This window comes from Mycobacterium sp. URHB0044, from assembly GCF_000620625.1.
Lineage (GTDB): Bacteria > Actinomycetota > Actinomycetes > Mycobacteriales > Mycobacteriaceae > Mycobacterium.
Map to the genome: position 1 here is coordinate 111,084 of NZ_JIAW01000005.1, position 337,399 is coordinate 448,482.

A 337,399-nucleotide genomic window follows, 5' to 3' on the forward strand; every position below is an offset into this window, starting at 1 on the left:
GTGGCTTGCCCGCGATGCCGCAGAACGCATCGACTCCCAGCGTGGCGGCGAGGTCCGCCACCTCCTCGTCGTCGCGGTCGTCGTGCCAGGCGATGACCGGCGCCAGCGGATGTTCGTGCGCGTCGGTGAGGATGCCCGACTCCCCCATGCTGGTGACGCCTACGGCGCGCACCGGCACGCCGGCTGCGTTGGCGGCGGTGCTCAGCGCGTCGAAGGCGCTGCGCCGCAGTGCTTCTGCGTCGATCTCGGTGCCGTGCGGGCGTGCGTCCCACGTGGTGGCGGCGCGCCCCGTGCCGAGGGTCGCGCCGTCCTCGTCGTACACCACCGCCTTGCTGGACGTCGTTCCGACGTCGAGGCCCGCGAAGGCGGCCATGGTGCTCCTGAACATCGTGATGATTGGGAATTCATGGAAATGGTTGCGTATTGTTGGAATCTCGTCAACCGCGCATCGAGCGAGTAGGAGCACCATGTCGCTGGTCACGACCGCCGAGCTGGTCCGCGATGCGGTATCCCGCGGAGGCGGCGTCGCGGCCTTCAACGTCGTCACGCTCGAACATGCCGAGGGCATCGTTGCCGGCGCCGAGCGGTCCGGCCGCCCGGTGATCCTGCAGGTCAGCGAGAACACCGTGAAGTTCCATGGCGGCCACCTCCGGCCGCTGGCCGCGGCGCTCGCCGCACTCGCTGCCGAGGCGGGTGTTCCCGTGAGCCTGCACCTCGACCACGCCGAGACGGCGGACCTATGGCAGGGAGCTCCGGCGGCCGGGTACTCGTCGGTGATGGTCGACTGCGGGTCGCTGCCCTACGAACGGAATCTCGCGGCCACCGCCGAGGCGACCACGCTGCTGCACGACCGCGGTCTCTCGGTGGAGGCCGAGCTCGGCCACGTCGGCGGCAAGCACACCCAGGTCACCAGTGCGCACGCGCCCGGCGTCCGCACCGATCCGGGCGAGGCCGCGGCGTTCGTCGCGGCAACCGGTGTGGACGCCCTGGCCGTCGCCGTCGGTAGCTCGCACGCGATGACGACGCAGACCGCTGAACTCGACATCGACCTCATCGACGCGCTGCGTGACGCGGTGCCGGTGCCGTTGGTGCTGCACGGCTCCTCCGGCGTACCCGACGACACGCTGCGCGCCGCCGTGCGGGCCGGGATCGTGAAGGTCAACGTCGGCACGGCGCTGAACATCGCCTACACCGGCGCGCTGCGCGAGGCGCTCGCCGCCGGCACCGGCGTCGACCCACGGGCAGCTCTGGAAGGCGCACGCGCCGCAGTCGCCGACACCGTCGCCAGACTCCTGGGGGTCATCGGCGGTTGAGCGCGAGTGTGCAATGGCGTACGCACTGCCGGCGTGTCGCGTACGACACTGCACACTCGCGGCGAATCCTTCAGCGGGTAAGGCTCAGCAGTTGGACTTGTACGCCGCGGCGCCGCCCTCGCCGTCCAGGTTCTCCTTCGTGATGATCGTGAAGCCGGTTTGCACGTCCTTGGTGTTCTGCCCGCCGTCGAGCGCGGTGACGGCCTCGTCGACTCCGTATTTGCCGATCACTCCCGGCTCTTGGGCGACGAGCGCCTGGACGGTGCCCTCCTTCAACGCCTGGATCTGATTCGGGCCCGCGTCGAAGCCGACGATCTTCACCTGGCCGCTCTTGCCGGCCTGCTTGACACCGGTGGCCGCGCCCTCGGCGGCGAACAGGTTGGCGGCGAAGACGCCGACGAGGTCGGGATCCTTCTGCAGCTGGGCGCCGATGAGCTGTGCGGCCGTCGCCGGATCGTCGTGGCTGTACTGCACGCCGACGTAGTTGAACTTGCCGTCGGCCTTGACGGCGTCCTCGAAGCCCTTCGTGCGCGCGTCGGTCGTCGAGATGCCGGGGTCGACGCCCATCACCATCACCTTGCCGCCCTCGGGGTGCAGCTTCTTGATGGCGTCGAACGCGGCCTTGCCGCCGCCCTCGTTGTCACTCGCGATCGCGGACACCGCAAAAGACGGGTCGTTGGTCGTGGTGTCGACGAGCACCACCTTGATTCCGGCCGCGGCCGCCTGCTCCAGGGGCTGCTGCATGGCCTGGACGTCCGTCGGTGCGACCAGCAGCGCATCGGGCTTCCCGGCGACGATCGAGTCCAGGACCGGCTTCTGCAGCGTCGGATCGAATTTCTGTGCGCCCTGGGTGTTTACGGTGACGCCGAGCTTGGCCGCCTCCTCCTGCGCACCGCACTGCATGGTGATGTAGAACTGATCGCCCGCGACGCCCTGCAGGAACTGGATGTTGTAGTTCTTGCTGGCCTTCGCCGGCGCGGTAACGGTGGTTGCCGCCGCCTGTGACGATTTGGCGGGGGCTCCACTCGACGTCTCATCGGCTCCGCTCGACTGCGGTTTCGACGACGTGCAGGCTGGGAGTGCGAGCACTACCGCTCCCAATGCTCCCGCGACCACCATTACGCGCTTACGGTTCACTGGCGTTGTTCCTTTCATTTCGAACCTCTGCGTTTGAAGAGGCCTGTTGACTTCGCACTGCGCATGGCCGCGGCGCGTCGGGTTTGGTCGACGTAGACGGCGGCGATGAGGACGGAGCCGACCGCGACGCCCTGCCAGAACGGCTGGACGCCGATGATGACGAACCCGGACTGCAACACGGCCGGGATGAACAGGCCGACGACGGTGCCGAATATCGATCCGTAGCCACCGAATATGGACGTACCGCCGATGACCACCGCGGCGATCACGTTGAGGTTGGTCAACGACTGTCCCGCGATCGTCGTCGTGCCGTACTGCGCGAGCGACAGCAGCGCACCGACACCGGCCAGGGTCCCGGCAAACGCGTACACGAGCACCAGGTGCCGCGTCACCTTCACGCCGGTGCGGCGTGCGGCCTCCTCGTTCGACCCGATGGCATACGTGTACAGGCCGAACCTCGTCTTGTGCAGCAAGACGGCGCCGACGATGATGATCAACAGGGCCACGAACGGTAGGCCCGGAATGCCCAGAACCTTTGTGTAAGCGCTGAAGTCGGTCAGCTCGCTCGGAACCGAGCGGATGTCGATGCCGCCGGTGATCACCTGCGCCAGGCCCAAGGCGATCGAAAGTGTGCCAAGCGTGACGATCAGCGCTGGCACCTTCGCCTTGGCCACCAGCAAGCCATTAAACGTGCCCCACGCCATTCCGCTGACGATCGCGGCGACCAACCCGACGGCCGCGACACCCGGGCCCGTCCCGCCCATCGCCTCCATCACCTTGGCCGCGACCACGGACGAGAACACCAGGACCGAACCCACCGACAGGTCGATGCCCGACGTGATGATGACGAAGGTCATGCCGACGCCGAGCACCGCCCAGACCGCGACGTTCTGCGAGATCATCGAGAAGTTGCCGGTCGACAGGAAGCGGTCGCCGGCGAGCACGGTGAAGAACACACAGATCACGATCAGAACCCCGAGGATCCAGACCGCCTGCAATCCCAGTGCCCGCTTGATCAGTGACTGCGACGGGTCGAACTCGTCCCCGCCACTGACGACGGCCGGTTGATTTGCGGAGCTCATATCTCGACTCCCACTCGCTCCGGTCCTCGCTCGTGCCTCGCTGCGGTTGGATGTCGCCGCCGGGGCGGCTCCGTGATCCTCACTCGCGCTCGTCTTCGGAGTACTCATGCCGCCCCCTCCCTCGTATCCAGCGCGCCGGTCATGGCGCCCACCAACGTCTCGACGGAGGTGCCGTGGCCGGGGTAGGTCGCGACGCGCCGACCGAGGCGCAGCACCTGGATGCGGTCGCACACCTCGAGCACGTGCGGCATGGAGTGGCTGATGAGCACGACCGCAATGCCCTTGTCCCGCACCCGCTTCACCGATTCGAGCACGTTCTTGGTCTGCACGACGCCCAACGCGGCCGTCGGCTCGTCGAGGATGACGACCTTGTCGGCCCACGCGATGGCCCGTGCGATCGCGATGCCCTGCCGTTGACCGCCCGACATCGATCCGACGGGCGACGTCAGCGACCGCACCGTCGCGCCCAGTTGGTTGAACGAGGCGGCCGCCTGGCGGCGCATCTCCTTCTCGTCCATGAACCCGAGGTGGCCCAGAATCCCCTTGCGGGCGATCTCCCGGCCGAGGAAGACGTTCTGGACCGGATCGAGATGCGGTGCGAGCGCCAGATCCTGATACACCACCTCGATGCCGAGGTCGTTGGCCTGCCGCGGATTGGTCAGCCGGATCGGTTTGCCCTCGAAGTAGATCTCGCCCTCGTCCAGTTCGAGACTGCCCGACAGCGCCTTGATGAGAGTCGACTTGCCGGCACCGTTGTCACCGATCAACCCGACGACCTCGCCGGCGCTCACGTCGAAGTCGGCGCCGTCGAGCGCGCGGACGTGGCCGAAGCTGCGTGAAATGCCGCGCGCCTCAAGCAATGCGGTCATGCTGTGCCTTCCCGTTCAGTGGTGTTCGGCGTGTGCTGTGGTGGCCACGTGGTGCCCGCTCGGCAGACGAGCAGTCGGGCGTCGCCGTCGACGTGCCAGTCGCCGGAGGCCGCGGGGACGACGAGGGTCTGCCCCCGTGCGACGTCGAGCGGTTCCCCGCGCGCGCCCGTCAGCGTGCCGGCTCCGGACAGCACCACCGCAACGGCGAAGCCTGCGGGGACGTCGACACCCGACGTCAGCAATTCCATCCGGAAGAACGGGGCCGCTTCGGCGGGCAGCACCTCGACCAGGCCTCCGACGTGAGCAGCGGTGTGCCGGGTCAGGTTGGAGACGTCGGCGCGCGCGGCGGTCTCCACCACCGAGAGCGCCACGTGCCTGGCGAGCCCGAGAAAGATCTCGTCGTCCGACGCGCTGGTGTTGGTGCGCTCCAACAGGATTGACTGGTCGGTGGGCTCCTGCGCCTCGACGAGCAGGATGCCGGCTCCGATGGCGTGCGGGGCGCCACCGGGCACCAGCACGCCGTCGCCCGGCCGCACGGGGATCCGGTGCATGAGTGCCAGCATCGCCTCGGCGTCCTGCGCCTCGACGAGCGCCGAGAGGCGATCGCGGTCCACGTCCTCGCGCCAGCCGACCCACACCGCGGCATCCTCGGCGGCTTCGAGGACGTACCACGCCTCGGTCTTGCCGTAGGCGCAGCCGAGATGCCGCGATGCGTACGGCCGGGTGGGATGCACGTGGACGGGAAGGCGCTGCCCGGCATCCAACAACTTCACCAGCACACCCGTGTCACCGGGCTCGCCGTCGTCGCGGCCGAGCCAAGCGAGCGGCTCCGCGATGACCGCATCACGTAGCAGCGTGCCGTCGGCGAGTGGCGCGGGTCCGAGGGCCGGCTCACCGAAGCGGGCGACGGTGGCGCCCACCCACTCCTCGGGCGAGCGCTCGCCGACCGGCGGCAGGCCGCGCCACGCGGCCAGCGCGGGCCCGCCTGCGTACCAGTGCGGTATGACGTTGGGGGGCAGGAGCTGTGGCTGCACGATCACCTCTCTGTGATGCTCCGACGGCTGGTTCAGGGGACGATGACGACCTTGTGCGCGGTGGGATCGTTGCGCAGGGTGTCCAGTGCCTGCCCGTAGTCGTCCAACCCGAACCGGTGGGTGACGATGCCGTCGGTGCGCACCCGGCCGCCACGCAGCGCGTCGATGGCGGCACCGAACGACGTCATCTCGGCGAACGAGCCCTTGATCGTGATCTCGCGCCGGAAGACGTCGAACGGGTGGAACCGGACGATGTCGCTTTCCCGCGTGACGCCGTAGACCAGAACGGTGCCGCCGCGGCGGGTCAGCGGTACACAGATGTCGCCGACGGTCGGCGAGCCGGTGGCCTCCACGACCGCGTCGTACCCGTCGCCGTGCGGTGAGACATCCAGCAGCGCAGCGATGTTGGCGTCCGGGTCGTCGCGCGAAATCCGGACCACCTGATCCACCCCGAGCCGACGCGCCGTGTCGAGCTTGAACTGGCTGGGCCCGGCGACCGTCACCGACGAAGCGCCACCCGAGGCGATGAGCTGGGCCAGTAGCAGTCCGGTGGGTCCGGCGCCGAGTACCAGTGCGCTGCCGCCAGGTCGCATCTGCAGACTCTCGAGGCCGTGCATGGCACACGACGTCGGCTCGCTGAACACCGCGGTCTCGGCAGGCAGACCCTCGGTGGAGAACACCAATTTGTGGTCTGCGACGGCGTATTCGGCGAAGAACCCCTGGAAGTTGCTGCCGAAGCCCTTCATGTCGGCGCACTGGCCCAGTCGGCCGGCCAGACAGTAGGCGCACTCGCCGCAGTAGACGTTCGGGTTGACGGTGACGTGCTCGCCGACCCGGAACCGGGTGACCCCATTGCCCAGCTGGTCGACCACACCGACCAGCTCGTGGCCGGGCACGAGGGGGAACACGGCGCCGAAGTCGCCTTCGTGGATGTGCAGGTCGGTGCCGCAGACGCCGACCTGATCCACCTTGATGCGCACCTGACCTGGTGCGGCCTCCGGAGTCGGGATGTCGGTCACCGACCACGTCTTCGGAGCCTCGTAGTACACGGCCTTCATGTGCGGGACCGTCCTCTTCCTCGAGTGTTACCTGGGTCACCCTGCGAATCGGGACAGTACGCCTTCTTGGCGCGTATGTCACCGGTGTCACAAAAATCGCAGCCACGGCATGACATCGGTGACATACTGACCACCGACCGAGGCGAGGAGGAATCGTCGGTGGCAACTATGCGCGACGTCGCACAGCGGGCAGGGGTGAGCGCCAAGACGGTCTCACGCGTGGTCAACGACGACCGGTATGTCTCGGCAGACGTCCGCCAGCGGGTCGAACGCGCCATCGACGAACTGCAGTACGTGCCGAACATGCTCGCCGTCACGTTCCGAACCGGCCGCGACGCCGCGATCGGCATCGCAGTGCCAGGCGTGGCAGATCCGTTCTTCGCCAGCATCATCGACGAGGTCGAGCGTGAGGCCAGTCGTCGTGGAGTCGCCGTCATCGTCACCAGCGTCGGCTGGGAACCGTCGCACGAGCAGCGGTCCATCGAGGCCGTGCTGCACCGTCGCGTCGCCGGCATGATCGTCTGCCCGGTCGGCCCCGACATGTCGTTCCTCCGGCCGTGGCAGAAGCGCACACCGTTGGTGTTCGTCGACCGCGTGCCCGGTCGATTGACTGCCGACGCGGTGGTGCAGGACGACCTCGGGGGCGGCCGGGAGGCCACGCGGCACCTCATCTCGCATGGGCACCAGCGCATCGCGTTCATGGGCGACGAGGCCGTGACCGGAATGCTGCGCCTGCAGGGCTGCCAGCGGGCGCTGGCCGAGGCGGGTTTGGCGCAGGACGGCGATCTCGTCTACCTCGGGGCGGTTGACACGCCCACGGTGACGGCGGCGCTGCACCGGATGCTCGAAGGGCCGAACCCCCCGACCGCGGTGTTCTCCTCGAATGCACGGTGCACCGTCTCGCTTGTGTCGGCCCTACAGACGTTGCGCCGCAGGGACATTGGCGTCGTCGGTTTCGGTGACTTCCCGACTGCCGCCGCGCTGAAGCCGGCGATCACGGTGGTCCACCAGGACGGTGCCGCGATGGGGCGCTTCGCCGCTGACCGGCTGTTCGTCCGGCTCGATCACCCCACCCGCCGGCTCCGGCGGCACACCGTCCTGCCGGTTTCTCTCGTGACGCGCACGTCGTGCGCGATGCCGGGTGAGAAGGTCCGCGCCGGACACGCCCAAGTCGGCACCGGCGTCGGCGCGTGAGCGCGATACCCGTGGTACTGCTCTCCGGCGCGCCCGCGTCCGGGAAGAGCACGTTGTCGCGCCTGGTGGCACGTGAGCTGCGGGCGGCCGTGATCGGGCAGGACGTCGCAACCGCTCCCCTCGTCGAGGTGGTCCAAAGGCTGGTCAGCATCGACGATCTCGACGATCCGCGGCTGGCCGGGCTGACCCGCGACGCGCGTTACCGTGTGGTGCTCGACCTTGCCGTCGACAACCTCGCCGCGGGCATGCCGGTGGTGCTGGTCGCCCCGTTCACCGCGGAGCGTGCGGATCCAGCGGCCTGGGCTTCGACGTACGAACGCCTCGTCGCCGCGGGCGGCGCACCGCTTCTGGTGTGGCTTCGCCTGCAGCCCACCGAAGTTTTGCGCCGTCTGCGTGCACGCGGCGCCGACCGCGACGCTGCGAAGCTCGCCGACGAGGCGGCCTATCTGGCCGGACCAGCTGCGGTGGCGTGCGACTCCCCCGTCGTTCCCCACCTCGCGCTCGATGCCACGCTGCCGCCTGCTGAATTGGCCCGCGCTGTCCTTGACGCGCTCGGCCCCTAGCGGTTGGGCTGATCCTGATAGCCGAACAGGCGCTCCCAGTGGCAATTCCGCGTATGAGCGCGGCGCTATTGAGGCGGTGCCTCCACGGCCGCACCGGCGATCTTGTGCTGAAGTCCGCGGATTCGCCGAAAGAGCCACTGCGCCGCGAGCAGCGCGTTGTTGCGTCCGTGAACATTCCCGTAGTGCACCAACACGGTGACGCGCAGAGCGTCGTCCGCGCACGGATACGTCGCGTGGTAGGTGCGGTAACCCCAGAACACGTAGGCGTTGCCCGGCTGCAAGGGGATGACTTTGGTGTCCACTTCGTCGTCGAGCCTCCGGACGAATCTCCTTCTATAGAAGTCGCTTTGGGATACGAACTTCTCGATGATGTTGGTGATCACGGAGCGGCGGTACGGTCGTCGATTCGGGCACAGCACCAATTCACCGGAGATTCGCGAACCGACATTCGGAATGATGATCGGAACGACCATCGACACGACACTGCGATCGTAGTGAAACCACAAGGGCTTCCCTGGTTCACCCGGACCGACGAGAATTCGGACCGCACACTCGATGCTCCTACCGTCCGCACCGAGCGCGGGATAGCTGGCGACGGCCAACGATTCCAACAGGGACTCAAGCCTCGGGTCGATCACCAAGCGATGCACGAATGCGTAATCGTCGGCCGACGGTTCTTCGATGAACACCTCGTGTCGGCCGTTGGTGGGTAGGTACGACCGGACGCATTCCTGGGCCTCGCGCAACCATTCCTCGGTGACTACGGAGTTCAGGCACGCGGCCCCCGATACGTCGATTTCGTCGGCGATGTCTGCCGTTGATGCGTCGAACCCGTCGATGAGAGCAAGCATGCGCGAGACAATAGCAACAGAAATATGTTTGCAAAAGATGATCTAGCAAACGCTCAGGGTGGTCTGCGGCCGTGCTGACGTGCCAATCGTCGTGCGGGAAAGGCCGGTGGAAGCGAAGTCGGACCGCCATGCGGTCGCAGTCGCCACCAGTGCATTCTGTTCATCCGACACCCGCCGACGCGGCGTGGGTGCCATGCCCGGGGAACGTGGTGACCACTGGTGCCACCAAGCGAATTCCATCCAATCGGGACATAATCGCGGGATGGAGCGACGACGGCGTAGGTCCACGGAACAGTCCCCGACGACGATGCTCAATGAGTTGCCGGCACGGGTGGTGCTCGAGCGAATGCCTGTCCCGGTGCTCGCCATCGCGCATGACGGTTCGATTCTCTTTGGGAATCAGGCGTTCGCCGAAATGCTCGGTTACACCCCCGAGGACCTCCTGACCTTGAAGTTTACCGAGATCTGCCGCAGCGTCCCCGAGGATGCATCACCGGTGAGCGTGGTGCATGCGTCCGCCAATCAGATCGTCGCGTTGATGCACGCTGATGGCTCCATCGTGCGGGGTCGAATGAGCAAGTCTGCCCTGTTGCGCGAAGACGACCCACTGGCGCTCGCAACGTTCGTCGACCTGACGGAAGAGCTCTGGGCAGTCGGCCGCTGACGCCGCGAAACCCTCATTCACTTACTCGTTTGGCGTGGGTGTGTCGTTGTGACTGGCGTGCAAGGAACTCCCGGAAGTACGGCAGCGAACTCTCGGTCGCGATGGCTGGCAGCAAAAGTTCCCACGCTTGCCCAACCCGCTGAACGAGATCAGGGCTACCGGACGTCGACGACCAGATCAGCTCTACGCCCACCAAGGCGGACACGATGAATTCGCCGACGACTTCGGGATCGACATCCGCTCGAACGTCGCCGTCGACCTGCGCCTGCCGGACCCGGGCTGCCACTTCGGCGATCCACTTGCGGTAGTAGTCGGCCGCCTGGTCATTGAACTTTGCGAGAGTGTGCAGAAGGTCTGCCCCAGTGCGAATCAGCTTGTCGGTCATCGCACCCTCGGCGCCCACGATGACGCCTTGAATCATGCTTTCCAATGCAGGTGACGCATCGTTGGGGCGCCAGAATGCTCGCCGTTGGGCGGACAGATACTCGTCGATGATGGCTAGGGCCAACGACTCCTTGGAGCGAAAATGGTGATAGAGGGCGCCTTTGGTGACCGCGACCCGCTCGATGACGTCACCCATACCCGTGCTGGGATAGCCCATCTCGCTGAATAGATCGACGGCGGCGTTGATGATCATGCGCCTGGTGGCCTCGGACCGGGATTGGCGAACCATCCCTCCGTCCTTCCGGTTCGGTCGACCTATGCGCGGCTAAGCGTCGACGATTCCGTGTCGCACGCGGCTAGGTCAGCCTAGCAGCGCTTTCGTGGCGACGAACTGCGATCCTGCGGTCGCGAAGCAACTTTTCGGAGTGACCGGACTCGTTGACGCTCGCGTTCTTGGGCCGCCCGCGCTCATTTCGGCGGTTTCATGGCGTCCCTGGTCGGCGAATCGGCACCGCAGCAACATCGACGGCCAGACGGCGGAGCGCCTGCCATCACCGATCAGCAAACTAGCTAACAAGCGTTGTAACTTAGGTCACACTATGCGAAACAGCCAAAAGGTATGTAAAGTGCTGCCCATGCGTACGATCAGTCCAGTAACCACGGTGATTGGTTGCGTTCACATGGACAAAATTGACGTAGACGTCCCCTTGGCGACCGGAGATCAGATCCGCGATGTGCCAGCTCTTGATCCGGGAGAACGGACTTCCGCAAAGTTCGTCGCCGGATGTCTTGTCGGCCGTGTGCAGATATGGCGAACGAAGTTGCCAACCGGGAGGCGTCCGTCTCCGGGACCGAGCGGCAGTCGCAGAGGAGTGGATCGATGAAGGTTGTCCTGTTTTGCGGCGGCTACGGGATGCGGATGCGCAACACCGACCATGACGTCATCCCCAAACCGCTACAGATGGTCGGCCCCCGTCCGCTGCTGTGGCACGTGATGCGCTACTACGCCCACTTCGGCCACAAGGACTTCATCCTGTGCCTCGGCTACGGCGCTGAGCAGATCAAGGAGTTCTTCCTTACCTACCGCGAAACCGAGTCCAACGATTTCGTACTCAGGGACGGGCACGTCGAACTGTTGGGCTCCGATATCTCCGACTGGACCGTGACTCTCGTCGACACCGGTCTCGAGTCTTCGATCGGCGAGAGACTTCGCCGGGTACGCAAGCACTTAGGCGACGACGAGTACTTTCTCGCCAACTACGCCGACGTGCTGACCGACGCCCCGCTCGACAAGATCATCGACTGGGTCGTCACCACCGGCGCGGACGCATCGATGCTCATCGTGCCTCCGCAGCAGTCCTTCCATTGCGTTGACGTCGCCCCCAACGGCGAGGTCAAGGAGATCGTGCCGGTCAGCGAGTTTCCGGTGTGGGAGAACGGAGGATACTTCGTGCTGCGCCAGAACGTCATCGACCTGATTCCCGAAAACGGTGATCTAGTCGGCGATGCGTGCGGCGCGCTGAGCGGTACGGGGCGGCTCATCGGCTATCGGCACGACGGCTTCTGGAAGCCCGCTGACACGTTCAAGGAACGCGCTGAACTCGATGCCGGATACCGGCAGGGCGTTCGGCCATGGATGGTGTGGGAGTCTCGTGAGTTGGCAGGTGCCCTCACGTGATCCGGCTGACGATCGACCGGCCCAGGAGTGTGGCGCTGATCGGTGCCCACTGCGACGACATCGTGATCGGGGCCGGTGCAACGCTGTTGGAGATCACGCGCCAGTATCCCGGCATCACCGTGCACGCTTTGGTGCTGACCGGTGCAGGTACCGAACGCGAGGTCGAAGAGAAGAGCGCGCTCGCGGCAATTTGTGGTGACGCGGATGTGCGATTGACCGTCGCAGATCTTCCAGACGGTCGACTGCCCGACCACTGGGGACGGGTCAAGCAACTACTCGCCGACTTCCGCCGCAGCGGCGATCCCGATGTCGTATTCGCTCCGAATCGTGGAGACCGCCACCAGGACCACCGAATGCTTGCGGAGCTGACCACGACCGAGTTTCGCGACCATCTGGTGCTGGGGTACGAGATACTGAAATGGGAATCGGATCTGCCCAATCCGTCTGCATACCAACCGGTCCCGACCGCGAGCGCGCTACGCAAGGTGAAGGTGCTGAAGGAGTGCTACCCGTCCCAGGGCGCACACCACTGGTTCGATGAAGAGTCGTTTCTCGGCTTGATGCGGTTGCGCGGCGTGCAATGCCATAGCCGCTACGCGGAAGCCTTCGTGTGCGAGAAGTCGACTCTGAATCTCGCACCATCCGAGTTCGCCGGGTAGCAGGAGGAATGGCGATGCGCGTTCTCGTTACCGGTACCGGTGGCTATCTGGGGTGCTTGCTTGCGCCCCGGCTCATCGCAGATGGCCACGAGGTCGTCGGCCTGGATACCGGCTACTACAAGAGCAGTTGGCTCCATCACCACAGCGGCACCGCGCCACAGGAGTTGGTGCGCGACATCCGTCACGTGACGGTGGACGACCTGCGTGGGTTCGACGCCGTCGTGCACATGGCCGAGTTGAGCAACGACCCGATCGGCGACCTGATCGGGGATGTCACCTACGACATCAACCACCTTGGCAGCGTGCACCTTGCGCGGTGCGCCAAGGCTGCCGGAGTCAGGCGGTTCGTCTACATGTCGTCGTGCAGCGTCTACGGGATCGCCACCGGAACGGTCGACGAATCCAGTCCCGTCAATCCGTTGACGCCGTATGCGAAGTGCAAGGCCCTGGTCGAGCGGGACCTCACCGCGATGGCGGACGACGAGTTCTCGCCGACCTTCCTTCGCAATGCCACGGCATTTGGCGCGTCGCCGCGCATGAGGTTCGACATCGTCCTCAACAACCTGTGTGGCCTGGCGTGGGTCGAGCACAGCATCTCGATGACAAGTGATGGAACGCCCTTGCGGCCCTTGGTCCACGCACTCGACATCGCGCAGGCGATCCAGTGCGCATTGCGCGCCGATCGTGAGCGGGTGCACGCGTTGGTGGTGAACGTCGGCTCGGACGAGAACAACTACTCGGTTCGCGAGATCGCCGAGACCGTGGCTCGCGAATTTCCTGGTTGTGAACTCACTTTCGGCGAGCCTAACCCGGACCAGCGCAGCTACCGGGTCGCCTTCGGAAGGATCCGAGGGGTCTTTCCAGAGTTCAAGACCGAGTGGGACATGGCGTCCGGTGCCACCCAGCTGCACCGCGTGTTCGAGACCATCGCGATGGATCCCGAGACGTTCTATGGCCGCGGTCACACCCGGCTCAAACAAATCGAATACCTGCTCAAGACCGGTCAGGTCGATGAACAGCTGTTCTGGAAGGACAGTCAGTGAAATACACCGCCACCGACGTCGACGGCGTCGTAATCGTCGACATCGAGCCGCACCGCGACGCAAGGGGCTTCTTCTCACGGTCCTTCTGCGCCACGGAGTTCGCCAAACATGGACTCGACGCGGACGTCGCCCAGACCAACATCTCCTACAACCACACCCGTGGCACGCTGCGTGGGCTGCACCGGCAGGTGCCGCCGTTCCTCGAGGCGAAGCTCGTGCGGTGCACGCGCGGTGCGATCGTCGACGTCGCCGTGGACGTCCGTCCCGAATCTGCCACGTACGGCCAGCACGTGATGGTGGAGCTGACGGCCGACAACCGCCGCGGCTTGTTCCTGCCGCCCTACGTGGCGCACGGCTTCCAGACCTTGGCCGACGACACCGAGGTCATCTACCAGGTCAGCGGCCCGTACGCGCCGGCCGGTGAACAGGGTTTCCGTTGGGATGACGGGCAATTCGGCATCGCCTGGCCATTACCGGTGGCGGTCATATCCGACAAGGACGCCAGCTGGCCGTTGGTGACAGAGGCAAGGAGCTCGGCACGATGATGATGGGCGTAGACGCATTGCTCGCCGAGCGGGCGCGTCAAGGCAAACCCATCCGGGTCGCGATGGCCGGGTGCGGCTTCATGGGTCGCGGTTTGGTCAACCAGATCGTCAACAGCGTGCCGGGGATGACACTTTCGGCCATCGCCGTCCGCGATCCGAACAAGGGCATCAAGGCCCTTGGCGATGCCGGCGTGAACGACGTGGCCGTCGCCCATAGCGTAGGTCAACTCGACAGGGCAATCCGGGCCGAGATGCCCGCCGTCACCGATGACTTCGGGGCGATCACCCGGGCCCACGGTATCGACGTCGTCATCGACGTCACCGGTGCGGTCGAATTCGGGTGCCACCTGGCGCTTGACTGCTTCACGAACGGCAAGCACCTGGTCCTGATGAATGCCGAAGTCGACGCGACGGTGGGCGCCGAACTGGGACGCCGAGCGTCCGCGGCCGGCGTGGTGTTCACCGGATGCGACGGCGACCAGCCTGGCGTTCAAATGAACCTGATCCGGTTCGTTCGCAGCATCGGCGTCACGCCGCTCGTCAGCGGGAACATCAAGGGCCTGCAGGATCCCTACCGCAACCCCACCACCCAGGAGGGGTTCGCCCGCCGATGGGGTCAGGATCCGTGGATGGTGACCAGCTTCGCCGACGGCACCAAGATGAGCGTCGAACAGTCAATCGTTGCCAATGCCACCGGGATGTCGGTCCACCAGCGAGGCATGCTCGGGCGTGATCACGACGGACATGTCGACGAGCTGACCGAGTGGTACGACATCGACGAACTCCGTGCACTCGGCGGTGCGGTCGACTACGTGGTGGGTGCCAACCCAAACCCGGGAATCTACTGCCTTGGCACACAAGATGATCCGAAGCAACGGCACTACCTCGAGCTGTACAAGTTGGGCAAGGGTCCGCTGTATAGCTTCTACACGCCGTATCACCTGTGCCACTTCGAAGTTCCGATCACCGCCGCCAGAGCAGTCTTGATGGGTGACGCCACGGTACGCGCGCAGGGCACCCGATACGTCGAGGCGGTCGCCACCGCCAAGATCGATCTCAAGGCCGGGACGGTGCTGGACCGCCTCGGCGGCTACCACTACTACGGGGAGGCCGAGAAGGCCCACATCGCCCGCGACGAGCGGCTGCTGCCCGTCGGCGCGGCGGAAGGTTGCGAGCTCGCCCGGGACGTGCCGAAGGATGCGACCCTCACCTACGACGACGTCATCCTGCCGCCAGGGCGACTGGTCGATCAGCTGCTCGAAGCGCAGGGCAGGTTGCCCGTCGGTGTCCCCCCAGGCCTCCTAGCGGATGTGATCACACCATGACGGACCCCGAACATGCGGCGACGCTCACCGTACGGATGGCGATCTGCGGCAACGTCATTGAACGTCGTGATGTCGACGAAGTGATTGAAGTCGTCAAGTCACGGCTACGAACGGATACCGGCGGCTGTCTGGCGGTCGGATCGGTCAATCTCGATCATCTCAACCACTTCCGGGGCGGCGGCGCACTCCAGACTGGAACGGGCCCGGAGTGGTTGCTACTGGCCGACGGCATGCCGATCGCGTGGCGTGGCCAGCTGCTCACGGCGCGACCATGGCCGCGAGTCACCGGCGCCGAGTTGCTGCCGCGGCTATTGGATTTTGCCGAGGAATCCGGTCTCCGGGTGGGATTCCTCGGCGGCACCGTCGAGACCCATCAGCAGCTGGCCGCCCGGCTGGACAGCGACTATCCCGATCTCGTCGTCTCGGGCATGTGGTCACCCAGTGCTGAAGAGCTCGCATCGGATTCCGCAGACATCGCCGGGGCGATCCAAAAGGTGCGCACCGACATTCTCGTCGTGTGTCTGGGCAAACCTCGCCAGGAGCAGTGGGTGGATCGCTACGGGGTGGACACGGGAGCCCGGCTCTTCCTGCCCTTCGGTGCTGCCGCAGACTTTCTCGCGGGAACGAAGCGCCGTGCGCCCCGGTGGATGCAGCGGTCCGGACTGGAGTGGTTCTACCGGCTGAGTCGCGAGCCACGACGATTGGCCCGCCGCTACCTGATCCAGGGCCCCATCGCACTCCTGCGGGCCGTTCGTGCACAGCTCATCTACGCACCCGGCGTCTACTTCTCGGCCGCTGAGGACGACGGGCACCGCAGCGAACACCAGGGGCTGACGGACCCCGTTGAGTCACGACCACAGGCTGTGCAGGCGATGAGTTCCTCCCGGACCGCATGACCGAAATAACCACGGTGGGAACGTCATCGGTCCCCCAGGCCAGGATCGCCCGCGCATTCTCGGTGCAGCTCCTCTGCCGCGTCATCGGGATGGTCGCGTCGGTGGTTTCCGTCGCGATGACGGCTCGCTACCTCGGCCCCAACCTCTATGGCCAGTTGACCGTCGCGGTGGTGTTCATCGGGATGTGGACATCACTGGCCGACCTCGGCATCGGAACCGTGATCGTGCGACGAGTCACGTCGGGGCGAGGGAACCTCGAGCGCCTGGTCCGAGTCAACAGTGGGCTATCGCTGGTGTATTGCGTTCCGTTGGTCGTGGTTGCGGCCGGTTCGGGTTTGTTGATCTATCACGACGCAGACGTCCGGACGATTCTGGTAGTGATGTCGGCGCAATTGCTGATGATGACGATGACCACGCGGTTCGAACCGGTATTCCTGACCACCGTCCGGTTCGCCGCGGTTGCCCTCTCCGACGTCACGAGTCGGCTGGCGATGCTGGGCTGTATTGCCTGGCTGGTGGTTTCACATGCCGGCATCATCTGGTTCGCAGTCGCACAGCTCATCCCACCTGCCGTGCAGTTGGTGATCCAGGGCGCGGCCGCGTCCAGGCACATTCGGCTTCGACCGGTCTTCTCGCGGACCGAAACCACCGACCTGCTGCGCGAAAGCCTCACGCCGATGGGCGTCATCGTGATAGCGATCCTGTACTGGCGCGCCGACGGCGTCATCCTTTCACTGGTGAGCACGCACGCCGAGGTGGGCGTCTACGGCTTGTCGTACACCATCGCGTTCAACATCGTGGTCGTCTCGACCTTCTTCCTGAAGTCGACGCTGTCGACGGCCACCGAACTGTTCACCCGAGACGCCTCGGCCTTCACGGACTTCATGCGCCGCAGCGTCGAGATGATGTACTTCCTCGGGGTTCCCGTCGCCGTCGTGGGCGGAATGCTGGCAGGACCGCTGATCGCGCTGCTTGGCGATGAGCAGTTCGTCGAACGCGGTGCGCCTACGCTGGCGTTGCTGTTCGTCGCGGTAGCTCTGCGCTTCATCACCGGCACCCTGAGCCAGGGCCTGTTCGCATGTCATCACCAGCGGTTCCTGTTCCGGCTGTCGGTGGCCACCTTGGCAGTCAACATCGTGCTGAATGTATTGCTGGCAGCGCGATTCGGCGCGGCAGGTGCTGCCGCGGCATTGGTGTGCACCGAGGTGCTCGGCTTGGTCTTCGCGAGCTGGCGGCTCCGTCGGCAATGCGGCTACCGCAATCCCGTGGCGTTTCTATTGCGCCTGCTGGGGCCCGTCGCCGTCAGCATCGCGGCAGTGGTCGCGCTTTCGGGTCAACACGTGTTGATCGCGGGCGCGGGGGCAGTGCTGGCCTATCTCGCGGCCAACCTAGCGATCGGCCCCGTAACTCCATCTAAATTGTCAGCGCTACGGCGGGGAGCCAACGATGACGCGTGAATTGGACCGGCCGTACTTGAAGCCGCCGCAGCCGACCGCCAAGCGGCCCCACGGTGCAGCACGCCCCCTCGCGGTGCTCATCGTGACGTACAAGAGTCACGACCTGCTCGAGAAATGCCTCGCACAAGTCGGTGAGCACCTACCCGAGCTGTCCGTCTACGTCTACGAGAACAGCGGCGAGGACTACCCCGGGCGTGACGAGCTGGCCAGTCGGCACCCGCACGTGCACTGGGTGATGGGTCGAAGGAACCTTGGTTTCGCGGCGGCGATGAACGCGCTCGTGGAGCACGTGCCCTCCGATGCCGACCTGCTGCTGTTGAATCCCGATGCGGGGCTCCTCGGACCGCTGACTCGGACGAGGCAGCTCATTCGCCGACCCGGGGTGGCCGCGGTCGCGCCGCTGATGTGGGACAACGCCGGCGCGGGGTCCCAACCGTGGGATGTCGCGACCCGACGCCGCACCCTGATCCGGGCGTTGGTGGCGGCGGCTGGCCACTCGGAAACCCTTCGTGGGACGCCTCTTTCACACCTGTATCGACAGCAGCCCGGCGAGCAACAGGACATCGACGGTTACGTGTGTGGCGCCTGCCTGGCAGTCAACCGCGACGCCTGGGACGCCATCGGCGGCTTCGACGAAGAGTTCTTCGTCTATGGCGAAGAGACCGACTGGCAGAACCGCGCCCGCGCGGCCGGTTGGACGATCCACCTCGCCGACGAGATGGGCGCCGACCACCGCGGCGAGTCGGACGAAGGTCATGGCGCACCGCTCGAGGCGTCCGAACGCGGCCGTGTGTACGAACTGCTGCGCACCAACATCGCCTTGGTGCTCGAGCACCAACACTCGGTTCATCATGCCGATGCATATCTGGCTGGGACGAAGTTGTTGGACCGCGTGCAGCGGTCCAAGCGGGCGATCCGCGGTAGGGCGATGGCGCGACCGCATGAGCTTCCCCACGTCGTCATCACCACCAACCGGCTGGTCTACGGTGGCGCCGAGCGCCAAAAAGTCTTGCTCGCTGCGGAATTGGATCGTCGGGGATATCCCGTCACGCTGGTGTGTCTGCAACGTTTCGGGCCACTGATCAAGGACATTCCACACTCGGTCCGTGTGGTGCGCCAGCCATGGTGGGCACCCATCGTCGACGTTCCGCGCGGGCCCGCGGTGGTGATCACCGGGGACACCAACACCGAGACCGGGTTCGCAACGCTGTGGCGGAGCGCCGGTTCGGAACGGCGCTGGCTGGTTGCCGCTCACGTTCCACCCGAGGAAGATCGGCCGATCTACTCGCGTCCGCTTGCCGCCGCAATGCGCCGGGCGGACGGATTCATCGCTCTCGCACAACGGCATTGGGAGCTGCTCAATGCTCACCATGGACTCGGTGTCACACACTTCGTGGCACCCAACGGCGTGGCGCCGGCTATCCCCCCCAGCCGGCGCCACGACCGGGGTGAGCCCCCGCACATCGTCATGCTCTCGCGGATCGTCAAGCACAAGAACCCGGACATGTTGATCGACGCCCTAGCCGGATTGACCGAATTGCCTTGGCGCTTGTCGATCTTCGGTGATGGGCCCGACCGGGCGGAGTTGGAGGCACGCACCCCGATCTCGCTTCGCGACCGGGTGCAGTGGCGCGGTTGGTCGGACGGTCCCGAGCCGGCCCTGGCCGACGCCGATCTGCTGTGCGTACCCAGCCGGTCCGAGGCGTTCCCGCTGGTGATTCTCGAGGCGATGTCCCGCGGCATCCCCGTTGCCGCGTCGGCTGTCTGTGCCATACCGGAGATGCTCGACCATGGGCGAGCCGGCATCGTCGTCGATCCGGTTACGGTGCCGGGCTGGCGACGGGCGCTCGAGGGTCTGCTCTCCGCGCCCGACGCACTAGGCGAGCTTGGCCAGCGCGGTCTCGATCGCATGACCGCCCATTACACCGTCGAGGCGATGACAGACGCGTACCTACGTGCGATTGACAACGTGTTGTGAAATCTCTTCGGGTGCTATGGCTTTCACCGTGGATGCGGCCGCTTGCCCGCGTTCATGCCGAGGCCCTGCGTCGCCGTGGCGTGGAGGTGCTGTTGGTCACGTCCGACCAGCATCCCGAGTCCGACGCCGCCCGAGACTACGAATTGGTCCTCGACCCCCGGTTTCGCGCCGCGTCAACCTGGCCGGCCAGCTTCACCGCCCGCCGGTACGCCCGAAACTGGCGGCCCGACGTAGTGATCACGGAGCTCGTTCGAGACCCACGCTGGATTGCGTTCGCCGGCAACACCCCCCGTATCCAGCTGGTGCACGATGACCGTCCACATGACGCGTACGAGCAGCGACCGCGTTACGAGCGGGCGGTCTTCGATCGCTGGGGGGCCGGCGCCGCGGCCACGGTGGTGTTCAGCGCCTACGTCGCGGAGGCGGTGGCCGACCGCCCCGATGTCGCAGGCACCCGGGTCCACCTGGTGCCGCTGACGAGCGATCTCGATCCGGCGCTCGCGCCGGCATTGGTGCCCGCCGTGGACCGGCGGAACTTCGTCATGGTGGGGAGGCTCAACCCGTACAAGAACGTCGACGTCGTCCTCGACGCCTGGCAGCATCACGTGGACGGCCGCAGTTGGCGCGGCGACGAATTGGTCCTACTCGGTGACGGACCGCACATCACCCGCAAGCTGCCCAAACACACCGTCTGGCGGCCCGGCTCCTACCGTTACCGCGACGTATTGGACACGGTGGCGGCGGCCAAGGGGTCCGTCGTGCACTACCGGCGCGCTTCGCAGAGCGGCGTGCAGGTGCTGTCAATGCAATTGGGCGTCACGCCGATCGTCTCCCCCGTCGGCGCGCTGCCGGAGTTTCAACCGCCGGGCTGCGAACCGGTGGGCGTCGACGACGTCGACGGCCTCGCTGCGGCCTTCGACGCGCTGGCGGACCCCGAAACGGCCGCGCTCCGAGGCGCCGCCGCAGCGCGGCACTACGAACAGCGGTTCACCGCGGACCACGCAGCCGAGCGGCTGCACGATGCCCTCCGCCTGACCGCTCGGGCGGCGCGATGACGGCGCTGCGCATCCTGGTGGTCGGCCCGGCGCCCGCAGGACCAATCAGCCGTGGCGGCATGGCAACGGTCGTCTCGTTGATGGCGGCCCATCCCGACCCGCGCTTCGAGGTCACGGTAGTGCCGACATACGTCGACGGGTCGACGTGGCTGCGCTTGTCGGTGGGTGTCCGCGGAATGGCGCGCGCTGCCGGATCGATATTCCGGGGCAAGGTCGACGTACTACACGTCCACCTCTCGCACGGCGGGAGCATCGTGCGAAAGGCCGTGCCGCTGTGGGCCGCAAGGCTCGCCGGAATCCCCGCCGTGGTACATGGTCACAGCTTCGACTTCGGTGGGTGGTTCGACGACCGGTCGGTACTGACCCAGCACTTGGTGCGTGCCGCCCTGCCTGCCGAGCACTGGCTCGTTCTCGGCAGCAGCCACGCCGAAGAATATGCGCAGCGGTTGAAAATTGCCGCCGATCGAATCAGTGTGCTCCACAATGCGATTCAAGTCCCGCTCCAAGCGGTGGATCAAGGTCGCGCCGATCCCGTTCACGCCGTTGCGCTTGGACGGCTGGGTGAGCGCAAGGGCAGCTACGACCTGATAACGGCGGTGCAGCAGCTTCAGCCGGACGTCCGCCGCCGGCTGCGAGTGACGATCGCGGGTGATGGAGAGATCGACGCCGTGACCGCCGCCGTCGAGGCAGCCGGCGTCGATGACACCGTGCACGTCGCCGGGTGGCTTGACACCCGACAACGCGACCAACTGCTGTCCCGTGCGCATGTCTTCCTACTGCCCAGCCGCGACGAGGGACTGCCGATGGCATTGCTGGAGGCCATGGGATGTGGGCTGGCCCCTCTCACGACGGCAGTCGGCAGCATCGGCGAAGTGATCACAGACGACCTGAACGGGTTGCTCGTTGCTCCGGGTCGGCCCGATCAGATCGCCTGCGCGCTCAGCACTCTGGTCGTCGACGAGAAGCGGCGTACACGTTTGGCTTCAGCCGCGCGGGACCACGTCGGCGGCTTCACCGTCAACCGCTGGTACGAACGACTTGCGGCGCTGTGGACGGTGATGGCCTCTCAACCGGCTCCGCCGTCACGATCGGAGTCGTTGGCGCGAGCCGACTGAACGCCATCGCGGCACCCAACGCAAGACCCAGTACGAGTGAACTCGGCGGTTCCAGCGGAAGCGGATCGACCACGCAGATTGCGAGCAGGCCAACACTTACTGCTGCGCTGATCTTCGCCGCGGCGGACCTGGTACGCAAGGCAAGCACCACGGGTGTCAACGCGAACACCGCGAATACGACCATGCCGGCGACTCCGGCCTTTACCAGCCACCACAGGTAGAAGTTGTGCGCATAAGTGGTACCCAGTGTCGCGGTGAAGGTTCCGGCCTGGCCGAACGGCAGCTGATACGCATAACCCAAGCCATGCCCGAACAGCGGTGCGTCGTCGATGGCACGAAACAGGTTGGTGTTCTCGTGCAGCCGGGCCAGGGTCGACGAATCAACAGCCAACGCGCTCGTCGAGACGCCATCGAGCACCCTGTCCGAGAAGGCAGTCAGCTGATCGGTCAGCCAGCTCCCAGCCTCGGAGTGCTGCAGTAGGAAGAGCGTTGCGGGTATGACCACCACGACCGACGCCGCGCCGAGGACGACGAGTACGGCCGATCGTCGCAACGCGGACCATCCCAGCCCGGCGACCAGCGCGACGGCGGCGGTGACCGCGAGAGCGATCAATGTGGTTCTGGCAAAGGACAATAACGTGATCGCTACTGCAGGCGCTCCGAGAAGGACCCACATCGACAACCGGGAGCGGCCCACGATCTGGGCGGCGACGAGCGCCGTCAGCACCACGAGAGCCGGCGCCTGGGTGGCGGTCAGCAGCCGTATCGCTGCAGCGCCCGTCTCGCCTTGGAGACTTTCGGCCCGCCCAGCCAGCCGGATGCCCGTCAGCGAGCTGGCGACGATCATGGCAGCGGAGAACCACAGCACGACCGCCATGACCCGGATGGATTGCCGGACATGACCGGTGCGAACGATCAGCACGGCGAGCACGAAGCCGGCGACGACCTCGCAGAGAAATATCGCCTCGCGCGCGATCCGCTCCGGATCGTGTCCTGCGCCGAGTCCGACCGCGGTGAAGAACATCACGGTCAGAAACAAGCCGCCTGGCAGCACGTAGTCCGAAAAGCGCAGGCGGGCAAGTGGAATCAAGAATACGATCGCCAACAGGACCGCGATCTGATGCGCGTCGATCGATACCGGTCCGATCACCTTCCCGACCGGCAATGCGGCAGGCAGCGACGCGAACGCGAGGAACAACGCAATCCAGACCATCCGGTGCGGACCGGTCAGGTAGACGACTAGGCAGCCCAACGCCCCGATCAGCATCAGCCCTTCGGTCGTGGAGCGGACCGCCAAGGCGCCGACTGTGAGGCAAACCAGTACGACTCCTGCGATCGCGGCGGTTGACGCGAAAGTCCTACCGGCCACACCGCCGATCATGCCTACGAGCCGTTCGCGGCGATGGTGGCCGAGGCGGATTCGTTGACCTTCGCGCGGTACGCCGACGTCGCGTCCTTGGTATGCCTGGGAACCCGCGCACCGGTCAGTACGGTGCCGACGATATTGGCTTCCGCGGAACGAAGACCTTCCAGTGCACCGTCGAGCTCTTCGGCCGCTGTCTGCCCCGAACGTACGACCAATACGGTCGCATCAACGGCAGCCGCGAATATCCCGGCGTCGGCCGTAACAAGTACTGGCGGACCGTCGATTACAACCCGATCGAAGCTCGCGGAGAGCTTCTCCAACATGGTCACCAGCGATGGGGTGTTCAGGTTCCGCTGGAAGCCGCTGGGCTTGCTCGACGCGAGCAGCCAAAGGCCATCGTGCGACGTGGGCCGGACGGCATCGTCAAGCGTCAGCTGATCGGCCAGGACGTCCATCAGTGCCCGGTTGGCATCGACTTCGAGGAGGCCGGCGACCGTGGGTTGGCGCGCGTCGCCCTCGATCAGCAAGACCGTCTCATCGATCTCGGTGAACGACAGTGCGAGATGAAGTGCCGTGGTGGTCGCTCCCTGGTTCAGCGTTGGAGCGGTGACCAGGATGGAGCGCACCGGCGCGGCCGCGGAACCGAGCAGCGCCGTGCGCATGCGGCGCACCTCCTCGTCGAAGACGAGGTCGCAGGGCTTCGCTCGAAATCCCCCGCGCCGGACACCGATGTCCCGGTTGTCCGGCGGAGGCAACTGCGCCAGCGTGGGCACGCCAGAGCGTGCGGTCAGGGTTTCGCGGCTGCGGATCGTGCGGTCGGTCGCCTCCCGGCCGAGTGCGAGCGCGATACCCAACAACACGCCGGCGAGCAATCCCAACGCCACGTTGCGCGCCGGAACCGGGCTCTGGGGACTCTGCGGCACGATCGGTTGCTCGACAACGTTCGCCTTGGCGCCCGCAATTGTTTGCTGGGGGTCGAATCCCGCGCCCAACAACTGACCGGACGGCTGTGACATGGGGATGCCGGCATCGACTTCGGGAACCAGGGCAGCAAATTGCGTTGCCATAGCCGAAGCGAGTGCGGCGGCCTGCTGCGGGTCCGAATCCGAGACTGTCAATCGGAACAGGGTCGACTCCGGCGTGTAGGTGACCTTGGTGTTGTCGACCAGCTCGTCTGCGGTCATCGGCACCCCCAACTGATCAATCGTCCGCTGCGCCACGGTGCGCCCCCCGGCGAGCTCGGCGTATGACGAAAGCCGCTGCTGAGCTGCCTGAATGGCTTCATAGGCGTCATTGATGGTCGTGGCGCCGGTGAACGAGACCATGACTGTCGCCGTGGCCTGATAACTCTTGGTCTGCATCGCCGTGATTGCCACTGCGGCGACCAAACAGGTCACTACGGCCGTCACGAGGAGCTTCCATCGCGAACGCATGATCCGAACAAAAGTTTGGAAATCCACGACAACCTCTTGTCTTTACTGAGCCGAGTCGCCGCAAACCGACGAATGGTATGGAACAGTATTATCTTTCAGGCGCGTGGTATGCAACTCCGAGTAACTGACGACTTCACGGGCTCCCCCGCGTGTCGGTCGAAACGGACAGGTCCGGGGACCTATTTCAGGTCGAGCACGGCGATCGGATACGCGCCGCCGGAATCACGGCCGTCGCGAGCCAGCTGCATCGGCGCATAGTCCACGACGTGCGATGCATGGGATTTGTGCTGCTGCCAATCGACCGCGGCGCTCAGCGCGTAGCGGCCAGGTGGGAGGCCGGCGGTGTCGATCACGAGCTCCTCGGTGACCGATGCAGGGACCGGCGCAGCGCCGGGATCGAGAGGTTGCCCGGCGAGGATCGCCTTGAGATCGACTCGACCGGGCACCGTCCGCACCGTCTTGCCGGAGCGATCAACGATGCGGTAGCTGGGAACCCACTTCTCGACCGCAGCGGCGGATCCGTAGTTGGTCCATTGGACGTCGACGGACACGATGCCGCCGTCGATCGACGTGGTTCCGGGCACCGACTCGACCGAGTACCGGTAACCGGCGTAGACATTGGCCCGAGCCCACAGTGAGAACAGCTCGAGACTCATCGTGCGGCGCGAGTCGCGGTCGGGGAAGTTGGTGCTCGACGTCATCGAGACGTGGTAGGCCACCACGTCGTGCAATCCCTTGGCGTAGTACGCGCGGAGGTCTGCCTTGCTGGGCGGTTGGCACCATTCCGTGATGACCGGCGCCGAGGCGAGTCGGTTCATCAGCGTTGCCACCAGCGAATCGTCTTGCGCGACGTACTGCGAGTCCGCGTCGTGGGCCCACGCGGGAAGCGGCTCGTAAACCCCGAGGCAGTCCGAGCGAATGCCAACCGGCGCCGCGACGGTAGCGGTCACCTGGTCCGACAGCAGTTGCCGAACGATCTCGGGGTTCTGCGGGGTCACGACCAACTGGGTGCGTGGAAATGCGGCAACGTTGGCAGCGACGAGATGACGAATCGACGGTGCGGTGATGCTCTGGTCCCGATACTGGCTGAAATAGCCCAAACTGCGGACGCTGTCCTGCGGCGCGGGACCAGGCGCGCGCAGGGTGTCCCGCACATATGCGATGTGGTTTTCGCTGAAGTCGCCGTAACCGGAGAACTCGAAGACGCTGAGCCGCTCATCGCCGTCGTAGCGCCTGCCCAGTGCCCTGAGCAATTCGTCGAACCCGGCCAAGTAGTCCGGACTGTTCCAGTTCGGTACCACCTGACTGACGGTGCGCCCCTTGTCTGGGGGAAACGTCCTGGTGGTGCCTGGAATCGAGCGCAGCCAGTCGGGTATCGCGATGTTCGTGTCGTTCGGATAGGACGCGTCGCAGCACGAGTTGTAGGCGTAGACGCGCAGCGTCAGCCGCATGCCCCGGCTACCGGCCTGCGCCAGCGCGTCGTCGATCGCACGGAAGTCGTACTTGCGGTCGTCCGGCGTGCCGGGCGGGAGCGTGCGCGGATCGCTCGGCTGCAGTCGGCGCCAGGCGAGCCGCATGCTCGCATCGGTTGACTTGGGCCACGCGGCGAAGTCTCGTTGTGCGGGGTTGCCCTGCGGGAACAGCGGGCTCATCAGGTTCTCGTACTGGCCCCGCAGTGGATTGGCGAACTCCTTGGCTGCCGGGGGTATAGCCGGGCTCTCGACACCCCGCGCGGAGCCAACTGCTTGCGCACCGGACGAAGTCCCACATGCCGAGGCGAACGTCAACGCCATGCAGATGGCCGATATGCGGAGAAACGCAGCGATCACGATCAGACGGTACATCGCCGACCGTGGCAACGTTCGCCAGAGCGACCGCTGGCAAACTAGTGTAAAAGAGGTCACGCTTCAGGCCCCATAATGAGATCGATAAGCCATTCTCTATAGACATACTGTGCTGGCGACGTAGGGCGACAACCATGGAGCGGCGATGAGGCTACGCATACCCAGTGGGCTGAGCGTGGTTCCTGGATTGTCGCGGCGCACATTCGTACTGGTGGGCGTGCCATACCTGATCGCGACGACGTTCGTCGGGCTGTGGCTCTGGCAAACCTGGGGCGGGGCATATCTGACTCGAGTGGTCGACGACGTGGCTTCGCTGGCGGGCATCCTGTTCGCGGCGGGCTGCGCCGGATTTGCGGCGGCGTCGGCACAGGGGCGAACGCGGCATGGCTGGCTGGCGATGACGATGGGCCTACTGGCGTGGGCGGCCGGCGAGGCAATCTGGGGCTATTACGAAGTCTGGCTGGGATACGACCAGTCGCCGTTCCCCTCCTGGGCTGACGTCGGGTATCTGCTCTTTCCGGTGGGTGCCGTCGTGTCGGTGTTGCTGTTGTCGCCCGCCGAGCGGGGGCAATCCCGCAAACGTCTGCTGCTGGACGGCGTCATCGTCGCAGCGTCGGTGTTCCTGGTCTCGTGGGTGCTGGTGTTGCAGGACGTGTTCCACTCCGGCTTCGAGAGCCCCCTGGCGTTCGCCGTGTCGGCGGCGTACCCGATCGGCGACGTGGCGATCATTACGATCGCGTGGGCTCGTCCGGCCATCACTTACCGGATGAGCATCGGTCTGTTGGTAAGCGCCTTGGTTTGGATCGCGATATCGGACAGCGCTTACACAGCCTTGACGGCAACGGGCGGCTACTACACCGGCAACCTGATCGACCTCGGCTGGATCGTCGGGTGCGGCATGATTGGGCTGGCTGCATTGCGCAGCATCGGCGAACGTCCAGCCGATTCGACAGCAGGGCTCATTCCGTCTCGGGTGCGGCTCTGGGCGCCCTATCTGCCATTGGTGCTTGCCTACGGCGTCGGGCTTTCCGCCGCTGTGCCACAGCTGAACTCAATCCCGCTGGCCGCGGTGGGAACCCTCATCCTCGTCATAGTGCTTGCTCGGCAGTTCGTGGTTCTGGCCGAGAACCGACGCCTGTTGGCCGACGTGTCCCGGCTGGCTTTCCGCGACCAGCTCACCGGTCTCGCGAATCGGGCACTGTTCGTGGACCGCCTTGAGCAGGCCGTGGCGAGGCAGCGCCGCGAACGGCAGCCGCTCGCCGTGCTGTGCCTCGATCTCGATGACTTCAAGATGGTCAACGATGAGTTGGGGCATCCCGCCGGCGACGAACTGCTCTTCCGCGTCGCCGGACGGCTCACGAGATGCCTTCGCGGCACGGATACCGTCGCGCGACTCGGCGGCGACGAGTTCGCGATCCTCATCGAGGGGGCCGTCGATGACGCGCTGATTGCGTCGGAGCGGGTCCTCGAGTCGTTCGACGCACCCATAGTGATCGACGGCGTCGCACTGACCGTGCGCCCCAGCATCGGGCTGACACTGGCTACCGCAGAGACTCCGCGAACCACGGTCGACGAGCTGCTCAAGCAGGCCGATCTCGCGATGTATGCCGCGAAACGCGACGGCGGTGGCTGTCTCCGCAGCTTCGTTCCCGATCTGCCACGTCCCTTTGAACTACCGGTGTCCGATTCGGCCCAGGAGAAGATCGGGCTCAAGATGGAGCCTGTCACGGGCGTCGACGTACTGCCTGCGACTGCGAACACGATTTCTGACTCGCCCAAACAACCGCTGGATGCCGTTGTGCGACATGCTTTCTGGCCACCGATGGGCGTCCGGATCGCTTTCGGCGCGCTGTTGACTGGCCTCGTCGTCTTCGTGATGTCGGTCGTCGTGCGGGCGCACCCGGGTCGCATCGTGGTGTTCGACAATTGGCTGGAGTCGGCGTTGCTTCTGACGGCAGCGGGCATCGTCGCCGTCCGCGCCTGCTCTGTCGCGGTCGAGCGTTGGGCCTGGCTTCTCATTGCCGCGGGAATGAGCGCCACGGGATTGGGGACCATCGTGTACGCCCTGTGGGCATATGACGGTGAGTTCCCATCGGCGGCGGATCCTGTATTCCTGGCGTTCTATCCGCTGGTCTATAGCGGCTTGCTGCTGTTGATGGGCGGGCGGTTGCGGCGCGTTCCGGCAGCGGTCCGACTCGACGCCGTGGTCGTCGGGCTGACCGCCTCGGCGGTGGGAGCGGTACTGGTGTCCAGACCTCTCGACTCGGCGTCAGGCGGCTCGCTTTCGGCCGCGCTCTTCGGGCTGGCCTATCCGGTCGGGGGCGTCATCCTCCTCGCACTGACGGTCAGTTCACTCGTGATCATGGGTTGGCGCACCGAGTGGCGATGGGGATTCCTTCTCGCGGGGTTCACCTTGTGGGTGCTCGCCGACGTCGCCTATCTGCTACAGACCACGACCGGCTCCTATGTGGAGGGCACGTGGATCGACCCATGCTGGCCGGGATCTTTCGTGTTGGTGGCCGTGGCCAGTTGGCTGCCCTCCGCCGTCGGCGCATCACGTCCGAGGCACCGCCCAGCGCCGTTGATCTTGCCGATCCTCTGCACCGTCATCGCCCTCGGGGTCACGATATTCGCGTACGGAGACCGCATCCCCGTGACCCTGGCAGCACTGAGCTTGACGGCCGTCGCCGCACGCTATGCGGTGACATTCCGCGACGTCGTTTCCATCGCCGAAAGCCACGAGCATGCGATGACCGACGACTTGACGGGACTCTCCAACCGGCGCGCCCTCGCGACTGCCTTGACGGTCGGACCGTTGGATGACTCGCACGCGACCACATGGGATGGCGCCACCGCGCGACTGGGCCTCATCCTGCTGGACGTGGACCAGTTTTCGGAGATCAACGAATCCATGGGCCGCAGCGTCGGTGATGAGCTGCTGCGCCGCATCGCGCACCGGTTGTCACTCGCGGTGCGACCCGATGACCTATTGGTTCGCACAGGTGGCGATGAGTTCGCGGTCCTGATCGCTGACGGCGTGAACCTAATGACTGCCAGGGCACAGGCCGGCGCCTTGATCGATGCATTGCGGGCACCCTTTGCGCTGGACCACATCACCGTGGAAGTCGAAGTCGCCATCGGCATTTCCCTGTGGCCGGACCACTGCGTGCATCCACAGGAATTGCTGAACCTCGCGGAGGTGGCGATGGCCGATGCCAAGGTCGCCGAGCACGGAATCGCGGTGTACGACGCGGCCGCGAACGTGCACAAGCACCAGGACGAGCAGCTCATCGAGGATCTGCGCGCCGCTCTCTCCACCGCTGGGCGGGCGGGCGAACTGACGTGTCACTACCAGCCGAAGATCAGATCCGAGGACGAACAGATACACAGCGTCGAGGCGCTGGTCCGTTGGCACCATCCCAGCCGCGGACTGCTGTTGCCCGATCAGTTCCTGCCTGCAGCCGAAAGAGCGGGCCTGATGCGACCGATGGCTACCCGGGTGTTGGACATCGCCTTGGCCCAAATCCGGTCCTGGCGCGGTCTGGGAATCAGGTTGACCGTGGCCGTCAACCTTTCGACCACCAACCTTCTCGACATCGATCTGGTCGACACCATCGACCAACTGTTGCAGGCCAACGAATTATCGGCCGACGTCCTCATCCTCGAGATCACCGAATCCACGTTGACGACGGACTCGCAGCGGGCCCGTAACACGGTTGCCGCGTTGCGGGAGCTCGGAATCCGGCTCTCACTCGACGACTACGGCGCCGGCTGGTCCTCACTGGCGCGGCTGCAGGATCTTTCGGTCGACGAACTCAAACTCGACAAGGTCTTCGTCGCCCGCTTGGCCCGCGATCCCCGCTCCATCGCGATCGTGCGCTCCACCGTCGCACTGGCACACAGCCTCGGAGCTGAACTGGTCGCCGAAGGCGTCGAAGACGAAACGACCCTGCGCGCCCTGCGGCTGTATGGATGCACCATCACCCAAGGCCATGTGCACAGTCCACCGCTACCCGCCGCCGAACTCCACCGTTGGCTCCTCGATCGCATGACGGTGCCATCGCACCGGTGATCAGTATCCGATAGATGATGGAACACGTTGTGCCAAGGTTGAATTGCGCCCGCTTCCCCGATGAGGTCTTGTCGAAATGTCGACCGAGGCGTGTTTCGCGTGGCAAACGAGGTCACGTCCGTCATCTTTTAATATGATTTCCCGAGCAACGATCCTCGAGTGCCCCGGTCAGGAGAGTAATGGGAATTTGGCGTAAGGCGTTTCGCCCGCACTGCCTGGGATTCTTCGTCGACAAGGGTGTGCTGTGGGCCCAGCGAGACGTTTCGGACCCGGCATTCCGCTCCCTGGCCACACCGGACGAACGACGCGACTACCTGGATCCGATCCCGGTCCCGCTGAAGAACGCGCGAGTGTTCCTCGACATCGAGATTGGTGTGCGCAGACCGCTCGACCTCCCTGAGGGCGCCACTCTTCGCTACTGTCCCGCGGTTCCACCCCGCTCGAAGGGCGACAAGTTGCACACCATTTCGGTGTACACCGGCACAAACGACGTCTATGTCGGCTACCCGGCAAGCGGAGGCGAAGCCCGCAACGTCTTCAGGGCCATCGACAAGCTGGTGAAGTCGGACCGCTGAGGCCCGCCGGCGCCTGACCGCCAATCCCCTCCCCGACGCTCGATCTTCACTCTTGCCATCGATGGCACTATTCGGCAGACTGGGTTGTGCCATCGATGGCATAACCGAGGAGTGAGGGTTGACCAAGAGCATCTTGCGGGACGTGGCCGCGGCCGCAGGAGTCAGCCTGCGCACCGCGTCACGCGTGCTCAACGACGACCCCAAGGTGGCCGTCGACACCCGAGCGCGGGTGCAGCACGCGATGCGCGAGTTGAGCTTCACCCCCGACTCGATGGCACGCTCTCTGCGCGCAGGTACCGACACCGCCCTCGGCATGGTCGTCGAGTCCGTCGCCGACCCGTTCTTCTCCGCCATGGTGGCCGCCGTCGAGAAGGCGGCGTCCAACGGCGGCAAGTCGGTGCTCATCGCCTCGACGCACGGCGACCCCGACCGCGAACGTGCCGTCGTCGGGCAGATGCTCTCGCGACGGATCGCGGGCATGCTGCTGACCCCCACCGCGGGTGACCACGCCTGGCTGCGCACGCAGACGCCGCTGGTGCTGGTCGATCGCGCCGCCCCCGGGCTGGATGCCGACGTCGTCGGCATCGATGACGAGGCTGCCGCAGTGGAAGCCGTGAATCATCTCGTCGCGCACGGCCACCGCCGGATCGCCTATGTCAGCGATCACCCGCTGGTGCCGACGTCACGCGCTCGCCTCGCCGGGTATCGCCGCGCCATGGCCGCCCACGGTCTCGACCCGGACCCGCGGCTCGTCCGCGCCGAGTGCCCGGACCCGGCGTCGGCGGCGGAAGCCACGCGAAACCTGTTGGCCGACAAGGGCTCCCCTACTGCGCTGCTGAGCGCGGCCACCCGCTGCTCGTTGGGCGTCGTACCCACCCTGCACGCCCTCGGTCGAACCGACGTCGCGCTGGTGTGCTTCGGCGACTTCGCCATGGCCGACCTGCTGCAACCCGGCGTCACGGTCGTCGATCACTCGGCCGAGGCGGTCGGCGCGGCCGCCGCCACCCGCCTCGGTGAGCGGATCGCCGACCCCGGCCTCCCCGTGTCGACCATCCACGTCCCCGTCCGGCTGATCGCGCGCGGTTCCGGGGAGCTGCGACCGTGACCACACGGGAGGCCGTGGCAGGCGTCGACCTGGGCACCACGATGGCGAAGGCCTTGTTGCGCACGCCAGATGGCGAACAGTTGGCTCTGGTCGAAGGCCGGACGCCGTGGACCACGACGCCGGACGGCGGTACCGAAACCGACGCCGAGTGCTTCGTCGACCTCGCCGTCGACCTGCTGCGCCGCGCCTACGAGCAGGCGTCCGCCAGTGCGCCGCTGCGAGTGTCGGCGGTCGCGGTGGCGGGGCTTGCCGAAAGCGGTGTTCTGCTCGACGGATCGGGGCGCGCACGCACACCCGTCGTCGCCTGGTTCGACCCCCGCGGCGACCGGCAGGTCGCATCGATAGCCGTGCGCGACAACCACTTCGGTACTCGCTTCGTACGACGGACCGGGCTGCCGTGGGACTGCCAGGCCAGTGTCGCGAAGCTGTTGTGGTTCATCGACGACGGGCTCGAGCTCACGCACGAGCACCGCTGGCTCAGCATGCCCGAGTACGTCGTGCACCGCCTCGGCGGCGCGCTAGTGCACGAGCCGTCGCTGGCCTCCCGCACGGGACTGTTCGACCAGTCGACCGGTGCACCGTGGGCCGACGGCGCCGTCGAACTGGGGCTGCCGCCGACGCTCCTGCCCGATCGCCAGCCCCATGGCGAAAGCGTGGGAGCGCTGCGGCACCGCGGACTTCCGCCGGGCATGCAGGGTGCCGCCCTCGTGGTCGGCGGCCACGACCATCCGGTGGCGGCCATCGGCGTTGGTGCCACCGGCGCCGACGAACTGTTCAACTCCACGGGAACGGCGGACGTCGTCGTCCGATCGCTGCCCGGCGTGCTCACCGACGAGCAACGCGAATCGCTTGTCGGGAACGGCATTTCGGTCGGCATGCACGTACTGCCCGACACCAGCTCGCTGATCGGCGGCGTCCGCGGGGGGCTGTTGCTGCGCCGAGTGCTCGCACTGCTCGGTGTGACGACCTCCCAGGAGAGGGCCGCACTCGACGCCGCCGCGCTCACCGTCGAGTCGCTGCCCGCGGGCCTCGACGTCTCCGGCGCCGGCCCGACGGGCGACGACGTCGTCCTGCGGGTGCGTGAGGGCGCCCACCCAGCCGCCGTCTGGGCCGCGGCCACGCGCTACACGGCGCGTGAGACCGGTGCCCTGCTCGACCGGATGGAAGCCGTCGTCGGCCCGCATTCCCGCGCCGTAGCGAGCGGCGGCTGGACCCGCATGACCAGCGTGCGGACGGCGAAGTCCGCCGTCATCGACCGCCTGACGTTCTCCGATCTGCGCGAGCCCGGGGTCGCCGGCGCCGCGCTGTTGGCCGAACGGGCGATCACCCCAAGCCCCGTCTAGAAGGAGACACATGTCCACGACCACCCAACCCGTGCGCACCCTCGCCGACATCGCAGCACCCGATGGAGTGTTCTCGATCATCGCGATGGATCAACGAAACACGTTGCGGCGCATGTTCAGCGCAGTCGGCATCGAGGCCAGCGACGCCGACTTGATCACCGCGAAGACCGACGTCGCACGCGAACTGACCCAGCTGGCCAGCGGCATCCTGTTCGACCCGACTTACGGCGTGCCCGCCGTCACCGGAACGGGAGCACTCGCGGAGTCCTGCGGCCTGCTGGTTGCCTCGGAGCCGGCTGAACGCGGCAAGTTCGGCGTGGAGCCGGTGACCCACCGCGACCCGGCGCTGGACTCGCGCTGGGTGCTCTCGCAGGGCGGCGACGCCAACAAGTTCTTCGCGCAGTTGCGAGCCGACCGGCCCGCGCCTGCTGCCGGCCAACCCGATCTCGTCGAACAGTGCCTGCAGGCGGTGCGCGACGTGGTCGCCGACTGCAAGGAGGTCGGTATCCCCTCGGTGATCGAGAACCTCGTGTATCCGTTCGAGGGTGAGGACCTGACGGGCCGGCGCCGCGCCGACGCGGTCATCGAGTCGGCGCGCGCACTCAACGAAATCGACTGTGACTTGCTGAAGCTGGAGTATCCCGGCTCGCCAGAAGCGTGTCGTCGACTCGCCGCGGTGCTCGACCGGCCGTGGGCGGTGCTCTCGGCAGGCGTGCCGTTCGACGAGTTCACCCAGGTGCTGCAGATCGCGTTCGACGAGGGCGGCGCCTCCGGCTTCATCGCCGGCCGCTCGGTGTGGCGCGAATCGCTGGCACTCTCCGGCGCCGAACGTCAGCGCTTCCTGGTCGACGTTGCGCGGCCACGCCTCGAGCGACTCATCGCCGTGGCGTCCGATCGCGCCAGGCCGTGGACGCAGATCGCGGCCAGCTGACGGAGCCCCACTGAAACGCCGCGCCCCGCAGTGCTTCGGCGTTACGCTTCTTAGCCACTGGGATCGACATCCAGCTTGGACGTTCAAGGGATCGCGACGCGATGACCGATGCGAATCACGAAGAGCACAGCGAGCTTTCCGACATCGAACTGCGAGTGCGGACGCTCGAGTCGATCCTGACCGAGAAGGGTTACATCGATCCTGCCGCGGTGGATCGCATCGTCGAGGTCTACGAGACGAGCATCGGGCCGCGCAACGGCGCAGCCGTGGTCGCCAAGGCGTGGGCCGACGAGGAATTCGCCAGCTGGCTGCGCGAGGACGCCAGCGCCGCCATCGCGTCCTGCGGCTTCGTCGGCCGCCAGGGTGAACACGTCCTGGCAGTAGAGAACACCCCGACGACGCACAACATGGTCGTCTGCACGCTGTGCTCCTGCTACCCGTGGCCGCTGCTCGGGCTCCCACCGATCTGGTACAAATCTGCGCCGTACCGCTCCCGTGTGGTGATGACCCCACGGGGCGTCCTCGAGGATTTCGGCGTGACGCTTCCACCTGACACCGCGATCCGGGTCTGGGATTCCACGTCCGAAGTGCGCTACCTGGTGATCCCGATGCGCCCTCCTTCGACCGACGACTGGAGCGAGGAGAGGCTCGCCGACCTCGTCACGCGCGATTCGATGATCGGGACCGGGTTGGCGCTTGCACCGGAACGGGTGGTCCGCACGTGAACGGCGCGCAGGACATGGGCGGCCAGATGGGATTCGGCCCCGTCGTGGAGGAAACGGATGAGCCGCCGTTCCACGCCGATTGGGAGCGGCGGGTACTCGGCCTGACGCTCGCCATGGGTGCCGCGGGCGCCTGGAACATCGACATGGGACGTTTCGCACGCGAGTCGCTGCCACCCGCGGAATACCTCACCTCGAGCTACTTCGAGATCTGGGCCAAGGGACTCGAGAAGCAATTGCTGCAGGCCGGACTCGTCGCCGTCGAGGATCTTCACGCGGGCCACGCGGTGGTGGAGCCCGCGCCCGTCAAGCACGTGCTCAAGCCGGACGAAGTGCTGCCAGTCCTACGCGCCGGTGGACCAAGCGAGCGCCCCGCCGAGACGCCGGCTCGCTTCACGGTCGGTGACCGGGTCGTCACCCGCAACATGCATCCGTACCGGCACACTCGGCTGCCCAGGTATGCGCGCGCGAAAAGCGGTGTGATCGAACGGGTTCACGGCGTGCACGTCTTCGCGGACGCGCACGCGAGCGGGCGGGGCGAGGAGCCGCAATGGCTGTACAACGTGCGCTTCACCGGGATCGAGCTGTGGGGTGAGGACGCCGACCCGACGCTGACGACGTCGATCGATGCCTGGGAAAGCTATCTTGAAGCCGGCTGAGGCGCTCCGGGCGGCCGCCGCGCCGGTCGCACCGATTCCGCTCGGCGACGACGGTGAACCGGTATTCGCCGAGCCTTGGGAGGCAAAGGCATTCGCGATGACGTTGGCTCTCCACGAGCGCGGTGTGTTCACGTGGCCGGAATGGGCCGCGTGCCTCGCCGAACGGATCGGCCACGCGCAGGCCGCAGGGGATCCCGACGATGGGTCGACCTACTACCGACACTGGCTGGCCGCCCTCGAAGACGTCGTCACCAATCATCGCCTGGCCAGTGCGACGCAGCTCGAGGAGCGGCGCGCATCGTGGAGTCGCGCGGCTCTTGCCACACCGCATGGCCAGCCGATCCTGCTGACGAACGACCCGCAGAGGTGAGCGCGCCGGCGTCCTCCTATTGCCAGTCGATCATCCGGGACAGGTACGGAGCCATGCCGTTGGTGCGTACCGGTGACACCGTGACGGCGGGGTTCGTGGCCTCCAACATCTGACCGTTGCCGAGGAACATCGCGACGCTCTGGGTGCCGTCGGGGCCGTAGAAGATCAAGTCACCTGGAAGTGCCTGCGACGGCAGCACCTTGCGGCCCACCTTGTACTGCTCGCCCGACGAACGCGGCATCTTGATCCCCACACCCGCGAAGGCGTACTGGATCAAACCGGATGCATCGAACCCGACGACGCCAGGTGTCGGAACTGATCCCGCGCCTGGAACGGATCCCGCGGCCGGAAGGGTGGCAAGTTGAGCGGGACCGAGTTGAGGGGTTTGGACCTCGGTGCCATAGGTGGATCCCGGGACGGTGTCGAAGCCGGGGATCGCATTGGCCTCGGGCACGGTGCTGGGAGCGGGGACGGCACTGGCAGTCGGGCCCTGCGTGTTGCCCCCGCCATAGGTGTAGGGCACGCCGCGCTGCGACAGCGCCCGCTGTATCACGTAGTCGATGGCCTGCTTGTGACTCTGATCCGCGGTCGCAAGACCGGGGGTCGCCACCAGCATGGCCAAACTGATCGCCACCGCGTAGATGCGTCTCATCTCGAACTCCACCTCTGTCAAGGCCTCAGCGCGGTGACCTTCGCGCATCCAGCTGCCACTACGTGACCCTTCGCCGGTGCGCATCATTGAGCCGACCCTGAAGTCACAAAAGTCACTAGTGTCACTTGTACAACACCCGAGGATGGTGTTTTGCATCCTGCCTGGTACGCGGCTGCAAATTGTTCGTACCGTGACCGAACCGTCACCGCCGCGGGCACGATGTCAGGGTTCCGGTGCGAGCTGAAATGATGCGCCCCATGCACATTCAGAGTGGCTCAACGGACCCAGACTGCTGGTCGGCTCGGCTATGGCGGGAGATCGAGCCCACGTTCGCCGCGATCCTTGGCCATCCGTTCCCTACCGGCCTCATCGATGGGTCCCTCGACACGGAGGTGTTCGCGCACTACGTCGCACAGGACGTCCACTATCTGCGGGACTACGCGCGGGCGTTGGCCATCGTGGCCGCCAAGGCGCCAACGTTGGCCGACACGGCCATGTTCGCCCGGCACGCGGCCGAAGTGTTCGACGTCGAACTCGAGTTGCACACGGCTCTGCTGCCCCAGCTCGGCCTCGACGCCGCCACGTTGGGCGCCGTGCCGGTGCTGCCGACGACCCGCGCGTACACCAGCTATCTTCTCGCCACCGCATACGGGGGCAGATTCGCGGACGGGTTGGCCGCCATCCTGCCGTGCTACTGGATCTACGCCGAGGTGGGCGCGGAACTAGCCGAGCGCGGCTCCGTGGATCCTCGCTACCAGCTGTGGATCGACAGTTATGGCAGCGCTGAATTCGCAGCGACCGTCGCCCAGGTGCTGCAACTGGCGGACCGCACCGGCCCGACGCTGAACCCGGCCGATGAGGCGGCGGCTCGAGCGCACTTCACGACGACCGCGCGCTACGAGTGGATGTTCTTCGACGCCGCCCATCGGCGCGAGGACTGGCCGGTCTGAGCTCCCGGCCCGGCGAGGCTAGGCCGAGCCCAGTGCCGTCAGCGCCGCGTCGTAGTCGGGCTCTTGCGCGATCTCGGGCACCAACTCGGAGTACGCGACCTTGCCATCGGCACCGATCACCACGACCGCGCGAGCGAGCAGCCCGGCCATCGGACCGTCGGTAATGGTGACGCCGTAGTCCTCGCCGAAGCTGTCACGGAACGCCGAGGCCGTCTTGACGTTCTCGATGCCCTCAGCGCCGCAGAACCGATTCTGCGCGAACGGCAGGTCCTTCGACACGCACAGCACGGAGACACCACCGTCGGCAGCACGCTTGTTGAAGGTCCGAATACTGGTCGCGCACACCGGCGTATCGACGGACGGAAAAATGTTCAGCAACACGGCCTTGTCGCGGAATTGCTCGTTGTCGACCACGCCGAGATCGGTGCCGGTCAGTGCGAAGGCGGGCGCCGAGGATCCGACGGCGGGCAGCTCGCCGACGGTGTTGATCGGATTTCCGCGCAAGGTTATCTGTGTCATGCCGACAGTCTGCCAAGGCGGCCTGGGCACCGCAGGCCGGGGTGGCCCCGCTGTGCGTTCGTCCGTTCAGAGCCCGGGTTGATCCTCGATGATGCCCAGCCAGATCTGTGCGGCGTCGATGGCCACCTTCTCGCTGATGAAGGCATGTTGGGTGCCGGTGTACACGTCGCGGAACGCCCGCTCGAGGCGACTGCCTTCGCGGATCGCGGTGGTGCCCGCGACGAGATGGGCCCATTCGGCGCAGGCGCGTGCCGCGTCGGTGGCGTAGACGGCGGCCACGCGCATGTCCGCGCGCATTGCCGGGGTGAGGTTTTCGCCCGACGCCACGGCAGCCTCCGCGGACGTGAAGGCGTCGAGGACCAGAAGCCGGGCAGCGCGCCACATCGCGACGTGGTGTGCGAGCCCCTTCTGGAACGTCGGCCGGCTGGCCAGCGACGCCATGTCGCTCATCCGAAACTTCGTCGCGGCCAGTTCTTCGACGTCGTCGAGCATGCTCTTGGCGACGCCGAGAGCCCACGACGCGTGACCGGCGGCGACGACGGGCATCAGCCCCATCCGCGTTGCGGGCGACGCGCCTCGGTGCGGCTCACGAGTGAACAGTGGAAAGGTGCGGCGCTCGGGCACGAACACGTCCTGAACACTGTAGTCATACGATCCAGTTCCCTTGAGCCCCTGTACATGCCAGCCGTCGAGAAACGTGACGTCCTCCCGAGGGAGCACCGCGACCTGCATGTCCGGGACGCCTTCGCTGATCCAGCGCATCTCACCGTCGTCCATCGGCAGGAATCCCGCCGCAACGTATTCGGCATGACCGGTGCCCGACCCGAAACTCCACGAACCGCTCAACCGGTAACCCCCGTCGACGGCGGTCCCCTGGCCATTGGGAAAGAACTGGCCGCCCATCGTGACGCGGTTGTCGCGAGCGGTGAACACCTCGTCGAAGCCCTCGTCGGAAAGGTACGCGGCGGCCGCGAACGACGACGGCAGATTCGCGATCCCGATCCATCCGAATGACCCATCCTGCCAAGCCATTTCGATCCACGTCTCGATCATCTCGGCAAACGACGGCTCGACACCGCCCGCGGCAACGGGATTGAAGGCCGACATCAGTCCGCTGGCCCACATCTCGTCGACGATGGCCGAAGTGAGGGTCCGTTGCCGCTCGGATGCGGCGGCTTCGCCCCGGACGAGGTCACGCATCCCGCGCGCCAACCCGGTGACCTTGCCATCGACTTCTGCCATCGACGTCATCGGCGATCTCCCCTCTCTCGTCCGGCTCACGCCGGTGTCGGCTCGCCGACCTTGACCAGCATCTTGCCGATGTTGGCGCCCGCGAACAGGCCATTGAGCGCATCCACGCACGACTCGATGCCCTGCATGACGGTCTCGCGGTGGACGAGGCTGCCCTGCTCTTCCCAGGAACGCAGCGCGGCGAAGGCCTCGTCGAAGCGTCCCCACTGGTCGAGCGCGTTGAACCCCTGCATCAGAGCGGTCTTGGCGAGAAGGTTCACGTAATTGGACGGGCCGGGGTGTTCGCCGGTCAGATAACTAGAGATGACGCCGCACAGGACGACGCGCGCCTTGTGGGCCAGCCGGCCCAGCACCGCGTCGAGGATCGGCCCGCCGACGTTGTCGAAGTAGACGTCGACCCCTCGCGGGCAGTGCTGCTTGAGTGCGGCAGGCAGTTCACCGGCTCGGTAGTCGATGCATGCGTCGAAACCGAAGTCGTCCACCACCGCTCGGCATTTCTCCGGGCCACCGGCGATCCCCACCACCCGGGCGCCCGCGATCTTGGCGATCTGCCCGGCCACCGAACCCGTGGCACCCGCCGCCGCCGAAACCACGACCGTCTCCCCCGGTTGCGGCCGCCCGATGTCGGTCATCCCGAAATATGCGGTGGCACCGGTCGGTCCGTAGACCGACATGATCGCCAGTTGATCGGTTTCCCCGGGAATGGGCGTGCTGAAGATGTCGTCTCGGATGATGACGTACTCCTGGAAGCCCGTCAGCGTGGTCACCACGTCGCCGACGGCGTAGGCGGCACAGCGGGACGCCACGACCTCACCGATACCGGCCGCACGGATCACTTCGCCCAACTGCACGGGCGGCAGGTAGCCGGGCTGGTCGTTGAGCCAGGTCCGCGCGGCGGCGTCGATGCCGACGTAGGTGGTGCGCAACAACGCTTCGCCCTCGGCGGGTTCGGGCGCAGGCGCGGTGATCAGCTCGGTGTCATCGGGCGCTACCGGCCCGTTCGGGCGGCGACGCAGCACGATCTGGCGGTTCGTCAGGTGGGGCACCTTGCCGAAACTACCCAGGGCGCCAGCAGTTTGGGGTGATAAGCGCGATCAGCGGCTGACCTGCCGAGCCCGATCGCCGGAGTTCTGCGTCGACGTCCGCCGTCGGCGCGCGAACAAGGCCCAGGACACCAGGACGGTCAGCAGGGCGAGGGCGAGAACGGGATACTCGGCGCTCTCGGGATACACCACACCCGTCAGGTAGTAGTCGATGAAGCCGTCGACGGGCATCGGCGCCATACCCGCCTTCGCCCGCGCCCACCGCTCCAGCCACGTCAGCGGGCACACGAAGTCGATCAGTTCGATGGCGATCCCCCAGATCACGACCGGGACGTGCAGCCAAATCGTGCGGGGCCAGCGCAGGGCGAGGAACCCGCCCACCACCATGTATGCGATGAACGCGAAGTGGGCGCCCGCGGCGAGCACCACGACGAGGGCATACGCGTTGTTCATGGCCTACCTCGCTACTCCTCGTCGTCGATGACGTGGACTGCTGCCTCCTCTGCGGAGGCGGCACTTCCGTCGATCCCGACGTCGGTCGCCAGCAGATCTGATTCGTCGTCTCCCTGGACCCCTTCATCGGGCGCGACGAGTCGGCCGGCACGTCGGTCCCCTACCTCGTCATCCTCGGAGAAATCGGAGTCGTCGTCGGACTCGATGGCGACGTCCGGCTCTTCCTCGGCGAGCAGTTCGTCCAGGGTTTCGTGGTCTCGGGGTTCCTTCCACTTCTCCGGAGGCGAGTAGCCCTCATCGAGGATGTCGTCGACCCCGCGGTCGAGCAGGGTGTCTTCGACGGGAAGTTGATCGTCATCGTCGGTGCTGTATTGGCCCGCCGACTCTTCGGGCGTCTCTGGGCTGCTCATCGTTCAACGCTCCTCATCGTTCAACGATGACACATCGCAAGCGTCATTCATCGGCAGCACACGGCCGTGGGACGCGAAAACCCCCGGTGAGTGGGTCGGCAATGCCACTCACCCGGGGGTCGTCGCATCAGGGCGGGTTAGCCCGCGGACACGCAGCCGAGCGCGTCGATGCAGAAGTTGGCGCCGCCAGGTCCGGCGTTCGCGTCGGCACCAGGAACCGTGGCGGACGCACCGCCGGGTCCAGCGGTGGCGCCGGCACCGGGGACGGTGGCTTCTGCGCCGCCGGGTCCGGCGTTGGCTCCGGCACCGGGAACGGTCACGCCGGCCCCATCCGGTCCGGCCACGGCGCCCGCGCCGGGGACGGTGGCTTCTGCGCCGCCGGGTCCGGCATTGGCTCCGGCACCGGGAACCGTGGCCTCAGCGCCACCCGGCCCGGCTTGGGCGCCCGCACCAGGGACGGTGGCACCTGCGCCCTCTGGCCCAGCGACGGCGCCAGCACCCGGAACGGTGGCTTCTGCGCCGCCAGGACCAGCTGCGGCGCCGGCACCGGGGACGCCCGCGACGGCGCCATCCGGCCCGGCCACCGCACACGCGGTGCCGTCAGGATTGAAGCATCCCGGGGCCGGGTCCGCCCAGGCAACCGGTGCGACGGCGATGGCAGAGGCTGCGACGCCGGAAAGGAGAACCGATGTCAAGGAGAACTTTTTGGTAACCATGTAGCCCGACTACCCACATCGGCCGGAATCTGAAACTGTGAGCGCCGAGAGATTTCCGAATTTGGCTAGGTCACGTTGATCCCGCTGCACGGCGTGCGGCGGCGACGATGAAGTTGTCCGGCGGTGTCCACGCCACCTCCCAGCAGTGGCCTTCGGGGTCGGTGAAGTAGGCCGAACGCCCTTCGAAGAACTCCGCGTCGGCGGGCTCCCTCGTCACGGTCCCTCCCGCGGCCCGCACGCGGTCGGCCAGCTGGTCGACGTCCTCGGGCCGCTCGGCGATGATCGCGACCCTGCTGCGAATGCCGCCCGTGCTGGTTTCCGGTGGCATGTTCGACTCGGCGGCGAGGCGGTCGACGGGAAACAGCGTCAGCAGGGCACCGCGCAGCGCAAACGCGGTGAACACCTCTGAGTCGAGTTGCCGCCACCCGAGCCGACGGTAGAAGTCGCGTTGTGCGGCGAGGTCACGGACGCCGAGCATGATGACGTTGGCCAACGGTGCTTGCCGGTCTTCCATCCGAGCCTCCTCGTCGTACCCGTGTTCTCCCAGTTTGTCAGGGCACGACGCGTGTTTCGCGATCCGCGTCCATGTGCCAGACGCGCGCCGTTCGTCCAGGCGCCGCCTCGTGGGTACGTGGGCGTGGTCAGTTGGGACACGTGAAGACCACCACTGTTCTCGACGCGCCGACAGCCAAGGTGACGCTGCCTCCCGGGCCGCCACTGCCGCGCGCCATCCAAGGCGCGGTGGCCTTGGTCAATCGCAGGATCGCTCTGGAAGTCCTGCGTCGACGCTATGGGTCGGCCTTCTCGCTTCACCTGCCGATCTTCGGACGTCTCGTCGTCCTCAGCGACCCACAGCAGATCCGCCAGCTGTTCCGTGCGGGGCCGGACGTCGCGGACACCACCGACGCCAATCTGGGTCGTGTCATGGGACCGAACTCGTTGTTCGCGTTGTTTGGTGACCAGCATCGAGCACAACGCAAATTGTTGACACCGCCGTTTCACGGCAGGCGCCTGGCCGCATATGAAGAGATCGTCGAACGGGAAGCCGCCGTCGAGTTCGCATCCTGGCCGCGAGATCAGACCTTTGCGGCGATGCCCTCGATGATGCGCATCACACTCAACGTCATCTTGCGGGCGGTGTTCGGCGCCGAGGGGCAGGAGTTCGAGCGTCTGCGTGAAATGCTGCCGCCCGCAATCGAACTCGGCTCGAAGCTGGCACTGGTGCCCGTACCGCAATGGGATTGGGGGCGATGGAGCCCCTGGGGCCGCTTCCGTCAGTACCGCCGCGAGTATGACGCGATCGTCGACCAACTGATCGACAAGGCGGTATCCGATCCCAATCTGAACGTCCGCGACGACGTGCTGTCGCTGATGCTGCGCAGCCGCCACGAGGACGACTCGCCGATGACACGCGACGAGATCGCCGACGAATTGATCACCCTGCTGGCCGCCGGCCACGAGACGACCGCGGCCACACTGGCCTGGTCGGTGGAGCGGCTGCAGCGACACCCGCAGCTGCTCGGCCGCCTGGTCGCCGAACTCGACGACGGATCCGAAGAACTCCTGCACGCCACGATCCTCGAGATCCAGCGCGTCCGGCCGGTCGTCGACACCACATTCCGCCAGGTCAAGGCACCCACCTTGGAAATTGGCCCGTGGACCCTGCCGCAGGGACAAACGATCGTCGCCAGCATCGGGCTGCTGCACGCCGACGAGGACGCGTTCCCCGACGCCGACAGCTTCGACCCGGACCGCTTCCTGTCCCGCAAACCCGATCCCGCGGAGTGGATTCCCTACGGCGGCGGGGTGCGCCGCTGCATCGGCGCGGCCTTCGCGACCATGGAGTTACGGGTGGTCCTGCGAACCCTGTTGCGGCACTACGTCATCGCGCCATCCGACAGTCCGGACGAAGGGCGTCGATCTCGCGGGGTGGCCATCGCACCCTCGCGAGGGGCGCAGGTGCGAATTCGACCCCGACCCTCACACGGCGTTGCCGTCGAGGGCGGCGATCGTCTCGGCGATCTCGGCGAGTAATTGGTCGACCCGGTCGGCGTCGATGCCGCGCTTGCCGAACGACGGCTTGGGAAACCGCACGCCGCGCACGTCGTCCGCGCAGATGTGGCCACGACCCTCGAGTCGCCGCGCCGCCAGTTGCAGAAAGTCCCTCACGGACTTCTCGTCGTAGCCGCGCTTTCCCCACGGCGGCTTCTCGAAGATCGCGTCCCGAACATCTTGGGCCGTCAAGGCGCTGCTGCCGTTGTCCATGGGCCAGATGGTATCGGTGTGGCCGGTGCCGCCGCCCGATCGAAGGTGTCGTCGACGAGCACGACGGAGCGCTCTGCGTGATACCCCTGGGGGTATCGATTGTCGAACCGAGCGGGCCGACCAGCCAAGCGCGATGTTTTCCCTGCAGCGCGAAAGGCAACCCAGGTGCTCGACCAAACCGGAGAAGGCCGTCAGGGCGCGTTGCGGCGTCACTGCAGGTGGTGAGGAGATGACGCCGTGACGGAGGGCGACCGTGGGCTGCGCCGCGAGCTGCTGCAGGAACTGCTGTGGACGTATGGCCCGTGTGGTCAGGAGGACGCGGTACGCGACGTCTGTCGCCGCGAATTGGAACCCTTCGTCGACGAGACCTGGCAAGACCCGGCCGGGAATCTGGTGGGCCTGATCCGGGGCAGCGGCGACGGGGCTGCGGCGATCCGGGTGATGGCGCACATGGACGAACTGTCGATGATCGTGAAGCGCGTCGAATCCGATGGCACGCTGCACGTCTCCCAGTTGGGCACGATGTACCCCGGCAACTTCGGCCTCGGACCGGTCACCGTGCTCGGGGACGAACGAACGCTCACCGGTGTGCTGTCGCTGGGCTCGGAGCACACCACGCAGGAGAGTCAGCGGATCTGGGAGACGAAACCGGACCAGGGCGACAAGGCACTGGACTGGACCCACGTCTACGTCTTCACCGGCCGAACCGCCGACGAGGTGACGGCCGCGGGGGTCCGACCAGGCACTCGGGTGTGCGTGGAGCGCAGCAAGCGGACGCTGGTGGAGGTCGGCGACTACCTGGGGTGCTACTTCCTCGACGACCGCGCGGCGGTGACCGCGCTGCTGCAGGCGGCACGCGCCATGCGCGAACGTGACCAGCTCCCAGTGCAGGACGTGTACTTCGTCTTCACCACCAACGAGGAGATCGGCGGGGTGGGCGGCTCGTATGCCAGCCGCACCCTGCCGGGCGACCTCGTGCTCGCGTTGGAGGTGGGTCCGACCGAGGCGGAGTACACCACCACCGTGAGCGGAGGCCCCATCGTCGCCTACAGCGATGCGATGTGCGTGTACGACAAGGACGTTGCCGATCGCCTGATGGACATCGCCGCCGAGTTTGACTTCTCCCCTCAGGCCGCCGTCCTCGGCGCGTTCGAATCGGACGCGTCACAGGCGAAGGCCGCCGGGCTGTCACCGCGGGCGGGCCTGCTGTGCCTCCCGACCCTGAGCACCCACGGCTTCGAAGTCATTGCGCGCGAGGCAATCCCACAGATGACGGACGTCCTCGTCGAGTTCCTGCTGCGTCCCGGCAAGGCGAACGGGGCGTAACCACCCGCGGTCAGCCGCCCGGCGGTTCCCAGTGCACCACCTTCATGGCAGTCATCTCGTCCATCAATTCGGGGCCGAACCCGTAACCGCTACCGCTGGCGCGGCGTGGTTCCGAGGCCCCGCCCGGCGCGCCGCCGAAAACGGCATTGATCTTCACGGTGCCCACGGGAAGGCTTCGCCACGCCGTCTGCGCGTTGGCCATGTCCCCCGTCAGTACCGTCGCGGCCAGTCCGTAACGGTCGTCGGCGGCCTCGGCGAGTGCCGTCTCGAAGTCCGGGACGACGCGCACCGGGGCGACCGGCCCGAACGTCTCCTCGCGGAAGACGAGCATGTCGGGCGTGCAGTCCAGCAGCACGGTCGGCGGATAGTACGAACCGGGACCGGGCCGCGGCTCACCGCCGACCAATACCCGCGCTCCCCGATCGACGGCGTCGGTGACGTGCCGGTGCACCTGCGCTCGCTGCCGCTCGTCGACCATCGGACCGATCCGGGAGGCCCACGCCCTGGCCTCGTCGACCAACTCGTCGACGAACGTGCCCGCCACCGCTTCGACGACGTAGATCCGTTCCACCGAGACGCAGATCTGGCCTGCGTTGGCGAAGGCTCCCATGGCGGCCTGCTCGGCCGCCCACCGCGGCTGCACTCCGGCGTCGACGATGAGGGCGTCGTTGCCCCCGTTCTCCAGCAGTGCCTTGGCGCCACGTTCGGCGCAGGCCCTGGCGATGTCGCGACCCGTGGCGCTGCTGCCCACGTGCGCCACCACGTCGACGGCGTCGGCGGCGGCAAGCCGGGCGCCCACCGTGCCGTCCCCGTCGACGATCTCGAGCACCCCCACGGGGAGGTGGCGGGCCACCAGTTCGGCGAACCGTCGACCGGTGCGCGGACAGCGTTCACTCGGTTTGTGCACGACGGTGTTGCCGGTGACGAGCGCAGCACCGAGCAGTCCGGCCGCCACGGCGACGGGGTCGTTCCACGGGGTCAAGACGGCGACGACGCCGCGCGGCTCGGGCACCATGAGATCGGTTGCGGCCCAAGCGCCATTGAGGCTGCGACCGCGGTGCAGTGGCCCGAGTTCGGCGTACTGCACCAGGGTGTCGACACCGGCCTCGATGCCGCCAAGTGCGTCCGCGCGCGGCTTGCCGGTCTCCCGTTCGTTGAGTTCGGCAAGCTCGTCGGCGGCGGCCCGGACGTCGGCTGCGGCAGCGGTCAACGCGGCGGCCCGCTCCGCGGCAGCGGCGGCGGCCCAGGTGGTGCTGGCCGCACGCGCCCGTGCGACGGCGTCGTCACACGTCGAGGCATCGGCGATGGGCACGCGTGCGACGGTGTCACCGGTGCGGGGGTCGAGAACCGTTAATTCCATGATCTGAGGCACGGCTTCGTGTACCCGCGTCGCGGCGCGATCAACACCCGAGTCGATCCGTGTCTCGCGTCAGGCAGGACAGGCGTCGGTGAGCAACAGCATTGCCGGCCACAGCGCCGTCGCCTGGACCAGTGCCACCACATCCGAGCCGGCGGGAAGCACGGTCTCCCACCGCGTCTCCAACTCGTGCAACTGCTCGGCGTGCAGGAACGCCCACACCAGACCGATGACGACGTAGGGCAACGCGAGCCACATCGCGGCTTCGGCGAGCGCTTCGACGCTCACCCGGTAGTTCAGTACTCGGCGCAACAGATCCATGGTCTCCTCAGATCAGCGACTCGTGATGGCGGACGCGGCGGCGCACGTCGGCAAGCAGAAGGTGGCTGCCGCCCTGGCGGATGAACCCGGGCAGGAACCGATTCGCGAAGGCGACGAGCAGGAACAGCGTCTCGAAGTTGCGCTGCCTCGCATCGCTCCAACGCAGGCCCAGCGCGTCGCGGAACACCGGAGCCAGGAACCCGGCGGTGAGGAACTTCAGCAGCGGCCGGAACGGCACACGCAAGAGCGGATTGATCATCGTCAAGTCCAGCAGATCAAGCAGGTAGGCGCGAACGTCGTCGTCGATGGCGATGCGACGGCAGGCCGCGTCCCAGTACGCGTCGAACGCGGCGCGGGTCGGCGGCCACTGGTCGTCGGTGACCTGCAGCGTGGTCCCCAGCGGCCACGCGGACCGGTAGAAGCCCTCGGCCTGTTCGGTGGTCATCTCGCCGCGCAGCAGCTGATACGAGTCCTCCAGGCCGACATACAGGCACGCCGCGACCCACATCTGCAGGTCGCGGTCAAAGGCGTTGTACGGCAAGGGACTTGCCGGGGTCGACCGGGCATGGCGGTGGGCGCCGTCTACCGCCGCCCGCATTGCGGCGCGGTCCTGTGCGGAGCCGAAGACGGCGACGGCGAGGTACTGGAACGTCGTGCGCGCGCGTTTCCACGGGTGCTTGAGCAGGTTGCCCGAGTCGACCGTGCTCTCGACGACGCCGCGCCCCACCTCCGGCCAGGACAGCTGCATGATCACGTTCGCAGCACCGGCGGCGAAGGCCCAGAAGTCCATCGCATCGGTCACGTCGACCGGACGGTCGGTCCAGCGGGCGGTGCGCCTGCCGATGCTGATCCGGGCACCACCTACCTCGGACATGTCCGAATCCCCCATCTTGGACACCGGCTGACGCTTGCGGACCAGCCGCGTGCGTGCAGCGTCTCACGACAGCGCTCGACGCGATGGCGATTAAGTGAATCGCGATTCCGCGGCCAGTGGAAGCGATGATCACTATGGCGCAGCGGTCCGATTAGCCAAGTTGTCACTGATTCGGATGACCAGAGCTACCGTGATCCCCATGTCCACCACGCGCCGGGATGCCGACCTCGGCGTGCGACGGCGGCCGAAGGACCGCAAGGCGCAGATCGCCAAGGCGTCGGTCGACGCGTTCGGCGACCAGGGCTATCACGCCGTGAGCATGGAGGACATCGCCTCCCGCGTGGGAATCTCCGCCGCCGCGCTGTACCGGCACTCCCACAGCAAGTACGACCTGTTCCGCGACGCCGTTCTGGCGCTCGGTCAGCAGCTCGTCGACGCGACGGCGTTCGCCGACGGACGTCCGGCAGATGCCGAAACACTCGACGAGCTGATCAAGGCGCTGATCGACACCACCATCGCCAACCGAACGGCGGGCGGCCTGTTTCGCTGGGAAGGCCGATACCTGCTCGGCGATGACCAAGCGGCGCTGGCGAATCAGATCGTCGTCGTGAATCGGCGGGTGCAGCGGCCGTTGCTGGCGCTGCGGCCGAAGCTCACGTCGCGCCAGCGGTGGACCTTGTCGGCCGCGACGCTGAGTGTCATCGGAAGCATCACCGATCACCGCGACCCACTCGCCGTGACCGAGATCCGAGCCGCGCTCGCCGACATGGCCGCCGGAATCCTGGCCGCCGACCTGCCTTCCGGACGCGGCCTGAACCGCGAACCAGCCCCTGCGCCGAATCTCGCTACCGTGGCGGGCAACTACGAGGTGCTGCTGCACGAATCCATGCGCCTGTTCAACGAGCGCGGGTACCGCGAGACGGGTATGGAGCACATCGCAGCTGCCGTCGGCATCCCAGTCTCGAGCATCTACCGCTACTTCCCAGGGAAGGCCGCCATCCTGGCTGCCTCCTATCGGCGTGCAGCCGACCGGTTGTCCGCCGACCTCTCGCAGGTCGTCGCCACCACGAACGATCCGCGGCTGGCGCTCACCAAGCTCATCGACGCATATGTCGGCCGCTCCTTCGCCGAACCCGAACTGGCCTACGTGTACTACACCGAGCGGCACAACCTACCGCGGGCAGATGCGTTGGCGCTCTCCAGCCTCCAGCGTTCCACCGTCGAATCATGGGCCCGGCTCGCCGTGGCGGCCCGACCCGGGATGAGTCTCGGGCAGGGGCGTTACGCCGTACACGCCGCCTTCGCTCTCGCGGTCGACGTGGGCAGACTGGTCCACCCCGATAGCAGTCCACGTGCCCGATCGACCGTTCGGCGCCTCATGGAAATCACGTTGCTGGGCACGCCGACGCCGACCGCTAGACCCGGACGTAAAGACGACTGACCGGAATCGCTGAACACTTCCACGTCGTCCACGCGCTAACTGCGCTGAAAGTGGGAAGCCCGATCACCGCGAGAATCCGTGCCTCTATGGCACGTATCGCCGATCCACGCATGTGGACAGTCCACGCGTTTCTCCCAAATTGGACACCAAGCGACGGAATCGTGATTAACATCGGCAGGTGGCTGGGTGCCCATTGCCAGCCTTGAGCTCGTCGACATGCGCGGGGAATGTCGACGAGACAACGAGATGCGTGACGCCGATTGCGGGGCGTAGACCTCCCCGACGGAAGGCATGCCATGATCCCGAAGTTGCGCCAGGCGTTGAGTTACCAACTCACCATCGCGGAGCTGATCGGCATCGGCCTGCTGCTCGGCACCCCGTACCTGATCGTCGGCGTGATCTGGTCGGCAACACACACCGAGCACTTGGCGACCATGACCGGTGCCGACCTGGTGGTGTCGTTTCTGGGCTCCATCGCGTCGTGGCCGGTGCTGTTGTTCTCCAATGTCTGCATGACGTGAGGAGCAGTCGTGTCCAACCGAAACCTCCTAACCGCCGCGGTCGCAGTCGTGCTGCTGGTCGGCGGCCTGCTGGCGCTGCACTTCCCGGTTTACATCGATGCCTACGATCGGTGGGGCTGGCGGATCGAGTGTGGTGACGGTTACGGCGCCGACCTCGGCCAGGCAGCGATCGCCGATCAGGGTTTCGATCCCGCGAGTGGCGAACCGCCACCGGCTGCCGTCGCAACGGGCAATGCTGTCTCAGCAGGCAATGATTATGTGGGCCAATGCAATACGGCGCTGGCGATTCGTCGCGCCTGGGCCATCCCCCTTGCAGTGCTTGGCTGGTTGGGCCTGAGCGCGCTGGCCTTCGGCATGCTTCGGTCACGAGAGGCCCCGCCGCGCTCCGCGGCAGATGCGAGAGAGCTCACGCGGTCACAGGACAGCGCGGACCGTTCGTAGCCGCTCTCGCCACCAGGCGACCCTGTGGTGGTCGGTGATCGCGTACTGCCGGAGGAAGCCGGCATCCGGGGCAGGCGGCATCGGCGCGACGGGCAGCTGGCCGTCGACCGGAATCAACGAGCGCGTCCCGGCAACCAGATCGCCTGCCAACAACGACCTCGTGCCGAGGCTGCACGCGAAGCGCAGTTCCGGTAGCGCACCGGCGAGCGCGAGGCCCGCCGACAACCCGATGGTCGTCTCCAGCGCGGAAGCGACGACGCACGGCAGCCCGCATGCCTCGGCGACCACCAGCGCGCGACGAACTCCACCCAGCGGCCCACACCGCAGCACCGCGACGTCGGCGGCGCCAACCAGCGAGGCCCTCGGCGCACCGCCCGGCTGGATGGGTACGTTCGTGGCGATCGGAACGTCGACTCTTCGCCGGACGGATGCCAGCTCCTCGACGGTGCGGCACGGCTGCTCGACGAACTGCAGTCCGCCGGCCGCCTTCTCCAACGCCGTGATCGCCGATACGGCGGTGTCGACGTCCCAACTCCCGTCGGCGACACAGCGAATCGCGCCGCTCCCGCCGAGCGCGTCGCGCACCGCCTCCAACCGAGCGATGTCTGCGGCGATGGCGCCGGGCTGGCCGGCAACGGCAACGTCGGCGGTATGGCATCCGGAGGTCGCGGCGATTTCGTGCGCCCTGGCAGGATCGACCGCAGGCACCGTGACGGCGATCGGAACCCTCCCCCGCACCGGGTCGGGCCAGCCAACGGTGCCGGTCTCGATGGCCGCCGTCAGCCACCGCGCGGCCTCGCGATCGTCGCAGTCCACGGCTGGGCTGAACTCACCCCAGCCCTGCGGACCCTCGATCAGCATGCCCTCGCGCACGTCGGCGCCGAGCACCCGATCGGTCACGGGTATGGCGAACAGCGGCGCGTCGTCGAAGTCGATCAGTGTCTTCACCAATGGACGACGTTACTGTGCGCCGCATCGCCGTCACTCGGGCCAGGCCGAATTCTTGATCACCTCGACGAAGTCCATCCGGCGGAACCCCGGCAGGAAGTGTTCGAGGACGTCGGCGTTGACCGTGCCGAACGTGGTGTCGGGCCGTTGGGCGAACCCGTCGGTGAACGCTTGCAGGATCTCGTTCTTGAAGTTGGGCCGCGGGTGTTCGGCGGTGACGGCGTCGATGTCTGCGGCGTCGATCGCGTCGAGTCGGATGCCCAGTACGTCGGTCTCGACGCCCGCGGTGGTCGCCGCGATCACCGGGTCCATCTCGTACGGCACCTCCGGCGTGGTGTGCAGGGCGATCGCGGTCCACACCACGGCGGCCTCGGCTGCCGAGAATCCACGCGACACGAGGAAGTCGCGCGCGGCATCCGCGCTGTCCATCTCGAACCGCTGCTCGGTCCCCCGATATGGCGACACCAGGCCCGTATCGTGGAAGAGTGCCGCTACGTAGAGCATTTCGGCGTCCGGGCTGATGCGCAACCGCCGCGACTGCAAACTGCCGAACAGGAACACCCGCCGCGAATGATGGAAGATCAACTCATTGGTGGTGTCACGGATCAACGCGGTGGCGTCCCGGGCCAACGCACTATCCGGGATGCGAACCCCCGCAATGACTTCAGACATGTCTCGATCCCCTTTCTGAGATGCACGATGTCGAGCGATTCCGCCCGGCTTACTCGACTATCGGTCTCAGGAGGCAACTGCGGCAGTATGCACAAGGTCATGAAGGACACGGATGTGGACACGCGTGGCCGAAGGGCGCAGGCCTGATGACCCCAGAAACCGCCCCTGAAACCCACCACGTCGTCGTCGTCGTGCTCTACGACGGTATCCAGATGCTCGACGTCACCGGCCCGGTCGACGCGTTCACTTCAGCCAATGCGCTTGGCGCGCATTACCGCATAGTCCACGTCTCGATCACGGGCAGTGACGTCGTCGCGAGTTCCGGTACGCGCCTCGGCGTCGACACCGCTGCCCATCTGCTGACGGACCGCATCGACACCCTGCTCGTTCCCGGAGCCCCCGATTGGCAGGCCAGCATCACCAACACCGATCTGGTCGACGCCGTGCGGGCACTGGCGGAACGCAGCCGGCGCACCGTGTCCATCTGCGCGGGGGCGTTCCCACTGGCGGCGACGGGGTTACTGGATGGTCGGCGCGCCGCCACGCACTGGAAGTTGGCGCGTCAACTCGCCGCGCGCTTCCCCGAAGTCGAGGTCGACGCCGCCGCGATATTCGTCACCGACGGCACCTTCACGACGTCCGCAGGCGTCACCGCGGGAATCGACCTCACGCTGTCGCTCATCGAACAGGACCACGGACCGGCACTGGCGCGTGACGTCGCCAGGGATCTCGTCGTGTTCATGGCCCGCCCCGGTGACCAATCCCAGTTCAGCGTTCGGCTGGAAGCCTTGCCCACCAACAACTCCGTCGTCCGCACTGCGATGAACGCGGTGACCGCGGACCCGCGCCGCAACCACACGCTCGCCTCGCTTGCCGCGGCCGCCGGGGTCAGCCCACGACACCTGTCGCGCATCTTCCTCGCCGAAACCGGCCACACCCCACAACACTTCGTCGACCGCACCCGGCTGGAAGCCGCGTGCGCGATGCTCACCAGTGGGCAGGCGTCCCTCGAAAACGTCGCCGAACGGACCGGAGTCGGTTCGAGTGAATCATTGCGCCGGCTGTTTCAGCGCGAACTCGGCCTCACCCCTGGCGCCTACCGCAAGCGATTCAAGACGACCGTTCGCTGACGCCGTTCATCCTGCGAGAGGGGCGATTTCGTCGACGCCGACGGGTGGCTCCAGAGGCGCGGTCCTGGGACCGGACTCGGATCTCGCTGCTCTCGGGACGACGGCACGAGCCAGGTGCCCGACCATGGACGTGGGCGCGCGGTAGCCGTGCAGCGCCGCCCGCATGTCCTCGGCGGATTCGAACCGCAGACGTGGATCGCGCGAAAGAGCCCGCTCGACCACCGCTGCCAGGTGCGGATCGACATCGGGGCGCAACGTGCGCAGTGGCGGCGGGTCGTCGTGCAGTATCGAGTGGACCAGCGGACCGACCTCGTCGTCCGGTTCGAAGGGGCGCTGCCCGGCAAGCGCCTCATAACCGACGACGCCCACCGCGTACAGGTCATCGGCCACGGACGCCGGTGCGCCGTTCAGGCGTTCCGGGCTGAGGTAGGCGATGGTGCCGACCAGCTCACCGGTCGTGTGGCTCATGCCTGGCGACGTCGCGATGCCGAAGTCGGCGACCTTGATCTCATCGCCCGACTCGGTGAACAAGATGTTGGCGGGCTTGATGTCTCGGTGCACGATTCCCGCCGCATGAGCCGCGGCCAATGCCGACAGCACGTGATCCAACACGGTGCGGACCCGCGCCTGCTCCAGTGGTCCGCATGCGATCGCGTCGCGCAGGGTGTCGCCCGTCAACCGCTCCATGACGATGTAGGGCGCTTCGCCGCGCTCGCCGCAATCGTGGACGGCGACGATGTGGGGGTGGCTCAAGGCGGCGGTGGAGCGGGCCTCGTCCTCGAAGCGCTGGCGGACTTCGGCTTGGGTTGGCGGCGACGAACGCAGAGTCTTGATCGCCACCGGCCGACACAACCGGTGATCCCATCCGTCACGCACTTCGGCCATGCCGCCACGACCGAGCAGGCCGCGTAACTCGTAGCGGTCACCGAGCAACTGCCGGCGCTTCATGCCCGCCAGAGTTCCCTGCCAGACGCTTATGAAACCCTTAATTTCGGTCCCGGGACGCCCAAGGGCAGTCGAGTTACCAGGGTCCCCATCCGCCGCCGGGGGCGTCTCCCGGAGTCGAGGAATTCCGGTCTGGCGCCCGCGGCGGCGGCGGGGTCGCACTCATCGGTTTGCGAGTGACCGGCGTACGCGTCACGCCGATCTCGGGCATGTCGGACTGCGATGGCGCGGACTGACGTGGCGGCGTGTACCCGCGGGTGGCCGGCGGCGCGACTTCCGCTGGCGGAGGCGGTGGCGGCGGGGGTGGCAACGGTGGCGGTGGAGCGATGGCCGTCGTCAACTCCGGCGCCACGCTGGACGGCACAGGAGCGGCACTCGTGCGGTTGGTCGGCGACACCGTCGTCGACTCATCGACGTCGGCGGCGGGACTGCGCAAGATGACGAGCACGACCGTCACGGCCAGAGCGGCAACCACCGCTGCGCCCACTCCGGCCAGCACTCGCTTGGAGCGGTACCGCGGCCCGGCTGAGGAGATCTTGAAGTCCCAGGCGCCGCTGCTGGACAACTTGGTTTGCCAGGACTCGCTGGGCGGCATCCCGATTCGGCCGTTGCGCGGCGCCAGGAGGCCGGTCCATTGGGTGTCCTCGGGACCGTCGCGCCCGACGTCTCGCACGTCTTCGTGCGCCTGCACGGCGAGCTCCACGGTCGACGTCGGCTCTACGGCCTCCATGATGACGGGCCACCGGTCGGTGTCGACCTCGGGGTCGTGCCACGGTTGAACCTGGGGTTCTTCGGTTGTCAGGTCACCGGCGTCAGGCGATGGAAAGGGCTCTGCGACCAGCGCACTGCCGTACCACCCGTCCTGGTCGTCGGGGTTGTCCAACTCGCTTTCGAAGTCCAGATCCCCGAGAATCTTGCGCTCGGTCACGCATCAATGCTAACGCCACCGACGTCGCGGCAGCCGATTCGCTGGGAACCCGTCGCTCAGCGGATCTTCTCGCCGTACACGCGCTGCACCGTCAGCGTCATCAGCACCCTGCGGTCCGACACCATCACCGACCGGTACTCGTCCCAGTCCGGATGTTCCCCCGCGGCCGCGCGGTAGTAGTCGACGAGCGCGTCGACTTCGGGGCCGTGCGGGTCGGTGCCCGGGCCGACGAGGCTGACCGCCCCCTCCGCCGTGGCCCACGCCCAACCGTCGGCACTCGTCACCTCGAGCGCCGCACGGGGATCGCGCCGCAGGTTCGCGGTTTTGGCGCGACCGTCGGTCATCGACACGTACACCACGTCGGATTGCTGGTCGTAGAACGGCGTCACGGGCGACAGCTGCGGAAGCCCGTTGGCCTTGATGGTGGCGAGGACGCCGATTCGGGATTGGGCCAGCAGGACACGCGGATCGAAGGGCGCAGTCATGTGTGACGCAACCTACCGCCCGGAGCAGGCATTCCCGCGAGGAGAAAGTCGGATGCAACGATGGATCCGATGATCGAGCTGCCCACCGCCGTGCGAAAGATGGCCGCACGTGGGCCGGAGTGGGCGACCTGGATCGAGAACCTGCCCAAACTCGTGCAGAGTCAGATCGACGAATGGGAGCTGAGTGCCGTCGGCGCTCCCACCCACGGATACTGCTCGATCGTCGTGCCCGCCCGCGCCCCGAACGGTGCGGCGGCCGTGCTCAAGGTTTCGTTCCCCGACGAGGAGTCCGAACACGAGCACCTGGCCCTTCGGCGGTGGAACGGCAACGGTGCCGTCCGGCTGCTGCGGGCCGAGCCGCACCGTCGAGCCCTGCTTCTCGAGCGGCTGCACCCCGAAAACCTCAACGACCTCTGGGACGTCGAGGCCTGCGAAGTGGTCGCCACGCTCTACCGACGCATCCACGTACCCGCACTACCTCAGCTCCGCACGCTCCCGCAGCTCGTCGAGCAGTGGACCAACGACCTCACCACCCTTCCGCGGAGTGCGCCACTGCCGCGCCGGCTCGTGGAGCAGGCGATCGCTCTGGGCCGCGATCTGGGCACCGACACCGCGAGCATCGGCACGCTGATCCACGGCGACCTGCACTACGAGAACGTCCTTGGCGCCGATCGTGAACCGTGGCTGGCGATCGACCCCAAACCGCTCAACGGCGATCCGCATTACGAGATCGCCCCGATGCTGTGGAATCGCTGGGACGAGCTCGCCGGCGACACCCGCGGCGGTGTGCGGCGCCGGTTCTACGCGTTGGTGGACGCGGCAGGCCTGGCCGATGACCGTGCGAAAGCCTGGGTGGTGGTCCGGATGGTGCACAACGCCATGTGGGAGTTGCAGGACAGCGCCGAGCCCGACCGCGACTGGCTCACCACGTGCGTGGCCGTCGCCAAGGCCGTCCAGGACTGAGCAGGCAGGGGTGTCAGACCCTGCGGGGCAACTGCGCGGCAATGAGCGGAGCGATCTTGTCCGCCATGTACGCGTGGCCCGCGTCGTTGGGATGCACGCCGTCCCCCCCGATCAGATCCGGTCTTCCGACGAACCACCGCTCGGCGATCGGGTCGATCCACGTGGCCCCGGCCGCCCGGGCCTGGCCGTACAGCGCGTCGCGAATCTGCAGGACTGACCCTGGCACGTCGGCCGTCGGCCATGGCGGCCCGATCACGAGCAGTCTGGCCGACGGCGCGGTGCGACGGGCGAAGGCGAAGCAGTCATGCGCCGCCCCGGCGAACGCCTGCGGATCTACGTCCTGATCGTTGCGGGACCCGAAGAACACCACCAGCGAGTCGTCGGGGCGGACCACCCGGGGGGCCAGATCGCCGAAGACGCTGCCGTGATTGCCGCGAATGCCGTAGCCGGCGCCGCCCTCGGCGGCGACGTCGGGGTTGATCAGAAACCCCTGCCCCGCCAGCACCTGCCAGGAGCGCGCGGTCCATCCGTTCGGTCCCCGGCCGCCCTCGTCACCGCCGGTGGTGTACGAATCCCCGATCACCGCGACGCGACTAAGCGGCTTGTCCCGGCTCGCCAAGTGCAGCTCGACGGGTGCCGCAGGCGCGCTGACCAGACCGATCAGCAGGGCGCACGAGACGACGAACATGGCCAGACGACCCACTGCTACCTCCATTGCCGACCGGCCACGTCAGCCTATTATGCCGGTTCCAACTCGGGCGCCGACGCGCCGGTGATTCAGCGCACACGTCGTGCGCCCCAACACCATTCACGCGCCAGGCCGGAGAATCAACCCGCGCGGGCCGAAATCGCGGGTGATTCCGGCTCGGGTGCATCGTCGACCGATTGCAGTTTGCCGGGCTCTTGCTGCGGCTCCGTCTCGGATCGAGCGGGGACTTCCCTGACGTCGACCATCCGGCGCATCCATCGGCGGGCAGGCTCCTCGACGACGTGGTACAGCACGGCTGCGCCCAAGAACGCGATCGCGATCAGTCCGAGGACGGTGAGCTTGCCGACGGTGCCCTCCAGCGTCAGCTCGAACTGCTGCGCCGTCCAGTTCCACGTGGTGTGCACGAGCTCGTGCACCATGTAGAGACCGAACGAGATCTGCCCCAGATACACCGCTACCCGGGTGGAGAGCAGACGCGGCAGCGTCCCCGCGCCGATCGCCATCGAGATCACCAGCGGCACGAACAACACGTCGACGAGTCCGCTGGAGTCGCGCACCGTCGGCAGTGGATGCGCGGAGAATAGATAGAGAGCGCCCACCATGACGCCGATGAGCAGTATCGAGAGGTATCCGGCGGCCGCGCGGGTCCTATCGCTCGGATGCAGCTTGCGGACGGCGGCACAGGCCAGTGCGCCCGCGATGAACTGCATGATGATGCGAGGCAGCCAACTCCACGGCGTGTAGAGCTGGCCCGACGCCAACAGCAACAGCAGCGGTGGCAGCGACGCGGCGAACGCCAGCCACAGCAGGCTGCGGGCCCGCGTTGCCCGCGCGACCCGGAAGACCACCAGAATCAACAGCCCGAACATCAAGTAGGCCAGCCACTCGGCGCTGATCGACCAGGCGGGCCCATCCCAGCTCGACCCGTCGAAGAACGGCTGGTACCACAGCTGTACCAGCAGCAGTTGCCGCAGGTAGCTGGTCGCGTTGAGCGTTCCGACGTTCTCGGACGGCACGTGCCCGACGTTGAGGGTGAAGATGATCCAGAGCGCGGCGAGGTGCAGTGTGACCAGGTACACCGGCCACACTCGCGCGAGCCGTAGCCAGAGGAAGCGCAGCGTCGCCCGCGTCGACCAGGATCGGCCCATCTTGTCCATGTAGTTCCAGGTCAGCACGAAGCCGCTGAGGATGAAGAACAGGTCGACGCCCTGCGCTCCGCAGTCGAGGATCGGCGCGAGCGCCGAGGCGAAGTCGGGGGCGGCCTGCCAGATCAGCGGGCGGAAGTGAAACAGCACGACCCACAGTGCCGCGACGATGCGCAGACCGGTCAGGGCCTTGATCTCTCCGCTGCGCACAACACTCTCTTCGTATGAACTCTTACTGTTTCGTTCGCGCCGCTGCGTGGCCGTCCGGGCGGTCCGCTCTCAGCGGGTCGGGCATCCGGCAGCCTATGCAGACTAACAGCGCGTCTGGCGAGCCGGCGCGTTCGGAAACCCGTGTCGTTGGCGGCCGGACCGCCCACAGCCGGCTCGACGTGCGATGACGTGCGACGACGAATCTCCACGCAACCTCCATGGATTCTTCATGTAATGGCACGTCGGCGCGACCATGCTGCAGTCATGAAGAAGAACGGTTTTCGTGGTCCGCTGGTGACCCTCGCTGCGGTCGCAGCCCTTGGCGGCGGACTGTGGTGGATGAACGTCTCCCAGGAGACCGACGACGTGCAGGCGACGACGACTGCGCAATCAACTACGGCGCCGACCTCGATCGCCGCGCCCGCACCGCCGTCGCCGAGTACAACGCCTCCGATGGCGTTCCCGGCGAAGGCCGACTACGTCGGCAAAGTGCCGACGGCCGCAGGGGCGATCACGCTGGAGATCGCGGTCAACGGTCCGAAGGCCGTCGCCTACGCCTGTGACGGCAACACCGTCGAGGTCTGGCTGAGGGGCAGCGCCACCGATGGCGCACTGTCGCTCGCCAGCAAGAACGCGTCGAGCCGACTCGAGGGCCGACTCCAGGGCGCGACGGTGGTCGGCACGCTGTGGATCGGCGACAAGAAGTGGGACTTCACCGCGGCGCCGGCCGAGCCGCCGGCTGGGCTGTACGTGTACGAGGACGCGGGAGTGCGCGACAGCTGGATCGTCGACGGCAGTGGAGGCGTCACCGGCGTGCGGCGGCGGGCCGACGGTGCGACGGAGCCCGCCCCCGCACTGTCGATCGACGGCACGACGGTTGTCGATGGCCGCAAGGTCACCGCGATCCGGGTGGAGGGTGACGATGTCATCTGACACGCGCACCAACACCACCGGCGGTGTCGCGGCGCTGGTCGCCGTGCTGATCGGCGCCGCGGTCGCCGTCGGTCTCGGCGCGTTCGGCAAAGTGCATGACCCCCAGTTCTTTTCGATCAACGTGGCGGGGTTTTCGAGCGGCCTGGCGGTGAAGGCCTGGCTGGCGACGCTGGCCGTGGTGTTGGCGCTGTTCCAGTTCGGGTCGGCCTTCGCGATGTACGGGCTACTCTCCCGCGGCAGCGTGCCGTCGTGGATCAGCACCGCGCACGTCTGGTCGGGCCGACTGGCGGTTCTCGCCAGCGTTCCCGTCGCGGTGCACTGCCTGTACGCGCTGGGTTTTCAATCCACCGACACCCGGGTGCTCTTCCATTCGTTGTTCGGCTGCTTCTTCTACGGTGCGTTCGTCACCAAGATGCTGCTGCTCACCAGGAAGGGTCTCGCGCCATGGGTGATTCCGATCGCCGGTGGCCTGGTCTTCTTCGGGCTCGTCTTCATCTGGCTGACGTCGGCGCTGTGGTTCTTCGAGACCAGCGGCGTCCATTTCTGAAACGGGCGTCACGCGCGTGATGCGCAGTCCACAATCCCACTAAGCCCGTTAAACCAACCCCCTTACAGCCCCCCAGCCCGAGCGAAGAGAGTCAGCCATGCACCTCGACGAGATCAGCCAGCCCCGCCGAACCGTGATCGCGGGTGCGGGGCTGGGCCTGGCCGCCACCGCGCTCGCCGCGTGCAGCACCTACGGCAAGAAGCCCGAGGCGGCGCCATCCAGTTCGGCGCCTGCCGAATCACCTGCGTCACCGGGCGCCCCCGCCCCCGCCCCCGCAGCCCTGACGAAGACCGCCGACGTTCCGGTCGGATCGGGAGTGATCGTCGACGACATCGTGGTGACGCAACCGACCGCCGGCGTGTTCAAGGGCTTCTCCTCGGTGTGCCCGCACGCTGGGTGCAACGTATCGTCGGTGGAGAACGGCAACATCGTCTGCCCCTGCCACGGCAGCAGGTTCGACCTTGAGGGCGCCGTGGTCAAGGGCCCCGCCACGAAACCGCTGGAAGCGAAAGCCGTTGCCGTGCAAGGCGATTCCATCGTCGCCGGCTGACGGCGTCCGCATCGGAGCGCTGCCGTCGTGGTGGCACGCCGACGCAGTGGAAGAATCGGTGCGATGAGCACCCGCTGGCAGAACACCGAGGCGCCGAGGGGCGACGACTACGACGCCCGGTGGCGGTCGCTGGCGGCCAGCGGGCAGAGCGTGCACGGGGAGGCCGACCTCGTCGAGGCCATCCTCGGGGAATCGGGCGGCACACGCGTCCTCGACGCGGGCTGCGGCACCGGCCGGGTGGCAATCGAATTGTCGGCACGCGGCTTCTCCGTCGTCGGCGTCGACGCCGACCCTGGGATGCTGACGACCGCCCGCGCCAAGAGCCCCGAACTGCCCTGGATCGACGCGGACCTCGCGGACCTGCCGGAGTCCGTCGGCGCCGGCTTCGACCTGGCGCTCCTGGCGGGCAACGTGATGATCTTCCTGCAACCCGGCACCGAGGCGGCCGTCGTGACCGCCATCGGCGAACGCCTCGTGCCGGGCGGGCTGCTGGTATCCGGCTTCTCGATTCGGCCGGATCGCTTGTCGCTGAAGCGGTATGACGAGTTGACGCAGCGCGTCGGCTTGGAACCCGTGGCCCGGTGGGCCACCTGGAACCGCGAACCGTTCACCGGAGGCGACTACGCCGTGTCGGTGCACCGCAGGCTCGAGCCGTGAACCTCCCGGCACCCGATCCGACCCTCCCGCACCTGAGCGACGTGGTGCCTGCAGTGCTCACCGCGCTGGGCGCCACCGGGTTCGAGAGCCGAATCAGCCTGCCGGACAACGTCGCCGGTGCGTGCGTCCTGTTGATCGACGGGCTTGGCGCCGAACTCCTCGACGCCCACGCCGAGGATGCGCCCGTGCTGGCGGGGTTGCGCGGGCAGACGCTGAGCGTCGGTTTCCCGTCCACCACCGCGGCCGGACTCGCCGCCGTCGGCACGGGCCACCGCTCAGGTGAGCACGGCATGGTCGGATACACCTTCCGGCTGCCCGGCGCCGGCGTCGTCAACGCGCTGAGCTGGCGTCCGCATCCGTGGGGCGCCGACCTTCGCGACACGCAGGAGCCCGAGCGGGTGCAACCCATCCCCACCACGTTCGAGCGGGCGGCGGCGGCGGGAATGGCGGTGAGCGTCGTCAGTGACGCCAAGTTCACCGGCTCGGGGCTGACGCGGGCCGTGCTGCGGGGCGGCCGCTACATCGGTGTGCATGCGATCGGCGACCTGGCCGCCTCGGTTCGGACGGCCGTCGCCGCCGGCGGGTTCTGCTACGGCTACCACGCCGACCTCGACATGGTGGGCCACCTCTACGGCCCCGGTTCGGAGGCGTGGCGCATGCAGTTGCGGCAGGTCGACCGGCTCGTCGAGTCGGTGGTCGAGGGATTGCCGCCCGGCGGTCTGCTCGCGGTGGTGGCCGACCACGGCATGGTCGCGGTCAGTGCGGGCGACGCAGTGGACGTCGACACTCACCCCGAGCTCCTCGAGGGCGTCGCGGCGGTCGGTGGCGAGCCCCGCGCACGCCACGTCTATGTGGAGGACGGCGCGGCCGACGACGTCCTCGCCGCGTGGCGCGCGACGCTGGCCGACCGCGCCTGGGTGGTGCCACGGGACGAGGCGATCGCCGCGGGCTGGTTCGGCGCGCGGGTCGCCGACGGCATGCGCTCCCGCATCGGCGACGTGGTCGCGGCCGCACGCGGGAGGTCGGTCATCGTGCGCCGGACGGTGGAGCCGATCGAGTCGTCCCTCGTCGGGCACCACGGGTCGCTCACCACCGCCGAGCAGCGCGTCCCCTTACTGCTCGCGTACGGCTGACCGCACCTCCGTTAACGTCAACGCCCGTGATCGTGCTGCTGCCGCCGTCGGAGACCAAGCGTGCCGGAGGTGACGGACCGCCACTGCGCATCGACGCGCTCGGCTCCCCCGAGCTCGGATCGTTGCGCGCGGACCTCGTCGACGAGTTGATCGCACTGTCCGGCGACCGCGCCGCCTGCCGGAAGGCGCTTGGCATCTCCGCGTCACAGGATGCCGAGATCGACCGCAACGCCGCGCTCCGCAGCGCCCCGACGCTGCCCGCGATCCATCGCTACACGGGGGTGCTCTACGACGCCCTCGACATCGAATCGCTGCGTGGCGCAGCGGCTTCGCGGGCCCATGCGCGTCTGGCGGTCGGTTCGGCGTTGTTCGGACTGCTGCGCGCCGACGACCCGATCCCCGCCTACCGGCTGTCGGCGACCTCGAAGATTCCCGGCCGACCGACCCTGGCCGCGCGGTGGCGACCGTTGCTCGAACCCGAGCTCGCCGCGCTGGCGCGCGACGAGCTCCTCGTCGACCTGCGCTCCGGATCGTACGCAGCGCTGGGACGCGTCCCCGGCGCCGTGACGGTCGACGTCCTCGCCGAGCACGCCGACGGGCACCGCACGGTGGTCAGTCACTTCAACAAGGCGCACAAGGGCAAGCTGGCACGGGTGCTGGCGGGTTCGCGATCCGAGCCGACCGACGCCGCCGGGGTGGCGGCAATCGCGCGCCGCGCCGGCCTGCGTGTCGAGCGCCGCGGCAACGACGTGACCGTGGTGGTGCCGGCTTAGGCCGTTGGCGCCTGGCCCGTCATGTCGGGCGCAGGCTGGTCCCAATGGTCGGCGTTGACGGCGCCTTGCCATGGGCGGCGGCGCACCGGCCCGTGCCTGCCCTTCGGCCAACCCACCACGACGTGGCCGGCGAGCATCCAGTCGTCCGGCACGCCAACGGCCTTGCGCAGCAACGCCTCACCGCCGTACGAAGCCCAACTGGTCAGGCAGGCGCCCAGGCCCTGGGCACGTGCGGCCAGCAGGAAGTTCTGCATCGCCGGGAAGATCGAGCCACCCAGCAGCTGGTCGGACGCCAGCCGCAGGCGCTGCTGAGCGAACAGGATCGAGGTGAATTCACCCGCCCGGTCGTGCAGCTCGTAGGTGGCGCGGTTGTCGCGGGCGCGGCGGGACTGGTCGTCGGCGGCGGGCCGGGTGAGGCTGTATGCCTCCTCGATCACCGTCAACGCCTGGGCCGCAGCCTCGGCGACCACGGCGCGCTGCTCGGGTGACCGCAGCACGACGAACCGCCAGGCCTGCGCATTCGCACCCGACGGCGCCCAGGTCGCGGCCTCGAGGCAGCGCGCCAGCACGGCGGTATCGACCGGTTCGTCGCTGAACCGGCGAATCGTGCGGGCGGTCGACATCACCTCCCACACGTCGTCGCTCGACCCCCGCACGGTCACAACGTCCCGAACAACTCGATCGAGTTACCGTCGGGATCGGCGATGAACATCCAGCCCATTCCCGGAACCGGAGCGAATTCGGTTGGCGGCTCCACGATTTCGTAGCCGGCGGCCTCGATTTTGGCGGCAGCGTCACGCAGGTTCTGAATTCCGATCGTGAAGTAGCGTAGGCCTGCCTGTGCCCGACCTCCCCCTGGCGTCGGCGGCTGGGGCGGAGGCGTCGTGTAGGTGACGAGCTTGATGACGCTTGCGCCGAGGGTGTACCGCCGTTGCGAACCGTCGGCGAACTCGATCTCACCTTGCGGTTCCAGTCCGAGGAAGTCTTCGTAGAACGCGACCATCGCGTCCAGGTTCGTGGTCACCAGCCCGATCTCGACGGCGGGGGTCAACAGGTCCAGTTTCATCGTCACCTCGGGTTGGTTCGGCGTTCCGGCGGCAGCCTCGAGAGCACGCGCGCTGCGAGGTTGCTCACAATATGATGACCAGGCTCGCATTACGCCTCGCCACGCCCTGCCCCGACCCGGTGACCGACGCGGCCCGTTTGGCCGCATCGGACGCGGTCTGACAGACTGGTCGGTGAGGGGAGTATTCCTTCGTCGCGGCGTCGTCATCACGTTGTCCATCAATGGGCAGCCGGTTCCGCGGGCCGCATCCTGCGGCGGCAGAGACCTCGGCCGTTTTTCGACGCCCGGAGGCCCTCTAAATGCAGGTAACCCAACTCGAGTGGATCGTCACCCTTGGTGTGACGATCGCCGTGCTGCTGTTCGACGTCGTGGTCATCGGCCGACGTCCGCACGAGCCCTCGAAACGCGAGCTCATCGGCGCGCTGTCGGTCTACATCGGACTCGCAGTCGCGTTCGGAGTGTGGGTCTGGTTCTTCCACGGCAGCCAGTTCGGGGTGGAGTTCTTCGCCGGCTGGCTCACCGAATACAGCTTGTCGGTCGACAACCTGTTCATCTTCCTGATCATCATGGCCAGCTTCAAGGTGCCGAAGAAGTATCAGCAGCAGGCCCTACTGGTCGGCATCATCCTGGCGCTGATCTTCCGCGGCATCTTCATCGCGCTGGGCGCGGTGGCGATCAACCAGTTCTCCTGGGTGTTCTACGTCTTCGGCGCGTTCCTGGTGTACACCGCAGTCACACTCGTCCGCGACACCGACCACGACGACGACGCCGAGAACTTCGTGGTGCGCTTCGCGCGCAACCACTTGAGCCTCACCGACAAGTGGGACGGGCTCAAGCTGTGGATCAGGGAGAACGGCAAGCGGCTGATGACGCCGATGTTCCTCGTCATCGTCGCGCTGGGCACCACCGATCTGCTCTTCGCACTGGATTCCATCCCCGCGATCTACGGCCTGACCCAAGAGCCCTACCTGGTGTTCACCGCGAACGTGTTCGCGCTGATGGGGTTGCGCCAGCTGTACTTCCTGTTGGGCGACATGCTCAAGCGGCTGGTCTACCTGTCGCAGGGCCTCGCCTTCATCCTGGCGTTCATCGGCGTGAAGCTCGTCCTGCACGCGCTGCACGAGAACGAGGTGCCGTTCATCAACGGCGGCGAGCCAGTGCACGTGCCCGAGATTCCCACCCTGCTCAGCCTGGGGGTCATCGTCGTGACGCTGCTCATCACCACAGCCGCCAGCCTCTACAAGACGCGGCGCGACGACAAGAAGGCCGAGCCGACGCCTGCGCCCGCCGAGGCCGAGTAGGGGAACCCTCCGAGACCGATGCGGATGGATCCGGTCGGTGCGATGGTTGCAGATCGTATCCATCGAATCACCGGAGCGGAGCGGTCATGACGTCGGTTGCGGGTTACCACGACGGTGAGCTGGCGGTCCAACGGAGGGCGGGCGTCACGGGTGCTGCCGGACGGTTGGCCGGAATGGTCGGCGCGGGAGTACTCGGTGGTGGAATACCGCAGTTCCTCGCGGGTCGCACGTTCGCCGCGCTCAGTGCCCGCGACGACGAGGGCACGCTGTGGACGTCGCCGTTGATCGGCGCACCGGGATTCCTCGATGCGGCCGGACCGACCACGCTGGCGATCCACTACGACTTTCCGCCGTCCGACCCGTTGTATGACGTTGCCGCGGGACAAGAGGTCGGGTTGGTCGTGATGGAGTTCGCCGCGCGGCGGCGGGTGCGGATCAACGGCACCCTGGCGGCGCGGCGCGACGGGACGTTGACCGTGGACGTCGAGCAGGCGTACGGCAACTGTCCGCAGTACATCCATCGACGGCAGACGGCGCCTGGCACATCGTCGGACTCGGCCGCCAGGACGGGTACGACGCTCGCGCCGGTCGACATCGCCCAGATTCGGTCGGCCGATACCTTCTTCCTCGGCACCTCGCATCCGACCCGCGGCGTGGATACCTCGCACCGCGGTGGCACACCCGGATTCGTGCGCGTCGACGACGGCGGGCTGTGGTGGCCGGACTACCCCGGCAACAACATGTTCAACAGCCTCGGGAACATCGCCGAAGACCCAACGGCCGCACTGCTGTTCGTCGACTTCACCACGGGCGCCGCCCTGCACCTGACGGGCACGGCCGAGGTCGTCTGGACGCAGCACGCGGTTGCAGGGGACGACGGCGGCACCGGCCGCCGCGTCCAGTTCACCCCCACGCGGTTCGTCGCCCGAATCGCATCGGTGCACTCCGACGACGTCGAGGCGTACCGCGACAACCCGCCGCTCACCACCCTGGAGGCATGACGATGACCGAGTCCCGCCCGCCGTTCCCTCCCTTCGACCTCGAGGGCGCCATCACCAAGGTGCAGGCCGCCGAGGACGCCTGGAACACTCGCGACCCGCACCGCGTCAGCCTCGCCTATACGCCAGACTCGGTCTGGCGCAACCGCGATCAGTTCGTCACCGGGCGAGCCGAGATCGTCGAATTCCTCACCGCCAAGTGGGAAAGGGAACTCGACTACGTTCTTCGCAAGAGCCTCTGGGGATTTCGCGGGAACCGGATGGCGGTGCGCTTCCAGTACGAGTGGCACGACCACGCCGGCCAGTGGTACCGCAGCTACGGCAACGAGCTCTGGGAGTTCGACGACAACGGCCTGATGCGACGACGCGAGGCAAGCATCAACGACGTCGTCATCACCGAGGCCGACCGACGCTACTTCGGTCCACGGCCCGACGACGAGCGCGGCGAAGGGCACGACATCCCGCTGCAGTGACCATCGCCTGACCGGCCCGACTTGCCGACCTTCGGGACAGCCCGGAAGATCCGTGTCAATGGACGCGAACTCGGCGGGCGAACTCTCGAAACTGGACGCCATCGGACAGGCGGCGCTCGTCGCAGGCGGTGAGGTCACCGCGGCCGAACTCCTCGACGCGGCCATCAGCCGACTCGACGCGGCGCGCGGGCTGAACGCGGTGATCACCGACCTGTTCGACCGCGGTCGGGCGCAGGCCGCCGCCCTCGACGAAGCGGGCACGCTGCGCAACGGAGCCGCCGGACCACTGGCGGGCGTGCCGTTCCTGCTCAAGGACCTCGGCTCGTCGCTGGCGGGAACACCCGAGGCGATGGGCTCGCGCGCGCTGCGCACCCACGTGGCATCCGAAACGGCGTGGATCGTCGACCGCTACCTGGCGGCCGGTCTGGTGGTGTTCGGGAAGACCAACACGCCCGAGTGGGGCAACCACTGCACCACCGAGCCGTCGCTGTTCGGGCCCACCGTCAACCCGTGGTCGCCCAGCATCACACCGGGTGGGTCGAGCGGCGGGTCGGCGGCTGCCGTGGCGGCAGGCGTGGTCCCCGCCGCGTCGGGTGGCGACGGCACCGGCTCGATCCGGGTGCCTGCCTCGTGCTGTGGACTGGTCGGGCTGAAGCCACGTCGTGGCCGCACGTCGTTCGCGCCGAGTGCGGGCCAAGGCATGGAGGGTCTGGTCAACGGGCACGCGTTGACCCGCACCGTCCGCGACAGCGCTGCGCTGCTGGACGCCGTCACGGGATCCGCACCGGGCGACCCCTACTCGGCCCCGCTCCCCGACCGGCCGTTCCTGGGCGCGATCGCGGAAGTTCCTGCCGCACAGCGCATCCTGACGACGACGGATTCTCCGTTCCCAGGAACTCCGACGCACCCCGACGTCGCGGCGGCCGTCGAGTCGGTGGCTCGGCTGCTGGACGGACTCGGGCACCACGTGGACACCGGGGCGCCGACCATCGATCCGGATGAGGTCGCCGACGCGATCGCCGTCCTGCACACCGTCAGCAACGCGCAACTGCATGCGTTCGCCACCGAACATCTGGGCCGCGAGCCGCACGAGGACGAGTTCGAGCCGAGCACGTGGGTGATGGTCCGCGAGGGGTTCACCACCACCGGCGTCGCGTACGCGGAGGCGATCGGCGCGGTGCACGCCCAGACTCGCCGATTCGCCGCAGGCATGTCCGACCACGCCGTGCTGTTGGTGCCCACGCTGCTCACTCCCCCGCCGCCGTATGCGCTGCTGGATCAGCCCCGCGGCACGACGCGGAAGTTCTTCGACGTCGAATTCGCCACGACCGGGTGGACCACCCTGGCGAACGTCACCGGATGGGCTGCGATCTCGCTGCCGCTCGGGGTCAGTTCGGAGGGACTGCCGATCGGCGTCCAGTTGATGGCGCCCGACGAGACGGTGTTGCTGCAACTCGCCCGCCAGCTCGAGGTGGCCGCACCGTGGGCCGACAGGCTGCCACCCGGCTGGGTCGGCGCTTAGCAGCGGGTCACTCGGATCCAGCGAGCCGATCCAGGAACAGCGTCGCCGCCAGGAGATCGGCGCTGCCGCCCATCGCGAGACCGTGCTGGGCGGCCTCCCGGCACAACGCCTCCAGCCGCGCTCGTCCCTCGTCCGTCCCGCACCCACCCGCCTGCACGACGTCCGCCGCACGGCGATTGACCAGGCGCAAAGCCTCGGCACCGCCGCGGCGAACGACGCCGGTGTCGTCCAAGGTGGCCATGATCGCGATCAGCGCATTGAGCGCGACGGTTTCTCCCGTCTCGCCGCGGCGCCGGCTCGCCCGCAGCGCCGGCAGCCCGATGCGGATGACGTGCGGGAAGCCGCCCCTCGCCTCTCCGACCGCTCCACGCGTGGCGCGCCGCGGCGCGCAGGGATGCAGCGTCCGGGCCACCAGCGCAGCGAAACTCGCTGCGGATTCGGCTCCCTCGGTGACGGCCGCGCCCGCCGACAACAGGCCGAGCGTCCAGAGCGCACCACGATGGGTTCCCACGCTGCGGGTCACGTCGGCGATGCGTCGTTCGCCTGCCCGCCCGATCGCGCCGAACCGGTCGCGCAGAGCGGGGCCGAGGGGCAGCGTCCGCGCGGCTTCTGCGCACTGCCGCAACGGTTCTCGCAAGGCTTCGGCGGCGGAGTCGGGATGGCCCGCGCGGCCGTCCACCAGGCCGGGGCGCAACGGCGTGAGCCGCGCCGCGGTGCGCAGCGCGACTACGGCAGCCTCGGCGATGTGCACCGACGGAACGGGCGGACGCACATCGAACCCGGAGGCGTACCCGTCGATCAGCTCGTTCGGCGGCATCATGGGTTTAGACGATGCGCTATGCGGCGCTCGGCGTCATTGGGGCTGCCAACACCATCGGATACCGGCTAGCCGGTACTGCCGTCCCAACCCAACTCATTCGGAGCCGACGGGTATCCGCGCGGTGATCGTGGTTCCGCGACCCGGCGAGCTGGTCACGTCCAGGGCTCCCGAGACCGCCTCCACCCTGTCCTTCAACCCGATGAGTCCGGTACCCCCACCGGGGGTCGCCCCGCCGACGCCGTCGTCGGCGACCTCGAGATGAAGCACGTCGCCGTCCAACGCGGCCCGCACCGTGACCTCGGACGCCTCGGCATGCTTGGCGGCATTCGTCAGCGATTCGGCGATCACGTAATAGGCTGTGGCCTCCGCGGATTCGGGCAGGCGCCGGTCGACGCCGAGCTCAAGTCGCACCGGAACGACCGAGCGTCTGGCGAGGGTCTTGATCGCTGGCCCCAGCCCGCCCTTCGACAGGATCGCCGGGTGGATCCCGCGGGACAGCTCCTGCAATTCGGTGTAGAGGTCTGCCATGCCGTTGACCAGGTTGTCGAGTTGCTGTCGAACGGTGTGCTGCTCCTCGGGAATCGACGCCTCGAGCGCGCGTAGCCCGAGGCCGAGCGACACGATGCGCTGCTGCGCTCCGTCGTGCAGATCACGTTCGATGCTGCGGCGGGCCTGGTCGGCGGCTGCGACGATGCGCGCCCGCGAGGCCTTCAGTTCGGCGCGGGTTTCGGCATTGGAGATCGCGGTGCCCACCAGATCCGCGAAATCGCATACCCGTGCTTCGGTTTCGTCCGGCATCGGCTCCGGGTGCGTCGAGCCGACGATCAGGGCGGCGCGGGTGGTTCCCCCGACGTTGACGGGCGCACCCACCCCGCTGCGCAATCCGAGCGCGCGCAGGCGGGCGGCGACGGACCCGTCGACGTCGGTGTAGTCGTCGATGCGGGCGGTCTGTCCGGTTCGGCGAATTCGGACGGCGATGCTGTCACCGTCGAGCGGAAGTCGTTCTCCCACCTTCAGTTTCTCCTGCGCCGCAGAGTCGTGAGCGGCCAGCACGGTGCAGTGTCCATCGGCGTCGAACGTGGACAGGGTGACGTGCTCGACGCCCAGGCCTCGCGCCAGCTCGGTCACCGCGGTGGGATAGACGTCGGCGGGGTCGCCGTCGCGCGCGACCAGGGTGGCCACTCGTCGCAACGCCGCCTGCTGGGTGGCCAGCGCGTCGGCCTCCCGACGGCGCTGCTCCGACTCGGCAGCGCGCAGCCGCGCCTGGCCGGCCAGCACGTTGGCCAGCAGCGCCAGTGGCAGGAAGACGAACAGGGCGGGTGCCAGACTGTCGCCGCCCTCGAGATGGAAGTACAGGTAGACCACAGCGCTCACCAGCGAGGTGGCCAGTGCGAGACCGAAGCTCCAGCCCGCGGAGACGACCAGCACGCCGAGCAGGAAGATCGCCCCGAACGCGTTCTCGGGTGCGACCCGCTTCAACTGCAACACCAGCAGGGTCTCGCCGACGATGAACGCCAGCGCCACGACGATGCCCCAGCCGAGCGGACGGGCGGTCGGTCGCAGCACGACGGCGAGCAGCCTGCTGCGCAGCGACCGTCGGCTGCGCTCCTGGCCCGTGGCGGTGTCCGCTGGCTCTGTCATCGCACCGGAATGCTAGTTGGTGGGCGATCGACGCCAGATTCCTGCTAGCAGTAATGCCCCGGATCGGCCATTCTGCGAAACTCGGTGGATGTGGGACTCGGGATATCTGCCGTGCGCTGTCTGATCGTCGACGACAGCGCGAACTTCCGCGACGCCGCGAGCAGCATGCTCGAGCGCGCGGGGATTTCCGTGGTCGGAGTCGCCTGCAACAGCGCAGAGGCGTTGTCGCAATACCGGGACCTCCGACCGGACGTCACGCTGGTGGACGTCGACCTCGGCGCCGAGAGCGGGTTCGACGTGGCGGTAGCGCTGGACGCCGCGGAATCGCCTGCGCCATCGGTGATCCTCATCTCGACCCATTCCGAGCAGGACTTCGCCGACATGATCAATTCCAGTCCCGCACTGGGATTCCTGCCGAAGTTCGCGCTGTCGCCCGGGGCGATCAGAGACCTGCTCGCCGAAAGGGCGTGAGGCGCTCAGAGCGCGTCGAGATACATGATCACCGCGCGCACGCGACGGTGGTCATCGCCCGTCTCCGGGAGGTTCAGCTTCGTCAGGATGCTGCGCACGTGCTTCTCCACGGTTCCCTCGGTGACCCAGATGCGCCGCCCGATACCCGCGTTGGACAGGCCTTCCGCCATCAACGTGAGCACCTCGCGCTCGCGGCTGCTGAGGGCGGCGAGTGGATCGTTGCGCCGCCGCGCCGAGACCAGTTCGGCGACCAGGGCGGGATCGACGACCGAAGCGCCGTTGGCGATGCGCCCGACGGTGTCGACGAAGTCCGCGACGTCGGTGACGCGGCTCTTCAGCAGATAACCGATCGACTGGCCGCCCGCCAGGAGCTCCATCGCGTGGTCGACGTCGACGTGAGCAGACAGGACCAGAATGGCGATGTCCGGCCATTCCCGCCGGATGGTCTTGGCCGCATCGAGCCCCTCGGTGGCGTGATTCGGTGGCATCCGGATGTCGACCACGACGAGCCCGGGTTGCAGGTCGCGGACCGCGTCGAGTAGCTCGGTTGCGTCGCCGGCCTGACCGACGACGTCGAACCCGGATCGCGCCAGCAGGCTGGACAACCCCTCGCGGAGCAGAACGTCGTCATCGGCGACGACCACGCGTACGGCACTCATTCCGACGATTCTCGCATCCGCGGGTTTCGGGCTCACCGGCTAGCAGGACTAGCCGATGGCGGTCCCCCGATCACGAGGCGTTCCGCGCCGCAGCCAGTCTCGCCATGGTGGGCGCACAACCCTTGAGCCAGAACGAGTTCAAGCTCGACCTCGGCAAGCACAGCGTCGTGCGCGCATTGACTCTGGCCACCGGCGCGGCGTGACGCAAGGATCTTGGCCAGCCGCTGAGCCGGGCGAACAGGTGAAAGGCCGCGGCGTGCCCGCACGCTTCGGTGAAGATGGGAGCATGGCTCCTCGCTCCACTGCTCCTGCGACGGCCCCACCTTCCGGCGCGAACACCGTCTCCCGTTGCGTCGCGTTTCTCGTCTATGACGGGGTGACCCTGTTGGACGTCGCGGGTCCGGCGGAGGTGTTCAAGACGGCGAACAGGTTCGGTGCCAATTACCAGATCGTGCTGGTGTCGCCGACGGGTGAGGACGTCACGTCGAACCTCGGGTTCGGGGTCGCAGTCGATGGCGCCGTTTCATCCGAGGACGCGCCGGACACATACCTGGTGCCCGGCGCCGACCACATTCCGCGGACGCCTGTGCCCTCGGCTCTGGCGCAAGCCGCGCTCATGCCGGCATCCGGAGCGCGGCGCGTCGCGTCGATCTGCACCGGCGCGTTCATCCTTGCCGCTGCCGGCCTCCTCGCCGGCAAGCGGGCCACCACGCATTGGAAAGTCACACGCGAACTCGCGAACCGATGCCCGACCTGCCGCATCGAGCCAGACGCCATCTACGTTCGTGACGGCAGCACGTACACGTCGGCGGGCGTGACCGCCGGAATCGATCTGGCTCTCGCGCTCGTCGAAGAGGACCACGGGCCGGACTTGACGCGCGACGTCGCCCGCGCGCTGGTGGTGTACATGCAGCGTTCGGGTGGCCAGTCGCAGTTCTCCGCTCCGCTGCAAGGGCCGCCGCCGCGTTCTCCGGCTCTGCGGAGTGTCACCGACTTGGTGACGGCGAATCCACAGGCAGACCATTCACTCACCGAGCTGGCGAAGCACCTCAACGTGAGCACCCGTCACCTCACCCGGCTCTTCCACGACGAACTCTCCATCACGCCGGCCCGGTATGTGGAGAACATCCGCTTCGACATGGCCAGGGCGCATCTCGACCAAGGACACACCGCGACACGAGCAGCGGAGCTCGCCGGATTCCCCAGCTACGAAAGCATGCGACGGGTGTTCGCGAGAGAGCTCGGGATCAGCCCCGTGGCGTACCAGCGTCGGTTCACCACAGCTCGCCGCGCGAGTTCTGGTTAGCACGTGAGCCTTTGACGATCCGCCGTCAGCTGTCCAGGAACGTTACGTTCGCCTCAACCGGATTGCGCGGTACGACGAGGTTGTTTCCGGCGAAGGCGGGATCCGGGTAACCGATCGCCAGACCGCAGAGCACCATCTGGTCGTCCGGTATGTCGAGCTGAGCCCGCACGACATCGGGGTACTCCGCGATCGACACCTGCACACAGGTACCAAGACCACGGTCAGTCAAGGCCAACAGCAGCGTCTGCAGAAACATGCCCACGCCTAGGCTGTCGACGAGCCCCAGATCGCGGTGCATGCAGACCACGGCGCCCACGGGAGCGCGGAAGAACTCCCAGTTGCGCAGCCGAGCCAGCCGCCGGGCCTCCGCGTCGTGCCGGGCTATGCCCATGGAGCCGTACACCAATGCACCGAGTTCTTGGCGCAGCGGGAGGAAGGACTCCGGAAGGCCGGTGGTCTCAGGAAATCCGGCCGATGCCGCTTCGAGAAGGGCCTCGACCAGCCGATCGCGGCGTGGCCCCGATGTGACGAACAGCCGCCACGGCTGCACGTTCGAGTTCGACGGAGCTCGCATCGCAACGGTCAGCGCCTCCTCGATGAGTTCACGGGGCACGGGTTTGTCGCGCAGGAACATGCGGGTCGACCGGCGGTTCCGTACGACCTCCTCGAAATCGGTCATGATCGTGGTGGCACGAGGAGCATCGGCCGCTCAGGGGCGGACATCATCGACCTTGAGTCGTTCGCCGGTGGTGGAGATGAAGACGACCAGCAGTTTGGCCGGTTCGGTCGCGCTGGCGTTCTCGGTCGCCAGGTGGTGTGCGCCCGGCGTTTCGGACCAGTTCTCGCCTTGGTGGTAGACGTGCGCGGGCTCGCCCTCGAGCTGGCTGTTGACCGTGCCCTCAAGCACATACGCGTAGACGAAGGCGTCGCCATGGCGGTGGGGCATTGCACGCGCCGCAGGCGGGAAGGTCACGATCGCCGATGTGAAGGTTTTGTCCGCGACGTTCGGAAGCGCCTGTTGGTAGAGAGGCGCCAGTGTCTCCACCGGGGGTGCCGAGGCAGTGTCTGCCGCAGGGTCGGCCGCAGAAGCGCCGCAGCCGGCTATGAATGCGGCGACAGCGGAAGTGAGTAGACCAGTGGTGAAACGCGCGGCGATCATCGACGTTCTCCTTCTTCATGTCCTGCAATCTGGATGATGGTTTTCCCGGGGATGCGTCGGCGACGGGCGAACGCGTCGACCGTTTCGGCGAGGGGCCGCACGGCGCCGACAATGGGCTTGATCCGGCCGTCCCGCACTCGCTCGGCCAGGGCGCCAAGCTGCGCGCGGTCGGGTTCGACGACGAAGAAGACTGCGCGTCCTTCCTTGGGCTGCACCGTCGGTGCCATGGCGATGCTCACCAGGGTGCCGCCGGGGCGTACCAGCGTGGTTGACCGCTCGAGGACCTCGCCGCCGACGACGTCGAAGACCACGTCGACGTCGCCAATGTCCTCCAACGAGTCGGCATTGAGATCGAGGAACTCGTGGGCACCGAGGCCGAGCACGAGTTCGCGGTCCTCGGCCCGTCCGGTGCCGATCACGCGGGCACCCACCTCGCGTGCTAGTTGGACGGCGATCGACCCCACACCGCCGGCCGCCCCGTGCACGGCGATGCTCTGGCCGGCGGCAAGGCCGGTATGGATGAATAGTCCTTGCCAGGCGGTCAGCCCCGAGATCGGCAGGGCTGCTGCCACGGTGTGGTCGATGTCGGCGGCCAGAGGCGCGAGGTTGCGCGCCTCCACGGCGGTGTATTCGGCCAGCGAACCGTTACGCGCCCAGTCGGTGAGGCCGAACACCCGTTGTCCCACTGTCAGACCCGTTGTGCCGTAACCCAAGTCGACAACGACTCCGGAAAGTTCGTGGCCGGGAACGCTTGGCGTTCTGTCGCGGCCGGCCCGGTCGGTCCAGGTGGCGGGCCACTCCAGTTCGCCTGGCGTGAAGCCGGCGGCGTGGACGGCAACGATGACGTCGTTCTCGGCGGCGTGCGGGTAGGGCAGTTCGGACAGCGTGAGCCCACCGACTCCGGCGTCACGGTCTTGGACGGTAATCGCTTGCATTTGAGGTCCTTTCATAGGGATTCGCAAATCGCGGAAGTGCGCCGAAGGGTTTGGTCGGGCCGGGAGTGGAGATTCCGAGCGGCGCGGAATGTCGCGAGCAGGGATATCGCTCCGATGAACGAGATGTACAGATAGCTCGTGGTCTGCAGTCCCCACGATGGGGCCGAGAGCCCGGCGGCGAGAGATGGAAGGCCAAGGGCCGCATAGCTGATCACGAAGGCAGCGGAAAAGACTTCCGATCGCGACTTCGCGGTGGTGGCTGCGCTGATGCTGCGGAGCGTTCCGTTGAACGTCAGGCCGACGCCCAGCCCGGAGGCGATTGATCCGCCGATGAATACCGACGGGGACGCGAGGACCAGGGCAATGGCCAAACCTCCAGCTCCCAGCGACAGCAGGACCGCTCCCAGCGCGGTGGCGTCTCGAGCGGGACGTCGCACGGCCCACAGTCCGCCAATGCTGTTGGCGATGAACAGCACTGTGATGCTGAGACCACCCGCGGCGCCGAACCCGAGGTGCAGAACATCGCGCATCAGCGACGGTGCGAGTGCGAGGAACAGTCCGGTGACCGACCACCCCGCGATGATCGCGGGAAGCGCGGCCAGAAACGTCCGCCGCGTTTCGGGAGGAACTCCGATACTCGGGCGCAGCGGGGCACGTCCCTCTGCACGCCGCAGGGCCGTCTCAGGGATCGCGAGCACTAGCGCCGCCAGTACCACGAACGCCAACGTGAGCGTCGGAAAGAGCTCCGCATCCGGACGAGGGCTCACCTGAACGAGCAACCCGGCCAGACCTCCGCCGACGGCCAGCCCCAAGCTTGTGCCAACGGCGGTCATCGTCGGCCCCATATGCGGGCGGCCCTCGGGGGACAACTCGACCAGCCCGGCGGCCAGCGCACCTGTCGCCGTACCGGTTGCGATGCCCTGCACCACCCGGGCCAGCACCAGCCAGAAGACTCCGCTGGCCGCCCAGAAGATCACCGTCCCGGCCGCGGCCACCAGAAGGGCCGCCACCAGCACCGGACGTCGCCCGAGGTGGTCACTGAGTGATCCCACCGTCAGCAGGGCAGCGACCAATCCGGCTACGTATACGGCGAAGACCACCGTCAGCATCGTCACCGAAAGGCCCCACCTCGCCAGATACACCGGATAGATCGGCGATGGTGCACTCGTCGCTGCCATCAGCACTACGTTGGCGAGGACGAGCACGCTGAACGAGACACCTCGACCGAGGCGACGGCCTCCCGTGAAACCACTTGCCGTATTCATCGTCATCCCAATGCCTTTGCCGGTCAGCTCGGCCAGGGCGAGCCGAGCATGCGCTCGACGGTGGTGGTGCGCCGAAAACCGGGGATGAAGTGCTCCAGAACGTCGGAGTTGACGGTTCCGTTGGTGGTTTCGGGGCGGTTCTTGAACCCGTCGAAGTAGGCCTGCAGGAACTCGTTCTTGAAATCGCCGCGTGGGTGAGCGGCGAGGATTTCGGTCACCTGGTCGGTGTGCAGGCTGTCGAGGCCGAAACCGATGACATCGGTCAGCACACCGAGATACGTGGCGGCGATCTCCGGGCCCATATGGTCCGGAATCCCCGGTGTGGTGTGCAGCGCGATGGCCGTCCACACGGTGTCCGCGGCAGTGGTGGAGAAACCACGCTCCAGCAGGAACTTGCGCGCATGATCTGCCCCGTCGACTTCGAAACGTTGTTCGGCATTGGAAAACGGCGTCGCGAGACCGGTGTCGTGGAACATGGCGGCCAGGTAGAGCAGTTCGGGATCCGGTTTCACGCCGAGCCGGTGAGCATGGATCTGGCCGAAAAGGTAAACCCTGCGGGAGTGGTGGTAGATGAGCGGGCTGGTGGTCTCCTGGAGGAAGCGAGTCGCTTCGGCGACCGCCTCGGTCTGCGGAACCTCCACACCCGCAATGTTTTCGGACATGATCTCTGCGCCTTCTGTTCGTGATTTCGGATTGTCTGCCATCCATGCTCGCGCTGACGATGCGTCCAGCGCTGCCTTCGTCTGGCCAGGAATCCCTCAAATCTGGACAGCGAGCCGCGTTACCACCCGACGAGACGCAGTTCGCGAAGGCAACACTCATCGGCTGGCGTCGCGGAGGTGCGCCAGGCGCAGGAAATATAGCCGGTAGTCTTTGCGCTGCAACAGATCTGGTGATTTGGCTGAAATCTTCGTAGGCTGCACCGCCGACATCGCCGGGCAGCACGGATTGGGGCGCACCGCGCAGCGGCGGATTTAGGCGCTATCCGCGCGCTGCTGAATTCGCCGCATCCACCACGTCCGCTGCGGGTGCCGAACCAACTCCATGTCCACGTGCTGAGGCTGGGCCACGCCGAGCTCGACGACCTTGTCGGCGGCCAGTTCCCGGACTCGAGCGTCCGGTGCGAGCAACGCCTCGTCCCACGCCGCCACGTCACGCCAGTCCTCGATGCCGAACCCGTCGGCGGCACTGCGCAGGACCTCACCGAGTTCGCCGTCGAGCAGCTGTCGGAGCGAGTCGGCCCCGTGGCTCGGGTTGGCGATCATCCACGAGTGGTAGGCCCTCGGCACCTGGTAGAGCGTCGCGTCCGCCTCCTCGGCGATGTCGCGTGCGCTGTCGAAGGGCACCACCATGTCCTTTTCGCCGTGCAACACCATCGTCGAGACGTGGTGCTCCCGCATCGCGTGCAGCAACGGCGTGTAGTCGCCGGACTGGATGATCGCGCGGGCCGCACCCGTCACCCCCGAAGGGCGCCGGACGTTGCCGATCATCACCGACGCCAGCATCCGCATGTAGCGGCTGCGCTCCGCGATGTCCAACCGGTACGCATCGAGGTCGAGGGCCATCCCCAGGAGTGCCCGCATCGCCTGCCGTGGCGAGCGCAACACCGAAGACACCGCTCGGTCGAACGACGCCCCCGCGGCGGCGTCGAACAGCACCGCGGCCAACACTCGATCGGGTGCGACGGCAGCGAGCTGGATCGCCATCCGGCCGCCCATCGAATGGCCGGCGACGACGGCCTGCCGAATGCCGAGCGCGTCCAGCGTGCGCACCGTCAGATCGACGCGGTCGGCGAACTCGCCCGCGTCGCGCGGCAGGTTTCGGGTGTCACCGTGGCCCGCCGCGTCGATCGCCACGACCAGAAAGCCGAGCCCCGCGAACCGGCTCAGCATGCGCACATATGCTCGCCGGCTCAGCGCCAGGCCGTGCATGAACACCAGCGGAACGCCCCGCCCGCCGACCGAAACACCGACCTGGTGCCCGTCGTCGAGCACGAGGACGTGGTGAGTCAGCCGGATCCGCCGATCCGTCTGGCTCGGGATCAGCGAACTTCCCTCTCGCATGGCGCTAGGGTTGCCACCAATCGGCCATGCAAACGCCCCGATCGGAGCGCCAACCCGGTCAGGCTGGCAAACCCTCCGTGCGACACTTTCACCATGGTCATGCCAATCGCCCGCCCCAAGCTCGAAGGCAACGTCGCCGTTGGGGAAGATCGTCAGATCGGGTTCGCCGAGTTCGGCGACCCGCAGGGCCGCGCCGTGTTCTGGCTGCACGGCACCCCCGGCGCGCGTCGACAGATTCCCACAGAGGCCCGCGTCTACGCCGAACTCGAGCACATCCGGTTGATCGGGATCGACCGGCCGGGCATCGGTTCGTCCACGCCGTTCCAGTACTCCAACGCGCTGGCGTTCGCCGATGATCTGCGGACCATCGCCGACGTCCTCGGCATCGACGAGATGGCCGTCATCGGATTGTCCGGCGGCGGGCCTTACGCGCTCGCCTGCGCCGCTGCGATGCCGGAGCGCGTCGTGGTGACCGGAGTCCTCGGCGGTGTCGCCCCGGCGAAGGGGCCGGATGCAATCAGCGGCGGAGTGATGGCCATCGGATCCGCGGTGGCGCCCCTGATGCCGGTCATCGGACTACCGCTGCGGCTAGCCGCCGTCGGCCTGGTTCAACTGATCCGGCCGCTGGGGTCGACCGCCGTCGACCTGTACGGCCGCCTCTCACCGGAGGCCGACCGCCAGCTGCTGGCGCGACCGGAGTTCAAGGCGATGTTCCTCGACGACCTGCTCAACGGCAGCCGCAAGCAGCTGTCCGCACCGTTCGCCGACGTCGTCGTCTTCGCCCGGGACTGGGGTTTCCGGCTCGACGAGGTGAAGGCGCCCGTCCGGTGGTGGCACGGCGACAAGGACCACATCGTGCCGTTCGCGCACGGCCAACACGTCGTGTCCCGGCTGCCCGACGCCGAGCTCTACCACCTGCCCGGCGAGAGCCACCTCGCCGGACTCGGTCGCGCCGAGGAGATCCTCGGCAACCTGATGGCGCTGTGGGACAGCCTCGACAAGGACTGATCGACCCTGGCTACTTCGGGGTCTTGCCGAGGACCTCGTCGAGCCAGTCGAACACGTATCCCTCGAACAGGGTTGCGCCGAGGCCCTCGCAGTGCCCGCCCGCACCCTGAGCTTCGGTGAACTGCTTGAACACCTTGTCGCCACCGAGATGCTCGTAGAGCAGCGAGCTTTGCGACGCAAAGTCGCCCTCGCCCTCGGTCACCAGAGTTGGACACCGAATGTCGGCGGCGATGCCCTCCAGCGAGAACGTCAACTGGTGCCTGATGAAGTCGCCAACCGCAGTCGCGCCCATCGCCGCCATCCGGGAGCCGTACCACTCGACGTTGCGCGGGCCGGTGAGCACGGCCTGCAGTTGGGCGTCGACATCCGGGTCGGCGGCCGTCAGCTTGGCCAGGAAGTCCTCCGGATCGTCGGAGCCGACGCCCTTGGCCATCACGCCGACGCGCGAGGCGAAGTCGTACTGGCCGGGGTCGGCGACGAGCGCGGCCACCCGGGGCTCGAACGCCGCCGCACGCGGTCCGAGATAACCGGCGAACGAGCGGCCGATCACCGCCACCGCTTGCGCGTCGACGCCCTCCTGCGCGATGAGCCATTCGAACGCCGCACCGAAGGGTGCCTCGAAGTCCGGTCGGAAGGGGCGCCGGTGTTCGAAGAGCATGCCGCCCTGACCGGGGCCCTCGAACACGAAGAAGTTGTAGCCGCGCGGCAGCGCCATGTAGCCGGTGGCGGTGTAACCCACCTCTGCCGTCGAGTCGAATCCGCACGGCGCCAACACCGTTGGTCTTTCGATGGCGTCGTCCGCTGGTCGGAACAGGTAACCGGTCATCGTCACGCCGTCGAACGGGATCTCGGTGCTCGTCCCCTGCCAGCCGAGCAACGGCATCGCCGAGCGGAACGCCTCCCGATGCCGGCGCCACGCGTGCTGCAGCCGCTCGTCGTCGAGGTCGTGCCGCAGGAAGAAGAACGACTGCCGCCAGTACTCCGAGGCGCGCAAGTAGGCCTTGCGGGCGGTGACGGCGTGCCCCCGGCTGTGGGCTTCGTCGGCGAGCGAGGAGGCCACCTCGGCCGTCGCCGACCATGCGGTGAACCAGGAGTCGTAATCGCCTGCGCTGGTGCGGCTTGCGGTAGCAAGGGCCTCACCGAGGTCGGCGGCCTCCGCCGATACGGCGATGAGCGTCCGGCCGAGCTGGGCGTCCATGTCGGCGTCGTCGAGCAGAATCTTCATGCGCCGCAGGGCCTCAACGCAGGACTTCGATGAGCAGCACCCATGTGGTGAGCATCGAGATCACGACCGCGGCGATCATTCCTGCCGCGACCCAGTACATGCCGTTGGTGTCGTCGGCCATCAACAGCGCGCCGCCGACTACGAACGGCAGGACGCCGACCTGATAGAGGCCGATCTCCTGGACGAGCTGCCCGACCGGCCGCTCGTGTTGGGCGCGCGTCGCGATCTTGACCCAGGCGGCCCGCGCGGTGATCAGCCACGTCAATACCGCGAAGCCGATGGTCTCGACGCCGAACGCCAGCATGCTCTGCGGCCGCATCAGGCCGGCGATGGAGACGACGAGCACGAGCACCAGCAACGCGATCGACGTCGCCGCCCGCGACGGCAACCACGGATACTTCAGGATCTCGCCGATGTTGGTGGCGATCGCGACCGTCACCAAACCGGCCAGCGCGGCGGACGCTCCGGCTGTTGCGACGAGCAGGTCCTTCCACGCCTCGAGCGCTTCAAAGACGGTGATGCGATCAGCCTCCCTCGGTCCGTTTCACGGAATCGTATACGTGCGGGCGTACCGGACTCAGCGGATCCTGGCATTGGTCGGATCGTAGATGGGCTTGAGCGACACGGAGATTGGGTGCAGCGTGCCACCGACGTTCACCTGATAGTCGCCCGCTGCGATCCACTGCGCGTCGACGGGAACGTGGTCGGGAGACCGGACGTAGGCGAGGCCGACGCACGCCCCCGTCGTCTCGCCCCACGCCGCCGAGGTCACCTGGCCGGCGACGAGGCCGTTGCGCAGCACCAGTTCGCCGCCCCACAGCATGGCTTCCGCTGATCCGACGGAGAACCCGACCAGCCGCCGGCGCGGGCCGTCGGCCTTGGCCTTCTCGACCGCGGCGCGGCCAAGGAAGTCGACGTCGGTTTTGAGTTTGCACGCGAACAGCAGCCCGGCCTCGACCGGATTGTCGTTGGGGGTCAACTCGCGACCGAAGGCGCGGTAACCCTTCTCCAGTCGCAACGATTCGATTGCGTAGTAGCCACCGCGCGTCACGCCGAACGGCTCACCCGCAGACATCAGATCCTCGTAGACGCCGACCGCGAATTCGGTTGGCACGTAGAGCTCCCACCCGAGTTCGCCCACGTACGTGATGCGCGTCGCGCGGATCGTCGAATAGCCCAACGTGATTGGCCGGCTGGTGCTGAACGGGAAGGCGTCGTCGGACAGATCGGCATCGGTGAGCGTCGCCAGCAGGTCACGGGAGGCGGGCCCCATCACGCCGAACACCGCCAGCGCTGAGGTGACGTCGACGAGCCGTGCGTGGCAGCCGGGCGGTAGGTTGCGGCGAACGTGGTCCTTGTCCCGCTCGGTGGTGGCCGCGCTGCTGACGATCAGGAACTCGTCCTCGGCCGTTCGGGTTACGGTGACGTCGGACTCGTAGGTGCCGCGCTCGTTGAGCATGCCGGTGTAGACGGTCCTGCCGACGTCCACGGCCATGTCGGCGGTGCACAGCCACTGCAACGCGGCTTCCGCGTCGTCGCCGACCATCAGATACTTCGAGAACGAGGTCTGGTCGAACACCGTCACCCCGGTGCGTGTGCTGGTCTGCTCGGCAGCCGACCAGGGTAGCCAGTTCTGCTTGCCCCACGAGTACTCGATGGTCGGTTCGCGGCCGGGCGGGGCGAAGAAGTTGGCCCGCTCCCACCCCATCCGGCTACCGAAGTTGGCACCAGCCTCAACTAGGAGATGGTGGACCGGCGAGCGGCGAAACGGCCGCGCCGTGGCCATTTCCCGGTTGGGCCAAGGCACTTCGTAGTGCAGGCCGAGGATCTCGGCGACCCGGTCGTGCAGCCACCTGTTGTTGCCGTTGAACGGGGCGAACCGCCTGATGTCCACGCTGGTCAGGTCGGTGGTGGGCGAACCGTTCACGATCCACTCGGCCAGCGCCCGACCCGCACCGCCTGCCGACGCGATGCCCACCGAATTGAAACCCGCTGCGACGAAGAAGTTCGCGCACTCGGGTGCCTCGCCGAGAATGAACTGGTTGTCGGGTGTGAAGCTCTCCGGCCCGTTGTAGAACTTCTTGATGCCGGTCTCCTCCAGCGCGGGAATCCGCAACAGGGCGTTGTCCATGAGGATCTGGAAGTGGTCCCAATCCTCTTCCAGCAGCTGGAATTCGAACGGATACGGAATCGCGTCGGGACTCACCCACGGTTTCGCCTCCGGCTCGAAGCCGCCGATGACCAGACCACCGACCTCCTCCTTGAAGTAGGTGTAGCCGTCGGGGTCGCGCAGGATGGGCATGTCGGTGTGCACCCCGGCGATGGTGTCGGTGACGACGTAGAAGTGCTCGGCGGAGTGCAGTGGGACGTTGACCCCCGCCATCGAGCCGACCTGCTTGGCCCACTGGCCCGCGCAGTTCACGACGATGTCGGCTTCGATCTCACCGATGTCGGTGCGCACCCCGGTGACTCTGCCGCCGTCCGTCAGCACGCCGACCACCCGGGTGTGTTCGACGATCCGGGCGCCTCGCAGCCGCGCCCCCTTCGCCAGCGCGAGCGTCAGATCAGTTGGGTTGGCCTTGCCGTCGGCGGGCAGCCAGATGGCACCCACCAGGTCGTCGACGCGCATCACCGGGTAACGCTCGAGAGCCTCTGCAGGAGTGAGCAATTCACACTCGAGGTCGAACGCCGCAGCGTTGGCGGCAGTTCGGCGAAGCTGGATCATGCGGTCCTCGGTCCGCGCGACCGTCACCCCGCCGCATTGCTTGTAACCCGCGGTGAGCCCGGTTTCGTCCTCGAGTTCGGTATAGAGCTGGGTGGAGTACTGCACCAGCCGGGTGCCGCTCTCGGATGCCCGTAGCTGACCGACGAGACCAGCGGCGTGCCAGGTGGTTCCGGACGACAGTTGGCCCTGTTCGACCAGCACGACGTCGGTGTGGCCGAGTTTGGTGAGGTGGTAGGCCACGCTGGTGCCGATGACGCCGCCGCCGATGACGACGACCTGGGCACGCGTGGGCAGGGACTTCGTCGGCATGCTCATCGCCCTTCTAGCCCGTGGCCGCAACGTCGTCGAGCAGGGAAGAGAAGTCCGGGCCCTTGAACTCGGCGACGGCACCCTCGTACCGTTCCATCCCCCAGCCCCAGAAGTCGAAGTCGAGTGGGCTGGAGCCACTTTGGATGCAACCCCACAATGCCCAGCCGTACATGCCTGCGATGCCCTGGAGCCGAGCGCGGGCGATCTTGTGCCGTAGTCGGCGTCCGTAGTAGGCCGTGACCAGTTCTTCGCGCTGGTCGGCGTCGAGCTGACATTCACAGGAGGTGTTGCCCAGCTCGAAGCACGGGTCGTTGTTGCCGGAGTACTCGTAGTCGATCAGCCAGACGCGGTCGCCGTCCTCGACGAAGTTCGCCGCGAGAAGATCGTTGTTGCACGGGACCGTCGTCCGATCGGTCGCCGACAGCACCCGGTGGATGGCGTCGAACTGGTCGGCGAAGTCGAGGTAGTCATCCGGAAGTCGGAAGCCATTGTCCCGAACCACCTTCAGGTAGGCAGGCTGCAATTCGAACATGTCGAAGTCGTTGCGGAACCGCGGGCCTCGATGCAGCGCACGGCAGGCGGCGGCGACCTTGGCGATGACGCCCGGGCGCGCGAAGTCCTCGTTGGACAGGGTCGTGCCGTTCAGGTACCCGATCAGCAGGATGCCCAGATCGGGGCGGTAGTCGATCACCGGCGCGCCCACCCCGGCCACCTCGGCCGCCTTGCTGTTGTAGTGCTCGTTGTCACGGTCGATGCCGAGCAGGTTCGACGACGTGCCGCAACATCGAGCGACGTAAACCCGTGTGGAAGTGGTGATCTTGACGTTGCGGTTGGTCAGGCCGCCGGGCAGGTCCTCGAGTTGTCGCGGCTGTCCCGCGAGGGCCGGAAGTTGGTCCAGCAGTTCGTTGAGCTCGGCATCGGTGAGCGTGAACGACACGCCGGCTCAATCCGCGTCGTTCAGTGCCCGCCGGAGCAGGTGCATCGCGACGGTCGTCGATCGCTCCCGGACGTCCGAACGGTCACCGGGTAGCCGCAGCGTCCTGGTCAGCGTCCGGCCGTCGCCGAGCATGACGCAGAAGCAGACCGTCCCGACCGGCTTCTCCGGCGTTCCCCCACCGGGGCCGGCGATTCCGGTGGTTGCCACCGCGGTGTCCGCGCCGAAGCGCTTCAACGCGCCCGCGGCCATCGCCTCGGCGACGGGTTCCGACACCGCACCGTGCGCCTCCAAGAGCGCGGGGTCGACGCCCAGCAGGTCGGTCTTGGCCTGATTCGAGTAGGACACCACGCCGCCCGCCACGTACTCGGACGAGCCGGGCCGGTCCGTCAGCCGCGCCGCGATCATGCCCGCCGTGCACGACTCGGCCGTCGCGATGGTCCGGCCCGCCAACAGCGCGGCGACCTGATCGTCGACGAGCGCGCCGTCGGTCGAGAACAGTTCCTGACCGTGGCGTTCCCGTAGCAGCGCAACGAGATCCGCGTAGACGTCGGCGGCGTCGGGTTCGTAGCGCGTGACGATCTCCAGCTCGCCGCGGCGAAGACAGGTGGTGATCTCCAGGCGCTCGAAGCCGCTCAGGGTCTGCTCGGCGTCCCGCAGCGTCTCGGCCAGTCCCGACTCGGGTAGCCCGAACATCCGGATCGTCTCCTGGCGGTACACGGTCCGGCCCGCGATCGCCGCCTGCACGGCCGGGCTCTGGATGGCGGCCGACCACATGGGCTGTAGCTCGCGTGGCGGTCCCGGCAGCACGACGACCGTCGGTGTGCCCGGCACCACCACGCCCGGCGCGGTTCCGACCGGGGTGAGTACTTCGGCCCCCACCGGAACCATGGCCTGCTTGCGATTCGCGGCCATCACCGCCTCGAAGTCCACTCCGGAGCGACGTTGCATCAGCCGCTTCAGGATGTCCGCGATGGTCGCCTCGAGTTCGACGTCCAGCATCAGCTCGCGGTCACAGAAGCGGGCGACGGTTGCGACCGTCATGTCGTCGGCGGTGGGACCGAGCCCACCGCTGGTGATGATGAGGTCGACGCCCTCGGCTGCCAGGAACCGCAGTTGCGCCTCGATGTCCTGGGGTCGGTCACCGCAGATCGTGATGTGGGCGAGTTCGACGCCGAGTTCGAGCAGGCGGTCAGCCAGCCATGGGCCGTTCCTGTCCTGGACCCGCCCCGTCAGTACCTCGGTTCCGGTGACGACGATGCCCGCGCGTGCGCTCACGGGTATGACATTACGACGCCGACAACTCATCCCGATGGCGCACGAGCCGTAGTCGGTCTGCGTTCAACGGATGGCAACGTCGGCGGACTAAGTTCGGCGGCCGTGACGAGCACCATCATGGCCCTGCCCCAGCTGATGGACCCGATGTACTGGCTGGCCGACGGCGGCCCGTTCGCGTCGGCAGTGCTGCCCGGCGTGATGCTCATCGTCTTCATCGAGATCGGACTGATGTTCCCGTTCCTGCCGGGTGACACTTTGTTGTTCACGGCGGGGCTGCTCGCCGCACAGCCGCACGCACCGGTGGACGTATGGACCATCGCGCCGTGCGCTGCCGCCGCCGCCGTGATCGGCGGGCAGCTGGGCTACGTCATCGGCCGACGGCTGGGACCGGCGCTGTTCAAGAAGGAGGACGCCCGCTTCTTCAAGAAGCACTATCTGACGTCGTCGCGACGGTTCTTCGAACGGCACGGCCGCAAGACCATCGTGATCGGGCACTTCGTCGGCGTGGTGCGGACGTTCACCCCCGTGATCGCCGGCGCCTCGGGAATGCGCTACTCGCTGTTCCTCGCCTACGACGTGGTGGGCGCGATCGCGTGGGGCGTCGGACTGACCGTCGTCGGGTACCACCTGGGCGGCGTGCCGTTCGTGGGAGCCAATCTCGAGTTGATGGTCCTCGGCATCGCGGTCCTGTCGGTGCTGCCGGTCGCTGCGTCAGTGGTGCGGGCGGTGCTGGTTCGGCGGGCCGCCGGGCGCGCGGCTGAGTTGGGCTAGGCCGACAGCCACTTCTTGACGGTGGCGAGGTCGCGGGAGTACTGCTCCATGACGTCGTCGTGGAAGCGCGATCCCCCGCTGATGGCGTCGTTGCCCTGCCAGATCACCCGCACCCTGGACAAGCCGCGCAGGTAGACGTCGATGCGGTCGATCTCGCGGCGCTGCCAGCCCGCGGCCGCGGTGGCCTGGGCGAGCGCGGTGCGCTCGTCGGTTGCGGTCATTGAATCTCTCCTCGCCGTGACGTCTTCTGCGGTCATTCTCCCCGTCGCCGGCGGGGCAACCGTCGGCAACCCCGACTTTCAGGAACCGTTCAGACATCCGTCGTACCTTCGTTCGCGTGTCGATGCGTCCCAACTCCGCGGCCCGTGCGTACGGCCCGGTCGTTCTGACCGTTGCGCTCGTCGTCTATGCGGCCGCCTACCTGCGCTGGCCGAATCTGGCCGGGCAGGTCGACCTGCTCGTCTACCGGTTCGGAGCCGATCGGGTGTTGGCCGGGCAGGACCTCTATTCGACCGGGCTGACCGGCAATCCCCACACGCTGCTGTTCGACTACACGCCGTTCGCGGCGCTGTGCTTCCTGCCGTTCGCGTTGATCACTCCCCTGACGGCGCAGATTCTGGGGCTCGGCGTCAATGCCGCCCTGGTCGCGTTCGCGGTGTGGCGGATGCTCCGTGCGTTGGGGATGACCGCGGCGACCGGTCTCCTGAGTGTGGGTGCCCTGCTCGTCGGGCTCGTCGCGTGGCTCGAACCGATCAGGTTGTCGTTGCAACTCGGCCAGATCAACCTGCTGATCATGGCCGTGGTGGTGGCCGACCTGCTGGGGCCGCGACGGCGCAGGTGGGCCGGTGTCGGCATCGGGCTGGTCGCGGGCATCAAGCTGGTGCCCGCGCTGTTCATCGTCTATCTGCTGCTGATCGGTCGACGCCGCGCCGCTCTGGTGGCGTCCGGGACGTTCGTCGCCACGGTCGTGGCCGGGTTCGCGGTACTGCCGCGGGACTCCTCCTATTTCTGGTTGCGGCACGGATTCGACGACGTCGGCCGCATCTCGAGTGATCCCGTAGCCAACACGAGCCTGCACGGATTGTTCGTCCGTCTGCAGTGGCCGGACGGCGTGGCGACCGCAGCGGCGCTCGGCGTGGCCGTGGTGGCGCTGGCGGTCGCGGTGCTGGCGTGGCGGCGCGGCCACCGCGTACTCGGGCTGGCAATCGTCGGCATGGCGTCGGCCGCTGCGTCGCCGTTCAGTTGGAGCCATCACTGGGTGTGGTTCGCGCCGTTGGTCGTGCACCTCGGGCACCGGGCCATGGCGGTCGGGAGTAGGTGGGCCTTGGCCGCGCTGTGCGTGTTCTGGGCGACGTTCGCGGGCTGGTTCGTCTCGGTGACGGGCGGCACACCGGAGACGGGGCTGCTATCGATCCGTCCCGGTGGGGCGTGGGACGTGTGGCTCCCTGCGGCCTACCTGTTGGCGTTCGTGATCGTGTTGGCCGCAACGGCGTGGTGGTTGCGTCGCGAGGACTATGTGACGGGAACCGACACCGCCGGCGTGTTGTATCCGGTCACGCGCACCCAGTTGGCGGACACCAGAGGGTTCGGCACCAGTGCCTCGAGGTCCACGGTCTCACCCGGGAAGACGGTCACGTAGTTGTCCGAGTACTCGATGGGCAGGATCTCGTCACCGTCGCGGGTGGCGGTGACCTCGGCCCGTTCGAAGAAGGCCACCCTGTTCGTGGTGTTGCGCAAGCGGATGTCGACGACGTCCTGTCCGGCGCCGTTGCTGGCCCGCGTGGCGGTGACGTCGAGCGGCACCTTGGGCATGTAGTTGAGCGCCGTCATGTCGGCCCAGCTCTCCTGGTTCAGCTGGAAGGCGAAGTCCCCGTTGGGATCTCCGACGTCGTCGTTGCGTTGCGACTGCCAGTAGACGTTTTCGGCCACCACTTTGCCCGCAGCGTCGAGAAGCTCGCAGCGGACGAAGAACACCTGCGAGTCCCGGACCACTCGAGGCAGCGTCATGGCCGGTGTCGCGGCACCGGACGGCACGGCAAGCTGCGGCGAGGTCTGGTCGTAGCGCGTGCGCCCCTGCAGGTCGTAGACGCGAACCCGCGCGCGCAGATTGGTTTCGGCGTTGGGGGTTTGGTTGACCACCGAGACCGCCGCCTGGCTGTGGTCACCGGTCGCGTAGGAGTCGAACACCACTGACAGCGGCCGCAGGCCCTTCTTGGCGCCGTAGTACGCGCCGCCGGGCCGCAGGTAGTAGTCGAAGACGTTGCCGAAGAAGGACGGCCAGTGGTTGTTCAGCATCCAGTAGATCGTCATCTTGTGACCGGCCCAACCGAGCGCGGCGAACGACTCGAACTGTGCGCGCGTCGACTCGTAGTGCGCAAGCTGGGCCTTGTTGGTGAATTCCTCTGGGCCAGAGGATGGTCCGTAGCGGCGGATGATCGCGCGCCGGATGCTGGTCAACACGGCGTTGCCGTCATTGGACCCGGCGTGGAAGTACCAGGTGTCGTTGATCGGCCACAGCTTGTCGGGTGGGATGAACTTGACCAGGCTCGCGTACGGCGGAATGTGCTCGTTGTCGCCCTGCTCGGCTGACGCACCGCGCGCGGCGCGATAGCGGCCGCTGAACCAGTAGCTCGGTGGGCGCCACGTGTACGGACCTGCCATCTGGATGCCGTCCCACAGCCGCTCGCCTGCGGCGTTGGTGGTGTAAGACGACACGGTGTCGACGACCGCGTTCTGCCAGTGCAGTTCTCGCAGGATGTCGTGGTACGTGGTGAGCACGGGTTCCGGCGGCCTGCCGTCGCTCGCGTTGGCCCAGACGAACGCCGCGGCGTGGCTGCGCAGCATGGTGATCTGCGACCGCATGCTGTCCTCGGCGACGCGGTGATCCTCGGCGTCCCACTGTGGCCACTTCTCCCACTGGTTGCAGCACATCCAGCCGACCATCAGCGGAATGCCGAGTTCGTCGGCCTTCTCGACGAATCTCTCCGGCGGGATCTTGGACTCCAGCCGCAGCATGTTCAGGCCAAGATCGCGGGCATAGGCGAGGATCGCGTCGTCGCGGTCCGGGTCGTAGCGGTAGAGCAGGTCGGGCGTGTACGTCGCGCCGCGGACCAGGAAGTCTCGGCCGTTGACCTGAAGGTAGAAGTTGCCGCCCGTGCCGAGCTCGGGGAACCGCTGGTCGTCGTCACGGCCCTGCGTGATGGTCCGCACGCCGAAGCGCTGCGAGGTCGCGTCGGTCGCTCGGCCGTACTGCATGAATTCCAGCCGCAGGTCGTACAGGTTGGGCGTGCCCATCGTGTAAGGCCACCACAGATCTGGATGGTCGAGCACCAGCGCGTTGAAATCGGTTGGGGCGAAAGTCACTTCGCGTTGCTCGCCGGGCGCCAGCGTGATGGCCTGATCGACCCGAACATCTGGTTTGCCCGCCCGGCTGATCGTGGCCCGCAGCACGCCGCGCATGCGGTCGGTCGAGAAGTTGCGCAGACCCGTGTGGATGGTCAGTCGTGCACTGTCGGTGTTGGGCAGTGGCAGTTCGGAGTTCACCGTCGCGTCGTCGATGGCCACGGCGCCCGACGTACGCAGATACACCGGCTTGAAGATTCCGGCGTTGCGATCGGCCACGAACGAATTGCCGTTGGTTGGGTTCTTGTTCGGCCCTTGGTATCCGAGGTAGTTCCAGTTGATCCAGTCAAACCAGCTGTCGGCAAGTTCCACGCCGTCGACGTCCTGCATCGCCCGCTCGGGGATGACCTTGACGGCCAGCGTGTTCGGCTTCCCACGGATGATCCACGGCGTCACGTCGAGTTCGTGGTCGACGTACATGCCGACCACCTTGTCGGCGCCTGCGACGAGGTGCCCGTTGAGCCAGACCTCCGCCCGGTAGTTGATGCCGGGGAAGTCGAGTCGATAGTTGGTGTGGCCGGGCGGTGCGGTGAATGTCGTCCGGTACCACCAGTCCTGCTCGTAGAGGTCCTGGGGAACCTCGGTGAGCAGGTTCGTGCCGTAGTAGAGGTTCGGGTACGTGCCGTCGTCCTCGAGCGTCTGCAAAACGGTCGCGGGCATCCGGCGCACGTCGTGCCAGCCGACCCCCTGAAACTCCGGACGAGACACGTCGGGCCCGGCGGCGGTGACGTCGCGTGCCGACGCCAGCCGCCATCCCGACGACAACTCGGTCAGGTCGGCGGGTGGCTCGGGCCGCACGAAGCGTGGGAAGTCGCCAGCACTGACCAGGAGGAGCAGTAGCAAGGCCACGATGCCCAGAACGGCGGTTCGGCGCAGCTCGGGCGCGATGGCGCTACTCCCTCCGGTCCAGGGGCGCGTCAAGTCCTCGGACGCGTAGGGGACGACCCCCGTCGAAGGACATTCTGCCTGCCCGCGCCTGCGGGTCAGCGACCGCCAGCGATGCCGCTGATCACGCGCTCGCACACCTCGTACATCTGCTCGAGCGCCTTGGCGGAGTCGTCGGCCCGGGACACGTACAGCGCAGCCTCGTCGAGGGCGCCAAGCAGGACGTGGGCGGTCGGGCGGAGAGGCTGGGTGGGGATGACGCCGTCCGCCATGGCCTGCGCCAGCATCGCCTCGATGACGCCAAGCCCGTACTTCATGCCGACCTCTCGCCAGCGCGCCCACCCGAGCACGGCGGGTGCGTCGATGAGCGCGATGCGCTGCACGTGGGGCACGGAGCACTCCTCCAGGAACAGCCGGGCGCCCACCCGCATCGCGGCCAACTGGTCGGGGGGTTCGGCGGCCACGATCCGTGTGCTGATGTTGGTCACCAGGTCGCGCTCGACCTCTTCGTACACTTCGGCGAACAAGCCTGTCTTGTCATCGAATTGGTGATAGAGCGCACCTCGCGTGACCCCGGCGGCGTCGACGATCGCCTGGGTGGAGACCGCCGCATAACCGTGCGTCGCGAACAGCTGCCTGCCCGCCTCAAGCAGGCGTGCCCTGGTCGCGGCGGTGCGTTCGGCCTGGGTGCGGCGGGCCGGTTCGTTGACTTTCATACAGTGCGCACGTAACTTTCATACCGAGTGTTCGTAAGTTCATCCCGGAGGGTAGCCGATATGCCGCAGGTGACGTTGCAACGAGCCACGATCGAGTACCGCGAGTTGGGTCCGGCCGACTCCGCCCACCCTCCCGTCCTGTTCGTCCACGGCATCCTCGTCGACCACAGGCTCTGGCTCGGTGTTGCAGAGAAGTTGGCGCGCAACGGGTTCCGCTGCATCTTGCCGGACTGGCCGCTCGGGTCGCATACCGTACCGGTCGACCCGGGAGTGGAGCTGACGCCCCGGTCGGTGGCCGAGATGATCAACGAATTCATCACCACGCTGGACCTGCGCGACGTCACGCTCGTCGGCAACGACACCGGCGGCGGACTGTGTCAGCTCCTGATCGACGCCCACCCGGACAGTGTCGGACGGCTGGTCCTGACCAACTGCGACGCGTTCGACAAGTTCCCGCCGTTCCCGTTCAACGTGGTGTTCGCCACGATGCGCGGTCCTAGGTCGATCACGGCGCTGGCGGGGCTGATGAGGTTTGCGGTCCTGCGGCGCTCGCCGCTTGGGTACGGACTGCTCACCCGACCCAACGACGAACTCACCGCGTCGTGGATCAAGCCCTGTAGCACCGACCGGCGGATCGCGGCGAACCTCGGCGACCTGCTGCGCGGCGTGGCCGCGACGGACCTGACCGACGTGGCGACGCGGCTGCCCCGGTTCGCCAAGCCCGTCACGGTGGTGTGGGGTCAGCGCGATCGTTCGTTCACCCCGACGCTCGGCCGACGACTGGCCGCGCTGTTCCCGCACGCCAAGTTGATCGAGGTGCCGGACGCGCGCACCTTCGTCGCGCTGGACGCACCGCAGGCGGTGGTCGACGCGATCGCGACAGTTGGGGCGAGTGCCTAGAACAAGTCCTTGTGCGGGACGTCGGTGACCAGACCGCCGTCGACCACGAACTCGCTGCCGGTCGCGTAGGACGACTCGTCGCTGGCCAGGAACACGATGAACGTGGCGACCTCCTCGGACTTCCCTGGCCGGCCCAGCGGGGTGGTGACCATGTCTTCCGGGAAGTGCTTGGTCATCGGCGTGCGGATGAAGCCGGGATGCAGCGAGTTGACCCGAATCTTGTGCTTGCCGAGTTCGATTGCCGCGGATTTGGCCAGGCCGCGCACCGCCCACTTGGACGCCACGTAGGGATGCACCATCGGTGCGCCGCGCAGCCCCTCGATCGACGAGACGTTGATGATCGAACCACCGCCGGCCGCCTTCATCGCCTCCACGGAGGCTTGCATGCCCAGGAACGTCCCGGTCAGGTTCACGTCGATGACCTTCTGCCACTTGGCCATGTCGAACTTGCCGATCTGGCCGAGTGCGACGATCCCCGCGTTGTTCACCAGCACGTTCAGCTTGCCGAACTCCGCAACCGCGACCGCGACGGCTGCTTCCCACTCGTCCGCCTGGGTGACGTCGAGGTGGACGTAGCGCGCGGCGGGGCCGATCTCCTCGGCCAGGGCCTTGCCCTCCTCGTCGAGGATGTCGCCGATGACCACTTTTGCGCCCTCCGCGACCAGCATCCGTGCATGCGCGGCGCCCATCCCCCGCGCCCCGCCGCTGATCAGTGCAACTTTTTCATCCACTCGTCCCATGACGGGTCAGGCTACCGCACGCATATTTCGAACTAGAACATGTTCCAATTCGAGTGCGCACCACGCATACTGCTCTGCATCCGTTCGGAGGAGGAACAGCATGGCAATCCGCGTCGCGCTCATCGGCACCGGGAACTGCGGCAGCATCGCGCTGAGGCAGCTGATCAACGACGCGCGCTTCGAGCTGACCGGGGTCTGGGTGTCCTCAGATGCCAAGGTGGGCAAGGACGCTGGCGAGTTGGCAGGCCTGGACGGCTTGACGGGCGTCGCCGCGACCAACGACCTCGATGCGATCCTGGCCGTCAAACCCGACTGCGTCGTCTACTGCGCGATGGGTGACACCCGCCTGCCCGAGGCGATGGCCGACATCCGTCGCATCCTCGCCGCGGGCGTCAACGTGGTGGGTTCTGCGCCGGGCGTGTTGCAGTACCCGTGGCAGGTCATCCCGGACAAGTACATCGATCGCGTCGAAGAGTCAGCGCAACAAGGCAATTCGACCGTCTTCATCACCGGTGTAGACCCCGGCTTCGCGACCGACCTGCTGCCGTTTGCGCTCACTGGCACCTGCCAGACCATCGAGCAGGTGCGCACCATGGAGATCGCCGACTACGCCACCTACGACGGGGCGACGGTGATGTTCGACGTGATGGGTTTCGGCAAGCAGCTGGGCGATTTCCCCATCTTGTTCCAGCCCGGCGTCCTGAGCATCGCCTGGGGCACCGCCATCCGGCAACTGGCGGCGGGACTGGGCGTGGAGGTCGACGAGATCAGGGATTCCGTCGAGCAGGAGCCGGCGCCCGAGGACTTCGACGTCGCCGCGGGCCACATCGCGAAGGGCACCGTTGCGGCGCTGCGCTTCCAGATCGAGGGCATCGTGCAGGGACAGCCCGTCATCGTCGTCGAGCACATCACCCGGCTGCGCGCTGATCTGCGCCCGGACTGGGCGCAGCCGGCGCAGCCCGGCGGGTCGTACCGGGTCGAGATCACCGGTGAGCCCTCGTACGTCGTCGACATCTGCCCCACCAGCCGCAACGGCGACCACAACTACGCAGCCATCCTGGCGGCGGCAGGCCGGATCGTGAATGCGATCCCGGACGTGCTGGCGGCCGCCCCGGGAATCCGGACGACGCTCGACCTGCCACTGGTCACTGGTAGAGGTGTCGTGACACCGGCGGTCCCGGCGGGAACCTAGCTCACACAGGCGCGTGCGACATTGGCCCATTGCAGCCGGACGCGCGTGCCATGGTCCGAGGCCTCGATCGAGGTCCGGTCGGACAGTGCCTCCATCAACGGGATGCCACGTCCCCGGCTGCGGGTCCGTGGCTCTTGAGGCCTCCGCCACGATCCCCGGTCGGCGATGAGGACCGTGATGGTCGAGTCGACAGTGTCGTGCCACGCCGTCAGATCCATCGTGCCCTGGCCAGGAGCGTGCAGGTAGGCGAACTCGGCACAGTTCGCCAGCGCCTCGTTGATCGCGAGGATGAGGTCACCCGACCGCACCGGCCCCAGGTCGAAGAACTTCCGGAGCCACGCCGCGAACTCGTCACGGGCGCGTGAAGCCGTTTGCGCGGTCGCCGCAAGGCCGACGCGCTCGAAGCGGTCCGCGTTGGCAACGTTCGCAATAGCCATCGAATCGATCATGACAGCTCGTGCTTACCCGATTGGTCGTCCGACTATGCGTGTCTACCCGCGAAGTGCCGCAGTCGCTTCGTCGAGTGTGGCGTACAGCGGAACGATGTCGGCGATTCCGACCAGTTTCAGCGGCCTACTCGTGGCGGGGCCTTCAGCGACGACGCAGAGCCTGGTGTCGGTGCCGGCCTCGTCGTGAGCGGCGACCAGGACGCCCATTCCCGCGGAGGCCAGGAACTCGACCTGGGCCAAGTCCACGACCAGGCAGGCCGGCTTCTTGCCGAGGGCGCTGCGCAGCGCCTCCTCGAGTTGCGGCGCGGTAAGCATGTCGATCACACCGGATGCGGCCACGACGGCCACGCCGTCGACTGTGCGCTCGCTGACCTCGCACGTCGAAGCCGACGCCGGGAAGGCATCCTCGGTCACTGATTCGCGTTGTTCGTCCAATGCCCAACTTCCCTGTTTGGCCGCTTCGTTGGATGCGAGGCGGCGCGACTTTCATGCTCGCGAGGCTTCAGGCTGAACCCGGCAAGAACGAAACTGCCTACGTCGAACCTATCCGATGCGATCCGCCGATGTCTCCGCCGGGACTCAACCCGGGCACTGGCGGGCCCGTCGCACCCCCGCAACCTGCACCAGCGCGGAAGTGTCACTCGGGGATGCTGGAATGGAAGACGAGTTGGGCGACAGCCCGGTGAGCCGCAGTACAGGAGCGACATGGATCCCGAGACGCCCGTCACCCGCCAGTTGGCGGAGATCACGTCGGGTCCCAGCGGCCCCGGGGTCGGCGCGTTCTTCGACCTCGACGGCACTCTGGTGTCCGGATTCACGGCGACGGCGCACGCCAGTCACCGCATCCGGCAACGCCAGGCACGGATCGGTGAGGTGCTCGGCGTGGTCGAGGCCTCGGTGCGGTATCGGTTGGGTCGAATGGAGTTCGAGCGCCTCGTCGGACGAGCGGCCGGCTACCTTCGCGGCGAGTCGCTCGACGAGCTGGATGAACTCGGTGAGGCGCTCTTTCGCAGTCACATCGAGGCGCGGGTCTACTCGGCGATGCGCGACGTCGTGCGGGCGCATCAGGAACGTGGCCACACCGTCGTACTCAGCTCGTCGGCCCTGACCATCCACGCCGAACCCGTGGCCCGGTTCCTGGGTATCGGCGCGGTGTTGTGCAACCACTTCGAGGTCGACGATCACGGGCGGTTGACGGGCGACATCGTCGCGCCGGTCGTGTGGGGCGCCGGCAAGACGGCGGCCGTGCAGCGTTTCGGCGCCGACCATGGCGTCGACCTGCAGCGCAGTTACTTCTACGCCGATGGGGACGAGGACATCCCGTCGATGCGGGCGGTCGGTCGTCCTCGTCCCGTGAACCCACGGCCGGGGCTGGCCGCCGAAGCGGCGCGACGGGGGTGGCCGGTGCTGCTGGTCACCGGTTCGGAGCGTCGTCGCGTCCCCGCGTGGTCGCTGCGGAGGCGCCCCGCTTCTCGGTGATCGCGCCTTCGATGATCGCGCGCACCGTGCGTCGGCATCGACCGCACTCCGAGCCTGCTCCGCACGCGTCTGCCACCTGTTTGGACGTCGCCGCACCGGCCGCGACAGCTGCGGCGACGGTCTGGTTGGTGACTCCCACGCACAGGCAGACGAACATCAGGCATCGGCCTCGTCGATGCGGATCATGTGCCGGAACTTTCCGACGAAGACCGGCGGATACGCGCCGATGCCCGCCTTCGCCAACCACTCGGCGGCCAGCTGGGAATCCCGCAGCCAATGGCGGGCATGGGACTCGTCGTCGATCTGCAGCAGCAGCAGCACCTCGCGGGGGTTGTCGAATGCGCTGAAGATGAGCAGCTTGCGAATGCCGCCTGCGCGGAGTTCGTCGACCGTTTCGCGGACGTGGCTGACGAGGCTCGGCACGTCCTCGACCGGGGTCACCACCGACACCACCACCCCGGGCGCCGTGGCACCGGCGTCGGGTGCCAAGTCGATCCGCTCGACCTCCTCGCCTGCGAAGACGGCGGGGATGTCGTCCACCCCGACCGCGTCGAACCAGTCGAAGAAGACCCGTGACCGCAACACTTCGAGCACCGGTTCGCGGGCGTTTACGGCCATCATCACCAAGACTCGTCCGGGTTCCGTGGTCGACGCGTAGACCAGCACGTGGTGGGCACCCAGGTCGGCGAGCGCGTCTCGTCGCCGCTCGAGGAACGGCCACACCCGTTCGGGGTCTTTGACGCGATAGTCCGACGCAAGTACGAGCGAGTGGGTCAGCCAATGCGTCATCGGTTCTCGCCCCTTGCGGCCACGAACGTGTGTGTCAACGGTGTTCTTGAAAAACGGTAATGCGATTCTCCGTTGGTGTCGAGTGCCGGAGGGGCGTTCCGATACCGGCCTGCCCTCTACATCTGAGGAGCGAAGTACTAAACTAGAACACGTTCCAGTTCGCTACCGGCCCTCAAAGGAGCAGGCATGCACACCCCACTCTGCGACCAACTCGGCATCGAGTTTCCGATCTTCGCATTTACTCATTGCCGCGACGTGGTGGTCGCGGTGAGCAAGGCCGGTGGCTTCGGCGTCCTCGGCGCCGTCGGATTCACCCCCGAACAGCTCGAGATCGAACTCAAGTGGATCGACGAGAACATCGGCGACCACACCTACGGCGTCGACATCGTCATTCCCAACAAGTACGAGGGCATGGACGCAGGCGACCTGTCCCCCGAAGTTCTCAAGAAGACGCTCAACGACCTCGTGCCCGACGAGCACGTGGAATTCGCCCGCAAGATCCTCGCCGATCACGGCGTGCCGGTCGACCACAGCGACGACGACGCGATGCAACTGCTGGGCTGGACCGAGGCGACCGCCACCCCGCAGGTCGAGGTGGCGCTGCAACACCCGAAGTGCACGCTGATCGCCAACGCGCTCGGTACGCCGCCCGCGGACATGATCGAGCACATCCACAACGAGGGCCGCAAGGTCGCGGCGCTGTGCGGGTCCCCGTCTCAGGCGCGCAAGCACGCCGATGCCGGTGTCGACATCATCATCGCCCAGGGCGGCGAGGCCGGCGGCCACTGCGGCGAGGTCGGCTCGATCGTATTGTGGCCCCAGGTCGTCAAGGCCGTCGCGCCCGTACCGGTGCTCGCGGCCGGTGGTATCGGCAGCGGCCAGCAGATCGCCGCCGCGCTCGCCCTCGGTGCCCAGGGCGCGTGGACCGGGTCGCAGTGGGTGATGGTCGAGGAGTCGGAGCACACCCCGGTGCAGCACGCCGCCTACGTCAAGGCATCCAGCCGCGACACCGTGCGCAGCCGCTCGTTCACCGGCAAGCCGGCGCGAATGCTGAAGAACGACTGGACCGAGGCCTGGGAAGACCCCAACAACCCGAAGCCACTCGGCATGCCGCTGCAGTACATGGTGTCCGGCATGGCCGTCGCCGCCACGCACAAGTACCCGAACGAGAGCGTCGACGTCGCGTTCAACCCGATCGGACAGGTCGTCGGCCAGTTCACCAAGGTCGAGAAGACGTCGACCGTCATCGAGCGGTGGGTTCAGGAGTATCTGGAAGCCACCAGCACGCTCAACGAACTCAACGAGGCCGCCTCCGTCTAACGGGCGCCTTTGCGTCGAAACTGCACTGAGGGCTGTGATTCACGTCGAATCACAGCCCTCAGCGCATTCTCAACGCGTTTCACCGCAGGTCCCGCGATCTTGACGGGTATGTATGATGCTCTACATAATGGCGAAGCCTGACGACGTGGTCACGCCCCGCGACCGGATGGTCGCCTCGGCCGCACTGCTCATCCGCGAGCGCGGTGCGCACTCGACGGCCATCTCCGACGTGCTCGAACACAGCGGCGCCCCTCGAGGCTCGGCCTATCACTACTTTCCCGGCGGCCGCACCCAGCTGATGTGCGAGGCCGTCGACTTCGCCAGCGAGCACATGGTCGCGCGAATCAGCTCCGGCGCAACGTGTCTCGACGTTCTGGACGTCGTGATCGGCGGGTTCCGCAAGCAGTTGATCAAGACCGAGTATCGCGCCGGATGCCCCGTGGTGGCCGTCGCCGTGGAGGCAGGCGATCCGGCGAAGGACGAGAACGCCGCCGTGCTCGAGCGGGCGGGCGCGGCGTTCATCCGCTGGACCGACCTGATCGCCGAACGGCTCACCGGTGACGGTGTCGCCGCTGACCGCGCGCGGGAGCTGGCCCTGTTCATCACGTCGGCCATCGAAGGCGCCATCGTGATCGCCCGGGCAACCCGGGACATCGAACCGCTCGACGCGACCCACCGTCAGTTGCGCACGCTGCTGAAGGCCCAGAACACCTAAGAGAGGTCGGACGATGACCGGAATCGAATGGCAGTCGACGGCGTGCATCCTGTGCGAATGCAACTGCGGCGTCACCGTTCAGGTCGACGACCGCAGGCTGGTCAAGATCCGCGGCGACAAGGACCATCCCGCGTCACAGGGCTACACGTGCAACAAGGCGCTGCGGCTGGATCACTATCAGAGCGGTGGCAATCGGCTGACCTCTCCGCTGCGCAGGCGTCCCGACGGCAGCTACGAGGAAATCGACTGGGACACGGCCATCACCGAGATCGCCGAGGGATTCTCGAAGGTCCGCGACGAACACGGCGGCGACAAGATCTTCTACTACGGCGGCGGCGGCCAGGGCAATCACCTCGGCGGCGCCTACAGCGGCGCCTTCCTCAAGTCGATCGGATCGCGGTACCGCTCGAATGCCTTGGCGCAGGAGAAGACCGGCGAACACTGGGTCGATGCCCACTTCTACGGCGGCCACACCCGCGGCGAGTTCGAGCACGCCGAGGTTTCGGTGTTCGTCGGCAAGAACCCGTGGATGTCGCAGAGCTTTCCGCGGGCCCGGGTGGTGCTCAACGACATCGCCAAGGATCCGGCGCGCTCGATGATCGTGATCGATCCGGTGATCACCGACACCGCGAAGATGGCCGACTTCCACCTCCGCGTGCGTCCCGGTACTGACGCCTGGTGCCTCGCTGCGCTTGCCGCCGTACTGGTCCAGGAGGACCTGTGCGACGAGGCCTTCCTCGCCGAACACGTCAACGGCGCGGATGCCGTGCGCGCGGTGCTGGCCGACGTGCCCGTGTCCGACTACGCCCAACGCTGTGGTGTCGACGAGGACCTGCTGCGGGCAGCGGCCCGGCGCATCGCCGCGGCGTCGAGCGTGTCGGTGTTCGAGGACCTCGGCGTGCAGCAGGCGCCCAACAGCACGCTGTGCTCCTATCTGAACAAGATGCTGTGGATCCTCACCGGCAGCTTCGCCAAACGCGGTGCCCAGCATCTGCATTCGTCATTCGCCCCGCTCTTCGGCGTGGGCGGCGTCGGGCGCACGCCGGTGACCGGCTCCCCCATCATCGCCGGGCTGATCCCGAGCAACGTGGTGCCGCAGGAAATCCTGACCGATCACCCCGACCGGCTCCGGGCGATGATCGTCGAGAGCAGCAACCCGGCCCATTCGATCGCCGACTCGGGCTCGGTGACCCGGGCATTGGAGTCATTGGAGTTGCTCGTCGTCATCGACGTGGCGATGACCGAGACGGCCCGGCTCGCCCACTACGTCCTGCCTGCCGCCAGCCAGTTCGAGAAGGCCGAGGCGACGTTCTTCAATCTGGAGTTCCCGCACAACACCTTTCATCTGCGCCACCGGTTGATGGAGCCACTGCCCGGCACGCTGCCCGAGCCGGAGATCTGGGCGCGGCTGGTGCGCGCCCTCGGGGTGGTCGACGACACCGAGCTGGAACCGCTGCGGCGAGCCGCCAAGGACGGTCTGGACGCGTACGCGCAGGCCTTCCTCGCCGCGGTCAGCGCCAACCCCGGCCTGGGCCGGGTGTTGCCGTTCGTCTTGTACGAGACGCTGGGGCCGACTCTCCCAGAAGGACTTTCCGGCGCGGCCGCACTGTGGGGACTGGCTCAGAAGACGGCGATGGCGTATCCCGACGCCGTGCGCCGGGCCGGGCACGCCGACGGCAACGCATTGTTCGAGGCGATCCTGTCGGCCCGCTCGGGGCTGACGTTCACCGTGCACGAGTACGAGGACGACTTCGCCTTGATCACTCACCCCGATCACAAGATCGCGGTGGAGATGCCCGAGATGCTGGACGAGATTCGCGCGCTGCGCTCGGCCCGTGTCGGGTTCACCAGTGCGGAGTTCCCCCTCGTGCTCTCGGCAGGGGAACGCCGGGCGTATACCGCCAACGACATCCTGCGCAATCCGGCCTGGCGCAAGAAGGACGTGGACGGGGCGCTGCGGATCAGTCCCGAGGACGCCGCCGCCATCGGCCTTGCCGACGGCGCAACGGCGCGGATCACCACGGCGGCGGGCAGCGCCGAGGCGACCGTCGAGATCAATGACGCGATGCTGCCCGGGCACGTCTCGCTGCCCAACGGTTACGGTCTCGACCACGTCGACGCCGACGGTGCCTCCACCAGGCCGGGCGTGGCGCCGAACGCGCTGACGTCCACGGAATGGCGCGACGCCTATGCCGGAACGCCATGGCACAAACACGTCCCGGTGCGCGTCGAGGCCGTTGACACCGCCGTCACGGCCGGGGTCGCAGGCTAATCGAGCAACCGCGCGGTCGCCCGCTGCAGCACCTGCGCCCTGCTGCGCCCGGCGTGGTCTGCGGCGACGAAGTGGTTGCCGATTGCCAGCGAAAAGGCAAGCAGCGCGCGGGCTTCCACGTCGTCGACGTCGTCGCAGAAGGTGCCGATCAGCTCGCGTAGGTAGTCCATCCTGCGGTTGTCCACACGCCGTAATCGGTCGGCCACCGCGGCGTCCCGGCGGGCCCAGTCCCGCACGGCAAGGTCGATCTGCAGCAGCGCGCCGGAGAACGTCAGCATGCCTGCCCGGTTGACCTTGGTACGGGCGTCACCGCCCTCGCGTTCGACCCGTTCGAGGACGTCGTCGGTGCTGCGGCGTTCCCAGGAGTCGAGCAGCTCGTCGAGAAGCGCCTTCCTGCCGTCGAACTGGTGGTAGAAGCCCCCGCGCGTCACGCCGAGAGTCTGTGCGAGCACGTCGACCCGCACGGCGTCAGGGCCGCCGTCGGCCAGGGCCGACAGGCCCGCCTCGATCCAGGCCTCTCGGGGGGTGCGGGTGGGTGCGGGCATCGTTCTCCGTCGGATCGTCTTGACATGCAATGAAACTAAAGCATACAGTAGTGTATGTTAAAAGTCAGGTTGCCCAATGATGCGCACACCACCCGACCCTGGCGAATCCACGAGCTCACCCATGGCTTCCAGGTCCTCGACGTGTGGGCGCTGCCGACCCCAGGCGGCCCCGCCGACTTCACCCGCCTGATCACCTTGTTCTCGTCGTTCGACGCCCAACGGTCGTCACCGGTGGTGCACGCGTTGTTCGCCGCCCGCTGGGCGCTTGGGCGCCTGCTGAACCTGGACGGCGAATCGGGTTCGCCCGTCGGCGGTTTGCGCGACACACTGCCCGCGGACCTGCGGGACTCGTCGCCCCTCGAACTCGGACGAGGGCGGTTCACGCCCCTGTACGCGACCGACGACGAAGCCGCGTGGGAGATCGTCAACCGCACGGTCCACGGGATACTGCACCTCGGTTGGGTTGCCGACGGAAGTGGCGGATTCCGGGGCCAGCTGGCGGTTCTGGTCAAGCCGAACGGTCCGCTGGGCGCGGCCTATCTGGCGGCGATCGCGCCGTTCCGACACCTCGTGGTGTATCCGACCATGCTCGGCGACCTCGAGCGGCGTTGGAGGGTCCAGTCCACGGTCCGGCAAGTGGACGTGCCGGACGACGTCCGCGCCCTCACCGCTCTGCCCCGGATCGACTACGCCGACGCATTCCTCGTCGACACCAGTGCGGCGCCTGACTGGACCGCCGAGCGGTGGGCCAGGGCAATGCTCGAACAGGCTCCGGCGGCGACGCGGGCGAAGTTGCTCTCCGGCTGGACCGCACTCGGCCTCAAGGACGGAGCGGCCGGGTCCATCCTCGAGTGGGACGTGCGGCACAACAGTGCCGACACCGTGCTACTGGGCAGGGATTCACGCGTCGGAATGCCGGCGGAACTGGTCTTCACCCTCCGTCCGGAGGGGCTGCTGTTCGCGACGTTCGTTCACCACCGGACATCGGCGACGCGACCGACGTGGGCCGCGATCGAGCCGACGCACGTGCGCATCGTGCTGACGCTGCTGGAGGCGGTCGGACGGCGAGCCGCCGAAGTCAGGGAGTCGGCGGGAGCGGGCTAGCAGGCGGCGGCGCCAGCCACGGCAGCGCGGGAGCCGGCGGGGGTGGCGGTGGCAGCGGAGCATCGGCCGGCGAGATCGGCACGTTCGGGCCGGGAGCCTGATCCGGGATGGGCGTGTTCATGCCGCGCTGCGCGACGCCCAACAGCAGTGCTTCCTTGCCGCTGATCTCCTGGTTTTGCACGGCGTGCCAGAGATCCTTCAGATAGCTCACGTTCGGTGACTCGTTGCCCATCACGGTGGGATCGAGCGTCGAACCGGGGGGAAGGGCGTCGGGGCTGGGAAGGTGCGGGACACCCTCTGGCGGCACCGGTGCGACGTCCGCGCCCGCGGCCTGAATCGAGGGATCCGTGGCGGCGGCCTGGACCGCCGGTGCGGGCGGGGGCGGCGGAATGGGAGTCAACGGGTCGGCGGCGGCCGGCGAGGCGAGCATCGTCAACGCGAGGAAAAGACCCGACGTTCCGCCCGCGAGTGTCGACACGACCTTGACCGTGCTGGTGGTCCTCATCATCCGGTAACCCTTCCCTCGTGGCCTCAGGGACTGATGTTGCTAGTGGGTCAATACAGGATCGCGCCGATTTCGTTACAGGGCAAGTCCGAACGGTTGCCGAACGATTAGAAAATCAGCGTGCGGGAACACGTTCTACTTGGGAGTTTGAGCAAGCGGCCGCGATACCCGCGATCAGTGGTGTAGCAATGGCGTACGCCACTAGATCACGTCATACGAGGAGCCTAGATGCCGTCTCCGAACCTTCCCCCCGGGTTCGACTTCACCGATCCGGACATCTACTCCGAGCGATTGCCCATCGCCGAGTTGGCGGAGATGCGCAAGGTCGCTCCGATCTGGTGGAACGAACAGCCGCATGACGTGGGTGCGTTCCGTGACGGCGGCTTCTGGGTGGTGACCAAGCACCACGACGTGAAGGAGGTGTCGCGGCGCAGCGACGTCTTCTCGAGCAACGCGAAGACGGCGTTACCGCGGTACCGCGAGGACGCAGATCCCGACTCGCTGGAGCGGGGAAAGGTCGTGCTGCTGAACCAGGACGCGCCGCACCACACCCATCTGCGCAAGATCATCTCGCGCGCGTTCACTCCGCGGGCCATCGAACGCCTACGTGAGGAACTCGATCAGCGGGCGCAGAACATCGTCAAGGAGGCCGCGGCGGAGGGGTCCGGCGACTTCGTCGAGCAGGTTTCGGCCGAGCTGCCGCTGCAGGCCATCGCCGGGCTCATGGGCGTGCCGCAGGAGGACCGCAAGAAGCTGTTCGACTGGTCGAATCAGATGGTCGGCGATCAGGACCCCGAGTTCGGCGGCAACGATCCGATGGCTGCGTCGATCGAGCTGATCATGTACGGCATGCAGATGGCCGCCGAACGGTCGAAGAACCCCGGCGACGACCTGGTCACCAAGCTGGTGCAAGCAGACGTCGAGGGGCACAAGCTCTCCGACGACGAGTTCGGCTTCTTCGTCATCCTGTTGGCGGTCGCGGGCAACGAGACGACGCGCAACTCGATCACCCAGGGCATGATGGCGTTCACCGAGTTCCCCGACCAGTGGGAGCTGTTCAAGAGACAGCGGCCGGTGACGGCTGCCGACGAGATCGTCCGCTGGGCCTGCCCGATCACTTCGTTCCAGCGCACCGCCCTCGAAGACACCGAATTGAGCGGCGTGCAGATCAAGAAGGGTCAGCGGGTGGTGATGTTCTATCGGTCCGCCAACTTCGACGAGGACGTCTTCGAGGACCCCTACACCTTCAACATTCTTCGGGATCCCAACCCGCACGTGGGTTTTGGCGGTACCGGTGCGCACTTCTGCATCGGCGCCAACCTGGCCAGGATGACGATCGACCTGATCTTCAACGCGGTCGCCGACCACATGCCCGACCTCACCCCAATCTCACCGCCGGAGCGGCTGCGGTCGGGCTGGCTCAACGGCATCAAGCACTGGCAGGTCGACTACCTAGGTGCGTCGAAACAGGCTGTGCCGCACTAGCCTTCGGCGCGGTTGGGTAGTCGATGATCGACCGCCAGTAGTCCTCCGGGATCTCCCGGTTGGAGCGCAGCACCATGGCCAGTCCGGTCGCCATCGCCACGCCGAGCAGGCCCAGCCAGAGTCCCGCGGCGGCGATCATGAACCACAGTGCGGTGGTCGGCGTCGGCCACGGCGACACGATCGCGAGCGCCGGCGCGAAGAAGAACCCGGTGCCGATGAACCACGACGAACCCGCGCGATCGGACTTCATCACGAACCGCAGCCACCGTGGTATCTCCTGGTCCGCAACTGGCTGCTGGCGGGTGTGCATCGTCGTCTCCTCGGTAGGTCCGGAATCTCGGACACCGCTAGCGTTGCGCCCGCGGGTAACCGAAGCAATTACCTCTCGGGTAGTGGAAGACGGTCCGAAGCTGCGTCAGACTGGGCCCGTGACCACCGTCGATGTCCAACATCCCCCGTTCGGATCGTTGATGAAGCAATGGCGGCAACGACGCCGGCTGAGCCAGTTGGACCTGGCCATCGAGGCCGACGTGTCGTCGCGACACGTCAGCTTCATCGAGACCGGCCGGTCGGCTCCGAGCCGCGCGATGGTGCTTCGGCTCGCCGACGCACTGGAAGTGCCTCTGCGCGAACAGAATCAACTCCTCCTGGCAGCCGGCTTGGCGCCCGTGTACGCGGAGCGCTCACTGGACGACCCCGACATGGCCGCGGTCCGCGATGGAATCGACCAGGTACTCAAGGCCTACGAGCCGTATCCGTGTCTGGCCGTCGACCGCGGCTGGAACATCGTGGCGGCGAATGCCGGGGCCGGATTGATGCTGCAGGGCGTCGCCGCAGACTTGCTCGATCCGCCGAACGCCCTGCGCATTTCACTGCATCCGGACGGCTTGGCGCCGCGGATCCGCAACCTCGGGCAATGGAGACACCACGTCATCAGTCGCCTGCGCCGGGAGGTCACGGTCAGCGGTTCCGACGAACTGGCCGCGTTACTGGCCGAGATCGAGTCCTACCCGGGCGGATTCGACGATGCCACCGACCTGGGCGGCGTCGTCGTGCCGTTGCAGCTCGACGGTCCCGACGGCAGCGTGCTGACGTTCCTGAGCACCGTGACCACGTTCGGCACGGCGCTGGACCTCACCGCGGCCGAGCTCAGCATCGAGGCATTCCTGCCTGCGGACGAGTCGACCGCCGCGGCGGTGCGTTGACCCCGCAACTGGTAAGACCACTTGACCTGTGATCACCATGCTGTCATGGTGGAATCATGGCCCTACAGCCCGTCAACCGGCGCTCCGTCCCCGAAGACGTCTTCGAGCAGATCGTTGCCGAGGTGCTCAGTGGCGACATGCGGCCCGGTGAGGCGCTGCCCAGTGAGCGACGACTGGCCGAGGTGCTCGGCGTGTCCCGACCCGCGATCCGGGAGGCCATCAAGCGGCTCACCTCTGCCGGTTTGGTCGAGGTACGTCAAGGCGACGCCACGACGGTGCGCGACTTCCGGCGCCATGCCGGGCTGGACCTGCTCCCCCGCCTCCTGATCCGCGCAGGAGAGGTCGACCTCTCGGTGATACGCAGCATCCTGGAAACGCGACTTCACAACGGCCCCAAGGTCGCCGAACTCGCCGCAGCGCGGCGCAGCAAGGAACTGGCCGACCTGCTCGACGCGTGCATTGCGGCGCTCGCCGGTGAAGACGACCCCGCCGAGCGCCAGCGGCACGCACTGACGTTCTGGGACCACGTCGTCGACGGGGCCGACTCGATCGCGTTTCGCCTGATGTACAACACACTTCGCGCGACCTATGAGCCGGCATTGCCCGCACTGGCCACGATGATGGCCGACGAGGTGGGCCGCCCCGAGGCCTACCGCGCCATCGCCGCGGCGATTCGCGACGGCGATCCGGCGGCGGCCGAACGAGCCGCGCGCGATTTGTTGGAACCCGCAACCGTGGCACTGCTCGGTGCGGTCGACACCTTGGAGGCCGTCAAGTGAACGCCGACGTGACCGCATCCCGCCGCCGTGGCTTCTCGCTGATCGACGCGGCACGGGAGTTCTGGAAACACCCGTCGCCGTGGATGATCGGCACGACCTTCGTGGTGGCGTTGACCATCCGGATCGTCGTTGGAGACTGGCAGCTCACCGATGCACTGGTCCCGGCGGCAATGTTGGCGGCATTTCCGTTCTACGAGTGGGTCATCCACGTGTGCATATTGCACTGGCGGCCACGGCAAGTCGGGCCGCTGACCATCGACCCCCTACTGGCCCGCAAGCACCGCGAACATCACGTCGACCCGCGCGACGTACCGCTGATCTTCATCCCATGGCGCGCGCTGCTCTGGGTGCTGCCATTGGCGGTCGGCATTGGCGTGTTCGCCTTTCCGCGCATCGGACTCGGGCTCACCTACCTGGTGTTCCTCACCGTGCTCGGGCTGGTCTACGAGTGGTGCCACTACCTGATCCACAGCGACTACAAACCGAAAACCCGTGCCTACCGGGCAATCTGGAAGAACCACCGGCAGCATCACTTCAAGAACGAACACTACTGGTTCACCGTGACGAGTTCCGGGACGGCGGACCGGGTACTCGGCACGTATCCCGACGCCGCCTCGGTCGCAACGTCACCGACGGCGAAGAACCTCCACGCGGCTACGCCTGCACGATGACCGGGTCGCCGACGTTGACCGTGTCGTAGTACCAGGCGGCGTTGTCGGGACTCAGGTTGATGCAGCCGTGGCTGACGTTCGAATTACCTTGCGACGCCGTCGACCACGGCGCGCTGTGCACGTAGACGCCGCCCCACGTGATGCGAACGGCGTCGTTGACCGTGAGCTTGTATCCCTCGGGATCGCTGAGCGGGATGCCGATGGTGCGCGAGTCCATCACGACGACGGACTCCTTCTCCAGGGCGGTGAATTGACCAATGGGCGTGGGGAACTTCGGCTTTCCCATCGACGCGGGCATCTCGCGGACCACTTGGCCGTCGATGCTGACGGTGAACGTATGCGCATCGATGTCGGCAAGACCCACCACGGCCGCGGCCGTCCCAAAGCTGGTCTTGGCCCCACCGACCGACACCGAGATCGTCGAATGGGCCGGCCAGAATCCAGTGGGCTTGAACTGCACGGCATCGTCGGCAAGCCACGTGAAGGTCCCCGGTGGGGTCTTCGGCGAGGAGAAGCCGATCGACCGCTCCGCGGCGCCCCGGTTGGCGACCGGCCCGGCGAACGTCACGGTGACCGGCATGGCCACCCCCACCACGTCACCGGCCGCCGGTGCGATCTTGGCAACCGTTGGCTGGGGTGGCACCGCGGCCACACCGTTGCCGACCGCACCGGCCAGCAACATCGTCGACACTCCCGTCACCGTCAGCACGTACCGCAGCGCTCTACGCAAGTTCCATCCTCCGATTCGGGCAGCCTGTGTACATGGTAGTTCGCTTGCGGCCGGTTACGCGTTAGCCGAGGGCCTGCGCGCCAGGGCCAACAGCACGTAACCCGAGGCCAGGAAACCGAGCGCCAAGATGGTGGTGTTCGCCAACACGGCGGCGATGCCGACGCTGCCGGGATCGAGGAAGTAGTACGGAGCGCGCCGGCCCGCGTTGTTCAGCACGAGTAGGGCAAGACCGGCGTACGCGGCCGGGTAGGCCAGCCACGCGAACGGCTGCCACCACCGCACCGCGCCCTCTCCCCTGCCGACGAGGAGCCAATCCGTGACGGCCAGCAGCGGTACGACGACGTGCAGGATCACGTTGGCCGGGGTGTATCCCATGCTGTGCCCGGTCAGGAAGAGATTCCAGATCACGCCTGCCACCACCACGTACAGCACCGCTGCGCCGCGCAACCCGGTACGGGCATCGGCGCGCGGTGACACCAAGCTCCACGCGTAGTACGCCGCCGCCAACACGTTGGCCTGGTAGGTGAACGTCACCAACCGCCACAACACGCCGGACCGCGATGACAGCTCGACGACGACGAGCGCCAGCACGACGGCCAGAACGATCGTCAGGCGAAGGAAGATGCGGACGTCGTTGACAGAGCCCTGAATTGGCAAGCGTCCCAAAGGCACTGACGTGCGATTTCGCTTACTGGGCCGGCGGGACCGGCACGACCTCGGCAGGCGGCGGCGCCAGCACCACCGGCGGGTTGTCATTGCCGGGTGTCAGCTTCTCCTTGATGCGGGAGAGGATGCCGGGCTTCTTCGTCGGCATGGTCGACTCGATCGGTGGCACGACGGCCGGTGGCGGAACGACGCCCGCGGCCGGTGGCGCCAATGCCGGGTCTACCACCGGTAGGTCGGCGGATGGAGCCGCCGAATCGACGATCGGGGCCTGGTCGGTGACCGGCGCATCGGCGATGACCGGCGCCTCGGCCGGGATGCTCGCCTCCGGCGGTGCGGGGTCGACGACCGGCGCCTCCGGCAGCGGAGCCGGCTCGACGGCCTGCGCCGGGGGAATCGACACCGGCGGTGGCAAGGCCGGCGGGATGGCCTTCACGGCCGCGGGGGTCTCCGGGACGTTGACGGCGGCTACCGGGTCAGCGGAAGTGGCCGGCCGGCGCGGCGTGAATTCGAGGCTGACCGCGGCGGACACGGAGACGACGAACGTCAGCACGCCGGCGACCAACATGATCGCGGCGCCCTTGTGGCCGATCGGCGCGCGCCTCGGCGCGGCACGGTCCGCGGAGCGGTGCCTGCCGACAGACACGTCCGCCTCGTACGCGTGGCCGAGATCGGCGTCGTCGAGGTCGACCAGCGGCAGTTCGATGGTCTGCGCCGAGGCCAGTGCCGCGCCCCTGGCTAGTGCGAGTTCGGCCTCCTCCGGCGCGAACACCGGCACCGAGAGCGCGTCTTCGAGCTGCGGCAGGATCGACTCGAAACCGCCGGCCGAACCGACGACGACCAACGCCTCGGGCTGCCAGTCCGCCATGGTGAACACCGTGCTCAGCCAGCTGATCAGGCTCTCGTCGGAGTCGATGGCGTGGTTGAACGCGGTCTGCACCGCCCCGTCCGACGTATTGACGACGAGGGTGATCACGGAGTCCGGCTCGATGACGCACACCGCGGTGGTCTCGTAGCCGATGACGGCTGCCATGCCGCGGGCCAACGCCTCGGTGGCCTCGGGCAGCCGGATCGCCACCACGTTGTCGAACCCCGATTCGGACAGCGACTTCATCAGCGCTGATGCCTCGACGTCGGCGTCCTCGCTCCACGTCACGCCGATGGAGTGCAGACGTAGCCCACGATTCGCGGCGATGGCTTCGGTGCGGAGCACGGCCGCGGCCGCCTGCTCGGAGGTGTCGAGCGCGCCCCTCGGCACGTCGAATGCGTTGCGGTCCATCGTGGCTCCGTCGGCATCCTGCCCCTCGACGAGGACGAGTCCGACGGAGGTCGGAGTCATCGACAACCCGAGAACCGCGTCCACACATATCCCTTCGGACCGACGAGATGGCCACCGCCGCGTGGCAGCGCGAACGCCAGAACGTAATCGAGCGGCGCCGGCAGGCGTGGTGAAGATCCACCTTTCGGGGTGACATTACCCGGCGATTCCCCGACGGGCTCGCCGGGCCCGCGCCAACCGACCGTGACGGCGCCGCCTCCGTGGCAAGGTGACTGTCATGGCCACGGCACCCAACAGTGACCGGCCGGTCGAGCGCACCGTCTTCGGGCATCCGATCGGGCTGGTCAACCTCTTCGGCGTCGAGATGTGGGAGCGGTTCTCGTTCTACGGGATGCTCACGATCCTCGGCTACTACCTCTACTACTCCGTCACCGACGGTGGTCTGGCGTTGCCGCAGACCACCGCCACCGGGATCGTGGGCGCCTACGGCGGCCTGGTGTACCTGTCGACGGTGCTCGGCGGCTGGATCGCCGACCGGTTGCTCGGCATGGAGCGCACGGTGTTCTACGGCGGCACCGTGGTGGTGGCCGGTCACCTCGCGCTGGCCGTCCTGCCCGGGCTGGCCGGTGTCGGCATCGGGCTGGTCCTCGTCGCGCTCGGTGCGGGTGCCCTCAAGGCGAATGCGTCCTCGCTGCTTGGCACCCTCTACGAGAAGGGTGACGCTCGCGCCGACGGCGGATTCACCCTGTTCTATCTGGGCATCAACCTCGGTGCCTTCATCGGCCCGCTCATCACCGGGCTGCTGCAGACGCATGCCGGCTTCCACTATGGGTTCGGCGCCGCCGCCGTCGGGATGACACTGGGGCTCGCGCAGTACGCGGTCTTCCGGCGCAACCTCGGCGAGCACGGTCGAGAGATTCCGAACCTCTTGCCGCGTAATCACATCGGTCGCTATGTCGCCGTCGCCGCCATCGCCGTGGCGGCGCTCGCGGCGGTGCTCGCCACCGGATTGATCACCCTCGCGAACCTGTCCCAGGTGACGACGGGCGTCATCGTGGCGGCCTCGGTGGCCTACTTCGCCGTGTTGCTGACCAGCTCCAAGGTGCAAGCGGTGGAACGGACGAGGGTTCGCGCGTTCATTCCACTGTTCATCGCCAACGCAGTGTTCTGGTCGTTGTTTCAGCAGATCTTCACGGTGTTGGCGGTCTACTCCGACGAAAGGATGAACTGGTCGATCTTCGGCTGGACGGCGCCGTCCAACTGGATCGGGTCGATCGAGCCGGTGTGGATCATCCTGCTGTCGCCGGTGTTCGCCGTGATGTGGACGCGGTTGGGCAACCGGGCGCCCACCACGCCGCGCAAGTTCGCGTACGGCGTCATCGGGATGGGGGCAGCGTTCCTGTTGTTCCTCCCCATGGCGGGGACTACGGGCAGGGCGGTGCCCGCATTGCTGATCGTCGGCGTCATGGCCATCTTCGCCATCTCGGAGCTGATGATCTCGCCGATCGGCCTGGCGGTGACCACCCAGCTGGCGCCGCAGGCCTTCCGTGCACAAATGATGGCGCTGTACTTCTTCTCCGTGGCGCTGGGCACGTCGATGTCCGGTGTCCTGGCCGGGTACTACGACCCAGCGAAGGAGTTCGCCTACTTCGGCATCATCGGTGCCGTGGCGATCGCCGCCGGGGTGGTGGTGCTGCTCATCTCGAACTGGATGAGTCGCCTGATGGAAGGCGTGCACTAACGCGTGGTCGCGCGCAGCGGCCCGGTGATCCGATCGGCGCGTTGGCCGAGTTGTGACATGTCGTAAACCGAATCCGCCACGCGAGCGGGTGATGATGGGAACGCGAGCGCTTGTTCGTGCGTCAGACAGACAACGAGGTCGGGTCGACGAAGGAGTACACGATGACGACGGCATCCATCTTGGACGTCGGGGACCGCGGGATCACCGATGCGGTCACCGATCATGCGCCGCATGGCGTGGTCTGCGTGCACAACCTGCGGTTCGCGCACTCGACGGCAGCATGCACCTGCGGCTGGGCGGGCCGCCGTCGCTACCTCAAGGCGGCAGCCGAACAAGACGCCTGGGAGCACGCGATGCACGACCGCTGCTCCCCGGCCTGCCCCCTGGTGATCGGCTGGTGACTCAGGTCGGCCCGACCGGCACGCACCAACTCATCGGGACGAACGGTATCGGCGCCCCGATGCACCAGGTGACCGGTCCGACGGCGCCGATGGGTGGCGGTGGCGGCGCGGGGACGCAGCTGTTGCTCGGGGCGTCCCACACCTGACCCCAATCGCACGCCCAGCTGACCGCCGGGGTCACCACCGTCGTCACGAACAACGGCCCCAACACCATTGCCGTGACGGCGGCCGTACCGGCGCACAATCTACGAAGTATTCGATTCATCCGAAGGCCTCCTGCAAACATCCCCCGACCTCGGGCTGCAGGCAACTTTACGCCGTCGCGCGGCGAACGTCACCGGCCAGGCAACCTCGATCAAGCGGCCAGGATCGCGGCGAGCACCCGCGGTTCCACGTTGCCGCCCGACAGGATCGTCACGGTCGGGCCCGGCGGTGTCCGCGCCAGCCGGTAGCCCGCCAACGCCACCGCGCCGCTGGGCTCGCTGACGAGGTGGCCGCGTACCGCGATCTCGCGGACCGCGTCGCGAATGTCGTTCTCCGACACGGTGATCACCTCATCGAGGACGTGCTGCAGGTGCGCAAAGGTGAGCGCTGAGGGCTGCGAACGCAGACCGTCGGCGATGGTGCGGTTGCGGTCCTCGATCGACCAGTCGACCCGGTGCCCCTCGGCGAGGCCCTGCGCAGTGTCGGCCGCGAGTTCGGGTTCGACTCCGATGACGCGGGCGCGCGGGCACAGCGCCTTGATCGCGGTGCCGATGCCGGACGCCAGGCCTCCTCCGCTGACGGGAATCAGCACGGTCGCGACGTCGGGCAAGTCGTCGGCGATCTCCAGGCCGATGGTGCCCTGCCCCGCGATGATGTCGGGGTGATCGAACGGTGGCACCAGCACCCCACCGGTCCGCGCCACCACCTCGTCGGCCACCTTCTCGCGCTGCCCCGCACCGCACAACACCATCTCGGCGCCGTAGCTGCGGGTCGCCGCGACCTTCACGTGGGGAGTCTCCTCGGGCATCACGATGTGCGCCGGAATGCCGAAGGCCGCGGCCGCGTAGGCCACCGCCTGAGCGTGATTGCCGCTCGAGTAGGCGACCACTCCCCTGGCGCGCACGGCGTCGTCGAGCCGCCCCATCGCATTGAATGCGCCACGGACCTTGAACGCCCCGATCGGCTGCAGATTCTCCGGTTTGATCCACAGCGGCCGTTCGGGATCGCCCCAGGGCGCAGGCAGCAGCGGCGTCCGGACGACCGAACCGCGAATCCGGTCCGCGGCCGCGCGAATGTCATCGATGGTGACGAGTTGCATGGGTCAAGTCTGTCAGCCGCGATCACCGAGCCCGACCCGCCGTTGCCGTGCAGGGCGGTGGCGGGGCATGGTTAGCCATGTGAGCGAAGCGTTCTCGTTGCCGATCGTGCCCCGCTACGCCGAAATCGACCAGCAGGGCGTGGTGTTCAACGGCCACTACCTCACGTGGTTCGACGAGGCCTGCACGGGATTCCTCGATCACCTCGGCGTGGCATACCCCGGGCTGATCGCCGACGGCCACGACATTCAGGTGGTGCACAGCGAGATCGACTACGTGGCAGCGGTTCGCTGGCGCGACGACGTCCGCGTCGGCGTGACGTGCGCTGCTGTCGGGACGACGAGTTTCACGCTTGCGTTCGACGTCCTTCGGGTCGGCGACGCCGGCGAGCGGGTGAGCGCGGTCCGTGGCCGCAACGTCTACGTGGTGGTGTCGACGCAGGACTGGACGAAGCGCCCGATTCCCGACGAGCTGCGTGCGACCCTCACTTCCGTTGCGCGTCAAGGCCTGCCGATTGACGGTACTGTCGCCCCATGAGCCATTCGCACGACCACGGGCCGCATCGCGAACTGCCGCCCGGCATGGCCGAGCAGCTCGACTTGCCCTACTCGGGGATGGTCTCGTTCGGGCACCGACCGTTCCTCACCGAGCCCGAACAACTCGATGCGTGGCAACCCGACGTCGCCATCGTCGGCGCGCCGTTCGACGTCGCGACCACCAACCGTCCCGGCGCGCGCTTCGGGCCCAGGGCGATCCGGGCCACCGCCTACGAGCCGGGCACCTATCACATGGATCTGGGACTCGAGATCTTCGACTGGCTCGAGGTGGTCGACTTCGGTGACGCCTTCTGTCCGCACGGTCAAACCGAGGTGTCGCACGCCAACATCAAGGAACGGGTCGCCACGATCGCGTCCCGCGGCATCGTGCCCGTCGTGCTCGGTGGTGACCACTCCATCACCTGGCCGTCGGCGACGGCGGTCGCCGACGTGCACGGCTACGGCAACGTCGGCATCGTGCACTTCGACGCGCACGCCGATACGGCGGACATCATCGATGGCAACTTGGCCAGTCACGGCACGCCGATGCGTCGCCTGATCGAGTCGGGCGCCGTTCCCGGAACCCATTTCGTGCAGGTCGGATTGCGCGGCTACTGGCCGCCGCAGGACACGTTCGAGTGGATGCAAGAGCAGGGCATGGTGTGGCACACCATGCAGGAGATCTGGGAGCGCGGCTTCAAGGCCGTCATGACCGATGCGGTCGGAGAGGCGCTGGCCAAGGCGGACAAGCTGTACCTATCGGTCGACATCGACGTGCTCGACCCGGCACACGCGCCCGGCACCGGAACACCTGAGCCCGGCGGCATCACCAGCGTCGACCTGCTCCGCATGGTGCGCCAGCTGTGCTACGACCACGACGTCGCCGGCGTCGACGTGGTGGAGGTGGCGCCCGCCTACGACCACGCCGAGCTCACGGTGAACGCCGCGCACCGGGTGGTCTTCGAGGCACTCGCGGGCATGGCCGCGCGGCGACGCGACGCGGCGGGCGGCAAAGTCGGTCCCCCGGCGCGCCCACGTACCTGATCCCGGAGGATCATGAAGTCATGACCGGAGTCTTCTACTTCGATGGCAAGTGCGGCGTGTGCACCCGCGCGCGTGACTTCCTCGTCAGGCTGGACAGGACGGGCGGGGTCCGGACCGAGCCGTTCCAGCAGCCGGGCACGCTGGACGCCCTCGGCATCCCCGCCGACCGACTCCATGACTCCTCGTGGTGGCTGGACTCCTCGGGCGCCGTCTACGGCGGCGCAGAGGGCGTCAACGCGGCGCTGTCGGCCGCGCTGGGGACGCGGCTACCGCTGACCGTCTACCGGTTGCCAGGCATCCGGTGGGCCCAAGACGCGGTGTACCGCTGGGTGGCGGCACACCGGTACCGCTTCCCTGGCACCACTCCGTACTGCGAATCCCACCCCGTCGCCTGCTGAGGGTTCAGCGTGGTCGGCGCAGCCGGTCGGTGAGCTCCGTCCACATCGGATCGTCGTTGCGATGGTCGGTCACCACCCGGCATTCGCCGTAGATGCGCATCGTCGCCAGATCGGTGCGTTCGGGGTTGCGGTAGAAGACCGCGGTTACACCGGATCTCGTCAGCTTCCTGCCGAAGTGCTCGGCGGGGGTCGCTGCCTCGGTCCAGCCGAGAGCCGTCATCGCCGCTCCGACGCCGGAGAGATATCCGACCGAATTGCCTTGCGGCAGTAGAAAGGTCATGTGGACGACGGCCTGATAGGGCGGATCGTGCGCGTTGTTGCACGACCGAAACGCGTAGCCACCGGCCGGATCACCCAGCTCCGCCCGTCGCGTGATCTCGACGGCCGCCTCGACGACTTGAGCGCTGGCCCGCTCATCGCTCAGCGGGTCAGGCGCACGGGTTGCCCGGCTGTGCTCGTGGTTCACCGCCACCACGGCGGCACCCGATGCGAGCGTCAGCGCCAGTACCGAGCCCAGTAACGTCCTCGACCCCGATGCGCGGAGCCAGCGGACCGCAGACGCGCTGCTCAGCCCTTCTTCAGGGTGAACTGGCAGATGTCGGTGTAGCCCTCACGGAAGAGGTCGGCGCAACCGGTCAGATACTTCATGTACCGGTCGTAGACCTCTTCGGACTGGACCGCGATGGCCTCGTCCTTGCGTGATTCGAGGGTGGTTGCCCAGATGTCCAGCGTGCGCGCGTAGTGCAGGCGCAACGGCTGCACCTTGGTGAGTTCGAAGCCGGCCTGTCGTGCGTGCTCCTCGATGTCGGCCGCGTACGGCAGCTCACCGCCGGGGAAGATCTCGTCCATGATGAACTTGAAGAACTTCAGCTTCGTCATGGTCAGCGGCAGGCCGCGCGCCTGGATCTCATCGCCGCTCGGCTTGATGATGGTGTGAACCATCATCACCCCGTCGGCGGGCAGCGCCGCGTAGGCCATCTTGAAGAAGCCGTCCCACCGGTCTCGACCGAAGTGCTCGAACGCGCCGATCGACACGATCCGGTCGACCTGCTCGTGGAACTGCTCCCAGCCCTCCAACAGCACCCTCTTGTCCCGGGGGCTGTCCGACTTGGCGAACAGGTCGGCGACGTGGGCCTGCTGGTTCTTGCTGAGGGTCAGGCCGACCACGTTGACGTCGTACTTCTCGAGGGCTCGATTGAGGGTCGCGCCCCAACCGCAGCCCACGTCGAGCAGGGTCATCCCCGGCTTCAGGTCGAGCTTGCCCAAGGACAGGTCGATCTTGGCGAGCTGCGCTTCCTCCAGCGTCATGTCGTCGCGTTCGAAGTACGCGCAGCTGTAGGTCTGGGTGGGGTCGAGGAACAGCCGAAAGAAGTCATCGGACAGGTCGTAGTGCGCCTGCACGTCTTCGAAGTGCGGCTTCAAGCCCTTGGTGTCACTCATCTGATCTGGCAATTCACAGCCTTCAACGTCTGGTTCGATTATGGTCCGAAGCTCCACATGGCTCGAGAGCGCCCCCGCACGTCTGAGCAGTTTATGCACAGTACCGGAACGATAAAAGCAACAGCGAATCCACGAGAATTTGCCTAGCTCATCTCATCACCTCGCGATTCATTGCCTGACCTGCGCGCCGTGCCGAAATCTGGATGAAGTTGCTGAGGCTGCTGAGAATCCGCTGGCCAGTGATTAGCTGGAATGCAAACGTCTGCGCGTGGGTACCGTTGTTGGCGCGGGTACCACTGCGCGCAACGTTGGGAGGGAAGCCAATCATGAGTGAACCGGAGACATTCGAGGAGCTTCAACCGATCGACGTCGATCCGGACGCCATAGAGCCGGTCCTGGATCCCGACGAGATCGCGGTAACCAGCCATCTGGACGCCGACGAGGGCGACCTGATCGAGCAGTTTCTCGAAGTACCCGAGGACGAGGACGACGAGATCCCCGACCGCTGACCGCCCGCGCGGGTCCACGATCAGTCCCCGGGCCGAACGTGGACCCGCGCCGACGTTCGCCGCCAGTACCACCACGCCACGACGGTCAGGACCATGACCACCAGCCACGGCCACGCTCCATGGGCGTGCACCCAGCCCGCGACGACGCCCTGGACGCGGCCGGCCGTCGCGATGACGGGGTCGGCCGGGTCGGCGCCCGCCGTGTACAACCGCAGTTCGAACCAGCCGTAGTACGCGACGTAGGCCCCGGCGATGACTAGCAGCGCTCCGCCCATCCGGTTGACGTAGGGGCCGATTCGACGCAGTCGGTCCACGACACCGGAACCTGCCAGTGCCGCCGTCATCGCGAGCGTGCCCACGATGAGCGCGAGGCCCGCCGCATAGGCCAGGACTGCGGGCAGGGCGCCGCGGGTGAAGCCGACGCCGATGCCGGTGACCGCCAGGAACGGCCCGACCGTGCAGGACAGCGAGGCGAGCGCGTAACTCGCGCCGTACCCGAACATCGAGCCGAGCGCCGCCGTGGGCGCCCACCGAGTGCCAGTCACCAACGGACCTCGCATCGGGATCCTCGCCGTGCGGCCGCTCAGCTGCCAAAGGCCAAGGGCGGCAAGGAGGATGCCGATCGTGACGGTCGCGTACGGAAGGTAGCGCTGAACCGTGTTGGCGGCCGACACGGCGAGCAAGCCGAAGGCGCCGAACACCGCGACGAACCCCGCGGCCATCGCTGCCGTCGCAGCCACGGCCCGCGCGACGGCGGACGGTCCGCTGGCGCCTCCACCACGCACCACCAGGGCCAGGTACGCCGGCAGCATCGCGAAACCGCACGGGTTCAGTGCCGCCACCAGCCCGGCCCCGAAGGCAAGGCCGAGACCACCCGCTCCCACGTCGGCGCCTGCCTACCGGGTCAGCGCCGCCACCCGGTCCGCGAGCTCCGTCTGCGGCATGGCGGCGGTCGGATTGTTCACGAACGTCGAACTTCCGTCGGGGCGGTAGAACACGTACGCCGGCTGCCACGGCACGCCGTAGCGGGCCCAGATCGAACCGTCGGCATCGTTGAGATTGGTAAAGCCGAGGCCGTACTTGTGGACGAAGTTCTGCATGGCCCCGGTGTCGGAACGGGCCGCCACCCCGACGAACGTCACCGCCGGATTGGCCGCGGCCACCGCGCTCACCGACGGTGCCTCGGCGTTGCAGAACGGGCACCACGGCGTCCAGAACCACAACACCGCAGGTTTGCCGACGAGGCTGGAACCGCTGAATGGCTGTCCAGTCAGGGTGGTACCGGCGAACTGCAGCCGGTCATCGGCAACCGCGGTCGGCGGACTTCCCACCACCAACACGGCGAAGCCCGCAACGATCACCAGGCTCAGCCATCCGCGCAGTCGAGAACACAAGGGCTTCATGACGCCTCCCCTCACCGGTGCACACCCTTGACACGAATGTGCGCGCCATCGGGTTCACCCGCGTCGGACAGTCAGTTCTCCCTCGGCAGCAATTCCGCAGCGAACCGGTCGATGAACGCGTCGATCCCGTCGGAGCGCACGGGGCGGATGACGAACTTGGTGAGCCCGGCCGCCAGGTACCCGTCGATCATGCGATGCAGCTGCGACCAACCGTCCGCGACGAGCTCGGCCGGATCGACGTCGGGCCGACGGCGCCGTATGGCGTCGAGCAGCTCGGCGGGCAGGCCGCCCTCACTCACGGCGAGGTTGATGCCGAAGTGGTCCGGCTCGATGACCCGGCCGGCCACCGCGGCCGCCTCCTCGATCTGCTCACGGCCGCGCCGCGCCTCCGCGGGGGTGAGGAAACTGCCAAGCCACCCGTCCCCGAGCCGACCGATGCGCCGGAATCCCGCGGGCGCCGAACCGCCCAACCAGATGTCCAGCGGCTTGTCCGGTCGCGGCGCCACACCGACGGCCGACACGGTGAAGAAGTCGCCCGAGAACGATGCGTCGGACTGCAGGCTGGAGCGCAGCAACCGCAGCGACTCGTCGAATACCTCTGCACGTCGTCCATCCGGCACCACGAAGATCTCGCGTTCGGCGGGTATCGCGGAGCGCAGGCCGAACACCGGCAGTACCCGCCGCGGCGCCAGCGCCGCGAGCGACGCCAACTGCTTGGCCACCAGCACCGGATGGCGCCCAGGCAGTACCACCACCGACGTACCGACCTTGAGGTTCCGCGTGCGGGCCAAGGCAAACGCCATCCCGATGAACGGATCGACCGCCTCGGAGTACACCAGCTCGGAGAACCACAGCGAGTCGACGCCCAGGGCCTCGAGGCGGTCGACGACGTCGGGCAGCATCGCGGGTCCGGTGTCCGCACCCAGCCCGACGCCGAATCGGATCTTCATCATCGCAGCCCCGAGATGTCCCGGGTGAGAACGCAATCGGTCACGTATGCCAGTTAACGCCATATCGACTCTTGGGGCACCACCGCGTGGATAAGGTCTCGAGATCGGCCCCGTGTACTGGACGACGTGCCGGGTGACGGCCTGTGAGCCCGAACGAGAGTTCGGTTTCGCGGTCCTGATCGGAGACCTGCCCGTGAACAACTGGCACTACGCTTTCGCAGCCGCCGACGGCGGCACGGACGTCACCGAGTCGTTCCGGATGAACGAAGGACTGTTCACCACCATGTTCGGGCTACTCGGCGGCCAGCTTCGACGACGGCGCAACATCCGCGACATGCGCAAGACGCTGGAGCGGATCAAGGCCGTCGTCGAAGCCGACGCTGCCGGGGCTAGTTGAAGCCGACGCCGAAGATCGGAATCCAGAGACCGAACAGCCAGATTCCCCACTGACGGTTGACGTCGTTCCACACCGGGTTCGCGTTGTAGCCCCAGTAGTTGATGCTCTGCGGCAGCGGACCACCGTTCCACTGGAACGGAGGCGGCGGACCCCAACCCCACGGCGGCGCGCCGTTGTTGTCGTCCCACCACTCGTGGTTGTTGCTGGCCCACCACGGGCCCTTGTCCCACCCGTCGTTGCCGTGCCCATTGCCGTTGCCATTTCCATGGCCGTTGCCCGGGCCGTTGCCGCACCACGGCGGACAGAAGTCGTCGTTGCCGTGCGGTTTCAGCGGCAGCGGCGCGGCAGGTTGAGCGGACGCCACGCCGGCACCGAGGCCGGCGACCGTCGCGCCGAGGCCGACCGAGCCGAAGCTCAGCCCGCCGACGATCATGGCAGCGGCGGCGACCTTGATCAGCTTCATTCGTGTCACTCCTATACCCGGTGACGTTTGACGGCGGTGGTCACCCACGTGTTTCGACGTTCAAACGGTCACCTTCATTCCAGTACCCCTGATGTGACCCCTACATCCGCTATCGACGTCGAAGCGCGGCGCGTTACCGGCTGGCAGAAATCGATGCGCCGCCGCCATTGGCCACTGGCGGCATGCTCGTCCATCGCTGCGTGGTTCTCATTCTCGCATTGCAGCGCAACGACATTGCTGGCCGCGTAGACAATCACCGCCGCGATGGTTGCCGCGGTGATGATCGTCGGCGACCGCGGATATCGCCGTGGTGCATGGGTTTTCACCGTAGAGAGCCAGGCCACAACCCATGCGGCATCCTGCCGCCACCGCGTCTGCGTGGAGACCACTGCAATGGATGTTACTGGTGTGATTGATGATTCGTTTGCAGGCGTGCAGGCCGACGATTTGCTGCGTCCGCCAGGGGTGAACTAAGATCGAGTTACCCCTGAGGCTGCTGTGCCAGGTGTTGCTAAACGCCCACCATCGCTGGCATGACCGCTACCGGAACACGAAGTCGTTCGGGTCTGGTTCGCGGGTCCACGCCCAGTAGTCGACGAGCCGCCACGGGCTCAGGCCGTACACCTCGCCGTGTGCGTTCTTGTAGAACGAGTGCTTGATCGAGGGCTGTGACCACACCATCTTGCGCAGCTCCGCCTGGCTGCGTTCCACCCAATCGGCCAGCTTGTCCTCACGAGGCTCCAGCGAGCGGTGGCCGCCGTCAATCAAAAGTTCCAAACACTGTGTGATGTAGCGCATCTGACACTCGGAATGAAAGATCAGACTGCCCCCGCTGGCGAGGTTGGTGCCCGGCCCGTACATGCAGAAGAAGTTCGGATGGTTCGGCACCGTGATGCCGAGATACGCGGACGGGCGATCGCCCCACCGCTCGCGCAAATCCGATCCGTCGCGGCCGATTATCGCCATCGGCCACAGCATCTCGTTGGCCCGGAACCCGGTTGCGTAGACGATGACGTCGGCGGCATGGCGCACCCCGGCCTCGTCCACCACGCCGTCCGGTTCGATGCGGGCAATGGGGGTACGGACCAGGTCGGCGTCATCACGCACCAACGTGCGCAACCAACTGCCGTTGTCCTGCAGCGTGCGCTTGCCCGTGGCGGGATAGTCCGGCACCACCTTGCCAAGTAGATCCGGATCGTCGCCGACCTGGCTGCGGATCCACTCGGTGAACATCTGCCGCGTGAGTTCGTTGATTTCGCTGACGGCACGCTGCTGGTCCGGATAGTCGGCGTCGACCCGGGCTGCCGCGAGCCCCTTGTCGCAGCCGGGCCAGAACAGCAGGAACCGGTACCAGCGGCCGTAGAACGGCAAGTGCCGCAACGCCCATTGCACGCCGGGACCAACCTCGGCGTGGTAGTTGGGATTGGGGAACATCCACTGGGCGGTGCGCTGAAAGACGGTCAGGTGCGCGACGTCGTCGGCAATGGCCGGCGCGATCTGGAACCCGCTGGCGCCGGCACCGATGAGCGCGACGCGCTTGCCGCGCAGATCCACCGCGTGGTCCCACTCGGCCGAGTGGAAGGACGGGCCCTCGAAGCGGTCTTGTCCCGGGATGGTCGGCACGTGCGGACGGTTGAGTTGACCGACGGCGCTGATCACCGCCCGCGCGGTCAGCGTGTTCTGGGTGCCGTCCGGTCCGCGCGTCGACACCGTCCAGGTCGCGGTCGCGTCGTCCCAGTGTGCGCCCGTTACCTCGGTGCCCCATCGGACGTGCGGCTGGATGCCGTGCCGGTGCATCACGCCCTCGAAGTAGGCCTGCAGCTCCGGCTGCTCGGCGAAGAAATGCGTCCACTGATCGGTGGGTTCGAAGCTGTAGCAGTAGAAGTGGTTGCCGACGTCGACCCGTGCCCCCGGGTAGGTGTTCTGGTACCACGTGCCGCCGACGCCCGTGTTCTTCTCCACGATCGTGAACGGGATGCCTGCTTCCTTGAGCCGGATGCCCGCGAGCAGCCCCGACTCACCGCACCCGATGACGACGACGTGGTGGTCGGCTCTGGCCGAGGAGTCCAGGGCGGTGACGTCCCGGTCGGCTCGCGCGTCCCTGCCGTCGAGTTCCATCTCCTCGAGCAGCATCGGCACGTACTCGTCGGGTACCGGTTCGCAGACCAGCCACTCCATCATCTCCTTCAGCAACTCCGGCCCGATCGGCTCGGGTTCGGGGCAGCCGCGGTCGCGGTAGTCGGCGATCACCTCGAGCGCGATCTTGCGGACCGCGGCCTTGTCCTCCTCCGACATGTAGCCCTGAACTTCGTTGAGGAAGAGACCCGCTGGCCGCAGCGCCCCCCGGATCAGCGTCGGGTCGGCCGACATGTGCACCAGCGACAACATCAACGTCGGGATGCTGACGTCGAGCAACGCGTCGGTGATCTCCTCGTCGGATGACGTAAATGGTTGCCCTGCATGTGGGTTCCGCACCACTTGGTGCTATCACGCCAGACTGGCGGCGCGCAGGCCATCGGCGGAACGCGCCAAGTCCGCGAGGACCTCCAAGGCGGCAGGCGGCACGTGTTCGAGGCGAAGATGAAGGAGCAACGCCGAACCCGCGGCCGCGTCGGGCACGAGGCTCGGCCCTGAAGATAGGGGCGAAGCACCCCGGGAGGATCTACCCTCGGTGCATCACGTACTCGACGATGAGGTGATGCAACGTGGGTATCTCGACGCGGGTCAACGGTGCCGTGCCCCCCGACGTTCCGCTGTCCGAGATCGACCTCGGCTCTTGGGAGTTCTGGGCACAAGACGACGACCTGCGCGACGGTGCGTTCGCCACCCTGCGTCGTGAGGCCCCGGTCTCGTTTCAGCCGGAATTCGTCCAGGACGGGGTCGCCGCCGGGAAGGGACATTGGGCGGTCACTCGCTTCGACGACGTCTTCCACGCCAGCCGTCACCCCGAGATCTTCAGCTCGGCTCAGGGCATCACGATCGGCGATCAGGTCCCCGAACTCAACGAGTACTTCGGCTCGATGATCGCGATGGACGATCCGCGCCACACCCGGCTGCGCAACATCGTCCGCAGTGCGTTCACCCCCAGGGTGCTCGCGCGGATCGAGGACTCCGTCCGCGATCGCGCCCGCCGCCTGGTCACCGAGATGGTGGCCGCCCATCCCGACGGCACGGGCGAATTGGTCACCGAACTGGCCGGTCCCCTTCCCCTGCAAATCATTTGCGACATGATGGGCATCCCGGAGGACGACCATCTGAAGATCTTTCACTGGACCAACGTCATCCTTGGCTTCGGCGACCCCGACCTGACCACGGACTTCGACGAGTTCGTCCGCGTCGCGATGGACATCGGCGCGTACGCGTCGGAACTGGCCGACGATCGACGGGCTCGTCCCGGCGACGATCTGACCACCAACCTGGTGCAGGCCGAGGTGGACGGCACCGGGCTGACCTCCAGCGAGGTGGCGTCGTTCTTCATCCTGCTGGTGGTGGCAGGCAACGAAACCACCCGCAATGCGATCAGCCACGGCGTTCTCGCCTTGAGCCGCTACCCCGATCAGCGGGCCGACTGGTGGGGCCACTACGACGAGGTGGCGCCGACGGCCGTCGAAGAGATCGTCCGTTGGGCGTCACCGGTGGCGTACATGCGGCGCACCGTCACCCGCGACACCGAGCTGGGCGGGGTGGCGCTCGGCGAGGGCGCCAAGGTCACCCTCTGGTACGGATCGGCGAACCGCGACGAAGCGAGGTTCGCCGATCCGTGGACCTTCGACGTGCGACGCCAGCCCAACCCGCACGTGGGTTTCGGTGGCGGCGGTGCGCACTTCTGTCTCGGAGCGAACCTGGCCCGACGTGAGATCACGGTGATCTTCGAGGAACTGCACCGCCGGATCCCCGACCTCACGGCGACCGAAGAACCCGATCGCCTGCGGTCCGCGTTCATCCACGGGATCAAGCGGTTGCCGGTGGCCTGGACGCCGCCGCGCTAGGCCGCGCCGTCTTCCCAGGCCTCGCACAGTTCGGCCAACTGCTCCCGGCTGGGACCGTCGGGTGCGGCTGGCCGCCAGCCGGAGGCGTAGATCTCCCTGGCTTGGGGCTCCACGGCGTCCAGGCTCGATGGCAGCGCGTCCATCCGGGCGTAGGGCTCGACGACGGCGCGAAGGGTGTCGTCGGCGGCGGCCGCGGCGACGATCAGATCTGACGGCAGACGCCGGGTGATGTCGACGTCGCCACCCGACCACCTTCGCAGCCGGTCGGCGTCGGCGTGGCAATGGTCGTCGAACCACGGCCGGATGTTCTCGGTGCACCACTGGTCGAATTGCACTGTGGCAGAGTCGATGTCAACGACATGCTCATCCAAGGCGTCGATCAAGGCCCGCGCCTGCGCGAGCGCCAGCGTCACACCCCGCCCGGCGAGAGGGGTCGTCGTGCAGACGGCGTCGCCGACGGAGATCATGCCCGGCGTCATCGGTCGGCCGGAGGCGTCGAGCTGGCCCCGGTAGCCGTTGTACAGCTTGCCGCCGGGCAACACCGGCGCCATCGCGCAGGCGCGGCGCGGATCGATCCACTCCGCCAGCCGAGGTATCGCGCTGATGGCTGCTTCGAAGACCTCCGCGTGCCGCAGGCGGCGCAACCGGGGATCCGTCCCGTCGTGGGCGAAGGTGATCGAGAACGTCCGGTCGTCGTGGAGGAAGCCGATGGCGAAGTAGCCAGGGAAGCCCAGCGACAATCCGATCGGCGAGTTGGTCGGAGCGGGTGAGGTGCCTTGGAAGTCGGCGTGGAAGCGGTATAGCCGGTCGACGTACACGGCGCCGCAGTCACCGCCCTCGGGCGGCGGTCGAAGGTCGGCGGTGAATCTGCTCCCCCGGCCGGAAGCGTCGATGACGACGTCGCCAACGAGGGCATGGCTCGACAGTGAAACCCCATGGATGCGCCCGCCATGCTCGACGACTCCGCCGACGTGATCGGTGCGGACCTCGATCCTCGGCTCCACCAACGCCCGGCGGCGCAATGCCGCATCGAACGTCGCGCGCCGGCACAACAGCGCGGCCGCGCGGCCGTCGGGGGCGTCGGCGACGACAGCGCCGGCATCGACCAAATCGTCAAGCACGTCCGGCATTCCGGTGCGCAGGGCATCGACGACCGGGCCACGCAAGGTGTGCGCGTGATGAAACTGCATGACTCCCCTGCGGCGCCACGGGCCTTGTGCGGGTGGGCCGGGGTCACGGTCGACGAGGACCACGTCATGGCCGCGCCTCGCGAGCGCGATCGCGGTGAACAGCCCAGTCGGTCCGGCGCCGACGACGACCGGTCGCATCCATCCCCCTTTTAAGGTAACTTAGAGTGTAGTAAATACACCGAGGGTGACGTCAATGAATGATTCTGTCAAGCGCGACTACCGTTCGACCCTACGTGCCGCTCAGGCGGCCGACACCCGGCAATCGATCGTGGCGGCGGCTGCGCGGCTGTTCATCGCAGACGGTTATGGCCGGACCACCATCGACGGGGTGGCCGAATCCGCAGGCGTCAGCCGCAAGACGGTGTTCAGCGCAGTCGGCGGCAAGGTCGAACTGTTGAAGTCGGCCCTGGACTGGGCTGTCGCAGGCGACGACGAACCGATCGCGATCGCGGACCGGCCGGCGATCCGTGCCCTACTCGCCTTGGAAGACCCGGCGGCGCTGCTCGCGGGATGGGTGCGCGCCCTGGTCGAGATCGACGTGCGCGCAGCCAGTCTGCTGCACGCGCTCGAAGTAGCCGCCGACGGCGACGACGACGCACGCCGCCTGATCGACGAGTACCGCGCTCAGCGCCTGGCCGGCGCCCGCGCCGTCGTCAAGCGCCTCGCCACGCTCGACGCCTTGTCCGAAAACATGTCCCGCGCCGACGCGACCGACGTGGCGTGGCTGGCCACCGATCCGTTGCTGTTCGACCGCCTGGTTCGCAGCCGCGGCTGGTCGGTCGGCAAGTTCGAACGGTGGCTGGCACGGACGTTGACCGGGCAGCTGATTCAGCCGTAGCGCGATCAGTGCCCCTGGATCGCTGCAAGTCGAACGCAAGTCGTTTGCAAGTAGGTCTCGGCACAGTGTGTTTCGACCGATCCACCTGCAGAGGAGACTTCAGTGAGTACGCCAACCCACGGCACCGCAGTCCGCGTCACCCCACGCCGGCCCGGCGATCCCGAGCCCGACCTCTTGGGCATCTCGCTTGCACATCGCGCCATGCTGACCGACGTGCGGAGGATCGCGGAACTGGTGGCAGCGATGGGCGCGGGCCGCACCGCGTGCGCGCCGCACCGGGCTCGGGCGATCGCCCGCTATGTGGAACTGTTGTGCGAGTCCATTCATCACCACCACAGCACCGAGGACCAAACCCTCTGGCCGGTGATCGGGGCCAGCGCCGGGGATCGCGTCGACCTCTCCGAGCTGACTGACGACCACGCCGCCCTGGAGCCGCGACTGGATCAGTTGCGTTCGCGTGCAGCGTCTTTCCGGCTGTCCGGCGGGGATGCCAAGACCGCGCAGCTGATGGCGGCCGAGCTGAACGATCTGCTCACACTCCTCACCGAGCACATCGCGGAAGAGGAGCGAGACCTGTTCCCGGTGATCACCGAGCATGTCTCGGTGCAGGATTGGCAGCGTGTCGAGAAGACCGCGCAACGACGTGGGCGGCTGTCCTTCGACGGCCCGCGCACGATCGCTGTCATGACTGAGTCCGAACGCGCCGACCTCTCCAAGCACGCCGGGCTCGGCATTCGGGCCATGATCGCTGCGCTGTCGATCCGACACCGCCGGCTTGAGCGGACGGTATTCGGCTAGCCGTCAGGGGATCAGCCGCGCCGCGTCGGCCGCCAGCCTGCTGCGCAGTGCAGTGGCGTCGGCGCGGTAGCGGTCTGCTTCCCCGACCCGGCCGTCCAGTTCCGCGACGGCGGCCAGCGCGTCGTCCACTGGGCCCGCCAGGAGGCTTCCGTTGTCGAGCCCCGCCATTCGTCCGCTGTACGGCAACAGCTGCGCCAGGCAGTCCTTGGCAGCGTCCATGTCCCCGAGCGCCGCTGCGGCGTGCGCGCGAAAGGTCATCATCGCCAGCCAGTAGTAGGAGCGCTCGACCGGCTGCCTCGTTCGCCAAAGCCTCCGCGCCTCGTCGGTGCGGCCGGCGGCAAGCAGCGCGAGTACGGCGACGTCTGCGATCGTCGTCGACACGGTGTCGTGGACGACGAGCAACTCGTCGGCCAACGGGCCGAGGTCGCCACGGGCGAAGCCTGCGGTGATCCTGCCGACGAGGGCCATCAAAGCACCATTGGCAGCGCCCTGTTCGAAGAGCCGTGCAGCGGCCGTCGCATAGCGGCGCTCACCTTCGTCGGGATGTCCCGCCAGCACTGTCAGCTGCGCGGCGAACACTTCGAGCACCGTCAGTAGGTGGCTCAACTGACCGGTGCCCGCACGTGCGACGGCAAGATCGACATGCCGTTGCGCCGCCGCCAGATCGGATCGTCCGGAAGCGGCGAGGAACGACATCCAGTGCGCGATGGCCTGATAGTCGACCTCGCCCGCGGCTTCGGCCACCGCGAGGAACTCGCCGGCGAGTGCATCGCGCTGTGCCGCGATGTCCGGTCCGAGAGCGCAGTAGGCGCGGGCATTGAGCGCTGCACAGAGCAGCCGACCCCCGGCGCCGGGATCCGCGGCGTGTGCGTCCCGGGCCAGCTCGAGCGCCTCCGAGCTGGCCGCCAGCGAAGCAGGCGTGTCTGCGCCCTCCACCTCTGCGAACAGCGTCAGAAGCAGTCGGGCCCGGACCGGTGCAGGGTGCGCGGACCGCGCCTCCGCTTCGAGGGCGCGATGCAGTGGATCGACGATGTCGCCGTCGACGGTGTCGGCGATCCGCACACGCCACAGCAGCGGGGCATCCCACGCCACTAGCGCACGGGCGGCGAGAGCATCACCCACTTCTCCGGCAGCGAGGGATGCGCAGGCCAGCGCGCGCTTCAGTTCCGAACGTGCGGCGACCACGTCGCCAGCCCTGGCGAGCGAGCCGATCAACCCGCAGCGTGCCTCCATGTCGCGGTCGAGGTGGTCGGGCGCGGACTTGGCCCTGGTCGCCGTCAGTTCGAGCAGCTGCACCGCCGACCGCCACTGTCTCGCGGCCTCAGCGTGGGCGCCTACCGCGTCGGCTTCACGGGCGGCGGCCACGGCGAACTCGGCGGCCTCGGCGGCGGTGTCGGGCGTCGCTGCGGCCGCCGCATGGTGAGCAAGCGACGTCGGGTCGGCGGCCCGAGCTCGTTGCCGCAGTATAGCGAGTGCGGCGGCGTGCAGTCGGGATCGGCGCAGCAGCGAGATGTCCTCGTAGAGGGTGTCGCGCACCACCGCGTGCGCAAAGCGAACCAGGCCGGGGCCCGGTTCGACCAGCAGGCCGACCACTACCGCAGGTTCGAGTGCGTCGAGCAAATCGTCGGTATCACGGCCGGCGAGTTCGGCGAGCAGGTCGACGTCCACGTCCCGGCCGAGCACCGCGGCCTGACGCAAGGCCGTCAACGTCGCGCCCGGCAGCCGCGCCAACCGGCGCCGAAGCACGTCACGGATTCCGGCGGGCACAGCGGATTGCACGGCGTCGGCGCCCTCCGCCGCCATCAGCCTCGCCAGTTCGCGAACGAACAACGGATTGCCTCCCGTCCGTTCCCGGAGCAAGCGCAGCGTCTGGCCGGACACGTCGGTCAGGCCGGAGTCGGCGGCCAGCGCCACCGTGGCAGCTGCGTCGAGGCCGGACAAGATGAGATGCGCAGCGGTCCGGGCGGCCAGCGCGGCGCGGGCCGACTCCAGTTCCGAACCCGCTTCAGAGGGCCGGTACGTGGCGATCACGAGCACCGGTCGACCGACGAGCGCATCCGCGGCAAGTCTCAGCAGCTCCAAGGTCAGGCCGTCGGTGCGATGCAGATCTTCGAGCAGGACCGCGACCGGCCCTTGGACGGCCGCACGGCCGAGAATGTCCGCGACCGCGCGCGCCATCCAGAACGATCCCGAATCACGGTGCTCGCCGTCGTGGTGCAGCAACTGTTCGAGGGCGTTCGCATGGCGGGGATCGATGGGGGCGAACCCGTCGGCGAATTGGCGTACTACCTCGGTCCAAGCCCACGCCGGCGGGGCGCCGTCCACCTCGGGGCAGTGTCCTCTTGCCACTACCCAACCCGCCGCCCGAAGCCCTTCCGTGGCCGACTCGGCAAGCGTGGTCTTGCCTGCTCCCGCCTCTCCGCCGATCCAGAGCACCCGGCAGCCGCCGTTGATCGCCTCCTGCCCAGCCTTGGCAACGTCCGCGAGTTCGTCGTCGCGACCATGGATAGCCCCCTTGGGGACTTTCGGAGGCACGGCCGGCCCAGCCTGCGGCACCGCGACCGGGTGGAGATGAACGGCGTGCGCGAGGATGTCCTGCTCGAGTACACGCATTTCACGACCGGGTTCCAGGCCGAGCTCGGCGTCGAGGTAGTCGCGTGTTCTGCGCAACGTGTCGAGCGCCGCAGCCTGATGACCCGTTCGGTACTGCGCGGTGGCGAGCAGGCACGCGGCGCCCTCGCGGCCGGGGTGATCGCGGACGTGCTGGCCGAGAACGGCGATCACCCGTGCGTCAGCGCCAAGAGACGAGTGCGCTCGAGCACCGGTTTCCACTGCGGCCAGCCGCAACTCGCCGAGGCGGGCGATCTCCGGTGTCGCCCACGATGTGTCGGCGACCTCGGCGAACGGTTCGTCGGACCACACGACGAGGGCTTCGTCCAACATTGCGGCGCGGCGGGAGGGATCCGTGTCGTCTTCGGCTGCACGGATTTTCGCCTCGAACTCCCACACGTCGACCGCATCGGCCGACAACTGCAGACGGTAGCCCGGGGACGCACTTACGATCACCGTTGCGGGTGCGCGCCGTTGCCGGTTGGGTTCGAGCACACGCCGCAAGTGTGAGATGTACGCCTGCAGCGCAGCCAACGCCTTGGGCGGCGGTTCCCCCTCCCAGAGGTCGTCGATGAGCCGGTCCACGGAAACGACCCGTCCCTGCGCCGACACCAAGCGCGCAAGGAGCGATCGCTGCCTGCGCCCGCCAAGATCAACCGGGCCGCCATGGACCCACGCCCGCACCGGGCCGAAGACGGCCACCCGCACGGGCCGAGAATCCGCCACATTCATCGTTCGCAGATCGGAATTCAGTGCGAGCGACCCCGCAAACCGGCACCGGCGCGTGAATCGACGCCGAGCACTCGAAGACGGTCGTCGGCCTGCCGAATCGTCGCATCACAGTCGATCACGACGGCAACATTACTTTCGGCCGGTGGCTTCAAATTCGTCAAGGCCAGGCCGGGGGGCTAGCGAGTCTGCTTCCCCTGCCACGCAGTCGCATCGGTCTGTGACGTTGCGGTTGGATCGGTTTCCGACTCGTGCTGGTCTGGCTTCGTCGAGGGCGGATCGAGCGCATCTGCGCGTTCCCGCTTGGCGTCCAGATCCTCCCGAGCGCTGTTCACGTGTTCGCGGTGGCCGGCGGCACGGTCCTGAAGGCGGGCTGCTTCGGCGGCCTTCGCCTCGGCTTCTGCCTGGGCGGCGCGTGCCTTGGCCTCGGTCTCGGCGGCGACGGCCTCGCGCTTCTCCAGTCGACCGCCTTGTTCACGCACGTCCTCGCGGATCCGATCGGCCTGCGCGCGGCGCCGGCGTTGGTTTGCCGCACGTGCGGCAAAGGCGAGAACTAGCACGATCACCAGGGCCACGACGGCGATGATGATCCAGGTTGTGGTGGTCACGACGGCTCCTTCCGATGGGTAGCACGTCAGCCGTATTGACGTACACGCTGATTGCGCGAATGCCCATCCCCGTCGAGATTCAAACCGTCAGCGGCGCTACGCCACGATCAGCGTGCCCTTCATGTTCGGGTGATACCTGCAGTAGAACGGATAGTCGCCGGGAGTCGTCGGCGCCGAAAACGTCGTCTTCTCCTTGCCGTCGGCCTCGGCGTCGAACTGCCCCTTGGTCTGCGACGTCACCGAATGCTCGACCGTGTCATCGTTGACGACGGTGATCTGCGTGCCCGGTGACACCGTGATCGGCTCGCCGAAGTTCATCCCCGAGATGGTGATGGTGGCGCCCTTCGCGGCCGGGGCGTCGCTGCTGCTCGTGGTCACGGTGCCGCTCGGGCTCGCGCTCGGAGTGCCCGAACTGCCGCACCCCGAGGCCACGCCGACGATCAGTGCCAGTACGGCCGCGATCACACTGAATTTCGCCATCGACATCCCCGTTCATTGGTGGTCTGCGATGGACACGGTGCGACGGCCGGTTCGGTTCAACGATCCTCAGAAGTAGGCCGTACGCCGGCCGTCCGGCGCGACGACTACAGCGTCGCGGTGAGCGGGCCGGTTCCCTGGCAGGTGGACCGGGGTGGGTTGCCGGTCAACACGCACCCACGCCCCGTCGCGGTGTAAGTGGCGCCGGGCCGGTACGGCGCGTAGTACACCTGGGCGGTGAGGATTCCCTCACCCACGTCGCACTGTTCGGACGACTCGCTGCCCTGCATCTGGATGCACGCCACCGACGAGATGGTCTCGGCGCCGACTCCACACGCAGCCGCCTGGACCGTCGCCGTCACCATGTCCCGGCCCGACACCTGGACGACGTGGGGCGGCGACAGGGTGAACGCGCACGGTGCGGGATCCGTCTCTGCGGCGGCCACCGCGGCGGGCAGCAGGGCCACGCCGAGCATCGTCGCGGCGCAGGCAACGAGGACGCGTCGGACCATTAACGGATGGTAGGTCACCGCGGTACCCGTTCGTCGACGATGAACAGGATCAGTGTGACGGCCAGCGTCCCTGCCGCCAGCCAGATCGCGTGCGCCCCCCAGGCGCGGCTGGCGAAGGCGCCGATCAACGCTCCCCCGGCGAAGGCGAGGATGACGGTGCCGTAGATGCCACACGCGCGGCGCGCCGCGGCGCTCCTCTCGACGAACCCGTCGTAGCCGGATTCGACGAACCGCATCAGGTTTCCCGTCGTGGCAACGGGCAGGTAGGCGAGGTCGCCGATGTTGCGGAACAGACCCATCTGGACGGCCGCGAGGAAAGCGATCGGCACCGTGACGTAGTTGTGGGCCACGGTCACCGGGACGAACCCGATTGCACCGAGCACGATTACCTGCACGCCGATGGCCCATCGCAAGGGATGCGTCACGATCCGGTCGGCCCGCCCCGACTTGACGTGGGAGGCGAGCCAGATGCCGACGACGAACGCCAGAATGGGCCATACGTGGGCCATGGCCGCCATCAGCTTGCGCTCGGAGAGGTCGATCGCGAAGAAGATCACGTTGCCGGTTTGAACGTTCGCGAACACGCCGCCGCGGACGTAGAACGTATGCGCATCCATGAACCCGTTGGTGAGCGTGAGCAGCAGCGCGAACCACAGCGTCCTGGTCCGTTCGGTGTCGTTGGGGCCCGGCGGCGCATCGCCCATCGAGACAACCTAACCGGCGTGTGGCGTCGGTGGTGGCTACTGTGCGCCGAGGGCGCTGAGCATGCCCGCCGCCGATCGGGGCCACGGGAACTGCTCGGCGCGCCGCCGTGCGTGACTCCTGCGCAGCGGTTCCGGCCTGCCGATGATCGAGGTCACCGCATGCGCGATGGCCTGCGGATCGTTGTCGGTCGCGGCTCCGCTGTCGGTGGTGAGGATCTCGGCCAGTGCCGACGTCCTCGAAACGACGGCCGGTGTGCCGCAGGCCAATGCCTCCAGGGCGGCCAACCCGAAGGTCTCGTGCGGGCCGGGCGCCAGGGCTACGTCGGCCGACGCCAGGATGCCTGCCACGGTTTCTCGGCACCCGACGTATCCGGTGAAGTCGACCGGCAGCCGCGCGGCCTGGCGCTCCAGCCTGTTGCGCAACGGGCCCTCGCCAACGATCACGAGGCGGGCGTCGACACCGGAATCGCGCAGCGCGGCAACGGTATCGATGCTGCGATGGGCGTGCTTCTCGACCGAGAGCCTGCCGCAGTGCACCAACAAGGTCTGTCCCGGTTCCGCCCATTGCCGCCGCACCGCGTCACACCGGTGCCGGGGATGGAACTGTTCCAGGTCGACGCCGAGGGGCACGGTAACCGCGTTGTGGGCTGCGATTCGGTCGAATTCCTCGCGCGCGAAAGCCGTCGTGCACACCACCGCGTCGTAGTTGGCGGCGGTCCGTCGGTTCGCCGCGTCGGCGGCGGCACGGGCGATTCGGCGCGGAAGCACTTGTCCGAGTAGACGATCGAGACGCTCGTGCGAGATCATCACGGTGGCGACGTCATGGCGACGGCCCCACGGGCCGAGCGACCGCAGCGTGAGGCGATCGGACACCTCCAACGCGTCGGGTTCCAGCCGTCCGAGCAGTGTGGTGACCGGTCCGGGAAGCACGGCACGGTAGCCGCCGGTGAACGGAATCAGCCTGGCGGGCAGCGAGATTCGCCTGACCCCCGACGGCAGACGCTGCGCTTCGGCACGTGCTCCCGGGACCAGGAGGTACACCTCGTGCCCGGCAGCGCAGTACTCCGCGCCCAGCCGGTCCACCGCGGTCCGCAGCCCTCCCGAGCGCGGGCCGTAGAAGTTTGCGACCTGAACGACCCGCATGACTCAAGCAGAACGTGGGCGGATGTGCGTTGATGAACGGTCGTTGAACGGCCACCTGAATGCGCGGTGAACAGCCGCCTAGCCCAGGTGCTTGGTGAACCAGTCCTGCACGCGCTTCCACGCATCGGCGGCCGCCGTCGGGTCATACCGTTCCCCGGTGTCGTTGAAGAACGCGTGATCGGCACCGGGCTCGACGACCAGTTCGTGCACCATCCCCGCCTTGGTGAGCGCCTGCTCCGCGGCGTCCTTCGTCGCGTTCACGCGGGCGTCCTTCTCGCCGTAGAAGCCGAGCACCGCGACGTCCTTCGACCCGGTGAAGTCGGCGCCGTCAGGGAGTGGGCCGTAGAACGGGACGGCCGCCGCCAGCTGCGGCTCTCCCGACGCCAGCAGCTGCCACACCAGCCCACCGCCCATGCAGAAGCCGACGGCTGCGACCTTCACCCCGGGGGCGCGGCGCTGCAACTCCTCCACCCCGGACTTCAGGTTGGCGACGAACTCGGCAGGCGGGATCTTGCTGAGGGCGGCCGTGGCCTGCGCCGGATCGGTGAAGGTGGCCGTTCCACCCTGCGCGGAGAGCAGGTCGATGGCCAGGGCCGAGTAGCCAATGCCGGCGAACCGGCCGGCGACCGAACGCACCCAGTCGTTGAGCCCCTTGTTCTCGTGGATGACCAGCACCGCGCCCTTCGGGCTCTGCGCCGGCGCCCAGGCTCCTTGCAGTTGGCCCTGCGGCCCGGCCCATGTGACGGCCTCGGTGGGCACCGTGTTCTCCGAGCCGGGCGGTGGTGCACTCTCGGTGGCCGCGCCGGTGGAGGTGGCCGGTGCATCGGCGGTGGGTTCCCGGCTCTCCCCGCACGCCGCGATGAGCGCGCTCGCCGCCGTGGCGCCGACGCCGATCAACGCCAAGCGGCGCAACGCCTCCCGTCTGGACAGCAACCCGTCCACGTGATCGGTGGCAATCTCCTCTGCAATGTAGCGCTGTAGCGGGGTCACGTTGGCGAGTATGCCTGTGTCTGCTGAACTGCGGTTGGAGAAGTGCTGGACAGCGAATACTGATCCGCATGGCCAGTCCAACCGCCCGAAACGCCCTCCAGGGCCGCGTTGCCGTCGTCGCCGGAGCCACTCGCGGCGCCGGTCGTGGGATCGCCGCGGCGCTCGGTGAGGCGGGGGCGACGGTCATCTGCACCGGCCGCAGCAGTAGGACGGGCGATCTGAAGTCCGACTACGACCGGCCGGAGACCATCGAGGAGACGGCCGAACTCGTCACGGACCTCGGTGGCGTCGGCATCGCCATCGCGGTCGACCACTTGGACGGCGCTCAGGTGCGCGGTCTCGCCGACCGGCTGCGCACCGACTACGGCGCCATCGACATCCTGGTCAACGACATCTGGGGCGCCGAAGTACTGAAGGGACCGCCGTCGACGTGGAACCTGCCGATGTGGGAACTCGATCTGAACGCCGGCCTGCGCACCGTGCGTCTCGGGGTCGAGACGCACCTGATCACGTCGCACTGTCTGCTACCGCTGCTCGTCGCGCGGCCGGGCGGACTGTTGGTCGAGGTGACCGACGGGACGGCCGAGTTCAACGCCCAGAACTACCGGATCTCCGTCTTCTACGACCTCGCGAAGGTGGCGGTGAACCGGATCGCCTTCAGTCAGGGGCACGACCTGGCGCCGTTCGGCGGGACCGCAGTGGCGGTGACGCCGGGCTGGCTGCGCTCGGAGATCATGCTCGACAACTACTGCGTCACCGAGGAGAACTGGCGCGCCGCCATGGAACCCAGGGGCGAGGGCTACCCCACCGCCCCTTCCGCGTTCACCGAGTCCGAGACTCCACGGTTCGTCGGGCGTGGCGTTGCGGCGATCGCGTCGGACCCTCGTCGGGCGCGTTGGAATCAGCGTTCGGCGAGTTCAGCGCAGCTCGCCCGCGAGTACGGCTTCACCGACGTCGACGGGCGTCAACCCGACGCCTGGTTCGAAGAGTAGACAAATATCGGAATCTGTTCACTTTTTCGTTGACACCGCCGTCGGCACGCTGTTCCATGGCGGAGTGACCTACGACACGATCATCCGCAACGGCCGCTGGTTCGATGGCACCGGCGCCGCGTCAGCGGTACGCAATCTGGGCATTCGCGGCGGCCACGTGGTGGCGATCTCCGCCGACCCATTGGACGAGACGGGTTGCGCGGAGGTCATCGATGCCACCGACAAGTGGGTGCTGCCCGGCATGCTCGACATCCACACCCATTACGACGTCGAGGTGCTCGACGGCCCCGCACTGAGCGAATCGCTGCGCCACGGCGTCACGACCGTGATGCTCGGATCCTGCTCGCTGTCGACCGTCCACATCGACGGCGTGGACGCCGGGGACATCTTCGGCCGCGTCGAGGCGATCCCGCGAGAACACGTCATCGAGGCCATCAACCGCCACAAGACGTGGAACAACTTCGAGGAGTACGTCAGGGCGCTCGAATCCCGTCCGCTCGGCGCGAACGTCGCCGCGTTCATCGGGCACTCGGACATGCGGGCCGCGGTGATGGGCCTCGACCGCGCCACCACGAAGACCGAACGCCCCACGAAGGGCGAGCAGGCCCGGATGGAGCGGATGCTCAAGGAGGCGCTCGATGCCGGCGTCGTCGGGATGTCGTCACAGCAGCTGCTGTTCGACAAGCTGGACGGCGACGTCTGCCGCTCCCGCACGCTGCCGTCCACGTACGCGAAGCCGCGCGAACTGCGGCGGCTGAAGTCGCTGCTGCGCCGGGCCGGGCGCGTTCTGCAGTCCGGCCCCGACATTCAGAACCCGCTGAACCTCGGTTCGCAGGTGGCCCAGTCGCTGGGCATCTTCCGGAATCCACTCAAGACCAGCCTGCTGTCAGCCGCCGACGTGAAGTCCAACCCGTACGCGGTGCTGATGATGGGACCGGTGTCGCGGTTCGTCAATCGGCTCGGCGGCAACTTCCGCTGGCAGCATCTGCCGGTGCCGTTCGAGGTCTACGCCGACGGCATCGACCTGGTGATCTTCGAGGAGTTCGGGGCCGGTGCCGCGGCTTTGCACCTGCGCGACGAGGTGGAACTCAACGCGCTGATGCGCGACGAGGACTACCGGCGCCGGTTCCGCAAGGAATACGAGAGCAAGTTCGGCGTGCGGGTCTGGCACCGCGACTTCTTCGACGCCGACATCGTGGCCTGCCCGGACGAATCCGTCGTCGGCAAGTCGTTCGGCGAGGTCGGCCGCGAGCGGGGCGGCCTGCACCCCGTCGACGCGTTCCTCGACCTGGTGCTTGAGCACGGCAGGTCGCTGCGGTGGCGCACCACGATCTCCAACCACCGACCCGAGGTGCTGAAGAAGTTGGCCCGCGAACCCGGGATCCAGATGGGGTTCTCGGACGCCGGCGCCCACTTGCGCAACATGGCGTTCTACAACATGGGTTTGCGCCTGCTGCGCCACGTCCGGGACGCCGAGCGGTCGGGTCAGCCGTTCATGACGATCGAGCAGGCCGTGCACCGGCTGACCGGCGAGCTCGCCGACTGGTACCGGCTGGATGCCGGTCACCTGCGGGTCGGCGACCGCGCGGACGTCGCGATCATCGACCCGGCCCGGCTCGACGACTCGCTGGACGGCTACGCCGAGGAACCGGTCGAGCACTACGGCGGCCTGCGGCGCATGGTCAACCGCAACGACGCGACGGTTACGGCCGTGCTGGTCGGCGGTCGCACGGTATTCACCGAAGGCGTGCCCACCGAGCTCGTCGGTCGGCAACGTACCGGCCGCTTCCTGCGGGCGTCACACAAGGCGCCCGCGCTTCCCACCGAAAAGGATGAATTGACAAGTGTCGGTTGAAGATACGGTTCGCGGATTGTGGAAGGCGCTGTCGGCCAGGGACTGGGACGGGGTGAAGGCGAGCGTTTCCGATGACTGCATCTACGTCGACATGCCCATCCCGGCCGCCGCGGCACGCGGTCCTGAGGACATCGTCAAGCGGTTGAAGATCGGCCTCGAACCGTTGGCGTCCTACGAGAACCACGATGGGCTGTTGCTCGCCGACGGCGCAGATGTCATGTACGAGCACTCCGAGACGTGGGTGTGGGCGACGGGTGAGACGGCGACCCTGCGGTTCGTCACGGTGCATCGTGTCGAGAACGACAAGGTCACCATGTGGAAGGACTACTGGGACATGAGCGGCCTGACCGCCACGGCCCCGCCCAGTTGGCTGGAGGATTTCGCGGCCGCGGACACGTCGTGGATCTTCGACGCGACGGAACTGGTCTAAGCACGCGAGTTCGGCCCGCCGCCACCGGCACGCTCATATCCTCAGGAGCATGAGTACGACGACGCTGCCGCCGGGGCCGCCGCTGCCCCCGGCGGTGCAGGCGGCGCTGATGCTGCGCTACTGGCCGCGGTACGTGTCGGCGTGCGGGCGCCGGTACGGCAAGGTGTTCACGCTGCGGATCGCCTCGATGGGCACGCTCGTCTATCTGTCCGATCCCACCGACATCAAGACCGTGTTCGGCGGCGACCCGTCGGTCTATCACGCCGGCGAGGCGAACTCGATGCTGGCGGGCATGCTCGGCACCAGTTCCGTTCTGGTCGTCGATGACGACGTCCACCGCGACCGTCGCCGCCTCATGCTTGCCCCGTTTCATCGCGACGCGGTGGCCCGCCAGACCGGGTTGATCGCCCAGATCGCGGCCGACAACGTCGCCGGCTGGCCCGTCGGCACCGACCTCGCGGTGGCACCGAAGATGTCGGAGATCACCCTCGAGGTGATCCTGCGGACGGTCATCGGGGCGAGCGATCCCGCCCGGCTCGCGCGGTTGCGCGACCTGATGCCGAAGCTGCTGAACGTGGGTGTCTGGGAATCCCTCGCGATCGCTACCCCCGCGCTGCAACGTCGTGGGCCGTGGCGGCGTTTGATGCATCGCATGGCCGAAGCCGACCGCCTGCTGTACGCCGAGATCGCCGAACGACGTGCCGACCCGGAGTTGGCCACCCGCACGGACGCGTTGGCGATGCTGATCCGGGCAGGCGACGGAGAGTCCGGGATGTCGGACGTCGAACTGCGGGATCAGCTGATGACCTTGTTGGTGGCCGGGCACGACACGACGGCCACCGCGCTTTCGTGGGCGCTGGAACGGCTGACCAGACATCCCGCCGTGTTGGACAAGGCAATTCGCGCCGCACGGTCAGACGGCGCGGAGGGCGATGAGTACCTCGAGGCCGTCTGCAAGGAGACGCTGCGCAACCGGCCGGTGGTGTTCGACGTCGGCCGGATTCTGACCGAGCCCGTCGAGATCGCCGGGTACCGCCTGCCCGCCGGGGTGATGGTGGCACCGGGAATCGGGTTGGTACACGGCAGTTCCGAGCAATATCCGCAGCCGGAGCGGTTCGACCCCGACCGCATGCTGGGCGCCACCCTCGGCCCCACCACCTGGCTGCCGTTCGGCGGGGGCAATCGGCGCTGTCTCGGCGCGACGTTCGCCCTGGTCGAGATGAAGGTCGTGCTGCGGGAGGTGCTGCGCCGGGCCGATCTGGCGACCACCACGGCGGGCCCGGAGCGGCAGCGCGTCAAGCACGTCATCCTGGTGCCGCACCGTGGCGGACGGATCCGGGTCCGTGCCATCCGCGACGTGGCGTCAATCGCCCCGAGTTGCCCAGCGGCGCAACAGGCCTGAGCTACACGCTCTGAATTACACACTCCATGCCAGGCGGAACTTGGCGGCCAGCGCCTCGGGATCCAGGTCGGCATAGTTGTCGATCTCGTACCGGCGCACCGCGACGGTGGCGTCTACCGCCGCATCACCGAGAATGCCGCGCAGCAGCGCGGATTCGGCCAGCGTGTCGATGGCCGCAGCCTGGCTGTCGGGGAGCAGCGCGATGCCTGCGTCCGCGCGCTGCCCGTCGGTGAGCGCGGCCGGATCGACCGTGGTCTCCTGCCGCAGCGGCAGTTCGCGCTCGATGCCGTCCAGCGCCAGACCAAGGATCGCCGCAGTGGCCAAGTACGGGTTGGCGGAGGGGTCGACGATCTTCACCTCGACGTTGGCGCCATGCGGATTGCCGGACCCGCCCTGCAGGAAACGCACCGCGGCCTCGCGGTTCTCGGTCCCCCAACACACACTGGCCCCCGACCAGTGTCCCGGCTGCATCCGCAGACCCGACAGGATCGATCCGCACAACACGCCTTGGGCTTCCGCCAGTCCGGCGAGCACCCCCGCGACGGCGGATTCACCCGACGGCGTCATCCCCCGAACACCGTCACCACCCGAGAACAACCGCACACCGTCGCGCTGCAGCGAGAAGTGTTGATGGGCACCGGATCCCACACTGCCCGCGAACGGCACCGGCGAGAAACTCGCGCGCACCCCACAGCGGCGGGCGATCCGGCCCACGATGATGCGCATGAGGATCATTTGATCGGCGGCCGCGACGGGCGACTGGGGCGTCAGCGAGATCTCGAACTGGTTGGCGCCGTACTCGGGGTGCAGCTGCTCGATGGCCACCCCCGACCCGGTGGCCGCTTCCATCACGTCGCGCACGAATCCCTCGAACTCCAAGACGCCTGCGAGGCCGTACTGCGCCCACAGGTTCGAGGGCAGCGGCGATCCGTCGGGACCCACCAGGACGAACTCGATCTCGTGGCCGACGACGGCGTCCAGGCCCGCCGCCCTCAGCCGCTCCTCCATGCCTCGCAGGACGGCGCGACTGCAGTACGGGTCGGGTGAGGCGTCCTGGTCGTAGAAGGAGGCCGGCGCCCAGGCCAGTCCGTCGCCGAGGATGCGCAGCCCGCTGAGATCGATCCGGATCCGCTGATCCCCCACCGCGCTGATGCCGTCGCCGACGACGACGCCGGTCTGATCGATCGCGAACACATGCCACACCGGGCTGGCGCCGAGGCCGGGGTCGGCGAAGGCGCCCATTCTGCGCAACGGAACGGTCTTGGCATGGATCAACCCAGCGGGATTGACCACTGTGCCGATGAGTGTCGCGACGCCGTCGGACTCGAGCTGCGCGATGGCCGCCGCAGCGAGTGGTTTGGCTGCCATGGCAGACATTCTGCCGCCCGGGGCCGCGATGTGCTGCGGCGTCGCGGTTTACAGCGTGATCTTGCAGCTCTGGCCGATGTCCAGGGTGCGCAGCATCCGGCCCATGCCCAACCACATCGCGCAGGACAATGCGAGATCGGTGAGCAGCTCGCTGTCGAACTGCTCGTTGCAGCGGTCCCAGAAGTCCTCGTCGTCACGCAGGCCGGTGTGGTCGGCGGCGAAGCGCTCCGCGAACTCGGCGGCGATGCGTTCCTGGGGGCTGTAGCCGGGCCACGTCCGCCACTCGGCGGCGTGGTCGTAGAGGTGTTCGTCGACACCTGCTGCGATGCCGTCCGAGTCGCGCGTGTTCTGGCAGACGACGCATTCGTTGTCGAGCGCGATCACCATGCGGGCCAACTCTCGAACGCGCAGGGGCAGCCGGTTCTTGGTGTAGACGGCGTTCGTGTACTTGGCCATGGCGGTGCCGATGTCGGGTGACTTGAGCACCCATCCGGCCGCGTCGTCGTCGGCGAAGTCTCCAATTCGGCTCATGGCCGGATCGTACGCCGGAGATCGCAATTCTGGAACACGTTCTAGTTTTTGGTCGATCAGCCCGACGCGCCGACCAGGACCCGGTCGTCTTCCCAGCCGCGTTGCACGAGCATCCGGTGCGCGATGCGCTCGAACGCGGCCTCGACCTGGTCGCGGTCGGGCCTGCCCTGGAATTCGGGCGAGCGGGCCAGCTTGTCGACGAGCTTGCCGACGATCGCGGCGGATACGGCGTCGACCTGCTTCATCCCGGCCTGCGTGAGCCACAACCTGTCGTCGGTGCGCAGCGCGTAGCCGAGCGTCACGAGGTCGTCGAAGGTGGGCTCGAGCACCTCGCACGGCACGCGAAGCCGCTCACCGATCTCGGAAAGGGTGGCCGAGCCGAACACCTGGTTCTGGCGGTAGATCTGGATGAGCGCCCACAGCTTGGCGATGTCCAGCTCGCACCCGGGCCTGCCTGCGAGGCTGCGCAACCGGATGTCCGGGGAGTCGCGGAACATCCGGCCAACGGCGACCTCGAGGATCTTGTCGGACGACTCGGTGCTGGGCATGCCGAAGCCCTCGCCGAGATCGGTGGCCGAGACCGCATCCATCTGCCGCAGCGGTACCTCCTTGAGGAACAGCGCGACGACGAAGCCGACGAGGGCGACGGGCACGGCGCACAGGAACACCGTGCCGAGCGATTCGGCATACGCGTTGACGATCGGCGCGGCCATCGCCGGTGACAGCTGGTGCAGCGCCTGTGGCGATTCCGCGGCGCGCGGCGGGGCACCGCTCGCCAGCAGTGCGGGGCCTATGCGGTCGGCGAGGAAGTTGGTGAACAGTGAGCCGAAGATGGCTGCGCCGAACGAACTTCCGATGGTGCGGAAGAACGTGACACCGGATGTGGCGACGCCAAGGTCGGTGAAGCTCGAGGTGTTCTGCACGGTCAGCACCAGCACCTGCATGCACAGGCCGATGCCGGTACCGAGGACGAACAGGAACAGCGACTGCTGCCACGTCGGCGTCGCGGCATCCATCCGCGACAGCAGCAGGAATCCCAGCGCCATGATCGCGGTACCCGCGACCGGGAAGATCTTGTAGCGCCCGGTGCGGCCGACGAGGATGCCGCTGCCCATGGAGGTGATCAGCAGGCCCGCCACCATCGGCAGGATGCGCAGGCCGGATTCGGTCGCCGACACGCCGTCGACGAACTGCATGAACGTGGGCATGAAGGTCAGGGCCCCCAGCATCGCGAACCCAACGATGAACGCGAGGATGCAGCACACCGTGAACACGGGGCTGGCGAACAGCCGCATCGGCAGGATCGGCTCGGCGGTGCGCCTTTCCACGAGGACGAAGGCCGCCAGGGCGATGGCGGATCCCAGGAACAGGCCGATGATGGTCGGCGAACCCCAGGCGTATTCGCCCCCGCCCCAACTCGTCGCGAGTGTGAGGCCGGACGCGCCGAGGCCGACGAGCACGATGCCTGCGTAGTCGATGGCGGGTCGGGCCGTGCTCTTGGCCAGCGCGGGGATGGCCGCCACGCCGACGGCGAGTACGACGAGCGCGACGGGCACGTTGATCCAGAACGCCCATCGCCACGTCAGGTGATCGGTGAAGAAGCCGCCGAGCAGCGGGCCGATGACGGTCGTCACGCCGAACACCGCGCCCAACGCGCCCTGGTAGCGGCCGCGTTCGCGCAGCGGGATTACCTCGCCGATCACGGCCATCGCGGTCACCATGATGGCGCCGCCGCCGATGCCCTGCAGGGCCCGCGCGGCGACCAGCATGGTCATCGAACCGGCGAGGCCGCACAGCACCGAACCGGCGAGGAAGAACAGCACCGAGGCCTGGAAGACGACCTTCCGGCCGAACAGGTCACCGAGCTTGCCGACGACCGCGGTCACGATCGTGGACGCCAAGAGGTAGCTCGTCACCACCCAGGACTGGTGGCCCGCGCCGCCCAGGTCGGACACCACGGTCGGCAGTGCGGTGGCCACGATGGTTTGGTCAAGGGCTGCCAGCAGCATGCCGAGCAGGACGGCCAGGAAGATGAAGTTGCGCCGTTGTGGCGTGATCATCGCGCTCGCGGACCCAGGATCCGCGGTGACTTGTTCCATTGAATCGGTCATGCCCACCTCTCGTCATGGTCGGGCGTACCCAAACGCCACAGACCATATCGTTAGATAGGCTATTAATATTACGGACCGCGACGGTGGTCCTGGTCACGCGACCGGTCGTCGACGGGAAGTACCTATTGCGGCGGACGGGACACGCACTGCGCCGAGTACAACGCCTCGCCCAGCTTGTCCATCAGCTCCAGTTGCGTCTCGAGGTAGTCGACGTGCTTCTCTTCGTCGGCGATGATCATCTCGAAGAGGTTCGCGGTAGTGCTGTCTTCCTTCTCGCGGCAGAACACGATCGCCGGCTTCAGCCGCCCCAGCACCTCGTACTCGATGGCGAGATCGGCCTCGAATTGCTCGCGCAGCGTCTGCCCGACGCGCAGCGAGAACAGCCGCTGGTAATTCGGCAGCCCGTCGAGAATCAGAATTCTGTCCGTGATCGCCTCGGCGTGGCGCATCTCGTCAAATGACTCGGCGCGGGTGTGATTGGCCAATTCGGTGAAGCCCCAATTGTCCTGCATCTTGGAATGCAGGAAATACTGGTTGATGGCTGTGAGTTCACTTGTCAATTGCTCGTTGAGCAACTTGAGAACCTCGGGATCGCCTTGCATGTCGCTCCTCTAACACCGGGGGCTGGTCGAGTGTCACTGGCTGTCGAACGTCCCTCAACCTAGTGCAACGCAACGACGGGAGCGACCGATTGCCACCGGTTTTCGGCGTGTCCGAACCAAGTCGAACGTGAGCCGCACCCGCACTGGCCACGCGGGATGGACTGGCTGCCCTAAGTAAGGTTAGACTGCGCTAACCAGTTGGCAGCGCTGCTCCGATCCCGTCGGCGCACTCGATTTCTAGGTGGACTCCATGGGCGAGTACAAGTTGCACTCGCTCATTCTGGCGGCCGATTACCGGGTCGATGACGTCGACCGAATGTGGTCTTCGATCAAGGCGCGCCAATCGCATTTGAGCGAAATCGCCGCACATCATGTCGTGGTCTACGAATCCATTTGGGAACCCGGCCGCGTCCTCGTCACCGTTGGGGTTCGTCATCCGAATTCGGTGCGCGAGGTGTTGCGGTCGCCCGCCATCTTCGAATTGTTCGACGTCTCCGGAGTCGACGACATTCCCGCGATGTTCGCCGGTGAAGTGGTCGAGAAGATCGATCTCTACGAGCCGACCCCCGACGACGTCGTCGCCGGAGTGATCGTCGGTGTGGTGACCGCCGTCGAAGACGTCCCGATGTTGATGGAGAAGGTGCACGGGGCCGTCGATCGGTTCAAGCAATCCGGCGTCCGCAAGACGTGGGTCTACCAGGCGTTCGACGACGGCCACGAAGTGATGATCCTGCAGGAGATCGACGACGAGGCCAGCGCCAGGCGGTGGATCGATCACCCGGATGCCGCCGCGGAATGGATGTCGGTCGGCGGCCTCCATGACCTCGGCGCCTATCCCACGCTGTTCGTCGGGAAGTTCGTTCACATGATGGCCGTCGACGAGCGGGTGGGCTGATGTTCGTCTGTCTGTGCACGGGGGTCACCAGTCAGGTGGTCACCGAACTCGTCGCGGAAGGTGCAGCCACCTCCAAGGACATCGCCGATGCGTGTGGCGCCGGCGCCGATTGCGGTCGCTGCCGCCGAACGGTCCGGGCCATCATCGCCGCGTCCGTCGTGCAGAGCTGCCCGCAACACGCGACCCGCTGAGTCAGTCCGAGCCGCCGCGGCGGTCCGCGAACTCGGCGAGGGCGTCGGCGTTGGCCGCGGCGCCCATCAACTCTTCGAACTGCGCGTACTCGCGGGCCAGTGCGGCGCTGATGTCGGCCCGCGTCGGTTCGACGATCGTCTGCTTCACCGCCATCAGGCTCGAAATCGGCCGGGAGGCAAGCACTTCGGCGTATCGCGTGGCCTCCGGCAAGAGGTCGTCCGGTGCGCACACCCTCCAGACCAGTCCCATCCGTAGCGCCTCGTCCGCATCGATCCACTCGGACGACATCAGAATCCATGCCGCGTTCTGTCGGCCGACGAGGTGCGGCAGCAGGTAGGACGACGCCGCTTCGGGCGCGACACCCAAGCTGGTGAACGGGCACTTCAGCCTTGCCGTCGAGGCCATGAACACGAGATCGGCGTAACCGAGGATGGTGGCACCGATGCCGACGCCGAGGCCGTTGAGCGCCAGGATCAACGGCTTTCGCAGATTGGTGAGCGCCTCGATCATGCCGGGGAAGCCGAACTCCCCCGCCTGGAAGTCCGGATCGGTGATGCGCGCCTGCATCTCGACCAGGTCGTTGCCCGCCGAGAACGCCCGACCCGCCCCGGTCAGTACCACGACGGCGACCGTCGGGTCGTCGTCGGCGGCGCGCAGGGCGACCGTGGTGGCGTCGTAGAGGGCCTCGTTGAACGCGTTGAGCGCCTCGGGACGGTTGAGGGTGAGGGTGCGAACGCCGTTCGCATCATCGATCTGCACGAGCACGCGTGCAGCGTATGCGTCAGCCGTTCGCCTACGTGCGCGTGGGTGCGACCAACGGGACCGCCCGGCCCCGCAGTGCCGTCACGGCAACTCGGCGGCGAACGGTGACCGGAGAACGTAGCGACTGGTGGGCACCGTGTCCACGTTCTGATTGGCGCCGAATGCCGCCGTGCTGGCGACCATCCGATTCATCCGGTCGCTCAGGTCGGCGTCGTCGGCTGCTCCGAAGAACGCGTGCAGGTCACTGGTCGCCTCGATGGGGAACAACTCCTCCACGATGGCGGCGATGTCCGGTGCGCCCGGCGTAAGCGCCCTGACCACCGCGTTCTGTGCGTAGCCGAACGTCGACTGCGTTTCGATGGCGACCGGCGTGTGGTCGATGTGCCAACGGGCGAACCAGGTTTCGGCGTCCAGATCGGCGGGGCGGCGCAGCAGCGCGACGTTGGCCAGCCCCTCCGTGCGCTCCCCCGGACCGGTTGCAGGCGCGGGCAATGGCACCGACTCGGTCACCAGGTAGGCGGCGAGCGCGTCGCATTCACCGGCAAGGCGCGCCAGCGCGCCACTGATCACAGGGCCGTAACTCTGCTGGGTCCAGATGCTGACGAGAGCCACCACCGGCGGATCCAGCGTCGTCAACGTCATCAAGGAGTCCCGCACGGCGCTGTCGCGGACGTTGACGCTCAGACCCGCGGCGCCAAGGGCGAGCAGGTCCTCGGCGACCGTCGTGCGCATCGTCGTGCACCATGCGTCGTCGGGCACGTCGCGCCGCAACGTGATGATCACCTTTTCCACGCCACGAACGTACCGCCGGGCGCAATGCCCACCACCGTCGAGCCGGCGAGTGAGAATGAACGTGTGATCAAGGGCCTGGCCATCCGGCCGACGATGCCCGACATGGGTGGCGTCGTCCGCGGACTACTCGGCGTGTTGCTCGTCGCGGGCGCCGGGCTGCACTGGGGCGGCCCGAGCACCGCCACTGCCGCCGCCGGCGCCGCCGCCATCGCGGGTGCCACCGCCCTGCAGGACAGCCCGCGCGGCCGGATCCCGCTGGTGATCGCGGTGTCGGCGGCGATGGGCGTCACCGTGCTCCTGGCGTCGACGTTCTCGTCCTACGACGTCGCGTTCACCGGGGTGGTGGTCCTGTGGTGCCTCGTGGCGGGAATGGCGTGGGCCGTCAGCGCGAACGCCGGACTCATCGCCGCGGCAGCGAGCGCACTGCTCGTCACGCTGCCGCCGACCGAGCCCACGTGGTCGGGCACCGTCACTGCCAGTGCCCTCGCCGTGGCAGGCGGTCTGATTCAGGCAGTCCTCGTCGCGATCTGGCCGCGGCGCCGTTGGCAGGTCCAGCGGGACGGGCTGGCGCGCGCTTACCGCTCACTGGCCGCGGACGCCCGTCGCCTGGCCGACGATCCACACGGAACGGTCGATCAGGAGCCCCTGCTGTGGCTGCGCGAGGCGTTCACGCTGACGGACGCACAGGCCCGTCGACGCCCGCTGGCCTACCGGGCGTGGTACGGGCTGCCGGAACGGATTTCGGTCACCGTGACGGCGATCGCAGGCAAGTCGATGGGTGACGACGTCGGCTCCCGCGTGTTGGCGGCCGCGTCCGACGTGCTGACCATGGTCGCCGATCCCGATCGGGCCCTCCGTCGGGCAGCCGGGGACGCCATGAGCCGCTTCGAGGATGTCGCTGCGACCGCAGATGGCCCGGAAAGAGCTCTGGTACAGCGGCTTTCGGATCAGCTGCGCGAGGCCGTCACGCTGCGCTTCGGCGACGCCGCACCGCAGGCGGCCGACCTGATACAGCTGCGGCGCCGGGGTTTGCCTGGCCGGCTCGGGTCGGTGGTCTCGTCGGTCCGCAGCCACCTCGCGTGGAGCTCGCCGGTGCTGCGGCACGCCGTTCGCCTCGCCTCGGCCACCGGCATCGCGGTCGCGGTCGCGCGGTTCGCCGAAGTCCCCCACGGCTATTGGATCCCGCTGACCGTCGTCATGGTGCTGCGCCCAGAGACCGCCCATACGTACACCCGATGCGTCGGACGGGTCGCCGGAAACGTCGCAGGCATCGTGGTGGCGTCGGCAGTGATCGTGGTGTTGCATCCCGCCGGGGCCGCCGCAGTGGTGCTCGCGGTGCTGTTCCTGGGGGTGGCCTACGCCGTTGCCGGGTTCGGATACCTGGCGCTGAGTGCGGCGTTGGCCGCGGCCATCGTGTTCCTCATGGACGTCGGTGGCTCCGCAGGGGCAGCAGCGCTCGGCGACCGGTTGTTGGCCACCGTGATCGGCGGGGGCATCGCGGTGCTCGCCCACGTCGTGCTGCCCGACGACGCATTGGTTCGGCTGAGGCAGCGCGCGGGCGAACTGCTCAAGACGGAGACCGACTACGCCGCAACGGTGATCAAGGCGTTCGTGCACCGGTTGGACGATCCGGCCGAGGCGCTGTCGTTGGCCTGGGAACGTGCCTTCCGGGCGCGTGCCGCATTCGAGGCAGCGGCGGGCGCCACCTGGTCACTGGATCGCGCGTTCCGGCGCTGGCTGCGGTCCTACCGCAACGCGCTCAACGCGGTGACCGGCGCCTGCGCGTCGCTCGAGGCGAGCCTGCCGGGTCAGCCGCCGTCGGCGCTGAGCCGGGACTTCGTCGTCGCGGTCGACTCGTACGTGGAGGCCTTGTGTGGCGACCCTGCAACCCCCGGTTCGCCGTGGCGCGTCGACGTGGCCAAGCTGACCGAGGCCGCCCAGCGGGTCCGTACCGAGCTGCCCGGCTCCGACGACGCGACGGCGCGTGTTCTCGTCACCGAAATCGCCACCATCACGAGTCAACTCGTCAAGGTCTCCACCGAAGCCGAACAATCCGTGGCGCCGAGTTGACGGCTGCTCAGTCCCTGGCCCAGCGCGGTTGGATGAACACGCCCTGAGCCTCGACGGTGACGCCCTCGTCGTCGGCGAGGTGGCCGACGGCGAAGGTCTTGACCCCCTCGGTGCGGTCGATCCTGGCTTCGGCGTGCAGGGCTCCGAGCCGCGTGGTGCGCAGGTAGCGCAGCGTGATGGTGCCGGTCAGTCGTGGCCGTTCGGAAGTGCTCGCCGCCTCGCCGAGGACGTGGTCGAGGATCAGCGCCGCGACACCGCCGTGCACGTGGCCGGGAGGCCCCTCGTAGGCCGCGCCCAGATGAAAGTCGCCGAATACGCTGCCATCTCGCGCGTGCTGCACCACGATGGGCGGCGCGGTGGGGTTCCGCAAGCCGATGACCGCGTTGCCCCACGGCATCTGATCTCCGTCGGGGCTGAACCGAACGCCGAACGACCCGTCGAGCTGCGTGGCGCGTAGCCGCGCGGTCGCCGCGTCGATTTCCGCCTTCGCCGCGGCCACCGATTCGGCATCGACCTCGGTGCGGATGGTCGCGTCGATCAGTTCCCGGACGGATTGGGTGAGCGGCTCGTAGATCGCCCGAAGCCGCGCGACCTCCTCGGAGGTGAGGTTCTCGACGGTGAAGTCCAGCATCTTCGAACTAGAACACGTTCTAGGGCAGGTGTCGAATCACCCGACAGCCCGCCGGCCCGTCGCTGATGCGAATCCCAGCCAGGTGTGTCGATTTCCGGCCCAGCACCAGCCGATCTTCGGCGCGTCCCTGTGGTCCGGGCCGTCGTCGGGCTTGCGCTTGCGGGATCCCGTCGTCATGAAACAGCGTCCCCGCTCAAGCGTTTCGGGCCGCTGCAGCAGCCAATGCAGTCCCTCGGTCAACGTCAGCGGCGTTCGGCCCTCGGCCGCGATGGCCGGACCATCCGGCGATTCGGTGCACGCCGAGTTCGACGAGACGATTCGCCTGTTCAGGCACGGTTGGCAGGGCTGACGTCACGGTGACCACGAGCCGGCAACGAAGCGTGCCCGACGGAAAGTTCCTACGATCGTCGACAATCGGCAAGATTCTGACGAGGAAAGGGCGATCTGCCATGGCCGCGGCCAGGCTGGACGGACACGAGCTGCCCGCGACACTCGCCGACGTCGCCGCGCACCGGATCCGCGCCGCGATCTTGAGCGGAGCCCTCAAGCCGGGCGACAAGATCGTCGAGGAACAGCTGTGCGCGGACCTCGGCATCAGTCGGGCGCCGCTGCGGGAAGCGTTGCGCCTTCTCGGCCAGCAGGGGCTGGTCGAGCACCTTCCTCGCCGCGGTTCCCGGGTCACCGAGTGGTCGGCGTCGGACATCCTGCAGCTCTTCGCACTGCGTCACGTGCTGGAACGGCACGCCATCGAGATGGCGCTGCCGCTGGCGGACCCCGCGGCGGCACTCCAGCCGGTGCGCGCGGCTCTCGATCGAATGCGCGAGCCCACAGACGAACTGGACCGTGACGACGCCCATCGGATGTTCCACGCCGCAGTGGTCGAACTGGCCGGCAACCGTCAGCTCGACATCGCGCTGGAACCCATCCTCCTCAAGCTTCAACTCCCGATGGCGATGAACCTGCGCGAGGAGGCGCGCCACCACCGGGCCGACGACGGCATCGCCCGGCACCAGGCGATCCTCTCGGCGTTGGAGAGCAACGATGCGCGCACGGTGATCACCGCGCTCGAGGATCACGGCCATCTGCACTACCTGGGGCTCGAATCGAGCGCCCAATCGGGTCTCAGTGGGGATGTCGCTGGAGATCGCTAACACGATCGACACACAGCCGTTCCGAAACCGCCATGATTCTGTCGACAATCGACAGATATGGCATATGACGCGCATGGTCCGTCGATCGGGCCATCGGTGGCCGAGATCCTCGACTCGCACGCCGCGGGCACCGGCTCCCCGACCAAGACCGCACTGCGCGTAGCCGACGCCATCGCCGCCCGCGGTGACGACGGGACGTGGCTGTCGACGGTGCCGCGCGACGAACTGCTGGCTGCCGCCGCCGCGATCGAGAACCGACCGGGCGCGCGGACGCTGCCCCTCTACGGCGTGCCGTTCGGGGTGAAGGACAGCATCGACGTCGAGGGAGTGCCGACGACGTTGTCCTGCCCCGGCTACGCCTACGTGCCCTCGATCAGCGCGCCCGTGGTCCGTCGGCTGCTCGAGGCAGGTGCCCTCTACGTCGGAAAGACCAACCTCGACCAGTTCGCCACCGGTCTGAACGGCACCAGGACCCCGCACACCATTCCGCGCAGCGTGTACGGCGGCGACATGATCTCTGGCGGATCGAGTTCGGGCTCGGCGCTCGCGGTGGCGCTGGGGCAGGTGCCGTTCGCGGTGGCCACCGATACCGCGGGCTCCGGTCGTGTGCCCGCCGCACTGAACGGCGTCGTCGGGTTCAAGCCGTCGCGCGGTCTCATCAGCACCGTCGGTTTGGTACCGGCGTGCAAGTCGCTGGACTGCGTCACCGTGATGGCCGGTTGCATCGACGACGTGGACCGGGTGTTCGACGTGATGGTCGCCCGCGATGACGACGACGCATGGTCGCGCGACGGAGGGCCCCGCTACGACGGCTCGCCCATCCGCGTCGGACTCCCGCCGGTCGACGAGCTCGAATTCTTCGGCGACGCCGAGATGCGCAGCGCCCACCTCGGATTCCGTGAGCAGCTCGGCCGCCAGGCCACCGTCGTCGAGGTGTCCCTCGAGCCGTTCCTGGCCGCCGGGGCGCTGCTCTACCAGGGTCCGTGGGTCGCCGAACGGCTCGTCGAGTTCGGCGACTTTCTGGCTCAGCATCCGGAGTCGATCCACCCGGTGGTGCGGGACATTCTGCGCAGCGGCGAAAAGTACACGGCCGTCGATGCTTTCGCGGCGCTGCAACGACTGCAGGAACTCAAGGCACAAGTCGGCAGGCTGTGGCAGACCATGGACGTGCTCGTGGTGCCGACCATCGGCACGACCTTCACCGTCGAGGAAGTGCTCGCCAGGCCCATCGAGTGCAACACGATGCTGGGCCACTACACCCACTTCGGCAACCTGCTCGACCTGAACGGTGTCGCCGTCCCCCTCGGCGTCGCCGCCGACGGCAGGCCGTTCAGCGCGATGCTGCTGGGAGCCGCCCTGCACGACGAAACCGTGCTGCAGCTCGCCGCCCAGATCCTCGACGAACCGCGCGCCGCGCGGGCCGCCACCGCGTCTCCTGCCCCGCTCGCCCTGCCGCACACCTCCGAGGAGTCCGTATGAGCCCATCCATCGACGTGCCTGCCGAGCCGTCGGCATTCTCCCTCGTGGCGGGGAAGACCGCGCTGATCGTGATCGACATGCAGCGAGACTTCCTGTTGCCCGGCGGTTTCGGTTCGAGTCTCGGCAACGACGTCGATCAACTCCTCAAGGTCGTTCCGCCGTTGGCTGCGCTGATCGGCGCCGCCCGCGATGCCGGGATCATGGTGATCCACACACGGGAGGGCCACGAGCCGGACCTCTCCGACTGTCCGCCGGCCAAGCTGACGCGCGGCGCACCGTCGAAGCGCATCGGCGACCCGGGGAAGTACGGCCGGATCCTGATCCGCGGCGAGTACGGCCACGACATCGTCGACGAACTGGCGCCGATCGACGGCGAATTGGTGATCGACAAGCCGGGCAAGGGCGCGTTCTACGCCACCGAACTGCAGGACGTCCTCGTCGCTGCGGGCATCACGCAACTCCTCGTCACGGGTGTCACCACCGAGGTGTGCGTGCACACCACCACCAGGGAGGCGAACGACCGGGGCTACGAATGCCTGGTCGTATCAGACTGCGTCGGTTCATATTTCCCCGACTTTCAGCGGATCGGCCTCGAGATGATCAAGGCGCAGGGCGGCATCTTCGGATGGGTTGCCGACAGTACGGCCGTGATCGCGGCACTTCCCCAACTCGCCACTACTCCCCTTTCCCAGGTCTGAGAGGACTCGCCATGTCTGCCGAAGTCACCGATCCGCCCGCCCCTCCCCCAGTAGCCGCACCGCCACTGTCCATTCCGTGGTGGACGCGCGGGGACACCAACGCGTTCTTCGGCCTTGGCTTCAACATCTTGGTCAACGTCCTGACGTTGACCGGGTTGATGATCGGTGTCATCTCCGTGCCCGCGGGCGATGTGCTCGGCACGGTGCTGCCCGCGCTCGGCGTGGCGCTGATCCTTGGCAACCTCTACTACACGTTCCTGGCGCGGCGGCTGGCGCGACGCGAAAACCGCACCGACGTCACGGCTTTGCCGTACGGCCCCAGCGTCCCGCACATGTTCATCGTCGTGTTCGTGGTCATGCTGCCGGTGTACCTGAACACCAAGGACCCGATGCAGGCGTGGCAGGCCGGGTTGGCGTGGGCGTTCATGATCGGCATCATCGTGATGATCGGTGCGTTCGTCGGACCGTACATCCGCAAGCTGACGCCGCGCGCCGCGATGCTCGGCACCCTGGCAGGCATCTCGATCACGTTCATCTCGATGCGTCCCGCCGCGCAGATGTGGGAGGCGGCCTGGATCGGCCTGCCCGTGCTGGCGATCATCCTCATCGGGTTCTTCACCAACATGAAGCTGCCGTTCGGCATTCCGGTCGGGCTCGCGGCGCTGCTCGTCGGCACCGCGATCGGCTGGATCGGCGGCTACATGTCGGCACCCGATGTGGGACAGGCGATTTCGGACATCGCCCTCGGCGTCCCGGACCTGCGAATCGACATGTTGTTCTCGGGTCTTGCGCATCTGGCACCGCTCCTCGGCACCGCGATACCGCTTGGCGTCTACAACTTCACCGAGGCGATGAGCAACGTGGAGAGCGCCGCCGCGGCCGGTGACAACTACAACCTGCGCAGCGTGCTGCTCGCCGACGGCGCAGGCGCGTGCATCGGCTCGGCATTCGGATCACCGTTCCCGCCCGCCGTCTACATCGGCCATCCCGGTTGGAAGGACGCCGGTGGCCGCGCCGGCTACTCGCTGGCCAGCGGCGTCGTCATCGGATTGTTCTGCTTCGTCGGGCTTTTCGGTGTGCTCGACGCGCTACTGCCCGTGCCGGCGATCGTGCCGATCCTGCTGTACATCGGACTGCTGATCGGCGCACAGGCCTTCCAGGCCGTGCCGCGCCTGCATGCCGTCGCGGTCGTGGCGGCGCTGCTGCCCAACCTTGCGCAGTGGGCGAGCGGGCTGGTCGACAATGCGTTGAACGCGGCCGGAACATCGGCAGGCGCAGTCGGATTGGACAAGCTCAACGGGGCAGGCGTCGTCTACGAGGGCCTGCAGACGCTCGGTGAGGGCGCCGTGCTGGTCGGCCTCATCCTCGGCACCATGGTCGCCTTCATCCTCGAGAAGAAGTTCCTCTACGCGGCGATCGCCTCGGCGGTGGGCGCGGTGCTGTCGTTCATCGGACTGATCCACGCGCCGGAAGTGGCGTGGGCGGCCAACCCGCAGGTGGCCCTCGGCTACCTCTTCTTCGGGATCGTCTGCCTGGCTTACTCGTTCCTGCCCGGCGCCAAGGATCCCGTCGAGGTCGACGAAGCGGACGTGGTCGCCGGCCACTAGGGAACTCTCCCTGCGCGAGCAGACATAAATGTGCCCAAAAGTCGTGCATTTTAGGGACATTCACGTCTGCTCGCCGGGGAGATGGCTACTCGTCGGACGTAATCAACTTCCGCGGGCCGGTCGGCAATCGCCAGTGAAAGGCCATCGCCGCCAGGCGGACTAGCGTCGCTAGCGCGCTACCGACCGCTACGCCGAGCCATTGCGGTCCGAAGTAGTCGATCGCGACGTAGGTCGCCGCGCCCAACATCGCCGGGATGGCGTACAGATCGTCGGGGCCCATGACGAGAGGCACTTCGCGGGCGACGACGTCACGCAGCATCCCACCGGCGATGGCCGAGAGCATGCCGACGAGGGCCGCCGCGAACCAGCTGGCGCCCTCGTCGACGGCAATGGCCGCGCCGGAGGTCGCGAAGAACCCCATCCCGATCGCGTCGAGAATCAGCACCGCGGTGTTCATTCTGATGATGACGTGGGCGAACGGGGTCGCGATGACGACGGCGATCACCGCGATCGTGATGTTGGGCCAGTGCTCGACCGAGTACGCAGGCCGGTCGAGCAGCAGATCGCGCAAGATGCCTCCACCGGTACCGGTGAGCACCCCCAGAACCACGATGCCGAACAGATCGAAGCCCTTGCGGACACCGACGGTCGCGCCCGCGGCGGCGAACACCGCGATACCGACGTAATTGAGAATTGTCTGCAGCACGCCTGCACGTTAGGTGCCCGGCGACCGCCGTGCGCAGGAAAGCTAGTCCCGGATGAACGGGACGTCCGTGGCGGGAGCCAGCACGACGTACATCCGCCGCCACGGATCGTCGCCCTGCAACTGCCACTGGTGGCCCGTGCCCTCGGTGTCCTCGGCAAGCAGGACGTCGCCGGGGTGCAGCGTGAACTCCTCGCCGTCGCGTGTCGAGAACCGCAGCGTGCCCGTGAGCGTCACGACCAGTTGGCGGACCGGCGCCGTATGCCACGCCAGGGTGCCGCCGCCTTTCGTCTCCTCGACGGTCACGTGAGCAGCCGCCATGGTGGGCGACACCAGGTCCGCGTTGCGGCCGGGGCTCGTCTCGAGTCGGCCGATCTCGACGTGCGACGCGCCGTCCTGACCGGTCCACAACCGGACGCAACGAATCATGCCCGTCACGGTAACCGCCTCCAGAGAGGTGGCCGTCACACCTCGCCAGACGGGTGGTTTAGATTACCTATGTTTTCGTAGTCAGTTGTCTACGAACTCGTCTACGCTATCGACATGGCCGCACGCACACACAGCGCAGACCCCCGCGCCGAACGGGTCCGCACCCTGCTCCGGGACGCGGCGTTCGCGCTGGCCCACGAGCGGCCCGTCGACCAGATCACGGTCGGCGACCTGGTCGGGCGGGCCGGCGTCAGCAGGCAGGTCTTCTATCAACACTTCTCCGACCGCGACGACGCGGTCGCGACGGCCGTCGCCGTCGCGTTCGCCGCCGCCAGCGCCGACATCGAGGGAGACGCGCGCGAACGCGTCACGCGCCTGTTCGACTTCGTCGCCGAACACCGCGCGATGTACCGCAACGTCGTGCCCAGCGCGGTGACCCAGCGCGTGGTGGCCGCATTCCGCGCCGCACTCCTGCCGGCGTGCGAGGAGATGGCCGCCCAAGCCATGCCGGTGCTCGGTTCCATCACGGACATTCCGCCCGAGTCCGTCAGCCGCTTCCTGGTCGGCGGCTTTCAGGAAGTGCTGCGGTCCTGGATGGAAGACGCCGAAGCAACCGACCTCCGCCGCCGGGTGACCGCCGCGCTCGACACCGTCGATGCGCTGCTCGGTCTCCCCGCCGGCACCAAGCACTGATCCACACCCATCACGAAAGGCTCGATCGTGGGCAAGCACCACAGCATGCAAGACGCCGGCTCGAACCGGCGCGTCTCCCGGACCGACGTGCGGAACATGGCGCTGGCCATGGCGGCACTGACCGTCTTCGTCATCGCGATGATCGCCAGCTACTCGGGCGCGTTCGCCAAGCCGACGCTGCACCACCTCGACGTCGCGGTCGCCGGGCCACAGCAGGTGGTCGACGCCATCCGTGGCCAGGACACCCTCGCGGTCACGCAGGTCGCCGACGCCACCGCCGCCCGAGACCAGGTCTATGACCGCAAGTCCGACGCCGCGTTCGTCGTCGAACCGACCGGCAACTTGAAGATCTACGTCGCGGGCGGCGGCGGGCGCAGCGTCGCCAACGCCGCCGAGGCCGTCGGGCGCGGCATCGCCGCCAAGGCCGGCCTCGCCCCACTGGTCGAGGACGTCGCCCCCACCTCGCCGGCTGACCCGCAGGGCACCGTCGAGTTCTACGCCGTGATCTTCCTGTCCATCGGCGCGACCGTGGGTGCCGCGCTGTTCGGCCGCATGATGGGCAGCGTGCGGCGGCTCTCCACGCTGGGCCTGCGCACCCTGAGCCTGGCCATCTATTCGGCGCTGCTTGCCTGCGGGGTGACGGTCTACGTCGACGGCGTACTCGGCGCGCTCACCAGCCACACCTGGCAGGTCTTCGGCGCGCTCTGGCTGTATGCCATGGCCGTCGCCGGTGCGGTGACCGGCGTGGCAGCCGCCTTCGGCACCGCCGCGTCGATGATCGTCACGTTGTTCCTCGTCATCGTCGGCAACGCCGCCGCCGCGGGGCCCGTCGGCAAGCCGCTGCTGTCTGGCTTCTACACGACGTTCAACGCGATCGTGCCGCAGGGATCCGGCGTCGCGCTGCTGCGCAGTGTCGAGTACTTCGGCGGAAACGGTGCCCTGACAGCGATTGTCACCCTGACGATTTGGGGTGCGGTCGGTTGTGCGCTCGCGGTGAGCGCAGTTCTCGCCCCGAAGGCGTGGACGACCTATCGTGCGAGTCATGACCGCTACCGCGTCCGCCGCGCTGGACGAGACCGAGCAGTACTACGACCTGGGGTCCTATCACCGGCCGATTGACACGCCGTCGCCGCAGGCGCAGGTGTGGTTCGACCGCGGCATGGTCTGGGCGTACGCGTTCAACCACGAGGAAGCGATCCGGTGCTTCGAACGGGCCCTGGCGCTGGACCCGAGCCTCGCCATCGCGCGCTGGGGAATCGCGTACGCCGTCGGACCCAATTACAACAAGGCGTGGGACGCCTTCGACCCCGTCGACCTGGCCGCGTCGCTGGCCAGGGCTCGGATGGAACTCGGCCTGGCGGCCACCGGCCGCGCGTCGGTGGCCGAACGTGGCCTGATCGCCGCGCTGACCGCGCGCTTCCCGACCGATGACCCGGCGGACGCCGACGCGCTGGCTGCCGGTCACGCCGGCTACGCCGACGCCATGGCCGAACTCGCCGAGGCCTACCCCGACGACGTCGACGTCCAGGCGCTGGCCGCCGATGCGCTCCTGAACGTCACCGCGTGGGCGCTGTGGGACACCGCCACAGGAGAGCCGGCGACCGGGTCACGCGTCGTCGAGGCCAAGCGCATCCTCGACGACGCGCTTGCCACGCCCGCGGGTCGTGAGCATCCCGGCGTCCTGCACCTCTACCTGCACGCCATGGAGATGTCCGGACACCCAGAGGAGGCGCTGCCCGCGGCGGATCTGCTGCGCGGGCTGGTCCCCGATGCCGGCCACCTGCAGCACATGCCCAGCCACATCGACGTGCTGTGCGGTGACTACCGCAGCTCCATCGTCGCGAATCAGGTTGCGGTACGGGCTGATCGACGATTCGTCGAGCGCGAGGGACCGCTGAACTTCTACTCCCTCTACCGTGCCCACGATCTGCACTTCGTGGTGTACTCGGCGATGTTCGAAGGCCAATCGCAGACGGCGCTTGCCGCGGCCGACGAACTCGCCGGGCAGTTGACCCCGGACCTGCTCGCCATCGAGTCCCCGCCGATGGCGGACTGGCTGGAGGCGTTCGTGCCGTTGCGCATTCACGTGCTCATCCGGTTCGGCCGGTGGGACGACCTGATCGACGAACCGTTGCCCGACGATCCCGAGCTGTACTGCACCACCACGGCGACCATCCACTACGGCCGCGGCGTGGCGCACGCCGCCAAGGGGCAACTCCCCCAGGCCCGCGCGGAACGGGAGGCATTCGCCGCGGCGTACACCCGCATTTCCGACAGCCGCTACCTGTTCAACAACACCAGCCGCGACATCCTCGCCATCGCCGGGGCCATGCTGGACGGCGAAATCGCCTACCGCGAAGGCCGTTTCGACGATGCGTTCGTCAAACTGCGCCGGGCGATCGAGCTCGACGACGCGCTCCCCTACGACGAGCCGTGGGGATGGATGCAGCCGACCCGTCACGCCTACGGCGCGCTGCTGCTCGAGCAGGGGCACGTCGAGGAAGCGGCCGCGGTGTACGCCGCCGACCTCGGCCTGGATCCCACGTTGAGCAGGCCGTGCCAGCACCCGAACAACGTGTGGAGCCTGCACGGTTACCACGAATGCCTACGGCGGCTGGGCCGCGACGCGGAGGCGACGATCATCGGACGTCAACTCGATTTGGCCAGGGCCCGCGCCGACGTGCCCATCCGGGCGTCCTGCGCATGCCGGCTCGACGTCGAGGACGGATGCTGCGGCTAGACGTCCCTTGCGTAGAATTCGGCGCGTGGCGATCAACGATGAGGACCTCGGTTACCTCCGTCGCTGTGTGGAGCTGGCCCGGTCGGCGCTCGACGCCGGTGACGAGCCGTTCGGCTCACTTCTGGTCGACGCCGACGGTGACATCCGCTTCGAGGACCGCAACCAGGTCAAGGACGGTGACGAGACCCGGCACCCCGAGTTCGCCATCGCGCGCTGGGCGACGACCAATCTCAGTCCCGCCGAACGCCTTCGTGCCACGGTCTACACGTCCGGCGAGCACTGCCCGATGTGCTCCGCCGCGCACGCCTGGGTGGGGCTGGGCCGGATCGTGTATGCCGCGTCATCGGAGCAGCTGGTCTCCTGGCTTCGGGAATGGCAGGCTCCGCTGTCTCCCGTTGCGGCGCTGCCGATTCCGACCGTCGCGCCCGGCATCGCGGTCGACGGCCCCGCGCCGGAGCTCACCGACGCCATGAAGTCGCTGTACGAGGCGAAGTTCCGGCCTGCGCGATGACCGAACCGGACTGGGTGCGGCACGCGATCTGGTGGCAGGTCTACCCGTTGGGGTTCGTCGGCGCCTTCCCGGCCGACCCGGCACCGACGGCGGCGGAGCACCGGTTGGGCCGAGTCACCGAATGGCTGGACCACGCCGTGGAACTCGGCGCCTCCGGCCTCGCGCTTGGCCCCCTGTTCGCCTCGCAGACCCACGGCTACGACACCACGGACCACTACCGGATCGATCCGCGTCTCGGCGACGACGCCGACTTCGACCGGCTGGTGTCCGAGGCGCGCAGTCGCGGGCTGCGCATCCTGCTCGACGGTGTGTTCAACCACGTCGGCACCGGTTTCCCCCGCCACCGCGAGGCGGCCGACGGCGGCGACGTCTCGTGGTTTCGCAAGCGCGGCAATGGCTTCGAGACGTTCGAGGGCCACGACGGGCTCATCGCGCTCAACCACGACAACCCCGAGGTGGTCAACTACGTCGTGGACGTGATGTCGCACTGGCTGGATCGCGGTGCCGACGGCTGGCGTCTGGACGCCGCATACGCGGTGCCGGAGAAGTTCTGGGCGCGGGTGCTGCCCCGGGTGCGGGAGGCGTTTCCCGGCGCGTGGCTCGTCGGCGAGGTCATCCACGGCGACTACACCGCGATCGTCCGTGCCTCGACGTTCGACTCCGTCACCCAGTACGAGCTGTGGAAGGCGACCTGGAGCAGCCTCAACGACGGCAACTTCCACGAACTGGACTGGGCATTGCGCCGCCACGACGAGTTCCTCGACGTGTTCGCGCCAATGACGTTCGTCGGCAACCACGACGTGACCCGCATCGCCAGCAAGCTCGACGATCCCCGGCACGTCGAACATGCCCTGGTCCTGCTACTGACCACCGGCGGCGTCCCCAGCGTGTATGCGGGTGACGAGTGGGCCTACCGCGGCGTCAAGGAGGAACGGTTCGGCGGCGACGACGCCGTGCGGCCCGAATTCGCCGCCCGTCCCGAACAGGCCGAGCCCCTCGGACAGGACGTATTCCGGTTGCATCAGCACCTGATCGGACTGCGGCGCAGGCACCCGTGGCTGCACGCGGCGCGCACCGCGCCGCTGCACCTGACCAACCGGCAGTACGTCTATCGGACGTATGCGGGCGACGACGCGCTGGTGGTCGCACTCAACGTCGATGACGAGCCGTTGCGGGTGTCGTTGTCCGAGTGGGGAATTCACGGCCGCGGACGTCTCGTCGCGGGATCGGGCGCACCCGCCGAGACGGCTGTCGACCGGTTGGACGTCGCGCCGCACGGCTGGGCGATCGTCGCCTCCTAGCCGAGTAACTCGACGGTCAGCGGGTCGCGCTCACCGTCGTAGAACCGTTCGAGAACGGCGACGAAGTCGCGGTCGTCGTCGGCCACCGCAGCGAACAGCGTCATCGACGATCTCAACTTCAGCGCGTCGACCTGACCCATCACCCGCTCGGCGGAACCGCCCGGCGCCGCGGCCACCAGTCGCGCGCATTCCCTGATCCGGGGTCCGAGGACGTCGTGGGCGAGGTAGGCCACCGCCTCGTCGCGCGAGCCGATGCCGTAGTGCTTCGCCGCCGGGCTGCGGCCCAGATCGCGCAGCTGAGGAAAGATGAACCACATCCAGTGGGAGCGTTTGCGTCCGGCGCGCAGCTCGTCGACCACGTCCGCGTACACCGGCTCCTGGGCCTCGACGAAACGTGCCAGGTCGTAGGGATCGGCCATCACTCCACGGTGCCGCACGGGCGTCGGCTTGTCGACGGCGCTTGAACATTCGCTGAGTAGGGCGGGTCGATCGACTTTGCAAGCTAGTCTTTGCAACCGATGACGACGCCGCCCGAAACCGCCCCCACGGTCGAGACGACCAACCCGACCAACCCGGTCAAGCGGAGTCGTCGACGGCTGTTGTCCCGGGTGAGCATCCAGTCGAAGCTGCTGGTGATGTTGCTCCTCACGAGCATCGTGTCCGCCGCGATCGTCGGTGCGATCGGCTACCAGTCGGGCCGCAACTCGCTGCGCGCGTCGGCGTTCGACCGGTTGACCGAAATCCGACAGTCGCAGAGCCGCCAGCTGCAGACCGGGATATCGGATCTCAAGAACTCCCTGGTGATCTACTCGCGGGGCTCTACCGCGACGATGGCGCTCGAGGCGTTCACGGCGGGTTTCGACCAACTGGGCGCCGCCACCATCGACCCGGGCCAGCAGAAGGCGCTCAACGACTACTACACGAACCGGTTCGCGAGGGACGAGCGCGCGCAGAACGGCGAGGACGTGGACGTCACCGGCCTGTTGCCCATCGGCAATGCCCAGCGCTACCTGCAGGCGCACTACACGACCCCGTTCGCCGACTACGGCAAGCCGACCGCGAACTGGGATGCGGCGGTCCGGCTGGACGACGCCGGCGATGGCAGCGCCTGGTCCGCCGCCAGCTCGCGGTTCAACGACTTCTTCCGCGAGATCGTCACCCGCTTCGAGTTCGAGGACGCCCTGCTGCTCGATACCCGAGGCAACGTCGTCTACAGCGCCTACAAGGGCGTGGACCTCGGGACCAACATCCAGAACGGCCCCTTCAAGGGCAGCGAGCTCAACGAGGCGTACACGGGCGCCATGAACTCCAATTCCGTCGACTACGTCGGCATCACGGACTTCGGCGACTACCAGCCGGCCGATGAACCGACTGCGTGGTTCGTGTCCCCGGTCGGGCCGCTGGACCACGTGGAAGGCGTGCTGGCCCTGCAGTTTCCGATCTCCAAGATCAATCGGCTGATGACGATGGACCGGCGCTGGGAAGAGTCGGGCATGGGCGCCACGGGCGAGACGTTCATCGTCGGACCCGATGACCTGATGCGGTCCGACTCCCGGCTCTACATCGAAGACCCGGCGGCCTACAAGCGCGACGTCGTCGACGCGGGCACGCCACCCGACGTCGCCGACGACGCGATCCGCCAGCACGGCACGACCTTGGTGCAGCCGGTTGCGACGGAAGCGACCAAACTGGCTCAGCGCGGTCAACGCGGCACGCTCGTCGCCGATGACTACCTCGGTCACGAGACGTTGCAGGCCTATGCGCCCGCCGACATCCCGGGCCTGCGGTGGAACGTGATCGCCAAGATCGACACCTCGGAGGCCTTCGCCCCGGTGACGGCGTTCACCCGCAGGCTGGTGTTGTCGACGGTGGCGATCATCTTCGTGGTCTGCATCGCCGCGATGCTGCTCGCACGGCTGTTCGTCCGGCCGATCCGCCGTTTGGAGACCGGCGCCCAGCAGATCAGCTCCGGCGACTACGGAACCACACTGCCGGTGGCTTCGCGTGACGAATTCGGCGATCTGACAGTCGCATTCAACGACATGAGCCGGAACCTGGCCATCAAGGAAGACCTACTCAACGAACAGCGGGCGGAGAACGATCGGCTGCTGTTGTCGCTGATGCCCGAACAAGTGGCGGTGCGCTACCGCGAGGGCGAGGAGACCATCGCCCAGGACCACCAGGACGTCACGGTGATCTTCGCCGATGTCGTCGGCCTCGACGAACTCTCCGCCGACCTGTCCTCCGACGAATCACTGGCCATCGTCAACAAGCTGGTCCGTCAGTTCGATGCGGCCGCTGACGGCCTCGGCGTCGAGCGGGTGCGCACGCTGCGCAACGGGTACCTCGCCAGCTGCGGACTGAACGTGCCACGCATCGACAACGTCAGGCGCACCGTCGACTTCGGCATCGAGATGCAGCGGATCGTCGACCGGTTCAACGGCGAGACGGGCCATTCGCTCAAGCTGCGGGCAGGCATCGACACCGGCACCGTCAGCAGCGGGCTGGTGGGGCGGGCCAGCCTGGCCTACGACATGTGGGGTGCAGCAGTCGATCTCGCCTATCAGGCGCAGAGCGGCTCGCCGCAGCCCGGCGTGTACGTCACGTCGCGGGTCTATGACGCGATGCGCGACAGCAGGCAGTTCACCCCCGCGGGTGAGGTTGGCGTCGGCGACGGCTCCGAACCCATCTGGCGGCTCGTGGAGCGCCAGCCGTGACCAGGGCGGTCGACTCCTCCTGGTTCTACTGGGCGGTCGCCGTTGCGATCGGGTTGCCGGTCGGATTGGTGATTCTCACCGAAGTGCGTGCCGCCCTCACCCGGCGTGGCAGCGCGTTTGCCCGCCCGATCGGGTTGGTGCGCAACTACATCCTGCCGTTGGCTGCGTTGCTGTTGCTGCTCGTGAAGGCCACCGAGGTGTCGGCCGAAGCCACCCCGGTTCGCATCGTCGCGACCGTGCTGGGCTTCGTGCTGCTGGTACTGGTGTTGTCCGGGCTCAATGCGACGCTGTTCCATGGCGCTCCGGAAGGGTCGTGGCGCAAGCGGATTCCGTCGATCTTCCTCGACGTCGCACGGTTCGTGGTCATCGCGATGGGACTCGCGATCATCTTCTCCTACATCTGGGGTGCCAACGTCGGCGGATTGTTTACCGCACTGGGCATCTCGTCGATCGTGCTGGGACTGGCCCTGCAGAACTCGGTCGGCCAGATCATCTCCGGTCTGCTGCTGCTGTTCGAGCAGCCGTTCCAACTGGGCGATTGGGTGGACACCCCGTCGGCGCGTGGCCGAGTCGTCGAGGTGAACTGGCGGGCCACGCACATCGACACCGGCAGCGGCCTGCAAATCATTCCCAATTCGGTGCTGGCGGCGGCGTCGTTCACCAACTTGAGCCGGCCTCCCGGCGAGCATTCGATCTCGGTGGTCACCCAATTCGGGCAGACTGACCCGCCCGACGACGTGTGCGCCCTTCTGGTGCGGGTCGCGACGGCGCTGCCGCACCTGCGACCGGGCGCAATCCCGTCCAGCGTGGTGTCCGGCGCGGGGCAGTACACGACGTCGATCCCGTTGCGCTCGCCTGCCGACGGCGGCCCCTCGCGCGCGCTGTTCCTGCGCTGGCTCTGGTACGCCGCACGGCGTGCCGACCTGCGCCTGGACGGGATCGACGACGACTTCGCCACGCCAGAACGGTTGGAGGCTTCGCTGCGCATCGTCGCGCCCACACTGCGACTCAGCGTCACCGAGCAACAGATCCTGCAGCCGAACGTTCGCATCACCCGCTACGGCGCCGACGAGACCATCCAGGCCGCAGGCCAGGTTCCCAAGCGCATGCTGTTCGTGGTCAACGGCCGCGTGCGGCTCGCGGTGACGGGCGACGACGGCACGGTTCTGCCGGTGCGCATTCTCGAGGAAGGCGACTTCCTTGGGCAGACCGCGTTGACTCGTGAGCCGGTGTCGGCGGCGGCATGGGCCGTCGACGAGGTCACGGTGCTGCAGATCGAGCGCGACGACGTCGAGGCACTGGTCGCCCGTAAACCCTTGTTGCTGCAGGAGATCGGGCGCGCCATCGAGGAACGCCGAGCCGACGTGCGCCGGGTATTGGCGGCCGCGGCGGATTAGCGGCGGCCACGCCGACAACCGTCGCGCGAGGTTTGCTGGGCACAGGCGTCCCGTTCGCCGCCCGCGTCGTCGCCGGTGCCGTGCTCGATGGGTCCCCCATCTCCGGCGCGCCGACGGCGCGGCGTGACCACCGATCGCGAAGCAAGCGACGGAGCCGACCCTTGAAAAGCGGTACTCCCAGGTCAGAGGTTGGCGATGGCATCGTGCCGGGGCAGCGTGGACGCGCGGGTGTCGTCAGCGTGCCGCATTCCTGGCGCGCCGGCCCCGCCGCAGCCAGAGTCCCAAGAATCACTTCATTCACACAGGTCACACCGTAAAACGGGTGTTGCGATATCGACGCCGAGTCCTGATCGTTAGCCAACTGCGACGTCACAACTCGGCGTTGAGGGGCGAAACGAACCACATCCACGTGATTCACTTGCGCTCGCAAAGCAACGGCGATTGCTTGATAGACATGAAGAAAGGCGGTCGGTTGCCGTTATGAAGTTCGTCAGAAAGATTCGTGGAACGTGGTTGCGTCGTTTGGCGGTAGGTGCCGTCACAGCGGCACTGCTGCCCACGCTGATCGGCTTCGCCGGGGGTTCGGCGACCGCGGGAGCATTCTCCCGGCCCGGTCTCCCGGTGGAATACCTCGACGTGTTCTCCCCCTCGATGAACCGAAACATCCGGGTGCAGTTCCAGGGCGGCGGCCCGCACGCCGTCTACCTGCTCGACGGCCTGCGTGCGCAGGACGACTACAACGGCTGGGACATCAACACCCCGGCGTTCGAGTGGTACTACAACTCCGGCATGTCGGTCGTGATGCCGGTCGGTGGCCAGTCCAGCTTCTACAGCGACTGGTACCAGCCGTCGCAGGGTAACGGACAGAACTACACCTACAAGTGGGAGACGTTCCTGACTCAGGAACTGCCGGCGTCGCTGGAAGCCAATCAGGGTGTGTCGCAGAACGGCAACGCGGTGGTCGGTCTGTCGATGGCGGGCGGCACCGCGCTCACCTACTCCATCTACTACCCGCAGAAGTTCATCTACGCGGCGTCGCTGTCGGGCTTCCTGAACCCGTCCGAGGGTTGGTGGCCGATGCTGATCGGTCTGGCGATGAACGACGCGGGCGGCTACAACGCCGAAAGCATGTGGGGTCCGTCGAGCGACCCGGCGTGGAAGCGCAACGACCCGATGGTCAACATCGGCCAGTTGGTCGCGAACAACACGAGGGTCTGGATCTACTGCGGCACCGGTACGCCGTCGGATCTGGACAGCGGCACCTCGGGTGGCAACCTGATGTCCGCGCAGTTCCTCGAAGGGTTCACGCTCCGCACGAACCTGTCGTTCCGCGACAACTACATCGCCGCGGGTGGGACCAACGGCGTGTTCAACTTCCCGGCCACGGGAACGCATAGCTGGGGCTACTGGGGTCAGCAACTGCAGCAGATGTTGCCCGACATCCAGCGGACGCTGGGAGCGCAAGCCAGCGCCTAGCTAGCCGCAAGACCAGGAAGCCTGCCGTTACCCCCCGAACGGCAGGCTTCCTTCTTGCGTTCATGTCGAACACAAATGTATGTGGCTATCGGCCTTGGGTTTCTATGCATTCGACATGAGCCGAGCCGTGTCCCGTCCGGCTTCGCGTTGATCGTGAAGAGTCGAATTCTGCTGTTGCCCAGCGCCGTTCAGCGCTCGCACCGGGTTTTGAGTCCGCGAACCGGCCATGGTGCCGTCGGTAGCATCGTGACCGTACGAATGAAACCCACACACGAACAAGGGAGTTCGGGAATGAAGACGTTCGGTCGGGCAATCGCCACGGTCGCCATGTCGGCAACGGGCGGTTTGGGTCTCGCTGGTACTGCCGCCGCCACGCCCAGCGGAAACGATTCCGCGGCCGACACGGTCGCGAAGCTCGAAGCCGAGGGGCACCACGTCCAGCTGAACGGTTCGGCCAACGCTCCGTTGTCCCAGTGCGATGTCCTGGGCGTGCACGGGTTGAGGAATTCGAACATCGACTCCTCGGGAAGCCGCATCGACGACGACCTCTACACGACGGTCTACGTCGACGTGCGTTGCCAGGACGGGTGATCCGCGGCTAGGGGTCGGTCAGTGAACGCAGATAGCCGGCAGTCTCACTCTGGCCGCCATATTCCGCCCAGCCGAGTGGCGTCGAGTGGTGCTCGGTGTCCTGAATCGAGGGATCCGCACCCAGGGAGATCAGCGTCTTGGCCATCTCGACGTCGTCGTTCCAGGCCGCGCTGTGCAGCGGTGTGGTGCGTTGGAGGTGGTTGACGTCGAAGCCGAGGTCGACGAGTAGCGTTGCAGCAGCGGTGTTTCCGTGCTCGGCGGCTCGATTGATCAGATCGGGTGTTCGGGACAGTGCGTTGCTCAACAGTTCCGGACGCGCGGCCGCGAAGGCTCGGTCGCCCCGCATGCACGCGGCCACGAACTCCTGGAAGTCGTCGAGATCGGTCGACGCGCCGGCGGCCGCCAGGATCTGGGCCACCTCGGTGTGGCCGTGCATCTGTGCCAACTCGTACGGCGTGCGTCCACCGAAGACCGGATGTGCGCCGATCCCATCGGGGTCGGCGCCGGAATCGAGCAGCAACCTCGCCCGGCGCGGGCCGCCACGCAACGCCGCCGTTGCCAATTCGTCGCGGATCATCTGCTCCGGCACCGGCAGGGTGGGGCCCAGTCTGTGCTTCCACGGCCCGCCGTCGCCGCGCCCCAGGCCGAACGCCAACAGGACCTCCAGATGCGTGGTGTCGTCGGACCACGAGCCGCCGAGTCCGAGGTTGTAGAGCGTCTGGCTGTCGTTGGCATTGGCGCCGGCCGACAACAGCAGGCGGGCCAACTCGATGCCCGCAGGATGCTGCGGTTGATCGCCCTCACCGCCGCCGAAGGCTCCCGTGAGAGCGGTGAACGGCGAGGGCAGCCCGTCCCAGAGAAAGCCGGCATTTGGATCGGCGCCGTGCTCCAACAACAGCCTCGCGGTGTCGATGTGACGGCCCGCTGGTGAGACGCGCGCGTAACAGAGGTAGAGAAGTGGCTCCCAGTCGAACGGCCCACCCGACGTGCGGGCCAGCAGAGGATCGTCGTCGAGAGCGGCGCGCATGGCCTCGAACGATCCGGTGGCGGCCATGGTGAAGACGTTGGCGGTGGCGACTCCAGGCAGAAACCCCTCCGCCAGTCGGATCCGGCTCGGGTGATCGTCGCCATACGTGAGGCAGGCCAGCCGCAGGAATTCGTCGGGTCCCTGACCGGTGCTGGCGATCTGGTGCGGCGAACGGCTGTAGCGGCGCACGACGTCGACGTGCTGCTTGAGCTTCGGCCAGCTGGCGAATCCGTACATCCGCGCCGTAATCAGTTGCGCGTCGGCAAGTTTGACGATCTGCGGGGGTTGCGGGTGATGTTCGGCCACCAGGGCCGCCGCGTCGTCGGCTCCCGCTCTGAGCTGTCTGAGCAGGGCCTTGGCCTGGTTTCGAAGATGCTCGATGTCGGGATTGTCGGGAAGACGACGAACAGACACGATGGCTTCCTTCCGTCTGCGCCTGTCGTCCGCGTCATCAGGCCGGAAAGAAGATGGGCCATGGTGGGTGAAGGATCAGGCGGGCTGAGCCCTTCCCGCGGACCGGTTGCGTCCTGACAACGCTCCAGCATGATATCGCCGGTCGCGCCGCTTCGGCATGGAGCTGGTTACGACGGATGCGGACCTGCGCCTATTCCGCTCAAGGCGGAGCCGGGAACAAAGCCGGGAGCCCATAGGTTGAGCGCATCAGGTTCAACTTTGGAGGATTGATGCCCGAACTGATTTCAGTGCCCGTGCTCTTCGTCAGCGAGCCGATCGTGCTGCCAGGAATGGTGGTGCCCGTCGAACTCGACGACGCCGCCCGTGCCGCCGTCGATGCCGCCCAGGCCAGCGAGAGCGGAAAGCTCTTGATCGCGCCGCGGCTCGACGACCGCTACCCCACCTACGGCGTGCTCGCGTCGATCGTGCAGGTGGGACGCATCGCCGGTGGCGGCGCGGCCGCCGTCGTCCGCGGTGAGCGCCGTGCGCACATCGGGTCGGGAACGACCGGACCCGGTGCCGCGCTGTGGGTGGAGGTGACCGAGGTCGCCGACGCCCCGGTCGACGAGGACACCAAGGCGCTGGCCGGCGAGTACAAGAAGCTGCTGCTGGCGATGCTGCAACGGCGCGAGGCCTGGCAGATCGTCGACGTGGTCAACAAGATCACCGAGCCGTCCGCGCTGTCCGACACCGCGGGTTACGCGTCGTACCTGACCGACGTGCAGAAGCGTGAACTGCTGGAGACCGAGGACGTGGGTCGTCGCCTCCAGCTGCTCATCGACTGGACCGGCGATCACCTGGCCGAGGTCGAGGTCAACGACAAGATCGCCGACGACGTCCGCTCCGGCATGGAGAAGACGCAGAAGGAATTCCTGCTGCGTCAGCAGCTCGCCGCCATCCGCAAGGAGCTCGGCGAGGGCGAACCGGACGGGTCCGATGACTACCGCGCCCGCGTGGAGGCTGCCGAGCTGCCCGAGAAGGTTCGCGAGGCGGCGCTGCGCGAGGTCGGCAAGCTGGAACGCTCCAGCGAGCAGAGCCCCGAGGGCGGCTGGATCCGCACCTGGCTGGACACCGTCCTGGACCTGCCCTGGAACGTCACCACCGAGGATTCGGACGACCTGAAGGCCGCCCGCGAAATCCTGGACGCCGATCACCACGGGCTGGAAGACGTCAAGGACCGCATCGTCGAGTACCTGGCGGTTCGGGCCCGGCGCAGCCAGCGCGGACTGCAGGTCGTCGGCGGGCGGGGATCCGGCGCCGTCATGGTGCTGGCAGGCCCTCCCGGCGTCGGCAAGACGTCGTTGGGTGAATCCGTGGCGCGGGCCCTGGGCCGCAAGTTCGTGCGCGTCGCCCTTGGTGGCGTGCGCGACGAGGCCGAGATCCGCGGTCACCGGCGCACCTATGTCGGCGCACTGCCCGGCCGCATCGTGCGGGCGATCGGCGAAGCGGGGTCGATGAACCCCGTCGTGCTGCTCGACGAGATCGACAAGGTGGGCTCCGACTACCGCGGCGATCCCTCGGCGGCCCTGCTGGAGGTCTTGGACCCAGCGCAGAACCACACGTTCCGCGACCACTACCTGGAGCTGGATCTGGACCTGTCCGACGTGGTGTTCCTCGCCACGGCCAACGTCATCGAGAACATCCCGTCGGCGCTGCTGGACCGGATGGAGCTGATCCAGATCGACGGTTACACCGAGGACGACAAGGTCGCCATCGCGCGTGACTACCTGCTGCCGAGGCAGGCGGAACGGGCGGCGTTGACGGACGACGAGGTGACGGTTACCGACGCGGCGCTGCGCAAGATCGCCGCGGACTACACCCGTGAGCCGGGTGTGCGGCAGTTCGAGCGGTTGCTGGCCAAGGCGTTGCGCAAGGCAACGACGAAGCTGGCGGCCGACCCCGAACCGCTCGTCATCGATGAGCCGGATCTGGTTGCCTACCTTGGCCGTCCGCGCTTCACGCCGGAATCGGCCGAGCGCACCGCCGTGCCCGGCGTGGCGACCGGGCTTGCCGTCACCGGCTTGGGCGGCGACGTGCTCTACATCGAGGCCAACGGCAACGATGGCGAGCCGGGGCTGAAGCTCACCGGCCAGCTGGGTGACGTGATGAAGGAGTCGGCGCAGATCGCGCTGTCCTACGTCCGCGCCCACGCCGAGCACTTGGGCGTCGACCCGAAGGCGCTGGACCGTCAGATCCACGTGCACGTGCCCGCGGGTGCGGTGCCCAAGGACGGCCCGTCGGCCGGTGTCACGATGGTCACCGCGCTGGTGTCCATGGCGACCGGGCGGCAGGTGCGCGGCGACGTCGGCATGACCGGTGAGGTCACGCTGAACGGGCGCGTGCTGCCCATCGGCGGGGTCAAGCAGAAGCTGCTTGCCGCGCAACGGGCCGGCCTGAAGACCGTCTTCATCCCCCAGCGCAACGAGCCCGACCTGGACGACGTCCCGGCCGAGGTGCTCGAGGCGCTGGAGGTGCGGCCGATGACCGACGTCGCCGAGATCGTCGCGCTGGCACTGGAGCCCGCCGCCGAGTCGGCTACCGTCGCAGCCTGACAACCGAATAGCGCGAGCAGACGCAAATGTCCCCGACACGCCGGTGAGAATGGGACATTTGCGTCTGCTCGCGCATGAGAAGGGTGACCACTAGATGCCACGTCGCGGAGAACCGTTGCGCAAGCTCGGATTCCTCACCATCGGCCGCTTCGATGCGGACGATCCGAGACCGGGGCTCGAGGAGACGCTTCAGGTCATCGAGCGCGCGGAGGCGCTCGGCTACGACAGCGTCTGGCTGCGCTGCCGTCACCTGCAACCCGGCATCTCCTCGCCCGTGGCCATCATGGCGGCGGCCAGCCAGCGCACGTCGCGCATCGAACTCGGCACCGCCGTCATCCCGCTCGGTCTGGAGAATCCGTTCCGGTTGGCCGAAGACCTTGCCACCGTGGACATCCTGTCCGGCGGTCGCATCAATCCCGGTGTCTCCGTGGGCACGCCGATGCTCTACGAGCACTACAAGGAATCGCTGTATCCCGACACGCATGCCGTCGAGGACTTCTCGAAGGACCGGGTGCTGCGCCTGCTGCGCGCGTTGCGCGGCGAGCCGGTCAGCGACTTCGAGGGCACCGTCGGCATCGAGCAATTCACCAATCGCATTCAGCCGCACTCCCCCGGGCTGGCCGACCGGCTCTGGTACGGCGGCGGCATGACGTCCGCGACCTGGGCCGGGGAGCAGGGCATCAACTACCTGACCAGTTCGGTCGTCAGCACCGAAGGTACCGAATCGCGTGACTTCGCCACCATCCAGGGCCAGAACATCGAAGCCTTCCGCGCCGCCCACCCGCGGCCCGAAAAGGCCCGCGTGTCACAGGGTTTGGTCGTCATCCCCACCGACTCCGCGACCGACGACCAGGCGCGCCGCTACCGCGAGTACGCGGCAAGCCGCTTCGAGCGCACCAAGTCCCCGCAAGGACCGCGCGGCATGCTGTTCTCCCCCGACTACGTCGGCACGTCCGACGAACTCGCCGACGTGCTCTATGACCATGCCGGCTTTCAGCGCGCCGACGAGGTCGCCTTCGCCTTGCCCTTCACCTTCGACGAGGACGACTACCGACAGATCATCACGGATCTGGCCGAGAGGTTAGGGCCACGCCTGGGGTGGGAACCTGCCAGTCATGGAGTGCACGCCGGGGGTTGACCGGTGACCGTCCGCATCGGGACGTCGGGCTGGTCCTACGACCATTGGAACTCGGTGCTGTATCCACCCGGCATGCCGGTCGCCAAGCGGCTCGCGCGCTACGTGCAGGAGTTCGACACTGTCGAGCTGAACGCCAGCTTCTATCGGTGGCCGAAGGACAGCACCTTCGAAGGTTGGCGGCAACGGCTCCCCGAAGGCTTCACCATGTCGATCAAGGCGCACCGCGGGCTGACGCACTTCCGGCGGCTGCAGACGCCCGAGCCGTGGGTCGAGCGGTTCGAGCGCTGTTGGCGTGCCCTCGGCGACCGCCGTGAGGCGCTCCTGGTTCAGCTGCACCCGGGCATGGCGCGCGACGACGACCGCCTGGACCACTTCCTCACCGTGATGCCGGACTGGATTCCGGTGGCGGTCGAGTTCCGGCACGCCTCCTGGGATCACCCCGACGTGTACGCGTTGCTCGAACGCCACGGCGCCGCGTACGTGGTGATGAGTGGCGCCCGGCTGCCGTGCGTCCTGCGTGCCACGTCGAAGTTGGTGTATGTCCGCATGCACGGTCCCGACGACCAGACGATGTACGCCGGCTCGTACTCCGACGACGACCTGCGGCAGTGGGCCGACCGCATCCACGCCTGGCGGGACGAGGGGCGCGACGTCCTGGTGTACTTCAACAACGATCTCGGTGGCCACGCCGTGCGCAACGCGTGGACGCTGAAGGAGATGGTGACGGGCACGCCTCGCACCTAGACTCCGGGCATGGACGCCAAGGCCCTGAAACGCCGCATCGTGCACACCGCCCAGCGCCTCGCCGTCAACCCGGTCGGCCGCAAGCTCCCGGTCACCATGCTGGAGACCATCGGTCGCAAGAGCGGGCAACCCCGCCTCACCGCCATCGGCGGCCGCGTGGTCGACAACCAGTTCTGGATGGTCGCCGAGCACGGCGAACACTCGCACTACGTCATGAACATCAAGGCCAATCCGCGGGTGCGGGTGCGGATCAACGGCGAATGGCGTGCCGGCACCGCCCATCTGCTGCCCGACGACGACCCGGCCGCACGGCTGCGGCAATTGCCCGGCATGAACAGTGCGCTGGTCAAGCTGATGGGCAGTGAACTCCTCACCGTCAGGGTGGATTTCGAATAGTTCTAGTGACTACGGTCGCTGACATGGCCTACGACGAGGATCTCGCCAACCGCATCAGGGCGCTACTGGGCACCGAGCCTGGTGTCGACGAGAAGCGCATGTTCGGCGGCCTCGCGTTCCTGATCAACGGCAACATGTCGGTGGCCGCGAGCGGCAAGGGCGGCCTCATGGTTCGCGTGCCGCCCGACGAGACCGAGAAGCTGCTCAACGGTGAGCACGTCGCGCCGATGGTGATGGCGGGCCGAGAGACCCGCGGGTGGCTACGAGTGTCCGACGATGGAGTGCGCACCAAGCGCCAACTTCAGGCCTGGGTGACCCGCGGCGTTGACTACGCCAAGAGCCTGCCGCCCAAGTAGGCGGCGTTTGTCGGAGCCGCAGGAGGGTATGCGCTCCGGTGATGGGTGAGACCGAGAATCTGGTTCGTCGCCTGATCGACGAGGCGGGCGAAACCTACGCCGAGGAGGCCGGCATCCGGCTGAAGGACCAGCCGATGCCGCTGTTTCAGCTGCTGGTCCTGGCCATGCTCGCCAGTAAACCCATCGACGCGGGCATCGCCACCAAGGCCGCCCGCGAACTGTTCGCCACCGGCCTGCGCACGCCACGCGCCGTCATCGACGGTGATCGGCAGACCGCCATCAAGGCATTCGGTCGCGCCGGATACGCCAGGTACGACGAGAGTTCGGCGACGCGGCTGTGTGACATGGCCATGCTCGTCCGCGACGAATACGGGGGCGATCTGCGGCATCTCGCCGCGGACTGCAAGGAGGATCGCGATGCTGCCGTCGCGGCGCTACAGCAGTTCAAGGGCATCGGACAGACCGGTGCGGACATCTTCATGCGCGAGGTTCAGGACGTGTGGTCCTGGGTCCGGCCCTACTTCGACGACCGCGCCCTGACTGCTGCGCGCGAGCTGGGTCTGCCCGCCGAGCCCGAACGACTCGAGGAGCTGGCACCGCGTCGCACCGCGCAGTTGGCCGCGGCGTTGGTGCGGGTGTCGTTGGACTCCGAGCTCCGCGACCGGGTGACGTCACCAAAGGAGTAGAGATGCCGACACCAACCACGTTCGTCATCATCGGCGGCGGCCTGGCGGGCGCCAAGGCTGCAGAAGCGCTGCGGGACAAGGGCTTCGACGGCCAGATTGTGCTCTTCGGCGCAGAGGACCATCTACCGTACGAACGTCCACCGCTGTCCAAGGAGTACCTCGCGGGCAAGAAGGCGCTCGACGACTTCACCGTCGACCCCGCCGACTGGTACCGCGAGCACGACGTCGAGTTGCGCCTCGGCACCGAGGTGACCGCACTCGACCTTGCGTCGCACTCGGTCGCCTGCGACGACGACCACCAGCGTTACGACAAGTTGCTGCTGGCAACCGGTTCCAGCCCTCGCAAGCCGCCCATCCCCGGAGCTGACGCGGCAGGCGTGCACTATCTGCGCACCGTCGACGACGCGTCCAAACTCCTTGCCGCACTGACGAAGGGCGGCACGTTGGCCGTCGTCGGCGCGGGCTGGATCGGACTGGAGGTCGCGGCGAACGCCCGCCAACGCGGCGTCGACGTCACCGTGGTGGAGACCGCAGAACTACCTCTGCTGGGCGCGCTGGGCCGGGAGGCGGCCGAGGTGTTCGCCGCGTTGCACCGCGAGCACGGCGTCGACCTGCGGTTGAGCACGTCGGTCCAGGCCATCACCGTCGACGGCGGACATGCCACAGGGCTTCGGCTTGGTGACGGCTCCACGATCGACGCGGATGGCGTGCTCGTCGCCGTCGGCGCCAAACCCAACATCGAGCTGGCAGAGACCGCAGGTCTGCAGACCGGCGACGGTGGGGTGCTCGTCGACGCCGCACTGAAGACGAGTGACGACGACGTCTATGCCGTCGGTGACATCGCCGCCGCCGAGCACCCGCTGTTCGGCGTCCGCGTCCGCACCGAGCACTGGGCCAATGCGCTCAAACAACCCGCGGTGGCTGCGGCGAGCATGCTGGGCGAGCCCGGTCGGTACGACGAGCTGCCGTACTTCTTCACCGACCAGTACGACCTCGGCATGGAATACGTCGGCCACGCACCAGATTACGACCGAGCAGTCTTCCGAGGCGACGTCGACAAGCGGGAGTTCACGGTGTTGTGGCTCGACGGCGACAGCAGAGTCCTGGCCGGCATGAACGTCAACGTGTGGGAGGGCCTCGACGACATCAAGGACCTGATCCGCTCGCGCGCACCGGTCGACGCCGACCGGCTGGCGGACGCCAACGTCGCGCTGGCCGACACCCGCTAGAGCGGTCTGACGAATACGATAGTGCTGTGCCACTTTTCACCGTCACAATGCGCTCCGGGAGGACCGCGAGGGAAAAGGACGCAATATCCGCGGCGATTCATGACGCAAGCGTGAGCGTTGGCTATCCCGCGGACGATCACTTCCAAAGGTTCATCTCCTTGGAACAAGCTGACTTTCGCGTCAGCCCTCGCTATCCCGATCTGCAGAAGCCTCGCAGCGAGAACGTCCTGATGATCGAGGCCGTGCTCTCGTCCGGGACGGCCGAAGACAGGAAGCGCGCGCTTCTCTCTGCGATCGTGACTCGCCTGCAGGCGGCTGGAACGGACCCGAACGACGTCATGGTCTTCTTCGGCGAAATCGACCGTGCCAGTAGTTCCTTTGGTGGCGGCCGCCCCGCCCCGCCCGTGACGACATTCGACGTTCAGTAGCGGGCCGCATTGGCGTGCAACAACGGCGATACGGTCGAAGGGATTCCGTCCACCGTGGCCCCGGCGAACTGGAGCGATCGCGACAGCATCCGGTTGTTCCCTGCCGGGAAGTTCAACGAAGGCGCCGACACCTCGTCGAGCGTGGCTCGTTGGGTGTCGGTGAGCGTCACGTCCAGGGCGGCCAGATTGGCCTGCAGTTGGTCCAAGCGGCGAGCGCCGAGCAGGGTTGAGGTGATCCCTGGGCGGCCCTGTATCCACGCCAGGGCCACCGCGGCAGAACTGGCGCCTACCTCACGCGCAACCTCGTTGAGAGTGTCGATCACGGCGTAGTCGGCCTTGCTTGGCGCGCCGACCAGTTGGGCGCGGGTGGTGTCCACAGCACCGGTCGTGCTGCTGGAGTACTTGCCCGACAGGAACCCGCTCCGCAGCGGACCCCACGGCATCACTCCCATGCCCATCGCCTGGGCCATGGGTATCAACTCTCCTTCCGAGGTCCGTTCGAGCAGGTTGTACTCGAGCTGCAGCGCGATGACGGGAGCCCAGCCCCGTGCGCGTGCGATGGTGGCCGCCTGCGCCGTCGCCCATGCGGGGACGTCGGAGAAACCGACGTAGCGGATCTTGCCGTCCCTGACCAGATCGTCCAGCGTGCGGAGTGTCTCCTCCACCGGGGTGGTCGGATCGAAGTTGTGCATCCAGTAGATGTCGACGTAGTCGGTGCGCAACCGGCGCAATGAGTCGTGCAGCTGTTGCACGATCGCCTTACGGCCCGGTCCTCCCCCGTTCGGGTCGTTCTCGAAGAGGTTGCCGAAGAACTTCGTGCCGATGACGACCCGGTCGCGTAGCGCGGACTGGCCGCCGAAGTAGTCGCCGACGATCGCCTCGGCATGGCCGTTGGTGTAGATGTTGGCCGTATCAATGGAGTTGCCGCCCTGGTCGAGGTAAGCCGCCAGTATCGACTTGGAGTCCGCCGGGCTGCTACCCCAGCCGTGATCCTCACCGAAGGTCATGGTGCCGAGGGTGAACGGACTGATCCGCAATCCCGAGCGGCCGAGTGTGGCATAGGAATTCAGCGACATGATGGGTCCTCAACTTTCAAGTCATCGGGCCGGCGGGGCACGCCGTGTGGCATCTCGAAGTCAACTCCCTCGTGCCGCGCTGGCCTAGACCGATGTGCGCAGATCATTGCACGATCCGCTCAACTTTGTTCGAATCGTGCGCCGCAGTGGCAGGTGCGCGTGCTTCACTGGACCGGTGGATCACCTGGGCGAACTGCGTGCTCGTATCGCGCGTCTTGCCGCAACGGGCAACGGGCCGGTGTGCATCGAGGGAATCACGGTCTTGTCGACCGAGCATCCGACCGAACCACTGGACTCGATCAACGAGCCGGTGTTCGCCCTCGTCGCCCAAGGGGCGAAGCGGATTGTCGTCGGCGAGCACGTCTTTGACTTCCGTGCGGGCCAATATGTCACCGTCACCGTTGATCTGCCGGTGACGTCGCAAATTACGCAGGCCTCTCGTACCGAGCCGTACCTCGTGTTCGGGCTGCCACTCGAACCCGCCGTCATCACCGCACTGCTCGTGGAAGCCGGTCCCGGTCTCGCCCGCCCGCGCACTGGACCCGCCATCGCAGTCAGTGACGCCGACGACGATCTGATCGACGCGGTCGTCCGGCTCCTCCGCCTCATCGACGAGCCACGCGATTTCGCCATATTGGCGCCCGGTGTGCGCCGTGAAATTCACTGGCGCCTGCTCAACGGTCCCCAGGCGTCACTCGTCAGAGAAATCGGGCTGGTTCAGAGCCCGCTCGCCGTCGTCACTCACGCGATCGAATGGCTCAAAGCGCATTTCGACGAGGTGATACGCATCGACGAGCTCGCAAAGGACGTCGGCGTGAGCGTCTCTTCACTCAACCGGCATTTCCGCGCAACGACCGCAATGAGCCCGCTGCAGTATCAAAAACAACTCCGACTCCAACGGGCACGCATCGAACTGATGACCTCGTCGCAGGACGTCGCCGCCGTCGGCCACTCCGTCGGCTATGACAGCCCGTCGCAGTTCAGCCGCGAATACCGGCGTATGTTCGGCGTTCCGCCGGGGCAGGACGCGATGCGTCGGCAGAACGGAGCAGACATCCGTTAGCCGCGGCCGCTAGCGGTCACGCGGGCGCGGGCACCGGTTCCAGTGGCTCACTTTCGATGTCGTCGTCATACAGCGGCTGCACGGGATCACCGCGCAACACCCTGCTCATCCGATCCGAGTCCAGTTGGCCCTCCCAGCGGGCCACCACCATGGTGGCCACGCAGTTGCCGAGCAGGTTCACCGACACGCGCATGGAATCCATGATCCGGTCGGCACCGAGCAGCAGTGCAACCGCGGCCACCGGGATGGCCCCGTGACCGATGGCGGCCACCGTCGCCGACAGCGCCAGGAACGACGACCCCGGCACGCCTGCCATGCCCTTCGACGTCAGCATGAGCACCAGGACGGCCGTAATCTGTTCCCCCAGAGAGAGATCGACGCCGAGCGCCTGCGCAAGGAACAGCACGCAGATCGACAGGTACAGCGTCGCCCCGTCCAGGTTGAACGAATAGCCGGTCGGCACCACCAAACCCGTTGTGGTGCGCGAACATCCGGCGTGCATCAACTTGACCATGATGCGGGGCAGCACCACCTCGGTGGATGCCGTGCCGAGTGCCAGGAACAGCTCGTCCTTGATGTAGACCACGAACCGCCACAGATTGACTCCGGCGAGGAACCAGGCGATCGCCGACAGGACCAGGATGAACAGCGCCGCCCCGAGGTAGCAGGCGCCGATCAGCTTGGCGTAGCTGCCCAGCGAGCCGATCCCGTACTGACCGATGATGTAGGCCATCGCGCCGAACGCCGCGAGCGGGGCGAGCCGCATGATCCAGCCGATGATGGTGAAGAACAATTCGCTCAGGTGCTCGATGAACTCGAAGATCACGGGCGGGCCGTGCTCGCCGAACTTCGCCAGCGCCAGACCGAACAGGACGGCGAAGAACAACACCTGCAGCAGCATGTTCTCGGCGAACGCGGAGATCACCGACGTCGGGATGATGTTGAGCAGGAACTCCACGGTGTGCGGCAGTTCGCCGTCGCCCGTCTTCTTCGCGACCGCGTCGGCTCCGGTGGCCAGCGTTTCCGCGTCGATGTTGAAGCCGGCGCCCGGCTTGACGACGTTGCCGATCAGCAGCCCGAACAGCAGCGCGAACGTGGTGACGACCTCGAAGTAGATCAACGCCTTCACACCGATCCGGCCGACCGACTTGAGGTCGCCGACGTGGGCGATGCCGACCACGACGGTGCAGAAGATGATCGGCGCGATGAGCATCTTGATGAGCTTGATGAAACCGTCGGCCAGCGGCTTGAGGTCGGCCCCGAAGGCGGGCCACAGCCACCCGACCAGGATGCCCGCGACGATCGCGACCAGCAGTTGGGCGAACAGCGAGGTGTACCAACGCCCCCTACGCGTCGGCGCCTCGGGTTTCGTCTCGAGTGGTGTGTCCGTCATCGACAACACGTAAGCGACATCGTGTGTCGAAACCGTGAGCGGCAGGTAACCACCGCGCTACGACGGCGGAGTCAACCGAGTGTGGCGGTGCCGTCCTGGTGCACCCGCACCTTGACGCCCGCGATGTCCTCGCGCGTGCTCGTCTGCGCTTCGGAGGTGTCGGTGATCACCGCGAGCGCACGCGTGTCCTCGGGCGTGCGGACCGCCAGGAACACCTTCTCCGGGACGCCGTCGCGAGTGAAGGGCGTGGTCCACGACTCCACGGTGCCCACTCCGGCCCAGTCCTCCTCGGCGATCCTGGTGGGCTCGGCGTCGACGGCGGATTGCACGTCCTCCCAGCGAAACTCACCGTCCGGCGGGTTGGTGCCATACACACCGAAGCTGTGCTTCGTGAGGTAGCCGCCGTTGGCCGTGATCAGTCCGAGCGTGCCGGGCGCCGACACGAGTTGCTCGGCCATGGTCGCGATCGAGTGGGAGACGTAGTTGTTCCACGGCCCGCCGGCGAAGGTGAGGCCGCCAGTGACGGTCAGGGGACGCTCGACGTCGTCGAGGGGCAGCCCGAGTTCGTTCGCGGCGACCTGGACCGCCGATGGGAAGCACGAGTACACGTCGACCAGTCCGACGTCGTCGATGCCGGTGCCCGCCAGTTCGAGCACCCGGCGGCCCGCCAACCGGATCGCCGGCGAACGATCGAATTCGGCGCGCTCGCCGATCAGATGGGTGTCGTGCGCATCGGTGCCTGCGTACGGGAACACCCAACGGTCGGTGGGAATCTGCAGATACGTCGCCTTCTCCGCGGACGTCAGGATCAGCGCGGCGCCCTGGTCGACCATGTTGTTCGAGTTCATCAACTTGGTGTACGGCGAGCTGATCATCCGGTTGCTCGGTCCCGGCTGCCAGATCTCCTCTGCCGACACGGCATCCCGGCTCCAGGCGTGCGGATTCCGCGCCGCAACGGCGCTGAACCGTACCCACAGCTGCCCGATCCGGCGGCGGTGCTCGTCGGGCGTCTCCCCCGCCGAGATGCGCAGCGCCTGCTCGAACATCGGATAGACGTAGGCGGGCCGGTCCAGGTGGATCTTGATCTCGACGGGCCCGGCCATCTGGAATTCGTCGTCCGCACCCTGCGGGGCGGGTACCGACTCGTCCTGCTTGGTCCAGTCCAGCTTGCCTCCGGCTGCGCGGACCTTGGTGCGGGTGCGCCACGTCTCGGCACCGGCGATGAGCACGATGTCGGTGCGGCCCCGCTGGATGTCGAGGCACGCCTGGTTCACCAGCGACTGCGGCACGTTGCCGCCGATGCTGGTGTACCGACTGTCGGCATGCGGCGCGCGGATGCGTTGCGCGAGAAGGAGACCGGGATTGCGGTACCGCCAGGACAGCAGGTTGACGATCCGCACCGAGTCGACGGCCTCCAGTACCCGGGGATCCGCGGCCGCGCGGGCGGCGCGCTCCATCAGGTCGACGGGCTCGATGGCGGGGTCGCCGTCGCGTTGGTTGACCTGGCCGTAGCCGACCAGTACGGGCGTTCTCGGATCGACGGGCATGGATCAGGCCGGTCCGACGCGGTAGATGGACTTCAGGCTCTGGTAGGCGGCCAGGCCTTCCGGCCCGAGCTCGCGGCCCATGCCGCTGGCCTTCACCCCACCGAACGGCGCCTGCATGTCCAGCACGTAGTCGTTGACGCCGATGGTGCCGGTGTGCACCGCCCTGGCGACGTCGGTGGCCCGCGCGACGTCCGTCGACCAGACCGTGCCGCCGAGTCCGAACTCGCTGTCATTGGCGATGTCGATCGCGTCGCGGTCGGTGTCGTACGGAATGACGGCAAGCACGGGACCGAAGATCTCCTCCTGCGCAATGCGTGCCGAGTTGTCCACGTCGGCGAACACCGTTGGCGAGACGAACCAGCCGCGCGGTTGGTCGGCCGGAATCGACCCGCCCGCAACCACTTTGGCGCCCTCGGACTTGCCGATCTCGATGTAGTCGAGCACCCGCTCACGCTGTCGCGCGCTGACCAGCGGGCCGACGTGGGTCGACTTCTCCAGCGGGTCGCCGACGGTGAGACCGTCCGCCAGCGCGGCGACGGCGTCCACCACCTCGTCGTAGCGTGACCGCGGAGCGAGGATCCGCGAGCTGAGGTGACAGGTCTGGCCGTTGTTGACGAACGATGCCGACCGCAGCCCCTTCATCGTGGCGTCGAGATCGGCATCGTCGAGGACGATGGCCGCCGACTTCCCGCCGAGCTCGAGAGTCACCGGGCGCAACAGCCGGCCGCACACCTCGGCGATGATGCGTCCGGCGTTGGTCGATCCGGTGAACGCCACCTTGTCGATTCCCGGATGCGCGACGAGGTGGGCGCCCGCCGCCGGCCCACCCGCGACGATGTTGAGCACGCCCGGCGGAAGGCCGGCGTCCACGGCCGCTTCCCCGAAGATCAAGGCGTCCAGCGCCGTTTCGGGTGCCGCCTTCAACACGATGGTGCAGCCGGCGGCCAGGGCGGGCGCGATCTTCATCGTGGCCAACGCCTGCGGGTAGTTCCACGGGGTGATGGCCCCGACCACCCCGACCGGTTCGCGGCGCACGATGGTGTGCCCGATCATCGCGGGCCTGATCTCCTCCGCAACGGCATCGGCGATCAGCCCGGCGTAGTAACGCAGCAGCGCGGGCGGGAACGCGCCGTTGGCGCCCCTGGACAGCGAGATCGGCATGCCGTTCTCGCGCGTGCACAGTGTGTTGGTGTCCGAGGCGCGCGCCTGTAGTGCATCGGCGAGCCGAACCAGGACCTCGGCGCGTTCGGAAGCGGGGGTCGCCCGCCACCCGTCCAACGCGGCACGTGCTGCGGTGACCGCGTCGTCGATCTCGGATTCCGTTGCGGCAGAGCCGTCGCCGAGCCGCTCGCCGGTGGCGGCCTCGATCACCGGCGACACGTCCGCCGCCTTGCGGAAGCGTCCGTCGATGAACAGCCTGCCACCGTCGAAGTCGGTCGAAACGGTCATGATGTGCGTCCTGTCTTCTCGGTGGAATCCGACCACGAGAACAGCACGTTCTCGGCGATCAAACGCTCGATGTCGTCGCCATCCAGATCCAGTAGCCGCGTGCCGATCTCCCGGGTGTGCTCCCCGGGCATGGGCGCGGGTCGCAGCGTGGCGTCGGCGATGTGCCGATAGGGCGCGGGGCGCGTCTCGGTGGGCATGGGCACGTCGAACATGGGGTGAACCAGGTCCGTGTACAGCCTGCGGAAGGCCACCTGCGGGTCGGCGAGCACGTCGACGGCGCGGTTCATCGGCCCGGCCGGCACGCCCGCGTCCTGGACCATCCAGGCGATGTCGTCCTTGGACCGGCTCGCGGTCCACGCCGCGACCGCGTCGACGAATTCTGCTGCACCGCTGGGAAGTTCGGAAATGCCGATGACCTTGGCCATGGCGACGCGGTCGGCGTCGGAGCGGACGGAGATCACGCACCACTCGTCGTCGCCGGCACACGGGTAGACGGCGTGGATCGCATCGTCGTCGACCACGGCGACGCCGGCAGCGCGGGCCGCCTCGGCCACATAGGACGCGGCGAGTTGGTTGACGGCCACCTCGGCCTGCGAGATGTGGACACTCGAGCCGCGAACGGTGGCGTCGCGGCCGATCAACGCCGCCAGTGCCGCGATCGCGGTGACCCTGGCAACGACGTGGTCGGGGAAGATCGTGGTGGCATCGTAGAAACCGGTGTCGGTGGGATCGTCGGAGCTCCAGAGCCGACTGATGCCGGTGGTCGCGCGCACCAGGGGGCCATAGCCCATCCTGGCGCTCCACGGCCCCGTCGCACCGAACGCGCTGCTCTCGGCCAGCACGATCCGCGGATTCAGCTTGCGCAGTTTGTCATAGGAGAAGCCAAGGGACGCAAGGGTTCCCGGCTTGAAGTTCGCGAAGACGGCGTCGGCGGTGGCAACGAGGCGCGCGAAGATCGCGGCGCCCTCGGGATGGCGCAGGTCCAGGCCGAGGCTCGACTCGTTCCGATGCGTCAGCGCCCAGGTCCTGCTCATCGGCTGGCCGGGCGGCGTCTGGCGCAGACCGTCGGGATACGCCGCGCTCTCGATCTTCACCACCTCCGCCCCGAGGTCGGCGAACAGCCTGCCGAGTTCGCCGCCGGCGACAATCACACCGAGGTCGAGGATGCGCAGATTTCGAAACGGTCTGCCGCCGAGATCACGGTCGGTAGGGTCGTCCTGCGGGCGGGCGGCGAGCCACGTGGCCTCGTCCGCGCCGACGGCCGGAGGGGGCCCGACGATCCCGGCGCGCCGGCCGTCGACCACGAACGGGCCGGAGGGCATCGTCAACGACGTCCCTGGCGCCACGTCGATCTGGGTGAGTGCGCCGACGGAACGGAAGTGGTCGGAGGTCAGCGCGTCGGCGGGTGTGAGCACCGCGGCGATCGGAACACCACGGCGCTGACCCTCCGCGACCAGGGCCCCCATCGTCTGCGTGCCGAACAGCTCTGCGATGGCGGCGTTGAGTTCCTTCGAGGCGGCGTAGCGGGCCCTGATGCTCTCGAACTTCGGATCCGAGAACTGCTCCGGTTCGCCAAGCCACGCCCACATGCCCCGCCACTGGCGCGCCGACAGCAGACAGATCCGGACGAACCCGTCGCGGCAGGCGAACGTCGGGTAGATCTGCTGATTGCGCGGCCTGCCCCGCCACAGCTCACCGGACCGCTTCAGCCCGACGGCGGCCTGCCCCTCCGAGCCGAACGGCGGATCCAAACACTGCAGGACGGCCTCGAAGCGGGAGAAGTCGATGTAATCGCCTCTGCCGCAGCGCAACCGGTGGTAGTAGGCGACGAGCGCCGCCCATGCCGCCTGCGTCGCGGCGGTGGCCGATGCGATGCCGTACGGCGGGAGGACCGGCCGGCCGGTGGTGGGGCCCGAGCGCGAAAGCGCGGTCGACATCGCGTACAGGACCGAGTCGGTGGCCTGCCACGGCGCCCTCGGCCCCGAGGTCCCGAAGTCGGTGACCTCGAGCGCTACCAGGTGACCGAACCGGTGCGCGAGCTCGGCGCATGACGTGCCGAACGCGGTGGCGCCCCGGACTGCGCCACCGTCGACCAGGATGTCGGCGTCGCCTGCCAGGCCGATGAAGCGCTCGCGGTCGACGGCGTCGGCCGGATCGAGCACCGCGGCGCGCTTGTTGGCGTTGTTCACGGTGAACTCGATGCCGACTCCCGAGACCGACGGCCGGCTCGTGCGGGCCGCGACGCCGCCGGGCGGCTCGATCTTGAGCACGTCGGCGCCGAGGTCGGCGAACAGCCTGCTGACGCCGTCGGACTCCGCGCCGCCCACGTCGAGCACCCGGACCGACGCCAAAAGCTGACACCTGTCAAGCATGCGGCTCAGTATCGTGCAGCCGCTCCCGGCGGTGTTTGGCGGGGTCCCAGCTTGGATATGCGGAGTTCATCCCCCGTTGACCCGCCTACACCACGATGGCTAGATGAGTTCACTGCAACCGCTGAACGACCAAGACCTTGCCGGCATCGATGCGTACTGGCGCGCCGCCAACTATCTGTCCGTCGGGCAGATTTATCTGCTCGACAATCCGCTGCTGCGGGCGCCGCTCGAGCGCGACCACGTCAAGCCGCGCCTGCTCGGGCATTGGGGCACCACGCCGGGTCTCAACCTGATCTACGCGCACCTCAATCGCATCATCCGCGAGCGCGACGCCAACGTCGTCTACATCACCGGACCCGGCCACGGCGGACCCGGACTGGTGGCGAATGCCTATCTCGAAGGTACCTACTCCGAGATCTACACGGGCATCGGCGAGGATGTCGATGGGCTGCGAAAGCTGTTCCGGCAGTTCTCGTTTCCCGGTGGCATCCCGAGTCACGTCGCCGCGGAGACGCCGGGCTCCATCCACGAGGGCGGCGAGCTGGGCTACGCCCTGGTGCACGCCTACGGCGCGGCGCTGGACAACCCCGACCTCGTGGTGGCCTGCGTGGTTGGCGACGGTGAGGCCGAGACCGGTCCGCTGGCGGCGAGTTGGCACTCCAACAAGTTTCTCGACCCGGTGACCGACGGCGCCGTGCTGCCCATCCTGCATCTCAACGGTTACAAGATCGCCAATCCGACGGTGTTGGCGCGGATTCCGCAGCAGGAACTCGAGTCGTTGCTCGTCGGCTACGGATACCGCCCAATCACGGTCGCGGGCGACGACCCGGCGAACGTGCACCAACAACTGGCGGCCGCGCTGGACGAGTCGTTCGACGAGATCGCCGCCATCCAGCGTGCGGCGCGGCTGGACGGGCAGCCGGGGCGTCCCCTCTGGCCGATGATCGTGATGCGCACGCCGAAGGGCTGGACCGGTCCAAAGGAGGTGGACGGCAAGAAGGTCGAGGGTACCTGGCGCTCACACCAGGTACCGCTGTCCGAGACGCACACCAACGACGAGCACAGGGCTCAACTCGAGACGTGGCTGCGCAGTTACGGACCCGAGGACCTGTTCTCCGGCGACGGAGCCCTCCGCGAGGAGTTGCGCGCCCTCGCCCCGACCGGCGAGCGACGGATGAGCGCCAACCCGCACGCCAACGGCGGGCTGCTGCTGCGGGACCTGGACCTTCCGCACTTCCCCGACTACGCCGTGGCCGTCGAGCAGCCGGCTTCCGACAGCGCGGAAGCCACCAAGGTGCTCGGCACCTTCCTGCGCGACGTCATCAAGCGCAACCCCGACCGATTCCGCTTGATGGGCCCCGACGAGACCGCGTCGAATCGGCTCTCGGCGGTCTACGAGGCGACCGACAAGGCCTGGCAGGCCGACGTCGAAGCCGACGACGAGGACCTGGCGCCCGACGGCCGCGTGATGGAGGTGCTGTCCGAACACCTGTGCCAGGGCTGGCTCGAGGGCTACCTGCTGACCGGTCGGCACGGCCTGTTCAACTGCTACGAGGCGTTCGTCCACATCGTCGACTCCATGCTCAACCAGCACGCCAAGTGGCTGACCAGTAGCGCTCAGCTCGAGTGGCGCCGGCCCATCGCCTCGCTGAACTACCTTCTCACATCACATGTTTGGCGTCAGGATCACAACGGAGCGTCACACCAAGATCCGGGATTCATCGACCACGTCGCCAACAAGCGCCCGGAGGTGGTGCGGGTCTACCTGCCGCCGGACGCCAACACGCTGCTGTCGGTGGCCGACCACTGCCTGCGCTCGCGCCAGTACGTCAACGTCATCGTCGCGGGCAAGCAGAACGCACTGACCTACCTGACGATGGACGAAGCGATCGCGCATTGCACCAGGGGCCTCGGGATCTGGGATTGGGCAGGTACCGCTGCCGCCGGCGAGGAGCCCGACGTCGTGCTGGCCTGCGCAGGCGACGTGCCGACGCTCGAAACCGTCGCCGCGGCCGACATCCTGCGACGCCGGCTGCCCGGTGTCGCGGTGCGCGTCGTCAACGTCGTCGACATCATGCGTCTGCAGCCCGAGTCCGAGCATCCGCACGGCATGTCCGACCGCGAATTCGACACGCTCTTCACCACCGACAAGCCGGTCATCTTCGCCTATCACGGCTATCCGTGGTTGATCCACCGGTTGACCTACCGGCACACCAACCACCAGCAGCTGCACGTGCGGGGCTTCAAGGAGCGTGGCACCACCACGACACCGTTCGACATGGTCATGCTCAACGACCTCGACCGGTTCCACCTGGTGATGGACGTCATCGACCGCGTCGAGGGACTGGGCAGCAAGGCCGCCTCATTGCGTCAGGAAATGGTCGACGCGAGGCTGGCCGCGCGGCGCTACACCCGCGAACACGGTGAGGACGATCCGGCGATCACGAACTGGAGCTGGGACAGCGGCTACCGGGCGGACGGCACCGAATCGCTGTCCCAGGACCGTCGCGGCGAGGATTGACGGCAGAAACCGCCGGTAGACTCGGCAGATCATGTCCGATGCCAGCGCCGTGGATGCGCCACCCCACCCGCTGATCGGTCAACTCTCCGCGCTGCACCACTTCCACGTCTACGTCGACATCGGCGTCGTCGTGGTGGTGCTGGCGCTCACGAATCTCCTCGCGCACTTCACCACCCCGTGGGCCAACGTCGTGGTGGTCCCCGCCGCGGCGGTGGCGCTGCTGGTGCTCGTCCGCTCTCGCGGGCTCGGCTGGTCGGAGCTCGGCCTCGGCCGTGAGCACTGGCGCTCCGGCGCGGGATACGCGCTCGCCGCGGTCGGGCTCGTCGGTTCGGTGATCGCCGTCGGTGCGCTGCTGCCGTGGACGCGGCCGATGTTCATGAACGACCACTACGCCACGGTGTCGGGTGCCCTCCTCGCCTCGATGATCATCATCCCGCTACAGACCGTGATCCCCGAGGAGCTCGCATTCCGCGGCGTCCTGCACGGCGCGCTGGACCGGGCCTGGGGCTTCCGCGGTGTCGCGGCGGCGGGCTCCCTGCTGTTCGGGCTGTGGCACATCGCCACGTCCTTCGGGTTGACGAGCAGCAACGTGGGATTCACCAGGCTGCTCGGCGGCGGCGTCGCCGGCATGGTCGCTGGTGTCGTGCTTGCGGTCGTCGCGACCGGCGCCGCGGGCTTCGTGTTCACCTGGCTGCGGCGGCGCAGCGGCAGCCTGATCGCGCCGATCGCCCTGCACTGGTCACTGAACGGGCTCGGTGCGCTGGCGGCCGCGCTGGTGTGGCACCTGTCGACCTGACGCGTCTTTAGTGCTCGGTGCGCCGGCGGGCGCGGAAGTCTCGATTCTTGAGCTTGTTTCCGCACGTCGCCATGTCGCACCAGGTTCCGCCGTGGTTGCGCGAGCGGTCGTAGAACACCCATCGGCAGTCGTCGTTCGCGCATGTCTTCAGGTGCTGCCACGTGCCGTCGCGCTGGGCGTCGGCGACCACGAGCAGCAGTTCCAGCAGACGCGCCCGCACCGAGTCCCCCGCCGGCGCCAACCGGACCGAGCCATCCGCAGTGACGGCCGCGCGCGCGAGCTCGCCGTCGGCAACGTGGTGCAGCGGCGCAGTGAGTGCGGGGTCCGGGACCACGCCGTCGGTGTTTTGCCGCACCAGGGCATGCAGTCCCGCGCGCACGCCCACCAGAATCCGGAGGTCGTCGTCGGTGGCGGTGGCGTCGGGTGCCAGCAGCCCGTTCGCCACCAACCAGGGCACGGCGTCCGCGGTGGTCGCCAATCGGTCGCGGCCGGTTTCCCGTTCGGCCGTGTTGATCAGGCGCTGAATGCGTCGCAAGGGTTCCGGCGCAGGTTTGGACTCCCCGTCTTCGAGCCATTCTTCGGATACCGGCGACATTCACTCAGTGTAGACCGTCCGTGACCGGTATATACGTTTGACTAGTCACTAGTGACCGGTATACCGTTGACGCTAGTCACGAAAGAAGGTTCGACATGCTGTCACGACACCAGCACCACGACGACCGACTCATACCGTTCGAGGATTCCGTCTCCGCCGAGCCCGACGTTCGCGCGCCGTTGTTGGTCCGACTCCGCACCCGATTGTTCGCCTACCGCTACGACCGAGAGATCGAGGACGGAATCAGCCCAGTCCCGGGCAGCCCCCTCGCCGTGCACGGGGCGCGGCTGGTCTCGCCCCAGGAACGCGACGACCTGGCGGGTGCGCTGCGCACCATCGTCCGCGATGCCGACGTCATCCGCGGCCCCTTCACCTCGCGGATACCGGTCCACTCGGCGGCCGTACACCATGCCGCCCCGGTCATCGACGAAGTGTGCGACCGGTTGACCGACCCCTTCCCGGTCCACGCTCGCGGGATGGCGCGCCTGCGGATCGTCCTGTCCGACGGATGCGGGCCGCTGTACCGGTCCGACACGGGGACGCTGGCCGCGGCGCTGCGCGGCGTGCTTGCCACGCTGTGACTAGACGGTGAGCACCGCGGCCCCCGCAATCCTGCCGCCCGCAAGATCGGCCAAGGCCTCGTCGGCGCGCGACATCGGGTACTGCGGGCTGGTCACCTCGACGCGGTGGCGCCCGACGAAGTCCAAGAACTCCCGGGCATCTGCGCGGGTGTTCGAACTGACCGAACGAACCTGACGCTCCTGGAACAGATGTCGCTGATAGTTCAACTCCGGGATGTCGCTGAGGTGGATGCCGGCGATCGCGAGCGTGCCGCCGCGGTCCAACGCTTCGAGCGCGGGCAACACCAACTCGCCCACCGGCGCGAACAGGATGGCGGCGTCGAGCTGCACCGGCGGCGGCTCGTCGGCCCCTTGTGCCGACGCCGCGCCGAGCGTCAGCGCGAGTTCCCTCGCACGCTCGCCGCGCGTCATCACGTGTACCTCGGCGCCCAGAGCCAGCGCCGCCTGCGCGGTGATGTGTGCACTGCCGCCGAACCCGTAGATCCCCAACCGGCCACCGTCGGGCAACTCCGCCCGCAGCAACGACCGGTACCCGATGATGCCGGCACACAACAGCGGCGCCAGTTCGGCGTCGGTGTAGCCGCCGGGCAAGCGGTGCGCGAAAGACGCTGGCACCGTGGCGAATTCGGCATACCCGCCATCGGCATCCCACCCGGTATAGAGCGACTGCGGACACAGGTTCTCACTGCCCCGCACGCAGTATCGGCAGCGCCCGCAGGTGTGGCGCAGCCACGCGATGCCAACCCGATCACCCACGCTGAAGTCACTGCCTGCCGTCGCGCCGAGCGCCACCACCTCCCCCACGACCTCGTGGCCGGGAACGACCCCGGCCCGGTGCACCGGCAGGTCACCTTCGGTGACGTGGAGATCCGTTCGGCACACACCGCATGCCGCGACGGCGACGAGGAGTTCGTCGGGCGCAGGCTCTGGCACCGGCACCGTGACGCGCTGCAGCGGACCCGTGCTCATCGGGCCCGGCAGGCGCACCCGCCAGGCCGACATGGTGGCGGCGGCACTCACCTCATCGAAAGCCCGGCGCTAGTTCTTGCGAACCATGCCGACGATCGACAGCAGGATCACCGACCCGATGATCGCCGTGAACAGCGTGAACCACCATCCGCCCGCCGCCGTGTCGAGGAAGAAGCTCAGCAGGAAGCCGCCGATGAGAGCGCCGATGATCCCGATGACGATGTTCATCAGGATTCCCGAGCCGCCGCCCTTGACGATCTTGCCCGCGATCCATCCCGCAAGCGCGCCGATGATGACGTAACCGATCCACCCGACGCTGGTGAGCGTGCTGGACCTTGCCAGGAACTCGGTAGCCGCAATCATTTCCATGACGAACCCCTGCCTGTCGCCGATCGACTCGGCGCACCCGCCGGGTCATCCTTCGGTATACCCGCGCAGAGTAACGATTCGACGTCCGAAACGTGCACGTTCGTCCATCGGCGACCTGAGATCAGCCCGGCGGCAACATCTCCGGCGGCGCATTGGTGACGGGCACCGGCACGCCCACACCCGGCCGCGGCGCGGGTGCGTTGGGATCCGGCGGCGGCGCATTCGGGTCCGGCGCGGGCGGCGGGGGCGGAGGCGGTGGCGTGAACGGTCGGATCGACTGCGCGAGTACGGTCGCGGCGGCCTTGTCGACCGGATGGGTGGCCGTGCCGAGCCACACGACGAACCACCGCTCGGGAGCCCGCTGGCCGCGCGGCGTGCCCGGTGCCGGCGTCGAACCGACCACGCCTGCCCAGATCTGGCCGGTGGGCTTGGTGGTGTCGGTGAACTTCACCTCGTAGTAGGAGAAGGCGCCCGGCTGGCCCGCGGCATCCAGGACACCGGTCTCCTGGCCGACGCGAGTTCCGGCGAAGGGCATGAAGAACTCGCCCATGTCGGATGCAAGCCGGGTGGCCGCCTTGGTGTTGTCGGTCTCGGCGCCGGCGAACAGCTTGAGGTCCAAACGTCCGAGCAGGACGCTGGTGTCACTCGGCCCCTGTTCGGTGCCTTCGGCGGGGATCTTGGTGAGCAGCGCCTGGCCGTAGGACAGCTGCGTCGCGTCGGAGACCTTCCAGCCGGCAGGCACGACGTAGCTGAAGCCACCCGACGCATTCTCGACGCGGCCAGGCTCCGGTGGAGGTGGCGGTGGAGCGTTCGGGTCCAACGGCGGCGCGTTGGGGTCGACCGGCGGCGGCGGTGGCGCATTGGGATCGGCCGGCGGTGGCGGCGGGGCCGGGAACATCGGCGCCGGAGGCGGGGGCGGCGGGGGCGGCACAACCGGATCCGCGTTCGCCGGACCGCCCGGCAGGACGAGGGTCACTGCGGTCGCGGCCGTGACCGTCGCGATCGCCAGCTTCCGCGCCGTGCTCCTGAGGTGTCGTGGGAACGCATCCGGCTGTGGCATGGGGACGAAAATACCGTGTTACCGCCGTGACGCAAGTGTGAGTTGCTCTTAAAGTGCCAAACTTGGAGATTGCTGTGCGCGGAAAAGTCCAGCCAGGAGCAAAATGGCGTGATTGCTGGCATGACAGTATCCCGAGGGGCCCGTGTGGGCCACGTCCCAGGGTCTCGTCCCTTTGATCGCGGGTGCCTCCGCCGCCGTTACGGGCGCGGATGGATCGCGATCTCCTGAGACTTCACCGCGAAGTAGACGCGCTGCCCGGGCGCGAGCCTCAGGCCGGTCGCGGACTCTACCGTGACGTCGGCCGCAAGGCCCGGCGCACCGTCGGGTTGCTCGTCGGCTCGGACGCGGATCGCGGGCCCACGGCTGTCCAGCTCGGTGATGACGACCTCGATGGTGTTGCGCGGGCTGCCGTGTGGCTCGTCGGGATGGACCGCGACGGCGGACGGCGCGAACACGGCCACGGCCGCATCGCCGGTGCCGAGGTCGTCAGCGACGGAGCCGTGCCACGTCGTCCCCCAGCTCGTCGCCAGGCTGCCGTCCGCCTCGATGCGTCCCGCGACCAGGTTCACGCCCGCGAACCGGGCGCCAAAGAAGCTGCGCGGCGTCGCGAGCACCTCTGCCGCCGTGCCGGACTCGGCGACGTGGCCCCCCTCCAGCACGAGCACGCGGTCGGCCAGTGTGACGACGTCGAGCAAGTCGTGGGTCACCAAGACCGCGGAACGCCCGTCGCGGGCCAGCACCCGGCGCAGCACCTTGCGCATCGCGGTCGCCACCCCCACGTCGAGACCCGTGAGCGGCTCGTCGAGGAGCAGGACGTCGGGCTCGGCGGCCAGCGCACGCGCGAGCGCAACCCGCTGCGCCTGTCCGCCGGAGAGTTGACGCGGCATCCGGTCGGCCAGGTCGCCTGCGTCCACTTCGTCGAGCCAGCGCTGCGCAACCGCGCGAGAATCCTTGCGCCCGAGGCGGTTTCCGGTACGCGGTCCGAACGCGACGTTGCTCGCCACGGTCAGGTGCGGAAACAGCAGCGGATCCTGCAGCAGCAGACCGACGCGCCGGGCGTGAGTGGCCACCAGGGTGCCCGCGGACGCGTCGGTCAACACGCGCTCGCCGATGCGCACCGTGCCGGCGTCGGGCCGCACCAGGCCCGCGAGCACGTGCAGCACCGTCGACTTTCCCGCTCCGTTCGGGCCGAGCAGCGCCAGCACCTCGCCGGCTGCGACGTCGAACTCGACGTCGAGACCCCGGGCCTCCACCAGCGCGCGCAGCTGCACACCGGTCACGATCCGTCACCAGCCACCCACGCCACCCGCCTTCAGCATGCGGCTGCCGAGGCCGATCACGACCACGGCGGCGACGACGACGAGCAGCACCGACAGCGCCACCGCCGCGTCGGCATCGCTCTCCCGTTGCAGATAGATCTCCAACGGCAGGGTGCGGGTGACGCCCTCCCGCGAGCCGGCGAACGTCAACGTGGCGCCGAACTCGCCGAGCGCACGGGCGAACGCCAGCACGGCGCCCGAGGCGAGCCCTGGCGCCAGCAGCGGCAGCGACACCCGCCACCACACCGCCGTCGGGCGCGCGCCGAGCGTCGCGGCCACCACCTCGAAGTCGGAACCGGCTGTGCGGGCCGCGCCTTCGAGCGCGATGACGAGGAACGGTAGCGAGACGAACGTCTGAGCCAGCACCACCGCCGTAGTGGTGAATGCGATCTGAATGCCCGCAGCATCGAGGTAGCGGCCGATGAGCCCGAGCCGGCCGAACGCGTAGAGCAAGGCGATACCGCCTACCACCGGCGGCAGCACCAGCGGCAGCAGGATCAGGGGCCGACTCCAACGCACCCACCGAGAATCATTGCGCGCCAACACCAATGCCAACGGCACTCCCAACACGATGCACAACGCCGTGCTGGCCGCCGCCGTCCTGACGCTGAGACCCAGTGCGGTAAGCGATGATTCGCTGGTGATCAGCGACAAGAACCGTGACCAGTCGACCTTGGCCGCCACCGCCACGAGGGGAAGGACGACGAAGATCGCCCCGGCCGCGGCGGGGAGATAGAGCCAGCGGGGCAGTCCCGTCGAACGCGTCAAGGCTTGGCGAAACCCGCCTGCGACAGGATCTTTCGACCGGCCTCCCCCGTCACCAGATCGACGAACTGGCCCGCCGCATCCGCATCTTTCGCACCCTTCAGGACGGCGATCGGGTACGTGTTCACGGCCGCGGAGGCCTCCGGAAACTCCACCTTGGTCACCTTGTCCCCCGCGCCGAGTGCATCGGTCACGTAGACCACCCCGGCGTCGGCTTGCCCACTGGTCACCTTGTTCAGCACGTCGGTCACCGACGATTCCTCGCTGACCGGGTCGAGTGTCACCTTCGTGGCCCGTTCGACCTTCTCGGTGGCCGATCCGCACGGCACCTGCGGTGCGCACGCGACGACGCTCAGTCCCGGTCTGGCGAGATCGGCGAACGACGTCACGTGCTTGGGGTTACCGGGTGCGACGACGATGGCCAGCGTGTTCTTCGCGAAGTCGACCGGGGCTGCGGAGAGCAGTCCCGCCGTCGCCGCCTTGTCCATGTTCTTGGTGTCCGCCGAGGCGAAGACGTCCGCCGTTGCGCCTTGCGTCAGTTGGGTGACCAGGTCGGAGGATCCGGCGAACGTGAAGTCGACCGACCAGCCGGGATGGTCGGTCTTGAACTGTTCTCCGATGGCCGTGAACGGCTGTTTCAGGGACGCGGCGGCGTACACGGTCAACGTCTTGCCCGCAGGCGGTTCTGATCCGCATCCGGTCAGCGCGAGCAGGAGAAGGAGGGGGGCCGCGGCAAGGACCGGCCGCATACGCATCACGGTGCTAAACCCTAGGTGAACTAACTCTGGGCATGTCGAGTGTTGTCCGCGTGGCGAGTTTCGCCAGCTAGCTACTGTCCAGTAACATGGCCGCTGAACTCGCTGGGTTCAACGACGAACACGAGGAGGCCTTGGTGATGGATGTGCTGCTCACCGGTGGCGATACCGAGCTTGGACGGACCATCGCGGAAGGTTTCCGCGACGCGGGACACCGCGTGGTGATCGCCGGTTCCCGCCGAGACGACCTGGAGGTCGCGGCCAAGGAGTTGGACGTCGACTCGATCGTCTTCGACAACACCGACGCGGCCAGCCTCGAGGAGTCCCGCGCACTGTTCCCCCACCATCTGGACACCATCGTCAACGTTCCTGCGCCACAATGGAATGCGGGTGATCCGCGGACGTACTCGCTGACCGACCGTGCCGCGGCGTGGCGCACTGCCCTGGATGCCACCGTCGTGTCCGCCGTGCTCACCGTCCAGATTCTCGGCGACCACCTTCGCTCCGGCGGGTCGATCATCAACGTGGTCGCCGACAATCCTGCCGAGGGCAGCCCGGAGTCGGCGATCAAGGCGGCGTTGTCGGATTGGACCGCCGGACAAGCGACTCACTTCGGCATCCGCGGCATCACGATGAACACCGTGGCCTCGGGTAGGGGTGCCGAGCCCGGTTACGACGGCATTCCCACGACTCCCCCGTCGGTGGCCGCCGAGATCACCCGGCTGGCGTTGTTCCTCACCACCCCCGCGGCGCGGCACGTCACCGGCCAGACGCTGCACGTCAGCCACGGCGCGATGGCCAACTTCGGCTGAGTTATTCCGTAGTTCGCGGGGAGCGAAACGGGGTTACGGTTCCGTTTAACCGTGGCTAGGGTCGAACGCGTGACGATTCGACTCGGACTCCAGATCCCCAACTTCTCCTACGGCACCGGCGTCGCGGAACTCTTCCCGACCGTCATCGCGCAGGCCCAAGAGGCCGAGGCCGCCGGCTACGACTCCGTCTTCGTGATGGACCACTTCTACCAACTGCCCGGTCTCGGCACACCCGACCAGCCCATGCTCGAGGCGTACACCGCGCTCGGCGGCCTGGCGACCGCGACCGAACGGGTCCAGCTCGGCACCCTGGTCACCGGCAACACCTACCGCAATCCCACGCTGCTGGCCAAGGCCATCACGACGCTCGACGTCATGAGCCAGGGCCGCGCCATCCTCGGCATCGGGACCGGCTGGTACGAACTCGAACACGACTCGCTCGGCTTCGACTTCGGCACCTTCACCGACCGCTTCAACCGCCTCGACGAGGCCCTGCAGATCATCCTCCCGATGCTCGAGGGCGAGCGACCGACCTTCTCCGGCAAGTACTACCGCGCCAACGAGGCGATGGCCGAGCCACGCTTCCGCGGACACATCCCGCTGATGATCGGCGGCAGCGGCGAGAAGAAGACCATTCCGCTGGCCGCACGGCACTTCGACCACCTCAACATCATCGCGGGATTCGACGAGCTGCCCCGCAAGCTGCAGGTGATCAAGGAAAGCTGCGAGAAGATCGACCGGGACCCCGCCACGCTCGAGACGAGCATGCTCGTCGTCGCATTGATCGACGAGAACGTGACGGCCGACCATATTCCCGACGACTTCAAGCAGCAGGCCGCGTTCGGCAGCCCGGAGCAGGTGGCCGAACAGATCAAGACCAAGGTTCTGGACGCAGGAGTCGACGGCGTGATCCTGAGCCCGGCGACCATGGGCGGATACCGGCCCGGCGGCGTCACGGCGGTCGCAGAGCTGCTGAAGCCGCTGATCACGGGGTGAACATTGGGTGCGGTGGGTTATCTCACTGCACTGCGGGGAAGCCTGCCGACTAACCTATCGGTTGTAAAGAATGGGTTTTCGTCGGCGAGGAGCAGCAATGAGCCACCCCGGAGCTACGGCAACGGATCGGCATAAGGTCGTCATCATCGGATCGGGCTTCGGCGGTTTGAACGCCGCCCAAGCGCTGAAGCGAGCCGATGTCGACATCAAGCTGATTGCCCGGACCACGCACCACCTGTTCCAGCCGCTGTTGTACCAGGTGGCCACCGGCATCATCTCCGAGGGCGAGATCGCCCCGCCCACCCGGCTGATCCTGCGCAAGCAGGAGAACGCCCAGGTGTTGCTCGGGGACGTCACGCACATCGACCTCGAGCACAAGACCGTCGAATCGGTTCTGCTCGGCCACACGTACCGGACACCGTTCGACAGCCTGATCATCGCCGCTGGCGCTGGGCAGTCCTACTTCGGCAACGACCACTTCGCCGAGTTCGCGCCCGGCATGAAGTCGATCGACGATGCGCTGGAGCTGCGCGGTCGGATCCTTGGCGCCTTCGAGCAGGCCGAACGGTCCAGCGACCCGGTGCGCCGCGAGAAGCTGTTGACGTTCACGGTCGTGGGCGCCGGACCGACCGGCGTGGAGATGGCGGGCCAGATCGCCGAGTTGGCCGACCAGACCCTGCGGGGCAGCTTCCGCCACATCGATCCGTCCGAGGCGCACGTGATCCTGCTCGACGCCGCGCCGGCGGTCCTGCCGCCGATGGGCGAGAAGCTGGGCAAGAAGGCGCAGGCCCGGCTGGAGAAGATGGGCGTCGAGGTCCAGTTGGGCGCGATGGTCACCGACGTGGATCGCAACGGCCTCACCGTCAAGGATTCCGACGGCACCATCCGGCGCATCGAATCGGCGTGCAAGGTGTGGTCGGCCGGCGTGTCGGCCAGCCCGCTCGGTCGCGATCTGGCCAACCAATCTGACGTCGAGATCGATCGCGCCGGTCGCGTGAAGGTCAATCCCGACCTGTCCATCCCAGGGCACCCGAACGTGTTCGTCGTTGGCGACATGGCGTTCGTCGAGGGCGTGCCCGGCATGGCGCAGGGCGCCATCCAGGGCGGCAAGTACGTGGCCAAGCTGATCAAGAACGAAGTCAAGGGCGCCGACCCCGCAGCGCGCGAGCCGTTCAAGTACTTCGACAAGGGCTCGATGGCCACGGTCTCGAAGTACAACGCGGTCGCGCAGGTCGGCAAGCTGGAGTTCAGCGGCTTCATCGCGTGGCTCGCCTGGCTCGGCTTGCACCTGATCTATCTGGTCGGCTTCAAGACCAAGATCGCCACGCTGCTGTCGTGGGCCGTGACGTTCCTCAGCCGCCAACGCGGCCAGCTGACCATCACCGAGCAGCAGGCCTACGCACGCACCAGGATCGAGCAACTCGAGGACATCGCCGCGTCGGTCCAGGAGGAGAAGGCCGCAAGCTAGCCACGTCGGGCAGAGCGGCCGACTAGAGCCGGTCGCCCTGCCACGTGGCCAGGCAGCCACCCGACGCCAGTTCGAGCAGCGTGCCCGTGGTGTCGAACGCGGCTTCGGGATAGCGCAATTCGCTGATGCAGGCCAGCGGTGTGCCGAGTTCGTCGTCGGTCAGCGAGCCCGAACCCAGCTCGACGCGGTGCCGCAACAGCGGTGCGCCGTCGACGTCGGCGTGCATCGAACCCGACCAAAAACCTTGTCGCTCATCGGTTCTGCCGATCTGAATGCGCTCGCGCAGCCGCGCCTGGCCGTCGCCCGACAAATTCAGACGGGTGGTGCTGACGTGTCTGGCCTGGCCGGCGACGATGGTGGGCTGCGGGTCCAGATCGAGCAGGCCCGCCACCTCGAGTTCCCAACTGGCCCGTGACTCCATGGTGATCGTGCCCGGCATCGCCATGGTGGCCGCGGCACTGCGCAGCTTCAGTCGGGCGCCGGGTTCGACCACCACGCGAATCCTGATGGTGTCGCCCCCCAACGGTGTCGCCGCCGCCGACACCAAGTGCACGGTGTCGGCCTCGGTGTGACGGGCCGCCACGCCACCGACGCACTCGATGCGCGGGATGCGGTCGGGTCGCGCGACGATCAGGACGTCGGAAAGCATTGTGGCCGCGGCCCTTACACCGAAACGCGCAGCTGTTGGTGTACCCAGCCCAGCACCGGCGCCGCCGTGGGATCGTTGGTGAGCGAGATCAGGACGAAGGGCCGATCGCCGCGCACCTTGGCGGAGTCGCGGCGCATCACGTCGAGGTCGGCTCCGACCATGGGCGCCAGATCGGTCTTGTTGATCACCAGCAGATCCGAGAACGTCACCCCCGGGCCACCCTTGCGTGGCACCTTGTCTCCGCCCGCCACGTCGACGACGAAGATCTGCACGTCGACGAGACCCGACGAGAAGGTGGCCGTCAGGTTGTCACCCCCGGATTCGACGAGGATGAGGTCGAGCGTCGGGTTGCCCGCGATGAGGTCGTCGATGGCGTCGAGGTTGGCGGTGATGTCGTCGCGGATCGCGGTGTGCGGACAGCCGCCGGTCTGCACGGCCGCAATCCGTTCGTCGGGTAGGACGGCGTGCCTGCGAAGGAAGTCGGCGTCCTCGGTGGTGTAGATGTCGTTGGTCAGCACCGCGAGCGACAGCTCGTCGCGCAACTGCCGGCAGAGCGCGGCCACCAGTGCGGTCTTGCCCGAGCCGACGGGCCCGCCGATGCCGATGCGGAGCGGCTCTCCCGCGTGCCGGACGCGTCGGGGGCGTTCGGTGTGGACGTGGGGGTCGCCGTCGAGCAGATGTGGTGGCATGGTGCGCCTTTCGAACGTGAACTTCAGGACACGAATAGTGGGCGGTCGCGCTCGGCGTGGCGTTGGGCCAGCACGTCGAGCAGCGGATCGGAGAGGTCGGCGAGTTCCTTCGCGGCCGCGGCGGCGGTCTGGTCGCACAGCGGCGCGAGCTCGAACGTCACCGCCGCGACGTCACCGGGATCCAGCGCCAGCAGCCGCTGCGCCGCGGTCGCGGATCCGGTCATCGTGACGTAGACGATCGACAGCGCCGTCTGCTCCGGCACCAGACCGCTGGCCGCACCGACTTCACCGGCCGCCACGGCCAGGTGCGGTTTGACGCCCAGTGCGGCCCAGTCCCATTGCGGCCACACCCGCCGGGCGAGCCGGGCCAGTCCCCTGCCCTGCGCGCGGGAAGCACTGCGTGATGCGGGAGCCGGTGTGCGGGCATCGGTTTCGGCGTCGGCGCCGGCGACGGTCAGCGTGCCGGCGTGGACGGCGGCCGCTATCGACGCGGTCACGAGTCCGTGGGTGCGGATGCGGCGCCCGAGGAATGCGCGCAGCGTCGGAAGATCGGTCACGAGCCCGCTGGTGACGGCTTCCTCGACACCGCCGGAATGGACGTGCCCACCCGTCGGGAGCCGGGAGTCGGACAAGGCCAGCAGCGTTGCGAGGCTGGACATTAGAACAGGAAGTATCTCTGGGCCATCGGCAGTTCGACGGCCGGTTGCTCCTCCCACACGTCACCGTCGATGCGCACGGTGAACGTGTCGGGGTCGACCTCGATGCGCGGCATGGCCGTGTTGAGCGGCATGTCGGCCTTCCCGACCTTGCGGACGTTACCGACGGCGACCAGTCGCCGGTTGACGGCGAGCCGGTCGGCGAGACCGTCTTCGATGGCCTGGGGAGCGACGAAGTGCACCGACGTCGCCGCCGCAGCTGCGGGCGAGGCGCCGAACATGGGACGCGGCAACACCGGTTGCGGCGTTGGGATCGACGCGTTCGCATCCCCCATCGCGGCCCACGCGATCATGCCACCCTTGATCACGGCGTGCGGGCGCACGCCGAAGAAGGCCGGCTCCCACAGCACCAGGTCGGCGAGCTTGCCGACCTCCACCGAACCGATCTCGTGGTCCATGCCGTGCGCGACCGCCGGGCAGATCGTGTACTTGGCGACGTAGCGGCGCACCCGGTTGTTGTCCGCCGCACCGTCCCCCTCCAGAGCGCCGCGGCGCTTCTTCATCACGTGCGCGGTCTGCCAGGTGCGCAGCACCACCTCGCCGATGCGGCCCATTGCCTGCGCGTCGCTGCCGATCATCGAGATCGCGCCGATGTCGTGCAGTAGGTCCTCGGCGGCGATCGTCGACGGCCGAATCCTGCTCTCGGCGAACGCAAGATCCTCCGGGATGCTCGGATTGAGGTGGTGGCACACCATCAACATGTCGAGATGCTCGTCGAGCGTGTTGACGGTGTGCGGCCGGGTCGGGTTGGTCGAACTCGGCAAGACGTTGGGGTGCGATACCACCGTGATGATGTCGGGCGCGTGCCCGCCGCCCGCCCCTTCGGTGTGATACGCGTGGATCGACCGCCCGTTGATCGCGCGCAGGGTGTCCTCGACGAATCCCATCTCGTTGAGGGTGTCGGTATGGATGTTCGCCTGAACACCCGCCGCGTCGGACACCGTCAGGCAGGCGTCGATCGCCGCCGGGGTCGTGCCCCAGTCCTCGTGCAACTTGAAACCCGCTGCGCCGCCACGAAGTTGCTCCCACATCGCTTCGGTGCTGACCGTGTTGCCCTTGCCGAGCAGTGCGACGTTCAGCGGCCAGGTGTCCAGCGCCTCCAGCATGCGGGCGAGATGCCAGGATCCCGGCGTCACCGTGGTGGCCTTGCTTCCCTCGGCGGGGCCGGTGCCGCCCGCGACGATCGTGGTGATGCCACCCCCGAGGGCTTCTTCCATGATCTGCGGGCAGATCAGGTGGACGTGGCAATCGATGGCGCCTGCGGTCACGATGCGGCCGTTGCCCGCAATGACTTCAGTCGAGGGCCCGACCACCAGATCGGGGTGGACGCCGGACATGATGTCGGGGTTGCCCGCCTTGCCGATGGCGGTGATGCGTCCGTCACGGATGCCGATGTCGGCCTTGATGATTCCCCAGTGGTCCACGATCACCGCGCCGGTGATGACGGTGTCGGGCGCGCCGTCCGCCCGGGTGGCTCGCGACTGACCCATCGACTCGCGCAGCACCTTGCCGCCGCCGAACACGGCCTCGTCGCCGGCGAGGCCCGGGCCACCGCTGCGGTCCTCGGTGATCTCGATGAACAGGTCGGTGTCGGCGAGCCGGATCCGATCGCCGGTGGTGGGACCGAAGAGCGCGGCGTAGCGCGCGCGGGAGAGCTCGGTCACGCGTCCAACCTTCCTGGCGGGGTGAGCGACAACCCGTGCACCTCGCGCGAGCCGCTCAGCGGAACCAGCGAAACATGCTGAGCCACCCCCGGTTCGAAGCGCACGGCAGTACCGGCCGGGATGTCGAGTCGATGGCCGTTGGCGGCGTCACGGTCGAACTGCAACGCGGAGTTGGCCTGGGGAAGGTGCACGTGGCTGCCGACCTGGACCGGGCGGTCGCCGGTGTTGACGACGTTCATCTGAAGCCGTGGCGCACCGGGATTGATGGCGATGTCGCCATCGCCGAAGAACACTTCGCCGGGGATCATTGGATCGGGTGATGGACGGTGACGAGCTTGGTGCCGTCGGGGAAGGTGGCCTCCACCTGGACGTCGTAGAGCATTTCGGGCACGCCCTCCATCACGTCGTCGCGGCTGAGCACGTCTCGACCGCTGTTCATGAGTTCGGCCACGGTGCGGCCGTCGCGAGCGCCCTCGAGCAGGTGGTCGGTGATGACCGCGACCGCCTCGGGGTGGTTCAGCCGCAAGCCGCGTGCCTGTCGGCGTCTGGCGAGTTCGGCCGCGTACGAGATGAGCAGGCGGTCCTGTTCATGCGGGGTCAGGCGCATAGTGCGGGATACTGCCACGGCCCGCGGCAGTCAGCAGCGCAGGCGATCAAGCCGGCGGGCTGGGGGGCTTCGCGTCGGGCATGTTCTGCAGCCGAACCTGGCCGCGCGCCAACGTTCGATCGTTCTCGTCCGTGATGGTGATCAGCCACAGCTGTTGAAGCCGCCCCCGATGGATCGGCGTGGACACCGCGGTGACGGTGCCCGACGAGACGCTGCGCAGGAAGTCGGTGTTGTTGTTGACCCCCACCACGGTGCCGGTGCCGCCGTTGGCGGTGAACCAGACGTGGCCCGAGACGCTGGCCAGACTCTCCACGATCGAGCAGTAGACGCCGCCGTGCACGATGCCCCACGGCTGCAGCAGCTCGTCCTTGATGGTCAACTGCGCGCGCCCGCCGTCGGGCGTCATCTCGAGGATCTCCAGTCCGAGCACGCCATCGAAGCCGGCGGTGAGGGCGGGCGGTACGGAATTCGTCACGACTGTCGTTTCTACACGTCGAGGGCGACCGCAGCGCGCGGGCCGCCGGGAAAGCGGTCGGGCCCCGCACACGACGTGTGCGGGGCCCGACCTCGAGTGGACCGGGGGTCTCTGCAGCCCTCAGGACTCCGCGGCGGTCCGGTGGTTCGTGGGTTCCTGTCGATTAGTCTAGGTAAGCCTTACCTAATTTAGCAAGGCCTTGCCGGGTTGAGTTCTGCCGCGTACGGGCGCACCGAACCCGACCAGGGCGTCGAGCACCGCCTGCGCGCGCCGCATGCTGATCAACTCACTGGATCCCGCGAGCAGTGGCACGTGCGTGGCGGCGGTGACCACCGCGGCGCCGACCACGTGCCACATCGCGGCCACCGACATCGCCCCACCGCTGACCTCGAAGAGCTTGTCGAACAAGGGTTCCAGGGCGCGGTGGCTGCGATGTGCCACCCACGTGGTCAGTGCCGCCTCGTTGGGCAGCGCCACGATCCGATCGCGCGACGGGTGACACTGACGCAACCCCGAGCGGGCGTCGAAGTACTGGTCGTCGGGCAGCACGCGCAACGTGGGGTCGACGACGCCGACCCAGTCGATCGCACCCTCGGAGTCGACGTGCACCCAAAGGTTCTCGAGGCCGGTGTCCCATGCCCGCCCCTCGAGCACGAGCAGCGGGATCACCCGGCCGACGACGACGTGCGACAACGTCGCGGCCAGCTGGTGTGTCACCGCGGACCTGCTGTCGGTTTCCGCGGCAGCGTTGTCGAACATCTCCTGGAGCCGATTGGTGCCGAGCACGTCGCACAGCGGCCACCAGCGCCTGCGGGACAGGTCGCTCATCACCGCCACGCCGTAGACGCGCGGACGTTCGGGATACAGCTCGCGCAGTCTGCGGCTGGATTCGTGCAGCGGCAGCTTCCGCTTGATGGCCATCCGGGCAATCAAGGGGTCTTCGACGACGACGGTCATGTGCACCTCCCTAAGTTAGGTTAGCCTTACTATAGAGAGATGCGCGGGCAGGGAAATGCCTTGTGACCGGACTCACAACAGCTGGATAACGGGTGTTACGACGCAGACGCCCTGGGAAGCGGGCCGAGAAGACCGCGGTTGATACGACACACGGTAGTAACGGCGTAGTACCCTGAATGCAGTGCTCAAGAGAGTGAACGGAACATGGCGAAGTTGACCCGATTAGGGGAACTCGAACGCGAAGTGATGGACCACCTGTGGTCGTCGCGCGAGCCCCAGACCGTACGCCAGGTGCACGAGGCGCTGTCCGCACGCCGCGATCTGGCCTACACCACGATCATGACGGTCCTGCAGCGACTGGCGAAGAAGAACCTGGTGGTGCAGCACCGGGACGACCGTGCACATCGCTATGCGCCGACCCATGGTCGCGACGTACTGGTTGCCGGGCTCATGGTGGACGCGCTGGACCAGGTCTCGGATTCGCCCAGCCGCGAGGCCGCGCTGGTGCACTTCGTCGAAAGAGTGGGGGCCGACGAGGCCGCCGCCCTGCGTCGCGCACTGGCTGAATTGGAAGCCAAGCATCACACCGGCTCGCCCACTGGCGATCCGGGCACCGGCTGAGGGACACTAGCAGCGTGTCCGCGCTGGCCTTCACCATCGTCGCCCTGGTCCTCGTCGGACCAGTACCGGCGCTGTTGGCGAGGGCGGCGTGGCCGATGCGTGCACCGCGCGCCGCCATCGTGCTGTGGCAGTCGATCGCCCTGGCGGCCGTGCTCTCGGCGTTCAGTGCGGGAATCGCCATTGCCAGCAGGCTCTTCGTGCCCGGTCCCGACGGGCGTCCGACCGCCACGATCACCAGCGAGATAGCCGTGCTCGGCTGGCCGCTGTGGGTGGTCTACGTCGTGGTCTTCGCGCTGACCTTGGTGGTCGGCGGGCGACTGGTGGTCGCCGTGTTGCAGGTCGCCATCGCCACCCGACGCAGGCGCGCCCACCACCGGATGCTCGTCGACCTGCTCGGCTGCTCGCACGATGCCGCACCCGAGGTCTGTACCAAGGCCAGCGGCCTGCGCATCCTCGACGTCGCGCAACCGCTGGCCTACTGTCTGCCCGGCGTGCGCAGCCGTGTCGTGGTCAGCCAGGGCACCATCACGAGTCTCGCCGACGACGAGATCGCCGCCATCCTCAGCCACGAGCGCGCTCACCTGCGCGCACGCCACGACCTCGTGCTGGAGATGTTCACCGCGGTGCACGCCGCCTTCCCCCGCTTCGTCCGCAGCGGCAACGCGTTGGACGCCGTACGGTTGCTCATCGAGATGCTTGCCGACGATGCCGCGGTGCGCGCCGCGGGTCCCACTCCCCTCGCCCGCGCCCTCGTCGCATGCGCAGCAGGGCGAACGCCGTCCGGCGCCCTGGCAGCGGGCGGCCCCACCACCGTCATTCGCGTCCGCCGGCTCGGCGGCAAGCCCAACAGCGTGCCGCTGGCCGTCGCCGCATACCTCGCGGCAGCCGGCGTCCTCGTCGTACCGACCGTCGCACTCGCGGTGCCGTGGCTGACCGAGCTGCAGAGGCTCTTCGCCGCCTAGCGTTCAAACTCCCCGTGCCACAACCAAACAACGAAAGGCTGCCTGTGAGCTCGTCTGAAACAACCGCAACCGCCCAGATCGGGGTCACCGGCTTGGCCGTGATGGGCTCGAACATCGCCAGGAACTTCGCGCACCACGGCTACACCGTCGCACTGCACAACCGGTCGGTCGCCAAGACCGACGCGCTGCTCAAAGAACACGGGTCGGAGGGCAACTTCGTCCGCAGCGAAACGATCCCGGAATTCCTTGCCGCATTGGAGAAGCCGCGACGCGTGCTGATCATGGTCAAGGCGGGCGATCCCACCGACGCGGTGATCAACGAACTCGCCGACGCGATGGAACCTGGCGACATCATCATCGACGGCGGCAACGCGCTCTACACCGACACCATCCGCCGCGAGAAGGCCATCCGGGAACGCGGCCTGCACTTCGTCGGTGCGGGTATCTCCGGCGGCGAGGAGGGCGCCCTCAACGGCCCCTCGATCATGCCCGGCGGTCCTGCCGAGTCCTACGTCTCGCTCGGCCCGCTGCTGGAGGAGATCTCCGCACACGTCGACGGGGTGCCGTGCTGCACGCACATCGGCCCCGACGGCGCGGGCCACTTCGTCAAGATGGTGCACAACGGCATCGAGTACTCCGACATGCAGTTGATCGGTGAGGCCTACCAGCTGCTGCGCGATGGGCTGGGCAGAACCGCCCCCGAGATCGCCGACGTGTTCGCCGAGTGGAACGCCGGCGACCTCGACAGCTATCTCATCGAGATCACCGCCGAGGTGCTGCGCCAGATCGACGCCAAGACCGGAAAGCCGCTGGTCGACCTCATTCTCGACGAAGCCGAGCAGAAGGGCACCGGCCGCTGGACGGTCAAGTCGGCCCTCGACCTCGGGGTGCCCGTGACGGGCATCGCGGAGGCCGTATTCGCCCGCGCCCTGTCCGGCTCGGTGGCCCAGCGCAAGGCCACCACCGGTCTGGCCTCCGGCGCGCTCGGCGAAAAGCCCAGCGATGCAGCGCAATTCACCGACGATGTTAGCAAGGCGCTGTACGCCTCGAAGATCGTCGCGTACGCCCAGGGCTTCAACCAGATCCAGGCGGGCAGCAAGGAGTACGACTGGAACATCACGCCCGGCGACATGGCCACCATCTGGCGCGGCGGCTGCATCATCCGGGCCAAGTTCCTCAACCGGATCAAGGAGGCCTTCGATCAGGATCCCGATCTGCCGACCCTCATCGTCGCGCCGTACTTCCGGGAGGCAATCGAGTCGGCGATCGACAGCTGGCGTCGCGTCGTCGTGACCGCGACGCAGTTGGGCATCCCGGTCCCAGGCTTCGCGTCGGCGTTGTCCTACTACGACGCGCTGCGCACCGAACGGCTGCCCGCTGCGCTCACCCAGGGGCTGCGGGACTTCTTCGGCGCCCACACCTACGGCCGCATCGACGCCGACCCGGCCGCTCGCTTCCACACCCTGTGGAGCGGCGACCGCAACGAAGTCGAGGCCTGAGAAACAGCAAGGACGCGACGCCGTGAAATTCCTCGACGACCACCGGCCCCCTTACGACCTGACCTACAACGACGTCTTCATCGTGCCGGGACGCTCCGACGTGACGTCCCGCTTCGACGTCGACCTCTCCACCGTGGACGGGTCCGGCACCACCATCCCGGTGGTGGTCGCCAACATGACGGCGGTCGCCGGTAAGCGGATGGCCGAGACGGTGGCCCGCCGGGGAGGCATCGTCGTTGTCCCCCAGGACCTTCCGATCGAGGTGGTCTCGGCGACCGTCGACTTCGTCAAGAGCCGAGACCTGGTGGTGGACACGCCGGTCACCCTGGCGCCGGACGACTCGGTCTCCGACGCTCTGGCGTTGATCTACAAGCGGGCGCACGGCGCGGCGGTGGTCGTCGACGGCGAGCGCCCGGTGGGGTTGGTGACCGAGGCGTTGTGCATGGGCGTCGACCGCTTCGCTCGGGTGCGTGACGTGGCGCTGTCGGACTTCGTCACGGCGCCCGCCGGGACCGATCCGCGCGAGGTGTTCGACCTGCTCGAACACGCTTCGGTCGACGTCGCCGTGATGACGGGGCCCGATGGCGGGCTGGCAGGCGTGCTCACCAGAACCGGTGCGGTGCGGGCAGGCATCTACTCGCCCGCCGTCGATGCGGCAGGCCGACTGCGGGTCGCGGCCGCGGTGGGCATCAACGGCGACGTCGCCGCGAAGGCGACCGCGCTCGCCGAGGCCGGGGTCGACCTGCTGGTCATCGACACCGCGCACGGTCACCAGCTCAAGATGCTCGACGCCATCAAGTCGGTGTCGTCGCTGAACCTCGGTCTGCCGCTGGCCGCGGGCAACGTGGTGTCGGCGGAGGGCACCAGGGACCTGATCAGCGCGGGCGCCTCGATCGTCAAGGTCGGCGTCGGCCCCGGCGCGATGTGCACCACCCGGATGATGACGGGGGTTGGCAGGCCGCAGTTCTCAGCCGTACTCGAATGTGCCACGGCCGCACGGCAACTCGGTGGCCATGTGTGGGCCGACGGCGGCGTGCGACACCCCCGGGATGTGGCGTTGGCGCTGGCCGCGGGGGCCTCCAACGTGATGATCGGCTCCTGGTTCGCCGGTACCTACGAGTCGCCGGGCGACCTCATGCTCGACCGGGAGAACCAGCCGTACAAGGAGAGCTACGGCATGGCGTCCAAGCGGGCCGTCGCCGCGCGGACGGCGGGTGACCGCGCCTTCGACCGGGCTCGCAAGGCTCTGTTCGAGGAGGGCATCTCGTCGTCGCGGATGGGCCTGGACCCGGCCCGGGGCGGCATCGAGGATCTGCTGGACCACATCACCTCGGGGGTGCGCAGCACCTGCACCTACGTCGGCGCCGCCACGTTGCCCGAACTGCACGAGCGAGCGGTGCTCGGCGTGCAATCGGCAGCCGGCTTCGCCGAGGGACACCCACTGCCCAGCGGTTGGTGACCCAACCCGCAACACGCCACCCGCTAACATGGGTGCTTCACCACCTCGGCTGAAGGAAGGGATCACGTGCCGCAGGCACCCGTGGAGGCCCCCACGAATGACCGGGCCATCGGGAGCGAGCGGCCTGGCCGCGAACCCGGGCCGGAACCCCAGGACGCCGAACCCTCCAGTACTGAGCCGGGCACGCCGCCCGGCGAAAGTCATGCGAGGCCACGATGAGCCTCACCTTCACCTTGCTCGCCGTGCTGGGATTCGTCGTCCTGACCGCCGGCACCGCGATCTTCGTCGCAGCGGAGTTCTCGCTCACCGCGCTGGAACGCAGCACGGTCGACGCGAATGCCCGAAGCGGCGGACGCCGCGACAAGCTGGTACAGCGGGCACACCGGACACTGTCGTTTCAGTTGTCGGGCGCCCAGGTGGGTATCTCGATCACCACGCTGATCACCGGGTATCTGGCCGAGCCGCTCGTCGCTCACCTGCTGAAACCCGCGTTCACCGCGCTGTCACTGAGCAGCGGCGTCGCCGACGGGCTCGCGCTGGCGCTGGCGCTCCTCATCGCCACGTCGGTGTCGATGGTGTTCGGCGAACTGGTCGCTCAATATCTCGCAATTGCGAAGCCATTGGCCACGGCACGCGTGGTCGCCGGGCCGCAGGTCCTCTTCTCGATGGCCACCACCCCGCTGATCAAGCTGACCAACGGCAGCGCCAACTGGATCCTGCGCCGAGTGGGAATCGAGCCCGCGGAGGAGTTGCGGTCGGCTCGCTCCCCGCAGGAGCTCGTGTCGCTGGTGCGCAACTCCGCCCGCGCGGGTTCGCTCGACCTCGCGACGGCCACGTTGGTGGACCGCTCATTGCGGTTCGGCACCCGGTCCGCCGAGGAGCTGATGACACCTCGGTCCAAGATCGAGACGCTGGAGGTCGATGACACGGTTGCCGACCTCATATCCCTCGCCATCGAAACCGGCTACTCGCGCTTCCCGATCGTCGAGGGCGACCTCGACGAGACGGTCGGAATGGTGCACGTCAAACAGATCTTCGAAGTTCCCGCCGCCGAACGCTCCAGCACGCGCCTGGCGGACCTCGCGCTGCCCGTGCCAACGGTGCCATCGACGCTCGACGGCGACTCGGTGATGACGCAGATCCGCGCCAACGGGCTCCAGACCGCGCTGGTGGTCGACGAATACGGCGGCACCGCCGGCATGGTCACCGTGGAGGACCTCATCGAGGAGATCGTCGGCGACGTCCGCGACGAGCACGACGACGCCACCCCAGACGTGGTCGAGATGCGCAACGGCTGGCAGGTGTCCGGTCTGCTGCGCATCGACGAGGTCGACACCGAGACGCCCTTCCGCGCGCCGGAGGGAGATTACGAAACCATCGGCGGTCTGGTGTTGCAGGAGCTCGGACACATTCCGGTCGAGGGTGAGTCGGTGCAGCTGACCGAGTTCGACCCCGACACGGCCCTCGACCACCCGGTCGTGTGGCGGGCCACCGTGGAGCGCATGGATGGCCGGCGCATCGACTTGATCAAGCTGGTCAGGCTCGATCCCGACGAGGAGTCCGCGGATGGGTGACCTGCTGGGCGTTCTGCTCACGGTGCTGCTGCTGATCGCCAACGCGTTCTTCGTCGCCGCGGAGTTCGCGCTGATCTCCGCGCGTCGCGACCGCCTCGAAGCCTTGGCCGAACAGGGCAAGCGCAGCGCAATCGCCGTCATCCAGGCCGGGCAGAACCTCTCGCTCATGCTGGCCGGCGCGCAGCTCGGCATCACCGTCTGCTCGATCCTGTTGGGGCGGGTCGGCGAGCCCGCGGTGGCCCATCTCTTGGAGACGCCGTTCGACCTGCTGGGCGTCCCCGATGGAGTGCTGCACACGGTCTCGTTCTTGGTGGCGATCACGATCGTGGTCGTGCTGCACGTGCTGCTCGGCGAGATGGTGCCAAAGAACATCGCCATCGCCGGGCCCGAAGCAGCCGCGATGCTGCTGGTCCCGCCCTACCTGCTCTGGATCAGAATCGCGCGGCCATTCATCGCCTTCTACGACTGGTGCGCCAAGTTCACGCTGCGCGTGTTCGGCGTCGAAGCCAAGAACGAGCTCGAGAACACCGTATCGACGATCGAACTATCCGAGATGATCGCCGAGTCGTTGTCCGAAGGCCTGCTGGATCCCGAAGAGCACACCCGCCTCTCGAGGGCGCTGCAGATCCGCAATCGAGTGGTGGCCGACGTTGCCGTGCCGCTCAACGAGATTCACGCGGTTCCCGTGGCAGGCGACGGTGCCGGACCAACCGTCGCGGCCATCCATCGGGCCCTGGCCGAGACCGGCTATTCCCGCTTCCCCGTCGTCGATTCCGCCGGCCGATTCACCGGCTACGTACACATCAAGGACGTACTGCCGCTCGTGAACGACGCCGACGCGGTGGTCGACGGCTCCATGGTGCGGCCGCTGCCGCGGTTGCTCGAGACGTTGCCACTGCCCGACGCGTTGTCGCGGCTGCGTCGAGACAACAGCCATCTGGCACTCGTCTCCTCCAGCGATGACCGCGTGACGGCGATGGTGACGCTCGAGGACCTGGTGGAGGACCTGGTGGGGACGGTGCGCGACGGGACCCACCGTGTCTGAGCGCGTCCTCGACCAGGTGCTGCTCGACGAATCGGAGTGGGCCGAGCGGGAGCGTCTGCACGTCGAACGGGTGGACCACTTCGTGCGGCCACACCAGGACCGTGCCCGGCGTGGCGAAGCTCACCCGGTGTGGGATTTCCTGTTCAGCTACTACAGCCTGAAGCCGCGACAGTTGCGCCGCTGGCATCCCGGCTACGGCGTGGCACTGGGTGGACCGTCGGCCGTCCGCTTCCTCGAGCGGGCCGGATACGGCGCGTACGAATCGACCGTCGCGGTGACCCGACAGCACCTGCTGGCCCGGGCCGAGACCGTCGAGTTCGTCGCAGGGCTGCTCCGCGCCACCGCCGGCCGGACCACCCGGTTGAACTGCTTCGGCCTGCACGAGTGGGCGATGGTCTACCGCAGCCCCGACGTCCGGCACGGCGAGGTCCCGCTACGACTCGGCACCGCGGGCACCGACGCCGTCGTCGAGTCAATGCCGTTGCGCTGCAGTCACTTCGACGCCTACCGGTTCTTCACCACGCCCGCTGTGCCACGCAACGCGCAACCGCTGACCCGTGAATCGCAGGTCGCCAACGAACAGCCGGGTTGCGTGCACGCGAACATGGATCTGTACAAGTGGGCGTTCAAGCTCGGACCGCTCGTCGACTCCGAACTGGTGGCCGACTGCCTCGAACTCGCGGCCGAAGCCCGGGAGCTGGACATGCGGGCCAGCCCGTACGACCTGACCGGATACGGGTTCACGCCGATCGCCATCGAAACACCGGCTGGCCGGGCTGAATACGTCCGCCGCCAGCAAAACGTCGCCGACCGTGCGGCGCCACTGCGCAAAGAGCTCGCGGACCGGTGCGACCTGTTGGTCGCGGCGGCGCGCGGAGAATAGCCGCATTTACCCACGGGTAAGCTAGGTCGACGCTTTTTAGGGAGGAAACCATGACTGAGCGCGTGAGTGTCGGCAACCTGCGGGTCGCCAAGGTGCTGCACGACTTCGTGAACAACGAGGCACTGCCGGGCACCGGGCTCGATCCGGAGACCTTCTGGGCCGGCGTCGACAAGGTCGTCGCCGATCTGACACCGCAGAACCAGGACCTGCTGGCGCGCCGCGACGAGCTGCAGGCGCAGATCGACAAGTGGCACCGGCAGCGCGTCATCGAGCCCGTGAACGTGGAGGCTTACAAGCAGTTCCTCTCCGAGATCGGCTACCTGCAGCCCGAGCCCGAAGACTTCACGATCACCACGTCCGGCGTCGACGACGAGATCACCACGACCGCCGGACCGCAGCTGGTGGTTCCCATCCTGAACGCGCGGTTCGCGCTCAACGCGTCCAACGCGCGGTGGGGCTCGCTATACGACGCGCTGTACGGCACCGACGTCATCCCGGAGACCGACGGCGCCGAGAAGGGCACCAGCTACAACCGGGTGCGCGGCGACAAGGTGATCGCCTACGCCCGCGGGTTCCTGGACGAGGCCGTGCCTCTGGCCTCCGGCTCCTACACCGACGCCACCGGCTTCAAGATCGAAGACGGTCAGCTGCTGGTCACGCTGGGCGACGACGTGTCGACGGGACTCGCCACACCGGAGCAGTTCGTGGGCTATACCGGCGAACTCGGCTCACCCGCGTGGTCGGTCCTGCTGAAGAATCACGGCCTGCACCTCGAGATCCTCATCGATCCCGACTCCCCCGTCGGCTCGACCGACAAGGCCGGCGTCAAGGACGTCGTGCTCGAGTCGGCGATCACCACGATCATGGACTTCGAGGACTCCGTTGCCGCCGTCGACGCCGAGGACAAGGTGCTCGGTTACCGGAACTGGCTCGGCCTCAACCGCGGTGACCTGACCGAAGAGGTCAGCAAGGGCGGCAAGTCGTTCACGCGCGTGCTGAGCGAGGACCGCACGTTCACCACCCCGGAGGGCGGGGAGCTGACGCTGCCCGGCCGTAGCCTGCTGTTCGTCCGCAACGTCGGGCACCTGATGACCAACGACGCCATCGTGTTCGAGGACGGCGCCGAAGTGCCAGAAGGCATCCAGGACGCGCTGTTCACTGGCCTGATCGCCATGCACGGCCTGAAGGCCGGGGACGACAACGGGCCGCTGCTCAACAGCCGCACCGGCTCGGTCTACATCGTCAAGCCGAAGATGCACGGACCCGACGAAGTCGGCTTCACCTGCGAGCTGTTCAGTCGCGTCGAGGACGTGTTGGGTCTGCCGCAGGCCACGCTCAAGGTCGGCATCATGGACGAGGAACGGCGCACCACGGTCAACCTCAAGGCGTGCATCAAGGCCGCCGCCGACCGCGTCGTGTTCATCAACACCGGCTTCCTGGACCGCACCGGCGACGAGATCCACACCTCGATGGAGGCCGGTCCGATGATCCGCAAGGGCGCGATGAAGGCGCAGCCGTGGATCAAGGCCTACGAGGATGCCAACGTCGACGTCGGGCTGGCAGCCGGGCTGTCCGGCAAGGCGCAGATCGGCAAGGGCATGTGGGCGATGACCGAGCTGATGGCCGACATGGTGGAGCAGAAGATCGGGCAGCCCAAGGCAGGCGCCACCACCGCATGGGTGCCGTCGCCCACCGCGGCGACCCTGCACGCGATGCACTACCACCAGGTGGACGTGTTCGAGGTGCAGAAGGAGCTCGCCGGGCAGCGATCCGGCGGGCAGGAGCGCAGCGACCGGGGAACGGCTAGAACGACCATCGAAGAACTGCTCACCATTCCGTTGGCGAGTGAACTGGCATGGGCGCCAGAGGAGATCCGCGAAGAGGTCGACAACAACTGCCAGTCCATCCTGGGCTACGTGGTGCGTTGGATCGACGCGGGCGTCGGCTGCTCCAAGGTGCCCGACATCCACGACGTCGCGTTGATGGAGGATCGCGCGACACTGCGCATCTCCAGCCAGCTGCTGGCCAACTGGCTGCGCCATGGCGTCATCACCACCGAAGTCGTGAAGGCCAGCCTGCGCAGAATGGCTGCGGTGGTCGACGAGCAGAACGCCGGCGACGCCAGCTATCTGCCGATGGCACCCGACCCCGAAGACAGCATCGCCTTCCAGGCGGCTCAGGAGCTGATCCTCTCGGGCGCCGAGCAGCCCAACGGCTACACCGAGCCGATCCTGCACCGGCGTCGCCGCGAGTTCAAGGCTCGTCACCTCAACCGGTGACTAGACTTCGGCCGAGCCGGATGACTAGTCGACACAATGGGTACAGGGGTTAGGGATGGGCAGGCACAGCATTCCCGACCCGGAGGACGCACCGGACGACGCAGGCGTTCCAGCTGAGGAGCAACCCGGCTACCGCTACGACGAGCCGGGTTACGGTCCACCCTCGTACGGTGAACCCTCGTACGGCGAATCCGTTTACGCCGAAGGCGAATTCGCCGACGACGATCACGATGAAGCCGATTACGCCGACCCCGAGTTCGACGCGTCGGCGCACCGCGAACCGCTCTATGACGACGCGCCCTACTGGCAGCGTGACGACGAGCACGAGTTCGGCGACGAGGAGCGCGACGCTCCGACACACTCCTTTGCGGCCAACCCGCCGCCACGGCCGCCGGTCACCGGACCCGCGCACGGCGGCGAATGGGAGGGCGGCGACTGGACCGGTACGCACCGCGCCATCGGCACCGGCAGGCGGGGCGTCAGCATCGGCGTCATCGCGGCGCTCATCACCGTCGTGGTGGTGGTCGGCGCATTCATCGCGTGGCGCTTCTTCGGTGACGCGCTGTCCAATCGCTCCGAAGTGGCTGCCGCCCGCTGCGTCGAGGGCGAGGTCGCCGTCGCCGTGGTCGCCGACCCCAGCATCGCCGATCCGCTGCGCGCCCTGGCCGACCAGTACAACCAGACCGCTGCCCCGGTCGGGGACCGCTGCGTCAAGGTCGCCGTCAAGGCGGCCGAGTCCGACGCCGTAGTGAACGGCTTCGTCGGCACCTGGCCCGGTGAACTGGGCGAGCGCCCGGCGTTGTGGATTCCGGGCAGCTCGGTGTCGGAGGCACGGCTCGAGGCAGCCTCCGGGGCCCAAACCGTCAGCGACAGCCGTTCACTGGTCACGTCGCCGGTCGTGCTTGCCGTGCGCCCGCAACTGAAGAACGCCCTGGCGCAGCAGAACTGGTCGACCCTGCCGGATCTGCAGACCAACCCGACGGCGCTGGACGGGCTGAACCTGCCCGGCTGGGGTTCGCTGCGCCTGGCCCTGCCGGTCACCGGCGACAGCGATGCCACCTATCTTGCGGCCGAAGCCGTCGCCGCGGCATCAGCGCCGGGGGACGCGCCGGCCAGCGCCGGCGCACCTGCGATCAGCACGCTGATGGCGGGTCAGCCGAAGTTGGCCGACAGCAAGGCCTCCACCGCGATGGATGCCCTGCTGCAAGGCGGCGACGCCGCAGCCGCACCGGTGCACGCGGTCGTCAGCACCGAACAGCAGATCTACCAGCGGGGCGCGTCGCAGCCCGACACCAAGGGATCGCTCGCGGCGTGGCTGCCGCCCGGGCCTACCGCGGTCGCCGACTATCCGACGGTATTGCTTTCCGGCAGTTGGCTTTCCCAGGAGCAGGTGAGCGCTGCCAGCGAGTTCGCCCGTTACCTGCGCAAGGCTGAACCGCTCGCCGAATTCGCCAAGGCCGGCTTCCGAACCGAGGGCGGCACGGCACCGAAGAACGACGTCATCGACCTCGGCTCGGTCTCGGCGCCGCTGTCGGTCGGCGATACCGCGATGCGGGCGACGCTCGCCGATGCGGTCTCTGGTCCGCCGGCGGCGGGCGCGAACTCCCCCGCGGGGGCGGGCACCGTCGCGGTGATGCTCGACCAGACGCTGAACCTGAACCCGGTGGTGACGGCGTTGAAGGCCAGGGTGCAGGCGCTGCCGCCGAGCGCCGGCGTCGGCTTGACGGTGTTCAACGGCACCGAGGGATCCACCGTCGTCCCGGTCGGCCCGATCAGCGACCCGGTGCAGGGACAGCCTCGCAGCGCCGCACTGGTCGCCGGACTGGACGGGCTGGCGTCGACGACCAGCGGCAGGGTGTCGTTCACCACGCTGCGCAACGTCTACACCGATGCGGTCACCAACTTCCGCCCCGGCCAGCCGAATTCCGTCCTCGTCATCACGTCTGGACCGCACACCGATCAGTCGTTGGACGGCGCCGGCCTGCAAGCGATGGTCCGCGGCGCGTTCGACCCGGCCAAACCGGTCGCCATCGACGTCATCAACGTGGGCAACGACCCCGACGCGGACACCTGGCGGGCCGTCGCGCAGATCACCGGCGGCCGGTACGAGGGCGTGCCCGCATCCAGCTCCCCCGAGATGGTCACCAACATCAACGACCTGCTGGCCTAACCAACCGCCCCGCTGCGATTTGGGCGTGATCAGTCGCGCTCAGCGTGACGGATCACGCCGAAACCGCTGCGAGGCTCAGGCGAACGCCTCCACCGGAGGGCACGAGCACACCAGGTTGCGGTCGCCGTAGGCCGCGTCGATGCGCCGCACCGGCGGCCACACCTTCGGCCGGAACGCCTTGCCCAGCGGATAGGCCGCCTGCTCGCGGCTGTACGGGTGATCCCAGTCGGCCACGAGTAGGCATTCCGCGGTGTGGGGAGCATTCCGCAGTGGATTGTCGTCGGCGGGCCACGCACCCGACCCGACCTGATCGATCTCGGCGCGGATGGCGATCATCGCCTCGCAGAACGCGTCCACCTCCGTCAGGCTCTCACTCTCGGTCGGCTCGACCATGAGCGTGCCTGCTACCGGGAAGCTCATCGTAGGAGCGTGGAAGCCGTAGTCCGCCAAGCGTTTCGCCACGTCGTCGACGGTGACGCCGGTGTTCTTGGTGATGGTGCGCAGATCCAGGATGCACTCGTGGGCCACCATGCCGTTCTCGCCGGTGTAGAGCACCGGGTAGTACTCGTCGAGGCGCCGGGCGATGTAGTTGGCCGACGCGATCGCGGTGAGCGTCGCGGCACGCAGCCCGGGCGCGCCCATCATCCTGATGTAGGCCCAGGTGATCGGCAGGATGGACGCCGACCCGTACGGCGCGGCCGACACGGTGTAGGTGTCGGTGAGCTCGTCGGCCAGCGGGTGGCCCGGCAGGTAGGGGGCCAGATGCGACCGCACCGCGACCGGCCCGACGCCCGGTCCGCCGCCGCCGTGCGGAATGCAGAACGTCTTGTGCAGATTCAGATGACTGACGTCGCCACCGAAGTTGCCCGGCCGGGCAAGTCCGACAAGGGCATTGAGGTTGGCGCCGTCGACGTACACCTGGCCACCGACGTCGTGCACCGCCGCGCAGATGTCGGCGATGTCGTGCTCGAAGACGCCGTGCGTGGACGGGTAGGTGATCATCAGCGCGGCCAAGCGTTCGGCGTGTTCGGCGACCTTGGCGCGCAGGTCGTCCAGATCGACGTCACCGTTGTCGCGGCACGCCACGACCACCACGCGCATGCCTGCCAGCGCGGCCGATGCCGCGTTGGTGCCGTGCGCGCTGGACGGAATCAGGCACACGTCGCGTTCGGCGTCGCCGCGGCTGCGGTGGTAGGCCTGGATGGCGAGCAGCCCCGCATATTCGCCCTGCGAGCCGGCGTTCGGCTGCAGCGAGACCGAGTCGTAGCCGGTGAGCTGGGTCAGCCACGCCTCGAGCTCGGCGATCAGCTTGCGCAACCCCGGCGTGTCGGAGGCCGGTGCGAAGGGATGCTGACGGGCGAACTCCGGCCAGGTGATCGACTCCATCTCGGCGGCCGCATTGAGCTTCATGGTGCACGACCCGAGCGGAATCATGCTGCGGTCCAACGCGATGTCCTTGTCGGCGAGCGATCGCAGGTACCGCATCATCTCGGTCTCGGTGCGGTACCGGGTGAACGCCGGGTGGGTGAGGAACGGCGACGTGCGGGTGGCGATCTCCCCGCCGCGCCAGTGGTGTCCGCCGCGGGTGGCGCCGAACGCCGCGAGCACGTCGGCGACGTGGTCGGCGGTGGTGGCCTCGTCGCACGACACCGACACGTGGTCGGCGTCGACGAGCCACACGTTGATGCCCCGCGCCTTCGCCGCGGCCCGGATCTCCTCGGCCCGGCCGGGAACCCGCGCCAGCACGGTGTCGAAGAACGCGTCGTGCACCACCTCCACGCCGGCCGCGTCGAGGCCGGTCGCCACGGCGAGTGCGTTGCCGTGCACGCGGTGTGCGATCGCGGTCAGGCCGTCGGCGCCGTGGTAGCTGGCGTACATCGCGGCCATCACCGCCAGCAGTACCTGCGCGGTGCAGATGTTGCTGGTGGCCTTGTCACGTCGGATGTGCTGTTCGCGGGTCTGCAGCGACAGCCGGTAGGCGGGTGCGCCGTCGGCGTCGACCGAGACGCCGACCAGGCGGCCGGGCAGCTGCCGTGCGTGCTTGGTGTGCACGGCCAGGTACCCGGCGTGCGGACCGCCGAATCCCATTGGCACGCCGAAGCGCTGAGTGCTGCCGAAGGCCACGTCGGCGCCGACTTCGCCGGGCGGGGTGATCAGGGTGAGGGCCAGCAGGTCGGCTCCGACGGCCACCAGGGCGCCGCGGTCGTGCGCCTGTGCGACCAGATCGGTCCAGTCGACGACGGCGCCACCGGCACCGGGTGACTGGACGATCACGCCGAAGAAGTCACCGTCGGGCAGCCCGTTGCGCAGGTCGGCGGTGACGATCTCGATGCCCAGCGGCTCGGCACGGGTGGCCAGCACCGCCGCGGTCTGGGCGTAGACGTCGACGTCCACCGCGAGCCGGTTGACCGAGCTCTTCACAGCGCGGTGCATCAGCGTCATGGCTTCCGCCGCGGCGGTGGCCTCGTCGAGCATCGAGGCGTTCGCCACCTCGAGACCGGTGAGGTCCTCGACCATGGTCTGGAAGTTCAGCAGCGCCTCCAACCGGCCCTGGCTGATCTCGGGCTGATACGGGGTGTAGGCGGTGTACCACGCTGGGTTCTCGAGGATGTTGCGGCGCAACACCGGTGGCGTCAGCGTGTCGAAGTAGCCCTGCCCGATCATCGACACCGCAACCGTGTTGGTGTCGGCCATGGCGCGCAGCTCCGCCAGTGCCTGTTCCTCGGTGGCGGGCGGCGGCAGCTGATCGAGACCGGGGGCCAGGCCTTCGGCGGTGATCGCGTCGAGAATCCCCGCGGGCAACGCCTTCTCGGCGAGGACTCCGAGGGAATCGACGCCGATGACCTTCAGCATGGCGGCGACGGCGTCGGCGTCGGGACCGATGTGGCGGTCGGCGAAGCGGGGCAGGTGGTGATCGGACGTGCTACCGGACACGGATGACCTTTCAGGCGCGGAGCGCAGCGATGCTGCGGTCCTCCCCCTCTGTCGTCAACCCGAACCGGGCGCCTGAGAGATTCGGCGACCCGACGGTTGGCGCGGGTGCCTTTCCCCATGGGCGGGTGAACCGGCCTGACTTACGACGGTCCACCGCTTTCCAGAGGCATCGGGGCCTTGCGCGGTCCTGGGTACCTGAGAGGTTGACGGAGAGGTGTTGCTCCTTCGGTGCCCGTGGCTGGCGGCCACGGAACTCTCCCGCGCGGGGACGATGCGGCTGTCAGTCTACCGGGGGTCAGCCGATCTTGCGGTCGCGGTGCTTGCGACGCGAGGCCAGCTCGTCCTCGGGAGTGAGGATCGATTCGCCGCCGTCGGCGCGTTCACCGGGGAAGTCGGCAATGGCGCCGGTCAATTCCCGCATTGCTCCGGAGACCGCGATGCCGAATACGCCCTGGCCGCCCTGCAGCAGGTCGACGACCTCTTCGGCGGAGGTGCACTCGTAGACGGTGGTGCCGTCGGAGAACAGGGTGATGTTGGCCAGGTCGGAGACACCGCGCTGACGCAGGTGCTCGACCGCGACCCGGATGTTGTGCAGCGAGATGCCGGTGTCGAGAAGCCTTTTGACGATCTTGAGGACGAGGATGTCCTTGAAGGAGTAGAGCCGCTGACTGCCAGAACCTGCGGCGCCGCGGATCGACGGGACCACGAGCGACGTCCGCGCCCAGTAGTCGAGCTGGCGGTAGGTGATCCCGGCGATCTGGCAGGCGCTCGGTCCGCGGTAGCCGACGAGTTCGTCGGGCACCGAGTCGTCCGGGAACAGACCGCCCTGAACGGGTTCGCTGACCGGTGTCGGCGCGGCGTGCGAGGGCGCACCACCCGAAGACAGATCCAACTGCTCTTGACGTGGCGTGTCGCCCACTGTCCATCCTCTCGCCGAGTCGAACTCGCTTCGTGCGTCGCAGTCTGAACTGCGGGGCAGCGCGTTTGCTCCAAGCTCGAACGTGTCGAGCATACGCTTCCCGCCGAGCCGTGACTGCCCGTCGTAGTTCAAAGTATGGCTGCCCCATCGGCCGAACCGCGAAACCCGCTCCGCGTGTCGACCGACTGCCGGTAGTTGAGACGCATCCGTGACCAACGTCATGTTCTCGGAGCGGCCCGCAAGTACCGCTCAGGTGGCCTTGAAGTCGTCCGGCGAAACGCTGTCGAGGAACTCCTTGAACTTCTCCACCTCGTCCTCCCGAACGGCACCGGTGGATTCCTCGTCGGTCTCGTCGGGGATCAACAGACCGGCCTCCGCCAGGACGGCCTCTTCGACGTAGATCGGGACACCGACCCGCAGGGCGATGGCCACCGAGTCCGACGGGCGCGCCGACACCTTGATGTCGCGATCGAAGATCAGATCGGCGTAGAAGGTGCCCTCCTGCAGATCGACGATCCTGACCTCCTTGAGCGAATGCCCAAGAGCGGCAATCAGATCTCGGATCAGGTCGTGGGTCAGCGGCCTGCTCGGCTCGACGCCCTGCTGTTCGAGCGCGATGGCGGCCGCCTCCGGCTGGCCGATCCAGATGGGCAAGTAACGGTCGCCATTGGACTCCCGCAAAAGCAAGACCGGCTGATTCTGTGGCTGCTCCACGCGAATGCCGACCACACGAACCTCACCCATCTGTGACTGCCCTCCGCACATCAAACCGTCGAGCCGAGTCTAGTCCTCAGCGATCCAAAACGTCGCGCACAGCCGACTTGATCAACGACGTGTGCAACGTGATTGCGAGTGCCGCCACCTCACGAGCCAGATCGTCGGCCCGATCGCGTGCGCCTGCCTTGACCACCGGTCCGGCTATCTGCGCGATCAGGTCGGACTGGCGGTCGGCCGCCGACCGAAAGGCCCGCAGGTGCCGCGGCTCGATGCCGTACTCCGCGAGCGCACGCGCGCACTGCGCCACCACCACTGAGTGTTCGTCGAAGAATCCAGCGGGGCCCGGCTTGATCACGCCTGCGCGCACCAGCGCGCTCAGCAGGTCCTCGTCGACGCCCGACCGGGCCAGCAGATCCTCGCGGCGAAGCCGGACTTGCGCAGCTGTGACCGAGGCGCTGTCGGGGACGCCATCGGCGGACCCGTCGGGCACCTGCACCAGGCGCGGCACGCCGTACGCAGAGCCCGTCTGAGGCAACTCACCGTCGGGCTGCGCGTCCAGGTGAGCCTTGATGACCTTGAGCGGCAGGTACTGATCGCGCTGCGCGGTGAGGACGAATCTCAGACGCGCGCAGTCATAGGCGGTGAACCGCCGATAGCCCGACGCCGTGCGCTCGGGCGTGACCAGCCCCTCGGCCTCCAAGAACCGGATCTTGGAGATGGTCACGTCCGGGAAGTCGGGTCGCAGCAGGTCCAGAACCGCCCCGATCGACATCCCGGCCAGCGCACGGGTGTCGGGCTGTGTCATCGACTCCTCGCGAAAGCGCTCATCGCACCATTAACCGGGCGCGCTACCGTCGTCGGTCTTGGGTCCGGTCAGGAAGACCAGGCGGAACTTGCCGATCTGCACCTCGTCGCCATTGGCGAGCACGGCGGAGTCGACCGGTTCCCTGTTGACGTAGGTGCCGTTGAGGCTGCCGACGTCGACCACCTGGAACTCGCCACTCTCGAGGCGGAACTCGGCGTGCCGACGACTCACCGTGACGTCGTCGAGGAAGATGTCGCTGTCGGGATGTCGTCCCGCCGACGTGGTGGCCTGATCGAGCAGGAACCGCGAGCCCGCGTTCGGCCCCCGCTTCACGACGAGCAACGCCGAACCCGTTGGCAGTCCCTCGACCCCCGATACCGCGCTATCGGTTCCCGCTGCGGCCGGAGCGTCCAACTCGTTGAGGAAATCTGCGCGGAAGACCGATGTGGTCTCCACGGTGACTTCGTCAGACGTCTGGTCAGCTCCCGAACTGGTGTCGTTATCCGTCACCCGCTGCTCCTAACTGGCTGCTGTGGCGATATCTGGCCGGCCGGCCCGTCACCTGCAGGCCGTCATGCGTCTGTGACGACCGTACCGCGCGGCACATGCGGATGTGTTCACCACCGCCGGTTTTTCTCATTCGTCGAGTGTGGCGCGGTATCCGTCGGCGTCCAGCAGACCCTCCAGGGCGTCGGCCAGACTCGCCGCGTCGACCTGCAGATCGATGATCCAGCCCGCGCCGTACGGCTCGGCGTTGATGTGCTCGGGAGAGTCGACGAGATCCTCGTTCACCGCAACGACTTTCGCGGTGATCGGCGCATACAGTTCGGACGTCGACTTGGTCGACTCCACGTTCCCGAACTCGGCGCCCGCCGTCAGTTCGGTGCCGACCGCCGGCAGGTCGATGTACACGACGTCACCGAGCGCGGCTTGCGCGTAGTCGGTGATGCCGACCCGGACCGTGTCGGGACCGGTGGGACTCACCCACTCGTGCTCCGGCGTGTAGTACAGGTCGGACGGAATCTCGCTCACGGTGCTCCTTGGTTGTCCGGCTCGCGCGGGTCGGCTCAATTGCCGGGCTGAGCGTATTGGCGGGGTTTGGGTTGCCGCAAGGCGGTCACGTTAACGGCGTCGGCCTGCTGTACGGCCATTGTGCCGCCGACCCGCTCGATGCTGTCCATCGCCCCGCCGGGGATGTTCATCGCGGCGGCCAATGTCGCTGGATCGCCAATCGCCAGAACCGAATACGGGGGGTTCATCGTGGTGCCGTCGACGTCGAGCGCACCCGCCTGGCCGACCACCCAGGTATCGACGCCGACGCGAACCGTCGGTTGCCCTCCGGAGCCACGGATCTCCATCGCCTCCGCCCCCGCGGCCCGCAACTCGTTGATCACGTCGAGCATGGTCTCCGGCGACACGCCGGGCGCGGTATCGCCGATCGCGAGCGTGACGCCCGGACCAGTCGCGGCAACGGTGCCGATCAAGATGGACAACGCTGCCAGCCGGGCCCTGGCGTTCTCGATCGCGGCCTGGTCGTCGCTACCCGAGGCCTGCAGCGCCGCCAGCGTGCGTTGCAGGTCGGCCACCTCGGTGTTGAGGGCCGCTTCGCGCTGTTGCAGCGAATCCAGCAGCACCAGGAGGTCGGCGGGCCGCGCGGTCTCCAGCGAGTCGCCGGACTCGGTCTGGCGGACCTGCGTGACGATGGCGATGCCCAGCACGATGCACAGCAGGATGGCGAGCCCGCCGAACATCAGTTGGGACCGGCCGCGCCGCGTCAGTCCCGCGATGCCGTTGGGCCGCAGGTCGCCGATGGGCCGCGCAGGTTCGTCGGGCGGCAGCTCGTGCCTGCCGTGATGTTCTTCGTGCTCGTGCGCACCGTGATCGCTCACGTCACGCTCCGAACAGCCTGCGCCGCAGCGCCGCGGCGTTGCCGAAGATGCGGATTCCGAGCACCACGATGATCGCGGTGGACAACTGCGTGCCGACCCCGAGCTGGTCTCCGACGAACACGATGATGGCCGCGACCAACACGTTGAAGACGAACGACACCACGAAGACCTTCGCGTCGAAGATCCGTTCCAGGTAGGCGCGCAGCCCGCCGAACACGGCGTCGAGCGCGGCCACCACGGCGATCGGCAGATACGGCTGGATCACCTCGGGCACGCTGGGATGGAACACCAACCCCAGCACGATTCCGATGATGAGCGCGGCGATTCCGATCACGAGGGCCCGATCTGCTTGGCGAAGTTGACGTCTCGAACCGGGCCGGCCGGGACGCTGAGCCCGTCGCTCTCGCTGACGTTGACCCCGACTCCGTAGGAGGTCTCCAGGAGTCGAAGCCGCTGCAGCGCGGGACTGTTCTCGAACACGTCGTGCATCCCGTGGGGTGGCCCGATGGCGAGCACGGCGTACGGACTGGTGATGGGTTGATTGTCGACCAGGATCCCACCACCGGCCTGCCTGATCGTCACGTTCGGCCCGATCCTCACGCCACCGACGGCGACGGCCTCCGCTCCGCTGACCCACAGCGCGTTGACCACCAGCTGCAGATCGCGGTCCAGGATCACCTGCGGGCTGCCTGCGACGCGCTGCTTGGACACGTCGGTGAGGTCGCGGGCGGCGCCGGGTTCGGTGACCGTCACGGTCAACCCGGGACCTCGGACCGGGGTCGCCGCCGCAGCGAACTCGACGGCGTCGAGACTGGCGAGCAGTTCCCTACCCTGCTCGTCGCCCTCGAGCCGGCTGCGCCGTTCCACTTCGACCGTCGACGCCAGATCGTTGCGTCGCGCCGTGGCAGCGGCCGTGGCGCCTTCGGCGGAGCGCACCCCGTCGGCCAACACCTGCTGGGTTTCGCGCGTTGCGGGCGCCACCGTCTGTGCCTGGGCGGCTGCGGTGGCGAACACCGCGGCGACGGCCGCCCCGGCCAGCAGCTGCCAACTCCACTCCGACCACCGCCCGCGGGTCTTGCCCGCCGTACGGCGCGCTGCGGCCGCGGCGTAACCGGTGTCGAGGTGTTCGGACAGCAGCGCGCGCAGCAGCGACGGCACGGGAATCAACGTCGGCGCCTGCGCCTCGTGCGCGTTGCGCCCGGCCTCCGGGCTGTACCCGCCGAGCGCGCGTTCGTCGTCACCCATGGGCCCGCCTCGGCAGGCGACGCACCACCAGGGCGACCTGCATCAGGTACAGCACGGCCGACCACAGATACATGGCCATCCCCCAGATCAGGAACGCCCAGCCGATGGCAAGGATGACGCGGCTCCACAAGGCGTCCCACTGACCGAGCAGGATCAACGGCAGCCCGGACATCAACGCGAACGTCGCGGCCTTGCCGATGTAGGTCACGGGCAGCGCCGTAAGTCCGCGGCTGCGGAGCACGGGCAGCGTCGCCGCCAGTACGGCGTCGCGACCCAGCAGGGTCGCCACGATCCACCAGGGCACGATGCCGTCGATGGCCAATGCCACCGGGATGGTGACCATGTAGATGCGATCGACGGCAGGGTCGAGCAGCGCGCCCAGCCGCGACGACTGGTTGTCCACCAGCCGGGCGATCTTGCCGTCCGCCCAGTCGGAGAAGCCGCTGAACATCAGCACCGCCACGGCCAACGCATCGGCGTGCACGACGAGCAGCAGGTAGAGGAACACCGGCACCAAGATCAGCCGCAGCACGCTGAGCGCGTTCGGGATGGTCAGGATCCGGTCGCCCACCCGCTCACCCGCTGCGCTCTCCCGCACACGCGGGGAGACCCCGAACTCCGGGTCAGGCTCCATGCGTTGAACCTAGCGGAACACCCCGGGCAGGCTCAGCGCCGACATGGTGTCGTCTGCCAGCGGATTGTCGTGAATCATGTACGTCCACGTGGAAGTCGGGCGGGCCAGCTTCGACAGATCCAGCCCCGGCTCGTCCTCGAGGACGTTGGCGGTCTCGAAGGTCTGCTGCGCCGCCTCGATGGCGTCGGCCGCCAGTGAGCCGAACGCATCGACCGCCATCCGGTGGAACTCGTCGAGCGGGTTCTGCCTGCCCAGTGCCCGCAGATGGATGCTCTCCCGGATGTCGGACAGGTACGCCTGGTGATCGGCCCACCCGCGATCCAGGTGATACAGCATGATCAGCCGGCAAATCTTCTCCAGCCGCTCCTCGCCGATCTCGTCGAGCAGCTCCTCGTAGCGCTTCGGTGAGCGTTCGGCCAGTTCCTCGCTCGCCGTCGCGGTGCGCAACAGGTGCTCGCGGCGTTCGGAGATGATCGCGCGCTGCTGGGCGACGAGTTGGTTGTAGCGCCACGTGTTGGCGTGTACGTCGAGCAGCTTGCCCTCAGCGACGCGCTGCGCGTGTTCGAGGAGCTGAGCGGCCCGGTCGTTGGTGATCCGGCCGTCGTCGTCGGTCTCCAGCGGCAGCTTCTGCGGTTCCAGGTGAGCGACCACGACGTCGTCTTCCCAGCTGGAGAAGAACACCGACGAGCCGGGATCGCCCTGCCGGCCTGCGCGGCCGCGCAGCTGGTTGTCGAGGCGTTCGGTGTGGTGGCGCCCCGTGCCGATGACGTGCAGCCCGCCGAGCTCGGCGACCGCATCGTGATCGGCCTCGTCGGAGCCGCCGAGGCGAATGTCGGTGCCGCGGCCTGCCATCTGGGTCGACACGGTGACGGCGCGCAGCTTGCCTGCCTCGGCGATCACCTCGGCTTCCTCCGCGTCGTTCTTCGCGTTCAGCACGACCGCGGGGACGCCGGCCTTGACCAGCCGCTCGTGCAGTTCCTCGGACTCGGCGACGTCGCGCGTGCCGACCAGCACGGGCTGACCGGTCTGGTGCACCGCCGTGATGTGCTCGACGACGGCGTCGTTCTTGGCCGCCGCGGTGATGTACACGCGGTCGGCCTCGTCCTCGCGGATGTTCGGCGTGTTCGGCGGAATCGGCGAGACGCCGAGCTTGTAGAACTGGCGCAGCTGCTCGCCCGCCGCCAACGCTGTGCCGGTCATGCCGCACACCGTTGGGTAGCGGTTGATCAGCGCCTGCACGGTGATGGTGTCGAGGACCTCGCCGGTCTCGGTGGTCTCGATGCCCTCCTTGGCCTCCACGGCCGCCTGCAGTCCGTCCGGCCAGCGCTGCAGCTGGGCGATCCGGCCGCGCGACGAGTTGATCAGCTGCACGGCGTCGTTGCGGACGATGTAGTGCACGTCGCGCTGCAGCAGCACGTGCGCGTGCAGGGCGACGTTGACCTCGGTGAGGGTGGTGCTGACGTGCTCCTCGGAGTACAGGTCGACGCCGAGCTTTGCCTCGAGCTTGCGGGCACCGGCGTCGGTGAGGTGCACGTTGCGGCGGTCGGAGTCGGTGTCGTAATCCTTGCCCGCGATGAGCTCGCCGACCAGCCGGATGACCTCCACCCGGGGCTGCTCGCGGTGCGTCGTGCCTGCCAGCACCAGCGGCACCAGCGCTTCGTCGACGAGCACCGAGTCGGCCTCGTCGATCAACGCGACGTCGGGTTCGGGCGACACCAGATCGTCGACGTCGGTGACCAGCTGGTCACGCAGCACGTCGAAGCCGATCTCGTTGACCGAGGCGTACGTGACGTCGCAGGCGTAGGCGGCCCGGCGCTCGTCGGGCGTCGAATCCTCGGTGATCCAGCCGACGGTGAGGCCCATGGCCTCGAGCAGCGGCCCCATCCATTCGGCGTCGCGGCGGGCCAGGTAGTCGTTGACGGAGATGACGTGCACGCTGCGGCCCGCGATGGCGTACCCCGCGGCGGCGATGGCACCGGCCAGCGTCTTGCCCTCACCGGTCGCCATCTCGACGACGTCGCCTGCCAGCATCCGCAGCGCGCCGAGCAGCTGAACGTCGAACGGTCGCAACGTCGTTGCGCGTTCGGACGCCTCACGGGCGATCGCCAGGAACTGCGGGATGTCGGACGCGTCGGCCAGATCTTCCAGGTTGAGCAGCTTGGCGGCCTTGCGCAGTTGCTCGTCGTCGAGGCCTGCGGCCTTGTCGTCGAAGTCGGCGGCGGCACGCACCTGGCCCATCGACTGGGCCTGATCCTTGTCGGTGCTGGCGCCGAGCAGCTTCCAGAACCGGTTGCTCAGCCGGTTGGGCGCGCGTTTCTTACTCTTGGACGCGGTCTTGGACACAGGTTCAAGGTACGCGGCCCGCCGGGGGTGAATGGCTCGGTGTCCGCCGCGTCAATGCTCGTGGCGACGGCCCGGCCACGGTAGCTTCTGCCCAAGCGGTGTACGCGGACGCCCAGAGGAGTCTCGTCGGATGGATTCGGACCGGTTCAGGCCGTCGATCGACTGGAGCCACGAACTCGCCAACTCGACGCTGTGGGTGCTGACCAGCTCCGCCATCTCCGCGGTCTGCGTGCTCGTCCTTCTGGTCATCCTCGGCCGGTTCACCCGGTGGGGACGCCAGTTCTGGCGCATCACCGGGCAGTACTTCGTCGGGCGGACGAGCCTGCCGGTATGGATCGTCTTGGCGGTTCTGCTGGTGTCGGCGGTCGTGTCCGTCCGGATCAGCGTCCTACTCAGCTACTACGCCAACGACCTGTTCTCCGCGTTGCAGATCGCCTTCGAGGGAAGTGCCTCCTCCGACGGGGCGCTGAAGGACACTGGCATTCAGGGCTTTTGGATGTCGATGGGCATCTTCGCGATATTGGCGACGGTATCGGTGCTGCGGTTCCTCCTCGACCTCTACCTCACCCAACGCTTCATCATCCGGTGGCGAGTGTGGTTGAGCCGCAGGCTGATAGACGACTGGCTGGACGGGCACGCGTACTACCGCGGTCAGCTCGCGAAGGAACCCATCGACAATCCCGATCAGCGCATCCAGCAGGACATCGACATCGTCACGACCGTGATGGGCGAGCCGAACCTGCCGTCCCGCGGTGCTTCGAGCACCCTGCTGTTCGGCGCCGTCGAATCCGTGCTCAGCGTCGCGTCGTTCGGTGTGATCATGTGGCACCTGTCCGGGCCGCTGACGGTCCTCGACGTGACTTTGCCGCGGGCGCTGTTCTGGATCGTCGGCGTCTACGTCCTCGCCGCGACGATCGTCGCGTTCTGGATCGGCCGCCCCCTGATCCGGCTGAGCTTCCTGAATGAGTTGCGCAACGCCAGTTTTCGCTACGCAATGATCCGGATGAAGGACGGCGCGAGCGCCGTCGGCCTCTATCGCGGCGAACGGGCCGAACGCGCGCAGCTGAACGAAAGGCTCGGCTCGGTCGTCGCGAACTACCGGACGTGGCTGACCAAGATGCTGATGTTCCTCGGCTGGAACCTCTCGATGAGCCAGGCGATCAACCCCCTGCCCTACATCGTCCAGGCGCAACGGCTCTTCGCGAGTCAGATCTCCTTCGGCGACGTGATGCAGTCGGCGACCGCCTTCCACGTGATCCACGACTCGCTGTCGTTCTTCCGCAACGCCTACGACTCGTTCGCAAGCTATCGGGCAGCGCTGATCCGCCTCGACGGGTTGGTCGACGCCAACGAACGTGCCCGCCTCCTGCCGGGCCTGACGGCCGAGGACGCGGAAGGTGACGCGGTTCGCCTCGAGAACGTCGACGTCCGCACCCCCGACGGGCACAGCCTCGTCCGCTCGCTCGACGTGCGCCTCGACCCGGGCGACAGCCTCGTCATCAAGGGGCCGTCGGGCAGCGGCAAGACCATCCTGCTGCACGGCGTCGCCGGCCTGTGGCCCTACACCTCGGGAACGGTCCGGTATCCGATCGCCGAGCGCGAAACCATGTTCCTGTCGCAATTGCCCTACCTCCCGCTCGGCGATCTGCGGGCGGTGGTCAGCTACCCGTCCCTCGAAGCCGACATCGGCACCCACGAGATACAGACCGCCCTGCTCGCGGTCGCGCTGCCGCATCTGGTCATCCGGATCAACGAGGTCAAGGACTGGGCCAAGGTGCTGTCGGTCGGCGAGCAACAGCGCATCGCGTTCGCGCGCATCCTGCTGAACAAGCCCAAGGCCGTCTTCCTCGACGAGTCCACCTCCGCGCTGGACGAGGGCCTGGAGCTGATGCTCTACCGCCTCGTCCGGGCCCAGTTGCCCGAGTCGATCGTCGTGAGCGTGAGCCATCGCGACACCGTCGACCAGCACCACGACCGACAGCTGGAGCTGCTCGGCGACGGCAAGTGGCGCCTGGATCGGCTCGCCGCGGCGCGGTGACCCCTGTGAACGGCTCGCGGCGGCCGATGGGGGTACCTTGCCGGGATGGAAATGTTCACCCCGACGCTCGACTGGGGCAATGAGCTGTGGGCATCGCTGTGGTGGGTCGCGAAGGCGTGGGCGATCGCTGCGGCATCCACGTTGGTCATCCTCGTGCTCCTCGCCCGGTTGACGACCTGGGGCCGCCAGTTCTGGCGGATCACCGCGGATTACTTCAAGGGTCCCGAGAGCGTCAAGGTCTGGCTGTGGCTGGCCGGGATCCTGGTGCTGGTCATCGTCGGCGTTCGCATCGACGTGCTGCTGAGCTACTACGGCAGCGACATGATGACCAGCTTCCAGGTGATCGCGGCGGGCCTCGGCAACGGCGACCAAGCGGTGAAGGAATCCGGGAAGGCCGGCTTCTGGCTGGCGATGCGGGTCTTCGCCGTGCTGGCCACCATCTACGTCGGCCGCGTCATGCTGGACCTGTTCCTGATGCAGCGGTTCATGCTGAGATGGCGGGCCTGGCTCACCGACCGGCTCACCGGGGACTGGCTCGACGGCAAGGCCTACTACCGCGCTCGTTTCATCGACGACACCATCGACAACCCGGATCAGCGCATCCAGACCGACATCGACATCTTCACCACCGGCGTCGGGCCACTCCCCAACGCCCCCAACAACACCTCGGGCAGCACGCTGCTCTTCGGTGCCATCTCCGCGGTCACCTCGATGATTTCGTTCACCGCGATTCTCTGGAACCTGTCGGGCACGCTCACCCTGTTCGGCGTCAGCATGCCGAGGGCGATGTTCTGGATCGGGCTCGGCTATGTGGTGTTCGCGTCGATCATCGCGTTCTGGATCGGCAAGCCGATCATCTGGCTCGCCTTCAACAACGAGAAGTTCAACGCCGCGTTCCGCTATGCACTGGTGCGGTTGCGTGACGCGTCGGAGGCAGTGGCGTTCTACCGCGGCGAACTCGCCGAGCGCACGGGACTGAGAAGCCGGTTCGCCTCGGTCCTCGGCAACTACCGGCGCTACATCAACCGGATGATCGGGTTCTACGGCTGGAACCTGTCGCTGTCCCAGATCATCGTGCCGCTGCCCTACGTGCTCCAGTTCCCGCGGTTCTACGCCGGCGAGATTGCCCTCGGCGCCATGTCACAGTCCTCATCGGCGTTCGGCAACATCCAGGACGGGCTGTCGTTCTTCCGCAACGCCTACGACCAGTTCGCCGGCTACCGCGCCGCGATCATCCGTCTCCACGGCCTGGTCATCGCCAACGAAGAGGGCAGGGCGCTGCCCGAGGTGACGGTCCTGCCATGCGTCGACGGCACGGTGGAGCTGAAGGACGTCGAGGTCCGCACGCCCGACGGCAAGCAACTCGTCAACCCACTCGACATGCGCCTGGAGATCGGCGACACCCTGGTCGTCACCGGCAAGTCGGGCAGCGGCAAGACCACGCTGCTGCGCAGCCTCGCCGAGCTGTGGCCGTTCACGTCCGGCACGTTGACCCGGCCGTGCGGGCCCAACGAGACGATGTTCCTGTCGCAGATGCCGTACGTGCCACTCGGTGACCTGCGCACCGTGGTGTCGTATCCCTGCGAGGTCGGCACGCTGACCGATGAGCGTCTGCGCGACGTACTGACCCAGGTCGCGCTGCCGCATCTGGTGGATCGCCTCGACGAAGTCGATGACTGGGCCAAGGTGCTCTCCCCCGGCGAGCAACAGCGGATTGCGTTCGCCCGGCTGCTGCTGACCAAGCCCAAGGCCGTCTTCCTCGACGAGTCGACGTCCGCCCTGGACGAGGGCCTGGAGATGACGTTGTACCAACTCGTCCGGGCCGAGCTGCCGGACACGATTCTGGTCAGCGTGAGCCACCGCAAGACCGTCGAGCAGCATCACACCAAGGAACTGCACCTGCTCGGCGGCGGCGAATGGGCACTCACCGACGTCGGAGAACGGTCCGTCCCGGTTTAGCACCCCCATTGACCGTGCGGGCGTAGCTTCCCCGCATGGAGATGTTCACCCCGTCGCTGGACTGGGGCACCGAGGTCGTCGCGTCGCTGATCTGGGTCGCCAAGGCCTGGGCCATCAGTGCCGTGTCGATCGTCGCCGTGCTGACGCTGATCGCTCGGTTCACCACCTGGGGCCGTCAGTACTGGCGCATCACCGGCGCATATTTCACCGGGCGACAAAGCATTCCGGTGTGGCTGCTGCTCGGCGTGCTCCTGCTCTCGGTGATGTCCTCGGTGCGGATGGACGTCCTGTTCAGCTACTACGGCAACGATCAGTACTCGTCTCTGCAGGTCGCCTTCGAAGGCGCGAGTTCTGGCAACGCCGCCGTACGGGACTCGGGCATCCGCGGGTTCTGGTTCTCGATCGTCGTCTTCGCGTTGCTCGTCATCGTGTACCTCGTCCAAACCCTGCTGGATCTGTATCTGATGCAGTTCTTCATCATTCGGTGGCGGGTGTGGCTGACGGACCGGCTGACCGGCGACTGGCTCGACGGTCGCGCCTACTACCGTGGCCGCTTCGTCGACGATCCGATCGACAACCCGGATCAGCGCATCCAGCAGGACATCGACGTGTTCACCACGGGGACGGGGCCCGAGACGAACACGCCGACCGTCGGCACGTCGACCACGCTGCTGTTCGGGGCGGTGTACTCGATCGTGTCGGTGGTGGCATTCGCGCCGATCCTCTGGAATCTGGCTGGCCCCTTGACCTTCTTCGGGCTGACCGTGCCGAAGGCCCTGTTCTGGATCGTATTGCTCTACGTCGCCGTGGCGACGGTGGTGTCGTTCTGGATCGGTCGCCCGATCATCCGGTTGAGCTTCCGCAACGAAGCGACCAACGCCGCCTTCCGGTACGCGCTGGTGCGCGTGCGCGATGCCGCCGAGTCGGTGGGGTTCTACCGCGGCGAGCGCGTCGAAAGGGTCGCGCTGGCAGAACGATTCGCCAAGATCATCGCCAACTACCGCAGGTTGGTGTGGCGCGGCGTGGCCTTCCTCGGCTGGAACAAGGCCATGTCGCAGATCATCGACCCGTTGCCGCTCGTCATCCAGGCACCACGGCTGTTCGCGGGCGAGATCAATCTGGGCGACGTCAGCCAGTCGTCCAGCGCGTTCCGCTCGGTCCAGGGTTCGTTGTCGTTCTTCCGCGCGGTGTACGACTCGTTCGCCAGTTACCGCGCCACGATCATCCGCCTCGACGGACTCCTCACCGCCAACGAAAGGGCAAGGGCGCTAGACCAACTCGTGGTCAAGGCCAGTCGAGACGGCTCCGTCACGCTCGACGACGTCGAGGTGCGCACCCCCGGCGGTGACCGCCTGATCGACCCGCTCGACGTGCGCCTCGAGCCGGGCGACTCGCTGGTGATCACGGGCCCGTCCGGTTCCGGCAAGACCACGTTGCTGCGCAGCCTCGCCCAGCTGTGGCCGTTCGCCTCGGGGACCGCCCACTACCCGAGTGAGGGCAACGACTCGCTGTTCCTGTCACAGCTGCCCTACGTTCCGCTGGGCGACCTGCGCACGGTGGTGTCGTACCCCGGCGCTGCGGGCCAGTTCGACGACGCGGAGATCGCGGCGGCCCTCGAATCGGTGGCACTCGGGCACTTGGCGTCGCGGCTCGACGAGGCAGGCGACTGGTCGAAGGTCTTGTCGCCCGGCGAGCAACAGCGCATCGCGTTCGCACGCGTCCTGCTGATCAAACCGCGCGCACTACTCCTCGACGAGTCCACCTCCGCGCTCGACGAGGGTCAGGAGTTCGCGCTGTACCGCACGGTGCGCGATGCGTTGCCCGATTGCGTGGTGATCAGCGTCAGTCACCGCGGCACCGTCGAGCAGCACCACGACAGACGGTTGGAACTGTTCGGCGGCGGTGAATGGCGGCTCACGTCCGTGGCCGCTTCCGTCGCCGAGCCGTAGCCGTCAGCGCCGCCCGGCTGCGTGCTCGCCCGCGCGCCTGCCGAAGAACGACCCCTCGCCCAGCTGCGTGCCGCTGGCATAGCCCTTGCCGTCCTGGGCGATGTTCGACGCGCAGGCCCCCGCGGCGTACAGGCCGGGGATCACGGTGCCGTCCTCGCGGAGCACCTCGCCGTCCACCGTGGTGGCCAGCCCCCCGACGGTGAACCCGGCATACATCGCCTTGCCCAGGCTCAGGTCGAACGCACCCCACGGCCCCTTGTCCTGCGGCGCAAGGAATTCCGGCTGTTTGTGGAACTCGGGATCCTCGCCGCGGGCGGCGTGTTCGTTGTAGGAGTTCAGCGTCGCGACCAAATTTCCGGCGGGAATGCCCAGTGCTGCCTCCATCTCCTCGACGGTCTCCCAGCCGTCGATGAGCGGCACCAGCGGCATCTCCGGGCGCTCCAGATGGTCCTCGTCGACGATGAGGTAGGCCGCACTGTCCGGTTGGTCCATCACGAAGCCGGAGGTGCGGGAGTGATAGGAGTCCTCGGCGACGAACCGGTGGCCGTCCTTGTTGACGATGATCCCGGTCAGCAGGATCGACGGCGGATACGCGGGGGCCGTGATGAAGGCCTGGTCCATGTGTTTGGTGGCGCCGCCGGCCGATACGCCCATGCGGATGCCCAATCCGTCGTCGTAGGTGTTGCCCAGCACGAACGGCTTCTCGGCGAGCTTCGGGGTGTACTGCGCGACCATGTCCGGATTCATGACGAATCCGCCTGCGGCGATCACGACGGCCCTGGCGCGGATGCTGCCCGTGTCGTCGAAGTGCTTCCATGCGACACCGGCGACGGCGCCGTCGTCGAGAATCATTGCGGTGGCGCCGGTTTCATACCGGACCTGCACGCCGAGGTCGTGGGCGCGCTTGAGCAACAGGTCGACGACCATGCCTGCCCCGCCGGTGTCACCGGGCACTGGCACCTTGTGGCCGCGGGGGGCGGGCACCGCCTGGTTCTTGAACGGCCACACCTTTTCGTTGCCGGTGAACATCAGCCCTTCGGTGTTCGGCTGGATGACCGCCTTCTCCGGGTAGTAGCTGCGCTCGAACTGAAAGCCCAAGTCCTCCAACCAGTTGAAGTGCTCCACGCTGCCGTCCGCGTAGGCGCGGATCTTGTCGAGTTCGGGCTCGCGGGACACGGCGACGAGGTACTTGTACATCTCGTCGGGGCTGTCCTCGTGGCCGGTGGCCTGCTGTACGGCGGTGCCGCCGCCCAGGTAGAAGTGCCCGCCCGCCATGGACGTCGTACCGCCGGCCGCGGCGGCGCGTTCGAGCACCAGCACCCGTGCGCCCGCTGCTGCGGCGCTGACCGCCGCGCATCCACCGGCGATGCCGAAGCCGACGACGACGACGTCGAATTCGTCGGACCAGTCCGTCACGTCCGCGGCGTCGACGGCATCGGGAACTCGTGTGCTCACTGTTGCTCCTGTTTCACGTAGTCGAAAAACGCCTTGATCTCATCCGGTATGTGCGTGATCTCGACGTAGGGCACTCCGGCCCCAGCGGCGGAGACGTACGCGAACCGCACTCCCCCGGGCATCGTGCCCTGCTGGACCACGGGCGCGCCCCGTTCCTCGGCGTCGCGCAGGGCCGCATCGAATGCAGCGACGGTTTCGGCCTCCACGCAGACGTGATGCAGGCCTTCCCCGGCGACGTCCAGGAACTCGGTGTAGATGCTCTCGCCCGATACCGGGGCGATGAGCTCGAGTTGCATGTCGCCGGCATAGCTGAGCGCGATGTCGGCGATGAAGTCGGCGGGCTTGCCGCGAAGCGTGCAGGAGTCGGGACCGAAGTGGATGCCCGGCATGCGCACCCACTTCTTGGCGCCCAACAGCGTGGTCAGCGCCTTTTCGGTGGCGTCGAGGTCCCGCGTCACCCACGCAATCTGGACAGGTGTCTGGGCATGCATCGCTTCGAGGATATCCGTGGCGGGGCGCCCTGGCTAGAACGTGTTCTAGTTCATTCCTCGCCGAGGTAGGCCTTGAGGCACCGATCGGCCGACGCCCGCGCCGTCGCCGGATCCTCGCCTGCCGACACGTTCGCGGCGTACCACGCTTCGCTGGACAGGGTCAGGAAGCGACGACCGTCCTCGGTGGTGGTCCATTGCTGCCCGACGGACGGGTCGATCGATTCACCGGTGCTCAGATGGATGGCCAGTCCGAGGACCATCGAATCCCATCCGATCCCGACGGCACCCGGGCCGAACTGCTGCGCCATCTCGTCGTCGACGTGAGCGATGTGCTCGACCGTCAAACGTGCCCGGTCGGGGCCGTCGGCGCCGATGCTGACCTCGATCCAGCTGACGTTGCCGCCGTACTCCCAAGTGGCGGTGAAGTTCTTCGGCGGGTCGCACGTCTGGATGGTCCCACCGGCCTGGCCCTCGAGCTGGTAGGAACCGCCGACCTTCAAGTCGCCGGAAATCGGCATGAGCCACCGGGGAATGCGCTCGACGTTGGTGACCGCATCCCAGAGATCGGCCGCGTCGGTGTCGTAGATCTGACTGACGGTGACGACGTGCGCCTCCCCGGCGTCGAGCGTGCGCGTCCCGACGGTGCGCTGCACGGCGTTGATCTGATGGTCTACGTCAACCTCGAACATCTTTACTCCCTTGACTTCTGCGTTGCCGCTTGCCACGCGCGACCTCGGTGGCCAGCGCATTGAGATGTGGTGTCCAGAACCGGCGAAAGGTGTCCAACCATTGGTCGACGTCGCGCAGTGCCTCACCGTTCACCGCGTACAGCCGGCGTTGGCCGTCGGCGCGGACTGATGCGAAACCGTTGTCGCGCAGCACCTTCAAGTGCTGCGACACCGCGGGCTGGGTGATCGCGAACTCCGCCTGAACGGTGGCGCCGATGGATCCCGCCGACTGCTCGCCGTCGGCCAATAGCTCAAGGATCCGCCGGCGCACGGGGTCCCCAAGGACGTCGAACGCGTGCACGCCACAAAAAATAGCAGTGTCAGCTTATATAAGTCAATGCTAATTGAAGCGCGAGCAGTCGCATATGTACCCGACACGCCCGGGAGTTAGGGGCATTTGTGACTGCTCGCCGATGTGAGTGTGGCGATGAGCAGCTCGACCTGGCCGTCGAAGACCAGCGCGGGCTCGGTGAGGGTGTCGGCGCCGTATTGACCGAACACCTCCAGGCTGATGGCTCCGACCAACGCGGCCCACGACAGGATGCACTTGAGCACGGTGGCGTCGTTGCCGGTGAACGAGAACTCCTCCCTCAGCCGCTCGAAGTCCGTAGACATCGGTTCGGGCACGCGAGCATTCGGCATCTCGATGTCACCTGCGTCGACGCCCGCGCCGATCGCGCCGAACAGGGCGCCGATCACCCGCGTCCCGGGACCGACCGTCAGCTCCGCGGGCGCCTGATAGCCGGGCACCGGGCTGCCGTAGAGCAGTGCCCAGCATGCCGGCTGGTCGACCGCCCACTGGCGCGTGGCTCGTGCGATCGCCACCACCTGGTCGGTCCAGGAGTCCGAGGCGGACTCCCGGGCACGATCGACTGTCTCCGCGAGTTCGGTGTACGCGTCGATCAGCAAGAGGGTCAGGAGGTCGTCGCGGCTCGCGACGTAGCGGTACACCGCCGACGACACCATGCCCAGGTCCCGTGCGATGGCGCGCACCGAGAGCCCCGCCGCTCCCTCGGTGACGAGGTGGCGCCTGCCGATCTCGACGATCTGTCGTTCGATGCGCTCTCGCGATTCCCGACGCTTTCCCATCGCCCGAGTGTGGCACAAACGAGATCACTGCTCTTGCTTTATCGGTGGTGTCGTGCCAGAGTGAAAACGAGAGCAGTGCTCTCAATATTCCGACTCAGAGGAGACCAGCGTGACCACTCGATACGACGAACCGAACCTCGTGGCCAAGGGCGCCAACGGGTTCTTCCGCTTCCTCGCCGAGGCCGGCATCGGCATCGCCGGGACCCGCGCAGTACGGGTCCGAGGCCGCAAGACCGGCAAACTGCGCGGCGTCGTCGTGAACCTGATGACCGTCGACGGCCGGGACTATCTGGTGTCGCCGCGCGGCAACACCCAGTGGGCGCGCAACGCCAGGGCCGCGGGTCGGCTGGAGATGGGTCCGCGGTGGCGTAGGCGCGAGTTCCGCGTCATCGAGCTCGCCGACGACGCCAAGCCCGATTTGTTGAAGCGCTACGTGCAGCGGTGGTACTGGGAGGTGAAGGGCCACGTCGGTGGCTTGACGCCGGAGTCGACCGATGCCGAACTCCGCGCCGCGGCGCCGTCACTTCCCGTGTTCGAGCTGAGGGCCATCTAGACATCTAGGCCGGAGGGCTCGTCACGACCCGTCCCGAAGCATGCGCACTATCGTCTCGGCGGTGGCCTGAGTCATGTTGCCCGACAGTTGAAGTGACTGTCCGTTGATGGGTTGGTCGATGGCGGGGGCCGCGAGCACCACCCCGTCCCTGACGAACGCCAGCTGCTTGCCGACGTGGCCGGACGTGTAGCCGGCGAATGCCGCACCAGAGCCCGGGTCCATCGCGAGCTGGACACTGTAGAACTCACTCATCGGCAGTTTCACCGACTTGACGCCGGTCAGGTTGAGCCGCAACGCAACTGGATCCATCTCGTAGCGAGCGGTGCGCTCCAGGTCGCAGGCCTGCTGGGGCACGTCCGGCGGGGGCGGCGGGGGCAGCTGCTGGCACTCTTCGGGAGTGGCCACCAGCGCCTGGATCACGGGGCGAACCGCCAACGGCTGCATCAGGATCGCGGGCTCGGTCGACGATGGCGTCGCGATGGCGCTGCGCGTCGGCGGCGCGTCCGAATCCTTGGCCACGAAGGGCATCACCACGGCACCGAGCGTCGTACCCACCATGGCGAGGATGCCAAGTGACCCGAGAACGGTGACGATGATCCGTCGGCGGGACCACCGTCCCGATGAAGGCGGCATGAGTGCTTCCTGGGCGTGCGTTACGCCGGGCTAGGCCGGCGCGTTGGTCGGAACTGGCGGTTTCGGGACGGCAGTGGTGCTGGTAGTGGTGCCGACAGTGCCGGACGTGACCGTGAAGACTTCCTGACGAATCTGTTGGTCCGTGGCCTGCCAGGAAACGGCCGCAGGGAACTGGCCCCACGTGCTGTTGAACATGCCGACGATGACGGCTCGTCCGTCGTCGGTGAGCACGTACACCGGGCCACCCGAATCACCCTTCTGGCTCACCACGCCGTTGGCCATCGTGAACCAACCATTGTTGACGGCCTCTACGGTGCCACAGCTTTCGTTGGTGACCACGCCGAAGTGGCACACCTGTTGACCGGGTTGCGGAATGACCATTGGATCGACGACCAGAGCCCGTCCGCCTGGCAGGACGTTGTTCACCATCACCTCGGGCGCAAGCTGGATCGCTTCCCAGTCCGAGATCAAGTGGTCGGTTGCCACCGTCGCCCCGTCAGGGGTGTTGTCCCTGAACAACGTCTGGTGGCCGATGACGTTTCCGTCGCGGTCGCCCACCGATCCACTCCCCCGGCAATGGCCGGCCGTGAACGCGGTGCGCGTCTGCATGTCGACGTAGCCGAGCGTGCACACGTTGGTGTCCTGCCGGACCTCCATGCCCGGATAGACCAGAACGCCCGGTGCCGCAGGCGCAGTCGGTGGTGCGACGAACGGCGCAAACAACGCCGTGGCGATCGGGGCGGCCGTCAGTGCCAGTGCGCGCAAACACGACAACCGCATGCGTGCTCCGATCCGGGAAGGTAGCTGGGGTTGCCAGCCTACCTGCAGGAGAAGGCGGCCCGGGCCGAAAGTCCCGGGCCGCCTTCTTATTGCGCTAAGGGATCGTCAGCACCTGACCGGGGTGGATCAGGTCCGGGTTGGAGACGCCGCTGGCGTCCGCGATCTGCTGGTACCGATTGCCGTCGCCGTAGAACCGTTCCGAGATGGCCCACAACGTGTCACCGGATACCACCGTGTAGGTCCGCGGTGCAGGTGGCGGAGGCGGTGGTGGCGGTGCGGCGGCCGCCGCAGGTTCCGGCGCTGGCGGGGCTTCGGGCTCCTCGACCGCCACGGGGACCGCCTCGGGCTCGGCGGCAGCGGGTGGCGCCGGAGGCGTCGGTGCGTCGTCGGTCTGCGTGCCCGACGACCATGCCGGACCATCGAATCCGTACAGCACCAGATTCCGGTCGTCCTGGAGGATCAGCCGAACGTCCTTGGCGCCCTTGGTATCGCTGTGCCACACCGGTTTTTCCGGCGTGTACAACACGAAGTTGCCGTCGCTCTGCACCTCGGCGCGAACGACGTTCTCGCCATTGGTTCCGGTGGACCACACCGATTCCTCGCCGGCGTACAGCACCAGGTTTCCGTCGTCCTGCAGGACCAGCTCATACGCTCCATTGCGCGAGGTCAACCGCTGGCCGACCTCCAGCTTCTCGCCGTCTTGCAGCCTGTCTCCCACGATGTCTGCCCCTTCCGCTCGTTGACGGCTGGGAGCTTACTGACCACCACCTGCCTCGTGGGCCGTTCGACTCGACGCAATCAAAACGGTTGGCGAACAATCGGTTGCGGCCGACTACGAATCGAAGCCGAGCCCCAGCGCATCGAGCGTGCGCAGCAGCGCGTTGCGCCGGCCCCCGCTGTGGTCCGCGCGGTCGAGCGACCACCGGGTGGCCTGGATGCCGATGCTGGCCAACGGTTCGGGTGGAAACGGCAGCGGACGTTTGCGCACCATCTCCAGTTCGGTGCGCGGTGTCTCCACACGGGAGAGCAGATCCAGGCAGACGTCGGCGGCGAACCGCGCAGCGCCAACGCCCAGTCCTGTGAAGCCGTTGACGTACGCGACTCTGCCGTCGCGGGCCAGCCCCCAGTGCGCACAAAATCGGGTGTTGGTGTCGATGGCACCCGCCCACCGGTGACTGAACCGGACGTCGTCCAGCTGGGGGAAGGTGATGAAGAAGTGCCTTGCGAGCGTCTCGTAGGTCGCGGGTCGGCTCTCGTGGGCGGCATCGACCTTGCGGCCGAAGTGGTACACCGCGTCGTAGCCACCCCACACGATGCGGTCGTCCTGCGTGCGCCGGTAGTAGTGAAATTGGTTGGCGGAGTCGCCGATTCCCTGTCGGCCCCGCCATCCGATTCGGTCCAGTTGCGCGTCGGTGAGGGGCTCGGTCGCCAGCACGTAGTCGTACACGGGCACGGTGTACAACCGGTTGCGCCGCAGCAGCGAGGTGAAGACGTTGGTCGCCAGCACGGCTTGACGCGCGGTGACCACCCCATTGCTGGTCCCCACGGACAGTGCGATCCCGCCCGAGTGTAGGGACGCCGCATTGGTGTGCTCGTAGATCTGCACGCCCGCCTCCTGGCACGCGCGGGCGAGTTCCAACGCCAACTTGGCCGGATGGACGATCGCGCACGTGTCGGCGTCGAACAGCCCGGCGAGGTACGTCGGTGAATGCACCTCGCCCTGCACCTCGTCGCGGTCCAGGAAGCGGCCCTCCCCCGACTCGGCGGCTTCCTTCAGCCACTCGACCTGGTGCGGTTCGGTCGCCACCGCAAGCATTCCCGAGCGTTGCCATTCCACGTCGAGGCCGAGTCGCGCGATCTCGTCCTGCATGCCATCGAGGTTTTCCAGGCCCATCTCGACGAGTCGGTCGATTTCGTTGGGCCAGCGCGTCTTTCCGTTTGCCAGCCCGTGAGTAAGGCTGGCCTCGACGAACCCGCCGTTGCGGCCGGACGCTGCCCACCCGATGCGGTCGGCCTCGATGAGGACGACGCGCTGATCCGGATTGCGCTGTGCGGCATGCAGTGCGGTCCACAATCCGGTGTAACCGCCACCGACCACGAGCAGGTCGCAGGTGATCGGTCCCGGAAGTCGCGGGTACTCCGGCCGGGGCACGTCCAGCCACATCGAACCGAAGGAGCTTGCCGCAAGGGACCGTTCGACGAGCGCAGGATCCACATGACCGTCGAACACCGTTTTCACCCCGCGGACAATACGGCTTCGCAGGGCCCGAGGGCCACGCATTTGCCTCCCCGTGAGGTCAGGCAACTATTGGGCGGCGGTCATCGGTGCCGGACTATCCGGCCGCGCAACCGGCACCGGCGTCCATCCCGGTGGGCCGAAGACGTAACCGAGGCGGTCACGCCAGCGGCGAGCGTGGCGGACGTCTCGGGCGATCGCCACGTACTCGTGGGTCTGCAGCTTCCAGACGTTGAACGTGTCGACCTGTTTGGTCAGCCCGTAGTGCGGCCGGGAGGTCTCCGCGGCGAAGCTGCCGAACAGCCGGTCCCACACGATCAGGATTCCGCCGTAGTTCTTGTCGAGGTACTGCGCATCCATGCCGTGGTGCACCCGGTGGTGCGACGGCGTGTTGAGCACGAATTCGATTGGCCGCCAGAGCTTGCCGATCCGTTCGGTGTGGATCCAGAACTGGTAGACGAGGTTGATCGAGAAGCTGGCGAACACCATCCAGGGCGGGACGCCGAGAAGTGGCAACACGGCCCGCAGGAACACGTCGCCGCTGATGTTCCACTTCTGTCGCAGTGCGGTGGCGAAGTTGAAGTACTGGCTGGAGTGGTGTGCCTGATGGGTGGCCCAGAAGATCCGGATTCGGTGCGCCGCCCGGTGGTAGGCGTAGTAGAGCAGGTCGACGCCCAGGATGGCGATCACCCACGTGTACCACTCGGTGGCCGGCAGGTGCCACGGCGCGACGTAGGCATACAGCGCGGCGTAGCCCAGTAGTGCAACGCCGTTGAGCACACCGCTGGTGGCGATCGACACGACACCCATCCAGATGCTGGCCCAGGCGTCGGGCTTCAGGTAGGCCCCGGCGGGCACGCGATCGGCCTCGGTGTGCTGGAGTTTGCGCGCCGCTGCCCATTCGATGATCAGCAGCAGCAGGAAGAACGGGACGGCGAACATCACCGGGTCGTGCATCAGCGGCGGCAGCACGCCCGAGAGAATTCCGGAGAAACCCCAGTCCACGTCGACACCTCCCAGGGCAGCGTAACGCCCTCGCTCAGCGGAAACTGAGCACGTCGTCACCCCAGGCCGCCCGCGTCTCGCGGTCCGGATCCTGCACCACGCGGTCCTGCCGGTCGATCACCAGCGTTGCCCGGTCGTCGCTGCGGTACGGCCGCCACTCCGGATCACCGGCCAGTCCCGACGGTTCGCCCGTCACCGCGAAGTTGCGCCACCGGGCGCGCATCCGCTCCGAGACCGCGGTGCCCACCTTCAGCCCGCCGAGCTTGAACGTCGGGTCCCTCGGCCCGGCGACGAGATTGCCCCAGACGTAGGGCAGTTCGGTGGCGTGGGCTGCGCCGAGGCGCAACAGCCGGAGCATCGGCGTCGCCCAGTCGAACCGGTAGACGTGGACCGGGGCCACGGTCGCGTGCCCCTCGGCCATCCAGATCGAGGGCATCCGGAATCCGAGGTCGCGCGCCACCCCCATGCCCGGCGTCTTGCCGCGTCCGCGGTAGGTCGCGCCCAGTTGCTCTTCGGTGGGCAGCTGCAGTCCGGGTTGTTCGGCCGCGATCTCCGCGAACATGGCCTTGATCGCGTGCGGTGTGATCGGCATCAGGGGCGACTTCATGAACCGGAAGAGCGCTGCCTCGTGCTTGTTCGTGCCGATGATCAGCGGCACCGGATGGGTGCCGCCCGCCCGCGCCACTGCGACCGGGTAATCGGGCACGACGTCGCCGTCGACGATCGGTGCGAAGGCCAACGTGCCGGGGGTGGTCACCGGGACGTGGTCGAAGACGTGCTTGGACGCGGCGAGCACCGCCGCAGTGGGCGCATTGACCAGCCCGTCGGCGCCGTCGACGCCGAGCGCGTCGAGGAACTGCTGGGCGACCACCCGCGAACGGGTGGCGTCGTAGATGGACGTCGCGGGTGAGCTCTGCGCGATGGCGGCCGAGAACAGTCCCGCAGCGGACGGACTGGCGAGCAGCGTGGTGATCACGCCGGCACCCGCCGACTCGCCGAAGACGGTCACCCGCTGCGGATCGCCGCCGAACCCGGCGACGTTGTCGCGCACCCACTGCAACGCGAAGAGCACGTCGCGCAGGCCCAGGTTGGTCTCGAAGGTGGCCTTCGGGGTGGAGAACGGCGACAGGTCGAGGAAGCCCAGCGCCCCGAGCCGGTAGTTGATCGTGACGATGACGACGTCACCGGCCGAGGCGAGCGCCCGGCCGTGATACAGCGGCTGCGCCGACGAACCGAGGATGTAGGCGCCGCCGTGCACCCACACCATCACCGGCTTGCGGTCGTCGGGTGTGGTGTCCGACGAAGCCCACACGTTCAGCGTCAGGCAGTCGTCGCCTTGAGGCGCACCGAGGTCGATCGGGATCCGCGGGTCGGTCGGCTGCGGGCACACCGGCCCGACCTTCGTGGCGTCGGCGGGGTCGGTCCACCGGGCGGGCGGCTGCGGTGCCCGCCAGCGCAGCTCGCCGACGGGCGGTGCGGCGTAGCGAATCCCCTTCCACACCTTGACCGTTCCGTCGTCGACACCGCGCACCGGGCCGTATGCGGTGTCGGCGACGGGGTTTCCGCTCCACCGTTCGGTGTTCTGCTCCGTCGTCACTTGGTTGCGCCATCCGTGGTGAGCAGGACGCCGATGAGGGTGCGCTGGGGATCCGTCATGTGCTGCTCCTTCACGAGGTTGACGGGTGTCGAAAGCCTTGTCAACAGGTTACGCGGAGGCTGCGCAAGCCTGTGAGCAGCAGTTATGGCAGAACCCGGTGGCGCGGGAGGACCCCGACGAGCAGGAGGCTAGTTTTAGCGCCGTGCGGAAATGGGGGCTGCTGATCGCGGCGATCGCGATCGAGGTGGCGGCAACCCTGTCATTGCGGGCCTCCCAGGATCATGCGGCGTGGCTGGTGGTCGTGGTCGCGGGCTACGCGGGCGCGCTGGTGTTGTTAACCCTGGTGCTGCGCGCGGGCATGGCCGTCGGCGTGGCCTACGGCATCTGGGGTGCCGCGGGCACCGCACTGACCGCGGTGCTTGGCGCACTCATCTTCGGCGATCCGTTCACCTGGCCGATCGTCGGAGGCATCGGTCTGATCATCGCCGGAGTTCTGCTCATCGAGTTCGGGTCACGACCGGCCCGTGAAATCGAGTCGACGCCATGATGTGGGTGGTGTTGGTGGCCGCCATCGGCATCGAGGTCGTCGCGACCCTGTCGCTGCGCGCGTCGGATGGTTTCCGCAAGAAGGCCTGGATCGTTCCGGTCGTCCTCGGATACGTCGCGTCGTTCTACCTGCTGTGGCTGACGCTGTCGTTCGGCATGCCGGTCGGGATCGCCTACGGCGTGTGGACCGCCTGTGGCGTCGCCGCCGTCGCGCTGATCGCCCGATTCCTCTTCAAGGACGCGCTCACCTGGACGATGGGGGCGGGCATCGCGCTCATCGTGGCGGGCGTGCTCACGATCGAACTGTCGGGCGCCGTCCACTGAGCGCACGGGCCAGTGGCACCATCGCCAGACCCACGAACGGGACGATGAGCAGCCCGACCCGAAGGCTGGCTGCGTCGGCCACCATGCCGACGATGATCGGGGACATCAGAAACCCGACCCGGCACAGCCACGTCACGATGGTCAGCCCTGTGCCCGGGCGCAGTCCGCGTAGCTGATCTGCGCCGTGCATGGCCGCTGGAATCAGCGTGGCACAGCCGAAACCCGCCGCCGCGAATCCGGCAATGACCGTCGGCACGGTCGGGAACGCCAACGCGGCTCCCATCCCCACCGCCGCCACGAGTCCGCCGGCGCGCGCGACGACGCGTTCACCGAACCGATCGACCAAGCGGTCGCCGAAGAGTCGCCCGACGAACTGGAAGCTGACCATCGCGACGTAGCCGAACGCCGCGAGCGCCGCAGGCGCGGACAGGCTGTCGCGCAGATAGAGGGTGGCCCAAGAACTTCCCGAATCCTCGATGGCCGCACCGCCTATCGCGATGGCCACCAACGCAGCAAGCACCGCGTAGACGCCGAACCCGGCCTTCGCCTCCGCGTCCGTCTGCGCCGCGGGGTGATCCTCGTGGTCCGACCCTCGCAACAGGAACGGGTACGCGATCAGGACGACGACGGTGAACACGATCCCGGAAACGGCCAGATGAGTCGTGCGCGGAATGTGCAACGCGATGGCACCGGCGCCCATCAGACCCCCGAGGATCGCGCCGACCGACCAGACCGCGTGCAGCGAATTGATGATGGAGCGGCCGTACTTTCGTTGCACCCGCAGACCGTGCGCATTCTGTGCCACGTCGGTGATCGAGTCCGCGGCACCGGCAATGAAGAGAGCGACGGCGAACCACACCGGCGTCGGCGCGACGGCGGCGGCGTAGACGAACAACGCGATGCACGACGTCGCGACCACGCCCACCCGCGACGACCGGAACCGGCGGATCAACGCGCCTGCCGTCAGTCCCGAGACCAGTGCACCGGCAGAGAAGGCCGCAATCGCGCCGCCGTAGCCGGCGTTGGAGAGCCCGAGGTCGGCCTTGATTTCGGGGAATCGCGGCAGCAGGTTGGCGAAGATCGCCCCGTTCGTCAGGAACATGGCCGCGGACGCAACCCGTGCTCGACGGTTTCTCGCCCCGGCCGTCTCGAGCAGTTCTGCGGCCATGTCCATCGACGTTACCGGGCGTCGGGTGCGCCCTCCGAAACCAGGTGTGCACTGGTCTGCCACAGGTCCAGCGCCTTGCCGCGGTCGTACGAGTCCGCCGACGACTGAATCGGTTTGAGCGCCTCGAAGTAGTGCCCGGTGACGCCCTCGAACCGTCGATCGGCCGCCAGGGCGGCTAGATGCCGACCCGACGCACGGGTGCTGTGCACCTGTGGGAAGACGCGCATCAGCGGCATCAGATAGCGCCACGCCAACCGCTGCAGCGGCGGATAGTCGCGCGCCAAACCGGAGCCGGGCATCAGGCCGGGATCGAACGTGTTCACCGTGATGTCCTGTGCGCCATGCCCGAGACGCCGGTCCAACTCGTAGGCGTAGAGCACGTTGCACAACTTCGACGTCGTGTAGCGGCGCCGGCCCGCCGCCGGGGTCAGTTCGCCGTCGTCTCGCGGTGGGTACAGCAGATCGGCGGCGCGGGTGTAGGCAGGCGCCGGCATGCCGGTGTGCTTGGCAGGATCGTGGGTTCCACTGCTGACCACGACGATTCGGGCCGGGCGGGCCAACTGGTCGCCGACATTTCCCGGGTCGCTTCGCTCCTGCCCTCCGAGAAAACCTTGCACCAGCGCGAAGTGACCGAGGTGGTTGACGCCGAAGGTCATCTCGAAACCTTCTGCGGTGGTTCCAGTCCCGGAGAGCACCTGGACGCCGGCGTTGCACACGATGGCGTGCAGCGGTGGCAGCTCCGTCGCGGCCCGCACGTGGTCCACGAACGCGTGGACCGATTTGAGTGATGCGAGGTCGCATTCGACGACGGTGCAGCGCTTCGGCTCGCCGAGCGCCGCGACCGCTTCGGCACCGCGTTGTGGACTGCGGACGGCCAGGACGACGTGCCAAGACTCGTCGCGGGCGAGAAGTGCACGGGCGCATTCGAATCCGAGCCCGCTGCCCGCTCCGGTGATGACCGCGGTCTTCATGGTCATGGCTCCTCCAGAAGAACGGGGACGAGGGCGGCGACGGCTTGGAAGAGCCGTCGGTACATCCGATCCACGTCGGTCGCCTCGGGTTCGAGGTGGTCGGCGAAGAAGACGCCGTCGGACTGCGCGACCGCGAAGGCGGTCAACTCCTCGATGACGCGATCGGCCTTGTCCCGCGGCACGTCTGGCGGGACAAGGTGGGCGATGGCGTCGCGGAACCGCGCGATGGCGGTGTCACGGACCCGACGCACGATCTGCCCAACCGCCGGATCGACGCTGCGCTCGAGCGACAGCATGTAGAGCAGCCGCAGGAAGTCGGGATGCTCGGCGAGCTGCGCGGCCGCGATACGCCTCTGCGCCTCAGGGCCCTCGGCTTCGTCCCACGTCGGGATGGCTGCGAAGAATCGTCCGGCGCCGCGTTCCATCACGGCGGCCAGGACGCCCTCCTTCGACCCGAAGTGCCAGTAGATCGAGCTCGGCGGCAACCCGCACGACTTGCGGATGTCGTTGATCGACGTCGCCGCATAGCCCTTCGTCGCCATCAGGCGTTCGGTCGCATCGAGGATGAGCTCGCGGGACTGCTCGCCTTGCTGTTGCTTCTGGGTCGGCGCAGCGGCGTTCACGTGCACTCCGCTCTGTAGGGATCGTTACAGACGGACGTTAGCAGGTTGTTTCGACGCCGGCAATGGCACGCTGTGTCAGTGCGCACTCATCGCGAGCCGACCACCGACGAAATAGTCGGGCTGTTCCCGCCGGGCTCTGCGCTCGCCGACGACGGCACGCTCGTGGTGGGCGGCTGTCGACTCGATGACGTGGCCGCCCAGTTCGGCACGCCCGCCATCGTCGTCGCAGAGGACGCGCTGCGGCAGCGGGCACGCTCCTACCTGGAGGCGTTCCGCAGTCGGTGGCCGCGCGCCGACGTCGCGTTCGCGTCGAAGTCGTTCCCGTGCACGGCCGTTCAGCGGGTGATGGTCGCCGAAGGGCTCCACGTCGACGTGGCGGGCGGCGGCGAGATCCTGAGCGCACTGAAGGCAGGAGCCGACCCTGCCACGCTGGTCCTGCACGGCAACGCCAAGACCGACGAAGAGCTGGAGCTGGCCGTGCGGCGCGGCGTCGGACTGATCGTGGTCGACAACTTCGACGACATCGACCGCCTGGAACGCATCGTGCCCTCGGGCACACGGCAGCCGTGTCTGGTCCGGGTGATTCCCGGTGTGGAAGCCGCCACCCACGCGTCGCAGGCGACCGGCCACGAGGGGTCGAAGTTCGGGCTGATGCCCGACGACGCCCGGCTGGCGATCAAACGCATCGACCGCAGCCCGGTGCTGCGACTCGCTGGCGTACACACCCACGTCGGTTCTCAGCTACTCGACGTCGACCAGCTGGCGCAGGCGGTGGCGCCGATCGCCGCACTGGGTTCCTTCGACACCTACGACCTGGGCGGCGGGCTCGGGGTCCGCTACACCTACGACGAGCACCCACCGGATCTCGACGCGTACGCCGACGCGATGGTGGGCCAGGCACGCGCCCTGCTGCCCGAGGGCAGCCGCATCATCGTCGAGCCCGGCCGCAGCATGGTGGCGACGACGGCGTGCACGATCTACCGCGTGACGACGGTGAAGCGCGGTGGGATCGTGCACGTCGCGGTCGACGGCGGCATGGGCGACAACCTCGAGGTGTCGCTCACCGGGCAACGATTCGAGGCGACGATCGTCGACCGGGTCGGTGGCGGGGAGACGGTCACCGTCGTCGGCAGGCACTGCGAGTCGGGCGACCAGTTGGTCGATGGCATCGCCCTACGCGACCCGGCCGTCGGTGACCTGCTCGCGGTGCCGGTCACTGGGGCGTACTGCTACACGATGTCCAATCAGTACAACGGGGCCCGGCGAGTGCCAGTCGTGTTCGCGCAGAACGGAACTGCCCGGCTTGTGGTGCGTCGCGACACCTGGGAGGACCTGCTGGCCCGCGACGTCGACGACTAGTCGGCACCACCCGCACCCCGAACGGGATGCGGGCGGCAAGCGCGCTGCTTAGCCGACGCACTTCACCGAGGTGGAATCGGTTACCGCAGTGTGTCCGTGACTGCACCCAGGCGTGATCGGCTTGACGGCCAAGCCTGGAGGGGTGGGCCCCCATACCGTCTGGACTTGGTCACCGTTGGTGAGCGTGTGAGTTGCCCAAAGACCAGTTTCGAACTGCCCCATCGCATCAGGCGTGGTGCCCGGCAACTTTGCCAACCCATTGATGACCGAGCCGGGCGTGACCGGGGCGCCCGATGGGTTCGCGCCAGGCGTGATACCGGTGTCCAGGAAGTTGCCCAGCTTCGCCGGGACACCACCCGATCCAATTCCGTTGGCGGTGCTGCCGGGGTCGGATGGCGGATCTGCGCTCGCCAGTGCAGCGAGCGGAACGGACAGGGCTCCTGCCGCGATTGCGGCGACTAGCGCTTTCTTGATCATGGTCGATTCCCCCATTGCTGTCATCACGGACCGGTCGTGATCCGCGATGAGATCGTCACTCCCGCAGGGCGCGACGAGCGCAGTGGCGCGCTACTGCAATCTCGCTCGGATTCGGCGCGCTACTACTACTGCAATGTTGGTGTGAGCGTTCACTCGACAGCCCGGCGCGTATTCGTCTGCCGAGCCGTGGCTTCCCGTTGGCGGGCGTAGTTCAGTCGCGCATATCAGGTCGTCGCGTGGCCCTCGGGACGCTGGTGCTCGCGGGCCACGCGCTCGAGCTCCTCGGCCTCAGCCTCGGCGATCCGCGTCTCACCCTCGATGTCGATGGATCTGGCCAGGATCCAGTAGAGGATTCCGGCGACCGGAAGACCTACGAACATCGAGATGTCGGCACCGCCGAGCGCGGACGCGATGAAGCCGGTGTACTTGCTGGTGCTCAGGAAGGGAAGCATCGCAGCGAAGCCCACCAGATACGACGTGATGCCCCGCCACCCCCAGCGGCCGTACATGCCCCGCGGGTTGAAGATCTCCGCGATGGCGTAATGCCCGCGCCGAACCACGTAGTAGTCAACGAGATTGACGGCGGTCCACGGGACGAAGAGGTAGAGCACGAGCAGGAGGAAGTCCTCGAAGTTGGTGAGGAAGTTCTCGCCGATGAGCAAGGCCGGGATGAGCGAGAGCACGGCCGTAAAACCAATGGTGAGAATCCGAAGCATGCTGGTCGGCCGGACCTTCTTGAACGAGTCGATGGCGCTGATCAACGTCAGCGACCCGCCGTACATGTTCAACGCGGTGACGGAGATGAGCCCCAGCGTCGAGAAGACCAGGGCTACTGCGCCGAAGCCTGAAAAGACTTGATTCCCTGCATCTTCGATCGACGAGATGGTGTCGAAGTTGTCGCCCGCCCATGCGGCCAGCGCGGCGCCGAGGCACATCAACCAGATGGCGCCCAGGGCTGACCCCCAGTAGGTCCACAGGAACGTCAGGCGGACGGTGACAGACGGCGGCAAGTAGCGGGAGTAGTCCGATACGTAGATGGCCCAACTGATTTGGTAGCCGGCAACCGCGCCGAACTGAATGAGGAAGGGCGTCCACTTGAAGTCGCCGAGGTCGAAGGAACCTGCGGGGTAGTTCAGCGTGCACACGCCGATCGTGAGCAGACCGAAGATCACCAGGAATCCCACCGTCAGCCAGCGTTCCACTCCATGGATGAGGTCGTAGCCCACCAATGCCACGACCGCGGCGACGAGAGTGGCGATGACGATCCACATCTTGCTTGGGCCGTGGATCGTCGAGTGCAGTGCGTCGCCCGCCAAGATCGTGTTGAAGATGTTGAATCCCGCGTATTGCAGGTAGGCGAAGGCCCAGACCAACAGCGCGCCCACATACCCGAACTGCGGTCGGGACTGAATCATCTGGGGCAGCCCGAGCTGCGGGCCCTGCGCCGAGTGGAACGCCATGAAGAACGTGCCGAACAGAACACCGCTGATGATGGCGAGGATCGACCAGACCAGGTTGCCGCCGCCCGTGACCGAGAACGTGCCGACCGCCAAGGTCGCGATCTGAGCATTGCTCATGAACCACAGCGGCCCCTGACTCCAGACCTTGCCGTGCCGCTCGTTGAGCGGGACGTAGTCGATCGAGCGCACCTCGACCCCGGCGATGCGACCAGCACTGGTGGGCGCCGATTCCTCGGACATGCGGACTCCTTGCTCGGAACGACATGCGAAGACCAGGAGGCGCGTACCCACTACACGGCTGATCGAACCGTCGACATTCGGCGCTGGCTACTTCGACCTGAGCAGTGAGCGCGGCCGAGTCAGCGGTGGTGCCACTGTCACGTTCCGGTGGCTAACAGGCGTGAGCCCGTAGTTGTCGAGAGCTTTCTCGAGTGGAGGCCTCGGTAACAACAGGCTCGACGGGTCCGCTTTGGCCCGGCCGCCACGCACGCCTGAGCCGCAACCGGCAAGATTGCCGGTATGACCGAGCCCGCTCCGTCGTTGATCCAGCTTGCCCACCGCTACGGCGTGTCCACCGACTTCGTCGACTGGACGGGCAGCAGCCACGCCGTGCCCGAGTCGACGTTGGTGTCCGTACTTGGCGCGCTCGGAGTGGCTGCCGGCACCGAAGAGGACAGGGCGACAGCACTTCTGGAGCTCGATCGGGCGCACTGGCAGCGCACCCTGGCGGCGACCATCGTGGTGCGTGCCGATCGGGCGTCGTCGTTCTGGGTACACGTGACCCACGGCGAGCCCGTCGACGCATGGATCCGCTTCGAGGACGGCACCGCGCGGGGAGACCTGCAGCAGCTGGAGAACAACCGGGCACCGTACGACCTCGACGGCCGCACGATCGGTGAGGCGACGTTCGAGCTGCCCGCCGACCTGCCGTTCGGCTATCACAGGCTGCACGTGCGGGCCGGCTCCCACGACGCCGAGACCACGCTGATCGTCACACCCGCTGCCGCCGTCCTGCCGGCGCGGCTCGGCGCCGGCCGCGCTTGGGGCCTGGCCACCCAGCTCTACAGCGTGCGATCCGAACGGTCCTGGGGCATCGGCGACCTGACCGACCTCACCGACCTGGCCGTGTGGTCGGCCGCCACCCATGGCGCCGGCTTCATCCTGGTGAACCCGCTGCACGCCGCCGCGCCGACCGCACCGATGGAGCCTTCGCCGTACCTGCCGACCTCACGCCGGTTCGTCAACCCGATGTATCTGCGGGTCGAGGCGATCCCCGAGTTCGCCTACGTCCGCCACCGCGGCCGGATGCGCAAGGCGCAGGCCGTCGCACAGGCACGGGCCCAGGCGTCCGAACTCGTCGACCGCGACTCGGCGTGGAAGATCAAGCGCGCCGCGCTCAAGAGCGTCTACGAGGTGCCCCGGTCGGCGGGCCGCGAGCTGGCCTACGCCGCGTACCGCGAGCAAGAGGGGCGCAGCCTCGACGACTTCGCGACGTGGTGCGCGCTCGCCGAGAAACACGGCAACGACTGGCACCACTGGCCCGCCGAGCTGCATCACCCCGCCAACGAGGCCGTCGCCGCGTTCGCCGCCAAGCACGCCGATGCCGTCGACTTCCACCGGTGGCTGCAGTGGGTGTTGGACGACCAGCTGACCAACGCGCAGGCCACCGCACTGCGGGCAGGCATGTCGCTGGGCGTCATGCACGACCTGGCCGTCGGGGTGGACCCCAACGGCGCCGACGCGTGGGCCCTGCAGGACGTGCTGGCCCTCGGAGTGAACGTGGGCGCGCCGCCCGACGAGTTCAACCAGTTGGGCCAGGACTGGTCGCAGCCCCCGTGGCGGCCCGACCAGCTCGTCGAGTCCGGCTACGAGCCGTTCCGGGCCGTGGTCAACGCACTGCTACGGCACGCCGGCGGAGCCCGTATCGACCACATCATCGGCTTGTTCCGGCTCTGGTGGATTCCGAAGGGGGCGGCGGCCACCCACGGCACCTACGTCCGCTACGACCACGAGGCGATGCTCGGCATCCTGGTGCTGGAAGCCCATCGCGTCGGCGCCGTGGTCGTCGGCGAGGACCTCGGCACGGTCGAGCCGTGGGCGCGCGACTATCTGCGCGAGCGTGGCCTCCTCGGCACATCGATCCTGTGGTTCGAACTGGACCGCGACGGTGACGGCGGCCCACTGCACGCCGAACGGTGGCGCGAGTACTGCTTGTCCTCGGTCACCACGCACGACCTGCCCCCCACCGCCGGCTACCTGGCCGGCGAGCACGTCCGGATCCGTGAGGAGCTGAACCTGCTGACCAGGCCCGCCGCCGACGAACTCGCCGACGACCGCGCCGGGCAGGCCGCCTGGCTGGCCGAACTGCGTCGCGTCGGGCTGCTGCACGACGGAGCCGACCCCAGCGCCGAGGAGATCGTCCTGGCCTTGTACGAGTACCTCGGCCGGACCCCGTCACGCCTGCTCGCACTGGCACTGCCCGACGCGGTGGGCGACGTGCGCACCCAAAACCAGCCGGGGACCACCGACGAGTATCCGAATTGGCGGGTTCCGCTGGCCGACCCCGACGGCAAGCCCATGCTCCTCGAGGACGTGTTCGGCGACCCGCGGGCGGCCACCCTGGCCGAGGCGCTGCGCGCCCAGGTAACACTGAGCGAGGAGTGACCGAAGTTCACTCGAGAGGCGCAACTGCGATATGTTCGCAACGCACCGCGACACTCGGAGGTCACGTGAAGAAGCTTGTTGTGCTGAGCGCGAGCGCGCTCGCCATCCCCGTTGGCATGGCCGCAGCGGCTCTGGTCAGCCCGACCGTGGCCGAATCCGACCCGGGTAGCGCCGTCGCGCTCAACGTGATCGGTGAGCCGTACGGCCGCGCCCTCGCGATCCTGAAGAGCCAGGGCGTCAAGGCGTACTTCGGTGGCGCGGTCGGCAGCGACCTGCCCCAGGCCCAGTGCATCGTCGACCAGCAGAAGATCACCGGTGGCGGCCGGATGTACCTGCAGCTCAACTGCACGCAGAAGGCCGCGGACGACGCGACGGCCAGCCAGCCCGCCGGAGCTGGCGGCGGACCACGAGTCGGCGGCAACGGCATCACGACCGTGACGGCCACGCCGGTCGGCCCGCAGCCCGGCATGTCCGTCCCCGGGGCCTAGCTCCTCACCCCTCGACGAGGGCCTTCAGCTTCTTCACGGTCGCGCTCATGGTGCGGCCAACCTGCCGCGCGGCCACCCGATCGGCGATGAGGCCCAGTAGTCCGCCCGGCGCTTCGTAGGCCAGCCTGAAGGTCACCTTGGTGCGGCCGTCGGGACAGTCGCGCAGCCGGAACCGGCCGCGCAGGGTGATACCGGTGATTCCGATCCAGGCCAGGTCGCGGGCCGGATCGAACTCGACGACCTCGACCACGCCACCGATCGGAACCGAACCGATCTTCCAGTGCACGGTGTAGCGCGAACCGACCGCTGCAGGTCCTTCCGAGTTGGTTTCCCAACGCTCCAGGCTGGCCATGAACTCGGGGTAGCAGTCCGGGTCGCTCACCTTCTTCCACACCGCGTCGCGGTCGGCGTCGATGACGCACCGCCGTTCGAGCCTCATCGGTACCTCATCAGCCGATCACCGGGAATCGCCGCTCCGCCGCCAGCCGATCCACACCCGCCTGCAGGCTGGCCATCACCTTCTCGTGTACCACCTCGTCGTCCCCGTCGACGTCGATCGGGTCGAGGGCTTCGACCACGATCTTGGCCGGCAGCGGGATGTGCCCGGCCAGGTCGCTGATGTTCAGGCCCCACGGCAGCGCCAACGAGATCGGCACACTCTTGAGCCGCGCCAGCTTGTCGACCCTCAGCAGTTTCGCCAACCACTGGCCACGGTCGAGGAACAACGCCGTCTCCTGGCCACCGACGCTGGCGATCGGCACGATCGGCACACCCGCTTCGCGGGCTAGTCGCACATAGCCCATCCGTCCGCCGAAGTCGACCTCGTGGCGCTTCCACGACGGCCGGAACACCTCGTAGTCACCGCCCGGGTAGACGAGCAACGCGGCACCTGACTCCAGGGCGAGACGGGCATTCTCGTGGTTCGCGGCGACCGTGCCGAACTTGCGCAGCCACCCCAGCGGCGGCGCCGAAACGACCAAGTTGTGCGCAAGTTGGTAGAACGGCCGCTCGACGCCGAAGTAGGAGCAGAACGCCAGGGTGAACACGAACGTGTCGGGCGGTACGTTGCCACCGCTGTGATTGCCGACGAGCAGGACCGGCCCCTCCGCGGGGATGCGGTCCAGTCCTCGGACGTCGGCACGAAAGTACAGCGAGGCGAGCAGCCAGGTGCCGGGCAACTGTTCGCGGATGTAGTCGGGGTCGCGCTGGTCCAGGTCCGCCTTCGGCACCCGGGAGGCCACTTGCGTTCGCGCCCAGTCGAGGGCAGCACCGATCCCCGCCATGACTGGTGATATACACCCGCGCCCGTGACCCGAAACCTGCGGTTCCGCGAAACCAGTAAACTCTCGTGCCACCCCTTCAGGGAGGACGCCTGACATGCTGCGACCCCATCGTTTCGACCGAGAAGTGGACCCCGGCCCGGTGCAGATCCAGGCTCGGAAGGTGCATTTCGACGTGTCCGGCACGCCACTGCACTGGATTCCCGACCATCCCGTCGCGTCGAACGTGATCAGCCTGCTCAACATCGTCCTGCCTGCCGCCGAGCGTTGGTTCGTCGCGACGTACGACGAGGCGCTGCCGCTGGTGAAGGATCCCAGGCTCGCCGAGGACATGCGCGGCTTCATCGGCCAGGAGGCCACCCACGCCGACGTCCACGAGCAGGTGCTGCACGAGTACATCGTGGGCAACGGCGTCGACCCCAAGCCCATGCTCGACCAGGTCGAGTACGTCTTCGAGAAGATGCTCGCGCCGTCGTCGTCCGCCGACCCGAAGCGCCGACTCAATCACCTGTGTGACCGGCTGTGGCTCATCGCGGCGATCGAGCACTACACCGCCGTGCTCGGTGACTTCGCGCTCAACTGCACGTGGGACGACCATCGGGCCGACCCGGCGATGGTCGATCTGTTCCGCTGGCACGGCAGCGAAGAGGTCGAACACCGCAACGTCGCCCATGACGTCGCCGTCTACTTCCACGACAGCTACGTCGACCGCATCCGCGCCATGATGATGTCGGTGGTGATGATCTTCGTGTTCTTCCAGCGGGTGACGTGGTACCTCGTCAAGTCGGATCCCCATGCGAACATCGGCTGGTGGCGGATGCAGCGGATGCGCATGCGCGACTCCAAGTTGGGGCTGCTTCCCAAGTACCGCAAGCTGTTTGGCTCCAACACGGCCATGTACTTCCGGCCGGGTTTCTCGCCGGAGCAGATGGGTTCGACGGCACAGGCGGTCGCGTACCTGGCCAGCTCTCCCGCCGCACGCGCCGCGCATCTTTGATGGGGTTGATCCGGCGGTCCGTCGACCGGTACCGCCAGGCGCCCCCCAGCGCCTCGGGTCGGTTGCGTCACGATGTGTCATTGAGTCTGGCCGACGCCGCGCTGAGCGGATTGTGGGCCATCTCGGGTGCGATCAGGAGGATGGCGCCGCCTGCAGAACCGGACCGGACGATCGAATTGACCGTCGCTGAAAGGCAAGTCGTCGCACACGACCAGGATGTAATCGCGCTGACGCTCTTGCCGTCGGACGGTAAGCCGTTGCCCCGGTGGCATCCCGGCGCCCACATCGACCTGCACCTGCCCAGCGGCCGCGTCCGTCAGTACTCGCTGTGCGGTAATCCCGCTGACGGCAACTCGTACCGAATCGCGGTGCGCCGCATACCCGGTGGCGGCGGCGGCTCGCTCGAGGTGCACGACGTACTCACGGTCGGCTCGGCCGTCGGCACCGGTGGGCCGCGTAACGCGTTTCCCTTGACGGTGCCGGGGTACGGGTCGCCCACCGACCGGCTGCGCTTCATCGCCGGAGGCATCGGCATCACGCCGATCCTGCCGATGCTGGCCCGCGCCGAGCAGCTCGGCGTGGACTGGTCGATGGTGTACACCGGCCGCAGCCGCGAAAGCCTGCCATTCCTCGACGAGGTATCGGCGTTCGGCCACCGCATCGAGATCCGCACCGACGACGTCAGCGGGCTGCCTTCGGCCGCAGACCTTCTCGGCGACTGCCCCGACGGCACGACGGTCTACGCCTGTGGTCCCGCGCCGCTGCTTACCGCGGTGCGGACCGAGCTAATCGGCCGCGACGACGTGGAACTGCACTTCGAGCGGTTCGCCGCGGCGCCCGTCGTGGACGGTCGCGAGTTCACCGTCACTTGTCCGTCGACGGGCACCTCGGTGCGGGTCGCTGCCGACGAGACGCTGCTCGGTGCGCTGAACCGGGCCGGCGTGCACGCTGCGTACTCGTGCCAGCAAGGCTTCTGCGGCACCTGCCGCACCCAGGTGCTCGCCGGCGCCGTCGACCACCGCGACACGCTGCTCACCGGCCCCGAACGCGACGCCGGGATGATGCTGATCTGCGTGTCGCGCGCGGCGGGAGACGCCGACCTGACGCTCGACCTCTGACTCGCGGTCTACTATTCCGCCATGCCGTTGGCCGATGGAGCGACCTTTGCGGGCTACACCATCGTTCGGCGACTCGGCTCGGGCGGCATGGGCGAGGTGTACCTCGCCCGTCATCCCCGTCTCCCCCGCCAGGACGCGCTGAAGGTCCTGCGGCCCGAGGTGTCCGCGGACGGTGAATACCGCGAGCGCTTCCACCGGGAGGCCGACATCGCGGCCACGCTGTGGCACCCACACATCGTCGGCGTCCACGACCGTGGCGAGTTCGACGGCCAACTGTGGATATCGATGGACTACGTCGACGGCACCGACGCCGGTCGACTCCTCCACGACCGCTACCCAGACGGCATGCCGGTGGCCGACGTCGCCGAGATCATCACCGCGGTCGCCGATGCCCTGGACTACGCGCACCAACGCAATCTGCTGCACCGCGACGTCAAGCCTGCCAACGTCCTGCTGGCCAATCCACAGTCACCCGATCAACGAATCCTGTTGGCCGACTTCGGGATCGCCCGGTGGGCCGATGACCCGAGCGGTCTGACCGCGACGAACATGACCGTGGGCACGGTGTCATACGCCGCGCCCGAGCAGCTGATGGGTGACGAGCTGGACGGCCGCGCCGACCAATATGCGTTGGCGGCCACCGCCTTTCATCTCCTGACGGGCGCGCCGCCGTTCCAGCACAGCAATCCCGCCGTCGTCATCAGTCAGCATCTGTCCGCGTCACCACCCGCCATCGGCGATCGACGCCCCGACCTGTCCGCGCTCGACCCGGTGTTGGCCAAGGCCCTGGCGAAGAGGCCGGCGGACCGCTACGAGCGCTGCAGCGACTTCGCGAGGGCGCTCGGCCACCGGCTCGGCGACGACCGTCCCGACGCCACCCGACTGTCTCCGGCCGCCGTGTCCCAGGCCGGACGCTCGTGGGTCAGGCCGGGTGTCCTCGTCCCCGCCGTCCTGGTCATCCTGTTGGTCGCCGCGATCGGCTTCGCACTGCTGGAGTTGAACCGCGCCGACGACGAACGGGCCGCGCCTCCTGCCACTGCGGTGTCGAGCACGTCGACCACGTCGCACGTCGTTCCGTTGCCGCCGCCCCCAGAGCCGCCGCCGTCCCCGTCGGCGACGACGACCACCCCGACGACCGCCACCACGGCGCCCACGGTGGTGATCGGCGCCAACTGCTCACCACTCGGCAGCACCGGCACCACCGCCGCGGGGGCCACCGCCTATTGCTCGACACTGCAGAACACCGGCGCCTCCATCTGGTCGCTGACTCAGGGCGACGTGGCGAGCCCGACCGTGACGACCGAGCCGACCGACGAACCGCTGCCCATCGCGGAGGAGTCGCCGGTCCGGGTGTGCATGCAGCAGACCGGCCAGACCCGTCGGCAGTGCCGCGAGGACATCCGCCGAAGCAATGGGTTCCCGTGACGGCGGACACGCGGTTCGCCGTGATCGCCCCCGTCGCCGAGGGCGTGACCGCCGATCCCGTCTGGATGACGACGTTCGCCCGGCACGTCGAGGCGTGTGGCTTCGAATCCATCGTGGCCGTCGAACACACGGTGCTCATGACGCAGTACTCCAGCGTCTATCCCTACGACCAGTCGGGCCGCGTCGAGATCGCCGCCGACTGCCCGGTGCCCGACCCGCTGGACCTGCTCGCCTTCCTGGCCGCCCGCACGACGACGCTGGGGCTCGCCACCGGCGTGCTGGTGCTGCCGAATCACCATCCGGTGGTCCTGGCCAAACGCGTCGCCACGCTTGATGCGTTGTCGGCCGGGCGGGTGCGCCTGGCCGTCGGCATGGGCTGGTTGCGGGAGGAGATCGAGGCGTGTGGGGCCCCGTTCGAGAGCCGCGGACGACGCGCCGACGAGCAGATCGAAGTGCTGCGGCTGCTGTGGGCCGACCATCCAGACGGTGCCGACTTCTCCGGTGAGTTCTTTCAATTCGCCCATGCGGCTAGCCATCCCAAGCCGGTGGGACGCATTCCGATCCACATCGGTGGACACTCCGTGGCCGCCGCGCGCCGCGCGGGACGGCTCGGCGACGGTCTGCAACCGCTGGGGGTCGGCGGCACCGAGTTGGCCGGTCTCGTCACGGTGATGCGCGAGGAGGCCGAGCGGGCGCAGCGCGATCCCGATGCGTTGGAGCTGACCCTCGGCCACCTGGTCACCAAGATCGACGGTGAGCGCGCGGGCCGGCTGGCGGAGTTGGGGGCAGACCGGGTGGTATTGGCGATGCCACCGACCGCGGACATCGGCGAGGCCTGTGATGCGTTGTCGGAGTGCGCACTACGGCTTGAATTGAGTCCGAACCGGGAAGGGCAACGATGACGCTGAGCATTGCGGACCGCCTGGCGGTGGCCGATCTGGTGCATCTCTACGCGGCGGCCGTCGACGATCGCCGGTTCAGTGATGTCGTCGAATTGTTCTCCGAGACAGCCGAATTGCGGCTGCCTGACCCGCCGCACACGCTGGAGCCGGTGCGGGTTCTGCGGGGTCACGACGGCGTCCGCGCCGCAATGAACGCGCTGGCCGTCGAGCGCACCGAGCACGCCATCGTCGGCGAGGTGTATGCGGCCGGACCGGAGTCGGGCTACGCGCTCGGCCGCATCACGGCGATCGCGCACCACTGGACGCGCCGCAAGGACGAGGTCACGGATCTGATCTGGCACCTTCGCTATGACGACGAGTACGTGCGGACGTCGTTGGGGTGGCGCATCTACGGCCGGGCGTTGACCATCAACGCCATCGAGACGCGTCCGGTCAGGCGTCTGCGAGCTGCTCGGCCAGCTGGTCGAGCAGGGGACGCTGACCCGTCAGCAGTTTCGACCGAGCCTCAGCCACGGAGAGCCATGCGACCCGGTCCACCTCGGGAAACTCCCTGATCTTCCCGGATCCCCTCGGCCATTCCAGTTCGAACGTGTTACTCGTCGCCTCGGTGACGTCGAGGTCGCCGCGGACGGCGAACGCCGTGACGATCTTCCCCCCGGGTTGCTTGATCGCCGCGAACTCGACGGGCGACCCGGCCGGCACGTCGAACCCGATCTCCTCGCGGAACTCGCGTTGCGCGACGGTCCACGGGTCCTCGCCATCGGTGTACTCGCCCTTCGGAATCGACCACGCGCCGTCGTCCTTGCGCGCCCAGAACGGTCCGCCGGGATGGCAGATCAGTACTTCGACGACGCCGTCGGTGACCCGGTAGAGCAGGAGACCCGCGCTGCGTTTCGGCACGCCGCAAGCTTAAGTCGTGCGCGGTCGAGCGGTGACCAGCAAGGTGTCGCCCATGACCGTGACGCCGCCCGCACCGATGAGTTCGCCAAGCCTGGACCGCAACTCGCGGGCAGTGTCCGCGGGCAACACGAGGTGAGTGGAGTAGGTGAAGACGAGGTCGAGCCACTGTTCGCGCTCGTAATGCGTCTCCCGGCGGTAGCTGCGCTGCCCGACGGTGAATCCCGCCGCCTCGAGCGCGTCGTCGAGGCCACCGACGTCCAGCCGTGGACCCGCGGGCGCCGGCGGCGTAGCGGTAACCAGGGGCGACTCGGGGTCCATGTAGTCGCGATAGATCCTGGCGAACTCACCGCGCGACGGGTTGGTCGGAAACAACCGGTTCCACGCGAGCGCCAGACGGCCACGGCGGGTCAGAAGTCGTCGCACCTTCGGCAGCGCGACGCGGGAGTCCACCCAATGGAACGACTGCGCGAACAGGACGAGGTCGAATGTCTGATCGCCGGCGTCCCAGTCCTCGAACTTCGTGACCCGGGTGCCAATCCCCTTCTCGACGGCCATCTTCGCCATCCGCGGATCGGGTTCGATCGCCAGCACGTCGACGCCGCGGTCGGCCAGCTGGCGCGACGAAATGCCGGTGCCGGCTCCAACGTCGAGCGCCCGCTCCACACCCGGCGCGACGAGGTCGTCGATCAGCTGCACCGGGTAGCGGGGACGGTGTTGGTCGTAGGCGCTTGCCGCAGCACCGAACGACTCCGCCCGCCGTCGTTCCCTGTGCAGGCCCCCGCGTGACGTCATTGCATGCAGGCTACCCAGTGGGGCGTGCGAATCGCGTTAGGCGAGGCCTTGCAGCGCCTGTTGCCCGAACGAGTTCATTCCCACCGAGCCGTCCGGCAGTACCAACTCACCGCGCTCGATGCGTGTCCGCAGGTAGCCGAACGTCTGCGCGGTCTGCGCGAACAGGTGCTCCCCCGCCCGCAAGGCCGGCCTCGCCGCGCCGTCGCCGGTCATGAACTGCGGCAACGGCTTCACCTCGGTGTGGTAGTCGACGTTGAAGAACAGCGGGAACGAATACCGCTCCTCGCGCACCTTTCTGACCCGGTGACTGGTCGCGACGTATGCGCCGTTGGTCCACAACTCCAGCATGTCGCCAATGTTGACCACGAATGTGCCCGGCACGGGCGGAACGTCGACCCACTCGCCGGCTTCGTTGAGCACCTCGAGACCCGGGGCTGTGGGTTTGAGCAGCGTGAAGCACTCGTAATCGGTGTGCGCGCCGATGCCCAACACGTCCTCGGCGTCCGGGTTGTACGGGTAGTGCACCAGCCGCAGTTGGCTCGGCGTCTTCGTGGCGTGCCGGGTGAACGTGTCGGGATCTTCGCCGAGCGCCACAGCGAACGCCCACAGCAGCTGATGGCCGAGATCCATGACTGCCTCGTAGTACGCCGTGACGGCCTCGGCGAAGCCGTCCAGCTCGGGCCAGACGTTCGGGCCGAGCATCGGATTGCCCGCGAGGTGGTCGGGGTCGTCGGCGGGCAGGTCGAGTGCGGTGTCGAACGCCTCCTTGAGGTCGGGGGTGCCGGTCTCGACGCCCTCCTCGCCGACCGGAACGTATCCGCGGTGACAGGTCGACAGCCCGATGTAACTGCGCATCTTCTCTTCGACCGGCAGCGCGAAGAACGACTTCGTGGCCGCGAGGAGCCGAGTGAACAACGCTTCGTCGATGCCGGTGCCGCTGACGTAGAGGAAGCCGACGTCGCGCGCCGCCTTGCCGATGTCGGCGGCCACCCGCTCGCGTTCGGCACGATCCGGGGATCGCAACCCGGTGATGTCCACGATGGGAATCGAGGTGAAAGGGCTCGTACCCGTCACAGTTCCACGTCTCCTTCACTCTGCACTATCGCCCACCGTGCGCCGTTGACACGGACTTCGTCATCGATGAGCTTGGGCGCGAGGGCTTCCCAGTCCTGGCCATCGAACGCGGCCACTGCCACCGCGGTCGTGCACGCCCAGCCGAACACCGGGCCGACCCGCAGGAGCAGCGCGTCGCCGTCGTCCTCGGAGCGCAGCGTCAGCGCCCAGCGCGGTTCCGACGGAGCGTCGTCGCGCACCCAGTGCTCGACGTAATCGGCGTGCACGCCCGTCTCGACGAGCGTCCCACCCTCCCAATGCATTTCGCCAGCATCGGGGAACGGTCCCGGCGGCTCCAGATCCACCATCCGATGCCATTCGAAGACGTTTCCGGTCTGATGCAGGCGACCACCGAAACCGCGGGAGTCGATGTAGGACGAGTCACCCTGCAACCAGCGCACGTCACCGCCGGTGACGTGTGAGCCGTCCGCCTCGATCAGCAGCGTCCGGCGCCACAGACCCGCGCACCGGGACATATTCACGGTATTCCCGCTCACGCCGATTCCTCCCATCGCGACCGCGCCGCCGCCAAACCGTCGACGGTGGGCGTGCCGAAGGCGCGCAGCCGCGCAATGCCGCCGTCGGGGTAGGCCTGCAACCGCAGCGCGGTGATACCGGTGGCGTTCACCGCGAACACCTGCCGGGCGTCGGGCGCCAGCCGCGTTCTCGGCAGCACGGGAACGTCGAACGCCACCAAACCCCAACCATGTTCGCCGTCGGGCCGGTGCCTGCTGCCCGCCACCGAGACCTCGAGGCTGGCGTTGAAGACGAAGTAGGTGGTGTCGATCTCCAGTCGGAGAAGATCTGCGGCGCCGACGAAGGAGATCATCACCGCGTCGTGGCTGTCCGGTCCGACGTCGCGGCGGCGCCGGGTCTCCCAACCGTCGCCCATGTTGCGCGGGCGATCCGGCGAGATCAGGACGCACGCGTTGGAGTAGAAGTTGTCGCTGGACCAGTCCACCCGGCCGCCCTGTTCCACGCCGGACACCTCGACCGTGACGTCGGCCCATGAGTCCGGATCCGGGACGACGTCGCCGTAGACCCGTAACCGGGCCACGCCGCCGTCCGACTCCAGCATCAGTCGCACGTGAGTGAACCGGCGCGGATCATCGACGCCCAGCAGGTTGTGCGAGTCTGGTTTCAGCACAGTCGTTTCCACGACGGTCTGCCACGCGACCCCGGCGTCGGTGGGGTCGTCCAGAACGCTCAGCACGCATGCGTCGATCCGGCATGCCGTGGGATGGTTCCCAGTGAAGAAGCGGGTGTCGACGTCGACGGCGCGCAACCTTCCCGGGACTCCCAGCCGCACGATCGCCCAGTCGCCGTCGGGCCCGGCGTGTCTGCGGGTCTCCCAGCCGTCGACCACTTCGCCCCGCTGGTCGTAGGTCCCGGGCGCGAACGCGGGTTCGGCCGGGTCGACGAGGCGCTCCTTGAATCCGAACGATTCGTCGCTGGCGGCAAGCACACTGCCGCCAAGCGTCCGGACTGCCAGATCCACACCCGGCAGCAGCGGCTCACTCATCGCCCAGCCCCAGTGCACTCGAGATCGGCCAGTACGAGCGGGGGTTCGGCGGCCCATCTGCCAGCGCCCCGACCTTGCTGGTGGTCAGTCCGAGGCCGACCAGCGCCTGGGCCAGTGCCACGGCAGCGCCGACGCCTTCCACGGCGGGCATACCCAGTTTGGCCGAGATGGCCTCCGTCACACCGGCCATGCCGGCACAGCCGAGGCAGATCACGTCGGCACCATCCTCGGCGACCGCACGGGCCGCCTCGTCGACGATCGCCTGAACCGCTCCAGCGGGATCGGCGTCGATCTCGGCGGTGCCAAGACCACACGCCCGTACCGAGGCGCAGTGCGAGGTCAGGCCGGCGAGCATCAACCGGTCCTCGATGGCTGGGATGGAACGCGCCAGCGTCGTGATCACCGAGAAGCGGCGGCCGATCAGATGCGCGACGTGCGCGGCGCATTCGGCGATGTCGAGCACCGGCACCGACAACATCTCCTGCAGGGCGTCCTTGCCGTGCTCACCGAACCCGGCGAGGATCACCGCGTCGAAGTCGAACTCCCCCGCCGCGACCATGGTGGCCACGACGTCCATCACACCCACCGCCGACAGGTAACTCTCGGCCGCCGAGTCGATGGCGATCGTCCCGAATCGCGGTCTGGCCGCGACGATCTCGGTGTCCGACGCCGCGGCCACGCGCGCCGCGCCGGCGATCTCGGCCGTCATCGACTCCGACGTGTTGGGGTTCAGTATCAGTATCTTCACGCCGGCTGCCGCACCTGCTCGCTGTCGAATACCCGGCGTCCCGCCAACCAGGTCTGCAGCACGCTGCCGCGCATCGCGGCGCCCTGATACGGGGTGACCGCGTGGCGATGAAACAGCGCATCGGCACGCACCGTGTGGCGGGCGTCGGGATCGAACACGCACAGATCGGCCCGCATTCCGACGGCGATCCGGCCGCGGTCACCGTACCCCGCCAACGCCGCGGGGTGCTCCGCCATCCATCGCGACAGGTCGGGCAGGTCGAAGCCGAGCCCACGTGCTTGCGTCCACACCGCCACCGGTCCCAGCTGCAGGGAACTGATGCCGCCGAAGGCCACCCCGAAGTCGCCATCCGCCTTGAGCTCCGGCGCGCACGGCGAATGGTCGGACACCACCATGTCCAGGGTTCCCTGACGCAGCCCGTCCCACAGCCGGCGCCGGTTGTCCTCACCGCGGATCGGCGGGCACGCCGCGAATTCGGTGCCGCCGTCGGGAATGGTCTCCGCGGCGAATGTCAGGTAGTGCGGGCAGGTTTCGGCCGTCACGGGCAGTCGGGTGCGTTTCGCCTCGGCGAGCATCGGCAGGACCCCGGCCGACGAGACGTGTACGACGTGCATCCGTGCGCCGGTCTCGCGGGCGGTCTCGAGCACCAGGGCGACGGCCTCTACTTCTGCCGCGTCGGGTCGCGACGCCAGGAACGACGGGTACCCCCGTCCGAGAGGCTGCGGACTGTCGGCGATGACGTCGTGCTGTTCGGCGTGCACCAGCAGCACCGCACCCAGACGGGCGACATGTGCTGCGGCGTCGCGGAACTCGGCGGCCGATAGATGAGGAAAGTTCGGATTGCCCGAATCGCTCAGGAAGCACTTGAAACCACGAACACCGGCCGCGGCCAACCCGTCGAGATCGTCGACGTTGGCGGGTACGACACCCGCCCAGAAGTCGACCGCGACGACGCAATTGCCCTGGGCAGCAGCCTTCTTCAGCACGAGCGCCGCGACCGTCGTGGTGACCGGGTCGCTGTCGAGCGGCATGTCTACGAGCGTGGTGATGCCACCTGCGGCGGCGGCCGTCGTCGCCGTCGCGAACCCCTCCCAGTCGGTGCCGGGCGCGTTGACGTGGACATGGGTGTCGACGAATCCCGGAAGCAATACCGCCGACGACGGCACTCGGACTTCCTGGTCGGCCACGGCGTCCGCGTCGATCGCCATGATCGCCGCGATGGCGCCGTCCACCACTCCTACGGCGGCGGGACGGATCGCACCGTCGATCAGCGTGCGCTCGGCACGCAGAACCAGGTCCATCAACCGGCGTCCTCCGGCGGCACCGGCCCGAACCGGTCGTGGAAGTGCTGCGTCAGTTCCGGCCACACGTGCGGATCGTGACCCGGGATCAGCTGATAACCCTTGTCGCTGGCGAGCCGCTTCAACCGACGGATGGGCTCGATGGTCTCCTCGGGCTCGACGCCGATGTATCCGCCGATCGCCAACTCGTGTTCGATGTTCTCCGTCAGATCGGCGGCGTCGAAGGCGAATACGAACCCGTCGCCCCCCACCGAGTCGTCCAACTCGACGACGAAGCTCTGATGGCCCGGAGTGTGTCCATACGTCGGCACCGCCGTGATGCCTGGTGCGATCTCGGCCTCACCGTCGGCGAGCTGCCAGTCGATCCGGGGATCGTCGAAGTCGACCCGCACGATCGCATGGCGTTCTGGCTCTGGATGATTCGACAGGCCATACTCCAGCTCCCGACGCTGCGCATGCACCGGCACCTTGCCTGCGAACAGCTTCAGCCCGCCGGCGTGGTCGTGGTGCAGGTGGCTGACCGCGACCGCATGGATGTCGTCGACGTCGATGCCGATGTCGTGCAGGGACTCCTCGATCGGTTCACCTGGGCCCGGCAGAACCGGGATGTACTCGACGGTCGGGAAGAACCGCCGGTACAGCGCCGGGTCCCGGATGAGCGCGGTGTTGAAGCCCGTGTCGAGTAGCACCCAACCGCCGTCGGTCTGCAGCAGCACACCCGGAACCGGTTCCCGCATGCGCTCTTCGGGTGGAGCGCCGTACACCGAGACCGACTTCGGCAACTCCTCCCAACCGAGCGTCAGCAGGACGATCCGACGGACCTTGCCCACTCCCAAGCCCACGGTCAGCCCACCGACAGGTCGGCGACCCGCAGTGAGTTCGGGTTCGACAACGCGTGTGCCTTCTCGACGCCCTTGAGCCATGGCTGGGCGACCACGAAGTCGTCGATGTCGGCGATGTTCATCCAGCATCCGGTGGCCTGCGCCTCCGTGCCCGCATCCGAGTACGTCTTGGGGTCACCGGAAACCAGGCCGCTCGCCAGTGACGAGCTCAGCCGCGGCGACGAGCAGCCCAGATAGTTGATGCCACCGTCGGCATCCCAGGAGATGTGGCCCCAGGTGTACGGCGACGGGGAGTCCGGCCACACCATGCCGGTGTAGATCTCCGGTGCCGCCTGCATGTCGGTACCGATCCAGCCGTAGATCTCCGAGGTCGGGTAGCCCTGCACCTTCGCGGTGAGCCCCGCGGCGGCCAGCTGGGTCTGGACCAGGTTGCTGATCAACTGACTGTCGGGGTTGCTGGTGTCGAACCCGATGGTGATCGACTTCTGATCGGCGGGCAATGCGGCCGCGATCTTGCTCAGGGCCGCGGGATCCTTGGTCAGCGTCTGCTTTCCAAAATCCGCGGCGAGCACGTACGGCGGGTACATCTGCGCACCGACCTTGCCCCGGCCGAAGAACGCCTGCTTGACGATCTGGTCGACGTCGATGGCCTGCATCACCGCGGTCCGGTTGGCCGGATCCTTCATCAGACCCTTGCTGGGGTTGGTGTACAGGTAGCTCGACATCATGGTCGGCAGCGAGTAGTGCGAGTACTTGCCGTCGTTCAGATACTGCTCCACCGCCGATGACGGCAGATCGTGCAGGATCGCGGCGATCTGACCATTGTTGAATTGCAACTGCATCGCCGACGCATCCGTGATGACGGGCATCTCGACCTTCTCGAAATAGGGCTTCGGACCCCAGTAGTCGGGGAAGACCGCCATCGAGTAGTGCGATCCGACCTGCGCGTCGGTCAGCGTGTACGGACCGGTGCCCAGATCGTGGGTGGTGAGGTAATTCTGCGCGAAGTCGGAGCCGCCGTTCTTCTGCAACCCTGTCGGACTGATCATTCGCGGTCCGTACGGCGATGCGAGAATCGACAGGAACTCCGAACTCGGCGCCTTCAGCGTGATGGTCGCAGCGTAATCACCCTGTGTGGTGACCGATTCGACGTCCTTGACCATGTACGCCGGGCCGCCGCCGACGGCCAGCCGCCGGTCGAACGACGACTTGATGGCAGCCGACGTGAACGGCGTTCCGTCGTGGAACTTCACGCCTTCGCGCAGCTTGAACGTGAACACCTTGTGGTCGGGCGACTCGGTCCACTCGGTGGCCAGCAGCGGCTCGAATTCGGGCTTGTCCGTTCCGCCCTTGTACTGCAGCAGGCCTTCGTAGGTGTTGGTGGTCATCAGCAGACCCTGCCCGGCGTAGTACACGTCGGGGTCGGGCGGTTGGCCCGGATCCTGCAGGAATGACAGGTGCAGCACCTTGTCGGTGGGCGCCGCGTTCGGCGCGCCCCCGCCCGAATCCGAACCGCCGCACGCCGACAGCGTCAGTATCGCGGCGGCACCCACCGCGGCGATTCCCAGTAGTCGTTTCTTCATCGTGCTGCTCCTTCGAGGACGGGTTGATTGAGGCTTTCGAATGCGGCGAGGATGTCCTCGGTGGTGCGCAAGGCGCCGGTCTGCAGGTACTCCATGGCGTCGAGGGCCGCATCGTGTCGATATTGGGACGAGCCGCCGACGCAGTCGGTCACCACGCGGACGTAGAAGTCGCGCTGATGCGCATCGGCGAACGTGTAGTGCACGCACACGTCGGTGAGCCCGCCGATGAGGATCAGCGTGGAGGCCTTCAGCCCGCGCAGCACGATCTCGAAATCCGTTCCGATGAAACCGGAGTAGCGCCGCTTGACGATGTGAAATTCGTCGGGCAGCGGTCGCAGTGACGGCTCCAGGTCGGTACCGGGCTGGCCTTCGACGCAGTGCACGCCCTCGGTGCCGTCCAGTTCGCGGCCGAAGTCCACTCCGCTCGGTCGGTGCACCTCCTGGAAGAACACGACGGGCACACCGGCGTTGCGGGCCGCGGCGAGCAACCGTTCGGCCCGCTCGACGCGTTCGGCGTGGCCAGGCATCACGGGAATGCCCGCTTCCTCGGCCGACATCGAGCCGCCTTCCTGCATGTCGACGACGACCAAGACGGGATTGCCCACGATGAGTGGCTGCGTTGGCACTTAACCTCCTGTAGTTGCGAGTCGAGGATCTGCGGCCGCCTGCAAGAGGTCGACGGCAGCGTTGATGACGACGTAGAGCACACCCAGCATCAGCGTGACGCCGGCAATGGCGGGGAAATCGGCGACTGGGATGCTCTGCGCGATGTACTGACCGATGCCGGGCCAGCCGAAGACCTGCTCGACCACGAGCACGCCGGAGAACATCAGCCCGACCTGTAGGCCCGTCATCGACATCGCGCCGCCCACGCAGTTGCGCAGGACGTGCCCGATCATGATGCGGCCCTCGGAAAGGCCCTTGGCCCTTGCGGTCCTGGCGTAGTCGCTGTCCGCATCGGTCAGCAGGCTGGAGCGCAGCACGCGCCCGATCGCGACGGCCGGGCCGAGCGCGATGACGACGGCAGGAAGGATCAGGTGGTGCAGTGCGTCGGCGACGACGTCGAAGCGTCCGGCGAGCAATCCGTCGATCGTCAGCAAGCCGGTGGGCCCGTCCGGCGGATTCGGCACGCTGATCCGGCCGTTCGCAGGCACCCAACCGAGCCGCTGGTAGAACACGATCAGCCCGACGATCCCGAGCAGGAACATCGGCGCCGCGGCGCCGGTGAACAACACGGCGCGCAGGACCTGCGAGCCGCGCCACTTCAGTGTCATGCCGAAGGCCAGCAGCGCGGCGAGGATCAGCGCCACCGCGATGCCATAGAGCGCCAATTCCAGTGTGGCTGGGAAGAAGTCACCGAGGTCGCTGCTGACCGGATGCCGGGTGCGGTACGAGGAGCCCAGGTCGCCGTGCACGGCACCGGTGAGGTAACGCCAGAACTGGTTGAGCAGTGGCTGGTCCAGGCCGAGCGCCTGTCGGCGGGCGGCGACCGCTTCACCCGATGCGTTGGCGCCGAGCTGAGCCTTCACCGGATCCATCGGCGAAATGTGCTGCAGCACGAACATCACCGCGGTCAGCGAGATGAGGATCACCACCATGGCGCCCAGTCGGGACAGGATGAAATTTCTCATGCCGCCTCCTAACTCGTCTTCATCAGATTGCGCAGGCCGTCACCGGCGATGTTGGCGATCAGGGCGAGCACGAGCACCGCAAGCCCCGGCATCACCGGCACCCACCACTGCTGCAGGAAGTAGGTCAGGTTCCTGGCGGCGTCGGCGCCGAGTTCGGCCGCGGGTGCGGATTGGCCGAGCCCAAGGAAGGACAGCGCGGCCAGCGTGAGGATCAGGGTGCCGATGTCGAGGCTGGCGGCCACCAACGCGTTGGGCACCGCCCCCGGCAGCAGATGGCGTAGCGCGAGCCGGATCTGGCCGACGCCAGCCAGTTTCGCTGCTTCGATGTGCGGGCGCGCGGCGAGCCGGGCCACCTCGCCGCGGACCAGTCGGGCATAGAACGGCCACCACACGATCGATACCGCGATGAGGGTGTGGACGAATCCGGGTCCGAGCGCGGCGACCACGGCGATGGCCAGCACGGGCGCGGGCAATGACAGGAACCCGTCGGTGATTCTCATCAGAAGTCCGTCGACCCAGCCGCCGACCGTGCCGGCGATGAGGCCGACCAATCCGCCGATGAACAGACCGACCCCGACCACCACGAGAGCCGCGAACCAGCTCGAGCGCATGCCGTACAGGACGCGGCTGAGAATGTCCCGGCCGATGCTGTCGCTGCCGAGCAGGAAGCCGCTCTTCCCCGGCGCCTGCAAGGGCAGACCGAACGGCACGAGCGGGTCATGCGGTGCGAGGACGGGAACCGCGACCGCGACGATGGTCACAAGCAGGATCAGTCCGACGGCTCCCCAATTGAGCAGCATCGCAGGCGATTTCGGCAGCGCCAGGACCCTGTCGCGGCCACGCGACCAGGTGCCGGCAGGCGCCGTGTCCCCCGCGGTTACGACGGCCACGTCAGCTCGCCTTCCGCTCGATGCAGGCGACCTGATGGGGGTTGCCGGGCGCGCCCTCGAGCCGGACGTCGAGCTGACTGTCGGCGCACGTGTCGATCGCGATGGGACAGCGCGGATTGAACGAGCATCCCGGTGGTGGCGACAACGGGCTGGCGGGTTCGCCTGCCAGTATTCGAGATTCACGGCCAAGGTCGGGGATGGAATCGACCAGGGCCTGCGTGTACGGATGCGCAGGCCGGGCGATGACGTCCTCGGAGGGGCCGATCTCGACGATCCGGCCGAGGTACATCACCGCGATCCGGTCGGCCACGACCCGGGCCACCGACAGATCGTGGGTGACGAAGAGCACCGACATGTCCAGGCTTCGGCGCAGATCGCCGATCAGATTCAGCACGGACGCGGCGAGTGACACGTCGAGCGCGCTGGTGGGCTCGTCGCACAGCAGCACCGACGGCGGCACCACGGTCGCCCTGGCGAGCGAGACTCGTTGGCGTTGACCGCCGGACAGTTGCCCGGCCCGCGACTTCGCGATGTCCAGCGGCAGTCCGACGCGATCCAGTACTTCCGCGACGGCGTCGTTGCGTTGCGAACGCGACATCTTCGTGCTGCGCAGCCGTTCGTAGATCAGCTCCCCCACCGACAGCCACGGGGTGAGCGACGCGCCGGCATCCTGGAAGACCATCTGCGGCCGGTGCCCGCCCGCCAGCTGCACCGAGCCCGCGGTCTGCTTCTCCAGGCCCGCGATGACCCGCAACAGCGTGGACTTGCCCGAACCGCTCTCCCCGACCAGGGCCACGGATTCGCCGTGTCCGACGGTCAGCGAGATACCGCGCAGCGCATGCAGTTTCCCGTCGCCGCTGCCGGAGCGGTCCAGGAAGCGCCGCTTGACGGAGAAGGTCTTGGTGGCGTCGCGGACGACCACCGACGGCGGCGCCTCCTCGGTGGTGGACGCCTCGAACGTCTCGCCCGCGTTCGTCGTTTCGCCGCCAAGCTGCTTGGCCACGACGTCGAACGGGAGCACGCAGGCGCTGACCCGGTCGGCGGCAACGGCGACCGGATCCGGCGGTGTCGTTGTGCATTCCGGGGTCTCCAGCACGCAGCGGGGCGCGAATGCGCAGCCGGGCAGCGGCGACACCGGGCTCGGCACCGAGCCTGCCAACGCCGCCAACCGCTGGTCGCGCGCGGTGTGCAGCGTGAGGCGGCTGCGCAGGAGGCCGTGGGTGTAGGGGTGAGCCGGCCGATCGAGCACGTCGGTTGTCGGGCCGATCTCGGCGACGCGCCCGGCGTACAGCACGGCGATGCGGTCGGAGATCTGCGCTGCGACACCGAGGTCGTGCGTGATGAACACGATGCTGCAACCGATCTCGTCGCGCAGGCTCTGCAGCAGGCGCAACACCTGCGCCTGCACCGTCACGTCGAGCGCGGTGGTCGGCTCGTCGGCGACGATCAGGTCGGGATCACCGGCGATGGCAATGGCGATCATCACCCGCTGACGCAAGCCGCCGGACAACTCGTGCGGGAAGGCGCGCATCCGGCGCTTCGGGTCCGGGATGCCGACCGCGGTCAGCAGCCGCAATGCCTCGTCGTCACTGCCTGCCGCTTCGGCGACCTGCCTGCCGATGCGCATCGTGGGGTTCAGTGACGTCATCGGGTCCTGGAAGACGGCGCCCAGATCCAGGCGACGCACCTTGCGGAGGTCCTTGGGCGACCCTCCTGCCATGTCGGCGCCGGCCACGCGCACGGTGCCGTCGATGCGCGCTTGCTCGGGCAGCAGACCGAGCATGCTGAAGCCGAGAACGCTCTTGCCCGAGCCGGATTCACCGACCAGGCCGAGGATCTCACCGGGCGCGATGGTGAGTGACACGCCGCGGAGGGCATGGACGTCCCTGCCGTTGCGGCGGAACGTTACGTGCAGGTCGCCGATATTGGCGACGGGGTCCGTGGTCTCGGACACGGTGGCTGGCCGCATGTCCACCTCGGATGTCGCAATCCCCATTCAGCGCTCCTCGATTCCTTGGGCGTCGTTCGTTGACGACTGAAGGTGGCGCGCCAGCGGACCACTCGCCTGTCACTCGACAGTTTTCACATTCCGCGGCGGTCGTGGGTGTCGGTGGCGTAACCAAACTCGGGCACACGTAACCGATGGGTGTCGTTGGTTTCTATCGTGTGACAGATAACGCCGGGACCCCTTTTGGCCTGCGGGTTGGGCCACGATGTGGCGATGACCGTCACACGTTCGGGCCGCCCCCGCCTGACGTCGCAGCGACGGCCGGGCAGCACCGCACGCGACGAGATCCTCGACGCCGCGGGCGAGCTGTTCACGACGACCGGGTACACCGGCACGTCCACTCGCACCATCGCCGAAGCAGTCGGGATCCGTCAGGCCTCGTTGTATCACTACTTCAAGACCAAGGACGACATTCTCTGCGCGCTACTCAGCCAAACCGTCACGCCGACTTTGTCTTTCATCCCGATCCTGGCTGCCGCCGACCCGCCCATGAGCGCCCGCGAACATCTCCACGCACTGGCGGCGTTCGACGGTCACCAACTGCTCAACGGCCGCTGGAATCTGGGGGCGCTGTACCTGCAACCCGAGCTGCGCGGCGCCTTGCTGCAGCCGTTCTGGTCGGATCGCGAACGGCTGCGCCTGCACTATCTGTCGCTGAGCCAGGCCATCGCGGCGGAAACTGGCGTGGACGCCGTCGCCGCCGAGCTGCCGTTCCGGCTCGTCGAATCGCTGGTGAACATGTGGGCCGACCGGCGCGACGACGACCGGACCGGGCTTCCGATGCACGTGGCCGACGCCTGCCTGCGGGTACTGGGTGTCGCCGATGCCGCCACGCCGGCGTTGCGAGCGCGTAGCTCGGCAGAACTGGCCGCTGCGTTAGGGGCTGGCCAGTAGCGAGGCGAATCTCATCGCCATCCACGGCTTGCGCCCACTGGCGCGCAACCTGCCCCGGAGAATCTGCGGGCCCTGGCCGATTCGGCGATAGCTCAACAGCAGGAACGCGACGGGGTCTGCGGTGATGACGCAATCGGCGCGTTCGCCCGCCACGGTGACGGTCGCCGCGCCGTCGGCGATGGCCAGGCGGTAACGCGGCCCGCCGCGCATCCGCAGTTCATAGCTTGCCCGCAGACCCGCCGCGCGCGATGCCCGCAGGTACTGCGGCGCGATGCTCAACACGCCGGGTACGACCAGCAGGGCGTCCTCCGCGCTGACGGGCCACTGCACACCCGCCGATCGTGCGACGTCGAGGCCATGGACGAGTTGCTCGCCCAGCAGGAGGCAGGTCATCGTCGACGGGGCGATGACCAGACCGTTCGGCGTTGCGAGCTCGGCCGTCGGATCCGTGGACGGGGCCACCGCCAGGTATGTCAGTGCGGCCTGCTCCAGCAGGTCGGCGAGTCGAGTCATGTCCCGCTCGGGGATCTCCTCGAGGTGGCGCGCATTGACCTTCGCACTCAGCCTTGACGGTGTGTCCATCGGCGGATTGGCATGTGTCATATAGCCGTTGGCGTACCGGGTCAGTGCCTGCGCGTAGTCCCGAAGATCACCGACCACGTGGGCGGCGGTCTCCGCGGCGGTCCAGTCGAGGCGGGGTGTCGGCGCGTTCGGCGTGTCGATGGCTCGCCACAGCTGCGCCGTGCGCGCCACGGCGTCGCGGAAGGCATCCAGGGTGCGACCGTGCGCGCGGCGGGCGCTTTCGGCGGGTTCTGCGGTGTCGACGGTGGCCGATGTCATGAGCGAACTCCCGTGTGATCCGTCTCGAAGATAGGTTCACTATTTCACATATCGTTACTATGTCAATAGGGTTGTTGCGTCGCGTGAAGGAGGACGATGCCCGAACCGGAGACCGAGCAGCCGGCGTCGCTGCGCGCCGCACAGGTCGCGCAGACTCGCGCCGCACTGCTCGCAGCCGGCCGGCGCCTGTTCGGCGAGAACGGCTTCCGCGCCACGTCGGTCGACGATCTCGCGCGTGCAGCGCGGGTCACGACGGGCGCGCTCTATCACCACTTCCCCACCAAGACAGCACTTTTCGAAGCAGTCTTCATTCAGGCCCACACCGAGCTGTTGACCGCTGCGACCGTGGCGGCTCAGGGCGCCACCGACGATCTCGACGAACTCGGCCGCGGCTTCGACGCCTTTCTCGACGGCGTCCTGCAACGCGACGTTCAGCGCATCCTCGTCCTGGACGGGCCAGCGGTGCTCGGCCTCGCCAGGTTCACCGAACTCGACGAGCAGTACTCACACGCGGCGATCATGCACGCGCTGGTGTCCGCCGTCCGGACGGGAGCGATTCGGGTCGACGACCCGGAGACCACCACCCGGTTGCTGCTGGGTGCGCTCACGCGCGGCGCCATGTTGATCGCGAACTCACCGGATCCGGTCGGGACGCGGGACGCGGTGGCCCGGTCGATGCGATCTCTGCTCAACGGATTCCTGGTCCCCGGCTGACGAGAGGATGCTGGGCTCATGACGCGTCCAGGACCGCCGCGCCGCTGGGATCCGTTCCGGCCGCTGGACATGTTGGCCGCGCTCTGGTCGACGGCCGCGGTGGCGCCCGTGAACACCGGTGCGGCGGCGGCCTACCGCACGCTGTTCCTCACCCTGCGCCGCCTCGTCGTCGGGAGGCGGCTGACCGTCCGGCTGGCCGACGGTGACCTGGCCCTGACGATCACCGAGTTCGACTCGCGGCTCGACCTGCGGGGGCTGTCGGTCGGTCAGCTCAACGACGTCCGGCTCGCCGCCCGCGACCTGTACTGGAACGGGCACCGCTTCGAGCGGGCCCGCGCGGTGCTGCACAACGTGCACATGCGCCCGTCGGTGCCGCCGGTGCTGGTCGCCGCACCCGTCGAACTGACCCTGGAACTACCCGCGCCGGTTCTCGACGAGCTGTTCCGCTGGGCCGCGCCGCGGCTGTCCGGCGAGGTCGGACCCGACGGCGTCGCCCGGCTCAGCCTGGCTCGACGTCAAGGCAGCGGCCACGTCGAGGTCGAGACCCGCATCGAGGGGTCCACGCTGTGGATCACGCCACGCGCGATCGTGCGGCGCCGCAGATGGCCGCTGCCGCAGCGCACCCCCGGTTACCCGGTCCGGTTGCCCGAGTTGCCCCGCGGACTGCGACTCACCGACGTCGAGCTGGCGCCCGGCGTCGTCAGGCTGACCGGGACCCTGCCGCAGTGGCGCATGGAGATGCCCCGCGCCCGGCTGGAAGACGTCATCGGCCAACTCAGCACCGTGGGACGTCCGCTCAACCTGATCTGGCCCGGCCGCGACATCTGAGGGTTACTACAGTCTCGATCGTGGTCGACGGTTTCTCGGACGGATATCGCCGGTATGTCGCCCTTGGTGACAGCCAGACCGAGGGGCTGTGGGACGGCGACGACGCCACGGGCGTCTACGGCTTCGCGGATCGGTTGGCGGTCATGTTGGACGCAGTGAGCCCCGGCCTCACGTATGCCAACCTCGCCGTGCGCAGCAGACGGATCCGCGACGTCCTGGACGACCAGCTTCCTGCGGCGCTGGCCATGCAGCCGGACCTGATCACCAGCTGCATCGGCATGAACGACGTCACCCGCCCCGGCCGCTCCTTCGACCGTGCGCTCGCAGACCTGGACTTCTTGCACGATCGGCTCGCAGAGTCGGGCGCAACCATCGTCACCACGACATTCCCGGACCTCGCACGCATCCTGCCGGTGGGGCGCCTCATCGCGGCGCGGGTGGTGCAGATCAACCAGGTGATCAGGTCGGCGGCCACCCGGCACGGCTTCCGGCTGGTCGACCTCTACGGCGCGGCGTCGATGACGGATCCCGCCACCTGGAGCGTCGATCGAGTGCACGGTTCACCGCGGGGTCACGCGCTGTTCGCCGCCGCCGCGGCCGAGGCGCTGGGTCTGCCCGGCAGCAATCACGCCTGGGCATTGGCGGGCCCGAACGTCGTACGACCGGACTTCAAGTCGCGGATGTACTCACAGGCGGCGTGGGCGCAGAATCTGTTGATGCCGTGGTTGTGGCGGCACTTCCGAGGCTTGTCCGGCGGCGACGGCCGGGCTGCGAAACGTCCTGTGCTGGAAGATGTTCAGGGACTCAAGGCCCTGCTCGGTGGCGTGGTGGGGTCAGAAGCCGAATAGGCCGAGCGGTATCGGCGACTCACCGTTGCCTATCGCGGCGACCGCGCCGGGGCAGAAGACGGAGATCGCCAGGCCGGTGAACATGGTGGCCGGACCGAGCGACATCCCTGCGGTATCGGCGACCTGGGCGGCGGCGTCGGCGGCCGTCTGCCCGGGCTCCGAGAGCATCGGGCACACCGACTCACCCAACGCGGCCGTGTCGACCGGATTGGTGACACCGACGCCGGCATTGCTCAGCGCATCGATGAACGCGTCGTCGGTCGGGTCTGCCTGCGCGGGCGCGGCGATCGGCACGGCCAAGGCGAACGCGCCAACGGCGAGGGAGGCAAGGCGAGCGGTCTTCGTGATTCTGCGGGGCACGGGCAAATCGTACGGGCGATGGTGGCCGTCGGCCGAATCACGGACCGGTCCAGACGTCGGCGATCTGCCCGCCGACGTCGATGATCTTGGCCTTCAGCGACTCCGGGCTGTCGATCTCGCCGGACACGTGAGCGGAGATGAAGCGCTTGATCTCCGCGTCCACCCCGGCGACGACGCGCAGCAACTCGGCACGCAGCGTCTTGGACGTGACGTGGATGGCGATGTCGGATGGTCTCGGCTTCTCGACGTCGAGAATCAGCAGCAACGGGGCGGCCGCGAGTGCCGACGCCCGCAGTGCGATCTCGCCGAACACCATGAACCGTGGCTTGTCGATGCGCAGGTCGATGACCATGTCGATCTCGAGGGGAATGCGGATCGAGAACGTGATCGCCTCACCCACGTGGCGCGTCACCGTCGGAGCCTGCACCTTCACCTTCGCGGTGACCTTGGCGATGCCACCGGGCCCCTGCCCCATCGGGCCCATCTCGAACTCGTCGCCGGCGATCGCCGCGATCGCGTCACCGACGCGTTCCTCGGTGACGGCGATCTCGAAGAAGCGGCGGCCGAATTCCTCGTAGGTCAGATACTCGTGGTCAGGCATGGTGTTCTAACCGTCTCACGTCCGTGCAGGCGCCGGTGCACGGCGGCCGAAATCAGCCGACCTCGGTGAACAGCCGGATCCTGCCGATGACGGGCGGGCCCGCGCCCGCGTCGGCGAAGAGCACGTGGCGGCGTCCGCCGGCCTCGATCCCGGCTGCCACCGTGCGGCCTGCGGCGATCAGCTTTCGCGCCTGTCCGCCGGCCAGCACGCCCACCAACTCGGACGCACCCATCCGCTCGTCGTCGCCGAGCGTGATGAGCGCGCGGTCCGAGAGGCGCCGTCGGATCGCGAGTTCGTCACCGGCGCAGGCGGCATCGAGGAATTCCGCCAACTCGCGCTTTCCGCGCGCGCCGACGCCACGAAAACCCGATACGAAGCCCACGGTTCCGCCGGCGCCCTGGTTGGCAAGCAGCGCCCGCGACAGCGACAGGCCCGCGGGCACGGCTGCCGGACCACCCCTGGCGAACTGCATCACCATGGCGGGTAGTTCCCAAAATGCTTGCAACGCCGCTATTTTCAGCGTTCCATCCTCACGTTCGACGTCGTACCGCAGGTACGCGGGGATCCGCATCACCAGCGAGTCGGCCATCGACACCTCGAGTTCAAGGTCGCGGACCACAGTGCTGCCGACGACGACGTCAGCGTCGCGGTGGAACGTGATGTCGCGGGGGCCGATGAACGTGTCGTAGAACCGTTCGATCGCGTCACGGCCGCGGTGCGGGCGGGAACCGACCGGGTCCTCGATCCGTCCGCCGGTAGTGAACAGTCCCACCCAGGCGCGGCGGTCGTGCCGGCCCGCCGCCGCGGGCGACTTCTCGACGGCAGCCAGCAGTTCCGCGCGGGTGGGCGCAGCGCCGGCGGTCTCGTGATGGGGCATCACCACATCGTCCACCAGGGGTGGTGAACCGGGCGAACGTCGTGGCGAACTTTGCTGTTCTCGCGCACACTGGTGACATAACGCGAGCCTGCGTGACCTGCCATGAACAAGGAGGCGGCGATGAGCCAGAACGGACCGTTCGGCATCGACCCCGAGGATTTCGACCGTGTCTTCCGGGAGGCGGGCGACGGGCTGCGCGACGCGCTCGACCGGCTGGGCAAGGGCACCGGCTGGGCCACTCTTCTCGACCAGTTCACCCAGTCGGCGCGGCCCAAGACGGAGCCCGAGACCGCCGGCGAGACGGGTGACGGGGTCTGGGCGATCTACAGCGTGGACGAGCAGGGTGGCGCTCGCATCGAAGAGGTCTATCCCGCCGAACTGGATGCGTTGCGCGCGAACAAGAACAACACCGACCCCACCCGCAAGGTGCGGTTCCTGCCGTATGGCATCGCGGTGAGCGTGCTCGACTCACCCGAATAGGCGGGACCGCGAAAGCGCTCGGCGCCCGGCAAGCACCCATTAGGCTTTGCCGCAACGCTGAGGAAGGTTCATCGACATGATTCGCGCTCTCGTCATCGCCACTGCCGTCGCGGCCGCCGCGGTCAGCCTCGCGCCTGCGGCGGCAGCGGATCCCAGCAACGACTACCCGGACCTTTCCGGCCGGTACCCGTCCGACGTGCCCGGCATGAACTACGACGCCTCCTTGAGCGCGCCGTGCGACAACTACCAGGTGTTCACGTTCGGTCGCGGTCCTGGTGGCGAAGCGTTGGCGTGCCACTGGATTCCGAACCAGTGGCCGCCGGTCTACACCGGGTTCTGGGTGTCGTCGTATCCGCTGTACGGCCAGCAGGACATCGGCGCGCCGTGCCCCGGCCCCAAGTCGGCCGCGCAGGCCCCCGACGGACGTCCGATGGTGTGCCTGGGAGCCCAGGGCTGGCAGCCGGGCACGCTCACGGGGGCCGGGTTCTTCCCCGGCTGACGGGACAATCGACCATACATTCGGCGGGCCGATGTATGGTCGTCGATCGTGAGCGATGTCATGGGTGACGTGAACTTCAATCTGTCCGACGTCTTCGGCACGGTCGCGAGGGCGATCCCCGACCAGACGTTCCTGGTGTGGCGTGACCGCAGGCTCAGCTACGCCGACGTCGACGCACGGGTCGACGGGTTCGCGCACTACCTCGCATCCGTCGGCCTGGGCTGCCACGCCGAGCGCGAGTCGCTCGCCGGGCACGAGTCGGGCCAGGACCACCTCGGCATCTACCTGCGCAACGGCAACCAATACCTCGAGGCGATGATCGGGAGCTACCGCGCCCGGGTCGCGCCGTTCAACGTCAGTTATCGCTACGTCGAGGAAGAACTCGTCTACCTGCTGACCGACTCCGGTGCCAAGGCGTTGGTCTACCCCGGCGAGTTCGCGTCACGGGTGGCCGCGATCCGCGACCGGCTGCCCGACCTCGAAGTGCTGATCCAGGTCGCCGACGGCTCCAACGATGACCTGCTGCCGGGCGCGGTCGACTTCGAGACGATCCTCGCCACCCCGGCCCCACCGCAGGGCATGCCGACCCCGTCCGGTGACGATCTGTACGTCCTCTACACCGGCGGCACCACCGGGATGCCCAAGGGCGTGCTGTGGCGTCAGCACGACATCTTCCTGTCGTCCATGGGTGGGCGACCCTTCGGCGCCGATCAGGCCCTGGCGTCCTACGACGAACTCGCCGCCAAGGCGCGCGCGTCCGCCGGGGCGATGTCGATGATGATGATCCCGCCGTTCATGCACGGCGCTGCCCAGTGGGCCGCGTTCAACGCGATCACGATGGGCGGTCGCGTGGTCATCCCCGACGACGTCGAACGTCTGCGCCCCGCCGACGTGCTGCGGCTCGCCGAACGCGAGCGGGTACTGAGCATCCCCGTGGTCGGTGATGCGATCGCGCGCCCGCTGCTCGACGAGATCGAGTCCGGCGACTACGACCTCTCCGGCCTGTTCACGATCACCAACGGCGGCGCGGCGCTGTCGCCGACCGTGCGGGACCGCATCCTCGCCGCGCTGCCGCACGTCATGCTGCTCGACGCCGTCGGCGCGTCCGAGTCGGGCGCCCAGATGAGCACCTTCACCAGCGCGGGAGCCGAGACGAAGGCCGCGACGTTCACGCCGCAGTCCGACACGGCCGTCGTCTCCGCCGACCTCGACCGCGTGCTGTCCCCCGGCGAGGGGCAGGGCTGGCTGGCGCGCCGCGACCTCATCCCGCTCGGTTATCTGGGCGACGAGGCGAAGACCGCGCGCACGTTCCCCACGATCGACGGAGTGCGATGGTCGGTGCCCGGCGACCGGGCCAACGTGCTCGACGACGGACGCATCGAACTGCTCGGCCGTGACTCGGTCACCATCAACTCCGGCGGCGAGAAGATCTTCGTCGAGGAGGTCGAGCGCGCGATCGCCGCCCACCCGGGCGTCTACGACGTCGTGGTCGTGGGTCGACCGTCCGAACGCTGGGGCAGCGAGGTCGTGGCCATCGTTCAACTCGCCGAGGGCGCGGCAGCCACCGACGAGGAACTCGTCGAGGTGTGCGGGAAGTCGATCGCGCGCTACAAGGTGCCGAAGGCCTTCATCCGCACCGCGAAGGTCGTGCGGTCCCCCGCAGGCAAGGCCGACTACCGCTGGGCCAAGGAACTCGCGGCCGAAGGCGTCAGGTCGGAGTAGCCGGCGAGGTATGCCGTGGTCCGGTTGCGGAACGTCTCGATCGGCGCGACCGGCTCCGATGAGCCCAACGCGGCGAGTGCCTGCGCCTTGAACGCGCACGCCGCGCCGCTGAGGACGTGCTCGACCGGCCGCGCGCCCGTGTCGGCGCCGGCTGGCCACGAGTCGCCCCACAGCGTCACTTCGGTGAGGCCGCGCTTCAGTGCCCGCAGCACGCCGTCGCGGACCTCCGGGTTGGCGGCGACGACGCCAGCCGAGACAGCCAATGCGAGTGCCCGCCGTGGGGCGGATGCATCGTGGTCGGGTTCCTGGAGTTGGGTGTTCAGGCCGAGAATCTTCAGGGGGCGGACGTCGCCGCCTGCGGTGAGGACGACGGTGACGTCCCATCCGCCCATCGCGCGGTCGAACAGCCATCCGCCCGCGGACCGCACGACGTCGGCGACGTCGCATGCCGTGACTCGCAGCTCGTACTTGCCGGGTCCGCCCGAAGCCACCCTGGGCCTGGCGGCACGCGAATTGCGCACCGCGCCACCGTCACCGTCGTGGGTCTCAAACGACTGAGCACTCATGACATTCCACCTTCGAGTGTTCTGTTGCGGATTCTGGGGCCAGCCCCGGCCTACCGAAGAGCGTGACACTTTTACATTGATCTGTAAAGTACCGTTACTGCTCTGAGCCGCCTCACTCGAAGTGCGTGCGGATGCCTGCCAGCATCTCGACGTGTGCAGCGACTGCCTGCCTTACGGTCACCGCCGCCAACGGGCGGGGCGTCTGGATCCGGAGCCGTTCGGTGATGCGCGTGCCATCCCCCACCCCGATGAAGGACACCACTCCGTCCAGCGTGACGCGGGGGAACTGTCGCGCCTCGGTCCGAACGTCGCCGTGCACCGGGACCCACAGCCGCGCGGTGTAGGCGATGCCCAACGTGAACGGCCCGAGGGGGATGCGATCGCGGACCCGGTAGGTCTGGGCATAGCCATCGGCAGTGTCGGTGCGCGCGGTGGACTGCACCGAGACCACCAGCGGGTGGACGTGCTTGATGTTGTCGAGGTCGACGTAGAAGGCCCGGACCACGTCGGGCGGCGCAGGCACCACGTCACTGACGGTGCGCTCCGCGCCGGCGATCCACCAGCTGTTTCCGGAGTTCACCAGGCGAATGTAGCGGTAGCTTGGCGATATGGCGGACGGGCAGGCCGGTGTCGGCCTCGACACACAGTTCTCGCACGTGGTGATCGCAGTCAGCGACATGGACCGCGCGCTCGCCTTCTATCGCGACGTGCTCGGCATGGACATCGTCTTCGATCAGGAGTTCACGGGCGATCCGTTCACTGGGCGCGCCGTCGGCGGTTTGGTGGGAGGTGCCAGCATCGAACTGCTGTATGCCCCGACGCAGGTTTCCGACGAGCGCACCGGCAGCTCGTACAAACCCGTTGGCATGCAAGTACTTTCGTTCTCCGTGCCGGACCTGGACCAAGCTTACGCGGCACTGGAAGCCGCCGTCGGGGATCGCGTCCAGCAGCCGTTCGACGTCGAGGACGTGCGGATGTTCTTCGTCACCGACCCCGACGGCACGGTGCTCGAATTCGTCGAATTTCCGGGTGGTGCACGCAATCCCGCTGAACTGCACCGCGTCGTTCCCGATGGCGAAGCGTGAAACCGGCTTGCACCGCTGAGCATTTCGCACGCGCCACGCTCAAAGACATTGGTATCGAATCGATTTGACTAAGCATTGTCGGGGATGCCTAGCCCGCGAGCGTGCGGATTCGTACGCCGCGACGGCGTGTCGCGTACGACACCGCACATTCGTCCACCGTGGGCCTTCAACCGCTCGGATTCGGCCGTATCCATGCCTGATTCGGCATGTTTCGAGCGATTCAGCCAAGCCACCTCGGATTTGGCCCTGCTGTATCGATTCAGTTCAAGTGTCACTCGTCGCTCGTGTGCACGTTTGGCAACGGCAGACCCACGCACGATGCCATCGCGTGATGGCCATCCGAACGCTTCGCCTGACCTGCGAAGAAAGCAGGTGTGAGCTGGTGTTTCAACGTAATTCGCGGTTCGCTTGATGAAAGTGATTCTGGCGCAGCAACCCTGCTTTGACTGACAAAGTCCTGTACGCGAGAAGGCCAGTCGCCCAACGAGTTTTGTCGATCACGTCAAGTCGTTCTTGAAACGTGATGGCCGCCACATATTTTGGCTTCGAGCAAATTCCATTGCTAGTGTCCGGCCGCATGATTGGAATTGCGACTGCAACGCTGTTCACACTCGTAAACCAGGTTTCGGGTACCCCCTACGTTTCGGGCGGTGACTCGGCGCACGGAACGGACTGCTCGGGTCTCGCGTCCTGGGTGGCCAATGCAGCCACGGGCAGGCCGATCTACGGCGACAGGTTCCACACGGGGAACGAGGAGTCCGCCCTCCTGGCTCGCGGCTTCAAGTACGGCACCGCACCCGGCGCCCTGGTGATCGGCTGGAACTCCGGCCACACCGCCGTGACGCTGCCCGACGGCACTCCCGTGTCCAGTGGCGAGGGCGGCCGTGGCGTCAAGGTCGGCGGTGGTGGCGCCTTCCAGCCTCAGTTCACCCATCACATGTACCTGCCGGTGGCGCCTGAGGCCCTCGACGCGCCGCCCGCCGACGCGCCTCCCCCGCCGTTCGATCCGTTCGCGCCGCCGCCCCCGCCGCCCGCGGATCCGTTCGCCCCGCCTCCTCCGCCCGCCGACGTCGTCACCGTGGGATTCGAGGCGCCTGCGCCGGAGGCCGGCCCCGGCGCTCCCGAGCCGGGCCTGGAGCTTCCTCCTGCGCCGCCTGAGGAGATTCCCGCGCCCGCGCCCGAGCTGGTGCCCATGCCGCCCCCAGAGGCGATCTAGACCCTCTTCCACGGCGGTCCGAGCGCGACCGCCCGAACACCGATTCGATGCCGTGTGCACCTCGTGCACACGGCATCGGTCGTTTCAGCGTCGGTTCGGGCAGCGACACCGCCGTGCGATCCGTTCACTTCGACTCACCACGATTGCAAATCTGGGCGGCCCGAGCCCGGTGGCGCATTGCCCGTCTTCGCCGGGGTTTGGGCTGGTCCGCCCGGGGTGCGGGCGGCGCAATGTCGGAGCGTCGAGATGGCCGCGCCCGACGCCGTCAGGAGGTGTGTGGGAACGGTCTTAACGTGATTGACCAGCCCACATAGACCACCGACGACGAGGAGGGACGTGACTTCCGCGGACCCCACGCCCATCCGCCGTCCGCGCGCGGATCAGGCCCGCCTAGTCGCCGACGTACTCCGCCACCAGATCCACGCGGGCGGCTATCCCGACGGCCTGCCCGCAGAAGGCGAGCTGGCCTCCGAGTTCTTCGTGTCGCGCAACACCGTCCGCGAGGCGCTCGCCGCATTGAAGAACGAGGGCCTCATCGGCCGCGGACCGAAGGTCGGCACTCACGTCGCCGTCCGTAAGTACGACCACGGCCTCGATGCGCTCGTCGGCCTCAAGGCCACCTTCAAGGGATACGGCGAGATACGCAACGAGGTGCGCGCCGCCATGGCGGTGGCCGCTCCCCCCGCGGTGGCCAACCGCCTCGCGCTGCGCCCCGGCGAACAGGTCGTCTTCGTCGAGCGCCTCCGCTTCCTTGGCGATCTGCCGGTGAGCCTCGACATGACCTATCTGGCACCCGACATCGGTGCGGCGGTCCTCGAGCACGCGTTGGAGACCAACGACATCTTCGCCCTCATCGAGGAAGCCACCGGCACGCGCCTCGGCACCGCGGGCCTGGCCGTCGAAGCCGTCGCGGCGGACGCACATACCGCGGCACTCCTACAGGTTCCCGACGGCTCCGCGGTGCTGCTGATGGAACGACTCACTCACCTCGACGACGGCAGGCCCGTCGACCTCGAGTACATCCGAATGCGCGGCGACCGAATCACGCTGCGCGGCAACTTGATGAGAGGTTCTTCATGACGCTGGTCAATCAACGGGTCGACGTCCCGGTCACCATCGACGAATCGCTGTGCATCGAGGGTTGCACGCTGTGCGTCGAGATCTGCCCGTTGGACTCGCTCGCGATCAACCCCGAAAACGGCAAGGCGTTCATGCACGTCGACGAGTGCTGGTACTGCGGGCCCTGCGCGGCGCGCTGTCCCACCGGCGCCGTCACGGTCAACATGCCCTATCTCCTCCGCTGATCTCAGGAACATTCATGAAACGCATACTTGCCGCGCTCCTGACTGCCGTCACCGCCGGTTCCTTGGCCGCGTGCTCACTGGACTCGACGTCGCAGTCGGCAGACACCATCGACGTCGTCATCGGCTACCAGTCCAAGACCATCAACACCGTCACCGCCGGAACGCTGCTGCGCGCCAAGGGATTCCTGGAGAAGCGGCTCGGTGACATCGGCAAGTCCACGGGCAAGACGTACAACGTCCAGTGGCAGGACTACGACACCGGCGCCCCGATCACTGCTCAGATGGTCGCCGAGAAGATCGACATCGGTTCGATGGGCGACTACCCGTTGCTCATCAACGGCTCGAAGACGCAGTCGAACGAACGGGCCCGCACCGAGTTCGTCTCCGTCACCGGATACAGCCCGACCGGCTCCCTCAACATGGTCGTCGTGCCGCCCAACTCGCCGATCCGCACCATCGCCGACCTCAAGGGCGCGAAGGTTTCCGCCAGCGTCGGCTCCGCCGGTCACGGCACGCTCGTCCGCGCACTCGACAATGCGGGCATCGACCCCGCCAAGGGCGTCGAGGTGCTGAATCAACAGCCGCAGGTCGGCGCGTCGGCACTGGAATCCGGTCAGGCGCAGGCACTCTCGCAGTTCGTCGCGTGGCCGGGTCTGCTGGTGTTCCAGAACAAGGCCAAGCTGCTCTACGACGGCGCCGAGGGCAACTATCCCACCTTCCACGGCGTCGTCGTGCGCCGGGAGTACGCGAGTCAACATCCCGAGGTGCTCGACGCGTTCCTGCAGGCGCAACTGGACGCCACGGACTTCCTCAACCAGAACCCGCTCGAGTCCGCGAAGCTCGTCGCCGACGGCAGCGGGCTGCCGCAGGAGGTCGTGTACCTCTACAACGGCCCGGGTGGCACCAGATTCGACACCACGCTGAAACCCTCACTGATACAAGCGTTCAAGGGCGACGTGCCGTACCTGAAGTCGATCGGTGACTTCGCCGACCTCGACATCGACGGCTTCGTCTCCGACGCCGCGATACGCAAGGCCTTCACCGAGCGGAGTCAGGATTACGACGCCGCGCTGAACTCGGCCACCAACCCATCGGCGATCAAGGGCCAGGACCCGGTCTGCAACGTTGCCGTGACCGATCCGAAGCTGGCAGGCGAACTTTGGCTCGACGGCAAGGACGCCACCCAGCCCGCCGCCAACCCGGGCTGCCTGCTGCGCGCGATTCGCGAAGCGACCGCACGCGGCGAACGCGTGCGCGCCGCCTACGTCCCCGACACCGAATTCGGCACGCGGTGGTTCGCCGACAAGTCGATCTGGGTCAGCGACGGCCGCAACCAGCTGCCGTTCGGCACCCTCGCGGGCGCCGAGCGCTACACCGGCGCGCACCCGGGTTCCACCGTCGTCGACTACCAGCAGGCACTGGCTGGTGCGGTGTGACCGCCCCTCCCGCGGTCCTGACCGCCGACGCACCCATCGTCGCCGCACCGAGCACACCGGTTCCTCGGACCGCACGCCCGTCCTGGCATGCGTGGGCCGTGCGCACCGCCTCGGTACTCGCGGCCATCGGACTGTGGCAGCTGTTGACCGCCAACCACGTTCGGCTCTGGCTGCGGTTCGACAACCTGCCGACGGTGACCGAGATCGTCGCGGCGTTCGGCCATCGACTGGGTACCGACGACTACTGGCTTGACCTCGGCCAGTCGCTGATCCGGATCCTCACCGGTTTCGCGATCGCCGCCGTGGCCGGGGTGGTCAGCGGCATCCTGCTGGGCCGATCGAATGCGTTCGCCAACGTGGTCGGCCCGCTGGCCGAGTTGGCCCGTCCGATCCCGGCGATCGCCATCGTGCCCGTGGCGATCCTGCTGTTCCCGTCCGATGAGGCGGGCATCGTGTTCATCACGTTTCTGGCCGCCTACTTTCCGATCATGGTCAGCACGCGGCACGCGGTACGGGCGCTGCCGACCATCTGGGAGGACTCGGTGCGCACGCTCGGCGGTGGACGACTGGACGTGCTGGTGCGCGTCGTCCTTCCAGGAATCCTGCCCGGCGTGTTCGGCGGACTTTCCGTCGGCATCGGCGTCGCATGGATCTGCGTCGTCTCCGCGGAGATGATCTCGGGCCGGCTCGGCGTCGGGTATCGCACCTGGCAGGCCTACACCGTCCTGGCCTACCCAGACGTGTTCGTCGGCATCATCACGATCGGCGTGCTGGGCTTCGCCACCTCCGCAGCCGTCGAACTGATCGGCCGCCGCGTCACCCGCTGGCTGCCGCGCGGCGAGGAGAAGACGCGATGAGCAGCACCGGCATGACCCTCGAATTGCACGACGTCACACTGAGTTACGGCGGTGCGCCGGTGGTCGACGGGCTCGGGCTCACCGTGCGGCCCGGCGAGATCCTCGTGCTCACCGGACCCTCGGGATGCGGGAAGTCGACCGTGCTGCGCGCGCTGGCCGGACTCTTGCGCCCCGACGCGGGCCACATCAGCGCCGACGGCGACCGCGTCACCACTACGTCACGCGACCGCGCAATGGTGTTCCAGGACAACGCTCTGCTGCCGTGGCGCACCGTCCGATCCAACGTCGAGCTCGCCCTGAAGCTCGCCGGTCGCCCGCGCCAGGGCCGCCGCGAGGAAGCGCTGCGCTGGATCGCCGACGTCGGCCTGACGGGCTTCGAGGACTATCTTCCCAAGAGCCTGTCCGGAGGGATGCGGCAGCGCGTCCAGCTGGCCCGTGGGCTGGCCGGCGCGCCGCGCGCAGTGATGATGGACGAGCCGTTCGGCGCCCTCGACACGCAGACCCGGGCGAGCATGCAGCGCCTGCTCATCGACACCTGGCGCGCGCACCCCACGACGGTCGTGTTCGTCACGCACGACGTCGACGAGGCGGTGCTCATCGGCGATCGGATCGCGGTGCTGGGCCGCGCAGGCCAGCCGTTGCGTGCCCTTCTGGAGGTGCCGGAACCGCGCGCGATCACCGATCGCAGCGCATTGCGTGCCGAAGTAATTGCCGCCCTTGATCATTCGGAGCTAGTGAACTGATGGACATTCCCGACCTGGCAGACGCCGTCCGCCTCGACTGTGACGTACTGGTGATCGGCGGCGGCACCGCGGGGACCATGGCCGCACTGACCGCCGCCGAGAACGGCGCCCAGGTACTGCTTCTCGAGAAGGCGCACGTGCGGCACTCCGGTGCACTGGCGATGGGCATGGACGGCGTCAACAATGCCGTCATTCCCGGCAAGGCCACGCCAGAGGACTACGTCGCCGAGATCACCCGCGCCAACGACGGAATCGTCAACCAGCGCACCATCTATCAGACCGCCACCCGCGGCTTCGCGATGGTGCAGCGACTGGAGCGCTACGGCGTGAAGTTCGAGAAGGACGAGCACGGTGAATATGCCGTGCGCCGCGTGCACCGCTCCGGCTCCTACGTGTTGCCCATGCCCGAGGGCAAGGATGTCAAGAAGGCGCTCTACCGGGTCCTGCGGCAACGGGCGATGCGCGAGAAGATCCGCATCGAGAACCGCCTCGTTCCCGTCCGGGTGCTCACCGACGATGACGGACGGGCCGTGGGCGCCGCCGGGCTCAACAGCCGCACTGGCGAGTTCGTCGTGGTCGGCGCGAAGGCGGTGATCCTGGCGACCGGTCCGTGCGGGCGCCTCGGCCTGCCCGCGTCGGGTTACCTGTACGGCACGTACGAGAACCCGACCAACGCGGGTGATGGCTACTCCATGGCGTACCACGCCGGCGCGGAGCTGTCGGGAATCGAGTGCTTCCAGATCAACCCGTTGATCAAGGACTACAACGGCCCTGCGTGCGCGTACGTGGCCAATCCCTTTGGCGGCTATCAGGTCAACGCGGAGGGCGAACGCTTCGTCGACTCCGACTACTGGTCGGGTCAGATGATGTCGGAGGTCAAGCGGGAGATCGAGTCGGCCCGTGGACCCATCTACCTCAAGGTCAGCCATCTGCCCGACGAGACGCTGTCCGCGCTCGAGAACATCCTGCACACCACGGAACGGCCCACCCGTGGCACGTTCCACGCCAACCGAGGCCACGACTACCGCACCCACGACGTCGAGATGCACATCTCCGAAATCGGGCTCTGCAGTGGACATTCCGCGTCGGGCGTGTGGGTCGACGAACACGCCCGCACCACCGTCCCGGGGCTGTACGCGGCGGGCGACCTGGCGTGCGTTCCGCACAACTACATGATCGGCGCGTTCGTCTACGGCGAGCTCGCGGGCCAGGACGCGGCGGCGACGCTCGCCGACGTCCCAGCGCCCCAGTCACTTCCGGACGACCAGATCGCGGCCGCACACGAACTGATCTACCGACCGCTGCGCCATCCCGACGGTCCGCCGCAGCCACAGGTCGAATACAAGCTGCGCCGCTTCGTCAACGACTACGTGGCACCGCCGAAGACCGCGACGAAGCTGTCCATCGCGGTGCAGACGTTCGACCGCATGCGGGACGAGGTCGCAGGCATCGGCGCATCGACGCCGCACGAGTTGATGCGGGCAGTGGAGGTGTCGTTCATCCGCGACTGCGCGGAGATGGCCGCCCGGTCGTCGCTGACCCGCACGGAATCGCGGTGGGGCCTCTACCACGATCGCTCGGACCTACCCGAGCGCGACGACGAGAACTGGCGCTATCACCTCAACCTGCGCAAGGACGCCGAAGGATCGATGGTGTTCCTGAAGCGGCCGGTGGCACCGTACTTCGTGCCGGTGCCCGGGCTCGACGGCATTCCCACCGACGGCGCGGCGACCATCCCGGTTGAGCAACCAGGACTCGTCGGCGGGCAGGCGCCGGCCACCGACCGGACCCGAGTCGACGCGACCACCGCGACACAACCTCCCTCGCCACGCATCGCCGCGGTACTGGCCCTGGAATCTCCCACCGTCGACGACCTGTCGCCGTTCCTGACCGATCCGGATGCCGGCGTGCGACGCACCGCGGTGGACGTCCTCACCGAGCACCTGCCCGACGACTACGGGTCAGCCCTGCTGGCGGCCATGGACGACAAGGATGCAGCAGTCCGTGCGGCGGCCGCCGACGGGGTGCGTGAACTGGTGGAGGTGCTGCCCGATCCCGCAGCGGCGCAACCACTCCTGGGCTCCCCCGACCCCGTGGTGCGTGCGGCCACCGTCTACCTACTCAGTTCACGCCGGGTCGGTGCAGCTGCGCACTTCCGTCGCATGCTCGAGGACCCGGACCACCGGGTCCGCATCGAAGCGGTCCGCGCGCTGGTGTCCGTCGACGACGCCGACGGGGTGAGCGCCGCCCGGTCCGACGACAATCGGGAGGTACGCATCGCCGTAGCCACCGCTCTTGGCACCCTCGGCGAGGGAGCTGCCGCCATCCGCACGTTGATCGCCGATCCGGATCCGTTGGTGCGCGCCGCTGCGCTGTCCGCGCTCGGCACCGGCGCGTTTCCCGAGACGGACCTGGCGGCAATCGAGCGCGGACTGGCGGAATCGGCATGGCAGGTTCGCCAGGGCGCCGTCCGCGCGCTGGCCGGCGTCGGAACGGCAGTTGCCGTAGCGCCGTTGACCCGTGCGTTGCGCGACCCGCACCTCGACGTGCGCAAGGCGGCCGTCCTGAGCCTGACCCGGTGGGCGCCCACCGACGTCGCCGCCCGCGAGGCGCTGCATGCGGCGCTCGAGGACGTCGACGCCGACGTGCGGGCGTACGCGCGGCAGGCCTTGGCCACCGTCGTGGAGGCCAGTGGCGTGGGTGCATGACCGCTCGTGTGAGCGATTGCCACCACGCATAGTGAAACTGGCTCGCGGTCCCCGGGATTCGTCGGCGCCCTTGTAGGATCAGCCCGTGGTCGACCCCTCCGCCAAGAACGCCATGAGCTTGCGCGAACGGAAGAAGCAACGCACGCGCCGCATGCTGATCGACGCGGCGGTCGACCTCTGCCTGCGGCAGGGCTACGAGGCAACCACCATCGAGCAGATCGCCTCGGCCGCCGATATCTCGACGCGGACCTTCAGTCGCTACTTCGCCACCAAGGATGCGGTGTTCATCGCCGTCCTCGACGACTTCGCCGACGAGATCGTCGCGGAACTGACCACGCAGCCATGGGATCTGGGTCCGCTGGAGGCCCTGCGAGCTGCGCACGTGGCGGTGTTGGAACGGCTGAGCAAGCGGCCGCTGGAGCGAATGTCCGCCGAACGTTTCGCGATGATGATGCGGATCGTCTACTCCCACGACACGCTGCGCCAGGCGGCCATCGACTACCGCAGCCCGGCCACGATGGAACTCCTGGCCGCGCACATGGGCGTCCCCGTCGACGACGGCAGGTTGAATCTGGCCATCGCCCTGTTTTCGACGACCATCGTCAACGCATGCAGCGACCTGATCGCCGAACCCGGCGTCCGCCCGCGGCCCGAAGCCGTCATGGATCGGCTCGACGACGCCCTCGGCCAGGTGGCTGACTTCACGGCCAAACTGAACGTGCGCTGACGCCCAGGCGCTACGACTTGCGCATTCGGGCGCCCGCCACGGCGATGGCGACGCCGACGAGCGCGATGATCGGGCCGAGAACCGACCACATGGTGGTGTTGCTCATCGGGCTTCCGCCGACCGCGCCGAACCCTTGCAGCGCGAACAACAGGCCGAACAACGCAACGATGACACCCAGCACCACGACGGCGATCCGCATGACTCGACAGTAACCGCATGCACGGCAATGCCTGATGCGCGGCGCCTCGCGCTGCCATGATGATCGATGGCTCAGTCATCCGCAGGAGTGCCCGTGCCACGTCGACTCGGCCACGACGATCACGTCATCGAGTTGGCGGACGGGCGGGCGATGGGCTTTGCACAGTACGGCCGGCCGGATGGACGGGTCGTCGTCAACGCGCACGGTGGCATGGCCTGCCGCCTCGACGTCGCGGCCGCCGCAACGACTGCCGACGAATGCGGGATTCGATTGATCTCACCGGATCGGCCTGGCATCGGGCTGTCCGATCCGCGGCCGAACCGCACGCTCTCGGACTGGGCGCACGACGCCGGTGAGTTGATGGACCAGCTGGGCGTCGAGGAGTTCGCGGTGATGGGATGGTCGATGGGCGGGCAGTACGCCGCCGCACTCGGTCACGTCTGGCCGTCGCGCGTGACGCGTGTGGCGATCATCGCCGGCGCCTTGCCGCTGACCGATCCGCTGGCCTTCGATCGGCTTCCGTCGATGGATCGCGTCTTCACCCGGCTGTCGCAACGTGTTCCGTGGCTCGCTCGGCAGATCTTCCGAACGATGGGGTTCGCCGCCCGGTCCGCACCAAACCTGTACGGCCGCTTGGCCGCCCGCGATCTCGGCGACGCCGACGGCGCGGTGCTGCGCGATGAAGGCCTCGACACGTTCGCAGCGATGTCGCGGGAAGCGCTTCGGCGCCCCGCGGGCGTCGTCGAGGAATACCGGGCGTGGATGCGGCCGTGGGGTTTCGCCCCCGCCGATCTTCGGGTTCCGGTCGACGTCTGGGCAGGAACCGAAGACCAACTGGTCGACGCCTCGTGGCCCGCCAAACTCGCGGGGCAGATCCCCGGTGCGACGTTGAACCTGCGTAGTGGCGGGCACTTCATGGCACACCTGTACTACCGCGAGATCTTCGAGACCCTGATTCCGCGAGATTGAACTCACGCAACCAGCTACTCGAACTTCTTTTCGCTGGCTCCAATCTCGCGGGTCGCCATCGTCTCCCACACCTCGTCGACTGGGGCAGCCCAGTCCCGCCGCAAGACCTCCCTGTGAGGTGGCTGAATCTGGTATGACTAAGCCCGACGCGACGTCGTAGGGAGGAGTTCCGCCGAAGTGCCCAACTGGCGTGGACACGACGCCGTGAGCGCTCCCACCAGCGAGCCCGTCGATCCGACCGAGCAGCCGCGGCGTACCGGCCTGGCGAAGTGGATCCGCCGGTTGGCGGTCCCGATCATCATCGGTTGGATCCTGCTCGTCGCGCTGCTGAACGTCACCGTCCCACAGCTCGAAGTGGTCGGTCAGATGCGGTCGGTCTCGATGAGCCCGAATGAAGCGCCGTCCGTCATCGCGATGAAGCGCGTCGGCACGGTCTTCGAAGAGTTCAAGTCCGACAGCTCGGCCATGATCGTGCTGGAGGGCGAGCAACCGCTCGGCGACGACGCGCATCGCTTTTACGACGAGCTCGTCGACCGGCTCGAGGCCGACACGAAGTACGTCGAGCACGTCCAGGACTTCTGGGGCGATCCGCTGACTGAAGCCGGCGCGCAGAGCGACGACGGCAAGGCGACGTACGTCCAGGTGTACTTGGCCGGCAATCAGGGTGAAGCCCTGGCCAACGAGTCGGTGGCGGCCCTGCAGGAGCTGGTCGCCGGCCTTCCTCCCCCACCGGGGGTCAAGGTCTTCGTCACGGGCGGGTCGGCGCTGGCGGCCGACCAGCAGATCGCAGGCGATCGCAGCGTCCAGATCATCGAGCTGGCGACGTTCGCCGTCATCATCACGATGCTGCTGCTCGTCTACCGGTCGATCGTCACCGTCGTCATCGTGCTGCTCATGGTGTTCCTCGGCCTGTCGGCGTCGCGCGGCGCGGTGGCGTTCCTCGGCTACCACGAACTCATCGGGCTCTCCACCTTTGCGACGAACCTTCTGGTCACGCTCGCCATCGCCGCCGCCACCGACTACGCGATCTTCCTCGTGGGGCGCTACCAGGAAGCCCGCACCGTAGGCGAGGACCGCGAGTCGGCGTTCTACACGATGTTCCACGGCACCGCCCACGTGGTGCTGGGCTCGGGGATGACGATCGCCGGTGCGACGTACTGTCTTTCGTTCACCCGGCTGCCGTACTTCCAGTCCCTGGGCGTCCCGCTGGCAGTCGGCATGACGGTGGCGGTGTTGGTGGCCCTGACGTTGGGGCCCGCGGTGATCACGGTCGCCAGCCGATTCGGGTTGCTGGAACCCAAGCGCGCCATGCGAATCCGCGGCTGGCGGCGGTTGGGCGCCGCGGTGGTGCGGTGGCCCGGCGCGGTGCTGGTGGCGACGATCGCACTGTCTCTCGTCGGGTTGGTCACCCTGCCCGGCTACTCACCCAATTACAACGACCGCAACTACCTTCCCGCCGACCTGCCCGCGAACGCGGGATATGCAGCGGCCGAACGCCATTTCTCCGTCGCCAGGATGAACCCGGAACTGCTCCTCATCGAAGGCGACCGCGACCTCCGCAACGCGGCGGACTTCCTGGTCATCGACAAGATCGCCAAGGCCGTCTTCCGGGTGCCCGGCATCGGAAGCGTCCAGGCGATCACGCGTCCGGGTGGCAAACCGATCGAGTTCAGCACGATCCCCGCCCAGATGAGCATGGGCGGCGTCAACCAGACCATGAACCGCAAGTACATGCAGGACCGTATGGACGACATGCTGGTGCAGGCCGACGACATGCAGAGCACCATCGACACGATGACCGAGATGATCGCGTTGATGGAGGAGATGAGCGCGACGACGCACAGCATGGTCGGCAGGACCCGGAACATGGCCGTAGACATCGCCGAATTACGGGACCACATCTCAGATTTCGACGACTTCTTCCGCCCGATTCGGAACTACTTCTACTGGGAACCGCACTGCTACGACATCCCGGTGTGCTGGTCGATGCGGTCGATCTTCGACACGCTCGACGGCATCGACACCATGACCGACGACTTCCAGGACATCGTCCCGGACCTGGTGCGGCTCGATGCGTTGATGCCACAGATGGTGGCCTTGATGCCGGAGACCGTCGAGACGATGAAGTCGATGCGGACGATGATGCTGACCATGCATGCCACGCAGGCCGGCATGCAGGATCAGATGGCCGCGATGGACGAGAACTCGACGGCCATGGGCGAGGCGTTCAACGACGCCCTCAACGACGACACGTTCTATCTGCCACCCGAGATCTTCGACAACGCCGAGTTCAAACGCGGGATGGACAGCTTCATCTCACCGAACGGACATGCGGTGCGGTTCATCATCTCTCACGAAGGCGATCCCCTGACCGCCGAGGGCATCGAGCGCATCGACGCGATCAAGCAAGCCGCGAAGGAAGCCATCAAGGGCACGCCTCTGGAAGGTTCGAAGATCTACGTCGGCGGTACCGCCTCGGTCTTCAAGGACATGCAGGAAGGCAACAACTACGACCTGCTGATCGCGGGCATATCGGCGCTGTCGCTGATCTTCATCATCATGTTGCTCATCACCCGCAGCGTGGTCGCGGCGGCCGTCATCGTCGGCACGGTGGTGCTCTCGCTCGGCGCGTCCTTCGGCCTGTCGGTTCTGGTGTGGCAGCACATCCTTGGCGTCGACCTGCACTTCATGGTGATGGCGATGGCGGTGATCATCCTGTTGGCCGTCGGTGCGGACTACAACCTGCTGTTGGTGGCACGCCTGAAGGAGGAGATCCACGCCGGGGTCAACACCGGGATCATCCGCGCCATGGGCGGCACCGGTTCCGTCGTCACCGCTGCGGGCCTGGTGTTCGCGTTGACCATGATGTCGATGGTGGTCAGCGAACTGACCGTGGTCGCCCAGGTGGGTTCCACGATCGGTCTCGGTCTTCTCTTCGACACGTTGGTGATTCGCGCGTTCATGACACCGTCGGTCGCGGCGCTGCTCGGCCGCTGGTTCTGGTGGCCGCAGGTGGTCAGGAACCGGCCGTACCCGGCGGCGTGGCCGAAACCGGTGGCCCCAAGTCAGGGAGCGACGTCGACGTAGACGGGCGTGTAGACGATCCTCTGCATGGTGTCACCGCCACCGGCGGGCACCGTCTCCGTAACGGCCGGCCCTGGGCGGATGGACGTCACGTGGCATGACGACAGCGGCTCCGTGCCGACCTTGTTCAGAATGACCCGATACCCATTGGCTTGCAGCTCTTGAATCGTGGTGATCGCGTTCACCGCGCCAGTCGGGGCTGCCACGGCGAGCGGCGCAGCAGCCAGGGTGACTGCGGTGAGCCCAATCCCCGCGGCGCATCGCAGTAGTGCTGGGAAGGGCACGCGGGACCTGGCTATCGCTTCGTTGAATCGGCGCATTTCGAATTGCCTCACTAGTTGAATTGGTTGTGACGTTGGGAAACACGGAAGGTCCGAGCCACCGAGAAGGCGCACAGTACGACCGTCAACGCTTCCGCGAGCACACTCAGGGCTGCCTGCGGCGCGGGTTCCCAGCCACGTTCGACGAATCCGAAGATTCCCATGGTGCGCGACAACGCGAAGGCCACCAACGAACCCGCAGCAGTCAGGCCCGCCACCGTCTGCAGCCAACGCGGCCCGCCAACGCCGATCAGGATGGCCAGCGCCACGAAGACGCTCGCGTGCACCAGAAACGCCGTCCCGATGGCTGATATGTAGCGGTAGCCGTGCACGTAGAGCTGGGCGTGAATGAGCCCGCTGAGGGCCAACGTGACGCTGACTCCGCACCTGATCGCGACCTCGGCGGCCGGGAACCTTCCGATGAGTGTGGTCATCGCAGCGACTGCTCCTTCAACGCGAGCGCGTCGGCGCCCTTGGTATAGTTGACTTCTCGGATGCCGAGGGCGTCGCGCAGTTTGCCGGCGGGCAGTGTGAGGGGCTTCGGTGCGGGGCCGTCGCCAGGACGGGGCAACGGATAGGCGGTGGTGGTGCCGCTGTAGAAGGTGATGTTGCCGTCGGTCTTGGTAAACAGTTGGTGCACATGCCCGTTGAGGCAGGTGACTGACGAGAACCGACGCAGGTAGCTCAGAGCCTTGGCGGCGTCGTCGGTTCCCCACCCCCAGTCCGGGTACATCGCGAACAGCGGTATGTGGCTGAACACCACGATGGGCGTTTCGCTCGGCAGTGGTGCGACGTCCTTCTGGATGAACTCGAGCTGATCAACACCGAGATGACCGAGCTTCTTCAGGTTCAGCGTGTTCACCAAGGCGATGACATGGACTCCCGCGGTGTCGAAGCTGTACCAGCCGTCGCCCCGCGTGCCAGCACCGAACGCCTGCAAGTACTTCTGCCCGCCGTCGTCGATCGAGTCGTGCTCACCGGGCACGGTGAAGACGTGCGGCGTCTTCAAACCGGTCATCATCTGCTTGACCTGATCGAACTGCTCCGGGGTGGCCAGGTGCGTGAGGTCGCCGGTATGAATCACGAAGTCCGGGACGAAGCCCAGATTGTTGATCTGGTCGATCGCGTCGCTGAACGTCTCGGTGACGTTGGCGTTGGCGGTACCCGTGAAACCGATGTGGCTGTCGCTGATTTGGGCGAACCGCAGAGTCGGCCGTGCCGGCTGGGTAGCGACCGCCGAACCGGCCACGTGCGAGATCACTTCTCCGCCCGCCACGGTCAGCACCACGGCCGCGCCGAACCAGGCCGAGTGCCGCATCAGCTGACGCCGCGTCATTCCACTGGGATCAGGTTCGGCGGTCACTTGCCCACCACCACGGTGCCGTGCATGAAGGGGTGAATGGAGCACACGTAGTCGAACGAGCCCGCGTTGGTGAACGTGAACGAATAAGTGCCGCCAGTGCCCATCCCGGGTGAGTGGAACGACCCGTCGTCGGCGACGACGGTGTGCGGTTCCTCATCGCCGTTGGTCCAGGTGACGGTGGCGCCGATCGGAATGCTCAGAGTCGCCGGTGCGAACGCAAAGTTGGTGATGTCGACGGCATTTGGGCCACTCGGTGCCGGTGCGGGGCCAGCCGCCGCCGTGCCGTGGTCGGGTGACGCGGCCGTCATGGCCGGCATTCCGGGCATGGCGGACATCCCCGCCATCCCAGGCGTGGTGCCGCCGTCGGCGTTGAACGTCAACGATGGCGGCGCTGTCGCGCTATCGCCATTGGCTGCACAACCGGCGACCAGAAGCGCAGCCACTAGTACGGAAGCCATTGCGACAGCAGGCTTTCGGTGATGATACGAACACTGTCTAGACAAGGGAGCACCTTCCCGTTCTTGGTTTGCAGGTCCAAAGCTGTGGACCGCTCACCAAGAGATAGGGAGGCGGGTTACACCACCAGCGAGTCAGGCCGGTTCGGTGGGCTCAGCCGGTGCGAATACCTGGATGACGCCGTCGGTCTCGCGCACCTCCAGCTTGGGCAACGGCGCAGGCGAGATGGACAGCTGGTGGGTCAGTACCTGGCCCTCCGGCGAGAACGACGTCGAATGGCACGGGCAGCGCAGCCGGCCATCGGGCTTGTCGAACCACAACCGGCAACCCTGGTGCGTACACACTCCCGACACCGCCTCTGGCCGGCCGTCGACACGTCGGACGAATCCGATCACCGACCCCACCTCGAACGGGCGCATCACACCGTCCTCAGTGACCTCGGCGCTCTTGCCGACGGCCTGCCAGCTGCCGTCGTTCGGGGTGAGTTCACCGCCGGCGACCGTGCGATCGGGTGTCTTGTCGTCCCGGATGACCAGCCTGTCCACCGCCACCGCCGCGACCGCGGCAGCGGCCGCCGCGGACGTCACGGCCACTACCTGGCGACGTGTCGCCGTCGGCAGGCTGCGCACGCCGACCGTCGGTGCGACGTCGCTCTCCCCCATCTGCGCCGCGATCCTGCTCTGCAAATCGGAGAGGAACTCTTGGCGCGGCGCGTCGGCGCCCGTCCGTGCGGCCTGCAGGTCGATGGCGGTGCGGATCTGGTCGGCCTCGAAGTCGTCTGGTTCGAACGACTTCGGCCGTCGACCGGCCAAGAGGTCGTCAATGTAGCGGCGCATTCCACGCGCGTTCATCGCTCGCCCTCCTTGTCGACCTGAGCTGCCAAGCGTAAGGCCCGATGCTGCAGCACTTTGGCATTCGCGACGCTGACACCCATTTCCGTAGCTGAGTCCTTGATCGAACGACCGTGCAGGAAGCGCAGTTCGAGGATCCGGCGGAAATTGTCGGGGAGCGCCCGCAGCACCTCGCCCACCCGTTCCGGTGCGGTGCTGATGGCCTGCTCACTGTCGGGAGCGGCCAGCTCCACGTCGTCGATCGTGGTGATCTCCCGGCCGAGCGTCTGACGCCAGTGCGCGGCCAGCACGGTGCGTGCCGTCGCCCGCAGATAAGCGTGAACCTCCGGCATCGACGCGGTGACCCGCAACGGTTTCAGCGCAGCCAGAAACACCTCGGCCGTCAGGTCCTCGGCATCCGCCCGGTTCCCGACGCGCGCGAAGATCGTCCTGTACACCCAGGTCACGTTGTCCTGATAGACCGCATTCCAATCGGCATACCGATCGGGCACCGCCTTGAGGACAGGCGGTGCGTCAGGTTCACGCTCCACCGCCACGAGGTTCATCCGCCTGTTCACATGAAAGTCCGCTCGCCTACATCGTGCGCTCTGACTATCAATAGGGAACCGGGTTACACCCCGAACTCACAGCAACCTCGCAGCAACCTCAGCCGTCAAAGTCGACGCGGACCTCCGGTATGTGTTCGGTCAGCGTCCGAAACCGGCGTTTCGCAATGCGTCGGCCATGGAACCCCCGGGCTGCTTCACCGGTTGGCTGCCAGAGCCCTTGTCGCGATTCGGTTTCCGCCGATCGTCACGGACACGGTCTGGGCCCTTGCGACCGACGTTGCCGGCGCCCTTGCCCTGACCGCGCTGCGGCTTGTCCTCGAGGCGCAGGCTCAAAGCGATCCGCTGCCGGTCCACGTCGACGTCGATGACCTTCACCCGCACGACCTGCCCGGAGTGCACGACCTCGTGCGGGTCGGAGACGAAGCGGTCGGACATCGCGGAGACGTGCACGAGTCCGTCCTGATGCACGCCGACGTCGACGAACGCCCCGAAGGCCGCGACGTTGGTGACGACACCTTCGAGGACCATGCCCACCTTCAGGTCGGCGACCTTTTCGACGCCCGCGGCGAACGTCGCCGTGGTGAACGCCGGCCGGGGATCGCGCCCCGGCTTCTCCAATTCGCCGAGGATGTCGGTCACCGTGGGGATGCCGAACCGGTCGTCGGCGAAGTCGGCGGGGCGAAGCGACCTCAGCGAGCGCTCGTTGCCGATGAGTTCGGTGAGCGTCACGCCCGAGCGGTCCAGGATGCGCCGCACCACCGGGTACGCCTCGGGGTGCACGCCGGACGCGTCGAGGGGGTCGTCACCGCCGGTGATCCGCAGGAAGCCCGCGCATTGTTCGAAAGCCTTGGGGCCCAAACGAGGAACGTCCAACAGTGCCTTGCGCTTGCGGAACGGGCCGGTCTTCTCGCGATGCGCGACGACGGCCTCCGCCAGGGTTTCGGTGATTCCCGAGACCCTGGCGAGCAGCGGCACGGACGCCGTGTTGAGGTCGACGCCCACCGCGTTCACGGCGTCTTCGACGACGGCGTTCAGGCTGCGGGCCAGCGTGCCCGGCGTCACGTCGTGCTGGTACTGCCCGACACCGATCGACTTCGGCTCGATCTTCACGAGTTCGGCCAGCGGATCCTGCAGCCGCCGCGCAATCGACACCGCCCCGCGCAGCGTCACGTCGAGACTCGGCAGCTCGTGCGCCGCGTACGCGGACGCCGAGTACACCGATGCACCGGCCTCGCTCACCATCGCCTTCACGGGCGCCTCGGCGCCGGAGGCTCGGATGTCGGCGATGAGTTCGGCTGCCAGAGCATCGGTTTCGCGCGACGCCGTCCCGTTGCCGATGGCGATCAACTGAACGCCGTGCCGGGCAACCAGCGCCCCGAGGGTCGCCTTGGCGGCATCCCACTGCTGCTGCGGCTGATGCGGGAAGATCGCGCACGTGTCGAGCACCTTGCCGGTGCCGTCGACGACGGCCACCTTGACGCCGGTCCGGAAGCCCGGATCGAGGCCGAGCGTCGTTCGGTTGCCCGCGGGCGCGGCGAGCAGCAGGTCCTTGAGGTTCCTGGCGAACACCGCGACCGCGTCCTCCTCGGCGCGTTGCCGCAGCCGCATGCGGGCGTCGACCGCGGCGGAGACCATCAGCTTGACCCGCCACGCCAGCTTCACGGTGAGCGCGAGCCATGGCGTCGCCGCCGCCGTCGACGTCATGTCGACGCCGAGTGTCTTGGCGACCATGGCCTGGTACACGGCCTCGTCGCCGCCGTCGAGCTTGACGGCGAGGATCTGTTCCTTCTCCCCGCGCATGACGGCGAGCACGCGGTGCGAGGGCATGCTCACCAGCGGCTCGGAGAAGTCGAAGTAGTCGCGGAACTTCTGTGCCGCAGCGCTCTTGCCGACTTCCTCCGATGCGGGCGCCGTCCGCAGCGTCCCGTCGGTCCAGAACTTGTCCCGGACTGCGCCGACGAGTTCGGCGTCCTCTGCCGCGCGCTCGATGAGGATGTGCCGCGCACCGTCGAGCGCGGCGGCGGCCTCGGGGAAGCCCTCGCCGAGGAACTCCGCGGCGGCCTCCTCCGGGACGAGCGTCGGATCGGTGAGGAGGCGATCGGCCAGCGGCTCGAGGCCGGCTTCACGGGCGATCTGCGCCTTGGTCCGCCGCTTCGTCTTGTAGGGCAGATAGATGTCCTCGACGCGCGACTTGGTGTCGGCGGCGAGCAGGGCGTTCCTGAGGTCGTCGGTGAGCTTGCCCTGTTCCTCGATGGAGGCCAGCACGGCGGCGCGACGCTCGTCGAGCTCACGCAGGTAAGTCAGCCGTTCCTCGAGCGTCCGGAGCTGGCCGTCGTCGAGGCTGCCGGTGACCTCTTTGCGGTACCGCGCGATGAACGGAACGGTCGAGCCCTCGTCGAGCAACTTCACTGCGGCGGCCACCTGCGCCTCCCGTACGGCCAGTTCCTCAGCGAGACGGGTGTTTACGGACTTGACGGTCGGGCTTCCAGTCACGCGGTGACCCTACCGAATGCGCCTGACACATCCGCGCAGCCACGGCCGTGGCGAGAAAGGCTCCCAGCGCGGTCCACCCCTCGAACCCGGTCAGGCCGTTCTTGGCCAGCAACACCAGCGCGACGCCCCCGACGCACATCAGCGCGCCGGCAGCGGTCGATCGGGCCCCCGTGGCGCGGGCCGGCGCGTCCCACCACGGCAGCGGGCTGTGCTCGAGCGGTGAGAGCAGCTGGAAGGCCACGGCCATGACGCCCGCGAACACCAGCGCCCGCAGGGCGAGCAGGCCCCAGAAGTTCGGCGCTGTCACGTCGTACGCGTCGAGGCCGACGGCGTGCAGGCAGAACGCGGCGACCGCGATCGCCGGGACGTGCCACAGGTAGAGCGTCATCGCTCCCCCGTTACCGACCGCGACGACGCGCCACACGCGCGGCCTCGCCGCCCACCGCCGGATCGGGCCCGCCGCTGCCACGAACGCGCACGGCATCCAGGTGCAGTGCAGCGCGAGCAGCAGCGTCGGGGGCGACACGTTGGAAATCCGCTCGACGCCCGTGACCACCAGGGCGACCTCGTACGTGCCAGTCACGGCGAGCACCACCTGCGCGGTGAACGCCGCCGCGGCGACGCCGAGCGCCACACGCGGACCGAGCAGCTTGCGTGCGTAGGCGACCCCGATCACGACCGGGATCAGCCAGACGACCACGAAGTTGGCGGACCCCGACGTGGGCGTTCCGACGGCGACGCGAATGCCGTCGAACGCCGCCGAGGCCACCAGGAGGGAGGCGACGACTACTGCCACGCCGCGCCCCGAGCGCAGCCGCGTCAACGCCGGCACGAAGGCCAGCACCACCAGGTACACCCCGAGGAACCACAGCAGCGCGACGCACTCGCGGCCCAGCCCCACCGCGGCCTGCGCTCCGAGGGTCATCCGCACCACCGCCAGGCCGACGACCCATGCCGCGAGGTACCAGAACACCGGCCGGCAGAGCCGCTGTGCGCGGGTGAACAGCCACGTACCCCACGGCGTGCCGCTGCGCCAGCCATAGGCCCCGGCCGCGCCGCCCGCCAGGAAGAACAGCGGCATCACCTGGACGAGCCACGTGACCGGTCTGATCGCGGGAAGCTCGCCGAGCAGGTTGCCGATGTGCAGGCCGTCGGCGTCGATGGTGGCGAGCAGCAGCGCGCAATGCCCGAACATCACCACCACGAGGGCGGCGAGGCGGGCCACGTCGATCGCACGGTCGCGCAGCGGGGCGGTGTCGTCGGCGACCGCGGGTGTACCGGGTCCGGGTTTGGTGAGCGGCATGGGCTCAGCCTGCCGGGCCGCGGGTCGTCGCGGATGAGTAGGACTACGCGTCCAGGACGGCGGGATGGCCTAGATTTCAACCGATGCGTTCCGCACTGGTTCTCTTGGCCGTTCTCGTCAGCGTGCTGGCCGCAGCGCCTGCCGCCGCTGCGCCTCCGCCGATGCCCGACCTGAGTGGTTACACCGTGGTGGCGCCCGAGGCGTTCCTCTCCAATGGCGAGGTCCACTTCCAGACTCCCGACGGGCTGCTGTGCGGCATCCAGCCGAACCGTGGCGCCGCGGGATGCGACGGCCGACTGCCCTCGACGCCCGAGGGCGTCAACGAGATCGTCCTGGCCGCCGACGTCAACGCGCGCGGACTACGTGAAACGGCCAATCCCGGATTCGTGAAGCCGTGGGGTGGCGCCGCCGCGGTGCTGCGCGAAGGCCAGAAGATCGCGTTCGGCGACTTCGAATGTGCGGTGGGCCCCGGGCCGCTCACCGCGTGCACCAAGGGGTCGCCGCCGACGCAGTGGATGGTGGTGTCGCCCAGCCGCACTGCCATCGGTCCCTCGACAGAAGGTCTACCGCAGGGGTTCCCCGATCCCAACGACTTCGTGGTGAGCGACGACACGTACGTCGTCGGCGTCGGCCCGAAGAACCTGTTCCCGGTCTTCACGGTGGACGGCGGCCTGACCTGTTCGATCATCGTCTACAGCGGAGGCGAGGTCGGCTGCAACGGCCCGCTGCCCGGCGTCAGCGGCGGCGAGAACGAGGTCTTCACCCAGATACCGGGGCCCAGTGGAATCCGCCGCACCGACGATCCGAAGTTCAGCACCCCGGCGTACCCCGGGCAGATCCGCCCGCTGCCCGTCGGGCAACGCGTCACCGGCATCGGCTCCACCTGCATGGCCGTCACCGGTGGTGTGGCGTGTTACGGCACTTTCGCCGGCGCTGCGCAGGGCTTCGAAGTGACCCCCGCGGGGACGTCGACGTTCGGTGGGTCAACGCCCCGCTAGGTCTGGTGCTGGCCGTCGATCCGGCATGCTGCCCCGGCCTGTTAATACACGCTGCAACAACCCAATTCAAACCATCGACAGAATCGCCGACACCTACGATGGCAACCATGGACAAGCCGTCCGCCTATCTCCTCGGCTCGCCGCTGAACCACCGCGGATACTGCCAATGCGGATGGTCGGGTAAGCGGCGGTGGCTACGCGGCAGCGCCGTCCTCGACGTCATGGACCACTGCGGGGAATCCGGTCACACCCCTGTGTCGATACCGCCGATCACGCACGGCCGTCTGTCCAGGGCACGGCAGAAGAAGTGACGGCGTCCCACGACCGCGAAGATTGCCCCGAAGCGCGGTACACGCCAGTAAGGTGCTGGTCGTGGGCAGAAACGTGTTAGCCAACGGCCGAGGCCGCTGGTTGGCGTTCGCGGTGTCGATCGCCGTGTCCGCCGGCATGTTCTACGCCCAAAGCACCGACGCCGCCCGCCCCGCCGAGTCGGCAGCAGCAGCGCCCACCAGCCTCCCGAGTTCCGTACCCGCAGGCGCACCCGCCGTGCCCGTGCCCGCGGAGGCGGAGTTGTTGGCCGCGAGCGCTCCGGTCGCGGCGCGCGACTTCCAGTTCGAGCTACCCGCCGGCGTCGCGCCGGAAGGCGGCTTACAGGTCAGGACCATCTGGGTGGCACGGGCCATCAGCGTGATGTTCCCCGAGATCAACACGATCGGCGGATTCCGGCAGGACGCATTGAAGTGGCATCCCAATGGGTTGGCGATCGACGTGATGATCCCGAACTACCACACCGACGAAGGCATCGAACTAGGCAACCAGATCGCCGGATTGGCACTCGCGAACGCGAAACGGTGGGGTGTCATTCACGTCATCTGGAGGCAGGGCTTCTACCCCGGCATCGGCGCACCGAGTTGGACGGCGGATTACGGCAATGAAACCGCCAACCACTACGACCACGTTCACATTGCCACCAGCGGCGGCGGATACCCGACCGGAAACGAAACCTACTACCTGGGATCGATGACCCCGACGCCCAATTGACCGCTGGGCCAAGTGATTATTTCATCGTTGCAAGGTTGTGCCAGAGGCTCTTCAGACTGTCGGTGCCACCGAACAGGGTGGTGAAGTGGGTCGAGTCGATGAGCACGATGTCCCCCGCCCGCTGGCCTCCGGGCGGCATCCAGATCAGCGCGTTGAACTCCGTGTTCCCCGCCTGCGTGAACGGATGCGGCCGGTTCGGGTCGACGCGCTGGCGTCCGAGCACCCGCAACCCGTCACTTTCCGGCGCGGTCAGCTCGTAGTGCGGCAGATGCGGGTGGAAGTTGAACGTCGTGACGTTGTCGAGGAGGCGCGGGGTGTCGAGGTCGCGAATGCCGGTCAGCGGCGCGATTTCCTTGGTGCCCTCGACGACGGCGGGGCGCAGCCCCCAGATGTTGTGCACGGGAACGTCGAGCGCGCGCATCAATGAGCGGGTGTACTGACTGAATCGCTGCTGGCGGGGCACGAGTCGGTCGCCGTGGTGCAAGTACTCGACTTGACGCTGGTCGTAGTCGTCGGTGAAGCCGACATCGTGGTGCGGCGCCAGGAGCAGGCAGGTGCCCTCCCGTTGCAGCCATTCCTTGATCGCCTCGATCTCCTCCGGCGCCGCTTCTTGTTCACCGAGCAGATGGTCGAGGCCGAACACCATCAGTGTGTCGGTGTCGGCGAGCACGCGTTCGTCGATCGGCAGCTTGTATCCGGCTTGGTCGATGCGCTGAAAGACTGCGACCGGGTGCCCGGTGGCCTCCTCGGCCAGTTCCTGGAACGCAAGGGAGGATCGGTGGAATAGTTCCAACGTGCCCGCGATCCCCTGCAGGAAGTTCGCCTCGTCGTACTCCGGCGTTTCGTAGGACGGCCACAAGACATTGCGTACCTCGGTCATGGTGGAGAAGCGATTCTCCATTGAGGCCGGATTCCGTTGCGCCTCCCAGGGATAGCTCCACGTCCAGTAGATGCTGATGCGCCGCCCTCCGGTGTGCTTCCGGGCGGTATGGCTCTGGTTGTACGTGCGTGCGTGCATGGCGATCCTCAATTACCGAGCGTGGCAAGGTGGCGAAGCGCATTCATGCCCGGCAGGAAGAAGTAGGCGCCGCCCCGCAGCGTCGTGAATGCCGGTATCCCCTTGTGCACCTTGCGGATGGGGCGCTTGGGTACGGTGAAATCCAGTGTGCCGTCTTGGCTTCCGCAGATCGGGTCGTGTTCGTTGCCGAGCTCGTGGAATGTCTTGTCGTTGATCCAAACGTTCTGGGCGAACTCGAACTGACGGATCAGATCGGCGCAGATGATGAAGGCGGCGATGCCGCGTTCCACACCGTCGTCGGGCGCATCGTCGGGCAGGGCGGGTCCATAGGTCGCTCCGCGCCGGATCATCCGACGCCGATTCATGTTGTGGGCGGTGTCGCGTGGATTGAGCCTGCGTGCATGGGATCCCAACGGACATGCGTAGCCGAACGGATCCATCTCCTTGTAGTCGAAGTCGTTGCTGCGCATCGGATCCGCACCCAATTCGGGGTCGTCCTTCTCCGGCGCGAGCACCAGCGGCGCGCCACTGCGCCAGCGGCCCATGAACTTGGCGGCCAGCAGTTCCTGCCCCTCCGGGGTGTCGGCGTTCTCGCGCAGGTGGTCGCGGAACGCACCGACGTGCTCCTCGAGCCGCCGGTAGGCCATGTAGCTGCCGTTGCGCGACAAGACCTCTGGCTCGGGCAGATTGGCTACCGGACCGTCTTCGTCCGGATACCCGAGGATGAACTCGCCAGGTTCCAGCGGCGCGCCGGAGCCGGGGGTCGGTTCCTCGCCGGAACCCTTCATCACCGGCTGTGACAATCGATCGCGGAACCCGAAATGGTCGTGGGCGTAGTTGAACGGCGGCGACGCGTTGAGGTCGAGGTAGGACACCGAACGCACGCCGTCGGTGCGGGCGAGCAGCTTGTCGTGCTCTTCGATGGAGCGGGCGTACTGCTCGTCCGTGCGGGAGAACAAGATCGCGATCGCGTGTACGTCGGCACCGCCGAGGCCGCCGACCCAGTGCTCGGGAGCACAGGTCCCCGTGTCACCGAGGATGTCCGCACGGGCGGCCATTCCCTCGCGAAACTCTTCGGGGAAGGTGGCGAGAGATTCCTCGGGCACGCCGAGTGCACGGAGCCCATTCCACGTGAACGCCAACGTGACCCAGCGATCCGAACCGTCCATCGTGGCCTGCGCGTCCGCAGCAGACTGGACCTTGTCGAGCAGCTCGGTCAGCCACGCCCGGCCGCCTGCAGGTGTGTCGAACGAGAGGAACTCGTAGCGCCCCGTGATCGCCGGGGTGCGGGTCAGCAGGATGTGCTGGATGTCGTCGAACTCGAGCATTTACTGCATCTGATCAAGCATGGTCGAGAAGGCCGCCTTCAGCCGCAGTGCCTTCTTGATCTCGTCTGCTGTTACGTACGGGTATTCGCCGTACTCGAGGAAGCTCGGAACGTGGTGCTCCCGAACGAAGTTGATGAACGCATCGGGGTTCTCCTTCCAATCCTCCGGGAAGCCTTCGAGTTGGGTGAAGATGGTCGTGATGCCGGTCGCGCCGAACAGGGCGACGGCGTCTTCGGTGTACTTGTCGAAGTCGGTGTCGAAGATTCCCATGTATTGGAAGTGGAGCCCGGAACCGATGTCGAAGAGATTCCACCGCAAGTAGTGCAACTTGAGCGGTGCGAGCGCTTCCGGACTCGTGGCAATCGTCTCCTCGATCGTCTTGCCGTAGGCCCGGACCGTCTCTTCCCGTCCCTCCTTGACCTTCGCAATGATCGAGAAGCCATAACACGCCGGCGTCCGGGGGAAGACCGGACCGTAACGCCCCCGTTCGAGTTCGAAATAGCCTTCTTTCGGGATGGCCATCGCGGCCGGTTTCGACCAATCTTGATCCGTCATTTTCGCCCCCATCTCGCGCATTCGACATAGCGAACGTAGCACCGCTGCAGGCGTTGCGATCGACAATTGAACGTCGGAAGTCCCATCAAAATCGCTGGTTAGGGCACCTACCCTAATCCCGAAAAGAGCTTGCGTATTCAACTACTCTTGAAACCGAGAATTCCGAACTGCCACCACGCTCATTCGAATCGAATTACGCTTCCTGAATAACGGCTTCGGCGCGTTTTCGGGGAGATTTCGGCGGCGGGCCACCAAATCTGAGAGGGGGGCAGCTGCCGTGCATAGACGCCAGCGCTACCTTGTTTTGGGATTGACACTGACGGCGATTCCCTTGGGCATCGGCACTGCGACACCCGCGTTGGCCGATTGCACGAGCGCCGGTGCCGCCACGGTGTGCGCGCAAGGCACCGTCCGTGGTGGTGGTCCCGATGCACCGTCGGCCGGACCGGCCTATCCGTCCTACTGCGCAGACCCGTGGTACTGCGACGACGGCTGGGATGTCGATGTAATCCTGCCGCCACGCCCCGGCCGCCCGGGCGGCCCCGGCGGAGGTGGCGGAGGTGGCATCGGTCCACGTTGAGCACAATCCCCTATCACCCACGAAACCAAGGAGTCTCCTATGTTCTTCCGTAGCCTCATCGGTGCCGGCGTGATCGCCGGCGCAACGCTCATCGGTACCGCAGCGACCGCCGCCGCCGATCCGCCCGGTTGCACGGCCGCCGACCTCGCAGGCGTCATGTCCGGTGTGAACGCCGGGATGTCGTCCTATCTGTTCACTCATCCGGCCGTCAACGACTTCTTCACCGGCCTCAAGGGCAAGACCAGGGAAGAAATGCGAACGGAGATCACCGCCTACGCGGACGCGAATCCGCAAGTGCGCGACGAGATCGCCGCCGTGCGGCAGCCCGCGTCCGACTTCCGGGACCGGTGCAACGCCCCCGTGCCCGACGGGCCGATGGGCTAGCGGACACATCCGCAGCGGGCCAGTCCCGCCGCCGGCCTACGCGGGGACCGAGGCGTTCTGCTTTTCGAGCCAGAGCCCTGCCGGTGCGCACGGCAGTCCCACGTCGTCGAGCGTGAGGATTCCGGCGGGTGCTGCCGCGACGTTGAGCACGGCGTTGACCCCGGGCATCGCCGTCATGGTGTCCCACTCGTGGTTGCCCCAGTGCTCAGGAGGGATGAAGCGGACGCGGGTCTGGACCTCGGGCTCGCCCTTGATCACGACGTTGTAGTGATCGTCATCGAACACCCAGTCGCCGTTGAGTTTCTTGGTCAGGTACCACGCGACGCGCGATTCAATTACCGTCTGGCCCTTCACCTTTGCGTTCCAGCCTCCCCGGATGGCGGCGATGGTGTCCTTCTCCATGGTGAACCAGCCGAGATCGACTCTCTCCGAGGTCGTTTGGTGATCGATCACGAATTCCATCTCGTCGATCTCCAAGCCCAACGCCACCGCCATGCGTTGGACGGAGTCGGCGAAGGTGTTGAACCCGTACTTCGCCAGTTCGCAGACTTCGGGCGTCGCCTCGGGCAGTCCCATGCCCAGCGCCTGCCACGTTTCCGCCGACTCGTAGACGGCGACGTCCGCCGACTCGATGATCGACACCTGCTGGACGTCGCGGCAGACGGCGGTCATCGCCGTCACCATCGTGTTGATCCAGCCCGGGTTGATGCCGGTGATGTAGAGCGAACTGTCGCCGCGCTGGCATGCAGCGGCGAGCTTCTCCTTCGTCTCGCCTTGGATTCCGCCGACGTTGAGGAACAGGTTGGTGCTGATGACGTCGAGACCGCTTTCGAGCAGGCGGACGACGTGGTCGAGGTCGGCCAAGAACGGCGTGTACAGGACGGTGTCGGCGTCCAAGGCGATGAGCGTGTCGATGTCGGTGGTGGCCAGAACGCCGGTGTCGGGCCTGCCGCACAGTGGTCCGGCATCGGTGCCTGCCTTGTCAGCCGAGTAGGCATAGACGCCGACCAGGTCGAGGCGGGGGTCGTCGAGGATGCCCCGCATGCTGAGCTTGCCGACCTTGCCAGTGGTCCACTGAATGACACGCAGCTTGTTCATCGGGTTCCTTCGGGACGCAGGTCGGGTGGCCGCTTCGGCGCACTTCGACGGGTGGACGCGACAACCCTGCGGGCTGCTCGAGAATGCGCTCGCCTGAACCGAGAATTACATTCTCATTCTGGAGAGTAGGACACCCGTCGTTGGGATTCAAGGGGTGCTATCAGCTCGAACTACTAATGCACTCTTGCCCAGCGTCGGCCTCCTGTTGGCCGGCGAGTCACCGGTGCAGGGCTCATATCCCGTACCGATGGAACGCCTACCGAGACCTCCCCCGAGAACTACGCTTCAGCTCGACGCGTCGGGGGGAGATTGCAATGGTCTTGGCCGCATTGATGAATTGCCGGGCACGGTGATCGTCAGATGACCGAACAGCCCGACGCTCCGACGACGCCTCCGGGCCCGGGTGAGCCGACCGCGAGTCGGGTGAGTCGACGTCACCTGCTCGGTGGAGCTGGGCTGCTCGGTCTCGGTGCCGCGGCGGGCGCCGTGGCCGCCACCGCACTACACGGGAACAGTCCCGGTGTCGCCGAGCGGCAGCAAGGCCCCGGCCAGGACCCGCGCAGCTACACGGTGCCTCGAGCGCCCGGCACGCGCCGGCCGCCGAACCAGCCGCTGAACGTCATCTTGATCATCCGTGATCAAACGCGGTTCGACCTGCCCGCTGCGGCCGGTTACAGCACACCGGCCCTGGATCGTTTGGCGCAGCAAGGGATTAGCTTCCGCAACCACTACATCGCGTCGGCGATGTGCACGCCGTCCCGTGCGGCGTTCTACAGCGGACGTCCGCCGCAGGTCAACGGAGTCTTCGACCAGATGGAGACCGGCTGGGTGCCCAACTTGTCCAGAGACCAGCCCAACATGGGCTCGATGATGAAGAAGCTCGGCTACCAGACCGCATTCTTCGGCAAGTGGGAAATGGAAGCAGACATCATTCCGCCCAAGCCGACGGTCAACTACAGCGAAGCGCTCCAGCCGTATGGATTCGACATCTATCAACCGGACGGCGACAAACCCGGCGCGCCCAACCAGGGCTACGACACGGATGTGTCCACGGCAAGCGACGGTGTCCGATGGCTGCGTGGCAATGTGCCCACGCTGCGCGAATCCGGGCAGCCCTTCTTCTTGGTGATGAGCTACCTGAACCCGCACGACATCATGTACGCCGACGCCAATGTCCCAGGAACACCTCAAGTGCAGCAGGCCGTCTCGAAGGAAGCGATCGTCACCCCACCGCAAAATGCGCTGTACGACCAGCGCTGGAACACCGCTCCCTCGCCGACGCTGCTGGAATCGCTGTCGGCGCCGGGCATGCCACCGGCGTTGGGCGAATACAACACCGGGTGGGAGGGGGTTCTCGGCACCATTCCCACCGACCGCCCGGATATGTGGCAAGTCTTCAACGACTACTACCTGAACATGATTCGTGACACGGACCTCAGCCTGCAACAACTCGAAGACGGCCTCGACGAGCTCGGCCTCTGGGAAGAGACGGTCGTGATCTTCACCGCGGATCACGGCGAAATGGCGGGTGATCACGGCGGGATCCGGGGCAAGGGACCGATGGCCTATGAGGGCAACCCATGTGCCGTTGATCGTTGTCCACCCCGACTACGCGCGAGGTCAGCAGACCGACGCCGTCACCAGCCACTTGGATCTGATGCCGTCACTGCCCGGACTTGCGGGCGTACCCGAGGACAAGCGACGTGCTGCAGTAGAGGGCCTGCCCGGCCGGGACTTTTCCGGGGTGCTCGCCACGGCCGAGACTGCGAGCCCACAAGCCGTCCGCCCCGGCGCCTTGTTCAACTACGTCGGCCCCCTCACCATCGATGCGGACTATTGCGTGGCGGGGATGAAGGAACTGCTTCAAAACAAGCCGGCGCCGCCGCTGACGGATCTTCGATCCAAGCTCAACAAGCGCGGATTCATGAGTTTTGCCTTCGACGGACGGTACAAGTTCGCGCGCTACTACGCGCCTGCCAACTTCAATACGCCGACAACGATGGAAGAAATCCTGCGGAACAACGATATTCAGCTATTCGATCTGAGAAGCGATCCGCTCGAGACGCACAACCTGGCCCTGGAGCCAGAGAAGAACAAGGATCTCATCTTGCGGATGAACGTCCTGCTGAACGAGCTCATAGCCGATGAAGTGGGCAAGAACGACGGGAGTTTTCTGCCGGAGGAGATTCGCCCCAAGCCCCTGTGAGCCTTCGGGCCCAGACGAAGGTTTCTCCACAGGATGGCGTGTGCTGTGCCTCAGCGACCGAACGGGCCGGCGAGCGCCTCCGCGATCAGGTCGTACACCTCGTTCTCCTCGGAGTAGATACCGGGGAAGAAGTAATACCCGTGCGGTAGGCCGGCCGGGAAGTAGTCGACGGTTCGGCCACCGGCATCGCGGACTCGTTGCGCGAACGCCCTCGCAGAGTCGACAAGGGGGTCGTGCGTGCCCGCAGTGACGACGGCGAGCGGGTAATCGGTCAGGTCGCCCTCAATCGGACTAACCCATGGATGATTCCACGGGGTCGTGCAGACGTACGCACCGCGGATGTAGCCCATGAAGGCGGTGTCGTAAACGATGCCGCGGGGCGCCAGGTTCCGAAACGACTCCCACCGCTCGTACTGGAAGTCGGTGAACGCACCGAGCAGCACGACGGCGCCGGGTATCGGTACGGCTTCGTCGCGTGCGCGCAGCGGTATGGCCGCGGCGATGGTGGATCCAGCCGAGTCGCCGGCGACCGCGATCCGGGAGATGTCGCCACCGAGGTCGCGGCCGTGGTCGGCGACCCAGCGGTAGACATCGAAGGCGTCGTCGAACGGAGTCGGAAACGGAAACTCCGGGGCCGACCGATAGTTCGCCGACACCACCACAGCGCTGTTGGTGTACGACAGTTTTCGGGCCAGAAAGTCGCAGTCATCCGACGTGCCGACAGTGAACCCGCCACCGTGGTAGTAGACGATCATCGGAATGTGTTCGGCGGGCGGCACGGTTGTCGGCCGGTAGAGCTGACAGCGCGCGACACCGTCGCTGACGGGCAGGTAGACCTCGACGACGTCCACGTCCGGCACAGCCTCGGCCCCGCTCGGCGGGACGAGGGCGGGGTTGGGTGAACGCCCGTCGCCGATATAGCCGCTGCGCACCGGTGCAATCATCAAGTCGCGCAACGCTACTGGCTGCCGGAGATTGGCCAGGACGCGGTACATCGCCATCGAGGGATCGGCTGGATCGATGTAGCTCAGGCCATCGATGGTTACCGGGGCGGTCACGTCAACGACGCCGGCTGGGATGGATCGAAGGGACGCGGGGATCACGCTGCGCATCGTACAAATTGCGACCGGCACAAAACGCCCAATGACGGAACTGGTGCCATCTTGCGCAAATGCGGGATCAAGTCCATCGGACAAGTGCGGCACCGAGGACGTACCACCAAAAGTGGTCCCAGAGGCGGACAAACTCAACAGTGGTTGAGCTCTGGATCGCGCACTAAAGCAGGTCAGAGCCTACTTCTCATGGTCGGGCTGACAGGATTTGAACCTGCGCCCACTTGACCCCCAAAGCCGGGCGAGGCCGAATTGCGTTGCGCTGCAAGGTATTGGGATGCATGTTCACCTGCACAAAACGCCTCAGGCCGTCTCCGCTCGACTCCCCCAATCTGCACCGCTTGTGACAGCGTTCTCTTTATGCGGCACGTGGCTGGAGGGTCCTTCAAGCCGGTATGCGATACAGCCTGCCGCAGCGGAGCCGACGAATACGTAAATACTCTGGCTCGATCTTGGCGAAACTCCGTGGCGCGCTGATCGAGAGCGAATACTCAATGGCGACGGGCGGCTCACGGAGGGGGACCCTCGTGATTGAAGAGGGGGCTTGCCTTCGCTTCGGGTTATGACGCCTGAGACGACGAACTCGTCGCGCAGCATCCCGAGGTCTTCGCCGACCACGCGGCGGAATTCTGGCTCGAGGCGGGTGCCGACCCGCATCGGGCACTATCGCTGGCGAGCAGGAATCTCGAGGTCCGACAGACACCCCGGCCCGGGCACTCCTCTGTCGTGCCACGCGTGCGGTTGACGGTGCTCGGGCCGAGGTCAGGAGTCAGAGCGTGGCAGATGTCATCGTTATCGGTGCCGGCCCGGCCGGTGTTTTCGCCGCGTATCGTGCCGCCGTCCTCGGCGCCAACACGACGCTGATCGCCCGCGACCAGTTCGGCGGCATGGGGGCCAATGACGGACCGGTGCCAGTTCGCACACTGGCTCACGCTGGCCGGCTGATCCGGGAGGCTTCCCAGCTCGGTCGCTACGGCATCGCCGTGAGCGAGCCGACCCTTTCGTATCCGCAACTGCTCTCCCGCGTCCGCGAGGTCGTCGATGAAGTGCGTGCCCATTCACTTCGGCGCGAGTACCTAGACGAGTTGGGTGTGACGACCCACGAAAAGGCGGGCACCGCAAGGTTCGTCGATCCGCACACCATCGAAACCGACAGTGGGCTACGGCTACAAGCCGACAAATTCATCATCTGCGCCGGCGGCACCAGCCGACGGCTACCGGTCCCCGGCTTCGAGCTGACCGCAACCCACAGCGATGCCTGGGCCCTAACCACGATCCCGCCATCGATGCTCGTCGTGGGAGCAGGAGCGACCGGAGTCCAGGTCGCCTCGATCTTCAACGCTTTCGGCTCTCGAGTGCAACTCCTCCAGGCCGGCCCGCGCATCCTGCCCACCGAGGACGAAGACGTCTCCGTGGCTGTCGCCGCCGCATTCCGCGAATCAGGCATCGTGGTACGCGAAGACTTCGGCACCATCGAAGCATTCGAGAAAACCACCGACGGCGTACGGATGGTGTTTTCCAAGGACGGCAGGCACGACAGCGCAGAAGCGGCAATCGCTGTCGTCGCGGTCGGCTGGGTTGCCGATAGCGCCGGGCTGGGCTTGGCCAACGTCGGAGTAGAGACCGATGCGCGGGGATACGTGCGCGTCGATTCCTACCTTCAGACCACTGCGCCCCACGTGTTCGCCGCCGGAGACGTCACCGGTCGACTCATGCTGGTTCCACACGCCGTTCACGACGGTCTACTAGCGGCCACCAACGCCGTGCGCGGCGCGACGACCACGATTGCAGATCAAGTAAGTCCAATCGGCAGCTTCACCGACCCCGAGTACGCACAAGTGGGACTGACCGAGTCCAAAGCCCGCGCATCACACGATGTGGTCGTCACCACGATTCACTTCGACGGCAACACACGCGCCATCATCGACGGCCGCACCACCGGGTTCTGCAAGCTGATCGTCGACCGCGCCACGTCCACCATCCTGGGCTGTCACGTGGTGGGCGAACGGGCCGTCGAAATTGTTCAAGTCGTGGCCGTGGCAATTGCAGGGCGGATGCGGGTGGACGACCTGGCCCGGGTTCCGCTGTCGGTACCGACCTATGCAGCAATTCTCGGCCGAGCGGCATACCGCGCCGCCGAGCAACTCAACCTCCACGTCGGTGGCCAGGTGTCTGAGATGGAGCGCTGAACCCGACCTACCAGCAGATGCCGCATACGTTCACCAGCATCCCGTTCGTTAGGGCTCGCGGTCGCGTTGTGTGCGATCGGCCCAAAATCTAAAACGCCAGGTCAGATACCGTTTTTGTGGTCGGGCTGACAGGATTTGAACCTGCGACCACTTGACCCCCAGTCAAGTGCGCTACCAAACTGCGCCACAGCCCGTGGTGCCGCTGGGATCGCCAGCAGCAGCACGTGAGCCTACCGCAGGCCCCGCCCGCGATCCCAATCACGGTCGCGCCCTGCGCAACCGCCCAGGAATCAGAGCATCAGGAGCCGGTACAGCCCGATCAGACCGACCACCACGATCACCACGCGCAGCGCGTTCGGTGAGAGCCGACGCCCGTAGTGAGCGCCGAGGAACCCGCCGATCAGCGAGCCCACCGCGATCAACCCGGCCGCGATCCAGCTGATCCGGTCGAACGCCACCACCGTGTACGCCACCGCCGCCACCACGTTGACGAGCAGTGACAGCAGGTTCTTCGCCGCGTTCATCCGCTGCATCGACTCCGGCAGCAGCGCCCCCATCGCGCCGATCAGCAGGATGCCCTGCGCGGCGGTGAAGTAGCCCCCGTAGATGCCGACGGCGAACGTCGCCACGACCAGCGCGGCCATCCGGCCCCTCGACACGTGCTCCACCGGTTCGGCGTCGCCACTCAGACCCACTGACCCGCTGCCTGGGACGTGCTCCAGTCGGTCACTCTCGGCGCGCCGACGCGCCCACGCCTGAATCCGCGGGCCGAACACCACCAGCAGCAGCGCGCCGATCAGCAGCACCGGCACGACGGCGGTGAATACCTTCTCCGACAGGTGCAGCAGCAGCCAGGCGCCCACTCCGGCGCCGACCAGCGACGCCGGAATCTGCCACCGAAGCCGGTGCCACTGGCCGCGCAGTTCACGTCGATACCCCCACGTGCCGGAGATGCCACCGGCAACCAGGCCGACGGCATTCGACATCGTCGCGGTCACCGGCGGATACCCGAGCGCGACGAGCGTGGGGAACGTGATCAACGTGCCCGAACCGACGACGGCGTTGATCGCTCCGGCTCCCACCCCGGCCAGCGCGATCAGGAAGATGTCGACGATGGGCACCCAACAACCCTAGCGAGAGCAACCTTTGCGGTTTCAACCGCTCGGGGAGTTCAAATGTGCTAGCGCTTCGCTCCGGATCGCTTCTCCCGGACGCGCACGTTGATGCGGACAGGGCTGCCCTCGAAGCCGAACTCCTCACGCAGCCTGCGCTCGATGAACCGCCGGTACCCGGCCTCCAGGAACCCGGACGTGAACAGCACGAACGTGGGTGGCCGGGCGGTCGCCTGGGTGACGAAGAGGATCTTCGGCTGCTTGCCACCCCGGACCGGCGGCGGGTGCGCGGCCACCACTTCCTTGATGAACGTGTTGAGCCGGCCCGTCGAGATGCGGGCGTCCCAAGATGCGAGCGCACTCTCCAGCGCGGGCACCAGCTTCTGCACCGCGCGGCCGGTCTTCGCCGAGATGTTCACCCGCTGCGCCCACTGCACCTGCGCCAGATCCAGGTCGATCTCGCGGTCCAGCAGATAGCGCCGGTCCTCGTCGACCAGATCCCATTTGTTGAACGCGAGCACCAAGGCGCGACCCGCCTCGATCACCATGGTCAACACCCGCTGATCCTGTTCGGTCAGCGGCTGCGACGCATCGATCAGGACGACGACCACCTCGGCGGCGTCGATGGCGCCATGCGTGCGCACCGACGCGTAGAACTCGTGCCCGCTCGCCTGGCCCACCTTGCGACGCAGACCGGCAGTGTCGACGAAACGCCAAGTCTTGCCGTCCAATTCGATCAGCGAGTCCACCGGATCCACGGTGGTGCCCGCGACATCGTGAACCACCGACCGCTCATCGCCGGTCAGCCGATTCAACAGCGAACTCTTGCCGACGTTCGGCTTGCCGACAAGCGCCACCCGTCGCGGTCCCCCGCTGCCGGACCCGACCGCGGACGCCTCGGGCAGCGCGTCGACGACGGTGTCGAGCAGATCGGCCACACCGCGGCCGTGCATCGCACTGATCGAATGGGGCTGACCCAGTCCGAGCGACCACAACGCGGCGGCCTCCGACTCGACGCGCTCGCTGTCGACCTTGTTGGCCGCCAAGAACACTGGCTTGCCGGCACGTTGCAACCGCTTGGCCGCAGCCTCGTCGGCAGCGGTCGCCCCGACGACGGCGTCGACCACGAGGATGATGGCGTCCGCGGTGCGCATCGCCACCGACGCCTGTTCGGCCACCAGCTGCTGCAGGCCCTTGGCGTCGGGTTCCCAGCCGCCGGTGTCCTGCACGAAGAACCGGCGACCGAGCCAGTTCGCCTCGTAGGACACCCGATCCCGCGTCACCCCCGGAATGTCCTGGACGACCGCCTCGCGCCGCCCCAGGATGCGGTTCACGAGCGTCGACTTTCCGACGTTGGGCCGTCCGACGACGGCGACCACCGGCGGCGGCACCGACGCCTCCTCGACTTCGGCCGCGACGTCTTCCGGCGTCAGCTCCCAGTCGCCCTCGTCGACCCAGGTTCCATCGGATTCAGAAGTCATTGTCTTGCCCCGGCGCGTTGTTCGACGACGTCCAAGAGGTGCGCCACCACTTCGGATTCGGTCATGTCACTGGAGTCGACGACCATCGCGTCGTCCGCCGCCCGCAACGGCGACACCACGCGGGTGGAGTCCAGGTGGTCGCGGCGGCGAACGTCGGCAAGTACTGCGGCGTAGTCGTCGCCGAGCCCGTTCGCGATGTTCTGATCGTTGCGTCGGCGCGCCCGCTCCTCGGCCGACGCGGTCAGGAAGATCTTGACGTCGGCATCGGGAAGCACCACCGTGCCGATGTCCCGGCCCTCCACCACGACGCTGCCCGGACCTGCGGCCAGCTCGCGCTGCCGCTGCACGAGGCGGGTCCGCACGGCAGGCACCGCCGATACGGCAGACACCGCCCCGGTCACCGCGTCGCCGCGGATCTCCGCCGAAACATCTTCTCCCCCAAGGTAGGAACGCTCCTCGTCGGGGTCGAAACCGACGGCCATGTCGACGTGCTCCGCCACCGATCCCACCGCGACGGCGTCGTTCACGTCGACACCGGCGCGCAGTGCGGCCAGCGTCACGATCCGGTACATCGACCCGGTGTCGAGGTAACGCGCGCCAAGCGCACGCGCCAATCCCCTTGACACCGAAGACTTTCCCGTTCCTGCCGGTCCGTCGACGGCGATCGTCACGGAGTCGCTCACATCCCCACCGCCTTGTACAGTTCGCCGATCTCCTTGCTGGTCAACACTCGGATGCTGCCGGGACGCTGCTCGCCAAGCGACACCGTGCCGATGTCGGTGCGCACCAGTTCCTGCACCGGGAAGCCGACCTTGGCCAACAGCCGCCGGACGATGCGCTTGCGCCCCTCGTGCAGCGTCACCTTCAACAGCGACCGACCGGGCACGGCATCCACCACCGCGAAGTCGTCGACGTGCACGGGCCCGTCCTCCAATTCGACGCCGGCCCGCAGCTTCTTGCCCAGCCCGCGCGGCACCGTGCCGAGCACGGTGGCCAGGTAGGTCTTGGGCACCTCGTACGACGGGTGCATCAAGCGGTGCGCCAGTTCGCCGTCGTTGGTGAGCAACAACAGCCCTTCGGTGTCGGCGTCGAGGCGCCCCACGTGGAACAGCTTCTTGTTGCCGCGAACCCGATACTCGACGAGGTCGCCGACGCACGGCCTGCCCTGGTCGTCCGACATCGTCGAATGCATCCCGCGCTCTTTGTTGATCGCGAGGTAGACCATCGTGTCGTCGACCTGGATCCGCGCGCCGTCCACCCGGATCAGCGACGCGTCGGGGTCGACGCGGGTGCCGAGTTCGGTGACGATGACGCCGTCGACCTCGACGCGGCCGTCGATGATCATCTTCTCGGCCACCCGGCGCGAGGCAACTCCGGCCTGCGACAACACCTTCTGCAGCCGGACGCCCTCATCTGGTTCGGCCATGTCAGTCCCTATCCACGTCGAACGACAACGGCTGCTCGCTGGCAGCCTGAGCCCCGCCGAGCCGGACGAAACGCGGCTCATCCCCCATCGACGCGGTGATGTCGTCGATGACGTCGACATCCGGCAGCAGCGGCGCGAGGTCGGGAAGGTCGGTCAATGACGACAACCCCAGGCGCTCGAGGAACATCTCGGTGGTCGCGAAAGTTGCTGCGCCAGAATCGGGATCGACGCCCGCCTCGGTGATCAGACCGCGCGCCAGCAGGGTGCGCATCACCGCGTCGACGTTCACGCCGCGCACCGCGCTCACCCGTGCACGGGTGACCGGTTGCCGGTAGGCGACCACGGCCAGCGTCTCGAGCGCCGCCCTGGTCAGTTTCGAGCGGGTGCCGTCGAGCAGCAGCCGCTCGACGTACGGGGCGAAGCTGGCCCGGGTGTACATCCGCCAGCCACCGCCGGCCTCGCGGAGGTCGATGCCACTCTCGCGGGCGGTGAGCTCGTCGGCCATCAGCCGCAGCTTCGCCGCCACGCGGTACGCGGGCTGATCGAGGGCCGAGGCCAACGCGTCCGCGGACACCGGAGTGTCCACCACGAGCAGCAGGGCCTCCAGCGCCGCGCCGAGCTCGGCGTCGTCCAATTCCGGGGGTTCTGCGACGTCGATGCCCAGGTCGGTATCGCCGATTTCGTCTGTCATGAATCTGTCTCTTCCACCGCGGCCGCCAGGTGCTCGTTGGTCGGCTGGTCGCCGGTCCACGAAACCTGCAGCACTCCAAGCGGTTCTACTTGCTCGAATGCTACCGCCCGGGCCCGGAACAATTCGAGCAGCGCCAGGAACCGCCCCACGATCTCGATCCCGCCCGAACAGTCGGCAACCAGTTCGGAGAACGTCGCCCACTGCCCGATTCCCCGCTCCTCGAGCATCCTCAGGACGTGCCGTGCCTGCTCAGGCACCGACACTGCGGGCACGTGGAGGTGCCCGGTGCCCACCGTCGGCACCGGCCGCGGGGTGAACACGGCCGCGGCGATCTGCGCGAACCGTTCGGCGTCCACACCCAGCATGACCTCGGGCAACAGGTCTTCGTACCGATCCTCCAGCGCCACCGCGCGGGGGTAACTGCGCAGCGCGGCAGCCTCCAACTCGGCGAACATCTCCGCGACGTGCTTGTAGGCGCGGTACTGCAGCAATCGGGCGAACAGCAGGTCACGCACTTCGAGCAGCGCGAGGTCTTCCTCGTCGTGCACCTCGCCCGACGGCAGCAGCCGGGCAGCCTTGAGGTCGAGCAGTGTGGCGGCGATCACCAGGAACGCGGTGGTCTCGTCGAGGTCGAGCTGCTTGGCGGCCGCCTTGGTGTACGCGATGAAGTCGTCGGTGACCGTGTGCAACGCCACTTCGGTGACGTCGAGGCGATGCGCGAAGATCAGCTGCAGCAGCAGGTCGAAGGGACCTTCGAAGTTGCTCAGCCGGACCTGGAAACCCGGCGCGGCTTCCGCCTCCGGTTCCGCCGCCGGGGCGGTTGCTGCCTCCGAAGTGGTCTCGCCGCTCACACGCCGAACCGGTCGATGACCTCACGCGCCAGCGACCGATATGCTTGTGCGCCACCGGATTTGGGTGCCCACGTGGTGATGGGCTCGCCGGCGACGCTGGTCTCTGGGAATCGGACGGTCCTGGCGATCACGGTGTCGAAGACTAGATCACCGAACCGCTCCAGGACACGCGCCATCACCTCGCGGGCGTTCACGGTGCGCGTGTCGAAGCGCGTGATGAGGATGCCGCTGATGCTCAGCTTGGGGTTGAGTCGGTCATGGACCTTCTCGACGGTGTCGGTCAGCAACGCCAGACCACGCAGCGAGAAGTACTCGCACTCGGTGGGAATGATCACGCCGTCGGCGCACGCGAGCCCGTTGACGGTGAGCAGTCCGAGTGAGGGCTGGCAGTCGATCAACACGTAGTCGTAGCGGTCCAGGACCGGGTACAGGGCGCGCGCCAGCGACTGCTCCCGACCGACCTCGTTGACCAGTTGGATCTCGGCGGCCGACAGGTCGATGTTGCTCGGCACCAGGTCGAGGCCCTTGACCCGGGTCTTGATCAGCACGTCGTCGATCGACACCCGCGGCTCGACCAGCAGGTTGTGCACCGTGTGGTCCAGTTCGTAGTGCGGGACGCCAAGGCCTGCGGAGAGCGCGCCCTGCGGGTCGAGGTCGACCAGCAACACGCGCCTGCCGTATTCGGCCAAGCTGGCGCCCAGGTTGATGGTCGACGTCGTCTTGCCGACGCCGCCCTTCTGGTTGCACATGGCGATGACCTTCGCCGGTCCGTGCACACTCTTGGGCTTGGGTTCGGGGATCAACCTGGGTGGGCGCCCGGTCAGGCTCGTGCCATCGGTCGTTGCGGCGTCGTCGGTCACGAGGGACCGTCGCTGCTCAGGCGACCCATACCCATGGCGAACATCGGGTGAAGTCTAACGGTTGAGCAGGCCGGGAACGGCCGACCCGCGGGCAACCGAGCCGTCCGATTCGACGAAGGGCCCACCTAGGGTGGGCATCGTGAGCTTGAAGCGGCGCAATCCGCTCCCTGCTCGCCGACCTCGTGCTCGAGTCCGAATACCTAGGCTGACGAGCGCCTACCGCGCCCGTGGATGCGCCCCGGCCCACACTTCGCGCAGCGCGTTGACCGTGACCAGGGTGTAGATCTGCGTGGTCGTCACCGACGCGTGGCCGAGCAGTTCCTGCACCACACGGACGTCGGCGCCGCCCTCCAGCAGGTGCGTCGCGAACGAGTGCCGCAGCGTGTGGGGCGAGACGGCGGCCGATATCCCTGCCCGCGCCGCGGCGTCCTGCAGCACCTGCCAGGCGCTTTGCCGAGAAAGTTGCCCGCCGCGCGCGTTGAGGAAGATCGCAGGCGTCCCCTTCCCGCGCCGGGCCAAGTCGGGCCGACCGCGCACCAGATAGGCGTCGAGCGCGCTGACGGCGGGCCTGCCGATCGGCACCAGGCGCTGCTTGCCGCCCTTGCCCCGCAGCAGCACCGACCGAGAGTGGGTGTCGACGTCGTCGACGTCCAAGCCGACGGCCTCCGAGATCCGCGCCCCCGTCGAATACAGCACTTCGAGCAGGGCCCGGTTGCGCAGCGTCAGCGGCCCGTCGGCCTCGCTGTCGCCGCCGGCGCCGTCCAGCAGCGCGAGCACCTCGTCGACGGTGAGACTCTTGGGCAGTCGACGGCTCGGCGTCGGTGGCTTCACCTCGCGGGCCACATCGAGATCGGTCAGTCCCTCGGCGGCGGCGAAGCGGTGCAACCCCCGCACCGCAATCAGGGCGCGGGCCGCGGAGACGGCGGACAGCGGGACGACGCCGGCGTCGGGGTCACCCTTGCGCAGCGCGACCAGGAAGTCGGTGACGTCGGTTTCGGTGACGTCGCGCAGGTCGTCGACGCTGCGCAACGCAAGGTGCTCGGCGTAGCGACGCAGGTCTCGGCGGTAGGAGGTCAGCGTGTTGGTGGCCACCCCGCGCTCGATGGTGAGGTGGTCGAGGTAGCCCTGAACCTGGTCGTCGAGGGCGCACCTAAATGCGGTCAAGTTCTGGCCTTGCGCGAGCGGAACCTGGTCGACCGATCGATCCACGGCGCGTCGACGGGTCGCAGCGATTCCGGCTCGGCCATTGCGTGTGCGGCCAAAATCCCCGCAACGGCAATCGAATTCACGATCTCGCCGTCCAACACCATCTGCACGGCGTCGTCCAACGGCGTCCGCTTCACAGTCAGATCGGCTTCCTCGTCGTGAGCCTCCGGCCGGCCGACGTCGGTCAGCCCGGTCGCTAGATAAACCCGCACGCTCTCGTCGCTGAACCCCGGCGCGGAGATGATGTCGACCAGTACCCGCCACTGCTGCGCGGCCAGCCCGGCTTCCTCCTCGAGTTCGCGCGCGGCGGTCTCGTGCGGCGGCTCGTCCCCCATGTCGAGCAGCCCGGCGGGCAGTTCCCACAGCCGACGGCCGACCGGATGGCGGTATTGGTAGACCAGAACGACGTTGCGCTCGTCGTCCAGCGCGACGATCGCCACGGCACCGAAGTGCTCGACGACCTCGCGGCGGGCCGTGCCGCCACCGGGCATCCGCACCTCATCCGCGCGCAGCGCGAAGATCTTTCCGACGTGCAGGGTTTCGCTGTCGATGGTCTCGAAGTCGTGGTCAGCCACGATGCACGGGCTCTTGCAGCCGTTGTGCGACGTCCTCGGACTGCGCCGAACTCAGCTCCTCCCGCACGCGCTCCTCGGTGCCGTTGGCGCGCTGCTCGCTGATCTCCATGGGCAGGCGCTCAGCGGCCTTGTAATCGAGCGCCGCGCCGATGAACGCCACGAACAAGGGGTGCGGACGGGTCGGTCTACTCTTCAGCTCGGGGTGGGCCTGGGTGCCGACGATGAACGGGTGCACGTCGGCGTCGTATTCGACGAACTCGACCAGGTGCCCGTCGGGCGAGGTTCCGGAGAACTTCAACCCGCTCTCGGCGATGCGGTCCCGGTAGGCGTTGTTGACCTCGAATCGGTGCCGGTGCCGCTCGGACACGTCGGTGGCCTGATACGCCTTGGCCACAATCGATCCGGGCTCGAGGACGGCGGGATACGCGCCGAGGCGCATGGTTCCGCCGAGATCGGCCTCCCCGGCGACCGCGTCCCGCTGGTCGGCCATGGTCGAGATCACCGGATCGGGCGTCGTGGGGTCGAACTCCGAGGAGTTGGCCTCGCCGATCCCGACCGATCGGGCCGCCTCGATGACGATGCACTGCAGACCCAGACACAGGCCCAGCACCGCCACGCCGTGCTTGCGGGCGAACTTGATGGCACCGAGCTTGCCCTCGATGCCGCGGATGCCGAACCCGCCGGGAATCAGCACGCCGTGCACGTCGTTGAGCGCGGCCGCCGCGCCTGCGTCGGTCTGGCAGTCGTCGGAGGCCACCCAGCGGATCTCGACCTTGGCGTGGTGGGCGAAACCGCCTGCCCGCAGCGCCTCGGCCACCGACAGGTACGCATCGGACAGGTCGATGTACTTGCCCACCAACGCGATCCGCACGGTCTCCTGCGGCTCGTGCACGCGGCGCAGCAGATCGTCCCACTCGGTCCAGTCGACGTCGCGGAACGGCAGGTTCAGCCGCCGCACCACGTAGGCGTCGAGCTCCTCGCGGTGCAGGACCTTGGGGATGTCGTAGATCGACGGCGCGTCGGGCGTCGAGATCACGCCGTCGATGTCGACGTCGCACATCAAGGCGATCTTGTTCTTGAGCGGTTCGGGCACGTCGCGGTCACAGCGCAGGATCAGCGCGTCGGGCGAGATGCCGATGCTGCGCAGCGCGGCGACCGAGTGCTGGGTCGGTTTCGTCTTCAGCTCACCCGACGGTGCCAGGTAGGGCACCAGGGACACGTGCAGGAAGAACACGTTGTCGCGACCCACCTCGTGCCGGACCTGCCGGGCAGCTTCGAGGAACGGCAGCGATTCGATGTCGCCGACGGTGCCGCCGATCTCCGTGATCACGACGTCGGGCCGGTTGCCGTCGGCGTCCGGCTGCGCCATGGCCAGGATGCGGCTCTTGATCTCGTCGGTGATGTGCGGGATGACCTGGACGGTGTCACCGAGGTACTCGCCGCGGCGCTCCTTGGCGATGACCGCCGAATACACCTGCCCCGTGGTGACATTCGCCCATCCCGACAGATTGCGGTCGAGGAACCGCTCGTAGTGCCCGACGTCGAGGTCGGTCTCGGCACCGTCCTCGGTGACGAACACCTCCCCGTGCTGGAACGGGTTCATCGTTCCTGGGTCGACGTTGAGATAGGGATCGAGTTTCTGCATCGTCACCTGCAGGCCGCGCGCCGTCAGCAGCTGTCCGAGACTGCTTGCGGTGAGGCCCTTGCCGAGAGACGACGCCACACCCCCGCTGACGAACAGATGCTTGGTCGCGGTCTGCGGGTGCTTGCGTAACGATGGCAAGTGCAACCTCCGTGGCCGATGGGGCAGGACTTGCTTGACCAGGCGAAGACCTGGCCTGGGGCCTGCCGACCCACGGAATCTCACCCTAACACCGACACCGACAACCCGTCGTTGGCGCGCCGATGGCGAGCTCTACTGAGGCACCGTCACGGCCGTCGCGCCCTGCCCGATGCCGTACTGGCCGGGCCGGCCGCCGCCGGCCAGTTCCTGCAACGCCAGCACCGCGGTGAGCCGGCCGGATTGGCTGTCGACGTCGTCGACGGTGCTCACGACGCTCGTGAGGGCCGCGTCCGATCTGGTGACGGCGACCGCGGCGGTGCCCGACCCGGACCCGTCCCGTCCCGCGATGACGGTGCCCGTGCCGTGCGGCGCCAGGCCGGCGGCGAAGCGTGCGACGCTGGCGCCCTGGTTGCCTGCGTCCTCCGCCAGTCCACCTCCGGTGACGATGAGGGCGGTGTCGGCGGCACCGATGCGCTCGCCGCCGTAGGTGATGAAGCCGGTGTCGCGCAGAGTGCTCAGCACGGTGTCGCGTTGGGTGTCGTCCACGGCGGGCGCCGCGGGGTCCTTGCCTCTGAGCAGGGCGATGCCGAGCAGGTCGCCTGCCTGCGATCCCTGATCCACCAACTTGGTGCTCAACTGACGTCCGGCAGGGACGATCGGCGAGTTCACCACCGAGAGCAGCTTCTCCGCGGAGTTGGCGTCGACGAACTCTTGCGTCAGCGCGATGGTGCCCGCGACGGTGCCGCCCGCATCACCGACGAATCGGGTGAGTGCCTCGACGTCGTCGTCGGCGGCATCGGGCGTGCGGAACAGTACGACCGACTTCCCGGTGAGCGCGTCCCTGAGTATCCGCGGCGCCATCTGCGCGTCGAATTCACCAGCGGCGCTGAGCTTTTCGTTGAGTCCGTTCTTGTCGTCCGTCAGACCGTTGATCTGGTTCTGCATCTCGTGCTTGTCGTCGCGCAGACCGGACAACAGCGTGTTCGACAGCAGGCCGGACCCCAACGCCACGCCGACGGCGAGCGCGAGGAAGACCGCCGCCAACGAAATGGCATGCGAACGAAGGGAAATCATGCGTGCCCCCTAGGTGACGAAACCTTGGACCCAGAGCAGGAACCGATCCCAGTAATCCGACATCCACTGCAGGACCGTGGCATCGGTGCGTGACACCCACAGCGCCACGATGACGGCGATCAGCATGGCCAGCACCAGAAGTGCGATGGCGCCACCGGAGACCCGGCTGCGGTAGAGGGTGGCAACGGCCTTGGCGTCGACGAGCTTCTCCCCGACCTTGAGCCGGGTGAGGAAGGTCGACGGGTTGCTCTGCTGCCGCGAGCGGTCGAAGAACTCCTCGATGCTCGCGGTGTGGCCCGCGGTGACGATCAGGGATGCGCCATGGTGATCGGCCAGCAGCAGCGCCAGGTCGGCGGCAGAGCCGGCCGCGGGGAACGTCATGGCGCCCACGCCGAGGTCCTGGATGCGCTCGAGTCCCTTGGCGTGACCATCGGCGTCGGCGGGCAGCACCACCTGAGCTCCCGAGCGCAGCACCTCGACGCTCATCGTCTCGGGGTCGCCGACGATCAGGGCCGGCCGGTAGCCGCCCTTGCGCAGCACGTCGGCTCCGGTCCCGACACCGATCAGTACCGGCTGATACTCCTTGATGAACGGCTTGAGCGCCTTGAGGTCGTCGGCGGCGCTCGGCTCCTCGGCGACGACGACCACGTGCCTGCGGTGCAGGTCGACGTCGATGTCCGGGATGCCCATGCCGTCGATGAGCAGTGGGCTCTCGCTGCGGATGAACTCGATGGTGTTTCCGGCGAAGGCCTCGAGGTGGGCGACCAGGCCGCTCTTCGCCTCGAGCATCAGCTCGTGGATCTCTTGGTCGGTGCGTTCGGTACCGAGCGCGATCCGCCGGTCGCCCGAGTACACGCCGCCGTTGTGCAGGCGGACCCGCGAGCCGTCCTTGATCTTCTTGAAGATCTCGGGGCCCGCTTCGTCGATCAGCGTCACGCCGTTGGCGACGAGCACCTCGGGGCCCAGGTTCGGGTAGCGGCCCGAAATCGATGGGGACGCATTGACCACCGCCGCGACGCCGGCGTCGACCAGCGCGTCGGCGGTGATGCGGTCCAGGTCCAGCGCGTCGATGACGACGATGTCGCCCGGATCGATGCGCCGGAGCAGCCGATCGATGTCACGGTCGACGCGGGCGGTTCCTGCGACCCCGGGGCGGGGGCCGGCATTACGCGAAAGCAGCGCTGACATCTTCATGGGCCCGATTCTGTCGGCGAACCCTCAAGTTGAGGTGGAGGCGCGCCGTAACATCAGCCCCAGAAGTAATCTCCTGTCACATCTGCAACAGGCTCACGATGCGACGTCGAGCCTCGCGGCCTCGAGGAGCTCCCGGGCGTGTGCCCGTCCGCTGTCCGATTCGCCGAGCCCTGCCAGCATTCTCGCCAACTCGGCGACGCGGGCGTCGTCGTCGAGACGACGCACCTCGCTGGACTTGGCGCGGCCGTTTCCGCTGTCGACCACGAGATGAACGTCGGCGTAGGCGGCGACCTGTGGCAGGTGCGTGACGACGATGACCTGATGGGTCCGAGCCAGCCGCGCGAGGCGCCGCCCGATCTGCACCGCGGCGCGTCCGCCCACGCCCGAGTCGATCTCGTCGAACACCATCGTGGTGCCCTCGGCGGACGCCGCCAGTACCACTTCGAGCGCGAGCATGACGCGGGAGAGTTCACCACCCGAAGCGCTCTTCGCGAGTGGCAGCACGTCGGATCCGGCGTGCGGGGTGAAGCCGAACTCGACGGCGTCCACCCCGTCGTGTCCGGCGTGCACGGTCTCGCCGGACGGCAGCAAGAGCGGGGCCGAGTCGTCGGCGCGTGCCACCAGCGGCGCCACCGAGATGCTGAACCCGGCGCCGGCCATGGCCAGGCCCGCGAGCTCGGCGGTGACGGCCTTGGCCAGCGCCTTGGCGGCCTTGGTGCGGACCTTGGTGAGATCGGCGGCAGCCACCACGAGCGCCGCCTGGAGTTCGTCGACGCGGGATGCCAGCGCCGCCAGAGTTTCTTCGGAGACGTCGAGCTGCGCCAGCCGGTCGCGCGCCTCGCCGGCCCAGGCCAAGACCCCGTCGACGTCGGCGGCGTACTTGCGGGTGAGGTTGCGCAGCTCGCCTTGGCGGGCCAGCTTGGTCTCCAACGTGCTTGCGTCGCTGGGCAATTCGCTCAGGTAGGCACCCAGCTCGGTCGACACGTCGGCGATGACGGCCAGCGCGCCGCCGAGCCGGTCGCCGAGCGACCGCAGCACCGCGTCGTCGGTGGACTCCAGCGCCGACTTCGCATGGCTCACGCCGTCGACCGCCGACGCCGCGTCGGGATCCGTCGCCTCGTCCAGCTCGCCCGACAGCGCAGCACGTGCGGACTGCGCGGCCTCGCGCAACGCGTCCAGTTCGGACAACCGGCGGATGTCGGCCACCAGCGCCTCGTCTTCACCGGGTTGCGGCGCGACGGTGTCGATCTCGTTGAGCCCGAACTGCAGCCGGTCGGCTTCCTGCGCCAGCTCGCGGACCCGAGCCCGGCGATCGGCGAGGTCGCGGCGGGCCGTCAGCCACTCGTCGCGGATGTTGCGATAGCGCGCGAGCCGCGCGTCGACGTCGACGAACCGGTCCAGTGCCGCGCGCTGTTCGTCGGGTCGCATCAGGCGGAGTTGATCGTTCTGGCCGTGCAGCGCCAGGAGTTCGGTGGTGAAGGTACTCAAGGACTTGGCGGGCACGCTGCGGCCGCCGAGGTACGCCCGCGACGGGCCGTCCCGGCTGACCGAACGCGCCGCGATCACGCTGCCGTCGTCATCGCGCTCGGCACCCGAGGAATCGAGGATGTCGTCGATCCTGACCGCGACGTGCTGGCCCAGTTCGGTCGTGGTGAACCGGCCTTCGACGACGGCGCGCTCGGAACCCGATCGCACGCGGGTGGCGTCGGCGCGCGCACCCCCGAGCAGATGCAGACCGGTGACCACCATCGTCTTGCCGGTTCCAGTCTCGCCCGTCAACACGGTGAGCCCGCGGTCGAATTCGGCGGTGGCGGCGTTGATGGCGCCAAGCGCCTCGATCCGGATTTCGGCAAGCACTACTGGCCGCGCCAACCCGTGACGGGCAAGCGGAACTTGCGCACCAATCGATCGGTGAAGGGAGCGCTGTCGAGCCGCACCCACTTCAGTGGTGTGCCGCAGCGCGTCACCTCCAGGCGCCCACCGGCGGGCACCACCATCTCCCGGCGGCCGTCGCAGAACACCATGGCGTTGGGACCACCCGCCTCGACCTCGATGGCGATGTTCGCGTCCGGACTGGTGACCATCGGGCGCGCGAAGAGCGCGTGAGCGTTGTTGGGCACCACCAGGATCGCCTCGAGATCGGGCCACAGGATCGGCCCGGCCGCGGAGAAGGCGTACGCGGTGGATCCCGTCGGCGTGGACACCAGCACGCCGTCGCAGCCGAACGCCGACACCGGCCGGCCGTCGACCTCGAGCACCACGCCGAGCACCCCGAGGCGCGGGCCCTTCTCCAGGCTGGCTTCGTTGAGCGCCCAGCCGCGGTGGGCGATACGGCCCTCGACGCGGACGACGACGTCGAGGGTCATGCGTTCCTCGACCCGGTAATCCCGCTTGATGACGTGGTCCAGCACGGTGTCGATGGCATCGGCCTCCGCCTCGGCGAGGAAGCCGATCCGGCCGAGATTGACGCCGAGGACCGGAATCTCGACGTTGCGGGCCAGTTCGGCCGCGCGCAGGAACGTGCCGTCACCGCCGAGGACGAGCACCAGCTCGCAGCCCTCCGCCGCACGCTCGTCGGCGTCCACCACTTCGATTTCGACGCCGAGGGCCCGCAGGTCGTCCGGCGCCAGGTGGACGGGCCCGCGATCGACCGCCTCGGCGGCCAGCACCCGCAGGCCGATGCCATGGTCGCCGAGGACCTTCTCGACCCGTCGTGCGGTCTCGGTGGCTTCGTCGCGGCCGGTGTGGACCACCAGCAGGATCGTGCGCTCGCAGGTCACTGTGGCCCCTCCGCGACGGCATGGGCGACGGCCTCGTTCAACGCATCACCGGCGAGTGGCCGGTCGGTGCTGGCCCGCAGCCGCAGGAAGTACTCGACGTTTCCGGATGGACCGGGCAAGGGACTCGCGGTGACATCGACGGCGTGCCAACCCAGTTCGGCGGCCCGATGCGCGACGGTGAGGACCGTCTCGGTCCGCAGCCCGGGGTCGCTGACCACGCCACCGGGACCGACGCGATCCTTGCCCACTTCGAACTGCGGCTTCACCATGGGAACGATATCGGCGTCCACCGACGCGCACGACACCAACGCGGGCAACACGGTGGCCAACGAGATGAACGACAGGTCCGCCACCACGAGGTCGACGGGCCCGCCGATGGCCTCAGCGTTCAGTTCGCGCACGTTGGTGCGCTCCATCACCCTCACCCGGGGGTCCGACCGCAGGGGCCATGCGAGCTGGCCGTACCCGACGTCGGCGGCGACCACCTCGACGGCGCCCCTGTCCAGTAGCACCTCGGTGAAGCCGCCGGTCGACGCGCCCGCGTCGAGGCAGCGACGATCCTGGACCGATATGCCGAAGGCGTCCAGCGCCCCAATGAGTTTGTGGGCGCCGCGCGACACCCAGGTGCGTTCCTCGCCCGCGACGGTCAGGCTGGCGTCCAAGGCGATGGCTGTCGCCGGCTTGGCTGCCGGCATGCCGTCGATCTTGACCCGACCGGCGCCGATGAGCTCGGCGGCCTGCTGACGCGAACGCGCCAGGCCGCGCCGCACCAGCTCCGCGTCAACGCGGGCGCGTCGAGCCACGTGCACTCACCTGCCGTTTCCGGGGGCCGCCGGTCCCCTTTCGACCGACTCGAGCGCTTGCACCAACAGATCGTGCGCCTCTTCGAGCCGCGTCGCGATGTCCTCCACGTCGGCATCCGCTGCGTCCGGTTCGGGCAGCACCGCGAGCAAGGCGGCGATGTTCGAACGGATCTGATCCGGATCGGTAGTCATGTCGCCGTTCACGCTAATCGACGGAGGGCACGAGTCCATCGGGGGCCTGCAGAAGCGACCAACGTTCCAGCGCCTGGTGGGCGGTGTTGTCACCACCCATGACGGGAAGCGGCTGGCCGTTCAGTCCGGCCTGCCACACCGCGCTGGCCGTTGCACGCACCACCGTCAGGGAATCCTCGGCATCTCGACCCGTCCAGTAGACGGTCACGGCACGATCTCCGACGTCAACCCGCCAGGCGGGGTGCGGCGCGATGCGCAACGTACTCGCGCTGTCGTACAGCGAGCGCAGATCGGCGGCGACGTAGTGCGGGCGCTGCTCCGCGCCGGCGTAGATCATCTCGATCGGCGTGCTGACGCCGGTGAGCACCAACATGCTGGGCAGCCCCGTCGCGATGGCCCCGGCGATGTCGGTGTCCAGGCGGTCACCCACGACCAACGGGGTGTCGAACGTTCCGCGGGCCAGCGCATCCGACATCAGGGTCGGCTGTGGCTTGCCCGCGACCTGAGGTTGCCGGTCGGTGGCCGCAACCAACGCGGCGACCATCGAACCGTTGCCCGGCAGCAGGCCGCGCTCGGACGGCAGGGTGCGGTCCACGTTGGCGGCCACCCACACCGCGCCGGCACGGATGGCGAGGGTGGCCTCGCAGAGTTCGGCCCAACCGGTCTGCGGCGAGTGACCCTGCACGACGGCCACCGGATCGTCTGAAAACTGTCGGACGGGACGCAGGCCGACGTTGCTAACCTCCGCCGCAAGCGCATCCGTACCGACCACCAGAACCGTTGAGCCGGTGGGCAATTGAGTGGCCAGCAAGCGAGCCGCACTCTGAGCGCTGGTGACGACGTCGTCGGGCTTGGCGGCGAAGCCCAGCGCCACCAGGTGCTCGGCGACCTCGTGAGGTCCGCGCGAGGCATTGTTGGTCACGTACAAGGTTCGGGCCTCGACGGCGGCAAGGGTCTCCACCGAACCCGGCGTCGGCTCGTGGCCGCGAAAGACGGTGCCATCGAGGTCGAGGAGCAGGCAGTCGTGCTCCTGCGCGAGTGTCGTCACGTCAGCTCAGCTCCGTAATGCGTTCTTCGGCGTCGGTGACGCCCTCGAGGTCGGCGGCAGCGGCATTGATGAACCACTGCAAGGCTTCCGCGTCGCGCCCGAGCGCGAGCAGAGTCTCGGCATAGACGTAGAACAGGCGCGCCGGCGTCTGACCCGTCCGGGTCGGATCCAGTGGCGGCGAGGCGAGGATGGCCAGTGCTTGTTCGTTCTGCCCGAGGTCCGACCTGGCACCTGCGACGACGATGCGCAGTTCGTCGGCATCGTCCCCGGTGAGTTCGGCGGCCTCGGCGCTCTTCGCCAACTCGATGGCCCGTTCCGGACGTCCGACGCCGCGCTCGCAGTCCGCGATCAACGGCAACAGCGGCGACTTGCTGCCCATCCGGCGGGCGGCACGCAGTTCGGCGAGGGCTTGCGCCCAATCGCCACAGTGGTAGGCCGCGATGCCCACCGCTTCACGGACGGCGGCGATCCTGGCGGCGCGGTTGCGGGCAGCCTTGGCGTGTTCGAGCGCGGCCTCGGGGTCCTCATCGAGGAGCTCGCCGGCCGCAACGAGATGTCGCGCAACGTAATCCGCGGTTGCCTTGTCCAATGTGGTGAGCTCGCCGCGGATCTCGGGCGCCAATTGCCGGGCTTCGATCGAGGCGGGCAACGCTGGACCGGTTCGCTGCGATTGATCATCCGCGTGCTGCGGTCGGGGCTGTTCGCGCCGCGCACGACCGGGGCTCGACGTCCGTGGTGCACCGTAGCGATCGCGCGAACCGCGGGGAGGCCCGCCGGCGTTGGAAGCCCGCCGCGGACGTCGCTCTTCGCTGCCGTCCTGCCTGTCGCTCGCCACGTGTGCCTTCCCTGTTCTGCGGACCGTCCCGCAAGAGGATACGGGGCCATTCGACTCTTCGCGAAGAAGGCGAATTCAATTGGTCCATTCCCGAATACAGAATCGCCCCCCACGCAATTGTGGGGGGCGATTCTTTAAAGGGTGTTCGGCGGTGTCCTACTTTTCCACCCGTATGGGTAGTATCATCGGCGCTGGTAGGCTTAGCTTCCGGGTTCGGGATGGGTCCGGGCGTTTCCCTGCCGCTGTTGCCGCCGTAACTCTATTTTATTTTCAGCCCTAAACACTCGCGCCACTCGAGGTGGGGGTGTTTTTTGGTGGTGGGGTGCGGTGTTGTGAATTCGTGGTTGCGTGGTTGCGGACGCGTCATTTGTTGCGGTGTCTTACACATTCTCTGAACCATTGCTGGTTTTTGTTGTGTGTAAGTTTTCGGCCGGTTAGTGCCAGTTCCCTGCGCCCATTGCTGGGTTTCTAGGTCTGGTCTATCGATCCCGTAGTCTGCGGGGGGCCTTATCCCACTTAATGGGTGAGAAGCCTGGTCTTGGAAGAGGTTTCCCGCTTAGATGCTTTCAGCGGTTATCCTGTCCGAACGTAGCTATCCAGCCGTGCCCCTGGTGGGACAACTGGTAGACCAGAGGTTCGTCCGTCCCGGTCCTCTCGTACTAGGGACAGGTTTCCTCAAGCTTCTGACGCGCGCGGCGGATAGAGACCGAACTGTCTCACGACGTTCTAAACCCAGCTCGCGTGCCGCTTTAATGGGCGAACAGCCCAACCCTTGGGACCTGCTCCAGCCCCAGGATGCGACGAGCCGACATCGAGGTGCCAAACCATCCCGTCGATATGGACTCTTGGGGAAGATCAGCCTGTTATCCCCGGGGTACCTTTTATCCGTTGAGCGACACCCCTTCCACTCGGGGGGTGCCGGATCACTAGTCCCGACTTTCGTCCCTGCTCGACATGTACGTCTCGCAGTCAAGCTCCCTTGTGCACTTACACTCAACACCTGATTGCCGTCCAGGTTGAGGGAACCTTTGGGCGCCTCCGTTACTCTTTAGGAGGCAACCGCCCCAGTTAAACTACCCACCAGGCACTGTTCCTGAACCGGATATACGGTTCGAGGTTAGAAGCCCAATACGATCAGAGTGGTATTTCAACAA

335 protein-coding genes, 1 tRNA gene, 2 rRNA genes, 5 pseudogenes and 1 riboswitch (1 of these 344 running past the window's edge) are annotated in these 337,399 nt (G+C 67.5%); of the genes and pseudogenes, 149 read left to right on the plus strand and 194 right to left on the minus strand.

Translation table 11 applies throughout. The features are described from left to right. Window positions 1-373: the 5' end (the start) of an L-fuculokinase gene (locus N536_RS0112125; RefSeq protein WP_036436250.1), read on the minus strand. The gene continues 887 nt to the left of window position 1, outside the view; 373 of the gene's 1,260 nt are visible here — the first part of the coding sequence; the start codon lies at window positions 371-373; the stop codon falls past the left edge of the window. 94 nt (window positions 374-467) lie between these two features. Between N536_RS0112125 and N536_RS0112130 the strand changes: the two genes are divergently transcribed. Next, on the plus strand, window positions 468-1,313 hold the full coding sequence (locus N536_RS0112130; RefSeq protein ID WP_029113846.1) for a class II fructose-bisphosphate aldolase: 846 nt from the start codon (window positions 468-470) through the stop codon (window positions 1,311-1,313). An 84-nt stretch (window positions 1,314-1,397) separates the two neighbouring features. Here N536_RS0112130 and N536_RS0112135 read toward each other — a convergent pair whose 3' ends face one another. The 5 genes from N536_RS0112135 to N536_RS0112155 all read right to left on the minus strand — a co-directional run bounded on the left by N536_RS0112135 (window position 1,398) and on the right by N536_RS0112155 (window position 6,493). Then, window positions 1,398-2,450, minus strand: coding sequence for an ABC transporter substrate-binding protein (locus N536_RS0112135; protein WP_029113847.1), 1,053 nt, complete (start codon window positions 2,448-2,450; stop codon window positions 1,398-1,400). A 14-nt stretch (window positions 2,451-2,464) separates the two neighbouring features. Further along, window positions 2,465-3,532: an ABC transporter permease gene (locus N536_RS0112140; protein ID WP_029113848.1), complete on the minus strand. Its 1,068-nt coding sequence runs from the start codon at window positions 3,530-3,532 to the stop codon at window positions 2,465-2,467. A 104-nt stretch (window positions 3,533-3,636) separates the two neighbouring features. After that, the gene (locus tag N536_RS0112145) at window positions 3,637-4,401 is read right to left on the minus strand and encodes an ATP-binding cassette domain-containing protein (protein ID WP_029113849.1); all 765 of its coding nucleotides are present in this window, start codon (window positions 4,399-4,401) and stop codon (window positions 3,637-3,639) included. Then, entirely contained in the window at window positions 4,398-5,435 is a 1,038-nt protein-coding gene (locus N536_RS38215; protein WP_051574473.1) for a class I mannose-6-phosphate isomerase, read from the minus strand. The genes N536_RS0112145 and N536_RS38215 overlap by 4 nt, the downstream gene beginning before the upstream one ends. A gap of 32 nt (window positions 5,436-5,467) precedes the next feature. After that, a complete protein-coding gene (locus tag N536_RS0112155; protein WP_029113850.1) occupies window positions 5,468-6,493 on the minus strand; it encodes a zinc-dependent alcohol dehydrogenase family protein in 1,026 nt (341 codons plus the stop codon). A 168-nt stretch (window positions 6,494-6,661) separates the two neighbouring features. Between N536_RS0112155 and N536_RS0112160 the strand changes: the two genes are divergently transcribed. Both N536_RS0112160 and N536_RS0112165 read left to right on the plus strand, forming a co-directional pair. Continuing rightward, on the plus strand, window positions 6,662-7,687 hold the full coding sequence (locus N536_RS0112160) for a LacI family DNA-binding transcriptional regulator (protein WP_231514515.1): 1,026 nt from the start codon (window positions 6,662-6,664) through the stop codon (window positions 7,685-7,687). Further along, entirely contained in the window at window positions 7,684-8,250 is a 567-nt protein-coding gene (locus N536_RS0112165; RefSeq protein ID WP_029113852.1) for an AAA family ATPase, read from the plus strand. Before N536_RS0112160 ends, N536_RS0112165 begins: the two co-directional genes overlap by 4 nt. A gap of 65 nt (window positions 8,251-8,315) precedes the next feature. Here N536_RS0112165 and N536_RS40715 read toward each other — a convergent pair whose 3' ends face one another. After that, window positions 8,316-9,101 (minus strand): hypothetical protein, encoded by a 786-nt coding sequence (locus tag N536_RS40715; protein ID WP_051574444.1) that lies wholly within the window; start codon window positions 9,099-9,101, stop codon window positions 8,316-8,318. Window positions 9,102-9,363: 262 nt separating this feature from the next. On the opposite strand from N536_RS40715, the gene N536_RS0112175 reads away from it, so the two are divergent. Next, complete coding sequence (locus tag N536_RS0112175) at window positions 9,364-9,765, plus strand: PAS domain-containing protein (protein WP_036436113.1); 402 nt, start codon at window positions 9,364-9,366, stop codon at window positions 9,763-9,765. 13 nt (window positions 9,766-9,778) lie between these two features. Here N536_RS0112175 and N536_RS0112180 read toward each other — a convergent pair whose 3' ends face one another. Next, a complete protein-coding gene (locus tag N536_RS0112180) occupies window positions 9,779-10,438 on the minus strand; it encodes a ScbR family autoregulator-binding transcription factor (RefSeq protein ID WP_029113854.1) in 660 nt (219 codons plus the stop codon). Between the two features lie 591 nt (window positions 10,439-11,029). Here N536_RS0112180 and N536_RS0112185 point away from each other — a divergent pair. From N536_RS0112185 to N536_RS41475, 10 genes are read left to right on the plus strand one after another with little or no spacing between them, the layout of a single operon-like run. Continuing rightward, window positions 11,030-11,827, plus strand: coding sequence for a glucose-1-phosphate cytidylyltransferase (locus N536_RS0112185; protein ID WP_029113855.1), 798 nt, complete (start codon window positions 11,030-11,032; stop codon window positions 11,825-11,827). Continuing rightward, a complete protein-coding gene (locus N536_RS0112190; RefSeq protein ID WP_029113856.1) occupies window positions 11,824-12,486 on the plus strand; it encodes a PIG-L deacetylase family protein in 663 nt (220 codons plus the stop codon). Before N536_RS0112185 ends, N536_RS0112190 begins: the two co-directional genes overlap by 4 nt. 14 nt (window positions 12,487-12,500) lie before the next feature. Then, window positions 12,501-13,529 carry an NAD(P)-dependent oxidoreductase gene (locus N536_RS0112195; protein ID WP_029113857.1) on the plus strand — a complete coding sequence of 343 codons (1,029 nt, stop codon included), beginning with the start codon at window positions 12,501-12,503 and terminating at the stop codon, window positions 13,527-13,529. Further along, window positions 13,526-14,074, plus strand: a complete 549-nt coding sequence (gene rfbC / locus N536_RS0112200; protein WP_029113858.1) for a dTDP-4-dehydrorhamnose 3,5-epimerase — start codon at window positions 13,526-13,528, stop codon at window positions 14,072-14,074. The genes N536_RS0112195 and rfbC overlap by 4 nt, the downstream gene beginning before the upstream one ends. Next, on the plus strand, window positions 14,071-15,399 hold the full coding sequence (locus tag N536_RS38225; protein ID WP_197040124.1) for an NAD(P)H-dependent oxidoreductase: 1,329 nt from the start codon (window positions 14,071-14,073) through the stop codon (window positions 15,397-15,399). Before rfbC ends, N536_RS38225 begins: the two co-directional genes overlap by 4 nt. After that, on the plus strand, window positions 15,396-16,295 hold the full coding sequence (locus N536_RS38230) for a WecB/TagA/CpsF family glycosyltransferase (RefSeq protein WP_064751541.1): 900 nt from the start codon (window positions 15,396-15,398) through the stop codon (window positions 16,293-16,295). The genes N536_RS38225 and N536_RS38230 overlap by 4 nt, the downstream gene beginning before the upstream one ends. Further along, entirely contained in the window at window positions 16,292-17,752 is a 1,461-nt protein-coding gene (locus tag N536_RS0112215; RefSeq protein WP_029113859.1) for an oligosaccharide flippase family protein, read from the plus strand. The genes N536_RS38230 and N536_RS0112215 overlap by 4 nt, the downstream gene beginning before the upstream one ends. After that, window positions 17,742-19,730 (plus strand): glycosyltransferase, encoded by a 1,989-nt coding sequence (locus N536_RS0112220; RefSeq protein WP_029113860.1) that lies wholly within the window; start codon window positions 17,742-17,744, stop codon window positions 19,728-19,730. Before N536_RS0112215 ends, N536_RS0112220 begins: the two co-directional genes overlap by 11 nt. An 11-nt stretch (window positions 19,731-19,741) precedes the next feature. After that, entirely contained in the window at window positions 19,742-20,785 is a 1,044-nt protein-coding gene (locus N536_RS0112225) for a glycosyltransferase (RefSeq protein ID WP_029113861.1), read from the plus strand. Then, complete coding sequence (locus N536_RS41475; protein ID WP_029113862.1) at window positions 20,782-21,900, plus strand: glycosyltransferase family 4 protein; 1,119 nt, start codon at window positions 20,782-20,784, stop codon at window positions 21,898-21,900. The genes N536_RS0112225 and N536_RS41475 overlap by 4 nt, the downstream gene beginning before the upstream one ends. On the opposite strand, the gene N536_RS38235 is transcribed toward N536_RS41475, so the two are convergent. The 3 genes from N536_RS38235 to N536_RS38240 all read right to left on the minus strand — a co-directional run bounded on the left by N536_RS38235 (window position 21,803) and on the right by N536_RS38240 (window position 26,492). After that, window positions 21,803-23,197, minus strand: a complete 1,395-nt coding sequence (locus N536_RS38235) for an O-antigen ligase (protein WP_197040125.1) — start codon at window positions 23,195-23,197, stop codon at window positions 21,803-21,805. The genes N536_RS41475 and N536_RS38235 overlap by 98 nt on opposite strands. 86 nt (window positions 23,198-23,283) lie before the next feature. Further along, window positions 23,284-24,726, minus strand: coding sequence for a polysaccharide biosynthesis tyrosine autokinase (locus N536_RS0112240; RefSeq protein WP_029113863.1), 1,443 nt, complete (start codon window positions 24,724-24,726; stop codon window positions 23,284-23,286). A 152-nt stretch (window positions 24,727-24,878) separates the two neighbouring features. Continuing rightward, a complete protein-coding gene (locus tag N536_RS38240) occupies window positions 24,879-26,492 on the minus strand; it encodes a hypothetical protein (RefSeq protein ID WP_369798420.1) in 1,614 nt (537 codons plus the stop codon). A gap of 196 nt (window positions 26,493-26,688) precedes the next feature. Between N536_RS38240 and N536_RS0112250 the strand changes: the two genes are divergently transcribed. The 8 genes from N536_RS0112250 (at window position 26,689) to N536_RS0112285 (ending at window position 36,320) form a co-directional block, all read left to right on the plus strand. Further along, complete coding sequence (locus N536_RS0112250) at window positions 26,689-30,615, plus strand: diguanylate cyclase domain-containing protein (RefSeq protein WP_081809176.1); 3,927 nt, start codon at window positions 26,689-26,691, stop codon at window positions 30,613-30,615. A gap of 179 nt (window positions 30,616-30,794) precedes the next feature. Continuing rightward, a complete protein-coding gene (locus tag N536_RS0112255) occupies window positions 30,795-31,190 on the plus strand; it encodes a hypothetical protein (protein ID WP_029113865.1) in 396 nt (131 codons plus the stop codon). A gap of 118 nt (window positions 31,191-31,308) precedes the next feature. Further along, window positions 31,309-32,295, plus strand: coding sequence for a LacI family DNA-binding transcriptional regulator (locus tag N536_RS0112260; protein ID WP_036436116.1), 987 nt, complete (start codon window positions 31,309-31,311; stop codon window positions 32,293-32,295). Continuing rightward, complete coding sequence (locus N536_RS0112265; protein ID WP_029113867.1) at window positions 32,292-33,638, plus strand: L-fuculokinase; 1,347 nt, start codon at window positions 32,292-32,294, stop codon at window positions 33,636-33,638. Before N536_RS0112260 ends, N536_RS0112265 begins: the two co-directional genes overlap by 4 nt. Window positions 33,639-33,648: 10 nt before the next feature. Next, window positions 33,649-34,569: a hypothetical protein gene (locus N536_RS40725; RefSeq protein WP_051574448.1), complete on the plus strand. Its 921-nt coding sequence runs from the start codon at window positions 33,649-33,651 to the stop codon at window positions 34,567-34,569. A gap of 101 nt (window positions 34,570-34,670) precedes the next feature. Beyond that, a complete protein-coding gene (gene nthA, locus N536_RS0112275) occupies window positions 34,671-35,294 on the plus strand; it encodes a nitrile hydratase subunit alpha (RefSeq protein ID WP_029113868.1) in 624 nt (207 codons plus the stop codon). Beyond that, the gene (gene nthB, locus N536_RS0112280; protein WP_029113869.1) at window positions 35,291-35,950 is read left to right on the plus strand and encodes a nitrile hydratase subunit beta; all 660 of its coding nucleotides are present in this window, start codon (window positions 35,291-35,293) and stop codon (window positions 35,948-35,950) included. The genes nthA and nthB overlap by 4 nt, the downstream gene beginning before the upstream one ends. Further along, window positions 35,937-36,320 (plus strand): nitrile hydratase accessory protein, encoded by a 384-nt coding sequence (locus N536_RS0112285; protein WP_197040126.1) that lies wholly within the window; start codon window positions 35,937-35,939, stop codon window positions 36,318-36,320. The genes nthB and N536_RS0112285 overlap by 14 nt, the downstream gene beginning before the upstream one ends. Before the next feature lie 16 nt (window positions 36,321-36,336). Here the strand turns inward: N536_RS0112285 and ripD are convergent, their stop codons facing one another. Further along, window positions 36,337-36,972 (minus strand): NlpC/P60 family peptidoglycan-binding protein RipD, encoded by a 636-nt coding sequence (ripD, locus tag N536_RS0112290; protein ID WP_029113871.1) that lies wholly within the window; start codon window positions 36,970-36,972, stop codon window positions 36,337-36,339. A 257-nt stretch (window positions 36,973-37,229) separates the two neighbouring features. On the opposite strand from ripD, the gene N536_RS0112295 reads away from it, so the two are divergent. Further along, entirely contained in the window at window positions 37,230-37,922 is a 693-nt protein-coding gene (locus N536_RS0112295; protein ID WP_029113872.1) for a TenA family protein, read from the plus strand. A gap of 18 nt (window positions 37,923-37,940) precedes the next feature. On the opposite strand, the gene tpx is transcribed toward N536_RS0112295, so the two are convergent. The 7 genes from tpx to N536_RS38255 form a co-directional block, all read right to left on the minus strand. Continuing rightward, complete coding sequence (gene tpx / locus N536_RS0112300) at window positions 37,941-38,441, minus strand: thiol peroxidase (RefSeq protein ID WP_029113873.1); 501 nt, start codon at window positions 38,439-38,441, stop codon at window positions 37,941-37,943. Window positions 38,442-38,507: 66 nt separating this feature from the next. Further along, a complete protein-coding gene (locus N536_RS0112305) occupies window positions 38,508-39,692 on the minus strand; it encodes an acyl-CoA dehydrogenase family protein (RefSeq protein WP_029113874.1) in 1,185 nt (394 codons plus the stop codon). Window positions 39,693-39,718: 26 nt separating this feature from the next. Then, a complete protein-coding gene (locus N536_RS0112310) occupies window positions 39,719-40,738 on the minus strand; it encodes an NADP-dependent oxidoreductase (protein WP_029113875.1) in 1,020 nt (339 codons plus the stop codon). Between the two features lie 48 nt (window positions 40,739-40,786). Next, entirely contained in the window at window positions 40,787-41,188 is a 402-nt protein-coding gene (locus N536_RS0112315; RefSeq protein WP_036436121.1) for a DUF2784 domain-containing protein, read from the minus strand. An 11-nt stretch (window positions 41,189-41,199) separates the two neighbouring features. Further along, window positions 41,200-41,598, minus strand: coding sequence for a DUF5709 domain-containing protein (locus N536_RS0112320; RefSeq protein ID WP_029113877.1), 399 nt, complete (start codon window positions 41,596-41,598; stop codon window positions 41,200-41,202). A 137-nt stretch (window positions 41,599-41,735) separates the two neighbouring features. Further along, window positions 41,736-42,293, minus strand: coding sequence for a hypothetical protein (locus tag N536_RS43430; protein ID WP_304413324.1), 558 nt, complete (start codon window positions 42,291-42,293; stop codon window positions 41,736-41,738). 91 nt (window positions 42,294-42,384) lie between these two features. Next, entirely contained in the window at window positions 42,385-42,828 is a 444-nt protein-coding gene (locus N536_RS38255; protein ID WP_051574449.1) for a VOC family protein, read from the minus strand. Window positions 42,829-42,968: 140 nt separating this feature from the next. On the opposite strand from N536_RS38255, the gene N536_RS38260 reads away from it, so the two are divergent. After that, window positions 42,969-44,348 carry a cytochrome P450 gene (locus N536_RS38260; RefSeq protein WP_231514505.1) on the plus strand — a complete coding sequence of 460 codons (1,380 nt, stop codon included), beginning with the start codon at window positions 42,969-42,971 and terminating at the stop codon, window positions 44,346-44,348. Here N536_RS38260 and N536_RS0112340 read toward each other — a convergent pair. Continuing rightward, the gene (locus tag N536_RS0112340) at window positions 44,295-44,579 is read right to left on the minus strand and encodes a DivIVA domain-containing protein (RefSeq protein WP_029113879.1); all 285 of its coding nucleotides are present in this window, start codon (window positions 44,577-44,579) and stop codon (window positions 44,295-44,297) included. The genes N536_RS38260 and N536_RS0112340 overlap by 54 nt on opposite strands. 237 nt (window positions 44,580-44,816) lie before the next feature. Here N536_RS0112340 and N536_RS0112345 point away from each other — a divergent pair, with 237 nt between their 5' ends. Then, window positions 44,817-45,905 carry a M42 family metallopeptidase gene (locus N536_RS0112345; protein ID WP_029113880.1) on the plus strand — a complete coding sequence of 363 codons (1,089 nt, stop codon included), beginning with the start codon at window positions 44,817-44,819 and terminating at the stop codon, window positions 45,903-45,905. A 10-nt stretch (window positions 45,906-45,915) separates the two neighbouring features. On the opposite strand, the gene N536_RS0112350 is transcribed toward N536_RS0112345, so the two are convergent. From N536_RS0112350 to N536_RS0112360, 3 genes are all read right to left on the minus strand, one after another. Then, on the minus strand, window positions 45,916-47,265 hold the full coding sequence (locus N536_RS0112350) for an aldehyde dehydrogenase (RefSeq protein WP_036436280.1): 1,350 nt from the start codon (window positions 47,263-47,265) through the stop codon (window positions 45,916-45,918). Between the two features lie 69 nt (window positions 47,266-47,334). Next, on the minus strand, window positions 47,335-47,583 hold the full coding sequence (locus tag N536_RS0112355) for a hypothetical protein (RefSeq protein WP_029113882.1): 249 nt from the start codon (window positions 47,581-47,583) through the stop codon (window positions 47,335-47,337). Window positions 47,584-47,590: 7 nt separating this feature from the next. Beyond that, entirely contained in the window at window positions 47,591-48,457 is an 867-nt protein-coding gene (locus N536_RS0112360; protein ID WP_029113883.1) for an oxygenase MpaB family protein, read from the minus strand. Between the two features lie 232 nt (window positions 48,458-48,689). Here N536_RS0112360 and N536_RS0112365 point away from each other — a divergent pair, with 232 nt between their 5' ends. The 3 genes from N536_RS0112365 to N536_RS38265 all read left to right on the plus strand — a co-directional run bounded on the left by N536_RS0112365 (window position 48,690) and on the right by N536_RS38265 (window position 50,860). Continuing rightward, window positions 48,690-49,898, plus strand: a complete 1,209-nt coding sequence (locus N536_RS0112365) for a TetR/AcrR family transcriptional regulator (RefSeq protein WP_029113884.1) — start codon at window positions 48,690-48,692, stop codon at window positions 49,896-49,898. Window positions 49,899-50,194: 296 nt separating this feature from the next. Further along, complete coding sequence (locus N536_RS0112370) at window positions 50,195-50,419, plus strand: hypothetical protein (RefSeq protein WP_029113885.1); 225 nt, start codon at window positions 50,195-50,197, stop codon at window positions 50,417-50,419. A 9-nt stretch (window positions 50,420-50,428) separates the two neighbouring features. After that, on the plus strand, window positions 50,429-50,860 hold the full coding sequence (locus N536_RS38265) for a hypothetical protein (RefSeq protein ID WP_064751542.1): 432 nt from the start codon (window positions 50,429-50,431) through the stop codon (window positions 50,858-50,860). Here the strand turns inward: N536_RS38265 and N536_RS0112380 are convergent. Together N536_RS0112380 and N536_RS0112385 are read right to left on the minus strand one after the other, a co-directional pair. After that, the gene (locus tag N536_RS0112380; protein ID WP_029113886.1) at window positions 50,834-51,808 is read right to left on the minus strand and encodes an o-succinylbenzoate synthase; all 975 of its coding nucleotides are present in this window, start codon (window positions 51,806-51,808) and stop codon (window positions 50,834-50,836) included. The two genes, N536_RS38265 and N536_RS0112380, sit on opposite strands and share 27 nt — an antisense overlap. A 33-nt stretch (window positions 51,809-51,841) precedes the next feature. After that, entirely contained in the window at window positions 51,842-52,480 is a 639-nt protein-coding gene (locus tag N536_RS0112385; protein WP_029113887.1) for an HD domain-containing protein, read from the minus strand. Window positions 52,481-52,626: 146 nt separating this feature from the next. Here N536_RS0112385 and N536_RS0112390 point away from each other — a divergent pair, with 146 nt between their 5' ends. Further along, window positions 52,627-53,610: a GlxA family transcriptional regulator gene (locus N536_RS0112390; protein WP_036436126.1), complete on the plus strand. Its 984-nt coding sequence runs from the start codon at window positions 52,627-52,629 to the stop codon at window positions 53,608-53,610. Between the two features lie 6 nt (window positions 53,611-53,616). Here the strand turns inward: N536_RS0112390 and N536_RS38270 are convergent, their stop codons facing one another. The 3 genes from N536_RS38270 to N536_RS0112405 form a co-directional block, all read right to left on the minus strand. Next, a complete protein-coding gene (locus tag N536_RS38270; RefSeq protein WP_051574450.1) occupies window positions 53,617-54,558 on the minus strand; it encodes a serine/threonine-protein kinase in 942 nt (313 codons plus the stop codon). A 73-nt stretch (window positions 54,559-54,631) separates the two neighbouring features. Then, on the minus strand, window positions 54,632-55,483 hold the full coding sequence (locus N536_RS42580) for a hypothetical protein (protein WP_051574451.1): 852 nt from the start codon (window positions 55,481-55,483) through the stop codon (window positions 54,632-54,634). A gap of 56 nt (window positions 55,484-55,539) precedes the next feature. Then, a complete protein-coding gene (locus N536_RS0112405) occupies window positions 55,540-55,968 on the minus strand; it encodes a PPOX class F420-dependent oxidoreductase (protein ID WP_029113889.1) in 429 nt (142 codons plus the stop codon). A gap of 69 nt (window positions 55,969-56,037) precedes the next feature. On the opposite strand from N536_RS0112405, the gene N536_RS0112410 reads away from it, so the two are divergent. Next, window positions 56,038-56,931 (plus strand): aminoglycoside phosphotransferase family protein, encoded by an 894-nt coding sequence (locus N536_RS0112410; RefSeq protein WP_029113890.1) that lies wholly within the window; start codon window positions 56,038-56,040, stop codon window positions 56,929-56,931. 13 nt (window positions 56,932-56,944) lie between these two features. Here N536_RS0112410 and N536_RS0112415 read toward each other — a convergent pair whose 3' ends face one another. Together N536_RS0112415 and N536_RS0112420 are read right to left on the minus strand one after the other, a co-directional pair. Next, the gene (locus N536_RS0112415) at window positions 56,945-57,634 is read right to left on the minus strand and encodes a GDSL lipase (RefSeq protein WP_029113891.1); all 690 of its coding nucleotides are present in this window, start codon (window positions 57,632-57,634) and stop codon (window positions 56,945-56,947) included. Between the two features lie 125 nt (window positions 57,635-57,759). After that, window positions 57,760-58,995 (minus strand): acyltransferase, encoded by a 1,236-nt coding sequence (locus N536_RS0112420; RefSeq protein WP_029113892.1) that lies wholly within the window; start codon window positions 58,993-58,995, stop codon window positions 57,760-57,762. A 264-nt stretch (window positions 58,996-59,259) separates the two neighbouring features. Here N536_RS0112420 and N536_RS0112425 point away from each other — a divergent pair, with 264 nt between their 5' ends. From N536_RS0112425 to yaaA, 6 genes are all read left to right on the plus strand, one after another. Then, the gene (locus N536_RS0112425) at window positions 59,260-59,928 is read left to right on the plus strand and encodes a hypothetical protein (RefSeq protein ID WP_029113893.1); all 669 of its coding nucleotides are present in this window, start codon (window positions 59,260-59,262) and stop codon (window positions 59,926-59,928) included. Continuing rightward, window positions 59,918-60,475, plus strand: coding sequence for a DUF6529 family protein (locus tag N536_RS0112430; RefSeq protein WP_029113894.1), 558 nt, complete (start codon window positions 59,918-59,920; stop codon window positions 60,473-60,475). Before N536_RS0112425 ends, N536_RS0112430 begins: the two co-directional genes overlap by 11 nt. A 97-nt stretch (window positions 60,476-60,572) precedes the next feature. Next, a complete protein-coding gene (locus N536_RS0112435) occupies window positions 60,573-61,025 on the plus strand; it encodes a Rieske (2Fe-2S) protein (RefSeq protein WP_029113895.1) in 453 nt (150 codons plus the stop codon). Between the two features lie 63 nt (window positions 61,026-61,088). Further along, on the plus strand, window positions 61,089-61,682 hold the full coding sequence (locus tag N536_RS0112440; RefSeq protein WP_029113896.1) for a class I SAM-dependent methyltransferase: 594 nt from the start codon (window positions 61,089-61,091) through the stop codon (window positions 61,680-61,682). Next, window positions 61,679-62,815, plus strand: a complete 1,137-nt coding sequence (locus N536_RS0112445) for an alkaline phosphatase family protein (RefSeq protein ID WP_029113897.1) — start codon at window positions 61,679-61,681, stop codon at window positions 62,813-62,815. Before N536_RS0112440 ends, N536_RS0112445 begins: the two co-directional genes overlap by 4 nt. A gap of 26 nt (window positions 62,816-62,841) precedes the next feature. Continuing rightward, the gene (gene yaaA, locus N536_RS0112450; protein WP_029113898.1) at window positions 62,842-63,588 is read left to right on the plus strand and encodes a peroxide stress protein YaaA; all 747 of its coding nucleotides are present in this window, start codon (window positions 62,842-62,844) and stop codon (window positions 63,586-63,588) included. Here the strand turns inward: yaaA and N536_RS0112455 are convergent. Together N536_RS0112455 and N536_RS0112460 are read right to left on the minus strand one after the other, a co-directional pair. After that, window positions 63,585-64,244, minus strand: a complete 660-nt coding sequence (locus tag N536_RS0112455; protein WP_029113899.1) for a nitroreductase family protein — start codon at window positions 64,242-64,244, stop codon at window positions 63,585-63,587. The genes yaaA and N536_RS0112455 overlap by 4 nt on opposite strands. Before the next feature lie 2 nt (window positions 64,245-64,246). Then, complete coding sequence (locus tag N536_RS0112460; RefSeq protein ID WP_029113900.1) at window positions 64,247-64,660, minus strand: VOC family protein; 414 nt, start codon at window positions 64,658-64,660, stop codon at window positions 64,247-64,249. A gap of 293 nt (window positions 64,661-64,953) precedes the next feature. On the opposite strand from N536_RS0112460, the gene N536_RS38280 reads away from it, so the two are divergent. The 4 genes from N536_RS38280 to N536_RS0112480 all read left to right on the plus strand — a co-directional run bounded on the left by N536_RS38280 (window position 64,954) and on the right by N536_RS0112480 (window position 68,948). Then, window positions 64,954-65,955, plus strand: a complete 1,002-nt coding sequence (locus tag N536_RS38280; protein ID WP_036436130.1) for a TerC family protein — start codon at window positions 64,954-64,956, stop codon at window positions 65,953-65,955. Window positions 65,956-66,041: 86 nt separating this feature from the next. Next, window positions 66,042-66,956 (plus strand): pyridoxamine 5'-phosphate oxidase family protein, encoded by a 915-nt coding sequence (locus tag N536_RS0112470; protein ID WP_029113901.1) that lies wholly within the window; start codon window positions 66,042-66,044, stop codon window positions 66,954-66,956. Between the two features lie 2 nt (window positions 66,957-66,958). Then, window positions 66,959-67,426 carry a nuclear transport factor 2 family protein gene (locus tag N536_RS0112475; protein WP_029113902.1) on the plus strand — a complete coding sequence of 156 codons (468 nt, stop codon included), beginning with the start codon at window positions 66,959-66,961 and terminating at the stop codon, window positions 67,424-67,426. Window positions 67,427-67,484: 58 nt separating this feature from the next. After that, window positions 67,485-68,948: an amidase gene (locus tag N536_RS0112480; RefSeq protein WP_029113903.1), complete on the plus strand. Its 1,464-nt coding sequence runs from the start codon at window positions 67,485-67,487 to the stop codon at window positions 68,946-68,948. Between the two features lie 7 nt (window positions 68,949-68,955). Here N536_RS0112480 and N536_RS0112485 read toward each other — a convergent pair whose 3' ends face one another. After that, on the minus strand, window positions 68,956-69,768 hold the full coding sequence (locus N536_RS0112485; protein WP_231514506.1) for a triphosphoribosyl-dephospho-CoA synthase: 813 nt from the start codon (window positions 69,766-69,768) through the stop codon (window positions 68,956-68,958). 93 nt (window positions 69,769-69,861) lie between these two features. Further along, on the minus strand, window positions 69,862-71,409 hold the full coding sequence (locus N536_RS0112490; protein ID WP_051574452.1) for an ATP-binding protein: 1,548 nt from the start codon (window positions 71,407-71,409) through the stop codon (window positions 69,862-69,864). A 111-nt stretch (window positions 71,410-71,520) separates the two neighbouring features. On the opposite strand from N536_RS0112490, the gene N536_RS0112495 reads away from it, so the two are divergent. After that, entirely contained in the window at window positions 71,521-71,880 is a 360-nt protein-coding gene (locus N536_RS0112495) for a response regulator transcription factor (RefSeq protein ID WP_029113906.1), read from the plus strand. 5 nt (window positions 71,881-71,885) lie between these two features. Here the strand turns inward: N536_RS0112495 and N536_RS0112500 are convergent, their stop codons facing one another. Next, window positions 71,886-72,539 (minus strand): response regulator transcription factor, encoded by a 654-nt coding sequence (locus N536_RS0112500; RefSeq protein ID WP_029113907.1) that lies wholly within the window; start codon window positions 72,537-72,539, stop codon window positions 71,886-71,888. Between the two features lie 286 nt (window positions 72,540-72,825). Between N536_RS0112500 and N536_RS38285 the strand changes: the two genes are divergently transcribed. Then, a complete protein-coding gene (locus tag N536_RS38285; RefSeq protein WP_051574453.1) occupies window positions 72,826-73,845 on the plus strand; it encodes a GlxA family transcriptional regulator in 1,020 nt (339 codons plus the stop codon). Window positions 73,846-73,870: 25 nt separating this feature from the next. Here the strand turns inward: N536_RS38285 and N536_RS0112515 are convergent, their stop codons facing one another. The 6 genes from N536_RS0112515 to N536_RS38300 form a co-directional block, all read right to left on the minus strand. After that, the gene (locus N536_RS0112515) at window positions 73,871-74,524 is read right to left on the minus strand and encodes a nitroreductase (RefSeq protein ID WP_029113908.1); all 654 of its coding nucleotides are present in this window, start codon (window positions 74,522-74,524) and stop codon (window positions 73,871-73,873) included. 30 nt (window positions 74,525-74,554) lie between these two features. Next, window positions 74,555-75,004 (minus strand): cupin domain-containing protein, encoded by a 450-nt coding sequence (locus N536_RS38290; protein WP_036436133.1) that lies wholly within the window; start codon window positions 75,002-75,004, stop codon window positions 74,555-74,557. After that, window positions 75,001-75,939 carry an NADP-dependent oxidoreductase gene (locus N536_RS0112525; protein ID WP_029113909.1) on the minus strand — a complete coding sequence of 313 codons (939 nt, stop codon included), beginning with the start codon at window positions 75,937-75,939 and terminating at the stop codon, window positions 75,001-75,003. The genes N536_RS38290 and N536_RS0112525 overlap by 4 nt, the downstream gene beginning before the upstream one ends. 11 nt (window positions 75,940-75,950) lie before the next feature. Then, on the minus strand, window positions 75,951-77,210 hold the full coding sequence (locus N536_RS38295; protein ID WP_081809178.1) for an MFS transporter: 1,260 nt from the start codon (window positions 77,208-77,210) through the stop codon (window positions 75,951-75,953). 17 nt (window positions 77,211-77,227) lie between these two features. After that, window positions 77,228-77,866, minus strand: coding sequence for an HD domain-containing protein (locus N536_RS0112535; protein WP_029113910.1), 639 nt, complete (start codon window positions 77,864-77,866; stop codon window positions 77,228-77,230). A gap of 312 nt (window positions 77,867-78,178) precedes the next feature. Further along, window positions 78,179-79,267, minus strand: a complete 1,089-nt coding sequence (locus N536_RS38300; RefSeq protein WP_051574455.1) for an alpha/beta fold hydrolase — start codon at window positions 79,265-79,267, stop codon at window positions 78,179-78,181. Window positions 79,268-79,360: 93 nt separating this feature from the next. Between N536_RS38300 and N536_RS0112545 the strand changes: the two genes are divergently transcribed. Next, a complete protein-coding gene (locus tag N536_RS0112545; RefSeq protein ID WP_029113911.1) occupies window positions 79,361-80,275 on the plus strand; it encodes an alpha/beta fold hydrolase in 915 nt (304 codons plus the stop codon). 10 nt (window positions 80,276-80,285) lie between these two features. On the opposite strand, the gene N536_RS0112550 is transcribed toward N536_RS0112545, so the two are convergent. The 5 genes from N536_RS0112550 to N536_RS0112570 all read right to left on the minus strand — a co-directional run bounded on the left by N536_RS0112550 (window position 80,286) and on the right by N536_RS0112570 (window position 86,752). Next, a complete protein-coding gene (locus N536_RS0112550; RefSeq protein WP_029113912.1) occupies window positions 80,286-81,500 on the minus strand; it encodes a S9 family peptidase in 1,215 nt (404 codons plus the stop codon). 13 nt (window positions 81,501-81,513) lie between these two features. After that, window positions 81,514-81,939: a hypothetical protein gene (locus N536_RS0112555; protein ID WP_051574456.1), complete on the minus strand. Its 426-nt coding sequence runs from the start codon at window positions 81,937-81,939 to the stop codon at window positions 81,514-81,516. Between the two features lie 138 nt (window positions 81,940-82,077). After that, a complete protein-coding gene (locus tag N536_RS0112560; protein ID WP_029113914.1) occupies window positions 82,078-84,534 on the minus strand; it encodes an FAD-dependent oxidoreductase in 2,457 nt (818 codons plus the stop codon). 13 nt (window positions 84,535-84,547) lie between these two features. Beyond that, window positions 84,548-85,471 carry a choline kinase family protein gene (locus tag N536_RS0112565; protein WP_029113915.1) on the minus strand — a complete coding sequence of 308 codons (924 nt, stop codon included), beginning with the start codon at window positions 85,469-85,471 and terminating at the stop codon, window positions 84,548-84,550. A gap of 6 nt (window positions 85,472-85,477) precedes the next feature. Continuing rightward, window positions 85,478-86,752 (minus strand): competence/damage-inducible protein A, encoded by a 1,275-nt coding sequence (locus N536_RS0112570; protein ID WP_197040133.1) that lies wholly within the window; start codon window positions 86,750-86,752, stop codon window positions 85,478-85,480. Window positions 86,753-86,848: 96 nt separating this feature from the next. On the opposite strand from N536_RS0112570, the gene N536_RS0112575 reads away from it, so the two are divergent. Then, window positions 86,849-87,517: a VTT domain-containing protein gene (locus tag N536_RS0112575; RefSeq protein ID WP_029113917.1), complete on the plus strand. Its 669-nt coding sequence runs from the start codon at window positions 86,849-86,851 to the stop codon at window positions 87,515-87,517. On the opposite strand, the gene N536_RS0112580 is transcribed toward N536_RS0112575, so the two are convergent. After that, window positions 87,514-87,738, minus strand: coding sequence for a hypothetical protein (locus N536_RS0112580; protein WP_029113918.1), 225 nt, complete (start codon window positions 87,736-87,738; stop codon window positions 87,514-87,516). The genes N536_RS0112575 and N536_RS0112580 overlap by 4 nt on opposite strands. A 122-nt stretch (window positions 87,739-87,860) precedes the next feature. On the opposite strand from N536_RS0112580, the pseudogene N536_RS41480 reads away from it, so the two are divergent. Continuing rightward, a pseudogene (locus N536_RS41480) lies at window positions 87,861-88,742 on the plus strand (glycosyltransferase family 87 protein); the annotation flags it as partial. A 287-nt stretch (window positions 88,743-89,029) separates the two neighbouring features. Here N536_RS41480 and N536_RS0112590 read toward each other — a convergent pair. Both N536_RS0112590 and N536_RS0112595 read right to left on the minus strand, forming a co-directional pair. Continuing rightward, on the minus strand, window positions 89,030-91,840 hold the full coding sequence (locus tag N536_RS0112590) for a sugar-binding domain-containing protein (protein ID WP_369798414.1): 2,811 nt from the start codon (window positions 91,838-91,840) through the stop codon (window positions 89,030-89,032). Between the two features lie 62 nt (window positions 91,841-91,902). Next, window positions 91,903-92,520: a TetR/AcrR family transcriptional regulator gene (locus N536_RS0112595; RefSeq protein WP_029113921.1), complete on the minus strand. Its 618-nt coding sequence runs from the start codon at window positions 92,518-92,520 to the stop codon at window positions 91,903-91,905. A gap of 60 nt (window positions 92,521-92,580) precedes the next feature. On the opposite strand from N536_RS0112595, the gene N536_RS0112600 reads away from it, so the two are divergent. Beyond that, window positions 92,581-93,420 (plus strand): alpha/beta fold hydrolase, encoded by an 840-nt coding sequence (locus tag N536_RS0112600; protein WP_029113922.1) that lies wholly within the window; start codon window positions 92,581-92,583, stop codon window positions 93,418-93,420. On the opposite strand, the gene N536_RS0112605 is transcribed toward N536_RS0112600, so the two are convergent. Further along, window positions 93,417-94,160 (minus strand): glucose 1-dehydrogenase, encoded by a 744-nt coding sequence (locus tag N536_RS0112605; protein WP_029113923.1) that lies wholly within the window; start codon window positions 94,158-94,160, stop codon window positions 93,417-93,419. The genes N536_RS0112600 and N536_RS0112605 overlap by 4 nt on opposite strands. A gap of 100 nt (window positions 94,161-94,260) precedes the next feature. Here N536_RS0112605 and N536_RS0112610 point away from each other — a divergent pair, with 100 nt between their 5' ends. Then, the gene (locus N536_RS0112610) at window positions 94,261-95,352 is read left to right on the plus strand and encodes a diacylglycerol kinase (protein ID WP_029113924.1); all 1,092 of its coding nucleotides are present in this window, start codon (window positions 94,261-94,263) and stop codon (window positions 95,350-95,352) included. Here N536_RS0112610 and N536_RS0112615 read toward each other — a convergent pair. Then, window positions 95,349-95,789 (minus strand): ATP-binding protein, encoded by a 441-nt coding sequence (locus N536_RS0112615; RefSeq protein WP_231514507.1) that lies wholly within the window; start codon window positions 95,787-95,789, stop codon window positions 95,349-95,351. The genes N536_RS0112610 and N536_RS0112615 overlap by 4 nt on opposite strands. Window positions 95,790-95,843: 54 nt before the next feature. Next, complete coding sequence (locus N536_RS0112620; protein WP_081809179.1) at window positions 95,844-96,236, minus strand: STAS domain-containing protein; 393 nt, start codon at window positions 96,234-96,236, stop codon at window positions 95,844-95,846. 270 nt (window positions 96,237-96,506) lie between these two features. Here N536_RS0112620 and N536_RS0112625 point away from each other — a divergent pair, with 270 nt between their 5' ends. Beyond that, a complete protein-coding gene (locus N536_RS0112625) occupies window positions 96,507-97,280 on the plus strand; it encodes an HAD family phosphatase (protein WP_029113927.1) in 774 nt (257 codons plus the stop codon). Here N536_RS0112625 and N536_RS41485 read toward each other — a convergent pair. Beyond that, window positions 97,216-97,437, minus strand: coding sequence for a bacterioferritin-associated ferredoxin (locus tag N536_RS41485; protein ID WP_081809180.1), 222 nt, complete (start codon window positions 97,435-97,437; stop codon window positions 97,216-97,218). The two genes, N536_RS0112625 and N536_RS41485, sit on opposite strands and share 65 nt — an antisense overlap. Next, window positions 97,437-98,069: a hypothetical protein gene (locus N536_RS0112630; protein WP_029113928.1), complete on the minus strand. Its 633-nt coding sequence runs from the start codon at window positions 98,067-98,069 to the stop codon at window positions 97,437-97,439. The genes N536_RS41485 and N536_RS0112630 overlap by 1 nt, the downstream gene beginning before the upstream one ends. 186 nt (window positions 98,070-98,255) lie before the next feature. Between N536_RS0112630 and N536_RS0112635 the strand changes: the two genes are divergently transcribed. From N536_RS0112635 to N536_RS0112645, 3 genes are all read left to right on the plus strand, one after another. Beyond that, window positions 98,256-99,389 (plus strand): nitronate monooxygenase, encoded by a 1,134-nt coding sequence (locus tag N536_RS0112635; protein WP_029113929.1) that lies wholly within the window; start codon window positions 98,256-98,258, stop codon window positions 99,387-99,389. A 127-nt stretch (window positions 99,390-99,516) separates the two neighbouring features. Further along, window positions 99,517-100,104 carry a TetR/AcrR family transcriptional regulator gene (locus tag N536_RS0112640; protein WP_369798415.1) on the plus strand — a complete coding sequence of 196 codons (588 nt, stop codon included), beginning with the start codon at window positions 99,517-99,519 and terminating at the stop codon, window positions 100,102-100,104. A 13-nt stretch (window positions 100,105-100,117) separates the two neighbouring features. Beyond that, window positions 100,118-102,376 (plus strand): molybdopterin-dependent oxidoreductase, encoded by a 2,259-nt coding sequence (locus N536_RS0112645; RefSeq protein ID WP_029113931.1) that lies wholly within the window; start codon window positions 100,118-100,120, stop codon window positions 102,374-102,376. Here N536_RS0112645 and N536_RS0112650 read toward each other — a convergent pair. Further along, window positions 102,373-102,921 carry a TetR/AcrR family transcriptional regulator gene (locus N536_RS0112650; protein WP_029113932.1) on the minus strand — a complete coding sequence of 183 codons (549 nt, stop codon included), beginning with the start codon at window positions 102,919-102,921 and terminating at the stop codon, window positions 102,373-102,375. The two genes, N536_RS0112645 and N536_RS0112650, sit on opposite strands and share 4 nt — an antisense overlap. Window positions 102,922-102,990: 69 nt before the next feature. Between N536_RS0112650 and N536_RS43535 the strand changes: the two genes are divergently transcribed. Next, window positions 102,991-104,025, plus strand: coding sequence for a DUF2867 domain-containing protein (locus tag N536_RS43535; RefSeq protein WP_369798416.1), 1,035 nt, complete (start codon window positions 102,991-102,993; stop codon window positions 104,023-104,025). Here N536_RS43535 and N536_RS0112660 read toward each other — a convergent pair. After that, complete coding sequence (locus N536_RS0112660; RefSeq protein ID WP_231514508.1) at window positions 104,000-104,533, minus strand: hypothetical protein; 534 nt, start codon at window positions 104,531-104,533, stop codon at window positions 104,000-104,002. The genes N536_RS43535 and N536_RS0112660 overlap by 26 nt on opposite strands. Before the next feature lie 225 nt (window positions 104,534-104,758). Here N536_RS0112660 and N536_RS0112665 point away from each other — a divergent pair, with 225 nt between their 5' ends. Continuing rightward, entirely contained in the window at window positions 104,759-106,015 is a 1,257-nt protein-coding gene (locus N536_RS0112665) for a cytochrome P450 (protein ID WP_029113934.1), read from the plus strand. Here the strand turns inward: N536_RS0112665 and N536_RS0112670 are convergent. Beyond that, on the minus strand, window positions 105,960-106,325 hold the full coding sequence (locus tag N536_RS0112670; protein ID WP_036436139.1) for a hypothetical protein: 366 nt from the start codon (window positions 106,323-106,325) through the stop codon (window positions 105,960-105,962). The two genes, N536_RS0112665 and N536_RS0112670, sit on opposite strands and share 56 nt — an antisense overlap. Before the next feature lie 118 nt (window positions 106,326-106,443). On the opposite strand from N536_RS0112670, the gene N536_RS0112675 reads away from it, so the two are divergent. Genes N536_RS0112675 through N536_RS0112685 form a run of 3 tightly spaced genes read left to right on the plus strand, consistent with a single transcriptional unit; the run spans window position 106,444 to window position 108,670 of the window. Then, the gene (locus N536_RS0112675) at window positions 106,444-107,220 is read left to right on the plus strand and encodes a helix-turn-helix domain-containing protein (RefSeq protein WP_029113936.1); all 777 of its coding nucleotides are present in this window, start codon (window positions 106,444-106,446) and stop codon (window positions 107,218-107,220) included. 56 nt (window positions 107,221-107,276) lie between these two features. After that, window positions 107,277-107,999, plus strand: a complete 723-nt coding sequence (locus N536_RS0112680) for a FadR/GntR family transcriptional regulator (RefSeq protein ID WP_029113937.1) — start codon at window positions 107,277-107,279, stop codon at window positions 107,997-107,999. Continuing rightward, entirely contained in the window at window positions 107,996-108,670 is a 675-nt protein-coding gene (locus tag N536_RS0112685; protein WP_036436141.1) for a sterol desaturase family protein, read from the plus strand. The genes N536_RS0112680 and N536_RS0112685 overlap by 4 nt, the downstream gene beginning before the upstream one ends. On the opposite strand, the gene N536_RS0112690 is transcribed toward N536_RS0112685, so the two are convergent. The 3 genes from N536_RS0112690 to N536_RS0112700 are packed head-to-tail and all read right to left on the minus strand — an operon-like array spanning window position 108,654 to window position 111,402. Continuing rightward, window positions 108,654-109,400, minus strand: a complete 747-nt coding sequence (locus tag N536_RS0112690) for a L,D-transpeptidase (RefSeq protein ID WP_155948564.1) — start codon at window positions 109,398-109,400, stop codon at window positions 108,654-108,656. The genes N536_RS0112685 and N536_RS0112690 overlap by 17 nt on opposite strands. A 54-nt stretch (window positions 109,401-109,454) precedes the next feature. Next, window positions 109,455-110,057 carry a Pr6Pr family membrane protein gene (locus tag N536_RS0112695; protein ID WP_029113940.1) on the minus strand — a complete coding sequence of 201 codons (603 nt, stop codon included), beginning with the start codon at window positions 110,055-110,057 and terminating at the stop codon, window positions 109,455-109,457. A gap of 31 nt (window positions 110,058-110,088) precedes the next feature. Further along, window positions 110,089-111,402 carry a hypothetical protein gene (locus tag N536_RS0112700; RefSeq protein WP_231514509.1) on the minus strand — a complete coding sequence of 438 codons (1,314 nt, stop codon included), beginning with the start codon at window positions 111,400-111,402 and terminating at the stop codon, window positions 110,089-110,091. Window positions 111,403-111,619: 217 nt separating this feature from the next. On the opposite strand from N536_RS0112700, the gene N536_RS0112705 reads away from it, so the two are divergent. Both N536_RS0112705 and N536_RS0112710 read left to right on the plus strand, forming a co-directional pair. Next, the gene (locus tag N536_RS0112705; protein WP_029113942.1) at window positions 111,620-113,083 is read left to right on the plus strand and encodes a peptide MFS transporter; all 1,464 of its coding nucleotides are present in this window, start codon (window positions 111,620-111,622) and stop codon (window positions 113,081-113,083) included. 161 nt (window positions 113,084-113,244) lie between these two features. Beyond that, a complete protein-coding gene (locus N536_RS0112710; protein ID WP_029113943.1) occupies window positions 113,245-113,484 on the plus strand; it encodes a hypothetical protein in 240 nt (79 codons plus the stop codon). A gap of 1 nt (window position 113,485) precedes the next feature. Here the strand turns inward: N536_RS0112710 and N536_RS38310 are convergent, their stop codons facing one another. Beyond that, window positions 113,486-113,749, minus strand: coding sequence for a hypothetical protein (locus N536_RS38310; RefSeq protein WP_036436144.1), 264 nt, complete (start codon window positions 113,747-113,749; stop codon window positions 113,486-113,488). A gap of 90 nt (window positions 113,750-113,839) precedes the next feature. Beyond that, window positions 113,840-114,787, minus strand: a complete 948-nt coding sequence (locus N536_RS0112720; RefSeq protein WP_029113944.1) for a threonine/serine dehydratase — start codon at window positions 114,785-114,787, stop codon at window positions 113,840-113,842. Between the two features lie 79 nt (window positions 114,788-114,866). Between N536_RS0112720 and N536_RS38315 the strand changes: the two genes are divergently transcribed. The 3 genes from N536_RS38315 to N536_RS0112735 are packed head-to-tail and all read left to right on the plus strand — an operon-like array spanning window position 114,867 to window position 116,763. Then, entirely contained in the window at window positions 114,867-115,322 is a 456-nt protein-coding gene (locus N536_RS38315) for a thioesterase family protein (RefSeq protein WP_231514510.1), read from the plus strand. Then, complete coding sequence (gene speB / locus N536_RS0112730) at window positions 115,319-116,365, plus strand: agmatinase (protein WP_029113945.1); 1,047 nt, start codon at window positions 115,319-115,321, stop codon at window positions 116,363-116,365. The genes N536_RS38315 and speB overlap by 4 nt, the downstream gene beginning before the upstream one ends. Before the next feature lie 20 nt (window positions 116,366-116,385). Next, window positions 116,386-116,763, plus strand: coding sequence for a thiol-disulfide oxidoreductase DCC family protein (locus N536_RS0112735; protein WP_029113946.1), 378 nt, complete (start codon window positions 116,386-116,388; stop codon window positions 116,761-116,763). Between the two features lie 4 nt (window positions 116,764-116,767). On the opposite strand, the gene N536_RS38320 is transcribed toward N536_RS0112735, so the two are convergent. Together N536_RS38320 and N536_RS0112745 are read right to left on the minus strand one after the other, a co-directional pair. Further along, the gene (locus N536_RS38320; protein ID WP_064751544.1) at window positions 116,768-117,238 is read right to left on the minus strand and encodes a hypothetical protein; all 471 of its coding nucleotides are present in this window, start codon (window positions 117,236-117,238) and stop codon (window positions 116,768-116,770) included. Window positions 117,239-117,330: 92 nt separating this feature from the next. After that, window positions 117,331-118,203, minus strand: coding sequence for a cyclopropane mycolic acid synthase family methyltransferase (locus tag N536_RS0112745; RefSeq protein WP_036436150.1), 873 nt, complete (start codon window positions 118,201-118,203; stop codon window positions 117,331-117,333). 326 nt (window positions 118,204-118,529) lie between these two features. On the opposite strand from N536_RS0112745, the gene N536_RS0112755 reads away from it, so the two are divergent. Next, on the plus strand, window positions 118,530-118,712 hold the full coding sequence (locus N536_RS0112755; RefSeq protein ID WP_029113949.1) for a hypothetical protein: 183 nt from the start codon (window positions 118,530-118,532) through the stop codon (window positions 118,710-118,712). Between the two features lie 20 nt (window positions 118,713-118,732). On the opposite strand, the gene N536_RS0112760 is transcribed toward N536_RS0112755, so the two are convergent. The 3 genes from N536_RS0112760 to N536_RS0112770 form a co-directional block, all read right to left on the minus strand. After that, window positions 118,733-119,596, minus strand: coding sequence for a cytochrome c biogenesis CcdA family protein (locus tag N536_RS0112760; protein ID WP_029113950.1), 864 nt, complete (start codon window positions 119,594-119,596; stop codon window positions 118,733-118,735). A gap of 12 nt (window positions 119,597-119,608) precedes the next feature. Continuing rightward, window positions 119,609-120,115: a redoxin domain-containing protein gene (locus N536_RS0112765; RefSeq protein WP_029113951.1), complete on the minus strand. Its 507-nt coding sequence runs from the start codon at window positions 120,113-120,115 to the stop codon at window positions 119,609-119,611. Between the two features lie 71 nt (window positions 120,116-120,186). Next, the gene (locus tag N536_RS0112770) at window positions 120,187-121,065 is read right to left on the minus strand and encodes a TIGR03854 family LLM class F420-dependent oxidoreductase (RefSeq protein ID WP_029113952.1); all 879 of its coding nucleotides are present in this window, start codon (window positions 121,063-121,065) and stop codon (window positions 120,187-120,189) included. A 100-nt stretch (window positions 121,066-121,165) separates the two neighbouring features. On the opposite strand from N536_RS0112770, the pseudogene N536_RS38325 reads away from it, so the two are divergent. Next, window positions 121,166-121,462: pseudogene (locus tag N536_RS38325) on the plus strand (SRPBCC family protein); the annotation flags it as partial. Here N536_RS38325 and N536_RS0112780 read toward each other — a convergent pair. From N536_RS0112780 to N536_RS43335, 4 genes are all read right to left on the minus strand, one after another. Then, the gene (locus N536_RS0112780) at window positions 121,455-121,925 is read right to left on the minus strand and encodes a hypothetical protein (RefSeq protein ID WP_029113953.1); all 471 of its coding nucleotides are present in this window, start codon (window positions 121,923-121,925) and stop codon (window positions 121,455-121,457) included. The pseudogene N536_RS38325 and the gene N536_RS0112780 sit on opposite strands and share 8 nt — an antisense overlap. 74 nt (window positions 121,926-121,999) lie before the next feature. Then, a complete protein-coding gene (locus N536_RS42185; RefSeq protein ID WP_155948566.1) occupies window positions 122,000-122,314 on the minus strand; it encodes a hypothetical protein in 315 nt (104 codons plus the stop codon). 151 nt (window positions 122,315-122,465) lie between these two features. Beyond that, window positions 122,466-124,400 carry an NAD(P)/FAD-dependent oxidoreductase gene (locus tag N536_RS0112785; protein WP_029113954.1) on the minus strand — a complete coding sequence of 645 codons (1,935 nt, stop codon included), beginning with the start codon at window positions 124,398-124,400 and terminating at the stop codon, window positions 122,466-122,468. Window positions 124,401-124,412: 12 nt separating this feature from the next. Then, window positions 124,413-124,544 carry a hypothetical protein gene (locus N536_RS43335; RefSeq protein WP_255358435.1) on the minus strand — a complete coding sequence of 44 codons (132 nt, stop codon included), beginning with the start codon at window positions 124,542-124,544 and terminating at the stop codon, window positions 124,413-124,415. Between the two features lie 86 nt (window positions 124,545-124,630). Here N536_RS43335 and N536_RS0112795 point away from each other — a divergent pair, with 86 nt between their 5' ends. Next, window positions 124,631-125,914, plus strand: coding sequence for a cytochrome P450 (locus N536_RS0112795; protein ID WP_029113955.1), 1,284 nt, complete (start codon window positions 124,631-124,633; stop codon window positions 125,912-125,914). Here the strand turns inward: N536_RS0112795 and N536_RS0112800 are convergent. Next, window positions 125,911-127,242 (minus strand): NAD(P)/FAD-dependent oxidoreductase, encoded by a 1,332-nt coding sequence (locus N536_RS0112800; RefSeq protein ID WP_029113956.1) that lies wholly within the window; start codon window positions 127,240-127,242, stop codon window positions 125,911-125,913. The two genes, N536_RS0112795 and N536_RS0112800, sit on opposite strands and share 4 nt — an antisense overlap. Before the next feature lie 55 nt (window positions 127,243-127,297). Here N536_RS0112800 and N536_RS0112805 point away from each other — a divergent pair, with 55 nt between their 5' ends. Then, the gene (locus N536_RS0112805) at window positions 127,298-127,942 is read left to right on the plus strand and encodes a TetR/AcrR family transcriptional regulator (RefSeq protein ID WP_029113957.1); all 645 of its coding nucleotides are present in this window, start codon (window positions 127,298-127,300) and stop codon (window positions 127,940-127,942) included. A gap of 102 nt (window positions 127,943-128,044) precedes the next feature. Next, complete coding sequence (locus tag N536_RS0112810; RefSeq protein WP_029113958.1) at window positions 128,045-128,740, plus strand: hemerythrin domain-containing protein; 696 nt, start codon at window positions 128,045-128,047, stop codon at window positions 128,738-128,740. 3 nt (window positions 128,741-128,743) lie between these two features. On the opposite strand, the gene N536_RS0112815 is transcribed toward N536_RS0112810, so the two are convergent. The 7 genes from N536_RS0112815 to N536_RS0112850 form a co-directional block, all read right to left on the minus strand. Next, window positions 128,744-132,058 carry a BTAD domain-containing putative transcriptional regulator gene (locus tag N536_RS0112815; protein WP_231514511.1) on the minus strand — a complete coding sequence of 1,105 codons (3,315 nt, stop codon included), beginning with the start codon at window positions 132,056-132,058 and terminating at the stop codon, window positions 128,744-128,746. A gap of 200 nt (window positions 132,059-132,258) precedes the next feature. Next, window positions 132,259-132,687: a hypothetical protein gene (locus N536_RS38330; RefSeq protein WP_051574458.1), complete on the minus strand. Its 429-nt coding sequence runs from the start codon at window positions 132,685-132,687 to the stop codon at window positions 132,259-132,261. A gap of 96 nt (window positions 132,688-132,783) precedes the next feature. Further along, complete coding sequence (locus tag N536_RS0112830) at window positions 132,784-133,167, minus strand: cupredoxin domain-containing protein (protein ID WP_029113960.1); 384 nt, start codon at window positions 133,165-133,167, stop codon at window positions 132,784-132,786. A 104-nt stretch (window positions 133,168-133,271) separates the two neighbouring features. Further along, a complete protein-coding gene (locus tag N536_RS0112835; RefSeq protein WP_036436153.1) occupies window positions 133,272-133,676 on the minus strand; it encodes a hypothetical protein in 405 nt (134 codons plus the stop codon). Between the two features lie 14 nt (window positions 133,677-133,690). Next, complete coding sequence (locus tag N536_RS0112840; protein WP_029113962.1) at window positions 133,691-134,380, minus strand: YoaK family protein; 690 nt, start codon at window positions 134,378-134,380, stop codon at window positions 133,691-133,693. A gap of 36 nt (window positions 134,381-134,416) precedes the next feature. Continuing rightward, window positions 134,417-135,523 (minus strand): glycosyltransferase, encoded by a 1,107-nt coding sequence (locus tag N536_RS0112845; RefSeq protein WP_029113963.1) that lies wholly within the window; start codon window positions 135,521-135,523, stop codon window positions 134,417-134,419. A 78-nt stretch (window positions 135,524-135,601) separates the two neighbouring features. Beyond that, the gene (locus N536_RS0112850; RefSeq protein WP_029113964.1) at window positions 135,602-136,513 is read right to left on the minus strand and encodes a dienelactone hydrolase family protein; all 912 of its coding nucleotides are present in this window, start codon (window positions 136,511-136,513) and stop codon (window positions 135,602-135,604) included. 68 nt (window positions 136,514-136,581) lie between these two features. Here N536_RS0112850 and N536_RS0112855 point away from each other — a divergent pair, with 68 nt between their 5' ends. The 4 genes from N536_RS0112855 to N536_RS0112870 all read left to right on the plus strand — a co-directional run bounded on the left by N536_RS0112855 (window position 136,582) and on the right by N536_RS0112870 (window position 141,192). Next, a complete protein-coding gene (locus tag N536_RS0112855; protein ID WP_029113965.1) occupies window positions 136,582-137,505 on the plus strand; it encodes an SDR family oxidoreductase in 924 nt (307 codons plus the stop codon). 64 nt (window positions 137,506-137,569) lie between these two features. After that, window positions 137,570-139,360, plus strand: coding sequence for an amidohydrolase family protein (locus N536_RS0112860; protein WP_029113966.1), 1,791 nt, complete (start codon window positions 137,570-137,572; stop codon window positions 139,358-139,360). After that, the gene (locus N536_RS0112865) at window positions 139,350-139,790 is read left to right on the plus strand and encodes a nuclear transport factor 2 family protein (RefSeq protein WP_029113967.1); all 441 of its coding nucleotides are present in this window, start codon (window positions 139,350-139,352) and stop codon (window positions 139,788-139,790) included. Before N536_RS0112860 ends, N536_RS0112865 begins: the two co-directional genes overlap by 11 nt. A 49-nt stretch (window positions 139,791-139,839) precedes the next feature. Further along, entirely contained in the window at window positions 139,840-141,192 is a 1,353-nt protein-coding gene (locus N536_RS0112870) for a cytochrome P450 (RefSeq protein ID WP_051574459.1), read from the plus strand. A 15-nt stretch (window positions 141,193-141,207) separates the two neighbouring features. Here N536_RS0112870 and N536_RS0112875 read toward each other — a convergent pair whose 3' ends face one another. From N536_RS0112875 to bfr, 4 genes are all read right to left on the minus strand, one after another. Then, entirely contained in the window at window positions 141,208-142,569 is a 1,362-nt protein-coding gene (locus N536_RS0112875; RefSeq protein WP_029113969.1) for a glutamine synthetase family protein, read from the minus strand. A gap of 39 nt (window positions 142,570-142,608) precedes the next feature. After that, window positions 142,609-143,091 (minus strand): carboxymuconolactone decarboxylase family protein, encoded by a 483-nt coding sequence (locus N536_RS0112880; protein ID WP_029113970.1) that lies wholly within the window; start codon window positions 143,089-143,091, stop codon window positions 142,609-142,611. 56 nt (window positions 143,092-143,147) lie between these two features. Next, window positions 143,148-145,202: an MDR family MFS transporter gene (locus N536_RS0112885; RefSeq protein WP_029113971.1), complete on the minus strand. Its 2,055-nt coding sequence runs from the start codon at window positions 145,200-145,202 to the stop codon at window positions 143,148-143,150. 122 nt (window positions 145,203-145,324) lie between these two features. Then, a complete protein-coding gene (gene bfr / locus N536_RS0112890; RefSeq protein WP_029113972.1) occupies window positions 145,325-145,804 on the minus strand; it encodes a bacterioferritin in 480 nt (159 codons plus the stop codon). 250 nt (window positions 145,805-146,054) lie between these two features. On the opposite strand from bfr, the gene N536_RS0112895 reads away from it, so the two are divergent. Then, a complete protein-coding gene (locus N536_RS0112895; protein WP_029113973.1) occupies window positions 146,055-146,699 on the plus strand; it encodes a hypothetical protein in 645 nt (214 codons plus the stop codon). Then, the gene (locus N536_RS0112900) at window positions 146,699-146,890 is read left to right on the plus strand and encodes a bacterioferritin-associated ferredoxin (protein WP_029113974.1); all 192 of its coding nucleotides are present in this window, start codon (window positions 146,699-146,701) and stop codon (window positions 146,888-146,890) included. Before N536_RS0112895 ends, N536_RS0112900 begins: the two co-directional genes overlap by 1 nt. 1 nt (window position 146,891) lies before the next feature. Here N536_RS0112900 and N536_RS0112905 read toward each other — a convergent pair whose 3' ends face one another. Together N536_RS0112905 and N536_RS0112910 are read right to left on the minus strand one after the other, a co-directional pair. Further along, the gene (locus tag N536_RS0112905) at window positions 146,892-147,656 is read right to left on the minus strand and encodes an enoyl-CoA hydratase/isomerase family protein (RefSeq protein ID WP_029113975.1); all 765 of its coding nucleotides are present in this window, start codon (window positions 147,654-147,656) and stop codon (window positions 146,892-146,894) included. Between the two features lie 78 nt (window positions 147,657-147,734). After that, window positions 147,735-148,445, minus strand: a complete 711-nt coding sequence (locus tag N536_RS0112910; RefSeq protein ID WP_029113976.1) for an EthD domain-containing protein — start codon at window positions 148,443-148,445, stop codon at window positions 147,735-147,737. Window positions 148,446-148,469: 24 nt separating this feature from the next. On the opposite strand from N536_RS0112910, the gene N536_RS38335 reads away from it, so the two are divergent. Beyond that, the gene (locus N536_RS38335; RefSeq protein ID WP_051574460.1) at window positions 148,470-150,515 is read left to right on the plus strand and encodes an FUSC family protein; all 2,046 of its coding nucleotides are present in this window, start codon (window positions 148,470-148,472) and stop codon (window positions 150,513-150,515) included. Between the two features lie 7 nt (window positions 150,516-150,522). On the opposite strand, the gene N536_RS0112920 is transcribed toward N536_RS38335, so the two are convergent. Together N536_RS0112920 and N536_RS42995 are read right to left on the minus strand one after the other, a co-directional pair. Further along, window positions 150,523-151,146, minus strand: a complete 624-nt coding sequence (locus tag N536_RS0112920) for a PaaI family thioesterase (protein WP_029113977.1) — start codon at window positions 151,144-151,146, stop codon at window positions 150,523-150,525. Between the two features lie 36 nt (window positions 151,147-151,182). Then, window positions 151,183-151,434: pseudogene (locus N536_RS42995) on the minus strand (DUF5701 family protein); the annotation flags it as partial. 161 nt (window positions 151,435-151,595) lie between these two features. Between N536_RS42995 and N536_RS38340 the strand changes: the two are divergent. The 4 genes from N536_RS38340 to N536_RS0112945 are packed head-to-tail and all read left to right on the plus strand — an operon-like array spanning window position 151,596 to window position 156,081. Continuing rightward, window positions 151,596-152,297: a GntR family transcriptional regulator gene (locus tag N536_RS38340; protein ID WP_036436157.1), complete on the plus strand. Its 702-nt coding sequence runs from the start codon at window positions 151,596-151,598 to the stop codon at window positions 152,295-152,297. 57 nt (window positions 152,298-152,354) lie between these two features. Further along, on the plus strand, window positions 152,355-153,776 hold the full coding sequence (locus tag N536_RS0112935) for an allophanate hydrolase (RefSeq protein ID WP_029113979.1): 1,422 nt from the start codon (window positions 152,355-152,357) through the stop codon (window positions 153,774-153,776). Then, window positions 153,773-154,474 (plus strand): cysteine hydrolase family protein, encoded by a 702-nt coding sequence (locus N536_RS0112940; RefSeq protein ID WP_029113980.1) that lies wholly within the window; start codon window positions 153,773-153,775, stop codon window positions 154,472-154,474. Before N536_RS0112935 ends, N536_RS0112940 begins: the two co-directional genes overlap by 4 nt. Before the next feature lie 11 nt (window positions 154,475-154,485). After that, a complete protein-coding gene (locus tag N536_RS0112945; RefSeq protein WP_029113981.1) occupies window positions 154,486-156,081 on the plus strand; it encodes a hypothetical protein in 1,596 nt (531 codons plus the stop codon). 85 nt (window positions 156,082-156,166) lie between these two features. Here N536_RS0112945 and N536_RS0112950 read toward each other — a convergent pair whose 3' ends face one another. Together N536_RS0112950 and N536_RS0112955 are read right to left on the minus strand one after the other, a co-directional pair. Then, the gene (locus tag N536_RS0112950; protein WP_029113982.1) at window positions 156,167-156,787 is read right to left on the minus strand and encodes a trimeric intracellular cation channel family protein; all 621 of its coding nucleotides are present in this window, start codon (window positions 156,785-156,787) and stop codon (window positions 156,167-156,169) included. A gap of 42 nt (window positions 156,788-156,829) precedes the next feature. Beyond that, complete coding sequence (locus N536_RS0112955) at window positions 156,830-157,213, minus strand: cupin domain-containing protein (protein WP_029113983.1); 384 nt, start codon at window positions 157,211-157,213, stop codon at window positions 156,830-156,832. A gap of 114 nt (window positions 157,214-157,327) precedes the next feature. Here N536_RS0112955 and N536_RS0112960 point away from each other — a divergent pair, with 114 nt between their 5' ends. Genes N536_RS0112960 through N536_RS0112980 form a run of 5 tightly spaced genes read left to right on the plus strand, consistent with a single transcriptional unit; the run spans window position 157,328 to window position 162,458 of the window. Beyond that, window positions 157,328-157,906, plus strand: coding sequence for a TetR/AcrR family transcriptional regulator (locus tag N536_RS0112960; protein ID WP_029113984.1), 579 nt, complete (start codon window positions 157,328-157,330; stop codon window positions 157,904-157,906). 27 nt (window positions 157,907-157,933) lie between these two features. Continuing rightward, the gene (locus N536_RS0112965; RefSeq protein WP_029113985.1) at window positions 157,934-159,025 is read left to right on the plus strand and encodes a membrane protein; all 1,092 of its coding nucleotides are present in this window, start codon (window positions 157,934-157,936) and stop codon (window positions 159,023-159,025) included. Further along, window positions 158,949-160,646, plus strand: coding sequence for a tetratricopeptide repeat protein (locus N536_RS0112970; protein ID WP_051574461.1), 1,698 nt, complete (start codon window positions 158,949-158,951; stop codon window positions 160,644-160,646). Before N536_RS0112965 ends, N536_RS0112970 begins: the two co-directional genes overlap by 77 nt. A gap of 25 nt (window positions 160,647-160,671) precedes the next feature. After that, a complete protein-coding gene (locus N536_RS0112975; RefSeq protein WP_029113987.1) occupies window positions 160,672-161,157 on the plus strand; it encodes a nucleoside deaminase in 486 nt (161 codons plus the stop codon). Beyond that, window positions 161,154-162,458, plus strand: a complete 1,305-nt coding sequence (locus N536_RS0112980) for an alpha-amylase family glycosyl hydrolase (protein ID WP_029113988.1) — start codon at window positions 161,154-161,156, stop codon at window positions 162,456-162,458. Before N536_RS0112975 ends, N536_RS0112980 begins: the two co-directional genes overlap by 4 nt. On the opposite strand, the gene N536_RS0112985 is transcribed toward N536_RS0112980, so the two are convergent. After that, on the minus strand, window positions 162,455-162,877 hold the full coding sequence (locus tag N536_RS0112985; protein WP_029113989.1) for a DUF1810 domain-containing protein: 423 nt from the start codon (window positions 162,875-162,877) through the stop codon (window positions 162,455-162,457). The genes N536_RS0112980 and N536_RS0112985 overlap by 4 nt on opposite strands. Before the next feature lie 216 nt (window positions 162,878-163,093). On the opposite strand from N536_RS0112985, the gene N536_RS0112990 reads away from it, so the two are divergent. From N536_RS0112990 to N536_RS0113005, 4 genes are all read left to right on the plus strand, one after another. Next, entirely contained in the window at window positions 163,094-165,175 is a 2,082-nt protein-coding gene (locus N536_RS0112990) for an adenylate/guanylate cyclase domain-containing protein (protein WP_155948583.1), read from the plus strand. Further along, entirely contained in the window at window positions 165,172-166,572 is a 1,401-nt protein-coding gene (locus tag N536_RS0112995; protein ID WP_029113991.1) for a mechanosensitive ion channel domain-containing protein, read from the plus strand. The genes N536_RS0112990 and N536_RS0112995 overlap by 4 nt, the downstream gene beginning before the upstream one ends. A gap of 480 nt (window positions 166,573-167,052) precedes the next feature. Continuing rightward, a complete protein-coding gene (locus tag N536_RS0113000; RefSeq protein WP_029113992.1) occupies window positions 167,053-168,048 on the plus strand; it encodes an esterase family protein in 996 nt (331 codons plus the stop codon). A 291-nt stretch (window positions 168,049-168,339) separates the two neighbouring features. Further along, window positions 168,340-168,639 carry a hypothetical protein gene (locus tag N536_RS0113005; protein WP_029113993.1) on the plus strand — a complete coding sequence of 100 codons (300 nt, stop codon included), beginning with the start codon at window positions 168,340-168,342 and terminating at the stop codon, window positions 168,637-168,639. Window positions 168,640-168,646: 7 nt separating this feature from the next. Here the strand turns inward: N536_RS0113005 and N536_RS0113010 are convergent, their stop codons facing one another. After that, window positions 168,647-170,080 (minus strand): ankyrin repeat domain-containing protein, encoded by a 1,434-nt coding sequence (locus N536_RS0113010; RefSeq protein WP_036436166.1) that lies wholly within the window; start codon window positions 170,078-170,080, stop codon window positions 168,647-168,649. Between the two features lie 269 nt (window positions 170,081-170,349). Between N536_RS0113010 and lon the strand changes: the two genes are divergently transcribed. From lon to N536_RS38345, 8 genes are all read left to right on the plus strand, one after another. Continuing rightward, window positions 170,350-172,671, plus strand: a complete 2,322-nt coding sequence (lon, locus tag N536_RS0113015) for an endopeptidase La (protein ID WP_029113995.1) — start codon at window positions 170,350-170,352, stop codon at window positions 172,669-172,671. Window positions 172,672-172,765: 94 nt separating this feature from the next. After that, window positions 172,766-173,809: an LLM class flavin-dependent oxidoreductase gene (locus tag N536_RS0113020; RefSeq protein ID WP_029113996.1), complete on the plus strand. Its 1,044-nt coding sequence runs from the start codon at window positions 172,766-172,768 to the stop codon at window positions 173,807-173,809. 3 nt (window positions 173,810-173,812) lie between these two features. After that, on the plus strand, window positions 173,813-174,553 hold the full coding sequence (locus N536_RS0113025; RefSeq protein WP_029113997.1) for a DUF72 domain-containing protein: 741 nt from the start codon (window positions 173,813-173,815) through the stop codon (window positions 174,551-174,553). A gap of 9 nt (window positions 174,554-174,562) precedes the next feature. Next, on the plus strand, window positions 174,563-174,949 hold the full coding sequence (locus N536_RS0113030) for a nitroreductase family deazaflavin-dependent oxidoreductase (RefSeq protein WP_029113998.1): 387 nt from the start codon (window positions 174,563-174,565) through the stop codon (window positions 174,947-174,949). Window positions 174,950-174,972: 23 nt separating this feature from the next. Then, window positions 174,973-175,305, plus strand: coding sequence for a TfoX/Sxy family protein (locus N536_RS0113035; RefSeq protein ID WP_029113999.1), 333 nt, complete (start codon window positions 174,973-174,975; stop codon window positions 175,303-175,305). 41 nt (window positions 175,306-175,346) lie between these two features. After that, window positions 175,347-175,991 (plus strand): endonuclease, encoded by a 645-nt coding sequence (locus N536_RS0113040; RefSeq protein WP_029114000.1) that lies wholly within the window; start codon window positions 175,347-175,349, stop codon window positions 175,989-175,991. A 2-nt stretch (window positions 175,992-175,993) separates the two neighbouring features. After that, window positions 175,994-177,220, plus strand: coding sequence for an NAD(P)/FAD-dependent oxidoreductase (locus N536_RS0113045; RefSeq protein ID WP_029114001.1), 1,227 nt, complete (start codon window positions 175,994-175,996; stop codon window positions 177,218-177,220). A 26-nt stretch (window positions 177,221-177,246) separates the two neighbouring features. Then, a complete protein-coding gene (locus tag N536_RS38345; RefSeq protein ID WP_064751545.1) occupies window positions 177,247-177,648 on the plus strand; it encodes a tautomerase family protein in 402 nt (133 codons plus the stop codon). Here N536_RS38345 and N536_RS0113055 read toward each other — a convergent pair. Then, complete coding sequence (locus tag N536_RS0113055) at window positions 177,642-178,724, minus strand: aldo/keto reductase (RefSeq protein ID WP_029114002.1); 1,083 nt, start codon at window positions 178,722-178,724, stop codon at window positions 177,642-177,644. The genes N536_RS38345 and N536_RS0113055 overlap by 7 nt on opposite strands. 106 nt (window positions 178,725-178,830) lie before the next feature. Between N536_RS0113055 and N536_RS0113060 the strand changes: the two genes are divergently transcribed. Continuing rightward, window positions 178,831-179,787, plus strand: coding sequence for an AraC family transcriptional regulator (locus tag N536_RS0113060; RefSeq protein ID WP_197040128.1), 957 nt, complete (start codon window positions 178,831-178,833; stop codon window positions 179,785-179,787). 16 nt (window positions 179,788-179,803) lie between these two features. Here the strand turns inward: N536_RS0113060 and dctA are convergent, their stop codons facing one another. The 4 genes from dctA to N536_RS0113080 form a co-directional block, all read right to left on the minus strand. Next, window positions 179,804-181,180, minus strand: a complete 1,377-nt coding sequence (dctA, locus tag N536_RS38350) for a C4-dicarboxylate transporter DctA (RefSeq protein WP_051574482.1) — start codon at window positions 181,178-181,180, stop codon at window positions 179,804-179,806. A gap of 71 nt (window positions 181,181-181,251) precedes the next feature. Then, window positions 181,252-182,727 (minus strand): acetyl-CoA acetyltransferase, encoded by a 1,476-nt coding sequence (locus tag N536_RS0113070; protein ID WP_029114004.1) that lies wholly within the window; start codon window positions 182,725-182,727, stop codon window positions 181,252-181,254. Between the two features lie 3 nt (window positions 182,728-182,730). Further along, window positions 182,731-184,176: an aldehyde dehydrogenase gene (locus tag N536_RS0113075; protein ID WP_029114005.1), complete on the minus strand. Its 1,446-nt coding sequence runs from the start codon at window positions 184,174-184,176 to the stop codon at window positions 182,731-182,733. Continuing rightward, window positions 184,173-186,548 carry a CoA transferase gene (locus N536_RS0113080; RefSeq protein WP_036436169.1) on the minus strand — a complete coding sequence of 792 codons (2,376 nt, stop codon included), beginning with the start codon at window positions 186,546-186,548 and terminating at the stop codon, window positions 184,173-184,175. Before N536_RS0113080 ends, N536_RS0113075 begins: the two co-directional genes overlap by 4 nt. Before the next feature lie 103 nt (window positions 186,549-186,651). On the opposite strand from N536_RS0113080, the gene N536_RS0113085 reads away from it, so the two are divergent. Further along, the gene (locus tag N536_RS0113085) at window positions 186,652-189,069 is read left to right on the plus strand and encodes a phosphoketolase (protein ID WP_029114007.1); all 2,418 of its coding nucleotides are present in this window, start codon (window positions 186,652-186,654) and stop codon (window positions 189,067-189,069) included. A gap of 31 nt (window positions 189,070-189,100) precedes the next feature. Further along, the gene (locus tag N536_RS0113090) at window positions 189,101-189,865 is read left to right on the plus strand and encodes a CPBP family intramembrane glutamic endopeptidase (protein ID WP_029114008.1); all 765 of its coding nucleotides are present in this window, start codon (window positions 189,101-189,103) and stop codon (window positions 189,863-189,865) included. A 7-nt stretch (window positions 189,866-189,872) separates the two neighbouring features. Here the strand turns inward: N536_RS0113090 and N536_RS0113095 are convergent, their stop codons facing one another. Then, complete coding sequence (locus tag N536_RS0113095; RefSeq protein ID WP_029114009.1) at window positions 189,873-190,460, minus strand: CGNR zinc finger domain-containing protein; 588 nt, start codon at window positions 190,458-190,460, stop codon at window positions 189,873-189,875. 95 nt (window positions 190,461-190,555) lie between these two features. Here N536_RS0113095 and N536_RS0113100 point away from each other — a divergent pair, with 95 nt between their 5' ends. Continuing rightward, window positions 190,556-191,041 carry a hypothetical protein gene (locus N536_RS0113100; protein WP_036436171.1) on the plus strand — a complete coding sequence of 162 codons (486 nt, stop codon included), beginning with the start codon at window positions 190,556-190,558 and terminating at the stop codon, window positions 191,039-191,041. Here the strand turns inward: N536_RS0113100 and N536_RS0113105 are convergent, their stop codons facing one another. The 6 genes from N536_RS0113105 to modA all read right to left on the minus strand — a co-directional run bounded on the left by N536_RS0113105 (window position 191,042) and on the right by modA (window position 196,272). Then, window positions 191,042-192,043 carry a zinc-binding alcohol dehydrogenase family protein gene (locus tag N536_RS0113105; protein WP_029114011.1) on the minus strand — a complete coding sequence of 334 codons (1,002 nt, stop codon included), beginning with the start codon at window positions 192,041-192,043 and terminating at the stop codon, window positions 191,042-191,044. A 36-nt stretch (window positions 192,044-192,079) separates the two neighbouring features. Next, window positions 192,080-192,379, minus strand: a complete 300-nt coding sequence (locus N536_RS0113110) for a GlsB/YeaQ/YmgE family stress response membrane protein (protein ID WP_029114012.1) — start codon at window positions 192,377-192,379, stop codon at window positions 192,080-192,082. Window positions 192,380-192,500: 121 nt separating this feature from the next. Then, entirely contained in the window at window positions 192,501-193,439 is a 939-nt protein-coding gene (locus N536_RS0113115) for an APA family fibronectin-binding glycoprotein (protein WP_029114013.1), read from the minus strand. Between the two features lie 197 nt (window positions 193,440-193,636). Continuing rightward, window positions 193,637-194,719, minus strand: a complete 1,083-nt coding sequence (locus N536_RS0113120; protein WP_029114014.1) for a sulfate/molybdate ABC transporter ATP-binding protein — start codon at window positions 194,717-194,719, stop codon at window positions 193,637-193,639. 6 nt (window positions 194,720-194,725) lie between these two features. Continuing rightward, window positions 194,726-195,526, minus strand: coding sequence for an ABC transporter permease (locus N536_RS0113125; RefSeq protein WP_029114015.1), 801 nt, complete (start codon window positions 195,524-195,526; stop codon window positions 194,726-194,728). Next, complete coding sequence (modA, locus tag N536_RS0113130) at window positions 195,523-196,272, minus strand: molybdate ABC transporter substrate-binding protein (RefSeq protein ID WP_029114016.1); 750 nt, start codon at window positions 196,270-196,272, stop codon at window positions 195,523-195,525. The genes N536_RS0113125 and modA overlap by 4 nt, the downstream gene beginning before the upstream one ends. A gap of 146 nt (window positions 196,273-196,418) precedes the next feature. Here modA and N536_RS0113135 point away from each other — a divergent pair, with 146 nt between their 5' ends. From N536_RS0113135 to N536_RS0113145, 3 genes are all read left to right on the plus strand, one after another. Next, window positions 196,419-197,090: an SDR family oxidoreductase gene (locus N536_RS0113135; protein ID WP_029114017.1), complete on the plus strand. Its 672-nt coding sequence runs from the start codon at window positions 196,419-196,421 to the stop codon at window positions 197,088-197,090. Window positions 197,091-197,159: 69 nt separating this feature from the next. Then, a complete protein-coding gene (locus N536_RS0113140) occupies window positions 197,160-198,086 on the plus strand; it encodes an LLM class F420-dependent oxidoreductase (protein ID WP_029114018.1) in 927 nt (308 codons plus the stop codon). Window positions 198,087-198,183: 97 nt separating this feature from the next. Next, window positions 198,184-199,554 carry an NAD(P)/FAD-dependent oxidoreductase gene (locus N536_RS0113145; RefSeq protein ID WP_029114019.1) on the plus strand — a complete coding sequence of 457 codons (1,371 nt, stop codon included), beginning with the start codon at window positions 198,184-198,186 and terminating at the stop codon, window positions 199,552-199,554. 22 nt (window positions 199,555-199,576) lie between these two features. Here the strand turns inward: N536_RS0113145 and N536_RS0113150 are convergent, their stop codons facing one another. From N536_RS0113150 to N536_RS0113185, 8 genes are all read right to left on the minus strand, one after another. Then, window positions 199,577-200,203 (minus strand): urease accessory protein UreD, encoded by a 627-nt coding sequence (locus N536_RS0113150; RefSeq protein WP_029114020.1) that lies wholly within the window; start codon window positions 200,201-200,203, stop codon window positions 199,577-199,579. A 14-nt stretch (window positions 200,204-200,217) separates the two neighbouring features. After that, window positions 200,218-200,892, minus strand: coding sequence for an urease accessory protein UreG (ureG, locus tag N536_RS0113155; RefSeq protein ID WP_029114021.1), 675 nt, complete (start codon window positions 200,890-200,892; stop codon window positions 200,218-200,220). A 23-nt stretch (window positions 200,893-200,915) separates the two neighbouring features. Then, complete coding sequence (locus N536_RS0113160; protein ID WP_029114022.1) at window positions 200,916-201,551, minus strand: urease accessory protein UreF; 636 nt, start codon at window positions 201,549-201,551, stop codon at window positions 200,916-200,918. Then, window positions 201,551-203,272: an urease subunit alpha gene (locus N536_RS0113165; RefSeq protein WP_029114023.1), complete on the minus strand. Its 1,722-nt coding sequence runs from the start codon at window positions 203,270-203,272 to the stop codon at window positions 201,551-201,553. The genes N536_RS0113160 and N536_RS0113165 overlap by 1 nt, the downstream gene beginning before the upstream one ends. Further along, entirely contained in the window at window positions 203,269-203,580 is a 312-nt protein-coding gene (locus N536_RS0113170) for an urease subunit beta (protein WP_029114024.1), read from the minus strand. Before N536_RS0113170 ends, N536_RS0113165 begins: the two co-directional genes overlap by 4 nt. Further along, on the minus strand, window positions 203,577-203,879 hold the full coding sequence (locus tag N536_RS0113175; protein WP_029114025.1) for an urease subunit gamma: 303 nt from the start codon (window positions 203,877-203,879) through the stop codon (window positions 203,577-203,579). The genes N536_RS0113170 and N536_RS0113175 overlap by 4 nt, the downstream gene beginning before the upstream one ends. Before the next feature lie 46 nt (window positions 203,880-203,925). Beyond that, the gene (locus tag N536_RS0113180; RefSeq protein ID WP_029114026.1) at window positions 203,926-204,354 is read right to left on the minus strand and encodes a PaaI family thioesterase; all 429 of its coding nucleotides are present in this window, start codon (window positions 204,352-204,354) and stop codon (window positions 203,926-203,928) included. Between the two features lie 183 nt (window positions 204,355-204,537). Next, on the minus strand, window positions 204,538-205,311 hold the full coding sequence (locus N536_RS0113185) for a hypothetical protein (RefSeq protein WP_029114027.1): 774 nt from the start codon (window positions 205,309-205,311) through the stop codon (window positions 204,538-204,540). Between the two features lie 204 nt (window positions 205,312-205,515). Between N536_RS0113185 and N536_RS0113190 the strand changes: the two genes are divergently transcribed. The 9 genes from N536_RS0113190 to N536_RS0113230 all read left to right on the plus strand — a co-directional run bounded on the left by N536_RS0113190 (window position 205,516) and on the right by N536_RS0113230 (window position 217,803). Next, the gene (locus N536_RS0113190; RefSeq protein WP_029114028.1) at window positions 205,516-205,932 is read left to right on the plus strand and encodes a BlaI/MecI/CopY family transcriptional regulator; all 417 of its coding nucleotides are present in this window, start codon (window positions 205,516-205,518) and stop codon (window positions 205,930-205,932) included. Window positions 205,933-205,946: 14 nt separating this feature from the next. Further along, window positions 205,947-206,894 (plus strand): M56 family metallopeptidase, encoded by a 948-nt coding sequence (locus N536_RS0113195; protein WP_029114029.1) that lies wholly within the window; start codon window positions 205,947-205,949, stop codon window positions 206,892-206,894. Window positions 206,895-206,938: 44 nt separating this feature from the next. Beyond that, the gene (gene gndA, locus N536_RS0113200; protein WP_029114030.1) at window positions 206,939-208,393 is read left to right on the plus strand and encodes an NADP-dependent phosphogluconate dehydrogenase; all 1,455 of its coding nucleotides are present in this window, start codon (window positions 206,939-206,941) and stop codon (window positions 208,391-208,393) included. Between the two features lie 22 nt (window positions 208,394-208,415). After that, window positions 208,416-209,852 carry a GuaB1 family IMP dehydrogenase-related protein gene (locus N536_RS0113205; RefSeq protein WP_029114031.1) on the plus strand — a complete coding sequence of 479 codons (1,437 nt, stop codon included), beginning with the start codon at window positions 208,416-208,418 and terminating at the stop codon, window positions 209,850-209,852. 215 nt (window positions 209,853-210,067) lie between these two features. Beyond that, complete coding sequence (locus tag N536_RS0113210; RefSeq protein ID WP_029114032.1) at window positions 210,068-211,426, plus strand: hemolysin family protein; 1,359 nt, start codon at window positions 210,068-210,070, stop codon at window positions 211,424-211,426. Next, the gene (locus N536_RS0113215; protein ID WP_029114033.1) at window positions 211,419-212,471 is read left to right on the plus strand and encodes a hemolysin family protein; all 1,053 of its coding nucleotides are present in this window, start codon (window positions 211,419-211,421) and stop codon (window positions 212,469-212,471) included. Before N536_RS0113210 ends, N536_RS0113215 begins: the two co-directional genes overlap by 8 nt. Further along, window positions 212,464-213,354 carry a hypothetical protein gene (locus tag N536_RS0113220; RefSeq protein ID WP_029114034.1) on the plus strand — a complete coding sequence of 297 codons (891 nt, stop codon included), beginning with the start codon at window positions 212,464-212,466 and terminating at the stop codon, window positions 213,352-213,354. The genes N536_RS0113215 and N536_RS0113220 overlap by 8 nt, the downstream gene beginning before the upstream one ends. Before the next feature lie 50 nt (window positions 213,355-213,404). Next, window positions 213,405-215,633 carry a malate synthase G gene (locus tag N536_RS0113225; RefSeq protein WP_029114035.1) on the plus strand — a complete coding sequence of 743 codons (2,229 nt, stop codon included), beginning with the start codon at window positions 213,405-213,407 and terminating at the stop codon, window positions 215,631-215,633. Window positions 215,634-215,688: 55 nt separating this feature from the next. Further along, the gene (locus N536_RS0113230) at window positions 215,689-217,803 is read left to right on the plus strand and encodes a hypothetical protein (protein WP_029114036.1); all 2,115 of its coding nucleotides are present in this window, start codon (window positions 215,689-215,691) and stop codon (window positions 217,801-217,803) included. Between the two features lie 75 nt (window positions 217,804-217,878). Here the strand turns inward: N536_RS0113230 and gcvP are convergent, their stop codons facing one another. The 11 genes from gcvP to secA2 all read right to left on the minus strand — a co-directional run bounded on the left by gcvP (window position 217,879) and on the right by secA2 (window position 229,289). Beyond that, window positions 217,879-220,737 (minus strand): aminomethyl-transferring glycine dehydrogenase, encoded by a 2,859-nt coding sequence (gcvP, locus tag N536_RS0113235; RefSeq protein ID WP_029114037.1) that lies wholly within the window; start codon window positions 220,735-220,737, stop codon window positions 217,879-217,881. Window positions 220,738-220,909: 172 nt separating this feature from the next. After that, window positions 220,910-221,008, minus strand: a riboswitch (glycine riboswitch). A gap of 24 nt (window positions 221,009-221,032) precedes the next feature. Next, on the minus strand, window positions 221,033-221,656 hold the full coding sequence (locus N536_RS0113240; protein ID WP_029114038.1) for a MerR family transcriptional regulator: 624 nt from the start codon (window positions 221,654-221,656) through the stop codon (window positions 221,033-221,035). Window positions 221,657-221,905: 249 nt separating this feature from the next. Next, the gene (locus N536_RS0113245) at window positions 221,906-222,400 is read right to left on the minus strand and encodes a bifunctional nuclease family protein (protein WP_029114039.1); all 495 of its coding nucleotides are present in this window, start codon (window positions 222,398-222,400) and stop codon (window positions 221,906-221,908) included. A gap of 46 nt (window positions 222,401-222,446) precedes the next feature. Then, window positions 222,447-223,178, minus strand: coding sequence for a MerR family transcriptional regulator (locus N536_RS0113250; RefSeq protein ID WP_029114040.1), 732 nt, complete (start codon window positions 223,176-223,178; stop codon window positions 222,447-222,449). Window positions 223,179-223,208: 30 nt separating this feature from the next. After that, on the minus strand, window positions 223,209-223,688 hold the full coding sequence (garA, locus tag N536_RS0113255; RefSeq protein ID WP_029114041.1) for a glycogen accumulation regulator GarA: 480 nt from the start codon (window positions 223,686-223,688) through the stop codon (window positions 223,209-223,211). Window positions 223,689-223,814: 126 nt separating this feature from the next. Then, a complete protein-coding gene (gene gcvH / locus N536_RS0113260) occupies window positions 223,815-224,210 on the minus strand; it encodes a glycine cleavage system protein GcvH (protein WP_029114042.1) in 396 nt (131 codons plus the stop codon). Window positions 224,211-224,245: 35 nt separating this feature from the next. Beyond that, complete coding sequence (locus N536_RS0113265; RefSeq protein ID WP_029114043.1) at window positions 224,246-225,067, minus strand: DUF881 domain-containing protein; 822 nt, start codon at window positions 225,065-225,067, stop codon at window positions 224,246-224,248. Window position 225,068: 1 nt separating this feature from the next. Next, complete coding sequence (locus N536_RS0113270; protein WP_029114044.1) at window positions 225,069-225,401, minus strand: small basic family protein; 333 nt, start codon at window positions 225,399-225,401, stop codon at window positions 225,069-225,071. After that, on the minus strand, window positions 225,398-226,312 hold the full coding sequence (locus N536_RS0113275; protein WP_029114045.1) for a DUF881 domain-containing protein: 915 nt from the start codon (window positions 226,310-226,312) through the stop codon (window positions 225,398-225,400). The genes N536_RS0113270 and N536_RS0113275 overlap by 4 nt, the downstream gene beginning before the upstream one ends. Then, window positions 226,305-226,946: a CDP-alcohol phosphatidyltransferase family protein gene (locus N536_RS0113280; RefSeq protein WP_051574463.1), complete on the minus strand. Its 642-nt coding sequence runs from the start codon at window positions 226,944-226,946 to the stop codon at window positions 226,305-226,307. The genes N536_RS0113275 and N536_RS0113280 overlap by 8 nt, the downstream gene beginning before the upstream one ends. Before the next feature lie 9 nt (window positions 226,947-226,955). After that, window positions 226,956-229,289: an accessory Sec system translocase SecA2 gene (gene secA2, locus N536_RS0113285; RefSeq protein ID WP_036436179.1), complete on the minus strand. Its 2,334-nt coding sequence runs from the start codon at window positions 229,287-229,289 to the stop codon at window positions 226,956-226,958. Window positions 229,290-229,419: 130 nt separating this feature from the next. Between secA2 and N536_RS0113290 the strand changes: the two genes are divergently transcribed. From N536_RS0113290 to N536_RS0113300, 3 genes are read left to right on the plus strand one after another with little or no spacing between them, the layout of a single operon-like run. Continuing rightward, a complete protein-coding gene (locus tag N536_RS0113290) occupies window positions 229,420-231,327 on the plus strand; it encodes an ABC transporter ATP-binding protein/permease (RefSeq protein ID WP_029114048.1) in 1,908 nt (635 codons plus the stop codon). 45 nt (window positions 231,328-231,372) lie between these two features. After that, window positions 231,373-233,286, plus strand: coding sequence for an ABC transporter ATP-binding protein/permease (locus tag N536_RS0113295; RefSeq protein WP_029114049.1), 1,914 nt, complete (start codon window positions 231,373-231,375; stop codon window positions 233,284-233,286). Between the two features lie 35 nt (window positions 233,287-233,321). Next, a complete protein-coding gene (locus N536_RS0113300; protein ID WP_029114050.1) occupies window positions 233,322-235,235 on the plus strand; it encodes an ABC transporter ATP-binding protein/permease in 1,914 nt (637 codons plus the stop codon). A 3-nt stretch (window positions 235,236-235,238) separates the two neighbouring features. Here the strand turns inward: N536_RS0113300 and N536_RS0113305 are convergent, their stop codons facing one another. From N536_RS0113305 to N536_RS0113325, 5 genes are all read right to left on the minus strand, one after another. Beyond that, window positions 235,239-236,690: an FAD-binding protein gene (locus tag N536_RS0113305; protein ID WP_029114051.1), complete on the minus strand. Its 1,452-nt coding sequence runs from the start codon at window positions 236,688-236,690 to the stop codon at window positions 235,239-235,241. Continuing rightward, window positions 236,687-237,181 (minus strand): VOC family protein, encoded by a 495-nt coding sequence (locus N536_RS0113310; RefSeq protein ID WP_029114052.1) that lies wholly within the window; start codon window positions 237,179-237,181, stop codon window positions 236,687-236,689. The genes N536_RS0113305 and N536_RS0113310 overlap by 4 nt, the downstream gene beginning before the upstream one ends. A 50-nt stretch (window positions 237,182-237,231) precedes the next feature. Next, entirely contained in the window at window positions 237,232-237,870 is a 639-nt protein-coding gene (locus tag N536_RS0113315) for an SRPBCC family protein (protein WP_029114053.1), read from the minus strand. Continuing rightward, window positions 237,857-238,210, minus strand: coding sequence for a helix-turn-helix transcriptional regulator (locus N536_RS0113320; protein WP_029114054.1), 354 nt, complete (start codon window positions 238,208-238,210; stop codon window positions 237,857-237,859). The genes N536_RS0113315 and N536_RS0113320 overlap by 14 nt, the downstream gene beginning before the upstream one ends. 86 nt (window positions 238,211-238,296) lie before the next feature. Next, complete coding sequence (locus N536_RS0113325; protein ID WP_029114055.1) at window positions 238,297-238,998, minus strand: TetR/AcrR family transcriptional regulator; 702 nt, start codon at window positions 238,996-238,998, stop codon at window positions 238,297-238,299. A 109-nt stretch (window positions 238,999-239,107) separates the two neighbouring features. Between N536_RS0113325 and N536_RS0113330 the strand changes: the two genes are divergently transcribed. Continuing rightward, window positions 239,108-239,551 (plus strand): nitroreductase/quinone reductase family protein, encoded by a 444-nt coding sequence (locus tag N536_RS0113330; RefSeq protein WP_029114056.1) that lies wholly within the window; start codon window positions 239,108-239,110, stop codon window positions 239,549-239,551. A gap of 21 nt (window positions 239,552-239,572) precedes the next feature. Here the strand turns inward: N536_RS0113330 and N536_RS0113335 are convergent, their stop codons facing one another. The 6 genes from N536_RS0113335 to N536_RS0113360 all read right to left on the minus strand — a co-directional run bounded on the left by N536_RS0113335 (window position 239,573) and on the right by N536_RS0113360 (window position 245,802). Further along, complete coding sequence (locus tag N536_RS0113335; protein WP_155948569.1) at window positions 239,573-240,184, minus strand: hypothetical protein; 612 nt, start codon at window positions 240,182-240,184, stop codon at window positions 239,573-239,575. A 30-nt stretch (window positions 240,185-240,214) separates the two neighbouring features. Next, window positions 240,215-240,964: a hypothetical protein gene (locus N536_RS38355; RefSeq protein WP_051574464.1), complete on the minus strand. Its 750-nt coding sequence runs from the start codon at window positions 240,962-240,964 to the stop codon at window positions 240,215-240,217. A gap of 94 nt (window positions 240,965-241,058) precedes the next feature. Continuing rightward, on the minus strand, window positions 241,059-241,682 hold the full coding sequence (locus N536_RS0113345) for a LysM peptidoglycan-binding domain-containing protein (RefSeq protein ID WP_029114058.1): 624 nt from the start codon (window positions 241,680-241,682) through the stop codon (window positions 241,059-241,061). A 114-nt stretch (window positions 241,683-241,796) separates the two neighbouring features. Then, the gene (locus N536_RS0113350) at window positions 241,797-243,203 is read right to left on the minus strand and encodes an FAD-binding oxidoreductase (RefSeq protein ID WP_029114059.1); all 1,407 of its coding nucleotides are present in this window, start codon (window positions 243,201-243,203) and stop codon (window positions 241,797-241,799) included. A 66-nt stretch (window positions 243,204-243,269) separates the two neighbouring features. Beyond that, a complete protein-coding gene (locus tag N536_RS0113355; protein WP_051574483.1) occupies window positions 243,270-244,157 on the minus strand; it encodes a sterol desaturase family protein in 888 nt (295 codons plus the stop codon). Window positions 244,158-244,239: 82 nt separating this feature from the next. Further along, complete coding sequence (locus tag N536_RS0113360) at window positions 244,240-245,802, minus strand: carboxylesterase/lipase family protein (RefSeq protein WP_029114061.1); 1,563 nt, start codon at window positions 245,800-245,802, stop codon at window positions 244,240-244,242. 202 nt (window positions 245,803-246,004) lie between these two features. On the opposite strand from N536_RS0113360, the gene N536_RS0113365 reads away from it, so the two are divergent. Continuing rightward, window positions 246,005-246,349, plus strand: a complete 345-nt coding sequence (locus N536_RS0113365; protein WP_029114062.1) for a multidrug efflux SMR transporter — start codon at window positions 246,005-246,007, stop codon at window positions 246,347-246,349. After that, window positions 246,349-246,672: a multidrug efflux SMR transporter gene (locus tag N536_RS0113370; RefSeq protein WP_029114063.1), complete on the plus strand. Its 324-nt coding sequence runs from the start codon at window positions 246,349-246,351 to the stop codon at window positions 246,670-246,672. The genes N536_RS0113365 and N536_RS0113370 overlap by 1 nt, the downstream gene beginning before the upstream one ends. Here the strand turns inward: N536_RS0113370 and N536_RS0113375 are convergent. The 3 genes from N536_RS0113375 to N536_RS0113385 are packed head-to-tail and all read right to left on the minus strand — an operon-like array spanning window position 246,641 to window position 249,434. Then, a complete protein-coding gene (locus N536_RS0113375; RefSeq protein WP_029114064.1) occupies window positions 246,641-247,840 on the minus strand; it encodes an MFS transporter in 1,200 nt (399 codons plus the stop codon). The two genes, N536_RS0113370 and N536_RS0113375, sit on opposite strands and share 32 nt — an antisense overlap. An 11-nt stretch (window positions 247,841-247,851) precedes the next feature. Beyond that, the gene (locus tag N536_RS0113380) at window positions 247,852-248,817 is read right to left on the minus strand and encodes an SDR family NAD(P)-dependent oxidoreductase (RefSeq protein WP_029114065.1); all 966 of its coding nucleotides are present in this window, start codon (window positions 248,815-248,817) and stop codon (window positions 247,852-247,854) included. Continuing rightward, entirely contained in the window at window positions 248,814-249,434 is a 621-nt protein-coding gene (locus N536_RS0113385; protein ID WP_036436334.1) for a TetR/AcrR family transcriptional regulator, read from the minus strand. The genes N536_RS0113380 and N536_RS0113385 overlap by 4 nt, the downstream gene beginning before the upstream one ends. Before the next feature lie 78 nt (window positions 249,435-249,512). Between N536_RS0113385 and lysA the strand changes: the two genes are divergently transcribed. Next, complete coding sequence (lysA, locus tag N536_RS0113390; RefSeq protein ID WP_029114067.1) at window positions 249,513-250,793, plus strand: diaminopimelate decarboxylase; 1,281 nt, start codon at window positions 249,513-249,515, stop codon at window positions 250,791-250,793. Between the two features lie 48 nt (window positions 250,794-250,841). Here the strand turns inward: lysA and N536_RS0113395 are convergent, their stop codons facing one another. After that, window positions 250,842-251,270, minus strand: coding sequence for a hypothetical protein (locus N536_RS0113395; RefSeq protein WP_029114068.1), 429 nt, complete (start codon window positions 251,268-251,270; stop codon window positions 250,842-250,844). A gap of 224 nt (window positions 251,271-251,494) precedes the next feature. After that, window positions 251,495-252,970 (minus strand): cytosine permease, encoded by a 1,476-nt coding sequence (locus N536_RS0113400; RefSeq protein ID WP_029114069.1) that lies wholly within the window; start codon window positions 252,968-252,970, stop codon window positions 251,495-251,497. 279 nt (window positions 252,971-253,249) lie between these two features. Between N536_RS0113400 and malQ the strand changes: the two genes are divergently transcribed. Together malQ and N536_RS0113410 are read left to right on the plus strand one after the other, a co-directional pair. Then, window positions 253,250-255,394, plus strand: a complete 2,145-nt coding sequence (gene malQ, locus N536_RS0113405; RefSeq protein ID WP_036436182.1) for a 4-alpha-glucanotransferase — start codon at window positions 253,250-253,252, stop codon at window positions 255,392-255,394. Window positions 255,395-255,459: 65 nt separating this feature from the next. Then, on the plus strand, window positions 255,460-255,882 hold the full coding sequence (locus N536_RS0113410) for a hypothetical protein (RefSeq protein WP_029114071.1): 423 nt from the start codon (window positions 255,460-255,462) through the stop codon (window positions 255,880-255,882). A gap of 4 nt (window positions 255,883-255,886) precedes the next feature. Here N536_RS0113410 and N536_RS0113415 read toward each other — a convergent pair whose 3' ends face one another. Both N536_RS0113415 and N536_RS0113420 read right to left on the minus strand, forming a co-directional pair. Then, window positions 255,887-256,321: an SRPBCC family protein gene (locus tag N536_RS0113415; RefSeq protein WP_029114072.1), complete on the minus strand. Its 435-nt coding sequence runs from the start codon at window positions 256,319-256,321 to the stop codon at window positions 255,887-255,889. Between the two features lie 10 nt (window positions 256,322-256,331). Beyond that, window positions 256,332-257,165 (minus strand): lysophospholipid acyltransferase family protein, encoded by an 834-nt coding sequence (locus N536_RS0113420; RefSeq protein WP_029114073.1) that lies wholly within the window; start codon window positions 257,163-257,165, stop codon window positions 256,332-256,334. A gap of 94 nt (window positions 257,166-257,259) precedes the next feature. Here N536_RS0113420 and N536_RS0113425 point away from each other — a divergent pair, with 94 nt between their 5' ends. The 5 genes and pseudogenes from N536_RS0113425 to N536_RS41495 all read left to right on the plus strand — a co-directional run. After that, entirely contained in the window at window positions 257,260-258,159 is a 900-nt protein-coding gene (locus N536_RS0113425) for a metal-dependent hydrolase (protein WP_029114074.1), read from the plus strand. Further along, entirely contained in the window at window positions 258,159-259,277 is a 1,119-nt protein-coding gene (locus N536_RS0113430) for a PDR/VanB family oxidoreductase (protein WP_029114075.1), read from the plus strand. The genes N536_RS0113425 and N536_RS0113430 overlap by 1 nt, the downstream gene beginning before the upstream one ends. Window positions 259,278-259,298: 21 nt before the next feature. After that, on the plus strand, window positions 259,299-260,702 hold the full coding sequence (locus N536_RS0113435; protein WP_029114076.1) for a serine/threonine-protein kinase: 1,404 nt from the start codon (window positions 259,299-259,301) through the stop codon (window positions 260,700-260,702). A 65-nt stretch (window positions 260,703-260,767) separates the two neighbouring features. Then, window positions 260,768-261,604: an LLM class F420-dependent oxidoreductase gene (locus tag N536_RS0113440; protein WP_051574484.1), complete on the plus strand. Its 837-nt coding sequence runs from the start codon at window positions 260,768-260,770 to the stop codon at window positions 261,602-261,604. Further along, window positions 261,601-261,984: pseudogene (locus N536_RS41495) on the plus strand (nuclear transport factor 2 family protein); the annotation flags it as partial. The gene N536_RS0113440 and the pseudogene N536_RS41495, both read left to right, overlap by 4 nt. A gap of 52 nt (window positions 261,985-262,036) precedes the next feature. Here N536_RS41495 and N536_RS0113450 read toward each other — a convergent pair. From N536_RS0113450 to N536_RS0113510, 13 genes are read right to left on the minus strand one after another with little or no spacing between them, the layout of a single operon-like run. Next, window positions 262,037-262,504, minus strand: coding sequence for an NUDIX domain-containing protein (locus N536_RS0113450; protein WP_029114079.1), 468 nt, complete (start codon window positions 262,502-262,504; stop codon window positions 262,037-262,039). 9 nt (window positions 262,505-262,513) lie between these two features. After that, window positions 262,514-263,278, minus strand: coding sequence for a class I SAM-dependent methyltransferase (locus N536_RS0113455; RefSeq protein WP_081809200.1), 765 nt, complete (start codon window positions 263,276-263,278; stop codon window positions 262,514-262,516). Window positions 263,279-263,332: 54 nt separating this feature from the next. Beyond that, window positions 263,333-264,370, minus strand: coding sequence for an isopenicillin N synthase family oxygenase (locus N536_RS0113460; RefSeq protein ID WP_029114081.1), 1,038 nt, complete (start codon window positions 264,368-264,370; stop codon window positions 263,333-263,335). Next, window positions 264,367-264,906, minus strand: coding sequence for a hypothetical protein (locus N536_RS0113465; RefSeq protein WP_029114082.1), 540 nt, complete (start codon window positions 264,904-264,906; stop codon window positions 264,367-264,369). The genes N536_RS0113460 and N536_RS0113465 overlap by 4 nt, the downstream gene beginning before the upstream one ends. Beyond that, window positions 264,903-265,931: an allantoicase gene (alc, locus tag N536_RS0113470; RefSeq protein ID WP_029114083.1), complete on the minus strand. Its 1,029-nt coding sequence runs from the start codon at window positions 265,929-265,931 to the stop codon at window positions 264,903-264,905. Before alc ends, N536_RS0113465 begins: the two co-directional genes overlap by 4 nt. Then, the gene (locus N536_RS0113475) at window positions 265,924-266,679 is read right to left on the minus strand and encodes an aspartate/glutamate racemase family protein (RefSeq protein ID WP_029114084.1); all 756 of its coding nucleotides are present in this window, start codon (window positions 266,677-266,679) and stop codon (window positions 265,924-265,926) included. Before N536_RS0113475 ends, alc begins: the two co-directional genes overlap by 8 nt. Then, window positions 266,676-267,980, minus strand: coding sequence for an allantoinase AllB (gene allB, locus N536_RS0113480; RefSeq protein WP_029114085.1), 1,305 nt, complete (start codon window positions 267,978-267,980; stop codon window positions 266,676-266,678). Before allB ends, N536_RS0113475 begins: the two co-directional genes overlap by 4 nt. Continuing rightward, entirely contained in the window at window positions 267,980-268,822 is an 843-nt protein-coding gene (locus N536_RS0113485) for an N-acyl homoserine lactonase family protein (RefSeq protein WP_155948571.1), read from the minus strand. Before N536_RS0113485 ends, allB begins: the two co-directional genes overlap by 1 nt. Before the next feature lie 2 nt (window positions 268,823-268,824). After that, a complete protein-coding gene (locus N536_RS0113490; protein WP_029114087.1) occupies window positions 268,825-270,405 on the minus strand; it encodes an ABC transporter substrate-binding protein in 1,581 nt (526 codons plus the stop codon). After that, on the minus strand, window positions 270,402-271,031 hold the full coding sequence (locus N536_RS0113495) for a cysteine hydrolase family protein (protein ID WP_029114088.1): 630 nt from the start codon (window positions 271,029-271,031) through the stop codon (window positions 270,402-270,404). Before N536_RS0113495 ends, N536_RS0113490 begins: the two co-directional genes overlap by 4 nt. After that, window positions 271,032-272,036, minus strand: coding sequence for an ABC transporter permease (locus N536_RS0113500; protein WP_029114089.1), 1,005 nt, complete (start codon window positions 272,034-272,036; stop codon window positions 271,032-271,034). A gap of 8 nt (window positions 272,037-272,044) precedes the next feature. Next, window positions 272,045-272,926 (minus strand): ABC transporter permease, encoded by an 882-nt coding sequence (locus N536_RS0113505; protein WP_029114090.1) that lies wholly within the window; start codon window positions 272,924-272,926, stop codon window positions 272,045-272,047. A 1-nt stretch (window position 272,927) separates the two neighbouring features. Next, complete coding sequence (locus N536_RS0113510; protein ID WP_029114091.1) at window positions 272,928-274,922, minus strand: ABC transporter ATP-binding protein; 1,995 nt, start codon at window positions 274,920-274,922, stop codon at window positions 272,928-272,930. 225 nt (window positions 274,923-275,147) lie between these two features. Here N536_RS0113510 and N536_RS0113515 point away from each other — a divergent pair, with 225 nt between their 5' ends. Next, window positions 275,148-275,828: a TetR/AcrR family transcriptional regulator gene (locus N536_RS0113515; RefSeq protein WP_029114092.1), complete on the plus strand. Its 681-nt coding sequence runs from the start codon at window positions 275,148-275,150 to the stop codon at window positions 275,826-275,828. Here N536_RS0113515 and N536_RS41500 read toward each other — a convergent pair. After that, window positions 275,811-276,668 (minus strand): maleylpyruvate isomerase N-terminal domain-containing protein, encoded by an 858-nt coding sequence (locus tag N536_RS41500; RefSeq protein ID WP_081809183.1) that lies wholly within the window; start codon window positions 276,666-276,668, stop codon window positions 275,811-275,813. The two genes, N536_RS0113515 and N536_RS41500, sit on opposite strands and share 18 nt — an antisense overlap. A 96-nt stretch (window positions 276,669-276,764) precedes the next feature. Here N536_RS41500 and N536_RS38365 point away from each other — a divergent pair, with 96 nt between their 5' ends. From N536_RS38365 to N536_RS38370, 3 genes are read left to right on the plus strand one after another with little or no spacing between them, the layout of a single operon-like run. Then, entirely contained in the window at window positions 276,765-277,382 is a 618-nt protein-coding gene (locus N536_RS38365) for a TetR/AcrR family transcriptional regulator (protein ID WP_051574465.1), read from the plus strand. Between the two features lie 18 nt (window positions 277,383-277,400). After that, complete coding sequence (locus N536_RS0113530) at window positions 277,401-278,210, plus strand: DUF2993 domain-containing protein (protein WP_029114093.1); 810 nt, start codon at window positions 277,401-277,403, stop codon at window positions 278,208-278,210. Window positions 278,211-278,230: 20 nt separating this feature from the next. Further along, window positions 278,231-279,058 (plus strand): SGNH/GDSL hydrolase family protein, encoded by an 828-nt coding sequence (locus tag N536_RS38370; protein WP_036436185.1) that lies wholly within the window; start codon window positions 278,231-278,233, stop codon window positions 279,056-279,058. Here the strand turns inward: N536_RS38370 and N536_RS0113540 are convergent. From N536_RS0113540 to N536_RS0113550, 3 genes are read right to left on the minus strand one after another with little or no spacing between them, the layout of a single operon-like run. Further along, window positions 279,044-279,418 (minus strand): DUF732 domain-containing protein, encoded by a 375-nt coding sequence (locus N536_RS0113540; RefSeq protein WP_369798417.1) that lies wholly within the window; start codon window positions 279,416-279,418, stop codon window positions 279,044-279,046. The two genes, N536_RS38370 and N536_RS0113540, sit on opposite strands and share 15 nt — an antisense overlap. Before the next feature lie 37 nt (window positions 279,419-279,455). Beyond that, complete coding sequence (locus tag N536_RS0113545) at window positions 279,456-280,019, minus strand: hypothetical protein (RefSeq protein WP_029114095.1); 564 nt, start codon at window positions 280,017-280,019, stop codon at window positions 279,456-279,458. A 52-nt stretch (window positions 280,020-280,071) separates the two neighbouring features. Beyond that, window positions 280,072-280,896: a ketosteroid isomerase family protein gene (locus N536_RS0113550; protein WP_029114096.1), complete on the minus strand. Its 825-nt coding sequence runs from the start codon at window positions 280,894-280,896 to the stop codon at window positions 280,072-280,074. Window positions 280,897-281,016: 120 nt separating this feature from the next. Between N536_RS0113550 and N536_RS0113555 the strand changes: the two genes are divergently transcribed. The 3 genes from N536_RS0113555 to N536_RS0113565 all read left to right on the plus strand — a co-directional run bounded on the left by N536_RS0113555 (window position 281,017) and on the right by N536_RS0113565 (window position 283,597). Beyond that, the gene (locus tag N536_RS0113555; RefSeq protein WP_029114097.1) at window positions 281,017-281,376 is read left to right on the plus strand and encodes a hypothetical protein; all 360 of its coding nucleotides are present in this window, start codon (window positions 281,017-281,019) and stop codon (window positions 281,374-281,376) included. Window positions 281,377-281,452: 76 nt separating this feature from the next. Further along, window positions 281,453-281,875, plus strand: a complete 423-nt coding sequence (locus N536_RS0113560; protein WP_029114098.1) for a hypothetical protein — start codon at window positions 281,453-281,455, stop codon at window positions 281,873-281,875. Window positions 281,876-281,935: 60 nt separating this feature from the next. Then, a complete protein-coding gene (locus N536_RS0113565; RefSeq protein ID WP_029114099.1) occupies window positions 281,936-283,597 on the plus strand; it encodes an acyl-CoA synthetase in 1,662 nt (553 codons plus the stop codon). Here N536_RS0113565 and N536_RS0113570 read toward each other — a convergent pair. Both N536_RS0113570 and N536_RS0113575 read right to left on the minus strand, forming a co-directional pair. Then, window positions 283,549-284,163, minus strand: coding sequence for a hypothetical protein (locus N536_RS0113570; RefSeq protein ID WP_197040129.1), 615 nt, complete (start codon window positions 284,161-284,163; stop codon window positions 283,549-283,551). The genes N536_RS0113565 and N536_RS0113570 overlap by 49 nt on opposite strands. 112 nt (window positions 284,164-284,275) lie before the next feature. Further along, window positions 284,276-284,743, minus strand: coding sequence for an SRPBCC family protein (locus tag N536_RS0113575; RefSeq protein ID WP_029114101.1), 468 nt, complete (start codon window positions 284,741-284,743; stop codon window positions 284,276-284,278). Between the two features lie 28 nt (window positions 284,744-284,771). On the opposite strand from N536_RS0113575, the gene N536_RS0113580 reads away from it, so the two are divergent. The 9 genes from N536_RS0113580 to N536_RS38375 all read left to right on the plus strand — a co-directional run bounded on the left by N536_RS0113580 (window position 284,772) and on the right by N536_RS38375 (window position 294,239). After that, window positions 284,772-285,248, plus strand: coding sequence for a VOC family protein (locus N536_RS0113580; RefSeq protein WP_036436189.1), 477 nt, complete (start codon window positions 284,772-284,774; stop codon window positions 285,246-285,248). A gap of 577 nt (window positions 285,249-285,825) precedes the next feature. Further along, window positions 285,826-286,464: a glycoside hydrolase gene (locus tag N536_RS0113585; RefSeq protein WP_036436346.1), complete on the plus strand. Its 639-nt coding sequence runs from the start codon at window positions 285,826-285,828 to the stop codon at window positions 286,462-286,464. 336 nt (window positions 286,465-286,800) lie between these two features. Next, the gene (locus tag N536_RS0113590; protein ID WP_029114104.1) at window positions 286,801-287,544 is read left to right on the plus strand and encodes a GntR family transcriptional regulator; all 744 of its coding nucleotides are present in this window, start codon (window positions 286,801-286,803) and stop codon (window positions 287,542-287,544) included. Further along, window positions 287,541-287,768, plus strand: a complete 228-nt coding sequence (locus tag N536_RS0113595) for a ferredoxin family protein (protein WP_029114105.1) — start codon at window positions 287,541-287,543, stop codon at window positions 287,766-287,768. The genes N536_RS0113590 and N536_RS0113595 overlap by 4 nt, the downstream gene beginning before the upstream one ends. Before the next feature lie 14 nt (window positions 287,769-287,782). After that, window positions 287,783-289,204, plus strand: coding sequence for an ABC transporter substrate-binding protein (locus N536_RS0113600; protein WP_029114106.1), 1,422 nt, complete (start codon window positions 287,783-287,785; stop codon window positions 289,202-289,204). A 35-nt stretch (window positions 289,205-289,239) separates the two neighbouring features. Then, complete coding sequence (locus N536_RS0113605) at window positions 289,240-290,061, plus strand: ABC transporter permease (protein ID WP_051574485.1); 822 nt, start codon at window positions 289,240-289,242, stop codon at window positions 290,059-290,061. Then, window positions 290,058-290,804: an ABC transporter ATP-binding protein gene (locus N536_RS0113610; RefSeq protein WP_036436192.1), complete on the plus strand. Its 747-nt coding sequence runs from the start codon at window positions 290,058-290,060 to the stop codon at window positions 290,802-290,804. Before N536_RS0113605 ends, N536_RS0113610 begins: the two co-directional genes overlap by 4 nt. Next, the gene (locus tag N536_RS0113615; protein WP_197040130.1) at window positions 290,804-293,512 is read left to right on the plus strand and encodes a fumarate reductase/succinate dehydrogenase flavoprotein subunit; all 2,709 of its coding nucleotides are present in this window, start codon (window positions 290,804-290,806) and stop codon (window positions 293,510-293,512) included. Before N536_RS0113610 ends, N536_RS0113615 begins: the two co-directional genes overlap by 1 nt. An 85-nt stretch (window positions 293,513-293,597) precedes the next feature. Further along, window positions 293,598-294,239, plus strand: a complete 642-nt coding sequence (locus N536_RS38375) for a TetR/AcrR family transcriptional regulator (RefSeq protein WP_051574466.1) — start codon at window positions 293,598-293,600, stop codon at window positions 294,237-294,239. Window positions 294,240-294,249: 10 nt separating this feature from the next. On the opposite strand, the gene N536_RS0113625 is transcribed toward N536_RS38375, so the two are convergent. Beyond that, window positions 294,250-294,438, minus strand: a complete 189-nt coding sequence (locus N536_RS0113625) for a hypothetical protein (protein ID WP_029114110.1) — start codon at window positions 294,436-294,438, stop codon at window positions 294,250-294,252. Window positions 294,439-294,504: 66 nt separating this feature from the next. Between N536_RS0113625 and N536_RS0113630 the strand changes: the two genes are divergently transcribed. Both N536_RS0113630 and N536_RS0113635 read left to right on the plus strand, forming a co-directional pair. After that, the gene (locus tag N536_RS0113630) at window positions 294,505-295,407 is read left to right on the plus strand and encodes an alpha/beta fold hydrolase (RefSeq protein WP_051574467.1); all 903 of its coding nucleotides are present in this window, start codon (window positions 294,505-294,507) and stop codon (window positions 295,405-295,407) included. 204 nt (window positions 295,408-295,611) lie between these two features. Next, window positions 295,612-298,494: an RND family transporter gene (locus N536_RS0113635; RefSeq protein ID WP_029114112.1), complete on the plus strand. Its 2,883-nt coding sequence runs from the start codon at window positions 295,612-295,614 to the stop codon at window positions 298,492-298,494. On the opposite strand, the gene N536_RS0113640 is transcribed toward N536_RS0113635, so the two are convergent. The 8 genes and pseudogenes from N536_RS0113640 to N536_RS38380 all read right to left on the minus strand — a co-directional run bounded on the left by N536_RS0113640 (window position 298,473) and on the right by N536_RS38380 (window position 305,825). After that, window positions 298,473-298,775 carry a hypothetical protein gene (locus tag N536_RS0113640; RefSeq protein ID WP_155948573.1) on the minus strand — a complete coding sequence of 101 codons (303 nt, stop codon included), beginning with the start codon at window positions 298,773-298,775 and terminating at the stop codon, window positions 298,473-298,475. The two genes, N536_RS0113635 and N536_RS0113640, sit on opposite strands and share 22 nt — an antisense overlap. A 42-nt stretch (window positions 298,776-298,817) precedes the next feature. Then, a pseudogene (locus tag N536_RS0113645) lies at window positions 298,818-299,245 on the minus strand (hypothetical protein); the annotation flags it as partial. Continuing rightward, window positions 299,242-300,174, minus strand: a complete 933-nt coding sequence (locus tag N536_RS0113650; RefSeq protein ID WP_029114115.1) for a metallophosphoesterase — start codon at window positions 300,172-300,174, stop codon at window positions 299,242-299,244. The pseudogene N536_RS0113645 and the gene N536_RS0113650, both read right to left, overlap by 4 nt. Further along, window positions 300,171-300,632: a cupredoxin family copper-binding protein gene (locus tag N536_RS0113655; RefSeq protein ID WP_029114116.1), complete on the minus strand. Its 462-nt coding sequence runs from the start codon at window positions 300,630-300,632 to the stop codon at window positions 300,171-300,173. Before N536_RS0113655 ends, N536_RS0113650 begins: the two co-directional genes overlap by 4 nt. 132 nt (window positions 300,633-300,764) lie before the next feature. Then, window positions 300,765-301,481 (minus strand): Rieske (2Fe-2S) protein, encoded by a 717-nt coding sequence (locus N536_RS0113660; RefSeq protein WP_029114117.1) that lies wholly within the window; start codon window positions 301,479-301,481, stop codon window positions 300,765-300,767. Then, window positions 301,478-302,026 carry an RNA polymerase sigma factor gene (locus N536_RS0113665; RefSeq protein ID WP_155948574.1) on the minus strand — a complete coding sequence of 183 codons (549 nt, stop codon included), beginning with the start codon at window positions 302,024-302,026 and terminating at the stop codon, window positions 301,478-301,480. Before N536_RS0113665 ends, N536_RS0113660 begins: the two co-directional genes overlap by 4 nt. A 141-nt stretch (window positions 302,027-302,167) precedes the next feature. Next, a complete protein-coding gene (locus N536_RS0113670) occupies window positions 302,168-304,522 on the minus strand; it encodes a Tex family protein (RefSeq protein WP_029114119.1) in 2,355 nt (784 codons plus the stop codon). Then, complete coding sequence (locus tag N536_RS38380; RefSeq protein ID WP_051574469.1) at window positions 304,476-305,825, minus strand: acyltransferase; 1,350 nt, start codon at window positions 305,823-305,825, stop codon at window positions 304,476-304,478. Before N536_RS38380 ends, N536_RS0113670 begins: the two co-directional genes overlap by 47 nt. 83 nt (window positions 305,826-305,908) lie before the next feature. On the opposite strand from N536_RS38380, the gene N536_RS40735 reads away from it, so the two are divergent. The 3 genes from N536_RS40735 to N536_RS0113690 all read left to right on the plus strand — a co-directional run bounded on the left by N536_RS40735 (window position 305,909) and on the right by N536_RS0113690 (window position 307,864). Then, window positions 305,909-306,823: a hypothetical protein gene (locus tag N536_RS40735; protein WP_051574470.1), complete on the plus strand. Its 915-nt coding sequence runs from the start codon at window positions 305,909-305,911 to the stop codon at window positions 306,821-306,823. 107 nt (window positions 306,824-306,930) lie between these two features. Continuing rightward, window positions 306,931-307,134: a hypothetical protein gene (locus tag N536_RS0113685; RefSeq protein ID WP_029114121.1), complete on the plus strand. Its 204-nt coding sequence runs from the start codon at window positions 306,931-306,933 to the stop codon at window positions 307,132-307,134. Between the two features lie 136 nt (window positions 307,135-307,270). After that, on the plus strand, window positions 307,271-307,864 hold the full coding sequence (locus N536_RS0113690; RefSeq protein WP_369798422.1) for a glycoside hydrolase: 594 nt from the start codon (window positions 307,271-307,273) through the stop codon (window positions 307,862-307,864). 16 nt (window positions 307,865-307,880) lie between these two features. Here N536_RS0113690 and N536_RS0113695 read toward each other — a convergent pair whose 3' ends face one another. Genes N536_RS0113695 through N536_RS0113705 form a run of 3 tightly spaced genes read right to left on the minus strand, consistent with a single transcriptional unit; the run spans window position 307,881 to window position 310,765 of the window. Then, complete coding sequence (locus N536_RS0113695; RefSeq protein WP_029114123.1) at window positions 307,881-308,882, minus strand: hypothetical protein; 1,002 nt, start codon at window positions 308,880-308,882, stop codon at window positions 307,881-307,883. 8 nt (window positions 308,883-308,890) lie between these two features. After that, window positions 308,891-310,210, minus strand: coding sequence for a peroxidase (locus tag N536_RS0113700; protein WP_029114124.1), 1,320 nt, complete (start codon window positions 310,208-310,210; stop codon window positions 308,891-308,893). After that, window positions 310,211-310,765 carry a hypothetical protein gene (locus N536_RS0113705; RefSeq protein ID WP_029114125.1) on the minus strand — a complete coding sequence of 185 codons (555 nt, stop codon included), beginning with the start codon at window positions 310,763-310,765 and terminating at the stop codon, window positions 310,211-310,213. A 316-nt stretch (window positions 310,766-311,081) separates the two neighbouring features. Here N536_RS0113705 and N536_RS41505 point away from each other — a divergent pair, with 316 nt between their 5' ends. Together N536_RS41505 and N536_RS0113710 are read left to right on the plus strand one after the other, a co-directional pair. Beyond that, window positions 311,082-311,345 (plus strand): hypothetical protein, encoded by a 264-nt coding sequence (locus N536_RS41505; protein ID WP_231514522.1) that lies wholly within the window; start codon window positions 311,082-311,084, stop codon window positions 311,343-311,345. Between the two features lie 39 nt (window positions 311,346-311,384). Further along, a complete protein-coding gene (locus N536_RS0113710; RefSeq protein ID WP_029114126.1) occupies window positions 311,385-311,729 on the plus strand; it encodes a heme-binding protein in 345 nt (114 codons plus the stop codon). A 36-nt stretch (window positions 311,730-311,765) separates the two neighbouring features. On the opposite strand, the gene N536_RS0113715 is transcribed toward N536_RS0113710, so the two are convergent. Continuing rightward, a complete protein-coding gene (locus tag N536_RS0113715; protein ID WP_029114127.1) occupies window positions 311,766-312,827 on the minus strand; it encodes a hypothetical protein in 1,062 nt (353 codons plus the stop codon). Window positions 312,828-313,313: 486 nt separating this feature from the next. Here N536_RS0113715 and N536_RS41510 point away from each other — a divergent pair, with 486 nt between their 5' ends. Further along, window positions 313,314-314,975 (plus strand): sulfatase-like hydrolase/transferase, encoded by a 1,662-nt coding sequence (locus N536_RS41510; protein WP_231514514.1) that lies wholly within the window; start codon window positions 313,314-313,316, stop codon window positions 314,973-314,975. A gap of 108 nt (window positions 314,976-315,083) precedes the next feature. Here the strand turns inward: N536_RS41510 and N536_RS0113730 are convergent, their stop codons facing one another. Further along, the gene (locus tag N536_RS0113730) at window positions 315,084-316,136 is read right to left on the minus strand and encodes an alpha/beta hydrolase (protein ID WP_029114129.1); all 1,053 of its coding nucleotides are present in this window, start codon (window positions 316,134-316,136) and stop codon (window positions 315,084-315,086) included. 785 nt (window positions 316,137-316,921) lie between these two features. Here N536_RS0113730 and N536_RS38390 point away from each other — a divergent pair. Then, entirely contained in the window at window positions 316,922-318,334 is a 1,413-nt protein-coding gene (locus N536_RS38390) for an NAD(P)/FAD-dependent oxidoreductase (RefSeq protein ID WP_036436197.1), read from the plus strand. A 117-nt stretch (window positions 318,335-318,451) separates the two neighbouring features. Here N536_RS38390 and N536_RS0113740 read toward each other — a convergent pair. From N536_RS0113740 to N536_RS0113840, 21 genes are all read right to left on the minus strand, one after another. After that, a tRNA-Pro gene (locus N536_RS0113740) sits at window positions 318,452-318,528 on the minus strand. 96 nt (window positions 318,529-318,624) lie between these two features. Then, window positions 318,625-319,455 (minus strand): sulfite exporter TauE/SafE family protein, encoded by an 831-nt coding sequence (locus tag N536_RS0113745; RefSeq protein WP_029114130.1) that lies wholly within the window; start codon window positions 319,453-319,455, stop codon window positions 318,625-318,627. A gap of 59 nt (window positions 319,456-319,514) precedes the next feature. Beyond that, window positions 319,515-320,927, minus strand: a complete 1,413-nt coding sequence (gene der, locus N536_RS0113750; RefSeq protein WP_029114131.1) for a ribosome biogenesis GTPase Der — start codon at window positions 320,925-320,927, stop codon at window positions 319,515-319,517. Next, window positions 320,924-321,610, minus strand: a complete 687-nt coding sequence (gene cmk / locus N536_RS0113755) for a (d)CMP kinase (protein WP_029114132.1) — start codon at window positions 321,608-321,610, stop codon at window positions 320,924-320,926. The genes der and cmk overlap by 4 nt, the downstream gene beginning before the upstream one ends. Then, entirely contained in the window at window positions 321,607-322,353 is a 747-nt protein-coding gene (locus N536_RS0113760; protein ID WP_029114133.1) for a pseudouridine synthase, read from the minus strand. The genes cmk and N536_RS0113760 overlap by 4 nt, the downstream gene beginning before the upstream one ends. 1 nt (window position 322,354) lies before the next feature. Then, window positions 322,355-323,044 (minus strand): SMC-Scp complex subunit ScpB, encoded by a 690-nt coding sequence (scpB, locus tag N536_RS0113765; RefSeq protein WP_029114134.1) that lies wholly within the window; start codon window positions 323,042-323,044, stop codon window positions 322,355-322,357. Continuing rightward, window positions 323,041-323,811 (minus strand): segregation/condensation protein A, encoded by a 771-nt coding sequence (locus N536_RS0113770; protein ID WP_231514523.1) that lies wholly within the window; start codon window positions 323,809-323,811, stop codon window positions 323,041-323,043. The genes scpB and N536_RS0113770 overlap by 4 nt, the downstream gene beginning before the upstream one ends. An 80-nt stretch (window positions 323,812-323,891) precedes the next feature. After that, the gene (locus tag N536_RS0113775; protein ID WP_029114136.1) at window positions 323,892-324,755 is read right to left on the minus strand and encodes a ParA family protein; all 864 of its coding nucleotides are present in this window, start codon (window positions 324,753-324,755) and stop codon (window positions 323,892-323,894) included. A gap of 216 nt (window positions 324,756-324,971) precedes the next feature. Beyond that, window positions 324,972-325,919: a site-specific tyrosine recombinase XerD gene (gene xerD, locus N536_RS0113780; protein ID WP_029114137.1), complete on the minus strand. Its 948-nt coding sequence runs from the start codon at window positions 325,917-325,919 to the stop codon at window positions 324,972-324,974. Beyond that, entirely contained in the window at window positions 325,916-326,536 is a 621-nt protein-coding gene (locus N536_RS0113785) for an NUDIX hydrolase (RefSeq protein WP_029114138.1), read from the minus strand. The genes xerD and N536_RS0113785 overlap by 4 nt, the downstream gene beginning before the upstream one ends. Continuing rightward, a complete protein-coding gene (locus N536_RS38395; RefSeq protein ID WP_081809187.1) occupies window positions 326,529-328,319 on the minus strand; it encodes a CTP synthase in 1,791 nt (596 codons plus the stop codon). The genes N536_RS0113785 and N536_RS38395 overlap by 8 nt, the downstream gene beginning before the upstream one ends. A gap of 132 nt (window positions 328,320-328,451) precedes the next feature. Continuing rightward, entirely contained in the window at window positions 328,452-329,393 is a 942-nt protein-coding gene (locus N536_RS0113795; protein ID WP_029114139.1) for a copper transporter, read from the minus strand. 9 nt (window positions 329,394-329,402) lie between these two features. After that, window positions 329,403-330,587, minus strand: coding sequence for a putative cytokinetic ring protein SteA (steA, locus tag N536_RS0113800; protein ID WP_029114140.1), 1,185 nt, complete (start codon window positions 330,585-330,587; stop codon window positions 329,403-329,405). A 93-nt stretch (window positions 330,588-330,680) separates the two neighbouring features. Beyond that, a complete protein-coding gene (recN, locus tag N536_RS0113805) occupies window positions 330,681-332,444 on the minus strand; it encodes a DNA repair protein RecN (RefSeq protein ID WP_029114141.1) in 1,764 nt (587 codons plus the stop codon). Next, window positions 332,444-333,367 carry an NAD kinase gene (locus N536_RS0113810; protein ID WP_029114142.1) on the minus strand — a complete coding sequence of 308 codons (924 nt, stop codon included), beginning with the start codon at window positions 333,365-333,367 and terminating at the stop codon, window positions 332,444-332,446. Before N536_RS0113810 ends, recN begins: the two co-directional genes overlap by 1 nt. Continuing rightward, window positions 333,364-334,170, minus strand: a complete 807-nt coding sequence (locus N536_RS0113815) for a TlyA family RNA methyltransferase (RefSeq protein ID WP_029114143.1) — start codon at window positions 334,168-334,170, stop codon at window positions 333,364-333,366. The genes N536_RS0113810 and N536_RS0113815 overlap by 4 nt, the downstream gene beginning before the upstream one ends. Before the next feature lie 6 nt (window positions 334,171-334,176). Continuing rightward, window positions 334,177-334,362, minus strand: a complete 186-nt coding sequence (locus tag N536_RS0113820) for a hypothetical protein (RefSeq protein WP_029114144.1) — start codon at window positions 334,360-334,362, stop codon at window positions 334,177-334,179. A gap of 13 nt (window positions 334,363-334,375) precedes the next feature. Next, complete coding sequence (locus N536_RS0113825; RefSeq protein ID WP_029114145.1) at window positions 334,376-335,410, minus strand: HAD-IIA family hydrolase; 1,035 nt, start codon at window positions 335,408-335,410, stop codon at window positions 334,376-334,378. A gap of 1 nt (window position 335,411) precedes the next feature. Next, window positions 335,412-336,245, minus strand: a complete 834-nt coding sequence (locus N536_RS0113830) for a tetratricopeptide repeat protein (RefSeq protein WP_197040131.1) — start codon at window positions 336,243-336,245, stop codon at window positions 335,412-335,414. Window positions 336,246-336,388: 143 nt separating this feature from the next. Next, a 5S ribosomal RNA gene (rrf, locus tag N536_RS0113835) occupies window positions 336,389-336,501 on the minus strand. A gap of 158 nt (window positions 336,502-336,659) precedes the next feature. Next, window positions 336,660-337,399 (minus strand): 23S ribosomal RNA (locus tag N536_RS0113840); the annotation flags it as partial.

Excerpts from the sequence above, each read along its gene's own strand:
- N536_RS0113565 (WP_029114099.1), top strand. The coding sequence starts at position 281,936 with ATGGGTGACGTGAACTTCAATCTGTCCGACGTCTTCGGCACGGTCGCG.
- N536_RS41500 (WP_081809183.1), bottom strand. The coding sequence starts at position 276,668 with ATGACATCGGCCACCGTCGACACCGCAGAACCCGCCGAAAGCGCCCGC.
- N536_RS40735 (WP_051574470.1), top strand. The coding sequence starts at position 305,909 with ATGCGTTCCGCACTGGTTCTCTTGGCCGTTCTCGTCAGCGTGCTGGCC.
- N536_RS0113105 (WP_029114011.1), bottom strand. The coding sequence starts at position 192,043 with ATGTCGGCCTGGCGGGTGCGCCTGCCGGGCCCGATGAGCACGGGTCCG.
- N536_RS0113145 (WP_029114019.1), top strand. The coding sequence starts at position 198,184 with ATGAGCCACCCCGGAGCTACGGCAACGGATCGGCATAAGGTCGTCATC.
- N536_RS0112720 (WP_029113944.1), bottom strand. The coding sequence starts at position 114,787 with ATGCAACTCGTCACCATCGATGACATTCGCGCGGCCGCGGACCGGATT.
- N536_RS0113795 (WP_029114139.1), bottom strand. The coding sequence starts at position 329,393 with ATGATTTCCCTTCGTTCGCATGCCATTTCGTTGGCGGCGGTCTTCCTC.
- N536_RS0113435 (WP_029114076.1), top strand. The coding sequence starts at position 259,299 with ATGCCGTTGGCCGATGGAGCGACCTTTGCGGGCTACACCATCGTTCGG.
- N536_RS0113070 (WP_029114004.1), bottom strand. The coding sequence starts at position 182,727 with ATGCCCGTCGATCCGAGAACGCCCGTACTGGTCGGCTACGGCCAGGTC.
- N536_RS0112295 (WP_029113872.1), top strand. The coding sequence starts at position 37,230 with ATGCACATTCAGAGTGGCTCAACGGACCCAGACTGCTGGTCGGCTCGG.
- steA (WP_029114140.1), bottom strand. The coding sequence starts at position 330,587 with ATGAAGATGTCAGCGCTGCTTTCGCGTAATGCCGGCCCCCGCCCCGGG.
- N536_RS0112835 (WP_036436153.1), bottom strand. The coding sequence starts at position 133,676 with ATGGTCCGACGCGTCCTCGTTGCCTGCGCCGCGACGATGCTCGGCGTG.
- N536_RS0112780 (WP_029113953.1), bottom strand. The coding sequence starts at position 121,925 with ATGAAGCTGATCAAGGTCGCCGCCGCTGCCATGATCGTCGGCGGGCTG.
- N536_RS0112900 (WP_029113974.1), top strand. The coding sequence starts at position 146,699 with ATGTTCGTCTGTCTGTGCACGGGGGTCACCAGTCAGGTGGTCACCGAA.
- N536_RS0112535 (WP_029113910.1), bottom strand. The coding sequence starts at position 77,866 with ATGTCCGAAAACATTGCGGGTGTGGAGGTTCCGCAGACCGAGGCGGTC.
- N536_RS0113290 (WP_029114048.1), top strand. The coding sequence starts at position 229,420 with ATGGATTCGGACCGGTTCAGGCCGTCGATCGACTGGAGCCACGAACTC.
- N536_RS38380 (WP_051574469.1), bottom strand. The coding sequence starts at position 305,825 with ATGCCGCTCACCAAACCCGGACCCGGTACACCCGCGGTCGCCGACGAC.
- N536_RS0113550 (WP_029114096.1), bottom strand. The coding sequence starts at position 280,896 with ATGCCCCATCACGAGACCGCCGGCGCTGCGCCCACCCGCGCGGAACTG.
- N536_RS0113715 (WP_029114127.1), bottom strand. The coding sequence starts at position 312,827 with ATGAACAAGCTGCGTGTCATTCAGTGGACCACTGGCAAGGTCGGCAAG.
- N536_RS0113665 (WP_155948574.1), bottom strand. The coding sequence starts at position 302,026 with ATGAACCTCGTGGCGGTGGAGCGTGAACCTGACGCACCGCCTGTCCTC.
- modA (WP_029114016.1), bottom strand. The coding sequence starts at position 196,272 with ATGCGGCCGGTCCTTGCCGCGGCCCCCCTCCTTCTCCTGCTCGCGCTG.
- N536_RS0113705 (WP_029114125.1), bottom strand. The coding sequence starts at position 310,765 with ATGACGGATCAAGATTGGTCGAAACCGGCCGCGATGGCCATCCCGAAA.
- N536_RS0113595 (WP_029114105.1), top strand. The coding sequence starts at position 287,541 with ATGACGCTGGTCAATCAACGGGTCGACGTCCCGGTCACCATCGACGAA.
- N536_RS0112960 (WP_029113984.1), top strand. The coding sequence starts at position 157,328 with ATGGCCGCACGCACACACAGCGCAGACCCCCGCGCCGAACGGGTCCGC.
- N536_RS0112385 (WP_029113887.1), bottom strand. The coding sequence starts at position 52,480 with ATGTCTGAAGTCATTGCGGGGGTTCGCATCCCGGATAGTGCGTTGGCC.
- N536_RS0113210 (WP_029114032.1), top strand. The coding sequence starts at position 210,068 with ATGAGCCTCACCTTCACCTTGCTCGCCGTGCTGGGATTCGTCGTCCTG.
- N536_RS38365 (WP_051574465.1), top strand. The coding sequence starts at position 276,765 with ATGCCCGAACCGGAGACCGAGCAGCCGGCGTCGCTGCGCGCCGCACAG.
- N536_RS0112610 (WP_029113924.1), top strand. The coding sequence starts at position 94,261 with ATGGCAATCCGCGTCGCGCTCATCGGCACCGGGAACTGCGGCAGCATC.
- N536_RS0113245 (WP_029114039.1), bottom strand. The coding sequence starts at position 222,400 with ATGGGTGAGGTTCGTGTGGTCGGCATTCGCGTGGAGCAGCCACAGAAT.
- N536_RS0113005 (WP_029113993.1), top strand. The coding sequence starts at position 168,340 with ATGAAGACGTTCGGTCGGGCAATCGCCACGGTCGCCATGTCGGCAACG.
- N536_RS0112940 (WP_029113980.1), top strand. The coding sequence starts at position 153,773 with ATGAGCCCATCCATCGACGTGCCTGCCGAGCCGTCGGCATTCTCCCTC.
- N536_RS38230 (WP_064751541.1), top strand. The coding sequence starts at position 15,396 with ATGACGGACCCCGAACATGCGGCGACGCTCACCGTACGGATGGCGATC.
- N536_RS0112525 (WP_029113909.1), bottom strand. The coding sequence starts at position 75,939 with ATGCAAGCGATTACCGTCCAAGACCGTGACGCCGGAGTCGGTGGGCTC.
- N536_RS0112160 (WP_231514515.1), top strand. The coding sequence starts at position 6,662 with ATGCGCGACGTCGCACAGCGGGCAGGGGTGAGCGCCAAGACGGTCTCA.
- N536_RS0112845 (WP_029113963.1), bottom strand. The coding sequence starts at position 135,523 with ATGCGGGTCGTTCAGGTCGCAAACTTCTACGGCCCGCGCTCGGGAGGG.
- N536_RS0113225 (WP_029114035.1), top strand. The coding sequence starts at position 213,405 with ATGACTGAGCGCGTGAGTGTCGGCAACCTGCGGGTCGCCAAGGTGCTG.
- N536_RS38285 (WP_051574453.1), top strand. The coding sequence starts at position 72,826 with ATGGCTCCTCGCTCCACTGCTCCTGCGACGGCCCCACCTTCCGGCGCG.
- N536_RS0112625 (WP_029113927.1), top strand. The coding sequence starts at position 96,507 with ATGGATCCCGAGACGCCCGTCACCCGCCAGTTGGCGGAGATCACGTCG.
- N536_RS0112980 (WP_029113988.1), top strand. The coding sequence starts at position 161,154 with ATGACCGAACCGGACTGGGTGCGGCACGCGATCTGGTGGCAGGTCTAC.
- N536_RS0112315 (WP_036436121.1), bottom strand. The coding sequence starts at position 41,188 with ATGAACAACGCGTATGCCCTCGTCGTGGTGCTCGCCGCGGGCGCCCAC.
- N536_RS0113275 (WP_029114045.1), bottom strand. The coding sequence starts at position 226,312 with ATGGGTGACGACGAACGCGCGCTCGGCGGGTACAGCCCGGAGGCCGGG.
- tpx (WP_029113873.1), bottom strand. The coding sequence starts at position 38,441 with ATGACACAGATAACCTTGCGCGGAAATCCGATCAACACCGTCGGCGAG.
- N536_RS0113695 (WP_029114123.1), bottom strand. The coding sequence starts at position 308,882 with ATGCACGCACGCACGTACAACCAGAGCCATACCGCCCGGAAGCACACC.
- N536_RS0112985 (WP_029113989.1), bottom strand. The coding sequence starts at position 162,877 with ATGGCCGATCCCTACGACCTGGCACGTTTCGTCGAGGCCCAGGAGCCG.
- N536_RS0112635 (WP_029113929.1), top strand. The coding sequence starts at position 98,256 with ATGCACACCCCACTCTGCGACCAACTCGGCATCGAGTTTCCGATCTTC.
- N536_RS0112220 (WP_029113860.1), top strand. The coding sequence starts at position 17,742 with ATGACGCGTGAATTGGACCGGCCGTACTTGAAGCCGCCGCAGCCGACC.
- N536_RS0113110 (WP_029114012.1), bottom strand. The coding sequence starts at position 192,379 with ATGGAAATGATTGCGGCTACCGAGTTCCTGGCAAGGTCCAGCACGCTC.
- N536_RS0112855 (WP_029113965.1), top strand. The coding sequence starts at position 136,582 with ATGGCCAGTCCAACCGCCCGAAACGCCCTCCAGGGCCGCGTTGCCGTC.
- N536_RS0113185 (WP_029114027.1), bottom strand. The coding sequence starts at position 205,311 with ATGACCGTCGTCGTCGAAGACCCCTTGATTGCCCGGATGGCCATCAAG.
- N536_RS0113315 (WP_029114053.1), bottom strand. The coding sequence starts at position 237,870 with ATGTTCGAGGTTGACGTAGACCATCAGATCAACGCCGTGCAGCGCACC.
- N536_RS0112955 (WP_029113983.1), bottom strand. The coding sequence starts at position 157,213 with ATGATTCGTTGCGTCCGGTTGTGGACCGGTCAGGACGGCGCGTCGCAC.
- N536_RS0113375 (WP_029114064.1), bottom strand. The coding sequence starts at position 247,840 with ATGGCCGCAGAACTGCTCGAGACGGCCGGGGCGAGAAACCGTCGAGCA.
- N536_RS0112605 (WP_029113923.1), bottom strand. The coding sequence starts at position 94,160 with ATGGGACGAGTGGATGAAAAAGTTGCACTGATCAGCGGCGGGGCGCGG.
- N536_RS0113280 (WP_051574463.1), bottom strand. The coding sequence starts at position 226,946 with ATGGAGCCTGACCCGGAGTTCGGGGTCTCCCCGCGTGTGCGGGAGAGC.
- scpB (WP_029114134.1), bottom strand. The coding sequence starts at position 323,044 with ATGACAGACGAAATCGGCGATACCGACCTGGGCATCGACGTCGCAGAA.
- N536_RS0113095 (WP_029114009.1), bottom strand. The coding sequence starts at position 190,460 with ATGTCGCCGGTATCCGAAGAATGGCTCGAAGACGGGGAGTCCAAACCT.
- N536_RS0113325 (WP_029114055.1), bottom strand. The coding sequence starts at position 238,998 with ATGGGAAAGCGTCGGGAATCGCGAGAGCGCATCGAACGACAGATCGTC.
- N536_RS0112830 (WP_029113960.1), bottom strand. The coding sequence starts at position 133,167 with ATGGCGAAATTCAGTGTGATCGCGGCCGTACTGGCACTGATCGTCGGC.
- N536_RS0113250 (WP_029114040.1), bottom strand. The coding sequence starts at position 223,178 with ATGACACAGCCCGACACCCGTGCGCTGGCCGGGATGTCGATCGGGGCG.
- N536_RS0112490 (WP_051574452.1), bottom strand. The coding sequence starts at position 71,409 with ATGACAGAGCCAGCGGACACCGCCACGGGCCAGGAGCGCAGCCGACGG.
- N536_RS0113510 (WP_029114091.1), bottom strand. The coding sequence starts at position 274,922 with ATGGGGATTGCGACATCCGAGGTGGACATGCGGCCAGCCACCGTGTCC.
- N536_RS0113335 (WP_155948569.1), bottom strand. The coding sequence starts at position 240,184 with ATGCCGCCTTCATCGGGACGGTGGTCCCGCCGACGGATCATCGTCACC.
- N536_RS0112425 (WP_029113893.1), top strand. The coding sequence starts at position 59,260 with ATGAAGAAGAACGGTTTTCGTGGTCCGCTGGTGACCCTCGCTGCGGTC.
- N536_RS0112140 (WP_029113848.1), bottom strand. The coding sequence starts at position 3,532 with ATGAGCTCCGCAAATCAACCGGCCGTCGTCAGTGGCGGGGACGAGTTC.
- N536_RS0112145 (WP_029113849.1), bottom strand. The coding sequence starts at position 4,401 with ATGACCGCATTGCTTGAGGCGCGCGGCATTTCACGCAGCTTCGGCCAC.
- N536_RS0113615 (WP_197040130.1), top strand. The coding sequence starts at position 290,804 with ATGGACATTCCCGACCTGGCAGACGCCGTCCGCCTCGACTGTGACGTA.
- N536_RS0112615 (WP_231514507.1), bottom strand. The coding sequence starts at position 95,789 with ATGGCTATTGCGAACGTTGCCAACGCGGACCGCTTCGAGCGCGTCGGC.
- N536_RS0112745 (WP_036436150.1), bottom strand. The coding sequence starts at position 118,203 with ATGAGTGACACCAAGGGCTTGAAGCCGCACTTCGAAGACGTGCAGGCG.
- N536_RS0112350 (WP_036436280.1), bottom strand. The coding sequence starts at position 47,265 with ATGGAATTAACGGTTCTCGACCCCCGCACCGGTGACACCGTCGCACGC.
- nthA (WP_029113868.1), top strand. The coding sequence starts at position 34,671 with ATGACCGATGCGAATCACGAAGAGCACAGCGAGCTTTCCGACATCGAA.
- N536_RS0113625 (WP_029114110.1), bottom strand. The coding sequence starts at position 294,438 with ATGCGGATCGCCGTCGTGGTGCTGGGTGTCATCGTTGCGTTGTTCGGC.
- N536_RS0112665 (WP_029113934.1), top strand. The coding sequence starts at position 104,759 with ATGCCGTCTCCGAACCTTCCCCCCGGGTTCGACTTCACCGATCCGGAC.
- N536_RS0112600 (WP_029113922.1), top strand. The coding sequence starts at position 92,581 with ATGCCGCAGGTGACGTTGCAACGAGCCACGATCGAGTACCGCGAGTTG.
- N536_RS0112755 (WP_029113949.1), top strand. The coding sequence starts at position 118,530 with ATGAGTGAACCGGAGACATTCGAGGAGCTTCAACCGATCGACGTCGAT.
- N536_RS0113685 (WP_029114121.1), top strand. The coding sequence starts at position 306,931 with ATGGACAAGCCGTCCGCCTATCTCCTCGGCTCGCCGCTGAACCACCGC.
- N536_RS38225 (WP_197040124.1), top strand. The coding sequence starts at position 14,071 with ATGATGATGGGCGTAGACGCATTGCTCGCCGAGCGGGCGCGTCAAGGC.
- N536_RS0113215 (WP_029114033.1), top strand. The coding sequence starts at position 211,419 with ATGGGTGACCTGCTGGGCGTTCTGCTCACGGTGCTGCTGCTGATCGCC.
- N536_RS0112705 (WP_029113942.1), top strand. The coding sequence starts at position 111,620 with ATGGCCACGGCACCCAACAGTGACCGGCCGGTCGAGCGCACCGTCTTC.
- N536_RS0112370 (WP_029113885.1), top strand. The coding sequence starts at position 50,195 with ATGATCCCGAAGTTGCGCCAGGCGTTGAGTTACCAACTCACCATCGCG.
- N536_RS0113090 (WP_029114008.1), top strand. The coding sequence starts at position 189,101 with ATGTCCGATGCCAGCGCCGTGGATGCGCCACCCCACCCGCTGATCGGT.
- N536_RS0113030 (WP_029113998.1), top strand. The coding sequence starts at position 174,563 with ATGGACGCCAAGGCCCTGAAACGCCGCATCGTGCACACCGCCCAGCGC.
- N536_RS0112640 (WP_369798415.1), top strand. The coding sequence starts at position 99,517 with ATGGCGAAGCCTGACGACGTGGTCACGCCCCGCGACCGGATGGTCGCC.
- N536_RS38270 (WP_051574450.1), bottom strand. The coding sequence starts at position 54,558 with ATGAAGCGCCGGCAGTTGCTCGGTGACCGCTACGAGTTACGCGGCCTG.
- N536_RS0113760 (WP_029114133.1), bottom strand. The coding sequence starts at position 322,353 with ATGGCCGAACCAGATGAGGGCGTCCGGCTGCAGAAGGTGTTGTCGCAG.
- N536_RS38300 (WP_051574455.1), bottom strand. The coding sequence starts at position 79,267 with ATGCGAGAGGGAAGTTCGCTGATCCCGAGCCAGACGGATCGGCGGATC.
- N536_RS38290 (WP_036436133.1), bottom strand. The coding sequence starts at position 75,004 with ATGATCGCCGCGCGTTTCACCACTGGTCTACTCACTTCCGCTGTCGCC.
- N536_RS38240 (WP_369798420.1), bottom strand. The coding sequence starts at position 26,492 with ATGGCGTTGACGTTCGCCTCGGCATGTGGGACTTCGTCCGGTGCGCAA.
- lon (WP_029113995.1), top strand. The coding sequence starts at position 170,350 with ATGCCCGAACTGATTTCAGTGCCCGTGCTCTTCGTCAGCGAGCCGATC.
- N536_RS0113020 (WP_029113996.1), top strand. The coding sequence starts at position 172,766 with ATGCCACGTCGCGGAGAACCGTTGCGCAAGCTCGGATTCCTCACCATC.
- N536_RS0112580 (WP_029113918.1), bottom strand. The coding sequence starts at position 87,738 with ATGACCGCAACCGACGAGCGCACCGCGCTCGCCCAGGCCACCGCGGCC.
- N536_RS0113820 (WP_029114144.1), bottom strand. The coding sequence starts at position 334,362 with ATGACTACCGATCCGGATCAGATCCGTTCGAACATCGCCGCCTTGCTC.
- N536_RS0112895 (WP_029113973.1), top strand. The coding sequence starts at position 146,055 with ATGGGCGAGTACAAGTTGCACTCGCTCATTCTGGCGGCCGATTACCGG.
- N536_RS0112545 (WP_029113911.1), top strand. The coding sequence starts at position 79,361 with ATGGTCATGCCAATCGCCCGCCCCAAGCTCGAAGGCAACGTCGCCGTT.
- N536_RS0113425 (WP_029114074.1), top strand. The coding sequence starts at position 257,260 with ATGCTGCGACCCCATCGTTTCGACCGAGAAGTGGACCCCGGCCCGGTG.
- dctA (WP_051574482.1), bottom strand. The coding sequence starts at position 181,180 with ATGACGGACACACCACTCGAGACGAAACCCGAGGCGCCGACGCGTAGG.
- N536_RS0113395 (WP_029114068.1), bottom strand. The coding sequence starts at position 251,270 with ATGATCAAGAAAGCGCTAGTCGCCGCAATCGCGGCAGGAGCCCTGTCC.
- N536_RS0112470 (WP_029113901.1), top strand. The coding sequence starts at position 66,042 with ATGACGTCGGTTGCGGGTTACCACGACGGTGAGCTGGCGGTCCAACGG.
- allB (WP_029114085.1), bottom strand. The coding sequence starts at position 267,980 with ATGGACCTGGTTCTGCGTGCCGAGCGCACGCTGATCGACGGTGCGATC.
- N536_RS0113085 (WP_029114007.1), top strand. The coding sequence starts at position 186,652 with ATGAGTTCACTGCAACCGCTGAACGACCAAGACCTTGCCGGCATCGAT.
- N536_RS41485 (WP_081809180.1), bottom strand. The coding sequence starts at position 97,437 with ATGTTCGTCTGCCTGTGCGTGGGAGTCACCAACCAGACCGTCGCCGCA.
- N536_RS0113370 (WP_029114063.1), top strand. The coding sequence starts at position 246,349 with ATGTGGGTGGTGTTGGTGGCCGCCATCGGCATCGAGGTCGTCGCGACC.
- N536_RS0112390 (WP_036436126.1), top strand. The coding sequence starts at position 52,627 with ATGACCCCAGAAACCGCCCCTGAAACCCACCACGTCGTCGTCGTCGTG.
- ripD (WP_029113871.1), bottom strand. The coding sequence starts at position 36,972 with ATGAGACGCATCTACGCGGTGGCGATCAGTTTGGCCATGCTGGTGGCG.
- N536_RS0112670 (WP_036436139.1), bottom strand. The coding sequence starts at position 106,325 with ATGCACACCCGCCAGCAGCCAGTTGCGGACCAGGAGATACCACGGTGG.
- N536_RS0113400 (WP_029114069.1), bottom strand. The coding sequence starts at position 252,970 with ATGTCCGAGGAATCGGCGCCCACCAGTGCTGGTCGCATCGCCGGGGTC.
- N536_RS0112735 (WP_029113946.1), top strand. The coding sequence starts at position 116,386 with ATGACCGGAGTCTTCTACTTCGATGGCAAGTGCGGCGTGTGCACCCGC.
- N536_RS0113045 (WP_029114001.1), top strand. The coding sequence starts at position 175,994 with ATGCCGACACCAACCACGTTCGTCATCATCGGCGGCGGCCTGGCGGGC.
- N536_RS0113700 (WP_029114124.1), bottom strand. The coding sequence starts at position 310,210 with ATGCTCGAGTTCGACGACATCCAGCACATCCTGCTGACCCGCACCCCG.
- N536_RS0113555 (WP_029114097.1), top strand. The coding sequence starts at position 281,017 with ATGAGCCAGAACGGACCGTTCGGCATCGACCCCGAGGATTTCGACCGT.
- alc (WP_029114083.1), bottom strand. The coding sequence starts at position 265,931 with ATGAGTGAGCCGCTGCTGCCGGGTGTGGATCTGGCAGTCCGGACGCTT.
- N536_RS0112550 (WP_029113912.1), bottom strand. The coding sequence starts at position 81,500 with ATGAAGATTCTGCTCGACGACGCCGACATGGACGCCCAGCTCGGCCGG.
- N536_RS0113570 (WP_197040129.1), bottom strand. The coding sequence starts at position 284,163 with ATGAGTGCTCAGTCGTTTGAGACCCACGACGGTGACGGTGGCGCGGTG.
- N536_RS0112215 (WP_029113859.1), top strand. The coding sequence starts at position 16,292 with ATGACCGAAATAACCACGGTGGGAACGTCATCGGTCCCCCAGGCCAGG.
- malQ (WP_036436182.1), top strand. The coding sequence starts at position 253,250 with ATGACCGAGCCCGCTCCGTCGTTGATCCAGCTTGCCCACCGCTACGGC.
- N536_RS0112340 (WP_029113879.1), bottom strand. The coding sequence starts at position 44,579 with ATGGACAACGGCAGCAGCGCCTTGACGGCCCAAGATGTTCGGGACGCG.
- N536_RS0112405 (WP_029113889.1), bottom strand. The coding sequence starts at position 55,968 with ATGACTGCGCCCTTCGATCCGCGTGTCCTGCTGGCCCAATCCCGAATC.
- N536_RS38255 (WP_051574449.1), bottom strand. The coding sequence starts at position 42,828 with ATGGAAGACCGGCAAGCACCGTTGGCCAACGTCATCATGCTCGGCGTC.
- N536_RS0113055 (WP_029114002.1), bottom strand. The coding sequence starts at position 178,724 with ATGTCGCTGAATTCCTATGCCACACTCGGCCGCTCGGGATTGCGGATC.
- N536_RS0112650 (WP_029113932.1), bottom strand. The coding sequence starts at position 102,921 with ATGCCCGCACCCACCCGCACCCCCCGAGAGGCCTGGATCGAGGCGGGC.
- N536_RS0113000 (WP_029113992.1), top strand. The coding sequence starts at position 167,053 with ATGAAGTTCGTCAGAAAGATTCGTGGAACGTGGTTGCGTCGTTTGGCG.
- N536_RS0113170 (WP_029114024.1), bottom strand. The coding sequence starts at position 203,580 with ATGATCCCCGGCGAAGTGTTCTTCGGCGATGGCGACATCGCCATCAAT.
- N536_RS0113310 (WP_029114052.1), bottom strand. The coding sequence starts at position 237,181 with ATGCATGCCCAGACACCTGTCCAGATTGCGTGGGTGACGCGGGACCTC.
- N536_RS0112130 (WP_029113846.1), top strand. The coding sequence starts at position 468 with ATGTCGCTGGTCACGACCGCCGAGCTGGTCCGCGATGCGGTATCCCGC.
- N536_RS0112500 (WP_029113907.1), bottom strand. The coding sequence starts at position 72,539 with ATGAGTGCCGTACGCGTGGTCGTCGCCGATGACGACGTTCTGCTCCGC.
- N536_RS0112155 (WP_029113850.1), bottom strand. The coding sequence starts at position 6,493 with ATGAAGGCCGTGTACTACGAGGCTCCGAAGACGTGGTCGGTGACCGAC.
- N536_RS0112485 (WP_231514506.1), bottom strand. The coding sequence starts at position 69,768 with ATGATGCCGCCGAACGAGCTGATCGACGGGTACGCCTCCGGGTTCGAT.
- N536_RS0112935 (WP_029113979.1), top strand. The coding sequence starts at position 152,355 with ATGGCATATGACGCGCATGGTCCGTCGATCGGGCCATCGGTGGCCGAG.
- N536_RS38340 (WP_036436157.1), top strand. The coding sequence starts at position 151,596 with ATGGCCGCGGCCAGGCTGGACGGACACGAGCTGCCCGCGACACTCGCC.
- N536_RS0113440 (WP_051574484.1), top strand. The coding sequence starts at position 260,768 with ATGACGACGTTCGCCCGGCACGTCGAGGCGTGTGGCTTCGAATCCATC.
- N536_RS0112595 (WP_029113921.1), bottom strand. The coding sequence starts at position 92,520 with ATGAAAGTCAACGAACCGGCCCGCCGCACCCAGGCCGAACGCACCGCC.
- N536_RS0113515 (WP_029114092.1), top strand. The coding sequence starts at position 275,148 with ATGACCGTCACACGTTCGGGCCGCCCCCGCCTGACGTCGCAGCGACGG.
- N536_RS0113080 (WP_036436169.1), bottom strand. The coding sequence starts at position 186,548 with ATGCTTGACAGGTGTCAGCTTTTGGCGTCGGTCCGGGTGCTCGACGTG.
- N536_RS0112945 (WP_029113981.1), top strand. The coding sequence starts at position 154,486 with ATGTCTGCCGAAGTCACCGATCCGCCCGCCCCTCCCCCAGTAGCCGCA.
- N536_RS0112840 (WP_029113962.1), bottom strand. The coding sequence starts at position 134,380 with ATGGGCGATGCGCCGCCGGGCCCCAACGACACCGAACGGACCAGGACG.
- der (WP_029114131.1), bottom strand. The coding sequence starts at position 320,927 with ATGACTTCTGAATCCGATGGAACCTGGGTCGACGAGGGCGACTGGGAG.
- N536_RS0113600 (WP_029114106.1), top strand. The coding sequence starts at position 287,783 with ATGAAACGCATACTTGCCGCGCTCCTGACTGCCGTCACCGCCGGTTCC.
- N536_RS0112355 (WP_029113882.1), bottom strand. The coding sequence starts at position 47,583 with ATGGATCTGTTGCGCCGAGTACTGAACTACCGGGTGAGCGTCGAAGCG.
- N536_RS0113075 (WP_029114005.1), bottom strand. The coding sequence starts at position 184,176 with ATGACCGTTTCGACCGACTTCGACGGTGGCAGGCTGTTCATCGACGGA.
- N536_RS0112185 (WP_029113855.1), top strand. The coding sequence starts at position 11,030 with ATGAAGGTTGTCCTGTTTTGCGGCGGCTACGGGATGCGGATGCGCAAC.
- N536_RS0112475 (WP_029113902.1), top strand. The coding sequence starts at position 66,959 with ATGACCGAGTCCCGCCCGCCGTTCCCTCCCTTCGACCTCGAGGGCGCC.
- N536_RS0113355 (WP_051574483.1), bottom strand. The coding sequence starts at position 244,157 with ATGCACGACCCGGTGATGTTCGCCGTCCCGTTCTTCCTGCTGCTGCTG.
- N536_RS0113160 (WP_029114022.1), bottom strand. The coding sequence starts at position 201,551 with ATGTCCAGCCTCGCAACGCTGCTGGCCTTGTCCGACTCCCGGCTCCCG.
- N536_RS0112435 (WP_029113895.1), top strand. The coding sequence starts at position 60,573 with ATGCACCTCGACGAGATCAGCCAGCCCCGCCGAACCGTGATCGCGGGT.
- N536_RS0113135 (WP_029114017.1), top strand. The coding sequence starts at position 196,419 with ATGGATGTGCTGCTCACCGGTGGCGATACCGAGCTTGGACGGACCATC.
- N536_RS0113190 (WP_029114028.1), top strand. The coding sequence starts at position 205,516 with ATGGCGAAGTTGACCCGATTAGGGGAACTCGAACGCGAAGTGATGGAC.
- N536_RS0112250 (WP_081809176.1), top strand. The coding sequence starts at position 26,689 with ATGAGGCTACGCATACCCAGTGGGCTGAGCGTGGTTCCTGGATTGTCG.
- N536_RS0113035 (WP_029113999.1), top strand. The coding sequence starts at position 174,973 with ATGGCCTACGACGAGGATCTCGCCAACCGCATCAGGGCGCTACTGGGC.
- N536_RS0112765 (WP_029113951.1), bottom strand. The coding sequence starts at position 120,115 with ATGAAGCCCTTGTGTTCTCGACTGCGCGGATGGCTGAGCCTGGTGATC.
- N536_RS0112770 (WP_029113952.1), bottom strand. The coding sequence starts at position 121,065 with ATGAAGATCCGATTCGGCGTCGGGCTGGGTGCGGACACCGGACCCGCG.
- N536_RS0112660 (WP_231514508.1), bottom strand. The coding sequence starts at position 104,533 with ATGATGAGGACCACCAGCACGGTCAAGGTCGTGTCGACACTCGCGGGC.
- N536_RS0112990 (WP_155948583.1), top strand. The coding sequence starts at position 163,094 with ATGTTGCTCCTCACGAGCATCGTGTCCGCCGCGATCGTCGGTGCGATC.
- N536_RS0112430 (WP_029113894.1), top strand. The coding sequence starts at position 59,918 with ATGTCATCTGACACGCGCACCAACACCACCGGCGGTGTCGCGGCGCTG.
- N536_RS0113585 (WP_036436346.1), top strand. The coding sequence starts at position 285,826 with ATGATTGGAATTGCGACTGCAACGCTGTTCACACTCGTAAACCAGGTT.
- N536_RS0112700 (WP_231514509.1), bottom strand. The coding sequence starts at position 111,402 with ATGACTCCGACCTCCGTCGGACTCGTCCTCGTCGAGGGGCAGGATGCC.
- N536_RS0112305 (WP_029113874.1), bottom strand. The coding sequence starts at position 39,692 with ATGACGTCGATGGCAGAAGTCGATGGCAAGGTCACCGGGTTGGCGCGC.
- N536_RS0113560 (WP_029114098.1), top strand. The coding sequence starts at position 281,453 with ATGATTCGCGCTCTCGTCATCGCCACTGCCGTCGCGGCCGCCGCGGTC.
- N536_RS0112880 (WP_029113970.1), bottom strand. The coding sequence starts at position 143,091 with ATGAGCCGAATTGGAGACTTCGCCGACGACGACGCGGCCGGATGGGTG.
- N536_RS0112710 (WP_029113943.1), top strand. The coding sequence starts at position 113,245 with ATGACGACGGCATCCATCTTGGACGTCGGGGACCGCGGGATCACCGAT.
- N536_RS0113040 (WP_029114000.1), top strand. The coding sequence starts at position 175,347 with ATGGGTGAGACCGAGAATCTGGTTCGTCGCCTGATCGACGAGGCGGGC.
- N536_RS0113295 (WP_029114049.1), top strand. The coding sequence starts at position 231,373 with ATGGAAATGTTCACCCCGACGCTCGACTGGGGCAATGAGCTGTGGGCA.
- N536_RS0113530 (WP_029114093.1), top strand. The coding sequence starts at position 277,401 with ATGACGCGTCCAGGACCGCCGCGCCGCTGGGATCCGTTCCGGCCGCTG.
- N536_RS38295 (WP_081809178.1), bottom strand. The coding sequence starts at position 77,210 with ATGACGATGAATACGGCAAGTGGTTTCACGGGAGGCCGTCGCCTCGGT.
- N536_RS0113630 (WP_051574467.1), top strand. The coding sequence starts at position 294,505 with ATGGCTCAGTCATCCGCAGGAGTGCCCGTGCCACGTCGACTCGGCCAC.
- N536_RS41475 (WP_029113862.1), top strand. The coding sequence starts at position 20,782 with ATGACGGCGCTGCGCATCCTGGTGGTCGGCCCGGCGCCCGCAGGACCA.
- N536_RS0112180 (WP_029113854.1), bottom strand. The coding sequence starts at position 10,438 with ATGGTTCGCCAATCCCGGTCCGAGGCCACCAGGCGCATGATCATCAAC.
- N536_RS0112480 (WP_029113903.1), top strand. The coding sequence starts at position 67,485 with ATGGACGCGAACTCGGCGGGCGAACTCTCGAAACTGGACGCCATCGGA.
- N536_RS0113490 (WP_029114087.1), bottom strand. The coding sequence starts at position 270,405 with ATGAAGAAACGACTACTGGGAATCGCCGCGGTGGGTGCCGCCGCGATA.
- N536_RS0112805 (WP_029113957.1), top strand. The coding sequence starts at position 127,298 with ATGAATGATTCTGTCAAGCGCGACTACCGTTCGACCCTACGTGCCGCT.
- N536_RS0113430 (WP_029114075.1), top strand. The coding sequence starts at position 258,159 with ATGGGGTTGATCCGGCGGTCCGTCGACCGGTACCGCCAGGCGCCCCCC.
- N536_RS0112560 (WP_029113914.1), bottom strand. The coding sequence starts at position 84,534 with ATGCCGACGAAGTCCCTGCCCACGCGTGCCCAGGTCGTCGTCATCGGC.
- N536_RS0113710 (WP_029114126.1), top strand. The coding sequence starts at position 311,385 with ATGTTCTTCCGTAGCCTCATCGGTGCCGGCGTGATCGCCGGCGCAACG.
- N536_RS0113660 (WP_029114117.1), bottom strand. The coding sequence starts at position 301,481 with ATGAACGCGCGTGGAATGCGCCGCTACATTGACGACCTCTTGGCCGGT.
- N536_RS0113100 (WP_036436171.1), top strand. The coding sequence starts at position 190,556 with ATGCTGTCACGACACCAGCACCACGACGACCGACTCATACCGTTCGAG.
- N536_RS0113545 (WP_029114095.1), bottom strand. The coding sequence starts at position 280,019 with ATGCCTGACCACGAGTATCTGACCTACGAGGAATTCGGCCGCCGCTTC.
- N536_RS0113610 (WP_036436192.1), top strand. The coding sequence starts at position 290,058 with ATGAGCAGCACCGGCATGACCCTCGAATTGCACGACGTCACACTGAGT.
- N536_RS38335 (WP_051574460.1), top strand. The coding sequence starts at position 148,470 with ATGCCCACCACCGTCGAGCCGGCGAGTGAGAATGAACGTGTGATCAAG.
- N536_RS0112255 (WP_029113865.1), top strand. The coding sequence starts at position 30,795 with ATGGGAATTTGGCGTAAGGCGTTTCGCCCGCACTGCCTGGGATTCTTC.
- speB (WP_029113945.1), top strand. The coding sequence starts at position 115,319 with ATGAGCCATTCGCACGACCACGGGCCGCATCGCGAACTGCCGCCCGGC.
- N536_RS0113380 (WP_029114065.1), bottom strand. The coding sequence starts at position 248,817 with ATGACCATGAAGACCGCGGTCATCACCGGAGCGGGCAGCGGGCTCGGA.
- N536_RS0112630 (WP_029113928.1), bottom strand. The coding sequence starts at position 98,069 with ATGACGCATTGGCTGACCCACTCGCTCGTACTTGCGTCGGACTATCGC.
- N536_RS0112440 (WP_029113896.1), top strand. The coding sequence starts at position 61,089 with ATGAGCACCCGCTGGCAGAACACCGAGGCGCCGAGGGGCGACGACTAC.
- N536_RS0112970 (WP_051574461.1), top strand. The coding sequence starts at position 158,949 with ATGACCGCTACCGCGTCCGCCGCGCTGGACGAGACCGAGCAGTACTAC.
- N536_RS0113230 (WP_029114036.1), top strand. The coding sequence starts at position 215,689 with ATGGGCAGGCACAGCATTCCCGACCCGGAGGACGCACCGGACGACGCA.
- N536_RS0112870 (WP_051574459.1), top strand. The coding sequence starts at position 139,840 with ATGAGTACGACGACGCTGCCGCCGGGGCCGCCGCTGCCCCCGGCGGTG.
- N536_RS0112875 (WP_029113969.1), bottom strand. The coding sequence starts at position 142,569 with ATGTCTGCCATGGCAGCCAAACCACTCGCTGCGGCGGCCATCGCGCAG.
- N536_RS38280 (WP_036436130.1), top strand. The coding sequence starts at position 64,954 with ATGCAGGTAACCCAACTCGAGTGGATCGTCACCCTTGGTGTGACGATC.
- N536_RS0113415 (WP_029114072.1), bottom strand. The coding sequence starts at position 256,321 with ATGAGGCTCGAACGGCGGTGCGTCATCGACGCCGACCGCGACGCGGTG.
- N536_RS0112410 (WP_029113890.1), top strand. The coding sequence starts at position 56,038 with ATGATCGAGCTGCCCACCGCCGTGCGAAAGATGGCCGCACGTGGGCCG.
- N536_RS0113500 (WP_029114089.1), bottom strand. The coding sequence starts at position 272,036 with ATGAGAAATTTCATCCTGTCCCGACTGGGCGCCATGGTGGTGATCCTC.
- ureG (WP_029114021.1), bottom strand. The coding sequence starts at position 200,892 with ATGCCACCACATCTGCTCGACGGCGACCCCCACGTCCACACCGAACGC.
- N536_RS40715 (WP_051574444.1), bottom strand. The coding sequence starts at position 9,101 with ATGCTTGCTCTCATCGACGGGTTCGACGCATCAACGGCAGACATCGCC.
- N536_RS0112320 (WP_029113877.1), bottom strand. The coding sequence starts at position 41,598 with ATGAGCAGCCCAGAGACGCCCGAAGAGTCGGCGGGCCAATACAGCACC.
- N536_RS0113175 (WP_029114025.1), bottom strand. The coding sequence starts at position 203,879 with ATGCGCCTGACCCCGCATGAACAGGACCGCCTGCTCATCTCGTACGCG.
- N536_RS0112645 (WP_029113931.1), top strand. The coding sequence starts at position 100,118 with ATGACCGGAATCGAATGGCAGTCGACGGCGTGCATCCTGTGCGAATGC.
- bfr (WP_029113972.1), bottom strand. The coding sequence starts at position 145,804 with ATGCAAGGCGATCCCGAGGTTCTCAAGTTGCTCAACGAGCAATTGACA.
- N536_RS0113115 (WP_029114013.1), bottom strand. The coding sequence starts at position 193,439 with ATGCCACAGCCGGATGCGTTCCCACGACACCTCAGGAGCACGGCGCGG.
- N536_RS0112360 (WP_029113883.1), bottom strand. The coding sequence starts at position 48,457 with ATGTCCGAGGTAGGTGGTGCCCGGATCAGCATCGGCAGGCGCACCGCC.
- N536_RS38355 (WP_051574464.1), bottom strand. The coding sequence starts at position 240,964 with ATGCGGTTGTCGTGTTTGCGCGCACTGGCACTGACGGCCGCCCCGATC.
- N536_RS0113300 (WP_029114050.1), top strand. The coding sequence starts at position 233,322 with ATGGAGATGTTCACCCCGTCGCTGGACTGGGGCACCGAGGTCGTCGCG.
- N536_RS0112885 (WP_029113971.1), bottom strand. The coding sequence starts at position 145,202 with ATGACCGATTCAATGGAACAAGTCACCGCGGATCCTGGGTCCGCGAGC.
- N536_RS40725 (WP_051574448.1), top strand. The coding sequence starts at position 33,649 with ATGTCCACGACCACCCAACCCGTGCGCACCCTCGCCGACATCGCAGCA.
- N536_RS0112515 (WP_029113908.1), bottom strand. The coding sequence starts at position 74,524 with ATGACCGATTTCGAGGAGGTCGTACGGAACCGCCGGTCGACCCGCATG.
- N536_RS0113420 (WP_029114073.1), bottom strand. The coding sequence starts at position 257,165 with ATGGCGGGGATCGGTGCTGCCCTCGACTGGGCGCGAACGCAAGTGGCC.
- N536_RS0112800 (WP_029113956.1), bottom strand. The coding sequence starts at position 127,242 with ATGCGACCGGTCGTCGTCGGCGCCGGACCGACTGGGCTGTTCACCGCG.
- N536_RS0113690 (WP_369798422.1), top strand. The coding sequence starts at position 307,271 with ATGTTCTACGCCCAAAGCACCGACGCCGCCCGCCCCGCCGAGTCGGCA.
- N536_RS38310 (WP_036436144.1), bottom strand. The coding sequence starts at position 113,749 with ATGAATCGAATACTTCGTAGATTGTGCGCCGGTACGGCCGCCGTCACG.
- N536_RS0113580 (WP_036436189.1), top strand. The coding sequence starts at position 284,772 with ATGGCGGACGGGCAGGCCGGTGTCGGCCTCGACACACAGTTCTCGCAC.
- N536_RS0113150 (WP_029114020.1), bottom strand. The coding sequence starts at position 200,203 with ATGCTTTCCGACGTCCTGATCGTCGCGCGACCCGACCGCATCCCGCGC.
- N536_RS0112175 (WP_036436113.1), top strand. The coding sequence starts at position 9,364 with ATGGAGCGACGACGGCGTAGGTCCACGGAACAGTCCCCGACGACGATG.
- N536_RS0112680 (WP_029113937.1), top strand. The coding sequence starts at position 107,277 with ATGGCCCTACAGCCCGTCAACCGGCGCTCCGTCCCCGAAGACGTCTTC.
- N536_RS0113655 (WP_029114116.1), bottom strand. The coding sequence starts at position 300,632 with ATGGCTTCCGTACTAGTGGCTGCGCTTCTGGTCGCCGGTTGTGCAGCC.
- N536_RS0112920 (WP_029113977.1), bottom strand. The coding sequence starts at position 151,146 with ATGCTGGACTTCACCGTCGAGAACCTCACCTCCGAGGAGGTCGCGCGG.
- N536_RS0112195 (WP_029113857.1), top strand. The coding sequence starts at position 12,501 with ATGCGCGTTCTCGTTACCGGTACCGGTGGCTATCTGGGGTGCTTGCTT.